The organism is Pedobacter sp. (assembly GCF_965227205.1).
Taxonomy (GTDB): Bacteria; Bacteroidota; Bacteroidia; order Sphingobacteriales; family Sphingobacteriaceae; genus Pedobacter.
Genome location: NZ_OZ245727.1, coordinates 1 through 461,373, shown reverse-complemented (window position 1 = coordinate 461,373; position 461,373 = coordinate 1). Strand labels below are relative to the sequence as shown.

The 461,373-nt window shown below is 35.4% G+C and carries 348 protein-coding genes, 3 tRNA genes, 3 rRNA genes and 1 pseudogene (1 of these 355 only partly in view); 171 read left to right on the top strand and 184 right to left on the bottom strand.

Features of this window, described 5'->3' with window-relative positions:
• Together pafA and ACO05K_RS01770 are read left to right on the top strand one after the other, a co-directional pair.
• A protein-coding gene (pafA, locus tag ACO05K_RS01775) for an alkaline phosphatase PafA (RefSeq protein WP_421942749.1) crosses the window boundary here: on the top strand, positions 1–1,100 show its 3' portion. The gene continues 559 nt to the left of window position 1, outside the view; 1,100 of the gene's 1,659 nt are visible here — the last part of the coding sequence; the start codon falls outside the window, past its left edge; the stop codon is at positions 1,098–1,100.
• A 147-nt stretch (positions 1,101–1,247) separates the two neighbouring features.
• The gene (locus ACO05K_RS01770) at positions 1,248–4,619 is read left to right on the top strand and encodes a methylmalonyl-CoA mutase family protein (RefSeq protein ID WP_421942748.1); all 3,372 of its coding nucleotides are present in this window, start codon (positions 1,248–1,250) and stop codon (positions 4,617–4,619) included.
• Positions 4,620–4,672: 53 nt separating this feature from the next.
• Here ACO05K_RS01770 and ACO05K_RS01765 read toward each other — a convergent pair whose 3' ends face one another.
• The 6 genes from ACO05K_RS01765 to ACO05K_RS01740 form a co-directional block, all read right to left on the bottom strand.
• The gene (locus ACO05K_RS01765; protein ID WP_421942747.1) at positions 4,673–5,653 is read right to left on the bottom strand and encodes an acyl-ACP desaturase; all 981 of its coding nucleotides are present in this window, start codon (positions 5,651–5,653) and stop codon (positions 4,673–4,675) included.
• A 654-nt stretch (positions 5,654–6,307) separates the two neighbouring features.
• Positions 6,308–6,419: ribosomal RNA gene (gene rrf / locus ACO05K_RS01760) — 5S ribosomal RNA — on the bottom strand.
• A 145-nt stretch (positions 6,420–6,564) separates the two neighbouring features.
• A 23S ribosomal RNA gene (locus ACO05K_RS01755) occupies positions 6,565–9,441 on the bottom strand.
• A gap of 384 nt (positions 9,442–9,825) precedes the next feature.
• A tRNA-Ala gene (locus ACO05K_RS01750) sits at positions 9,826–9,899 on the bottom strand.
• A 17-nt stretch (positions 9,900–9,916) separates the two neighbouring features.
• Positions 9,917–9,991: transfer RNA gene (locus ACO05K_RS01745), tRNA-Ile, on the bottom strand.
• Between the two features lie 282 nt (positions 9,992–10,273).
• A 16S ribosomal RNA gene (locus tag ACO05K_RS01740) occupies positions 10,274–11,795 on the bottom strand.
• The 16S, 23S and 5S rRNA genes sit together here with 2 tRNA genes alongside, the layout of an rRNA operon.
• 497 nt (positions 11,796–12,292) lie before the next feature.
• Here ACO05K_RS01740 and ACO05K_RS01735 point away from each other — a divergent pair.
• From ACO05K_RS01735 to ACO05K_RS01680, 12 genes are all read left to right on the top strand, one after another.
• Positions 12,293–12,616, top strand: coding sequence for a hypothetical protein (locus ACO05K_RS01735; protein ID WP_421942746.1), 324 nt, complete (start codon positions 12,293–12,295; stop codon positions 12,614–12,616).
• Positions 12,617–13,376: 760 nt separating this feature from the next.
• Entirely contained in the window at positions 13,377–14,324 is a 948-nt protein-coding gene (locus ACO05K_RS01730; RefSeq protein WP_421942745.1) for an outer membrane protein assembly factor BamD, read from the top strand.
• Between the two features lie 3 nt (positions 14,325–14,327).
• The gene (locus tag ACO05K_RS01725) at positions 14,328–14,654 is read left to right on the top strand and encodes a DNA-directed RNA polymerase subunit omega (protein WP_131535784.1); all 327 of its coding nucleotides are present in this window, start codon (positions 14,328–14,330) and stop codon (positions 14,652–14,654) included.
• Between the two features lie 77 nt (positions 14,655–14,731).
• Positions 14,732–15,928 carry a bifunctional phosphopantothenoylcysteine decarboxylase/phosphopantothenate--cysteine ligase CoaBC gene (gene coaBC / locus ACO05K_RS01720; RefSeq protein ID WP_421942744.1) on the top strand — a complete coding sequence of 399 codons (1,197 nt, stop codon included), beginning with the start codon at positions 14,732–14,734 and terminating at the stop codon, positions 15,926–15,928.
• Positions 15,925–16,818, top strand: a complete 894-nt coding sequence (locus tag ACO05K_RS01715) for a DUF4835 family protein (protein ID WP_421942743.1) — start codon at positions 15,925–15,927, stop codon at positions 16,816–16,818. Before coaBC ends, ACO05K_RS01715 begins: the two co-directional genes overlap by 4 nt.
• A 564-nt stretch (positions 16,819–17,382) precedes the next feature.
• Positions 17,383–17,754: a BlaI/MecI/CopY family transcriptional regulator gene (locus ACO05K_RS01710; RefSeq protein WP_421942742.1), complete on the top strand. Its 372-nt coding sequence runs from the start codon at positions 17,383–17,385 to the stop codon at positions 17,752–17,754.
• A 128-nt stretch (positions 17,755–17,882) separates the two neighbouring features.
• Positions 17,883–19,790 (top strand): M56 family metallopeptidase, encoded by a 1,908-nt coding sequence (locus ACO05K_RS01705; RefSeq protein WP_421942741.1) that lies wholly within the window; start codon positions 17,883–17,885, stop codon positions 19,788–19,790.
• A 99-nt stretch (positions 19,791–19,889) separates the two neighbouring features.
• On the top strand, positions 19,890–21,542 hold the full coding sequence (gene recN / locus ACO05K_RS01700) for a DNA repair protein RecN (protein WP_421942740.1): 1,653 nt from the start codon (positions 19,890–19,892) through the stop codon (positions 21,540–21,542).
• A 52-nt stretch (positions 21,543–21,594) separates the two neighbouring features.
• Complete coding sequence (locus tag ACO05K_RS01695) at positions 21,595–22,839, top strand: carboxypeptidase-like regulatory domain-containing protein (protein ID WP_421942739.1); 1,245 nt, start codon at positions 21,595–21,597, stop codon at positions 22,837–22,839.
• A 71-nt stretch (positions 22,840–22,910) separates the two neighbouring features.
• Positions 22,911–24,146: a carboxypeptidase-like regulatory domain-containing protein gene (locus tag ACO05K_RS01690; protein ID WP_421942738.1), complete on the top strand. Its 1,236-nt coding sequence runs from the start codon at positions 22,911–22,913 to the stop codon at positions 24,144–24,146.
• 60 nt (positions 24,147–24,206) lie between these two features.
• Positions 24,207–25,274, top strand: a complete 1,068-nt coding sequence (locus ACO05K_RS01685) for a PA0069 family radical SAM protein (protein ID WP_421942737.1) — start codon at positions 24,207–24,209, stop codon at positions 25,272–25,274.
• A 155-nt stretch (positions 25,275–25,429) separates the two neighbouring features.
• Positions 25,430–26,188, top strand: coding sequence for an ATP-grasp domain-containing protein (locus ACO05K_RS01680; protein ID WP_421942736.1), 759 nt, complete (start codon positions 25,430–25,432; stop codon positions 26,186–26,188).
• Positions 26,189–26,234: 46 nt separating this feature from the next.
• Here the strand turns inward: ACO05K_RS01680 and ACO05K_RS01675 are convergent, their stop codons facing one another.
• From ACO05K_RS01675 to ACO05K_RS01665, 3 genes are all read right to left on the bottom strand, one after another.
• The gene (locus ACO05K_RS01675; protein ID WP_421942735.1) at positions 26,235–26,750 is read right to left on the bottom strand and encodes a CAP domain-containing protein; all 516 of its coding nucleotides are present in this window, start codon (positions 26,748–26,750) and stop codon (positions 26,235–26,237) included.
• Positions 26,751–26,917: 167 nt separating this feature from the next.
• Positions 26,918–29,470: an ATP-dependent Clp protease ATP-binding subunit gene (locus ACO05K_RS01670; protein ID WP_421942734.1), complete on the bottom strand. Its 2,553-nt coding sequence runs from the start codon at positions 29,468–29,470 to the stop codon at positions 26,918–26,920.
• A 642-nt stretch (positions 29,471–30,112) separates the two neighbouring features.
• Positions 30,113–30,985 (bottom strand): EamA family transporter, encoded by an 873-nt coding sequence (locus ACO05K_RS01665; RefSeq protein WP_421942733.1) that lies wholly within the window; start codon positions 30,983–30,985, stop codon positions 30,113–30,115.
• A gap of 120 nt (positions 30,986–31,105) precedes the next feature.
• Between ACO05K_RS01665 and ACO05K_RS01660 the strand changes: the two genes are divergently transcribed.
• Positions 31,106–31,267 carry a hypothetical protein gene (locus ACO05K_RS01660; protein WP_421942732.1) on the top strand — a complete coding sequence of 54 codons (162 nt, stop codon included), beginning with the start codon at positions 31,106–31,108 and terminating at the stop codon, positions 31,265–31,267.
• Positions 31,268–31,278: 11 nt separating this feature from the next.
• Here the strand turns inward: ACO05K_RS01660 and ACO05K_RS01655 are convergent, their stop codons facing one another.
• Positions 31,279–33,921, bottom strand: a complete 2,643-nt coding sequence (locus ACO05K_RS01655; protein ID WP_421942731.1) for a family 78 glycoside hydrolase catalytic domain — start codon at positions 33,919–33,921, stop codon at positions 31,279–31,281.
• An 87-nt stretch (positions 33,922–34,008) separates the two neighbouring features.
• Entirely contained in the window at positions 34,009–35,058 is a 1,050-nt protein-coding gene (locus tag ACO05K_RS01650) for a clostripain-related cysteine peptidase (protein WP_421942730.1), read from the bottom strand.
• Positions 35,059–35,637: 579 nt separating this feature from the next.
• On the opposite strand from ACO05K_RS01650, the gene ACO05K_RS01645 reads away from it, so the two are divergent.
• From ACO05K_RS01645 to ettA, 3 genes are all read left to right on the top strand, one after another.
• On the top strand, positions 35,638–37,287 hold the full coding sequence (locus ACO05K_RS01645) for a fimbrillin family protein (protein WP_421942729.1): 1,650 nt from the start codon (positions 35,638–35,640) through the stop codon (positions 37,285–37,287).
• 26 nt (positions 37,288–37,313) lie between these two features.
• Positions 37,314–38,741 carry a fimbrillin family protein gene (locus tag ACO05K_RS01640; RefSeq protein ID WP_421942728.1) on the top strand — a complete coding sequence of 476 codons (1,428 nt, stop codon included), beginning with the start codon at positions 37,314–37,316 and terminating at the stop codon, positions 38,739–38,741.
• Positions 38,742–38,890: 149 nt separating this feature from the next.
• On the top strand, positions 38,891–40,570 hold the full coding sequence (ettA, locus tag ACO05K_RS01635; protein WP_421942727.1) for an energy-dependent translational throttle protein EttA: 1,680 nt from the start codon (positions 38,891–38,893) through the stop codon (positions 40,568–40,570).
• A gap of 43 nt (positions 40,571–40,613) precedes the next feature.
• Here ettA and ACO05K_RS01630 read toward each other — a convergent pair whose 3' ends face one another.
• From ACO05K_RS01630 to ACO05K_RS01605, 6 genes are all read right to left on the bottom strand, one after another.
• A complete protein-coding gene (locus tag ACO05K_RS01630) occupies positions 40,614–41,000 on the bottom strand; it encodes a hypothetical protein (protein ID WP_421942726.1) in 387 nt (128 codons plus the stop codon).
• A gap of 18 nt (positions 41,001–41,018) precedes the next feature.
• The gene (locus ACO05K_RS01625; protein ID WP_421942725.1) at positions 41,019–41,366 is read right to left on the bottom strand and encodes a hypothetical protein; all 348 of its coding nucleotides are present in this window, start codon (positions 41,364–41,366) and stop codon (positions 41,019–41,021) included.
• Between the two features lie 201 nt (positions 41,367–41,567).
• Positions 41,568–42,272, bottom strand: a complete 705-nt coding sequence (locus tag ACO05K_RS01620; RefSeq protein ID WP_421942724.1) for a GDSL-type esterase/lipase family protein — start codon at positions 42,270–42,272, stop codon at positions 41,568–41,570.
• A 21-nt stretch (positions 42,273–42,293) separates the two neighbouring features.
• Positions 42,294–42,524 carry a DUF1456 family protein gene (locus ACO05K_RS01615; protein ID WP_123205800.1) on the bottom strand — a complete coding sequence of 77 codons (231 nt, stop codon included), beginning with the start codon at positions 42,522–42,524 and terminating at the stop codon, positions 42,294–42,296.
• A gap of 133 nt (positions 42,525–42,657) precedes the next feature.
• Positions 42,658–43,980 carry a DEAD/DEAH box helicase gene (locus ACO05K_RS01610; RefSeq protein ID WP_421942723.1) on the bottom strand — a complete coding sequence of 441 codons (1,323 nt, stop codon included), beginning with the start codon at positions 43,978–43,980 and terminating at the stop codon, positions 42,658–42,660.
• Positions 43,981–44,009: 29 nt separating this feature from the next.
• Positions 44,010–44,228, bottom strand: coding sequence for a hypothetical protein (locus ACO05K_RS01605; protein ID WP_421942722.1), 219 nt, complete (start codon positions 44,226–44,228; stop codon positions 44,010–44,012).
• A 240-nt stretch (positions 44,229–44,468) separates the two neighbouring features.
• Here ACO05K_RS01605 and ACO05K_RS01600 point away from each other — a divergent pair, with 240 nt between their 5' ends.
• From ACO05K_RS01600 to ACO05K_RS01590, 3 genes are read left to right on the top strand one after another with little or no spacing between them, the layout of a single operon-like run.
• Positions 44,469–44,942, top strand: coding sequence for a ribonuclease H-like YkuK family protein (locus tag ACO05K_RS01600; RefSeq protein ID WP_421942721.1), 474 nt, complete (start codon positions 44,469–44,471; stop codon positions 44,940–44,942).
• 48 nt (positions 44,943–44,990) lie between these two features.
• Positions 44,991–45,521, top strand: a complete 531-nt coding sequence (locus tag ACO05K_RS01595; protein WP_421942720.1) for a TlpA family protein disulfide reductase — start codon at positions 44,991–44,993, stop codon at positions 45,519–45,521.
• A gap of 30 nt (positions 45,522–45,551) precedes the next feature.
• Positions 45,552–46,037, top strand: a complete 486-nt coding sequence (locus ACO05K_RS01590) for an SRPBCC family protein (protein WP_421942719.1) — start codon at positions 45,552–45,554, stop codon at positions 46,035–46,037.
• Here the strand turns inward: ACO05K_RS01590 and ACO05K_RS01585 are convergent.
• The 8 genes from ACO05K_RS01585 to ACO05K_RS01550 all read right to left on the bottom strand — a co-directional run bounded on the left by ACO05K_RS01585 (position 46,024) and on the right by ACO05K_RS01550 (position 53,503).
• The gene (locus tag ACO05K_RS01585) at positions 46,024–46,599 is read right to left on the bottom strand and encodes a hypothetical protein (protein ID WP_421942718.1); all 576 of its coding nucleotides are present in this window, start codon (positions 46,597–46,599) and stop codon (positions 46,024–46,026) included. The genes ACO05K_RS01590 and ACO05K_RS01585 overlap by 14 nt on opposite strands.
• A gap of 68 nt (positions 46,600–46,667) precedes the next feature.
• Entirely contained in the window at positions 46,668–47,684 is a 1,017-nt protein-coding gene (locus tag ACO05K_RS01580) for a porin (RefSeq protein WP_421942717.1), read from the bottom strand.
• Between the two features lie 39 nt (positions 47,685–47,723).
• Entirely contained in the window at positions 47,724–49,127 is a 1,404-nt protein-coding gene (locus ACO05K_RS01575) for an ammonium transporter (RefSeq protein WP_421942716.1), read from the bottom strand.
• Between the two features lie 345 nt (positions 49,128–49,472).
• Positions 49,473–50,420: a TIGR01212 family radical SAM protein gene (locus ACO05K_RS01570; RefSeq protein ID WP_421946266.1), complete on the bottom strand. Its 948-nt coding sequence runs from the start codon at positions 50,418–50,420 to the stop codon at positions 49,473–49,475.
• A 207-nt stretch (positions 50,421–50,627) separates the two neighbouring features.
• Complete coding sequence (locus tag ACO05K_RS01565) at positions 50,628–50,819, bottom strand: hypothetical protein (protein ID WP_421942715.1); 192 nt, start codon at positions 50,817–50,819, stop codon at positions 50,628–50,630.
• A gap of 4 nt (positions 50,820–50,823) precedes the next feature.
• Positions 50,824–51,123, bottom strand: coding sequence for a hypothetical protein (locus tag ACO05K_RS01560; protein WP_421942714.1), 300 nt, complete (start codon positions 51,121–51,123; stop codon positions 50,824–50,826).
• Positions 51,124–51,276: 153 nt separating this feature from the next.
• Positions 51,277–51,861: an RNA polymerase sigma factor gene (locus tag ACO05K_RS01555; protein WP_421942713.1), complete on the bottom strand. Its 585-nt coding sequence runs from the start codon at positions 51,859–51,861 to the stop codon at positions 51,277–51,279.
• Between the two features lie 229 nt (positions 51,862–52,090).
• Positions 52,091–53,503, bottom strand: a complete 1,413-nt coding sequence (locus ACO05K_RS01550) for an APC family permease (RefSeq protein WP_421942712.1) — start codon at positions 53,501–53,503, stop codon at positions 52,091–52,093.
• Between the two features lie 243 nt (positions 53,504–53,746).
• On the opposite strand from ACO05K_RS01550, the gene ACO05K_RS01545 reads away from it, so the two are divergent.
• The 4 genes from ACO05K_RS01545 to ACO05K_RS01530 all read left to right on the top strand — a co-directional run bounded on the left by ACO05K_RS01545 (position 53,747) and on the right by ACO05K_RS01530 (position 59,656).
• Positions 53,747–55,993 (top strand): sodium-translocating pyrophosphatase, encoded by a 2,247-nt coding sequence (locus ACO05K_RS01545; RefSeq protein WP_421942711.1) that lies wholly within the window; start codon positions 53,747–53,749, stop codon positions 55,991–55,993.
• A gap of 127 nt (positions 55,994–56,120) precedes the next feature.
• Positions 56,121–57,578: an amino acid permease gene (locus ACO05K_RS01540; protein ID WP_421942710.1), complete on the top strand. Its 1,458-nt coding sequence runs from the start codon at positions 56,121–56,123 to the stop codon at positions 57,576–57,578.
• Positions 57,579–57,676: 98 nt separating this feature from the next.
• Positions 57,677–59,011 (top strand): porin, encoded by a 1,335-nt coding sequence (locus ACO05K_RS01535; RefSeq protein ID WP_421942709.1) that lies wholly within the window; start codon positions 57,677–57,679, stop codon positions 59,009–59,011.
• Positions 59,012–59,074: 63 nt separating this feature from the next.
• Positions 59,075–59,656: a MarC family protein gene (locus ACO05K_RS01530; protein WP_421942708.1), complete on the top strand. Its 582-nt coding sequence runs from the start codon at positions 59,075–59,077 to the stop codon at positions 59,654–59,656.
• Positions 59,657–59,869: 213 nt separating this feature from the next.
• Here the strand turns inward: ACO05K_RS01530 and ACO05K_RS01525 are convergent, their stop codons facing one another.
• Positions 59,870–61,033, bottom strand: a complete 1,164-nt coding sequence (locus tag ACO05K_RS01525) for an RsmB/NOP family class I SAM-dependent RNA methyltransferase (RefSeq protein ID WP_421942707.1) — start codon at positions 61,031–61,033, stop codon at positions 59,870–59,872.
• 18 nt (positions 61,034–61,051) lie between these two features.
• Positions 61,052–62,056 (bottom strand): ABC transporter substrate-binding protein, encoded by a 1,005-nt coding sequence (locus ACO05K_RS01520; RefSeq protein ID WP_421942706.1) that lies wholly within the window; start codon positions 62,054–62,056, stop codon positions 61,052–61,054.
• Here ACO05K_RS01520 and ACO05K_RS01515 point away from each other — a divergent pair.
• Positions 62,025–62,315, top strand: coding sequence for a hypothetical protein (locus ACO05K_RS01515; RefSeq protein WP_421942705.1), 291 nt, complete (start codon positions 62,025–62,027; stop codon positions 62,313–62,315). The two genes, ACO05K_RS01520 and ACO05K_RS01515, sit on opposite strands and share 32 nt — an antisense overlap.
• Positions 62,316–62,396: 81 nt before the next feature.
• Here the strand turns inward: ACO05K_RS01515 and guaA are convergent, their stop codons facing one another.
• Positions 62,397–63,929 carry a glutamine-hydrolyzing GMP synthase gene (guaA, locus tag ACO05K_RS01510; protein WP_421942704.1) on the bottom strand — a complete coding sequence of 511 codons (1,533 nt, stop codon included), beginning with the start codon at positions 63,927–63,929 and terminating at the stop codon, positions 62,397–62,399.
• A gap of 510 nt (positions 63,930–64,439) precedes the next feature.
• On the opposite strand from guaA, the gene ACO05K_RS01505 reads away from it, so the two are divergent.
• Positions 64,440–65,459, top strand: a complete 1,020-nt coding sequence (locus ACO05K_RS01505) for an IS110 family transposase (RefSeq protein WP_421942443.1) — start codon at positions 64,440–64,442, stop codon at positions 65,457–65,459.
• A gap of 164 nt (positions 65,460–65,623) precedes the next feature.
• Here ACO05K_RS01505 and ACO05K_RS01500 read toward each other — a convergent pair whose 3' ends face one another.
• Positions 65,624–66,082: a deoxycytidylate deaminase gene (locus ACO05K_RS01500; protein ID WP_421942703.1), complete on the bottom strand. Its 459-nt coding sequence runs from the start codon at positions 66,080–66,082 to the stop codon at positions 65,624–65,626.
• A 64-nt stretch (positions 66,083–66,146) separates the two neighbouring features.
• Positions 66,147–67,580: an MFS transporter gene (locus ACO05K_RS01495; RefSeq protein ID WP_421942702.1), complete on the bottom strand. Its 1,434-nt coding sequence runs from the start codon at positions 67,578–67,580 to the stop codon at positions 66,147–66,149.
• A gap of 145 nt (positions 67,581–67,725) precedes the next feature.
• Here ACO05K_RS01495 and ACO05K_RS01490 point away from each other — a divergent pair, with 145 nt between their 5' ends.
• Complete coding sequence (locus tag ACO05K_RS01490; protein ID WP_421942701.1) at positions 67,726–68,352, top strand: LysE family translocator; 627 nt, start codon at positions 67,726–67,728, stop codon at positions 68,350–68,352.
• Between the two features lie 622 nt (positions 68,353–68,974).
• Here the strand turns inward: ACO05K_RS01490 and ACO05K_RS01485 are convergent.
• Positions 68,975–70,876: an amidophosphoribosyltransferase gene (locus tag ACO05K_RS01485; protein ID WP_421942700.1), complete on the bottom strand. Its 1,902-nt coding sequence runs from the start codon at positions 70,874–70,876 to the stop codon at positions 68,975–68,977.
• Positions 70,877–71,103: 227 nt separating this feature from the next.
• Between ACO05K_RS01485 and ACO05K_RS01480 the strand changes: the two genes are divergently transcribed.
• The 4 genes from ACO05K_RS01480 to ACO05K_RS01465 are packed head-to-tail and all read left to right on the top strand — an operon-like array spanning position 71,104 to position 77,949.
• Entirely contained in the window at positions 71,104–73,812 is a 2,709-nt protein-coding gene (locus ACO05K_RS01480; protein ID WP_421942699.1) for a TonB-dependent receptor, read from the top strand.
• Between the two features lie 11 nt (positions 73,813–73,823).
• A complete protein-coding gene (locus ACO05K_RS01475; RefSeq protein WP_421942698.1) occupies positions 73,824–75,191 on the top strand; it encodes a DUF4876 domain-containing protein in 1,368 nt (455 codons plus the stop codon).
• A 5-nt stretch (positions 75,192–75,196) separates the two neighbouring features.
• Positions 75,197–76,756: a DUF6850 family outer membrane beta-barrel protein gene (locus ACO05K_RS01470; protein ID WP_421942697.1), complete on the top strand. Its 1,560-nt coding sequence runs from the start codon at positions 75,197–75,199 to the stop codon at positions 76,754–76,756.
• A 53-nt stretch (positions 76,757–76,809) separates the two neighbouring features.
• Positions 76,810–77,949, top strand: a complete 1,140-nt coding sequence (locus tag ACO05K_RS01465) for a cytochrome-c peroxidase (protein ID WP_421942696.1) — start codon at positions 76,810–76,812, stop codon at positions 77,947–77,949.
• Positions 77,950–78,221: 272 nt separating this feature from the next.
• On the opposite strand, the gene murI is transcribed toward ACO05K_RS01465, so the two are convergent.
• The 13 genes from murI to ubiE all read right to left on the bottom strand — a co-directional run bounded on the left by murI (position 78,222) and on the right by ubiE (position 90,140).
• Complete coding sequence (gene murI / locus ACO05K_RS01460) at positions 78,222–79,040, bottom strand: glutamate racemase (protein WP_421942695.1); 819 nt, start codon at positions 79,038–79,040, stop codon at positions 78,222–78,224.
• A gap of 199 nt (positions 79,041–79,239) precedes the next feature.
• Entirely contained in the window at positions 79,240–79,818 is a 579-nt protein-coding gene (locus ACO05K_RS01455) for an OmpH family outer membrane protein (RefSeq protein WP_421942694.1), read from the bottom strand.
• A 58-nt stretch (positions 79,819–79,876) separates the two neighbouring features.
• Complete coding sequence (locus ACO05K_RS01450) at positions 79,877–80,407, bottom strand: OmpH family outer membrane protein (protein ID WP_421942693.1); 531 nt, start codon at positions 80,405–80,407, stop codon at positions 79,877–79,879.
• 101 nt (positions 80,408–80,508) lie between these two features.
• On the bottom strand, positions 80,509–83,055 hold the full coding sequence (gene bamA / locus ACO05K_RS01445) for an outer membrane protein assembly factor BamA (protein ID WP_421942692.1): 2,547 nt from the start codon (positions 83,053–83,055) through the stop codon (positions 80,509–80,511).
• Between the two features lie 153 nt (positions 83,056–83,208).
• A complete protein-coding gene (locus ACO05K_RS01440) occupies positions 83,209–83,949 on the bottom strand; it encodes an isoprenyl transferase (protein ID WP_421942691.1) in 741 nt (246 codons plus the stop codon).
• A gap of 19 nt (positions 83,950–83,968) precedes the next feature.
• A complete protein-coding gene (locus ACO05K_RS01435) occupies positions 83,969–84,760 on the bottom strand; it encodes a DUF6089 family protein (protein WP_421942690.1) in 792 nt (263 codons plus the stop codon).
• A 2-nt stretch (positions 84,761–84,762) separates the two neighbouring features.
• Positions 84,763–85,644 carry an NAD kinase gene (locus ACO05K_RS01430; RefSeq protein WP_421942689.1) on the bottom strand — a complete coding sequence of 294 codons (882 nt, stop codon included), beginning with the start codon at positions 85,642–85,644 and terminating at the stop codon, positions 84,763–84,765.
• Between the two features lie 4 nt (positions 85,645–85,648).
• A complete protein-coding gene (locus ACO05K_RS01425; RefSeq protein WP_421942688.1) occupies positions 85,649–86,311 on the bottom strand; it encodes a CBS domain-containing protein in 663 nt (220 codons plus the stop codon).
• Positions 86,311–87,075 carry an alpha/beta fold hydrolase gene (locus ACO05K_RS01420; RefSeq protein ID WP_421942687.1) on the bottom strand — a complete coding sequence of 255 codons (765 nt, stop codon included), beginning with the start codon at positions 87,073–87,075 and terminating at the stop codon, positions 86,311–86,313. The genes ACO05K_RS01425 and ACO05K_RS01420 overlap by 1 nt, the downstream gene beginning before the upstream one ends.
• A gap of 198 nt (positions 87,076–87,273) precedes the next feature.
• Positions 87,274–87,714, bottom strand: a complete 441-nt coding sequence (locus ACO05K_RS01415; protein ID WP_421942686.1) for a GatB/YqeY domain-containing protein — start codon at positions 87,712–87,714, stop codon at positions 87,274–87,276.
• 78 nt (positions 87,715–87,792) lie between these two features.
• Positions 87,793–88,551 carry an SDR family NAD(P)-dependent oxidoreductase gene (locus ACO05K_RS01410; protein ID WP_421942685.1) on the bottom strand — a complete coding sequence of 253 codons (759 nt, stop codon included), beginning with the start codon at positions 88,549–88,551 and terminating at the stop codon, positions 87,793–87,795.
• 84 nt (positions 88,552–88,635) lie between these two features.
• On the bottom strand, positions 88,636–89,412 hold the full coding sequence (locus ACO05K_RS01405; RefSeq protein ID WP_421942684.1) for an outer membrane beta-barrel protein: 777 nt from the start codon (positions 89,410–89,412) through the stop codon (positions 88,636–88,638).
• Positions 89,409–90,140 (bottom strand): bifunctional demethylmenaquinone methyltransferase/2-methoxy-6-polyprenyl-1,4-benzoquinol methylase UbiE, encoded by a 732-nt coding sequence (gene ubiE / locus ACO05K_RS01400; protein WP_421942683.1) that lies wholly within the window; start codon positions 90,138–90,140, stop codon positions 89,409–89,411. Before ubiE ends, ACO05K_RS01405 begins: the two co-directional genes overlap by 4 nt.
• A gap of 156 nt (positions 90,141–90,296) precedes the next feature.
• Between ubiE and yihA the strand changes: the two genes are divergently transcribed.
• The 5 genes from yihA to ACO05K_RS01375 all read left to right on the top strand — a co-directional run bounded on the left by yihA (position 90,297) and on the right by ACO05K_RS01375 (position 98,824).
• Positions 90,297–90,920 (top strand): ribosome biogenesis GTP-binding protein YihA/YsxC, encoded by a 624-nt coding sequence (yihA, locus tag ACO05K_RS01395; RefSeq protein ID WP_421946265.1) that lies wholly within the window; start codon positions 90,297–90,299, stop codon positions 90,918–90,920.
• Between the two features lie 208 nt (positions 90,921–91,128).
• Positions 91,129–91,986 carry a UbiA-like polyprenyltransferase gene (locus ACO05K_RS01390; protein WP_421942682.1) on the top strand — a complete coding sequence of 286 codons (858 nt, stop codon included), beginning with the start codon at positions 91,129–91,131 and terminating at the stop codon, positions 91,984–91,986.
• A gap of 265 nt (positions 91,987–92,251) precedes the next feature.
• Complete coding sequence (locus tag ACO05K_RS01385; protein ID WP_421942681.1) at positions 92,252–93,958, top strand: M3 family oligoendopeptidase; 1,707 nt, start codon at positions 92,252–92,254, stop codon at positions 93,956–93,958.
• 261 nt (positions 93,959–94,219) lie between these two features.
• The gene (locus tag ACO05K_RS01380) at positions 94,220–96,646 is read left to right on the top strand and encodes a TonB-dependent receptor domain-containing protein (protein ID WP_421942680.1); all 2,427 of its coding nucleotides are present in this window, start codon (positions 94,220–94,222) and stop codon (positions 96,644–96,646) included.
• A gap of 228 nt (positions 96,647–96,874) precedes the next feature.
• A complete protein-coding gene (locus ACO05K_RS01375) occupies positions 96,875–98,824 on the top strand; it encodes an amino acid permease (protein ID WP_421942679.1) in 1,950 nt (649 codons plus the stop codon).
• Positions 98,825–99,534: 710 nt separating this feature from the next.
• Here the strand turns inward: ACO05K_RS01375 and ACO05K_RS01370 are convergent.
• Both ACO05K_RS01370 and ACO05K_RS01365 read right to left on the bottom strand, forming a co-directional pair.
• Complete coding sequence (locus ACO05K_RS01370; protein WP_421942678.1) at positions 99,535–99,687, bottom strand: hypothetical protein; 153 nt, start codon at positions 99,685–99,687, stop codon at positions 99,535–99,537.
• A 1-nt stretch (position 99,688) separates the two neighbouring features.
• The gene (locus ACO05K_RS01365) at positions 99,689–101,665 is read right to left on the bottom strand and encodes a KUP/HAK/KT family potassium transporter (RefSeq protein ID WP_421942677.1); all 1,977 of its coding nucleotides are present in this window, start codon (positions 101,663–101,665) and stop codon (positions 99,689–99,691) included.
• Positions 101,666–101,983: 318 nt separating this feature from the next.
• On the opposite strand from ACO05K_RS01365, the gene ACO05K_RS01360 reads away from it, so the two are divergent.
• From ACO05K_RS01360 to ACO05K_RS01295, 14 genes are all read left to right on the top strand, one after another.
• Entirely contained in the window at positions 101,984–102,460 is a 477-nt protein-coding gene (locus ACO05K_RS01360; protein WP_421942676.1) for a T9SS type A sorting domain-containing protein, read from the top strand.
• A 78-nt stretch (positions 102,461–102,538) separates the two neighbouring features.
• Positions 102,539–103,150, top strand: coding sequence for a fumarylacetoacetate hydrolase family protein (locus ACO05K_RS01355; RefSeq protein WP_421942675.1), 612 nt, complete (start codon positions 102,539–102,541; stop codon positions 103,148–103,150).
• A 5-nt stretch (positions 103,151–103,155) separates the two neighbouring features.
• On the top strand, positions 103,156–104,883 hold the full coding sequence (locus ACO05K_RS01350; RefSeq protein ID WP_421942674.1) for a M23 family metallopeptidase: 1,728 nt from the start codon (positions 103,156–103,158) through the stop codon (positions 104,881–104,883).
• An 84-nt stretch (positions 104,884–104,967) separates the two neighbouring features.
• Positions 104,968–105,432, top strand: coding sequence for a thioredoxin-dependent thiol peroxidase (bcp, locus tag ACO05K_RS01345; protein WP_421942673.1), 465 nt, complete (start codon positions 104,968–104,970; stop codon positions 105,430–105,432).
• Between the two features lie 56 nt (positions 105,433–105,488).
• Positions 105,489–106,334 (top strand): transketolase, encoded by an 846-nt coding sequence (locus tag ACO05K_RS01340; RefSeq protein ID WP_421942672.1) that lies wholly within the window; start codon positions 105,489–105,491, stop codon positions 106,332–106,334.
• Positions 106,335–106,464: 130 nt separating this feature from the next.
• A complete protein-coding gene (locus ACO05K_RS01335) occupies positions 106,465–107,421 on the top strand; it encodes a transketolase family protein (RefSeq protein WP_421942671.1) in 957 nt (318 codons plus the stop codon).
• Positions 107,422–107,794: 373 nt separating this feature from the next.
• A complete protein-coding gene (locus ACO05K_RS01330; RefSeq protein ID WP_290241075.1) occupies positions 107,795–108,355 on the top strand; it encodes an RNA polymerase sigma factor in 561 nt (186 codons plus the stop codon).
• Positions 108,356–108,388: 33 nt separating this feature from the next.
• Positions 108,389–109,045: a hypothetical protein gene (locus ACO05K_RS01325; protein WP_421942670.1), complete on the top strand. Its 657-nt coding sequence runs from the start codon at positions 108,389–108,391 to the stop codon at positions 109,043–109,045.
• 14 nt (positions 109,046–109,059) lie between these two features.
• The gene (locus ACO05K_RS01320) at positions 109,060–109,494 is read left to right on the top strand and encodes a hypothetical protein (RefSeq protein WP_421942669.1); all 435 of its coding nucleotides are present in this window, start codon (positions 109,060–109,062) and stop codon (positions 109,492–109,494) included.
• A 1,024-nt stretch (positions 109,495–110,518) separates the two neighbouring features.
• Positions 110,519–111,229: a LytR/AlgR family response regulator transcription factor gene (locus ACO05K_RS01315; protein ID WP_421942668.1), complete on the top strand. Its 711-nt coding sequence runs from the start codon at positions 110,519–110,521 to the stop codon at positions 111,227–111,229.
• A gap of 29 nt (positions 111,230–111,258) precedes the next feature.
• Positions 111,259–112,470 (top strand): aspartate aminotransferase family protein, encoded by a 1,212-nt coding sequence (locus tag ACO05K_RS01310; RefSeq protein WP_421942667.1) that lies wholly within the window; start codon positions 111,259–111,261, stop codon positions 112,468–112,470.
• Positions 112,471–112,573: 103 nt separating this feature from the next.
• Positions 112,574–113,251 (top strand): response regulator transcription factor, encoded by a 678-nt coding sequence (locus tag ACO05K_RS01305; RefSeq protein WP_421942666.1) that lies wholly within the window; start codon positions 112,574–112,576, stop codon positions 113,249–113,251.
• Positions 113,252–113,332: 81 nt separating this feature from the next.
• Positions 113,333–114,643 (top strand): sensor histidine kinase, encoded by a 1,311-nt coding sequence (locus tag ACO05K_RS01300; protein WP_421942665.1) that lies wholly within the window; start codon positions 113,333–113,335, stop codon positions 114,641–114,643.
• A gap of 49 nt (positions 114,644–114,692) precedes the next feature.
• A complete protein-coding gene (locus ACO05K_RS01295; protein ID WP_421942664.1) occupies positions 114,693–115,166 on the top strand; it encodes a hypothetical protein in 474 nt (157 codons plus the stop codon).
• Positions 115,167–115,168: 2 nt separating this feature from the next.
• Here ACO05K_RS01295 and ACO05K_RS01290 read toward each other — a convergent pair whose 3' ends face one another.
• Both ACO05K_RS01290 and panB read right to left on the bottom strand, forming a co-directional pair.
• A complete protein-coding gene (locus tag ACO05K_RS01290) occupies positions 115,169–115,855 on the bottom strand; it encodes an RluA family pseudouridine synthase (protein ID WP_421942663.1) in 687 nt (228 codons plus the stop codon).
• 54 nt (positions 115,856–115,909) lie between these two features.
• Positions 115,910–116,725, bottom strand: coding sequence for a 3-methyl-2-oxobutanoate hydroxymethyltransferase (gene panB, locus ACO05K_RS01285; RefSeq protein WP_421942662.1), 816 nt, complete (start codon positions 116,723–116,725; stop codon positions 115,910–115,912).
• A gap of 258 nt (positions 116,726–116,983) precedes the next feature.
• Between panB and carA the strand changes: the two genes are divergently transcribed.
• The 3 genes from carA to ACO05K_RS01270 all read left to right on the top strand — a co-directional run bounded on the left by carA (position 116,984) and on the right by ACO05K_RS01270 (position 120,324).
• On the top strand, positions 116,984–118,096 hold the full coding sequence (carA, locus tag ACO05K_RS01280; RefSeq protein WP_421942661.1) for a glutamine-hydrolyzing carbamoyl-phosphate synthase small subunit: 1,113 nt from the start codon (positions 116,984–116,986) through the stop codon (positions 118,094–118,096).
• 201 nt (positions 118,097–118,297) lie between these two features.
• Positions 118,298–119,062 carry an ABC transporter ATP-binding protein gene (locus tag ACO05K_RS01275; RefSeq protein WP_421942660.1) on the top strand — a complete coding sequence of 255 codons (765 nt, stop codon included), beginning with the start codon at positions 118,298–118,300 and terminating at the stop codon, positions 119,060–119,062.
• 185 nt (positions 119,063–119,247) lie between these two features.
• A complete protein-coding gene (locus ACO05K_RS01270) occupies positions 119,248–120,324 on the top strand; it encodes an ABC transporter permease (RefSeq protein WP_421942659.1) in 1,077 nt (358 codons plus the stop codon).
• Positions 120,325–120,395: 71 nt separating this feature from the next.
• Here the strand turns inward: ACO05K_RS01270 and ACO05K_RS01265 are convergent, their stop codons facing one another.
• The 4 genes from ACO05K_RS01265 to kbl all read right to left on the bottom strand — a co-directional run bounded on the left by ACO05K_RS01265 (position 120,396) and on the right by kbl (position 123,763).
• Positions 120,396–120,971 carry a TetR/AcrR family transcriptional regulator gene (locus ACO05K_RS01265; RefSeq protein WP_056870108.1) on the bottom strand — a complete coding sequence of 192 codons (576 nt, stop codon included), beginning with the start codon at positions 120,969–120,971 and terminating at the stop codon, positions 120,396–120,398.
• A 1-nt stretch (position 120,972) separates the two neighbouring features.
• Positions 120,973–121,389, bottom strand: coding sequence for a hypothetical protein (locus tag ACO05K_RS01260; RefSeq protein ID WP_421942658.1), 417 nt, complete (start codon positions 121,387–121,389; stop codon positions 120,973–120,975).
• Entirely contained in the window at positions 121,389–122,429 is a 1,041-nt protein-coding gene (gene pheS, locus ACO05K_RS01255; protein ID WP_421942657.1) for a phenylalanine--tRNA ligase subunit alpha, read from the bottom strand. The genes ACO05K_RS01260 and pheS overlap by 1 nt, the downstream gene beginning before the upstream one ends.
• Before the next feature lie 146 nt (positions 122,430–122,575).
• Positions 122,576–123,763 (bottom strand): glycine C-acetyltransferase, encoded by a 1,188-nt coding sequence (kbl, locus tag ACO05K_RS01250; protein WP_421942656.1) that lies wholly within the window; start codon positions 123,761–123,763, stop codon positions 122,576–122,578.
• A 250-nt stretch (positions 123,764–124,013) separates the two neighbouring features.
• Here kbl and ACO05K_RS01245 point away from each other — a divergent pair, with 250 nt between their 5' ends.
• From ACO05K_RS01245 to ACO05K_RS01180, 14 genes are all read left to right on the top strand, one after another.
• On the top strand, positions 124,014–126,461 hold the full coding sequence (locus tag ACO05K_RS01245) for a DUF5686 and carboxypeptidase regulatory-like domain-containing protein (RefSeq protein ID WP_421942655.1): 2,448 nt from the start codon (positions 124,014–124,016) through the stop codon (positions 126,459–126,461).
• Between the two features lie 133 nt (positions 126,462–126,594).
• Positions 126,595–127,542 carry a rhodanese-related sulfurtransferase gene (locus tag ACO05K_RS01240; protein WP_421942654.1) on the top strand — a complete coding sequence of 316 codons (948 nt, stop codon included), beginning with the start codon at positions 126,595–126,597 and terminating at the stop codon, positions 127,540–127,542.
• A 509-nt stretch (positions 127,543–128,051) separates the two neighbouring features.
• A complete protein-coding gene (locus tag ACO05K_RS01235) occupies positions 128,052–130,931 on the top strand; it encodes a ligand-binding sensor domain-containing protein (RefSeq protein WP_421942653.1) in 2,880 nt (959 codons plus the stop codon).
• Positions 130,932–131,250: 319 nt separating this feature from the next.
• Positions 131,251–134,271, top strand: coding sequence for a SusC/RagA family TonB-linked outer membrane protein (locus tag ACO05K_RS01230; protein ID WP_421942652.1), 3,021 nt, complete (start codon positions 131,251–131,253; stop codon positions 134,269–134,271).
• An 18-nt stretch (positions 134,272–134,289) separates the two neighbouring features.
• The gene (locus ACO05K_RS01225) at positions 134,290–135,843 is read left to right on the top strand and encodes a RagB/SusD family nutrient uptake outer membrane protein (RefSeq protein ID WP_421942651.1); all 1,554 of its coding nucleotides are present in this window, start codon (positions 134,290–134,292) and stop codon (positions 135,841–135,843) included.
• A 17-nt stretch (positions 135,844–135,860) separates the two neighbouring features.
• Positions 135,861–136,748, top strand: coding sequence for a LamG-like jellyroll fold domain-containing protein (locus tag ACO05K_RS01220; protein WP_421942650.1), 888 nt, complete (start codon positions 135,861–135,863; stop codon positions 136,746–136,748).
• A 439-nt stretch (positions 136,749–137,187) separates the two neighbouring features.
• Complete coding sequence (locus tag ACO05K_RS01215; RefSeq protein WP_421942649.1) at positions 137,188–140,202, top strand: SusC/RagA family TonB-linked outer membrane protein; 3,015 nt, start codon at positions 137,188–137,190, stop codon at positions 140,200–140,202.
• 11 nt (positions 140,203–140,213) lie between these two features.
• Complete coding sequence (locus ACO05K_RS01210; protein ID WP_421942648.1) at positions 140,214–141,698, top strand: RagB/SusD family nutrient uptake outer membrane protein; 1,485 nt, start codon at positions 140,214–140,216, stop codon at positions 141,696–141,698.
• An 18-nt stretch (positions 141,699–141,716) separates the two neighbouring features.
• On the top strand, positions 141,717–142,547 hold the full coding sequence (locus tag ACO05K_RS01205; RefSeq protein WP_421942647.1) for a LamG domain-containing protein: 831 nt from the start codon (positions 141,717–141,719) through the stop codon (positions 142,545–142,547).
• A 73-nt stretch (positions 142,548–142,620) separates the two neighbouring features.
• Positions 142,621–144,285, top strand: coding sequence for a glucoamylase family protein (locus tag ACO05K_RS01200; protein WP_421942646.1), 1,665 nt, complete (start codon positions 142,621–142,623; stop codon positions 144,283–144,285).
• 17 nt (positions 144,286–144,302) lie between these two features.
• A complete protein-coding gene (locus ACO05K_RS01195; protein WP_421942645.1) occupies positions 144,303–145,670 on the top strand; it encodes a glucoamylase family protein in 1,368 nt (455 codons plus the stop codon).
• An 82-nt stretch (positions 145,671–145,752) separates the two neighbouring features.
• Positions 145,753–147,498: a discoidin domain-containing protein gene (locus ACO05K_RS01190; RefSeq protein WP_421942644.1), complete on the top strand. Its 1,746-nt coding sequence runs from the start codon at positions 145,753–145,755 to the stop codon at positions 147,496–147,498.
• 22 nt (positions 147,499–147,520) lie between these two features.
• Positions 147,521–149,818 (top strand): beta-glucosidase BglX, encoded by a 2,298-nt coding sequence (gene bglX / locus ACO05K_RS01185; protein WP_421942643.1) that lies wholly within the window; start codon positions 147,521–147,523, stop codon positions 149,816–149,818.
• A 65-nt stretch (positions 149,819–149,883) separates the two neighbouring features.
• Entirely contained in the window at positions 149,884–150,663 is a 780-nt protein-coding gene (locus tag ACO05K_RS01180; RefSeq protein WP_421942642.1) for a dienelactone hydrolase family protein, read from the top strand.
• A 335-nt stretch (positions 150,664–150,998) separates the two neighbouring features.
• Here the strand turns inward: ACO05K_RS01180 and ACO05K_RS01175 are convergent, their stop codons facing one another.
• Together ACO05K_RS01175 and ACO05K_RS01170 are read right to left on the bottom strand one after the other, a co-directional pair.
• Positions 150,999–151,727, bottom strand: coding sequence for a YebC/PmpR family DNA-binding transcriptional regulator (locus ACO05K_RS01175; protein WP_421942641.1), 729 nt, complete (start codon positions 151,725–151,727; stop codon positions 150,999–151,001).
• A gap of 114 nt (positions 151,728–151,841) precedes the next feature.
• A complete protein-coding gene (locus ACO05K_RS01170) occupies positions 151,842–152,786 on the bottom strand; it encodes an NAD-dependent epimerase/dehydratase family protein (RefSeq protein WP_421942640.1) in 945 nt (314 codons plus the stop codon).
• 190 nt (positions 152,787–152,976) lie between these two features.
• Between ACO05K_RS01170 and ACO05K_RS01165 the strand changes: the two genes are divergently transcribed.
• The 14 genes from ACO05K_RS01165 (at position 152,977) to ACO05K_RS01100 (ending at position 169,369) form a co-directional block, all read left to right on the top strand.
• Positions 152,977–153,537: an RNA polymerase sigma factor gene (locus ACO05K_RS01165; RefSeq protein WP_421942639.1), complete on the top strand. Its 561-nt coding sequence runs from the start codon at positions 152,977–152,979 to the stop codon at positions 153,535–153,537.
• 105 nt (positions 153,538–153,642) lie between these two features.
• The gene (locus ACO05K_RS01160) at positions 153,643–154,665 is read left to right on the top strand and encodes a FecR family protein (protein ID WP_421942638.1); all 1,023 of its coding nucleotides are present in this window, start codon (positions 153,643–153,645) and stop codon (positions 154,663–154,665) included.
• Positions 154,666–154,858: 193 nt separating this feature from the next.
• Entirely contained in the window at positions 154,859–157,789 is a 2,931-nt protein-coding gene (locus ACO05K_RS01155) for a TonB-dependent receptor domain-containing protein (protein ID WP_421942637.1), read from the top strand.
• Positions 157,790–157,839: 50 nt separating this feature from the next.
• Positions 157,840–158,745 carry a TIM barrel protein gene (locus tag ACO05K_RS01150; protein ID WP_421942636.1) on the top strand — a complete coding sequence of 302 codons (906 nt, stop codon included), beginning with the start codon at positions 157,840–157,842 and terminating at the stop codon, positions 158,743–158,745.
• A gap of 254 nt (positions 158,746–158,999) precedes the next feature.
• Positions 159,000–159,584 carry a gluconate 2-dehydrogenase subunit 3 family protein gene (locus tag ACO05K_RS01145; RefSeq protein ID WP_421942635.1) on the top strand — a complete coding sequence of 195 codons (585 nt, stop codon included), beginning with the start codon at positions 159,000–159,002 and terminating at the stop codon, positions 159,582–159,584.
• 24 nt (positions 159,585–159,608) lie between these two features.
• A complete protein-coding gene (locus tag ACO05K_RS01140) occupies positions 159,609–161,309 on the top strand; it encodes a GMC oxidoreductase (protein WP_421942634.1) in 1,701 nt (566 codons plus the stop codon).
• Between the two features lie 80 nt (positions 161,310–161,389).
• Positions 161,390–162,547: a Gfo/Idh/MocA family protein gene (locus ACO05K_RS01135; protein ID WP_421942633.1), complete on the top strand. Its 1,158-nt coding sequence runs from the start codon at positions 161,390–161,392 to the stop codon at positions 162,545–162,547.
• Between the two features lie 6 nt (positions 162,548–162,553).
• The gene (locus ACO05K_RS01130; RefSeq protein WP_421942632.1) at positions 162,554–163,609 is read left to right on the top strand and encodes a sugar phosphate isomerase/epimerase family protein; all 1,056 of its coding nucleotides are present in this window, start codon (positions 162,554–162,556) and stop codon (positions 163,607–163,609) included.
• Between the two features lie 27 nt (positions 163,610–163,636).
• The gene (locus ACO05K_RS01125; RefSeq protein WP_421942631.1) at positions 163,637–164,020 is read left to right on the top strand and encodes a c-type cytochrome; all 384 of its coding nucleotides are present in this window, start codon (positions 163,637–163,639) and stop codon (positions 164,018–164,020) included.
• A 24-nt stretch (positions 164,021–164,044) separates the two neighbouring features.
• Entirely contained in the window at positions 164,045–165,502 is a 1,458-nt protein-coding gene (locus ACO05K_RS01120) for a Gfo/Idh/MocA family protein (RefSeq protein WP_421942630.1), read from the top strand.
• Between the two features lie 11 nt (positions 165,503–165,513).
• Positions 165,514–166,194 (top strand): 3-keto-disaccharide hydrolase, encoded by a 681-nt coding sequence (locus ACO05K_RS01115; protein ID WP_421942629.1) that lies wholly within the window; start codon positions 165,514–165,516, stop codon positions 166,192–166,194.
• A gap of 109 nt (positions 166,195–166,303) precedes the next feature.
• Positions 166,304–167,542 (top strand): nucleoside permease, encoded by a 1,239-nt coding sequence (locus ACO05K_RS01110; protein ID WP_421942628.1) that lies wholly within the window; start codon positions 166,304–166,306, stop codon positions 167,540–167,542.
• Positions 167,543–167,614: 72 nt separating this feature from the next.
• Positions 167,615–168,487 carry a sugar phosphate isomerase/epimerase family protein gene (locus ACO05K_RS01105; protein WP_421942627.1) on the top strand — a complete coding sequence of 291 codons (873 nt, stop codon included), beginning with the start codon at positions 167,615–167,617 and terminating at the stop codon, positions 168,485–168,487.
• 12 nt (positions 168,488–168,499) lie between these two features.
• On the top strand, positions 168,500–169,369 hold the full coding sequence (locus ACO05K_RS01100; protein ID WP_421942626.1) for a sugar phosphate isomerase/epimerase family protein: 870 nt from the start codon (positions 168,500–168,502) through the stop codon (positions 169,367–169,369).
• 72 nt (positions 169,370–169,441) lie between these two features.
• On the opposite strand, the gene ACO05K_RS01095 is transcribed toward ACO05K_RS01100, so the two are convergent.
• On the bottom strand, positions 169,442–172,051 hold the full coding sequence (locus ACO05K_RS01095; RefSeq protein ID WP_421942625.1) for a lamin tail domain-containing protein: 2,610 nt from the start codon (positions 172,049–172,051) through the stop codon (positions 169,442–169,444).
• 49 nt (positions 172,052–172,100) lie between these two features.
• Here ACO05K_RS01095 and ACO05K_RS01090 point away from each other — a divergent pair, with 49 nt between their 5' ends.
• The 3 genes from ACO05K_RS01090 (at position 172,101) to eno (ending at position 176,824) form a co-directional block, all read left to right on the top strand.
• Positions 172,101–173,090 (top strand): aspartate-semialdehyde dehydrogenase, encoded by a 990-nt coding sequence (locus ACO05K_RS01090; protein WP_421942624.1) that lies wholly within the window; start codon positions 172,101–172,103, stop codon positions 173,088–173,090.
• Between the two features lie 135 nt (positions 173,091–173,225).
• Positions 173,226–174,632 (top strand): D-alanyl-D-alanine carboxypeptidase/D-alanyl-D-alanine endopeptidase, encoded by a 1,407-nt coding sequence (gene dacB / locus ACO05K_RS01085; protein ID WP_421942623.1) that lies wholly within the window; start codon positions 173,226–173,228, stop codon positions 174,630–174,632.
• 896 nt (positions 174,633–175,528) lie between these two features.
• Positions 175,529–176,824, top strand: coding sequence for a phosphopyruvate hydratase (eno, locus tag ACO05K_RS01080; protein ID WP_421942622.1), 1,296 nt, complete (start codon positions 175,529–175,531; stop codon positions 176,822–176,824).
• 323 nt (positions 176,825–177,147) lie between these two features.
• On the opposite strand, the gene ACO05K_RS01075 is transcribed toward eno, so the two are convergent.
• Entirely contained in the window at positions 177,148–179,316 is a 2,169-nt protein-coding gene (locus tag ACO05K_RS01075) for an alpha-N-acetylglucosaminidase TIM-barrel domain-containing protein (protein ID WP_421942621.1), read from the bottom strand.
• A 203-nt stretch (positions 179,317–179,519) separates the two neighbouring features.
• On the opposite strand from ACO05K_RS01075, the gene ACO05K_RS01070 reads away from it, so the two are divergent.
• The gene (locus ACO05K_RS01070) at positions 179,520–179,819 is read left to right on the top strand and encodes an FtsB family cell division protein (RefSeq protein WP_421942620.1); all 300 of its coding nucleotides are present in this window, start codon (positions 179,520–179,522) and stop codon (positions 179,817–179,819) included.
• 37 nt (positions 179,820–179,856) lie between these two features.
• Here ACO05K_RS01070 and ACO05K_RS01065 read toward each other — a convergent pair whose 3' ends face one another.
• Positions 179,857–180,477 carry a trimeric intracellular cation channel family protein gene (locus ACO05K_RS01065; RefSeq protein ID WP_421942619.1) on the bottom strand — a complete coding sequence of 207 codons (621 nt, stop codon included), beginning with the start codon at positions 180,475–180,477 and terminating at the stop codon, positions 179,857–179,859.
• Entirely contained in the window at positions 180,464–182,548 is a 2,085-nt protein-coding gene (locus ACO05K_RS01060; protein WP_421942618.1) for a hypothetical protein, read from the bottom strand. The genes ACO05K_RS01065 and ACO05K_RS01060 overlap by 14 nt, the downstream gene beginning before the upstream one ends.
• A gap of 117 nt (positions 182,549–182,665) precedes the next feature.
• Between ACO05K_RS01060 and ACO05K_RS01055 the strand changes: the two genes are divergently transcribed.
• Positions 182,666–183,340, top strand: coding sequence for a hypothetical protein (locus tag ACO05K_RS01055; RefSeq protein WP_421942617.1), 675 nt, complete (start codon positions 182,666–182,668; stop codon positions 183,338–183,340).
• Positions 183,341–183,367: 27 nt separating this feature from the next.
• Positions 183,368–184,102, top strand: coding sequence for a L,D-transpeptidase family protein (locus ACO05K_RS01050; RefSeq protein WP_421942616.1), 735 nt, complete (start codon positions 183,368–183,370; stop codon positions 184,100–184,102).
• An 86-nt stretch (positions 184,103–184,188) separates the two neighbouring features.
• On the opposite strand, the gene fabG is transcribed toward ACO05K_RS01050, so the two are convergent.
• The 10 genes from fabG to sucD form a co-directional block, all read right to left on the bottom strand.
• A complete protein-coding gene (gene fabG, locus ACO05K_RS01045; protein ID WP_010599469.1) occupies positions 184,189–184,932 on the bottom strand; it encodes a 3-oxoacyl-[acyl-carrier-protein] reductase in 744 nt (247 codons plus the stop codon).
• A 116-nt stretch (positions 184,933–185,048) separates the two neighbouring features.
• On the bottom strand, positions 185,049–186,125 hold the full coding sequence (locus ACO05K_RS01040; RefSeq protein WP_421942615.1) for an agmatine deiminase family protein: 1,077 nt from the start codon (positions 186,123–186,125) through the stop codon (positions 185,049–185,051).
• Between the two features lie 191 nt (positions 186,126–186,316).
• Positions 186,317–187,192, bottom strand: a complete 876-nt coding sequence (locus ACO05K_RS01035) for a carbon-nitrogen hydrolase (protein WP_421942614.1) — start codon at positions 187,190–187,192, stop codon at positions 186,317–186,319.
• A gap of 584 nt (positions 187,193–187,776) precedes the next feature.
• Positions 187,777–187,998 carry a cysteine-rich CWC family protein gene (locus tag ACO05K_RS01030; RefSeq protein WP_421942613.1) on the bottom strand — a complete coding sequence of 74 codons (222 nt, stop codon included), beginning with the start codon at positions 187,996–187,998 and terminating at the stop codon, positions 187,777–187,779.
• Positions 187,999–188,219: 221 nt separating this feature from the next.
• Positions 188,220–190,604, bottom strand: a complete 2,385-nt coding sequence (locus tag ACO05K_RS01025; protein ID WP_421942612.1) for a ribonucleoside-diphosphate reductase subunit alpha — start codon at positions 190,602–190,604, stop codon at positions 188,220–188,222.
• A gap of 162 nt (positions 190,605–190,766) precedes the next feature.
• On the bottom strand, positions 190,767–191,762 hold the full coding sequence (locus ACO05K_RS01020; RefSeq protein WP_421942611.1) for a ribonucleoside-diphosphate reductase small subunit: 996 nt from the start codon (positions 191,760–191,762) through the stop codon (positions 190,767–190,769).
• Positions 191,763–192,192: 430 nt separating this feature from the next.
• Positions 192,193–192,573 (bottom strand): septal ring lytic transglycosylase RlpA family protein, encoded by a 381-nt coding sequence (locus ACO05K_RS01015; RefSeq protein WP_421942610.1) that lies wholly within the window; start codon positions 192,571–192,573, stop codon positions 192,193–192,195.
• Between the two features lie 223 nt (positions 192,574–192,796).
• Positions 192,797–193,300, bottom strand: coding sequence for a methionine-R-sulfoxide reductase (locus ACO05K_RS01010; RefSeq protein WP_421942609.1), 504 nt, complete (start codon positions 193,298–193,300; stop codon positions 192,797–192,799).
• A gap of 177 nt (positions 193,301–193,477) precedes the next feature.
• Positions 193,478–193,870, bottom strand: a complete 393-nt coding sequence (locus ACO05K_RS01005; RefSeq protein WP_421942608.1) for a GxxExxY protein — start codon at positions 193,868–193,870, stop codon at positions 193,478–193,480.
• A gap of 139 nt (positions 193,871–194,009) precedes the next feature.
• Positions 194,010–194,882: a succinate--CoA ligase subunit alpha gene (sucD, locus tag ACO05K_RS01000; RefSeq protein ID WP_290240883.1), complete on the bottom strand. Its 873-nt coding sequence runs from the start codon at positions 194,880–194,882 to the stop codon at positions 194,010–194,012.
• A 311-nt stretch (positions 194,883–195,193) separates the two neighbouring features.
• Here sucD and ACO05K_RS00995 point away from each other — a divergent pair, with 311 nt between their 5' ends.
• A complete protein-coding gene (locus ACO05K_RS00995; RefSeq protein ID WP_421942607.1) occupies positions 195,194–195,616 on the top strand; it encodes a cupin domain-containing protein in 423 nt (140 codons plus the stop codon).
• A gap of 405 nt (positions 195,617–196,021) precedes the next feature.
• On the opposite strand, the gene rlmF is transcribed toward ACO05K_RS00995, so the two are convergent.
• The 11 genes from rlmF to truA all read right to left on the bottom strand — a co-directional run bounded on the left by rlmF (position 196,022) and on the right by truA (position 211,189).
• Positions 196,022–197,020: a 23S rRNA (adenine(1618)-N(6))-methyltransferase RlmF gene (gene rlmF / locus ACO05K_RS00990; RefSeq protein WP_421942606.1), complete on the bottom strand. Its 999-nt coding sequence runs from the start codon at positions 197,018–197,020 to the stop codon at positions 196,022–196,024.
• A gap of 251 nt (positions 197,021–197,271) precedes the next feature.
• Positions 197,272–198,558, bottom strand: coding sequence for a C4-dicarboxylate transporter DctA (gene dctA / locus ACO05K_RS00985; protein ID WP_421942605.1), 1,287 nt, complete (start codon positions 198,556–198,558; stop codon positions 197,272–197,274).
• Positions 198,559–198,683: 125 nt separating this feature from the next.
• Positions 198,684–199,517: a cyanophycinase gene (locus ACO05K_RS00980; RefSeq protein ID WP_421942604.1), complete on the bottom strand. Its 834-nt coding sequence runs from the start codon at positions 199,515–199,517 to the stop codon at positions 198,684–198,686.
• Positions 199,517–200,542, bottom strand: coding sequence for an isoaspartyl peptidase/L-asparaginase family protein (locus ACO05K_RS00975; protein ID WP_421942603.1), 1,026 nt, complete (start codon positions 200,540–200,542; stop codon positions 199,517–199,519). Before ACO05K_RS00975 ends, ACO05K_RS00980 begins: the two co-directional genes overlap by 1 nt.
• A gap of 8 nt (positions 200,543–200,550) precedes the next feature.
• Positions 200,551–201,648, bottom strand: a complete 1,098-nt coding sequence (locus ACO05K_RS00970; RefSeq protein ID WP_421942602.1) for a cyanophycinase — start codon at positions 201,646–201,648, stop codon at positions 200,551–200,553.
• A gap of 144 nt (positions 201,649–201,792) precedes the next feature.
• A complete protein-coding gene (locus tag ACO05K_RS00965) occupies positions 201,793–203,184 on the bottom strand; it encodes a RagB/SusD family nutrient uptake outer membrane protein (RefSeq protein WP_421942601.1) in 1,392 nt (463 codons plus the stop codon).
• 11 nt (positions 203,185–203,195) lie between these two features.
• On the bottom strand, positions 203,196–206,594 hold the full coding sequence (locus tag ACO05K_RS00960; RefSeq protein WP_421942600.1) for a SusC/RagA family TonB-linked outer membrane protein: 3,399 nt from the start codon (positions 206,592–206,594) through the stop codon (positions 203,196–203,198).
• Between the two features lie 70 nt (positions 206,595–206,664).
• On the bottom strand, positions 206,665–207,840 hold the full coding sequence (locus tag ACO05K_RS00955) for a FecR family protein (protein ID WP_421942599.1): 1,176 nt from the start codon (positions 207,838–207,840) through the stop codon (positions 206,665–206,667).
• A gap of 90 nt (positions 207,841–207,930) precedes the next feature.
• On the bottom strand, positions 207,931–208,518 hold the full coding sequence (locus ACO05K_RS00950) for an RNA polymerase sigma factor (protein WP_421942598.1): 588 nt from the start codon (positions 208,516–208,518) through the stop codon (positions 207,931–207,933).
• Between the two features lie 36 nt (positions 208,519–208,554).
• Positions 208,555–210,327 (bottom strand): ABC transporter ATP-binding protein, encoded by a 1,773-nt coding sequence (locus ACO05K_RS00945; protein WP_421942597.1) that lies wholly within the window; start codon positions 210,325–210,327, stop codon positions 208,555–208,557.
• 112 nt (positions 210,328–210,439) lie between these two features.
• Positions 210,440–211,189 carry a tRNA pseudouridine(38-40) synthase TruA gene (truA, locus tag ACO05K_RS00940; RefSeq protein WP_421942596.1) on the bottom strand — a complete coding sequence of 250 codons (750 nt, stop codon included), beginning with the start codon at positions 211,187–211,189 and terminating at the stop codon, positions 210,440–210,442.
• 85 nt (positions 211,190–211,274) lie between these two features.
• On the opposite strand from truA, the gene ACO05K_RS00935 reads away from it, so the two are divergent.
• From ACO05K_RS00935 to ACO05K_RS00915, 5 genes are all read left to right on the top strand, one after another.
• Positions 211,275–211,733 (top strand): DUF4293 domain-containing protein, encoded by a 459-nt coding sequence (locus ACO05K_RS00935; protein ID WP_421942595.1) that lies wholly within the window; start codon positions 211,275–211,277, stop codon positions 211,731–211,733.
• Positions 211,734–212,135: 402 nt separating this feature from the next.
• Entirely contained in the window at positions 212,136–214,064 is a 1,929-nt protein-coding gene (locus tag ACO05K_RS00930) for a DEAD/DEAH box helicase (protein ID WP_421942594.1), read from the top strand.
• 364 nt (positions 214,065–214,428) lie between these two features.
• A complete protein-coding gene (locus ACO05K_RS00925; RefSeq protein WP_421942593.1) occupies positions 214,429–216,273 on the top strand; it encodes an alpha-L-fucosidase in 1,845 nt (614 codons plus the stop codon).
• A gap of 69 nt (positions 216,274–216,342) precedes the next feature.
• Positions 216,343–217,929 (top strand): bacillithiol biosynthesis cysteine-adding enzyme BshC, encoded by a 1,587-nt coding sequence (gene bshC, locus ACO05K_RS00920; protein WP_421942592.1) that lies wholly within the window; start codon positions 216,343–216,345, stop codon positions 217,927–217,929.
• A gap of 105 nt (positions 217,930–218,034) precedes the next feature.
• Positions 218,035–219,120 (top strand): Ldh family oxidoreductase, encoded by a 1,086-nt coding sequence (locus ACO05K_RS00915; RefSeq protein WP_421942591.1) that lies wholly within the window; start codon positions 218,035–218,037, stop codon positions 219,118–219,120.
• Between the two features lie 54 nt (positions 219,121–219,174).
• Here the strand turns inward: ACO05K_RS00915 and ACO05K_RS00910 are convergent, their stop codons facing one another.
• From ACO05K_RS00910 to ACO05K_RS00870, 9 genes and pseudogenes are all read right to left on the bottom strand, one after another.
• Positions 219,175–221,085, bottom strand: coding sequence for a SusD/RagB family nutrient-binding outer membrane lipoprotein (locus ACO05K_RS00910; protein WP_421942590.1), 1,911 nt, complete (start codon positions 221,083–221,085; stop codon positions 219,175–219,177).
• A gap of 18 nt (positions 221,086–221,103) precedes the next feature.
• Positions 221,104–224,217 (bottom strand): SusC/RagA family TonB-linked outer membrane protein, encoded by a 3,114-nt coding sequence (locus ACO05K_RS00905; RefSeq protein ID WP_421942589.1) that lies wholly within the window; start codon positions 224,215–224,217, stop codon positions 221,104–221,106.
• Between the two features lie 82 nt (positions 224,218–224,299).
• The gene (locus tag ACO05K_RS00900) at positions 224,300–225,490 is read right to left on the bottom strand and encodes an ROK family transcriptional regulator (RefSeq protein ID WP_421942588.1); all 1,191 of its coding nucleotides are present in this window, start codon (positions 225,488–225,490) and stop codon (positions 224,300–224,302) included.
• A 141-nt stretch (positions 225,491–225,631) separates the two neighbouring features.
• Positions 225,632–226,824, bottom strand: a pseudogene (gene lepB / locus ACO05K_RS00895) (signal peptidase I).
• Between the two features lie 156 nt (positions 226,825–226,980).
• On the bottom strand, positions 226,981–228,174 hold the full coding sequence (gene lepB / locus ACO05K_RS00890) for a signal peptidase I (protein ID WP_421942587.1): 1,194 nt from the start codon (positions 228,172–228,174) through the stop codon (positions 226,981–226,983).
• Between the two features lie 70 nt (positions 228,175–228,244).
• Entirely contained in the window at positions 228,245–228,979 is a 735-nt protein-coding gene (gene dapB / locus ACO05K_RS00885) for a 4-hydroxy-tetrahydrodipicolinate reductase (RefSeq protein WP_421942586.1), read from the bottom strand.
• A gap of 33 nt (positions 228,980–229,012) precedes the next feature.
• Positions 229,013–229,726 (bottom strand): DUF5683 domain-containing protein, encoded by a 714-nt coding sequence (locus ACO05K_RS00880; RefSeq protein WP_421942585.1) that lies wholly within the window; start codon positions 229,724–229,726, stop codon positions 229,013–229,015.
• Positions 229,726–230,634 (bottom strand): ParB/RepB/Spo0J family partition protein, encoded by a 909-nt coding sequence (locus tag ACO05K_RS00875; RefSeq protein WP_421942584.1) that lies wholly within the window; start codon positions 230,632–230,634, stop codon positions 229,726–229,728. The genes ACO05K_RS00880 and ACO05K_RS00875 overlap by 1 nt, the downstream gene beginning before the upstream one ends.
• Positions 230,635–230,641: 7 nt before the next feature.
• On the bottom strand, positions 230,642–231,445 hold the full coding sequence (locus ACO05K_RS00870) for a ParA family protein (protein WP_421942583.1): 804 nt from the start codon (positions 231,443–231,445) through the stop codon (positions 230,642–230,644).
• A 184-nt stretch (positions 231,446–231,629) separates the two neighbouring features.
• Between ACO05K_RS00870 and ACO05K_RS00865 the strand changes: the two genes are divergently transcribed.
• Positions 231,630–232,151 (top strand): NADPH-dependent FMN reductase, encoded by a 522-nt coding sequence (locus ACO05K_RS00865; protein ID WP_421942582.1) that lies wholly within the window; start codon positions 231,630–231,632, stop codon positions 232,149–232,151.
• Positions 232,152–232,623: 472 nt separating this feature from the next.
• Here ACO05K_RS00865 and ACO05K_RS00860 read toward each other — a convergent pair whose 3' ends face one another.
• Together ACO05K_RS00860 and ACO05K_RS00855 are read right to left on the bottom strand one after the other, a co-directional pair.
• Positions 232,624–233,697, bottom strand: coding sequence for a DUF2891 domain-containing protein (locus tag ACO05K_RS00860; protein ID WP_421942581.1), 1,074 nt, complete (start codon positions 233,695–233,697; stop codon positions 232,624–232,626).
• A gap of 72 nt (positions 233,698–233,769) precedes the next feature.
• Positions 233,770–234,222: a hypothetical protein gene (locus tag ACO05K_RS00855; protein WP_421942580.1), complete on the bottom strand. Its 453-nt coding sequence runs from the start codon at positions 234,220–234,222 to the stop codon at positions 233,770–233,772.
• Between the two features lie 46 nt (positions 234,223–234,268).
• Between ACO05K_RS00855 and ACO05K_RS00850 the strand changes: the two genes are divergently transcribed.
• Positions 234,269–235,903 (top strand): ABC transporter substrate-binding protein, encoded by a 1,635-nt coding sequence (locus ACO05K_RS00850; RefSeq protein ID WP_421942579.1) that lies wholly within the window; start codon positions 234,269–234,271, stop codon positions 235,901–235,903.
• Position 235,904: 1 nt separating this feature from the next.
• On the opposite strand, the gene ACO05K_RS00845 is transcribed toward ACO05K_RS00850, so the two are convergent.
• From ACO05K_RS00845 to ACO05K_RS00760, 18 genes are all read right to left on the bottom strand, one after another.
• Entirely contained in the window at positions 235,905–237,983 is a 2,079-nt protein-coding gene (locus ACO05K_RS00845; RefSeq protein WP_421942578.1) for a S9 family peptidase, read from the bottom strand.
• An 82-nt stretch (positions 237,984–238,065) separates the two neighbouring features.
• Positions 238,066–239,499, bottom strand: a complete 1,434-nt coding sequence (locus ACO05K_RS00840; RefSeq protein ID WP_421942577.1) for a SusD/RagB family nutrient-binding outer membrane lipoprotein — start codon at positions 239,497–239,499, stop codon at positions 238,066–238,068.
• A 10-nt stretch (positions 239,500–239,509) separates the two neighbouring features.
• Positions 239,510–242,581: a SusC/RagA family TonB-linked outer membrane protein gene (locus ACO05K_RS00835; protein WP_421942576.1), complete on the bottom strand. Its 3,072-nt coding sequence runs from the start codon at positions 242,579–242,581 to the stop codon at positions 239,510–239,512.
• Between the two features lie 376 nt (positions 242,582–242,957).
• Positions 242,958–245,381: a TonB-dependent receptor domain-containing protein gene (locus tag ACO05K_RS00830; RefSeq protein WP_421942575.1), complete on the bottom strand. Its 2,424-nt coding sequence runs from the start codon at positions 245,379–245,381 to the stop codon at positions 242,958–242,960.
• Positions 245,382–245,649: 268 nt separating this feature from the next.
• Positions 245,650–246,888 carry a class I SAM-dependent methyltransferase gene (locus tag ACO05K_RS00825; protein ID WP_421942574.1) on the bottom strand — a complete coding sequence of 413 codons (1,239 nt, stop codon included), beginning with the start codon at positions 246,886–246,888 and terminating at the stop codon, positions 245,650–245,652.
• Positions 246,889–246,908: 20 nt separating this feature from the next.
• A complete protein-coding gene (locus tag ACO05K_RS00820) occupies positions 246,909–247,712 on the bottom strand; it encodes a DUF1365 domain-containing protein (RefSeq protein WP_421942573.1) in 804 nt (267 codons plus the stop codon).
• A 166-nt stretch (positions 247,713–247,878) separates the two neighbouring features.
• A complete protein-coding gene (locus tag ACO05K_RS00815; RefSeq protein ID WP_421942572.1) occupies positions 247,879–249,123 on the bottom strand; it encodes an NAD(P)/FAD-dependent oxidoreductase in 1,245 nt (414 codons plus the stop codon).
• A gap of 49 nt (positions 249,124–249,172) precedes the next feature.
• Positions 249,173–250,204, bottom strand: coding sequence for an SAM-dependent methyltransferase (locus ACO05K_RS00810; protein WP_421942571.1), 1,032 nt, complete (start codon positions 250,202–250,204; stop codon positions 249,173–249,175).
• 90 nt (positions 250,205–250,294) lie between these two features.
• Entirely contained in the window at positions 250,295–251,095 is an 801-nt protein-coding gene (locus ACO05K_RS00805; RefSeq protein WP_421942570.1) for a DUF1295 domain-containing protein, read from the bottom strand.
• A gap of 87 nt (positions 251,096–251,182) precedes the next feature.
• Positions 251,183–251,512: a DUF1475 family protein gene (locus tag ACO05K_RS00800; RefSeq protein ID WP_421942569.1), complete on the bottom strand. Its 330-nt coding sequence runs from the start codon at positions 251,510–251,512 to the stop codon at positions 251,183–251,185.
• 446 nt (positions 251,513–251,958) lie between these two features.
• Complete coding sequence (locus tag ACO05K_RS00795; RefSeq protein ID WP_421942568.1) at positions 251,959–252,687, bottom strand: acyl-CoA desaturase; 729 nt, start codon at positions 252,685–252,687, stop codon at positions 251,959–251,961.
• Positions 252,688–252,808: 121 nt separating this feature from the next.
• Positions 252,809–253,306 (bottom strand): phosphoheptose isomerase, encoded by a 498-nt coding sequence (locus tag ACO05K_RS00790; RefSeq protein ID WP_421942567.1) that lies wholly within the window; start codon positions 253,304–253,306, stop codon positions 252,809–252,811.
• Between the two features lie 73 nt (positions 253,307–253,379).
• Positions 253,380–253,934, bottom strand: a complete 555-nt coding sequence (locus ACO05K_RS00785; RefSeq protein ID WP_421942566.1) for a hypothetical protein — start codon at positions 253,932–253,934, stop codon at positions 253,380–253,382.
• A 104-nt stretch (positions 253,935–254,038) separates the two neighbouring features.
• Positions 254,039–254,272, bottom strand: coding sequence for a hypothetical protein (locus ACO05K_RS00780; RefSeq protein WP_421942565.1), 234 nt, complete (start codon positions 254,270–254,272; stop codon positions 254,039–254,041).
• Positions 254,273–254,658: 386 nt separating this feature from the next.
• Complete coding sequence (locus ACO05K_RS00775) at positions 254,659–255,585, bottom strand: tyrosine-type recombinase/integrase (RefSeq protein ID WP_421942564.1); 927 nt, start codon at positions 255,583–255,585, stop codon at positions 254,659–254,661.
• A gap of 211 nt (positions 255,586–255,796) precedes the next feature.
• Positions 255,797–255,873: transfer RNA gene (locus ACO05K_RS00770), tRNA-Ala, on the bottom strand.
• A gap of 301 nt (positions 255,874–256,174) precedes the next feature.
• Positions 256,175–256,816: a CatA-like O-acetyltransferase gene (locus ACO05K_RS00765; RefSeq protein WP_421942563.1), complete on the bottom strand. Its 642-nt coding sequence runs from the start codon at positions 256,814–256,816 to the stop codon at positions 256,175–256,177.
• Positions 256,813–257,508 carry an HAD family hydrolase gene (locus ACO05K_RS00760; RefSeq protein ID WP_421942562.1) on the bottom strand — a complete coding sequence of 232 codons (696 nt, stop codon included), beginning with the start codon at positions 257,506–257,508 and terminating at the stop codon, positions 256,813–256,815. Before ACO05K_RS00760 ends, ACO05K_RS00765 begins: the two co-directional genes overlap by 4 nt.
• 78 nt (positions 257,509–257,586) lie before the next feature.
• Between ACO05K_RS00760 and ACO05K_RS00755 the strand changes: the two genes are divergently transcribed.
• The 3 genes from ACO05K_RS00755 (at position 257,587) to ACO05K_RS00745 (ending at position 260,613) form a co-directional block, all read left to right on the top strand.
• Positions 257,587–258,204, top strand: a complete 618-nt coding sequence (locus ACO05K_RS00755) for a Crp/Fnr family transcriptional regulator (protein WP_421942561.1) — start codon at positions 257,587–257,589, stop codon at positions 258,202–258,204.
• A 154-nt stretch (positions 258,205–258,358) separates the two neighbouring features.
• On the top strand, positions 258,359–258,985 hold the full coding sequence (locus ACO05K_RS00750) for a carbonic anhydrase (protein WP_421942560.1): 627 nt from the start codon (positions 258,359–258,361) through the stop codon (positions 258,983–258,985).
• 176 nt (positions 258,986–259,161) lie between these two features.
• Positions 259,162–260,613 carry an IS1182 family transposase gene (locus tag ACO05K_RS00745; RefSeq protein WP_421942526.1) on the top strand — a complete coding sequence of 484 codons (1,452 nt, stop codon included), beginning with the start codon at positions 259,162–259,164 and terminating at the stop codon, positions 260,611–260,613.
• Between the two features lie 354 nt (positions 260,614–260,967).
• On the opposite strand, the gene ACO05K_RS00740 is transcribed toward ACO05K_RS00745, so the two are convergent.
• Together ACO05K_RS00740 and kduI are read right to left on the bottom strand one after the other, a co-directional pair.
• On the bottom strand, positions 260,968–261,735 hold the full coding sequence (locus ACO05K_RS00740) for an SDR family oxidoreductase (RefSeq protein ID WP_421942559.1): 768 nt from the start codon (positions 261,733–261,735) through the stop codon (positions 260,968–260,970).
• Between the two features lie 26 nt (positions 261,736–261,761).
• On the bottom strand, positions 261,762–262,601 hold the full coding sequence (gene kduI / locus ACO05K_RS00735) for a 5-dehydro-4-deoxy-D-glucuronate isomerase (protein WP_421942558.1): 840 nt from the start codon (positions 262,599–262,601) through the stop codon (positions 261,762–261,764).
• Positions 262,602–262,829: 228 nt separating this feature from the next.
• On the opposite strand from kduI, the gene ACO05K_RS00730 reads away from it, so the two are divergent.
• Positions 262,830–264,152, top strand: a complete 1,323-nt coding sequence (locus ACO05K_RS00730) for a peptidoglycan DD-metalloendopeptidase family protein (RefSeq protein ID WP_421942557.1) — start codon at positions 262,830–262,832, stop codon at positions 264,150–264,152.
• Between the two features lies 1 nt (position 264,153).
• Positions 264,154–264,576, top strand: a complete 423-nt coding sequence (locus tag ACO05K_RS00725) for a secondary thiamine-phosphate synthase enzyme YjbQ (protein WP_421942556.1) — start codon at positions 264,154–264,156, stop codon at positions 264,574–264,576.
• Between the two features lie 3 nt (positions 264,577–264,579).
• Here ACO05K_RS00725 and ACO05K_RS00720 read toward each other — a convergent pair whose 3' ends face one another.
• From ACO05K_RS00720 to surE, 20 genes are all read right to left on the bottom strand, one after another.
• On the bottom strand, positions 264,580–265,548 hold the full coding sequence (locus ACO05K_RS00720) for a YihY/virulence factor BrkB family protein (protein ID WP_421942555.1): 969 nt from the start codon (positions 265,546–265,548) through the stop codon (positions 264,580–264,582).
• Positions 265,549–265,686: 138 nt separating this feature from the next.
• Entirely contained in the window at positions 265,687–267,003 is a 1,317-nt protein-coding gene (locus ACO05K_RS00715) for a DUF3887 domain-containing protein (protein ID WP_421942554.1), read from the bottom strand.
• A gap of 105 nt (positions 267,004–267,108) precedes the next feature.
• A complete protein-coding gene (locus tag ACO05K_RS00710; RefSeq protein ID WP_421942553.1) occupies positions 267,109–267,516 on the bottom strand; it encodes a transcriptional regulator in 408 nt (135 codons plus the stop codon).
• Positions 267,517–267,822: 306 nt separating this feature from the next.
• On the bottom strand, positions 267,823–268,206 hold the full coding sequence (locus tag ACO05K_RS00705; RefSeq protein WP_421942552.1) for a LiaF transmembrane domain-containing protein: 384 nt from the start codon (positions 268,204–268,206) through the stop codon (positions 267,823–267,825).
• A 358-nt stretch (positions 268,207–268,564) separates the two neighbouring features.
• Positions 268,565–269,260, bottom strand: a complete 696-nt coding sequence (gene rpiA / locus ACO05K_RS00700) for a ribose-5-phosphate isomerase RpiA (RefSeq protein WP_421942551.1) — start codon at positions 269,258–269,260, stop codon at positions 268,565–268,567.
• Positions 269,261–269,517: 257 nt separating this feature from the next.
• Positions 269,518–271,872, bottom strand: a complete 2,355-nt coding sequence (locus ACO05K_RS00695) for a TonB-dependent receptor (protein WP_421942550.1) — start codon at positions 271,870–271,872, stop codon at positions 269,518–269,520.
• Between the two features lie 82 nt (positions 271,873–271,954).
• A complete protein-coding gene (locus ACO05K_RS00690; RefSeq protein WP_421942549.1) occupies positions 271,955–273,928 on the bottom strand; it encodes a hypothetical protein in 1,974 nt (657 codons plus the stop codon).
• Positions 273,929–273,938: 10 nt separating this feature from the next.
• Positions 273,939–275,360 carry a 3-keto-disaccharide hydrolase gene (locus ACO05K_RS00685; protein WP_421942548.1) on the bottom strand — a complete coding sequence of 474 codons (1,422 nt, stop codon included), beginning with the start codon at positions 275,358–275,360 and terminating at the stop codon, positions 273,939–273,941.
• Between the two features lie 94 nt (positions 275,361–275,454).
• Complete coding sequence (locus ACO05K_RS00680; protein WP_421942547.1) at positions 275,455–277,740, bottom strand: GH92 family glycosyl hydrolase; 2,286 nt, start codon at positions 277,738–277,740, stop codon at positions 275,455–275,457.
• A 64-nt stretch (positions 277,741–277,804) separates the two neighbouring features.
• Positions 277,805–278,476 (bottom strand): basic secretory protein-like protein, encoded by a 672-nt coding sequence (locus ACO05K_RS00675; protein ID WP_421942546.1) that lies wholly within the window; start codon positions 278,474–278,476, stop codon positions 277,805–277,807.
• A gap of 5 nt (positions 278,477–278,481) precedes the next feature.
• Entirely contained in the window at positions 278,482–280,749 is a 2,268-nt protein-coding gene (locus tag ACO05K_RS00670) for a GH92 family glycosyl hydrolase (protein ID WP_421942545.1), read from the bottom strand.
• A gap of 57 nt (positions 280,750–280,806) precedes the next feature.
• Entirely contained in the window at positions 280,807–281,721 is a 915-nt protein-coding gene (locus ACO05K_RS00665) for an ROK family protein (RefSeq protein WP_421942544.1), read from the bottom strand.
• A 57-nt stretch (positions 281,722–281,778) separates the two neighbouring features.
• Positions 281,779–284,046, bottom strand: a complete 2,268-nt coding sequence (locus ACO05K_RS00660; protein WP_421942543.1) for a GH92 family glycosyl hydrolase — start codon at positions 284,044–284,046, stop codon at positions 281,779–281,781.
• Between the two features lie 8 nt (positions 284,047–284,054).
• A complete protein-coding gene (locus tag ACO05K_RS00655) occupies positions 284,055–286,499 on the bottom strand; it encodes a glutaminase domain-containing protein (protein ID WP_421942542.1) in 2,445 nt (814 codons plus the stop codon).
• A 269-nt stretch (positions 286,500–286,768) separates the two neighbouring features.
• The gene (locus ACO05K_RS00650) at positions 286,769–288,409 is read right to left on the bottom strand and encodes a RagB/SusD family nutrient uptake outer membrane protein (protein ID WP_421942541.1); all 1,641 of its coding nucleotides are present in this window, start codon (positions 288,407–288,409) and stop codon (positions 286,769–286,771) included.
• 11 nt (positions 288,410–288,420) lie between these two features.
• Positions 288,421–291,444: a SusC/RagA family TonB-linked outer membrane protein gene (locus tag ACO05K_RS00645; protein ID WP_421942540.1), complete on the bottom strand. Its 3,024-nt coding sequence runs from the start codon at positions 291,442–291,444 to the stop codon at positions 288,421–288,423.
• Between the two features lie 376 nt (positions 291,445–291,820).
• Complete coding sequence (locus ACO05K_RS00640; RefSeq protein WP_421942539.1) at positions 291,821–292,825, bottom strand: LacI family DNA-binding transcriptional regulator; 1,005 nt, start codon at positions 292,823–292,825, stop codon at positions 291,821–291,823.
• 118 nt (positions 292,826–292,943) lie between these two features.
• Positions 292,944–294,050, bottom strand: a complete 1,107-nt coding sequence (gene lpxB, locus ACO05K_RS00635) for a lipid-A-disaccharide synthase (protein WP_421942538.1) — start codon at positions 294,048–294,050, stop codon at positions 292,944–292,946.
• Between the two features lie 406 nt (positions 294,051–294,456).
• A complete protein-coding gene (locus tag ACO05K_RS00630; protein ID WP_421942537.1) occupies positions 294,457–294,729 on the bottom strand; it encodes a stationary phase survival protein SurE in 273 nt (90 codons plus the stop codon).
• A gap of 9 nt (positions 294,730–294,738) precedes the next feature.
• Positions 294,739–295,584 (bottom strand): 5'/3'-nucleotidase SurE, encoded by an 846-nt coding sequence (surE, locus tag ACO05K_RS00625; RefSeq protein ID WP_421942536.1) that lies wholly within the window; start codon positions 295,582–295,584, stop codon positions 294,739–294,741.
• Positions 295,585–295,813: 229 nt separating this feature from the next.
• On the opposite strand from surE, the gene ACO05K_RS00620 reads away from it, so the two are divergent.
• Positions 295,814–298,744, top strand: coding sequence for an insulinase family protein (locus ACO05K_RS00620; protein WP_421942535.1), 2,931 nt, complete (start codon positions 295,814–295,816; stop codon positions 298,742–298,744).
• A 291-nt stretch (positions 298,745–299,035) separates the two neighbouring features.
• Here the strand turns inward: ACO05K_RS00620 and ACO05K_RS00615 are convergent, their stop codons facing one another.
• The 7 genes from ACO05K_RS00615 to ACO05K_RS00585 all read right to left on the bottom strand — a co-directional run bounded on the left by ACO05K_RS00615 (position 299,036) and on the right by ACO05K_RS00585 (position 312,358).
• The gene (locus ACO05K_RS00615; RefSeq protein ID WP_421942534.1) at positions 299,036–300,751 is read right to left on the bottom strand and encodes a hypothetical protein; all 1,716 of its coding nucleotides are present in this window, start codon (positions 300,749–300,751) and stop codon (positions 299,036–299,038) included.
• A 19-nt stretch (positions 300,752–300,770) separates the two neighbouring features.
• Positions 300,771–302,054 carry an MFS transporter gene (locus ACO05K_RS00610; protein WP_421942533.1) on the bottom strand — a complete coding sequence of 428 codons (1,284 nt, stop codon included), beginning with the start codon at positions 302,052–302,054 and terminating at the stop codon, positions 300,771–300,773.
• Complete coding sequence (locus ACO05K_RS00605; protein WP_421942532.1) at positions 302,039–303,100, bottom strand: glycoside hydrolase family 130 protein; 1,062 nt, start codon at positions 303,098–303,100, stop codon at positions 302,039–302,041. Before ACO05K_RS00605 ends, ACO05K_RS00610 begins: the two co-directional genes overlap by 16 nt.
• Before the next feature lie 104 nt (positions 303,101–303,204).
• The gene (locus ACO05K_RS00600; RefSeq protein ID WP_421942531.1) at positions 303,205–304,689 is read right to left on the bottom strand and encodes a RagB/SusD family nutrient uptake outer membrane protein; all 1,485 of its coding nucleotides are present in this window, start codon (positions 304,687–304,689) and stop codon (positions 303,205–303,207) included.
• 20 nt (positions 304,690–304,709) lie between these two features.
• Positions 304,710–307,784 carry a SusC/RagA family TonB-linked outer membrane protein gene (locus tag ACO05K_RS00595; protein WP_421942530.1) on the bottom strand — a complete coding sequence of 1,025 codons (3,075 nt, stop codon included), beginning with the start codon at positions 307,782–307,784 and terminating at the stop codon, positions 304,710–304,712.
• 116 nt (positions 307,785–307,900) lie between these two features.
• Positions 307,901–312,037: a hybrid sensor histidine kinase/response regulator transcription factor gene (locus tag ACO05K_RS00590; protein ID WP_421942529.1), complete on the bottom strand. Its 4,137-nt coding sequence runs from the start codon at positions 312,035–312,037 to the stop codon at positions 307,901–307,903.
• A 135-nt stretch (positions 312,038–312,172) separates the two neighbouring features.
• Positions 312,173–312,358, bottom strand: coding sequence for a CsbD family protein (locus ACO05K_RS00585; protein WP_029276197.1), 186 nt, complete (start codon positions 312,356–312,358; stop codon positions 312,173–312,175).
• Between the two features lie 198 nt (positions 312,359–312,556).
• Between ACO05K_RS00585 and ACO05K_RS00580 the strand changes: the two genes are divergently transcribed.
• Positions 312,557–315,568 (top strand): SusC/RagA family TonB-linked outer membrane protein, encoded by a 3,012-nt coding sequence (locus tag ACO05K_RS00580; protein WP_421942528.1) that lies wholly within the window; start codon positions 312,557–312,559, stop codon positions 315,566–315,568.
• A gap of 13 nt (positions 315,569–315,581) precedes the next feature.
• On the top strand, positions 315,582–316,952 hold the full coding sequence (locus tag ACO05K_RS00575) for a RagB/SusD family nutrient uptake outer membrane protein (RefSeq protein ID WP_421942527.1): 1,371 nt from the start codon (positions 315,582–315,584) through the stop codon (positions 316,950–316,952).
• 235 nt (positions 316,953–317,187) lie between these two features.
• Here ACO05K_RS00575 and ACO05K_RS00570 read toward each other — a convergent pair whose 3' ends face one another.
• Positions 317,188–318,639 (bottom strand): IS1182 family transposase, encoded by a 1,452-nt coding sequence (locus ACO05K_RS00570; protein WP_421942526.1) that lies wholly within the window; start codon positions 318,637–318,639, stop codon positions 317,188–317,190.
• 144 nt (positions 318,640–318,783) lie between these two features.
• Positions 318,784–320,682, bottom strand: coding sequence for an acetate--CoA ligase (gene acs, locus ACO05K_RS00565; protein WP_421942525.1), 1,899 nt, complete (start codon positions 320,680–320,682; stop codon positions 318,784–318,786).
• 212 nt (positions 320,683–320,894) lie between these two features.
• Between acs and rpmB the strand changes: the two genes are divergently transcribed.
• The 6 genes from rpmB to ACO05K_RS00535 all read left to right on the top strand — a co-directional run bounded on the left by rpmB (position 320,895) and on the right by ACO05K_RS00535 (position 324,712).
• On the top strand, positions 320,895–321,128 hold the full coding sequence (gene rpmB, locus ACO05K_RS00560; protein WP_231464193.1) for a 50S ribosomal protein L28: 234 nt from the start codon (positions 320,895–320,897) through the stop codon (positions 321,126–321,128).
• A 44-nt stretch (positions 321,129–321,172) separates the two neighbouring features.
• The gene (rpmG, locus tag ACO05K_RS00555) at positions 321,173–321,355 is read left to right on the top strand and encodes a 50S ribosomal protein L33 (RefSeq protein WP_010599807.1); all 183 of its coding nucleotides are present in this window, start codon (positions 321,173–321,175) and stop codon (positions 321,353–321,355) included.
• Positions 321,356–321,439: 84 nt separating this feature from the next.
• Positions 321,440–321,595 carry a DUF4295 domain-containing protein gene (locus tag ACO05K_RS00550; RefSeq protein WP_088301992.1) on the top strand — a complete coding sequence of 52 codons (156 nt, stop codon included), beginning with the start codon at positions 321,440–321,442 and terminating at the stop codon, positions 321,593–321,595.
• A gap of 86 nt (positions 321,596–321,681) precedes the next feature.
• Complete coding sequence (gene ftsY, locus ACO05K_RS00545; protein ID WP_421942524.1) at positions 321,682–322,647, top strand: signal recognition particle-docking protein FtsY; 966 nt, start codon at positions 321,682–321,684, stop codon at positions 322,645–322,647.
• A 112-nt stretch (positions 322,648–322,759) separates the two neighbouring features.
• On the top strand, positions 322,760–324,091 hold the full coding sequence (gene rimO / locus ACO05K_RS00540; RefSeq protein ID WP_421942523.1) for a 30S ribosomal protein S12 methylthiotransferase RimO: 1,332 nt from the start codon (positions 322,760–322,762) through the stop codon (positions 324,089–324,091).
• Between the two features lie 120 nt (positions 324,092–324,211).
• A complete protein-coding gene (locus ACO05K_RS00535) occupies positions 324,212–324,712 on the top strand; it encodes a hypothetical protein (protein WP_421942522.1) in 501 nt (166 codons plus the stop codon).
• 53 nt (positions 324,713–324,765) lie between these two features.
• On the opposite strand, the gene ACO05K_RS00530 is transcribed toward ACO05K_RS00535, so the two are convergent.
• From ACO05K_RS00530 to ACO05K_RS00515, 4 genes are all read right to left on the bottom strand, one after another.
• Positions 324,766–325,107, bottom strand: a complete 342-nt coding sequence (locus ACO05K_RS00530; protein ID WP_421942521.1) for a hypothetical protein — start codon at positions 325,105–325,107, stop codon at positions 324,766–324,768.
• Between the two features lie 209 nt (positions 325,108–325,316).
• Positions 325,317–326,315: an NAD(P)H-dependent glycerol-3-phosphate dehydrogenase gene (locus ACO05K_RS00525; RefSeq protein ID WP_421942520.1), complete on the bottom strand. Its 999-nt coding sequence runs from the start codon at positions 326,313–326,315 to the stop codon at positions 325,317–325,319.
• Positions 326,316–326,511: 196 nt separating this feature from the next.
• Entirely contained in the window at positions 326,512–327,852 is a 1,341-nt protein-coding gene (locus tag ACO05K_RS00520; protein ID WP_421942519.1) for an efflux RND transporter periplasmic adaptor subunit, read from the bottom strand.
• Positions 327,853–327,922: 70 nt separating this feature from the next.
• Positions 327,923–329,272, bottom strand: coding sequence for a TolC family protein (locus ACO05K_RS00515; protein WP_421942518.1), 1,350 nt, complete (start codon positions 329,270–329,272; stop codon positions 327,923–327,925).
• 80 nt (positions 329,273–329,352) lie between these two features.
• On the opposite strand from ACO05K_RS00515, the gene ACO05K_RS00510 reads away from it, so the two are divergent.
• From ACO05K_RS00510 to ACO05K_RS00500, 3 genes are all read left to right on the top strand, one after another.
• Complete coding sequence (locus tag ACO05K_RS00510; protein ID WP_421942517.1) at positions 329,353–330,006, top strand: polysaccharide deacetylase family protein; 654 nt, start codon at positions 329,353–329,355, stop codon at positions 330,004–330,006.
• Positions 330,007–330,421: 415 nt separating this feature from the next.
• On the top strand, positions 330,422–333,187 hold the full coding sequence (locus ACO05K_RS00505; protein WP_421942516.1) for a bifunctional aconitate hydratase 2/2-methylisocitrate dehydratase: 2,766 nt from the start codon (positions 330,422–330,424) through the stop codon (positions 333,185–333,187).
• Positions 333,188–333,378: 191 nt separating this feature from the next.
• The gene (locus ACO05K_RS00500; protein WP_421942515.1) at positions 333,379–335,661 is read left to right on the top strand and encodes an aconitate hydratase; all 2,283 of its coding nucleotides are present in this window, start codon (positions 333,379–333,381) and stop codon (positions 335,659–335,661) included.
• Positions 335,662–335,979: 318 nt separating this feature from the next.
• Here ACO05K_RS00500 and ACO05K_RS00495 read toward each other — a convergent pair whose 3' ends face one another.
• From ACO05K_RS00495 to ACO05K_RS00480, 4 genes are all read right to left on the bottom strand, one after another.
• Positions 335,980–336,411 (bottom strand): DUF2007 domain-containing protein, encoded by a 432-nt coding sequence (locus tag ACO05K_RS00495; RefSeq protein WP_421942514.1) that lies wholly within the window; start codon positions 336,409–336,411, stop codon positions 335,980–335,982.
• Positions 336,412–336,459: 48 nt separating this feature from the next.
• Positions 336,460–336,780, bottom strand: coding sequence for a hypothetical protein (locus tag ACO05K_RS00490; protein WP_421942513.1), 321 nt, complete (start codon positions 336,778–336,780; stop codon positions 336,460–336,462).
• A gap of 176 nt (positions 336,781–336,956) precedes the next feature.
• A complete protein-coding gene (locus tag ACO05K_RS00485) occupies positions 336,957–337,358 on the bottom strand; it encodes a hypothetical protein (protein WP_421942512.1) in 402 nt (133 codons plus the stop codon).
• Between the two features lie 44 nt (positions 337,359–337,402).
• Complete coding sequence (locus ACO05K_RS00480) at positions 337,403–338,740, bottom strand: GH1 family beta-glucosidase (protein WP_421942511.1); 1,338 nt, start codon at positions 338,738–338,740, stop codon at positions 337,403–337,405.
• A gap of 115 nt (positions 338,741–338,855) precedes the next feature.
• Here ACO05K_RS00480 and ACO05K_RS00475 point away from each other — a divergent pair, with 115 nt between their 5' ends.
• A complete protein-coding gene (locus ACO05K_RS00475; RefSeq protein WP_421942510.1) occupies positions 338,856–341,381 on the top strand; it encodes a PKD domain-containing protein in 2,526 nt (841 codons plus the stop codon).
• A 49-nt stretch (positions 341,382–341,430) separates the two neighbouring features.
• Positions 341,431–343,401, top strand: coding sequence for a DUF2075 domain-containing protein (locus tag ACO05K_RS00470; protein WP_421942509.1), 1,971 nt, complete (start codon positions 341,431–341,433; stop codon positions 343,399–343,401).
• A 71-nt stretch (positions 343,402–343,472) separates the two neighbouring features.
• Here the strand turns inward: ACO05K_RS00470 and ACO05K_RS00465 are convergent, their stop codons facing one another.
• Positions 343,473–345,287: a MutS-related protein gene (locus tag ACO05K_RS00465; RefSeq protein ID WP_421942508.1), complete on the bottom strand. Its 1,815-nt coding sequence runs from the start codon at positions 345,285–345,287 to the stop codon at positions 343,473–343,475.
• A gap of 43 nt (positions 345,288–345,330) precedes the next feature.
• On the opposite strand from ACO05K_RS00465, the gene rlmH reads away from it, so the two are divergent.
• Entirely contained in the window at positions 345,331–345,804 is a 474-nt protein-coding gene (gene rlmH, locus ACO05K_RS00460) for a 23S rRNA (pseudouridine(1915)-N(3))-methyltransferase RlmH (protein ID WP_421942507.1), read from the top strand.
• 247 nt (positions 345,805–346,051) lie between these two features.
• Here the strand turns inward: rlmH and ACO05K_RS00455 are convergent, their stop codons facing one another.
• Positions 346,052–346,600, bottom strand: coding sequence for a DUF5606 domain-containing protein (locus ACO05K_RS00455; RefSeq protein WP_421942506.1), 549 nt, complete (start codon positions 346,598–346,600; stop codon positions 346,052–346,054).
• A 73-nt stretch (positions 346,601–346,673) separates the two neighbouring features.
• Positions 346,674–347,132 (bottom strand): peptidylprolyl isomerase, encoded by a 459-nt coding sequence (locus tag ACO05K_RS00450; protein WP_290241904.1) that lies wholly within the window; start codon positions 347,130–347,132, stop codon positions 346,674–346,676.
• Between the two features lie 497 nt (positions 347,133–347,629).
• On the opposite strand from ACO05K_RS00450, the gene ACO05K_RS00445 reads away from it, so the two are divergent.
• Complete coding sequence (locus ACO05K_RS00445) at positions 347,630–348,811, top strand: asparagine synthetase B (RefSeq protein WP_421946264.1); 1,182 nt, start codon at positions 347,630–347,632, stop codon at positions 348,809–348,811.
• 273 nt (positions 348,812–349,084) lie between these two features.
• Positions 349,085–349,828, top strand: a complete 744-nt coding sequence (locus tag ACO05K_RS00440; RefSeq protein ID WP_421942505.1) for a porin family protein — start codon at positions 349,085–349,087, stop codon at positions 349,826–349,828.
• 52 nt (positions 349,829–349,880) lie between these two features.
• Here ACO05K_RS00440 and ACO05K_RS00435 read toward each other — a convergent pair whose 3' ends face one another.
• The 3 genes from ACO05K_RS00435 to lpxK are packed head-to-tail and all read right to left on the bottom strand — an operon-like array spanning position 349,881 to position 353,752.
• On the bottom strand, positions 349,881–351,902 hold the full coding sequence (locus tag ACO05K_RS00435) for a putative porin (RefSeq protein WP_421942504.1): 2,022 nt from the start codon (positions 351,900–351,902) through the stop codon (positions 349,881–349,883).
• Position 351,903: 1 nt separating this feature from the next.
• Positions 351,904–352,719: a purine-nucleoside phosphorylase gene (locus ACO05K_RS00430; RefSeq protein ID WP_421942503.1), complete on the bottom strand. Its 816-nt coding sequence runs from the start codon at positions 352,717–352,719 to the stop codon at positions 351,904–351,906.
• A complete protein-coding gene (gene lpxK / locus ACO05K_RS00425) occupies positions 352,691–353,752 on the bottom strand; it encodes a tetraacyldisaccharide 4'-kinase (RefSeq protein WP_421942502.1) in 1,062 nt (353 codons plus the stop codon). The genes ACO05K_RS00430 and lpxK overlap by 29 nt, the downstream gene beginning before the upstream one ends.
• A gap of 458 nt (positions 353,753–354,210) precedes the next feature.
• On the opposite strand from lpxK, the gene ACO05K_RS00420 reads away from it, so the two are divergent.
• Positions 354,211–355,350, top strand: coding sequence for a sterol desaturase family protein (locus tag ACO05K_RS00420; RefSeq protein ID WP_421942501.1), 1,140 nt, complete (start codon positions 354,211–354,213; stop codon positions 355,348–355,350).
• 390 nt (positions 355,351–355,740) lie between these two features.
• On the opposite strand, the gene ACO05K_RS00415 is transcribed toward ACO05K_RS00420, so the two are convergent.
• The 4 genes from ACO05K_RS00415 to ACO05K_RS00400 all read right to left on the bottom strand — a co-directional run bounded on the left by ACO05K_RS00415 (position 355,741) and on the right by ACO05K_RS00400 (position 362,126).
• Entirely contained in the window at positions 355,741–358,806 is a 3,066-nt protein-coding gene (locus tag ACO05K_RS00415) for an efflux RND transporter permease subunit (RefSeq protein WP_421942500.1), read from the bottom strand.
• A gap of 232 nt (positions 358,807–359,038) precedes the next feature.
• Positions 359,039–360,091 carry an efflux RND transporter periplasmic adaptor subunit gene (locus ACO05K_RS00410; protein ID WP_421942499.1) on the bottom strand — a complete coding sequence of 351 codons (1,053 nt, stop codon included), beginning with the start codon at positions 360,089–360,091 and terminating at the stop codon, positions 359,039–359,041.
• Positions 360,092–360,094: 3 nt separating this feature from the next.
• Positions 360,095–361,465: a TolC family protein gene (locus tag ACO05K_RS00405; protein ID WP_421942498.1), complete on the bottom strand. Its 1,371-nt coding sequence runs from the start codon at positions 361,463–361,465 to the stop codon at positions 360,095–360,097.
• A 22-nt stretch (positions 361,466–361,487) separates the two neighbouring features.
• A complete protein-coding gene (locus tag ACO05K_RS00400) occupies positions 361,488–362,126 on the bottom strand; it encodes a TetR/AcrR family transcriptional regulator (RefSeq protein ID WP_421942497.1) in 639 nt (212 codons plus the stop codon).
• 491 nt (positions 362,127–362,617) lie between these two features.
• Here ACO05K_RS00400 and pruA point away from each other — a divergent pair, with 491 nt between their 5' ends.
• Both pruA and ACO05K_RS00390 read left to right on the top strand, forming a co-directional pair.
• Positions 362,618–364,252: an L-glutamate gamma-semialdehyde dehydrogenase gene (gene pruA / locus ACO05K_RS00395; RefSeq protein WP_421942496.1), complete on the top strand. Its 1,635-nt coding sequence runs from the start codon at positions 362,618–362,620 to the stop codon at positions 364,250–364,252.
• Positions 364,253–365,002: 750 nt separating this feature from the next.
• On the top strand, positions 365,003–365,227 hold the full coding sequence (locus ACO05K_RS00390; protein ID WP_421942495.1) for a hypothetical protein: 225 nt from the start codon (positions 365,003–365,005) through the stop codon (positions 365,225–365,227).
• Positions 365,228–365,264: 37 nt separating this feature from the next.
• On the opposite strand, the gene ACO05K_RS00385 is transcribed toward ACO05K_RS00390, so the two are convergent.
• Entirely contained in the window at positions 365,265–366,869 is a 1,605-nt protein-coding gene (locus ACO05K_RS00385; protein WP_421942494.1) for a SulP family inorganic anion transporter, read from the bottom strand.
• Between the two features lie 118 nt (positions 366,870–366,987).
• Positions 366,988–367,290 (bottom strand): hypothetical protein, encoded by a 303-nt coding sequence (locus ACO05K_RS00380; protein WP_421942493.1) that lies wholly within the window; start codon positions 367,288–367,290, stop codon positions 366,988–366,990.
• Positions 367,291–367,628: 338 nt separating this feature from the next.
• On the opposite strand from ACO05K_RS00380, the gene ACO05K_RS00375 reads away from it, so the two are divergent.
• From ACO05K_RS00375 to ACO05K_RS00320, 12 genes are all read left to right on the top strand, one after another.
• The gene (locus ACO05K_RS00375; protein WP_421942492.1) at positions 367,629–369,170 is read left to right on the top strand and encodes an acyl-CoA carboxylase subunit beta; all 1,542 of its coding nucleotides are present in this window, start codon (positions 367,629–367,631) and stop codon (positions 369,168–369,170) included.
• Positions 369,171–369,278: 108 nt separating this feature from the next.
• The gene (locus tag ACO05K_RS00370; protein WP_421942491.1) at positions 369,279–370,442 is read left to right on the top strand and encodes an MFS transporter; all 1,164 of its coding nucleotides are present in this window, start codon (positions 369,279–369,281) and stop codon (positions 370,440–370,442) included.
• Between the two features lie 16 nt (positions 370,443–370,458).
• Positions 370,459–371,040, top strand: a complete 582-nt coding sequence (locus tag ACO05K_RS00365; RefSeq protein WP_421942490.1) for a hypothetical protein — start codon at positions 370,459–370,461, stop codon at positions 371,038–371,040.
• Positions 371,040–371,447 carry a GNAT family N-acetyltransferase gene (locus ACO05K_RS00360; protein ID WP_421942489.1) on the top strand — a complete coding sequence of 136 codons (408 nt, stop codon included), beginning with the start codon at positions 371,040–371,042 and terminating at the stop codon, positions 371,445–371,447. Before ACO05K_RS00365 ends, ACO05K_RS00360 begins: the two co-directional genes overlap by 1 nt.
• A 115-nt stretch (positions 371,448–371,562) precedes the next feature.
• Complete coding sequence (locus tag ACO05K_RS00355; protein ID WP_421942488.1) at positions 371,563–372,678, top strand: M42 family metallopeptidase; 1,116 nt, start codon at positions 371,563–371,565, stop codon at positions 372,676–372,678.
• Between the two features lie 83 nt (positions 372,679–372,761).
• A complete protein-coding gene (locus tag ACO05K_RS00350) occupies positions 372,762–373,178 on the top strand; it encodes a DUF1801 domain-containing protein (protein ID WP_421942487.1) in 417 nt (138 codons plus the stop codon).
• 109 nt (positions 373,179–373,287) lie between these two features.
• Positions 373,288–375,705, top strand: a complete 2,418-nt coding sequence (locus ACO05K_RS00345) for an alpha/beta hydrolase family protein (protein WP_421942486.1) — start codon at positions 373,288–373,290, stop codon at positions 375,703–375,705.
• A gap of 131 nt (positions 375,706–375,836) precedes the next feature.
• Positions 375,837–376,712: a DnaJ C-terminal domain-containing protein gene (locus ACO05K_RS00340; protein ID WP_421942485.1), complete on the top strand. Its 876-nt coding sequence runs from the start codon at positions 375,837–375,839 to the stop codon at positions 376,710–376,712.
• Positions 376,713–376,887: 175 nt separating this feature from the next.
• On the top strand, positions 376,888–378,462 hold the full coding sequence (locus tag ACO05K_RS00335; protein WP_421942484.1) for a helicase HerA-like domain-containing protein: 1,575 nt from the start codon (positions 376,888–376,890) through the stop codon (positions 378,460–378,462).
• 25 nt (positions 378,463–378,487) lie between these two features.
• Positions 378,488–379,153 (top strand): hypothetical protein, encoded by a 666-nt coding sequence (locus ACO05K_RS00330; protein WP_421942483.1) that lies wholly within the window; start codon positions 378,488–378,490, stop codon positions 379,151–379,153.
• On the top strand, positions 379,154–379,816 hold the full coding sequence (locus ACO05K_RS00325) for a hypothetical protein (RefSeq protein ID WP_421942482.1): 663 nt from the start codon (positions 379,154–379,156) through the stop codon (positions 379,814–379,816).
• A gap of 51 nt (positions 379,817–379,867) precedes the next feature.
• Positions 379,868–380,767 (top strand): nucleotidyltransferase family protein, encoded by a 900-nt coding sequence (locus ACO05K_RS00320; RefSeq protein ID WP_421942481.1) that lies wholly within the window; start codon positions 379,868–379,870, stop codon positions 380,765–380,767.
• Positions 380,768–381,292: 525 nt separating this feature from the next.
• Here ACO05K_RS00320 and dnaK read toward each other — a convergent pair.
• Entirely contained in the window at positions 381,293–383,197 is a 1,905-nt protein-coding gene (gene dnaK, locus ACO05K_RS00315) for a molecular chaperone DnaK (RefSeq protein WP_421942480.1), read from the bottom strand.
• 765 nt (positions 383,198–383,962) lie between these two features.
• On the opposite strand from dnaK, the gene ACO05K_RS00310 reads away from it, so the two are divergent.
• The 4 genes from ACO05K_RS00310 to crtD are packed head-to-tail and all read left to right on the top strand — an operon-like array spanning position 383,963 to position 388,162.
• Positions 383,963–384,325: a DUF1304 domain-containing protein gene (locus ACO05K_RS00310; RefSeq protein ID WP_421942479.1), complete on the top strand. Its 363-nt coding sequence runs from the start codon at positions 383,963–383,965 to the stop codon at positions 384,323–384,325.
• Positions 384,326–384,333: 8 nt separating this feature from the next.
• Positions 384,334–384,948: a murein L,D-transpeptidase catalytic domain-containing protein gene (locus ACO05K_RS00305; protein ID WP_421942478.1), complete on the top strand. Its 615-nt coding sequence runs from the start codon at positions 384,334–384,336 to the stop codon at positions 384,946–384,948.
• 33 nt (positions 384,949–384,981) lie between these two features.
• Complete coding sequence (locus ACO05K_RS00300; protein WP_421942477.1) at positions 384,982–386,685, top strand: M28 family peptidase; 1,704 nt, start codon at positions 384,982–384,984, stop codon at positions 386,683–386,685.
• Between the two features lie 10 nt (positions 386,686–386,695).
• Positions 386,696–388,162, top strand: coding sequence for a 1-hydroxycarotenoid 3,4-desaturase CrtD (gene crtD, locus ACO05K_RS00295; protein ID WP_421942476.1), 1,467 nt, complete (start codon positions 386,696–386,698; stop codon positions 388,160–388,162).
• Here the strand turns inward: crtD and ACO05K_RS00290 are convergent.
• Genes ACO05K_RS00290 through ACO05K_RS00270 form a run of 5 tightly spaced genes read right to left on the bottom strand, consistent with a single transcriptional unit; the run spans position 388,159 to position 391,859 of the window.
• Positions 388,159–388,662, bottom strand: coding sequence for a shikimate kinase (locus tag ACO05K_RS00290; protein ID WP_421942475.1), 504 nt, complete (start codon positions 388,660–388,662; stop codon positions 388,159–388,161). The genes crtD and ACO05K_RS00290 overlap by 4 nt on opposite strands.
• The gene (locus ACO05K_RS00285; protein ID WP_421942474.1) at positions 388,659–389,102 is read right to left on the bottom strand and encodes a DinB family protein; all 444 of its coding nucleotides are present in this window, start codon (positions 389,100–389,102) and stop codon (positions 388,659–388,661) included. The genes ACO05K_RS00290 and ACO05K_RS00285 overlap by 4 nt, the downstream gene beginning before the upstream one ends.
• Before the next feature lie 3 nt (positions 389,103–389,105).
• A complete protein-coding gene (locus ACO05K_RS00280; protein WP_421942473.1) occupies positions 389,106–390,161 on the bottom strand; it encodes an ABC transporter permease in 1,056 nt (351 codons plus the stop codon).
• Between the two features lies 1 nt (position 390,162).
• Positions 390,163–391,314, bottom strand: a complete 1,152-nt coding sequence (locus tag ACO05K_RS00275; RefSeq protein WP_421942472.1) for a BT_3928 family protein — start codon at positions 391,312–391,314, stop codon at positions 390,163–390,165.
• Entirely contained in the window at positions 391,314–391,859 is a 546-nt protein-coding gene (locus ACO05K_RS00270) for a DUF1599 domain-containing protein (protein WP_421942471.1), read from the bottom strand. Before ACO05K_RS00270 ends, ACO05K_RS00275 begins: the two co-directional genes overlap by 1 nt.
• A gap of 98 nt (positions 391,860–391,957) precedes the next feature.
• Here ACO05K_RS00270 and folP point away from each other — a divergent pair, with 98 nt between their 5' ends.
• Positions 391,958–392,812 carry a dihydropteroate synthase gene (gene folP / locus ACO05K_RS00265; RefSeq protein WP_421942470.1) on the top strand — a complete coding sequence of 285 codons (855 nt, stop codon included), beginning with the start codon at positions 391,958–391,960 and terminating at the stop codon, positions 392,810–392,812.
• Positions 392,813–392,926: 114 nt separating this feature from the next.
• Positions 392,927–393,718, top strand: coding sequence for a diadenylate cyclase CdaA (gene cdaA, locus ACO05K_RS00260; RefSeq protein ID WP_421942469.1), 792 nt, complete (start codon positions 392,927–392,929; stop codon positions 393,716–393,718).
• 38 nt (positions 393,719–393,756) lie between these two features.
• Here the strand turns inward: cdaA and ACO05K_RS00255 are convergent, their stop codons facing one another.
• Positions 393,757–396,639, bottom strand: a complete 2,883-nt coding sequence (locus ACO05K_RS00255) for a DNA gyrase/topoisomerase IV subunit A (protein ID WP_421942468.1) — start codon at positions 396,637–396,639, stop codon at positions 393,757–393,759.
• Positions 396,640–397,118: 479 nt separating this feature from the next.
• Positions 397,119–397,610, bottom strand: a complete 492-nt coding sequence (locus tag ACO05K_RS00250) for a cytidine deaminase (protein ID WP_421942467.1) — start codon at positions 397,608–397,610, stop codon at positions 397,119–397,121.
• A 145-nt stretch (positions 397,611–397,755) separates the two neighbouring features.
• On the opposite strand from ACO05K_RS00250, the gene ACO05K_RS00245 reads away from it, so the two are divergent.
• Genes ACO05K_RS00245 through ACO05K_RS00235 form a run of 3 tightly spaced genes read left to right on the top strand, consistent with a single transcriptional unit; the run spans position 397,756 to position 406,049 of the window.
• Entirely contained in the window at positions 397,756–402,750 is a 4,995-nt protein-coding gene (locus ACO05K_RS00245; RefSeq protein WP_421942466.1) for a translocation/assembly module TamB domain-containing protein, read from the top strand.
• On the top strand, positions 402,734–405,025 hold the full coding sequence (locus ACO05K_RS00240) for a BamA/TamA family outer membrane protein (protein ID WP_421942465.1): 2,292 nt from the start codon (positions 402,734–402,736) through the stop codon (positions 405,023–405,025). Before ACO05K_RS00245 ends, ACO05K_RS00240 begins: the two co-directional genes overlap by 17 nt.
• A 7-nt stretch (positions 405,026–405,032) precedes the next feature.
• Entirely contained in the window at positions 405,033–406,049 is a 1,017-nt protein-coding gene (locus ACO05K_RS00235) for a YihY/virulence factor BrkB family protein (RefSeq protein WP_421942464.1), read from the top strand.
• Positions 406,050–406,058: 9 nt separating this feature from the next.
• Here ACO05K_RS00235 and ACO05K_RS00230 read toward each other — a convergent pair whose 3' ends face one another.
• The 3 genes from ACO05K_RS00230 to ACO05K_RS00220 all read right to left on the bottom strand — a co-directional run bounded on the left by ACO05K_RS00230 (position 406,059) and on the right by ACO05K_RS00220 (position 410,188).
• Positions 406,059–406,415: a response regulator gene (locus tag ACO05K_RS00230; protein WP_421946263.1), complete on the bottom strand. Its 357-nt coding sequence runs from the start codon at positions 406,413–406,415 to the stop codon at positions 406,059–406,061.
• A 139-nt stretch (positions 406,416–406,554) separates the two neighbouring features.
• Positions 406,555–407,991: a sensor histidine kinase gene (locus tag ACO05K_RS00225; protein ID WP_421942463.1), complete on the bottom strand. Its 1,437-nt coding sequence runs from the start codon at positions 407,989–407,991 to the stop codon at positions 406,555–406,557.
• Positions 407,992–408,319: 328 nt separating this feature from the next.
• On the bottom strand, positions 408,320–410,188 hold the full coding sequence (locus ACO05K_RS00220; RefSeq protein WP_421946262.1) for a DNA topoisomerase IV subunit B: 1,869 nt from the start codon (positions 410,186–410,188) through the stop codon (positions 408,320–408,322).
• Between the two features lie 666 nt (positions 410,189–410,854).
• Between ACO05K_RS00220 and ACO05K_RS00215 the strand changes: the two genes are divergently transcribed.
• The 3 genes from ACO05K_RS00215 (at position 410,855) to ACO05K_RS00205 (ending at position 415,564) form a co-directional block, all read left to right on the top strand.
• Positions 410,855–412,189: an APC family permease gene (locus ACO05K_RS00215; protein ID WP_421942462.1), complete on the top strand. Its 1,335-nt coding sequence runs from the start codon at positions 410,855–410,857 to the stop codon at positions 412,187–412,189.
• 439 nt (positions 412,190–412,628) lie between these two features.
• On the top strand, positions 412,629–413,963 hold the full coding sequence (locus ACO05K_RS00210; protein WP_421942461.1) for an MFS transporter: 1,335 nt from the start codon (positions 412,629–412,631) through the stop codon (positions 413,961–413,963).
• Between the two features lie 296 nt (positions 413,964–414,259).
• A complete protein-coding gene (locus ACO05K_RS00205; protein ID WP_421942460.1) occupies positions 414,260–415,564 on the top strand; it encodes a DEAD/DEAH box helicase in 1,305 nt (434 codons plus the stop codon).
• Positions 415,565–415,917: 353 nt separating this feature from the next.
• Here ACO05K_RS00205 and leuS read toward each other — a convergent pair whose 3' ends face one another.
• Positions 415,918–418,704, bottom strand: coding sequence for a leucine--tRNA ligase (gene leuS, locus ACO05K_RS00200; RefSeq protein ID WP_421942459.1), 2,787 nt, complete (start codon positions 418,702–418,704; stop codon positions 415,918–415,920).
• A gap of 120 nt (positions 418,705–418,824) precedes the next feature.
• Here leuS and ACO05K_RS00195 point away from each other — a divergent pair, with 120 nt between their 5' ends.
• Entirely contained in the window at positions 418,825–418,995 is a 171-nt protein-coding gene (locus tag ACO05K_RS00195; RefSeq protein WP_421942458.1) for a hypothetical protein, read from the top strand.
• Positions 418,977–419,273 carry a type II toxin-antitoxin system RelE/ParE family toxin gene (locus ACO05K_RS00190; protein ID WP_421942457.1) on the top strand — a complete coding sequence of 99 codons (297 nt, stop codon included), beginning with the start codon at positions 418,977–418,979 and terminating at the stop codon, positions 419,271–419,273. The genes ACO05K_RS00195 and ACO05K_RS00190 overlap by 19 nt, the downstream gene beginning before the upstream one ends.
• 66 nt (positions 419,274–419,339) lie before the next feature.
• Here ACO05K_RS00190 and ACO05K_RS00185 read toward each other — a convergent pair whose 3' ends face one another.
• The gene (locus ACO05K_RS00185; RefSeq protein WP_421942456.1) at positions 419,340–419,744 is read right to left on the bottom strand and encodes a lipocalin family protein; all 405 of its coding nucleotides are present in this window, start codon (positions 419,742–419,744) and stop codon (positions 419,340–419,342) included.
• Between the two features lie 200 nt (positions 419,745–419,944).
• Between ACO05K_RS00185 and ACO05K_RS00180 the strand changes: the two genes are divergently transcribed.
• From ACO05K_RS00180 to ACO05K_RS00140, 9 genes are all read left to right on the top strand, one after another.
• Positions 419,945–420,823 carry a cell division protein FtsX gene (locus ACO05K_RS00180; protein WP_421942455.1) on the top strand — a complete coding sequence of 293 codons (879 nt, stop codon included), beginning with the start codon at positions 419,945–419,947 and terminating at the stop codon, positions 420,821–420,823.
• Positions 420,823–421,050 (top strand): DUF3098 domain-containing protein, encoded by a 228-nt coding sequence (locus ACO05K_RS00175; RefSeq protein WP_421942454.1) that lies wholly within the window; start codon positions 420,823–420,825, stop codon positions 421,048–421,050. The genes ACO05K_RS00180 and ACO05K_RS00175 overlap by 1 nt, the downstream gene beginning before the upstream one ends.
• An 80-nt stretch (positions 421,051–421,130) precedes the next feature.
• Positions 421,131–421,925: an undecaprenyl-diphosphate phosphatase gene (locus tag ACO05K_RS00170; protein ID WP_421942453.1), complete on the top strand. Its 795-nt coding sequence runs from the start codon at positions 421,131–421,133 to the stop codon at positions 421,923–421,925.
• Positions 421,926–421,951: 26 nt separating this feature from the next.
• Positions 421,952–422,683: a tRNA pseudouridine(55) synthase TruB gene (gene truB, locus ACO05K_RS00165; protein ID WP_421942452.1), complete on the top strand. Its 732-nt coding sequence runs from the start codon at positions 421,952–421,954 to the stop codon at positions 422,681–422,683.
• Entirely contained in the window at positions 422,680–423,540 is an 861-nt protein-coding gene (locus ACO05K_RS00160; RefSeq protein ID WP_421942451.1) for a YitT family protein, read from the top strand. The genes truB and ACO05K_RS00160 overlap by 4 nt, the downstream gene beginning before the upstream one ends.
• A 197-nt stretch (positions 423,541–423,737) precedes the next feature.
• On the top strand, positions 423,738–424,760 hold the full coding sequence (locus ACO05K_RS00155) for a bifunctional riboflavin kinase/FAD synthetase (RefSeq protein WP_421946261.1): 1,023 nt from the start codon (positions 423,738–423,740) through the stop codon (positions 424,758–424,760).
• Between the two features lie 62 nt (positions 424,761–424,822).
• The gene (locus ACO05K_RS00150; RefSeq protein WP_421942450.1) at positions 424,823–425,179 is read left to right on the top strand and encodes a hypothetical protein; all 357 of its coding nucleotides are present in this window, start codon (positions 424,823–424,825) and stop codon (positions 425,177–425,179) included.
• Positions 425,180–425,277: 98 nt separating this feature from the next.
• Positions 425,278–427,494, top strand: coding sequence for a cation:proton antiporter (locus ACO05K_RS00145; RefSeq protein ID WP_421942449.1), 2,217 nt, complete (start codon positions 425,278–425,280; stop codon positions 427,492–427,494).
• A 73-nt stretch (positions 427,495–427,567) separates the two neighbouring features.
• Positions 427,568–428,602 carry a DUF2157 domain-containing protein gene (locus ACO05K_RS00140; protein ID WP_421942448.1) on the top strand — a complete coding sequence of 345 codons (1,035 nt, stop codon included), beginning with the start codon at positions 427,568–427,570 and terminating at the stop codon, positions 428,600–428,602.
• Positions 428,603–429,317: 715 nt separating this feature from the next.
• Here ACO05K_RS00140 and ACO05K_RS00135 read toward each other — a convergent pair.
• Together ACO05K_RS00135 and uvrA are read right to left on the bottom strand one after the other, a co-directional pair.
• Positions 429,318–429,971 carry a LysE family transporter gene (locus ACO05K_RS00135; RefSeq protein WP_421942447.1) on the bottom strand — a complete coding sequence of 218 codons (654 nt, stop codon included), beginning with the start codon at positions 429,969–429,971 and terminating at the stop codon, positions 429,318–429,320.
• A 16-nt stretch (positions 429,972–429,987) separates the two neighbouring features.
• On the bottom strand, positions 429,988–432,792 hold the full coding sequence (gene uvrA, locus ACO05K_RS00130; protein WP_421942446.1) for an excinuclease ABC subunit UvrA: 2,805 nt from the start codon (positions 432,790–432,792) through the stop codon (positions 429,988–429,990).
• A 259-nt stretch (positions 432,793–433,051) separates the two neighbouring features.
• Here uvrA and ACO05K_RS00125 point away from each other — a divergent pair, with 259 nt between their 5' ends.
• Both ACO05K_RS00125 and ACO05K_RS00120 read left to right on the top strand, forming a co-directional pair.
• Positions 433,052–433,636 carry an RNA polymerase sigma factor gene (locus tag ACO05K_RS00125; protein ID WP_421942445.1) on the top strand — a complete coding sequence of 195 codons (585 nt, stop codon included), beginning with the start codon at positions 433,052–433,054 and terminating at the stop codon, positions 433,634–433,636.
• Positions 433,637–433,723: 87 nt separating this feature from the next.
• Complete coding sequence (locus ACO05K_RS00120; RefSeq protein WP_421942444.1) at positions 433,724–433,918, top strand: hypothetical protein; 195 nt, start codon at positions 433,724–433,726, stop codon at positions 433,916–433,918.
• Positions 433,919–434,115: 197 nt separating this feature from the next.
• On the opposite strand, the gene ACO05K_RS00115 is transcribed toward ACO05K_RS00120, so the two are convergent.
• The gene (locus ACO05K_RS00115) at positions 434,116–435,135 is read right to left on the bottom strand and encodes an IS110 family transposase (RefSeq protein WP_421942443.1); all 1,020 of its coding nucleotides are present in this window, start codon (positions 435,133–435,135) and stop codon (positions 434,116–434,118) included.
• Positions 435,136–435,546: 411 nt separating this feature from the next.
• Between ACO05K_RS00115 and ACO05K_RS00110 the strand changes: the two genes are divergently transcribed.
• The 3 genes from ACO05K_RS00110 (at position 435,547) to recA (ending at position 438,917) form a co-directional block, all read left to right on the top strand.
• Positions 435,547–436,737: an MFS transporter gene (locus tag ACO05K_RS00110; RefSeq protein ID WP_421942442.1), complete on the top strand. Its 1,191-nt coding sequence runs from the start codon at positions 435,547–435,549 to the stop codon at positions 436,735–436,737.
• A 380-nt stretch (positions 436,738–437,117) separates the two neighbouring features.
• Positions 437,118–437,768, top strand: a complete 651-nt coding sequence (gene nth, locus ACO05K_RS00105) for an endonuclease III (protein ID WP_421942441.1) — start codon at positions 437,118–437,120, stop codon at positions 437,766–437,768.
• Between the two features lie 132 nt (positions 437,769–437,900).
• Complete coding sequence (recA, locus tag ACO05K_RS00100; RefSeq protein ID WP_421942440.1) at positions 437,901–438,917, top strand: recombinase RecA; 1,017 nt, start codon at positions 437,901–437,903, stop codon at positions 438,915–438,917.
• Between the two features lie 77 nt (positions 438,918–438,994).
• Here the strand turns inward: recA and ACO05K_RS00095 are convergent, their stop codons facing one another.
• Together ACO05K_RS00095 and tsaD are read right to left on the bottom strand one after the other, a co-directional pair.
• Positions 438,995–439,192 (bottom strand): hypothetical protein, encoded by a 198-nt coding sequence (locus ACO05K_RS00095; RefSeq protein WP_421942439.1) that lies wholly within the window; start codon positions 439,190–439,192, stop codon positions 438,995–438,997.
• A gap of 193 nt (positions 439,193–439,385) precedes the next feature.
• Positions 439,386–440,387 (bottom strand): tRNA (adenosine(37)-N6)-threonylcarbamoyltransferase complex transferase subunit TsaD, encoded by a 1,002-nt coding sequence (tsaD, locus tag ACO05K_RS00090; protein ID WP_421942438.1) that lies wholly within the window; start codon positions 440,385–440,387, stop codon positions 439,386–439,388.
• 74 nt (positions 440,388–440,461) lie between these two features.
• On the opposite strand from tsaD, the gene ACO05K_RS00085 reads away from it, so the two are divergent.
• On the top strand, positions 440,462–444,886 hold the full coding sequence (locus ACO05K_RS00085; protein ID WP_421942437.1) for a translocation/assembly module TamB domain-containing protein: 4,425 nt from the start codon (positions 440,462–440,464) through the stop codon (positions 444,884–444,886).
• A 509-nt stretch (positions 444,887–445,395) separates the two neighbouring features.
• On the opposite strand, the gene ACO05K_RS00080 is transcribed toward ACO05K_RS00085, so the two are convergent.
• The 3 genes from ACO05K_RS00080 to ACO05K_RS00070 all read right to left on the bottom strand — a co-directional run bounded on the left by ACO05K_RS00080 (position 445,396) and on the right by ACO05K_RS00070 (position 448,566).
• On the bottom strand, positions 445,396–446,607 hold the full coding sequence (locus ACO05K_RS00080) for a bifunctional 3,4-dihydroxy-2-butanone-4-phosphate synthase/GTP cyclohydrolase II (RefSeq protein WP_421942436.1): 1,212 nt from the start codon (positions 446,605–446,607) through the stop codon (positions 445,396–445,398).
• 124 nt (positions 446,608–446,731) lie between these two features.
• A complete protein-coding gene (locus ACO05K_RS00075; protein ID WP_421942435.1) occupies positions 446,732–448,156 on the bottom strand; it encodes an LptF/LptG family permease in 1,425 nt (474 codons plus the stop codon).
• Positions 448,157–448,185: 29 nt separating this feature from the next.
• Positions 448,186–448,566: an START-like domain-containing protein gene (locus ACO05K_RS00070; RefSeq protein ID WP_421942434.1), complete on the bottom strand. Its 381-nt coding sequence runs from the start codon at positions 448,564–448,566 to the stop codon at positions 448,186–448,188.
• A gap of 321 nt (positions 448,567–448,887) precedes the next feature.
• Here ACO05K_RS00070 and ACO05K_RS00065 point away from each other — a divergent pair, with 321 nt between their 5' ends.
• Positions 448,888–450,012: a tyrosine-type recombinase/integrase gene (locus tag ACO05K_RS00065; RefSeq protein WP_421942433.1), complete on the top strand. Its 1,125-nt coding sequence runs from the start codon at positions 448,888–448,890 to the stop codon at positions 450,010–450,012.
• A gap of 35 nt (positions 450,013–450,047) precedes the next feature.
• Here the strand turns inward: ACO05K_RS00065 and ACO05K_RS00060 are convergent, their stop codons facing one another.
• The 3 genes from ACO05K_RS00060 to ACO05K_RS00050 form a co-directional block, all read right to left on the bottom strand.
• Complete coding sequence (locus ACO05K_RS00060; protein WP_421942432.1) at positions 450,048–450,920, bottom strand: S1 family peptidase; 873 nt, start codon at positions 450,918–450,920, stop codon at positions 450,048–450,050.
• A gap of 154 nt (positions 450,921–451,074) precedes the next feature.
• A complete protein-coding gene (locus ACO05K_RS00055; protein ID WP_421942431.1) occupies positions 451,075–454,173 on the bottom strand; it encodes an SIR2 family protein in 3,099 nt (1,032 codons plus the stop codon).
• Between the two features lie 421 nt (positions 454,174–454,594).
• Positions 454,595–456,421 (bottom strand): hypothetical protein, encoded by a 1,827-nt coding sequence (locus ACO05K_RS00050; RefSeq protein ID WP_421942430.1) that lies wholly within the window; start codon positions 456,419–456,421, stop codon positions 454,595–454,597.
• Between the two features lie 446 nt (positions 456,422–456,867).
• Here ACO05K_RS00050 and ACO05K_RS00045 point away from each other — a divergent pair, with 446 nt between their 5' ends.
• The 4 genes from ACO05K_RS00045 to ACO05K_RS00030 all read left to right on the top strand — a co-directional run bounded on the left by ACO05K_RS00045 (position 456,868) and on the right by ACO05K_RS00030 (position 459,368).
• Positions 456,868–457,194 (top strand): hypothetical protein, encoded by a 327-nt coding sequence (locus ACO05K_RS00045; protein WP_421942429.1) that lies wholly within the window; start codon positions 456,868–456,870, stop codon positions 457,192–457,194.
• A gap of 75 nt (positions 457,195–457,269) precedes the next feature.
• Positions 457,270–458,139, top strand: a complete 870-nt coding sequence (locus ACO05K_RS00040) for an AAA family ATPase (protein ID WP_421942428.1) — start codon at positions 457,270–457,272, stop codon at positions 458,137–458,139.
• The gene (locus tag ACO05K_RS00035) at positions 458,114–459,094 is read left to right on the top strand and encodes a DUF3871 family protein (protein ID WP_421942427.1); all 981 of its coding nucleotides are present in this window, start codon (positions 458,114–458,116) and stop codon (positions 459,092–459,094) included. Before ACO05K_RS00040 ends, ACO05K_RS00035 begins: the two co-directional genes overlap by 26 nt.
• 52 nt (positions 459,095–459,146) lie before the next feature.
• Positions 459,147–459,368 carry a hypothetical protein gene (locus tag ACO05K_RS00030; protein ID WP_421942426.1) on the top strand — a complete coding sequence of 74 codons (222 nt, stop codon included), beginning with the start codon at positions 459,147–459,149 and terminating at the stop codon, positions 459,366–459,368.
• Between the two features lie 77 nt (positions 459,369–459,445).
• Here ACO05K_RS00030 and ACO05K_RS00025 read toward each other — a convergent pair whose 3' ends face one another.
• Complete coding sequence (locus ACO05K_RS00025; RefSeq protein ID WP_421942425.1) at positions 459,446–459,676, bottom strand: helix-turn-helix domain-containing protein; 231 nt, start codon at positions 459,674–459,676, stop codon at positions 459,446–459,448.
• Between the two features lie 77 nt (positions 459,677–459,753).
• Here ACO05K_RS00025 and ACO05K_RS00020 point away from each other — a divergent pair, with 77 nt between their 5' ends.
• The 4 genes from ACO05K_RS00020 to ACO05K_RS00005 all read left to right on the top strand — a co-directional run bounded on the left by ACO05K_RS00020 (position 459,754) and on the right by ACO05K_RS00005 (position 461,108).
• Positions 459,754–460,104: a hypothetical protein gene (locus ACO05K_RS00020; protein ID WP_421942424.1), complete on the top strand. Its 351-nt coding sequence runs from the start codon at positions 459,754–459,756 to the stop codon at positions 460,102–460,104.
• A 265-nt stretch (positions 460,105–460,369) separates the two neighbouring features.
• Positions 460,370–460,579 carry a hypothetical protein gene (locus ACO05K_RS00015; RefSeq protein ID WP_421942423.1) on the top strand — a complete coding sequence of 70 codons (210 nt, stop codon included), beginning with the start codon at positions 460,370–460,372 and terminating at the stop codon, positions 460,577–460,579.
• A gap of 5 nt (positions 460,580–460,584) precedes the next feature.
• Positions 460,585–460,896 carry a hypothetical protein gene (locus tag ACO05K_RS00010; protein WP_421942422.1) on the top strand — a complete coding sequence of 104 codons (312 nt, stop codon included), beginning with the start codon at positions 460,585–460,587 and terminating at the stop codon, positions 460,894–460,896.
• 2 nt (positions 460,897–460,898) lie between these two features.
• Positions 460,899–461,108: a DUF6804 family protein gene (locus tag ACO05K_RS00005; protein ID WP_421942421.1), complete on the top strand. Its 210-nt coding sequence runs from the start codon at positions 460,899–460,901 to the stop codon at positions 461,106–461,108.
• The last annotated feature ends 265 nt before the right edge of the window (positions 461,109–461,373 follow it).

Below are 461,373 nucleotides of genomic sequence, written 5' to 3'. Positions count from 1 at the left end.
ATGCAGCTTATTGGTATCAAGGGAGTACAGGAAACTGGATTACAAGTTCATATTATATGAATGAAGTTCCAATGTGGATTGCCGATTATAATAAAATGAAGCTTGCAAATAAGTTCTATGCAAAAAATTGGGAAACCTTATATCCAATTAATACTTATACAAGTAGCACAGCTGATGAAAAAGCTTATGAAGGTAAAAACAGTACTTTCCCTCACCTGTTAACTCAAAATATTGATAAAAACTTTGATGCCATCAGAAGTACACCTTACGGTAACACCATTACCTTAGATTTAGCAAAACTTGCAATTTTATCAGAAGATTTAGGACAAGACAACATTACAGATTTCCTTGCAGTAAGTTGTTCTTCAACAGATTATGTTGGTCATGCTTACGGACCAAATTCAGTAGAGCTTGAAGATACTTATTTACGTTTAGATAAAGATTTCGAAGATTTTTTTAATTATTTAGATAAAAAAGTTGGTAAAGAAAATTATACAGTGTTTTTAAGTGCAGACCATGCAGTTGCTCACGTTCCTGGCTTTATGAAAGAAAACAAACTTCCGGCAGGTATTGTAAGCGATAGAGATATTGTTTTCAAATTGAATGCATTCTTGAACGAAAAATTCAAAGTAAATAATGTGGTATTAAAATCGATGAACAATCAAATCCACTTTGACCATGATAAAACGGATAACTTAAACGTAAGTTTCGATGTAATTAAAGCCGCTTCAATCGAATTCTTAAAAAGATTGGATGGATTTGCAAACGTGGTTGATGTATCAAGAGTTTCTTTAGCAACATTGCCTGAAGTTCAAAAACGAATGATTACAAATGGTTATAACGCCCGCAGAAGTGGCGATTTATACTACATTTTAAATCCAAACTGGTTTAATGGAAGCAGTACAGGTACAACACATGGCAACTGGAATCCTTACGACGCTCATATTCCTTTAGTATTTATGGGTTGGGGAATTAAACCTGGTGCTACAAATAAAACACATTACATGACAGATATTGCGCCAACAATAGCTGCCCTTCTGCATATACAAATGCCTAATGGTAATGTTGGAGAGCCAATAACAGAAATCACAAATAAATAATTTATAGCCACCTTTCGAGGTGGCTTTTTTATTTATAATGAGTATCAATTCTAATAATAAAACAATCACATAGCAAGTAATTCTTACATTTGCATACACCAGATATAATTTGAAAAAAGCTAATTCTTTTTTCTAAAACACTGCAATATGCAACAAGTAGAAATATACAAACCCAATAATAAAATTCGTTTCGTTACAGCTGCCTCGCTTTTTGATGGGCATGATGCCACCATTAACATCATGCGTAGAATATTACAATCTTCAGGCGCAGAGGTTATACATTTAGGTCACAACCGTTCAGTTGATGAAGTTGTGAATTGCGCTATTCAAGAAGATGTTCAAGGTATAGCAATGACTTCTTATCAAGGCGGACATATTGAGTACTTTAAATACATGTTCGATTTGCTTCAGGAACGTGGCTCTGGACATATCAAAATCTTTGCTGGTGGCGGTGGTGTTATTCTTCCATCAGAAATTGAAGAACTAGAGGCTTACGGTATTTCTAAAATCTATTCTCCTGATGATGGCAGAAGAATGGGCTTGCAGGGAATGATTAACGATATGCTGCACAAAACAGATTTTGTTACAAAATCTGAAATTGTAAATGAACTGCAAACCATCCCTAACAAAGATATTAAAGCAATAGCAGGCGCTATTACGGTTGCAGAAAACGATCCGGAAGGTGCTCAGAATTTTGTAGATGAGTTAAAAAAACTATCAAATAACAATAGTGCACCAATTTTAGGTATCACCGGAACAGGTGGTGCAGGAAAATCTTCTTTGGTTGATGAATTGGTAAGGCGCTTTTTAATCGAAGTAAAGGATAAAACATTAGCCATTATTTCAGTCGATCCATCAAAACGAAAAACTGGTGGCGCATTACTTGGAGATAGAATCCGTATGAATGCGATTAATAATCCACGGGTTTACATGCGTTCATTAGCAACCAGACAAGCAAATCTAGCATTGTCTAAAAATGTTCAGGAAAGTATTGATATATGTAAAGCGGCCGGTTATGATTTAATTATTGTTGAAACTTCTGGTATCGGACAATCAGATACTGAAATAACCGAACATTGCGATGTATCATTATATGTTATGACACCAGAATTTGGTGCAGCAACGCAGTTGGAAAAAATCGACATGTTAGATTTTGCCGATTTAGTCGCTATAAACAAATTTGATAAACGTGGTGCATTGGATGCATTAAGAGATGTAAGAAAACAATATAAGCGCAACCACAATATCTTCGATGCAAAAGATGAAGAAATTCCTGTTTTTGGAACCATGGCATCTCAGTTTAACGATCCTGGAATGAATAATCTATTTGTTGCCTTAATGGAACAAATTAAAATCAAAACAGGAACAGATTTTCAGGCGAAGATGGAACTGACGTCGGAGCAATCTGAAAAAATCTACATTATTCCACCTGATAGGATTCGTTATTTAGCAGAAATTGCAGAAACCAGCCAAACTTATAACGAATGGGTTGATAAGCAGAGTAAAATTGCCAGAAAAATGTATCACCTAAAAGGTGTTATTGATTTAGCTGATGAAAATAAAAACCTGGAGATTGGTACTGGTTTAGCAGAAGCTTATACATTTTTTGAAGAGCAATTAGATGGCGAATGCAAAAGATTACTTCGCCAATGGCCAGAAACTAAAAAAAGTTATAAAGAAGAGTTTTTCATTTATAAAGTTAGAGACAAAGAAATCAAGCAACCGCTTTATTACGAATCGCTATCAAAACTGAATATTCCGAAGGTTTCCTTACCAAGATATGAAGACTGGGGCGATATATTGAGATGGTTACTTACAGAGAATCTTCCCGGAGAATTTCCGTATGCAGCTGGAGTGTTTCCTTTGAAGCGAGACGGTGAAGATCCAACAAGGATGTTTGCAGGAGAAGGTGGTCCGGAACGTACAAACAAAAGATTTCACTATGTGTCTTTAGGCCAACCTGCTCACCGACTTTCAACAGCCTTCGATTCAGTTACACTATATGGTGAAGACCCGCACATTCGTCCCGATATTTATGGTAAAATTGGAAATTCAGGAGTAAGTATTGCTACTCTTGATGATGCCAAAAAACTTTATTCTGGGTTCGATTTATGTGCGCCATCAACTTCTGTTTCAATGACAATAAATGGTCCAGCTCCAATGTTGTTAGGCTTTTTCATGAATGCAGCCATTGATCAGCAATGCGAAAAGTATATTATTGAAAATGGATTAGAAAAAGAAATTAATGATAAAATCGATTCCATTTACAAATCAAAAAACATCTCAAGACCTACATACAGTGGCAAACTTCCCGAAGGAAATAATGGTTTAGGATTAATGCTTTTAGGCATCACCGGAGATCAGGTTTTACCAGCAGAAGTTTACTCAAAAATTAAGGCATTTGCCATTAGTTCGGTTCGTGGAACAGTTCAGGCCGATATTTTGAAAGAAGACCAGGCTCAAAATACTTGCATATTCTCTACAGAATTTGCCTTAAGAATGATGGGCGATATACAAAAGTATTTTATTGATGAGAAAGTTCGCAACTTCTATTCAGTTTCTATTTCAGGATATCATATTGCCGAGGCTGGCGCAAACCCTATTTCTCAGTTAGCATTTACTTTAAGTAATGGATTTACATTTGTAGAGTATTATTTAAGTAGAGGGATGAATATTGATGATTTCGCACCAAACCTTTCGTTTTTCTTCTCAAATGGAATCGATCCGGAATATGCTGTTATTGGTCGAGTGGCAAGGAGAATTTGGGCCAAAGCCATTAAAAACAAATATAAAGGAAATGATAGATCGCAAAAGCTAAAATATCATATTCAAACTTCTGGACGTTCTTTGCATGCTCAGGAAATAGATTTTAATGATATCCGTACCACATTACAAGCATTATATGCCATTTATGATAACTGTAATTCCTTGCACACAAATGCTTATGATGAAGCCATTACTACACCTACCGAAGAATCAGTTCGCAGAGCGATGGCAATTCAGCTTATCATTAATAGAGAATTAGGATTGGCGAAAAATGAAAATCCTTTGCAAGGCGCATTCATCATCGAAGAATTAACTGATTTAGTTGAAGAAGCAGTTCTAACAGAATTCAAAAGAATAAACGATCGTGGAGGTGTTTTAGGTGCAATGGAAACCATGTATCAGCGAGGAAAAATTCAGGAAGAAAGTTTGTACTACGAAACCCTCAAACATACAGGCGAATATCCAATTGTAGGTGTAAATACATTTTTAAACAAAAACGGTTCTCCAACAATTGTTCCAGGTGAAGTAATTCGTGCAACCGAAGAAGAAAAGCAGTATCAAATTGAAACTTTAAAATTATTTCAAACTCGCAATGATGATAAATCTGATGAGATTTTGAAACAATTGCAAAAAGCAGCCATTAAGGGAGATAATATTTTCGAACAGTTAATGGAAGTTTGCAAAATTTGTTCTTTAGGACAAATAAGCAACGCACTTTATCAAGTTGGTGGTCAATACAGAAGAAACATGTAACAAAAAAAAGCCACGATTTAATCGTGGCTTTCAAATATTATTTTAGCTTTAATTTAACCAGCAATCCAGCTAAATTTATAATCAATCGTTGGGTTTTTCATGCGTTCCGCAACTCTTAAAAGCCTTGATGGTAAATTCATAATATAATCACGGGCTTTTTCACCAGCTTCATCTAAATCACGCATACCTTCAATTTTCCAATCTTCAATCAACTGTTGCATAATCTCAACATAATCAACTGCAGTATAAACACCCAATCTTTGAGCTGCATCAGTAAAATGACCAAAAGTTTGTCCAATTTTTAAACCAACCTCACGTAAGAAGTGAGCCGGCATTACAATTTTTTTACGCATCATATCCTCAAAAGCAATCATCGCTTCATTCGGATCAACCTCAAAAATTCTGTTCATAAAATCTTTGTAAGCTTTAGCATGACGAGCCTCATCCGAAGCAATTACACCACACATTTTTGATAATAAAGTATCACCATCTTTCTTAGCTAAAGATGCTACTCGTCTATGCGAAATGTTTGTTGCTAACTCTTGAAAAGAAGTATAGATAAAATTTCTGTAAGGGTCGTGTCCAGTACCAATATCAAAACCATCAGCAATAAGATATTGAGTAGAAATTTCCATTTGGCGCATATCCACACGACCAGAAAGATATAAGTATTTATTCAGCAAATCACCGTGTCTGTTTTCTTCAGCAGTCCAGTGCCTAACCCACTTCATCCAACCACCTTCTTCATTACCACTATGTCCATCAACCATGGCCAACCACGATTCGTATGTTGGTAAAGCTTCCTCAGTTATCGTATCGCCAATTAACACGGCAACTAAATCGTAAGAAAGATCCTTAGCATTTTCACGTAAATTTCTTATATCCTGATAAAAAGTTTCACTTGTAGAATCAGGTAAGAAATCAGATGGTTGCCAATTTGTATCAATTGGCTTTAGGTAACTGTCCATAGATTCAAGCATATATCTTTCAATATGCGTCATTACTTCCCTTCTCTTATCTGCAAAAAAACTCATTCTTATATCTTATATATTGTTGCTTCCAAAGATAACCAAATATTATGGCAAACCTTACAATATTAACACAATTGACTAGAATCAGTTTTAAATGTTACTAAAATCACATTTTGAAGTTCTAACAAACTAACTTTAATATAATTTTTACCAAACGAAAGCTATCCTTTCATAGCTTCTTCAGTCCTGCTGTCATTACAATCTTTTCGGTGATTGGATTAGAAGTTATAGAAAAGCCTGTGAACCCAAAAAGGATTTCCACTTCCATCAGGTTTAGCTGGCAGTGTCTGGTGCTTCGATGACAACCTTGAAACCTCAAAGCAGATTAAACAATTCTTCTGCACTAACACTTAGCTGCCCTTAGATGTCTTAGGTGGTAAAACAATCTGCACCTTATTTGAAATCCCCTTTAATCCGCGTTTTTTATCTGTGCCAATCTGCGGGAAATAAATAGTCAGTATTGCATTACGAAGTATTTAAATATACTTATTCAGAGCTGTCTACCTGAATGGTTGTATTGTAGATAGTCAGCTGTACTAGCAATTTCTACTTTCAACTTTAGCCTTTCCGCTCTTTGCTCCAAGCTCCATGCGCTCTGCCAAAAGGTTATAAACAAAGAAAGCCTTGCAACAATTGTTACAAGGCTCTTCTTTTAAGATTTGGCACCGACCTACTCTCCCACGTGTTACCGCAGTACCATCGGCTCTGGTGGGCTTAACTTCTCTGTTCGGAATGGGAAGAGGTGGACACCACCGATATAGGCACCTAAATGTTTTTAATTGTAGTTGGTTAGTTGGTTGGTTGTTTTGTTGTTTAGAATCCAAACAACTAAAAAACGATAAACCAAATACCCAAAACAAATGACATATTATTGAAAGAAGTTAAGTTTTGAAGAACAAACAACAGTCTGTTTGCTTTGAAAGCTTCGGATGATTAGTATTACTCGACTATGCTGTCACCAGCTTTACATCTATAACCTATCAACGTAGTCATCTTCTACGGTCCTATATGGAATTCTCATCTCGTGGCTAGTTTCGCACTTAGATGCTTTCAGCGCTTATCTATTCCCAGCGTAGCTACTCTGCAATGCCCCTGGCGGAACAACAGATTCACTAGAGGCTAGTCCAACCCGGTCCTCTCGTACTAAGGTCAGCCCCACTCAAAATTCCTACGCCCACAACAGATAGGGACCGAACTGTCTCGCGACGTTCTGAACCCAGCTCGCGTGCCACTTTAATCGGCGAACAGCCGAACCCTTGGGACCTTCTCCAGCCCCAGGATGTGACGAGCCGACATCGAGGTGCCAAACCTCCCCGTCGATATGAGCTCTTGGGGGAGATCAGCCTGTTATCCCCAGCGTACCTTTTATCCTTTGAGCGATGGCCCTTCCATGCAGAACCACCGGATCACTATATCCGTCTTTCGACCCTGATCGACTTGTAGGTCTCACAGTCAAGCAAGCTTATGCTATTGCACTCCTCATACGGTTACCAAGCGTATTGAGCTTACCTTTGAAAGCCTCCGTTACCTTTTTGGAGGCGACCACCCCAGTCAAACTACCCATCAAACAATGTCCTCCACTTAGTGGAGTTAGACACCGAATACAGAAAGGGTGGTATTTCAACGTTGACTCCACGACGCCTGGCGACGCCGCTTCATAGTCTCCCACCTATCCTACACATCCTGTACCCAATGTCAATGTTAAATTGTAGTGAAGGTGCATGGGGTCTTTCCGTCCCGTTGCGGGTACCCGGCGTCTTCACCGGGACCACAATTTCACCGAGCTCATGGCTGAGACAGCGCCCAGATCGTTACACCATTCGTGCAGGTCGGAACTTACCCGACAAGGAATTTCGCTACCTTAGGACCGTTATAGTTACGGCCGCCGTTTACTGGGGCTTCGATTCAATGCTTCTCCTTGCGGATGACATCCCCTCTTAACCTTCCAGCACCGGGCAGGTGTCAGGCCTTATACTTCATCTTTCGATTTTGCAAAGCCATGTGTTTTTGTTAAACAGTCGCCTGGGCCTTTTCACTGCGGCTGACATTACTGCCAGCGCCCCTTCTCCCGAAGTTACAGGGCCATTTTGCCGAGTTCCTTAGCCATGATTCACTCGAGCACCTTAGAATCCTCTTCCCGGATACCTGTGTCGGTTTGCGGTACGGGTTTTTATAACCTGAAGCTTAGCGGTTTTTCTTGGAAGTCTGTTTACCTGCTCTATCCACTCATCCGAAGACTCGCGGTACTATTAGTTTTCAGCTAGGTCGGCGGATTTGCCTACCGTCCTAATACCTACAACCTTTAACGAACTATTCCGTCAGTTCGCGGCAGTGTCACTACTCCGTCCCCACATCGCAGTTATAAAAAGTACTGGAATATTAACCAGTTGTCCATCGAATATCCCCTTCGGGTTCTCCTTAGGTCCCGACTAACCCTGATCCGATTAGCGTTGATCAGGAAACCTTATCCTTTCGGTGGGCAGGTTTCTCGCCTGCCTTATCGTTACTTATGCCTACATTTGCTTTTCTATACACTCCAGCACCCATTACCAGATACCTTCACTGTATATAGAATGCTCCCCTACCGATATATTTCAATCCCATAGCTTCGGTGATACACTTAATGCCCGTTTATTATCCATGCCCGATCGCTCGACTAGTGAGCTGTTACGCACTCTTTAAATGAATGGCTGCTTCCAAGCCAACATCCTAGCTGTCTGTGCAATCGGACCTCGTTAGTTCAACTTAGCGTACACTTGGGGACCTTAGCTGATGGTCTGGGTTCTTTCCCTCTCGGCGCGTGACCTTAGCACCCCGCGCCTCACTGCAGATCATATTTCATAGCATTCGGAGTTTGTCTGGATTTGGTAGGATTTGACTCCCCCGCACCCAATCAGTAGCTCTACCTCTATGAAACTTAATATCCACGCTGTTCCTAAAAACATTTCGGGGAGTACGAGCTATTTCCCAGTTTGATTAGCCTTTCACCCCTACCCACAGATCATCCGGAAACTTTTCAACGTTTATCGGTTCGGTCCTCCAGTACGTGTTACCGCACCTTCAACCTGTCCATGGGTAGATCACAAGGTTTCGCGTCTACCTCCTCTGACTATACGCCCTATTCAGACTCGCTTTCGCTTCGGATCCGTGTCTTAAACACTTAACCTTGCCAGAGAAGAGTAACTCGTAGGCTCATTATGCAAAAGGCACGCCGTCACGCAACTTGTACGCTCCGACCGCTTGTAAGTGCACGGTTTCAGGTTCTATTTCACTCCCCTGTTCGGGGTTCTTTTCACCTTTCCCTCACGGTACTGGTTCACTATCGGTCTCTCAGGAGTATTTAGCCTTACCGGATGGTGCCGGCAGATTCCCACAAGGCGTCTCCGACCTCGCGGTACTCAGGATACTACTAGGCTAACATTCTATACGTGTACTGGGCTATCACCATGTATCGCCGGGCTTCCCATCCCGTTCCACTTCTGTTTGTTAATACCACATCGTAGTCCTACAACCCCCACTTTGCCGTAACAAAGTAGGTTTGGGCTCTTTCCCTTTCGCTCGCCACTACTCAGGAAATCATTATTATTTTCTCTTCCTCTGCTTACTTAGATGTTTCAGTTCGGCAGGTTTGCTCATTATATGTGACTGGTCTTCAACCAGCCGGGTTGCCCCATTCGGAAATCTTCGGATTAATTCCTATTTGCAAATACCCGAAGCTTATCGCAGCTTATCACGTCCTTCATCGCCTCTGAGAGCCAAGGCATCCCCCGTGTACTCTTTCTTACTTTCTTCTACTTATACGCCTTTTGCGCCGTATAGTATGCTTTTTTTGCTCTTGTTATGATGTCTCATACCATTCATCTGATTGCTCATTTGAGTGGTGAACACAAACACAACAGTCGCCTATTGTTGTTTGCTCTTCTTTTTTAACTTCTTCCAATATGTCAAAGAACTTTTCAATCCCCGCTTAAAGTATTAATACCTTTAGCTATTTGCGCAAACCTTTTGTACCAGGTTCGGGTGATGAGTAAAAAACTGCGGGCTCGAACCGTTTCTTGTGCCCCTATGGCGCTTTTTCTTTTCTTCAGTTATGTCAATGTAGTTTACCTATCCCGGTAATTCTATTATGTTTTTTAAAAGCTTTCTGCTTTTCTCTTTAAGCTTATCGCTTATTGTGGAGAATAACGGAGTCGAACCGTTGACCTCCTGCGTGCAAGGCAGGCGCTCTAGCCAGCTGAGCTAATCCCCCAAAGGATTTGATTATTGTAGTCCCGTCCAGATTTGAACTGGAGACCCCTACATTATCAGTGTAGTGCTCTAACCAGGCTGAGCTACGGGACTATTTGATTTTAGATTTATTGATTGACGATTTTAGATTTGTATATCGCTACAGCATTCGTAAATCGTAAATCAAAATTCGTAATTCAATTTAATCTCGCCTCTCAAAGATTCGTTAGTGCAACTAAGTGCTTCAATCTTTTGGGTGTTTCTTCTTTTAGTGTCTTAGTTATTTCGTTGGTTTGTTATTTAGTCTTACGTTTTATCAACGTATAACTTATAACTCATCAACCTATAACTTATTAGAGTATCATGTTGCGCAGCGAGTAGTCAACTCTGCTCCAGAAAGGAGGTATTCCAGCCGCACCTTCCGGTACGGCTACCTTGTTACGACTTAGCCCCAGTTATCGGTTTTACCCTAGGACGCTCCTTACGGTTACATACTTTAGGTACCCCCAACTTCCATGGCTTGACGGGCGGTGTGTACAAGGCCCGGGAACGTATTCACCGCGTCATTGCTGATACGCGATTACTAGCGAATCCAACTTCATGGGGTCGAGTTGCAGACCCCAATCCGAACTGTGAATGGCTTTGTGAGATTCGCATACTATTGCTAGCTAGCTGCCCTCTGTACCATCCATTGTAGCACGTGTGTAGCCCCGGACGTAAGGGCCATGATGACTTGACGTCGTCCCCTCCTTCCTCTCTGTTTGCACAGGCAGTCTGTTTAGAGTCCCCATCATTACATGCTGGCAACTAAACATAGGGGTTGCGCTCGTTGCGGGACTTAACCCAACACCTCACGGCACGAGCTGACGACAGCCATGCAGCACCTAGTTTCGTGTGATTGCTCACTTATTCATCTCTGAATAATTCACTAACTTTCAAGCCCGGGTAAGGTTCCTCGCGTATCATCGAATTAAACCACATGCTCCTCCGCTTGTGCGGGCCCCCGTCAATTCCTTTGAGTTTCACTCTTGCGAGCGTACTCCCCAGGTGGAATACTTAACGCTTTCGCTTAGCCGCTAACTGTATATCGCTAACAGCGAGTATTCATCGTTTAGGGCGTGGACTACCAGGGTATCTAATCCTGTTTGATCCCCACGCTTTCGTGCCTCAGCGTCAATAAAACCATAGTAAGCTGCCTTCGCAATCGGTGTTCTGAGACATATCTATGCATTTCACCGCTACTTGTCTCATTCCGCCTACCTCTAGTTTATTCAAGCCCATCAGTATCAAAGGCACTGCGATAGTTGAGCTACCGTCTTTCACCTCTGACTTAACAGGCCGCCTACGCACCCTTTAAACCCAATAAATCCGGATAACGCTTGGATCCTCCGTATTACCGCGGCTGCTGGCACGGAGTTAGCCGATCCTTATTCTTCTGGTACATTCAGCTCTCTACACGTAGAAAGGTTTATTCCCAGATAAAAGCAGTTTACAACCCATAGGGCAGTCTTCCTGCACGCGGCATGGCTGGTTCAGAGTTGCCTCCATTGACCAATATTCCTTACTGCTGCCTCCCGTAGGAGTCTGGTCCGTGTCTCAGTACCAGTGTGGGGGGTCATCCTCTCAGATCCCCTAGTCATCGTCGCCTTGGTGGGCCGTTACCCCGCCAACTAGCTAATGACACGCATGCCCATCTTAATCCTATAAATATTTGAACATTGAGTAATGCTACTCTGTGTTTTTATGCGGTGTTAATCCGAATTTCTTCGGGCTATCCCCCTGATTAAGGTAGGTTGCATACGCGTTACGCACCCGTGCGCCACTTTCGATAAAAGCAAGCTCTTATCTATCGTTCGACTTGCATGTATTAGGCCTGCCGCTAGCGTTCATCCTGAGCCAGGATCAAACTCTCCATTGTAAAATGTGTTGTAAGATTCTGACCAGTTTTAACTATCGTTAAAAATAGTCTTCTTTTTTTTAATTATGTCTGTCAGACATTGACTTTAAAATCAAGCTTCGGTACTCTGTACTTGAATCCGTACTTCATTACCCCGCTTGCGCTACATTGACATCTCTTTTAAGAACTTATTCGGCTCGGTACCTCGCGGCGGCCTTTTATATATCTTCGGGTTTCAGTTTCAGATGGTCTTATTCGTCCTTCTTCAGTTTCTTCCGTTTCAATCTTGTTTTTATCTTCTTCCCGACATCCGCCGTTCTGATTTTTTTTACCCTTCCTTTCGGTTGGGAGTGCAAAGGTAAGAATCTTTTTTTAACTTCCAAATAAAATAAATTTTATTTTTTCGCCGCCTTTTTCTTCTTAATCCCTCTCTTCAATATTTGTCCTTTTCAGGACGCCTGCTTCCTTCCGAAGCGGGTTGCAAAAGTAGAAAACTTTTATCAATCACCAAATTTTATTTGAAAATAATTTCTAGTGATTTCAGTCTCTCATTCTCAACCCCTCTTCCTCCGAAGCGGGTTGCAAAAGTAGAAAAATTATTGGTTTGTGAAAAGCCTGCACCGCTTTTATTTTACTTATTGTATATAAGTACATGGATTTCAGCGAGAAAAAATCATGCCCCTATAAAACTTTTTAACCGCAAAGTTTGTTTCACGGGGTTTTCTTCGTTTGAAAAAGCTGTTTTTGTGTTACGCTTAAAGGCTTTCCCGCCGATTTACTCAGATAAATATCGCAGATTGAAGAAGATTTCTTTGCTTCGAAAACAAGTTTTTACCATCTAAGACAGCTTAGAACAGCTAAGTAAGGCATAATTTTGAGTTGGGTTGCTCTGATACAGGTTAATATTTCAACTTTCAAACGTTCCAACAATAGAACATTTTACCATCTAAGACATCTTAGAACAGCTAAGTAAGACATAATTTCGAGTTGGGTTGCTCAATGCTGGTTAACATTTCAAATTCAAACATTCAATAATGGAACAATTCAACAAAATCAATGCTATTTCTAAATATTCATTATCTTTACATATTCGAAAGGATTGGCCAATCCACCAAAGTTATTCTACCAGTTACTGGATAAGACAACTAAATATCAACTCCACCTCAAGTCCGCATCAAGTCCATGTCATGTCCGTGTTCAATACTTATATGAGCCCATCATTCGCCTAGTCTGAATCCATTCTTCGCTAATGATATCATATATTAAGAAAAATGAATACTTTATAGAGTATCATGCTTTAATTGTAGAATAGGTATTAAGTAGATATTGAGAAAATATTCTCCCAACAAAAAACTAAAGCAGGTTAAATAAACCCGACCGTAATGGAAAACCCGCAAGGAGAGCGCAGCGAACCGAGGATTTGGAATGAAGGGCGGGACGAACGTTAATTGGAAAACAGAACATTGCTTTTCTTATTATCTATGCCAGATACTATATAATGTTAAAAATTGTTAACTGTATATATGTACTGAAATGCAATAGGTAGCTTAGCGGCCAATTGTTTTATATTGATGTTATCGTATTATTAATTATCTTTGCAGAATGTTTAAAGTTAAACACTTATTTATTTTAGTATTTATTGCCGCTATTGGTATGGCGGGTTGTAAAAGTCGTTTCGAGAAGTTAAGAGCTAGCAATGATGTTAAAAAGAAATTTGAAGAAGCCATTAGATTATACAACAAACGTGATTTCAGTAAAGCTTTAGTGCTTTTTGAAGACTTATCGCAAAAATATCGTGGACGTGAGCAAGCTGAAGGGTTAAACTTTTATTATGCTTATACCTTATATAAATTACAGGATTATACTACTGCAAGATATCAGTTTAAAAGCTTCGCAGATACATATCCGGCAAGTAAGGATGCTGAAGAAGCTCGTTACATGGCCGCTTACTGTTACTACTTAGAATCACCAGTTTTTTCTTTAGACCAAGAGAATACTTATAAAGCAATTGATGCGCTACAGTTATTTATAAACTTATACCCAACAAGTGAACGTGCTGCCGCTGCTGCAAAATACATTGGCGTATTAAGAACTAAACTAGAGGATAAAGTTTTTGAAAATGCAAAGCTTTATTTAACTACTGGTCCAAGTAATGTAGAAAACTATAGGGCTGCTGTTATTGCTTTGAAAAATGCACAAAGAGATTATCCGGATATTAAATATGCGGAAGAAATGGATTTCTTAATGATTAAGGCACAATATATGTATGCTAAAACAAGTATCCCGATTCGCCAGGAAGACAGATACAATGAGGCTACATCTTTATATGAAGAGTTTACGGAGAAGTTTCCGCAAAGCAAATTTACCAACGATGCTAAGCAATTAAAATCGGATATTGAATTTGGCATTAAACAAAATAAAGCAGAGATGGCTATGTACGCTGCAGACCAGGCAAAGTATATGGAAATGCTTAAGAAAACAGGTAAGGTAAAAGATACCGTTTTTCAAAAACCAACTAACGCAGATAATACGAATATTAAAAACAAGTAATACATGAATACTAACAAACCTGCTGTTCCGAATACTACGGTTACCAGAAATGTACACGATTTAGACAGAACTACTGATAATCTTTATGAATCATTAGTTGTGATTGCTAAAAGAGCAAATCAGATTTCAAATAACATGAAAGAAGAATTGCATGGTAAATTAGCGGAATTTGCTTCGAGCAACGATAACCTTGAAGAGATTTTCGAAAACCGTGAGCAAATCGAAATCAGTAAGCATTACGAGCGTATGCCGAAACCAGTTTTAGTTGCTATTGATGAATTTTTGAATGAGAAAATTTATCACAGAAATCCGGCTAAAGAACAAAAATAACATTAGCATAGCGCATAAAGTTTGGAGCTAGGCGTTTTTGCATGCGCTCTATGCACTGTGCTTTAACTCTTTGCTATATGCTTAAAAATAAAAACATAATACTTGGCGTTTGCGGCAGTATTGCGGCTTATAAGTCGGCCTTTTTGGTTAGACTTTTAGTTAAAGCTGGTGCAAACGTTAAGGTTGTTTTAACTCCAGATGGTGCTAACTTCATTACACCATTAACACTAGCAACTCTTTCCAAAAATCCAGTTTACACTCAATATTTTGAGGAAGAAACCGGAGTTTGGAGTAACCATGTTGAACTAGGACTTTGGGCAGATTTAATTATCATTGCCCCTACCAGCGCTAATACACTTGCTAAACTTGCTACAGGAATCTGCGATAATCTTTTAACTGCTGTTTACTTATCTGCAAAATGCCCGGTTTACATTGCACCTGCAATGGATTTGGACATGTGGAAACATGAAACCACTCAAGGTAATATTGAAAAAGTTAAAAGCTACGGCAATATTGTTATTGCACCAGAAAGCGGAGAACTTGCCAGTGGTTTATATGGCGAAGGCCGAATGGCTGAACCTGAAGAAATTGTTGCTATTTTAAATGATTCGATAAAAAGAGGAATGCCTTTTTACGGTAAGAAAGTAATGGTAACCGCCGGACCAACTTATGAAGCGATAGATCCGGTTCGTTTCATTGGCAATCACTCATCAGGTAAAATGGGTTTTGCAATTGCTGATGAATTAAGCAAGCTTGGTGCAGATGTAACTTTAATTGCCGGACCAACAGCTCAAAAAGCAGCACAACCTTTAAAAAGAATTGATGTTGTAAGTGCAGCAGATATGCTAATTGCATGTACATCAATTTTCGATGAAACCGATATAACAGTGATGTGTGCAGCAGTTGCTGATTATAAACCAAAAACAATTTCAACTCAAAAGATTAAAAAATCTGAGAGTGAATTTAATCTAGAATTAGAAAAAACGACCGATATTTTGGCATCTCTTGGTGTAGCAAAAAAACAAAATCAAATTTTGGTTGGCTTTGCTTTGGAAACAAACGATGAGGAAAATTACGCCAAAGGGAAACTTGAGAAGAAAAATCTTGACCTTGTGATTTTAAATTCTTTGAATGATAAAGGAGCAGGCTTTAAATCGGATACAAATAAAATTACTATTTTTAACAAAGCACTTCAAAAAACTGCGTTTGAAGTGAAATCAAAAACAGATGTTGCGAAAGATATTTGCAATGAAATTTTAAAACTTATTAAATGATAAAAAGGCTAATTTGTTTAATCTTCATCCTTGGTTTCGGAAAATTACATGCGCAAGAGCTTAATGCCCGTGTGCAGCTATTGGCTCCGCAAGTATCGAATATAAACAAACAACAGCTTGATGTTTTGCAAAGAACATTTAGAGACTTTTTAAATAATAATAAGTTTACTACCGAAACCTATAAAGCACAGGAACGAATTGATTGCAATTTCGTAATCACAATAACCTCTTGGGATGGTGGTTCTGGTTATACTGCAGAAGCTCAGATTCAAAGCAGCAGACCTGTTTTTAATTCTACTTACAACAGCACGCTGCTTAATATGAGCGACAAGAATTTTGATTTTAGCTATAATGATGGCTCTACAATCGATTTTTCTGAGCAAAATTACATTTCAAACATTAGCGCATTATTAACTTATTACGCCTACACCATCATTGGGTTAGATAAAGACAGCTTTGGTAAAATGGGTGGCAGCATCTATTTTAAAAAAGCACAGAATATAATTAACCTTGCCCAGGTTTCTGGTAATACAGGTTGGCGTGCTGCCGATGGCTTGCGTAATCGTTTCTGGTTTAATGAAAATACATTAAACCCTATTTTTAGCGAGTTGCGAAATTTTATTTATAACTATCATTTTAAGGGTTTAGACCAGTTAACTAATGATGATAAAGGCTTGATGCCAATTGTATCGGCATTAACTGAGCTGCAAAAAATGGATAAGCAAAAGTTAGGTTCTATCTTTCCAAATGTTTATTTCGCTTCAAAAGCTGAAGAAATAACGAATGTGCTTACAAAGTTAAATACACAAGAGCGTTTAAAGGCCTACAACTTGCTTTCAGAAATAGACCCCGCCAACATTGGCAAATACGAAGGACTAAAAGCTAATTAGTTTTTCAATTTCCTGTAAAGCAAATACAGCATTTCATATTATTGTTAGCCCTGCTTTTCGTTTCAATCTTTTTAATACTTATGTCTTGCTGAAGCACGAAGCATCCCTGCCTGCGGTAGGCAGGTGTTTCATCGGTAGCAGATTCTTCGTACCTCAGAATGACAGCTTATTCATGGTTGCTGCAAATTAAAAAGTATTTCCACTACAATCAGGTTTGGAGAACATCAGTTTTTAAAACTATCAAAGTTTGCTCCAGCATGGGTGCAAAATTATAGGCATTAACTCGCCACCTAATTGCATAACAAAATCATACTGTAATTTGATAATTTTACGCTCTAATATTTCTCCAATTTGCATGGATTAGCATCCTAATGTCGATTTTGCTTGGCAAAATCATTCTACATAAACTCCCCTCCCACTCAAATTTTAAATAATTGTGCAACGTTTTTGCATAAACTGCGTCATGTAGTAAAAATAGCTTTTGTTAAAAATCTGTTAAATAATTTTGATAATACGAATATCTTCGTACATTTGATTACGAAATAATTCGTACAACTGTAACATATGAATAATAACAACATCAAACCAACAGAAGGTGAAATGGAAATTTTACAAGTACTCTGGCAAAAAGGCCTTTGTACTGTAAGAGAAGTGCACGAGGCTTTAAACAAAAAAGATTCTGGTTACACTACTACCCTAAAACTTATGCAAATTATGCACGAAAAAGGAATGGTAGAAAGAGATACTAATCAGAAAACGCACATATACAAAGCAATTGTTAATCAGGATAAAACCGAAAAACAGTTGGTAAATAAAATGATTGATAATGTATTTAATGGTTCGGCGGCAAGATTGGTGATGCAGGCATTAGGAAACCATTCAGCAACAAGTGAAGAACTCGACGAGATAAAAAAATATTTGGATAGTCTTAAGTAGTTCATTAGTCATTAGTCATTAGTCATTAGTCATTAGTCATTAGTCATTAGTCATTAGTGAAAACAGATTAGCATTAAGAATAGTATCGAAAGAAAATTAATTTGATTTAAAAAATTAGAGCAATTAACATGGAAACTTTATTACCTCAATTTATTAAAGCTTTTGGATGGAGCATTTTAAATTCGTTATGGCAAAGTGCACTTATATATGGTATATTATTTATCATATTACTAAGCATACCTAAGCTTGCCGCTAAATACAAACATAATCTGGCTTTCGGCTCTATCCTATTAATGTTTGGATGTTTCATTTACAATTTGTCGGATATACTTTTAAAAAATCTCTCTATTTCTAAAACCGCTAATGGTATAGAAAATATTGGAGCATATCAATATCTAAACAACATTCCCGAAAACCTTAATACCAAAATTGAACAATACTTTCCTGTTGTGGTTGTGTTCTACCTGATTGGAATATTATTACAACTCTTCGTTATTGTTAAAGGTTATAATCAATTGGCCCGATTTAAAAAAGAAAGCCTAAGCCTGGTGCCAGAAGGTTGGAACGACATTTTTAAAAAAGTTACCGCTAATCTTAAAATTAACAAAAGCATAAAGTTTCATTTATCATCCATAGTTAATGTACCATTGGTTATTGGTTATCTAAAACCTATCGTATTATTCCCAGTTGCTTTGGTTAACGAATTAGACAACGACCAGGTTGAAGCCATTTTAATTCATGAACTTTCTCACATCCGCAGAAATGACTTCTTACTAAACCTGATAAAAACAGCTATTGAAACCTTCTTATTTTTTAATCCTTTTGTTTGGATGGCTGGCCGATTTATACACATAGAACGTGAACATGCATGTGATGATTTAGTATTAAAATTAACAGGAAAACCGTTAAACTATGCTCATGCATTATTAAAATTAGAATTATTAAAAGACAAAAATAGTCCGGCTTATGCTTTAGCTGCTACCGGGAAAACCCAAAATTTATATCAACGCATTAAAAGAATCACAAATATGAAAACGAATTATTTAAACGCCAAACAGCAAATGGCAGCCTTAACATTGGGCATTGCATGCTTATTCTCTGTAGCATGGATTAATCCTGTTAAAAAAGAAACTAAAAAAGCCACAAAAAACATTGAAATACTTGATGTTAAAAACATAAATGCAAATGTTGTTTTTACTGATACAACCAAAAAGCGCAAGATTAAAATTGTAACTGTAGATGCAAATGGCAAAAAGACAGAATATAACTCTGTAAAGGAAATGCCAGATAGTTTGAGAAAAGATTTTTATGATGAAGAACTTTTTGGCGGTCGTAGAGCAATTATTTTTAAAAGCGATTCTGCCTTCAAATTTAAAGACTCATTATTCAGGGCAAAAATATACCGCGATTTCTCTTCCCCTCAGGCTCAGTTAAAATGGAAAAAATACGGTGAAGATATGGCCAAAGAATTTTCTTCTCCAGAAGCACAGGCAAAGTGGAAAAAACTAGGCGAACAGATGGCTAAAGAATATTCATCTCCAGAAGCTCAGGCTAAATGGAAAAAATTAGGTGAACAAATGGCTAAAGAATATTCATCACCGGAAGCTCAAGCCAAATGGAAAAAATTTGGTGAAGATATTGCAAAAGAATATGGCTCGCCAGAGGCGCAAGCTAAATGGCAAAAAATTGGAGAAGATATGGCAGTTAAGGTTAATTCGCCAGAATTTAGAGCTCAAATTTTAGAACTAAGAACTAAAGCATTAAAAAATGGTGAGAAATTGCGAATTTCAGCATTAAGCCGTTTAAATGCTGATACAGCATTCGTATTACACAATGATAATTTCCGTGCGCTTAAAAGTAGAGATGGTGTCTACTTACTTGAAAATTCATCAAGCAAACTTAGACAAAGTGAAGAGTACAAAAAACTAAAGCAAAAATTTGATAAAGAAGTTAAAGAGCTGAGAGAGAAAATTGAAAAAGAAGAGAAAAAAGAGAAACCTGAAAGACGTGAACGAATTGAGCGTGACGAAAACTAAAAACCAAATAAATAATATGTGTAAACAGCGAAGAATTATCTTCGCTGTTTTTATTTTAGGCTGTTGTTAAAATAACTTTTTAGTATTTTCGCATTAGCTATGCTACAAAAACTATCTATACGTAATTACGCATTAATTGATAGCCTCGACATCGAATTTGATAAAGGCTTAAATATAATTACAGGCGAAACAGGTGCCGGAAAATCTATCATACTAGGTGCATTATCTTTAATTTTAGGTCAACGGGCCGAAAGCAAATATTTCTTTAATCAGGATAAAAAATGTGTGATAGAAGGTACATTTCTTTTAGCTGATGAACAACTTAAGGAAAGCTTTGAAGAAAACGACCTTGATTTTTTTAAGGAAAGTACATTAAGACGCGAAATTTCAATCGACGGGAAATCGCGTTCGTTTATAAATGATACACCAGTTAACTTAACCATACTAAAGCAGATTGGTGAAAAGCTTATTGATATACATTCTCAGCATGCTACGCAAGAAATTAATAACGCCGATTTTCAACTATTAATGGTTGATTCACTCTCAAATCACAATAATTTATTACTTGATTATAGAACTGGTTATAAAGAACTACGAAAAGATTCGGCTTTATTAAAAAAATTAATCAGCGAAGCGAATGAAGCAAAGAGCAAGCAAGATTACGAGCAATTTCTATTTAATGAATTAGAGCAGGCTAATCTGCAAGCAAACGAACAAGAAGATTTGGAAGCAGAATTAGAAAAACTAACACATGCGGAAACAATTAAGCGGGCATTACTAAATGCTAATGCTTTATTGAGTGAAGCTGAGCCATCGGCAATTCTAATTTTGAAGGAAGCACAGATACAATTACAAACCGTAGAAAAGTTTGATTCTTCCATCAACATACTTTACGAAAGACTTAAATCAAGTATTATTGAGATAAAAGATGTTGCAGATGAAATCTCGACAATTGAAAATAATACAACACACAATGCTGAAAGATTGGACACAATTAATCAACGTTTAGATTTATTGTACTCTTTACAACAGAAACATAGAGTTGATAGCAATGAAGAACTTATTGCTATAAAAAATCAATTGGAGCATAATTTAAATCAGCTTTTATCTTCTGATGAGCAGATAGAAAAACTATCGAAGCAAATTGAATCGCTTAAAACAGAATTAACAAACCAAGCGAAGGAGTTAAGCCAAAATCGCACTAAAGCCATTAAATTGGTTGAAACTAAAACTGAAGAAACGTTAAAGCAGGTTGGCATGCCAAATGCAAAACTTGTTTTAGCCCAAAAGCAGTTTCCAGAATTATCAAAAGATGGTTTGGATGAGATTAGTTTGTTGTTTTCTGCAAATGCCGGACAAGCTCCTGCCCCAGTGAATAAGGTAGCTTCTGGTGGAGAGCTGTCTCGATTAATGCTTTCTATTAAAGCTTTATTAGCCAAACACACTGCCCTACCAACCATTATTTTCGATGAAATTGATACAGGAATATCCGGAGAAACAGCATTAAAAGTTGGGGAGGTAATTTCAACTCTAGGTGAAAATATGCAGGTAATTTCGATTACACACTTACCTCAAATTGCAGCAAAAGGTAAATCGCATTATTTCGTTTACAAGGCTGATGATGCCGGAAAAACTACAACCGGAATCAGAAAGTTAAAACAAGAAGAAAGAATAGATGTAATTGCAGAAATGTTAAGTGGCAAGAATCCTGGAGCATCAGCAATAGAAAATGCGAAGGAATTATTAGGTTAAGAAGAGTAAATTAAGATTTTTAAAACTAATTATTTAGTTTATATTTGTTTTAATGAAAAGATTCTTCCTAATTTCTGTTTTCACAATAATTTGCATTACTTGTTATGCACAGAACGTTATTCTATCAGGAGTAATAAAAGATAAACGTGGTGAGGTTTTACCCGGTGCCGGAATTTTTGTAAGTGGTTACAAAATAGCAACTGTGGCAAATAACAATGGTGCTTACACATTAGGATTGAAACCGGGTAATTATGATATACTTTTCCAGATCATCGGTTACAAGACGGTAGCTAAAAACATTCTTGTAGAAGATAAAGCGATAAAACTTGATGTAGAGTTGGAAGAGGATGCCATGCAGCTGGATGAGGTAACCATAAAACCTGATCCAAACAGAGCAGGTTACATCAGAATGTTTACCGACTTTTTCATTGGCACTACTCCAAATGCAGCACAGTGCAAAATCATCAATCCAAACGTTTTAATTATTGATTATAGCAAAGATGATTCGAAGCTTACCGTAAAAACCAATCAGTTCTTAATCGTCGAAAATAAAGCTTTAGGTTATAGACTAAAATATCAGATTAACCTCTTTGAGTGGGATAATAAAACGAACATAATTTATTATGAAGGTTACCCCTACTATGAAGATTTAAAAGGAAGTAAAGGCCAGATGAAGCGTTGGGTTGCAAAACGAGAAATTGCCTATTACGGCTCGAGTAATCATTTTTTAACTAGCCTTTATAACGGAAAATCTAAAGAGGAAGGTTTTATCATTAATAAACTTATTAGGCAGGCTGATAAAACGCGACCATCTGATAGTTTGATAAATGCAAAAATTAAAAAATTCAGACTAACCGCATCAGCTACCGCTGGCAAGATACAATTAAACCCAGCCGACACAGATTCATTAAATTATTGGCATAAACAAAAAAACCGTTCTAAACAAATTGCTATTTTAAATCAAAAGGAAATATTGCCAGATACCTTGGTTAAAACTTTTAACGAAAGCATTAAATCAATTAATTTCACTGATGTTTTATATGTAATATATACAAAAGAGAAAGAAGATCCCATTTATGCAAATCGTATCGGAATGTCAGTTTCTCGCCCTTTAACCATGCCCGACTATCAAATTTCACTAGTAAATTTACTTGTGGCACCGATATATTTTTATCAAAATGGAGGCACGTACAATCCAAGATCTATGCTTTTTGAAGGATATTGGAGTTGGGAAAAAATTGCCGATAGCGTTCCTTTAGATTATCTACCACAGAAAAAGAGCAAAGAGCGACTCTAATTAGATGTTAAAATTGTTAAAATGGATAAGTAATTTTATAAATATTCTTCCATTTGGCTACATTAGCGTCCATGTATAAAAGCATTTTTGCACTACTTTTTATATTTCTATTTTCTGTTGATGTCTTTTCGCAAAATACCTTTTCAATAAGTGGTAAAGTTAAGGATGACCAAGGTGGTTTACCAGGAGCTGGTGTTTATTTAAGCGGTTACAAACTTGCAACAGTTGCTGATAATGATGGTAATTTTTTATTACCAAACTTAAAGCCTGGAAGTTATAATATTCTTGTGCAAATGGTTGGCTATCTGCCTTTTTCAAAATCGGTGATTATTGAAGATAAATCAGTAAAAGTAGATTTAGTACTCAAAGAAAACACGGTTTTGCTTAACGAAGTCACCATCCGGGCCGATCCTAACAGGCAAAAATACATTAAACAGTTTACCGAATATTTTATTGGAACAACTCCAAATTCCAAACAATGCAAAATATTAAATCCACAGGTTTTAATTGTTGATTTTGATTTTACGAAAAGCCTGCTTACCGTAAAAACTACAGAATTTTTAATTGTAGAAAACAAAGCTTTAGGTTATAAGCTGAAATACATGCTCGATTATTTTGAGTACAACAGCCGAACACGCATCATTTACTTTTCTGGCCATCCATTTTTTGAAGAGTTTAAGGCATCTCCAGCAAAAAAGAAAAAATATATTGAAGCTAGAGAAATTGCCTATTATGGCTCATCTCAACATTTTTTCCGTTCTCTTTACGAAAACAAAAGCAAAGAAGAAGGTTTTATAATCAATAAAATTATTCAAACGCCTAATCCAAATCGATATCCTGAAAATCTCATCAACGAAAATTTAGTAAAGATTAGAACATTGCCAGAAAAAACTGGAATAAGAAAAGAAGCTGGTAAAATTGATGTAGGTCTGCTGGAATTCTGGACGAAACAGAAAGAAATGCCCCGCTTTATCGACAAATTTAGCAGAGCTGAGGTTAACCCCGATACTTTAGTACGTTACTTTAATGAAAATTTAAAGTGGATGAATTACACCGATGCACTTTGTGTTCAATATACCAAAGAAAAAGAATCGCTTGCCTATTCTAATACTGGCTTTTGGGTTTTCAGACCATTGGATATTCCTGAACATGAACTTTCTGTAGTGAAACTAACTGATGGTCCGGTACGCTTTTATGCTAACGGAAGTGTTTACGATTCTCGCTCTATGCTATACGAAGGCTATTGGGCTTACGAAAAAGTTGGCGATATGGTTCCGATGGATTATATACCAATTGCCAGGAAATAATTCTTTAAACAACTTATTCACATCAATTTAAAATACTAATATTTTTAGTATTTTTATGTTATGATTAATGAGGAAGAAGAAAAATATTTCAAAGGTCGCGGGGCGCAATTTAATCCACATAACAAATTTTTAAAAGATAGTTATGTTAAGGAACATGATGAAGGCATTGATGATTGGGAAGAAAGCGACCGAAAAACTTCTTTTATTTTTGAAAATTCAAAAACGATTGTAAACAAAGTAGATAGTCCTGATGTTGGCATGGCTTATTCCCTAAATCCATATCAAGGCTGCGAACATGGCTGTACATATTGTTATGCAAGAAATGCGCATCAATATTGGGGTTATAGTGCGGGTTTAGATTTCGAAAGAAAAATTATTGTAAAGAAAGATGCACCTGCCCTTTTTAAAAAATTTTTAGAGCGAAAAGGTTGGGATGCAACCACTATTTTGCTTTCTGGTAATACAGATTGTTATCAACCAGCAGAAAGAAAATTTAAGCTTACACGCCAATTACTGGAAATTGCTTTGGAATATAAGCAGCCTATCGGTATGATAACAAAAAACTCTTTAATATTAAGAGATTTAGATATCCTTCAAGAAATGGCTAAGCTAAATCTTTGTATGGTTTATTCTTCTATTAATAGTTTAAACGATAAACTACGCCTTGCAATGGAACCAAGAACAGCAACGGCTAAACAACGTTTAAAAGTGGTAGAGGAATTAAGTAAAGCAGGCGTTCCGGTTGGTGTTATGGTTGCGCCATTAGTTCCCGGTTTAAGCGACCATGAAATACCTGCGGTTTTAAAAGCTGTTGCAAATGCCGGAGCAATCCGTGCCGGATATACAATTGTTAGATTAAACGGTGCTATTGGTCAAATTTTTGAAGATTGGTTGCGCAAAAATTTTCCTGATAGATTTGACAAAGTTTGGCATATGATACAAAGTTGCCACGGCGGAAACGTAAACGACAGCCGTTTTGGTGATAGAATGCGTGGCGATGGAAATATTGCTCAAATGATTAGAGACAATTTCAAATTACACTGCCGGTTACATGGTCTCAATGTAAAAGATATCAAATTAGAGCATAGTCTGTTCAGAGTTCCAGGTGCTCAAATATCATTATTCTAGTTTTTACTTGTCAATTAATTGATTAAAACTTAGTTTTAAAAATGAATATTGCTTTAATAACTTACGAAGATAAAGGTGCTTAGGATAGCCCGACAGTTGAAAGTGAAGATGATAAACTTCTACTATTCTTAAAAGAAAAAGGCTTAGATATTGAAATGGTAATTTGGAATGATGAAAATGTTAATTGGGAAAATTACCAGCTTGCAATATTAAAATCGCCTTGGGATTATTTTGATCTATATGAAGATTTTAAAACCTGGTTAAATCTTCTGGAAGAAAAAAACATCAGACTTCTAAATCCAATTGATGTTGTTAGATGGAATGCTGATAAACATTATTTAAAAGATATTGAGTCGGCCGGATTAAATATTACACCGAGTATTTTCATTACTAATGTTGAGGAAATAAATCTTAATACTTTTTTTGAAAAATTTAATACTGACAAACTTATTGTAAAACCTTGCATTAGCGGTGGGGCTAAAAATACATTTAAGGTTACATTAGATAATGTTGAAGAGATTAATCAAAAGCTAAGGTTGCTTATTCAAAATGAAGATTTTATTATTCAACCATTTCTAGCAGAAATTTTAGAAAGTGGAGAATGGTCGTTTATTTTCTTTAATGGTATTTATAGCCATACTTTAGTTAAAAAAGCTAAACAAGGAGATTTTAGGGTACAACCAGCCCATGGTGGGTCAGTACATGTGCAAAATCCAGATCAAGGTTTAATAGAAATTGCAGCAGAATACGTTAGGCTTTTCGCTAAAAATTGTCTTTATGCCAGGGTTGATGGGACATTTGTAAATAATCAATTTTTATTAATGGAGCTAGAACTTATTGAACCATTTTTATTTTTAAATACTTCTACTCAGAATTATGAAAATTATTATAATGCTCTAAAAGCACTGATTTAATTAGTTAAAGTTTTCCTGGCAGTTACTAACCATTGGAATGATTAACTTATTGCCTACCGAAAACCTGTGTCCAATATCTACCATCTTTTGCAGCCCCCATATCTCTAAAATTAGCATTCATAATACTTTTGCAATGGCCTTCACTATTAAGCCACGCATCGAAAACAGCTTGCTCGTTTGGTTGCCCTGCAGCGATATTTTCTCCGTAAGTAGTCCATTTGTAACCCGCAGCCGTAATTCTATCTCCCGGGTTTTTACCATCTTTAGATGTATGATCGAAATAGTTATTAGCATTCATATCCTTACTATGCCCCAAAGCAGCCGAAGCAAGCAAATTATTCCATGTTAGAAGCACAACCGGAGGCATAATGGTGGTACCACAAGTACATCCCTTCGCTCGGGTATCGTTAACTAACTTCAGTAATAATTCATTATTTAAACCTGTTCCAACAGTGCCTCCTGAAGGAGGATCTACCTTTTGTTCTGGATCAACCACTGGGCCTTTTTCGCACGAAGCGAAAAACATCAACATGCAGAAGCATGGAATAACACAACTTTTCATAGATAGGGATTCTAAATTGAATAAAATTCAACTAAAGTAAAGTTACTACTTTAAAATGATTTTTACTCCATTTAAGAGTAAAACGTATGTGTTAGTATTTTATTATTCTACTTCACATCATTCCACAAAATAAAAAAACTCCCGATTTTCATCGGGAGTTTCCTTAATTATTTATTTGAAGAATCTTCTTCTTTTTTAGGCTCTTCTTTTTTCTTTTCGCCTTTTTTATGAATCACTGAGATTACATCTGTTTCTTTATCGTAATCGATTTCTAAAACATCACCTTCAGTTAATTCACCTTTAAGAATTTCTTCGGCAATTGGATCTTCCAAATATTTTTGAATGGCTCGTTTTAACGGACGTGCACCAAAATTACTATCAAATCCTTTTTCTGCGATATAGTCTTTAGCATTTTCGGTTAAAGCAATTTCATAACCTAAAGTATGAACGCGGCCGAATAATGCTTTTAGTTCAATATCAATAATTCTGAAGATTTCTTCTCTTCCTAAGCTATTGAATACCACAACATCATCAACACGGTTTAAAAACTCTGGAGCAAAAGCACGTTTTAAAGCACTTTCAATTACACCACGACTGTGAGATTCTGCCTGGTTAGTTTTAGCTGATGTAGAGAAACCAACGCCTTGACCGAAATCTTTTAACTGACGGGCACCAATGTTAGAAGTCATGATGATGATTGTATTTCTAAAATCAACCTTACGACCTAAACTATCTGTTAATTGTCCTTCATCTAAAACTTGTAATAAAATATTGAATACATCAGGGTGAGCTTTTTCAATCTCATCTAACAAGATTACTGCGTATGGTTTTCTTCTAACTTTCTCAGTTAATTGTCCACCTTCTTCGTAACCTACGTAACCTGGAGGCGCTCCCACTAAACGTGATACAGCAAATTTCTCCATGTACTCACTCATATCAATTTGAATTAGCGAATCATCACTATCAAACATAAAACGAGCAAGCTCTTTAGCCAATTCTGTTTTACCAACACCAGTCGGACCTAAGAAAATAAATGAACCAATTGGTTTTTTAGGATCTTTTAATCCGGCTCTAGTACGTTGAATGGCTTTAGTTAATTTCTTAATTGCATCATCCTGACCAATAATTTTCTCAGCAACTTTATCGTACATGTTCAATAGCTTAGCGCTATCGGTTTGGCCAACACGTTGCACCGGAATACCAGTCATCATTGCTACAACTTCAGCAACATTATCTTCAGAAACTTCGTAACGTTTAGTTTTAGTTTCTGCTTCCCATTCCGCTTTAGCTTTATCTAATTCTTCAATTAAATTTTTCTCTGTATCGCGAAGTTTTGCTGCTTCTTCATATTTCTGACTACGAACAACTTTGTTTTTCTCTAACTTAATATCTTCGATTTTTGCCTCGATATCAATTATGTTTTGAGGAACATGAATATTCGTTAAGTGTACTCTAGAACCTGCTTCATCTAAAGCATCAATTGCTTTATCTGGCAAGAAACGATCAGAAATATAGCGAGAAGTTAAAGTAACACAAGCTAAAATTGCTTCATCTGTATAAGTAACACCATGGTGTTCTTCATACTTATCTTTAATTCTGGTTAAAATTTCTACAGTTTCATCAGGCGTAGCTGGTTCAACCATTACTTTCTGGAAACGACGGTCTAAAGCACCATCTTTCTCTATGTACTGACGATATTCATCTAAAGTTGTAGCACCAATACATTGAATTTCTCCCCTGGCTAATGCTGGCTTGAACATATTCGATGCATCTAGTGAACCCGAAGCTCCACCAGCGCCAACTATGGTATGAATCTCATCAATAAATAAAATTACATCAGTAGATTTTTCAAGCTCGTTCATCACGGCTTTCATACGCTCTTCGAACTGACCACGATATTTTGTACCAGCAACTAACGATGCTAAATCTAACGTAACTACACGTTTGCCAAAAAGCACACGCGAAACTTTACGTTGTACAATGCGCAAGGCTAAACCTTCTGCAATTGCTGATTTACCAACACCAGGCTCTCCAATTAAAATCGGGTTGTTCTTTTTTCTACGAGATAAAATTTGCGAAACACGCTCAATTTCTTTCTCGCGGCCTACAATCGGGTCTAAACGACCTTCTTCTGCAGCCTTTGTTAAATCACGACCGAAATTATCTAAAACCGGGGTTTTTGATTTAATATCCGAAACTTTTTTAGGTGTGCTAAAGCTTTCTTCTTCACGATAATCATCATCGCCACCTGTTGATGCGCTGTTTGAAATATCGTCTCTGAAACCATTTTTATTTACTTCAACTTCTTGTTTAAAAACATCATAAGTAACACCATACTGCAACAATATCTGCGAGGCGATGTTATCATCATCTCTCAAAACTGATAGCAATAAATGTTCGGTGCCAATTAAATCGCTTTTAAATATTTTAGCTTCTAAGTAAGTAATCTTTAAAACTTTCTCTGCCTGTTTAGTTAATGGAATATTGCCCAAATTTACAGTAACACTAGAAGTACCGCGAACAGCATCTTCAATCGAGCGACGTAATTTACCGGTATCAACTCCTAACGATCGTAAAATTTTTATAGCCATGCCATCGCCTTCGCGGATGAGGCCTAATAATAAATGTTCGGTTCCAATGTAATCATGCCCTAAGCGGAGCGCTTCCTCCCTACTAAAAGAGATTACATCTTTAACCTGTGGTGAAAATTTTGCTTCCATAATACCTTTCTTAACAGCTCGCCCCTAAACTATAAAATAAATTATAAAAAGAGTACTTGCTGATTTGTTTATTTTATCAACAATTGCGCCATACAGGTTGATAAAACCATTGTACGGACTCCCATACCAAAAAATTGTGGCAGCCCATTAGTCAAATCAATTAGCAATTATGTAAATAAATCTGAGTAATAAACTGTTTTTGCAGGCTTTAAAAGGAAAACTAATATCAATTCCTTTCGATTAATTCATTTTGTCGGTTTATTGTAAGGATTTTTAGCGATTATTTAACTGACAAATTGTAGCATTTAGCTTATGCAATTTACAATTTTTGACAGAAATATAAAAGCAACATGACATCATTTAACATAAACGTTGAACAAAACCGAACAACTGCAACATCAAAATAGTAGAGGTATATAACTATTATACGAAAATAACCCGTTTCCGGTTGTTTTTGTTTTAGAAAAGCAAGGACATTGCTACTATAAAAACCAGTCCCGCTCTCGCTACAATCTTTTTGAGCAACTTTCTGCAAAGTAATACGATTCGGTAATACTTCAAGATTATGTCTTAAAAATCGGCTTGTGCTATCAAAAAGTATTTTCGCTAAATCGGGTTTAGCTGGCAAATGCTTTCAAAATATTAGCATTCTAGTGCAACGTGTTCTTGTTTTTTTGCGGTTAAGGTTGCGCCACCACTTGCAATAATAACTAAAGCTACCGCAAGCCATTCGTTAACAGATAAATATTCGTGTAGAAAAATAAGTCCGGAAAGTGCTGCAGCAGCTGGTTCTAAACTCATTAAAATACTAAAGGTTTTTGCAGGTATTTTCTTTAGTGCTTTCATTTCTAAAGTAAAAGGTATAGCGCTAGAAAGTAATGCTAATGCAAGTCCGGTTAGTAAAAAGTGTGGCTGTACTTTTGTTAAAAGTCCATCAAAAACAGCAACAGGCAAAACCAATGCCGATGCGAAAAGCATCCCAATGGTTACGGCTTTCCCTTCATCCATTATTTTTGAAATCTTTCCGCCCATAACAATATAGCCTGCCCAAAATGCTCCGGCAAGCAGAGCTAAAAATGCACCTAATAAATCTACTCCGCTACCACTCCATGGGGCAATTAATGCAATACCAGCCGCAGCAAGTATTACCCATAAAAAATCTAAAATTCGTTTAGAGCCAGCTATGGCTAAAACCAGCGGACCGATAAACTCTAGTGTTACACCCAAACCAAGTGGTATTCTGGCAATGGCAAAATAAAACACAAGGTTCATTGCACCTAAAGTTAATCCGTATAACGAAACAGCTTTCCATTGCGCATTACTTAAGTTTTTTAAACTTGGTCTGTTATATATAAAAAGAATTATTGCCGATAAAACAATCCTTAAAGCCGATGTTGAAGCCGGCCCCAAAGCAGGAAAAATGCCTTTTGCAATTGCAGCTCCACCTTGCACGCTAATTATCGCTAATATTACAGCCGGAACAGGAGGTATAGAAATTGCAAACTTAGTTTTCATTAATTAAGGATATTTCTGCAAAAGTAATATTTAGCTATGCAGAATTACCTTCATTAAGAATAATTGTTAAAAACGCATATTACCAAATTGATATAACTATATTTAAAAAAACATAATTATATGCTATTATTTGCTGCCCCACTTTATTTTGCTGCCTTTGCAGGCTGGCTAATTTATGCTGCTTTTATAAAAAAGAATATTAAACAGAATATGCAAACCGTTTATGCAGGTTCTTTCTTTACTGTTATATGGATTGCCATAATTGCGCTTTCGTATAGTTAATTGCTAATGCCTTACAACTTCGATTCGAAACTATAATTTCCTGAACCAATTTTTTCCTTTTTACCTGTTCCGGGCATTAGAACAATAGCACTCGAATTTACGGGGACAGTAACATCTAATTTAAATATGCCATTGGTAATCGTCCACGATGATTTTATTTTACCATAAACCGTTTCCAATTCTCCGGTAGCACTTGTTAACTTACCTCCTGGTTTTGGCGAAATTTCAAAAACCTTATATCCGGGATTTTCTTCTATTAAATTGATACCGGCAATATTTTTATACATCCAGTCGCCTATTGCGCCATAAGCATAATGGTTAAATGAGTTCATATCGGCAGTTTGGAAAGAACCATCCTGCTTAAGTCCATCCCATCTCTCCCAAATTGTGGTTGCACCCATTTTTACCGGATAAAGCCACGATGGATAACTTTCTTGCAAAAGTAAATTGTAAGAAACATCCTGATAACCAAATCTGCTGAGTACATGACATAAATAAGGAGTACCTAAAAAGCCTGTTGTTAGATGATTTCCATAACTTTTCACGTTATCAACCAAGCGTTTTGCAGCCTGTTGACGAAGATTCTCTGGCAACATATCAAACTGTAATGCTAAAACATAAGCTGTTTGTGTATTTGAAACTAACTTTCCTGTTGGTGTCATATATTCCTGAACATAGGCTTGCTTTACCTTATTAAGAAGTTCTGTATATTTTTTTACTTCATCAGTTTTACCTAAAACCTTGGAGGTGTTTATTAAAAGCTGGATTGAATTTGCATAAAAGGTTTGCGCAATCATATATTTATCGGTAACCGCAGCACGTCCGTCATTATCATCATTTGGGCGATAAAATAACCAATCGCCAAAATGGGAACCACTATTCCATAAGTTATTTTTTGATTGACTGGTAATGTAATTCACCCACTTTTGCATACTCTGGTATTGGGTTTCCAGTATGTTTACATCGCCATAAGATAAATACATTGCCCAGGGAATAATCGTAGCCGCATCAGCCCAGCCAGCAGAACCCGCATCTCTTTCATTAAGTACATTTGGAATAACATATGGCACACTTCCATTCGGAAGTTGATCTGCACTAACATCTTTTAGCCACTTTGTAAAAAAAGCCGAAACATCCATATTATACGCAGCGGTATTTGCAAAAGCCTGTGCATCGCCAGTCCAACCCAAACGTTCATCTCTCTGTGGGCAATCGGTTGGAACATCAACAAAATTCCCTTTTTGTCCCCACTCAATATTATGTTGCAATTGATTTAGCAAAGGATTTGAAGTTGTAAATTTCCCAGTCGACTGCATATTTGAATAAACTGCAATTGCGGTAAAATTTTCAGGTTTTAATTCACCTGGATAACCATCTACTTTAACATACCTAAATCCCTGAAAGCTAAAATGTGGTTCAAAAATTTCAATACCTGTTCCTTTTAATATATAGTTATTCTGTTGTTTTGCCGAACGCAGATTAGTGGTGTAAAAATTTCCGTTTTTATCCAAAACCTCAGCATGGCTTAGCGTAATTTTTGCTCCAGAATTACCCTTCGCAGTCACCTTCACCCAACCTACCATGTTTTGTCCGAAATCTATAACCGTTTCGCCAAGTGGTGTTTTAAAAATTTTTAAAGCTTTAAATTCTTCATGTTTAGAAACGGTTGGCCCACTCATTCCAACTAATTTTTCTGTTCCCTTCTCAATCACACGAACTGGTTTCCACTCATCAGATTCTTTATAACCTACATTATCCCAACCAGCTATTTCCCTTCTCGCATCGTAAGTTTCGCCATCGTAAATACTCGAAGCCAAAATCGGCCCGTTTGCACTTTTCCAGCTATCATCACTTATAATTATTTCTTTAGTTCCATCTGTATATTCAACCTCGATTTGTAAAAGCAAGGCTCTCGTATCGCCATAAAATCTACTTTGGTTCGAGAAACCGATTCTTCCTTTATACCAACCATCGCCTAAGGAAACGGCAACAACATTCTGCCCTTTTTTTAAAGTTTTAGTAATTGGATAAACCTGGTATTGAATGTGATTTTTGTAACTGGTCCAACCTGGCGTAAAATAATCATTGCTAATTCTTGCTCCATTTAAATTTGCCATATACAATCCTTTCGCAGTAATGTACGCTGTTGCAGATTTTACATCTTTTTTAAGTGCAAATTCTTTACGCAATAAAGGACTTGCGAATGAAGTATCCTTGCCTGGAACAGTTATCCATTTTGCCTGCCAATCTTCCGGTTTTAATCCGGTTTGAAAATGTTTAATTTCAGACCAGACCGAAGTATTTCCATGATTATCTTTAATACGTACTTGCCAATAATATTTTGTTTTAGATTGTAGCTTTTCACCAGCGTATCGAACAGATACCGATTGAGCGCTTGCTTTAGATTGCTGCCATGTTATTTTTTTAAACGATGCTGTTTCTGAAACGCGAATCTCGTAATTGCTTTGTGTTGTATTTTTTATGTTAGAATTGATTTTCCAACTGAAACCAGGCTTATCATTATCAATACTTGAAGGATTATCGAGCATATCGACCGTTAAATCATAAGTAGATAATTTTTGCCCGAAAGATTGGCTAAACGTTAAAACTGAACTGAAGAACAGAATACAAAAGAATTTGAAGTAGTGGCTCATAATAAGGTGAATGATTTGTAATGCAAAATATTAATAAAATTGCTAAATCACTATTTATTAATTACCTACATTATTTAACCGCTACAACTAATCGAATAAAACACCAAAACCGCTGGCGTTATACCACTGCAATTTTTTATAGTAGGTTAAATTTACATCGCCAGAATATGGAATGTAACAGGTTAAACCAGAAAACTTTTTAATTGGATAACCCAGGAAATTTGATGTAGCCGCTTTATACAAAATGGTTTTGTTAAGCTGAGTGTTCATCAAATTTAAATCGGCAGCAGTAAAATTATGTTCTAAAAAATCGCCAAAATCGTAAGTAGCAACTGGAAAATTGTAGGTAAAATCTAATCGTTGAATGTTTTCGCTAATAAACTTATCTCCTAATTTTTTATTCTTTGCCATTAACGATTTCATTTCAGCAGCTAAACCAACCAATTCGCTCGTTTTAATTAAAACTACTGTAGCCGATTGCCTGTCATCCTGATAAGCATTATAATAATCGTAATAAGCTTTGGCTACTTGCGGCAACTCAGCTGACGTTTTAAAAAGTAAAGAGGTAATGTTTTGATATGGAAAACTTTCGGCTATGGTTTCTGCTGGCGATGCGATAATGTATTTAGCCTTATCTTTAAATTCGTACAAAACCTCAACCCCACCCATCGAGCAGGCATCAAAAATTATAAATTCTAAATTACTCGGAAGTGCATTTTTTAAGTCGATGATATCAATTTCTTTTCCGGTATCTCTTCCAAACGATTTAGTTTTAATTGCCGTACTTACAGGCGCCCAAGCCGTAGCATGCGACCATAACACTAAACCATAGCTTTCTGCCGGATATTCTTGCTGTGCATACTTTACAACATCTTTTAAAAATTCAGCATCAGAAGCCGGGCTATTTTCGAAGACTTTAACTGTATCACTTACAATTTTATTTATATCGCTATCGTATTTAATCTTTAACAAATAAGAACGAACGCTACTTGTTTTAACATAAACTAATAAAGTACCATCCAAATTAGAGGCTCCTTTTTCCATCATGTTGATGCTATTCAGCGCATCATACCTTAAATCGTTATTTGCCTCCATGTAAACCAAAACCATTTTTTTTACAACGGTTTTGTCTGGCAAAATTTCAGATGTTTTTTTACACGAAAAATGTAGTGATATGATTGTTAAAATGATTAAGGATTTTAAAAAAGAGCGCATTGCCGACTTCATTTTCTTTGGTTTACAGAAGCAAAAATACTGATAATAACATTTGTTAACAGATAAACATATAAGTGGTACGGTAAAGCCGCTGCTTAAAATCACAATTTTGGTTTGCTTTAAAAGTATGAGAATTACACAACAACTAAACAACCCATCGAGAGCAAAAATTTGATTATCAAAACGTTACAAACAACAAAAATTAAATCATTTAAATCTGTTCATCTGGCATTGCCAACGGATGCAAAAAACGCCTACAAAAAGCAATATTAACTAAGTGTTATTATTTATTTTTTTCGAGCCGAAATGTTAACACAACCTTTTCTTTCGCTTAATCAGCAGCGTACAATTTAGCCCTTTCTTTGTACAGAAATTTAACTAAATCATTCTAACAGCTCACAAAAAACAACAATTACGTAAAATAAATAATACGTATTCATAAACAATTCTGCAACAGAATTATCCCCTAAAAACAAATTATAAAACAATAATTATTTAAGTATGAAAATTAAAAATTTACAAATTACATCAATTGCTATGCTTGTACTTTTGGGCGCATCTTGCCGAAAAGACAATGCACCAGAAGTTGGAAATGAAAGCCGTACCGCTGTACAATTTTCATCATCAATTAATGGGCAAATAAAAACTAAAGCATTTGATAACAGCTGGAGTGCAAACGATGCAATTGGGGTTTTTATGAAAACCGGAACTGGCTTAACAACCATTTTAGCTGATAATAAATCTTATTTAACAACTGGCGATGGAGAATTTAAACCATCATCAACAGACCAAACTATTTTTTACCCAGAAGATGGAAAAGCTGTAGATTTTATTGCTTATTACCCATTTAAGCAAACAATTACTTCAAACAGCTATCCGGTTGATGTAAATAATCAAAGTAACCAACCTACTATCGATTTATTGTACGCTAACAACGCAACAGGCTTAAGCAAAACAAGTACAAATGCAAACCTTGTTTTTGCGCACCAATTATCTAAAATCGAAATCAATGTTAAAAATGGTACTAGCGTTGCAGATTTAAACGGTTTATCAACAAATATTGATGGCGTTAAAACAATTGCGGCTTTCAATTTAGCAACCGGAACATTAGGCGCAAGTACACAAGTTGCAAATGTATTGGCGAGAACAAGCGTAAAAAATGGCGTAACGGTATCTGAAGCTATTCTTTTACCTACAACAGATGAAACAGGAACTAAAGTAATTTTCACTTTAGGCACAAAAACATTTACATGGACTTTACCTGCCGGAACTAAATTTGAATCAGGTAAAAAATACAGCTACGAAGTAGAGCTTAAAGGCGAAGGAACAGGAAACTCTGGAATTGCTGCATCTCTAAAAGCAGTAATTACGAATTGGAATGATGTTCCTTCTGGAAACTACAGCTTAGATCAGGAAACGGTAATTGTTACGCCTCCAACATTATCTGGTTACATGGAAATGCCTTTAATTTCTACAGATGAAAACACTGTTTTCGTTTCTCACGATTTCCCTGGAAGAACAGGCGTTAGAAACTATGCAATATTATACGATAAGAAATATAAATTGGCTTATTGGGTAGCTTATCCATTACACGCTTCATACATCGGTAGTTCTGGCCGTAGCGATGCTTGGGCATTCGACCCGAAAATCCCGCAAAGCGGACAAGTAGATTTAAGCAGTTCTTTTGGTAATGGTTACGATAGAGGTCACCAAATTCCAAGTGGCGACCGTACTGCAACCAGAGATTTAAATGCTACTACATTCTATTATTCTAACATGACGGCTCAGGTTTCATCAATGAACCAAGGCATCTGGAATAATTTAGAGCAACAAGTAAGAACATGGACCGCACAAAGTGATACACTTTACGTTGTAACTGGCGCTGCAATTAAAACGGCTACTGATGCAAACATCACCTATTCTAAAGGTTCTGCAATTCCGAAATATTACTACAAAGCTTTGGCTATGAAAAAAGGTAATACTTACTACACAATTGGCTTTAGAATTAACAATCAGGTTATTCCATCAGGAAATAACTACAATACTTACCGTGTTAGCGTTAGCGATATCGAGAAGGAAACAGGATATACATTCTTCCCTAAACTTTCTAACGAAGTTAAATCAACAATTGACAATACCATCTGGAAATAAATTAAACCGAAATACAATTTAACAAAATGAGAAATCAAAACATTTTATTCGCAACAGCAATTTCGCTGTTTGTATTAAGTAGCTCTTGCAAAAAAGAAACCACACCAGAAGTAGTTAACCCAAGTGGTACTGCTGTTACATTTTCATCATCAATTAATGGCCAAATTAAAACTAAAGCTATTAATGATACCTGGGAAACCAGCGATGCAATTGGTGTATTTATGAAAACCGGAACAGGTTTATCAAATGCTACTTCTTCAAATAAAAATTATAACACTACAGGTGATGGAGAATTTAAACCATCTACAACAGATCAAACAATTTTTTATCCAGCTGATGGAAGTACAGTAGATTTTGTTGCTTATTATCCTTTCAAATCATCAATTCCTGGAAACATATATTCAGTTGATGTGACTAACCAAAGCAGCCAAAGTGCAATTGATTTATTGTACGCAAACAATGCTACTGGTTTAAGCAAAACCAGCACAACTGCAAACTTAGTATTTACGCACCAACTATCTAAAGTTGAATTTACTGTAAAAAACGGAACTGGTGTTGCTAACCTTAACGATTTAACTGTTGCTTTAGCTGGCTTAAATACAAAAGCAAATTTCGATTTAGCTACTGGTATTTTATCTGGCGCATCGCAAGTTGTAGATGTTCCTGCAAAAACAACAGCAAAAACAGGTTCGGTATTAGCTGAAGCTATCGTTGTACCAACTGCTGATGCAAGTGGTAAAATTGTAACTTTCTCACTTCCTGCTGGAAAGTTTAAATTAACTTTGCCTACGGGAGCTAAATTTGAGCAAGGTAAAAAATATACTTACGAGATTGAACTTAAAAACGGACCATCTAACGAGCCTGTTGCAGTTGCTTTAACAGCAGTTATTACAAACTGGAATAATGTTCCATCTGGTTCTTATATTGTAGATCAAGATAAAGAAGTGGTTACACCTCCATCTGAGCAAGTACTTTATACTGAAACTTTTGGTGTAGGTGCTGCAACGGCAAGACCAAAAATCAGCGCTTACACAGGTTGGGCAAATCCATCTTTCACTTTCAGCGATAGCTACGGTGCAACAGATTTAAGAACAATCAGTGCTTTTCCAGATAATATTCACGCTTGGTTACCAGCAAACAGAGATGCTTCTTTAAAAATTGAAGGCATTACTGTAACTGGTTTTACAAAATTGAAACTTAAATATGATTTAGCACCAAATGCTTCATCTTCAAGTTCTGCTTCAGATTTTAACGTAATTACTGTTAAAGTTAATGGTGTAACGGTTACTGTTCCAAGTCGCCCGGTAGGTTTTGCAGATAACAACAAATTCTCAACTATCGAGTTAAGCAACATTCCTGCTCTAGCAACAAACACAATCGAATTTTTCGGAGCTTTAGCTTCAAATAATTTAGGTATGCGTTTAGATAATGTTGTAATTATCGGCGTTAACTAATACAGCAATTTCCCTTAATTAAAAAGCATACTTCAGATAATGAAGTATGCTTTTTTTGGTTTATAATCTTTCATAAATATTTAAAACAGGAACTTTTAGTTTTAATCTGTCTTTCATTTTAAGCATCTTTGCAGCTTACACAATTAATTATGTCTGACGAGAAAATCATATTTTCAATGGCTGGAGTAAATAAGATTTACCCACCACAAAAACAGGTTTTAAAAAATATTTACTTATCATTTTTTTACGGAGCCAAAATCGGTGTTATCGGTTTAAACGGTTCTGGTAAATCATCTCTACTAAAAATTATTGCTGGTTTAGATAAAACCTATCAAGGTGAAGTTGTTTTTTCTCCTGGATATTCTGTTGGTTACCTAGCTCAGGAGCCAATTTTAGACCCGGAAAAAACAGTTAGAGAGATTGTTGAAGAAGGCGTAGCTGAAGTAACTGCAATTTTAAAAGAATACGAAGAAGTTAATGAAGCTTTTGGTTTAGAGGAAAATTACTCTGACCCGGATAAGATGGATAAATTAATGTCTCGTCAAGGCGAACTTCAGGATAAAATTGATGCGCTTGGTGCCTGGGAAATTGATTCGAAATTAGAAAGAGCAATGGATGCTTTACGTTGTCCAGACCCGGAAACTAAAATCGGTGTATTATCTGGAGGTGAACGCCGTCGTGTTGCAATGTGCCGTTTGCTTTTACAACATCCCGATGTTTTATTATTAGATGAGCCAACCAACCACTTGGATGCTGAAAGTATCGATTGGTTAGAACAATTCTTACAAAATTATGAAGGTACAGTTATCGCTGTTACCCACGATAGATACTTCCTGGATAACGTTGCAGGCTGGATTTTAGAACTTGATCGCGGTGAAGGTATTCCTTGGAAAGGAAATTACAGCAGCTGGTTAGATCAGAAAGCGAAACGTTTAGCTCAGGAAGAAAAAACAGAAAGCAAACGCCAGAAAACTTTGGAACGTGAGTTGGAATGGGTACGTATGGCGCCAAAAGCCCGTCACGCAAAATCAAAAGCTCGTATTGCAAATTACGATAAATTAGCTTCGGAAGATGGAAGAGAAAGAGAAGAAAAGTTAGAACTTTTTATTCCTGCCGGGCCACGATTAGGTAATGTAGTTATCGAAGCTACAAATGTTACTAAATCATACGGTGATAAAGTTTTATTCGACAATTTGAATTTTGCACTTCCTCCAGCAGGAATTGTTGGAATTATTGGCCCGAATGGTGCAGGTAAAACCACACTTTTCCGTTTAATTACCGGACAAGAAGAAGCCGACAACGGAACTTTCCGCGTAGGTGAAACTGTTGAGTTGGGTTATGTAGATCAAATGCATAATGATTTGGACGCAGATAAAACTGTTTACGAAAACATTACTGATGGTTTAGATAATATCCAATTGGGCAATAAAGCGGTTAATGGCCGTGCTTACGTTTCTAAATTCAACTTCAATGGTGGCGACCAACAGAAAAAAGTTGGGATTTTATCAGGTGGTGAGCGTAATCGCGTACACTTGGCCATTACTTTAAAGAAAGGTGCAAACGTACTTTTACTGGATGAGCCTACCAATGATATTGACGTTAATACTTTACGTGCCTTAGAAGAAGCATTAGAAAACTTTGGCGGCTGTGCGGTAGTAATTAGTCACGATAGATGGTTCTTAGATAGAATTTGTACACATATTTTGGCTTTTGAAGGAAATTCTGAAGTATATTTCTTTGAAGGAAATTATTCTGATTACGAGGAAAACAGAAAGAAAAGATTGGGTGATGTTACACCTAAGCGAATTCGCTATAAAAAATTAAGTTAAAAAAAACTCCCGACGAAAATCGGGAGTTTTTTTTTATGCAAATCTATTGAGAAATTGGAGCAAAAGCAGGTTTATTGTGTTCACTAGCTTTTCTTTTACCTCTAAAGAAAAAGTATAAATTGAAGAATAACATTATGCCAAGGTAAATTGAGAAACCTCCAATTTTAGAACTTAGTGTTTCAATCAATGTTTGATAATTATTTTCGTAAGCTGTAATTTTCATAATCAGTAACGCAAAACCTAAGTTTAAAAGATAAAAACCCGTTTCGAAAAGTTTGTTTGTTGCGTTTGCAATTTCTTCTCTCCCTTTAAAAATATCGAGCATATAAACTTTACTGTTTTTAAAAAGTGTTTTTGAAACATAAAAAGTTAGAAATAATGCGGTTGGTAAATAAACTGCATAGCCGATTAAAATTTTAGTAGTTTCCATAATGAAAGGTTTAAACTGTTATTTGATTAATTTGTGAATATTAGTAGTAAGTATTATGATATTTAAATAGTGAAGAACGGAGAGTATGCAAACAATTGTTGCAACTTTTATTGATAAAACCTCTATTAATTGCAGGCCATTTTTTACTTCCTCCCATCCTACCAATGTAATTGCGCAATAGCCAATATTTACCAAGTAATAGGCAACTAATAGTGTTTTATTTATTTGCTGACAAACATCAAGGTGCTCAGGAATTAATTCGGCGACAAAGATATTTCCATTTCGATAACAGATTTTTCCTACAAAAACGATGATGAAAACAATTATTGTAATGAAGATGAAATAACCAATTATGTTGTAGTTCATAACATTAAGTTTAATTATTAAACTTTCAGGAAAAATTGAAATAATAAATCAAATTTTTTATGGTTCTAAATAAACCTTAAATAATCGTGTTTGCTTATTATCAATTTCATAGTGTAAAAATAACTATTAGTTATTGAACTTTCAAATATTATTGAAAATATATTTCTCAAAAAAGCTCCCGATGAGAATCGGGAGCTTTTTTTAATTTCCTGTAGTTTTCTTTATAGCTTCATCGGTTACTACTTCCATTACTTTATAACCAGCTAAATTCGGATGAACGCCATCTGTGGTATATTCTGCCCTTTGTCCATTCCTTTCATCAGCCAAAGGTGTAAAATAATCAAGAATGGTTAATTTTTCTTTTTTTGCGTAAGACACAATTTCTTCATTCAAAGAGATAATTTGGTCAGCAACATTTTTCAGGTTTTTATTCCAGGGATATTCGTAAACTGGCAAATACTTACAAAGAATAACTTTTATGCGATGTTTTTTGGCCAATTCTGTCATGGTTTTAATGTTATCCAGAATTGTTTTATTGGAAACATGACCTTTATTCCCAGCCAAATCATTACTTCCGGCTAAAATAATTACTGCTTTAGGATTCAAATCAATAACATCTTGCCTAAACCTTATTAAAAGTTGCGGTGAGATTTGTCCGCTGATTCCTCTATCTACGTATGCGTTTTTACTGAAATATTCAGGGTCTTTTTGTTTCCAAAACTCGAAGATAGAACTGCCTAAAAAAACAACCCTCTTCTCTCCTTTTTTGGGCAAGCCAATCTCTAAATTTTCTTTTTTATATTTTGATAAAGCCGCCCAATCATCAGAAAAATCTTCTTTAACTGTTTGAGCGTAAGAAAGGTTTACACCAATAAAGAGTAAAAGCAGGGATAATCTTATTTTCATATTGAAGTTTTGGCTTATAAACTATTTCTTTTCTTCTCTTGGTCCTCTTTTGTAAATAACCAGGCCATTTAAAAAATTTCTTAAAATCTGGTCGCCACAAGGTTTAAAGTTTTCATGGTCGTCGTTACGAAAAATATCTCCCAACTCTGCCTTAGTTACTTTAAAACCAACTAAATCGCAAATGGTTATTATATCTTCAGTTTTTAAAGAGAGTGCTACTCTTAGTTTTTTTAGTATATCGTTATTGCTCATGTTTTTATTTGAATTTTGAATGATTGAGTGATGGAGTTTTGAATGATTGAATAATTGAGTTAATTTGATTTTTGTTGGAAGGTTGAAACGTTACAACGTTCGAACATTCCAACAATTGAACCAATGAACCAACCTAACTCGCCACGTCAAGTTTCATTTTTTTCCCTTTAATTTTTTCTCCGCTTAGTATTTTTAAAAGCTTTTCTACCTTTTCTCGTTTTACGGCTATATAACTGGATGTATCTTTAACTTCAATTAAGCCTAAATCATCTTTTTGTAAATTGCCCTTTTGTAAAAATAGCCCAACAATATCAATTTTATTGATTTTATCCTTTTTGCCATACGATAAGTAAAGCGTTATCCAATCGCTTGATTTTGGCAACTTATAAGATTGCGCTAATACTTCTTCTTCAATATCCTCTGGTAAATATTTGTAATGCTCTTCTTCAGTTAAAATAGCATAAGCTGTGCCTTTTGCATTCATTCTGGCTGTACGTCCATTTCTGTGAATGTATGCATCTTCAGTATACGGCAATTGATAATGCACAATATATTCAACCTCCGGAATATCCAGTCCACGGGCAGCCAAATCAGTTGTAACTAAAATTTTGTGACTGCCATTTCTAAACTTAAGCAGCGCTTTTTCGCGTTCATCCTGCTCCATTCCACCATGAAACACATCATGTTCCAAGCCATGTTCAAAAAGTATATCGCTAATTCTATCTACAGTTTCGCGATGGTTGCAAAAAACCAAAGTATTCTTATCGCCAATTTTGCTTAATAACTTAAAAAGAACTTCTAGTTTATCTGCCGCAGGCGCCATTACCTTTTTTAATTTTAAATCAGGCTTTATTGCGTTATTAGCCGAAAAATCAATTTCTACAGGTTTGGATATTTTAACAAAAGATGGTACCTCGTCCATCTTTGTTGCAGAAGTAAGTATTCTTTGGTTAAGCGATAAAAGCGCATTGATGATGTAAGACATATCGGCCTCGAAACCAAATTCCAGCGATTTATCAAATTCATCTAAAACTAAGGTTTCGATAGTAGATTCATCAAAATTTTGATATTCGAGATGATAGGCAATTCTACCAGGTGTGCCAATTAAAACAGCAGGCGCATGACTTAGATTGTTTTTTTCAGTTCTAACTGAATGGCCGCCGTAACAGCAATTTACCTTAAAAGCCGTACCCATTTGCTTAAAAACCTGTTCAATTTGCAAAGCAAGCTCTCTTGATGGAACTAAAATTAATGCTTGTACGCCCTTTGCTTCAGGCTTTAGTTTTGCCAAAAGCGGTAATAAAAAAGCAAGTGTTTTACCAGAGCCCGTTGGCGCAATTAATACAATGTCACTTTTCGATTTTGCTCCTTCAATTGATGCTTTTTGCATCTCGTTCAGGGCAGTAATATTTAATTTTTGTAATGCTTGCTCTACCATTAAGGCAAAGATAAGCATTTACATTCTCGATAAGTGTTGTAAGAAATTTAGAAGTTTAGAAACTTTCTTTTTAGTCTTCTAATTGCTGAAAAACTAAGTTTTTCTTCTAATAACATGAGCATTTGTCCTCTTTTAGACATTGAGCTTAAAACCTTTTCATTAACGGCATCAACTGATGATAATATTCTATCAGCTAAATCATCTGTAAATTTATTAGCCCTACTTTGTTGTAATAATTGCAATTCTTGAATAAGTTCTGCTTTCATGGCATTAAAGATTTAGTGTTGTTCTATAAATGTAACGTTTAACAAAAAGAAATTGTTGTTAAAATTTACATAACTATCCACAAATAAAGCTTAACTTGTTGATAACTAATATTTTGTTAGCAAATAAGCAATCTATAATTAATACAAATTTAACTTTTGCCGCTTATTTTTACAAAAACCTGATTACCATTTATTTCCAAAGGGTATTCCTTTGGAATTAACCTCCAAAACCCACAATTTATGACATGGAAGAAATTTAGTGGCGAAGTAATCCAATCTTCAATCCTTGAAGAAGTAGAGCAAGCAATTATCAGAGAAAAAGAAAATGGTTACAAATTAAAAGTTTGTATCGGTACAGACTCTCAAGTTAAAGGTACAATTACAGATTTTGCTACCGTTATTGTGTTATTGAGAGAACATCATGGCGGTTTTATGTACATCCACCAGGAAAAATCATCTCAACAGGTAAGCATAAAAGAAAGAATGCTGATGGAAGTTCAAAAATCAATTGAAACCGCTTACTCTATTTGCGATTTACTTGATATTTATGATGTTGCTTTGGAAGTTCATGCTGATATTAATACAAATCCATCTTTCAAATCTAATAAAGCATTAAATGATGCGATGGGCTATATATTAAGTATGGGTTTTATATTCAAAGCAAAACCCGAGGCATTCGCTAGTTCTACCTGCGCCGATAAAATGGTGCATTAATTTGAATTAAGATGGATTAAAAGTATCTTTAAAACATAAAATCCCTTTATGAAAAAGATACTTTTCTCTTTATTTTTTCTATTTATCACAATTACTTCTTTTGCACAAAGTGAAGTAGATAAAGATGCTTACACTAAAATTGGCGATGATGTCCCAACATTTAGTTTTGAAATTGAAAAGGGTAAAACCGTGAATATTTCTGACTACAAAGGAAAGCTGATTCTTATAAACTTATTTGCTACATGGTGCCCGCCTTGCAACGTAGAATTACCGCTTGCGCAAAAAGATATTTGGGATAAACACAAAGAGGATAAAAACTTTGCTTTCTTTGTGTTCGGCAGGCAAGAAGGCTGGGATAAACTTATTCCATACAAAGCTAAAAAAGAGTTTACCTTCCCTATCCTACCTGATTTAGACAGAAGCGTTTTTAGTAAATTTGCAAAGCAATCTATCCCAAGAAATATTCTTATTGATGAAACCGGCAAAATTATTTACCAAAGCATTGGTTTCGAAGAAAAAGAATTTAATGGTTTAGTAAAACTAATTGATGATAAATTAGCCGAAAAAACAACAAAATAGCTTTCCTGCTGTTGTGTTATAAAACTAAAATTGAAAACTTACCGCTTAGAGTTCACCCAAAAAATCCCCGTTAGTTTAGATGTAGCCTGGGATTTCTTTTCATCTCCACAAAACTTATCTGAAATTACACCAGAGAGCATGACTTTTGACGTTACTTCTCCAATTAAGAAGGACGAAAAAATGTATCCTGGGATGATTATTACTTATAAGGTTGCGCCTTTGTTAGGAGTTAAACTTAACTGGATGACAGAAATAACCCATGTTATGGATAAAGAATATTTTATAGACGAGCAGCGTTTTGGTCCGTTTGCATTTTGGCACCATAACCATCATTTCGAAGAGATTGAAGGCGGAGTACTGATGCACGACATTCTTCATTACGCAATCGGCTTTGGCTTTATTGGAACAATAGCCAATGAAATTATGGTAGCTAAAAAAGTTAAAGAGATATTCAATTTCAGGTATAAAAAAGTAGAAGAGCTTTTCGGCACAGTTGAGTACGCTACCATTTTCTAGTAGAAATGCTTTCAGTTTTCTTAGTTTGAGTTTTTACCTGACTAGTTGATAATGCTTTCTTGAAATTCTCGCCTAATTTTTCTGATTTTGTGTAAACGCTTTCTACAATATCTTTCCATGCACCTGCAGATAATTTTCCCGGAGTTTTTTCTAAAGGCGTTGCGATAGTAGTTGTTGCTACATAATTGCCATATCTATCTCTATTGTAAGGAATATATTCTAAATCCGTAATCCAATACCTGTATTTTCCATTTCTGGCCTCGAAGTTAAATATATAATTTACTTCTCCGCTTGGATGCGAAGCGACTAAAATGGTTTTATCAACAATCATTTTACCATCTGATGTTATAGAACTATCGGTTAATGTTGATTTTATAAAAGATTTCTTATTCAGCTTTATGAAATTTTCAGCCCTCAAAACTAAACTATCCTTGCTTGTTTTAGTATCAATAACTTCATAGTAAACATATTTGCCTCGTTCATCTAAGGTAAATTGTTTCTGCTGTGCAAAAGCACACAACGATAAAGAAGCAAAAAATAAAATCAGATTGTATTTCATCATAAAATAAAGGTAATAAAAAGCCGCCGGCTTAAATTAACCGGCGGCATTATTTGGAGAGAAACTATTCCTTAAAAAGCGTAAACTGCAGCAAGAGAGAACTGACCTGCATTCGGTGCTGCTCCTCCTGTTTTGTTTAAGAATGGTTTATCACCATTGTGGTCTAATCTAACCTCTGGAATAAATGTTAAACCTCCAGATTTAATGTTAGCAGTTAAAGTTAAACCTGTGTAAGCTGTTCCCGCAACTGCACCAACATCTTTAGTTTTAAAGTATTCACCTCTTAAACCTAAAGTCACCGCATCGGCAACTGCTACCTGAGGGTATAATGCTACACCTGCGTAACCGCCTGCGTCATCTGCCATATCATAATTAGCAGCATTTAAGCCTAATTTAAAAGCCTTTGTAATTTGATAAGAAGTGGTTAAATCAACAATTGTTCCGTAACCATAAGGATCTGCACCTGATAAAGCATTGATATAAGCTGTCCAACCTTCAACTGGAGAAATCATTAATTGTCCGCCGATGCTAGAAACACCTCTGGTTGCACTGTACAAATTCCAATCGTTAAACAAACCTGCCATTAAACTAACTTTATCAGAAAATTTATAAGTTGCTTTAATACCTGCGTTTTGGAATGGACCATTTGTAAATAAGTACGAAGTTGAGTAGTTAAAGTTTCCTACCGGAGAAATTACTTCGTAACCGATAAATGTACCCATGTAACCAGCTGTCATGGCAAACTTATCTGAAAAATCGTAGTTAACATATAAGTTTTGGATATGGAATGAAGAACCGCCACCGGCTGCATCAGGTATAGATTGCGATTGACCACGTGGACCAAAAGAAATCTCACCAACAAATGATGCTTTGCCTGTTTTTTTCTTCAAAACTAAATCTAACATCCCTAAAGAAACTGAATTATGATCAGAAACAAAGGAAGTTGGAATGTTTGGTCTTTTTGCAAAATCGTATTTGTAGTACGTATCTACTGAACCAGAAAATTCTAATGGTGACGTGGGCGCCTCTTGAGCCAGGGCACACGCAGTGCATGCCATACCAAATATGGCTGATAATAATTTTTTCATGTTTGAGCTATGATTGTGGTTTAGATATACTTTTAATTGTTATAGGGCTTCTTGAATTGGTGCATGTGAAGTAACATATGCAGCTTTTTCATCAACCAATAATGTACCTTGACTGTATTTTTCGTTGTGTTGCGATGCATCAAGTCCCATTTCTTCTTCTTCATCAGATACTCTGATTGGATTAATTAAATTAACTAATTTGAAGATTATAAATGATACAACAAAGCTGAACAGAATTACAATAACAGCACCTTTTAATTGCGTGATAAAGAATTCGGCATTGCCATATAATAAACCATCTGCACCTGCAGCATTAACAGTTTTAGTTGCGAAAACACCTGTTAACAACATACCAACAATACCACCTACACCATGGCAAGGAAATACATCTAAAGTATCATCAAGACTAGTTTTTTGTTTCCAAGAAACTACTAAGTTTGAAATAACCGCAGCAATTACACCAATAAAAATACTTGATGGAATACTAACGAAACCTGCTCCTGGTGTAATGGCAACTAAACCTACAACAGCACCGATACAGAAACCTAAAACTGAAGGTTTTTTACCTCTTGCTACATCAAAAAACATCCAAGATAAACCTGCAGCACCTGCAGCAGTATTTGTAGTTAAGAATGCAGAAACCGCTAAACTATTTGCGCCTAATGCCGAACCTGCATTAAAACCGAACCAACCGAACCATAATAAACCTGTACCAATTAATACGTAAGGAATATTTGCGGGTGGAACTTCTTTATGCTCTAAGTGAGATTTTCTACGTTTTAAAACTAAAGCTCCGGCTAAAGCGGCCATACCTGCAGAAATGTGAACTACTGTACCACCTGCAAAATCTAACACACCCATTTTTAACAAGAAACCTTGTGGATGCCATGTCCAGTGTGCCAAAGGCGAATAAACAAAGATTGCGAATAAAACAATAAATAAAATGTAAGAAGTAAAACGAATACGTTCTGCAACAGCACCTACAACTAAGCCTGGAGTAATAATGGCAAACATTAATTGAAACACTGCAAATAATGAAAGCGGAATAGTTAAATCAGCACCACCTTGTAAGTGTGGAGCACCAGAATTTACACCTTTAAAGAAAAAGAATGTAGATGGATCTCCAATGAAACCACCAATAGTATCTCCAAAAGCTAAACTAAATCCTACTACTATCCATAATACAGTGATAACACCTGCAGCTACCACACTTTTAATCATGGTTGATAATACATTTTTACGGTGAACCATACCACCATAGAAAAATGCAAGCCCTGGTGTCATTAAAAATACTAAAGCAGCGGCAATTAAAATGAAAGCGATGTCAGGTCCGCTGTATTTTCCTTCGTCAAAATTAGGAAGTAGCGGAACAAATAGAGCCAAAATTGCGAAAACCATCAGGATCACAAATGGTGCGTACTGTTTTACTAAAATTTTACCCATAGTTTTTAAGTTTATTTTGTTTGGTTGAATAAATATTATATTATTTTCATAATTGTTTCGATAAAAATACAACATATTGTAATTTTTACACTATTAAATTAAATATTTCTAACAAAAACAGATAATTTTTATAAAAACAATCAAATTTCAACACAAAAAATAGGATAAATAGAAAAAACAACAAGTTTAAGTATCGAATTTTACGAAAAACAAAACAGTCAATTTTTTATAAATTGTAGGATTTTAACAGGATTTTATAAAAAATTAGCATTTAAAATTGATTAAAAACAAAAAAGCCTGCAAATTTTGCAGACTTACATCAAAAAATTAAGTAATTTTTAAATTTTAAGCTAAATATTCAGAACCTTGAACAATTCCTCTTTTTTCTAACTCTTTATCCATATAAGTTTGAATTGCTGATTTATTTAAGCCCCAATTCGGTGCAATTAATAAATCCCAATCAGAAATACCGAAAAGTCTTTGAATTACAATATCTGGTCTAAGCATCGGAATCAATTCACAAAGCAAATCAGTATATTCTTCAAGTGTAAACAACTTGAATGGTTGTTTTTTATATTTAACACCCATGATAGAGCCTTCAACTATATGCAAATGATGAAATTTCACGAACTTTATCTGTGGAAAGCGATTTATTTCATGAATATAGCCTTTCATCATTTCTCTTGTTTCCCACGGAAAACCAAAAATTGTATGCACACATAAATCCAGCTTAGAGTTTTCAAGCAATTTTACAGCCTCAACAAACTCACCGTGACTGCATCCTCTGTTTATTTGCTCTAATGTTTCATCGTAAATAGATTCCATACCCATTTCCAAATCAACATCAAACCTATCTGTATAACTTTCTAGTAAAGCAACCTTTTCGGCATCAATACAATCCGGGCGTGTGCCAACTGCAAAACCAACAATATCTTCTGTATTAATAGAAAGTGCTTCATCATACATCATCTTTAAATAATGTACCGGAGCATATGTATTGGTATTTGGTTGGAAGTAAACAATAAATTTATCGGCACGGTAAGAGTTTTTCGCCCTTGCCATACCTTCAGCAAGCTGGTCTTTTATTGCAGGATTTTTCCTGGATGGTTCAGGTGTAAAAGAATCTACATTACAATAGGTACAACCACCGTAACCTTTGCTCCCATCTCGGTTCGGACAAGTAAAACCACCATCAACAATTACCTTAAACACCCGCTCTCCGTTATACTTTTCACGTAAGTGTGTACCGTAATTTTTATATCCTTTAATACCTAAATCTACCTGTGTTCCCATTTCTGCAAAAATACACAAATACATTTAAGTATAACGATTTGAGGCTTAAGATTACACATCAACCATAATAAACATGAAAAAACATTATGCCATTAACCCAACAAACCCTAAAGAATTCTTTAGGGTTTGTATCTGTGAGAACGTTAACTCATTAGAGAAGGTTAATTTATTATACAATTGCAATCACTCAAACTATTAATGATTCATTTATTGAAATAAAGTCCTATCGCCGGTTAAATTCAATTTATACCATTTGTTATCTTTGTAAAAAACCGCTTGGTGGTCGCCTTTGTGTTGGTTTACATCAATGGCTAATACTTTCCCTTGATAATGGAAGCGGATATTATCCTTCAAAATCGTATGCCCAACCACTATTTTCTTCGCTTTATGAAAAGCCAATATTTCATCGAGCGGCTGCAATCAATAATCCTGCTGCAACAGCCCAACGAAGCCAAATTTTTGGCCGTTTAACTGACATGGCAACCGGCTTATCAACATTAAGAATAGTTTCTAGCGTCTTGTTCCAATCGATATTGGATAATTCAGCATTAGTATGCTGATGTAAAAGACTTCTTTTGAATATTACGGTTTCTACTGAATTAGGATTTTGCTCCAACATTTGCCATAACCGCATACTTTCTTCTTTCGTAAGCGTTTGGTCTTCGAATTTTTTTAAGAGAATATCAATAGGTGTAATATCCATTAGTTAATATTTACATACTGTTTTCGCAAATTTGAGTTTACAATACTCTTCCCTGCAACATATAGAAGAAGCACGAAAAACAAATAAGGACTAATGGGATGTGATTTTTTTTTCTTTATAGGGGGAAAAAGAAAAAAAGGCGTTTAATGTTCTTTAAAGAACGCCAATCAAAATTAAAATATTAATAGATATTCCGTGATCTTTCAAAGCATCTTTAATATTTTTTAGGGCCGTAACTAATGTATTTTTTACTGTATTAGGCGACAGACCCAATGCTAGTGCTATTTCAGGAATACTTTTTCCCTGAACTCTACTTAACTCGTATATCTGTCTCCTTTTGCTAGGCATACGTAAAATAACCGATGATATAATTTTCCTTATATCACTAACATATATACTTTCAAGAACCTGATTAGTACTATCCTCTTGAGTTGTTCCAAAATCAGCCAAAACTTGTTGATTTCTTAGCGACTTCCTTAAGTAACTTAAGCATTCATTTGTAACGAATTTATACAAATAGGCTTTTGGATTATCAATAGTTGAGAGTTTATCTCTATTAAGCCATAATCTGATAAATGAATTCTGAATTACTTCTTGTGTAGACTCAACAGATTTAGTGTAGCGCATTACAAATGATTCTAAACGAGAGATATGCTCATTAAAAAACAATGAAAATGAATACTCATCTCCTTCTGAAATTTTTAGGAATAACGCTTGCTCATCTAATTTATCAATCATTTATACAATAAAACCTAGCTAAAATTTCAACCTTACTAATTTGTTTGTAGGAGTAATGCACAAAATAACGTATCATTTAGTTACTTATACGTCTTTACATTATACGACTAAATGTAATTAGTTTTTTTATTATGTACAACCAACAATTAAAACATATTTTGCATAAAAAAACTCGTAGCCTTTAAAACCTACGAGTTAATTATTATGAATTACGAAATTTAAAACCTTGCTAATCCTTAGGCTTCGTTAAGTAATAAATAGGTATACCTGTTAACATAATCGCTACGCCCCAACCGCAAGTACTGGTTTTAAAAACCAACAAGCCAATACAAATTGCAATAGCAACAACAATGTAAAATGCTGGCAAAATGGGATAACCAAATGCTTTATATGGTCTTTCAGCATCAGGCATTTTAGCACGAAGGATGAAAATACCAAGTATGGTTAAGATGTAAAAAATCATTACGATAATGATTACAAAATCTAGCAAATCGCCATATTTACCAGTTAAACACAATGCCGAAGCCCAAACGCATTGTGCCCAAAGCGCCCAACTTGGTACGCTTGCTTTATTTAATACGGCTGCTTTTTTGAAAAACAAACCATCTTTAGCCATTGTGTAATATACCCTTGCTCCAGCCATAATTAAGCCGTTATTACAAGCAAAAGTTGATATCATAATCATAATTGCGATAATATATGTACCAATACTGCCAAATATAGGTTGTGCTGCAGCAACGGCAACACGATCATCTACCGCAGTTGCAATTCCATCTAAAGGCAATACCGCCAAGTACATTAAATTGGCTAGGATATAAATTATACTCACTATAAATGTTCCTAAGAATAAGCTTAAGCCTACATTTCGTTCTGGGTTTTTGATTTCTCCTGCTATAAAAGTTACACCATTCCATGCATCGCTGCTAAATAGCGAACCAACCATTGCAGCAGCAATTCCGGATAATAGTGCTTTGCCTGCAACTTCTGTCCAAACACCAGCTTTAGGATCAAAATTTCTGGTTGTCCATGCATCTGCCCAGTTTGCATTCCAAATTTCTGCATTAGCAGCTAAAGAAAAACCAAAAATGATTAATCCAAAAAGAGAAAGGATTTTAATAATTGTTAAAATGGTTTGAAGAATCTTACTGTCCTTAACACCTTTGCTATTAATATAGGTTAGCAAAATAATGGTTGCGATGGATACCAGTTGTGCAGCATTGAGTTTAAAGCTACCACCATCATACAAAATATTTTTATCGCTTAAAGGTGAATATAAGTAAGCTGCGAACTTGGAAAAGGCCACACCAACAGCCGCAATTGTGCCGGTTTGAATTACCGCAAAAAAACTCCAGCCGTATAAAAATGCGATTAACTTATTATAAGCTTCTTTTAAATAAACATATTGGCCACCAGCTTTTGGAAACATTGCACTCAGTTCGCCATAGCTTACCGCTGCAATTATGGTTACAACTGCTGTTAAAGCCCAGATTAATATCAGCCATCCGGCAGAACCAACTTGTCGGGTAATATCGGCACTTACAATAAAAATACCCGAGCCAATCATTGAGCCCACAACAAGCATGGTTCCATCAAAAAGTCCAAGCGCCCTTTTAAACGAATGGTCTTCAGTTTCTTTTTCCATAGTTAAGTTTAGTTTGTGGCTAATTTATTTAAAAAAAACAATTCACGCAGCCTTGGCATGTATTATTTTGCTTGATAAAATATTATTCTTCATCGTTGTTAAAATATTAATCATAAGAAAAAATATTTATTAACTTGCTAAATAATAACCAAATGAAAGTATAATATTAAGGTTTCTAATCAAAGGGCAATAATTAGAAACTTTAAAAATTACGCAACTAAATCAATAACCAAATATTAAACTATGAATTTTTTACAAGAGAACCTTATTTACAGCATCCCGGCTCTTGGGCTTATTGGGATAATTGTTATGATGATTAAAAGCGCCTGGATAAGCAAGCAAGATGCAGGCGACAAAAACATGCAGGAACTTGCCGGCTATATTGCCGATGGGGCTATGGCTTTCTTAAAAGCCGAATGGAAGGTGCTTAGTATTTTTGCAGTTTTTACTGCCGCATTATTAGCCTACTCTGGAAGCATTACCGAAATTAATGGCGTAGCCTTACACTCTAGCTGGATAATATCTATTTCATTTATTATTGGTGCAGTTTTTTCTGCATTTGCAGGATATATAGGAATGAAAGCCGCCACTAAAGCTAACGTTAGAACCACACAGGCAGCAAGAACGAGTTTAAAACAAGCTTTAAAAGTATCATTTACCGGAGGTACGGTAATGGGCTTAGGTGTTGCCGGACTTGCTGTTTTAGGTTTAGGTGGATTGTTTATCATATTCTTAAAATATTTTAATGTTGTAAGTGCCAACAGCACTGAAATGAGAACAGCTATCGAGGTTTTAACCGGCTTCTCTTTAGGAGCAGAATCTATAGCGCTATTTGCTCGTGTTGGTGGTGGTATATATACTAAAGCAGCCGATGTTGGTGCAGATTTAGTGGGTAAAGTAGAAGCAGGTATTCCAGAGGATGATGTTCGTAACCCTGCAACAATTGCAGATAACGTTGGTGATAATGTTGGCGATGTGGCCGGAATGGGTGCAGATTTATTCGGATCGTACGTAGCAACAATATTAGCAACAATGGTTTTAGGACAGGAAATTACGGTAACCGATAATTTTGGCGGCATGTCGCCTATCCTTTTACCAATGGTAATTTGTGGTTTAGGCATTATTTTTTCAATCATCGGTACATGGTTTGTAACCATAAAAGATGAAAAATCAAATGTTCAGAATGCTTTAAACTTAGGAAATTGGTCATCTATACTAATCACAGCAGTTGCTTCATTTTTTATTGTTAAGTGGATGCTTCCGGAAACGTTGAATTTACGTGGTTACGAATTTTCTAGCATAAATGTATTTTATGCAATAATTGTTGGCTTAGTTGTTGGCACCATTATGAGTGTTGTAACCGAATATTTTACAGCAATGGGCAAAGGTCCGGTTAATTCTATTATTCAACAATCTTCTACAGGGCATGCAACTAATATTATTGCAGGTTTATCTGTTGGAATGAAATCTACAGTAATTCCGATTCTGGTTTTAGCAGGTGGTATTATGCTTTCTTATCATTTTGCAGGTTTATATGGCGTAGCGATTGCCGCAGCGGGTATGATGGCAACAACAGCTATGCAATTGGCAATTGACGCTTTTGGTCCGATTGCAGATAACGCTGGAGGTATTGCTGAAATGAGCCAGTTGCCTCCAGAAGTTCGTGAGCGTACCGATAACCTGGATGCAGTTGGTAACACTACCGCAGCAACAGGAAAAGGATTTGCAATTGCATCTGCAGCTTTAACTTCATTAGCGCTTTTTGCAGCATTTGTTGGTATTGCAGGCATTACCGCGATAGATATTTATAAAGCACCCGTTTTAGCAGGCTTATTTGTTGGCGGAATGATTCCATTTATTTTTTCTGCACTTTGTATTCAGGCGGTTGGTAAAGCTGCAATGGATATGGTACAGGAAGTTCGTCGCCAATTTCGTGAAATCCCTGGTATTATGGAATACAAGGCAAAACCAGAATACGAAAAATGTGTAGCCATTTCTACAAAAGCATCAATTCGTGAAATGATGATGCCGGGAGCTATTGCACTTATCACACCAGTAATTATTGGTTTTACATTTGGCCCTGAAGTTCTAGGAGGATTATTAGCAGGTGTTACGGTAACAGGTGTGTTAATGGGGATTTTTCAAAGTAATGCTGGTGGTGCATGGGATAATGCTAAAAAATCTTTCGAGCAAGGTGTAATGATTAATGGCGAAATGCATTATAAAAAATCAGAGCCACATAAAGCTTCTGTAACCGGAGATACCGTTGGAGATCCTTTTAAAGATACTTCAGGTCCATCAATGAACATTTTGATTAAATTAATGTCGATAGTTTCACTGGTAATTGCACCATATATTGCAGTTAAGGCAGGAAATACATCACATAAGCTAGAAGTTAGTAAAGAAATCAGAATTGAGCAAAAAACTGATGCTTCGGGCAACACAATTACCGATACTTTGGTAAATACAACGGATACTTTAAGTCGTTAGTTGTAAAATCACAGATATAATAACAATCAAAAGGGGTTTTTAACAAAATCCCTTTTACTTTTTGGTAATTTTTATTTAGGTTTACCGCTTATTATCATAAATCAACAAACAAAATACTAAACAAATTATGAATCTAAAAAAGCCTATTGATGTGCTTATAGCAGAATCTGCTGAAAGTGGTGAGGGCACACTCAAACGTACACTGAGCAGTACGAGTCTTGTTGCGCTCGGTATCGGAGCTATTATTGGGGCAGGTTTATTCTCTTTAACAGGCATTGCTGCTGCAGATCATGCTGGTCCCGCAGTAACTTTATCTTTCGTATTAGCAGCCGTAGGTTGTGCATTTGCAGGCTTATGTTATGCAGAATTTGCATCAATGATTCCTGTTGCTGGTAGTGCTTATACTTATTCTTATGCAACCATGGGTGAGTTTATGGCCTGGGTTATCGGATGGGATTTAGTTTTGGAATATGCGCTTGGTGCAGCCACAGTAGGTGTTTCATGGTCCGGTTATTTCAATAAATTATTGCATGAGTTTGGTATGGAAATGCCACTCTCCTTAACAAAATCATTTGCTGAAGTAGATGGCGGGGGTATTAATCTTCCGGCAGTAGTTATCGTTTCACTATTATCATTAATGTTAATTAGAGGCACGAAAGAATCTGCAAGCCTTAACAACATCTTAGTTATCGTTAAAGTTGCTGTAGTAATCATATTTATTGCATTAGGTTGGAAGTTTATCAATCCTGCTAATCATACACCTTATATTCCTGAGAACACAGGTGTTAAAGGTGAGTTTGGTATTTCAGGAATTGCAGCTGGTGCAGCACTAGTATTCTTTGCTTTTATCGGATTCGATGCAGTTTCTACTGCAGCTCAGGAAGCTAAAAACCCACAAAAAGGTATGCCTATTGGTATCTTAGGTTCATTAGTAGTTTGTACAATTCTTTATGTTTTGTTCGCACACGTTATGACAGGTTTAGTGCCATTCTCAGTATTTAAAGGTGATGCTTCTCCTGCTGCTACAGCATTTAAAGTTACTGGCTACGGATGGTTACAAATGGGCTTAATCATTGCTATTCTTGCCGGTTATACCTCGGTAATTTTGGTAATGTTAATGGGTCAATCTCGTGTATTCTATACAATGTCTAAAGATGGTTTATTACCAAAATTCTTTAGCAGCATACATTCTAAATTCAGAACACCATTTAAAACTAACTTATTTTTCATGGTATTTGTGAGTATTTTCGCAGGTTTTGTTCCGGTTACAGATTTAGGTCACATGGTATCAATCGGTACATTATTCGCCTTCTCATTAGTTTGTATTGGTGTAATGTTACTACGTAAAACAGATCCAGATAGACCTCGTCCTTTCAGAACTCCATTGGTTCCATTTGTACCAATTATGGGTGTAGTGGTATGTGTATATCTAATGTCATCATTACCAATTGAAGCATGGATTAGACTTGCGATTTGGATGGGCTTAGGTATTGCCATTTACTATTTCTACGGAAAGAAAAATTCGGTTTTAGGAAACAAAGGAATAGTTGTAGAACCAACTGACCCACCTAAACCACAATTATAATTTAAATAATATTTTAAGCCTCGCAAATTGCGGGGCTTTTTTATAGCTAATAATTTCGTTCGGGATTATTTTGCTATACCTTTGCAAAAAAGCTTACAATGAATCGTCATTTAATGTTCAGCAATCGCTATCTGCTTATTGTTTCAATAGTGTTTATATTTTCTTCGGGAGTATTTGCACAAAGAACAATTAACGATGTAATGGACTCTACCGTTGTAAACCATTTATTAATCATATCAAAAAAATATGGTTCACTTTCTTTTAGTGGATACTTACAACCTCAATTCCAAGTAGCAGCTTCAAACGGCGCTTTGGCCGAATACCAAGGTGGAAATTTTGGAGAAAACACCAGCAATCGCTTTCGTTTAAGAAGAGGAAGATTAAGAGCAGATTATATGATGTTGACGGAAGAAGGTGCACCATCAACATATTTTGTGCTTCAATTTGATGGAACAGAGCAAGGCGTTGCCATTCGCGACTTTTGGGGCAGGTATTACGAAAATAAGTGGAAAATTTTATACATTACCCTCGGACTATCAGGTCGGCCGTTTGGTAATGAACTTCAGTTATCTTCATCTGTTCGCGAAGCGCCTGAACGTGGTAGAATGTCGCAAATTTTAATGAAAACAGAACGTGATTTAGGCGTAACCTTTACTTTAAATCCAAGATGGAAGGATGCAACGCTTAAAAACTTTGTTCTAGATTTAGGGATTTACAATGGTCAGGGTTTAGCTGGGCCAGCCGAATTTGATAACAGCAAAGATTTTATTTTTAGATTAAGCCACAAACCTTATGTTATAAAAGCAATTCCACTTTCAGTTGCTGGTGGAATTAGCACTTTACAAGGCGGCTTAAACCATCGTTTACCCGTAAGTTATAAAATGGAGAACATTAATAATTTGTGGACGATGGTTAAAGATTCATCAGCAAATACAATAAATGCAGTTGCTCCGAGAAGATATTATGGGGCGGATATACAATTGGCTACAACTTCAGAAAGTTGGAAATCAGAGTTCAGAGCCGAAGTTATTTCTGGATTACAAACCGGAACTGCAACAACTTCCACAACTCCGGGTTCTTATCCGGTAGATAATAATGCAAAAGCGCTGCCTTACTACACCAGAAACTTTAACGGAGCATACGTAACCTTCGTACAAACCTTAAATAGCACCGATAACCAGCTGATTTTGAAATATGATTACTATGATCCGAACTCAAAAGTAAAGGGTATGGAAGTTAATTCAGCACTAGGATTATCAGCTGCAGATGTTAGATTTGACACTTTTGGCGTTGGCTTTTTACATCATTTTAATCCACATTTTAAAGCAGTGCTTTATTATGACATGATTAAAAATGAATCAACACAAATTTCGGGTTATCAGAATGATAGAAAAGACAACGTACTTACTTTACGAACTCAATTCTATTTTTAATAATTATCTTAAAGCATATTGGTTTGTACCAAAATGCCATAACTTTGCCTAAAATTGCTCCTTATGAAACTTGATTTTATAAAGTTCGATCTGAATCAGATTTTAACCACAACTATGGTACTTTTTGCCATAATTGATATTTTAGGTTCTATACCCGTAATTATTGAACTGCGCCGTAAAGCCGGGCATATTCAATCAGAAAAGGCTTCTTTAGTTGCCGCCGGACTAATGGTGTTGTTTCTTTTTCTTGGCGAATCCTTACTAAAAGTAATCGGACTTGATGTTGAATCTTTCGCAATTGCTGGCTCTTTTGTAATCTTTTTTATTGCGATGGAAATGGTTTTAGGTCTAACTATTTTTAAGGAAGAAGCACCTGAAACGGTTTCTATTGTACCACTTGCATTTCCTTTAATTGCAGGAGCAGGAACCATGACTACCCTCCTATCCTTAAAAACAGAGTATCAAACTCAAAATATATTAATAGGAATATTATTAAATATTCTCTTCGTTTATTTTGTATTGAAGAATACCAATCGCTTAGAAAAGCTATTTGGAAAATCAGGCTTAAACATATTAAGAAAGGCTTTTGGAGTTATCCTTCTTGCAATTGCAATTAAATTATTTAGAAATAATACCGGACTATAAATACAAATTGTAACAAAAAATCGTTATATTTATCTAAATAGAAAGGCTAAATAATGAACGGCTTTGAAGAATATACTTTAATAATTGGTGCAATTTCAATTGTTGTTGAGATTGTAAAATATGTTAAGAAGAACCTGAAAACTTGGTTCGAGCATATTTAATATACTGGTGAAACTCTGCTATCAGTCTAAAAATCCTTTGCCCAAATATTTATTAACTTTTCTTAACTAACCTTGCCACAAACATTGTATCAGCTTTGTTCTCGTAGCCTTTAATCAATTCCATAGACTCAAGTTCCAGCGGTAGAGTATCGGTAATATGCTTAACAATTTCTTCGTTTTCAGCAGCAAATGCGGAGCAAGTAATGTAGATAAGAGGTTTCCCCGGCTTCAAATATTTAACAATATTATTTACAATCCCCTTTTGAATTGTTGCAAACTGCTTGATTTTTCTATCATCAAAATGACTCAACATTTCGGGTGTTCTTCCCCAGGTACCGGAACCCGTACAAGGTGCATCGAGAATTATTCCATCAAAAGTATAATGATGCAAAATCTGATCATTATTTTTAAGTAAATCGAGTTCCTTTTTATGGTATTTCCTTATTCCTGCCTGAGCAAAGCGCTCATCAAGGTTAGTTAAAATACTTTCTCTTAAATCTGTTACCAATAACTCCAAAACAGGCTCCAAACTATGTAGTAACAAAGTTTTTCCTCCAGAGGCCGCACAACAATCCCACCATTTATCCCACTTTTGTGGTTTAAAAAATGAACCAGTATGCTGAGAAGACAAATCCTGAACCTGATATTTTCCATCAGAAAGAACTGTTTCTAATTTAGTACCATTTGGTAAGGCAATTGCCGTATCAGAAATAACTTCAAAGTTGATGTTTTGTGCTTCAAGTTGCTTAGCAATGCTGGTAGATTCTTCAGCCTTTACCCTAATAAATAAATCTGGCTGAACAAAAAATGACTTATTAAATTCCTCTTTAACTACACTTTCAGATAAATCATCCTGAAAGGGATAAACATTAGCAATTTCAAATTCAGGAAATTGTTTTGTGATTAAAGCAATCTTTTCATCAAGGTTACTGGAAATAAAATCAACCAGATTTGGCAGGTTTTTCTCCACAATCAAACTCAATGTATCATGACAAAGAAAATCAGAAATACTCAAGCGTAATTCATTACTTAGATTTGGCAATGCTTTTCCCAACCTAAAAAAACTATATAAATGCCTTGTAGCCCATCTCCTGTCAGATGAACCCATTTGTTTATTCTGTTTAAAGTATGATGGTAAAAATCGATGCAATGGTATTGCACCGTCATAACTTGCTAAAATTTGTTCGAAGGCTTTAATTTGATGTTCTACTCGCATTCAGTTTTTAAGTTAAATTTACTCAACAATATCTAAAGCAAAATTTTTGTATCGAAGCAACATTAGGTTTGTATTAATATAACCGTATTGTGCATCGTGAATAAATGAGAAGTTATTATGCAAGCCTTTATATTTTTCTTTAATTAAAAATTCAAGATAATCTTCGCCATAGTTAGACAGTAATTTACCAAAAAAGAAAGCTACATCGAAACCTTTAAATGCGTATTCGCCAGGCTCAAATCCATATTTGCTTCTGTATCTTTTGATGAAATTAATAACACTGGAGTTTTTATAATCAACTTTGTAAGAAGAACTAATTACAGCATTTAGGTTTTGCAATTTATCTGTCGGATAATTTTGTTTACTCCACATCGGATGCCCATAAAGGTTAATCGCATAACCTCCGGCAGGTAAGTTCTTAAGCTTGTACAATTTTTCAATCGTTGGCAGCACGAAAGCTCTATCATAAGATGCAATTACAACTGCATATTGCTTTCCTTTAATCATTTTCGTTTCAAAGCTAAAGGCAGATGCATATTCCTGAACAATTAGTTTACTGCCCTGACTTTTTAAATAATCACGAATTGGGGCTGCAAATGCCTCATCTTCTGTTTTTTTAGTATTGATGATAACCACAATCGTATTAGCGTTAGCATTTTTACTAATGTATGCTGCAATTTTCTTCGCGTGTAAATCAATATTATTTACAATAGATATTAGGTTTGGATTGTTAAAATCTGATGGTTCTGATGCAGCCAGAGGAGATACAACAGGAACATTATTGAGTTTCGAGTAATTGGTGATATACTTTAATCCTTCCGGAAAAACAGGACCAATTATTAAATTACTTTTTCTAAACTGCTCATTTTTATATATCGAACCAATGTGTGCATTATCATCTTGAGTATCGTAAACCCCGAAATTAAAATTAAGACCAGAGGATGCTATAGAATCTAATCCCATTTTGAAACCCTGATAAAAATCGATGGGCATGGCATACTTCTCTACATCAGCCTTACTCATTGCTTTTAACTTAGCGTTATCGAGATTAAAAGGAAGTAGTAAGGATAAGTTAGCTGTAGATAATTTTCTTATGGTCTTTTTTTCCGGTATTTTTTCTTGCTCAGTCTTCTTTTCTGTTTCGGTTTTTACTGTTCTTATTTTGGGAGAACACGATGCCAAAAGCACTGTAAGAAGAATCAAGAAACAATACCTATTTTTTAAAATCATAATACTTGTTTTAACAAAATATGCTGGCAAAGGTTTAAATCTGCCAGCATAAGCTTTATTTTATTCGGATCTTTTATTTTAAACCGAGTCGGTTAATTACTTTATCCGATAACAGTCAACCTGTAACCGATTATTATTCCCACTCAATAGTTGCAGGTGGTTTTGAACTAATATCGTAAACAACGCGGTTAATTCCCTTAACTTTATTGATAATCTCATTTGAGATTTTTGCTAAAACCGGATAAGGTAAATGACACCAATCGGCAGTCATACCATCAACAGATTCTACAGCACGAAGTGCAATTACGTTCTCATAAGTACGTTCATCACCCATTACACCTACCGATTGCACCGGTAAGAAAATTGAACCCGCTTGCCAGATTTTATCATATAACCCGGCGGCTTTTAATTCATGCATGTAAATTGCATCAGCCTCTTGCAATATCGCTACTTTTTCTGCTGTTACTTCACCCAAAATACGAATACCTAAGCCTGGCCCTGGGAAAGGATGGCGACCAAGAATTACATCATCAATACCCAATGCTTTACCTACTCGGCGAACCTCATCTTTAAATAATGTTTTCAAAGGTTCAACCACTTTCAATTTCATAAAATCTGGCAAACCGCCAACGTTATGATGTGATTTGATGGTTGCCGAAGGACCATTAACAGAAATCGATTCAATTACATCAGGATAAATTGTTCCCTGACCTAGCCAGTTTACGCCATTAACTTCGTGTGCTGCATCATCAAAAACTTCGATAAAAACGCGACCTATGGCTTTACGTTTTAATTCAGGATCAGTTAATCCGGCAAGTTGACTTAAGAAACGATCTTTAGCATCAATTCCTTTAATATTTAAACCCATATGCTTATATTGCTCAAGCACCTGGCTGTATTCATCTTTACGCAATAAACCGTTATCAACAAAAATACAATGTAAGTTTGCGCCAATAGCTTTATGTAATAAAACCGCAGCAACACTGCTATCAACACCACCTGATAAACCTAAAACAACTTTATCATTTCCTAAAGTTTGTTTTAATTCTGCGATGGTTGTATCAATAAATGCTGCTGAAGTCCAATCCTGACTGCAACCGCAAATGTCTACAAGGAAATTTTCTAATAAAACTTTACCATCAATACTGTGCGTTACTTCCGGGTGGAATTGAATTGCATAGGTATCAGAATCTTTAATGTGATAAGCTGCAACTTTAACGCTTTCTGTACTTGCAATTAGTTCTGCATTTTCAGGCATTTGAGTAATGGTATCGCCATGGCTCATCCAAACCTGAGAATCAATATTTATACCTTTAAATAATTTGTTCTCCTGATTTACAAAACTAAGATTTGCACGACCATATTCTCTTGTAGATGAAGCCTGCACGTCGCCGCCAGATTTCTGAGCAATATATTGAGCGCCATAACAAACCGCTAACAATGGAAATTTATTATGGAAGTTATTTAAATCAACCTGAGGCGCATCTTCCTGACGAACAGAATATGGACTACCAGAAAAGATAACACCTTTTACATCAGGTGTATTAATATCTGGAAGATTATTAAATGGATATATTTCACAGTAAATATTTAATTCGCGAACTCTACGGGCAATGAGTTGTGTAAATTGCGAACCAAAATCGACGATAATGATTTTTTCTTGCATCCGCAAAGATAGATAAAGAAAGGGAATTGTTAAATTGTTTTATCGTTATTTATAAGCAAATTGTCTGTTATCTGTTTTCAGTTGCCAGTGTTTGATATGGTCGTTGTCAGTCTGAGCATTGTCGAAGACCATAACAACTATCTAATTAATCAATGACCAATTAACCAATTTCCATTTCACTTTGCCATTGTCAGTCTGAGCATTGTCGAAGACCATAACAAATATCTAATTAATTAATTAATTAATGACCGATTAACCAATTTTCATTTCACAATTGTCCTTTAGATTTGCAATGGTCTAAAATGATTGAATTGATTTATATTTAACAAGTTACCTAAATCGGTAGCGGCTCATTAAGCGTTGTCAAGGTTAGATACCTATAGACTGATATAATCCGCTACCGATTTTCCCTTAGTGACCAGATAACAATTAGGGCATTACCCATTATTAAGGACTTGGATCGATGGGGTAAAACTTAGGTAGTTGCTACAAATTTAAAGAATAAATAATATGATTAATACAAATTTCTTTATTGGGATTGATGTATCAAAGCCCTACTTTGATGCTTCTTTAATGACTGTTATCAGTCATGTAAAACAAGCTATCCAAAGCGCACGGTTTGAGAATACAGCTTCTGGGATAAAGACATTTGAGAAATGGCTTAAATTTCATAAGGTCACCTTTAATCCAGACACTCTGGTGGTGATTGAAAATACAGGGATCTATCACCGGCTAATCTGGTCATTCTGCAGTAACAAACACGTACCAATTCATATTGGTAATGCAGCCCATATTAAATGGAGTTTTGGGATAGCTAGAGGAAAGAATGATAAGATAGATAGTGTCCGTTTATGCAAGTATGCCTTTAAGGAATCTGATACATTAAAGGCCACAGAAGCCTTAGATCCACAGTTATTGCATTTAAAAGATTTCATATCTGCCAGAACAAAATTACTCAAGCAGGCTACAGGACTTAGCGTTTCAATTAAAGAGCTAGGTAATGTAAATGAAAAATCACATCAGAAACTAATTGAGAAAGCACTTAAATCTGCTATTGATGGAATAGCAAAATCGATTAAAAATATTGAAGAACAAATCCGCAAAATTATTAAAGAAAACAGCGCCTTTCAACGAAACTATAACCTGTTGACCGGTATACCAGGGATCGGACATGTCACCGCGGTTTACCTGATTGGTTGTACAGCGAATTTTGCCAGCAACCCAAGTGGAAAGCAATTGGCATGCTATGCAGGAGTCGCTCCGTTCGAGCACTCGAGCGGGATTAGTGTAAAAGGTAAAACCAGGGTACATAGGATGGCAAACAAAGACCTTAAAAAACTACTACATCTATGCGCATTATCAGTTATCCAACATAATATGGAATTCAAGAACTACTACCAAAGGAAAAAGGATGAAGGTAAGCATAGCATGAGTATACTTAATGCAGTGAGAAATAAAATAACGCTAAGAATAGCAGCTGTAATTAAAACACAACAACCTTATAAAAGCAATTATAATATAGCAGCCTAATTTGCAAAAGTCATAACAATCAGTCTGAGCTTGTCGAAGACCTTAACAACTATCTAATTAATTAATGACCAATTAACCAATTTCCATTTCACAATTGTCAGTCTGAGCGTAGTCGAAGACCATAACAATTATTTAGTAACCAATTAAACAATTCAGCAATTAACCTACGACTCCATCAACTTCACTTCTACCCCAAATTTTCTTAAGAAATCTACACCTTCATCACTTTGTAAACCCTTATAAGCTGCGTAAGATTTTGAATAGTAAACAAGTTTTATACCCGAAGAAAGAATTAGTCTGGCGCAAGCAATACATGGAGATAAAGTTGTGTACAAAGTACAGCCTTCTATCTTCGAACCATTTTTTGAAGCATACAGAATTGCATTTTCTTCTGCATGCAGCGCTAAAGAGCAACTTCCCTTACTATCTCTTGCGCAACCATGTTCTGGCCATTCTTCATCACAATTATGCGTTCCAGCGGGCGGACCATTATAGCCGATAGAAATTATACGGGTATCTTTAGTTAAAACTGCACCTACATGTGCACGCACACAATGCGAACGCGTTGCCAGTTCAGTAGCAAGATTCATAAAAATCGAATCGAAACTTGGTTTTTCAGTCATGCTTAAAATTAAAAAAGCCACAAAAGCTTACGCTTCTGTGGCTGCAAAAATAGTTTATTAAATTCTAATGACCGCCAGAAAGTTTTTTATCAAAACTAATTCCTTGCGACCTTAAAATTCCGCTAACTTTCCAAGCATAGAAAGCTAAATAAGCGAAACAAATTATACCAACTACATAGCTGTATTGAATACCTGTAAATTCAGAAACTGCACCTTGTAACCAGCTTATAATACCGCCACCCATAATCATCATAATTAGGAAGCTACTACCCTGACTGGTATGTTTACCTAAACCACTAACTGCTAGAGTGAAAATACAAGGCCATAATGTACTGCAAAATAAACCTACACTTGTTATCGCATAAACACTCACCATTCCGGTTGTGAACATTCCGATTAATAAAGCTAAAATTCCAATAGCAGAGAAAATAAGTAACATTCTTGCCGGATTACCTTTACTTGCCATATCAGCAATAATTAACACTAAAATAATCAATCCATAAACATAAAACGGAGCTAAGTCATGGTCGGCAATTGCATTAACAGCAAGGAAAATCCCGAAAGCTAAATATGGCGCAATAAATCTTAAAATCTTTTGCGTGCTTACATTATCGGTAAAAGCCTCAACCGCACCAGTCCATCTACCAATCATCATACTTGCCCAATAAAGTGAAATATACGGAGCAATATCATGAAGCGCAAAGCCTAAATCTTTTTCCATGTAGGCAGGTAAGTTACTAGCTGTAGAAACCTCAACACCAACATATACAAAAATCGCAATCATACCCAAAACCAATTGTGGGTACTTTAATGCAGAACCTTTTGCACCAACTTCTTCAGTGGTTGCTTCTACTAAAGCTGGTCTATCTGGTAATGAAGATAATTTTAAGAAAATTGCAACCGCAATAAAAGCAACACCTAAAATAAGATAAGGAACTTTTACGCTTTCTATACTAATATCAGAACTTGCGTTTGCAGCAGAACCAAAAATTGCAAAACTTACAATAAGTGGCCCAATAGTAGTACCAAAGTTATTAATACCACCAGCCAATGTTAAACGCTGCGAACCTGTATTAATTGGACCTAACGCAATTGCCAACGGATTAGCAACGGTTTGTTGTAATGAAAAGCCCAGGGCAACAATAAATAAACCTGAAAGCATTAGTGGAAATGAACCTGTATTTGCCGCAGGGTAGAATAATAAAGTTCCAACTGCAGAAATAACCAAGCCCAAAGCTAGAGAGTTTTTGTAACCTAGCTTATTAACAATATCCTGTTTCATTAAAACAGAAATTCCATTGTAAATTAATGCGCCTACTGTATATGCAATGTAAAATGCTAACGAAACCAACTGACTTTCTGCCTGCGATAAATCGAAAGCTTTTTTGAAAACGGGTATTAAAATATCGTTACTGGCGGCCACGAAGCCCCAAAAAAAGAAAACGGTAACTAAGGGTATAAACTGCCCCCACTTCGTTTGTACTTGTTCTTTGCTCATTTTTTAAATTTAGTTTTAGTGGGGCTAAACTTAAATAAAAAAAAATTAAAAAAAGGCTATTTCCGAACAAGCACCTGTAACAAAATTAAAGTTGATTTGTTAAGCTTTAAATTGCATATTCGCATATTCATAAACAACACAATGCATGTTTGAAGCCATATTGTTAGGTATAGGGGCAGGGATAATTTCATCGTTTTTAACAGGGCCGGTATTTTTTGCAATGATTAAAACCAGTATCGAAAAGGGCTTTAAAGCAGGTTTTTCTTTAGCTATTGGTGTTATAATTAGCGATATAATTCTAATTGCAATCGTGCTGTTTGGCAGTCAGTTTTTTGAATATAAAGAAAGCTTCGATAAATATATTGGCACAATTGGCGGAGCTTTTTTACTCGCAGTCGGTATATATTACCTCGTATCAAAAATTACAATTCATTACGATAATTCTACCCTTCAAAAAGTAAGCAAACGCGGTTATGTTTTGAAGGGTTTTTTTATGTGTATTCTTACCCCCTCAACCTTAATGTTTTGGATAATTGTTAGCGGTATTATCTCAGTAAAACTGAATAATATGCTTAACGAAAAGTTAGTGTGTTTTTTCATCGCCATGTCTACGCAATTGGCAATTGATGGTGCTAAAAGCTTTTACTCAAGCAAACTCCGCTACAGAATTAAGGAAGATGCACTTAAGAAATTAAACAAAATTGCCGGGGTAATCATCGTCTTTTTTGCCATTTGGCTAATGTACAAAACCTATATTCAGTTTTACGCGTAAGGCTAGGTGCGGTCGTCATTGCGAGGTACGAAGCAATCCTACGACTATGGGTTTGAATAGCGAAAGCTTTAAGATTGCTTCGTGCCTCGCAATGACGTGACCTGTAAGAAACATGTTATTTCTTTTGAAGCGCAAAACCTGTGCAAATCGGTTTCGATAATCCCGCCATCGCTTCAAGTCCTCATTTCGCTACGCTACATTCCGGGCTTTACGCTTTGTCGGGGCTATTAACTTAAGCTTGTGCAAGAAAGCTTAAATATACACAAACCCAAGTACGGTCGTCATTGCGAGGCACGAAGCAATCTTACAACCCTGGGTTTTTAACATAACACTTTAAGATTGCTTCGTGCGTCGAAATGGCTGAAATTTTGCACTTTGAAATGTTACCAAAAGCACAAACCTCAAATAAATAAACGCGATTAAAGTGGAAATACTTTTAAATTACAACAACCTTGAATAAGCTGTGATGCTGAGGCACGAAGCATCTGCAACCGATGAAACAGATACTTCGTTCCTCAGTATGACAGAAGTTTATTTAAAAGATTGCAACGGAAAGCGGGGCTGCAAAACCAAAAAGGGCAAAAACTTCCGTTTTCACCCTTTTAATACATTCTATTAATACTTAGTAAGCTCTTTGGTTATTTCCTTCTTTCCAGTTAATAAAAGCCTTATTTACAACCTTATTTCCTCCTGGAGTTGGATAATTACCAGAAAAATACCAGTCGCCCTTATTTTTCGGACAAGCCTCGTGTAAATTCTCCAGGCTTTGGTAAATTACTTCAACCTCGGCAACTGTACCCTTTGGCGTTATAATTTGGGCAATTTTAGCAGAAATTTCTTCAGCTGTAAAAGGTTTATAAATCTCTTTTACGTGATTTATAATTTCTTCTTTTGGCAATAGTAACGAAGCTTTACATTTTGCATAAACATCTTCGATTACCTGCCACATCCCGCGTTCGGTTAACAATTGAATTGCAGCATCGAAAGCTACAAACTGCCCCATCCTACTCATATCAATACCATAACAATCCGGATAGCGAATTTGAGGTGCCGATGAAACAATAATTATTTTCTTAGGGTGTAACCTGTCAACAATTTTAATAATACTTTGCTTAAGCGTTGTACCTCTAACAATAGAATCATCGAGTGCAACTAAAGTATCCTGATGGTTATTGATAATACCATAAGTAGTATCGTAAACGTGAGCAACCATCTCACTCCTATCAGCATCTTGCGTAATAAACGTACGAAGTTTTACATCTTTAACGGCAAGTTTTTCAACCCTAGGCGCTAACGATAATAAATCTTCCAGTTGCTCATCAGTAAGCTCTTCCTTTTTATGCAAAAGAATATCCTTTTGATGTCTGCGAACATATTGCTGAACACCATCTACCATACCAAAGAAAGCAACTTCTGCTGTGTTCGGAATGAAAGAAAATACGGTGTTTTTTAAATCGTAGTTTACAGCCTGAAGAATTTTATCGCTTAACAAACGACCAAGTTGTTTACGTTCTCGGTAAATCTCAACATCACTACCTTTTGAAAAGTAAATGCGTTCGAAAGAACAAGATAAACGCTCAGTAGGTTCACGGAATTGCTCCATGCTTACCTCGCCGTTTTTCTTAATGATTAAAGCATGCCCCGGATCGATTTCCTTAACATCTTTAAACTGAATATTAAATGCAGTTTGTAAAGCGGGTCTTTCAGAAGCGGCAACAACTATTTCATCATCATAATAATAATAAGCCGGACGAATTCCTGCCGGATCTCTCATAATGAATGAATCGCCATTACCAACCATACCACAGATAGAATAGCCACCATCCCAGGTTTTAGCCGAACGGCGAAGGATATTTGCGATATCTAAATTATCAGAAATTTTGTGCGTAATGGATACGTTATCGTGACCTTCTTTTTTATACTGATCAAAAAGGTCTTGATTTTCATCATCAAGGAAGTGACCAATTTTCTCTAAAACTGTTACCGTATCTGCCTTTTCTTTTGGGTGCTGACCTAACTCGTACAACTGCTCCAGCAATTCATCAACATTCGTCATGTTGAAGTTACCTGCAATAACAAGGTTACGGGTCATCCAGTTGTTTTGTCTTAAAAAAGGGTGGCAACTTTCGATACTGTTTTTTCCATGTGTACCATAACGCAAATGGCCCAATAAAACCTCGCCAATAAAGCTAACGTTGTCTTTGAGCCACTCTGTATCTTGCATTAGTTCTGGTGTATTTTCCTGAATATCAACAAATTTGTTTTGTACATATTCAAAAATATCTGCAACCGCATTCGAAGCCATACTCCGATATCGGCTGATGTACCTACTGCCAGGTTTCATATCTAACTTAATAGTTGCAATACCTGCGCCATCCTGGCCTCGGTTATGCTGTTTTTCCATTAAGAGATATAATTTGTTAAGGCCGTAAAGTGCTGTACCGTACTTTTGCTGGTAGTAAGAAAGTGGTTTTAACAGGCGAATAAAAGCGATTCCGCATTCGTGTTTTATCTGATCACTCATTGTGTGGGTTTGAAGCCGCAAAGTTATCCTTTTAAATACTCACAACCTAAACAAAAGTGTTTTCTTTTGTCACAAACGAGTTAATTTGATTTGCATTGATAATCAACCTAAAAAATGTGCAAAACGTTAAATTATCTGGAATGAATCTAAATAATTTGGAAGTTTGGGCAAAATCCCACACCTTTGCGAAATCTTTAGAATTAGTCTAATTAATATTACGAGTGGGTTTGGGAAAATTTTCTATATTATTATTAATCATTTCAGGTTTTGCAACATCAGTTTTTGCACAAACTATTACTATTCGGGGGAAGGTAGTTGATGAGAAAAATCAAAGCATGGAATTTGTAACTGTTTATTGTGTGGAGACGCAATTATATTCTATCAGTAATCACAACGGAGAATTTTCAATAATTACATCAAAGAATGCTGCTCAAATCAACCTGAAAATTACTGCCGTAGGAAAAAAAACAATTGATAAGAAAATTGATAAGAATGATTTCTCAAATCCGATGAAGATTGTTTTGATAGAAAACAGTTTAACATTAAATGATGTTCAGATTAATTCAACCTATTCTAAGACAAAAAATTCTATTTCTTCGATAACCTTTGATGAAGAAGCTATTGAGCGAATACAAGCTTTCAGTTTAATTGATGTGCTAAACACATTACCTGGCAAACAACTGGTTGCTCCAAACATCAACGTAGCACAAACGCTAACGTTAAGAAATACGCTCGGAGGAACTTATGACCTAAACAATTCCTTAGGAATACCAATTATCGTTGATGGAATCAGGCTTTCCAACGATGCAAATATGCAATCTAGACCTACTGCACAATGGGGAATGGGCACAGTGGTACCAGCAGTCTCTGGCACTGGATCTGCAACTGATGTTCCTTTTAGAGGTATAGATTTAAGAGAAATCCCTGTGGAATCAATTGAAAAAATTGAAGTTATACAAGGTGTAGCCTCAGCTGAATATGGCGAATTAACAGATGGAGCAATTATTATTGAAAGAAAAGCAGGTAGGTCGCCTTTACAATTTACTACGAATGTTAATGCTGGCTCATATAATTATTCCTTAAATAAAGGTTTCAACCTACCTGGTAAATTAGGTGGCATAACCACTGATTTTAATTATGCCATATCTAATGATAATCCTACAGATAATTTTCAAGAATATAGAAGATATGGCGCCTCACTACGTTGGCAATACAACATTAATAACAACATAAGAAACAAGTTTAGTATTGATTATAATCGTAAAATTGATTTAAACAAAATTGATCCGGATGATGGCAATCAAAAAGAATATTACTCAAAGCAAAATGGTATCAGACTTTCAAATACTACAGATTTCAAAGTATCATCTAAATTTATAAATGGTATTAACTTAAGCCTATCTTATTCTGAATCAAATCAAGAGAGCTATTCGCAATGGTTTTTAAATCAGCCTCCTAAAGGTTATACTGCGAAAGATACAACAGGAATTTACAAAGGAATAGTTTTAGGCGGCCAATATTTAGCTGTGGAGGAAATTGTTGGAAATCCAATTTCGGCAAGTGGTACTTTAAGATTTACAAGCTTCTTTAATTTAGGAAATACACGCCACAATTTAACCTACGGACTTAATGGCAATTATACGAACAATGGGGGGAAAGGAATTATTTCTGACCCTGACCGTCCGAGATTTGTTAATTACAATGGCACAAATGTTCGTCCTTATTCATTCGAGTTAAACCCTTCCATACTTAATACAGGTGTTTATCTTACTGATAATGTGACTTACAATCTTTTTGGAAAAAAAATTAGCTCCAATTTAGGTGTAAGATTTGATTCGCAAAATGGTTCACTTTCTATACAACCGAGATTAAGTACACAGATTAACTTAGATAATAACTGGAATTTTGGTGTAGCTTATGGTGTTTCTTCAAAATCACCAACACTTGCTCATCTTTACCCACCTCCAGCTTGGATAGATGTGCCACTTATCTTTGCCTTAAATACAGATGCTGCCTTGTATTTAGTTTACACAAAGAAATTCCAGACAGCAAATCCTGACTTAAAAGCAAGTAAATCAAATCAAGCTGAGTTTAATATAAACTTTAGCAATAAAATTTTCAGTTCGAGATTGAATACGTTTTACAAAGGATCTAGAAATGGATTTAGTAATGTTCGTCAATATCAACAGTTTATTCTTCCTAACTATAACTATAGCTACGATGCAACATTAAAACAAATCGTTTATCAAGAATCTGGCACTTATACGTCATATTTTGCTAATTCGTATTATAGCATATCAAATCTATCTAATTCAGACACCTATGGCTTTGATTGGAGCGTAAACTTCAATAAGATTTCTGCTATAAATACAAGCATATCCACTAGCACTTCATACATATTATCGCAAGAGAGTAATCCAGTTGTAGATGCCGTTTATCTTGCAACTCCAGTTGTTATCAATGGAAAAAATATCAACTACGCGTTGTTTAAACCGCTAAGTAACGATAAAAAATATGTGATAACGAGTAAATTGAATACAACTATACATATTCCAAAACTGGGTTTTGTTGTAATGACTAATACAGATATTTTCTGGGCAAACAGAAGAAAATCAAGGTACAATGATAAGCTCCAACGAGCATCTGGTTATTTAGATCAAAATCTAAATGCTATTTTATTTAGTGAAGGTGATACTAATCCTATTCCACCCAGAAATTTATCGTTATCCAATACAGATCAAAAACTGGTTTATTTCAATTTTTCTGTTTCTGTGGCCAAGGAAATTAGTAAACGAATCAGAATTGCAATTACATCATATAACACATTTAACATAAGACCAGAGCATACCGAAATAAATCCAGACACTGGTGTGCCATTAACAACTATTTACAATTCGCCACTTAGCATTACCGGTGGTATATCTTTAAAACTCTAAATAATATCATTATGAAACAAAAATTACCTTTTCTATTTATCTTACTAGCTATTATCATTTTCAGTAGCTGTAAAAAAAATCAAGAAGAAACTCAACCTATTAATTTAAATGTACAGTTATCTGTAAATCCTGCTAAAGTTTGGTTTGAAGTTCCATATGAAAATGCAGAAATCACACTAGTTAACAAGGCAAACAACAGTAAATATTCTTTAAAGGCAAATCATCAAGGTCAGGTTGCGGTTGAAAGTATTGTACCTGGAACATATAGCATAAACGTTTCGCTAAAAATAACAGCGGCAGATTTCACTACTCTAACGGGTACTTACCGCGAAACTGATTACTATCTAAACTATTCATTAGACAATCAATTGTATTTTAATAATACTGATGTAAAAGTTCAATTAATAAACAGCGAAGTAATTGGCGGTTTCGTAATTAAGCAAATATATTATGCAGGCTCAAATGCATCTACCGGAGCAATTTTCAGAGATCAATTTATAGAGATTTATAATAATACATCTGAAACTTTATATGCAGATAGTTTAATGATTGCTGTTGTTTATGGTAAAATAAACAAAACTGCTGATAGTTATTCTTTAGATAATAATCAATATGACTGGAGTAAATCTATAGGAATGGCTGCTACCGGAAACGCCAACAATGATTATGTTTATGTTAAGGAATTATTTATGATACCTAGTGATGGTACAGGTAAAAAATATCCAGTATTATCTGGCAAGAGTATTGTGATAGCACAAACTGCATTAGACCATACAAAACCATACACAACAAATGGCGGAACAACACAAACTATCGCCAATCCGGCGTTAACAGTTAATCTTGCAAATGCTGATTTTGAAGCTTATTTGTATCCATATGAACAAAAATTAGAGCCTGGAAGAACAATGTATGCAAGTGACGTTGATAATCCTAGCGTGACAAATATGGAAACCTATTTTGCAACAGGTGCCAGAGATATGGTTTTTAATCCTCAAGGAAAAGAATCTTATGCAATTCTAAAGGTTGACAAAAACTTCAATTTAAATAATATTCCTTCTTATGCATTACCAACCGTAAGAACAGTTACAGCAACTACAGTACTATATCCTCAATTGCCTGCAAAATATATTATTGATGCTGTTGAAATTGAGGCTATAATTTCTGCTGATCAAACTCCAAGAAGATTGCCAATGGCTTATGATTCGGGAGCTGCATCCATTCCAGGAGGACAATATTCAAGTCAGTCAGTCCTACGTAAAACAGCTAAAACTATAGGTGGCAGAAGAGTTTTACAAGACACAAATAACTCTCGTAATGATTTTGGAACGCTAACTAAAGCCAATCCAAGTAAAGATGAAGCATCATTCCTTGCTCAATAATTTTTATGATTAATCGTAAATTTTTACAGATATTAATTATTCTTATTTTCTTTTCCGTTCTGGTTAAAGCTCAGAGCGGAAAAGATTCTGTATATTTCTTCTATCAGGATCAGAAAATTCTTGATAACTCATTATTTTCACCAACATTTTCAAGTATAAATGCACTAAAAAGTTATGGTTTTTTGCAACTCGATTTCAAACGGGAGGCAGGTAGCTTTAGGCGTGCTCAAGAAGCTTATTCTGTAAATATGCCTAAATTTTTAGCCAAGGGCTTTAATGTATTGGGCAAATTTAGAATTGCAGGAAGTTTTGAATTTAATAATTCAATAGAAGATAGCTTGGCTAATGGGCAAAAAAATAATCTTGAAGATTTCACCACATATTATCCATACGCCAATAAAAGTGGAAATTACAAACGTCAAAATTATATTGTAAAAACATCATTAAGTTATTCTGCCCTAAAGAATCATTTAATACCCTTTGTAAATCTAGATTATCAAAAGCACCAAAGTTCCGGTACGGTAGATCCAAGATTAAGTTCAAAACGATTTATCTTTAAAGTAAAGCCTGGCGTAAACTTTCAATTTAAAAATAATGCAGTTGGCGTCTATGGTTTAATAGGCAAAGCTGATGAACAAGTATCATTAGGATATAAAAATGATAATTATAAAACAAGTTTACTATATCCTGACCGTATACACTACATGAATTACGGCTACGGGGCATCTGTTATTAAAGACTCTAGTAATGTTTATAAATTTGATAATTACAAGGGTTTTGGAATTCAATATACTACGAATTTTAAAGATTGGGATCTACAAATTGCAACAGAGTACCAATTATATCAAAACAAAAATTATAACAAAACGAGAACAATGCCTGGCTTTGCCACAGTAGGAATTTTTAATTTGAATACCATCAATGGCTCATTATTACTAAGCAAAAAAATTAAAGACAAAACGAGTCAATTATTTCTACTCGATTTTGCGTATAATGAAGGTTATGACGGAAATCTCAAAACATCTGGAAGCCTAAATAAAGTTAATTATAGAGTTAATGCATTAAATTTTAATGCAGCTTATCATTTCTTATGGAACAAAAACAAAAAAGTATCAAAAGAATTAGGAATAAATTTCTCCTATGATCAAAACGATAAGCAAGATTTAATTCAAGCTGATGGTTTGAGTTACGAGCAAATCAAATTAGGTTTAAATAGCACACTATATTATACAATAGATCAACAAAGTAGATTTAAGGTTTCTCTTTCTCCATATTATATTGAGCCAATAAATGCATCGCTAAAATTTAATCCAAATTCTATGACAGAGTTTATTAAAAACGTTGTGTTCACAGATTATTATTATTACAACAGCAAATCAATTGGAGCAGAAGTTGCCGGAGAATATATATCATCTAAATTAATTAAAAAGCAACGATTTGGTTTTTATTCTCAACTTAATTTACGAAAAATACTTAGTCAAGAATTAAGAAAAGACCTGAACCCTACATTTGTACCAAATGGAAAAAGAAGTATATTTCACATTGGTGTTAACATGTATTTGTAAAGTTGTAATCATAATCCTATATCTTATTTATTCAAAATCTCTATTTTTAACACATGAATAAAGTTTTTATCACGCTTGCCTTTATCCTTTCCGGATTGGTTCTTTTTTCTTTTCAATCAACCGATTTTAATAATGATGAAGAACTAAGCATTGATAGTTTACGCAAAGTTTATTCAAAACCAAGCAGCGAATGGCCGAAACCTACGGTTGATAAAGGAGCTGTTTTTGAAGAGTTGGGTGAATTACCTCCTACTCCTGTAGATATCAAAAATGATTCAGTTAAAAAGGTAATTGAACTTGGGAAGATATTATTTTTCGATCCTCGTTTATCCGGCTCAAACCAGATTTCTTGCTCAAGCTGCCATGCGCCAGATTTACATTGGACCGACGGCCGTCAGGTTTCTATTGGTCACGATCATTTGGCAAATATCCGCAATGCGCCATCATTAGAAAATGTTTGGTTTTACAAAAAGCTTTTTTGGGATGGCAGAGCAAATAGCTTGGAAGAACAAGCTGAAAGTCCGGTTGCTGCACATAACGAAATGCATCAGGACATGAAAGCACTACCTAAAAAATTAGCAAAAATTAAAGGCTACAAACCATATTTTATTGATGCCTTTGGCTCACCACAAATCAATAATAAAAGGATTTTCGAAAGTTTAGCAACTTTTCAAAGGAGTATAGTAAGCAGAAGAACGCCTTTCGACAGATTTTTAGCAAGTGATAAAAAAGCTTTAACAGACCAACAAATTGTTGGTTTGCATTTATTTCGTACTAAGGCACGTTGCATAAATTGCCATAATGGCCCTCTTTTTACTGATAACGAATTCCACAATGATGGCTTAACTTATTACGGCCGCAAGTACGAAGATTTAGGCCTTTACAACATTACAAAAAAACCTGAAGACGTAGGCAAGTTTAAAACGCCCGGTTTAAGAAACGTTATGAAAACTGCACCATGGTTTCATAATGGTTTATTCCCAGATATGGATGGTGTAATGAATATGTATAATGTTGGTATGCCAAATCAACGGGTTAGACCAGAGCAAGTGAACGATCCGCTTTTACCTAAAAACGATAAGCTTTTAAAAGGTTTAATGTTAAGCAAAGCAGAGAAAGATGCAGTGGTATCGTTTTTAGATGCCTTATCATCGCCAACAGTATTGCTTAGGGTTGAGAAGCTTCCACAATAGTAAGATTTTCATTGATTGGGGAAATATATGAACGGCCGTCATCCTCAGCTTGACTGGGGATCTTAAAGCGAAAGACAAACAAACATTGTAATCAAAACTATTAAATCTCTTTAGGGTTCCCACCTGCGTGGGAATGACGAATTAACCAAAAAATCACCAATCACGAATTCCCGTAATCCTAACTGACTAATCTCCCATTCCCATCCCATACAACGTCATAGTCTAAGGCATGATGATCGCATTTAAAGGCATATACTATGCTAACATAAAAACTACATCTTACTAGATTCCAAATCTTCCCCAAAAAAGATTGAAGCATTTTTATTAAAAACGCCACAATCGCCACTGGTGTAAAATAGTCTTTGTTTGGTTCTTCCCAGTTTTTCTTCTATCTCTGGATGCCTGCTCAAATAATCTGCAAGGCTTTCAGCTACAATTTCTCCCTGGGTTAAAATATTAATGTAATCTGGAAAAATTGCTTTGAGTTTAGGCATTAATAGTGGATAATGCGTGCAGGCAAGCAAAATACAATCAATCTCTTCTGATTGTGCCATTAATGCATCTGTATATTCCTTTACAAAAAAATCTGCTCCCGCTTGCAAATGTTCATTATTTTCAATCAATGGAACCCACATCGGACAAGCCTGTTGAAAAACTTTTACATCAGGAAAAAAGTTATTGATTTCTAGCAGGTAAGATTCTGAATTTACGGTTCCCCTGGTTCCCATTACACCAACACTTTTGCTTGTAGTATATGCATCGATTACCTCTGCCGTTGGGCGAATTACACCTAACACTCTCCTATCGGGATATTTTAAAGGCAAATCCTTTTGCTGAATGGTTCTTAAAGCTTTTGCTGATGCAGTATTACAGGCTAAAATAACCAGTTTACAACCCTTTGCAAACAGCCATTCAACACATTCCAAAGTATAACGGTAAATCGTTTCGAAAGAATGATCACCATAAGGTGACCGGGCATTATCACCTAAATAAATATAATCGTATTGAGGCAATTTCTCTGCAATAGAGCGAAAAACGGTCAATCCTCCATATCCTGAATCGAAAATACCTATTGGTGATGGTTGCTGCATATATTGATTGAATGTTGGAATGTTAAGATGTTTTACGGTTACAAAGTTTTATATATCGAACGTTACAATATTACAACATTACAACTTTTTTTAACCTCAAAACTCCAAACAAAAAAGCGGAACTAAGTTAAACTTAATTCCGCTTTATATTTTATTAAATAGCAAGGAGAATTTGAGCTCCAAACTGATTTATTTTAGCTTATTTTTTAGGAGCTGCTGGTTTTGCTGCAGTTGCAGAAATACCCAATTTAGTTTTTACAGCAGCAGTAATGTCTTCGCCACCATCCCAGAAAATTAAGTTGTTACCACCTTGTCCGTTTGCTGTATCAAAAACATAAGCTAAACCTTTTTCTTTAGCTACAGAGTTTACTGCATTAGCAACTTTAGTATTAATTGGCTGAATTAATTCTGCTTGTTTAGTACCTAAGTCTTGTTGAGCTTTAGTTTGAGCATCACCAATACGTTTTTGTAAATCTTGTAACTCAGTTGCAGCAGTTTGTAATTCTTTATCTACTGTTTCTTTGTTAGCCTCGCTACGAGTTTTTTCTTTAGCTTGTGCAGCTGTTAACTTAGATTGATATTCTTTTATCATCACATCTATTTCAGCTTGCTTAGTTTTACTTAAGTTTTGTAAAGTAGTTTCTGCTGTTTTAGATTCAGGTAAGTTTGCAAATACCTCTTCTGAATTTACGTGACCAATCTTTTGCTGTGCATTTGCCATATTCGCTGTAAACAATAAACCTGCTGCTACAAAGAATACGTTAATTAACTTTCTCATTTCTATTTTACTTTTTATTTTTTTAATTGTTTTTCCTTTTTTTTCGAGGGCGAATATACTAATTTTTTACAGCCCCTGGTTTGTAACCTAATTTTACAATTACATCATTACTAACATCGTAACTGCTGCTTGCATAAATCATCATAGTAGCCTCACTGCTTTTATCAAAAATGAAATCTAAAAACTTTGCTTTTGCAATTTGTTTAATTACATCAGCTACTTTATCCTGAATAGGTTTAATTAATTTAATGCGGCTTTGAAACAAATCTCCATCCGGACCAAATTTCTGACGCTGAAATTCTTTAGCAGCCTTTTCCTTTTCGATAATTTCGTTTTCTCTGCGTTTGCGCATATCATCAGTTAATAAAACCTGATCGGCTTGATAGGCTTTATACATTCTGTCGATTTCTGTGAAGTTCTGGTCAACCTGTTGTTGCCACTGTTTAGAAGCTACATCCAATTGACTTAATGCCGATTTATATTCTGGCATGTGCTTAAGAATATACTCTGTATCTACATAAGCAAACTTTTGGGCGAAAGCGCCAAAAGTTGTGCAAAGTAAAAATGCGATTAAAAGATATTTTTTCATTTGTGTGTGTGTTTTATTGTTTCTTGCAAAAACTAAGCCATGTATAAACTCAACTTATAATGTTTTATTGCATAATTAATTATTTTTTTAATCATAAACAATTAAAATCCACCTAATTGTTGTGCGATACTGAAGTGGAACTGACCTTTGTTCGAATCAGGTAAACCTGGAATTGTGTCGAAACCATATCCATAATCGATACCTAACAAACCGAAAATAGGTAAGAAAATACGAGCACCAACACCAACTGACCTTCTAATATTAAATGGATTAAAATCAGCAAACCTATTCCATGTGTTACCACCTTCAGCAAAAGCTAAAACAAAGGCAGTAGCTTGCTGGCTCTTAATTACCGGATAACGTGCCTCTAAAACATATTTAGTGTAAATCGGGCTACCTGATGATTGAGCAATACTTGGGTTTGAACCTACCGGAATAACTGTGTTATTAGCATAACCACGCATAGCGATTAACTCTGATCCTTGTAAGAAGTCGAAACCTTGCATACCATCACCACCTAATTTGAAACGCTCAAAAGCTGATTGACCTGTAGCCGCAGTATATTGACCTAAGAAACCGAATTGTGCTTGTGCTTTAATTACAAATTGTCCGCCAACACGTTGATACCATTGTGAATCAAATTTCCACTTGTGGTATTCAGTAAATCTGTATTTAGTCTTATCAGATGCAGTTGCGTAGTTTACACCATTAAATAATGAATATGGAGGTGTAGCCTGAACCGTAAACCGAATGAATGAACCAGATAATGGATAAATTGGTGAATCTCTTGAATCACGACTAATCTCTTGTGATAAGTTTAAGTTATAAGATGTACCAGTGCTAAATAAAAACCCTGGATAGTTTTGTAAGATGTACTGTTGTAAACTAACCGCATGGCTTAACTGAAAATAGTTATCTGGCCAGTTTAATCTTCTACCTAAACTTACGGTAACACCATTTAAACGAATTTTATAGTAATTTGGATTACTTGAATCGCCAATACCACTTGATTGAAGTGAAGTAAATGCACTTACACCAAAACTAACTGGTTTTTCTCCACCAAACCAAGGTTGCGAGAAAGAGAAACTATACGACTGATAAAATTTACCGTTCGTTTGTCCACGTAAGCTTAATTTTTGTCCATCGCCCTTAGGTAATGGTTTGTAAGCTTTTAAATTAAATAAATTTCTTAGTGAGAAGTTATTAAAGGTTAATCCCAACGTACCAATAATACGGCCGCCACCAAAACCACCAGATAACTCAATCTGATCTGAAGGTTTCTCTTCAACAGCATATTCAATATCAACCGTTCCATCTGCCGGATTAGGGCGAGGTGTTGGCACAGTTTTTTGCTCATCAAAGTTTCCTAATTGACCAATCTCGCGAACGGTACGGATTAAATCGCTTTTGCTAAATTTTTGCCCCGGTTTTGTACGAATCTCACGTAGTACAACCTTATCGTTAGTAATGGTATTTCCTTTTAAAGTAATACGATTGTTAGTGTACTGCGGACCTTCATAGATGCGCATTTCAACATCAACTGTATCGTTATAAATTTTTGTTTGTACCGGATCGATATTGAAAGTTAAATAACCATTGTCAGTATATAAACTGTTGATATCTCCACCGTTTTCGCCACCACCATTAATTTTCTTATCAAGTTTATCTTCGCTAAATACATCACCTTTTGCAATAGAGAGTACTCTGTTTAAAACATCTGTATTGTAAATTGCATTACCAGCCCAGGTAACATTACCAAAATAGTATTTTTTACCTTCGTAAATATCCATTTTGATGTTAACCTTTTTGGTGTTATGCTGATAGATACTATCTTTTAAGAGTTCTGCATCGCGATAGCCTTTTTCGTGAAGCTTGGCTATCATCTTAACTTTATTTTCTTCGTATTTTTCTTTACTGAATTTTCCGGAACCCCAAAAGCGCCACCATGCAAATTGCTTAGGGTTTTTTAGATATTTACGAAGTTTTGCTGCTTTGAAATCTTTGTTTCCAGTAAAGTCGATATGCTGCACTTTAACTCTGCTACCTTTATCAATATCAGCAACTAAAATTACACTGTTATCAGAATTTGGGTCCTTACGAGTAGAATAATTTATCTTGGTAAAGAAAAAGCCTTTATCTAACAGATACTTTTTCGCAATTGCTGAAGTAGTGTTGTATAAGTTATCGTTTACAATTTTACCAGTTTTATCATTTAATTTTTCCTGAATAGCAGTTCTTTCAGATTTACGAACACCCTTTAATTCAATAGAACTTAAACGAGGACGTTCATCAACATCAATTTCGAAGTAAACAGTATCCTGAACAAATTTTTCGATATTTAATTTTATATCATCAAATAATCCCTGAGCCCAAAGTGTTTTAATTGCATCAGCTGTTGCCTCGCCTGGTAAAACAATTTTATCGCCTTTGGCTAATTTAGATAGAGTAATTAGTACTTCTTTATCTAAATATTCAGTTCCGATAATTTTTACACCACCAATAATATATTCCTTTGGACTAAAGTAATCTAAATCCAGGTTACCAACCTTTAATGTAGGGGTTACAGGAGCCTGGGTTTGCGGACGTATTTGGGCAAAGGCCGGAGCGGCTAAAAATAACAGGATTAATACTTGAAATATTCTTTTCATTAAAATAATTTGTTCAGTAATGGCCACGAAGGTAACAATGTTTTGCTAAGCAAAATTGCTTTACTTTTTATGCCTTTTTGCGTGGTTACATTTATCGTATAAAAGTGGGGCTAAGTTAATTTAAACCCTTGTTAAAAAGTGTTAAAAGAAAAATTAGTTTAATTGTTCGCTAATTTTACCGAATCTGCGTTCGCGTTTTTGATAATCAACAATGGCTTCAAAAAGATTTTCTCTTCTGAAATCTGGCCATAAAACATCAGTGAAATAAAACTCTGTATAAGCCATTTGCCAAAGCAGATAATTACTAATGCGATGTTCGCCGCTGGTTCTTATCATTAACTCCGGATCAGGAATATTTACTGTAGTTAATTGAGACGAAAAGAGATTTTCATCGATATCGTTAATATCGAGATTATTATCTTTAACAGCAGCAGCAATTTTCTTTGCAGCATTAACAATTTCCCATTTGGCGCTATAACTTAAAGCCAGTGTTAAAGTACACTTTTCGTTATGTGCCGTTTTCTCCATCGCTTCTTTCAAATCGTTAATACATTCTTGAGGTAACGATTCGATGTTACCGATTGCATTTAACTTGATGTTATTCTTATTTAAGGTTTCGGTTTCCTTATTTATGGTAGAAATAAGGATTTGCATTAAAGCATCAACCTCCTCTTTCGGGCGGCTCCAGTTTTCGGTAGAAAATGCGTAAAGCGTTAGGTATTCAATACCAACTTCTACACAACCTTCTACAATATCTTTTACAGACAACACACCTTGTTCGTGGCCGAAAACCCGCATTTTTCCCTGACCTTTTGCCCAACGACCGTTGCCATCCATGATTACGGCAATGTGTTTTGGCAGGCGGTTATAATCTATTTGTTCTTTAAATCCCATTAATTATGTCAAAATCAGCTTAAAAGGAATAGCATTTTGAGGATACAAAGGTAAAAGATATGCCAACACTAACAAATAGATAAGTGTCCCTTTTTCTAAAATCTCCTCTTTGTGTACCAGGTACACCTGTTTGGTTAAGAGATGGATCGCTTAAATTTAATGGTGGATTACCAACCAAAACCTGGTTTGCAGGGTAAACACCGCTAACATCATCTAAATAATCTGTAAATGCAGTGCGGTAGCCCAACTCGCTAAAAATACTCCACGTGTCCTTATAATTATATTTTAGGCCACCTCCAAAAGGTATAGTTATTACAGTATTACGATATCCATTAGGTTGCCCCTCGGTTGAAAGGTAATCTAATCGGTATTTCTCTCCATCATATTTTATACTTGGCTTGAAATTTACAAAACCTACGCCACCAAACAGATACGGAGTAAACCTTCTGTTTCCACCATTTATTTTATAATCGAAAAAATTAAAATCAAGTATTGCAGCGCCTTCGTTTAAAGTTGTTTTAAAACTTAGGTTACGTTCTCTGAATTGTTCGTTACTAGAGTTGGCATCATTAGCCTTGATTTGACCATAATTGTACATTGCCCTAACACCTAAATAGGCATTGAAGTTGCGCTTTACAAAAAGACCGCCATTTAAACCGCTAATTTGTACGGGGTTATTTTGATTAAGATCGCCAATGTAACCTGCACCACCAGCTTGTAAACCAATTTCCCAGGTAGCAAAGTACTGCGCCTGAACAAATTGAATTGAAAACATTAAAAGGATGAAAAAAATTAGTTTGTTTAACGTCATACTTAATAGTTACGGGTATCAATGCCCCATAATAATTTATTCCTTAACGTGTTTAAATAAGTTTCATTGTTAAGGCGAATAAGATTAACGCAAAAATCGGCTTTTTTTATAGATATTTTTACTGAACGTTCTACAGTTACAGTTCGGCTATCGCAAGAAACTAAAAATTTAGATTCTCTGGCCTCAACCTCAAATGATAGTGAACTGCTATCGGGTAAAACAACCGGCCTCACATTAAGATTATGCGGAGCAATTGGAGTGACTACAAAGTTTTTAGAATCTGGATAAATAATTGGTCCGCCGCAACTTAGAGAATAGGCCGTAGAACCTGTTGGAGTTGCTATAATTAACCCATCTGCCCAGTAAGAGTTAATGTACTCGTTATTCATTTTAGCATGAATAATCATCATTGCAGAATTATCGCGACGATGTATCGTAATATCATTCAAAGCGAAATTTTCTTCGCCAAACAATCCGTTTTCAGATTCGAGGAGTAAAAGAGAACGCTCATCAAGCGTATATTCGCCATTTATTAACGCTGTTAGTGCAGATTCTATTTCCGTTTTATTGATACTAGCCAAAAACCCTAACCTGCCGAAGTTAATACCGATAACAGGAATGCCAGAATTACGGATTAAAGAAAGTGTATCAAGCAATGTTCCATCGCCACCTAAACTCAATAAAACATCGGCAAGCTCTTTTAACTCATTGTGGTTATGAAAAGTTACCGTGTTTTTCGGCAATTTGATTTTACCGTGAAGCGAATTTTTGAATTTGTAATGAAGAACTGGCTGTATATTATGGCTCTTTAAATGATTAAAGACTTCCTGAACATAAGGCAAAACTGTATCATTAAAGTCTCTGCCATAAATTGCAATTCTCATAAAATTAAACGTTTAAATAGTTCATAAAAGAATCATAACGTTCTTGAGAACCATCATCAACTTGTGTATTATTATAAACTTCTTTAACCTGATAATCATATCGCTCGAAAGAAGCAACTAATGAAGTAATTTCAGTTTTATTAACCTTTAAGGTTACTTCCAGACGCGTAGAATTTTCAAATGAGTTTACATAAGATGATAATATCTGTGCATTATCAGCCTCAACAATTTGTGCAATATGCGCTAAAGAATTGTCTCTGTTGCTAATTTCAAGCACGATAATACCACCTGGCTCGTTAACAGCATAAATTTCTGCTACTGCACCAACCATATTTGATATCGAAATTAAACCAACATAGTTTTTCTGAGCATCTAAAACAGGAACCGATGTTAATTTTAAGGTACTTAATAATTTAATTACATCGTATGTATGCGCATTTGTGAAAACAAAAGCGTTTAGCAGATTAAAAGAAGAATCTTTAATTAAAGCTTCAGTGTTTCTTACTTCTAGTAAATCATCTTCCGCTAACAAACCTAAAAACTGATTATCGTTAACTACAGGCATATGTTTAAGCTTAAACTCGTTCATGCGATCGAGAGCTTTCTGCACTGTATCTTCAGTTTTTAAAGGAAGTATAACATTCGATATGATTTCTTCGGCAAACATTACTTCAATAATATCCTATCTAAAAATTTTTGTAAAAATGCGTTAAATATTTCCGGATGCTCCATCATTGGTGCATGTCCGCATTTATCAACCCAGTTTAATTCTGAGTTTGGTAATAATTGATGAAATTCTTCTGCAACTTCTGGCGGCGTAACTTTATCGTTTTTACCCCAAATTAAAGATACCGGGATTGTAATTTTAGTTAACTCTTTTGCCATATTATGGCGAATAGCCGACTTAGCCATCGTAAGAATTCTAATTACTCTAGATCTATCGTTAACCGTTTTGAATACATCATCAACAAGTTCTTTTGTTGCCGTTGCCGGATCGTAAAATGTAAACTCAACCTTTTCCTTAATATAATCGTAACTCTCTCTTCTTGGGAAAGAACCACCAAAAGCATTCTCATAAAGACCTGAACTACCTGTTAATACCAAAGCTTTTACAAACTCCTGATGCGCAGCGGTAAAAACCAAACCAACATGACCGCCTAAAGAATTTCCTATTAGAACAACCTGATTTAAGTTTTTAAACTTCAAAAAACGGTGAACATATCTTGATAAAGCCTTAACGCCTAAGGTTAATATTGGTAGTTCATAAATCGGAAGAATTGGAACAACAACGTGATATCTATCTTTAAATTGATCTAAAACAGGCTCCCAATTACTCAATTCGCCCATCAAACCATGCAGCAACACCAATGTTTCGCCTTTTCCGGCTTCTATGTATTTAAATCCTTCTTCTTCTATTACCTGGTAGTTCATATATTAATGGATGGTATTGTGTTACTAAGTTAGTAGAGTAAAATTAAATTTTGGCATTTATATGCCATTTTTCTGAAATAAAATTAAAAACGGTTCAAAAACAGCCCGAAAATCATCTAAATAACGTTTTATACCTTTCAACTTGAGGCTTTTGACTTCCCACTCTTAACTTTCGGCATTAGTCTTGCAGCTTTTAGCTTAATTCAGCTTCTCTTTAACTAATTCAGCAATTAATTTACCATCGGCCTTTCCTGCCAAAGCTTTATTTGCCAAACCCATAACCTTCCCCATATCCTTAACTGAAGTAGCGCCAGATTGTTTGATAACATCTACTATTATTGTTGCAACTTCTGCTCTATCTAATTGCTTAGGTAAAAACTGATTTATAACCTCAATTTCTTCTTCTTCTACTTTGAATAAATCTTCTCTGTTTTGTTGCTTGTAAATATCTGCAGACTCGCGACGTTGTTTTATCAGTTTTTGAAGAATTTTCAATTCAGTTTCTTCTGTAATTTCTTCTGAAGCACCTTTTTCAGTTTTAGCCAAAAGCAAAGCTGCTTTAATTGCTCTTAAACCTCTAAGTTGAGCATCATTTTTAGCCAACATGGCTTTTTTTATTTCTTGATCTATTTGTATCATCGTTCTTTAGTTTTTTGGGTATTTTGTTTTTTAGTTTTGCGTGTTTACTAACAACTACATCACTAAAAAACCAAACAACTATTTTCTATTTATAATTGTTCCCGTAGCTTGTGCAGTTGGCATAATCAACATATCGTTTATGTTTACATGCTTGGGTCTGCTTACCACATACCAGATTGCATCGGCTATATCATTAGCTATTAATGGTTCAAAATTCTCGTATACCTTTTTCGCTCGGTCTTCATCTCCCTTAAAACGAACCAATGAAAATTCTGTTTCTACTGCTCCCGGATTTATAGAAGTAACCTTAATTTCATGTTGAAGTAAATCGATACGCATGGCTTTAGTTAAAGCATCAACAGCATGTTTGCTTGCACAATAAACATTTCCATTTGGATAAACTTCTAACCCGGCAATTGAACCTATATTTACAATATGACCAGTTTTATTAGGAGTCATCCAATTTGAAACCACTTTGGTAACATACAGTAAACCTTTTACATTGGTGTCAATCATGGTATCCCAATCATCAGTATTACCTTTATCAATTGGTTCTAATCCTTGGCTTAAGCCAGCATTGTTTACCAGTACATCTACATTTTTCCAATCTGATGGCAAAGCTTCAAATGATTCCGTTACAGTACTTTTATCTCTAACATCAGCAATAATTTGCTTGATAGATATTGCGTATTTATCTTCTAAGTGATGCGAAATTTTTTCTAATCTTTCTTCGCGACGAGCAACCAAAATTAAGTTGTAGCCATTTTGAGCAAATATATGTGCACAAGCCTCGCCAATACCAGAGGTTGCACCTGTAATTAAAGCTATTTTAGACATTTTTCTTTATGAATTTTGAACAAGCAACGCATCAAGCATTACTTAATCTACAGCAGCAAAGGTAAGTTTTTTTGAATTGCCTAACTACTCAAAAAACAAGCTGAATGTAAAATGACGCAACTTGGTTTTATCCAACGGATTTGCAAAAGCAGTGTTATCGTGTTGAAGCAAATCGTTTATTGAATAGGATACTTTTATCTCTGGCGACATTTTGAAGTATTCGAAATATAAGTCAAAACCAATTCCGGTTTCGTACGATAAGTAGTTTCTTTTGTTTTTAAGCAATTTATTTAAAGGCATTTCACCTTCATCAAAAGTTTTCTTTTTTGAGGCGATGTCCATCGAATATTTAGCGCCACCAATCCAATATGCTCTGAAGTTATTTAAGCGATTCGATTTTATTTTAAGCGATAGCGGAATTTCGAACATGGTTGCCTGAACCTTTTTTTCGATAACCGTTTGAAAAGCCGGTGGAGTTATCGAATTATTTATTGGCTGCTCAACGGTTGGAGCAGGTTCGTATTCGTACTTAACTACCCTATCACTAAAAATTAAAGACGGTGTAGAACGTAAATCGAAGTTTTCAGAAATCCGCTTATTTACAACAAAACCCAAACCAAAACCAACTGATGGTGGACTGGAAATTGCTGTCATTGGCATGGTGAGTTGTTTTCCATCTAAAGGATCATAATAAACATCACGCCAGTTTGCTTTCTTTAAAATTTTATATTCAGCAGAGATATACTGGAAACTGAAACCAAAATGTAAGTCTTCATCATCTACACCTCCACCCCAATTTTGGGCAAAAGCCGTAAATGTTACCATAAAAAAGGAGATGATTAAGCTTACTTTTTTTATCATTTAGTACCGGTGTATATTGAACTTATTCCAAACGTCAAAATTCTTTGTTTGGTACTTTTGAAGCCAATCTTTTCCATTAATTTAGTAAAATCCTCACCATCGGGAAATGCAGCAACAGATTCTGGTAAATAAGTGTATGCTCGGTGGTCTTTAGAAAACAGCTTACCAAAAAAAGGTGTAATGTGCTTAAAGTAAAAACTATACAATTGCTTTACCGGAAAAACACGTGGTTTTGAAAACTCAAGAATCACCATTTTTCCACCCGGTTTTAAAACCCTGAATATATCCATTAAGCCTTTTTCAAGGTTTTCGAAATTACGTACGCCATAAGCACAGGTAATTGCATCAAAGGTATCATCATTAAAATGCAAACCTTCCGAATCGCCAACCTGAACGGTAAAAACACCATTTAAACTACGTTCGTTAATTTTCTTTTTGGCAACTTTTAACATTCCTTCAGAAATATCTACACCAATAACTTTTTCTGGTTGAAGTTTCTTAATGGCCTCGAAAGCAAAGTCGCCTGTTCCTGTAGCAACATCGAGCATAATTCTTGGGTGCAAAGACACCAATTCTTTAATTGCTTTCTTGCGCCATAGAACATCAATACCTAAAGAAAGGAAATGATTTAAAAAATCGTAAGTACCTGAAATATTGTTAAACATGGTTGCAACCTGCTCTTTTTTAGTTGCATCTGCTGCTTGATATGGAGTGATATTCTGATTCATGATATGTGGCAAAGATAGGTTTATTGTTGAAATGTTTTAAAAAGTTAAAAGGTTGAAATGTTTGATAAACGTAAAACATTAAACACCCAAGGCATTAAAACTTTACAACATTTCAATCCCTTCAACATTACAACCATTAATTCCTACCTTTGCATTATGATTATTAAAACCGCAACTTTTGTTTGCAGCAATACCCAGATTTCGGCTTTGCCTGCTCCGCTCTTGCCGGAATATGCCTTTATCGGCCGTTCGAATGTGGGTAAATCTTCCTTAATTAATATGTTGGTTAACCACCATGGTCTTGCAAAAACATCGCAACGTCCCGGAAAAACTCAGCTTATAAATCACTTCCTGATAAACGAAAACTGGTATATTGTAGATTTACCTGGTTACGGTTATGCAAAAGTTTCTAAAACGAGCAGAGAGAAATGGGAGAAATTTATCCGTGCTTACATAACAAAAAGAGAAAGTTTACAATGTGTTTTTGTTTTGATTGATAGCAGACTTGAACCGCAGCAAATTGATATTGAATTTTGCTACTGGTTGGGCGAAAAGCAAATTCCTTTTTCGTTAATTTTTACTAAAGCGGATAAACAAGGCATGACGATCACTCAAAAAAATGTTGCTGCGTTTAAGAAAAAGTTAGGCGATTTCTTTGAAGAAATTCCGGCAACTTTCATTACTTCTGCAGAAAAAGGAAATGGAAAAGATGATGTTTTAAATTTCATCACGGAAGTAAATAAAGATTTTGTTGTACCAGCAGATTATAAAAGGTTTTAATAATTCCTTCAATGGGTCATTAGTCATTGTTTCATTGGGTAACGATTGTACAATTAAACAATAATCAAATCAGCAATTATCAATTGAACAATAACCAATTAAGCAATAACCAAATTAACAATCATCAATTAATCAGTTTAACAATTGAGCAATTAACCAATTCAACAGTTAACCAATTAACCAACATAAACAGCTAACCCTGTTCTTAATGAAAAAATACTTTTCACTCGTATTATTTGCACACTCGGTTTTCGCGCTTCCATTCGCAATGATTGGGTTCTTTCTGGGTGTAACCACAACCGACAATCCATTTTCATGGTATAAGCTTATTTTAGTTTTGCTTTGTATGGTTTTTGCACGTAACTCGGCAATGGCCTTTAACCGTTATTTAGATAGAAATATTGATGCGAAAAATCCCCGCACCAAAATGCGAGACATTCCGGCGGGTAAAGTTTCAGCTCGCGAGGCTTTAACTTTTGTAATTGCCAATTGTTTGTTATTTGCCGTTACTACCTATTTCATAAATCCGCTTTGCTTGTATTTATCACCAGTAGCCTTGTTTGTAGTTTTATTCTACAGTTATACGAAACGTTTTACAGCGCTTTGCCATTTGGTTTTAGGTCTGGGTTTAGCCTTAGCGCCTATTGGCGCTTATGTTGCAGTTACCGGACAATTTGCTTTAGTCCCGGTATTGTATTCACTTACTGTTCTTTTTTGGGTTAGCGGATTTGACATTATTTATGCCTTACAAGATGAAGATTTCGACAGAGAAGAAAAATTACATTCAATTCCTTCAGCTCTTGGCATAAAAAATGCACTAAACGTATCCGTTTTACTGCATATTTTTTCAGCTATTTGTGTAATTCTACCAGTATTCTTTACATCATTTAGCTGGGTTTATTATGTTGGAATCGTGTTTTTCTGTTCGATGTTGATTTACCAGCATTTACTTGTAAAGCCAAATGATATTAGTAAAGTAAACCGGGCATTTCAAACTTTAAATGGTTATGCTTCGGTAGTATTTGCAATATGCTTCTTAATTGATGCGTATATAAGAACGAAATAAAAAGTAATGAAAGAATTAGTGAATTTTGAATGAATGAATTTGTCACAAATCAATAATAAAATCGTCATTGCGAGGCACGAAGCAATCTTACAACTATGGGTTAGTTTTATCGCTTTAAGATTGCTTCGTGCCTCGCAATGACGGAAGGCTCCCCAGATTGTCGAAATTAAATTACGCTATAATCCAATCTTTCAATCAATCATTCAAAACTCAATCAATAATTCAAAATTCAATCATTCTCTAAAAACTCAATAATTAACAACCTATGATTATAAATAAAAAGCCTAGAAAATATATCCCACAGGAACTTAACATTACTTGGGAAAGCCTGGAACCAATTTTTTCCGAATTACAACAGCGTGAAATTAATAGTGCTGCTGAATTGGAAAGCTGGTTAAAAGAAAGATCGGAAATTGAAGCCGCTTTAGAAGAAGATTTCGCATGGCGATATATTAAAATGAGCTGCGATACCGCAAACGAAGAACTGGTTAAAGACTTCCAGTATTTCGCTACAGAAATTGAACCTAAAATTTCTCCCCTATCTAACGAATTGAATAAAAAATTCAGTGAAAGTCCGTTTATGGATGATTTGGATAAGGAAAAATATTTTGTTTACAGCAGAGCGATAAAAAAAGCACTCGAGTTATATCGCGATGAAAATATTGAACTGTTTACCGAATTACAGGTTAAACAACAAAAATATCAAGGTATAACGGGTGCAATGAGCGTTGAAATTAATGGTCAGGAGTATACACTTGAGCAAGCTTCAATTTTTGTTAAAGATTTGAATCGTGAAGTACGTAAAAATGCTTGGAAAACCATTCAGCAAAGAAGACTGGTTGATAAAGACGATTTGAATATTTTATTTGATGAATTAATAAAACTTCGTAATCAGGTTGCGCTTAATGCAGGTTTTGAAAACTATCGCGATTACATGTTTCAGGCTTTAGGCCGTTTCGATTACACGCCGCAAGATTGTTATGATTTTGCAAATGCAATTGAGAAAGAAATTGTACCGATTTTGAAAGAACAAGCCGAAAAAAGACGTGAAGCTTTAGGTTTAGAAACTTTAAAACCATGGGATTTAGAAGTTAGTGTTAGCGGTAAACCTGCTCTAAAACCATTTAACAATGGCGAAGAATTAATTGATAAAAGTATTGCTTGCTTTAATGCTATTGATGAAAAGCTTGGAAACAAACTGGCAACAATGAAAGCAAATAACCTTTTTGATGTTGAAAGTAGAAAAGGTAAAGCTCCGGGCGGTTATAACTATCCTTTAGCAGAAACCGGTGCACCGTTTATTTTTATGAACTCTGCCAATTCACTTCGCGATTTAACTACAATGGTTCACGAAGGTGGACACGCAATTCATACTTTCTTAACTGCTGATTTGGAATTAAACGATTTCAAACATTGCCCATCGGAAGTTGCAGAATTAGCATCTATGAGCATGGAATTAATTTCTATGGATAATTGGGACGTTTATTTCGATAGTGCAGAAGATTTAAATCGTGCAAAGAAAGAACAATTGGCAGATGTTTTAAAAACTTTACCATGGGTTGCGGTTATCGACCAGTTTCAGCATTGGGTTTATACAAATCCAAACCATACAGCTGCCGATAGAGAAGAAACTTTTAAGCAAATCTATAATCGTTTCGGCGCAGGTTTTGCAGATTGGACAGATTTAGAAAAGGAATTCGGGAATGTTTGGCAAAAACAATTGCATTTGTTTGAAGTACCTTTTTATTATATCGAATACGCAATTGCGCAATTAGGTGCTATCGCTGTTTGGAAAAACTATAAAGAAAATCCAGAGAAAGCATTAGAACAATATTTAGCAGCACTTTCTTTAGGGTATACAAAACCTATGAATGAAATTTACGAAACCGCAGGAATCAAATTCGATTTTAGCGCAGAGTATGTAAAAGAATTGGCTGCTTTTGTAAAAGAAGAATTAGACAAACTAGGATAGATTAAGGTTTATCTTCTCGTTTAGTAATTAAATTAGTCGTAGCATAAAGCTGCGACTTTTTTGTTTTTTGTTGTTTTAAAAACTCACTATAAATATCTGTGTAATCTGTGGCTGAAAAAATCATAAATCACCAACTTGTGAAATTCTGTTAATTAAGTTAAACATTGTTAAAATGCGCTCTTTGGTTAACCTAATCGTTTAGTTTAGTGCTATTATTCTTTCAGATAAGGAATAATCTAATCATCAGCCGACTAAATTAACATGAAACAAATCTCTCTGTTGTTCATTATTATAAGCATTTTCTTCTTATCAGAAACTAAAGCCCAAGATAAAACTGGTAAAATTTCAGGCTTGCTGTTAATTGATAAAACCAAGCCCGTTTCCGGAACAATTATATTGAAAAACTTAAATGATACTACTTTTCTCAGAAGCATTTCATCAAACCAAGAAGGAAAATTTAGTTTTGAAGGTTTAGCTTATGGAAGTTATTCGATTGTTATAAATGCGATCGGTTTTAAAACCATTACCGAAAAAATAGAGGTCTCTAAACATCAACCAGCAATCGAAAAAAACTTTAACATGGAGGCTGAATTAAATGATTTGGGTAGTGTTACAGTTGTTGGCAAGAAACCCCTTGTAGAAAGATTTACAGACAAAACGGTACTGAATGTTGAAAACAGTCTGGTTGCAACAGGAAATACCGCACTCGAAGTTTTGGCAAAAATGCCTGGAGTATTGGTTAATCAGGATGGTGCCATCAGTGTAAGAGGAAAATCCGGAGTTAATGTTTTAATTGATGGAAAATCTACTTTTCTATCTAATGAACAGTTGGCAACAAGACTAAAATCAATGAATAGCAGCGAGCTAAAATCCATCGAACTAATTACAAATCCATCTGCTAAATACGATGCAGAAGGAAACGCCGGAATAATCAACATCAAACTGAAAAAGAATTCGGCATTTGGCACAAATGGCAACTTAGATTTGGGCTTTGGCTACGCAAAAAACCCTAAAAGTGATGCAGGTATTTCGCTAAACCACAGAACAAACAACTTCAATGTTTTCGGAAATTTTGCAAATAATAACAATAAATATCAGGAAGATTTAGACATTGATAGAATTACAAATAATGGAGTTTCAGATACCCATTTTCATCAATATAACACCCAGATTCGCTCATCATATAACAATAATTATAAATTCGGATTGGATTACTTTCTAAACAAAAAAAACACCATCGGTTTTCTAACTACAGGTTATTTTAATAACGGCCACGATAGTTCAAATGGGATCACTGACATAGGAACAAGCTTCACCAAAATAGATTCTTCTATCGTTGCAGATAATCCCTCAACAAATAAATTTCGAAACCAAGCTTACAACTTAAATTACAAATCTATTATTGATTCACTTGGCCAGGAGTTTTCGATTGATTTAGATTATGCGCAATACCGTAGCGAAGAATACACAGTTTACAATAATTACTTTTCTGATGCTGGTGGAAATCAATATAAATCACCATTAACTTTTAGGAATTTAACACCATCATTAATAAAAATTAAAGCCGCCAAAATTGATTATTCATTGCCGTTAAACGCTAAAGCTAAGTTCGATTTTGGATTAAAAAGTAGTTGGGTAAGTACTGATAATGATTTTAGGTTTGAAAATTTAGTCGCTACACAATGGCAAAATGATTTAACAAGAAGCAATCGTTTTGTGTACGATGAAAATATAAATGCGGCTTATGCTAATTTTAAACAGGAATTTAAAAAAACGAGCGTTGAAGTTGGCTTAAGAATAGAACAAACTAATTCGAAAGGTAATTCCGTTAACGAACAAAAAGTTGTAAAAAGAAGTTATCTCGATTTCTTTCCAAGTTTTTCTGTTAATCAAGATTTATCGGAAAATAATCAACTTGGTTTTTCATACAGCAGGCGCATCGACCGACCGGATTATAAATCATTGAATCCATTTGTTTATTTTGTCGATTTATATACTTTTAGCCAGGGAAATCCATTTCTAAATCCGCAATATACTAATGCTTTCCAGCTCGCATACAATTACAAAAAAGAGCTTAACGTTTCATTTGGCTACAGCATTACAAATAATTTAATTTTAGATGTTCTGCTTCCTGATGATGCAAAGAAAACGCTATACCAAACCGTTCAAAACTTAGATAAGCAATTATCTTACGATTTAACGATTGGTTATCCAACAACTGTAACCAAATTCTGGAACATGGATAATACGCTTACAAGCACTTATAATCAGATAAAATCAGCTGGTTTAGGCGGAACAGATTACGATAGAAAAAAGGTAAATTTTGCATTAAACACCAGTCATAACTTTACCATCACCCCTTCTACTTCTGCAGAACTTTCTGGAGAATTTGTTTCAGCTCAAATCTATGGAACCTATGCAATTAAACCATATTATGGAATCGACTTCGGTGTAAAGCAATCTTTCATCGACAAACGACTAAACCTGAAATTCGCCATTAATGATATTTTAAATAGTAGAATAGGAAGAATCAGTAGTGCTTTATCGTCTCTAAATTATAACCTAAGTCAGAAACAAGAAACCAGAATTTTTCGGTTCAGCCTAAACTATAGTTTCGGCAGTAATGCTATTAAAGCAACAAGAGAAAGAAAAACAAGTGTTAGTGATGAAGAAGGAAGAATAAAATAAAACGCTGGCATTTTAATTTACGCTGTCGATTTTAAATCTTCAAAATCCGCGAACATCCGAGTAATCTGCGGGAGAAAATTAAGAAATAGATTTCCCGAAAATTTCGCTGATTAACGCAGAAAACTCCCTGCAGGTTCCCAAAATATAATCGTTAATAAATTTATACCTTGCTTTAAACGTTTTTAACTGATATTTTTTTAAGTTTGAGGAATACAACAACCAAAACAGATGTTCGAAAAGCTATTCAGGAAGAAATCTATTTCTAAGATATTACAAGATGCAGCAAAAGGCTATGGCGACCATGATAGTTCATTACATAAAACCTTAGGCGTTCGAGATTTAACTGCTTTTGGTATCGCAGCGATTATTGGCGCAGGTATTTTCAGTACAATCGGTAAAGCCAGTGCAGATGGTGGTCCGGCGGTAATTTTCTTATTCATCTTTACTGCTGTTGCCTGTAGCTTTGCTGCTTTCGCATATGCAGAATTCGCATCAATGGTGCCTGTTTCTGGTAGTGCTTACACTTATTCTTACGTAGCTTTTGGCGAATTAGTAGCCTGGATAATCGGTTGGTCGCTGATAATGGAATATTCCATTGGAAATATAACTGTTGCCATTTCCTGGTCTGATTACTTTACCGGATTACTCTCCACAATAAAAATTCCCACCCTCGGTATAGAAGGTATCCATGTTCCGGATTGGATGACAATGGATTACCTAAGTGCATATAATGGCCATAAACAAGCCGAAGCGCTTTTAGCAGCCGGGAAAAACTTAGCAGATTTAGATAATGCGACAGCATTGGCAAATAACGCCTGGCTTACCGCTCCACAAATTGGCGGCTTTCATTTGGTTGCCGATATCCCTGCATTGGGTATTATCATTTTAATTACCTGGTTAATTTACCGAGGCATGAAAGAAAGCAGAAATGCCAGTAATGCAATGGTTGTAGTTAAACTTGCTGTTATTCTTTTGGTATTAGCCGTTGGTGTTTTTTATGTTGATACAACGAATTGGGACCCATTTGCACCAAACGGAGTTACTGGCGTTTTAAAGGGCGTTTCAGCAGTATTTTTTGCATATATCGGTTTCGATGCGATTTCTACTACGGCAGAAGAATGTAAAAATCCACAAAGAGATTTACCTCGTGGAATGATGTGGGCAATTATTATCTGTACCGTTTTATACGTTGCAATTGCTTTGGTTTTAACCGGAATTGTAAAATCTGACACTTTAGCCGTTGGCGATCCGTTAGCCTTTGTTTTCGACCAGATTGATTTAAAATTAATGAGCGGCATTATAGCTGTTAGTGCAGTTTTTGCAATGGCAAGTGTACTTTTAGTATTTCAGATGGGTCAACCACGTATTTGGATGAGTATGAGCCGTGATGGTTTATTACCGAAATCATTCTCCAAAATACATCCAAAATATAAAACACCTTCATTCGCAACCATTGTTGTAGGCTTCGTAGTAGCGGTTCCATCGCTTTTTATGAATTTGACCATCGTAACCGACCTTTGTTCTATCGGGACATTGTTCGCATTTGTATTGGTTTGTGCAGGTGTTTTGGTGTTACAAAACCGACCCGACGTGCAACGTGGCAAATTCAAAATACCTTACGCTAACAGCAAATTCATTGTTCCTATAGCATTTATTGCGGCTATTGCATTCGCTTTCACACAATATGGAAAAGAAACAAAAGCCTTCTTTTTAAACTTACCAAAAACGGTTCAAACCGTAAATTTTGTTACTTCTTTAAATGGTGAGGAATTAAAAATTGTTAAGACAGAAATTATTAAAGATGCAGCACCACAAATTATTTTAACCGATAAAGTTGATGCAGAATCTTATCTAAGCGGTTTGCCTGCTGATAGATATGAGCAATTCATTACTGCTTCAAAAGTCACAATCGAGAAAAAATACGAAAGCGGCTGGAGCCTGTTTAAACATAAAATCCCAATGTGGATATTCCTTATTATTTGTGTAATAATCTGCTACTATTGCATCACTAAAAACTTGTCGTTAATACCGGTTTTAGGCTTAATAAGCTGCCTTTACATGATGTGCGAACTTGGAATTTCGAACTGGATTGGCTTTGGAATCTGGTTAATTATCGGACTTGTAGTTTACTTTGCTTACGGTTTTAAGAACAGTAAATTAGCAAAAGAAGCGAATTAGTTTTTTGTTTTTGGAAATGGCTGCTCAGTAATGCTTGGCAGCCTTCAGCCCCGCTTTTACCAATAGTCCCGATAAAACCTGTGCAATTGTTAAAGAGTGTTCAGCAAATTAAATTAGAAGCTTAAATCGGGAGCTATTTGGTGCAATCGGGTTTATATTGATTGGCTTTTTCTAACTATCGGTTGGTGTCTCACCAACCGAAAAACAAACAAAATCCAGTTGCCGAATTATACGATATAATTAAAATCTCTGTCGGTGAGAGACCAACCGAGAGATTAGCCAATAACCAACCTCCTTTATAGATGAAGCATAGATCAAGTAGGGATAAAGCATAGATAGAGTACTGTAACAGTACTAAATTGTAATTCTTGGCATTAATGCAGTCAATTATATAATGTATGTTGAATTATGGCTTACACACCCAGCTAAGCCCAAGTAGAAAATCTACGTTCTACATTAAACCGGCCTAACAAATTTTTCGGAGCACACAGTCCAAGCCAAAGCACTACCTTTAAAAGAAAAATTTTCAGCCGGCAATTTTGTTTCTTTTGTTGTCAAAAGAAAAAAGCCCGTCTGGCTAAGACAAATACCCCCTCCTCTAGAAGAGGGGAATACAAATCGCTTTAAGATTCCCAATTAAATTGGGAATGACGACCGTTCAAAATATAAATTGAATAATCTTTTTACACAGCCTCTTCATGTAAAATTGATTATTTCTTTTTCACAAAAGCCATTGTGGTAATAATACCAAGACCAGCGAAAGATGCTATCATAAACACATCAGCATGATTCCAGCTTAAAATTTTTGCAACCGGACCTAAAACAAACAGGCAAATTGCTACAATTACAAGATATTTCCTCATGCTAAACCGGCAATCTGTGTAATTCGATATCGTCTGGAGTTACAAAAATTAATGGAACTTTTTCCACATCTACATAACTACTATCCAAACCGAAACTTCGCTCTTCAGATAAACTTAGCTTTTTAAGGATAAAATAGTAATCCATTACCGTACGCTCATAGAAACTTAGTTTAGTAAATTTAGATAAGTGTTTTTCTAAAAGAACAAAACGGAAATCGCCGGCAATTTTATGTTTATTTAATGAAGTATATTGACTTGTAATATCGATTTCGCCATTTTTAACCAACTCTTCTACAACTTTACGATAAAGCAAGTTTACCCTTTGCTCAATTCTAAAACCTAGTCTAAAATCGATACGAATTAATTTCCCTGGAATTAAAAATTCTACTTTATATTCTAGCGTATACGGTTCATCCATTACATCTACGTGTACCAGCCAATAAACATCGGCACGCTTAGGTTCTTTCTGAATAATTGAATAAATAATCTTAGATTCGATTTCGGTTTTAAAATTTGCACTTGTTAAATAAACCAGTTGCGATGAATATTTTGGAACAGATTCATCACTACTCAGTTCACTCAGAATTTGATAATAATCTTCTATCTCAACGTATTTAACAAAACGATTTTTAATCTTACGTGAGTTGTACCAGGTCCACATTACGCTTAATAAAGCACAGCCGATTAGTAGAGTTACCCAACCACCATGTACAAATTTGAAGAGATTACCGGCTAAGAATGCCAATTCGATTGCACCATAAACGACAACAAAAATTACAATTACATATTTCGGGAATTTCTTTCTCAACATGTAAACGGCAACCAAAACAGTCGTCATTAAGAAAGTAAGGTTAATTGCCAAACCGTAAGCTCCCTCCATATCATCAGAACGTTTAAATATTAAAACGATGATAATACAACCAATACAAAGCAACCAATTGATAGATGGAACGTACAATTGCCCTTTCTGTACACTTGGATAGTTGATGCGAACTTTAGGCCAAAGGTTTAAACGAACAGCTTCAGAGATAAGCGTGAACGAACCTGAAATCATTGCCTGTGATGCGATTACCGCAGCTGTTGTAGCCAAAGCAACCATATAAAGTACCATTCCCGGAGGCACTAACTCGAAGAAAGGATTAACAAAATGAGGATCGTAATTTGGGTTTTTCAAAACCCATACACCTTGCCCCAAATAGTTAAAAATAAGCATGGCTTTAACAAAAATCCAACTTACTCTTATGTTTTGTTTACCGCAGTGACCTAAATCAGAATACAAAGCTTCTGCCCCGGTTGTACAGAGAAATACACCACCTAATATAGCTAAAGCCCCCGGATTAGTTACCAATAAATGAATAGCATAATATGGGTTTAAAGCTTTGAAAATAGATGGATCGTGAATAATTTGATTTATACCTGCAGCACCTAAAGCAGCAAACCATAAAAACATGATGGGTCCGAATAGCTTTCCAACCAGGTTTGTACCGAATTGCTGAATAATAAATAACAGTGCAATAATGGTAATAACAATTGGTAATACAGATACCGTTGGAAATTTGAGTTTTAAACCCTCAATTGCTGATGTAACCGTAATACTGGGCGTTATCATACCATCAGCGAGTAAGGCTGCACCGCCAATAATTGCAGGAATAACGAGCCATTTAGCCTTTTTGCGTACCAATGAGTAGAGTGAGAAAATTCCACCCTCACCTCTATTATCGGCACGAAGGGTAATCATTACATATTTAATTGTGGTCTGAAGCGTCAGTGTCCATATTACGCATGATAAAGCACCAAGAACTAAATCGGGATTGATATATGGACCAGCGGCATGATTAGTTTCAGCAATTTCTTTTGCTGTTTTAAAAATTGCCTTAAGCGTGTATAAAGGAGAAGTACCGATATCGCCAAAAACAATACCTAAACTTATCAAAACTCCGCCTGCTGTTAGCGCATTTACATTTTTATGGTTTGACACTTCATTAAGATTTTAGTGCGGCAAAAGTAAACTAACTATAACAATTTAACAACCAATTTATTGTGTATTTTCAACACTGTGCAAACCAGATATTTGTTCTGAATAAAATGAACGAATTAAGCTCACCTAAAACGTTTTTGTTCAATTTCAAAAAACCTGATACGTAAAAAAACAAAATTTATTGTTAAATTGTGTTAAATTAATATGTTTAAATAAAATGTTTAATTTCTTTGTATTAAATTAATACATTTGCTATACAATTTGATGAAACTCTACCCAAAGATAATGCTTCTCATAAATATTACATGCATATTCTGCATGCTAATGTTTTGCGCTGTAAATTCTTGGGCTCAACAATCAGATAGTATTCATTTTAGCCTAAAATCTAAGGCAAAAAAAGCAAGTAAAATTCCGGAGATTAAAGCGAACATCCAGCCGTATAAACCACTTTATACGCAAATTGGTGGCGCAAGTATGTTTAATGCATATTCTGGTACAAGTACAAAATCAGCAAGTATTGCTTCGAAAGATAAATTGCTAACCATTGTTAAAATTTATCCTAACCCGGTTCAAGATCAATTGAATATAATTTTATCCCTAAACAAGGACACTCAGGTTACCATTAAAATAATCGATTTATTAGGTAATGAAGTGGTAACGTTAGCGAATGAGCGTTTAAATTCTGGTGAGCAGACTAAAAGTTATGCAATTCCAAGCAGATTGAATGCAGGCATTTACTTTTTACGTGTTTTGGCTGGCTCAGAATATCAGGTAAAACGAATCTCAGTTTTATAACACCAATATCTTTTCTATTTTTGGGTTATTCAGGAGATTTTCTAAAAATCTCGTTTTCGATACCTCAAATCAATCAGAATGAAAATCATCGCCATTGGCAGAAATTATGCAGAGCATGCCAAAGAACTTAATAACCCGGTTCCAACAACGCCAGTAATATTTTTAAAACCCGATACCGCCGTTTTAAAAGACAACAAACCTTTCTACCACCCAGATTTTTCTGATGATGTACATTACGAATTGGAAGTGGTTTTGAAAGTTTGTAAAGAAGGCAAACACATTTCAGAAAAATTTGCCTCAAATTATTACGATGAAATTGGCTTAGGTATTGATTTTACAGCCCGAGATATCCAAAGCAAACATAAAGAGAAAGGTTTGCCATGGGAACTTGCAAAGGCTTTCGACAATTCTGCACCAATTAGTATCTTCTTACCTAAAACGGATTTCGAAAACTTGTACGACTTAAATTTTGAGCTTCAACTAAATGGAGAAACAAAGCAAAAAGGACATACCAAAGACCTTTTATTCTCGTTCGAAAAAATAATAAGCTTTGTTTCGCAGTACATCACACTAAAAAAAGGCGATTTAATTTTTACAGGTACGCCAGAAGGTGTTGGTAAAGTTAGCCGTGGCGATAAATTAGAAGCTTGGCTAGAAGGAAAACAACTTTTAAATTTTGAGGTTAAATAAAACAGATGCAAATCATAAAAATCAAATCTATATCTCCCCTTTTACTACTTAGTTTTTTAATATCAACAAATACATTATTTGCGCAACAAATTTTCAGCAGCAATAAATATCCATTAACTTATTTCAGACAGCCATTGGACATTATGCCACCTGCTTTGGCTGGTTCTTTCGGTGAGATAAGAGGCAATCACTTCCACTCAGGTATCGATTTTAGAACGAATCAGCGAGAAGGATATCCGGTTTATGCTGTTGCAGATGGTTATGTTTCGCGTTTGCGTGTTCAAAACAGTGGTTTTGGCCAAGCACTTTATGTTAATCATCCTAATGGTTTCACATCTGTATACGGACACGTACAACGGTTTGCTCCTAAAATTGCATCCATTGTAAAAAACCTTGAATACGAGAAAAAATCATTTGAGATTGATGAATTTCCAGACCAGATGTTAATTCCGGTTCGTAAAGGAGAAGTGATTGCATGGTCGGGTAATCGTGGTAGTTCAGGCGGTCCTCATTTACATTTTGAAATTAGAGACAGCAAAACTGAAGAAACCATAAATCCTCAGTTTTTTGGCATAGATATTCCAGATAACATTCCGCCTGTAATTTATAGCCTTTACGCATACAAATTAAACGGAAAACCATTTACCGAGAATACACCTAAACAAGCAATAGCGATAACGGGCAGCAACGGTTCGTATAAAGCAGCACCCGTGAGTTTAACAGGAGAAATTGGTTTTGGAGTAGTAACAACCGACAGACATAATGGTTTATCAGGTTTAAATGGAGTTTATTCTATTCAGTTAGAGCTTGATGGAAAAATGATTTACACATCGGCATTAGAGCGCTTTGCTTTTGAAGATAGCAAAGCCATCAATTCTCACATCGATTATCCAACTTTTTTAAACACTAAGCGAAGTATCCAAAAGAGTTTTGTTGAACCTGGAAATCCATTAAGCATTTACAGCAATTTGGTAAACAGTGGAAAAGTTAATTTTACCGATGGAGAGATTCATCAGCTTAAATATATTATAACCGATTCAAAAGGAAATGCTTCAACGTTATCTTTTGCAGTACATTCAGGCGCTTCAGCACCTCCGGTTACAAATATCCCGGCAGGAATTGTTTTTGGTTACAATAAAGTAAATGAGTTTAGCAACGATGAAATAAAAGCTGTTTTCCCTTTAGGCACATTATATAACGATTTAAATTTCACTTACAAGAAAACACCAAAGCCAGCTGGAAATGCATGGTCGAATGTTCATCAGATTCATAATCGATACACACCGCTACATACAGGTTTTGAATTATCGATAAAGGCAGATAATTTACCAGAAGAATTAAGAGAGAAAGCACTAATTGTTAGCACTAATGGTTCATCGCAGGGTGGAAGTTTTGTAAACGGTTTTGTTAAAGCAAACCCAAGAGCATTTGGCAGTTTTTATATTGCTGTTGATACGATAGCCCCACGCATCGTTCCGACCAACATTTCTGAAGGAAAAAGCATGGCCGGACTTTCAAAAATCTTTTTCAAAATCAGTGATAACCTTTCTGGTTTAAAAAACTTTAGTGGCTATATCGATGGCAAATGGGTTTTAATGGAATTTGATGCTAAAACGGCTACGCTTTGGCACAGCTTTGATGAAAGAACCGCTACTGGCAAACACAATCTCGAACTTGTAGTTTCTGATGTGAAAGATAATGTAAAACGTTATTCTGTGTCATTTTTTAGGTAGAGGTTATTATTTGCAGCAACCTAATCCTTTATCAATTGTTATATTACTAAATTGCATAATCAATAAAATCAATCATATAATTATATGGCAGAATTAAAAGAAGGCGACATTGCACCAGCAATCTCCTCGAAAAATGAAAAAGGCGAACAAGTTTCTTTAAGCGATTATAAAGGTAAAACAGTTGTTTTATATTTTTATCCGAAAGATGATACACCAGGTTGCACTGCAGAAGCTTGCGATTTCAGAGATAATTATCAAGGCTTATTGGCAAAAGATATTATTGTTTTAGGTGTAAGTACTGATGATGAAAAATCTCACCAGAAATTTGTAACTAAACATAGTTTGCCTTTTACTCTACTTGCTGATACAGACCAAAAAATTGTTAATGATTACGGTGTTTGGGCAGAAAAAAACATGTATGGCAAGAAATATATGGGCACAGTTCGTACCACTTTCATTATAGATGGAGATGGAAAAATTGCTCACATTATTAAAAAAGTTGACACTAAAAACGCAACTCAACAAGTACTAGATTTAATCAATAACTAATTATGATATAGCAGGTAAAATATTACCTTTGTTATGTAACAACAACCTCATATTTAATGAAACATACAATTAAAGAGCTAGAAGATATTGCTTCGCAAATCAGACGAGATATCGTAAGAATGGTTCACGGATGTCAATCTGGTCACCCGGGTGCTTCACTTGGATGTACAGATTTTTTCACAGCTTTATATTTCGAAGTATTAAACCACAAAACCGATTTTAGCATGGATGGCGTTGGAGAAGATTTATTCTTCTTATCTAACGGTCACATTTCTCCGGTTTGGTATAGCACATTGGCTCACGCAGGTTATTTTGATAAAAGCGAATTGGCAACTTTCCGTAAGTTAGATTCAAGATTACAAGGTCACCCGACTACACATGAGCATTTACCTGGGATCCGTATTGCTTCGGGTTCATTAGGCCAAGGATTATCTGTTTCAATTGGTGCAGCTTTAGCTAAAAAGTTAAATGGAGATAAATCGCTTGTTTTTGCTTTATTAGGTGACGGAGAGCTACAAGAAGGACAAAACTGGGAAGCTGCAATGTTTGCGCCTTTCAATAAAGTTGACCATTTAATTGCATCAGTTGATTATAACGGACAACAGATAGATGGCCCAACAAGTAAAGTTCTTGCTTTAGATGATTTACAGGCAAAATTTGAAGCTTTTGGATGGCATGTAATCAATACCGACGGTAATGATATGAAAGCTATTGTTGAAGGTTTACATTACGCTAAAACATTAACCGGAAAAGGTAAGCCAATCTTAAATTTAATGAGTACACAAATGGGTGCTGGTGTAGATTATATGATGGGTACACACAAATGGCATGGTACAGCGCCAAACGATGAGCAATTAGCAGCGGCATTAGCGCAATTACCAGAAACATTGGGAGATTATTAACCCCCTAGCCCCCTGGAGGGGGAATAAAAAACTTAAATTTTACACTAACAAATAAAGCCCCTTTAGGGGTTTGGGGTATGAAAACCTGCGAAGCAAGCTTGAACCCAGGTAAACAAAAAATTAAGAAATCGTGAAAAAATACACATATACAGAAAAAAAAGATACACGTTCAGGATTTGGAGCTGGTTTACATGAAGCCGGAAAGAAAAACGAAAACGTTGTTGCACTTTGTGCCGATTTAGTTGGCTCGTTAAAAATGGATGCCTTTATTAAAGATTTTCCAGAGCGTTTTACTCAGGTTGGTATTGCAGAAGCAAATATGATTGGTATTGCTGCCGGTTTAACAATCGGTGGTAAAATTCCGTTCACGGGTACTTTTGCTAATTTTTCTACTGGTCGTGTTTACGATCAGATTCGCCAGTCTGTTGCCTATTCAAATAAAAATGTTAAAATCTGTGCATCTCACGCTGGCTTAACATTAGGAGAAGATGGTGCAACACACCAGATTTTAGAAGATATTGGTTTAATGAAAATGTTGCCAGGAATGGTGGTTATTAATCCTTGCGATTACAACCAAACTAAAGCAGCAACAATTGCCATTGCAGAATACGAAGGCCCGGTTTACTTACGTTTCGGTCGCCCGGTAATTCCTGTATTTACAGATCCTGACCAAAAATTTGAGATTGGTAAAGCATGGATGGTTAACGAAGGTACCGATGTTACCATTATTGCAACCGGCCACATGGTTTGGAAAGCAATTGAAGCTGGCGAGAAATTAGCTGAATTAGGTATCGATGCAGAGATTATAAACATCCACACCATTAAACCTTTGGACGAAGAAGCCATCTTAAAATCGGTTAAAAAAACTGGTTGTGTGGTTACTTGCGAAGAGCATAACAAATTTGGTGGTTTAGGCGAAAGTGTTGCACGTTTATTAACTACAGAATATTTAGCGCCACAAGAGTTTGTTGCTACAAACGATACTTTTGGTGAAAGCGGAACGCCAGACCAGTTAATGTCGAAATACGGTTTAGATGCAGTTAACATTGTAGAAGCTGCACAAAAAGTAATCGGCAGAAAAAAATAAAAATCCAATAACAAACGCTCACGAGATAATATTCTGGGCGTTTGTTATTTGAAAATGAGCATACAGAATTTCTTGGAATCTTTAGCCCCGCCATTCGCTGTAGCCTCGTAGAAAAACTCGGGCTGCCGCTGCTGTCGGGTTTAGAAACAACATTTCTGCACTAATGCATTAGCGGAGTTGTATTTTAGTACAAACCGCAGTAAATAAACCTGATTGAAGTGGAAAGCCCGCAATCCCGATTTTCTCGGGAGCGGACTTGTAACGAAAAGCAGGACTACCGTTACCGAAGAATTACGAACGAACATTTTCTAAAAAATATACTGATTAGTTAGTTAAAGCGTTTTAAAAACGCCAGAACATCAAAACCCGATTAATGAAACAAGTTGAAGATTCAGAAATTCTTGCCATGTTCGCCGTTGAGCGCACTCGAAATGAAGCTTTTAACTTGTTATTAAAAAAATATCAGCAGAAAATTTACTGGCACATCCGCAGATTGGTACTAAACCATGATGATTGCGATGATTTAATTCAGGAAGTTTTTGTAAAGGTTTGGAAAAACCTGGATAAATTTAGAAGCGACTCTCAGCTTTATACATGGATTTATCGCATCGCGACCAACGAATCCATTACATTTCTAAATAAACAGAAGCAAAAAAACAATACGCCTTTAGATGAAGTTTCTTCTGAACTGGCCGATAATTTAGTGGCATCATCTTATTTCAATGGCGATAAATTAGAATTAAAACTTCAAAAGGCAATACTCACACTACCCGAAAAGCAAAGAATAATTTTCAATATGAAATACTTTGATGATATGAAATATGAAGAAATTTCTGAGGTACTTGGAACATCTGTAGGTGCATTAAAGGCATCATTTCATATCGCTGCAAAAAAAATTGAAGCTTTTATTACAAATGATGAGATTGACTATTAAACCTTTTCACATTTATTGTATCATATATCAGTGATGAATGAGAATTTAGAAAATAACGGTTGGATTAATGAAGCGCCTACCCTTGCCGCAATGGTTAAGCGCAATCCTTTTATCGTTCCTAAGGGATATTTCGACAATTGTGAGCAAGATGTTTTGAATCAGGTTTTTTTAGATAAGCTTAAGCAAAAAACAAATAGTAATGTTTTTGAGGTTCCGGCAAATTATTTCGAAGATTTAACCGAAATTATTGAAACCCGAATTGCTTTAGAAGAAATAAATTTACCTAGTAGAGGTTTTGCCGTTCCGGAAAATTATTTCGAAACGTTACAAAGCCGCATAAATAGTAAAATTGCAACTGAAGAAATAAAACCTAAAGAAGCAAAGATTATTCCTTTGTGGAAAAAAGGATTTGTTAAATATGCAAGCGCTGCTTGTTTTGTACTTATTGCTTCGTTCGGGGTTTATTTTTACCAAAACAATCAAAGTATTGCAACCACAAATGCTGCTCAATTGCGCTCTGCTGAAATGGCAAATGAAGCGATGCTTTATGATATTGATGAAAGCACCATTATCGAACACGTAGAAGCACAAACCACTTCAAATAAAACAAGCGTTTCTGCTTCAGATACAGAAATGGAAAACTACATACTGAGTAATTATTCATCAACAGATTTAGCTCAGGAATTATAAAAATTAATATAGAAATGAAGAATTTATTTTTTGCCGCTTTAATGTTAATGTTACCATCTATACTTTGGGCGCAGAGACCAAAAGGTGAAGAAATAGAATCGTTAAAGATTGCCTTTTTTACTAAAAAATTAGATTTATCAGCAGATGAAGCTAAAGTATTCTGGCCTATTTATAACGATATGCAGGCAGAACAAAATACGCTGCGCAAAGAACGTTTTCAAAAAATGATTTCGTTTAGAAAGGTAGATGAGATTGATAATTTAAGTGATGCACAGGTACAAAGTTTAATCACCAGTGAGTTCGACTTTCGCCAGAGAGATTTAAACTTAGAGAAAAAATATTATTACAAGTTAAAATCTGCACTGCCCATTAAAACTGTTGGTAAATACTACAGAGCACAGGAAGCCTTTAAACGGGAGTTGCTGAATAGATTTAGAGATAAACAATAACAAAAAAGTCTTGCAGAAATAAAATGCAAGACTTTTTTGTTATTAAAGCAATTCCTTTTAAAATAAAGATTATAGAGAAAATGAAACTTTAAAAGGTAATGCCAAGTTAATACTTATAACTTTTCATATAACACAATTGCAATAGAAACCAAAAAGGCAATAAGAAAAAACAAACCTAACTTATTGTTCAATCTTTCTTTATCATAGTATAGGAAAAATTTAGTGCCCAATAAACAAATTGGCACCATAGAAAACCAAACGTTTATAAAAACTAATAATGCAGAACAACCTATTAGTAAATTTAGTAGAAGTTTATATTTATCATTCATATTTAATTCTAAAATAGATTGTTATTGTAACATCTAGCTTCGCTATTCCTTTTCATTATCAATCCTGTTTTTTAGAAATAAAACATATATCAAATTTCTAAACGGATTCATTGTAAAAAACAATCTCATTGCTTCATTTGAACTGTTCTGTTTCATTTTAGAGTATTGATTTATCAAAATAATAACTTGATAAATAATATATAAGATGAGAAAAACAATTACTCCAATTATTAATTCTGATGTTTTCATAAGTTGTTTAATTATTAGAATTTAATCTTTAAGTTATTATCGTGACCAATAACCTGCATTGTAGTAAATCGTGTTCCATCACCAATATGGGGCCTTCGCAAAATCAATTTCGTATTTGTTGTAATATAATGACCAATCCAAAACATAACAATTCCTTTGATTCAGGTATTTATATAATCTATGTAGTTGTTCGCCTTGACGAACTTGCACATTAGATACACATAATTACCTCAAACCTCTTTCAAAAAATTCAATATAAAATTTTTCGCATCAACAACTACCCAATCGACATAAACAACAAACGAAACCACATGAACGACAATTTTTCAAGATATTTTAGCTTTAATAGAAAAATTATTTTTGAATTGACAACTTAATTTCAATAGTTTTGTTACAATCATTCCTTAATTAATTAACCCAAATTTTTCGCTCAAATTAAGGAAGACATGCTTACTTGTATCGCTATTGATGATGAATTTTCATCATTAGAAGTTTTGACAGATTACATTGCAGAAGATTCAAGGCTAAAACTTTTGAAGACTTACACAAACCCACTGCTAGCGCTTGCCGATTTAACCAAAAGGCAAAAAAAATTAGACATCATTTTTTTGGATATAGAAATGCCAGAAATGAATGGGTTAGAGTTAGCAAGATTAATAAAAAATTACACCCATAAATTTGTTTTTATTACGTCGTATGCCAATTATGCATATCAATCGTACGAATTACAAGCTGACGATTTTTTGCTAAAGCCAATTTCGCAATCAAAATTTGTTCAAGCAACTGAAAAGTTATTGACAAAATTTAGTAATGCTATCAAAGAAAATTCTGATGATTACATTTTAGTAAAAAGCGCTGAACAACGAAATAGATTTTTTCAAATTAATTTAACCGAAATTTTTGCAATTGAGGCAAAGGAAAGAAATACCAGAATATTTACTCAGAAAGAAGATATATTTTCTAAGTCCAGCTTAACAGAGATATTAGAATTACTTTCTAAAAAGAAAGGTTATTTTCAAATTCATCGTTCTTATTTAGTTGCCGAAAGTAAAATTAAATCGTTTGACCGCAAACAAGTTATACTCCAAAATGGGCTGAAAATTCCAATCGGTAGAAAGTATTCAGATTTTTATCATTACCTCGCAAATAAAGAATAAATTAGCCCTCATTTCCGTATTTTTGTGCTATGCTTACACAACGCCAGTTGTTTTTACAACATAATGCACAAACCTCTCCCGAACCTTTAATGCTCGAATTTGTAAGGGCAAAAGGTGTTTACATTTACGATTCTTCAGATAAAAAGCATTTAGATCTTATTGCCGGTATTGGCGTTAGTAATGTTGGGCATTGTCACCCAGCTGTGGTTAAGGCCATCCAAAAGCAAGCCGAAACCTACATGCATTTAATGGTTTATGGCGAATACGTTCAAACACCGCAGGTTAACTTCGCAAAAGCTTTAGCCGATATTTTACCTGAAACTTTAAGCTGCACTTATTTTCTTAACTCAGGAACGGAAGCTGTTGAAGGCGCTATGAAATTAGCGAAGCGATACACTGGCAGAAAAGGTTTCATTGCTTGTAAAAACGCGTATCATGGAAGTACACAAGGTGCAGAGAGTTTAATGGAAAGCGATTTCTATTCATCTGGTTACGGACCATTCTTACCAAACGTTAGCTTTATAGAGCATAACAAATTGAGCGATTTAGATAAAATTACTGATGATATTGCAGCTGTTTTTATAGAACCTATTCAAGGTGAAGCTGGCATAAGAGTTGCAGATTTAGCTTACATGCAAGCGCTCAAAAACAAATGTGAAGAAACCAAAACGCTTTTAATTTTTGATGAAATACAATCTGGCTTTGGTAGAAGCGGAAAAATGTTTGCTTTTGAGCATTATAATATAATTCCTGATGTTTTACTTTTAGCAAAAGGCATTGGCGGCGGAATGCCAATTGGTGCTTTTATCAGCTCGCTGGAAATTATGTCGGTGCTTTCACATTCACCAATTTTAGGGCACATGACAACCTTTGGCGGTCACCCGGTGTGTTGTGCAGCTGGCTTAGCTACTTTACGCACTTTAGTAGATAACCATATTGTTGATGAAGTTGAGGAAAAAGGCCAGTTATTTAAAAACTTGCTTGTTCATTCGGCAATAAAAGAGATTAGAGGTAGAGGCTTAATGTTGGCTGTAGAGTTTGAAAACTTCGAAATCAATAAAAAGATTATAGATGCCTGTATTTTAGATGGTGTTTTATCAGATTGGTTTTTACATTGTAGTAATTCCATGCGTATCGCACCTCCATTAATTATTTCTAAAGAAGAAATTGAAGAAGCCTGTCATATCATTTTAAGAAATATTAACTTAGTTGTGAGTGAAAGCGGAAAGCTCAAAGACTAAAGCATAAAGTTAAAGACAGAGAGCTAAAAACGGAGGACGAAAAACGAGCAACGAAAATATCGCCTAACATCTTGATACCTGATACTAAATACTTGATACTAAAATGAACGTACTAATTGTTGAAGATGAGAAAAGCCTGGCGCTGGAAATGAATGAATTTCTGAGCAAAGAAGGTTTTATTATTGAGCATGCCTGGAAAAAAGCATCAGCAGAAGAAAAAATCTTTGTAAACAGTTACGATTTTATTTTACTTGATTTAGGCTTGCCAGATGGCGATGGATTTGAGGTTTTAAAACAACTTAAATCTTTTAGTGATAGAGATGATGCCGTAATTATTTTAACTGCCCGTAGTGCTGTAGATGATAGAATAAAAGGTTTGGATGAAGGTGCAGATGATTACTTGCCAAAACCCTTTTCCCTTAATGAATTATTGGCAAGAATGCATGCTATTATTCGTAGAAAGCATAAGCTAGAAAAAAATGAGGTAAACATTCATGGTTTTACTTTTAATATTCAAAATCGTACAGTATCTTATGGTGATGAAAGACTAAATCTTACAAAAAAGGAGTTTGAAATTTTTAATTATCTGGTGTTGAACAAAAACCGGGTAGTTTCAAGAATGAGTTTAACAGAACATGTTTGGGGCGATATTCTTGAAGTAAATTCCGATTCGAATTTTGTTGATGTTCATGTAAAAAACTTACGTAAAAAACTGGCCGCAGTTAACCCAATAGATTGGTTTGAAACTGTAAGAAGCATTGGTTACAGAATTAACTGTTAATGAAATTTCAAAACTCAAAATCCAAATCTCAAGTCCTAAGTCTAACATCATCCATCTTATATCATCCATCTATCATCATAAATGAAACTGCAAGTCAAGTTTTCTCTATATAATGCCATAACTAAAATTGCAATAATTTTAATTTTAGGTGCTATTATATTGTTTTCACTTGATAGAATTGCGTACAACCAACTTGATAATCGTTTGCTTAAAAAGAAAGCAAGAATTATTGAGCACCTGAGCAATAGAGAGATTGACAGTTTATTGAGCAACCAGGAAAGTTTTACCGATTATAATATCTTAAAAGAGGAGTTTATCATTTTAACTGATATAGATGATAATCAAATTGATTCCCCACTCAAAATAATTACAGAAAAACGTGAAATTGAGGGTGATATCGAATTTTACCGTATTCTGAATTACAAATTTCAATACCATAAAAACTGGTACAAATTAGAGCTTGGCGAAAGTATGACGGCCTTAGAGGGCATAAAAAATTATATCCGGTTTTACATGCTCATCGTTTTAGTTATTTCTTTGTTTATAACGTTAATTACAGACTTTGCTTTCACAAATTTCTTGCTTAAACCATTTTATCTAATTATTGATAAAAAAATAAATCGTGTTAACGACCCAACTTTATATAACTACGAAAATATCCCAACCAATACAGAAGATTTTAAGATTTTAGATAATAGTGTTAATACATTAATGAAACGCATAAACACGCTTTTCCTATTAGAGAAGCAGTTTATTGCCAATGTATCGCATGAGTTGCTTACCCCTATTTCGGTTTTGAGTACGCGTTTTGAAAACATGCTTAACACGCCTCAGATACCGGTTGAACATGAAAATAAAATCTTTGCTTCTCTTAAAACCCTTAACCGTTTGAAGGTTATTATTAATAGTTTGTTGCTTATCTCAAAAGTTGAAAACAATCAATATCTAAAAACTGAAGAGATTAGCATTAAGGAAGAATTGGATGACATTTATGAAGACCTTGAAGATAGAATATTGGATAAGGGTTTAATCTTTAACCAAAACATCGTTACTGATTTAAAATTTATTGGCAACAAGGCTTTAATACACACGTTGCTTATCAATATTATTAATAATGCCATAAAATATAATGTTCAAGGAGGAACAATTGATATCTATGGAGATTATGAAAATGAAAGCTATAAAATTAAATTTAGCGATAGTGGAATTGGAATGACTAAAGAATTGTTAGAAGATGCTTTTGATAGATTTAAACGCGGAAATGATGAAGAGCAAGGTTTTGGCCTTGGTTTAGCAATTGTACAAAGCATTGCAAAGTTCCACAAAATAGAAATCTGTATAGAATCAAAAATCGATAGTGGCACGATTATTACTTTAATTTTTCCAAAATAAGTTTTAATAATTAATTTAGTTCAAATAAAATCCCTTAAACTATATACCAATGAAAAGAATATTCACACTTGCTGCGGCGCTATCTATTTTTTTATTTTCTTGTCAAAGCGATAGTAAAAAATATACAACTGTTGATTCGAGCATAATGAGTGAAAGGCAGAGTGAATATGTAAGTCCCGATGAGTGTTTTACATACAGTAAGAATAATGATAATGTTTCACTTTTGATTTACGGCACTGGTGGTAATAAAGTTATAGGGAAATTAAGCTATAATCTTGATGGTAAAGATAAAAATGATGGCGAATTTTATGGCTATAGTATTGGAGACACAATTATAGTCGATTACAAATTTCAATCTGAAGGAACATGGTCTAAAAGACAAGTTGCCTGGGTTAGACAAGGCGATAAATTTTTAGAAGGCTATGGTGAAACCTATCAAGATAAAGATGAAGTAAAATTTAAAAACTACCGCAAACTTACTTATGGAAATTCAATAGTTTTAGAAAAAACAAAATGTAAGTAGAATTACATATTTTCAAATCTTTCCCAAAATCCATCAACTGGTAATTTGGCAAAAATATTTACTGGTTCTTTTTTAACAGGATGAAGAAACTGAAGTCTGCGGGCATGCAAACAAATACTTCCTTTTCTACTTCCTCTTGGATAACCATATTTATTATCGCCAACTATAGAGCAGTCCATTGATGAAAGTTGAACTCGAATTTGATGAGAACGACCAGTTAAAGGATCAACCTCAATTAAAAAGTAATCTCCAACTTTGCCAATTAATCTATAAGATAATTCTGCCCTTTGGCTTCCGGTTACCTCTGTTTTATAATAAGTAACTACATTTTTCTGTGGATTTTTAACCAGCCAATGAATTAGTGTACCCGATTCTTGCTCAGGTCTATTTTTAACAACTGCCCAATATGTTTTTTTAACCTCACGGTTTTTAAAAACAGCATTCATCCTTTCCAATGCCTTACTAGTTTTAGCAAAAAGGATTACTCCGCTAACTGGTCTATCCAACCTATGCACTACACCTAAGAAAGCACCATTGGGTTTATTGTATTTTTGGGCGATGTATTTCTTTACCTGTTCATCAAGCGGCTCATCGCCAGTCTCATCAACTTGTACAATGTCTCCTGCTCGTTTATTAATCGCAATCAGGTGGTTATCTTCAAAAAGTATGTCTTTATCGGTAATCGGCAAAGCGTGTTTAACTGTTTAAATGATTAATTGTTTAATTGTTCACTAAGTCCAGCCCTAATATTGTTCCTTTTCGTTTGGAAAATCGTTGGCTTTAACATCACGGATGTAAGATTGAGCAGCTCCCAAAATATCATCGTATAAATTAATATACTGACGTAAGAAACGTGGTTTAAATCCCTTTGTTAAACCAATCATATCATTAACTACTAAAACTTGTCCGTCGCAACCATTACCTGCACCAATGCCAATAGTAGGTATATGTAAACTTTCAGAAACTTCTCTACCTAAAACTGCTGGAATTTTTTCAAGAACGATTGCAAAACAACCTGCGGCTTGCAAAGCAAGTACATCTGTTTTTAACTTATTCGCCTCTTCCTCTTCTTTAGCTCTAACGGTATATGTTCCAAATTTATAAATTGATTGCGGCGTTAAACCCAAATGCCCCATTACAGGAATACCAGCAGTAATAATACGCTGAACAGATTCGATAATTTCCTCACCTCCTTCTAATTTTACACCATGCGCACCAGATTCCTTCATAATTCTAATCGCAGAATTTAAGGCTTCTTTAGAATTTCCTTGGTAAGAACCAAAAGGTAAATCAACTACTACAAAAGCACGTTTAACAGCTCTAATTACCGATGCAGCATGATAAATCATCTGGTCTAAAGTAATTGGCAAAGTGGTTTCATGACCCGCCATTACGTTAGAAGCAGAATCGCCAACAAGCAGAACATCCAATCCGGCATCATCTAAAATGGTTGCCATAGAATAATCATAAGCGGTTAGCATTGATATTTTTTCACCACGTTGTTTCATCTCTTGTAAAATGTGCGTGGTTATGCGTTTGATTTCTTTATGTACCGACATTGGTTTTGTTTTGGTGAGCCAAAAGTATAAAGTTATATTCTAAAACGTGTAGTTTAATTGGTCATAAAATATAATTATTAGGGATGTTACAAAAAATTGAATAAATTTTTAAACTTTTACGGCATTAAATCCTATCTTTGTACCCCGAAATGGAAGGGATTTATTCATCTTTTTTTGCACCTAGCAAAAACGGCTTTAATGCCGAAAGCCATCCTTTTTTCTACTCTTTTTTAAATCAAAATTCTTATTGTATTAACCATGACTAACTACACCAAGTTACCTGCAATTTTATTACTAGCCGACGGAACGGTTTTTTACGGCAAAGCAGCCGGAAAAATTGGAACCACAACCGGTGAGATTTGTTTTAATACAGGTATGACAGGTTACCAGGAAATTTTTACTGACCCAAGTTATTTTGGACAGATTATGGTTACCACTAATTCACACATCGGGAATTACGGTATCCAAAAGGAAGAGATTGAATCTGATTCAATAAAAATTGCTGGTTTAGTTTGTAAAAATTACAACATTGTTTACAGCCGTAAACAAGCAACAGAATCTATTCAGGATTATTTTCAAAATGATAATTTAGTTGCCATTTCTGATATTGATACACGTGCTTTGGTACGCCATATTAGAGACAAAGGCGCAATGAATGCAATTATTTCATCAGAAATTACTGATTTAGAAGAGTTAAAACAAAAGCTTTCTGAAGTACCATCAATGGATGGTTTAGAACTTTCATCGAAGGTTAGTACAAAGGAGCCATATTTTTATGGCAATCCGGAAGCAAGTTTGAAAGTTGCGGCTTTAGATTTAGGCATCAAGAAAAATATACTTCGTAGTTTCGAAAACAGAGATATTTACGTAAAAGTTTTCCCTGCAAAAACAACTTTTGCCGAAATGGAAAAATTTAATCCAGACGGTTACTTTATCTCAAATGGTCCTGGCGATCCATCGGTAATGCCATACGCGGTTGAAACCATTAAAGAAATTTTAGCTGTTGATAAACCATTGTTTGGTATTTGTTTAGGTCACCAATTATTGGCAGAGGCAAACGGAATTGGAACAATGAAAATGTTTAACGGTCACCGTGGCTTAAACCACCCGGTTAAAAATATTATTAAAAACCATTGCGAGGTTACTTCTCAAAATCACGGTTTTGGTGTTGTTCCTGATGAAGTTAGAAACTCAGATAAAGTTGAAATTACGCACATCAACCTAAATGATAAATCTATCGAAGGTATTCGTGTTAAAGGTAAAAAAGCATTTTCAGTACAATACCACCCAGAATCTTCACCTGGCCCACACGATTCTCGTTACCTTTTCGATGATTTTGTTGAGGTGATGAAAGGCGAATTAGTTTGGTAGAAAGAGCAGAAAGATAAAAGCTTAAAGACTAAAGCTTAATATTTTAAAATCTGCGAATCTGTGGCGACATAAAAGCTAAAGATTCGCAGATTTTGTTTTATAAGTCAATTTCACCTAACAAAAACATCATTTTACCGACATTTTGTTTTTATTGTAACTAAATTCATTTTCTATTCATTTAAAGCTTCTTACATTCGCAATATGCAAACAAACAAAGCCATTATCAGCGTTAAAAATCTGGTAAAAAAGTACGATGATTTTGTAGCTGTACAAGATTTAAGTTTTGATGTTTATGAAAATGAAATCTTCGGTCTTTTAGGTCCAAACGGTGCGGGCAAGACTACAACGTTAGAAATTATCGAAACACTGAGAGACAAAACCTCAGGAGAGATTATTGTAGATGGATTTTCTGTTGATACACAGGCGCAAGACATAAAACAAATTATTGGCGTTCAGCTACAAGCTGCTGGTTACTATCCAAATCTGAATTTAGTTGAGCTGATTGAACTTTTTGCAGGTTTATATGGCGCAGATATTAAACCGATGGAGATGCTCGAGAAAGTAAATCTTCAGGATAAAGCGAAAGCAAAATACAAAGCCCTTTCTGGCGGACAAAAACAGCGTTTCTCTATTGCTACAACACTTCTAAATCAGCCTAAAATTATCTTTTTAGATGAACCAACAACAGGTTTAGATCCGCAAGCAAGAAGAAACCTTTGGGATTTGATAACCGAAATAAGAACAAATGGCACGACCGTAGTAATAACAACGCATTACATGGATGAAGCCGAGCAATTGTGCGACAGGGTTGCTTTTGTAGAACGCGGACAAATTATTGCCTTAGATACGCCCGACAATTTAATCGACAATTTGGTTAACAGCGGTTTCGAAAGAAAAAAAGAAGTTAAAAAGGCCAATTTAGAAGACGTTTTTATCAACCTTACAGGTAAAGAGTGGAGAGAATAATATTTATAGAAAAGCAAAAACAGTACAATAATTAACGTTACTCCCGCTTTCCGCTTTAGTCCCGATAAAACCTGTGCTTTATTAAAGCATAACAAATTAACCAAAACATTTGATGTTGAAATCGGGAGCTGCCGCTTCAATCGGGTTTAGAAAACAAAAACAGTACAACTATTAAAAAATAGTCCATGAAACAATACAGCAATACAACCGCCACTTTAGCCTTGGCAAAAGCGAGTTTTCGTTCTATAATGAGAAGTCCTTCGGCGGTGGTTTTTACACTTGCCTTTCCATTAATATTTATTTTAGTATTCGGATTTTTAGGCGGCGGCGGTACAAGGTTAGATGTTGGAATAACACCAGGTTCTGATACTGAAAACCCAGTAATTAAATCAATGGAACAAACCGGAATGATTCGCTTGGTTAGAGATAAATCAAAAGCAGAATTTGACAAATTGCTGGAAAAAGGAAATGTAGATGCAATGGTTGATGTGCACAGAAAGGTAAATTCTGAAGCATATTCGGTTAATGTGGTTTATACATCAGCATCAATGGATAAAGGGAATATTTTAAAATCAGTTTTAAATAACCTTTTTTACGATAAACAATTAAAACCATCGGTTGCTGAGATTAAAGAAAGTACCATCCACGGTAGAGAATATAAAACAATTGATTTTATCTTGCCAGGACAACTTGGTTTCTCGCTATTAAGCACTGGCGTTTTCGGAACAGCATTTGTTTTCTTAAGCTTACGCCAAACGTTGGTTATTAAACGTTTTTTTGCTACTCCGGTAAAACGCTCAAGCATAGTTATCGGCGAAGGAATTGCAAGAATTGGTTTTGCATTAATCGGTGCGCTATTCATCATTTTATTGGGACACTTCTTTTTCGGATTTACGCTCGTTCATGGCGCACTCACAGTTCTCAATATGATAATACTCGCAACACTGGGCGTAATTGTTTTTATGGGCTTTGGATTCATCATTTCGGGCATTGCCAAAAACGAAAGTATGGTTCCGCCAATTTCAAATATCGTAACACTACCACAATTTCTACTTTCAGGAACTTTCTTTTCAATAGAAGCTTTTCCAAGTTGGCTGCAACCAATTAGCAGAGCTTTACCTCTTACTTATTTAAATGATGCAATGAGAAAAGTAGCTTTTGAAGGTTTGGGTTTATGGGATGTTAAATTCCAGATTATGATTTTACTTATCTGGGGAATTGGAATTTATGCAGTTGCCGTAAAAGTTTTCAAATGGGAATAATTTAATAAAACCCTTAAATAAAAACGGGATGTAGCTTTTGGCAACATCCCGTTTTTTATGAGCATAAAGTATTATAAAGCTGCCTTCACTAAGAAAGGTAATATCTCTTTCTGGAAACTCACAAAATTCTTACGAACATCAGAATCGCTTACAGATGTAAATGCGAAAGAGAATACGATACTTTTACTGGCTTTAAGTAAGAAAGCTAAACCTTCTCTCCTAGCAGGATTATTTTTAAAGTTATCCAATTGAAGATAAGCCGCAAGCAACAATGCTTCAAGCTGATCGGAAAGGTGTTTCAAAAACTCCTGAGAATTAGCATTCTCACGAACAAAATCCCAACCAATAAACTCATTACAAGCAGTAAAGGAAAGTCGGCTGGTTTTCATTACCAAAGCCTTTAAATGCTCTTCCTCTGATGCATAACTTACTTTATTTTGTAAAATCTCATGTAAGTTTTGGTCAAGATAATCCATTAAAATACTATCCAGTACCTGTTCCTTGCTTTCGAAGTATTTGTAAATTGTTGCTTTAGCAATTCTGGCTTTTTTAGCAATTTCATTTACACTGGTTTTATGATATCCGTATTTTCTAAAAAGCTCTTTAGCTGCTTTTTTAACGGTTTCTTTAATTTTTTCGGCTTCCATTCTAATTGGTTACATGTAAATTGGCGCCAGAGATGGCTACTGTATATTGTTTTAAAGCCCTAACAGCGGGAGCTTTTACCGGACTTCCATCTTCAAGCAAAAATTTTGCTCCAGAGCAAGGATCAGTTACGGTTAAAGAAGGATCATCTATAGTAACCGCACATTTTTGTTCAGGATTCACGGTGCTACAGCGATCGAACGCTACATAGCCATTATCTGTTCGGCGATAAAGCACCAAACCGGCTACACCATAACCGTTAATAAGAACAGCACCACCTGGACTACTTAACCTACTCAAACGTGGATCAGCCAATGGCAAACTAAAATTCACTGAAACTTCGGGTATAAAACTTGCATCTTTGCCACAACCTGTAAATAATACAAGTACAAATAACAAGCTATATAAGTATCTCCCCATTAAATTAAAGCAGATTTATATTGCTTTAAGAAACGAGCATCATTTTCAGAGAATAATCTTAAATCTTTAATTACATATTTAAGGTTTGCAATACGTTCTATTCCCATACCAAAAGCAAAACCACTGTATTTTTTAGAATCAATGCCACAGTTTTCCAAAACATTTGGATCTACCATACCGCAACCTAGAATTTCTACCCAACCGCTATATTTACACAATTGGCATCCATCACCTTTACAAATGGTACAAGAAATATCCATTTCTGCAGATGGCTCTGTAAACGGAAAATAAGATGGGCGGAAACGTACTTTTGTTCCTTCTCCATATAATTCCTGTACAAAATAAAATAACGTTTGTTTTAAATCTGCGAACGATACATTTTCATCAACATACAAACCTTCTATTTGATGGAAGAAACAATGTGCACGAGCAGAAATTGCTTCGTTACGGTAAACACGACCGGGCATAATTGCTCTGAATGGCGGCTGACCTTGTTCCATCATGCGAACTTGTACTGATGAAGTGTGTGTACGCAAAGCGATATCTCCTTTTTCACCACCTTTTTTAATAAAGAAAGTGTCTTGCATATCTCTTGCCGGGTGTTCTTCCGGGAAGTTTAATGCAGAGAAGTTATGCCAGTCATCCTCAATTTCAGGACCTTCGGCAACTGTAAAACCAAGCTTCGAAAAAATTTCGACAATTTCTCTTCTAACTAAAGCTAATGGATGACGAGAACCAATTTCAAAACCCTCACCCGGTAAAGTTAAATCCTGTTCATTTACCGCAGCTTGAGATTGTGTTGTTTCAGTAGATTCTTTTAAACTTTGATATTTCGATTCGGCAAGTTGTTTAAACTCATTCAAAACTTTGCCTAAAGATCTTTTTTCTTCAGTTGAAACTGTTTTAAACTCTTCAAAAATCTCTTTAATAATTCCTTTACTTCCTAAATATTTGATACGGAATTGCTCTAATTCGTCGGCTTTTTCAGTTACGAAAGCATTAATTTTTTCCGAGTATTGTGTTATTTTATCCTGTAACATGGCTTCAAATATAAGGCTAATTTTCTGATTATTTTAACGATAATGAGTTCAAAAATTCTCCTTAAAGCTATTATTACAAGAAAATGAACTCTAAACGACAAAAGCCACATTACTGTGGCTTTTGTCGTTTTATTTGGATTAAGGAATTAAATCACACCCAATTCTTTACCAACTTTAGTAAATGCTGCAATAGCCTTGTCTAAATGGTGTTGCTCATGCCCTGCAGAAAGTTGTACACGAATACGTGCTTTACCTTGTGGTACAACCGGATAGAAAAATCCGATTACATAAATACCTTCTTCTAACATTTTTGCCGCAAATTCTTGAGCAACTTTAGCATCGTAAAGCATTACAGGCACAATTGGGTGAAAACCAGGTTTGATATCAAAACCAGCCTCAGTCATTTTCTCACGGAAATATTTGGTATTGCTTTCCAGTTTATCTCTTAACGAAGTGGTTTCGCTTAACATATCTAACACTGCAATAGAAGCACCAGCAATTGCAGGAGCCAAAGTGTTTGAAAATAAATATGGACGAGAACGCTGACGTAGCATATCTACAATTTCTTTTTTTCCTGATGTAAAGCCACCAGACGCACCGCCTAATGCTTTACCTAATGTTCCGGTGATGATATCGATTCTATCAATTACGTTAAAATGTTCGTGTGTACCTCTACCATTTTTACCGATAAAACCTGTACAATGCGATTCATCAATCATAATTAATGCTTCGTATTTATCAGCCAAATCAGCAATTTTATCAAGTGGTGCTACAGAACCATCCATAGAAAACGCACCATCAGTAACAATAATTCTATGTCTGCAATCTTTAGCAGCAATTAATTGTTTTTCCAAATCTTCTAAATCGGCATTTTTATAGCGGAAGCGTTGTGCTTTACATAAACGCACCCCGTCAATAATCGATGCATGATTCAACTCATCAGAAATAATCGCATCTTCAGCATTAAATAATGGCTCGAAAACACCACCATTTGCGTCAAAGGCAGCTGCGTATAATATAGTATCTTCTGTTCCTAAAAATTTAGAAATTTTAGCTTCAAGTTCTTTATGCACATCTTGCGTACCGCAAATAAAACGCACAGAGGACATTCCGTATCCGTGATCATCTATTGCCTTTTTAGCAGCTTCAATTACTTTTGGGTGAGATGATAAGCCTAAATAGTTGTTTGCACAGAAATTAATTACTTCTGCCCCGCCACTCACTTTAATATCGGCACCTTGAGGCGTAACGATAATGCGTTCGCGTTTATATAATCCAGCGTTTTCTATCTCTTCTAGTTCTTTCTGAAGAACTGGTTGTAATGTTTTATACATGGTTTTTTACCGGTTGATTTTGCTTCCAAAGTTATAAAAAAAACTACGCTCAACATCAAAATAGCCTATGTAATACTAATATTTCAAAAACAAACGTTTGATGTTTCTGTTAAACCACATTGCGCTAAATCAAATTAAAAAAGCCGCAAAATTTATTTTTTAATCAACTTAACAAACTTTAACACATAGCTATATGTATAGTGTTAAAACTTATTCGATATTTATAGCTTAACTAGTCTTTGATTTATTTATGTTCAAACTGTGCGCACTCGCTACCCTTTTATTTTTCACTCAATCAGTAATTGCACAACAATTTACAATTTCAGGCACAGTAAAGGATGTTGACGGCCAGCCAATACCATTTACTTCTGTTTATATCAAAAATACCACAAAGGGTACATCTGCAAATGTTGATGGCCTTTACGAATTAAGATTAGCAAAAGGACAGCATACTTTAACTTTTAGAGCAGTTGGTTATAAACAACAGGAACAAATTGTAAATATCAATGGCTCAACTTCATTAAATATAACACTAAGTTCAGAAAGCTTTACGCTAAATAATGTTACAATCAGGGCAAATGCAGAAGACCCGGCTTATGCAATAATGCGCAAAGCAATTGCATCGCGAAAGCAACATTTAAATGAGGTTAATTCTTTCACTTGCGATGTTTACATAAAAGGTGTGCAAAGGTTAAATGGTGCACCTAAAAAGTTTTTCGGTCAGGATATTAGAAAGGTAATGGAGCTTGACACTAACCGGAAAGGCATTATTTATTTATCAGAATCGCAAAGCAAATTCAGTTTTCGCAGACCAAATGATGTTCACGAAGAAATGATTTCATCGAAAGTTGCGGGTAGAAACAATGCTTTTAGTTTTAACAAAGCATCAGATTTAATTATAAATTTTTACGATAATTATCTGCTTGAAAACACATTAAGTTCCAGAGGTTTTATATCGCCCATTGCAGAAAATGCAATGTTCTATTACAAGTACAAATATCTGGGCGAGACAAAAGAAAATGGAGAAACCATCAATAAAATTGAAGTAATTCCGCGTAGAACTAACGACCCTGTTTTTAGAGGAATTATTTACATTATTGATGATAGCTGGAGAATATATAACACCGATTTGTACTTAACCAAAAATGCAGGAATTAATTTTATCGACACCTTAAATATTAATCAACAGTTTACTAAAGTGAAAGATGTTTACATGCCTACTAGCATCAACTTTCAGTTTAATGGCAATGTATTAGGTTTTAAATTTGCAGGTTATTTTGTTGGAATTTACAGCAATTACGATGTTACTCCGGTTTTCCCTAAGAACTTCTTCAGCGGAGAAATTTTAAAAGTTACCGAAATGGTTAACAAAAAGGATTCACTTTACTGGAGTAATAATCGCCCTATACCTTTAACACCCGATGAAAAAATAAACTATATCGTAAAAGATAGTATCGCAAAGCGGAAGGAATCTAAAGTTTATCTAGACTCACTTGAAAAAGATAATAACAAGTTTGGTTTAGGCAAGCTCCTTTTAAATGGTTACAGCATTAACGATCGTTTTCATAAAGAGTATTATTCGTTCGACCCAATTCTTAGATCGATATTTTATAATACTGTAGAAGGTTTTGCAATAAAATATGGTGTTACTTATAGAAAGGTTTTCGAAAACCGCAGAACTTACAGCATTCGTCCGGAGTTGAGGTACGGCTTTGCAAACCAAAAATTAACGGGTAGTTTAACGGGTAGTTACTTTTACGATCCGCTTAAAAGAGCAAGTATTGGTGCATCTTTTGGAAATGGTATTTTCGATTTAAACAATTTTGGTTCAATGTCACAACTCGGCAACACCATCAACTCATTGCTTTACGAAAAAAACTTCCCTAAGTTTTACGAAAAAAGTTTCTTTAATATCAATACAACAAGAGAATTAGCGAGCGGCTTACAAGGTTCATTAAGTTTTGATTATGCCAGAAACCATACGCTTACCAATAGTTCGAACTTTAAATTTTTCGATAATAAGGAATTAGAATTTACTTCTAACAATCCTTTTACGCCCGCTACAGAGACGCCGTTGTTTCCAACTTATACATCTGTTAGTGCAACAGGAAGCTTAACCTATACATTCGGACAAAAATATATTACCAGACCGGATGGGAAATTTTACACCGAATCTAAATATCCAAGAATAACTTTCCTTTATAAAAAAGGATTCAAAGATTTATTAAATAGTGATGTTGATTACGATTTTATCAAGGCAGAAGTTTATCAGGATAGAATAAGTTTAGGCTTATGGGGTTACACTTCGTTTTTGGTTGGCGCAGGTAAATTTGTAAATAATAACCAAATGTACTACCCAGATTTCAAGCATTTTTCGGGTAACATTTCAACGTTTTTTCCGCCAAATTTGAGAAAATTCCAATACCTTGATTTTTATCAGTTCAGCACAAACAAACAATATTTCGAAGCGCATTTAGAGCATAATTTTGCAGGCTTCTTCATTAACAAAGTACCATTATTACGCAAAGCGAAGCTCGAAGAATTTATTGGCGGAGGTTATCTTTCATCACCAGAAAAAAGAAACTATAAAGAGTTTTATTTTGGATTGCAACGCCTGGTTTTAAGAGCCAGCTATGGTTTTGCTTATGATGGCGGCAGAAAGCTTACACAAGGTTTTAGAATTGCGTACGGGTTTTAGTAGTTTTAAGTTATAGGTTTTACGTAGTAAGTTCTAGACCAAAAAAACTTATAACCTATAACATAAAACTTATAACTCAATTTATTATCTTTGCCCCGCTTTAAACGCCGTTTGCAACGGTATCAACAGCGTTATGAAAAAATATCAAACACTACTTTACTATTGCTATAGTTACATGGCAGATGCAGAACAATTTGCTGCAGATCACCTTAAATTTTGTAAATCACTAGGTTTAGTTGGCCGAATTATCGTTGCTGATGAAGGTTTGAATGGAACCGTTTCCGGCACTCAAGAAGCTTGTGAAGCCTATATGAAAGCCATTCATGCTGATGAACGCTTTGCAAAAACAGAATTTAAGATTGATGATGTTGAAGAACTTTCGTTCCTGAAAATGCATTGTCGTTATAAATCTGAAATTGTTCATTCAGGCTTACGCGATACATCGATTATAAATCCAAATGAAAAAACAGGAAAGCATTTAGAACCTGTAGATTTTATGAAGATGAAAGATGATGAGGATGTAATTGTTTTAGATGTACGTTCTAATTATGAGCATAACCTTGGCAAATTTAAAAACGCTATAACGCTTGATATTGAAAATTTCCGTGATTTTCCTGAGCAAATAAACCAATTAGCACAGTACAAGGATAAAAAGATTTTAACGTATTGCACAGGTGGAATTAAGTGTGAAAAAGCTTCTGCCCTTCTTTTACATCATGGTTTTGAAGATGTTTACCAACTTCATGGTGGAATTATAAAATATGGTAAAGAAGCAGGCGGTAAAGATTTTGAAGGCAAATGTTATGTGTTTGATAATCGAATTGCCGTTGATGTAAATAATGTTAATCCAACTGTAGTTTCTGTTTGTTACAACTGTGGCAAAACAACTCCAAAAATGATTAACTGTGCAAATCCGGAATGCAACGAGCACATTACGCAATGCGATGATTGCGGGAATGAATTACAAGGCTGCTGCTCGACTGCCTGCACAACAAATCCACGTAAGCGCCCTTACGATGGCACAGGTTATTATGTAAAAGTTCCTCAACCGGTTGCTAAAAAAGCAGAAATAACTGCATAGTTATTTTCTTAAATAACCAGTCCTACAGATAAATATTGAAAAGCGACTTCTTTATAGGGCTCGCTTTTTTAGATCCTTAAGCATCCTTTAAACAAGCTCGGTCGCCCTCCAAAATATCAATTGCTACAAGGCTATGGATTTCTTGCAGAAGTGTTATCTAATGATTTTAACTTCACTAAGGGATAAGTCGTAGTTTGTTCGGATTCAATTGTCACAACACCGTCTTAACTCCGAATGAAGTCCGAACCAAATCCGTTTTATCAGATACCTTGGTAACTTGATTTCTGCAATTATGTACAATAAGCTCTCTCTCCATTCTCGAAATTTAAGCCTTTATCTATTACATAGTGCGAAATGAAAATAGCAACTTAGTAAGTTTGATTATCGAAAAAAAGGATTTTCAATTAGAATTTAACATTGGCCAAAGTATGCCAATAACTTGTATCACTAAGCGAATTTCAACATTTTTCAGTTACTTTGCATAACAATGGCTTAATCAGATTCCATTTATGTTTAAAATTTTTCGCGTACTTATTTTTATCATTCTTTCTACTCATACATTATATGCTGCTGATATTAAAAGTATAGGTGTACCCTACATTCAGAATTTTTCAAAAGCAACTTATGCTTCAGGCAATCAAAACTGGAGCATATCAAAAGATAAAAACGGAGTAATGTATTTCGGGAATACCGAAGGTTTACTTACTTACGATGGAAAATATTGGGACCAGTACAAAATGCCAAATGGCCAAATTGTAAGGTCGGTTGCTGCTGATGCAAATGGCAAAATATACACGGGTTGTTTCGGAGATTTTGGATATTGGTCTTACAAACAAAACAAGCTAATTTATACTTCCTTAACGCATCTTATACCAAAATCAGAAAAGTTAAACGATGAGATTTGGAAAATTCACATCTTCGGCAAAAAAGTAGTTTTCCAATCATTTAAAGCAATTTATTCTTTAGAAAACGATAAAATCAGCGTTTTAAAAAACACTGGTAATTTTCTTTTTTCTTATAAAATCGGAGAACGTTTTTTTGTTGAGGATAAAGGTTTGTACGAACTTAAAGGCGGCAAGCTAGAGTTTATTCCAGGCAGTGATTTAATTTGTAAAACCGGTGTGCTATCTATATTACCATATAAAGGCAATTCGCTTTTAATTGGTACAGGTAAAAATGGATTATTTATTTACGATGGCAAATCATTTTCGCCTTTTAACACACCTGCAAATTCGTTTCTATCAGCATTTCAGTTGAATAATGGTGTTAAAATTCTGGGTAAATATTATGCTTATGGCACTATTTTAAATGGAATTATTATTATTGATGATAACGGAAACATCATCCAAAGAATAAATAAATCAAGCGGATTGCAAAACAATACTGTACTGAGTCTATATGTAGATAATGAGCAAAATCTTTGGGCAGGACTTGATAATGGTATCGACCGCATCGAATTAAATTCCCCTCTTTATTTTTATCTGGATAAAACAGGCGTTTTTGGAACGGTTTATTCCAGCGTAATTTTCAATAACAAGATTTACCTTGGTACAAATCAAGGTTTGTTTTATAGCGACTGGCGTAACGGAGAGCAGTTTTCGAATTTAAACTTTAAGCTTATTCCAAACTCTCAGGGTCAGGTTTGGGAGTTAACCATTATTGATAATCAACTTTTATGTGGCCATAATAACGGTACATTTAATGTAGTTGGCGATAAAATTGAAACCATTACAAACTACAGTGGCGGCTGGACGATTAAAAAGCTAAATAGTAATCCCAACTTATTAATTCAGGGAACTTACACAGGATTACTTTTATTTAATAAGAATGCGGCAGGCAAGTGGCAGTTTTATAAAAAAATAGCAAATTTCAATATTCCCTCGAGATACGTTGAGCAAGACCATAAAGGCGAAATATGGGTAAGCCATGCTTATAAAGGCTTATACAAATTAAAGCTTAGTGCTGATTATAGTACTGTTATCACTAACAAATATTATGATGAGAAAAGCGGATTGCCAAGCAATTATAACCTGAACCTATTCAATCTTGAGAATCAAATTGTTTTTGCTAGTGATGCAGGTTTCTTCACATACGATAATATCAGTGATAAATTTTCTAAATATAATGCACTAAATAAGGCTTTAGGCTCGTTTGAATCATCCAACAAAATTATAAATGCAGGTGCAAAAAAATACTGGTTTATAAATCACGGTAAAACTGCTTTGGCGAATTTTAGTGAGGCCGGAAAAATTTCAATTGATTCGAACCGATTTAGCGTTTTAGATGGTAGAATGGTTCAGTATTATGAGAACATTAGCAGAATAAGCGATTCTATTTATTTAATTAGTGTTGATGATGGCTTTGTTTTTTATAATGCAAATCAAAAAATTGATGCTGCAAATAATAAGATTCTGCAAAAGGTTTTAATCAGAAAAATTGAGGATATTACTGATAAATATGCTGTTATAAGCGAGAATGGTAATGATGGCAATGCAATTGAAATTAGAAATAGCAGAAATAACGTACGTATTTCTTTCTCATTACCATACTTCAGGCAAGCGAAAATAAAATTTCAATATTACCTGGAAGGGTATTCTAAAGACTGGTCGGACTGGAGCACGGCAACGCAGAAAGATTTTACCAATTTGAGCAGCGGCACTTACGTTTTTAAAGTAAGAGCTAAAATAGACGATTCTTTAGTAAGCGAAACTACAACTTTCGAATTCACTATTCTTCGCCCTTGGTATTTAAGCAACTGGGCAATTTTATTTTACCTTATAGTTATCGTTTCTGCATTGATAATGGGTAAAAAGATCTATGAAACTAAACTTAAGAGAGATAGTCAAAAAATTAGCGATAAGTTACAAGCTGAGCAGGAGGAAATTTTAAAACTCGAAGCAGAAGCTAACGAAAAGCAAATCCATAAACTTCAAACTGAAAAACTTCAAGCCGAACTAGCTTCTAAAAACCGCGAGTTGGCAAATTCTGCAATGACACTTGTTTACAAGAACGAATTGTTGCAAAAGCTGAGCGATGAGCTTGTTAAGCTTAAAGATGAGAACGGAAAAAAACTTGGTGATGACCAACTTCGAAAAATTCAAAAAGTAATAAACGACGGCATGACCGACGAACGCGATTGGCATTTGTTTGAAAATAGCTTTAATGAAGCACATGAAAGTTTCTTCAAAAAACTTAAAGCTCAGCATCCGGATTTAGTACCAAATGATTTAAAGCTATGTGCTTATTTGAGAATGAACATGAGCAGTAAAGAGATGTCTTCTTTATTGAACATTACTTTGAGAGGAATAGAAATTAGACGATACAGATTAAGAAAAAAATTAAACGTTCCGCACGATAAAAACTTAACAGAGTTTCTAATGGAGCTTTAATCTCCATATTCCTAGTACCTCTAAGCTTCTAAATGCTTCTTAAGGAAGCTTTTAGAAGCGGTTAAAAACACTACGTCATTACCTCTCATCCTAAAAATACAACGACTACAAAAAGTAAAGTGTACATTATACACTAATCATCAGTAAATAATATCTTTAATAGTAAAACATAGCCATTTTACTACCTCCATCCACGATATCTAATTAAAAATTTTCAGGATTAATAACAGCTGATGTACTAATGTTGAGGTACTTATGTTTGTGCATATGAGAAAACTAAAGCACATTTGTCCAAATTTTTTAACCAAATTAATAAAGCATGAAAAGAATCTTTACAAAATTTTCTGTTCTGGCTCTATTTTGTTTGCTCACAACTAATCTAACATTTGCGCAAAACCTAACCGTTAAAGGTAAGGTAACAGATGGCGGCGATAAGGCTACCATCCCAAGCGTTAGCGTTTTAGTTAAGGGTACGCAAATAGGTACACAAACAGACGCATCAGGGGCATACAGTATCAGTGCACCACCAAACTCAACTTTAATATTTACTTTCATTGGTTATGCTACACAAGAGATAGCCGTAAATAGTCGTACAACTATAAATGTTGAATTGGCTTCATCTAACCAGGAACTAGAACAAGTAGTAGTTGTAGGTTACGGTACGCAAAAAAGGAAAGATTTAACAGGCTCGATTTCGAGCGTAAATGGTGATGAACTTGCCAAAATGCCAGCTGTTAATCCTTTGGCATCTTTGCAAGGTAAGGTTGCAGGTTTAACCGTTGTAAACTCAGGTGGTCCGGGTTCACAACCCGTTATTCGTATTAGAGGTATTAGCAGTACAAATAGTGCTACCCCTTTATACGTTGTAGATGGATTATTGCAAGATAACATCGACTATTTAAATCCTGCAGATATTGAATCTATTGATTTATTAAGAGATGCATCTTCAGCTGCAATTTACGGATTAAGAGGTGCAAATGGTGTTATTGCGGTTACTACAAAAAGAGCAGCTCGTGGTCAAACAAGAGTTAATTTCAACTCAAATATTGGTATTCAAAAAGTTATCAATAAAATTGATGTAACGGATGCTGATGGTTTCAAGAAACTATATTCTACGCAGTTAGCCAACATTGGTGCAGCACCATTTGATTTTTCTAACTACACAGCTAATACCGATTGGCAAAGCGAAATTCTTCGCAGTGCGATTATAAATACCAATAGTTTAAGCTTTAGCAATAGCGGTGATAAAACTACAACACTTGTTAATTTAAGTTATAATAATCAGGAAGGTGTTGTTAAATATAGTAGCTACGAGAAATATGTTTTACGCTTAAGCGAAGAAATTAAAGTAAGCAATAAGTTTAAAGTTGGTGGAGACATTACTGGTTTTTTTGCTAAACCAAATGGAACTGGTGTAAGTTTAAACAATGCTGTTTGGGCTGCTCCTGTTGTTCCAATTCAATTGAATGAAAACACTTTTTATTCTATGCCTTCGTTCCAAAGAGCACAGGTTGGAAACCCGATTTCTGCCATAATGCGTTCAGATAGAACATCTATTAATAAAGTTTTTCGCTTTAATGGTAGCATATTTGCAGAATTAACGTTTTTAAAAGACTTCAAAATTAAATCTACCTTATATGGTGATTTTGGATTTAATCATTCAAGAGGGTACTCAAGACCTCCATTCTTTATAGCAAACATTGGTGAAAATGGTGCTCAAACTACCATCGTTAGAGATGATCAATTCCGTTCAACAGTTAGCCAAAGTCAATCAGAAACACATAGATATCAACAAGACCATACTTTAACCTATGAAAAATCATTAGAAGGCGGTCATAGAATTACGGCGTTAGCGGGCTTTACATCGTTACGTTTTGCAGGTTCAAATGTTGGCGGTAGCAGAACAGATAGTACATTAGTTGTTCCTGGAGACCCTGATTTATGGTATTTAGGAATTGTAAATGCAAATAACATATTAGCAAATAGTGGTGGCGGTAGCGAAGAAACAAATGTTGGTGCTTTTGCCAGAGTAAGCTATACTTTTAAAGATAAATATTTATTCAACGGAACGATTAGAAGAGACGGTAGCTCGCGTTTTTCTCCTCAAAACAGATGGGGAACTTTCGGAAGCGTTGGTTTAGGATGGGTAGCTAGTGAAGAAGCGTTTTTCAAATCTTACATAAAAGGAATTGATTATTTAAAACTACGTGCTTCATGGGGTCGTCTTGGTAATTCTAACGGCGTTTCTCCAAACCTGTATCAACAAGGTTTATCAAACGGAGCAACTGCTGTTTTTGGAGAAAATGTTTATACAGCAATACAAAATGCTTACATTCCTGATCCGAATTTAAGATTTGAAATTGTTCAGGGTTTAGATTTAGGACTTGATTTAAAAGCTTTAAATAATCGTTTTAACGCAGAAATTAATGTTTACAACAAAACAACTGATGGTATTTTAACCAGCTTCCCTTTACTTGCAGGTCAGTTACCTTATTTTACCAACTTGGGTAAAATTAATAACCGTGGTATCGAGGTAAGTTTAGGATGGGGAGATAAAATCGGAGATTTCACTTACAACCTTTCTGGAAATTTCAGCTATAATAAAAACAAAGTTGAATCTTTAGGTAATACAACTGAATTCCAGATTACTGGTAATAGCGGTGTTAACTTAACCAATTCTGGCCAATCAATTGGTTATTTCTACGGCTACAAGCAAATCGGAATTTACCAAACAGCAAGAGAGATGTTAAACCAGGCTCAATTTTCAAATTCACAGCTTGGAGATATTGCTTATCAGGATACGAACGGTGATGGTGTGATTACTGCTGCAGATAGAACCTATTTAGGAACTCCGTTCCCTCCATATAGTTATGGAATGAGTTTATCTCTAGGCTATAAAGGTTTTGATGCACTTATCGAAGGACAAGGTGTTGCAGGAAATAAAATTTATACAGAACGTCGCACTGCGAATTTTGCAACCTTGAATTATGAAAGCAATAGGTTAAACGCATGGACTGGTCCTGGAACTTCAAATGTTGAACCAATTTTAGATAATACAAGAGGTAATAACTTTTTATTCAGTTCTTATTTCTTAGAACCTGGAGATTATTTCAGACTTCGTACTGTACAACTTGGGTATACATTTGCTCCTACTTTATTAAACAAAATTGGTGCTCAAAAACTTAGAATTTATTTGAGCGGACAAAACATACAAACTTGGACTAAAGCAACAGGATATACTCCAGAAGCACAAATCGGAAGTATTTTGGGTGGTGGTGCAGATAATGGTGTTTATCCGGTACCGGCTATTTATTCTTTCGGATTGAATGTTACTTTCTAACCAAAATTAAAAGCTTAAATGATGAAAATATTCAATAGTTATAAAAGAAACATTGCACTAGGCTTATTAGCTATTGTTGCAGTTTCGACAAACTCGGGTTGTCAAAAATTTCTAGATACCCAAAGGCAAGGTGAATATACTGCGGATGATTATCCTTATCCTCAGGGAGGAACACCTTATGATACATTTTTATTCTCTGCCTACAGTGCATTAAGAGCATATAATTATGTATCAGATGGTTTTATGGTTGCAACAAGCATTAGAAGTGATGATGCTGACAAAGGCAGTACACCAACTGATGGTGGAGCTGACGTTATAGCAATGGATAACTTTCCTGCTTTAACTAACGGAAGGGTAAATACATTGTGGACAGAGTATTACACGATGATTAACAGATGTAATACTATAATCGATCAGATTTACAATAGCAAAGATATTGTTGCTAGCGAGCAACAGAAATTGCAAGCTGAAGCAGAAGCCAGATTTTTGCGTGGATATTCTTACTTTTTCTTAGTAAGAGCATACGGAAGAGTGCCTAAAATTGATAAAGTTTTAGATGTAACCTCGAATATACCACAAAGCAGTCCTGAGGTAATTTATGCACTTGTAGAAGCTGATTTACAATTTGCGGCAGCAAATTTACCATTAAGCTGGCCTACTAAATTTATTGGTCGCCCAACAAAAGGTTCTGCCAATGGAATTTTGGCAAAGGCTTACTTGTATCAAAAGAAATGGGGAATGGCAATGTCTTTAGCCAGTCAGGTTATGAACTCAGGTCAATATGATTTAAGTGTCTCATACAATGATATTTTTAGCGAAAAAGGTGAAAACAGTAGGGAATCGGTTTTTGAAATTCAAGCTACCGCAAGTGCAACTGTTCAAACTGCAAATGGTGTACAATATGCAAGTATTCAAGGTACAAGGGGAAATACAACAGAATGGAACAGAGGTTGGGGATGGAATTCACCAAGTGCGGTTTTAGAAGCGGCTTATGAACCAAACGACCCTAGAAAAGCGAGAACAATCCTTTACAGTAGTATTGCTGGTAAAGATAATTTCACTATTTATAATCAGAAAGCTCCGTTATATCCAAGTGAAGTTCCAAATCTAAAATACAACCATAAAGTTTTAGCAAACCCTACTTACATTGCTGCTTACAATAGCAGAAGTGGTTGGTGGATGAACGTTCGTATCCTACGTTATGCAGATGTAGTTTTAATGTTCGCAGAAGCTGCAAACGAAGTTGGTGGTGCAGCTAACACGACTTTAGCCTTGGATGCGTTAAATAGCGTTAGAGCGAGAGCAAGATCTGGAGCACCTGCAGGTACATTACCAAATATTGCTACAACAGATCAAAATTTTCTTAGAAATGCAATCAGACAAGAAAGAAGAGTTGAGTTAGCAATGGAGCATGAGCGCTTTTTCGATATTGTTCGTTGGGGAATTGATGCCGAAACAATGCAGGCTGCGGGTAAAACTGCGTACAATCCAAATAGAGATAAATTACTACCTATCCCACAACAACAAATCGATCTAAGCAAGGGTGTATTAACTCAAAATAATGGTTACTAACAACAATTCATATTAAAATGAAAAGATCAAAAATATATAAATTGAGATACTTACTGGCTTTAGTTCCGGTATTCGCTCTGTTTTCAGCTTGTGAAAAGGACGGAAATCCTAATAATCTTCCGGAGCTAGATCCGAATGATTATGTTGGCACAGTTGGAGGTTTTAAGACATCAGATGAAATACTGAAAGATAATTTAGTTGCTTATTTCAGTTTCGATGATACTTATAACGAGAAATTAACAAATACGGCTCCTACCTCGAAAACAGGAGATTCATTTGTTGATGGTTTTAAAGGTAAAGCTTTAAACTTGAATGCAGGTTATCTTTATTATGCAACGCAATTCGCTGCTTTTAAGCAAGAAGCTTTTAAAAGCTTTACAATAAGCCAATGGATACAAATATCAAATAATGGCTCTAAAAGAACCATGTTAACCCAATTCGCCAGACCAGGAATGTTCGATGGAAACTTAGACATTAGGTTAAATACAAACAGTTATCCGGCAAGCAATATTGATGTTTTAAAAGTTGGCCCTAGATTCTCAACAGTTGGTGGTGGTTCTCAGGATAACCTAAATGCTACTAAAACTCCAAAAATTGGTCCTGGAAACTGGGTTCATTTAGTCTTGAGTTATAATGGCTTAACAGGAAGATTTAATGTTTTAACTAATGGTGAAAACATAGGTAGCTATTCTGACAGAGGAACTGGAAATAACCTTTTCAAATCAAATGAACCAAATGAATTAATTTTTGGTGCTAACTACAACCTAATTCCTGGTAAATCAGTAAGTACAAACACTGAGTACGGTTTAATGACTGGCAAGATAGATGAAGTAAAAATCTATAATGCTTTTATGCCTGATGCAGTTGTAAAAGCGATGTACGATTTAACCATTGCAGGTAAATAATTATAATCTAATTAAATCGATAAAAGAAACGGAGTGTTGATTATAATACTCCGTTTCTTTAAATTTTAGCCAAACTGTAACTCCAATTAGTTTTAAGCGTTTAATAATCACAACTCTAAAAGGTTAATAAACGTTTCGGGAACGTTTGCGTAAAACAACATTTTTATTACATAACGGTTTCTCATCACTACATCATTACCTCTCAAAAGCAATTTTTAACATCACAAAAATACTTCGTGTACTTTTTACACTTGTGTACCTTTAGTTTATCTATTAGAAATTCAAAAACTGCGTTTTTAGCCTGTTTTCGTATTTGGTATTCGTTTTTGAGATAGTATCCTTTTCATATTGATGTACTAATGTTGAGGTATAATCACTTGCACAAGCAAAAAAACAACCTCACATTTATCTTAACAATTAAACTAAATTTTAATAAAGCATGAAAAGAATCTTTACAAGAATTTCTGTTCTGGCCGCATTTTGTTTACTCGCAATTAACGTAGCATTTGCGCAAAACATTACCGTAAAAGGTATAGTCAGAGATGGAGGCGACAAAACCACCATCCCTAGCGTAAGCGTATTAGTTAAGGGAACAACAATTGGTACACAAACAGATGCATCGGGAGCGTACAGCATTAGCGCACCAGCAAACGCAACATTGGTATTCCAATATTTAGGTTACACTGCACAAGAAGTAGCGGTTGGTAACCGAACAACTTTAAATGTAGAATTACAATCATCATCACAACAATTAGAGCAGGTTGTGGTTGTTGGTTATGGTACACAAAGAAAAGTTGATGTTACAGGATCTGTAGCAACAGTTAAGGGAGAAGAAATCTCAAAACAAGCATCAGTAAATCCAATTAGTGCTTTACAAGGTAAAGTTGCCGGTGTAAACATTACAAACACTGGTGCTCCAGGTTCAGCACCTCAAATCACAATTCGTGGTACAGGAACTATTTATGGTAATACAGGGGTTTTGTATGTAGTAGATGGTGTTTGGTATGATGATGTAACTTTCTTAAACCCTAACGATATTGAGAGTACAAGTATCTTAAAAGATGCGTCTTCTCAATCAATTTATGGTATTAGAGCTGCAAATGGTGTTATTTTAATCACCACGAACAGAGGTAAAAAAGGCGATGCAACCATCAGCTACAATGGTTCTGTTGGTTTCAAAGCCGTTACAAATCAGGTTGAAATGGCTAATGCCACTGAATATGCAACCTTAATTAATGAACTTTCTGCAATTAATGGTGCAAATCCATTGTTCTCTAATCCATCTTCTTATGGTACAGGAACAAACTGGTATAACCAGGTTTTAAGAAACGCATTACAAACAAATCACCAAATTTCAGTTAACGGTGGTTCTGAGAAAACCACTTATAACTTCTCATTAGGTTACACTAAAGAGGATGGTATTGTTAAAACAGAAGGATGGGAACGTTATACTGCTAAACTTTCTAACGATTTCCAGATTTTAAAACCATTAAAAGTTGGTTATACTGTATCTGGTACAGCAATTAGCTCAAAAGATAAGGATGGTGGCATTTTCCGTCAGTTATATGCAGCTGGACCAGTAGTTCCAGTATATTATGCTGATGGTAGTTATGGTGATGCGAATGATTTCAGCTTAGGTGGAGGTAATAACTTCAACCCTCAAGTTACTATCGATTATTTTAATCAGATATCAAGAAACTATCGTATCAACGGAAACGTTTATGCAGAATTGACATTTGCTAAAAACTTCACTTTCAGAACAAGTGCAGGTGGTGATTTTGGTCAAAATGAAGTAAGAGGATATACACCTTTATATGCTGCAACTCAAGGACAACGTACTACACAAAGTACTTTAAGAGTTAACAGAACTGAAACCAGAAACTGGATTTTAGAGAACACTTTAACTTATAAAAATACTTTCGGCGAGCACAACTTAACAGTATTAGCAGGTCAAACTGCACAAAGAAGAAAGTCTTTCTTCACCAATGCAACTGCATTTGATGTTCCTTACACCAGTGATGGCGATTTATATCTATCATTAGGTACTGCAGCAACACGTACAATTATTGATGGTGGAAGTTTAGGCACTTCAGCTTCATATTTTGGTCGTGTGAATTACTCATTCAAAGATCGTTATTTATTAAACGCAACTCTACGTGCCGATGCTGCTTCTCAATTCTATGGTGGTGGCGATTTGTGGGGTTACTTCCCTTCTATCGGTGCTGGTTGGGTTGTTAGTAGTGAAGACTTCATGAAAGACCAAAAAGTTTTTAATTATTTAAAACTTAAAGGTTCATGGGGTAAAGTTGGTAACGCAGGTGTGCCAGTAAACCCGACTACATTAGTTGTTAGTCAAGGTGGTAGTTTAGTTTCATTCTTTAATGGAGTTGGTTATACTGGAGCTAGTATTGATATGATTGTTCCTACGTTCTTAAACTGGGAAAGAACTGTTGGTACCGATATTGGTTTAGAAGCAAGATTTTTAGATAATCGCTTAAGTATCGAAACTGGCGTTTACAATAAGAAAACTCAACAAGCAATCTTTGGTATTCCAGTATTTTCTTCTCTTGGTACATCATCAGGAAGATTAATTGGAAATCAGGCAGATATTCAGAACCGTGGTTTTGAATTCTTAGGAACATGGTCTGATAAAACAGCAGGTGGTTTAAGATACTCAGTGAGTGGTAACGTTGGTATTAACAACAATAAAATATTATCGGTAGTTACTGGTAAAAATCCAATTTATGATGGTGGAGCAGGTATTGCTAACGGTGCTTTAGCAACTTATACTGTTGAAGGTGGACCAATTGGTGCATTCTATGGTTACAAAGTTGCTGGAATTTTCCAAAACACAGCAGAAGTAACTTCTTCAGCACAACCACTTGCAAAACCTGGTGATTTCAAATATGTAGACCAAAATGGTGATGGTATTATTGACGGAAAAGACCGTGTTGTATTAGGTAATCCAAACCCTAAATTCAATTATGGAATTAGCTCAAGCTTTGACTACAAAAACTTCGATTTTTCATTCGATATTCAAGGTGTAGCAGGTGTTGATGTTTATAACGCTAATCTTGCTTATCGTTTCGGTAATGAAAACTTCAGCAAAGATTTCTACGATAACAGATGGCATGGTGCAGGTACATCTACTACCTACCCTTCTGTAAGCATTGGTTCTACTGCTAATGCAGCTCCAAATTCATTTTATGTTGAAGATGGTTCATACATCCGTTTAAGAAATATCCAGTTAGGTTATTCTTTACCATCATCTTTAATGAACAAATGGAAAACACAGAGAGTAAGAGTATTTGTTGATGCTCAAAATGCAATTAATTTATTCGGCTATAGAGGATTTACACCTGAGATTGGTGGTACTCCGGGTAGTGCAGGTATTGATGCGAGTGTTTACCCATTATCTGCAACTTATAGATTAGGTCTTCAAGTTACTTTCTAATTAACAAAGCGATGAAATTAAATTATAAAAATAATTATATACAAAAGATTGGATTAATTGCGATTTGCTCTGGTCTTTTAGTATTACCTGCATGTAAAAAAAGTTTTTTAGATGTAGAACCTCAGGCACAGCAACCAGCAGTATCTTTTTGGAAAACTCAGGAAGATGCAACTAAGGGTGTTAATGCAATTTATGCTAACCTAAGAAGCTGGGAAAATACAGCATTTCCTGCTTTAGCTGTTGAAAGTATTGGTGGAGACGATGCTGAAAAAGGTAGTTCTGCCAATGATGCTAGTTATTTAAATAGCTTTGATAACTATACAGTTACATCAACGGAAGGACAATTACTGGGTTTTTGGACTGGACAGTACAAAAACATCAACTATTGCAACCAGGTTTTAGATAACATTCCAAATATTTCAATGGATGCAAATTTAAAATCACGCTATTTGGCTGAAGCAAAATTTGTTCGTGCTTATTCTTATTTCAGATTAGTTCGTGCATTTGGCGATGTGCCATTGCGTTTAAATGTTGCAAAAGATGTTAGTGAGTATAACATTCCAAGAACTCCAAAAGCACAGATTTACGCAGCTATCGAAAAAGATTTAGCTGATGCTGCTGCTGTTTTACCTCAAACATACGGTTCTGCAGATATTGGTCGTGCAACGAAAGGTGCTGCAATGGCACTAAACGCTAAAGTTGCAATGTACCAAGGTAAATGGGATCAGGTTTTAAGCTTAACAAACGCTGTAATGGGCATGGGTTACAATTTAGTTCCTAATTTTGAGCAAGGCTTCCGTTTAAATAACGAGAACAGTGTAGAATCTGTGTTTGAAATTCAGTGCGAAATTATTCCTTCTATCGCTGGTTCTGCAACTTCACAGTATAGTCAGGTACAAGGTGTTAGAGGTTCTGTTGCAGGTTGGGGTTTTAATGTTCCAACAGCAACTTTAGCGGCTGCTTTTGAAACCGGTGACCCAAGAAGAGATGCTACAATCATTTTTAGAGGTGAAACTACTCCCCAAGGTGATGCAATTGCAGCAACTGGTGATAACCCAATGTACAATCAGAAATCTTATGTTCCTTTCAGTTTAATCATTACTGGTTTTAACGAAGGTGCTCAGCAAAATGTTAGAGTTCTACGTTTCTCTGATGTATTGTTAATGAACGCTGAAGCAGCTAATGAGACTAATAATGCAGCTTTAGCAAGAACATCATTAAACCGTGTACGTGCAAGAGCTAGAAATGGCGCTTCAGGTATTCTACCAGATGTAACAAGTTCTGATAAAGAAACTTTACGCCAGGCAATTTGGAAAGAAAGACAAGTTGAATTAGCTATGGAGTCAGATCGTTATTTCGATGTTATCCGTCAAGGTCGTGGTACTGCTGTATTTGGACCAAAAGGTTGGAAAGCTGGCAAAAACGAAGTTTGGCCTATTCCATCAAATGAGATTGATATTAGTGTTGGTGTTTTAACACAAAATCCAGGTTATTAATTGTTTATTTCGATAAATATGAAAACAAAATATTTTTTATTAATGGCAGCTGTAACCTTGGGGTTATCGTCATGCCAAAAAGAATTTGACCCATCAAGTTATGCTCCTGCATTAAACATTGGAGGTTTCACAAGTTCTAAACAAATTGGAGCTGCAAATTTAGTAGCGCATTGGGCGTTCGATGGTAGCTTAATTGATAGCGTATCGAATACGGCTGGTGTTAACACTGGTACAAGCTTTGGTACAGGAGTTAAAGGCAAATCGTTACAAGGTGCAACTGATAGTTATTTCTTAAGTGTTCCTTCTACAAAGGTTACTGGCTTAAAAAGTTTTACCGTTACCGAGTGGGTTAATACGCCTGCTCCATCAAATGGTATCATTGGTCTTTTTAGTCTTTCTAACAAATCTCAATTTTGGGGAAATTTAGAAGTCTTTATAGAAAATGGCAGTACAAATGATAACGCTATTTTAAAGTTTGTATTTACAAATAATGGATCTGGCGATAAAACCTTCACTGTAAATAACGTTGTAAACTTTTTCGGTAAGTGGAATGCATTAGCATTTTCATATGATGAAACCAATGCAACAATTAAAGTGTTCGTTAATGGCTCAAGAGTAAGTGTTGGTAAAGTTGATGGATTAGCTGGTCCATTAAACTTTGTTAATTCTGGCAATTTAGTTTTTGGTACAACTCAATTTATGACAACACCAAGCCAAACTACAAGTCACTCGAAAGAGCCATGGGCTAGTTATTTAACAGGTCAGTTAGACGAAGTTAAAATCTTTAACAAAGTATTAACTGAAGAAGAAGTTGGATATCTGGCAAAATTAGAAGGTAGAGGTAAATAATCCTTTAATTTCAAATATTAAGGCAATAACAATTAAGGGTTGCCAAATTGGCAACCCTTTTTAATTTCATGTAATGATAAAAGTATACTCTTTAGTTTTAATTATCTCTCTTTTCTTCTTTGCATGCAAAAAAGGCAGCACGCCTGCTCCTGTAGAACCTGTAGCACCGCCTACATCTTTTTCTTTTTCAGATTTAAAAGTAAACGGAACTTATACTGGCTTTACCTATTATGGTTTAAATAACATTCCAGTTGTAAAAATCACTTTTTCATCACCTATAAATCTTACTTCCGTTACCGGAAATATTACCCTTACCGATGCCACTGGTAGTTCAGTAGCATACACTCCAACTTTAGAGAATAACGATAATACGATTGTAATTACGCCTTCGGCTTTGCAACCTATTACAAAATATATTTTAACTGCTAGTACAGGTTTACTATCTAAATCAGGCAGCAAATTACAAAGCAACATTACAGTTAATTTAATTACTGCAGTTGATGATACCGATAAATTCCCCCGCATTAGCGATGAAGAACTTTTAACGTTAGTTCAAAAACAAACCTTTAAATATTTCTGGGATTTCGGTCATCCTAATAGCGGTTTAGCCAGAGAACGAAATACAGCCGGAAATACGGTTACGTCTGGTGGTTCGGGCTTTGGCATTATGGCTTTGGTTACTGGCGTAAATAGAAATTTCATCAGCAGAGCTGAAGGATTAGCAAGAATGCAAAAAATTGTTGCCTTTCTTAAAACTGCTGAGCGTTTCCATGGTGCATATCCACACTGGCTTGATGGAAATACTGGTAAAGTTATTCCATTTAGTACAAAAGATAACGGCGGCGACTTAGTCGAAACTTCATTTCTGATGGCAGGTCTAATAACAGCTCGCCAATATTTTAGTGGTGCTGATGCTGCTGAATCTTCTTTAAGAGCAGATATTAATACAATTTACAATGGTGTAGAATGGAGTTGGTATCGCAAAGATAATAGCAATACACTTTACTGGCATTGGAGCCCTAATTATAATTGGGAAATGAACTTACCTTTAAGAGGTTGGAACGAATCACTTATTACGTATGTAATGGCAGCTTCATCAACAACATACAATGTTCCAAAAGCTGTTTACGATAGTGGCTGGGCACAAAATGGTGCTATGAAAAATGGTAATACCTATTATGGTGTTCAACTTCCACTTGGCCCACCAAGTGGCGGACCTTTGTTCTTGGCACACTATTCTTTTTTGGGTATAAATCCTAAAGGTTTAACTGATTCTTATGCCAATTACGAAACGCAAACTAAAGCACATGCACAAATCAATTATAATTACTGCAAAGCAAATCCATTAGGTAATTATGGTTACAGCGAAAATTGCTGGGGTTTAACTGCAAGCGATATCAGCGGTGGTTATACTGCTAGTTCACCGACAAACGATGTGGGTGTGATAGCTCCGACCGCAGCAATTGCATCACTGCCATATACTCCAACAGAATCAATGGCTGCTCTAAAATATTTTTACTATAAATTGGGGAATAAGACCTGGGGCGATTATGGCTTTTACGATGCCTTCTCACTAAAAGATCAATGGTTTGCGTCATCAACATTAGCGATAGATCAAGGACCAATAATTATAATGATTGAAAACTACCGAACAAATTTAATATGGAATCTATTTATGAGTGCACCTGAGGTTAAAACCGGTATGCGCAGTTTAGGTTTCTCAAGTCCAAATTTATAATCATCCCACTACCTTAAATGAAAAACACTTTAAACACCTTTCTAACTATTTTAATATGTGCAAGCTATCAGATATCGGCCAATGCACAATCGTACGAAACAATAAAAAGCGCACCTGCAATTAAGAAAAATCTAACCGACGATCAATTGCTTGATGTTGTGCAGAAACAAACCTTCCAGTATTTTTGGGATGGAGCAGAACCTACATCAGGTGCTGGTAGAGAAAGGTATCATGCCGATAACATTTATCCTGAAAATGATAAAAGTACAGTTGCGACAGGCGCAACAGGCTTCGGTTTAATGGCTATTTTAAGTGGAATAGACAGAGGTTATGTTACAAAAAAAGATGGCTTGGCAAGACTAAATAAAATCTTAAGTTTTCTTGATAAAGCCGACCGTTTTCATGGCGCATGGCCTCATTGGATATATGGCGAAACCGGGAAAGTACGCCCTTTCGGTAGAAAAGATAATGGAGGTGATTTAGTAGAAACCTCATTTGTTGCACAAGCTTTAATCTGTATTAATCAATACTATAAAAACGGAACGGCTGCAGAGAAAGCACTTGCAAAAAAAGCAGATGTACTTTGGCGTGGCATCGATTTTAATTGGTATAGAAATGGCGGACAAAATGTACTTTATTGGCACTGGTCGCCAGAATATAAATGGGAAATGAATTTCCCGGTTAAAGGTTATAATGAATGCTTAATCATGTATATTTTAGCGGCCTCATCCCCTACTCATACCGTTCCTGCTGCAGTTTATCACGAAGGTTGGGCACGTAATGGAGCAGTTAAAACCAAATTTGATTTATTTGGACACCCATTTACACTTGATTATCAAGGGCAGAAAAATTCTGTTGGCCCTCTATTTTGGGCGCATTATTCTTATTTAGGCTTAAACCCTAAAGGATTGAAAGACCGTTACGCAGATTATTGGCAAAATAATGTAAGCCATACTTTAGCCATCCATGATTATTGTGTAAAAAACCCAAAGGGCTTTAAAGGCTACGGTGAAAATAACTGGGGCTTAACTGCAAGTTATTCTGTTAAAGGATATGCAGCTCATAATCCGCAAGAAGACTTTGGCGTAATTTCACCAACAGCCGCCATCTCATCAATTCCATACACACCAAAGGAATCTATTAAAGTTATCAGACATCTTTATGAAAACTTAGGCGATAAAGTTTGGGGTAAATATGGATTTTACGATGCCTTTTCAGAGACTGATAACTGGTATCCAAAAAGATATTTAGGTATTGACCAAGGGCCGATGGTTGTGATGATAGAAAATTACCGTTCGGGTTTATTGTGGAAATTATTTATGAGTAGCCCGGATGTGAAAAAAGGCTTGATTAAATTGGATTTCACTAGCCCTGGACTAAAATAAATCGTCATTGCGAGGCACGAAGCAATCTCAACTGTTAAAAAGATTGCTTCGTGCCTCGCAATGACGAAATAAAGTTTACAATATGAAAAAAACCATACTTATATTTTCCCTTCTAATTTCTGTTTGCTCTGCATTTGCTCAGAAACAGAAAACCTATTGTAACCCAATTAACGTGGATTACGGCTATACACCTTTTGAATCTTTTACAGAGTGGGGTAAACACCGTGCAACTGCAGATCCGGTTATTGTAAATTATAAGGGAGAATATTTGTTATTCAGTACAAATCAGTGGGGATATTGGCATAGCTCGGATATGCTAAACTGGAAATTCATTGAGCGTAAATTCCTTCGCCCGTGGAATAAAACCAAGGATGAACTTTGCGCACCTGGCGTTGGAATTATTGGAGATACAGTTGTAGTATTTGGAAGCACTTACACCAAAAACTTCACTTTGTGGGGCAGTACAGATCCATTAGGAAATAAATGGTTTCCTTTAGTCGATTCATTGGAAATTGGTGGATGGGATCCTGCTTTTTTCACAGATGATGACGGCAAATTTTACATGTACAATGGAAGTAGCAATAACTACCCAATGTACGGTGTTGAGCTTGATAGAAAAACCTTTAAACCAATTGGCACGCGTACACCAATGTACTTGCTACAAAGCTGGCGCTATGGTTGGCAACGTTTTGGAGAATATATGGATGATACCTTCCTCGATCCGTTTGCTGAAGGTGCGTGGATGACAAAACACAACGGAAAATACTATTTTCAGTATGGTGCACCCGGAACGGAGTTTAGTGGTTACTCTGATGGCGTTGTTGTTGGTACCAAGCCTTTGTTTTACGATAGTCCATCTACACCGCAATCCGATCCGTTAAGTTATAAAGGCGGCGGTTTTTCACGCGGTGCTGGTCATGGAGCTACTTTTCAAGATAACAATAAACAATACTGGCACATTTCTACAAGTATCATCTGTGTAAAAAACACCTGGGAAAGAAGAATGGGCATTTGGCCAACCGGTTTTGATAAGGATGATGTAATGTGGACGAATACTGCTTTCGGAGATTACCCACTTTATTTACCAAGTGAAAGAAAAGAAGGAGAACCAGCCGGACCAGGATGGATGCTGATTAACTACAAAAAACCAGTTACCGTTTCTTCAACACTAGGTTCATTCAATGCAAATAATGCAGTTGATGAAAGTATAAAAACTTATTGGAGCGCCAAAACATCAAATAGCGGAGAATGGATTCAAACCGACTTAGGAAGCTTAGCAACTGTAAATGCTATTCAAATTAATTATGCAGATCAAGATGCTGAATTTATTGGTAAGCAAACCGGAATTTTCCATCAGTATAAAATTTTATCTTCTCTTGATGGAAAAAAATGGACAACATTAGTTGATAAAAGCCAAAATAAAACTGATGTACCACATGATTATATCGAGCTTGAAAAACCAATAAAAACCAGATTTATTAAAATGGTAAACATCCACATGCCTACCGGAAAATTTGCAATTAGTGGATTGAGGGTTTTTGGAAATGGAAACGGCACTAAGCCTGATGCCGTTAAAAATTTAATCGTTTTGCGTACCGAAAAAGATAAACGTAGTGCTTACATCAAATGGACTCCTGTTGACAATGCATTTGCATATAATTTGTACTACGGTACAGCGCCAGACAAGCTGTACAATTGCATTATGATACACGATTTTAATGAACACTGGTTTAAAGCGATGGATAGTCAAAAAGCATACTATTTCTCAATTGAGGCAATAAATGAGAATGGTATATCGGCAAAAACAGAAGTAAAAAAAGTAGAATAGTAAAAGAACAACACACAATATAATGAGAAAAGCGAACATCCTATTTAGTTTAATTTTTGCTTTGGCAATAAACAGTTTTGCCCAAACAAAAAAGCCAGTATCTGCTGAGGAAGCAAAAATGAATGCCTTTATCAGCAATTTAATGGCTAAGATGACGGTTGATGAAAAGATTGGTCAATTGAATTTACCAAGTTCTGGAGATATAACCACCGGACAAGCGAATAGCAGTGATATTGGCAAAAAAATCAGAAACGGGCAAGTTGGTGGTTTATTCAACATTAAAGGGGTTGATAAAATTTCTGCTGTACAAAAGGTTGCCGTAGAAGAAAGTAGAATGAAAATTCCATTGCTTTTTGGTATGGACGTTATTCACGGTTATAACACTGTTTTTCCAATTCCATTAGGCATGAGTGCTACTTGGGATATGTATGCAGTAGAAAAATCGGCAAGAATTGCAGCTGTAGAAGCAAGTGCAAGTGGTATAAACTGGACTTTCTCACCAATGGTAGATATTTCTCGTGATCCACGTTGGGGTCGTATTTCAGAAGGAAACGGAGAAGATGCTTACTTAGGTTCGGCAATTGCAAAAGCAATGGTTAAAGGTTACCAGGGCGATTTAAAAGCCAACAATCAAATATTAGCCTGCGTAAAACATTATGCACTTTATGGCGCTGCAGAAGCTGGTAGAGATTACAATACGACTGACATGAGTAAGGTTAGAATGTATAACGAATATCTACCTCCATATAAAGCGGCTGTAGATGCTGGTGCAGCAAGTATTATGGCATCTTTTAACGAAGTTGATGGAATCCCTGCAACCGGAAGTAAGTGGCTAATGACAGAGGTTTTGCGTAATCAATGGGGTTTTAAAGGCTTTGTTGTAACAGATTATACTGGTATCCCTGAAATGATTGAACATGGCATGGGCGATTTACAAACCGTTTCTGCTTTGGCATTAAACGCAGGTGTAGATATGGACATGGTTGGCGAAGGATTTCTAGGAACATTAAAAAAATCATTAGCGGAGAAAAAGGTTAATATCGAACAAATTAACAGGGCTTGTCGCTTAATTCTTCAGGCAAAATATAAACTAGGCTTGTTCGAAAACCCATACAAATTTTGTGATCCAAAAAGAGCAGAAACAGAAGTATTTACCCCGCAAAATCGTCAGGCGGCAAGAGAAATTGCGGCAGAAAGTTTTGTGTTATTAAAAAATGAAAATAACGTATTGCCTCTAAAAAAATCAGGAACCATTGGGTTGGTTGGTCCATTGGTTGATAATACAGCCAACATGTACGGAACCTGGAGTGTTGCAGCGCTATTTGATAAATCGGTTACGGTTTTACAAGGAATGAAAAACGCACTGGGCGAAAATGCAAAAATCTTAACTGCTCGTGGTTCTAATTTTCTTGCAGATTCTGTTATGGAGCATCGTTATGTAAATGTTCACAACAAAACTTATATACGCGATTCAAGAACGGAAGAAGAATTGATTAAAGAAGCGGTTAATGTTGCTAAAAAATCTGATGTTGTTGTTGCTGTATTAGGCGAAGGTTCTGAATTTAGTGGAGAAAGCAGTAGTGTAACTGATATTCAAATTCCAGAGACTCAAAAAAACCTTTTGAAAGAATTAAAGAAAACTGGTAAACCAATAGTTTTAGTTTTATTTACTGGTCGTCCGTTGGCTTTGAAATGGGAGAATGAAAATATTCCTGCAATACTTAATGTTTGGTTTCCAGGTAGTGAGGCTGGAAATGCAATATCTGATGTACTTTTCGGCGATGTTAATCCTTCTGGGAAATTAAGTGCTACCTTCCCTCAAAACGTTGGTCAGGTTCCGATTTTTTATTCACACAAAAATACTGGTCGCCCATTGGCTGATGGTAAATGGTTCGAAAAATTCCGTTCAAATTATTTAGATGTAAGTAACGATCCACTTTATCCATTTGGTTACGGTTTAAGTTACACCACATTTGCTTATGGCGATATTAAATTAAGCTCAAACACTTTAACAAAAGGCAAAAGCATCACTGCAACCATAGCTGTAACAAATAATGGAGCCGTTGGCGGCAAAGAAGTTGTACAGCTTTACACCCGCGATTTAATTGGTAGTATTACGCGTCCGGTTAAAGAATTAAAAGGGTTTCAAAAAATATATTTAAAGGCTGGTGAAACCAAAAATGTAACGTTTAGCATTAGTGAAAACGACCTGAAATTCTACAATTCTGACTTAAAATTTGTTGCAGAACCAGGCGATTTTAAATTATTTATCGGTTCAAATTCAAGAGATGTTAAAGAAGCATCTTTCTCATTAAAATAGAAGTTAACCTGGTTAGTTACACCCCGAGCTGTTGCAAAATAGCCGGGGTTTTTTAATTTTGTTATATGAAGAACATTATAATAACGCTTTGTCTTTCTTTTTTTGTTTTTGTGCTTAAAGCGCAAGACTTAAACAAATACGACAGAGGTAATTTTATCAAAGGAAAAGATTCTATCTACTACCGAATCCTTTTTCCAGAAAATTTTAATCCATCTCAAAAATACCCGGTTATTTTTGTGCTCCATGGCGCAGGCGAGAGAGGAAACAATAACGAAAGTCAGCTTGTTCATGGCGGCAAATTATTTCTGAAAGATGATGTAAGAAAAAACTTTCCTGCAATCGTAATTTTTCCGCAATGCCCAAAAGACAGCTATTGGGCTAATGTAAATATTGCGCCTAACGAGCAAGGCAAAAGAACTTTTACGTTTTTAGAAGGCGGTAAACCAACAAAAGCCATGCATGCTTTACAAAACATGGTTAAAGATTTTCTAAAAAAACCATTTGTAAATAAAGAACAGGTATATATTGGTGGTTTATCAATGGGTGGAATGGGTACTTACGAACTCTTACGTCGCAAACGCAACACATTTGCCGCTGCTTTTGCAATTTGCGGTGGCGATAATACCAATAATATCGACAAATACAAGAAAGTTCCGCTATGGATTTTTCATGGAGGAAAAGATGATATTGTTGACCCGGCTTTTTCTATTGCGATATCCGAAAGATTAAAAACCATTGGTTCTGAAGTGAAATTTTTGCTTTATCCAAATGCCAACCACAATAGCTGGGATAGCGCCTTTGCCGAACCACAACTATTACCGTGGTTGTTTAGCCATAGGAAATAAATTAGAAAAGCAGGCTTCGGTTTTCATCGGTCGCGAAAGTCCTGCCATCTTCTACAATCTTTTTTAACTTCTGTTGTGCTGATTATTCAGCGTTGTTGCTAAAAAAAGTATTTTCGCTCCTGTCAGGTTTAGGTTACTTTGGTTATCCTAAGTGAAATAGACCCGACATAATGTAAAGCCCGGAAACCGAGGCACGAGGTTGAGGACTTGCCTGCCTGCGGTAGGCAGGAAATGTTGGCGGGACTGCCGAAACAGATAAGCAATGAACTTGCTCTTCATAAAAAAGGCTTGAAGAAAAATATCTTCAAGCCTTTTTTGCGCATTGTAAGTATTAATTACTCTGCCATATTGTGGTAAACTGCCTGCACATCATCATCCTCTTCCAACTTATCTATGAGTTTTAAAACATCTGCAGCTTGTTCTTCTGTAACTTCGTGATGAGAAAGTGCAATACGCTCTAATTTCGAACTTTTTAACTCAACACCTTTTTCCTCTAATGCCTTTTGTAAAGTTCCGAAACTTTCGAAAGCACCTTGCGCTACAATGATATCGTTACCTTCTTCATCGGCCTCTACATAAAGTTCTTCTAAGCCTGCATCAATTAATTCGAACTCTAGTTCTTCCAAATCAAATTCTCCGGCAATTGTAAACCGGAAAATAGATTTACGGTTAAAAACGAAATCCAAAGAACCTGTTTTACCTAAAGAGCCATCCGTTTTGTTAAAGTAACTACGCACATTTGCTACAGTACGGTTAGTATTATCAGTAGCAGTTTCGATTAAAACAGCAACACCGTGTGGCGCATAACCTTCGTAAACAATTTCTTCATAGTTTGCCAACGATTTATCAGAAGCTCTTTTAATAGCTGCTTCTACCCTATCTTTTGGCATATTTACAGCTTTAGCATTTTGCATTGCTGTACGTAAACGCGAATTGGTTTCTGGATTTGGACCTGATTCTTTAACGGCCATTACAATATCTTTACCTATACGGGTAAATTGTACAGCCATTTTAGACCAACGCTTAAATTTTCTTTCTTTTCTAAATTCGAATGCTCTTCCCATTTTTTAGTATCAAGTATTTAGTATCGAGAAGGGTTAATTGTTTAATCGCCTAAACTGTTTAACTGATGCTCAATAACGATTAACCGATTTAAACAGTTAACCAATTTTACCTTTTTATTTTTTTAAATTATTTAACATATCAATTGTGAGTTTCGACAAATCGTACTCAGGTTTCCAGTTCCAATCTTTCGCAGCTACGCTATCATCGATAGAACGTGGCCAGCTATCTGCAATTTGCTGACGTGGATCTTTATCGCCGTAAGTTAATTTAAAATCCGGAATATGTTTCCTGATTTCCGTTGCTAAAATTTCGGGTGTAAAACTCACTCCACCAAAATTATAACTACTTCTTACCGAAATTTTATCGGCCGGTGCATCCATTAATTCAATTGTGCCACGAATTGCATCATCCATATACATCATTGGTAATTCTGAACTGGCATTTAAAAAACTCTGGTAGCTTCCTTTTTTTAACGCATCATGAAAAATATGGATTGCGTAATCTGTTGTACCACCACCTGGAGCAGCTTTCCAGCTAATTAAACCTGGGTAACGAATACTTCTTACATCTAAACCATATTTTTGGTGATAATATTCGCACCAACGTTCGCCAGCAAGTTTACTGATACCGTAAACAGTATTAGGGTCCATTGTGCAATATTGTGGCGTATTATCTTTTGGAGAATTTGGTCCGAATACGGCAATAGAACTTGGCCAGTAAACTTTTGCGGTTTTATACTCGAGTGCTAAATCCAAAACGTTTAATAATCCGTTCATATTCAAATCCCAGGCAAGTTTAGGATTTTGTTCGCCTGTGGCAGATAAAAGTGCAGCCAGCAAATAAACTTGTGTTGGTTTGTATTTTTTGAAAATGCCATTTATCATTTCCTTATCAAGCACGTTTACAAACTCAAAAGGAGCTGAATTTTTTATATCATAATCTGGTCTGCGGATATCACATGCAACAACATGATCATCACCATATATTTTACGTAACATGGTTACCAATTCAGTACCGATTTGTCCGTTTGAACCTAAAACAACTATATTTTCTTTCATATATTTTTGGGAGAATGAGCAAAGTTAAAAAAATGAGATAAAAGGGCTATAAAATATTTTAACTAAGTGATTAGCTTTAAAATTTCACTTTTAAAATATGCTGATAAAACATGTTAAACACAGTTGTTTTTTACGTTACTGGTTAAAATAATTAATTACATTTACTATAATTGTAGCAGACCAAATAATAATGATCCCCTTTGAGCCTGAAAATTCTGTCGATTTACTTAGCCGCCTAAAACAGGGCGACAAGTTGGCTTATGAGAAAATATATTTTGCTTTTAGTAAAGAGCTTCTGGTGGCTGCTTTTAAAAAAACTGGTGATAAAGTAATTGCAGAAGAGCTAGTTCAAAATATTTTTATTTCCCTTTGGGAAAAAAAAGAAAATTTAAACATTGAAAATCTTCAGGCATATCTTTTTGGTGCACTAAAGTTGAGCGTTATTAATCATATTAGAAGTTTAGTTACCGAGAATAAGTACATAGAATATCAATCTTTAAGTTTTACAGAAAATAGCTATGATACAACTAATAGTATCGATTTAAATGATTTATCTGGAATAATTGAAGAGAGTATTAATTCTTTACCAGTAAAAACCCAGGAAGTATTTAGATTAAGCAGGTATCAATATCAATCGGTAAAGGATATTTCTAATGAATTAAACATTTCTGAAAAGGCAGTTGAGTACCATATTACTCGTTCAATAAAAAGAATTAAAGAATTTATTAAAAATTTTTACATATTTTTTTAATTGATAATCAACAACTTACATAATATTTAAAATATTTTAAGGGTTAGGTTTAGGGATTAATGCGCTTTACGTTACTTGTATGTATAAAGCCAAATATTTTTCCTTATGAATCAGAAATCATTGATCGATTTACTTAACCGCTATAATAACGGTTTATGCACAGAAGCTGAAAAGCTTTGGGTTGATAAATGGTATCATAACTTAAATAACAGAAACTTTCAGGATATTTCATCGGCAGAACTTGCAGCAATGCAGGACAACATCTGGCAGAAAATAAATCAGGATACTGAACAGAAAAAATCAGTTTCTAAAACAAGAAAACTTTGGCCTAAAATTGCAATTGCTGCATCGATTATGATTGCATTTTTTATTGGTGGCTTGTACATGGCAAACAGAAATAATGCAGAACAATCTTTTATTGATGCAAACGAAGGGTTAAGCTTATTAACTAAAACCAACGAAGGCAGCGAGCCGATTTACTTTTTCTTAAGTGATAGTAGCAGGGTAAAGTTAAAACCAAATGCTACAATTATTTATCCTGAGACATTTAAGACGAACAAAAGAACGGTTTATTTAAAAGGCGATGCTTTTTTTGAAGTGAGTAAGAATCGTAAAAAGCCATTCTACGTTTACAATCAAAATATAATCGTAAAAGTTTTAGGCACAAGCTTTCATGTAAAATCGGCAAAAAATGGCATTCCGGCACAGGTTGCTGTTAGAACCGGCAAAGTTCAGGTTAATGAAAATGAAGAAAGTTCGTTATTTAACATTAGCGATAAAAAAGTAGCAAAACCAATTCTTTTAAAACCGAACCAGAAAGGCGTTTTTGCTAATCACAATTTAAACAAAACACTGGTTGATAAACCAATTCCACTTGCTGAAGCGTACAACGTTGCAACGAGTGTTAATTATAATTTTAAAGAAGAAAGTTTAAAATCAATCTTCGAAACACTTACTGAAGCTTATGGCATTGATATCATATCGAATAACGAAGATATTTTAGCCTACACATTTACCGGAGATTTAAGCAATAAAGGCCTTTATGAGCAACTAGACCTTGTTTGCGGTTCAATTTCAAGCAAATACCAAATAAAGGGAACCAGCATTGTGGTTTCTAATAAAAACTAAACCAAATATATATTAATTATGAAAAGAACAGTACTAACAAACAGTCCGTAGTCGCGGCCAAATTTTCCATAATATATTCTTTAAACAAAGCCGACAATGTGGGGCATTGCCGGCGAGTTAAATACATCTGAATGTATTCATGGTATTTCCATGTCCAATAAATCCAATCATTTAAGGAACAATAACCAAATTTATGAAAAAAAATCAACTTATTTCGCTGGCTATATATGCAATGAGAGTTTCGATTTACCAAATACTTGCAATAACTATTTTCTCTTGCGCTGCACTTGCTAAAAATGCAGATGCTCAGGCATTTCTTAATAAATCAATTTCAATTAAGGCCGATAAAACAGATATCAAAACTATAATTGAAAAAACAGAATCGTTAGCAAACGTGAAGTTTGTTTACAGCCCACAGCTAATTAATTCTGACAGAAAAATTTCTATTAATGTAGTAAACCAAAAACTTAAATACTTTCTTGAGAATTCGCTAAAACGTTATGACGTGGGATATAGGATAGTTAAAGATCAGATTTTGCTCTATTCTATTCCCGCTAATAACAATCTGGAAATCTTAAAAGCTTTTGATGGAACAGTAACCGGAAAAGTAACAGATAGTAAAGGCAATCCGCTACCAGGTGTATCAGTAACAGTAAAAGGTAAAACTACTGGAACAACAACTGATGAAAACGGTAATTTCTCTTTAAAAAGTTTAACTGTTGATAGCCGTGTTTTAGTGGTTAGATATGTTGGTTATATTTCTAAAGAGGTAATGTTATCTCCGGGAAATGCTGACGAAAACATCAGCATCAGTTTATCAGAAGATAATTTACAATTGGAAAGTGTAGTGGTAACTGGCGGTAATCCAAAGAAAAAATTAGAAAGTAGTGTTGCTTTAACATCTGTAAGCAATAAAGACATAACAAACAGAGCGCCATTAAACAGTACCGATTTATTAAAAGCTATACCAGGCTTAACAGTAGAAAGTACTGGTGGTGATGGTCCGGGTAACGTATGGGTTCGTGGTTTTCCTCAACAAGGTGGTTATATCTTTTTAGGTATTCAGGAAGACGGCTTACCATTATTGCCAACAGGTTTTAACACTAACCCATCTGTAGATCAGTATTACAAAACAGATTTAACCATTCAAAATATTGAAGCAATTAGAGGTGGTAACGCTGCTATTTTACAAGCCAACACTCCTGGAGCAGTTGTAAATAACATCAGCTATGCTGGTGCAGATAAACAATATGGTCAGTTTAAGTTTACTACAGGTTTTTCTCAAGGATTATATCGTTTTGATGGAAATACAGGTGGAAAAATCAACGATAACATTAAATACAACATTGGTGGTTTTTACAGAACAGATAACGGAGTAGTAGACCAAGGTTTTAATCCGGCAAACCAAGGTGGTCAGATTAAAGGTAACATGACTTTCAGTTTCAAAAACAATAAAGGATTTATTAGAGTATTTGGTAAATATTTGAACGATAAAGTTCAGTTCTTATTAACTAGCTACTATCCTTACGATGGAACTGGCAAACCAACAACTTACCGTGATTATAATATGGCTGAGCAATCAATCCTACCTCGTCAAACAGAGTGGAGCTATAATGATCCGGCTACAGGACTTCATAATTTTAGTTTAACGGATGGTATCCACACAAAATTAGGTTCAGGTGGTTTCCAATTCAATTATTTAACAGATAGCGGCTGGCAAATTGTAAACAATTTCCGTTACCAAAATACACACACCAACAGTACATATACTGCACCTGCAGGAATTGCTGCAAGAACGGCTACTACACCATATTATTATCCTGGTGGCGCTGTTGCACCATTTGTTGCTGGCGATTACGTTGTTACTTCAAACGCACAAGGACAGTTAAATCACGATATTCAAATTGTTGATTATCTGGATTTAAGAAAAACAATTAAAAACCACAGTTTAAACATTGGCGCAGGTATTCATCAATACAATCGTGATGATGTTCGTTTTGCTTTCCGTTCTTTAACTGAATTTAAAGAGCATCCAAGTATCATTTTACAATCTCCAACTGCTTTAGAGAGAACTATTCAAACTAAAAACACATTTATTGGCGATACAAGAACATTATCTCTTTACGCTGGTGATGAGATTAAAATTAACGAAAAATGGCGTTTAGATATTGGAGCGAGAATTGACAACCAAAATGTTAAAGGTGACAGACCTTACTATGCTTTAAATGCAAATGGAACTGTTAACATTACAGCAGGTGCTACTCCAAACATTTTAGGTTACACTGCTTACGATGAAACATTGACTAACTGGTCGGCATCTGTTGGTGCAAATTATAAAATCAGTACTACTGCAAGTATGTTTGCTCGTGCAACTAAAGCTTACAATGCTCCAAATATTGGTGATTACAATGCATCAGCTTACAATGCTGCAAACATTAAAAAACGTCCGGTTTATTTAGGCGAAATAGGTTTTAAATATGCTAAAAACAACTTAGCAGTATTTGCTTCAGGAAGTTACTCAGCAATTAAAAACGTTTCATTAAGCATTAACGTACCAACAACTGCGGCTGGTCTTCAATCTTTAGTTGCTTTTGGTTCTACTCGTACATGGAGTGCAGAATACGAAGTATCTTACAAAATTGCTAAACCTTTAAGTTTACGCTTAACCGGAACATTACAAGATTCTAAATACACAGATTACGAAGCAAACACGAGTGGCAACGCTGCTGTAGCTGCCGAATTTGGAAACCGCATTTATAGCTTTACTGGTAACAGAACTGAAAGAGTTCCGGTATTAAATACAGAGCTTGGTGCAAATTACGAGTATAAAAATTTCAACTTATATGTAGCTGCAAACTATGTTGGCAGCAGATACACTTCGCCAAGTGCTAGTTACGAATTACCTTCTTATGTTGTTATGAAAGCTGGAGCAGGCTATAATTTCACTAAGAAAGTAGCAATAAGATTTTGGGCAGACAACTTGTTAGATGCAAAAGTGCTAACCGAGGGTGATGTTCGTGGTGATCAGTTCAGAAACTTTGCAACTGTTACACCAGGAACGCTGTTAATTGGAAGAACGTTATTACAACGTACTTTCTGGGGTTCGTTAGCTTATTCATTTTAACATCTAAAGCCGGAGCTTATGCTCCGGCTTTTTCATTTAACAAAATTATCATGACAAATAGAAGATCATTTTTACAAAAAGCAGGATTAGCTGCGGCGGCGGTTTACATTAGTCCTTCATTTATATCATCAGCGTTAGCAAGCCAGGCAAAAATTTCAAAAATTGGCATTGGCCTTTTTACTTTAAGAGATCAATTGGCTGCTGATGTAAATGCAACCATTCAAAAAGTAGGAAGCATTGGCTATAACCAGGTTGAAACTTATTATGGTTATCCAGGCAAATACGAAGTAAAAGGCTTTTGGGGTTTAGAAGCAAAGGATTTTGTAACGCTTTTAAAAAATAACAACCTTACATCGCCAAGTGGCCACTACAATACAACCGATTACTTATCGGGCAAGGGCGATACTGTTTTAAAGTCTCACATTGAAACAGCAGCTACAGTTGGGCAGAAATATTTTGTAATACCTGCTTTACCAACTGATATAAGAACAAACGGTACCTTAGATGATTATAAAAAAATGGCTGTGTTGTTTAATCAAGCGGGTGAGCTTTGTAAAAAATCTGGCTTAAAGTTGGCTTATCACAACCATAATTTCGAATATAAGGACCAAGGCAATGGTAAAACCGGATTTGATATTTTGCTTAACGAAACTGATGCCAAATTAGTAGGTTTCGAGCTTGATATTTTCTGGGCAGTAAATGCTGGCTTAAATCCTGTTGAAATGTTTAAGAAAAATCCTGGAAGATATAAAATGTTCCATGTTAAGGATATGGATAAAAACGATAAAGCAGTTTTCTCAGAAGTTGGTTCTGGTCAAATAGATTTCAAAAGTATTTTTGCTGCATCAAAAACAGCTGGCTTAGATTATATTTTCGCAGAGCAGGATTTAGTGAAAAAAGATGTTTATCAAAGCATAACCGAGAGTTATAATTACATTAAAAACAATTTAATCTAAAGATTTTTCATTCAAGTATAAATACAAAACTTATTAGTAAATTTTAAATAAAAATTTAGATTTTATGTTGTTAATAAAATCGATTTAGCTTAACTTAAAATGAAATTTTAGCACCTTTATTTAGAACAATTCCACGAAGTAACAATAGCATTGCATAGTGTTAATTATACACACTTGATTTAATATTTCGGGCATATTTTTCTAATATTACTCAATCAATATATTATAACCAAAATATATAAAATATAAAAACGATGCATAGAAGAGAAGCACTAAAAAACGTTGCTTTCTTGTTGGGAGGAGCCATCTCGGCAAGTACAATGGGCGTTTTATTCGAAGGTTTTACGCTTCCGGAAAACGAAAAGAATTTTGTATCATTCTCTCCGCAGGATGAGAAAATTTTCGCTGAATTTGCCGATATTATTGTACCAACTACAAAATCATCTGCTGGAGCAAAGGCTGCAGGATTGGGTAAATTCATCCCAATGATGATGCAAGATTGTTACCCTAAAGAAATGCAAAATTCATTTGCTAAAGGATTTCGTGAACTTCAAGCTAAATCACTTAGCGATTTCAAAAAAAGTTATGTTACGCTAACTGTTGCAGAAAGAACCAAGCTAATGGTAGATTTAAGAGCGATGTCTATAGCTCAGAAAGAAACTAAATCAGAAGAAAACAAAGATTTGGTTTATTTCTTTATCACTGCAAGAGACTTAACATTATTAGGCTACTACTCTTCAGAAATTGGGTGTACAAAAGCAAGATCTTATGTTCTTGTTCCGGGAAGGTATGATGGTAATGCACCATTAAAACCTGGACAAAAATCTTGGGCAACCTAATTTCTAACACAACGACAAAACATCATGAATTTAAATACAAATTTAAAAGCAGAAAATACTTACGATGCTATTGTTATAGGATCGGGAATTAGTGGCGGATGGGCTGCAAAAGAGCTTACTGAGAAAGGTTTACGTGTTTTAATGCTAGAAAGAGGCATGAACATTGAACATATAACTGGCTATGAAACTGCAATGAAAAGCCCTTGGGAGTTTAAACATGCAGGTAGATTAACAGAAGAGCAAAAACGTACCCACCCTGTTCAAAAAAGAGATTATCCATATAGTGAAGCCAATGAAAAGTGGTGGGTTAATGATTTAGAATGCCCTTATACAGAAGATAAACGCTTCGATTGGTATCGTGGTTTTCACGTTGGTGGTAAATCATTAATGTGGGGTCGCCAAAGTTACCGTTTAAGTGATCATAACTTTGAGGATAACAAAAAAGATGGTCATGGAAATGATTGGCCTGTACGTTATGCAGAACTTTCGCCATGGTACGATTACGCTGAGAAATTCGCGGGTATTAGTGGTTCAAAAGAAAACTGGCCTACTTGCCCGGATGGTGAATTTTTGCCACCGATGGATTTAAACATTGTTGAAAAATCTGTTAAAGCTCGTATAGAAGAACACTATAAAAGAGAACGTATTATGATGATTGGCCGTGTTGCCAATTTAACTGTACCTCATAAAGGCCGTGGCAATTGCCAATACAGAAATTTATGTAGCCGTGGTTGTCCATTTGGAGCATATTTCAGTACTCAATCTTCTACCCTACCTGCTGCAATGGCTACGAAACGCCTAACAGTTAGACCTTACTCTATTGTAAATCATATCATTTATGATAAGGATACCAAGAAAGCTAAAGGTGTAATGGTAATTGATGCAGAAACTAACAAAACGATGGAATTTTATGCTAAAATCGTTTTCGTGAATGGTTCTACATTAGGTTCAACATTTATTCTGTTAAACTCAACTTCTGAAGCACATCCAAATGGTTTAGGTAACGGCAGCGGTCAGTTAGGTCACAATTTAATGGATCACCATTTCCGTTGTGGAGCATCAGGCGAAGCTGAAGGTTTCGATGATAAATACACTTACGGCCGTCGTGCAAACGGCATTTATGTTCCAAGATATCAAAACATTGGTAATGATAAACGTGATTACTTACGTGGTTTTGGTTACCAAGGAAGTGCTAACAGAAGCAACTGGCAAAGTGATGTTGCAGAGTTATCTTTTGGTTCTGGTTTAAAAGAAAAAATGACTAAACCAGGTAAATGGACAATGGGCTTAGGTGGTTTCGGAGAAATGCTTCCGTACTACGAAAACAAAGTTTACATTGACCATAATAAAAAAGATAAGTGGGGACAGCCGGTATTAGCAATAGATTGCGAATACAAAGAGAACGAGAAAAAAATGCGTGTTGATATGATGAATGATGCTGCTGAAATGTTAGAAAAAGCAGGCATGAAAAACATCAAAACTTACGATAACGGTTGTTATCCGGGTATGGCTATCCACGAAATGGGTACTGCCAGAATGGGTAGCGATCCAAAAACATCAGTTCTAAATAAATGGAACCAAATGCATGAAGTTAATAATGTGTTTGTAACTGATGGAGCTTGTATGCCTTCAATTGCATGTCAAAATCCATCATTAACATTTATGGCTTTAACCGCACGTGCTGCAGATTATGCAGTAAAAGAATTAAAGAAAAATAATATTTAAATAAAGGTAAAAGCTGAAAGGTTTAAGGCGAAAGGGATTCCTATCGCCTTAAACCTTTTACCATATATCCTAATATCGTTATGCAAAGAAAACTAAGAATGGGCATGATAGGTGGCGGCAAAGACGCCTTTATCGGTGCTGTACATCGCCTTGCGGCAAACATGGATGGTTTAATCGAATTATCTGCGGGTGCTTTAAGTGTAAATCCAGAAGTTGGATATGAATCGGGTAAAATGTTATTTCTACCAGACAACAGAATTTATAAAACCTATGAAGAAATGTTGCAAAAGGAAAGTGAATTACCTGCTGACGAGAAAATAGATTTTGTAACGATTGTAACGCCGAACTTTGCTCACTTTGCACCTGCAATGCTAGCTTTAGAACTTGGCTTTAATGTTGTAATAGAAAAGCCGATAACCCTAACCTTAGAAGAAGCTAAACAGTTAAAAGCTAAAGTTGAGGAAACCGGATTAACACTTTGCTTAACTCATACTTATTCTGGTTATCCGATGGTGAAACAGGCTAAACAAATGGTTAAAGAGGGCGCTTTAGGTGCCATCCGTAAAATTATTGTAGAATATCCTCAAGGTTGGTTAAGTAAATTATCAGAACGCGAAGGAAATGCTCAGGCAGCGTGGCGTACTGACCCATCTAAAACAGGTAAAAGCGGAAGTATGGGCGATATTGGTACTCACGCAGCGCAACTTGCAGAATATATTTCCGGTTTAAAAATCACTAAAATTTGTGCTGATTTAAACATCGTTGTTCCAGGAAGAGCTATTGATGATGATGGAAACGTTTTATTAAAGTTTGACAACGGCTCTAACGGTGTTCTTGTAGCTTCGCAGGTTGCTGCAGGTGAAGAAAATGCACTTAAAATAAAAGTTTATGGCGAAAAAGGTGGCTTTGAATGGCACCAGATGGAGCCAAATACCTTAATTGTTAAATGGCTTGATGCTCCTGCGCAAATCTATCGTACCGGAAATGGTTACATGGGTAGTTTTGCTAAGCACAATACACGTACACCAGGCGGTCATCCCGAAGGTTATTTAGAAGCATTTGCTAATATTTATAAAAACTTTGCGTTAACAGTAGATGCGAAGTTAAATAATCAAACCCCTACCGAAGAAATGCTTGATTTCCCTAGTACGGAAGACGGTATTCGCGGAATGGCGTTTATAGAAAATGTAGTAAATTCAAGTAACTCTGACCAGAAATGGTGGGACTATAAAATTTAATCAATAATGACAACGATAAAAGGACCAGCAGTATTTTTAGCGCAATTTATTAGTGATGAAGCACCATTTAACTCATTAGATAGCATTTGCGAATGGGCAAAAGGATTAGGTTTTAAGGGTATTCAAATGCCTACACTTGATAGCAGATTTATTGACCTACAAAAAGCTGCTGAAAGCAAAGCTTATGCTGATGAGTTGAAAGGCAAAATCGCCTCTTATGGTCTAGAGATTACTGAACTTTCTACGCATTTACAAGGTCAATTGGTTGCTGTTCATCCGGCATATGACGATTTGTTTGATGCTTTTGCACCAAAAGAGGTTAATAAAAACCCAAAAGCGAGAACCGAATGGGCAGTTCAGCAAATGAAGTACGCAGCCAAAGCTTCTCAAAATTTAGGTTTAAATGCACATGCAACTTTTAGTGGTTCGCTATTATGGCAATATTTCCATCCATGGCCTCAACGCCCGGCTGGATTAGTTGAAGAAGGTTTTGCAGAATTAGCAAAAAGATGGACACCTATTTTAAATGAATTTGACAGCTGCGGTGTAGATGTTTGTTATGAAATTCATCCTGGTGAGGATTTATTTGATGGCGAAACTTATGAAATGTTTTTAGCTGCTGTGAATAATCATCCAAGAGCATGTTTATTATACGATCCATCGCATTTTGTACTTCAGCAATTAGATTATATTCAATACATCGATTTCTATCACGAAAGAATAAAAGCTTTCCATGTAAAAGATGCCGAATTTAATCCAACAGGAAGACAAGGAACTTTTGGTGGCTACCAAAGTTGGGCAAATCGTGCCGGCAGATATCGTTCTCCTGGCGATGGTCAGGTTGATTTTAAAACCATTTTTAGTAAATTGGCTCAATATGATTTTAAAGGTTGGGCCGTTATGGAATGGGAATGCTGTATTAAAAATCAGGAAGATGGTGCAAGAGAAGGTGCAGAGTTTATCAAAAAACACATTATCAATGTAACCGACAAGGCTTTTGATGATTTTGCCGCATCTGGAAGTGATGCCGCATTTAATAAAAAGATTTTAGGTTTACAGTAAATTAGCAAAACACACAAATACAATAACATGAAAAAAACATTTTTAGTTTTAGGAGCCGTAGTCATTTTTATGGCCTCTTTTTCAAAGGCAGATTTAGAGAAGGAGAAAGCTGTTGCAACTGTTGTAGCGGCAAACAATGCATTTGTACAAGTATCAGCAGGAGAAAAACTGATTAACAAATCAGACTGTTTAGGTTGCCATAATAAAACCAATAAAATTATTGGTCCGGCATACGTTGAGGTTGCAAAAAAATATGCTAACACGGAGAAAAACGTAAACTATTTAGCTGATAAAATTATTAAAGGCGGAACTGGCGTTTGGGGAACTATGCCAATGACAGCTCATGCAACTTTAAAGAAAGAAGATGCTAAATTGATGGCAAAATATATTTTATCGTTAAGAAAAAAATAAAACAACCAACAAACCCTATTGAAAATGAAAACAGAGCAAGAAAATAAAAACACGAGTAACCGCCGTGATTTTATTAAAACCAGCGCCATAGCGGCAGCTGCATTTATGATTGTACCTCGCCATGTTTTAGGCGGAAAAGGCTTTTTAGCACCAAGTGATAGATTACTTGTTGCCGGAATTGGTGCAGGCGGTAAAGGTCAAAGCGATATTGCCATGTTTGCAAAAAGTGGCAAAGCCGATATTGCATTTTTATGCGATGTTGACGACAGAAGAGCTGCAGCAAGCGTTAAAGCATTTCCAAAAGCTAAATATTATAGAGATTATCGCGAAATGTTCGATAAAGAACATAAAAATTTCGATGCAGTTTCTGTTTCAACTCCAGATCATAGTCATGCCATTCAAACACTTGCAGCAATGCAATTGGGCAAACACGTTTACGTTCAAAAACCTTTAACACACGATATTTACGAAGCCCGTATCTTAACTGCTGCTGCTAAAAAATACAAAGTTGTAACTCAAATGGGTAATCAGGGTGCATCAAACGATGGTGCCCGCCAAATGAAAGAATGGTACGAAGCAGGTTTAATTGGCGATGTGCATACTGTTTACGCATGGACTAACCGTCCGGTTTGGCCTCAAGGTATTCCTTGGCCAACAACCAAAGCAGATATACCTAAAGAATTAGACTGGAATTTGTGGTTAGGTACAGCTCCAGATAAGGACTATGTAGATAAACTTGTGCCATTTAACTGGCGTGGATGGTGGGATTACGGAACCGGAGCATTAGGCGATATGGGTTGCCACTTAATTGAAGCTCCTTTTAGCGTTTTAAATTTAAAATATGCTAAAGAGGTTGAGGCAAGTGTTGGTTCAGTTTATGTTGATGAATTTAAACGCGGTTATTTCCCAGAAAGCTGCCCTCCTTCTAGTCATGTTACTTTAAAATTCCCTAAAACCAATAAAACCAAAGGTGATGTTACCATGCATTGGATGGATGGAGGTATTCAACCTGAACGTCCGGCAGAACTGGAAGCAAATGAAACTTTTGGCGATGGCGGTAATGGAACTTTATTTATCGGAACAAAAGGTAAAATGATGGCTGAAACCTACAGTGCTAATCCAAAATTATTGCCACTTAGCCGTAATAAAGACATTAAAGTACCAGAAAAATATGCCCGTGTAAAAGATGGTGCAAATGGACATTATGCTCAATGGGTTGAAGCTGCAATTGCAGGTTATGGCAAGCAAGAAGTAAGTTCTCCGTTTGAGATTGCCGGACCACTTACTGAAGCACTTTTAATGGCAAATCTTGCAATAAGAAGTTTCGATATTCAAAAAACAGTTAATGGTAAGGTTACTTATCCGGGCAGATACATGAAAATGCTTTGGGATAATGATAACATGAAGATTACCAATTTTGATGAAGCCAATCAATTCGTTAAACGCGAATACCGTAAAGGCTGGAATAACTTAACTTTATAATTAGAATTTAAATGAAAAAATATATTTTATCTGCCCTAGTTTTATTTGCTACGGTACAGTTATCTAATGCACAAAAAGGTTTTAAGCCATTGTTTGATGGTAAAACAACTAAAGGTTGGCATACATATAATAAAACTACAGTTGGTAGTGCATGGCAAGTTCAAGATGGTGCGCTTCATTTCGATTTAGCTGCCAAAGGAAAAGATGGTGGCGGTGATTTAGTTACAGATAAAGAATATGGCGATTTCCATTTAAAATACGATTGGAAAGTTGCTCCGAAAGCAAACAGCGGACTTATATTCTATGTAAAAGAAGCCCCACAATATGGAGCTACCTATTCAACTGGCCTAGAAATGCAGGTATTAGATAATGATGGCCATCCGGACGGAAAAATAACTAAACACCGTGCTGGCGATTTGTACGATTTAGTGAAAAGTTCATCAGAACCAGTAAAAGCAGTTGGTGAGTGGAATAAAGCCGAAATCATCAGCAAAAAAGGAACACTTACATTAATTTTAAACGGTGTTGAAGTTGTTAAAACTACCCTTTGGGATGAGAATTGGAAAAACCTAATCGCAGGAAGCAAATTTGCAACCTGGAAAGATTGGGGAACTTTCAAAACCGGAAAAATTGCCTTGCAAGATCATGGCGATGAAGTATGGTACAAAAACATTTTAATTAAAGAACTATAAAATATGAATGATGTAAGAGGGAAAATGTATAATGTGAATTACAAGCCCTCTTACATCATATCCATTATACCTCATCCATCTTACATTTTAAATAAAACCAAATAAACTAATGAACAGCACTACTCGCTTTAAACTCTCTTTCATGATGTTCCTGGAATTTTTCATCTGGGGCGCATGGTTTGTTACTCTAGGAACATTTCTAGGTAACAACTTAAAAGCCACCGGAGCAGAAACCGGAGCTGTATTTTCAACTCAATCTTGGGGTGCCATTATTGCGCCTTTTATTGTTGGCTTAATTGCCGATAGATATTTTAATGCTGAAAGAATTTTAGGCGTTTTACACATCATTGGTGCAATTTTAATGTACCAAATGTATAATGCAACCGAAGTAAGTGTATTTTATCCTTACGTTTTAGGTTACATGATTTTATTCATGCCAACATTGGCATTGGTAAACTCAGTTTCGTTTAATCAAATGAAAGATCCTGAAAAAGAATTTTCAAATATCCGTATTTGGGGTACAATTGGATGGATTGCAGCTGGTTTATTAATTAGCTATTTCTTCCACTGGGATTCAAAAGAAGGAACGGAATCGGGCTTATTAAAAAACACTTTCTTAATGGCCGGAATTGTATCCTTAGTATTAGGTATTTTCAGTTTTACACTACCTAAAACACCTCCAAAAGTAACTGGAGAGAAACTTACGATATCAGATGTATTGGGATTAGATGCTTTGAAATTATTAAAAGACAGAAACTTTCTGATTTTCTTCATTTCATCTATTTTAATCTGTATTCCGTTGGCATTTTATTATCAAAATGCGAACCCGTTTTTATCAGATATCGGTGTTGATAATCCAACAGGAAAAATGACTATCGGACAAGCTTCGGAAGTTATTTTCCTACTTTTTATTCCGATATTTTTCAAACGTTTCGGATTTAAAATGACAATCCTAGTGGGTATGTTAGCATGGGCTGTTCGTTATGCTTTATTTGCTTACGGAAATGCAGGCGAATTAAGTTTTATGTTAATTCTTGGTATCGCTTTACACGGTGTTTGCTACGATTTCTTCTTCGTATCCGGACAAATTTATACAAACTCTAAAGCTGGCGAACGTTTTAAAAGCTCGGCTCAAGGTTTAATTACTTTAGCAACTTATGGCGTTGGTATGCTTATCGGTTTTGCTGTTGCTGGCAAAATTTCTGATGCTTACAAATCAGCAGAGGGAGTTATGGATTGGAAAATGGTTTGGATAATTCCTGCAGGCATCGCGGCCGTAGTATTTGTACTTTTTGCATTAGTATTTAATGATAAATCTAAAGCAGAAATAGAAACTGCAGCCCATTAATAATTACGGCTTCTGGCCTCTTTTTAAATAAGCCGATGAATCGAAAAAAATTCATCGGCAAAAACTCAAATTATGTTATCAAGAAGAAGTTTTATCCTAAATAGCAGTTTAGCTGCAGCGGCAGCGTTATTGGTGCCATCATTTGCTTGTATGGCAGATAAGAAAAACATCGGTTTACAATTATACACGCTTAGAGATGAACTTCCGAAAGACGTAAAAGGAACTTTAGAAAAAGTGGCGAAAGCCGGATTTACAGAAGTTGAAACGTATGGATTTTCTATTAAAGATCAGTTTTGGGGTTTAACACCTGCCGAATTAAAAAAGATTTTAGATGATAATGGCTTAAAGGCGGTTAGCGGTCACTTTGGTTTGGGCACTTATTTAACTGATGGTAAAACTGAAGAATTAAAAGCAGCGATTGTTGCTGCAAAAGCGCTTGGCATGGGTTACGTAACCATCCCATGGTTAGATCCTTCTATCAGAAAAAATGCTGAAGATTATAAAAACTTAGCTTTAAAAATAAACGAAGCTGGTAAAATGGCAAAAGCCGAGGGCATTAAACTAGCGTATCATAACCACGATTTTGAATTCGAAAAACAAGGCGACACTACTGGTTACGACATTTTGCTAAATAATACCGATAAAGATTTAGTAGATTTTGAATTAGATTTATACTGGGCTGTTCGCTCTGGTAACGACCCTAAAAAGTTATTTACTGCAAATCCTGGTCGTTTCCCAATGTGGCATGTTAAAGATATGGACAAGGCAAATCCGGCTTTAAATGCTGAGGTTGGAACAGGTTCAATAAATTTCAAGGCAATTTTTGCTGAAGCGAAATTATCTGGCATGAAACACTTTTTTGTAGAGCATGAAACTAACTATAAACCAAATCCAATTGGTTCGATTACTTCAAGCTGTAACTATATCAAAAAGGAATTAATCTAACATATCGTTAAAATGAATTCGAGAAGAACATTTATAAAACAAGCGGGTTTAGCTGCCGGAGCAGCATTACTCCTACCATCATTTGCGTTTGATAAAGCCACCAAAAATGTTGGTTTGCAGTTATATTCTTTGAGAAAGGAATTACCTTCGGATGTTAAAGGTGTAATTGAAAAAGTTGCAAAGGCTGGCTATACAGAAGTTGAAACTTACGGTTTTTCTAACGGAAAGTTTTGGGGTTTAACACCGAAAGAATTTTTAACCTTATTGAAAGATAATGGGTTAACAGCGCCAAGCGGTCATTATGGAATGGACGATTTCCTTAAAACTGGAAGCACAGATAAATTAAAAGCAGATATAGATTCGGCCGCGGCAATTGGTGGAAAGTATTTTACCATTGCAGGTGCACACGTTGATGTAAGCAAAGGCTCAGATGGTTTTAAAAAGGTAGCTGAAGGTTTTAACAAAGTTGCTGAAATTGCAAAATCATCAGGCTTAAAATTTGCCTACCACAACCACGATTTTGAATTTAAAAAATTAGGCGATACAACCGGATACGATATCTATTTAACAGAAACAGATAAAAAACTGGTTAATTTTGAGCTTGATTTATACTGGGCCGTTCGCTCAGGAAATGACCCTTTGGCTTTGTTTAAAAAATATCCTGGCCGTTTCCCAATGTGGCACGTAAAAGATATGGATAAGGCAAAACCAGAATGGAATACTGAAGTTGGTAAAGGTTCAATCGATTTTAAAAGCATATTTGCTCAGGCTAAACTATCAGGAATGAAAAATTTCTTTGTTGAGCACGAAACAAATTATAATCCAAATCCAATCGAATCTATTAAAACAAGTTGCGATTACATCAAAGCTAATTTGATATAACAAAATGCCGTAGTTTTAAACTTCGGGAGTTTCCAATCCCTCAAGATGAAAACTTCCGAAGTTTTACAAGTCTTAATTCAACCTTGCGGCTAAAACACAAGTGTTTTTAAAACGTTTGGTATTACCCTTTAAATCGAAAACATCAAAGGATACGATGTAAATTCCAACCGCTGATTTCCCTCCATTATCATCCAAACCATCCCAAGTTAAGTTACCGCTAGTCCCGATAGTTTGATTCTTTAAAAGTTTTCTTATCAATCTTCCTTTATCAGAAAATACATTTACAGTGGCCAGACTAGAATTTTCTGCAAATTGATATTCCAAATTTAAAGCGTCTTCAAATCCGTCACCATCTGGCGAAAATGTTTTTGCATTAAGTTTTACGTAATCCATTTCACCAGAAAATTCTTGAGAGTTTTTATAAGTTGGTGTTGCAAAACCAACAGTTGAAGCCGCCGACTTAAAGTTTCCTACTTCATTTGCATCTGCTTTAAAAGAAACCCTTTCAATTGAAATTCCATCTTCATCTTTAATTAACGGATGATGATTTTTAGCGTTGTAATCTAATCTATCAACTACAACACTATTACTTAAAATAATCACAGTTCCTTTATCATTATTGTAAGTTGGCATTGATGGTAATTCTATAAAATTATCAAGATTTTGCGCCAAATAATTTTGTTTTACGTTTGAGGTATTCGTGCTCAAAACCCAATAACTAAACGGATTAATTAGTAAACTTTTATTCGCAACCGATTTATGATTCGCTACAACTCCTTTTGTATCTACATTAGCAATTTGTAGTTCTTTTAAATCTAACTTTTGATTGGTATTGTTGTAAATCTCTACAAAATCTACTGAGCTTGCTCTCGGGTTAAACAAAACCTCAGAAATTAAAATGTCGTTTTTCTCAATCTTTTTCGCCAGAAATAACTTTGCACTATTTGCCGTAGGGCTGATTAAATTTCCAGCGCAATCGTTTACATTATTTACAGTTAATGTATTTTCAATTCCCCTGGTGAAAGCAGTTGAAAATTGAATATTAACAAATTTGAAATCAGGTGATTGAACTATCGAAGATTTAGGTTTTCCAACCCCATTATTTATGGAATAATTATCTAATTGCACAGCAGATAAGCTATCAACACTTTTCGAGAATTCAATTTGAACAGTAACGCTATCAATTATACTTGCTGATATGAGCTTTGGAATTTCGTTTGTTTTCTGTGTACCATAAACTGAATTCTGTTTACCTGGAGTACCGCCAGAATTATCAGTTGATGAAGTCCAATTTTGAATGCCTTTACAAATATTTTTTGGGTCGATTAACTCCAAACTAAAACCACCTTTTTTCTTCAATTCATCTCTGTACCAAGTATCAGAATAAATAACTTTATCAATTACTTTGCCTGTGTTATCTATTAAAGTCAGTACATCTTTATCATTATTCAAACTAGGCCATGGCGATAATCCAATGGTTTTACCAAAAGATTTAAACAAATTTTCATCAGCCTTTGCAGTTAGAATTACATACTGATTTGGTTTTATCGTATCCACTAGAAAAGAATAAGTTGAGGTTTGGTCGGCATATTTCCAGCCTTGCGTTAGAATATATTCGTTTGTAGTATTCCAGATTTCTATAAATTCCTTTTGCGGCAAACCAGGACTTCCAGTAGGATTTGCAAATATTTCGTTAATTACAACATCACCATATTTAGCTAGATACGGTTTGACATAGAGAAAATTAATTGAAGAGTTTGGCGTAATAATATTTCCTTTCTTATCCTGAATGTTATTTACGCTCAAACTGTAATTTCCTGAACTGAATTCCTTTTCGAAAGTTAATCTGTGAACATTTGCGGAAGCTGTAGGCTCGATTTTTACGGGAGATCCATAATTATTAGACAAGTTATAATTGCTCAAAGAAGAAGCAGAAACTACATCAAGCGGTTCAGAAAAAGTGACATCCAAAATAGTAGCGTTAGTAACCATAGCACTAACCAGATTTGGCGGAATAATATCGGGCACCAAATCGTCAATTTTAAAATCATCAAAAATATACTGATTGTATCTTGAAGCTGTTGCGTACTTACAAAAAACACCAGTATATTCAGAAGTTTTAAAAGTATTATCTGTTACCAAACCTTCAAGATTGAAATTATTACCTCCGGTAATATCTGTAAACAAATTCCATTTCCCAGAAGCATCTCGAGTAACTTTTACCTTTGCCACTAAGAGATTTGCATTCGGTCTAACTTTCTGTGCACCATTAATAATTTTTGTTACTGATGTACCGTTTTGCCTGTACAAGTGAAAGCCATCATTTACACCAGTTTCTCCAATTTGCACAAAATATCCATTCAGACTTCCTTTAAGGTTTTCCTTATCAGAAGTTAAATAAATCCGTACAAAATTTGTGGCCGTAGGGTTAAAATTTAACTGCACAAAAAATTCCCAACTTGCATCTAAACTTAGTTTGTTACTGGTTGATAAGTAAATTGTTTGAGATGCAATTTGTTGACCTTTCGATTGTAATTGCCTTTGCGTATTGATTTGAAAATTACCTACATCGCCATTCCAGATAGGATTTTGGGAGAAATCACCATCAGTAAAAGAATCAGAAACCTGGGAAAATGCAATTTTAGAAAATAACAATAGGGATATAAGCAGAATTTTCTTCATATTTGGGCCTATATCAAATGTTTAATAAATATAAAAATTAAAATTTAAAATGAAAGTAGCAGTAGTAGGTGCAACCGGTTTGGTTGGTACCGTAATGTTAAAAGTATTGGAGGAAAGAAATTTCCCTTTAACAGAGTTAATTCCCGTAGCATCTGAGAAGAGCGTTGGTAAGGAAATTACTTTTAAGGGTAAGAAGTTCCCAATCGTTAGCATGGATACTGCAATTGGCATGAAACCAGATATCGCTTTGTTTTCGGCTGGCGGAAACACTTCATTAGAACATGCACCGCGTTTTAAAGAAGCTGGCACAACGGTTATTGATAACTCTTCGGCCTGGAGGATGGACCCTGCGATTAAATTAATCGTTCCTGAGGTTAATGCTCACGAACTATCTATTGATAATAAAATTATAGCAAACCCGAATTGTTCTACCATTCAAATGGTAGTGGTTTTAAAACCTTTGCACGATAAATATAAAATTAAACGTGTGGTGGTTTCTACTTACCAATCGGTTACTGGAACTGGCGTAAAGGCAGTTGAACAGTTAATGAACGAGCGTAAAGGCATTGATGGCCCGAAAGCTTATGCATACGAAATCGATTTAAATGTTCTTCCGCATATTGATGTTTTCATGGATAATGGATATACCAAAGAAGAAATGAAAATGGTTAAGGAAACGAACAAAATTATGAACGATGACAGCATTAAAGTTACCGCTACTACAGTTCGTATTCCGGTAATGGGCGGTCACTCAGAATCGGTAAACATCGAGTTTGAAAACGATTTCGATTTAGCAGAAGTGCGTAGCATTTTAGAAAAATCGCCGGGCATTATCGTTGTTGATGATGTAGCGAATTTAAAATATCCGATGCCGAAAGATGCGCATGAAAAGGATGAAGTTTTTGTAGGTCGTATTCGTAGAGATGAATCGGCACCGAAAGCTTTAAACCTTTGGATTGTTGCTGATAACTTGCGTAAAGGTGCTGCAACTAATGCAGTTCAAATCGCAGAGTATTTAATTCAGAAAGAATTGGTTTAATAATATACCCGTCAACTGAACTTGTTTAAGAGTCTCTCGAAAAAGATGCTAAAACAAGTTCAGCATGACGACAAGATTAGTAAAAGTGATGTGTTTGTTACACATCACTTTTTTTATTTCCTTTAATTTTATAAAATGAAGTTTTTAAAGTTCGTAATATTTTTTGTTTGCCTCTCGATAAATTGTTTCGCTCAAAACCGTATTCAAAATCTTGAAAAGGCTTTTAATAATTTATTGGCTGATGAGCAAACCAAACATGCCATAACTTCACTTTGTGTTTTAGATGCGAACACAGGAAAAGTGCTTTTTGCAAAGAATGAGCAAATTGGTTTAGCAACAGCATCAACTTTAAAAACGATTACTGCCGCAACGGCCTTTAGTATTTTGGGGAAAGATTTTCAATTTCAAACTACACTGGCTTACTCTGGAAATATTACTCCTGATGGAACTCTAAAAGGAAATTTAATAATTGTAGGTAGCGGCGACCCAACTTTGGCCTCGTGGCGCTATCAGAACAAAGAAAATGCAGTTTTAAATCAATGGGTATCGGCAATAAAAGCTGCAGGTATTAAAAAAATTGAAGGCTCGATAATTGGAGATGATAGAATTTTTGGTACTCAAACCACTCCAGAAGGTTGGGTTTGGCAGGATATCGGGAATTATTATGGTGCTGGAACTTCGGGTTTAGCCTGGAGAGAAAACCAATTCGATATTCACTTAAAACCAGGAGCAAGCACAGCTGATGATGTAAAGATTATCAAGTCAGTTCCCGAAACGCCATACATACAAATCGTTAATGAAATGAAAACCGGAGCATCTGGTAGTGGAGATAGAACATATGCTTTTCTACCACCATATTCAAATGTTGCTTACTTACGCGGCAGCTGGGGCATGGGCATTGGTAAATCGGGCATTTCTGTAGCCCTACCCGACCCTGCTTTTGATTGTGCTTATCGTTTGCAAGATACTTTAAAGAGACTAGGAATTTCTACAAGTCAACAGGCTACAACGGCAAGATTAATGGAGCTGAATAAGCAAAGTATTCCAACAATAACACAAAAAATAAACACGATTAGTTCACCTACATTGAGCGAGATTAGTTATTGGTTTTTAAAGAAAAGCGTTAATCTATATGGAGAAACTTTGCTTAAAACCATTGCTTTAAAATCTGGGAAATTGCCAACGACTTCTAAAGGTGCTGAAACAGAAATTAACTTTTGGGCTAATAAAGGAATTGATAAATCGGCTCTTAACATTATTGATGGTAGCGGACTTTCGCCTGGCGATAGGGTTACAACCTCGGCAATGGCTAGTATACTTTTCCAAGTTCAAAAAGAAAATTGGTTCCCAGATTTTTATAAAGGTTTGCCAGAATATAATGGTATGAAGATTAAAAGCGGAACCATTAATGATGTTTCGGCTTTTGCAGGTTATCATACTGATGCTGCAGGGAATAATTATGTAATTGTGATTAACATTAATAATTATAGCGGTAGCGGAATTAACAAGAAATTGTTTCGTGTTTTAGATGAGTTGAAGTAGGGATAGTTTTTATCTCGCTCGTCATGCTGAATTTATTTGAGTATCATTAGTTTTGTCTAGGCAAATGCAATTTATGCGCTTTGTAATTCCCCTCCTTTGGAGGGGCTGCCTGTAAGTCGGGGTGGTATTCTATTTATTTATTTACCTAAATCCAATTAGAATGTTTTTGTCTTAGCCAGACGGGCTTACCACTTTTTCTTGATAAAAAGTGGAGCAAAAATCAAGGCTTGCGAAGCTTTGTTGTAAATCCTCAATAAATTTTCAGACGCAATCCTAAGCCGTGTGAAAGTTTGTGGTAATAGTATATTTATGCAACACTCGTAGGATTTCTTGTTTCGGTGGGTGATGATTGAAACTGCAACAAAAATTTACTGGTCTTTACTACCAAATCTTCTGAGGCCATTGCGTTCTTCGGGGAGTTTTTAATGGATATGAAAGTTTGTCTAGCGAATGTTTACTTAGCGTTTTGCATTTATGTGCACTGTATGTTAGGCGCTACGCAATTCCCATCCTTTGGAGGGGTGCCTGTAAGGCGGGGTGGTTTATTTCTTGCACAAATTAAGTTCTTCAAACCCGATTGAAGTGGAAATACTTTTTTTCTAAGTACTTCCGAAAAAGATTGCCACGTCGTGCCTCTTCGCAATGACGGAAATGGCGACGATTGACAGAAGTTGAAAAAAGATCAAAACAAAAAGCGGGGCTGTAGTAACCAAAAAACCCCTGCAATTGCTTTCCAAAAACTCAATATTAATTTAAAATTAACTCCAAATTACTATCGTAACATTAACACCCAAAACGCTTTATTTATTTAAAAAATATATTAACTTTGAAGTTAAGCTTAGTAATTGTACTTTATACACTAAGCAGGTTAAAAAATCAACAAAAAATCAAATAAAATGAGCATAATTGTTAATGTCCATGCGAGACAAATCCTCGATTCAAGAGGAAATCCAACAATAGAAGTAGAAGTAGTAACAGAAGCAGGTGCTTTTGGTCGTGCGGCTGTACCAAGTGGTGCATCTACTGGTCAATACGAAGCTGTTGAATTACGCGATGGCGATAAAGCGACTTACTTAGGTAAAGGCGTTTTAAAGGCGGTTGAAAATGTAAATACTAAAATTGCTACGGCGCTTAGAGGTATTGATGTTTTTGAACAAAATGCTATTGATAAATTAATGTTGGAGCTTGATGGTACTGAAAACAAAGGTAACTTAGGTGCTAATGCAATTTTAGGTGTTTCTTTAGCAGTTGCTAAAGCTGCTGCTGATGAAATTGGTCAACCATTATACCGTTACATTGGTGGTGTTAATGCTAACACTTTGCCAATTCCGATGATGAACATCATTAACGGTGGTTCTCACTCTGATGCGCCTATCGCATTCCAGGAGTTTATGATTATGCCAGTTGGTGCGCCTTCTTTCTCTGAGGCTTTACGTTGGGGAACTGAAGTTTTCCATAGTTTAAAGAAAATTCTTCACGATAGAGGTTTATCTACTGCTGTAGGTGATGAAGGTGGTTTCGCTCCTACTTTTGATGGTACTGAAGATGCAATTGAAACGGTTTTAAAAGCAATTGAAACTGCTGGTTACAAACCAGGTTCTCAAATTTGTTTAGCGTTAGATTGTGCTTCATCTGAGTTTTACAAAGATGGTAAATACGATTATACTAAATTTGAAGGTGCTACTGGCGTAATTCGTTCTAGCGAAGAACAAGCGCAATATTTAGCTGACCTTTCTGCGAAATATCCAATTATCTCTATTGAAGATGGTATGGATGAAAATGATTGGACTGGCTGGAAAAGCTTAACCGATAAAGTTGGTGACCATGTTCAATTAGTTGGTGATGATTTATTTGTAACTAACGTAACACGTTTACAACGTGGTATTGATGAAGCTACTGCCAACTCAATTTTAGTAAAAGTTAACCAAATCGGTTCTTTAACTGAAACGATTAATGCTGTAACTTTAGCTCAGAACAATGGTTATACTTCGGTAATGAGTCACCGTTCTGGAGAGACTGAAGATGTTACCATTGCTGATTTAGCAGTTGCTTTAAACTGTGGTCAGATTAAAACTGGTTCTGCATCACGTTCTGACAGGATTGCAAAATACAATCAATTATTACGTATTGAAGAAGAATTAGGCGAGAATGCTCGTTTCATTGGTTCGAAATTCAAATACGCAAAGAAGTAGTTTCGACTATCATATCATAAAAAATGCCTCCAAAGTTTTTGGAGGCATTTTTTGTTTTTAAGAAGCCATATTATTTATAATTGTCACCTGGATTTCTTTCCGGGTTTTTTATGCAAAAAAGATGCTGAAATAAATTACCATTAACGTTTTTATTTTCGCCTTTGCGATCCCGATTCTTCATCGGGAGAAGCAATCTCATTAGTAGAAGATAAGATTGCCGCGGTCGTGAAATACTCCCTCGCAATGACGACCGCACTAAAACGTTACTCATATTGATTTTTATGATATAAATTAACCCTCAACATGACGGATTTTAAGAAAAATTACTCTAATATCCTTTTCTGAATAGCCAATAATTTACGTTCATTTAATTTTTTGATGGGAAATAAATTTGAATCCCTTGACCATTTTACTTCCATATCGTAAAAAGTGTTAGCGGGCGTTATCTTATCATTCATAGCTTCATCAATAAATAGTTTCCAACGACTGTAATATAATGATGATAATAAACCTCCCCACTCTTTATGTGCATAATCTCTTAATCTCGTGTAAGATTTGTTATCCGGGCCCCAAAATGTTATTTGAGCTTTAGCATTGTACAATATATTGTTTGCATCCGGCAATCCTTTACCTAAAGCTACTGCTTGATTTAGCCACCTGTTTAAAGCGAAATAATTATTATTGTTCAGCAAACTATCTTGTTGCAGAATCATAGTCAGGAACTGATTTCCTTTATCTTTTATTGATTTTTTATCCTTTTCTTGTATTGCCTTCACTAAATCATCATAAGCTTTATCGCCTTTATCTGCCATTACTTGCCTTAAAAAATCTGTTTTATCTGTTTGGTAAGTTTCAGAATTTTTAAATTGATTATCGGCTTTAATGAATAAAGCAACCGCTTGCTTAAAAAGTTTAGTATCATAATTACGTTTACGCGTGCCCCAAGATGATACTGGATTAACCTTAAGCGATGGCCTTGCGCAAAAAATACTTTCTGACGGGCCTTCTTGATAAACTATATTGCCTTTCTCATTTATTGGACTACTATAAACCGTTTGTGTAAATATTTTCCAGGCATCTACAATATCTTGGTTATAGCTTCCATATCTGTAAGTAGTGTAATTAACTATCCATTTCTCGAGCGATGGCTTTTCGTTTCTCCAGGCAATATCCAGCATCAAATCGTACGCTACGGGATTATTGTTCAATCCCTCTGGAATGATACCCACTCCTTTAAGATAATTGCCATAAGGACTTTCCTTCGCTCTGTAAACTTCATCTAAAAAACGTTGTAATCGGCCGTACAAACCATTCTTTTCACCAAAATTGCTCACATTAGACCAAATGAAATTAGTACCTCCATAACCTTTTCTCTGCTCCCAATTAGAAGTATTTTCTCCGAAAAGCTCTATAATCAAGGTATTTTCCTTTTTTAATCCCGCTAACAACGCATCAGCTGGATTATTTTGCCAGCCTTGCAAAACCCAAGTACTGTTTGGAAAATTCTTTTGCATCACATCTTGAACACTTTTTGCAACAGCCGTAATATCAACTCCAGCTTTTTTTCCCCCTTCGTGAAAAGGCTCTCCCCCAAAATACTTAATATCACTTCCATAAAGTTTTTTAAGCTCGCTATAATAAATATCTGCAACAACATTAAATTTATCATTCGTAGGCACTAAAATCGCAGGGCGAATAAATTCTGAAGCTACCCAAGTGCCTTGATCGATAATCTGTGCATCTTTAAATGCATCAACTTTTTTATTCAAATCATGCGGTACCATGCCATAAAAGCCTTGCAAAATTGGTTCAATTTCGAGGTCTTTCATTCGGGTTAGTACTTTTTTCTGAATTTCTGCCTGCGATAGCATCATCTGTAAACTATTTGGTCCACCCCAACCGTCTAAATTGCCCATTAACCACCATGCCGTAAATGCTGGTCCAGGAATAAAGGCTTTTGCATCAGTATCTGAATAACCTAATTTTATTAAAGTATTGTACCATACCAATTCAGTACCCATTGGTGCCAACATGATATTTACGCCATTCAAGGCCATCCAATCTAATTCTTTCTCCCAATCTTCCCATTTGTAAAAGCTAAAAGAATAATTAATAGTGCAATAATTTAATGCATAACGATATTGAAATGGAGAACTTATTCTAATCTTTTCTTTTATGACTGGCAATTTTGAAACTGGCGAAAGGTTATTTCCCAAATGGGATAAACTTCTATTACAATAGTATTTTAGATACCATCCTAAGCCTTCTGCGGCTGCGTTTGCATTTGTAGCGGCAATAAAAACCGTTTTACCATCAGAACTAAGCTCAAAAACATCTTTTTCGTTCGAAATGATTTTAGATAGTGTTAACGATTTTGCTAACCACGGCACTCTTCGCTCTGCGATGGATTTTACAGAGTTGAAATCTTGTGCTTGAACACTTATTACACAAATTAGTAATAGGAATGATAATAATTTAGGCGAACTGACCATATTTTAAAGACTTGGTATACATTAATTAATTTACAAAATTTACTTAAATAAAGTATAGACTAAGAGCAACTTCATTCAGGCAACCCTGAACATGGTGTTGCCTGTGTTAACAAGTTGAAAAACTAATTTGTAGAACATCCGGAGATTTAAAATCTTCGGATGTTTTTTATACATTTACAGCACAACGATTTTAGTTGATAATTATGAAACGTTTAATAGAACTTTTTCGCAATAAATATTTTCTGGCAACCGCCGCTTTTGCTGTTTGGATGTTATTTTTCGATAAAAACGATATGATGTCGCAATATGAATATCGTACACAGGCTAATAAATTGCAGGAAGAGAAAGAATATTTTGAGAATGAAACAGCTCAAATTAAAAAAGATTTAAACGAATTGAATACCAACCTTAATACTGCAGAAAAATTTGCCCGCGAAAAGTATTTCATGAAAAAAGATAACGAAGATGTTTTTGTTATTATCCATGAAGAGAAAAAAGATTAGAACAGGATTTTGGAACAGGATTTTAAGACGTCTTCTATCAATATTCAAATTTTGGAAGAGATAGCTTAAATTTTACGGCTACAATTCTAAATACAAAGATAAAGGCCACAACCAAGAGTTTGGCTACTACACTTTCTACATTTATCTGAACTAATAGGTAATAAAGCAAACCTCCTAAAATACATGCTGAGGCATAAATCTCTCTCCGAAATACCAATGGAATTGTATTAAGCAAGGTATCTCTAATAATTCCTCCAAAACAACCTGTAATTGTTCCCAGTGCAATGCAAATACCCGGGTTTAAACCGAAAGCCATTCCTTTTAGCAAGCCCAACATTGTAAATAAACCTAAACCTAGACTATCAAATAGAAATAGCGTAATCTTCATCTTTTGTACATGAGTTTTAAAAAACATCGTTACCAGTGCGGTGAACAATATTATCAAACAGGTTTGCATATCTCGCATCCAGGCAACAGGTGTATCACCAATTAACAAATCTCTAACCGTACCACCACCAATTGCAGTTACAAAAGCGATAATTAGCACGCCAAACGGGTCTAGTTTACGTTGCATTGCCGTAAAAGTACCAGAAATGGCAAAGGCAATGGTTCCCAAAACCTCAATTACTTCTGATGTAGAAATATTATAATTCTCCATTGCGTTTACGTAAAAACCATTCGGTTGTAAGTAAAACTAAGATCAAACCAAATAACCATTTTAAGTTGATGAGTTCATCGTATTTACGGTCTTCGTAACTAATGGTTTTAATGTTTTCATTTTCCAGAATCTCATCAGCAATTTTAAGCAAATCAGCAGGCATAAATAATTTTCCATTGCTTTGTTTCGAAATGGTATGAAGCAATTGGTGATTTGCTGTTGTCTGCTGATATTCTGCAATTAGAGCATTTACATAGAAACTGCCAGAGGCGGTGAATTTTTGTCCGCCTAATGAAGTGTTGGCTATATAAGAATAATTACCTGCAGGCATAGTTCCTGCATCTAACTGATAGCCATTTTCTGTTTTCGAGAAAACATAGTTAAAATATTTTCCTGCTTCATTTTTAACCTGCAACTTTACTTCAGATTCGTTTACGGGCTGATAACTTTCATTGTACAGTGTACCATTGAATTGAATTGTTTCGTTTTCATCATAAGCGGATTTAGATGTAAAAATTTTAAACCTCTGCTTATCATCTTTTACAGAAAGATATTGTACGGTTTTAGCTATCAAATCGTTTAAAGCAGATTCCTGGCTCTCATTTTCTGCTTCTGATAATTTCCAACGCCATAAACCCTCTCCCATTAAATAACCTGTTTTTAAGCCGCTTTCATTCGTAAAGAAAAACAGAGGCTGCGAAGTATTTACCTTTCCAATTCGTTGATTGAATATTGGTGTTGAGTTTGCGTTTACCGTTAACTTACCAAAAGGCATTAAAAGTGGGTCGAAATCGGATAATTGTTTTTTAGCTCCATCCGATAAATTAAAATTGGTAAAACCATTGGCCAAATCTGGATAAACTTCTTGAATGGAGCCATTCGCTGAGCTTAAATTAACCTGATTTTGAATTTGATTAAATGCGCTAACATTGCTTTGTGCGCCTAAAATATACCAGATTGGTTTTCTTAAATCATTTACCTTTTGTAAAAATGAATTAGATGTATTTTGAGCATCGGGCAATTGATACAACACAATTAAATCAAATTTTGATGGGTCTATTGAGTTTAAATCATCAGCTAAAGCAAGCTTTGCTTCGTAATGTTTATTTATGGAAATGGCTTCTTTTAGCACACTTAGGTCTGGATGTGGAGCAGCAGCGGCTAATAAAATTTTTTGTCTTCCATCAATCACTTCAACATAAAAAGTTTGGGTGTTGTTTTTAGTTGTGATTTCATTTTGAAACGTACTCAGCTGAATGGTATATTTTTGAATGCCTATTTTGCCTGCATGTAATTTTACAGGAATGGTTTTAACAAATGAATTTCCGCTTATGGAGATGTTTTGTTGCTGAACTTTTGCTCCGTTTTGATTAACCGATAAAGTTGTACTTTCATTATTGCTTTGGAATGCCTGAACTTGAACTTCAACAGTAAAATCATCATCCAAATAAACAATGTTGTTATAATTTACATTCGAAATTAATACATCTCGTTTTGGAATGCTATCGCCTAAAGCAATGCTGTAAACAGGGGCGTTTATTTGATTTATGCTGTACAACGGATTACCACCATGATTGAAAATACCGTCGGTAGCCAACACAATTGCACCAACATTCCTATTAGTATATTCATCTTTTATCTTCTGAAAAAATGAGGATGCATCTGTAAGCTTGCCATTGTTTTTAAAATCTAAACCATCACTTACTTTGTCAGAAAAATTGTAAGTTTTAACTTCATATTTATCCGAAAGTTTATCTTGTAGCCTTTTGAGATTTTGTTCATATAACTTTTGGTCAAAGCCAACGGCTTTAACCTGACTAACAGAAAGGGAATTGTCCTGTCCGATGATGATTACCGGCTTATCTAATGTATAATTTAAGGTTTTGATTAGTGGAGCAAATAGTAGCCAGGCAATGGTGGTAACCGCAATGATTCGTATTGTCGTTAATCCGTATTGTAGTTTTTTATCGAGATTTTTGTTATTGCGATAAAGCAACCATGCATATATAAAACCCAAAGCAAGGCAAGCCAAAAAATACAAGATAGAAGTACCCGCAAAAAAGCTATTCATATTTTATAAAGATGCTAATTTTGAGGAAATTTTCAATAGTTTAAACTTGGATTTACTTTCTGAACCTTGGATACAATTTTTTAAGAATTTACATTACATTTAAACCTAAAAATTAATATGCATGCAATTACAATAATTCCTTTAATTATTATGATTCTTTTCTTGATTGCGATAGTATACTATTGGGTTAAAGAAGATTCAAAAAACAAAGAAACTATGGATGTAATTTCAACTATTTCCAATCGATACAGATTAACAGGGAAAATAACACCTGAAAGTAACACAAAAAACATGTCACAAACACATAATAATTTTTTACACCTTGAAGAAATAGCAAGATTGTTTAAGTATGATAGTGAAAGCAATTCCTTTTGGATAGAATATACCTTTAAAAATAATACACTTGATGATATGAGTTTTGTTTTTAATAAAGCTGTTGTCACTATCGACGAAGAGGAAATAGAATGTGATTTATCTTTGCTACTAGAATTTGTACCAGAATATTTAGCACGACCTTATGGTATTAGATATTTCAATACAAAATCTTTTAATAATTATATATTAGGAGTGCGAGGACAGAAGACTTTTCGGTTTGAAAGCAGATTCCCTCTCGAAAGTCGTAATAATTTTAAAGCTAGTGATTTAATAAGGGTAGAAATTGAGCTTAATAAATTTGAAACTAGTGTTAATAAATATGTTCCATTTGAGAAACTAGTTTTTTCTGAAAACTTTAGAAAAATAAGTCAGCAAACGGTTTACTCTGTTAACGAACAGATTAAATGGGAAGATTAATTTAAAATATAAATTCACCAAATACCAATGAGATTAATCTGTTTAACTTTTCTCCTATTCATCAGTATAATGGCGAATGCCCAAAAGAATTTCAAAGCAACTCAAATTAAATTCGAAAGAGTAGAAAAAGCCTACAATGAAAAATGGGACACGCTACAAAAATTTGTAAAAGCTGCTGGTTTTGGGAATAATTTCTCGATGCTAATTAGTGCATACAAAGCCGAAGGAAAATTAGAAATCTGGTTAAAAAGTAATTCAGAAAGGCAATATAAATTATTTAGAACTTACGATTTTTGCGAGCATTCTGGTACGTTAGGCCCGAAAGTTATTGAAGGCGATAAACAAACACCCGAAGGGTTTTATTACATCAATGTTTTTAATCCAATGAGTACCTTCCATTTATCTCTTGGTGTTAGTTATCCAAATTCAGTTGATTTAGCTCGAACCGGAAAAGACAGAAAACCAGGCGGAGATATTTACATTCATGGTAACTGTGTAACTGTTGGATGTATTCCTTTAACCGATGAAAAAATTAAAGAAGTTTATGTTTTAGCAGTTGAAGCGAAGAATAATGGTCAAGAGAAGATACCTGTTAACATTTATCCTTTCAAAATGACTGATGGAAATATGAAAAGATATATACTACAATTCCCAACTCACGCAACTTTTTGGAAAACCTTGCAACCAGGATATTTTGCTTTTGAGAAGAATAGAAACTCAGCTGAAATTAAAGAAGTTAAAGGGAAGTATGTTGTGAAATAGTTGGAAAATTAAAAAAGTTGGAATGTTGCAATGTTCTAGAACCTAAAACATTTCAACTTTCCAACCTCGAACCTTTCTACCTCAGCCTACAGCATTCCGCCGCAAACAGAAAGTGTTTGTCCGGTTACATAAGCACTCATATCTGAAGCTAAGAACACACAAACATTCGCAATATCTTCAGTTTCGCCAGCACGTTTCAATGGAATATCTTTTTCCCAACCTGCAACAACGGCTGGGTCTAAAACCTCAGTCATTTCTGTACGAATAAAACCCGGAGCAACAACGTTAGCACGAATATTTCTTGAACCTAATTCTTTAGCAACTGATTTTGTAAAACCAATGATACCAGCTTTTGATGCAGCATAATTTGCTTGCCCAGCATTACCCTGAACACCAACAACCGAACTCATATTAATGAAAACACCTTTGCGGGCTTTCATCATTACTTTCGAAGCTGCTTTAGTTACATTGAAGATAGATTTTAAGTTAATGTTGATGACATCATCCCAGTTTTCTTCACTCATGCGCATTAACAAACCATCTTTCGTAATACCAGCATTATTCACAACGATATCAATTGTACCAAACTCAGCAACAATATCATTAATCAATTGCTCAGCCTGGTCAAATTTTGAAGCGTCAGAACGGTAACCTTTAACTTTAGTTCCAAAGCTTTGTAATTCTTGCTCTAAAGCTTCGCCCTTTTCTACTGATGATAAATATGTAAATGCTACGTTAGCACCTTGTTCAGCAAATTTTTCAGCTATTTTACGACCAATTCCTTTTGATGCGCCGGTAATTAATGCTGTTTTTCCTTCTAGTAATTTCATAACCCCTAAATCCCCTAAAGGTGACTTTAATATAATGTATAAAAAATTTAAACTTTGTAAAGTTAATATTAATTGTGAATGTTTAACACGATGGGTTTTATTCCCCCTTCAGGGGGTTAGGGGGTTGGCTCCTGCTGACTCAAACAGTGAAAACTTCCCAAACCCCAGATAATATCAACTGAATTAATCCCAACTACTTTTCTATCTGGGAAACAACCCTGAATAATATCTAGAGCTTTTTGGTCGTTCACATCATCAAAAATCGGCACGATAACCGCTTCGTTTGCAATATAAAAATTAGCATACGAAGCAGGTAAACGCGTATCATCAAAAATCACTGGCGATGGCATTGGCAATTCAACAATATTCAATGAGCGACCATCCTTTAACTTCATGGCTTTTAATGCCTCCAAATTTTCTTGCAATAAAATGTAGTTTTCATCAAGCGGATTACTTTCCACAACCGTTAAAACGGTATCCTCGTTAACAAAACGGGTAATATCATCGATGTGCCCATCCGTATCATCGCCTACAATTCCATCGCCTAACCATAAAACTTGCTCTTGTCCGTAATATTCGAGCAAGTATTTTTCAATCTGCTCCTTTGTTAAATGTGGATTACGATTTTCGTTTAACAAACAAGCAGTGGTTGTAAGAACCGTTCCAGCGCCGTTAAATTCTACCGAACCACCTTCCATTACAATATCAGGCGTAAATAATGGCAAGTCGAAATGTTTTGCAATTTTTGTGGGTACTACATCATCCAAATCAAATGGCGGATATTTTCCACCCCAGGCATTGTAACCCCAATCCACTACCGCTTTTTCGTTTCCTTTCAGCACGAATGCTGGTCCGTGGTCGCGACACCAGGCATCATTAGTTTCGTTGAAATAAAACTCAATTTGCGATAAATCAGCACCAACCTTTTCCAATTCAGTAACGGCAAAAGCTTTCATTTCTTCGTCTTTTAAATTGATACGAACTTTTTCACCTTCAGCTACAATTTTAATAAATTCACAATATGGCTTGTAAATCGTTTCAATTTTACCTGGCCAGCTCGCTTCCTTATGCGGCCAACTTAACCAGGTTGCTTCGTGTTTTGCCCACTCAGCAGGAAAAGCATAACCTTGTTGCTTCGGAGAATAATCGAATTGATTTATATTTAAATGTTCTTTTGGAGGGAAATTTGACATCTGTGTCGTGTTAGTACTAACGTTTTTACTTCGTCATTGCGAGGCACGAAGCAATCTGTTTTAATTTATCTAATGAGATTGCTTCGTGCCTCGCAATGACGAGTGCCTTATTATTTTTTGAAATTAATTATCTTTAAGAAAGAGATATTTTATGTCTTTTCGCTTTCAGCTTTGGTCTTTAACCTTTCGGCTTAATCCCCATCAATAAATCTTTTTGTAATCGGCTGATAAGAATCAATCCTTCTATCTCTTAAAAACGGCCAGTGCTTACGCATAAAGTCGCTTTGGTCTAAATCCAGTTCCACAACTTCCGTTTCTTCTTTATCGTGAGAAGCCAAATAAAGCAATTTACCCTGTGCATTAGTTGCGAAACTTCCACCCCAGAATTTCATTGCGCCATCTTGCTCGAAACCAACACGGTTCACACTCACTACCGGAACACCATTTGCAACCGAATGCGAACGTTGAATGGTTTGCCAAGCGTTGTATTGGTCTTGATTGGTTTCTTCATCCTGAGCAGTATCCCAGCCAATTGCGGTTGGATAAAACATAATTTCTGCACCCATCAAAGCCGTAATTCGCGAAGCTTCAGGATACCATTGGTCCCAACAGATTAAGATACCGATTTTAGCAAACTTCGTTTCGAAAACCTTGTAACCTAAATCGCCAGGAGTAAAATAGAATTTCTCGTAAAAAGCAGGGTCGTCAGGAATATGCATTTTGCGATATTTACCCAAATAAGAACCATCAGCATCTAAAACCGCTGTTGTATTGTGGTAAATTCCAGCAGTACGTTTCTCAAATAAAGAAGCAATAATTACAATGCCCAACTCCTTCGCCACTGCCTGCAAAGCATCGGTAGATGGACCTGGAATAGCTTCAGCCAAATCGAAATTTGCATAATCTTCAACATCGCAAAAATATAACGATGTAAAAAGTTCTTGCAAACACACAATCTGAGCACCTTTTGCAGCCGCATCACGCACTTTCGCAATCGCTTTATCTAAATTTTCCTGCTTATCGTTAGTACAAGTCATTTGTACCAAGCCAACGTTTACTTTCTTCATATCTTCAAGTAATTGAATTAATGAATTAGAGAATGATTGAATGTTTTATTACGCTTTACAAATTCATTCATTCAAATTCACTCATTCAAAATTAATGCGCAAAGTTACTATTTTGTTTAAAAGTAGAACGGCATAATTTTGTAATTGTTTTTTAGAAAAGCAAAGACAGTAATGCTATTATTATTCGTCGGGCTATCCGTTTTAGCTTTTGCTGTCCTTCGACTACGCTCAGGATGACAGCAAAAGGCTGCCACTTTTATCCCGTTCAGATGGGAAAGATTTTGCTACTGTGAGGGGTTGCAAATTGCCAAGTACCACCAATCGTTATTATTTAAACCTGACAGCAGTGGAAATACTTTTAACAAAGCAGCAACTCTGAATATCATGTCATGCTGAGGCACGAAGCATCTGCAACCGATGAAATAGATGCTTCGTGCCTCAGCATGACAACAGTTGTTTGTTAAAAGATTGAAGCGAATGGCGGGATTGTCGCAACCGAAAAGCACAGAAACCTGTTTTTCAAATATTTATTTAAAAACTTAACTAATGTGCTTCGATAAGCTCAGCATCACAAACGACAAATTTTAAACTCCTATTTCTTCCCTGTACTCTTGTTGCAATTCGAAAAGGCATTTTGCACATAAACAACCATCATGCAATTCTGAAATGTATTGCACTTCGTTGATGCTCAATTGAACCACGCTACACTGGCATTTAGTATAAGAATTTGCCTTGCACTCTATAGCCGTTCCGCACCTTTCGCAGGGAATGATTTCGTGTTTGCTATGTCTCGATAGGTTGTTCATTGGTTCAATGGTCAATAGTTCATTGGTATTTGGCGCAATAAAATAATGAACCAATGACTAATGAACTATTAAACTAAATACAAAAGTAAGGACAAAAAATAAGGTTTTGAGCGTTTGCCCAAAACCTTATCTATTTTATTGCTTTAAGATTGCTTCGTACCTCGCAATGACGGCGTAGTGGTAAGCTTTTCGCTTTAGTCTTTCCACTTTAAGCTTTCCGCTTAACCCGAACAGCTAATGCAGCCTTCTTCCATTGAACAAACTGGTCCGTCAACGATTTCTTCTGCAACCTGGTCTTGAGTCATTTCAGCTGGAATTACCGCTTCAATTGCTTTACCACCTTGGTTTTCTACCGTAAATTTAACCGCTTGCGATGCTGCCTGAGTACGTAAATAATACATACCAGTTTTCAAACCTTTCTCCCATGCGTAGAAGTGCATTGAAGTTAATTTCGAAGTATTTGGTGCGTTTACAAACAAGTTTAACGATTGCGATTGGCAGATGTAAGCGCCACGGTCTGCAGCCATATCGATGATGTTACGCATCTTAATTTCCCAAACGGTTTTGTACAATTCTTTAATATAATCAGGAATTGATGGAATCGCCTGGATTGAACCGTTAGCCAATATGATTTGGTTTTTCATATCGTTGTTCCATAAACCTAGTGCTACTAAATCTTTCAATAAGTGTTTGTTAACCACAACAAACTCTCCACTTAATACACGACGAGTGTAAATGTTTGAAGTATATGGCTCGAAACATTCGTTGTTGCCTAAGATTTGAGAAGTAGATGCAGTTGGCATTGGTGCAACCAATAATGAGTTGTACACACCTTCTTTAACTACTTTCTTACGTAATGCGTTCCAATCCCATCTTCCGCTATCTGGTGTTACATTCCATAAATCGAACTGGAATTGTCCTTTTGATAATGGAGAACCTTTAAATGTTTGGTAAGGACCATGTTTCACCGCTAAATCGTTAGAAGCCGTCATCGATGCGAAATAAATCGTTTCGAAGATATCTTTGTTTAAACGTTTTGCCTCATCACTTTCGAAAGGTAAACGCAATAAGATAAAGGCATCAGCCAAACCTTGCACACCTAAACCAACCGGACGGTGGCGCATGTTTGAATTTTCAGCCTCCTGAACTGGGTAATAGTTATGGTCGATGATTTTATTCAGGTTTAAAGTAGCCTGATAAGTTACATCGTATAATTTTTGGTGGTCGAAAGCACCGTTGATTACAAAGCGAGGCAATGCTAATGATGCCAGGTTACAAACTGCAACCTCATCTTTAGAAGTGTACTCGATAATCTCCGTACATAAGTTAGATGATTTAATGGTACCTAAGTTCTGTTGGTTAGATTTGCTGTTCGCTGCATCTTTAAACAACATATAAGGTGTACCAGTCTCAATTTGCGAATCTAAAATGGCAAACCAAAGTTCTTGTGCTTTAATGGTTTTACGTCCGCGACCTTCAGCTTCGTAGCTAGTATATAAATCTTCAAATTCTTTACCGAAACAATCTGCTAAACCTGGTGCTTCGTGCGGGCAGAATAATGTCCAATCGCCATTATCTTTAACACGTTGCATAAACAAATCGTTTATCCAAAGGGCATAAAATAAATCACGGGCACGCATTTCTTCTTTACCGTGGTTTTTACGCAAGTCTAAGAATTCGAAAACATCAGCATGCCAAGGCTCTAAATAAATTGCGAAAGCACCTTTACGTTTACCTCCACCCTGGTCTACATAACGGGCAGTATCGTTAAATACACGTAACATTGGAATAATACCGTTACTTGTACCGTTTGTACCACCGATATAAGAACCTGTTGCACGGATGTTGTGGATGCTTAAACCAATACCACCAGCACTTTGAGAGATTTTAGCAGTTTGTTTTAAAGTATCGTAAATACCCTCGATGCTATCATCCTGCATGGTTAACAAGAAACATGACGACATTTGAGGTTTAGGTGTAGCTGCGTTAAATAACGTTGGCGTAGCGTGTGTAAACCAACGCTCGCTCATTAAGTTATACGTTTTAATTGCACTTTCGATATCTTCTTTGTGGATACCAACCGAAACACGCATAAATAAATGCTGAGGACGCTCTACAATGGCACCATTAACTTTTAAAAGGTAAGATTTTTCTAAAGTTTTGAAACCGAAATAATCGAAACCGAAATCGCGATCGTAAATGATAGAACTATCTAAAATATCTTTATTTTTTTCAATAATCTCATAAACATCATCAGCGATAAGCGGTGCTGCCTTCTGCGCTTTCGGGTCGAAATATTCGTACAACATTTTCATCGTACCCGAGAATGATTTTGTAGTGTTTTTATGCAAGTTAGAAACCGCAATACGCGATGCTAACAAAGCATAATCAGGGTGTTTTGTAGTTAACGATGCAGCCGTTTCTGCCGCAAGGTTATCCAACTCTGATGTGGTTACACCATCATATAAACCTTCGATTACCTTTTTGGCAACATCGATTGGGTCTACAAGGTCTGCATTTAAGCTATAGCACAACTTTTGAATACGAGCTGTGATTTTGTCAAATTGTACCGGCTCTTTCCGGCCATCTCTTTTTAGTACGAACATAATTTATGAGATTTATTTTTTAGTATCTAGTAGCGAGTATCAAGTATCAAGACTTGTTAATCACGTTTATAATTCTTGTTTATTTTTCTCTTGCATTAAGATTGCTTCGTTCCTCGCAATGACGGCAAGGGCAGGGCTTTAGTCTTTTTGCTTTAAGCTTTCTTAGAAGTCTTCATCTAAAGAAAACGCTTGTTTGTTGTTATCAGCGGATGTTAACACACCACTTTTTTGATAATCGCCAACACGTTTTTCGAAGAAGTTTGTTTTTCCCTGCAACGAAATCATCTCCATAAAATCGAATGGATTGGTTGCATTGTATATTTTTTTGTACCCTAATTCCTGTAACCATCTGTCGGCAACGAATTCGATGTATTGGCTCATTAATTTTGCATTCATACCAATTAAGGCAACTGGCAATGCATCAGTAATAAATTCTTTTTCGATTTCTACAGCATCGCTGATGATGCCGTGAACCGCTTCTTCACTTAATTTATTGCTCAACATACTGTAAAGCAAGCAAGCAAACTCACAGTGCGAACCTTCATCTCTCGAGATTAACTCATTACTGAAAGTTAATCCTGGCATTAAACCACGTTTTTTTAGCCAAAAAATAGAACAGAAACTTCCGCTGAAGAAAATACCTTCAACCGCTGCAAATGCGACTAAACGCTCTGCAAAAGTTCCGTTTTCAATCCATCTTAAAGCCCATTCTGCTTTTCTTTTTACTGCAGGAACAGTATCGATAGCATGGAACAAACGGTCTTTTTCTTCAGGATCTTTGATATAAGTATCAATTAATAAAGCATAGGTTTCAGCGTGAATGTTTTCCATCATAATCTGGAAACCGTAGAAACAACGAGCTTCAGGCAACTGAACCTCGCTCATGAAGTTAACAGCAAGGTTTTCATTAACAATACCATCACTAGCAGAAAAGAAAGCCAGGATATGAGAAATGAAATGTCTTTCGCCATCATTCAAATTATCCCAATGTTTTTGGTCGTCAGAAAGGTCTATTTCTTCCGCTGTCCAGAAACTCGCTTCAGTTTTTTTATACATTTCCCAAATTGCCGGATATTTAATCGGCAAAAGCACGAACCTATCTTTGTTTTCTTGTAGTAATAATTCCTGTTCCATAAGCTGATATTTTTTTAACTTCATTTTAAACAGAGCCGACGAAACCACGCATCCATCAATTTTATATGATGATTGAAATGTTTTTTATCAAACTCTAGAGTGAAAGTGCCAACCTCGTTGCCCTGCAAACAACTTACCTTTTAGTTAGAAAAATTTAAAAATGCAACCTGAGTGATGTACGTATAAATTACTAAAAACTAAGCTTTTATATTTGTTTTAAAGCGCAAGAAATTGAAGAACTTTGTTAAAACAAATATATATACGGAAGGACTTTTTAGTGAACCAAAGTTGTTAACACTACCTCGAAACTAGTGGAGAAAACAATCAGCTAAATATCATTTTCAATCAAAAAAAAAGCTAATTGTTTCTTTTCAAGGGTTTAGCAAACAAAAACGAGTGTTAATAACTTAAATTTGAGTGCTGTTTGTGGTGCAAAATAGAGCTAAATAGAATGTTACTCAACAGTATAGCTAAGCTCTACTTTAGCTACACCTTTACGATAGATACCAATTTGTTTTGCAGCACTTTCAGATAAATCTATGGCTAATCTTTTAGAGAAAGGACCCCTATCATTTACCTTAACTACAACAGATTTTCCATTATCAGGATTGGTAACTTTTATCATTGTTCCGAAAGGTAAAGTTCTGTGTGCAGCGGTAAGTTTTTTAGCTCGGTATTTGGCGCCGCTAGTAGTTCTGCGGCCTTCGAATTTTCTGTGGTAGTATGTTGCAAGAACTGTTTTTTTGATACTATCTGGCTCGTTTGACGGGTCAGAATTTTGTGCTTTACCTTGTAAAAACAGGAAACAAAAACTTAATAACAGAAAATACTTCATAGGCTAAAATTTCTTTATCGAGCCTGCAAATATAAGCATTTAGTTTATAATCAATAAATTGTAGAAAAATTGAAGTTTGAGAATGTAAAATCCAATGATTAAAACCATCACATTATCATTATAAAATCTGCTTGTTTTCATAAAGAATGTAAAAGACTGCAGACACAAAAAAAGGCGTACAACTTTCGCTGTACACCTCTACCTAACCCTACTATACCCACCTTTATTTTTTATCCGGGACGAAATTCATTGATATAGAATTTACACAATGACGAGTGTCTTTATTGGTAAATCCTTCGCCTAAAAACACATGACCTAAGTGTGCACCACAATTGGCACAAACAATTTCTGTACGCGAACCATCCGCATCAGGAATGCGTTTTACGGCACCCTTAATTTCATCATCAAAAGCTGGCCAGCCACAGCGAGCATCAAACTTACTTTCCGAACGATATAAAGCTGCATCGCAACGCTTACAAGTATAGGTTCCTTTTTCGGTTGTATGTTCGTATTTTCCGGTACCTGGGTACTCAGTACCTTTATTAACGATTACTCTTTCTTCTTCGGGTGTTAATTCATTCCAGTTCATTTTCTTCTTCGGTATTATATTTTTTCCTTGTTCTGCTTGCTTAACTTCTTTCTTCTCCTGTTTTTGTGCACAAGCTGATAAACTTGTAACTAAAATAACAGTCGAAATCAAAAATAGTTTATTTAACATCGTTCTCATACATCAATATACGCTATAGATTTGGTTTTGGTTTGTTGGTTTAAAGGTTTGACTTAGTGTTTACAAAGGGATGATAAATTTGCTCTGAGAGTTGCCACGAAAACACAGAATTCGGATTTTTTGTTTAATAGGTAATTTTAAAGTTGCCACGGAAACACGGAAGACACGGAATTTGATTTATAGAATAACACGCCGAATCTCTAAAGTGGACTTGCCGAAATTTAAAACAAGGCCAACTTTACATTCTGAGCATTTTAGATAATTTATCGTTTGAGCCAAATCTTCATTTGCGATAGCGCTCTTACTTTTTATTTCTAAAATTACTGAATCAAAAACAATGAAGTCTGCATAAAAACTATGTGGGAGTAAAATATCTTTATAGTATACTGGATAATATTTTTCTCTTTCATAAAAATATCCACGGCTATCAAATTCAATACAAAGTGCGTCTTTGTAAACAATCTCTAAAAAACCACACCCCAAATTCTTATGAACTTCGATTGCAGCATTAATAATTAAGTCAGTTTCATTTTTATAGGGAAGATTATCTTGTCTAGTTTGATAATCCATAAATGATAATTTTAACTAAGCTAAAAATAATTCCCCTTTTTTCTTTTTCTTTTCCGTGCCTTCTGTGTTTCCGTGGCAAAAAACAAAAAAGCGTCTCGAACTTAATCGAAACGCTTTCTTTTATATGATTTTTAAAATCTTATTTAGCTAATTCTTCTGCCATTGCAGCACCAATTTCAGCTGGACTTTCTACTACGCGAATACCACACTCACGCATGATTTTCATTTTAGCAGCAGCCGTATCATCAGCACCACCTACAATTGCACCAGCGTGACCCATTCTACGTCCGGCAGGAGCAGTTTGACCAGCGATGAAACCAACAACAGGCTTAGTACCATTTTCTTTAATCCAACGAGCAGCCTCAGCTTCCATTCCACCACCAATTTCACCAATCATGATGATACCATGAGTTTCTGGGTCGTTCATTAATAATTTAACCGCTTCAACAGTAGGTGTACCGATAATTGGGTCGCCACCAATACCGATAGCAGTAGTAATACCTAAACCAGCTTTAACAACTTGGTCTACCGCTTCGTAAGTTAAAGTTCCTGATTTTGAAACCACACCAACATGACCTTTTTTGAAGATAAAACCTGGCATGATACCAATTTTAGCCTCATCAGCAGTAATTACTCCAGGGCAATTTGGACCGATTAAAGTAACATCGCGGTCAGAAATATATTCTTTAACCTGAATCATATCCTTCGTAGGGATACCTTCAGTAATACAAACAATCACTTTAATACCACCTTCGGCAGCTTCCATAATCGCATCAGCAGCAAAAGCCGGTGGAACGAAAATGATAGATACATTTGCTCCTGTTTTATCAACAGCATCTTTAACAGTATTAAAAACAGGCTTATCTAAATGTAATTGCCCACCTTTGCCAGGCGTAACACCACCAACTACGTTTGTACCATACGCTAACATTTGTTCTGCGTGGTAAGTTCCTTCGTTTCCGGTAAAACCCTGAACGATAACCTTAGAATCTTTATTTACTAAAACGCTCATGTATCAATATTTTTTTGTGCAAAGCTAATATTATTGACTGGAAAGTCAAGCCTAAAAATAGATTATTTAGCCCATTTTTTCAGGAAAATGTAAGGATTTGGTTTATGGCAGCTCCAGCCCTGCTATACACTACAATCTTTTTGCAAACCTATAAGGTTTTAAAAACCTTATAGGTTTAATCAAAAAGTATTTTCGTTTCTATCAGGTTTATTTTACAAAGTTTAGCGCCTTTGGCAAAACCGTACAAAACGCCTAAATTTACGGAGAGCAGAAAGATTAAAGCTGAAAGGCAAAAGCTAAAAGAGCATAATATGAAAAACAAAACTTTTATTCTTCTTACAGTATTGACAGTAATTGCTTTTGGCGCTAAAGCGCAATCTATAGATACGGCCAAATATATCTTACAAAACGATGCAGATGTAGCAAAAACGGAACCCGGAACACACAAAGGTGGCGGTGAAACCATCGGCTATAATTTCTTTGCTGATGCAAAAAACCTTAAAACCATTTTTAGAAAGAGAATCTTAAAATCAGGTTCGTCTATTGGTTATCATTTACAAAAGGAAGATGAAATTTATTATGTAATTAGCGGTAACGGTGTAATGCAAATGAATGGAAAAACCTTTGCGGTTAAACCCGGCGATGCTATTTTAACCCGCCCTGGAAGTTCGCATGGTATTGCACCGAATAAAGACAATGATTTAGTGATACTTATTGCCTACGAGAAAAAATAAGGCGTCATACATCTGTGGCAAACATCTGTGGCAAAGTCTTCACTATTGGTTGGTGTCTCACCAACCAAAAATTTAACAATAAGATTGTGATTGTGGTCGGTGTCTCCACCGACCAATAGAAAAAATAACCATAAATGACCTGTCATGCTGAAGCACAGCTCGTCCCTACCTTTTGGGAAAGCATCTTCAACCTATGAAACAGATGCTTCGTTTTTACTTTCCGTCATTGCGAAATCGATTTTTCATCGATTGAAGCAATCTCTTTCGTGAAATTATTTTTTCAAAAAGATTGCTTCGTGCCTCGCAATGACGAGCGTCCTAAAGTAGAGTTTAAAAAAAATACAAACAAAAAGCCGGACTAACTTTAACAGCTAATCCGGCTTTGCTTTTCTAATTATTTTAATCTTAAACCTTCTTAACTTCAGGTTTAGTGCTTTCGGTTTTCCATCCTTTTGCCCATTGTGCTTGTGCTTCATCATCTTGAAAAGTCCATGCTACAAAACGGCTTATTTTTTGCCCCTGACTCATTTGAACGGTACGAACTTCGAACGCATTCGCCTTTATCAACGCAGAATAAATACTTCTTAAATTGGCGCTTTTAGAAACCAAAGAAGTAAACCACAAGCATTGATTCGGAATTTGAGAACTCTGAATAATCATTTGTTCTACAAAAGCACGCTCGCCACCCGGACACCAAAGTTCGGCTTTATTTCCACCGAAGTTTAAAACGTGTTTTACCTCTTTCTCGTTGCCACCTAAATTGCGCCATTTTTGACGGGTTCCTTGCTCTGCCTCTTTTAAAGAAGCGTGGAAAGGTGGGTTGCAAACTACTGCATCAAAACGTTCGGTTCTACCAACAATACCTCTAAAAATACCCATTTTAGATGATTGCTGACGAACTTCGATTGCGCCTTGTAATGGTTTATTTGCTTCGATAATACGTTTTGCTGATTCTACTGATAACGGATCTATTTCTGAACCTACAAAATTCCAACCATATTCCTGGTGACCAATAATTGGATAAATGCAATTTGCACCTACACCAATATCGAGTACATTTATGTTTGCTCCTTTTGGATTTTTGCCCTTATTGCTTGAGCCTAATAAATCAGCTACGTAATGAATATAATCTGCTCTGCCCGGAATAGGTGGACAAAGAAAGTCTTTAGGAATATCCCATTGAGCAATATTGTAGTGGTATTTTAGCAACGCTCTGTTTAGCGCCTTTACTGCATTCTGGTCTGCAAAATCAATAGAATCTTCATTATGTTCATTTTTAAAAACGAAACGCTTTAATTCTTTTGATGTACCAATAAGTTGTTTAAAATTGTAACGCGAACGGTGTTTGTTGCGTGGATGTAACTCGCTTTTTTCTTTGCGGTTATTTTGTTCTTGTTCAGCCAATGTGATCTGGATTAATTAAACAAGCTGTGTGCATGTTTCTACTGCAAAGGTAGGTAAAAGAGTTGGGTTATCTGTTGCGGGTTATGAGTTACCTGTTGTTGGCCTGGGAGCAAAATAAAATATATTTGCTAAAAAATTGCTTATAGATTTAACATCTTAACAAACAACTGGCAACCGAAAACAGACAACCTGCAACTAAATAAACATCCAGACAGGCAACAGAAAACACGTAACTGGCAGCAGAAAACCCCTTAGCTTTCCTCATTTCTCTCAATCATTGCTGGTTGAATTGCCTTTAAATATTTTGCTTCATCAAATTGGTTTTCGCTTTTTGCAATTACAATTGTTGCTACACCATTGCCAATTACGTTGGTAATTGCTCTGGCTTCACTCATAAATCTATCTACACCAATTAAAATAGAAATGTGCTCGATAGGCATAATTTTAAGTGCAGTTAAGGTAGAAACCAGCACAATAAATCCACTTCCGGTAACACCAGCAGCACCTTTTGAGGTAACCATTAATACGCCCAAAACCGTAATTTGCTGTCCCAATGATAAATCGACATGAAAAACCTGACAAAGGAATATCACAGCCATAGCTAAATAAATTGCCGTACCATCTAAATTAAAAGAATAACCAGTTGGGATAACTAAACCAACAACAGATTTTTCGCAACCAATGGCTTCCATTTTCTGCATCATACTTGGTAATGCAGACTCAGAAGATGAAGTCCCTAAAACGATTAAAATTTCCTGGCGGATAAATTTTAGATACTGCCATAAGCTGAAGTTATAATATCGGCAGATACCATTTAAGATTACAAAAATAAAGAGAATACAGGTTAAATAAACCGAACCCATAAGCTTTGCCATACCAACAACACTTTGTAAACCGTGTGTTCCGATGCTGAAAGCCATTCCACCGAATGCACCAATTGGCGCAAGACGCATAATTACCTTCATGATTTTAAATAAAACTTTAGATATCTTATCAAAAGCATTTAAAACTGAAGTTCCCTCTCCGCCTAGTTTATTCAGGCCGTAACCAAAAAGAATTGCAAATAATAAAATCTGTAATATATTTCCTTCGGCAAAGGCAGCAATAACATTATGAGGAATGATATGTAGGAAAAATTCGGCCCAATTCATGTCTTTGGCTTTATCTGCATAACCTGCAATTTTTGTCGCATCGCCAACCTTTGCCGCAACGCCAACACCAGGCTTTAACAGATTTGCCACCAATAAACCAACAGCAATGGCAACAGTACTCACTATTTCAAAATACAAAAGTGCTTTTCCGCCTACTCTACCTACCTTTTTCATATCGCCCATGTGCGCAATACCCAAAACAATGGTAAAGAAAATGATTGGCGCAATTAACATGCTTATCAGGTTTATAAAACCCTGACTTATAAGCTTTGCGGTTGGTGCAAATTCTGGAAAGTATGTACCTACAAATATTCCAATAATAATAGCGACTATAACCTGAAATGTAAGGTTCGAAAATACTTTCTTAAAAAAATTTGCTGATTTCATTCTTCGAATTTTGAAATGGGAAGATAGATTAATTTTTTCTATCTCTAAAACTTCAAAAAGGAGTTAAAAACAAAAACCCATCATGATTATTCAAGATGGGTTTTTTAAAAAAAATTAATAAAAATTTAAGGTTTAATATCAATCACATCGCCATCTGTAAAAATGCCAAATTCGGCTTTTGAAAATTTAAGTAAACCTCTATTTGTATATTTTAAATTTTGAGGATTGGCAATTCTTATTACCTGACTTTCGCCCACAACTGTTGCTTTGTTACCGTTAACAATGATTGCTGTGCTTTCATCAATACCGACACCAACCATATTTGGATAAGCTGCCAAAGCAGAAATTAATCGATTATAGCGATTACGTTTTAGAAAATGCTGGTCGATAATGGTATTTTTTAACAAACCCATTCCTTGAGAAAACTCGATGTTTTTATCCCAAAGTTTATTAAAGGTTTCTTTGTAAACAGTATCTAAAAGTTGCTTTCCGGTAATCATATATTTACTCATTACCGCAGCGCCTGCACTTGTGCCAGCTATTGTTGAACCATTTTTGTAAGCTTTATGAATGGCATCGTAAACTGGTGTATTCAAAACCACATTCATAAAACGGCTTTGGTCGCCACCTAATATGTATATCAGCTTTGCGTTGGCTAAAGAATCAGTCCAAATTTTATCATTTACATCATGCTTTGCAAAATTGAAATTTCTGATGACACGATTATCCAACTTTATTATTTGCTTAGCAAAGAAATCAAAACCAGCATCAGGTGCTTCGCTTGACATTGGCAACACAATAATATAATCCTTCGGACCCAATTTTGCGGTTTGAAGCATTTTCTGCATCAATTCATCCGAGCGGTTTCCACCACCAATAATAAATAAGCTACCTTTATTTTGGGCATTTGAAAGAAATGCACTGGCTATAAAAATCAGCGATAAAAATACCTTCCTCATTATTTATAAATGCTTACTTCGATTTTACCATCAGCTGTAATTGCACCACGATACATCCCTTCAGTGTTAAAAGGCATAGCCATATTTCCTTTTCTATCTAATGCAATTAAGCCACCATCACCACCCATTTTACCAACTTTTTCGATGGCAATTTTTGATGCTGCCGAGACAGACAAACCTTTATACTCCATTAAATCAGAGATGGTTTTGGCTACCACATTACGAATGTAAAACTCGCCCCAACCTGTACAAGAAACACCAGCTGTTTCGTTATTACAATATGTACCAGAACCTATAATTGGTGCATCGCCAACACGACCGTATTTTTTGTTAGTCATACCGCCTGTAGATGTACCAGCAGCTAAATTGCCTGCTTTATCTAAAGCCACACAGCCAACTGTACCAAATTTATAATCGTGGTTTTTGCTTCCTAAAAGTTCTGATTTTTTACTACCGTGATCTAAAACTGCTTTAGTAGAATCTTCTTTAATTGCTTGCTGCAAACCATCCCAACGTTCTTTTGTCCAGAAATATTTTGGATCTACGATTTCTAAGCCTGCATCTTTTGCAAATAAATCTGCACCTGCACCAACCATCATAACATGTTCTGATTTTTCCATTACCGCTCTTGCAGCAGAGATTGGGTTTTTCACCGTTGTAACTCCTGCAACAGCACCAGCCATCAATGTTTTTCCATCCATTATCGCTGCATCTAGTTCATTTCTACCATCGTGGGTAAAAACAGCTCCTTTACCAGCATTGAAATGTGGATCGTTTTCTAGAACATGAATCGTTGCCTCAACAGCATCTAAACTTGTTTTTCCATCTTTAATTTTCGCATAACCAGCTTGTAGTGCTTCGGTTAAAACCTTTATGTAAATGGCTTCTTTTTCAGGTGTCATATTCTTTTTCAGAATTGTTCCTGCGCCACCATGAATAACCATGACATATTTTTTCTGCTGTGCAGAAACGTTGATTGCTAACACCACAAGTGCTAGTACAAAAAATAACTTTAATGCTTTCATTCTTCTTTCTATTGATCTTTTTTATTTAGAACTCCATTATCAATCCACCACCAATACCATTTACCACCTGTAGCTTCTGTTGCCTTAAAGTTAGCAACATTAAAATTACCACCACCATTTACCGATGCAGGAATTTCATAAACTGAAAGTGCTTTTTCGTTAATGTTCCAAATTGCTTTTTTATTTGCTTCCATTTGTTCAGGCTGTTTGCCTCCATCAGAAATTATGAAATAGGCATAACTATATGGACGAGTGGCAGAATAATCACCAAAAACCTGAGCCTTTCCATCTTTATCAATGCAAACAGCTGTTCTTTCATCAGCAGCAATTGCTTTAGCTGCTATTTTCCAATCCTTATTTATTCTGCCTAAAAAAATGGCTGATCGACCTTCTCTGTCACGAGTTAAATAATGCTGATCGGTAATTACGTTTTGCAAATAAGACGCCTTCAGAAAGTCGTTATTGTAAAGCGTAACATTCGAATCGTAAGGATTGGCCAAAGCTTGTGCAGAAGTTAAACCACCAGTTTCGCCACTGTAATAAAAGCCGCCCAAAATAGCACAGCCAGCACTTGTTCCGCCTACCGGAGCTTTTTTATCGTTCAAAAGATAATTTAGTGCTTGCTCAGTTTTTGTTCCTTTCCAATACCTCATGTAATCAGATTGATCCCCACCGGCAATAAATACCATTTCAGCATTGCGAATAATGTAAGCTACGGTATCGTTATTTGCCAATTCTTTCGAATTAATCAATAAAGTCTCAACAGAGTTTACGGAACCTAAACCGTTAACATAAGGATTATAAGCATCAGTTCCGCTGGCACGTAATATAACTACATCACCTCCGCCACTTCTATCAATCATCCATTTAAATGCTGCGTCAACATCGGTTCCACCGCCCATTAAAACCATACCTCCGTTTGTAGTTTTTACCACATTGCTGCTATCGCCAACTAGACCAATTGATGCAGGTCTACGTTTTGCGACTGGCGTTGTTGTTCCCCCACCGCCTCCTGTTGTGGGTGGTGTAGGCGAAACCGAAGTTTTGCCACAACCCATTACCGAAACGCAATAAGCCATCAGCAGGATAAAGAATGTTTGTTTCATATTCAAAGTTTGAAGATTATATCATAATTCAATTTGTCAGCCTGAGCTTGTCGAAGGTTAAAAGGTGTATCTATTTCCGTTTCGACAAGCTCAACATGACAAGGCTCAAAAAGATATTTAATTTATGATAAAGCCTGATATTTATTAATAACCCGGATTTTGTACGGTATTTTTATTTACTGAAATTTCTAGTGCCGGAAGTGGAAGCGAATATTGTGCTTGTGTAACGGGTAACGTTACAGCTCCTGAAGCATTTACTGCATCAGCAGCTAATCTAACTACAGGTAAATTTCTTCTCTTCAAATCGTAAAAACGATGACCTTCGAAAGCCAGTTCTTTGTAGCGCTCTTCTAAAATAGCTGCAATCAAGGTTGCTTTATCAGCAAATGTTGCATTGGTATATCCATTAATACGAGCATTACGCAACGCATTCAAATCGCCTGCCGCATCTCCGGTAGATTCCGCTTCGGCTTCAGCTTTAATTAAATACATTTCGCCTGTGCGGAACAATTTAATATCTGTTAAACCTGGCGCAGTTGATGTTCCACCGATGTATTTATTAACTAAATATTGAGATCTTGTACCTGTCCTAGTTGCATCAAATTTTATGTATGAGGTGTAGCGTAAATCGTTAACCTTATCAAAAGTATTAATCAATTTAAAAGCAGGCGCATACAATACAATGCCACCAGTTTGGCGAAAGTAAAAATCACCAACTCTCGAATCGGTTGTTCCAACACGTTTTGCTTTCCAAATCACTTCATTTTCATTTGCATCTGTCCAAATACCTGGAAACTGCGCTTTTGTCGCAAGCGGATAAGCAGTAATAACTTCATTTGAATAAGTAATTGCCTCGCTCCAGTTTTTCTCATACAATGCCAATCTAGCTTGAATCGCAGAAACTGCAACTCTTGTAATTCTGGTTCTATCGGTAAAAGTTGTTGGGATTAAACCTTTGGCAGAAACTAAATCTGCTTTTGCGTTAGCGACAACAACTTCGAAATTATCTCTTGCAGGATAAGAAATGGTTGAAGTTTTCATATACGGAACACCCAAGCCACCTGTTTGATAAGCTGATGCATAATTACGTAAAAGTTCGAAGTGAAAATAAGCACGTAGAGCCAAGAGTTCGCCACGGTATCTGTTACCGATTGTTAAATCAGCGCCTGTTAAAGTTAAAGCATCAAGACCTGCAATTGTTCTGTTAACCCTGTCAATTGCAGTGTAGTAACTTGCATAAAGCGAAGTTACCGAACCATTTCCGGCAGTATACAACCACCTGAAAGCATCACTGTTTCCAACTGTGTTTTCTGTCGGAAACGTTGCTTCATCAGAAACTGTTGAAACTAAACTTATTGGTGTATAATCTACCAGAGCATAGGCACCTAATAAACCTAAATTAATATCATTTATGTTTCTAAATGCCTTATCAGGAGATATTGTATCCGTTGGAACTAAATCCAATTTTGTACATGACGATGTAAGAATTAACAACGAAAATATAAGTACGTATTTTTGATATATTTTATTAATCATTGCTATAATTATTAAAAGTTAACATTTAAACCTGCAGTGTATGTTCTGGTGTTTGGATATTGGAAACGACCATAAACTGCATTATTTTCAGGATCTAAGCCTCTCCATTTTGTCCATGTAAATAAATTCTGCCCTTGAATAAAGATTTTTACACCTTTAATAATCCTGGTTTTTTCTAAGATTGATTTTGGAATAGAATAGCCAATATTCACATTTCTCAATCTTAAGAAAGAAGCATCCTGAATATCTTTTGATGTAAAGTTTCTAGGCACATCAAATTTTTGAAGAATTGCATCGTTACCAGAATCACCAGGAACCTGCCATCTGTTTTCTAACATTCTAACACTTTGATTACTGGTTGCATAACGCTGATTTTCGTTATAAAAATCTTCGTTGTTCCAACGCATTACATTCGATACAAATGAGAATAAAGCTGAAGCTGTAATGCCTTTATAACTTAATGAAGTATTAAAACCACCGGTAAATGTTGGATATAAACTACCAGAATTTGTAGTGCTCTGCGTATTTACGTTGTAAGTTGTCGTAATGCTTCCATCAAGATTGTAGTATTGCGCCTCTCCTGTTTGAGGATTTACACCTGCCCAATCCGGAGCAAAATAAGTTCCGTAAGGTAAGCCAACTTTTAAAATTCTTGTATCACCATCAGGATATGAATCCGTAATATCAGTAACATGAAGAATTTTGTTTTTGTTATAACCAGCATTAACACCAACAGACCATAAGAAGTTTCCTGTTTTGATAATATCGCTGTTAACTTCAAACTCAATACCTCTGTTTCTCATTTTACCAGAACTTAAGCTAAGTAATGAGAAACCTGATGTTGCCGAAGGCGGTTGATCAATAAACATATTGGTTGTTAATCTGTAATAGTAATCTGCTGAAATGCGCAATCTGTTTTTAAATATTGCTAAGTCGAAACCAACGTTCGATTCTTTTACATATTCCCAATCGTAATCTGCATTACCCGCAGCTGATGGTCTGATGGCAGCAACACCTCCATAAGATGTTCCAACCGTGTAAGTTGGCAAGTAAGTGAAATCGCCCCCAAACGGACTGGCTGTAATACCGTAACTTGCTCTTACTCTTAAATCATTAACAAAATCGTTATTCTTTAAAAATTCTTCTCCTTTAGCATTCCAGTTTGCACCAAATGAATAGAAACCATGCCATTTATTTTCTGGTGCTACTCTTGTCGAACCATCATAACGATAACTCGCGGTAGCTGTATATTTATCGTTAAAAGTATAACGTGCAACGCCCATAAATGAAGCTAATGCACTTTTGGTTTTGCCGCCTGTTGTTGATGGTAAAAATACTGCACTGTTAGTAACACCTGCCGGAGTTTCAGGTAAACGACCGTCGATACCGTAAGCACTAAAGCCGAAAGAATTATAGTTGTTGTAAACATATTCATAAAAAGCTGAAGCTTCAAAATCATGAACATCATTAAACTTTTTGGCAAAAGTTAAACCAGTCGTTGAAATGATGTTGAAGTTTCTTCTGCTCGCGTCTGTTAAACGACCTTTTCCGCCTAAAGTATTTGCAACACTTCTAGAACCGTAGTAAGAATCTGGATTAACAAATTGCTGGTCGGTCGACTGGCGATAATCAATACCTGCTCTGGTTGTTATTTTTAACTCAGGTAAAATCTGATAGGCAAAAGCAGTACTAATGATTGATTTTAACTGATCAGTTTTATCTGATGAATTTAATAAACGTTCTAAAGCCTGGCTACCTTCTCTTTGGTCTAAAATAAAGTATTGAGATCTGTTACCAGGATGCACTAAAGTTCCATCAAATGCATAAGGATTTTCGTAAGGCAAAGCGTAATAAACTGATGCCATTGCGGTACCTGCTCCAGTTCCACCCTCACCCTCGGTAAAGCTCGATTGAGAATAACCCAAAGATAGGTTTACGCTACCGCTGAATTTATCATCCTTAAAATCTAAATTACTTCTTAATGAATAACGGTCTAAACCAGTACGTTTAGCTACACCTTCCTGACTGTAATAGTTTAATGAATTATAAAAGCGCAAGTTTTCATTTCCACCGCTAATACTTACCTGCTGCTCCTGGAATTTTCCCCTCTGGAAGAAAATATCTCTCCAGTCTGTATTAATTTGCTTTAAACTATCGATTATGAAATCTGCTCTTGCTCTTGTTGTTGCAGTTCCGGCTGCGTAGGTTGGGTTTTTAGGAGAATATGTCCAGCCCGGACCAATATTGCGACCAAAGCTTGCTCCAATTTCTTCTTCAAATTGCAAACGTTGTTCAGTATTCATCATGGTAAAGTTTGGTCTGCTTAAATTTGAGAAACCATACTGCGAAGTATAATTTACTGCTAATTTACCAGCTTTACCTTTTTTAGTTGTTAATACAATAACACCGTTAGAACCTCTTGAACCATAAAGTGCCTTTGCTGATGCATCCTTTAAAACCGTTGCCGATTCAATATCTTCAGGATTGATGGTTTGAAAATAACCAGCTTCAATTGGCACACCATCTAAAACAAATAATGGCGTAGATGAACCATTTACACTACCAATACCACGAATTACAACTGCTGCACTTTGCCCTGGCTGACCAGATGTAGAAATTACGCTCATACCAGGAACTCTACCTTGCAAAATTTGATCTACAGTTAAACCCGGAACCGTGTTAATTTTTTCTGCTGTAACTAACGAAGCTGCGTTTGCAGATTGAGTTTTAGTGTAATTGGTATAACCCGTTACCACAACATCACTCAATGTTCCGGCAGATGGTGTTAATTTTAAAGAGCCCAATTGCGCTTTAGCTAAAACTTCTTTATCTGCATAGCCGATATAAGAAACAACTAAAATGGCATTTTCATCAACATTTCTGATGGAGAAATTACCGTTGTTATCTGTTGCGTAAATTGCCGATTGACCTTTAATGCGAACTGAAGCGCCCGGCATTGGGTTTCCACTTTCATCAACGATTTTACCTGTAACATCAATAGCTTTTAATAGCTCAGTATTATTTACTTTAGGGAAAATTAGAATTGTGTTTTCTTTAATTTCCCAACCAAAAGGTTGCGCTTTTAAAGCTTGTGTTAACACATCAGCAAGCTCTGCGTTTTTTAAATCTATTGTTACCGGTTTAGATTTTTGCTGAATCAAATCAGTATCATACAAAAAGAAATAACCTGTTTGGCGTTTAATTTCTTTTAAAATTTTTACCAACGGTGTATTTTTCTGACTAATATTTATGCGTTGAGAAAATGCATTTGCACTTACTTGCAGGCACACAACCGTCATTAAAAAAATAAAAAGTTTCATAGCTCTAAGAAATTGATGGTTAAAATAATCTGGAGCTAAATCCTTTGGCTTATCCACATCGGATTTACTACTTCGAGTGTAAAAGTTCATACATTCAGTTTGGTTTAAAGGTTAAATTGATTAGTTAATATTTTGGCTTTGAGCCGTCTATTTGGTTAGTTTATTTTTCTGATAAAACTTTGAGTTTTCGTCCTTCTTCAAGCTCAAATTTGATATTTCCGGTTTTTTCGAGCATTTTTAATACTTCAGATAATTTTGATTTTCTGGGCACCATTCCATTGTAACGCTTAGCCGGAACATCAGAATAGTCGATTTTAATATCGTACCATCTTTCTAATTGATTTAGAATAACTTTCAATTCTGAATCGTTAAATTGAAAAAGTCCGTTTTTCCAGGCTGTTTCATCGTCGGTATCCACATCGTTAGCTATCTTGATAGATGATTGTTCTCCAATACCGCTGATTGCCTGTTCTCCGGGCTTTAAAATCTTCGAAAATTTTAAATTGCTTACCTGAACACTACCTTCTAATAAGGTTGTTTTAACGGTATTATCATCTAAATAACTATTGATGTTAAAGTGCGTACCCAATACTTCTACATTTTGATTTTGGCTTTGAACACGAAAAGGCATCGATTTATTTTTTGCAACTTCAAAGTATGCTTCTCCAGTGAGTAAAACTAAACGCTGTTTGCCTACAAATGCCTCAGGATATTTTAATGATGATGCAGCATTTAGCCAAACCTTAGTTCCATCGGGCAGAATAACCTGATATTGACCACCTTTTGGCGTCGAGATTGTGTTATAAGCAATATTTTTATCAGCATTTAGTAGCTTATTGTTCACTATTGTGTAAACCAACTGACCATCTTTTTCTTTCGAAATTTTGATGCCATCCTGATCGCTGATATCTGATGAGGTATTTTCGTCAAGAATTACTATAGAACCATCAGCTAGCGTTAATATTGCCTTGTTTGTACCGGGCAAAATATCCAGATTCTTTTTTAGCGTTTGAGCAACATTTACTATCGAAGAAGTACTTTGAACTTGAAAATAATAGAATCCTCCGAAAACAATCGCTAATAGCGCTGCTACCGAAATGTATTTAAACAAAGGTTTTATTTTTGATTTTTTTGTTGATGCAATTTTCGTCTGGATGGCTTTAAAGTTTGCTTCCTCAAATTCTTTAACTTCTTCAGCAGGATTAGCATCTTGATTGTTTTCGCCAAGAAAATTATAATATTCTTCAACAAATCTCACCTCATCGGCATTTGCTGTGCCAGATAAATAACGTTCAACAATTTTTTCTAAATCTTTTCGGTTAGGAAATGAGTTCATTTTTCCGGTTTTTACATACTATGTACCGGAAGTCGGGAAATCTCCCAAAAAAATAAAATAAAAAATACTGAAAAGATAACTAAGAAGAAATTACCTAAGAAAAGTAAGACATGTCGAGGCCAAAATCAAAAACATATGCGTAAGTCTAAATTTTAGCGCATGCGTAGCCGTAGTTAATTGATTTTGTACTGTTTTTTGAGAAACATTCAGCTGAACAGAAATTTTAGCCGTAGATAATCCCTCGAAATAATGAAGTAGAAATATTTTTCGCCGCTTTTCTGGCAAAGCTTTGATAAAAAGTTCGATTAATCCACGAACTTCTTTTTCTAATAATTCTCCATCTGTTTGTAAGGGAGAGATTAATTTTTGCTCAAAAACCTCGCTAAAAGAATTGTTTTTACTGCTTTTATGAATGTGCTTTAAAACCTGAAAACGTACAGCCGTATGTAAATATGCTAAAGGTTTCTGTAAATCAAGCTCTGTTCTTCGGTTCCACAAATCGGCAAAAACATTCTGAATAACATCCTGACATTTTTCCTTTTCGGGTAAACGCTTGTACGCAGCATTGTAAAGTTCGGGCCAATAAAGTTTGTAGATTTTGCTAAAAGCCTCCTCATCTCCTTGCTTTAATAAATCAAAGAGGTAAAAATCGTTTTCACTATTTCCTGTGGTTGCCAAAAATTATGCTAGTTGAGAAACCAAACATAATCAATTTTAAGAACTTTTAGCTATCCCTTCTGATGAGAATTGCAAATCGTAAAGCTTTTTGTAGTAACCATTTAGCTTAAGCAGTTGCTGATGCGTTCCTTTCTCTTTGATTTCGCCTTTATCCAGTACAATAATTTGATTTGCCTTTTGAATGGTTGATAAACGATGAGCAATTACTATTGAAGTTCGGCCATCCATTAAGTTATCAATTGCTTTCTGAATTAATAACTCGGTTTCTGTATCAACGGATGAAGTTGCTTCGTCTAAAACCAGAATTGCAGGATTATGCACCAATGCCCGAATAAAGGAAATGAGCTGCGCTTGTCCTGCAGAAAGTGTTGAACCTCTTTCCATTACATTGTATTGGTAGCCGCCTGGTAAACGTTCGATAAAATCGTGTGCACCAACTTTTTTAGCAGCATTTACAACTTCTGCAAGCGTAATTTGAGGATTATTTAAAGTGATGTTGTTTAAAATCGTATCTGAAAAAAGAAAAACATCCTGAAGAACTGTTGCTATATTGCTTCTTAAATAATTCAATTCTAAGTTGTGAATATCAATTCCATCAACTGTAATTTCGCCCTTTTTTACCTCGTAGAAACGATTTAAAATATTTATGGTTGATGATTTTCCTGCACCAGTTGCACCAACCAATGCCACTGTTTCGCCAGCTTTTACATCAAAGGTTAAATCTTTTAAAACGTAGTTATCATCATTGTAAGCGAACCAAACATTTTTAAATTCGATATTTCCATCAAGTTTTGTAGGCGTAAGTTTGCCTGTGTTTGGCGTTTTTTCATCGGTATCTAAAACTTTAAAAACACGTTCAGCGCCAACCATACCCATCTGTAAAGTATTAAACTTATCCGCCAGTTGGCGAATTGGTGTAAAAACCATTCCCAAATACATAATAAATTGTGTGATGGTTCCAGGTGTTACATCGAAAGGTTTGGCTAATATGCTTTTAGAACCATACCAGATTAACAATCCTAACGACATTGCCGAAATTAATTCAACAACCGGAAAAAAGATTGAATAATACCAGTTTGAACGAATATTGGCATCGCGATAGCGCTTATTTATTGCGTAGAACTTTTTATATTCTTGTCGCTCGCGAGCGAAATATTGAACAATAGAAACTCCGGTAATGTGCTCTTGCAAGAATGTATTCAGGTTCGACACCTCATTTCTGATTTCCTGAAAAGCTACTTTAATTGATTTCTGAAATTTTCGGGTAGCTATAATTAAAAGCGGAATTGGCAGAAGTACAACCAAGCTTAATTCCCAATCGGTAAATAGCATTACAGCAACAATTACTACAATTTGCAAGGAATCGCCAATCATCGAAATTAAACCTTCAGAAAATATATCGGCAATGGTTTCTAAATCTGAAACTGTACGTGTAATTAATTGCCCGATGGGCGTTTTATCGAAATATTTTAATCTTAATTGAGTAATGTGATTAAAAACATTAATTCTTAAATCGCGAATAACCGATTGGCCTAAAGTATTTGTTAATAAGGTATGGCTGTATTGAATAAGTGATTGAAGAATTAGCATGAAAACCATAAGCATTGTCATGTTCACTAACCCACTATAATTACCGGTTAGGATGTAATTATCAAGCGTAAATTTTATTAGAAATGGACGAACCGGAGAAATTGCCGCAAGTAAAATGGTTAAAATAACCGACCATACAAACACGCCACGATAAGGCTTCACGTATTGAAAAATACGTTTCAGCAATCCTGTGTTATATACGTCGCCTGTTACTGCCATTTGTCTGTTGTCTGTTGTCTGTTGTCTGTTGTCTGTTGTCTGTTGTCTGTTTAGAAGTTGTTTCGGTTAAAGGTTTAATTGATTAAATTTTTATTTTGCACCTCGGCAACAATTATACATAAGGATACCCTACTTTAACTAAATACAAGCCACAAGCCGGTACGGATTGCCCTGCATTGCTTCTGTTTTTACTATCAATTATATGTTTAAAATCTTCTAAATTAATTTCTTTTTTACCAATTCTTACCAGTGTTCCAACTATTGCCCTAACCATATTTCGAAGAAAGCGGTCGGCTTCGATAGTGAAAACCAAACTACCATTTTCTTCTTCAAATTGTGCTCTTACAATTTTACAGTTATTTGTAAAGGTTTGGGTATTTGATTTACTGAAACACGAAAAATCGGTATAATTTAATAACTCTTTTGCTGCATCGTTCATTAAAGCAATATCCAATTTATCTTTTAGCAACCAGGAACGGTTAAGTTTAAAAGGGTCTTTTTCAAAATGAATATAGTACTTGTAAGCTCTTGCAGTGGCATCGAATCTTGCATGTGCTTCATCAGCAACAGGAATAATTCTTTTTGCTGCAATTTGATAAGGAAGCATGGCATTTATGCCACCAACTGCTGCTAAGACCTTGTCTTCACTTATATTTTCGATATCGAAATGAGCGTAAAAATCAGTAGCGTGTACGCCAGAATCCGTTCTGCCGCAGCCTAAAGTTTCAATAGGTTGTCTGAAAAAAGTAGACATAGATTTATCCAACAACTCCTGAACGGTTACTGCATTTGGTTGGATTTGCCAGCCGTGGTATAAGCTGCCATCGTAAGCAATTTGTATGAAATACCTTTTTTTATTCAAAGCGATGCAAAAATACTTTTTCCTTTTATTAGATAAGTGTGCAAAATGGAATTAAATATATATTTGTACAATTTATTAAATTAACATGATACAAAGAATACAATCTATTTGGCTTTTTTTAGCAACAATTGTTTTGATTTTGATGTTGTTTTTACCAATAGCTTCGAAAAATATTGGAGGTGAAGAATCTGCGATTTATATTAAAGGAATGCAGCAAACCTTTGGTGGAAATGGTTCGCTAGTGAAAACCAATATCCCTATTTTACTGACAGGAATAGTTATAACAGTTATTTGCTTTATAAGTATTTTCAATTTCAAAAGGAGAAGTCTGCAGAAGAGATTAATTATTTTTACCATAGCTGCAATTATTGGTTTTGCATTTTGGTGTAGTATTTATGCTAAACAACTTCCTGGAGGTATTGAAGGTGCAACTTTTGGCGTTGGCGCTTACATGCCTGCGTTGGCAATTTTATTTCTTGTACTTGCTATTTTCGGTATTAATAAAGATGAAAGGTTAATACGCTCTGCTGAAAGGTTGCGTTAATATTTATTCTGTTTTTGCCCTTTAAACCCGATTGTAACGGAAATACTTTTTAATTAGCACCAACATAAATATTCTGTCATGCTGAGGCACGAAGCATCTGTAACCGATGAAACAGATGCTTCGTGCCTCAGCATGACAGCTAAAATTAAAAAGATTGTAGTGTAAAGCGGGACTGCTTTAACCGATAAATTACAGGTTTCGATTTTCAAATCTTTGAAGATATTTACAAGCATCACGCTGCTGATTTGTCGAGCATCTATTCCCCATTACCAAAGCACTATTCCCTATCTTTTCTTTCTTCCTTATTTTCAAATATTTAGCTTAAAAAACTATTTACTTAACTATCAATAAAATACGGAATATTAACCGTACCTTTGCGGCTCAATTAAAAATAAAAGACGAATGACAAACCCATTTCAATTATTGGGGATAAGTGATGACGTCGTTAATGCCGTAAAGGACCTTGGATTTGAAACTCCAACGCCTATTCAGGAGCAAAGTATTCCTGTACTGTTAGAAGGCACTAATGATTTTGTTGGTTTGGCCCAAACAGGAACAGGAAAAACAGCCGCATTTGGTTTGCCGCTGTTAGAACTAATCGATTTTAAAGTAACAAAACCGCAGGCATTAATTTTATGCCCAACGCGTGAGTTATGTTTACAAATCGCTAACGACCTTAAAAACTTTTCTAAAAACGTTGCTAATGCCCACGTTGTTGCCGTTTACGGTGGCGCGAACATTATGCAACAACTACGCGAAATACGCCAAGGCGTTCAAATCGTAGTGGCCACGCCCGGCCGTATGTTGGATATCATTGGCCGTAAGGCAATTGATTTTTCAAGCGTTAAATATGTTGTGCTTGATGAAGCTGACGAGATGTTAAACATGGGTTTCCAGGATGACATTAACGACATTTTATCAACTACTCCTGATGACAAAAAAACCTGGTTATTCTCGGCTACAATGCCTGCAGAAGTTCGCCGTATAGCTAAAAACTATATGGATAACCCTGTAGAATTAACGATGGGCACAAAAAATACAGGTAACGTAAACATCGAACACGAATACTATGTTGTTCGTGCCCGTGATAAATACGCTGCCTTAAAACGTATTGTAGATTTTAACCCTGAAATTTTCGGTGTTGTTTTCTGTAAAACGAAGTTAGATACTCAGGATATTGCTGAGCATTTAATTAAAGATGGTTACAGTGCTGATGCTTTACATGGCGATTTATCGCAACAACAACGTGATAAAGTTATGCAACGTTTCCGTGAGCGTAACATGCAATTATTAATTGCTACTGATGTTGCTGCTCGTGGTATCGATGTAAGTGGTGTAACTCACGTAGTTAACTATTCTTTACCTGATGAAATTGAAAGTTATACTCACCGTTCTGGCCGTACTGGTCGTGCAGGTAAAACTGGTATTTCAATCTGTATCATCAACTCTAAAGAGTTAGGTAAAATCCGTCAGTTAGAGCGTATTATTGGTAAACAATTTACTAAAGCCGAGCTACCTACAGGATTTGATGTTTGCGAAAAACAACTTTTCTCTTTAGTACATAAAGTACATAACGTAGAAGTTAACAACGAGCAAATCGACCAATACATTCCTCGTATTATGGATGAATTTGCTGATTTATCTAAAGAAGATGTAATTAAACGTTTTGCTTCGTTAGAGTTTAACCGTTTCTTAGATTACTATTCTAAAGCGCCTGATTTAAATGCAGCTGTTGGAGATGATCGTGGTGAAAGAGGTGAACGTGGCGAAAGACGCGGACGTGGTAGCGAAGGTTATACTCGTTTATTTATCAACTTAGGTTCGGTAGATGAGTTTACTCGTGGCGATATGTTATCTTTTATCTGTAACAATGGTAAAATTGGTGGCAAAAGCGTTGGTAAAATCGATTTAAAAGGTGTTTTCTCTTTCTTTGAAGTAGAGGATGCTGTTGCTGATAAAGTTTTCGAAGGCTTTAAAGCTGTAGAATTTAACGGTCGTCAGGTTCGTATCGAAAAGAGCGGAGACGGTGGACGTGGTGAAGGTGCAGGCGAAAGACGCGGTGGCGGTGAAAGACGTAGCGGTGGATTTGGTGGCGAACGCAGAAGCGGCGGTGGCGGCGGTTACCGTGGAAACGGTGGCGGTGGCGGTGGCGACAGAAGAAGTTCTGGCGGTAGCGGACGTAGAGATGGTGGAAGCCGTGAAGGTGGTGGTTTCAGAGATTTCTCTGGACGTAGCCGTGATGAAAAAGGTGGAAGCAGAGAAGGTGGAAGTGGACGTAGAGAAGGCGGAAATCGTGAAGGTGGAAGCGGCGAACGTCGCAAAAAATGGTAAATCACTAAACCAAATATTTTACAAGCCGTTCCGAAATTTCGGAACGGCTTTTTTTTGCCCTTTAGAATCGACTTCGCGACAGCTAAAAATTTTTAAACTATTTAGAAAAGCAAATTTCTGCCCCTATTAATGTAAGTCGGGCTATTCGTTAAATCTTTTTTGCGCAAAACTTAAACTTACGAAGTCTATTTACAAAGGTGCTCAGGAAACTTCGTAAGTTTTATCAAAAGCAAAAAAGTATATCACTCCTATCCGGTTTAGTTAAATCTGCCAGTTAAACTATTATAGGCAACCTTGCCAAAGCATTAAAAATATCTACAATTTTTCAATCAAAGCACTATATTTAATTACATCAAAAAATATTATGAGCGTTTTAAATCGGTTGCTAACTTTTGTTCTTTTATTTAGCATACAAGCCAAGGCACAAAATAATACTCTAAAAACAGAAAAAATGCAATGGTTTGCAGATGCCAAACTTGGTATTTTCATACATTGGGGCATTTATTCTGTAAATGGAATTTCCGAGTCTTGGGCCTTTTATAATAATTACATTAACCACGACAACTATATGAAACAGCTTGATGGATTTACGGCTGCAAAGTATAATCCACAAGATTGGGTAAGTTTAATTAAAGAAAGTGGCGCTAAATATGCAGTTATTACTACCAAACATCACGATGGTATTTCACTTTGGAATACTAAAGCCCCAAAAGCAACAAGTACCTTAAATAACAGCGCTGCAAAGAAAGATTTAATATCGCCTTTTGTTACCGAGCTTAAAAAAGCCGGACTAAAAACGGGTTTATATTTTTCACTTCCAGATTGGAGTTATGCTGATTACGATGTTTTTACCAGAGAAAGAAAACGTTATGATTCAAAAGCAGATTTGCCAAGATGGAATCGTTATTTAAATTATTATCAAGGGCAGCTGAAAGAACTTTCTACCCAGTATAATCCAGATTTAATGTGGTTTGATGGCGATTGGGAGCATACACCGGAAGAATGGCAGAGCGATAAAGTTCACGGTTTATTGAAAGCTAAAAATCCTAACATCATTATTAATTCGAGACTTGATAAACATGGAGATTATGATACGCCCGAGCAAGGAGTTCCGGTGGTAAAACCAAATGCCAAATATTGGGAACTTTGTTATACCATGAACGATTCCTGGGGTTTTCAACCTTATGACAAACATTACAAATCATCAAACATGATTATCAGAACTTTGGTAGATTGTATTAATATGGGCGGAAATTTATTGCTGGATATTGGTCCGAAAGCAGATGGAACCATAGCCGAGGAGCAAGTCAAAATCTTAAAAGATTTAGGTCGCTGGACTAAAAAACATAGCGAGGCGATTTACGAAACACAAGCAGGAATTCCAGACGGACATATTAATGCGAAAACAGCTTTATCGAAGGATAAAAAGGAACTTTACATATACCTGGATTTTAAAACTACCAAAGGTATTGCATTAAAAGGCATTAGATCAGCTATAAAAAAGGTAGAAATTGTTGGAAGCAAAGCTGAAGTTAAATCTACAAAGTTTAACAATACAGATTATATTTTTGATGTTAAAGAAAGTGATTTTGATACTGACGTTACAGTTTTAAAGGTTTCTTTTAATGAAGAGATTCAATTCTCAGATAAAAAAGAGAATCCACTTTCTTTACAAACATTATTTGAAGTTACCCATGCAATGGATTTTACAAATTTAAACTTAAGAACCCTTGCTAGTGATATAAATGATGGAGTAAATATTTTCGAAAACACCAACCTTACTTCAGATGGTTTAGGATTTAAATCAGAAATAAAAAATGCAAAAAACAGAGTAAATGCTTGGGTAGTTAAAAATGCAGAAGCTTTATACAAAACTAAAAAAGGAATTCCGCCAGGTCATTTTACTGGAAACACTGTTTTATCTGCAGATAAGCAAACACTTTATCTTTTTGTAGAGGGAACGCCAACAGGTCCAATTGCCATTAAAGGCTTAAAAAATAACATCAGCAGAATAAGGGTAGTTGGCGAAGGCACAATGCTTAACCACGAAGTTTATAATAAATTGTACTGGAGTAAAGTTCCAGGAATCGTTTATATTGATATCCCCAAAGAAAAATTAGATAAGGAGTTAACCGTTATTGCTGTGCTTTTAGATGGACCAATTGATTTGTACAGAGAAAAAGTTGGCGCCATTGAAAGCAACCTATAATTATTTGACAATTGTAAAATAGTTCTTCAGCTTTATGAATATCCTTAAATTGCATTACTTTCGCTAATTATGCAGGCAAAATATATCTCATACCAAGAAACCGGTTCTTTTTCGAAACTAGTTTTAGATTATATTAATAACGATGAAGCGCTAAAAGCTTTTTATAGTTATCGCCCTGATATGGATGGCTTGAGCGAAGCAATCAACAATAGAAATTTCTTAGGCAACAGAACTACTTTAGTTGAGGTGCTAAAAAGTCAATACCAGCACCTTAATCCAAATAAATCAGTTACAAAAAACATCGAGCTTTTAGCTTTAGATAATACATTTACCGTTACTACTGGCCATCAATTAAATCTTTTTACAGGTCCGCTTTATTTCATTTATAAAATTGTAACTGCAATAAATCTTGCCATCGAATTAAAAATTGCTCATCCCGAGAAAAACTTTATTCCGGTGTACTGGATGGCAACGGAAGACCACGATTTTGATGAAATTAATCACGTTAGTGTAGACGAAAAAAACATCAGCTGGATTCAAAATACTAATGGCGCAACGGGTAGATTAAGTACCAAAACAGTAGCCGCAGCAGTTTTAGCTTATCAAGGTTATTTAGGGATTTCAAAAAACGGAAAGCGAATTGCAAAACTTGTTCAGCAGGCTTATTTACAACATGATAATTTAGCCGATGCAACAAGATATTTAGTAAATAATTTATTCGAAAAATATGGTTTAGTAATTGTAAATGCTGATGATAAGCAACTTAAAACCTTGTTTAAATCAGTCATTCAAGATGATATTATTGAGCAAAATAGTGCTAAAAACATTGATAAAAGTTCTACAGAGCTAGAAAAATTAGGCTACAAAACACAGGTTAACGGTCGCGATATAAACTTTTTCTACTTGAAGGATGACTTGCGTGAGCGTTTAGTTTTTGAAAATGGAAAATATTTGGTTAACCATACCGAAATCAGTTTTACTGAAGAAGAACTAAGGACTGAAATCGAAAACCATCCGGAAAGGTTTAGCCCCAACGTTGTAATGCGTCCGATGTATCAGGAGGTTATTTTGCCAAATATCGCTTACATTGGCGGAGGTGCAGAAGTTGCTTACTGGATGCAATTAAAAGCCAATTTCGATTATTACAAAGTAGATTTCCCGGTTTTATTACTTCGTAATTCAGCCTTATTAATAGATAAACGAAGTGCAGAAAATTTATATAATTTGGGTTTTGCACTGGAAGATATCTTTTTACCTGTTGAAGAATTGAAAAACATCTGGGTAAGAAAAAATTCTACTGCGCAGCTTATCCTGGCTGATGAAACCAGAGCTATCAATAGTATTTTCGACCAGATAAAACTGAATGCCTACAAAATAGATAAAACGCTTTCAGTTTCTACAGATACAGCCAAACAGAAAACCAATCATTTGCTTGCAAACCTTGAGAAAAAATTATTCAGAGCTGAAAAACGCAAGCACGAAACGGCCTTAATTCAAATAGAAAATGTAAAGAAAAGGCTTTTCCCAAATGGAACCATGCAGGAAAGAACTATGAACATCGCCCCAATGTATGTAAATTATGGCGAGGATTTTCTTTCTACCTGCATCGAAAATTTTGAACCGCTTGGTGGAGATTTTACCTTGTTGTTGCCTTAATAAAACTCCGTCATTGCGAGGCACGAAGCAATCTTAAAACATTATGTTTATTAGCGAGCGCTTTAGGATTGCTTCGTGCCTCGCAATGACGACAAATTGTACAAAATGAACTTCATAACCTTTACAGAAACCAAACTCAGAACTTTTACTTATAACGTATTTAAAAAAATCGGTTGCTCTGACGAACATGCTGAACTTGCCACTGATGTGTTAATACGCTCTGATTTAAGGGGAATTGATTCTCATGGTGTAGCTCGTTTAAGCGGCTATGTTCGCCTTTGGGAGAAAAAAAGAATTAATGCTACGCCAGATATTAAAATCGTACATGAAACACCGACAACAGCTACAATTGACGGCGACGCTGGTTTAGGTTTGGTTGTAGCACCCTTTGCAATGAAGGTTGCCATTGAAAAAGCTGAAAAGTATGGTAGCGGTTGGGTTTCAGTTAAAAATTCTAATCATTTTGGTATAGCGGGTTACCATGCTTTAATGGCTGTTGAAAAGGATATGATTGGAATCAGCATGACAAATGCAAGTCCCTTAGTTGCGCCAACTTATGCCAATGAGCGTTTATTAGGGACAAACCCGATGTGTTATGCTTTTCCGGCAGGGAAATATCCGCCAGTAATTGTAGATATGGCAACTGCGGCGGCTGCAAATGGAAAATTAGAAATTGCGCAAAGGGCGAATAAAGATATTCCTGATGGTTGGGTTCAGGATAAAGATGGTGTAAATTCTAACAACCCGAACGAATTAAAAAGTGGCGGTTCTCTTTTGCCATTAGGTAGCGATAAAGACCATGGCAGCCATAAAGGTTACGGTTTAAGTGCTACGGTAGATATTTTATCTGCTGTGCTTTCTGGGGCAAATTATGGCCCTTGGGTCCCTCCCTTTGTGGCGTTTTTAGAACCATCTGCAAATCCAGTTGGCGAAGGCTTAGGCCATTTTTTGGGTGCGATGCGTGTTGATGGTTTCCGCCCTGCTGAAGATTTTAAAAATCATTTAGATAATTGGATAGAAAGATTCAAAAGTGCTAAAACAGTAGATGAATCTAAAAAGGTTATTATCCCTGGAGAACCTGAACACGAATTTGAACAAGAAAGAAAAATTAGTGGTATCCCATTAATCGATGTGGTGGTTAATGATTTAAATGAACTTGCTGCAAAATTAGAAATTGCTGATTTAAGCTAAAGAAAAAGCCGTGAATCTTATAAGGGATTCACGGCTTTTTCTATTTATTGCTGATTATAGTTTTTTAGCCCACCATAACGGAGTTAATACTGCATCTGCCCCACCCAATGCTGTTACAGCTTGAGCATAGCCCTTGCCGTTCGTATTTGGCAAGCTCGATGGATATCTTAATCTCTGAGGGAAGAAATTTACGCTACTAGTCATAAAACTTGAAGTAGTTAAAGCTGGTAAATTTGGTAAATTATTTTCGATAGCCGGGTTTTCAAAGAATGGTAAACCTAAACGTCTTTGATCACTCCATGCTTCTAATGGTAACCATGGCATTTGCGCAATATATTTCTGTGTAATGATTTTGGTTAATGCATCATTCTTAACTGTTCCGCTTTTATACAAATCATTTTTTGGATAAACTATACTCGCAGTTCCTGCAACATTGGTATAACCATCAACATAATTCATGGTATAAGTTGCTGGTGGTTCTGTAACATGAGTCCAGCTAACAGATGTACCTGTTCTACTATATGATGTTGAAGTTAAATACGCAGTTGCATGAGCAGATACACCCCAATAATCGAAACTAGCTTTGATACCCGCTTCGTATGCCGCCTGACCACCCATTGGAACTGACCAACCTCTTACTGAAGCTTCCGCAAGCAAGAAATAAGTTTCCCAAGGTGCAAACCAGATACGTTGTGAAGCACTTGCCCTAAACTGATTACTCAATCTTGGTGTAGTACCTTCATATCCTAATAACTGATTTTGTGAACCTTTTGTTCCCCAATCTCCGGTAACGCCAGTATTCCAGGTATTTTTTGCTTCGATGGTTTTTATAACGGCACCTGTTCCATCTAATAAATTACGCTGAGTAATTTTAGCATCATTTGTCCATGAAGGATAAGAATTAAAATTCGGATTTGTAAAGTCGCCCGGTACAATGAAAGTTTTATATGCACGTGGGTCGATAACGTTTGGCAAACCATCTAACCAATATCCGGCAGATGGATCATTAGTTCTGCTTGTAAATTGATTGCTATATCTTACCCCAATATAATTTGCAGGTTTAATTGCGCTGGCAAAAGATGCATCTAATTGATTTTGAGATTGAATTCCACCCAAACCAATGTATATATTATTTAAAGTTGTTGATAAGAATTGAGCATTCCACTCTCTACTCATAACACCAGTTAAAGCATCCCATCCACCTTTTTCAGCTACTTTAAAAATTTGATCGGTTGTAGTGATGTACTTTGCGCCAGTTGCTGCATCTTCAAATTCAGCTTTTGCTTTTGCTGCATCAACTTCAGATAAACGCATTGCTAATCTCATTCTTAATGAATTGCCATATCTTTTCCATTTATCGTAGTTGTAACCGTATGCAGGATCTAGATTTGACAAATTGCTTGGGTTAACCACAGTTTCATCAATTTTAGAAACCGCATCTTTTAATTCTGCCAAGCAGTAATAGTAAACAGATTTTACATCGGCAAATTCAGGGTTTGAACCATTAAAAGCATTAATTGGCACTGGCCCGAAGTTATCAGACATTTCACTAACTAGATAAGCTCTCCAGATACGACCAATTTGCACAAGGTTTCTTGTATAAACTTTAATGTTATTATCTGCAATTTGCTTCTCACCGATTTGAATACCAGTATTTGCGGAATTTAACCAATCTGCAACCTGATTGTAATAAGCGATAGTCCATCCATCATTATATGTACCAGATGATAAACCACCATTTCTGTGCTGATGGGCAGCTGTTTTCCAATATAATATAAATGAACGCTCTGCTACATCAGGATTCATTTGAGCTTGTATAATTGAATTATTTAGAAAATATTCTACCTGAACTTGATCTGCTGTTGCTGCCGTTGGACTAACATTAACATCATCAAATTTCTTGCATGATGAGACCGCAATTGCAGCCGCGATTAGCAAAGTTGAATTTTTGAATATATTTTTCATTTTATTATTTTTTATCGATTAGAAACCTAGAGATAAGTTAAAGAAATAAGATCTCGTTGTTGGAGGACTGCTGTTTTCAAATCCTACGGCATTTGTACCAGTAGCAAAAACCGATTCAGGATCAATACCATTCATATGGCTTTTAATCATCCAGGCATTGTTTACAGATACACCAATCTTAGCTCTTTGAATAGGTGTTTTAGAAAGGAACTTAACTGGCAAATCGTAACTTAAATTTACAGTTCTTAATCTAATATTACTAGCATCATATAAGTTTGCTTCAGTAATACCAATATTTCCGTTTGCAGCAACTGCTTGCCAATATAATTGTGGCGATACCCCTTTCGTATTTTTCTCATAAGCATTTGTTGCAGTATTTAAGTAAACACCATCAGTTACAATATTTGCACGCTCACCATTAACAACTGTTACTGCTGCAGTACCATTAGCTTGCATTAAAGCATTTGATGCTGAGAAAATCTGACCACCAAAACGAGCATCAACCTGGAATGATAAGCTTAAGCTTTTGTAAGCAAACGTATTGGTAATACCCAATAAACCTGTTGCTCCTTGGTTACCTAATTTCACAGGGTTAGAATCTTTCAATGGTATACCATTTGCATCTACAATGATTTGACCGTTAAAAGGACTTGAAGGATTATTTACTCTTTGAAAACGGCTACCATAAATTTCGCCATAACGCTCTCCGGTTACTGCACGAATACTAACATCATCATAACCACCTAAATTATATTGGGTAATAGTATTATAAATATCTTCAACTGTGTTGATATTTCTAGAATAATTTACGCTTAAATTCCAATTAAATTTATTCGGGTTATTTAATATTCTGGCATCAGCGGTAATTTCGAAGCCTTTGTTTTGTAAATCTCCAGCGTTAATTTTCATCGAATTATAACCACTTAATGGATCAAGTGGCAAATTGATTAACTGATTCGTAGCATTTGATTTATAATAAGTTGCATCTATACCAAAACGACTTTTGAAAAAGCGAATTTCAGTACCAACCTCAAATGATTTGATGAATTCATTTCTAACATCAGGATTGTACAATACACCATTTTTACCGGCAGTAGTATTTCCGTTTGGATCTTTACCTAATGTATAAGTATTGAATAACTGATACGGCTCCATATCATTACCAACCTCAGCATAAGAAGCTCTTAATTTTGCATAGCTTAACCAGCTAGGTAATGAACTTCCATTTTTAGTAATCATATCTGTAATTACATAAGATAAACTTACCGATGGATAGAAAAATGAACGGTTTTCCTTGCTAAGAGTAGATGTCCAGTCATTTCTAAATGTTGCATCTAAAAACAAATAATCATCGTAATTTAATTGTGCAGAACCAAAAACAGAATTAATTCTTTTTTTGCTGAAACCCTGATCAACAACGGCAGCACTCATACCATTATTTAGTGAAAAGAAATCAGGTACATTTAATTCTCCAACACCGCCAGATAATGAAGAGAAATCTCTTGCCATTAAGTTAGCACCAATCATTGCAGCACCACCAAATTTACCAAACAAATTATCTTTTCTGGCATTTAGCATACCACTATAGTTTGTTTCGGTAAAGTTCTGTTTCCCTGTTCCGTAACTACCATTTGTTGGGCTTGGGCTTCCTGAGAAGGTTTTGTTTTCTGTTGTAACACTATACATATCGGCACCAGCTCTTACTTCTGCATTTAACCAATCTGTAAAATTATATTTAATGGCGCCATTTAGAATATATCTGTCACGAACATCATTGTTTGTATTATACATGTTATTCCAGTAAGGATTTTTTTGATTACCACCACCGTACCATAACATTTTACGATATTGATCTGTTGCCGCAGAAAACTGAGTAACATCTAAAGATCTTGGAAGATTGTAGATTGTCCAGAAAGTATTTTCACCTCTGGTACCAGAAACTGGTCTGTTTACGGCATCAGAATTACTATATTGAATTTTTGTATCAACTGCCCATCTATCATCCTTTCCAAATTTAGTATTCGCTTTTGCCATTAAATTTGTTCTGGTTAACTTAACACCAGGAATCATGCTTTTATCATCCATTCTGTTAAATGATGTATAAACAGATGTATTTTTGTATTGCTGTTGAAAAGCTACACTATTATTAAGAGAAACACCTGTTCTGAAGAAATTATCTACGTTATCATAAGCAGCTAACTGAACTTGTCTTCCATCCCAGTTTTTAACGGTTTGTCCACCAATTTTTGGTCCCCAGCTTAAGTTTGAACGCTCATCGTAAATTCCATTAAGTCCTTGTCCAAAGTCATTTTGCATTTCAGGATTCATGAAAATATTTTCGATACCTGTAGTAGAGTTAACAGAAATACCCAAACCTTTTTGCGTACGCCCAGATTTTGTATTAATTAAAATTACACCATTACCAGCTCTTGAACCATAAAGTGCAGCCGCAGCACCCCCCTTTAAAACTGAAATCGATTCAATATCCTGAGCATTGATATCTGAAATACCATTACCCATATCCAAAGATGGATTCCAAAAATCGTTGTTATTTGCACCAGTAAAGTTCTCTACAGGTACACCATCTACCACCAATAAAGGCTGGTTGTTACCAGTTAGCGAGTTATATCCACGTAAAACGATTTTAGATGAACCACCAGGACCATTACTTGATCTGGTTACCTGTAAACCAGCAACTTTACCAGTTAAGGCATTTGCCAGGTTCGGTTCTCTTGCCTCAACTAAAGTTTCGCCTTTTACTTCCTGAACAGCATAACCCAAAGATTTACGTTCTCTTTTTATACCAAGTGCTGTTACAACTACCTCATTAAGATCGTTATTTGCAGCAGTTAAACTTACTGTAATATTGCTTGATGAGCCTACAACAACTTCTTTCGATGTATAACCTAAGTAGCTAAAGATTAAAGTATTCCCAACATTTGCTGAGATTGAAAACTTTCCGCTATTGTCTGTTTGTGTAGCCTTCGTTGTGCCTTTAACGGTTACGCTAACACCCGGTATAGGTTCGGATGCATCCGTTACCGTTCCCGTAATTGTTTTTTGTGCAAAGGCTGCCGTTGTAAAAAGCGTTAACAACAACATACTTAAGCACTTTAAGTACATTTTTTTCATAATTTTTGTTTAGTTAAGTTGATTTGTTGAATTAGATTTAAGGATAGTTTGTTTTTGATTTAACCATACATTTTTAATTATATTAATCGATTTGAGAATTTTCTACTACTAAACTTGCTGCAGCAAATAGCTCAGCTTCATCAGTTAAGGTTGATAGTTTTATTGTTGTTTGTTCGGAAATACGCGGAATACAAAACTCATTTATTGCTTGCTGAACCGAAGGAAGTAGCATTTTACCTGCTTTAGCTCCTCTTCCACTTAAAACAATGCATTCAGGATTTAAAATATGAATCAATGTTGCTAAGCCTTTCCCCAATTGAAAACCGGCTTTAGAAAGAATAGAAATCGCTAATGGATCTTGAGCATTTACAGCATCTAAAAAATGATCTCGTGGATGTTTACTTTTATCTTTAAACAGCTCGCTCATGCTGGATACTATACCTTCCGATAATGCCTTCTCTGCCTTTTCGGCCATCACCAATAAAGACGTATCGACTTCCAGACAACCTCTTTTACCACAAGAGCATAAATTATTACTATCAGATAAGGGAATATGACTAAACTCTCCGGCATAACCACTGCTTCCCCGGTAAAGCTGACCATTTAAAATCATTCCAAGTCCTGTTCCCCAACCAATATTTACCACCATAACGTTTTTCAAATCAACTGCTTCGCCGAAATTTAGTTCTGCCAAGGCAATCAAACTCGAATCGTTATCAATCTGAACAGGAAGTTTTATATTCTTACTTATATAATCTCTAAGTGTTAAACCATTTTTAACGGGTAAGTAAGAGCGGTTGACACCCAGTTCAGCATTAACAAAACCAGGCATACCAATACCAACTCCAATAATATGTTTTATGTTGATGTGTGAATCCTGAATGCTTTTGGTGATAAAATTTACCAGTATATCTACATCTGCGCTTTCATCAGACATATTAAACTCCAGGTATTGCATCGGAATCACCATCCTTTTCGATAAATCATATATTACCAGTCTGGTAATTAATTGATCCATCGCAACTGCAACAATAAATTTTTTGTTATCTGGATTCAGTAAGTAAATTGATGCTCTCCTTCCACCGGTAGATGGCGCTAAACCTTGTTCTATTATAAAGCCTTCGCTAATTAAATTATTTACAATAGAAGTAACCAATGGCAAGCTTTTATTGGTAAGCTTACTCAAATCGGTTAAAGACAATGCATTTTTATAATAAAGACATTTGATGATATCTGCACGTAAGCGCTGATTCTTCTCAATTATAATCGACATTTTTATTTGGTTTTAAACAAACTTAATAAAAAATTTTAAAACATAATAAAACTTATTAATTTTTTTTAAAAGTATTTCGCAAAACAAAAAAAGGCTTAAATCTCTTTAAGCCTTTTTTTGTTTTGTATTTAAGTTGAAACCTTACTTAATGCCCCGCAATAATCTACTCCAACGTATCTTGCTAAAGAAACTACCATCACTATCCCAACTCATCCAGATAAATAAAGCTTTACCTACAACATGGTCTTTAGGAACAAATCCCCAATAACGAGAATCTGCAGAATTGTGTCTGTTATCTCCCATCATCCAATAATAATTCATTTTAAAAGTATAAGATGTTGCAGGTTTATCGTTGATATACCAAACTCCGGCCTTCTCTTCAATTTATTACCTTCGTAAGTTCTAATTGCCCTGTAATATAAAGGCATCGTATTACTATCGATTTGAACTGTCCAACCCTTTGCAGGAATTTTTATCGGACCGAAATTATCTCTATTCCAAACGCGTTTTGGATCATGTGGAAAAGTACCTCCAGGTTCGATATCTGCCGATGTTGCAGCAGTCATATTTACCGATTTCACGAAATCAAATGCTCTGATTTTCTCTGCTAATTCTGGAGATAATTCACCAACGTAAGTATTGTTACCAATCAGTTGCATATCACCAAGTTTCACCTTTAAATCATCGAAAACACCGAAGTTAAAATCCATTGTCTTAAACTCGATTTTATATGGCATCATTCCAGTATTTACAAGTGGTTCATCTTTACCATTGATATTTGCAACACCATTTTTCATGCTGATAACATCACCAGCAATACCAATACACCTTTTAATAATATTTTCACGCTTATCAATCGGTCTGCTGGTAATTGTATATTGGCTATGAACAGCTTCACGACCGTTTTGTCTTACCAAATCATAATAACTTGGTTCCTGATTTTCTAATGCTACAGTATCTCCAACGGGTAAATTGAAAACGACGATATCATTTCTTTTTATTTCAGATAATCCCGGTAAACGGCGGTACTTCCACTGAACGCCGTCCCAATATGCTTTAGTTCCAGTTAGTGGCATGGTATGGTGCGCAAATGGGAAGGCAACTGGAGTTATTGGAATTCTGGCACCATAATTAATTTTACTTACAAAAAGAAAATCCCCAATTAATAGAGACCGCTCCATTGAGCCTGAGGGAATGGTATAAGCCTCAATAAAGAAAACCCTGATTATTGTTGCGGCTACAACGGCAAAAACAACAGCATCAATCCATTCACGGGTTTTTGTTTTTTTCTTTTTATCTAAGGCCGATTTCTTTTGCCAGAATTTCCAGTTCATAGTAAAAATTAGTTTAGTTTAAAAGCGCTAATGCAATAGTGATTTTTAGATAAACTTTTTTAGCCTTTGTTACAGTGGTGATTTCGTATAAATAAAAAACGACAAATAAAAAAAGCGGAAGTGTTAACCTTCCGCTTTCGATATTTTAATTGACTGCTAATGAATCCCTCGCAATAATCTATTCCAACGTATCTTGCTAAAGAAACTACCATCACTATCCCAACTCATCCAGATAAATAATGCTTTACCTACAACATGGTCTTCAGGTACAAATCCCCAATAACGAGAATCTGCAGAATTGTGTCTGTTATCTCCCATCATCCAATAATAGTTCATTTTAAAAGTATAAGATGTTGCAGGTTTATCGTTGATATACCAAACTCCAGCCTTCTCTTCAACTTTATTACCTTCGTAAGTTCTAATTGCCCTGTAATATAAAGGCATTGTATTACTATCGATTTGAACTGTCCAACCCTTTGCAGGAATTTTTATCGGACCGAAATTATCTCTATTCCAAACACGTTTTGGATCATGTGGAAAAGTACCTCCGGGCTCAATATCTGACGAAGTTGCAGCAGTCATATTTACCGATTTCACGAAATCAAATGCTCTGATTTTCTCTGCTAATTCTGGAGATAATTCGCCAACGTAAGTATTGTTACCAATCAGTTGCATTTCACCAAGTTTCACCTTTAAATCATCGAAAACACCATAGTTAAAATCCATTGTTTTAAATTCGATTTTATATGGCATCATTCCGGTATTAATTAACGGTTCATCTTTACCATTAATGTTTGCAACACCATTTTTCATGCTTATAACATCGCCAGCAATACCTATGCAGCGTTTTATAAAATTTTCACGTTTATCTACAGGGCGACTAACAATTGTATATTGGCTGTGAATTGCTTCACGACCGCTTTGTCTTACCAAATCATAATAACTTGGCACCTGATTTTCAAGCGCAACAGTATCTCCTTCCGGGAAGTTAAAAACAACGACATCATTTCTTTTAATATCAGATAAACCTGGTAAACGACGATATTTCCATTGAACTCCATCCCAATAAGCTTTAGTTCCTGTAATTGGCATAGTATGATGCGCAAAGGGAAAAGCAACTGGTGTCATCGGAACACGGGCACCATAATTTACTTTACTTACAAAAAGAAAATCACCAATTAATAAAGAGCGCTCCATTGAACCTGAAGGAATGGTATAGGCCTCAATAAAGAAAACCCTTATTATAGTTGCAGCAACAACAGCAAAAACAATTGCGTCTACCCATTCGCGAGTTTTTGTTTTTTTCTTTTTGTTGGCATCCTTTTTTTTCTGCCAGAATTTATAATTCATATATTTTGTTTAGTTGTTAACGATTTAAAGTTTAAACCGGCTAACCATTATCTGCTATATTAATTTAAGCTTATTCAAAAATATCAGTAATGCTGAAAAATCCTTTTTTATCTTTCAACCACTCTGCAGCTACAACTGCGCCTAATGCAAAACCTGCTCTGCTGTGTGCAGTATGCTTAATTTCGATATCATCAACCTCACTACTATAAATCACTGTATGCGTACCGGGTATGTTTTCGATTCTATGTGATTCGATAAGCAATTGCTCTCCTTTTGGGAAAGCCTCTACGTTAGTACCTACAACCTCGTTTAACCATTCCGATTTTCGCTCCAGGTTGTCTACAATACCTTCAGCTAAAGTTATTGCCGTTCCGCTAGGCGCATCAAGCTTTTGAGTATGGTGAATTTCTTCTACCTGTACTTCGTAAGCAGGGTAATTGTTCATCAACTTGGCCAAAGTTTGATTTAATTTGAAGAATAAATTAACGCCAATACTGAAATTAGACCCATAAAGTAAAGTATTGTTACTGGAATTACATTCATTTTTAACTTCCTGAAGTTTGCCATACCAACCAGTTGTACCAACAACCACCGGAACGTTAGCGTCAAAGCAAACATCAATATTTTGCAAAACAGAATCAGGTGTACTAAAATCTATGGCAACATCTGCCGATTTTAAGTTTTGGCGAGTTAATTCTTCCTGATTATCGATAGATATTTTTAAAACGATTTCGTGGCCACGTTCTAGTGCAAATTTTTCTATAATCTGCCCCATTTTGCCATATCCTAAAAGCGCAATTTTCATTGGTAATATATTTAGTTTAGGTGATTTAGTCTGTTAAAATCTTAATGAAAGTTTCAATGCTGGAGCGTGATTAAAGCCATACATAAAATCGGGATTATTTATTATAGCAGGACTCAAATTAAACGAAAGTTTATCATCAACATCGAAAAAATTTAACCGTGCTGCAACATACGCATCTATAATCTGAGCTGCATAAACAGCAAAGTAGGAAAAAATTACAATCTGGCTGTTTCTTTTATAAATTGCCTGAGCATCTAACACATTCGTATTGCCATACCTTTTCAAATCTTCATTTTGCTGTTTACCGGGATTGGCTGCTCTAAATTGAGCCTCTGTTAAAAAAATTTTGTAATTCTTACGGCTTTCTATGTAAGATAAAGTTAGCGCACCAAAACCACCATAAATTAAACCAACCTTACCTAAGGTATAAGTTCTTTGCCAGAAGTGACCTGTTTTTTCACCTTTAGCATTCAACTTATCATTAAGAAGTTGGTTATTGTACAATTGTCCCCAGCCAGGAATTAACATCGATCTGAATACAGCTTTCCTACCCGCTACTTTTCCTGGATTTATATATTTAACTGTATCTGTCTTTTTTCGGGCAGTATCCATGGGTACAGCCTTAATGAGTGCAGTTTTTATAGTATCGGTTGGTTTTAATAAGGTATCCTGTACCTGAGCCGAAGCCAGATTTGCAATAAAAACAAATACCAGAGATAGCGTTATTAAAATCCTGTTATTTAGCATTACCAATCTAATAATTCTAAAATTCTGTTTAAGTCTTCATCACTTACAAAAGGAATTTCAATTGCACCTTTACCGTTTTGAGTAACTTTTAATTTTACACGGGTTGCAAATTTAGATGCTAAATCATCCTGCAATTTTTGATATTGAAAAGAAACAGCTTTCTCTTTAGGTTTCTCTGAAGTTTTAAGTGGTGCATGTTGAAGATTGCGAACCAACTCTTCTACTTTACGTACAGATAATCCTTTTTCTAAAATTTCCTGATGAATGAATAATTGCTTATCAACACCATCAACATTAATTAAAGCTCTTGCATGCCCCATTGTAATGCGTTGGTCGCGAATAGAAGCCTGAATTGCAGGAGGTAATTTTAATAAACGTAGGTAATTGGTAACTGTGGTACGGTTTTTACCAACACGTTCGCCTAATTGTTCTTGCTTTAAACCAACCTCATCAATCATTCTTTGAAAGCTTAAAGCAACTTCAATTGCATTTAAATTTTCTCTTTGAATGTTTTCTATAAGTGCCATTTCCAACATTTGTTGGTCGTTTGCACTACGAATATAAGCCGGAATTTGAGTTAACCCAGCTAATTTAGAAGCCCTGAATCTTCGCTCACCTGAAATTAATTGGTATTTGTTTGCCCCAATTTTTCTAACCGTAATTGGTTGTATTAAACCTTGAACTTTAATCGAATCAGAAAGTTCATTTAATGCAACCTGATCAAACTCTGTACGTGGTTGGTAAGGATTGGTTTCAACCTCATTTAAACTTACATGACTGATGTTACCAATCTGCTCCGTTTCGCTAACCGCATTTACCTGCTGTTTCGGTGGATGCGCAGATTCGCTGTCATCTAAAAGCGCACTTAATCCTCTGCCTAAACCTGTTTTTCGCTGAAAAGATGTCATGTATATTTTATAAAGTTGCCGTTCCTATATTTTCTTCTTCCTTTAACAAGCCGTTTTTCTTTACAATTTCACGGGCAAGGTTAAGGTAATTTATTGCGCCTTTGCAGTTTGCATCATGCATAATAACAGAAACACCATAACTTGGTGCTTCACTTAAACGGGTGTTACGCTGAATAATCGTTTCGAAAACCAATTCGTTGAAATGCGTTTTAACCTCTTCAACAACCTGGTTAGATAGGCGCAAACGTACATCGTACATCGTTAACAAAATACCCTCAATCTCTAGCTCAGGATTTAAACGATTTTGTACAATTTTGATGGTGTTTAACAATTTACCCAAACCTTCTAATGCAAAATATTCGCACTGAACGGGAATAATTACAGAATCGGCAGCGGTTAAAGCATTAATTGTAATTAAACCTAACGATGGAGAACAATCGATAATAATGAAATCATATTGATCTTTAATTTTCTCCAAAACCGCTTTCATTTTGTACTCACGGTTGTTAAGGTTTATCATCTCAATTTCTGCACCTACTAAATCAATATGAGCAGGAAGTAAATCTAAATTTGGTGTATCAGTTTTCTGAATTGCCTGTGCCGGGTCAATATCATTGATGATACACTCATAAATACTATCTTTTATATTTCGGGGATCAAAGCCGATACCTGAAGTTGAATTTGCCTGAGGATCAGCATCAACCAACAAGGTTTTATATTCTAACACGGCTAAACTTGCCGCCAGGTTAATAGATGAAGTTGTTTTACCAACACCACCCTTCTGATTTGCCAATGCAATTATTTTGCTCATCTATATATCCGAAATTTACTTTACGTTTACGTTAGGCGCTTATATTTGTTGCCTTTTAATCGGTAAAAAGTTCTATTTTTGCGTTGTTTACGCCCTTTTTCTCAATCAGCTAAGATACAAACTATATGGCAATTTTAGCAATAACACCATTTGGGTTTTAAACATCTTATTAACAATTTACCCCATGATAACAATAATAGCGGCAACAAACAGACCCAATAGCAATACGCTAAAAGTTGCCAAATATTACCAGTCAGAACTTTTAAATAAAGGCTTAGCTGCTAACATCTTCAGCTTGGAGCACTTACCTGCTGATGTTTTGAATACCGATATGTATGGTAAAAGATCCGTTGAGTTTCAGGAAATACAGAATTTAATCTCCAATACCGAAAAATTCATATTTGTAATGCCAGAGTATAATGGAAGTTATCCGGGTGTTTTAAAGGTTTTAATAGATGCAAGCAATTTCCCGGATAGTTTCTACGATAAAAAAGCAGCTTTGGTCGGAATATCTTCAGGTAAATATGGCAACATTCGTGGTGTAGAGCATTTTACAGGTGTTTGCCACTATGTACATTTAAATATTTTGCCGCTCCGTTTGCACATTCCAAACATCAAAACCGAACTTGATGCCGATGGAAATTTAATAAAAGAGGATACGGTTAAGTTTGTAAATGAACAGATAGATAAGTTTATTAAATTTTAAATTATCAATCCTTAAAAATCAATCATTCTTTCATTCAGTCATTCTCTCATTCAAAATTCAATAATTGATTTGAAAAGCAAAGCCTGCATTTTATTTTATTGTTAGTCCCGTTTTTTGCTTGTACGCTTCGCTGCGTCGTGCCTCCTTGCTGCAGGGTACCGCTTCAACCGGGTTTAAGAACTCAATTTTCTGCATAAAACTGGATACTTCAAAAGCTTCGGTTTATGAAGATACAGAGCACAATGTTTAGCCGTGGTCTGTGTCTCCACAGACCATTATCAAAACACTGTCTTTAGTAAAATAAAGCCGGTAGAAGCGAGCATCCCGAATTTCTCGGGATAAAGCGAATAACGGGGCTTTCGGAACCGATAAACACCGGAGCTTGCTTTTCAAAAAAATATTTCGGCTCCTAATGAAACAGATTGTAAGAGTCCTTCGACAAGCTCAGGAAGACATAGAATATTATTGTTATCTATTTCTCTAACGCATACACGGCAAAGGACGCTAACCAATGGTCGCCGCCGTAATTACCTGCAAAAACCAAAGGCAAAGCATTCGCCAAAAACTTATCGGCCGTTTGTTCAAAACGAAGTTTTAACTTATGTCCTTTCGGCAGTTCTTTAGCGATACCCTTCATACACCAAGCCCTGGTAAAAGATAAACCGACTAAATGCACACCTTGGTAATCGTTAATATCGCTAATTATTGGCAAATCGCTTATTCGTTTCAAACTGCGCTCTTCGTAAAATTTATTCAGCCAATTAACAAATTGTGCCTTTGGCAAAACCCCACGCATTAAATCGGCAATTTCTAAACTTGGCGAAAAGAAATCCGAACCATCAGGTTCTAAATATGCAGGAGTGGCAGCATTGTCTAAATAAAAAGCTTTTGCTTTATCATTAATTTGTTTTTCGAAGGAAACATCTTTAAAGGTTTTTGCCCAATCTAATGCGAAAACCAAACCGAATGCAGTATTTGGATGTACTCCAGTTCTATTTGGATAAGTTTGCTTTGGCAAATAAGCTTTCCAAAGTGTTAAAATTTGTTTGGTTAAAGGTTGTAGTGCCGCATACCATTTTTTAGCATCAGGATTGTCCCATGTATATAATTCCTGATCTAATTTTAACAGCCAAGCCCAACCGTAAGTACGCTCGTAAGTATTGGCAACCTGATATTTGGTAAAATATTCGGCTTCGGCTTTCATTTTTTCGGGGGTGAAAGTTTTATCTAACAAAGCGGTTATCTCTGCTTTATTTTTCAAACCAGAAACCGTTTTTAAAAGCCTTACCAACATCCAATGCCCGTGTACCGAACTGTGCCAATCTAAACAACCGTAAAACGCAGGATGTAATTCGCTCGGCAGTAATCTACCATCAACAGCTGTATTAGCAACATGGGAAGTTTTATTGGGAAACTCTTGCCCGATACAATTTAATGGCATTTTTGAAAGCTTTTCAGCAACTTCAGCAGTTAAGGTTGGCACTTTTTGAGCTTTTGCCAAAAAAAAAGAAAATACAAGCAAGCTGATAATGGCAAATTTCCTCATGGTTAATCGAGTTTTATAATTTTAGTTTATTTCTTATCCTTCTCATCATCCACCTCACACCTTCCATCTTTTTTACGCTCCAAATCTAATCCATTTATCGCCTTCATGGCCGAAAATGAAAGAACCTGGATGTATCATTTCTGCCAAATCTTCGATTAAAGAAACTGCATTTTCGGCGGTTCTTAATCTGTTCACATCATCGTTTAATAATATAATCCGGTTATTTTTAACAGCTGGCCACTCTGAATTTAAGGCTGATGGAATTTCCCTCATTAAATCGGTTAAGGTTTTACCGGGCTGATAATAAATAATAAATGCTGCACTAAAAATATCTGTTTCAAACATTCCACCTGCCTGAGCAATTTCCTCGGCTAAAAAATAGCTTGGTGTATTGCTTACATCAAGGCAAGCCACAGGCATTTTATCCATAAACTTAATCTTGTGTTCTACAATATCTAAACGTTCTTGTAAATCCTCTTGTTGGGTCATTTCCAGACCAATAAATAAATCGTTTAAAAAAGACATCTGCATTAAATTTATTAATTTGTGCAAAAATAACAATCCTTAATTCATGCAGGACTCATTTAAGTATATATTTTGTTTTTTTTGCGCCATTACATTAATTTCTTGCAAGGAAAAGTTAGATAACACTGATAAAAAAGTATTTAATATTAATCTCGATCAAGGTTTAACTTCTCTCGATCCTGCATTTGCCCGCAACCAGAATGCTATTTGGATGACTAACCAGGTTTTTAATGGATTGGTTCAAATTGATTCTGCATTACAAACGATGCCATGCATTGCCAAAAGCTGGCAAATTTCTGATGATGCGCTAACTTATACTTTTAACCTTCGCAACGATGTTTATTTTCATGATGATCCAGCCTTTAAAAATGGAAAAGGAAGAAAAGTTGTAGCAAATGATTTTGCATATAGTTTTTACCGATTAATTGATCCGAAAATTGCTTCATCTGGTGGCTGGATTTTTAGTGATAAGGTTAAAGACCAAAATAACTTTGTTGCGGTTAATGATTCAACTTTTCAAATTAAACTTGTTCGTCCGTTCCCGCCATTTATGAGTTTGTTAACTTCTCAATATTGCTCTGTTGTACCTAAAGAAGTTGTTGAGCATTATGGAAAAGATTTCAGAAGTCACCCTGTAGGAACCGGACCATTTAAATTCAAATACTGGAAAGAAGGCGAAATTTTGGTGCTTTTGAAAAACGAGCATTATTGGGAAAAAGACTCGAAAGGAAACGCTTTACCCTATTTAGATGCACTTAAAGCATCGTTTATCAGCGATAAACAAAGCGGATTTATGAGTTTTTTGAAGAAGGATTTAGATTTTTATTATAGTGTTGATGGAAGCTATCGCGATGATATTTTAACGAAAAGCGGAAAAATGACATCAAAATATAAAGGCAAATTTCAACTTACAAAAAGCCCATATTTATGTACAGAATATGTTGGAATATTGGTTGACTCGAGTTTATCTATCGTTAAAAATTCTCCTTTAAAACTAAAAAAAGTTAGACAGGCCATTAACTATTCAATCGACCGAGAAAAACTCATAAAGTACTTGAGAAATGGAATTGGCATTCCGGCAACATCAGGTTTTATTCCGAAAGGAATGCCTGGATTTGATAGCGCTAAAGTTCATGGTTATAAATACACTCCCAAATTAGCCGCAAAATTATTAGCCGAAGCAGGTTATCCAGAAGGAAAAGGCTTAGGAGAAATTACACTCAATACAACTACAACTTATAAAGATTTGATTGAATTTATTCAAAGTGAACTTTCTGCCATTGGTATCAGAACAAAAATTGATGTGAGCCCAAGTACAAGTTTAAGGGATTTGATTTCCAAAAATCATGTTAACTTTTTCCGTGGAAGCTGGATTGCAGATTATGCTGATGGCGAAAACTATCTTTCTATGTTTTATTCAAAGAACAAAGTTCCTTTCGGACCAAATTACACCGCGTTTTATAATAAAGAATTTGATAAACTTTTTGAGCAAAGTTATTATGAACCTGATAACAATAAACGTTACGAGCTGTATAGAAAAATGGATCAGATGGTAATGGATTACTCGCCTGTCGTACCTGTTTTTTACGATCAATCTGTTGTAATGCTGCAAAACAACGTAAGTGGATACCAATTGAATCCACTCAGTTTAATGATTCTTAAAAATGTGCGAAAGAAATAATTTACCTATCTAAAAGCTTTCTTTTTAAAAAATCGGCCGTTGCTTCGCTCACTTTTAAACCGTTAGAAAATTTCATCCAATGGTGTGTATCATCCGGAATAGAAAGAAACTCAAACTCGAACTTTTTATCTTCAAATCGTTTGGCTAAATCGACACTTTGGTTAAAGGCAACATTTCTATCATCATCAGCATGGATAATTAAAGTTGGCGAAGTCCAGGTTTTGATGTAAGTAACTGGCGAAGATTCTGCTGCTATTTTAGCTGCTAAAGCTGCGTCTGGAGCTGGTTCTTTTGCTTCTGAATTATTACTACTAAAGCGATTATTAACGCCATGAATATCAACTCCCGCAGCAAAAAGTTTAGAATCTTTACCTAATGCTAGAGCAACTAAATAACCACCGTAAGAGCCTCCATAAATACCTATTTTATCGCGATTAATATTTGGTTGTACAGCTAGCCATTCTCCAGCCGCTTTTATATCCTGATATTCTGAAGCGCCTTGTGCTCCGGCGTTTAGTGGTTTATGAAAATCGAAGCCGTAGCCCAACCCTAAACGGTAGTTTACAGAAAGTACCGTGAAACCCAATTCAACTAAATATTGATTCAAGGCGTAATCAATAGAATAATAATCCATCGGATTCCAACCTAAAAACATTTGCCTTTGCGGACCGCCATGAACGTAAACGATTGCTGGATGTTTCTTCGTATTGTTTTTTGGCGAAAATAGTTGTCCATAAACTGTTTTTCCATCCGCAGCCTTAAAGCTTACATGCTTCGGCATAACCATATCCTTAATTGGAAAATCCTTCGGAATCAAATCCTCACCAATTAAATTGATTTGTTTATCATTTAAAATTGCAGGCAATAATGGTCTTTCTGCAGTTGAACTTAAACAAAAAACAGCATTACCATCACCAGAAATTGCAGGATATGATTCTATACCAGAGCCCGAACTTAAAGGTTTCATGTCTGGTTTATCAACAGAAACTCTGTAAATATGTCTGCGGTCTAGGTCATCTGCATTTACACCTGTGTTTGATGCAAAAACTAAGGTTTTTCTATCGTTACTTAATTCTACATTTTCCACTACAAAGTTTCCCGGCGTTAAAAGAATCCTGTTTGAACCATCGATATCCATTGAATAAAGATGAGGCCAACCATCTTCGTATGATGCAGAAATAATTTTATCATTTGCCCATAACAAATTTGTACCACCATCAATTGAAGGATACGAACCCCTTATGGTTTCGGGTGCTTTCCATATTTGTTTACCTTTGTCTGTTTTTAAATCGGCAACCCAAATTGCCCAAGGCTGGTGTTTTTTTGTTAGGATTGAATCCGTAGACCCTCCGCTTCCAGGTGTACGCACAAAAGCTAATTTACTTCCATCGGGCGACCAAACTGGTGAAGCATCTTTAGAAAAAGAAGGTTGTACCCATCTTATTGGTATTTTAGTATTTGTATAGATACCAATAAATGAGTGGTCAACTCTGTTAGAAACGAAAGCAATCATTTTTCCATCTGGCGACCATTTGTAACCTGATTGGATTCCTTTCATATTAATTATAACTTTTGTAGGAGCAGAAGCATCAAGCGGTGCAGCTAATAATTGACCAGACTTTGAAAATACCATTTGATTTTCGGTTGGAGAAATTACAGGATTATCGCCTTCGCCAATTAAATTGATTTTGCCACCAGAAAAAGGAACTGAATAAACCTCAACCTTTGGCATTATTGGTAAGCTTGCAGCATTAACCGGACCGCCATCTCTTCCACCATGATCTCCGCCACGAACAAACACTACCCATTTCCCGTCAGAAGAAATGGCCAAGCTGGTTAACTCTTGTCCATCATCTTCTTTAAAATCGGTGATTTTTACTGCTTTATAAGTTGGAGCTTCGGCAACATAAATATTCCTTTTCCCTTGTTCGTTAGTAGCCCACGCAATTTTAGAACCTGTTGGTGCAGCAACCAATTGGTCTGGAAATGGATAACTTAAAACCGATTGAAGATTAAATTTTTGAGCATACAACTGAACACATAAAAGTATCAGAACCAAAACCAGACTTAATTTTTTCATTATCTAAATTTCAAATAAATTATAAAAAAAAGCCCTAACCGATAAACGGAAAGGGCTTAGAACGTGCTTTTTTATAAAATTGTTACTGATCCCACCATAATTTAGTAGTTCTAGGAACTTCTGTTGGAACGTTCGCACCATTTTTACTTTTCTCTCCTTGAGGATAATCGTTTCTACGGATATAATCAGGCAAGGTAACGTTTACCGGAAGTGTAAAATCTTTGTACTTGTAATCATATCTCCTTGCATCATTCCATGCCTCAGGATTTAAATATGTTGCAACATATTTTTCCTTGAAGATTAAATCTTTGGTGAAAGCGGCAACACCAACTGCAACACGAGAATCAGCCAAATACGTGGCTTTATCAGCCGCAGCAACCTGAAATTTATCCATATTAGCAGAAATTGCAGCTAAGTATGCATTATAAGATCTGGTTTTGTCTGTTGTAAAAGCAGCTTCAGCTTCGATGAATTTCATTTCAGCATAGGTTGCAATAAAGATTGGAGAAGTTGCACTTGTCCATGTTGAATTCACTGAAATATAACATTCATCTTTAAGTGTATTTGCACCAGGCAACCTGTTTCCGGCACCATTTACAGTTCCAATATAAACGTTATTAATAGTTCTATCTGTTATTTTAGCAATTCTTGGATCAAACAGACCATAAGTAGTTCCGTTTAAATGATCTATCAATTGTTCTGATAACCATCCACCAAGAGATTGTGAAGCATTACTTATAGCCACACTTGCCCAGAAATTTCTAACACTGAATGTTGACATTTGAGCGTCTTCTGCATTAGAAGCAAAAGAACTACTAACCGCCGCTAAAACCGCAGTTGGATTGTAAGTTGATGTTTTACTTACTTTATTTAACAATCTGGCCTTTAAAGCATAAGCAAATTTTAACCAGTTTGCTCTTTCATTTGCACCAGTAGTACCATAAATAAAGTCGCTTGTTGCTGCTAACTTTACTGTAGCAGTGGTTTTTGCCAATTCTACAATCGCTTCATCAATCAAAGCCATTGTTTGGTTGTAAACTTCTTGCGATGTATCGTATTTAGGTGTAAAGTTTGTAATGTCGAAAGCTTGAGAAAATGGTGCGCCGCCCCACATATCATTTACCATTATTAGGTTATATGCGATTAAAACATTAGCAACACCTTTGTATTCGCTTGAGCCTTGTGCAACTGCCATCTTTTTCATTTCATTGGCATCTGCCATTGCAAAATAAAGTGCATCCCAGGTTCCACTAAAATCTATTGCCTGATAAGTATCACCTGCACCCGCAGCAGCAGGGTTTGCAGTATATTGAACGTATGGTGCAATTGCACTGGCAACATTGTAATTATTAACACCAGCTTTAGCTGATGATGTAGCAAGTAGCGACGCTAAAGTTGGCGTTGTTACTTGATTTGGGTTCTTAGCAACATCATCAAAATAGCTGTCTTTGCAGCCTTGAAAGGTAACACTAACCGCCAAAGCTGATAACACTGTATATTTTAAAATCTTTTTCATCGTTATCAAATTAAAAACCAACGTTTAGAGAAAACATAATTGTGCGTGCTGTTGGATAAGTAAATCCGGCAGAACCATCGTTATTGCTTGAAGCATCATAAGAGCTTGATTCTGGATCAACACCGTAATATTTAGTCCATAACCATAAGTTATTGCCTGTAACACCAACTGATGCTGTTCTAATTGCTTTTTTAGGTAACCATTTTGTTGGTAAAGCATAATTTAAACTAGCAGAGCGAAGGCGAACCCAAGAGGCATCAGTTACGAATGGCTCAGAAACGTTTCTGTAAAATCTGCGGTAATAACCCTCTCCGTAATCTACACCATCAGGACCAAAGCGCTGACCTAACCAAACTGGTTTTGTATTTGGTGTACCATTAGCAAGTACGCCTTCAAATGTTCTGAAAGATCTTCTATCAGCAGTATAATCTGGTAAACCAAAAGCCGAATAAAAATCTTCAAGCCAGTTGTATTTTTCAAAACCTAAACGGGCATCAAACAATACATTTAAAGTAAATCTTTTGTAAGTGAAATTATTACCCATACCGATAACATAATCTGGTTGAGAATTACCTAGAATTCTTTGCGTACCTCCAGAAATGATTGGGAAACCATCAGCACCTATAAGTAACGGCAAATTTTTATCTAAGAAATTACCATCCTGTGGTTGGCCGCCAGAGTATCTGTTAAAGTATGAACCATAGATATTACCAAAAGACTCACCTTGAACCAATTTCATAGTTACACCTGCATTACCATAACCTCTTGCAGAACCGTAAATAATATCAGTTGGCAAGTAAAGGATTTTATTTCTGTTAGCAGATAAGTTTAAATTAACGCCCCATTTAAAATCCTGTCCATCGATTGGTTTACCATTAATCACCAATTCGACACCACGGTTACGAATATTACCTGCATTGATTGATGTTGTTACATAACCAGTTGCTGATGTAATTTGCGCCCTAACAATTTGATCTTTACTTAATGAATAATAGTAACTAAAATCAAAACCTAAACGACCTTTAAAGAACGACATTTCTAAACCTGTTTCATAGGTATTTGTAAACTCCGGACGAAGGTTTGGATTACCAAGATTTGAAGCTAAAGTTAAACCTGTTGAACCTGTTGGTAAACCAGTATAAGTACCAAAACCTGATGAAGCACCTGCATAAATTGGTGCATCTTTACCAAGTTTAGCATAAGATAATCTCAACTTTGCCTGACTAATAGAAGCTGGCAGTTTGAAATGATCAGAGAAAACATAACTTAAACTTGCTGATGGATAAAAGAAAGATCTATTCTCTTTTGATAAGGTTGAAGTGATATCATTTCTACCGGTTACTGTTAAGAATAAGAAATTTTTATAGTCGAAAGTAGCTTCACCAAAATAACCAATTAATCTTTTCTGCTCAAATCCTTGACTAACTCCAATGATTTTTGCATTTGCAAGATTATAGAAATTGTAAATACTTAATTGACTACCTAATGTTCCAATGTTCTTAATTTTAGAATCATACATCTCCTGTCCTAACCTAACGGTAGCATTTAAATCATTTGCTAATTTTGTAGTTAAGGTTGCAATAAAAGTTCCATTTAAGGTTCTTGATTTAGCATTATATTCACCATAAAAGCCTTGGTCGTTATCATACACTTGCTCTCCCGCAATTCCCATTGGTCCTGGTGCAGTTCGTACTCTATTATCATTATATGTATCTAAACCAAAACGATAAGAGAAGTTTAACCATTTTACGGGTTCATAGGTAAGTGAAGCACCACCAATAAAACGATTCACATCACCTTTTAATTGGTTTGTTGCAGTACCCCAGATAGGATTATTAGTTCCGATATACTTTTGTGTACCGTTTTCATTAATGTAATCAGCAACATCATAACGTGGAGACCAATATGCTAAACCTTCACCAAATCTATCAGCACTGTAAGTGTAGCCACCTGCATTACTAAAGTTCATGTTTACTGCGGCCTTAAATTTAGGACTGATTGTAATATCTGTATTTAATCTTCCTGATAAGTTTTTATAATCGGTATTAGGCATCATACCTTTTTGGTATAATTGAGATACAGAAGAGAAAAATCTAATGGCTTCAGTTCCACCAGCAACAGATACTGAATTTTTAACTTGCTGACCTGTTCCAAAAGCACGGTCATAATTATCATAAAGTTGATCTGGATGCGTTGGATCGATAGCCTTTGCCTCAGCAATTGTTGGTCCCCATGCTGGTCCAATACCACTCGGTGGGTTTGCATAAACACCTAAAACACCTTGTGTATATTCTTTTTGTACAGCTGGTTTTTTTAAAACTTCATCAAAACCATAGCTGCTACTTAAATTAATACTTATACCTCCGGCTTTGCCTCTTTTAGTTGTGATTACAACTACACCATTTGCGCCTCTTAAACCGTATAATGCTGTAGCAGCACCTCCCTTTAAAATGTTAATGGTTTCAATATCATCAGGATTAATATCTGATGCTCTATTACTCACTCCTCTTGCACCATAAGCCGTTCCGCCAGGGTTTGCACCTAAAGATGATGTAGTGTTATCGATTTGAACACCATCAATAACATATAATGGGTCACTTGGTGTATTCGGGTCAATAGAGTTAACTCCTCTAATTCTGATATTTGCACCCTGACCAGGACCACCACCCATGCTAGAAATAGTTGCACCTGCTACCTTTCCCTGCAAAGCATTAATTAAGTTGGGCTGACGGTTGAAGTTCAGATCTTCGCTATTAACTTGTTGAGCTGCATAGCCTAAAGACTTTGCTTGTCTGGTTATACCCAAACCTGTTGATACCGTAACTTCTTGCAGTTCTTGTGCATCTGCAACTAATGTAACGTTTACAGTTGTTCTATCGCCTACGCTAATTTCACGAGTGGTGTATCCAATTGCGTTAATTACAATTGTTGCATTTGTTTGTGGCACTTGTAAAGTAAAGCTTCCATTTCCATCTGTCGAAGTGCCGGTAGAAGTTCCTTTAACTTTTATGCTTGCACCAGGCAAGCCTTGACCATCATCTGAAGAAGTAACTTTTCCGGTAATGGTTTTTACCTGTGCCATGGTTGATAGGCTCGCGAAAAGTACACACAGAAAAAGCAGTGAGGTAAAGATTTTTCTCATATCTCTGTTGTTTAGGTTAATTTTGTTTAGTTAGATGCAATATATGTTTTTTATATGCAAAATCACATATTTAAAGCTAACAAATACTGCAAATTCTCGCAAATTTTATCCTAAAAAACACTAAAACCCGCACCAGTACGCATCCAAATAGACAAAAATCACGCAGAAAGCTTAAAAAAAAATAAAAATCGGCATCATTCTCATAGCAATCATAGTGTATTTTATACACTTATATTAAAACCAAATAAAATCTATAACAAAAAAGCCTTTCTAAAATTTAGAAAGGCTTTGAAATATAATTTTATGGGTTATTTATTTATTGTTGAACACCACCCATTCCACCTTGTTGTTGATCTTGTTTGGTATCATCATTTTTAATTTTTTTCTTCTCTGTAAATTTAAGTTTACCGAAAGAATAACTAAAATTAACTCCAAAAGAACGAAGTGGGTAATAAATATTCTGGCTTTGAAATACCGTTCCTGTTGCAGTAACAGAATTATTCACCGTTTGAATATGTAAATCGCGGGTAAACGGATTTAATGTATTAATACCAATGCTTCCCTTTTTCTTAAGGATTTCTTTTTTCATCGAGGCACCGTAAAATACCATTGCATCAGTTTTTCCTTGATAGGTTCTTCTTGGAGAGTTAACAACTCCAAACAATTCAAAGTTATAACCTTTACCAAAACCATAAGCCGATCTTGCAAAGATGTTATAGTTTAAGAAAGTTCCTGTACTAACGTTAGTTAAAGAGTTATTAACCTCATAAGTATTCAAGCCAACGTTAGACATTAAAGTCCATTTTGGTTTAGGATTGTATGATGCAAAAATATTGGCTCCATAAGTTTGTGCCGTACCCACGTTAATATAAGATGTATAGGTTTTGTTCACACCATTTTCAGAAATTGGCGAAATTGAACTCTCGATTACTCCACCTGTACGACGATAAAAAACAGATGCATTAAGGATAGAACCTTTAATGTAAGTACTGTAACCTAATTCAAAGTTATCACTCAACTCAGGGTTTAACTGTGGATTACCCTGCATAATGTTAAACTGATCACTCTCATTACGGAAAGGATTTAAGTAAGACTGTCCTGGTCTTTGTAAACGGCGGTTATAACTTAATTTTAAAGTAGCATTGCCTTTTAAAGTTTGCGATATAATTGCGCTTGGAAATAAATTCAGGTAATCGTTTTTCTGTAAACCACTATTCTGTGTGTTGAAATCTATTTGAGTGTACTCACCTCTTAAACCACCTTTAAACTTCAATTTTTTAGTCAAGTCGAAACTTATAACACCATAAAGTGAAGCCACATCCTGGTTATATTCAAAATCTTGTGCAGCATTATCAAACTGACTCTTAATATCACGCAAAATAGCTTTAGCACCAATTTCTAACACGGTAGCCTTGCTAAACGGATAAGTGTAATCGGTTTGGAAAGTGTACTCATTATTTTTACCTGTGTTATTACTTATGGTTTGAAATCCGCTAGGAAATGTTGCAGATGTTAAAATATTACTGAAACTTGTTGGTGTTCTTCCAGAAGATAATTGTGAAGAAACTGAAAATTCTTCACCTTCTTTCTTACTGGTTTTTCTATAATCAACATTCCAATCTAAGTTTCTGAATGTCATATCCATATCGCTAATGTTAGTAGCAGGCAAACCATTTATAATGTAGTTTGATTCTCCCGGACCTCCATTAGAAAAACTGTTCATTTTAACAGTTGTACTAAGGTTGTTATAAGCGTTAAAATCGTAATCTAAACCAAAGCTTCCATTATAACCCTGGCGGCTCCATTTAGAAAAACCATCTTGAGATACGCTGTTCAAACTACCATTATTTAACGTAGTTTGGTTTAAAATAACAACTCTTGATTTTTGAGCATATGCTAAGTTTGTACCTAAATTTGTGTTTACACTTAAGCGACCAGTTTTAGCTGTTAAGTTAAACGACCCATTGTTTTGACGTGTTCCTACCGAAGCATTTACAGTACCACTAACTCCTTGTGCGTTTGATTTTTTAGTAATGATGTTGATGATACCACCAGAACCTTCAGCATCATATTTTGCAGATGGACTTGTAATTACTTCAACAGTTTTAATTTGTTCTGCCGGAATCATTTTTAAAGCATCAGCAACACTGCTTGCCATTGTACCAGAAGGTTTTCCGTTAATTAAAACACGAACAGCACCACCACGTAATTGAACGTTACCATTCATATCAACAGATAGCATTGGTACTTTTCTCATTACATCAGTTGCATCGCCGCCAGCATTAGTTCCATCAGCCTCAGCATTGTAAACCATTCTATCAATTTTATTTTCGATAACGGCTTTAGTACCTACAACTTGCACATCGGCTAAATTATTTTCTGTTGATGAAATTACAACATTTCCAAGATTAAAATCGGGTTTTGAAGGCGTTGTAGTTACCAAAACAGTTTTGGTTTTGTAGCCCATAAACCCAATCATTAATTTGTATGCATCTGGTGCAATATTTTGAATGGTTAGTTTTCCTTTTTCATCGGTTACACCACCGTTAACAGATTTTGTTGTTTTTATAGAAATTAATGAGATGGTTGCATAATCAATTGGTTTCTTTGTTAAGGAATCAAGAACTGTAATTGAGACTCTTCCTGTAACTGATGGCTTTGCAGGGCCACCCATTCCGAATTGTGCATTCGCATTAAAAAATATACCAAGGATGAAGGTTAATAATAGAATTCTTTTCATGTATAATAAATAGTATTTGGTAATTAGTCTGCGCAAGTTGCATTTTGTTACAACACATTAGAATACTTTTAATGCAACCGACAGAAATTGGTCGGCAAAGGTGCGACTTTTATCGGTGAAAAATGCTGAAGAACGAAAAATGAATAATTGACAATAATCAAAGTTTAAAAAAAATGGATAACAAACTTTTCGTTCATTATCCATTTCATATTTTTTAGGATTGATTTAGTTCATCATCCGTCTCACATCGTCCATCTTACATCGTGCCTTATCTCGAGGTATTATTTGGTCTGGTATAAACCAATTGCATCACGTTAATATTGCGCATTGTAAAAGCAGCTTCGCAATAGTTTAAATAATAATTCCACTTGCGGATAAAAGTTTCATCAAAACCTAAATCCTTAACTTTATCTAAGTGCTTATTAAATTCTATAAACCAAAGATGAAGTGTTTTCGCATAATCTAAACCCATATCTTTCAAATCGACTAAAGTTAAATCTCCGGTATTATTGATGGCTTTATTTATTGCCGATACAGATGGCAACAAAGAACCTGGGAAAATATGTTTCTGAATCCAATCTACACCATTACGCAATTTTTCGTAACGGCTATCTGGTGAAGTAATAACCTGAAAGGCGAAAATTCCATCAGGTTTTAAAAGTGCTTGGCATCTTTCAAAATAAGTTTCCAAATATTGATGTCCGACAGCCTCTAACATTTCAATAGAAACGATTTTATCAAACGTTCCTTCAATTTTTCTGTAATCCTGAATAATTATTGAAACTTTATTTTCTAAACCTTCTGCCTTAACACGTTCCATAGCAAGTTTTTGTTGCTCTTTAGAAATTGTTACAGAAGTTACCTTGCAACCATAGTTTTTAGCTAAAAATATAGCGTTTCCGCCCCAACCGCTGCCAATTTCCAAAACATGATCTGACGACTTAACCTTTAATTGCTTAGCTAACCTATCATATTTTTCATATTGCGAATCTTCCAGACTTAAATCTTCACTTGTGAAATAACCACTTGAATAAGTCATGGTTTTATCTAAGAAAGTTGCAAAAAAATCATTATTCAAATCGTAATGCTCAGAAATATTTTTTTGAGAACCCGCTAAGGTATTTGCTCTGCGTATATGCGTTAACTTATTTACAATTTTGAACAAATTAAGCGCCAGGGATTTTACCTTACTTCCGGTAACCGATGGCGCATTCTCAATATTTAATAGCACCCACTTAATTACATTTGTTATATTCGAAGTATCCCATAAACCAGAAGTATAACCTTCACCAAAACCTATATCTCCATATAATGCAATTGATTTAAAAAAATCTGGATGATTAACCTGGATGTTTGCTTCAATATTATTTTCGCCGTTTCCAAAAACCAAAACCTCTCCATTTGGCAAAGTGAGTTCCAACTTTCCTAAAGTCATTTTTGAAAGCGCATTAAGTACTATTTTATCAAAAAAGCTTTGCGATGTTCTGGTTGCAGTTAAGGTATTCATAATCAATAGAGCGAATTATTTTATGGTTTATATGGCTTATATACGTTACGTTGTAGTTCAGGGTTTTCGGCTTTTGGATGAAAAGGTATTTTTTTTATCCAAAGTTTAAATGCCTGCCAATGTATCATACCCATTATTTGCAATGGAATTAACGGTATTGACAGAAAACTTTTTAACATATTTCTATTTGACAAGGTTTTTCTTTCACCAATTAATGTACTGATAAAAAACTTATTACCCTGTTTATCGATGTCGTCTATTTTAATTTCCAACTTTTCCTTCGGGATTTTCAGACTAAAATCAAACGAATCATCATGGTCTATAAATGGTGAAACATAAAAGTATTTTGTTGTTAATTTTTTAAAGGTTTCGCCTTGTAATTCTTCTTTTCCGAAGAAAAAAAGCTTCATTTCGCGGTAAGTGTTGCTGATTTCAGCCACGCAACAAATAGGATCTTCCTTTTCATCAAAGCAGAAATAAAAAGAGACAGGATTAAAATTATAGCCTAAAACATTAAGGTTTGTAAGCAATTTAATTTTCAATTTCGTTCCATCTACGCCATATCCTTTCAAATAATCTTCTACATGCTGACGATTATTTTTCGTTGTATCTGGTTTATCTTTCGGTAATTGTAAATGCTCAGCATCTCTAAAAGAAAACAGATTAAACCTGTTCCTGCTAAACCAAAGAAGTTTTTTAGTTAAATCATCAATTTCATCTAAATCAATATAAAACATATATACATTGTACCAAAAAGAATGCTTTTTTGGTGCCAAGCGATGGTGCATGACCTTTGCTGTATATATTGATGATTTAAAAGACATTTCTTATTACAATTTACAAAATTTATTTTATCCGTCGGCTGAAGCACGACGGCAATGAATTTGAGTTTCCGTCATTTCGAATGGAGCGCAGCGAAACTGAGAAATCTTTGAATCTAAAAACCACTTCCAAAGATTTCTCCACTACGGTCGAAATGACGGCAAGAGACTAAAGCCCATTACACAAATCAACCGCACTCTTATACGCATCTTCATGGAAACCATATTTAAAATAGCTACCACAATAATAAATCGGACCCGTTTCGTTTAATTTAGCTAAGCGTTCTTGCGCTTGCATAGCCGGAACATCAAACAAAGGATGATGGTAATCGATTTCTTTAACAATCTTTTCAGGATTCAAAGTTTCGGTTGGGTTAATAGAAACAAAGTAATTTGTTTTCTTAGAAACACCTTGCAAGCTATTCATCCAATAAATTGTACTTGGCAAAAGTTTATCACCTTGTTTTTCTACACGATAATTCCAACTGCTCCAGGCTAATTTCGCTTCAGGCATTTGCTTTTCATCAATATGAACTACAGCTTTATTCAGTTGGTATTTGAATTTGGAAAGTAATTCAGTTTCTAGTGGAGTTTTATCTTGTACAATTTCAAAAGTTTGGTCGGCATGGCTTGCCATAATTACTTTATCAAACTCAAATTGCTCTCCTTTTGAATTTTCTACCTTAACTTTACCGTTTTCTAATCTTTTAACGGAAACAATTTTATTGTTGATTTTAATTCTATCTCGGAAAGGTGCAATCAGTTTTTCGCGGTAAGCCTGACTTCCGTTTTGCAAAGTGTACCATTGATGTTGCGTGTCTAAACCTAAAAAACCATGATTTTTAAAAAAGCGAATCAAAGTTACCGCCGGAAAATCTAAAATCTGCTCCATTGGCGCACTCCAAACCGCAGCACTCATCGGGATAAGATATTGCCAAAGCATATCATCACTGTAGCCAAATTCCTTAAAAAATTTGCCGATTGAGTAATCCTGATATTCTGGCTTATCTAAAATTTCTACACTTTGTTTGTTGAAACGGTTAATTTGCATCAACATTTTTAAATAAGAAATATTAAAAATATTCTTCCGCTGAGCGAATAAATGATTTAAACTCGAACCGCTATATTCTAACTTTTTAGGCAAAAACTGAACACTAAACGACATATCAGTTTTGATAACAGGCGCTTCAATCTCAGCAAATATCTCTGTTAAATTTGGATAAGTTTCATAGTTAAAAACCATAAAACCGGTATCTAAATAAATTGGTTTTCCATCTTCTTCAAGTGTAATCGTATTGGTATGACCACCAATATAATCAGCCTCTTCAAAAACGGTAATATCGTATTTATGTTGCAGTTTATGAGCACAACCCATACCTGCTATTCCTGAGCCAATAATGGCTAATTTCTGCATTTTCTTGAATTAAATTGAGTGTTTCACTTTGGTCTTTCAGCTTTTTACCTTAAGCTCTTTTTTCGAACAAATAATGACAAACCATCCACTCGTTCCCTTTATTGTAGTTAAATAATTCTGCACAGCTCATGTAAAACAAACGCCAGTAAACCCACCATTTCACAGCCTGATCCTTACCATAAGTCTGCTCAAAAATTGGCATAATCTCTTTTTTATGCTTATCCATGTTGCTTAACCATGCTTCAGATGTTTTGCCATAATTTGTACCGTTAACAACCCAATGTTTATCGATTTTTAAATCATCATTAAAGTAGAAAAATAAATGGTTCGATGGCATAATTCCGCCAGTAAAGAAATATTTACTCATCCAATCGGTTTCATCAATTACCTCAAACTTATACGCTAAAGTTTTATGCGTAAAGATGTGCACGAACAATTTTCCATCGAGTTTTAAGAAACCAGCAACCTTATTTAATAAAAATTTATAGTTACGCATGTGTTCAAACATTTCTACAGAAACAATTCTATCGAAAGTATCAGCAATTGTAAACGTATTCATATCGGCAGTTAAAACTGTAAGGTTTTGAATGCCGCGTTGCTTTGCTGTCTCATCAATAAAAATCTTTTGCGTAGCAGAGTTAGAAACAACCGTGAATGTACTATTAGGATATTTCGCTGCCATAAATAACGATAACGAACCCCAACCGCAACCTAATTCCAACACATTTTGCCCGTTTTGTAAATCCGCTCTTTTACAAGTCAAAGCCAACATATCATCTTCTGATGTATCGATATCCTTAACTCCAGGTTTCCAATAACCACTGCTATATTTAAGGTTTTTGCCCAAACAATATTGGAAAAACTGAGTCGGTAATTCGTAATGTTGCTCGTTGGCTTCGACAGTATTTACAGCAATAGGCGATTGCTGTAACTCAGCAACCAAATCCATAAATTTCTCTTGCTGCAATTCTTCATTGCCTAAAGTTTCATCATCTAAGCGTTGCTTGCAAAGTTTTCTAATGCCTAATCTTAAGGCCGTATCAGGAAGTTTATCGTTTTCTAAAAGTTTATCGTACCACATTTGAGTTGTAATTTATATGTTAAAAGCTATAGGTTTGGGTGCAAAATCAGGCTATGAAGTTTTAGACTTGTAACCCGCAACATGCAACCTTTAACTCCTTTTCCTCCACGGAAAAAAGGAAGAAGTTGTTTCTTGATATTTTTTATAAGCCTCGGGTTTGCTTCTTAGGTTTTGCTCCTCGTTATTAGGCACGCCTGTTACTTTGGTTAATAAGTATAAAATAATAGCTGGACTAATGATGGCTAAAATTCCCCATGGAGAAGCCAAAGCAAAAACAAAATATGCCATCCAAGTTAACCATTCGAAAAAGTAATTTGGGTGGCGGCTGTAGTACCACAAACCAGTATCGCAAACTTTTCCTTTGTTTTTTGGGTCTTTTTTAAACGCAGCAAGCTGTCTGTCGGCTATCATTTCACCAAAAAAGGCGATAATCCATACTCCAACCCCCACAAATTCCCATATCGATAGTTCATTTGATGTGTTTGCAGTAATTATAAAAAAAGGGATGGCCAATAATACATTCGAAATGGCCTGAAACTGGAAAAACCAAAAGAAATTCCTGTCGGCTTTTTCGCCCCATTCTTTTCGTAATTGTTGGTATCGCCCTTCTTCTTCATCTAAATGGCTAATAACTCGTTGCCAAAGATGCAAACCTAAGCGCAATTCGGCCAGAAGAAACATTCCACAAATTAATATTTTTCGGGTTTCAAATCCTTCAGATAAAAAGAAAGTAATGAGGGTAATTACAGGAAAATTCAGTGCCCAAAAAACATCAACAACACCTGCATTTTTGATTTTCTTTGCCCAAAGCCAAACCGAAAACATAATGGTACAACAGGCAATTAAGGAAATTAGCGCAATAAAAAGTAGATGTGCAATTTGAGATGGCATAAGGTTTAAGGTAAAAAGGTAAAGGCCAAAAGCCATTTCGCATAACTGAAACCCTAGCAAGACACCCTACACCATTAACCTCAAACCCTAAGCCTTACTAAGTAATTCTTTAACACCCTCGCCAGGTTTTAGTTTGAACAAGTAAACCAAAACATAAGCTAAAGTTGCTATGCTACCTAAACATACGAACAAAATAGTAATAGAGATTTTAAGAATAATATTTTTTTCTTTATAAAACATCCACAAAGTAATGATGAAAATATTAGCATAAAAGTCCCAAAGGGTTGCACGCATCCACGGAATGCTGCCGAGAAAATCCCATTGCTCAAACAGATTACTTTCTAGAGAAGTGGCAATAACTTTATAGCACATAAAAACGAATAGTGCCGAAAAAATAATTTTTAGAAAATTTATCATAATGGGATGTTTTAAAATTATTTGAAAAGCAAGGTTCTGTTTCAATCGGTTCCGAAAGCCCCGCAATTCGCTTTACTTCGTTACACTTCGTGCTCGCTTCTGTCGGGTTTATTTTAAAAAAAACTGTGCAAGAAACGGAATAGCGATTCCTGCGTTCAATTCTAACTCTGATAGTCTATACTTGTCATTTATGCATATTTACCTAACAATAAGGATTTTATTCGCAATTTGAATTTCCACCTGACTAAGCCAAAGCACTATTTCTCCGTTCTACTTTTAACCGGCCTAACAAATTTTTGGGGACGTGCTGTCAAAGCTCAAGTAGAAACTTTAAAACAAAAATTTTCAGCCGGCAATTTTGTTTCTTTTGTTGTCAAAAGAAAAAAGCCTGTCTGGCCAAGACAAAAATAAGAAATTAGTCCTTCGACAAACTCAGGATGACAAATTTAAACTTTCCTAATCTTAATAATCTTCATCCAATGTAAAACCTTCATAACCGGATAAGTTGGGTCGAACTCCCACCATTTAGTTGCAAAATTCGGACTATTAGGTTTTTTGTGGTGATTGTTTTGAAACAACTCTCCCATTAATAGAAAATCCCAAGGTAAAGAGTTTTTACTATGGTCATCATTATCGTGGTTTGAATAACCATATTTATGGCCACACCAGTTTACAATTGCACCATGTAATGGACCCATCAAAAAGTGGATTGGCAACAAAAGAAACATCCACCAATAATTGGCAAACATTATATAAAAACCAATGTAAAATAACCCACAACCAATTCTCCAAAACCAGGAATCACCAATTCTATCAACCAAAGGCCATTCAGGGTAATTACCTTGAAAAGCAGGTTCTGGCTGTATTTTGAAATGTAAATAATTCATATACATATTCTTTGTGGCAATCATCATTCCAAAAACATCCTTAAAGAAATGTGGCGAATGTGGGTCTTTTTCTGTATCGCTGTACGCATGATGCATACGATGCAATATGGCGTAAGCTCTTGGATTTAAGAAAGATGAACCCTGAGAAATTAGCAAAACCAGATAGAAAAACTTCTCCCAAAAAGGTTCCATCTTGAACATTTTGTGCGATGAATAACGATGAAGGAAAAAGGTTTGGCTGAATAGAGATAAAAACCAGTGGCAAAGAAAAAATATTAGAATAATCATTTATTGTGTGTATGCTGTATAAACGAATTTTTGAACGCTTTAGTTTTATACAGCGTTTAGCATTGTATTAAAAAAAAGAAATCCTGCTCAGAATGCGAGCAGGATACTTTAAAAAATTATATTATCTACCGAAATCGTCTTGAACTCTTACGATATCACTTTCATCAGATGGGTTTGAAGCATCAGTGTGTTGCCAAATTTCTGCAACAACACCCCAATCATCTAAACCAATTAAACGGTGGCGTTCGCCCTGTTGTAATTTAATCTGATCTTTTGGTGCATAGCTTTTTACTTCGCCTTCTTCATCGGTTTCACTGGTTTTTATACCAACTGTACCCGTTACCACTTGCCAAATTTCGGCTCTGCGGTGATGGTATTGCCAAGATAGGCGGGTGTTTGGAGCAACTATTAAAATTTTCGGACTTAACTTACCGCCAATCTTTAAGCTTTCAACATCTAAACCATCAAAATAAGTATCGGCAAATTGTTGTGCTTGTGCTTCATCTATAACAAAAAAACCTCCCCAAGGGCGGGTTTCATCGCGGTTTACTACATTAAAACCTTCAATTTTTAAACGTTGTGCTACGTTATCGAATATTTCTTTTTTGTCGTTTTCCATAATTGCCGTAAAAATAGTGCTTTGAAATTAAAAAAGCCCTTCCGGGCTTTTAATTTTTTAAATATTACAAATCTTATTTAATTTCTAGCATCACAATATCTGTAGCCTGCCCTGTACTTTGAATAATTAGGGGGAAAGCAGCATTATTTAAAATCCACAATTCTTGAGAACCATTTCCATTTATTACATGAAAAGCATCAACATCTTTTCCATTTATTTTTATGGCAGCAGTTTCAGGTGTTTTAATTTTAAAAGTATTTCCTCCGTAAGTGAAGGCTTTTTTATCAACCAAAGTTTTAAACGCATCTTTAGAAATAACTCCAAAAGTTTGTGTATCCGTTAATTTTGTAGTGCCAAGAGCAGGCTGTGAAACCTGTAGTAATTCTGTTCCGTTAGTAAATGCTTTTTCGCTCATTTCAAATGCACCTTCTCCATAACCATCCACACCCCAACCAATACTGTATGGCGCAGTAGCACTAACAATTTTTAAAGCAAGCGGAAATTCTTGTCCGCCAACAACTGCCGTGGCTGTTATAATTGTTCCGGTTTTAATTTCTGGCACAAATTTTTGTGCCTTAGCAACAGAGAAAATGGCTATTAAACAAAGTGTAGAGATGATCTTTTTCATAATTATTGGTTTATTGAAGATAATGTTTTTTGATGAAATAAAGTTTAAGGCATAAAAAAAGCCTTCAGTTTTTTACTGAAGGCTATATATAATTTTTTAATGTTTCAATTTTCTAAAATGTTTTCTAAAACACTTTCAATAAAAATAGATTTCCCATTATTCCAGGTTTGTGGAGAAGACATATCTTCAATTATATGGTTAATCTTAGAGTCTGGAACGTTGGCAATACTTTTGAATTCGGCAGCCAAACTATAAGAATTCATATCGCCGAACCCTCTTAATTGTTTAACTTTTAACAGAAAAGTACTGAGAGCTGATTTTCTATTTAGATTTTCCATACCACAAATTTAAAATTTCCACTAATTAATCATACAGTATTTTTACCCTTTTTGCAGTATTTGTTTGATTTCCATCAAATTACCCTCTAAAAACCAAGCAAAAGGGCTTTTGAAATCTAACTATTTTAAATTGTATCTAAAATATTACTTATTAAACTTATTTAAGATTGTCGGATATACAATTTTCATCATTTATAACTGATAGTTAACGACTTATACCGCATCCTTAAGAAACGATCAAAAGAACATTCAGAATAATTAATTATTAAATTTTACCTTTCTGTAAACCCTCGTTATGTAACCATCTTTAGTGGGCGGTAATGCATTTCCTTTCTCATCCCAAATTGCAATCTGGGTTTTAAAAATCAACCTGTTATTTTTAACACTCATTTGTATATAAAAATCGTTTCTATGTGTTTGCGTGGATAATCTGCAAGATTCATTTTGTGAAGTTCCTCCCTTAATTTGATATCAATATTTATAGGGATCGATTTTTTGTTCTTCGCGATTGTGCCAGGAACAGTAATTGTATATTCCTCCATATCAATGTGGATAAGCTTTAGAAATCTGAGCTCTTTAGGCCTGATACATGTAAAGTAAATCATCTTAACAAAAAACAGGCAGTATGGATCATTATCTTGGAGCCATTTGCTAATGATTTTAAAATCTTTGTCAGAAAAGACTTGGTTAGACTGAGTTGCCATTCTTCTACGGGATTCGGTTCCGGTTACAGGATTTACCTTGATGTATTTGTTTAACAATAGGTAACGAAAGTAGTTATTAAGGCATATTCGACTATTCACGTAGGTTACCCCGACCCACTTGTGACGACTCTCCATAAAATTAAGGAAATCAGTAACTTCAAAGTCTGTAATGGCTGACACGTTTGTTTCCGCCCCATGGTATTTTATGAATGCTTCCACTTTGGATCTGTATGTACTAATTGTTTTTGGACGGGTTCCTTTTGCGGTATGATATTCTTCAAACTTAACAAGACCTTGTTTTAGGTTAATACCAACTACTTCCTTTTTAAGTTTAATATTGGCGTTTTGATCCACTGGACTCCAGCCATTCTCCAATGCAATTTTGTAAGCCTCCCGAAGATTATTAAAATGTTTTTGCTTTTCTTTCAGATCATGCAACCTGTTAAGATTCTTGGTAAATCTGAATCGTTCCATTTTTTCGGTCGTGGCATCAAAATAAAAAAACTCAACATACCATCGGGAGATACTATTTGACCCTGTATTTAATTTTTGAGCAGATTTTGTTTTGACAATTCTAGGGAGGGTGTAAGGCAATTCTGGAATCTCCATGAGATCCAAGGTAAAAGTAGAAGCATTTTTTTCTATAATATCACTAAGGGGCTCACGTGTCTTTTTATCTTTTGAAGAACTAGGAGAATCTTTTTTTCTCTTCGCCGGGCGAAGAGTTTTCTCGGGTTCTAAAGAATTTAGTGGCAGAGTTTTGGCAGACTTAGCTACTGATAGACAGTTAAATTCTTGTCTATCAGTGCGTTTTGAGTCGTGGTGGAGAATGCCGGATTCGAACCGGCCGCCTCTTCACTGCCAGCGAAGCGCTCTAGCCAAATGAGCTAATCCCCCAATTAAGTAAAAGTTACTGTGGGCAAAAATAGCAATTAGTTTCTCTAAAGCAAATGAAAATTAATCTTTAAACCTAAAAGCAAACATCGCAATTATACAACAAACTGATAATGCCGAAGGTAGTGGATGATTGATGAATAAAAACATCAAAAATGTTGTTATTAAAAGCATTAAGAAAAACATTAATGCCTTAAAAAGAGAGTCCATAAAACACATTGCAATAATTGCAAGGAGATAAATTGGAATAATAAGAGCCAAAGAAAACATGCGGCGAAATTAACTGCCGCAGATTAATTAAAAATTAACCAACTGTTAACTCAGCAGCGTTTAACAATTTTTGATAAATATTAACAAATTGCGATACATGAAAACCATCCATAAGTGCATGGTGAGCATGAATGGAAAGTGACATTATTTTTCTATCAGATTCATCTCTTACTTGTCCAAACGAAATTTTTGGGCAACTATCCTGATGTGAAAATTTACGGGCATGAGACATTGATTTAAAGTTTAGCCAAGGTAAAGCTGAGTAATGAATAACATTATCACCAGATGATGAAGCTACTAATCCTGTTGTATTTTGCACCTTTTCAATTTCTTTAACGGCTTGATAACGAAACACCGAAAAATCCTCATAAAAATCTATGTAACCAAATCCAAAAGTTCCGTTAGGACGGTTTATTGTAGCTGATGCATGAACATCATTATATTTCCAAACTTCACCATCGCTAATTCTATATTTAAAATTTTCTACCTGATTTGCTGCTATAAGTGATTTATGCAAATAAAGCAGAAAAAACGAAACACCTAAACTTTTAGCTTCATGGTAAGTTTCTGTGCAATCTACATCTACTGTAACACCAAAGAAAGGTTCTTCAAAGCTGTTAAAAAAATTAAAGTGATCCTTTCTAATCCAGGTGTTTATATCTATTTTTTCTTTCATACGTTTAATTTTGATAAAACATCAGATAGTGTTTCCATCTGATAAAAATTATCGTGTTCTATTGTGTGTTCTACATGTTCGTGTACCCATGTTGTATGGTATGGAATGTGAATAGCATTTCCACCGATTTCCAGTACTGGTAAAACATCAGATTTCAAAGAATTTCCAAGCATTAAAAATTCTTCAGGTTTACAATCTAAATGTTTTAATAGCTTTTGATAATCACTTTGTTGCTTATCGCTCATAATTTCGATGTGATGGAAATAATGGTCCAAACCAGATTTTGTAAGCTTTCTCTGTTGATCTAACAAATCACCTTTGGTGGCAACAACTAATTTATATTTTCCGTGTAATGCTTTTAAAACATCTTCTACCCCATCTAACAACTCGATAGGTTTGTTAAGCATTTCCTGCCCAAGTTGTATGGCTTTATTTATTACTTCGGGATTTACCTTTCCTTCGGTAATGCGCAAAATAGTCTCTATCATGCTTAACATAAAGCCCTTTATACCATACCCATACAAAGGCAAATTGGCAATTTCAGTTTTATAAAGTTCTGCAACAATGCTATGATGTGGTAAAAAATCTTCTAATAAACCTGCAAAAAGTGCTTCTGTTTCTCGAAAATAAGGTTCATTTACCCAAAGCGTATCATCGGCATCAAATGCAATAACGCTAATTTTATTATTCATAGTAATGTTTAATTTTATAGCCACAAAAGTAAATCAACCTACAATTAAAATAAAGGACATTTGTCTTCATTGCTGATTATGTTACGTACAAACCTTACATTTTTATCATTTATTGAATCTTTATTGAGCGAAAAAGAAACGCATCAACACATAAAACTTAAAGATTTTCCTGCCGGATACAGGCTTATTGAGCAAGGCGATAAAATCAGTAATCTTTATATAATTAACGATGGAATTACAAAGTGCTTCATTTCTGAAGAAAATGGTAAAGATTTTATTATCGAATTTTTGGGAAAAGGTGAAGTGGTTGGCGAACTTGAAGCATTGAAAAAAATAGATTGCCTGTGTAACGTTGAAACAATAAGTGCCGTATCGGCATTTGTTATTCCGCATCATTATTTTTTATCTTTAATTGAAAGCAATGTAAACTTTACTAAAATTCTGTTGCAAGAACTATCAACCCGAATTATTCAAACCAGTAGCAGAGCATCTTTCCAACAGTTATATACCTTAGAATATGGTTTAACAAAATTATTAAAGCTTCAAACTGAAGCCGATTTAGAAATTTCGAAAGAAGATATGGCTGCATATTTAGGTATCTCAGTAAGAAGTTTGAACCGAACGTTAAAGCAAGTTAAGAGTAACACTAACCTAAACACAGGAGAGATTAAAACGCTATTAGAAAAGTTGATTTAATTAAAATTTCCTCAACATTTAAGCATCAACTTTGTTTAGAAAATAGAATGAAAAATATAGTATGGAGAGTTAACTGAAATGAAAAAATCTTTTTATAGTTTTATAAAAAAAACATCCTTACTAACATATTGTATCATAAAAAAATATTAGAAGAATGAAAGTAGAAGACGTATTTAAGAATAACGAGAAATGGATTGCTAACAAGCTATCAATAGATGAAAATTATTTCACCGAATTGGCAAAAGGGCAAACTCCTGAGTTTTTATATATCGGCTGCTCTGATAGCCGTGTAACTGCTGAAGACTTAATGGGCATACAGCCCGGACAAGCTTTCGTGCATCGTAATGTTGCCAATTTGGTAAACAACGTAGATTTGAACGTTATGACGGTTTTAAATTACTCAGTTCGTCACTTAAAAGTGAAGCACGTTGTAGTTTGTGGTCATTACAATTGCGGTGGTGTTAAAGCTGCTATGCAACCTGCAGATATGGGCATTTTAAACCCTTGGTTACGCAACATCCGTGATGTATATCGTACGCACAAAGATGAATTAAATTCAATTGAGGATGAAGCAAAACGTTACGACAGATTAGTAGAACTTAACGTTCAGGAGCAATGCGTAAATCTTTTAAAAACTGCGGCAATACAAGAAGCCATTACAGAACGTGGTTTAACCGTACACGGTTGGGTTTTTGATATTCGCACAGGTAAATTAGTCGACTTAAAAATCGATTTCGATACTATTTTGAAAGATATCAAAGAAATTTATAACCTTTATTAATAGTCTTTAGTCCGAGGTCAGGAGTCAGAAGTCAGAATATAACATCTTAAAAAAAGTCCGGAGCTTAAGCGAGGGCACTGAAAAAGTCCCCTAATTGAAAAGGACAAAAGGAGTAGAAAACTAGTTTTTCTGCTCCTTTTTTTGTATTTTAAAGGTATATTATTACTGCTTTTAAGATGCTTCTTCAACAACAAAAAATCCAGTTTAGCGAGTTTTCCAGGCTTTATGACCTGATTGTTCCCAAAGAGAACTTACTGCGCAAGATTAATGAGCTTATAGATTTTGGTTTTATATATGATGAGCTTCTGGATAAATACTGCCCGGACAACGGGCGTAATGCTGAGAGTCCGGTACGCATGTTTAAATACTTATTGCTGAAAACAATTTATACGGTTTCAGATGTTGATGTGGTAGAACGTTCCCGCTATGATATGTCCTTCAAATATTTCCTGGAGATGTCCCCGGAGGAGGATGTGATCAATTCAAGCTCATTGACCAAGTTCCGAAAGCTCCGCCTCAAGGACATGGATCTTTTAAACCTTCTAATTGGTAAAACTGTTTCCCTTGCATTGGAAAAAGGCATTATTAAATCCAGGTCCATCATTGTCGATGCGACACATTCACTTTCCAGATCCAATCCATATTCACCTATTGAAGTACTCAGGCAACGCTCAAAACTGCTTCGAAAAGCAGTGTACCTAATGGATGATGACTTCAAGGGTCAGATGCCTGAGAAAAATGATTCAAATGATATTCTTAAAGAAATAGAATACTGCAAGGAATTACAAAAAGTTATCGAGTCTGATGAAGCATTAAGTGAAATTCCTGCAGTGAAAGAGAAGCTAAACCTCTTAAAAGAAACAGTAGAAGATACCCAGGATAACTACACCTTATCCAAAGATATGGATGCCAGAGTCGGACACAAAACCGCTGATAGTAGCTTTTTTGGTTACAAAACTCATTTGGCAATGACAGAGGAGCGTATCATAACAGCAGCTGTTGTTACCTCCGGAGAGAAAGGAGATGGTCCTGAGCTACCAAAATTATTGGGTCAGACACAGTCAAACGGAATGGAGGTGGATACTATTATAGGTGATGCAGCCTATGCTGGCAAGAACAACCTTAAGCTTAAGGGTTTGAACGGAAATAAGGTTAAGATAGTTGCCAGGATGAACCCTGCTATTACTCATGGTACCAGAAAAGAGGAAGAAAAGTTTGATTACAATAAAGATGCAGATATGTTCGTATGCCCCGCAGGGCACCTGGCTATGTATAAACGGGTGCAGGGCAAAAAGGTAGACAGGAAAAACCAGATGATGACCTATTATTTCGATATCGAAAAATGCAAAGTATGCCCGCTAAGAGATGGCTGCTATAAATCGGAAGCCAAAAGCAGGACTTACTCGGTCGCCATAAAACCAGATGAGCACAAAGAGCAGGAAATATTCCAACAAAGCGAGTACTTCAGGGAAAAGTCAAAACACAGATATAAAATTGAGGCGAAAAATAGTGAATTGAAAAATGTTCATGGATATGACAGAGCAAATTCCTATGGCCTTGAAAGCATGAAAATGCAAGGTGCACTTGCGATATTCGTAGTAAATCTTAAAAGAATCCTCAAATTCTAAAGCGGGATCATCATTGCCACAAAATATCCTAAAAACAACCATAAAATACCAGAATTCGGCGAGAAATCTCAATAGATTGGGCCCCGTAAAAATATAAAAATACTCAAAAAACAAAAAGCGGATGGAGATCTTATAACCTACCCATCCGCTAATCTTTTTATAGACCATTTTTAAGTCTACTTTTTCAGTGCCCTCGCTTAAGCTTCGGACTTTTTTTTATTTAGTTGGTTAGTTTTTTGGCTAGTCAGTTGTTTAGAAAAAATGCATTTAGATTAATAACCAATTTAGCAATTATACAATTAACCAATTTAACAATTCAACAATTAAACCAGTTCAATAATTAACCCAAAAACCTTATCTACCCATCCAACCGCCATCTACGGTTAAAATCGTACCATGCACATAATCACTTGCGTTTGAGGCAAGAAACAATGTTGGTCCTTTAAAATCTTCTGGTGTTCCCCATCTTCCAGCCGGAATACGAGCTAAAATAGAAGTGCTTCTATCCTGATCTTCACGCAAAGCTGATGTATTGTCTGTAGCGATATAACCCGGAGCAATTGCATTTACATTAACACCTTTGGCTGCCCATTCGTTAGCAAAAGCTTTCGTTAAAGATGCGATTGCACCCTTGCTTGCTGCATAACCAGGTACCGTAATTCCACCTTGAAAAGATAATAATGAAGCCGTAAAAATTACTTTTCCGCTGCCGCGAGATACCATGTCACGACCAATTTCTCTGGTTAAAATAAATGGTGCAGTTTGGTTTACCGCAATTACTTCATCCCAATATTCATCTGGATGTTCGGCAATTGGTTTACGTAAAATAGTACCTGCATTATTAACCAGAATATCAATAACCGGATGCTCTGCCTTAACCTTCGCAGCAAAACTTAAAGTAGCTTCACGATTGCTAAAATCACATTGATAAGCAAAGAATTTTCTTCCTAGAGCAGTTACTTCCTTCTCTACAGCGCTTTCAGCAAGCTCTAAATTTGCTGAAACACCAATAATATTCGCGCCTGCCTCGGCTAGAGCAAGCGCCATAGCCTTGCCAATTCCCCGCTTACAGCCTGTAACTAATGCAGTTTTACCTTCTAAATTGAATAGGTTTGATGACATCTTATTTTATATGTTGAAGTATATAATTATTTCAATTCGGTTATAGCGCAGTGGTCCATATCGCCATAATCTAAATTTTCGCCAGCCATACCCCAGATAAAAGTATAGTTACTTGTTCCGGCACCAGAGTGAATTGACCAGTTTGGAGAAATTACGGCCTGATCGTTTTGCATCCAGATGTGACGTGTTTCTTGCGGTTGCCCCATAAAATGGCAAACACTTTGCCCTTGTGGCACTTCAAAATAAAAATAAGCTTCCATTCTTCTGTCATGTGTATGAGCAGGCATTGTATTCCACACACTGCCAGATTTTAACTCTGTCATTCCCATTTGTAACTGGCAAGTTGGCAATACGCTATTCACTAAAAGTTTGTTAATTATTCTATGATTTGCAGTTTCTGGCGTACCCAATTCTACAATTTCAGCATCAGCTTTGCTAACTTTTTTTGTTGGATAAGTATGATGAGCCGGAGCAGAATTTATATATAATTTTGTCGGATCGTTCGCATCTACTGATTCAAATGAAACTTCTTTAGTGCCTTTGCCAATGTACAAAGCTTCTTTATAATCAAGCTCAAATTTTTCACCATCGGCGGTTATTATGGCTTTTCCGCCAACATTGATAATACCAAGTTCTCTCCGTTCTAAAAAATAATTTGCTTTCAAATCATCAGGATTTGGCAAATCTAATTTTTTGTTAACCGGCATTGCACCACCAACAATATATCTATCGAAATGAGATAAAGTTAGGTTTACCTGATTTGGCTCAAAAACATTTTCAATTAAAAAGTTTTCCCGCAAAGCGGCTGTATCCATTTGTTTAACTTCTTTCGGACTTTGAGCGTAACGGCTTTCGAATTTATTCATTTTTTATTTTTTGAGATTTGATTAGAGTTTAGAGCTTGATGCCCAATCACCACAAATATATTTATACCAACGATATTATTGGAATTAATCATCCATTTTATTAAAAAATTAACGTCACAATAACGATTATGTGCAGTCTACTCTATTTTCAATCCTGAAAAGAATCCTCAATCTTATTTTCTAGAAACTTGAAAGGCTTTATTGTTGTTATCTATACAAATGTTAAATATGAGATTTTCTACACGCTATTCATTTGCAATTTATATCCTTACAGCTTTTACAATTTTATCTTCATGTAAATCCGGCTCGGTAAATTTATTTAAAGCTGCAACGCCACACGAGCAATACCAGCGAAAATTAACTATTACCGGGTTAGATAAAACTGCAATGGGCTCCTTATGGCTTAATTCAGCTGCTGTAAGTTTAGATAAAGCGTTAAGTATATCTATTCCTTTTAAAGATTTAGGTTATTTTTCTGCCGAAAAAGCTACCGCAACGGCTTATAAGTTTAATGCAATTAAAGGGCAAAAGTTAACCATATCTTTAAATAAAAAACCTTTAACTGGTGCAGCAATCTATGTTGATGTTTGGCATGTTAATGCAAACAACACAAAGTTAGTTGCTTCGGCAGATACACTGAACAGTAATATTTTGTTTGATATTGATGAAAGCGGAACTTTTCTGATTCGTTTGCAGCCAGAATTACTTCAAAGTATAGAGTATAATTTAGAAATAACCTCTGGTCCTTCGCAAGGTTTTCCAACTCGCACTGGCTTAAATAACATAAAAAGTTATTTTGGTGATGGTCGTCATGCAAATAGCCGCAAACACGAAGGTGTAGATATTTTCGGGAGTTTTAGAAGTCCGGTAGTTGCAACTGCTGATGGCACAATTGTACGTGTGAACGAAAATAACCTGGGCGGAAAAGTGGTGTGGTTCCGGCCAAAAAATAAAGATTACACACTTTATTATGCACATTTGGATGAACAACTTGTTACCGCAGGACAAGAAGTTTTAGTTGGTGATACTTTAGGTTTAATGGGTAATACAGGCAACGCGAAAACTACTCCACCACACTTACATTTTGGTTTATATACTTCAAGCGGTGCAATTGATCCGTTGCCGTTTATTAACCCAACAATTAAGAAATCTGCAAACATAACGGCATCAGCATCGAACCTGAACAGAACTTTAAGAACCAATCAGAATACATTTTTGTACAGCTCTCCCGTAATCAGTGCAGAAAAATTGCGAACACTTCAAACTGGAACTATCCTGATTGCAAATTCAGCATCTGCAAATTGGTATAAAGCTGAACTTCCAGATGGCAGTATGGGTTTTGTTCAGAGCAATAATATCAACCAAACAGAAAAACCTTTGCAAAAAATAAAACTGAAGGCATTTCAAACTTCAATTTATGATAAACCAGATAGTGCAGCATTGGTAAAATTAACGCTGAATGAGGCACAAAATGTAAGTGTATTAGGTAACTTTGGCAATTATCATCTAATTAGTGATGATAAAGAACAAGTTGGTTGGATAAAAAAGTAAAATGAAGATTTTTCAGCAAGAGATAACATTAAGGGAAAGGCGACGTGGTTTTCACATTATAACTGATGAAGTTATATCAGCGTTACCTGAAATTAATCAGATAAGCATAGGTATTTGCCAGGTTTTTATTCAGCATACTTCGGCATCTTTAACCATAAACGAAAACGCTGACCCAACGGTACGGATGGATTTTGAGATGTATTTTAATAAATCGGTACCCGAAAACGACCCGAACTATAAACATGATTACGAAGGCTCTGATGATATGCCTGCACATCTTAAAGCAGCGCTTTTAAGCAGTTCGGTAACAATTCCAATCAGAAACGGCCGACTTGCATTAGGCACATGGCAAGGTATTTATCTTGGCGAACACAGAAATTATGGTGGTTCCAGAAAACTGATTATTACAGCCTGGGGCGATTAATCCTTATTCGTTAGGGATTTCCTTCTTTAGCTCTGGATGGTTATCCTGAATTGAATTACTTCCTGTTTCTATTTCAACCTCTCTAGTGGTAACCGCATAATGCGATGGATGAATTTCTGAACCGTAAGCAATGGCATAAGCCTTTGTAAATTCTGCACCAAAATATAAAATGATGGAAGAATAGTAAGTCCACAATAGTAAGATTACTAATGAACCTGCAGCACCATATGTACTACCAACATTACTTTGTCCGATATAAATAGATATGGCGAACTTACCAATCATAAACAATATTGCGGTAACTACCGAACCTAATATTACATCTCTCCATTTAATTATTGCATCTGGCAGTACCTTGAAAATTACACCAAAAATCAGCGAAATTACAGCTAGCGTAATTGCTTGATTAAGTACGTAAAAGATAATTACAGAGACGTCTTCAAACCTTGCTTGTAAACGGCTGCTAAAAGCATCTAAAACTGATGTAACAGCTAGCGAAACCAACAGTACAAATCCTAAACTTATAATAACTGAGAAAGAAAGAAACCTGTTTTGAAGCATTTTTAACCAGCCTCTTTTAGGTTTTGGTTTTAAACCCCAAATGTGATTAATCGAATCTTGAATATCGCCAAAAACTGTAGTTGCACCAATTAATAATGTTGCCAAACCCACAATAAAAGCAACAGTACTTTTTCCGTTTAAGTATGCTGTTTTAACAATTTGTTGTAGCTGATAAGCGGTGTCCTTTCCTAAAAAGCCATCAAGCTGGCGATAAATTTGTCCTTCAGCAGCTTCTCTACCTAAAAATATTCCACAAAGTGAGATGATAACAACCAAAAGCGGTGCCATTGAAAAAACCGTGTAATAAGCTAATGAACCACTCAGCTTAGTTACTTTATGATCTCCAAAGCCTGTAAAAGAGGCTTTCAAAATTTCCCAAATTCCCTTTATTGTTATCTTCTTCTTGTTCATATCAGTTTCGGCTAAAATTATCGTTTAAATTAAGAACCGAAAAAAATGTGCTTTTGTTTGGTGAATATTTCAATTGAAAACCAAAAAGCCCAATCTTTTAGGGTTGGGCTTTTAAATGATAAATATATTTTCAGTGTATTACTTAATTTTTATCCAGGCTACAATATCATTAATTAACGTTGCCGAAACGCTAGAAAAAGTTTGGTACTGTACTCCAGTACCTTTTTCAAGTTGTTGACTTAATAAATGATTTATCCCAGGATAAAACTTATACTCTACATTCTGTTTTCCTGAAAGACCTGTTTTCCAAAGATTAAAATCTTCTTCAGTAACCTGATAATCGTTACCGCCTTGCAAAACTAAAAAACGTTGTTTGGTAATATTTTTCGCAGCGGCTACCTGGTCATAATTATTAAGATCTACCCAATAAGAAACTGGTAAGCCCAAAATTATTGAATCTGGTTTCATCGTACCTGCCTGAGTAATTTTACTTTTTGAGAACTCTGTAATCAGTTTATCAAACTGTTCTTTCGATTTCTGAGTAGTATCATTCATTTTACTGAATAAATATTTATTCTGGTCGATAATTAAGTCTGTAAGCTTACGTGCAGGTGCGGCAGCCATAATAATTCCACTCAAATCAGGAAAAGAAGCTGCAATTCTTGGTGCAAGCATTCCGCCTAAGCTGTGTCCGAATAAATAAATTCCTTTCAAATCTGCACCTGGAATAGTTTTAGCCATTAATAATGCCTGATTTGCATCATCTAAAACCTCTTCTTTTACAGTAAAAGCTTTTTGAAATTCGTTAGCGTAAATTAATGTTCTTTTTACATATCTGATAGATGCAATACCTTGAGCAGCAAAACCCGCAGCCAAATCTTTAAATGGTTTATTCGGGCCAACAGTTTCATCCATATCGTATGTTCCTGAACCGTGCACAAACACAATTACCGGGAAGTTTTTACTGTTTTTGGGTATTGTTATAACTGCCGCAAGCTGATGCCCCGGACTAGTTATGTAAGCTGTTTTTTCTGAATACAAAGTTGTATCGGCATAAGCCGGAGAAAGATATTTGGGCGAATTTACCTTTGGGGCTAAGTAAAAACCCACTATTTTTTGTGCCTTGTTAAATCCTAAAATAAAATCTTGTGTACCGCGTTCAAATTTACCTTCAACAGTTACTGCAAAAAGTTGTCCCTGAACCTTACTTTGCACGGCTTCTATAGATTCAGTTTTACCTAAAGCAGTATGCATATCAGTCCAAAGTTTTTTAAGGTTTTCTTCTGATATTTTGGTTTTTACGGTATCGTCAAAAAGACTGTAAGCTTGTGTAAATTTTTGTTCTTCCATTAACTGGAAGAAATTATCTGCATTATTGAAAAGTGTAACTACGTTTTGAGAAAAGGTTGCAGTAGTAAACAGCAATGCAAATATTAATAAAATACTTTTTTTCATGAATATTAATAAGGTGTTCTGTTTGGTTAAAATTTTAAACAGATCTAAGTTAATAATATTTGAGCCGTATTTTACTATACAACAACTAATTGATTAGTTTTTTTATTAATCTTTTAATCTTGCAAGGCAAATAACATCGTTTGTATTTTGATAAATTTCTAGGCAATATCCGTTCGGGTCTAAATCTGGATGTTTTAACAATTCCTGAAAGGTTGAGCCAATAGCAGATACATCAGCCATAAAATTAATAACAAGCTTACTGGCAAATTTCCCTTTTTTGATAAGTAAAGTGTTTAAACCTAAAATTTTTCCTTCACCCGTATTTAATTCTTCTGCTCCTGCTTTGTAAGTTATTATTCCATTTTCAGGCCTTGAATATCCAAAATATCTTCGCTTATCATCAAAAGCTACTAATGCATGTAATTTTTTATGTGCAGCTTCTACCCCATTAGGAAAAGATGCCGCATCTATGTACATCATTTGCAGGTCGTTTTCAAGAAAATAATTTTTCATTTTTTAAATATTTGTAGATTAAACAAACCTAATTATCTCACACTAAATCAACAAGATACAAACAAGACAAAAACTATGGTTATATGCGACAAAAAATTATTTAAAAATAAATACAAAGCGATGCAATAAATATTTATTTGAGCGTTTATATTACCGAGAGCGTTAATTTAGATGACGGGGATGCTGCTTCGGCGGAATCCCCGTTTCTTTTTTATAAAGTTTTAATGTAATACAATCCTGATAAATAGGAAAAGGAACACGTTTAAATATGTGTTCCTTTTTTGATATATGATGGAGTTAAGAATTTTAGCTTTTTATTTCCTGTTGCTCTGCAGGATTTTGAAAGTTATTTAACGGTTTATATTGTTTGGGTTTTAAAATTACCCACAAACCAAGGCCGATTAATAGTAAAGCCACTGAAATTTTCGACATTTCGAAGTCAAAGAAGGTGATATCGCGAAGCGTGAAAAAGCCACCGATTAATGTGAATGCTAACCAACCGCTGCCTTGAAAGTTTTTGCGATAACCAACCCATAAACCAGCACCAAGCATAATGGTATGCCAACTCAAAACCCAGTGTGGAATATCAATACCACTGTTTCTTAATAACAAAACAGAACCAATAACTACAATTAGTATTCCCAAACCTAACTGTTTATCTGCGTGATTTTTTTTGATGAAATTTTCCATGACCTTTGTTTTTATATATCAAAAGTAGCTCGAAAACTTACGCCGGGAAATGGCATTTCTCCGAATAAATTGGTTTTATCGGTGAGTTAGATAAAATTGTCGGTAAATAATTCTGATTGGAAAGGAACTGTAGAAAACCTCGGTAAAATTATTCGAAAACATTAAGTTTTCAATTATAAAAGGTTAATACCAATGAAACTATTATAACGAGTTTCGCTCAGCCTTTAGTCGGACTTTGTTCGGACTCAATTGTCACAACTCCGAACAAAGTCCGAACTAACCCCATATTAAGCCCGACTGAATGGTTAATATACTATACAGTTTTATGGGACAAAATCTTAGGAAAAAGAATGATAGGTTAAAAGCTATTAAATGTTAAAATCTCATTACCTTTTGCCATAATTACTTTGGCTGTTAAGCCAATAAACAAACCGTGTGCTAATAAACCATCAATCTCATTTAGTTGGCTGGAAAGCTTTTCAGGATTATCAATTAGGCCAAAATCGGCATCGATAATGTAATTTCCATTATCGGTTATAAATTTCTGGTTATCTTTATTTCTAAGCTTTCCTGCTCCGCCCAAAGTTTCAATTTTATTAAAAACATATTGGTAAGCTAATGGAACAACCTCGATTGGAACTTTAAAAGCACCAAGAAGCTTTACCTTTTTAGAAGAATCAGTAATGATAATTGCGTTTTTACTCAGCGAAGCGATAATTTTTTCGCGAAATAATGCACCACCACCGCCTTTAATTAAATCAAGCGATTCTGTAAATTCATCGGCGCCATCTATGCTAATATCAATACTTCCTAAATTTTCTAGTTTTAAAATCGGGATGCCTGCGGCAATTGCAAGCTCCTCTGTTTTAATTGAACTAGCTGCAGCGGTTATTTTTAAGCCCGTTTTTATTCTTTTGGCCAGCTCTTGAATTGCGAAAGTTGCTGTACTTCCTGTGCCTAAACCTACCACATCACCATCTTTGATAAACTTAACCGCTTCTATCGCAGCGGCAAGTTTTTCTGCATTTTGCTGTTCTTTACCAATCGAATCCATGTAGTAAAAGTAGTTAATTGAATTTACTTCAGGCTCTATAATGCTTCATAGATGCTGAAACAGATTCAGCATGACGATGCGTTTAAAAAAAAAAAAAATAAGCTCGATGCAATAAATCTTAAATACAACGTTTATGTATATGAGAGCGTTAATTTAGATGATGGGGATTCTGCACAAGCGGAATCTCCATTTCTTTTTTACAGGCAAAAAAAAGACCAACATTTCTGTCGGTCTTTTCTATAGATATTTGTAGAGTATTAAAACTTCCCTGTTAAGGTTACACCATAAGTACGTGGATTACCCAAGTGAGCTGCTCCGAAATCATAAGCATAATCAACATAGGTTTTATCGCCCAGGTTTCTTCCCCAAACAAATAAATCAAAACGTTTACTTGTAACACCCAATTTAGCATTGAAAAGGTTGTATCCTTTCTGTTGAATTTGGTTACCTAAATCAAAAAACTGATTTCCGATAAAAACCCATTCTCCACGAGCAACTAAATTTAGTTTGGTATTTTTGTCTAATTCGTATGTATACTGCGGTGCAAACATAGAGGTTAGTTCTGGTGTATAAATTTGTCTGTTACCATTTAAATTTACTGTAGCACCATCATTTGGTAATTGTAGAGATGTGTATTTTGCATCGGTATAACCAAAGTTGTAATCAATGCTTAAACCATTAACTGGTTTTGTAGATAATTCCAGTTCAACACCTTTACTTGTTAATTTACCCGCATTGCGTGTAATGGTAACCGCATCAGGCAATACTAAAACAGGTACTTGTGCATCAGTTAACTTAATGTAGAAAGCAGAAACGTTAACGCTTAAACGGTTATCAAGAAAAACATTTTTTGAGCCGATTTCGATGTTATTACTATACTCAGGTTTGTAGGCAACTAAAGGAAGTACAGAGCGATCAGAGCCAACTGGTGTTAGACCACCCGCACGATAACCTCTGTTGTAAGTTGCGTAAACATTGTTTTTATCTGTAATTGCATACGCTAAACTAACTTTAGGCGATAAAGCTTTAAAGTTTGCTTTTCCTGTTGTATCATTTTGATCTACAATTGGTGCAGAACCATTCATCATAAATTCGTTTAAACCTGTTAGTTTTTTATGTTCGTAATCGTAACGCAAGCCAGCAGTTGCCGTTAATTTTTCGGTAATGGCGTAGCTCACCTGGCCATAAGCAGCAATACCATAACTTTTACCTGTATTGGTATTAATGCTGGTTACAAATGGAAATGGAGCACCAACAAAAGCAGCATCAGCACCAAAGTACGTACCTTGTTTTACCGGATTGGTTTGGTAAAAACCATATAGACCAGCAACCCAATTTAATTTTGAGTTATTTGCAGCTGGAGAACTCAGTTTAAATTCCTGTGTGTAAACCTGAACTTTATTCCAGTCTTTACCGTAATTATTTACAATGGCAACACCATCAATCGGAGAAAAATCTCCATCAAGTGGAGCTTTGTAATATCTGTAGTTAGATTGATAAGCCGTTTGAGAACTGAAGTTTATGGCATCGCCAGAATAATTTGCAGATAATGATGTATTAAACAAATTATCAACCATTTCGGCAGTAGCATTCTGGTTTAGTTTGAAAGGATTTTCCAAAGCATCATTTACCGAACCTGCTAATGGAAATGTTCCATTATTGCGGTTTTCGTTATGTTTTACGTTTAAGGTTAAGGCAAATTTATCGCTCGCCAAAAACTTCAAATAATAATTTCCTAAAAAGCCATGAAGCTTATCAAATTTCGAATTGTTAAATTCATTTGTATAAAAACCATCAGCTTTGTTAAATAATCCGGCTGCGCCGAAAAATAATTTATCTTTTATTAAAGCCGAACGAATACCTGCACTATAGCGCTGTTGGCCGAAATTGCCAAAATCTACACTTGCAAATCCGCTGGTAGTATTAGTTGGTTGCTTGGTGATGATGTTAATTACACCACCCATTGCATTTCTTCCGTATAAAGTTCCTTGCGGACCGCGTAAAACTTCGATACGTTCTACATCAAATAACGAAGCGATGTAAGTATCTAAACTGAATTGATTTACACCATCAACATAAGTTGCAATTGCAGGATCGTAAGAAGTTGTTCCGATACCTCTGATAGATGTTACGTTACGACCATCACCCGGGTTACTGCTATAAAGATTTGGAATTACGGCCGATAAATCTTTAGTGTTTAAAAGGCGATGATCTTGCACTTTTGCCGCTGAAAGTACTGAAATACTCATTGGCAAATCTTTAACATTCTGTTCTGTTTTTTGTGCTGAAACGGTTACATCATCTAAACGTTGATTGGTTTCATGTAATATTACACCAATTGTTTCACTTGCTCTTGCGTACACAATTGCAGTTGCATAACCTAAAGCGCTAAATTTTAGTTTTAGTTTTCCTGTCGGAATGTTATTTATTTCAAATGCTCCGGAACTATTGGTTGCCAGGCTCAGGTTCGAATTTAAAACCTCTACAGTAACACCAGCGATTGCTACATTTTTAGAATCGGTTACCGTACCTAAAATTTTATTGTTTTGCTGTGCATTCACTGCAAAGCAGATTAACAGGCATAAACCTATTAATGATAATATTCTCTTCATTTTCACTCTATCCTTTTTTTAAAACAAAACGGCCGGTGTTTCCACCAACCGTTTTAACCAAACTTATACTAACTTATTATTTTTATTTATCTAACGAATTAATCCAAGCTGCAATTTTTAAACCTTCGGCTTTAGTAACCTGAGGCATTGGAGGCATTTCTGTAGAATAGCCTGGCCAATTTTGTGGTTGCGGATTATGAATTAACTGAACAATTTTTTCTGGTGAATATTTACGTTTAGCGATTTCTATAAACGCAGGGCCAATTTGTCTTTTTGTTTGATTATGGCATGCCGTACAAGTTCTTCTTGTTAACAAACCTTCAACTTCTTTAAAAGTAGGTGCTTTCGCTGCAACCGTATTAGCCGGTGTTGTAGCTGTTGCGCCTTTAGCTTCTGGTTTAGTTCCTGTACCCGCTTTAGGTTTAGCCGAACTTTTTACTGGCGTAGATGATGCTTTTGGTCCGTTTTCAGAGTTTTTTGTACTCACTTCGCTCATTGATAACTTTTCGCCATCAGCAATTTGATTCAACGTGTAATAAGCTACAGGATGAATAAGTGAATAAAAACCTTCTTTATCGCGAACACCATCTAAAGTTAAAGTATGGATATAATACTGACGAAGATTTGGGATGATTAATCTTACTTTCATACCATCTTCTGATACTTTAACGCCGTTGATTTTTAAAGTTTCGCTGTTTACTGGAGGAGAACCATAAACTGAATGATATTTGTAAATAAAGCTTTCAGCTGCATAAGAAGCCAAATCTTCTGCAGATTTACGATCAACAGGTTTGGTAAATTCTACCTCAAAACCATCAGGCATTGAACGCACCGCTTTCATTTCAAAAGGTATTTTATTGTTGTAAACCAAACGCTCTAAACCTTCATTTGCATCACCTGCAGAACCCCATCCACGATTTGTTTCACCAACAAATAATGAACCATCAGTTCCCCAAGCCAATCTTAAAACGCCCGAACGGAAGCCTTTTCTGAATAAGAAAGCAGCACCTTGTTCTTCGCCTTTAACTGTTTCAAGGAAAACTCTCGAAATGATACTCATACCTTGGTCGCCAACTAAAATTTGTCCGGCAAAAGGACCAAATGTATTTTCAGGGATTTTTACTGGCTCAGCAGAAGAAATACCTAAAATTCCGTATGGTAACCAAACCGAAGGTAATTTCAACTCCGGAAAAACCTTTTTCATATCGAAAAGTGTTTTAAAGGTTTCGTTAACACGATTTTCTGGTTTTATGTATCGACCTTGTTCGTTTTTAAGTCTACGCTCATCAATGCTTGAATAGAAGAAATCAGAAGTTAATTTAACAGGAGAATCTGATCTGCCTGTCCATCTTAAACTTGCCGGATGGCCCATAAAGTCGCCTTTATTAACTTTCCATAAACCTCCTGAACCAACCCAATCTCCTTGGTTTTCTGTGTAGTAGAATTGATTATCAATCATTCCGATACCTGCAGGCGAACGGAAACCCGCAGCATAAGGTGTCATTTTTCCATCTTCGGTAATGTTCATTGCCCAACCACGCATCGGTACACGGCTTTCGCCTCTCCACCATTCTTCATCTCCAAAAGCTACGTTTGCAGTTACTAAGAATGTTCCATCTTGAGCTATTTTCGGACCGAAACTGTATTCATGGTAGTGACCGCTTAAAGGCCATGCATAAACCGTTTCATAAACGTCGGCTTTGCCATCCATGTTTTTATCAACCAATTTGGTTAATTCACCACGTTGAGCAACGTAAAGTGCGCCGTTTTTATAAGCAAGTCCTAATATTTCGTGTAATCCGCTGGCAAATTTGCGGAAATAAGGTTTTGTGCTTGTCGGATTTTCAACAATATAAACTTCTCCTCTACGGGTAGAAATTCCCAAATCTCCATTTGGTAGAGTAACCAAACCACCAACTTCTAATATTGGTCCTTCTGGAACTCTAACTTTATTTATTCTGAAAAAATCCTCTTCTTTTGGTGTTTCCTGAGCAAAAAGCGTTGAGAAACTTAAGCTCAAAGCTAATGTTGCAAGTGTTTTAAATGTATATCTCATCGTTATCAGATTAAAATAAAATAGAATAATTTAATTTGCTTCCGATAGGAATAATCAGTTGTTTTTTACCATTCGCATCTCTAACAATTGGCTTTTCGCCATTTGGAAATTGCAAATAGTAAGCTTTATCATCAACCAGATATAAACCTTTCGAAACTTCGTTAATATCTTTTACCTCACCTAAAAGGAGATAAAGATCTTTAGCAGGCTGCTCAATTGTTACTTCACGGGTTAAACCTTGTCCGTTTTCCATAACTTTTACAGCATCTGTAACTTTAGTTCCGTATATGATATATTTAAATTCAGGGCGTTCCTGGCTATCCATAACATAACCTTTAGTACGGAAACCTGTACCTGCGGTATCAGGAACCCAAGCACTTTCTGGTGTTGCTAATTTAGCAATTGCTAAAACTGGTTTTGAGGTAAAACGTGTTACACTTCCTAATGGACGTGATGTTCCGTTTCCGCGACCATCCCACATTGGAGTAGCATCTAAGAAACCACCATGCCATCCGTGTAATAATGTTCCGTTATCTAAATCGTAGCTGTAAGCAGTTTGTTGTGCACCACCAACCGAGATTGCATGAACCGAACGTACGCCAGGTAAAACATCAACAAAACTACGAATCATAGTATTAACAGGTGCATCCACATAAATTGGATCTCCACCGCCGCCACCACGACGACCGTTTTGTGCTGTAGCTACAGGAATATCTGTTATAGAAATGTTTCTAAAAGCAACAGTACCTTGATCGCCTTGTAAACGTAATGCAGCTAAAGCCTTTTCCGTTCCAAAACCACCACGAGTAGCTCCTGTTAATTCAACATTCTCATGAATGGTAACACCATTTAAATCAACACTTAATAATCTTGCATTTGCAATTTTTATGCCCGAAGCATCGAATTTTGGTGCCTGAAAAACAATTTTAATATGTTGCCATAAACCTGGAGCCTTGCTTACGTTTTGACGTGGAGCAGAACCATCGAAACCTTTTTCGCCTTCTGGTTTATCATTATTCCAACGTTCATGCGCACCACCATTACTAGATGAAACCGGATTAGTTAATGTCCATGAATCTTCAATTTGAATTTCATAATTGCTTTGAAGGAAAATTCCTGAATTTGCACCTTTTGCAACCAGATAATCAAGTTCCAGAACCATATCACCATATTCTTTAATGGTGTACAAGTCAAAACCTGGTTTTTTAGGCGTAGATGTATTTAATAAAATGCCTGTACCTTTTGTACTTTTTACGGCATTAACGATATTCATGTCTACAGTAACATCACCTACAAGAGTCCAAGAATTTCCTGGTTCTTTAAATGCTGAAAGATCTGTAAGCGGAATATTTGGCTGCTGGCCAAATGCCAGACAAGTACCAACTAGCCAGACTAAGGCGGTTGATCCTGCTTTTAAGACGCTAATCTTCATATTATATGTTTGTTAGTTTATTAGTTAAATTTTATCATCAATTTGATTTAAGCTAGCAGATGAATTAGTTGCATCTGCTAGCTTAAATGCTATTTTATTTTTCTGTTGATAATGAATAAGGAAAATCTATAGGATTTGAACCTCTGGTTTTGTTTGGTGTAGCAGACATACCGAAATTTAATACTGCTCCTTTTTGTAAACCACTGTGGCTAATCCAGTTTTTAGAATATGGCTTTCCATTCATTTGCAGCGATTGTACATAACGGTTATTCTCGTTATTTGCCGGTGCATTAATTACAACTGTTTTACCATTCTCTAATGTCAAGGTAACTTTTTTGAACAATGGAGCACCTAAAACATATTGGTCTGTTGCCGGAGTTACCGGATAAAAGCCCATTGCAGAGAATACGTACCATGCAGACGTTTGTCCGTTATCTTCATCACCGCAATATCCATCTGGAGTAGCTTTATACATTCTATCCATAGTTTCGCGAACCCAATATTGCGTTTTGTATGGCGCACCACCAAAGTTATAAAGATAAATCATGTGTTGAATTGGCTGATTACCGTGAGCATACTGACCCATGTTTGCAATCTGCATTTCACGAATTTCGTGGATTACGCCACCATAAGCACTTTCGTCAAAAATTGGCGGCATAGAGAAAACAGAATCCAGTTTGGTTACAAACTTATCGTGTCCACCCATCAGCTTTGCTAAGCCATCAATATCTTGAAAAACCGACCAGGTGTAGTGCCAACTGTTACCTTCGGTAAAAGCACCACCCCATTTAAACGGGCTGAATGGACTTTGGAAAGTACCATCCTGATTTTTTCCACGCATTAAACCAGATGAAGGATCGAAAAGATTTTTGTAGTTCATTGCTCTTTTCTTGTAGATATCAATTTCAGAAGCAGGCTTATTTAAAGCTCTTCCTAACTGATAAATGGTAAAATCATCATAAGAATATTCTAAAGTTTTCGCTGCATTTTCGTTCTTTTTAACATCGAACGGCACATAACCTAATTCGTTGTAATATTTAACTCCATCGCGGCCAACTGCTGCCATCGGACCCTCATTGTTAGCACCATGTTTTACAGCTTCCCATAGGGTTTGAATATCATAACCACGTAAGCCTTTAATGTAAGCATCAGATACTACAGAGGCTGAGTTATTACCAACCATAATATTTGCAAAACCTGGGCTACTCCACTCCGGTAAGAATCCGCCTTCTTTGTAGTCGTTAATTAAACCTTCTTGCATTTCTTTATTTATCGAAGGATAAACAAGGTTTAAGAATGGGTATAATGCTCTGAATGTATCCCAGAAACCAGTACCTGCGAACATATAGCCAGGTTTAATATCTCCTGTGTATGGGCTCCAGTGTACAATTTTGTTTTGAGCATCTAATTCATATAATTTATTTGGGAAGAATAAAGTACGGTATAAACAAGAGTAAAAAGTACGCATTTGATCGATGGTTCCACCTTCAACAGAAATTTTGCTTAAAGTTTTATTCCAAATAGCTTTTGCTTTAGTTTTAGTTACATCAAAATTATCGCTAGCCAATTCTCTTTTCAAGTTCAATTCTGCTTGCTCAAAACTGATGAAAGATGATGCAGTTTTAGCATTAACTTTTTCTCCTTTTGCAGTTTTGAAACCAATAACTGCACCTGTATGGTCGCTTGTTAATTCTAAATCATCATTTAATTGTTTACCACTCCAGGTTTTAGCAATACTAAAATCCTTATCGAAATAAATTACAAAGTAATTTTTAAAGTTTTTAGGAAGCGGACCACGAGCGTATTTACTGGTATAGCCAATAATTTTACGCTCTTTTGGGAAAATTTTAATGTATGAGCCTTTATTCTGAGCATCTACAACTACAAAAGAACTATCCGTTTTCGGGAAAGTAAATCTAAATTGTGCAGCTCTTTCCGTTGGTGTAATTTCGGTTGTAACATCAGCATCAGCTAAATAAACGCTGTAGTAATATGGTTTTGCAACCTCGGCTTTATGGCTAAACCAGCTCGCACGTTCATCATCGGTAAATTTCAATTTACCAGTAACAGGCATTATTGCAAAAGCGCCATAATCATTCATCCACGGAGATGGCTGATGCGTTTGCTTGAAGCCACGGATTTTATCAGCATCATAGGTATATGCCCAACCATCGCCCATTTTTCCGGTTTGAGGTGTCCACATGTTCATACCCCAAGGCAAACCAATGGCAGGATAAGTATTACCATTTGATAAACTTGGTTTTGATTGAGATCCCATTAGTGGGTTAATCCACTCAACCGGATCGCTAATTTTGCCCACCTGCTGTGCGAAACTTCCTGTTGCCGCAAAGCTTAATAAGGCGATAAATAGTTTTTTCATTTTTTATTATTCAGTTTATGTGTTTACGCTTTTATCTGTTTTGTTAATAGCAAAAAATCCTTTGTTAAATTTGAGGATTTTTAACGTAGTCTGCCCAAAGTCCATCCAAATCTTTACCTGTAAGACTTGCCCAAATTGCATTTGTATAAGTATGGTCTCTTAATGATGCATCTACAGCTTTTATGGTTCCGGCCTTTACGTTTTTCTCAATCCACGCAAAAAATCTAGCTGTAATGCGGTAGCTATTTTTGTAGCTGTGTTCAGGTTTTAAATCTGGCAACGCCCATTTTGCGCCGGCATTATCAACACCGAATTTATAACGTGCATAATCTGCAACTCCTTCTGTTAACCACCCTGGTCCAACACTACGGCCATAATCCTGAACGATGTGCATAACCTCGTGGGTAACAACATCAATATCTTCAGGGTGCTTAACCATCCAAATAGAACTATAGGTTACTTTGCCATTGCTGGTTGCAGCAACGCCTTTATAATTTGTATCAACAGAGAATTTAACATCTCTTAAAGTATTTGGATTATATTCTTTAGCCAATTTTGGATAAACCACAAAAAAGGTTTCAATCAATCTCTTTTTTAATTTAGGATCTAGTTCAACAAAATTGCTTTCAAAGGTTAAAGTATATCCTTTTTTCTTAATCACCTCCTGCGCTTGTAAACTGGCAAAAGGTAAAATCAAGATAATAAGTATTGTGCTTAGTAATGTTAGTTTTTTCATTTGTATTAAGGATTATAATTTAATGCAGATTGAGGTAAATCTTTACTTCCCCATATCTTATTGGGTAAACTTCCCATTACCAGGTTCAATGTTCCACCTTCGATAAGTTCTTTATGGGTAAACCACGAACGGTTTAATACTTTTCCATTCAGTTCTGCACTTTGAATGTATTTGTTATCGGCAGAGTTATTTTTAGCATTTAGCGTAAAAGTTTTACCGTTATCTAATTTTATTGAAATTTTGTTAAATGCCGGACTACCGATGCTGTAAACAGGAACGCCAGGTGTGACAGGGAAAAATCCCATCATTGAAAATACAACGAATGCAGTCATACCGCCGCCATCTTCATCGCCCGGAATGCCAAATAAATTATCTGTATACCAAGTATCCATTAGCATTCTGATACGTTTTTGAGTTTTCCAAGGCGAACCAGTATAATTGTAGATGTATGGGATATGAAAACTTGGTTCGTTACCCATTACAAACTGACCAACCAAGCCTGTTGCATCTGGAAAAGTATACCACAAATTGTATTTGCTGCGACCAAGGCTTGTTCTAAAAAGTTCATCGAGTTTTTGTTCGGCTTTTTCTGTGCCACCCATTAACTTAAAAAGTCCGGTTAAATCGTGTTTTACATCCCAATTATAAGTGTAAGCGTTATTTTCTGTGAAATACTCTCTTCCACCTTGTCCACCGGAAAATTTAGGGTCGAATGGTTCAATCCAATTTCCATCAGCATCTTTTGGCCAAACAAAACCCTTATCCTCCCTGAAAACGTTTTTATAATTTTCGGCACGTTTTAAGAATAATTTATGATCATCGGTTTTACCCATATCCTTTGCAAACTGGGCAATACACCAATCATCAAAACTATTTTCAAGCGTTACAGAAACACTCTGTCTTTTTTCGAAACCATGTACTTCTTTTACAAATTCCTTTTCACCTGTTTTAAGCGCAGGCATATAGCCTTTCTGGGTATAAAAAGAATCTAAAGATGTTGCCGGACCATTTCTCCATGGCAATAACGTAGCTTCTAAAGAATTTTTTCTGATGCCTTCGTAAGCTTTTTTCAAATCGAAATTACGAACACCTTTATTGTACGAATCTAAAAACCAGGCCGCAGCGTGATTACCCGTCATACATGGATTATCGCCATAAACTAAAGCGAAAGATGGCATCCAACCACCTTGCTCATACATTTGAACATACGATTGAATTTTATCACCTTCCATTTTTGGATTTAAAATGGTTTGAAGTGGCTCTAAAGCGATGTATGTATCCCAAAGCCAGTTATCTACAAAAAAAGGTTTATCAGAAATATGAATTTTCTTATCGTAAGCACTGTAATACTTTCCGTATTCATTAATATCAACCATCCTTTCGTAAGAGCGATATAATGAAGTGTAAAAAACACGTTTTTGTGCATCAGTTCCGCCATCAACATTAATTTGATTAAGCACTTTGTTCCATGCTGCTGTAGCTTTTGAACGAAGTTTATTAATATCCCAATCGGCAACTTCTTTTGTTAAGTTTTCTTTAGCCTGTTCTATGCTGATAAATGAGATGCCATACTTAAATGAAACATTTTGCGCACCATTTAAAACTTTAAGCAAACTTTTCTTTTTTGCTTGCCCATCCTGATAAATAATTTCTACTGGAGTATTGGTTTCAGCATAAAAATATGCCTTCATTCCCTGAAACTCTTCTACACCACTTATTTTCGTTTTGCCATCAAGGTTAATTTCACCCCTATTTAAAATATTTAAGCGAATGTAATTATCGTTTTTGCCAGCAAAGCTGAATTTAAAAAAACCGGCTTTTGCAGATGGTGCGAAACTTATGTTTGTACCATTATCTTCAAGAACTGAAGTGTAAAAATCAGGCGTTATTTTTTCGTTATCGTAAGTAAATTTTTTGTTCCAGCTTTGGTCATCTATTTTACCTGTAAAAGGCATTAAACCAAAAAGCCAGTTTTGTCTGTGAGATGAAATTGTTAAGGGAAAATATGCTATCTGATCATCAATCTGATCGGTACGAACCGGAAAGGTTCTTAGCAGACTATTTGGTAAATGAACTGCAGGACGGGTTGGTTCTAAAATTAAACCAACGCTTCCAATTTTAGCATCAACATACTTTAAGTTATTTATGGTTTGCTGCGCTTTAACATTTGTTGAAAGAATAACAATAGCAGAAGCCAATAAACCAGCTTTTAAGCCATTCAAAGCGATTAAATTTTTAAGAGAAATGAATCGAGCTAAGTCTCTTCTTATCATTTTATTTTATTACTAAATGGTTTTACCAATAATCAGAAAAAAAAGTCTGGGCTTTTTTTAGTGAAACTTTTTATGCTCAATTTCTTCTACGTTTTCGCTCAAGAAATTAGTATCGCAACAGCTTGCTGCGCCTATCAGTGCAGCATTTTCTTTTAGCTTGGTTACTTTAATACTTGCATGTACATCATTACCGTTTAAAGTTGCAATTAATTCAGGAGAAAATGCACTGAAAGCCCTTGAGATATTGCCTCCAATAATCACCATATCTGATTTATGTTTTTTAATCACTGGGATTAAAAATTGCGCCAGATTGTATCCAAACTCCATAAATACGCGGGTTGCAGCATGATCATTAGCTGAAATTGCTACTAACTCCTTAACACCTGCAACAGTATTATTACTTAGCTGATGATAACGTTTTACAAACCAACGGGTTGAAAGGTAATCTTCTGCAATTCCATCAATAAATGGAGAGTTCCATAAATCGGCATCTTTAGCAACTCCACCAATTGAATATGATGAACCTAATCCCGTTCCAAGTGTTAATCCAATTACATTAGCATTGCCCCTTGCCGCACCACCAAAAACCTCTCCTTGTAAAAAGCCTGCAGCATCATTTATAAAATGAATATTTTGCGCTTTGATGTTTAATCTTGTAGCCAGTTCTTCTTTTATATTGATACCATACAATGCCTTAAATTTATCCTGATCCTTGATTAACGAAATTCCATTTTCGTAATCAAATGGTCCGGGCATTGCAATACCAATAAGCTTATTATCTGTATTCGATTTTTTAAATGCCTTGTTAATAACATCACACCATGCTGCCAATATTACTTCCTTGCTTTCTTGCGAATCGACAGCACTCCGCTTAACAGAATCTTGAATAATTGATCTTGTTTCTAAATCTACTAATGCCGCTGTAATGTGCGAACCGCCAATATCTACACCTAATGCAACAGGTTTTTCCATCTATCTGTATCTTTTCTTTATAATTTGTCCCTGCAAAATGCCATTACAGCATTTTAATTATTTACTCAGCGAAAAAGGTTTGTCTTCTTCTTTTAATCCTCTATTCAAATTCGGTTTGCTACCCATTTCAAGCTTAAAAATACCGCCATTTATGATATCACTATGTGATAAAAAATTACGTGTATAATTGCTACCATTTAATGTGGCAGATTGAATGTAAATATTCTTTTTATCGTTAGCTGGTGCTGCGATAATGAATTTTTTTGAGTCGCCTAAATTAATAGTTATTTTCTTAAACATTGGGCTTCCGATAACATATTCTCCACTGCCTGGAGTTACGCTGTAAATACCCAAAGCACTTAACACATACCAAGATGATGTTTGCCCTTGATCTTCATCTCCAGGATAACCATTTTCTGTTGCATCGTAAAGTTTAGTCATGACCTCTCTTGAATGAAACTGTGCTTTCCAAGGCTCGTTTGCGTAATTGTACAAGTAAACCATATGCTGAATTGGTTGGTTGCCATGAGCGTACTGACCCAAATTAGCCATTACCATTTCTGTCATTTCATGTATCATGCCGCCATAAGTGCCCACTTTAACTTTGTTTGGCTCTGAGAAAACAGAATCTAGTTTAGCTACGAAGTTCTTATTTCCACCCATAAGGTTAATTAAACCTTTTGTATCTTGAAAAACCGACCATTGCCAATGCCAAGCATTACCTTCCGTAAAAGGCCCACCCCATTCAATCGGATCAAAGTTCGGCGACCACTTTCCGCTAATATCTCTACCCCTCATAAATTTTGTAGAGGCATCGTAAACATTACGGTAGTTATACATCTGGCGCTCAAAAATATCCATGTAAAACTTATTACCTATCATTTTAGCAAGCTGATAACCGCAATAATCATCATAAGCATACTCTAATGTTTTTGCAGTAGCTTCTCTGTATTTTGGATAAGGAACATAACCAAGTTCGTAGTATTCTTTCCAACCATCACGACCGTTTGCCGGTCCCCATGGTCCTTTATTTGTTGCTTCGTGCAAATATGCTTTTAAAGCTTCTTCCGGATCGAAAGTTCTAATTCCTTTTGCCCAGGCATCAGTAAAGAGAGAAATGGCATGATTTCCAATCATACTTCCTGCTTCGCTTGGAAACGACCACGAAGGTAGCCAGCCACATTGCTTATATGCATCAATCATTGCCCGCATATACTGACCATGCATTTCTGGCTGAACCAAAGTATTTAATGGAAATTGCGCTCTGAAAGTATCCCAAAAGCCAGTATCGGTAAACATATAACCATCATGTACTTTGCCATCATATGGACTAAAATAATATGGTTTTCCCTCTGCGTTTATTTCATAAAATTTCCTTGAAAACAAACTTGCTCTAAAGAAACAAGAGTAAAAGGTTTCCATATCGGCTTTAGAACCACCTTCTACCAATATTTTCCCTAATGATTTATTCCAAACCGCAGCAGCTTTAGCTTTTGTTGCTTCCAGATTTTTATCTGCAGATAATTCTGTTTTAAGGTTGAGTTCTGCTTGTTCTAAACTGATATACGAGGATGCTGTTTTTACCTGAACTTTTGCACCGGCTTCAAATTCTACATAAGCACCTTTACCCAATCCTTCAGCTGATGTTGAATCAGCTTTTACTGTATTCTTTTTATTTTCCCAGGTACCGAAGCTTTTAATTTTTTTATCAAATTGGATAACAAAAAAGCTTTTCCAATCTTTATTAAAACCTTGTCCGTTACTTACATATCCGGTTATTTTATTTTCCTTTGGATAAATTTTTACACCGCTGGTGCGGATGTATCCATCTAAAACCAGATAACTTTTTTTCCCTTTGGGATAAGAAAAACGAAGATGCGCACCACGTTCTGAAGGCGAAATTTCTGTGGTAATTTGATTTTCTAATTTTACTTTATAATAATTTGGTTTAGCAATTTCGTTAGCATGGGTAAACTTTGCTTCACGTTTATTTTCATCTACAACCAAATTATCAATCATTGGCATTAATGAAAACACAGCGTAATCACGAGTCCATGAGCTACATTGGTGCGCTTGCTGAAAACCTCTTATTGCATCTTTAAAATATTGATATTTCCAACCATCACCGTTTTTGCCAGTCTGTGGTGTCCAGGTATGCATCCCGAAAGGTAAAGCGGTTGTTGGGTAAGTATTACCCCGGGTTAATTCGTGTTTAGAATTTGTGCCTTGGAGTGTATTTACATACTGTACCAAATCCCTTTCCTGGGCAAATAATTTACCTGTTAAAAAGCATAAAACTAAAATGATAGAATACCCTAATTTCATTGATTTGATTAGTTTTTAATACCCCATTTATCGGCAAGTAATTTTATAAAGTATCCGCCAACTACGCTTCTGGCCTGAAAACCAACCTTATCGCCATTTGTTGTTTCGTGCCAATCGCTTAAAGGAACTTTAGTTTCCGTTTCGTTTGCGTACTTGTAAATAGGTTTAATAAATTTTTCAAAATCAGCCTGGTTATCCGCTAAAGTAGCAGTCCATATTATCCAATCTGATTTGGTGTAAGTTTTACGACTATCCAATGGTAAACCATAGGCATTTTGCTTTGTTAAATAGAAGTTAATTTCCTTTTTATAAACTGACTCTGGAAATAATTTTAAGCCTAATAATTTATCCCAAACCAAATTATACTTCTGGCTCCACGTATTTTTATCATTAAAAGTTAAAGCAAAATGATCGCCTGTAGCAGCAATTTCCTGCCATTTCGTTGCCATATCTAAAGCAATTTTTCTGTATTTATCAGCCTCATTGGTTTTGCCTAAAGCCTGAGCCATTTGTGCATATGCGCCAAGTGCAACAATTGCTTTAACCGATAAATTTGCATTACGAGCCAAATGCCCGGCAAAATCATCAGTACAAAGTTGGTTAGCCGGGTCGAAACCTTCTTTTGAAAGATAATCTGCCCAGATTGACATGGTAGCCCAATGCTTTTCTGCATATTTTGGATTACCTTGAGCCTTAACAACTGCGGCTGCTAAAATTATCATATTTCCAGCTTCTTCTACCGGCATATCTTCACCATAGGTTTGCCCATTTGCAAAAGGATATGTTCCCAAATCATGCGCTGGGTAAGGTTTTTTCCACTTTCCACTTTCAGAGTAATAGAAAATGCCGTTTAACATTCCAGTTAATAATTCAGGATTGTAAATCAAATATTGTGGTGCAGAAGGGTAAGTAACATCAACGGTATTAATGAAACCACCACTAAAGTTTTCTTTTGATAAGAAAAGAATATCTCCATTTGGTGCATAAACAATTTTATGCGCAGCGATGCTTTGGCGATATGCCAATTCACATAGTTTTGCATATTCCTTTCCACCTGCTTTTTCCGCATCAGCGTAAAGTTTTGCATTAAAATCATTGCATTTAGCAGTAATTGCTTTGTATTCTTGATCTGCCAGGGCGAGTTGGTCTTCAAAATGTGACCCAGGTTTTCTCCAGATTGGTAACAACTGCTCACCAAAATATTCTACAGCTTTTAAGTCGTTATAACCTAACATCAAGTATCTTTCCGTTGGTGTATTACTTACTTCGCCAAAAGAAATTATGCTGCTTAAATTTAACTCCTTGCCATTTTTAACTTCTGTATCTAAAGGATATTTGCCAGTAACAAAACTGCTTAAACTTTCAGATTGCTTATTGATATATTGTTTTGCATTAAACTTTTTAGGTACTGCAACATACATATAACCCCAATCTATCCTCAAATCATCAGCCTTCTTTTGTAAAACAGGCTGCTCTACAGTTCCCGCACTTAATATTGAAAGGTTTTTTACAACTGATGCTCTAGCTGAAACAGGTTGATCTGGCGTGTTAACTGCAATTGTTGATGAAGCTGCGAAATACAAATCTACTTTATGGGCTTTACCATCATTAGATTTTGTTGTGTAGTTAATGTAGCTTACCGGACGAGCAGTTAAAGCAATATCATTTAATAAAAGCGGAGAAATAAATTTCACTTCGAGATTTACTGCACCACAAGTAAAAGTATATTTAGTATCTGTTGCCGTTACCTGAACATCAGTTTGTTTAGCCAATTCGATATTTGATTTCTGAGGAATTTCCTCGACAATTCCAGCATCAAGGAATCTTCCACCGGCAGTATTTTTAACATGAATGGCCAACAAGTTTTCGCCTGTTTTAAGCATTCCATCTTCTATTGGAATGTAAATGTATTCGTGTACCCAACCAGCCTTTTTGTAGATAGTTTTCCCATTTAGAGTTACATCTACATTATCATCGTGGTTAAGCTTTAAGTATTTTTTTCCCGCCGATAATTTAGCGATAGAGAATTTTCGTCTGTAATATAAATCGTCGCTAGTCCATTTGGTTTTAGCAACTTTATCATCGCCAAATGGCGCATTTCCTTTTTGCCATGAGGAATCATTAAAAGTATTTGTATTCCAACCGGCTTGTTGTTGGGTAAATGAATAATTGGCCTGATATGAAAATTCATCAGCCGCAGGTAAAATGGCTTTGTATTCTTTAGATTCTGCACCTAAGAAACGGTAATATTTATTATCAACCTTTAAAACACCAGAAAGCGATTGGTTTTTGCCTGTCCAGTGTTTGGTAACCGATTGATTTAATTCACTTCCAAAAGACCAAATACTGAAGTATGTATCATGTGTAATTAACGGGTAAGCTGGTGCTTTATCCTGAGCATTTATAGATAATAAATTAGAGAAACATAAAACAATAAGGAAAAATTTCTTCATAATGGAATTTGGCTAGTGAATTTGAATTTTATAATCAGAAAGTATGATTATTAATGCACTTGTTACAGTTCTTACGGCTCTTTTTGGTTTATTTGAATAGGTTAATCTTGACTTTAAGTAAAACGTTTTACTAGGTTCAATATTAATAAAAAATTTGTCAATTATTTAATGCTGTGCTTGTAATATGTGAGTTACAAAATGTTTGTTTTAAAATTTAAAATCCAAAAAAAAGGTGCTCGATATGAGCACCTTTTTATATTGATAGTTAATTAATAACCAGGGTTTTGAGTTAAGTTTGTATTTAAATCTCTTTGTCTTTGAGGAATTGGATACAAAGCTTTAGTAGCTGCTGTTGGAGTATGATCCCACCATGTGTTGGTAGTAAATTTACCAAAACGGATTAAATCATCTCTTCTCATTCCTTCGAAGATAAATTCTCTACCTCTTTCTGCTAATAATTCATCTAAAGTTAAAGTTGCAGGTGTGTAAGCTCTGGTTGCCCAGTTAGCCGCAGTGAAAGCACGTTTTTTACAATCGTTAATTAACTGAACCGCTTCTGCATTTGCAACACCACCATTTTTACGCATAATAGCTTCTGCTTTAGCAAAATAAATCATGGTTAAACGATAGATATTCCAGTCGCCATTGTTATAGTTAGGGTCGATTGCAGGAGTTCCACCTGGACCAGCAAATTGGTTTCCTAATTTATATTTGTTGAAACGAACACCTGAATTTTCTTCACCTTCACTCATATTACTAACTGTAGAGTTGGTTTTATTTTTACGAATGTTATCTACAAATACCAATTGTGAACCATTGTACTCCTCTGAAGCTAAAACTGGTTGAGTTGGCGCTACAAACTGGAACATTGGTCCTTCTAGTAACCACTCACGCTTTCTTAAATCTGCATCTTCATAAGTTGAGAAAACACCAGGTACAACTACGATACCATCATTACCATTTCTACCACCACCATAAATTTGTTGTTGTTTAAAGTGATAAAATTCTCCTGGCCATGAAGGTTGGAAGTTTGCTACACTAAAATTATAGGCAATAGAAAAAATAGCCTCTTTTGATAAATCATTAGTGGTTTTGAACTGATCTGTAATGTTTGGATCTAAAGCCATTGTGCCATTTTGAGCACCACCATCGCCAGCGATTAGTTTGTTTGCAGCAGCAATACAATCATCCCAACGAGCAGTACCTGTCCATACTTCAGCATTTAGGTATAATTCTACAAGCATTGCATAACCAGCAGCCTGAGAAATACGACCTAACTGAGCACGAGATAGTTTTGGTGCTTTATCAATGTTTGCTTTAATTTCAGCCTCAACAAAATTAAATACATCTTTACGAGATTTAGTTTCTGGTTTAGCAGGAATACCAACCTGAGTTACGATTGGAATATTTCCGAACAAGTCCATTAATTTTAAATAGTGGAAAGCTCTAAGTAATTTCAACTCAGCAATAAATGCATCTTTCTCAACTTGAGTAATACCCATTGCTGCGATATCACGTTTCTCGATGTTTTCGATTGGGTCATTACATAAACCCATACCCCAAAACATTAAAGACCATGCACTGTTAAATCCTCCCTCATCAGTTGTCCAGGTATGGTAATGGAATCTTTTCCATTTACCTCCATCTTCACCATGACGGCCTTTTGTTGGCCAGGCTAATTGGTCACCAGAAAGCTCAGCCATACGCCACCAACTATCTTGACCTGAAGGTGTTACCCACGCATTAGCATGTGTATATGGTCTTAATACTGCTGATAAAACCTCGGTTTTGTTATTGTAAAAGTTATCAGTTAGAAGTTCGTTGTAAGCATTTTCATCTAACTTAGTACATGCATTTGTAAGGCATAAAACTCCTGCAAGTGCGCTGTATATTATTGATTTATTTTTCATTTTTCTAATCTTTAAAATCCAACATTTAATCCGAACAAGAATGAACGTGTACTAGGGTATGCACCACTATTATCAACACTTGGCCCTAAACCTGTATCGTTAATAAAATCTGGGTCACTACCTGTATAGCCTGTAATTGTTGCTAAGTTCTGTCCTGTTGCATAAATACGCATGTTTCTAATCAGCTTAGTTTTAAATTTAAAGTTATAACCTAAAGTTACCTCATCAATTTTAACATAGCTACCTCTTTCTAAATAATAGTCAGAATACATGTAAGTATCATTGATTTGGCTATACTTATCAAAAGTACTGGTTAACAAGTTGCCAGACCAAGTTTTGTTAGCATAAGAAAGTGCATTTCTGTTTAAGATATCATAATCAAATTTACCTCTTAAGAAAACACGTAGATCAAATTGTTTGTAAGTGAAATTATTGGCTAATGATGCATAATATTTTGGAATTGCATTACCAATCATTTGTAAATCTGTTACGTTCTTATCTCTAGAGTTATTGATTTGAGCATTCGGTACTGCTTGTCCGTTTCTGTTATAGAATAACCATTTACCATCAGAAGTGAAACCTGCGAATTTTTTACCCCAGAATTCACCAACGCGACCACCTTCATAAGTAACAATCGCATCTCCTAATGCACCTGCACCGCCTATACCACCGAAAGTTTTAAATAAGATTTTATATTCATCATTAGAATAAGCATCTAACGTATTAGTGATATGACTTGCTGTTAAATCGATGTTCCAGTTAAAATCTTTTTTATTAACTGCTGCATAACTTAACGCAATCTCAACACCTTTAGATGATAATGTACCAACGTTTGTGTAGATACCACTTTGTACAAATGGAGGTTGTGGAGAAGTATAAGTATCTAATAAATCTTTAGTTTTACGTTTGAAGAAATCTAATTGACCTGTTAAACGGTTTTTCAACAAACTGAAATCTAAACCAATGTTAGTCTCTATTTTAGTTTCCCATTTCAAGTTTGGATTTGGGTTACGATTCGGACCATAAGTTTCTAAATACTGACCATCTGGATATAAGTAACGGCCACCACCGCCCAAGGTTACCCTTGATGCATTGTTAGAAAAACCACTGTTACCAGTTTCACCGTAACCTACTCTTAATTTCACATTATTAACCCAGCTAACATTTTTCATGAAATTTTCTTGAGAAACATTCCAAGCACCAGATACAGCAGGGAAATTACCCCATTTGTTATTATCTCCGAAACGTGATGAACCCTCTCTTCTTAATGTTGCATTAACAATGTATTTACCATCAAATACATAATTTAAACGACCAAAAAATGCAATCAAAGTATTATCACTTTTACCACTGCCCATTCCAGCTTTACCAACACCTAATGCAGCACCTTGACCTAAGTTATCTTCATGGAATAAATCGTTAATGAAACCTCTGTTATTAGCAGATAAGTTTTCACTCATACCATAACGATAACTATAACCTAATAAAGCATTAATACTATGTTTTGATGCGATTACTTTGTTGTATGTTAATGTTGGTTCAAACGCCCAGTTCTGATTTAAGAAATCTGATTTACCAGCATAACCACCACTTGGAAAATCTGTATTTTCAACAGAATTTTCACTTGTTTTTGCACGATATCCTCCATCAAAACCATTATCTCTTTGAACCGATCCAAAAACTGACGCTTTTAAACCTTCGATAATATCTAAATCAACTTTAACATCAGCAGAAGTTGTTTGTTGTTTACGATAAGACGTTTCTTGAAATAAACGAGCGTACTCATTTGTACTGGTTAAATCAAAACGGTAGCTACCATCTGGATTAAAGTTTGATAAAGTTGGGTTTTTAGTTTGCTCACTTTCCCAACCGCCACCACCTAATGTATTAGCTTTGTTAAAGTTTGTAACTAAATTTGCCTGAATTCTTAATTTATCGTTTAAGCCAGTTTGGTTAATGTTAAATCTTAAAGTATATTCCTCTCTGCTATTTTGTTTTGCAATACCTTGCAATTCGCGATAGTTAAAACTTGCTCTATAGCTAGTTTTATCTGTACCACCACTCATGTTAAAGTTATGGTTGTTAGAAACGTTGTTTTTGTTAACTAACTCGTCTACAAAGTTTGTTTCACTACCAAAGTTTTGTTGTTTAATTTCTCCAGACGCAACTCTCGCTTTGTATTCAGCAGGAGTTAAAAACTGTAAAAATGGGTTATAAACTTCATGTCTAACGTAAGCATTGTAATTAAACTGCGGTGCGCCAGATTTACCTTTTTTAGTTGTAATTAAGATTACACCAGCGTTAGCAGTAGAACCATAAATTGCAGCAGCAGAACCATCTTTTAATACGTCAATTGATTCGATATCGTCTTGTTGTAATAAATCTGGGTTACCGCCTGGTATTCCATCAATAACAAATAATGGAGATGTGCTACCTGTTACCGATACTACACCACGTAATTGAACACTAACACCACTATTTGGGTTAGAGCCACTTGTACGTGTAATATTCAAACCAGCAACTTTACCTTGAATTAAATCTAAAGCATTTCTAGAACCACTCTGTCTAAAATCTTCTGATGTAATGTGTGTAATTGCAGATGATACTTCTTTTTGTGGCAAAGTACCGTATCCAATACCTACTACAGTTACATCTTCTAATGTATCTGCTGCAGGAACCAATTTCACACTAACAGTTGTTGCAGAACCTACTGTAATGTTTTGAGTATCATAACCAATATAGGTAATGCGAATTACCTGACCGGTTGATGCTTCTATGGAAAACTTACCATTAGCATCTGTAACAGTTGTTTTTCCTGATGTTTGGTTTCTAACACCAACACCCGGTACCGGCTGCCCTTTGTCGTCTATCACCGTACCAGTGATAACACCTTGCTTCAGTATAGGCATACTGAGCATGTCCGTATTCATGAACCCTCTCGCACCTCCCAACTCCGAATTCATTGAAAACGCAGGACCATTAAGCAATATTATTGCTGCAGATAGCCCCGTAATTTTGAGTAAATTAATTTTCATTAGCGGTTTTGTTAAATTTTAAATTGATTAGTTATATTATTTTTTCTGATGTAATTACTTATCTGTAGTAATAATTATGAAGCACAGCATGAACGGTCTAAATCTTACCTGATCATTACTATAGTATTATTATGACTTTATATGTAAAGTGAATCTGTTTGCTGAAATGAATATGAAACCTGCATCAGCAGAAAAACCTGCCAATTCACTGAAATAGAGCATTTTTGACATACAGTTAGGGTTCTGTGAAAGTCTCATAAATACATTTGGTTATAGTAAATCGTTTTACTACATCAATAGTAGAAATTTTTTTCAATATAATAAAACGATTTAGTTGTAAAATAAATGTTACACTAAAACAAAATCAAATTTGAGCTTAATTCCTTATGATAAGCTTGGTTGGAATAATAACATGTTCGTTCGGAAGTTTATTCCGAGAAGATAATTGACTTAAAATCAATTTAATAACTGTTTCAGCGATTTCTTCTAATGGCTGCTGCACGGTAGAAATACCTGGTGTATGTAATTCAAAAGCTTCGTGATCATCGTATGCAATAACAGATAAATCATTTCCAATCTTTTTATTAAGTTGCTTTAAAGCTTTTAAGCCACTAATAGCAAGATAATTTGTTGCAAAAAGAACAGCATCTACATTTTTAGATTGAAATAGTTCTTTAATCTCTCCTATCGTAGCTTCTTCATCCTGGTTGAAGTGAATTTTTACAACCAAATCATCGTTATACTTAAATCCGAAATCTTCCAAGGCTTTTTTATACCCTTCGTAACGTTCGGTAATTTGTTGTACGTCTATATCTGTAGTTACTAATGCGATGTTCTTTCTGCCTTCCTGAATAAAATTTTCTACAGATTGGTAAGATGCACTGAAATGGTTTGCACCAACGTAGTTTGTTACCAAATCAGGCAAATTTCTGTCAAAAAGTATAACCGGTTTATTTTCGTTTAATAAAAGTTGAATATCTTCTTCGAGACCTTTAATTGGAGAAATAATATACGCATCTACCTTTCTGGATTTGAACATGTTTATCAATTCCTGAGCCTTTTCAATACTATTTTCTGTGCTGGAGTAGATAATTTTATAACCACGCTTATATGCCTTATCTTCAATAAGTCTGGCAATTCTTGCAAAGAATGAGTTGGAAATATCTTCTACAATTAAACCGATGATGTTTGAATTACCAGTTCTTAAACTTCTGGCGATTTGATTTGGCTTATAGCCGCTTTCCTCTATAATTTTTTCAACCTTCTCAATTACAGCCTCGCTGATGGATTTCTCTTTAGCCTTTCCGTTAATAATAAAAGAAACAGTAGTAATAGAAACGTTTGCTTTAACAGCGATATCTTTTATAGAGAGGGCTTTCATTGGCGAATAATAGTTTATAGTGGTTGCTCAAAACTAAATAAAAAACCCGAATTTTACTAAATCGATAAAATAGCTACTGAATTGGTTAGAATTTGAAAAAAAATCTACTCGAATATCTTTAAGATTTAGAATATTTAACAATCAGCGTAGCTGTTTTTTCTGATGCTCCGGGCGTTCCCATTAAATTAAGCAAAGTATCATAGTTACTCAGCATTTCTTTCCTAGATTTTCCTGATACAATTAAATTTAGTTCGTCGTAAATTTTGGCCGGATTACAATCTTCCTGAATAAGCTCGGTAACAATTTTCTTATTTACAATTAAGTTAACCAACGAAATAAATTTTATTTTAACCAGCAAACGGGCAATGGCTATGGAGATTATTCCGCCTTTATAAACCACAACTTGAGGCACTTTAAACAAAGCAGTTTCTAAAGTTGCGGTTCCCGATGCTACAATAGCAGCATGAGCATTAAACAATAGGTTATAGGTATTATTAAAAACCAGCATAACGTTTTTCCCGGCAATAAATTGATTGTAATAATCTTCGGTAAAAGTTGGCGCCGCAGCAACCGCAAAAGTATAATCAGGAAACTTCTCTGTAATGCTTAACATTTCTGGCAACAAACGCTCTATTTCTTGCTTTCTGCTTCCCGGTAATAATGCAATTATATTACCATCCCTTAAATTATGTTCCGTTCTGAAATCTGGATTAGGCGAAAATTGTGCTTTCTCATCTAATAAAGGATTACCAACATAATCAACCTTCATGCCCCATTCCTGATAAAAATCAACCTCGAAAGGTAAAATGCAGAACATGTGGTCTACATCTCTTTTAATTTTAAGTACCCTTTTTTGGTTCCAGGCCCAAATTTTAGGAGAAATATAGTAGCAAACTTTAATGCCTTGCTTTTTTGCAAACTCAGCAATTTTTAGGTTAAAACCAGGGAAATCAATCAGTATTAAAACATCGGGTGTCCAATCTAAAACATCCGTTTTGCAAGCTTTTAGGTTTTTAAAGATGGTACGCAGATTTAGTAAAACCTCGGTAAAACCCATAAATGCCATATCGGCATAATGCTTAACCAATTCGCCACCCTCTGCCTGCATTTTATCGCCCCCAAAATATCTGAAAACAGCATCTTTATCTTCGGCTTTTAAAGCTTTCATTAAGTTGGCGCCATGTAAATCGCCTGATGCTTCACCAGCTACCAAATAGTATTTCATTTATTTTAAGTTCTGCGTTTTATATTTTAATTTTTTTTTGAAAACGAGCGGTTCTGTAATACTTAGTAAACTGTAGTCCCGCTATCACTTATAGTCCGCTCCCGATGAAAAAAAAATCGGGATTGCGGGCTATTTAGTTCTATCGGGTTTATGCACAACAGTCTTTACATAAAAACCCAAACGTAAAACCTGCAGTATTTACAATATTGCCGGGGCAAACTTTTGTTTTTAAACCCGATTGCAGCGGCAGCCTCCCGATTTAAGCACAGTATTTATTTTTTTAATTGTCTGCTTCCTTCTCTCACAGGTTTTTTCGGGAGCTACAGCGAAAAGGGGGACTGCTGTAAGCCATTAACCACTAACACTCATTTTCAAAAAAATCTTTATCTCGTGTTTTTATAGCTTGCTAAAAAACTTTGTAGGCAAAAAAAACAAATGCGCAAACAAAGGTTGCCGCAAGAATTCCTCTACCCGTATTCTCTTTATTGTATTTAAAAAAATATTGCATTAAGTAGGCGTTAAACGCAATCCCACCGATGTACAGCAAATCTGCCTTGCTTAAATAAGTTACCTTATTAATGATAAACCAGACGATTGCACACAATACAGCCGGAGAAAAAAGCCCAATACCCAAACCTATCCATACAGAGTTTTTGAGTTTCGCTAAATATTTATTCATCTTATGGTTTTAACCTAAATTAATTCCATCGGGTGCAGAAACTTTAGTTGGCTTTTCATTTGATTTTGCATCTGCATTAATGCCAAAATTCCAACTGTTAAGCGTTTGGATGGCATGGTGCGCAGTTAAATCAAACTGAACCGGCACAACCGAAACGTAACCATGTTCTAAAGCCCAAACATCGGTGTCTTCGCCTTTATCAAAGTTTTCGAAAACGCCGGTAAGCCAATAATATGGTCTGTTGTATGGGTCTTTTCGTTCGTCAAATTCTTCCATCCATTTAGCGTTTGCTTGGCGGCAAATTTTAATGCCTTTCAAACCATCGCCCTTAGGGAAATTAACATTAAGCAAAGTGCCCTCTGGCAAACCATTAGCTAAAACTTGTTCGCAAATGCTTTTAATGTATTCTTTTGTAAAGCTAAAATCTGCATCAGCTGCAAAATCATCTAAAGAAAAACCAATAGAAGGAATTTTTTCAATTGCGCCTTCTACCGCAGCAGACATGGTGCCTGAATACAAAACGTTAATGGAATTATTTAAACCATGGTTAATTCCAGACACACACAAATCGGGCTTTTTACCTTTAAATATTTTGTTTACGGCAAGCTTAACACAATCTACAGGTGTACCACTACACTTGTACATTTCTACACCAGGGTATAATTCTACTTTATCAAAGCGAATTGGTTTGCCAATGGTAATGGCGTGCCCCATTCCACTTTGAGGGCTATCTGGAGCTACTACAACAACGTTTCCTAACTCCTGCATTACTTCCATTAGGTTTTTAATGCCCATGGCAGTAATACCATCATCATTTACAACTAAAATATTGGGTTTAGTATTTTGCTTTGTCATGCTGTAAAAATACAGATTTATATATTTAAGCGATAACAAACCTAATTTATTATAGTAAAACGATTAGTTAAAGCTTTTTTAGTTATTAATTTCAAAAGCATTTCATTCGATACGATAATCCATATATATTTGATAAAGTAACTTATTAACCTACGATTTAGAGATTTAAAGGCACATCAACCCTATTTAAAAATTTTAACAATCGTTATCATAAACCAAAATCAAATAAATGAAATTTAAACTATTTACGCTTGCTTGTTTTTTAGTAACAGGTTCGTTTGTAAAAGCGCAAACTTACCAGTGGAAAACAGCATCAGCCGGCGGTTACACGTATAAATATGTAACCAACGACCCATCGAATTCGAGGTTTTATACATTGAAAAATGGTTTAACCGTGATTCTATCTCCAAACAATAAAGAACCAAATATTCAATGGAGAATGAGTGTTAGAGCTGGTAGCAACACCGACCCTAAAAATGCCACTGGTTTAGCGCATTACCTTGAGCATCTTTTATTTAAAGGAACCGATAAATTTGGAACCAACAATTGGGCAAAAGAAAAGCCTTTATTGGATAAAATTGATGCACTTTACGAAAAGTATAATAAAACTACAGACCCTGCTCAACGTAAAGAAATTTACAAAGAAATAGATAAAACTTCTGGAGAGGCATCAAACTTTTCAATTGCAAACGAATACGATAAAATGATATCGGGTATTGGTGGAAACTCATCAAATGCGCATACATGGTACGAGGAAACTGTTTATAATGAAGATTTTCCATCAAACGCAGTTGATAAATTTTTAGCCATTCAAAGCGAACGTTTCCGCAAGCCAATTTTCCGTATTTTCCATACCGAGCTTGAGGCTGTTTACGAAGAAAAAAACCGTGGCTTAGATAGCGACCCAAATAAGCTTGATGAAGCGATGATGGAATTGCTTTTCCCAACGCACAATTACGGACAGCAAACCACAATCGGAACGATTGAGCATTTGAAAAACCCATCGCTGGTTGAAATTAGAAATTACTACAACAAATACTATGTTCCAAATAACATGGCTGCTGTTTTTACTGGTGATTTTAATCCCGATGAAATGATTAACAAAGTGGATAAAGCGTTTAGCTACATGGTTTCGAAACCAGTTACACTTTACAATCCGGCTCCGGAAAAACCATTAACTAAAATTCAAAAAATTGATGTTTATGGTCCGAGTGCAGAAATGGTAGAAATTTACTATCGTGGTTATGCTGAAAATACTCAAAATAGCTTAATGCTTAACTTAATTAAAAGCATTTTATTTAATGGTAAAGCTGGTTTAATTGATATCAACTTAAACAAACAACAAAAAACGCAACGTTCTAGCGCAAGCTATCAGCAGATGAAAGATTACGGTGTGTTCAATTTATCGGCACAACCGCGTCAAGGTCAGAGTTTAGAGCAAGCATCTAAATTACTTTTAGAGCAAATTGAATTACTAAAACAAGGCAAGTTTGATGATGATTTGATTAAAGCAATCGTTGCAAATCAAAAATTTAGCTTCTTACAGGCTTTTGATAGTAATAATAGCAGAGCTGAATATTTATCGAACGAATTTATTTTAAACAGAGGTACAAAATGGGATAAAAGTTTAGCAGATATTGAAGAAACTGCAAAAATTACAAAAGCCCAGGTTGTTGCTTTCGTAAACACTTATTTTAAAGATAATTATGTAATTGGCTTTAAACATAAAGGCGAAGATAAAAACACCACTAAAGTAGAGAAACCAACTATCACTCCAATTAATGCAAATGGTAATTTAACATCACCATTCGTTAAAAGTGTAATAGAATCTCCGGTAAAACCTTTAGAGCCTAAGTTTTTAGATTATAAAAAAGATATTATTACTGGTAAAGTAGGTATTGCTGATGTTTTAACAACTAAAAACAAGGACAATTCTATTTTTAGAATGACTTACAGATTTAATCATGGTACAAATAACTACAAACTATTGCCTTACGCTGCAAGTTATTTGCCATTTTTAGGTACTGATAAATATACTGCTGAAGAAATTAGTAAAGCATTTTACAACATCGCTTGTTCTTACAGCTTAAACGTTGGTACAGAAACTACTACAATTAACATTAGCGGTTTACAAGAAAATTTCGATAAAGCGGTAAGCCTTGTTGAGCACATTCTTGCAAATGTGAAACCTGATGAAAAAGCATTAGCTGATTTAAAAAACACAATTCTTAAAAGCCGTGAAAACAACAAGTTAAACAAAGGCCAGATAATGGTTGGCTTAACTTCTTACGCACAATACGGAAGTGTTAACCCATACAATAACGTTCTATCTAACGAGGATGTTAAAAACATGAAAGCTGAAGATTTAATTTATCTTTTGAAAAACTTAACAAATTACGAGCATGTAATTACTTATTACGGACCAAAAGATGTTGATGCTTTTACCGCTGATGTAAAGAAAGAACATCGATTAGGTAAAGAGTTTACACCAGCTGCACCTGCAAAAGTGTACAATTACACTGTTCAAGATAGCAATAAAGTATATTTCGCTAACTACGATATGGTTCAATCAGAAATTCGTTGGTTAAGAAATACCGGAGAATATAACAAAACCGACCGCCCTAATATTGAAGTGTTTAACAACTACTTTGGTGGCGGAATGGGTTCTATCGTTTTCCAAACCATCAGAGAATCGAAAGCATTGGCTTATTCTACTTATGCAATCTATCAAATGCCAGATAAAGCCGACAGACAATATAGCATGATTGCTTATGTTGGTAGTCAGGCAGATAAAATGACTGATGCAGTTAACGGAATGAACGAGTTATTAAATGTTTTACCTCAGAGTGATAAATCTTTTGATGGCGCAAAATCGAACGTTTTGAGTTCTCTTGAAACCAACAGAGTTACCAAAGATGGTATTTTCAGCTATTATTTTGCTGATAAGAAATTAGGTTACGATTACGATTCGAGAATTGATTTATACAAAGGTTTAAAACCAATTACGTTTACAGATATTAAAGGCTTCCACGACCAAAAAATTGCGAATAAGCCTTACTCTTATTTAATTGTTGCATCTGATAAAAAAGTAAAACTTGAGGATATGCAGAAGTTTGGTAATGTAACTACGTTAACATTAGAGCAAATTTTTGGTTACTAAGGCGTAAAATGTTGGAATGTTCGAAGTTGGAATGTTCGAAGTTGCAATGTTTATTGTTGCAGGTTTTGAAAGCTCCATAAAAAAGCGTTCCGGTTAATTTCGGAACGCTTTTTTATTGACAGTTTTTAATTTTAATAATTAGAAAATGAGCATGCAGTGGTTTATCGGAAACATCAATCCCGCCATTCACTATAGCCCTCGTAAAAACTCGCGGCTGCCGTTGCTGTCGGGTTTAGAAACAAAAATCCACCTTTAGAAACTCAAAACCAGGCAAATTTTATACTTGGAACTCTACTTTTTCTGATAATCGATAACGATACCATTTGCTAGCAAATGATTTTTTGCTTTAGTGATTTTGCTTCCAACAGGTGTTTCTACAATAATTACTGAATTTGCAGCGGTAATTGAAACATTGGCTTTTCCTGTTATATTTTTAGCAACAAAACGTTGACTAACGGCATCATACAAGTCTACTTTACCTTTAGTTTTAGTTTTATAAGTAATGCTTTTATTTTGTTTAAACGGATTGTAAATTAAGTATGTAGGATAGGCTTTGTTTTTATAAAAATCTGTAGCTAATACATCTAATTTCAAAACACCTTCTACATTGGTTTTTTCTACGATTGCGCCAAATATACCTACATGTCCACTCCCGTAAACACTAAACTGTGAAACTTCAGGATTTTTTCCAGGAACCCATTTCGGTCCATCACCTTGTGCAACAGGTCCTTTTTTATCTGTATAAAGCGTATCAAAAGTTGAAGTTTTGGCAAAACCCTCATAAGCAATTACGCCTTTTGTAACCGATTCAAATTGAGGAATGGTTTGTCTATCGGCAGGCATATACTGAGGGTAAAAAAACCTCGATGCGTTAACTGCATTCAACATCCATTTACCGATTGAATTCGCGTAAGCCGCATTATAGCGAACTGTTGGAACCAATGGCCAGGCTGCATCAAAAGTATTCATCAAAAACCCATAACCACCGTGGTCTACAGTACTCCCAACCACTCCAGAAATATCGTAACCATTCCAATTCCCAGTTAAAACGCCCCAACCTTCACGACAAACAGCAGTACCATCAAATGTCCAGCCCATAAGTTTATGTACATCGAAATTTGTACCCTGTTCAGCATTCATTCTTGCAGCCAAATAAGCGCCAAATGGCATCAGCAATTCGTATGTGGGATTTATTTTATTGCTTTCTAAAGCCGTCATAGCACTTATCGCACCTTTCAAATAACGTTTATCACCAAATTTCTTATAAGCCGAATACAAAACCCAGGCATGTCCGGCAGCGGCATCTGGCTGCGCACAAATTTGGTTTTTCATTGGTTTCATTTGTGTATAATCGAAATAAGAATAATTATAATTTCCATTCAATATCGAATCTGCTTTGTAAAACTTTTCGGCTATGCTTTTAGCTATCCATTCAAAATCTCTTTGATTTGGATATTGCTCATAAATGGCATAGAACAAAACATTCGGATAAACATCATACCACCAATCTCTGCCGTAACCGCCACCCAAAAGCGCAACTTCTGGAGCGGTGTTATTCATCATGATATTCCATTTGGTATCACGGTTAAAATAGTTTTTGAGCATCGCCACATAATTCATGTTTTGCTGATTGCTCTTATCAATACCAATTAAACTTGCGCCCATTACAGCTCCCATATTGGCCAAAGCCTCATGAAACATCCCTTTATTATGCTGTCTTCCCTGTCGAACATCGCCAACGGCAGTATAAATCCCTAATGCAGGTTCGTTAAAGTTTTTATTGGTACTGTCTATCCAAACCATTGGCCAATATTCTCCTTTTGCATTGAAATCGTAAACCGTTTTATCGAAATTTTGAGCCATTAATTTCCAATCGATAATTTTTAGAGGTTGCGGCACATCAGCCATTTCATCAACTCTGTTAAGCGATAACTGTTTAACCTGTGCTATAACCAGGCTCGAAATAGAAAAGAGCAATATTGTGATAAGTATTTTTGTAATCCTCATATTAATCGAATGTATAATTTTAGTTAGTTATTGGAGCAACAAGAGTTGGCTCTTCAGTACTTAAAATTGGAGCATTATCAACATTTTCTATTTTACCTTGCTTAATGATATCTTTTGCCACCCAAAATGAAGCCAGTTGCAAAACAGCTACAATTACAATAGCATAACGTAAGGCAATTTCTACAGAGAAACAATAAGCCAAAACTAAAAACGTTCCGGCGCCAACCAAACGACCAATATACAAACCCGCTTCGTGATTCAATATGTAAGCAAATTCGCTACGTTTTTCCTTTTTGGTTAAAATATCAATTACGCTATACTGAATTGGATAATAAGCAATATCTAACAATGGTTTTGCTAACAATAACAACAACATAAACATAATTACACCCGTACTATTATACAAAATGCCATTAATAATTGCTGCAATGGCGAATAATAATAAACCTGCTCCAAAAACATAAACTCTATGTTTTGGCGATGTTTTACGTCCAATAATGTACATTACAAATGCAGCGATAATTGCACCTACAGATTGTGCTGTACCTAATGCGCCTTCTTTACCCACCAATAACATAATTAACATTGCTGGCGCTGTTACCAAAAATCCCTGTACTAATCCTTTTAAACTCGCCAGTCTCAATAATTTATACCAGTAAGGATCGAATTTAAAATAGACAAACTTTTTCTCAGTAGGATTGGTAAAATTGCCCCTAAAGCACATAACCGAAGCCAAAATGGTAATAAAAACCACAAAGCCTGTAACGATGCGATAAGCCAATTGTGCATTACCACTTATAGCAGATTGATACTCTATAAATGCACCAATAGAAAAAGGAATGATGATGGCAATAATGGTATAAAAAAATGTTTCCAAACCATAATAGTAATTTCTATTTTCATCGTTTGTCATGGCTAAGGCTAAAAAATCTCTGTTTGCCCAATAAAAGCCAAAAGACATGCCCATAATTAATCCGGCGATGCCAATACCAACGGTATCTAATGTAGTTAAAGACATCATTACCATCATAGAAATCCCGCTTAACATCATCCCTAATGAATACAAGGTTTTAATAGAAAATGTACGCAACAAATAACCGTTAATTAAAAATGTAATTGGAATGCCAGAGTATATGGTTAATTGATAAACAACAACTTTTACAGGGTCGTTTGAGCTACGCATAACGTAGGCTGCTACAAAAATATCTATAACAGGAAGTACAATGCTATAAATTAAATTGGTAAGGGTTAATACCTTAAAATTATAAGATTGACTTTTAAAATGGGCTATTTCTGATCGCATGGTTTTAATTGAGCTAAAATATCTTGAATTGAAAATTTGGCAGCACAAACAAATTCATCGGCTGCGCCATAATAAATTGTAAGTTCATCGCCGTTAATAATATGCCCGTTTGTAAAAACCACATGACCAAAAAAACCACTTAATTCGTATGGTGTTTGTGGCTGCATAATTGGACCATCTGTTTGGGCGATAACTTTTGTAGGATCATTCAAATCCATTAAAAATGCACCTAAGCAGTATTGATGATTTTCATTTGCACCGTGGTAAATTTCTAACCAACCTTTTTCGGTTTTTATTGGTGCAGCACCTGCTCCTACTCTTTTACTATCCCATTTACCTTTGCGGGTTTTTATTAAACATTTGTTTTTCCCCCAATGTATACCATCTGGCGATTGGGCAATCCAAATGTAATTACCGCCTAAGTCTACGCTACTTGGACGGTGTAATGCATAAAACTTTCCGTTGATTTTCTCCTCAAAAACTGCACAGTCTTTATTATGTGGCGGAATAACTATACCATGTTTTTCAAAAGTTTTCCAATCTTTGGTTGTTCGCATACCCACACCAACACCATGACTAGAAACGGCTGTAAAGGTTAGATAATAAGTATCTTCAATTAGCGCAACACGGCAATCTTCAATTCCAAAAGCTTCATCTTCACCTTCACCTTGTAATAATGGGTATCCTTCTGGTTGATAAAAATTAATACCATCATCGCTACGTACCAACCTTAAATGAGAAAGTGTTGTTAAATAATCGGCTCCTTTGTAGGTTATAACTCTAGGGTCTGTTGCAATTAACTCCGGGTCATTTTCTTTTATTTTGATGATTTCTATTCCATTGCCGTTTAACACCGGAAACGAAATTATACCCTCTTCTTGTTTGGGGCGTTCTGCCACTCGCACCAGCAACCAGGTTTTACCTTGAAAAGTAAATACACCTGGATTTAGCAAGCAAGCAATTTCTAAGCCTTCGATACTTGGTTTTAAATCTTTAGGAGAGAGAATTGGGTTTTGAGGAAAACGATTAGCAATATCTGTTGACATATTTTTGAAAATATTTATCAATACCACACAAAATGTGATGCTGTTTTTTTAAAAGAATGATTTGAGAGAGGAGCCATTCGAGCATTTAACTGGCTCCTAATAATTTAATAACCAGGATTTTGCTTTAAAGTTCCTGCTGAAGCATCGACTTCACCCTGTGGTATTGGATATAGGTAATGCTTATCCTGGAAATTTTTGCCTTTTGAAGTCATTACAGCCTTCGCGATTTTCCAACGTTTTAAATCGAGCATACGTTGAGATTCAAAACCAAGCTCAACTCTACGTTCAGAAATAAGCCAGTTTTTAACTTCTTCTTTATTTGTTGATGCAGCTCTATTTGGTAAAGTTCCAGCAGGAGGAACAACACCTAATGCACTTGCGCTTGTTCTGGCTCTGGTTCTAATCTGATTAATAATTGCAACCGCATCAGCATATTGACCTAACTCATTTTGAGCTTCTGCTTTCCATAATAAAACATCAGCATAACGGATGTAAATTTTATTGTTGGCTGCATCATCATTGCCTTTATTAGAACCATTTGTACTTCCTAACAACTTATTTACGTTTTGATTTGGAACATCTACAGTGTAAAGTTTTCTCGGATCATTTGCTTCAAATGCATTTAAGAAATCGGTGCTTGGTGCAAAGAAACCCCAACCAAGTGGTGCACAAATACCATTTCCTTTTAATGGATTTTGGTTACTTTGATGATCGTAACAGAAAATAACTTCATTCTCTGCAAACTCCTTAGCCTGATTAAAGCTATCGAAGTAATTCGCATTTAAACCGTAAAAACCTGTAGCTTGAAGTTCGTTAACATTAGTAACTACATCTGCCCATTTTTCTGTATACAATGCACTTTTAGCAAGCAATGCTATCGCAGAACCTCTATTTGCTCTCCATCTTTCGGTAGCTGAACTATATTTAGCGTTAGGTAGCAAACCTTTTGCAAGGGCTAAATCAGATTTAATTTTATCCCAAACAACAGCTTTATCAGCTTTAACAGCTACATCAAAAGCTTCCTGATAAGTACTTACAGGTTTTAGGATTAATGGCACATCACCAAAATTGGTAACCAAAGAAAAATAATAGTACGAACGTAAGAAATAAGCTTCGCCCAATAATTGATTTTTACGAGCAGTTGTAATACCAGTTATCGTTTCAATATCAGGTTTAGTTAATAACTCAATGGCGATATTTAGACGCTTAATGCCTTCATAATCATATTTCCATAATCCATTTGGACCGCCATTTGTAGAGGTGAAAGTGAAATTATTCACGTCGTCCATCCATGGCTGGTCTCCATCAGGATTCCATTTTTTCTCCATATCATCAGATGCGATATCTTGCAAAACCAAATCATTTTGAAAAACCAAACCACCTGCCCAATCCCATTGCGCTAAAATGTTAAGTCGGTTTGATAATAATTGATATGCTGAGTTTACAGAATTTTCTACTGTACCTAAAGTTGGGGTAGAATTAACCTGCTCTAATGTTGTTAAGCCAACAGCTTCGGTAGTAAGTTGTTTTTTACAACCAGTTATGGTTACTAAACCAATTGCTGCACTTATTAATAATATTTTTTTCATAATACTTTTGCTAAAATGGTTTATAAATTAATTTTTAAACCAAGAATAAATGCCCTTGATTGTGGGTAGGTTCCTTTATCGATTAATGATGTTGATTCAGGATCTAAACCTGTATAATCTGTAATCGTAAATAAGTTTTGACCCGAAGCATATAAACGAACATTTTTCACACCAATTTTCTTAACATCGAATGTGTATCCTACTTCAATATTTTTTAACCTTAAATACGAGGCATCTTCGACAAAAACGCTAGACACATTTCCACCACCATTATTATTAAATGTTAAACGTGGCAAAGTGTTACTTGTTCCGGGACCATTCCAGCTATCTAAAACTGAAGTCATAGAGTTAAACGGACGGCTATCGAAATTTATAATCTGTTTTAAATCATTATAACGATCTACATCCTGAACACCTTGAAGTAAGAATGAAAAGTCGAATTTTTTATATGATGAAGAAAAAGCTAAACCGTAAGTAAACTTTGGAATTGGATTACCGATAAAGGTTCTATCATCAGCATTTATTTGTCCATCGCCGTTTAAGTCTTTAAATTTAATATCGCCCGGTAAAGTACCGTTAGGATTAGAAAATAAATGACTGCTCACTTCTGCCGGGGTTTGGTAAATTCCATCGAATACTAAACCATAGTACGAACTAATTGGTCTTCCTACTTCAGTTTTAGTATGCGTAGCATCATCAATAATATTTTTAACAAATTCCTGTAGTTTATTTACACGATTGGTTAAAGTTGCAACGTTTGCATTTACATTATATTTAAATGCATGATCGCGGTTTTGGAAATTCATACCCAATTCAAAACCTTTGTTTGTAACCTCTCCGGCATTCACGTATGTTCTATCGATTACCCCTACTGATACCGCAGGTAAGCCCACAGTTAATAAGATATCGTTTGTTCTTTTATTAAAATAATCGGCAGTGAACGATAGCTTGTTTTTTAAAATACCAAAGTCAATTCCAATGTTTGTTTGTGTTGTAGTTTCCCATTTCACATCAGGATTACCATAACGAACAACATTAACAATGCCACCAGATTCAGAAACCAAAGTTTGGTAAGTATTGTTAGGAATTTCCTGATTACCAGCTTGTCCCCAACTTCCTCTAAGTTTAAATTCAGATATCCAGTTAACATCTTTAAGGAAATTTTCCTGAGAAATCATCCATCCGGCAGATACAGATGGGAAATAGCCCCATTTATTACTCGGACCGAAACGAGATGAGCCATCCGCTCTTAATGTTGCAGTTGCAAAATATTTACTATCGTAATTATAAGAAGCACTACTAAAAAATGAAACTAAATTAAACTGACTAGCAGAACCTGAATTATAAATGTTGGTTAAACTTCCATAGTCTAAATATTGAAATCCTGAGCTGCTTTTATCGAAATTTTGTCTGCTTCCCCCAATAGCTGATGATTTACTGGAGATACTTTCTGCACCAAGTAAGAAATTTACATTATGCTTTTGAGCAAAGGTTTTTACATAGTTTAATGTATTGGTAAAAGTAAAATTCATTACTTCTCCTCTATTCTCATCTAAATTATTTGGCTTATTGTTTCTTCCTTTACCTGGATAAAGTTCATCAGGGTTGTTATCGTTATCATCGCCAAAATTTTGTGCAAAGTTTTTATTGTGAGAGAAACTAATATCAACACCAACACTTGTACGGAAGGTTAAAGTTTTATCACTTAAGAATGCATATTCTCCATAAATATTTCCAAACGTTTGGAAGGTTTTTCTCTTATCGTTGGTGAAATTTACAATTGCGATTGGATTAGAACTGAATTCAAAGTTTTTATCCCAGCCATTATTATTACCTGTGTAAAATGGCAAATCGGTGTAAGGATTTGCAGCAGAATAGGTTGGATCGTTTACGTTTTTAAACACACCCAAAACTGGTGGGCGTAATAAAGCATGACGAATTACACCTGGAACATCTCCACTTGATGATAGTTTATCTTGCTTAGCAAAACTTAGTTGAAGATTTGTACCAACTTTAAATCTGTCGGTAACATTAGCATTTACATTCGAACGGAAATTAAATCGTTCGTAACCATCGTGATCTTGAACTACAATACCATCTTGTTTGAAATAACCCGTTGAAATTAGATATTGTACATTATCAGAACCGCCATTTACTGAGGCTTGCAAATTGGTAGATTTACCTGTTTCAAATAATTCATCCAGCCAATCCGTATCGGCCAAATCTGTTCTGCTTCTTGCCGCTTGATATGGGCTTACAGCATTGGCTGCATTACCCAAAGTATTGTGCCATGCTCTATCTTTAACCGTTAAATACTGATCAGCATTTAACATTTTAGGCAAATTTGTTGCCTGATAAAAACCTCTAAAATAATCGACATTAACATTTGCCTTGCCCTTGCTTCCGCTAATGGTTGTAATAATTACGACACCATTTGCTGCACGAGAACCATAAATAGCACTTGCAGCAGCATCTTTTAAAACCGTCATCGATTTTACATCACCTTGATTTAAAAAGGAAATATCGCGAGTTGGAACACCATCAATAACATATAGTACATCGTTATTTCCTAAAGTTCCTTCACCTCTAATCCTGATTTTGATTCCATCGCCTGGTGCACCAGTATTTGCAGCAACAAACACACCTGCAACCTGTCCTTGAAGTGCCTGCGCAACATCAGGTATTCTGGTTTTTTGCAAGTCGCTCATATTAACGGTTGAAACTGCACCTGTAATCGAAGCTTTCTTTTGAGAGGTATAACCAACGACTACAACATCATCTAATGCTTGTGAAGAAGGCTTTAATGCTATGTTCAAAGTTCCGCCAGATGGATTTAATGTAGTAGAATTATAGCCGATATAATTAAAAGTTAAAGTTTGCGCTCCACCAGCTTGCAGCGTTAAAACATATACCCCATCTTGATTTGTTGAAGTTTTGTTTTGAGTTTTGGTTTGAGCAACCACCACACCCGGTAAAGGTTGATTGGATTCATCGGTAACTTTTCCTGTTACTTTAGTTTGTGCATAACTTGTAAAACCCGTTACAACTAAAAACAAGAAAGCCAACAATGCATAAGTACGTCTGTTTTTTTTCATTTGATTTATATTTGATTAGTACACAAATATAGACCAGCAGCACCGCAACAGTAGTACACTATATTTACATTTTAGTTCACTATTGTTGCAAATGGTTAAAAAAACAGCGTTTTTATCTATAAAGTTTCTTTATCCAAAATTCCTTCATGTTGTTTCTGGCGATAATCATTTGGTGCAAAATGATATATTTTTTTAAACTCTCTGAAGAAATAAGACTTATTATTGAAGCCGGTTTTGTAAAAGATTTCTGATACGTTGAGTGTAGAATTTTGCAATAAAACTGCGGCATGTTTTAAACGTATTCTTTTGATAAACTCAGAAGGAGTCATCCCCGCCAAAGTTTTAAGTTTTCGGTAAAGCTGCATTTTACTAATACACAATGCCGCTTCTAAAGTAGATGCATCCAAATCCGATTCAGCAAGATTATCTTCTACAGCTTTTACGAGCGCATTTAGAAATTCCTTATCTCCTTGTTCTAAATCTACATCCACAAAGTGATTATTAATGTTTCCATCTTTAATCAAATTGTTCATCCGGTTACGATAATCTAATAACTTACGAACCCGCATTTGTAAATAGTTGACATGAAAAGGCTTGGGGATATAAGCATCTGCACCGGTTTCGTAACCTTCTGTTTTATGTTCTTCACTTCCTTTAGCAGAAAGAATAATAAATGGAATATGGCAAGTTGCGGGTGCTGTTTTTACATATTTACAAAGGTCCAAACCATCCATTTCTGGCATCATAACATCACTTATAATAATATCTGGCGTATTATTTTTTAGAAAATCTATTGCGGCTAACCCATTTTCAGCTTCATAAACAATGTAGTGCTCGCTTAAAATGTTTTTAATTAGAAAGCGCAAAGAAACATCATCCTCAACAATCAATATTGCATACTCCGACTTTTGTTTCAAATTATCAATTAGTGCTGCTTTATTATTTTGTTCGACCGTTGTGGTAATTTCTTTTGCATAAGGTTTTAAAATAGATTCGAACAGGTAAGATGGAGCTGATGCAATTACTTCATTTTCCTTTCCTTCAATGGCTTGTTTTAAATTTAGTTTGAAACTAAATGTAATCCAACTTTGATTTAAGGAAACAGCAATGGTTCCATTCATAATTGAAATTAATTCTTTAATAAAAGCCAAACCAATACCAGAATTAAATTTTTCGAACTGAGCTTCTGCACCAACCTGAAATTCTTCAAAAATGTTATCCAAATCACTTTCCTTTAACTTACAGCCCGAATTAGCAACTATTATTTCGAGTTCTTTTGCCTGTTCGTTATAAAGGGCATTAAAAATGATTGATTCGTTAGCGCCTGCGTGTTTAAAGGCGTTTGAAAGCAAATTAAAAAGCACTTTCTCAAACTTATCTTTATCAATGAAACCAGCCAAAGAAGATTGAATTTCTCGGGAGTATAGCTGATTATTTTTTTCAGCAACGGGAATAAACAACTGCGATAAACCATTTAATAACTTAGTAATGTCGAAATAATCTTCATTACTTTTTAAATAACCAGCTTCAGCTCTTCTAAATTCTAATAGTTGCTGCACTAAGTAAGTAAGTCTGGCCGTATGCTGATGAACCAGCGATAGAAAATAATTCTTATCCTTTGGTTTTTCTACCTCTCCATTCTTTTCCATAATATGCTCTACCGAACCCATTATTAAAGTTAAAGGAGTTTGAATTTCGTGTGCAATGTTGGTAAAAAAGCTAATCCTTTGGTGATGGATTTCTTCATCTTTTTGTCTGAATAAATATTCCCTTTCGAGTTTAAATTTCATCTCCAGTTTATTTTTTCTGTATAAATGAAAGGCATAACCACCAAACACTAAAAGCAGGAAATAAACCAAATATGCTGGCCAGGTGAGCCAGAAATATTGCTTTACAATAATATTTAATGCAATAATATCCTGAGTCCAAACACCTTCTCCGTTACTCCAACGAACCATCAGTTTATATTTACCTGCCGGGATATTATAATAGGCGATTTCTCCATTTGTACCGGTATATCGCCAGGTATTATCTAATCCTTCGAGTTTATAAGCAAATTCATTCTTGGATGCATTGAAGTAATTTAACGCATTAAAAGAAAACTGGAAAAAGTCATTTTTTCTATCTAAAGTAAATGTTTCTGCATTTTCTTGGGTTGATTTTACAATAAGATATTGATTATTCTCAAACTTGATTCCGCCCATTTGCAGGTCGGTTATTAAAAGATTTGGCTGCCTTTTGTTTTCTACAATATCCTTTGGTACAAAATAGTTAAAGCCGTAAATTCCTCCAAACAAAAGGTTTCCTGTTCTGGATTTTAATACTGCGCCATCGCTAAATTCATTGCTTTGTAAACCATCACTATGTTGATAATTTGCAATGCTGTTATTTAATGGATTTAACTTAGCTAGTCCTTTACTTGTGCTAAGCCATATATTCCCTGCATCATCTTCATTGATGGCATGAATGGTATTATTTGGCAAACCAGTTTCAGTAGTTATTTTAGAGAATTTTGGCTTTTCTTTTAACGATTCAGCATTACTAAGGAAATTTAAACCATAACTCGTGCCTACCCATAACCTATTTGCTTTATCGTAAAACAAGGATAAAACATCACTATGTGATAAACTTCCATCGTAACCCGAAGCCTTGTAAGTTTTAAACTGCTCTGTTTTTTTGTTCAGCACACTTAAACCGCCGTATCGGCAGGCAATCCATAGTCTATCATCATTACCATTTACAAGTGCATATATAATATCATTTGCTGGTCCATCTTTTTCAGTCGCTGAAGAATAATATTGTTTAAATTTCTTTATGGAAAGTGTTGCATCGGCATTTCTTTCTACTTTGAGATGAATTAAACCATAACCACTGGTTCCAATCCAAACAGCGCTGTCTTTATCCTGAATTATGGTATAAACAGATTTAAAATCAGGCAATTTTGCTGAGCCTCTCAAATCTTTCCAACGAAAAGTTTTAGCAGTTTTTTGGTCGTAAACCGAAACACCTTTACCATCGGTACCAATGTAAATTAATTGGTCGATACCCCTCTTTATTGCAAACACAGAATTATTCTCTAAGCCATTGCTTACATCAATTTTTCCTGAATTAGCAGTTTCATTCCTATTCTTCCAAAAATCATTAAAAATTAATATTCCGCTACCTTTTGTACCAACCCATAAATTATTATCAACCTCTGCAAAGGCTCTAATGGGTTTATTTATACTGTTATTATTTAGCTTAGTTACCAACCCAAATAAATTTTCCTTTGGATAAATTTGAATCAATCCGTTACCATCGGTTCCAAGCCACAAAATTTTGTTTTGCGTAACATTTAAAGCTGTAATTCTTAGATTTTCTAATAAATGAGATTCCTTTTTAAGCAATTCTGTTTCTTTAAAATCTTTATCATAAACACTAATTCCCTGGTTCTCCCATGCCACAACATAGCTGTTTTGATAATAACATATTGCTTTAATTTTCTTATTTGAAATACCAATTTGAAGGTTTTGGTTATTTACACCCGTTAAAAAATGAGTATCATTATTAAGAGAATAAATAAGTTGATTATTTACCAGAAAGAAATTATTTATTCCAACAGATGACGAGTATTTTTTTACTATTGTAAGTTTATTCTGAAGAGTATTGGCAATTACTAATTCGCCCTTTTTATTGAGATAATATAGAGCGTTTTGGGCGAAACACATTTTTACAATACCTTCTTTGCCACTGAAATAATGATAACGTTCAAACTTATCACCTTTAATGTTATACTTAGATAAGGTTCCATCGGCTGAATAGCAAAAAACATCACCATTCTTATTTACAGCTAGTTCATATTCATTTTCGCTAACTTTTTGGTTTATCGTATTAGGATAAAAATATCTATAAACTTTACCGTTAATTTTATTGTAGCGAGAAATGCCACCTATAGTATTAATCCATATATTTTTATGGTTATCCTCATTTATAGATTGAATAACATTGCTACCAATACTATTTTTTACTTTGCCGATATTATGATTGTAAACACTAAATTTTGTTCCATCATAACGGTTTAAACCATCCCAGGTTCCAATCCACAAAAGCTGATCTTTATCTACAAAAATATTGTTTACAGAACTATTTGATAATCCATTTCTATTATCTAACTGCTGATAATAAAATGATACCTCCGGATTAAGATTCTTCGCCTGGACGAATGAAAAAGCAAAAACAAGATATACAGAAAACAGAAGCCACACCTTACTCATAAAAAAATTCAAATATTTGGTTAGATAATTACGGGATGCCTATAAATCTAAAGAAAATAATTAAGGTGCAGGTTACTCTAAACAAAAACAGGCAACCAAAATGGTCACCTGTTTTAAAATTTTTAGAATAAAATTCTACAAAGAATTAATCCATTTCACAAGTTCATCTCTTCCCTTGCCTGTTTTTTGCTGAAGCTTGCCTAATAACTCGTCATCTTGTCCTTCTTCATGCTTCAAATCGTCATCGGTTAAATCTGCATAGGCCTGTTTAACTTTTCCTTTTATCTCGTTCCACTTTCCTTTTAATTCTAACTTATCCATTTTCTTAATTATTTATATGTTCCTAGTAAATGCATTCATAATTATAACCTTACAATTAAGACTTTGTTTAGGAAATTTATAAAAATGCTTTATTGAGCGATAAATCAAACATTTAAGGAATAAAATGTCTAATAATATTGTTACATTAGAATATCATTCCTATCTAACAAACTTTATAAACTTAAAACTGACAATTTGATGAAAAAATTACTCTTGAGTTTCTTTTTATCCTTTTGCGTTATTGCATCTGTTTTCGCACAAGACAGAACAATCAGCGGAAAGGTAACTTCAGGTACTGGCGAGCCGCTCCCTGGTGTAAGTGTGTACGTAAAGGGAACGTCTTCTAACGGTACACAAACAAATGCAACAGGCGATTACAAGATAACTGTTGCCCAAAACGCGAGTACACTAACTTTTACATTTGTTGGTTACAAAACCAAAGAAATTGCAATTAGAGGTAATTCTGTAAATGCAAATTTAGAAGAAGACAACACAACTTTATCTGATGTGGTAGTTGTTGGTTATGGGACGCAATCTAAACGCGACTTACTTGGTTCTCAAGCCAGAGTTACTGCGGCAGAAATGAAAGACCGACCTTTGGCAACAGTAGAAAGTGCACTACAAGGAAAGGCTCCTGGAGTTTTTATTAATTCAAGTAGTGGTAAACTTGGTCAAGCTTTACAAATTCGTGTAAGAGGTATTTCTTCAATTTCAGCTAGCAATCAGCCTTTATTTGTTATAGATGGTGTTCCGATTGTTACGGAAGCTTTAGGTACGTACACAGAAGCTGATAACCCTTTAGCCGCGATTAGTCCAGATGATATCGAATCTATGGAGGTTTTAAAAGATGCTGCTGCAGCTGCCATTTACGGTGCACGTGCATCAAACGGTGTAGTTTTAATTACAACAAAAAAAGGCAAGCAAGGTAGAACTAATATTGATTTTGGATACTACGCAGGTTTTAGCGATCCGACAAAAAAGGGTGAGTTTTTAAATGCAGACCAATATCGCCAATTATTAAATGAAGCATTTAAGTATAATAATTACGATGGTGGCGACTATGCTAACGCTGCAGAAATGTGGGAAGATTACACAGGCACAACAGATTGGAACAGCAGCAACAACACAAATTGGGTAGACCAAGGTTTTAAAAGAGGCCATACGCAACAGTACAGCTTAAATATCAACGGTGGTGATGCAAAAACCAGATTTATGCTATCTGGAAACTACAACAATAACGATGGTATAATCGTTGGAAACAGATATGTTCGTACAGGTGGAAGATTAAGTTTAGATCATACCGTTTCAAAGATTCTGGATGTTGGTGGTGCAATTAATATTTCAAAAGTTGATAATTATCGTATCTCAACAGATAATGCATTTTCAAATCCACTACAGTTAAATGCCTTGCCGCCAATACAACCAGTTTATGATGAAACTGGAGAATTAAATCGTTCTACAGTTTATTATAATGGTTTAATTGATATTGCTAACGGAAAAAACTTATCTACAACTTACAGAACCTTTGCAAATGCATTTGCAAGTTTAAAAATTACGCCAGACTTAGTTTTTAGAAGTGAATATGGTTTTGATTTTAACAATTTGGAGGAAGAGCAATTTTTAGGTTCTAAAACTCAAGATGGAGGAAGTACAGGTGGTTATTCTTCTGATTACATGGCAAAATCGATAAACTTTAACACCAACAATACTTTAAATTACACTAAGATTTTTAACGAAAAACACAGTTTGAATGTATTAGCTGGTTTTGCTTTTCAAGATACGAAGTTTAGATTTTCTTCAGTCGAAGGGACAACACTTCCATCAGATAGCTTTACAAAAATTGCAAGTGCTGCTGTAATCTCTGCAGGTAATTCATCAGAAACCAGACACACATTTGTTTCTTATTTAGCCAGGGTAAATTATAAATTTCAAGATAAATACTTATTAAGTGCGTCAATAAGAACTGATGGTTCATCAAGATTTGGTATTAATAACCGTTATGGTACATTCCCTGCTGTATCAGCTGGCTGGATAATTAACAAAGAAAATTTTTTAAAGGACAGCAAAACGATAAGCCAATTAAAACTTAGAGCAAGTTATGGTTTAACAGGAAACGCCGAAATTGGTGATTTCGCTTCGAGAAATTTATACAGAGGTGTTAACTATGCTGGCGTTGGTGGTACTCGTCCATTTCAATTGGGCGACCCAAATTTAACTTGGGAGACTACACAGAATTTTAACATTGGTTTAGATTTCGGATTCTTTAACGATAGAATTTCATCAACCGTTGAATATTATAAAAAGAAAACTACTGATTTACTTTTGAATGCTCCTATTGCTGCTACAAATGGTTTTTCATCGATAACACAAAACATTGGTGATATGCAAAATCAAGGTTTTGAATTCTCTCTAAATACCAGAAATTTTATCGGAGAATTTAAATGGAGTACATCGTTTAACATATCATTAAACAGAAATAAAGTTTTACGTTTGGTAAATGATCAACCAATTTTTACCGGTGGAAGATTTTTAGGTAGAGTTGCAGTTGGCGAACCATTAGGTTATTTCTATGGAAAGGCTTACGCAGGAGTTGACGCAGCAAATGGTGATGCTATCTATTATATTGATGCTTCGAGAACTGCGACTACAAATGACTACAGCTTAGCTCAAAATCAAAAATTAGGCGATCCAAATCCTAAGTTTTTTGGTGGCTTTGGAAACCATTTCTCTTACAAAAATTTCGATTTAGATATTCAAACTCAATTTGTTTCTGGTAATGACATTTACAATATGGCAGGTGTTTTCCAATCGGCTAATGGCGATTATTTTGATAACCAAACCATTGACCAATTAAATTACTGGACACCAACGAATAGAGTTACTATGATTCCTCAACCAAGATTTAACGAGGGGAACGGAACAAGTCCTTCATCAAGATGGATTCAAGATGGTTCTTATTTAAGGGTGAAAAGTGTAGTATTAGGTTATAACATTCCTAAAGCCTTTGCAAATAAATACAAAATGCAAAACTTAAGAGTTTTTGTCTCAGCAATTAACTTATTTACCATTACAGGTTACAAAGGTTACGACCCAGAGGTTAATACGCCTGGCGGAGCTTCTATTCAATCAGCTAACATTCAGTTAGGTCATGATTTTTATACTCCACCACAAGCTAGAACAATTACTTTCGGTTTAAATCTTGGCTTTTAATAATACTTAAAATATGAAAAATTATAAAAATATATTAGCTTCATTTTTAATTGTTTTAAGTGTATCCAGCTGTAAAAAACAATTAGAAATCGACCCCAAGCAACAAATTGATGCCAGTACTGCATTAAATACCACCGCAGATGTTCAAAATGCTCTGATTGGTGCTTATACTTCTTTAGCCACCGGCGATTTATACGGTACAAATCTTGTCTTCGTGCCCGATCTATACGCTAGCGATGGTTATTTAACCTGGAGGGGAAGTTTTACTTCGTACAGAAACATTTCAAGTAAAGCACTTGTCGCAAATAATGTTGAAGCAACAAGAACATGGGTTACAGCTTATGCTGCCATAAACACTGCTAACATTGTACTTTCTTCACTTAATGTAGTAAGCAACGCTGCAACTAAAGATGTTATAGAAGGCAAAGCCTTATTTATTAGAGGAATTTTGCATTTTGAGTTGGTAAGGCTATATGCTTTGCCGTATGATGCATCTGGAGCCAATACAAATTTAGGAGTGCCTATTATAACTAAAGCTGTTAAAACAATAGATAACGTAAACAATAAAGTTACCCGCAACACTGTTATTGAAGTTTACACTGCTGTAGAGAATGATTTAAAAACTGCTATTACAAAATTAGCTACAGTAAATGACCAATATGCAGCTAAGGCTTTTTTAGCTAGAGTTTATTTGCAAGAAGGAAAGTATGCTTTAGCTAGAGATTTAGCAAACGACATCATTACAAATAGCCCTTATCATTTAATAACAAACTCCCTTGAAGCACCATTTAGAACCAAAAATTCAAATGAAGGAATTTTTGAAATTCAGCAAAATGAGCAAAGTAATGCAGGTACTTCAAACGATGGTTTAGCTACCTTCTATGCCAGTTATCAAAATAGCACCGGAGGTGATGTAGGCAGAGCCGATGCGCTTGTTAATACAACTTTTTATAACTCATTTGAAACAGATGATAAAAGACAAACTGATTTAATTTATGATGGCACAGGCGCTAGAACCGGGTTTTTCTCGAAGAAATGGTATAGCTACTTTGATAACATTCCAGTATGTAGAATTACAGAACAGTATTTAATCAGAGCAGAGTGTAACTTTAGATTGGGAACTTCAATTGGTGCTACAGCTGCAAGCGATATCAATACTTTAAGAACGAGAGCTGGTTTAGGGACAATAACCCCTACTTTAGCAATAATCTTAAGCGAAAGAGAAAAAGAGTTGGCTTTCGAAGGATTCAGACTTCATGATTACAAACGGACAAAACGTTCTATTGGAACCTTTGCTTACAACGACCCAAAATTGGTATTCCCAATTCCAGACCGTGAAATAAATGCAAGTGGTAATACTTTAGTTCAAAATCCTGGATATTAAAAACATCCTTTCTTAAACAAAAAATGCCTCCCGAAATTCGGAGGGCACTGAAAAAGTAGACTTAAAAATGGTCTATAAAAAGATTAGCGGATGGGTAGGTTATAAGATCTCCATCCGCTTTTTGTTTTTTGAGTATTTTTATATTTTTACGGGGCCCAATCTATTGAGATTTCTCGCCGAATTCTGGTATTTTATGGTTGTTTTTAGGATATTTTGTGGCAATGATGATCCCGCTTTAGAATTTGAGGATTCTTTTAAGATTTACTACGAATATCGCAAGTGCACCTTGCATTTTCATGCTTTCAAGGCCATAGGAATTTGCTCTGTCATATCCATGAACATTTTTCAATTCACTATTTTTCGCCTCAATTTTATATCTGTGTTTTGACTTTTCCCTGAAGTACTCGCTTTGTTGGAATATTTCCTGCTCTTTGTGCTCATCTGGTTTTATGGCGACCGAGTAAGTCCTGCTTTTGGCTTCCGATTTATAGCAGCCATCTCTTAGCGGGCATACTTTGCATTTTTCGATATCGAAATAATAGGTCATCATCTGGTTTTTCCTGTCTACCTTTTTGCCCTGCACCCGTTTATACATAGCCAGGTGCCCTGCGGGGCATACGAACATATCTGCATCTTTATTGTAATCAAACTTTTCTTCCTCTTTTCTGGTACCATGAGTAATAGCAGGGTTCATCCTGGCAACTATCTTAACCTTATTTCCGTTCAAACCCTTAAGCTTAAGGTTGTTCTTGCCAGCATAGGCTGCATCACCTATAATAGTATCCACCTCCATTCCGTTTGACTGTGTCTGACCCAATAATTTTGGTAGCTCAGGACCATCTCCTTTCTCTCCGGAGGTAACAACAGCTGCTGTTATGATACGCTCCTCTGTCATTGCCAAATGAGTTTTGTAACCAAAAAAGCTACTATCAGCGGTTTTGTGTCCGACTCTGGCATCCATATCTTTGGATAAGGTGTAGTTATCCTGGGTATCTTCTACTGTTTCTTTTAAGAGGTTTAGCTTCTCTTTCACTGCAGGAATTTCACTTAATGCTTCATCAGACTCGATAACTTTTTGTAATTCCTTGCAGTATTCTATTTCTTTAAGAATATCATTTGAATCATTTTTCTCAGGCATCTGACCCTTGAAGTCATCATCCATTAGGTACACTGCTTTTCGAAGCAGTTTTGAGCGTTGCCTGAGTACTTCAATAGGTGAATATGGATTGGATCTGGAAAGTGAATGTGTCGCATCGACAATGATGGACCTGGATTTAATAATGCCTTTTTCCAATGCAAGGGAAACAGTTTTACCAATTAGAAGGTTTAAAAGATCCATGTCCTTGAGGCGGAGCTTTCGGAACTTGGTCAATGAGCTTGAATTGATCACATCCTCCTCCGGGGACATCTCCAGGAAATATTTGAAGGACATATCATAGCGGGAACGTTCTACCACATCAACATCTGAAACCGTATAAATTGTTTTCAGCAATAAGTATTTAAACATGCGTACCGGACTCTCAGCATTACGCCCGTTGTCCGGGCAGTATTTATCCAGAAGCTCATCATATATAAAACCAAAATCTATAAGCTCATTAATCTTGCGCAGTAAGTTCTCTTTGGGAACAATCAGGTCATAAAGCCTGGAAAACTCGCTAAACTGGATTTTTTGTTGTTGAAGAAGCATCTTAAAAGCAGTAATAATATACCTTTAAAATACAAAAAAAGGAGCAGAAAAACTAGTTTTCTACTCCTTTTGTCCTTTTCAATTAGGGGACTTTTTCAGTGCCCTCGAAATTCGGGAGGCATTTTTTGTTTCTGGCAATTAAAGTTATTTTAAACTCTTCGAAGCCTCAATAATTTCCTCCACAACAGCTGGATCTAACAGTGTTGAAGTATCGCCCAAATTTGAAGTATCACCCTCGGCTATTTTACGCAAAATACGACGCATAATTTTGCCAGAACGCGTTTTAGGCAATCCTGATACAAATAAAATTTTATCTGGTTTGGCTATTGCACCAATTACCCTTGTAACCGTTTGTAAAATATCCTTTTTAGTTAATTCTGCTTCTCCATGCATTTCAGGGTTGATAACAAAAGCGTAAATCCCTTGTCCTTTTACATCATGCGGATAACCTACAACAGCACTTTCTACAACGCCTGCATGCATATTAATTGCATTCTCTACTTCTGCTGTTCCAATTCTATGTCCCGAAACATTTAAAACATCATCTACCCTACCCGTAATTCTGTAATACCCATCCTTGTCACGTATACAACCATCGCCAGTAAAATAAAGATTTTCGTAAGTAGAAAAATAGGTTTGTTTACAGCGTTCGTGGTCGCCATAAGTCGTTCTAAGCATTCCCGGCCATGGAAACTTAATACAAAGATTTCCGCTTACATCATTGCCATCAATTTCTTTTCCATTTTCATCAACCAATATTGGCTGAATCCCCGGCAAAGGTAAAGTTGCATAACTAGGTTTTGTTGGCGTTACAGTTGCTATTGGCGAAATCATAATTCCACCGGTTTCCGTTTGCCACCAGGTGTCAACAATTGGTGCTTTACTCTTTCCTATTTTTTCATCAAACCAATGCCACGCTTCCTCGTTAATTGGCTCACCAACCGAACCTAAAACCCTGATTGAGCTTAAATCTTTTCCATTCAATGGTTCTTCGCCAAAACTCATCAAAGAACGAATGGCAGTTGGAGCGGTATATAGCGTATTAACTTTGTGTTTTTCTATAATATCCCAAAAACGAGATGGGCTTGGATAAGTTGGAATTCCTTCAAACAAAACAGAAGTTGCGCCTTGGGAAAGCGGACCGTAAACTATGTATGAATGTCCGGTAATCCAGCCAATATCAGCTGTGCAAAAATAAACCTCATCAGGCTGATAATTAAACACATTCGAGAATGTATAACCGGCATAAACCATATAACCACCACAAGTATGTACTACACCTTTTGGCTTTCCTGTTGAACCTGATGTGTAAAGAATAAACAGCATATCTTCAGCATCCATTTCTTCAGCTTCGCAAACATCGTTTACGTGTTTTACTTCATCTTCCCACCAAACATCACGACCTTTTAACATCGAAACTGGTGTACGGACATGAGTTAAAACAATGCATTTTTCAACTGTCGGGCAACCAATTAATGCATCATCAATTACATCTTTTAAAGGAATTTGTTTGTTTCCTCGATATGCACCATCAGCAGTAATTACCAATTTACATTGCGAATCATTAATTCTATCAGCAATAGATTTTGCAGAGAAACCACCAAAAATTACAGAGTGTACAGCACCAATTCTGGCACAAGCTAAAACAGCAATGGCAAGTTCAGGAACCATCGGCATATAAATGCAAATGCGGTCGCCTTTTTTTGCTCCGTTTCTTTTTAAAACATTTGCAAAACGACAAACGCGTTCGTGCAACATTTTATAAGTGTAAGTAACAGATTCTTCTTCAGGATTATTTGGTTCCCAGATAATAGCAGGTTTATCGCCATTGGTTAATAAATGCCTATCTAAACAATTCTCGGTTATATTTAATTTAGCGCCCTCAAACCATTTAATATTTGGTTCTTCAAAATTCCAGGAAAGTACTTTAAACCATGGTTTTCGCCATTGAAAGTTTTGTGCAACCTCTCCCCAAAATTGCTCGGGATTTTCTACGCTTTTTTTATAATCTTCTTCGTATTGTTTAAAGGATGTAATTTGCATTGCTCGTTTATATCTTTGTTAGTATCGGCTAATTTAATGAAATATTGACAACCTGAAATGGTGAAATCGTATCAAAATGGATATGACAGGCTTAAATAAAAAATATGTGAAAAATTTTAGCCACTCTCTTGTTGTTTACAATTATTATTCAGATATTTGCACACTCTTAAAAAAATTAAGCGGACGATATTTAACAACTATATTTACAAGTCATGTCAAGAGTTTGTGATTTAACAGGAAAAAAGGCAATGGTAGGTAATAACGTTTCACACTCAAACGTTAAAACTAAACGCAAATTTTATCCTAATTTGAAACTTCAGAAATTTTATATCCCTGAAGAAGACCGTTGGATTACGTTGAAAGTTTCTACTTCAGCGATTAAAACCATCAATAAAGTGGGTATTAACGAAGCAATCAACCGTTTCGTAAAAAAAGGATTTTTGTAAAAAACATTAACTGTTGAGATTAACAGTTTACAATTAATATTAAAATGGCAAAAAAAGGTAACAGAGTTCAGGTTATTTTAGAATGTACTGAGCATAAAGAAAGTGGCATGCCAGGTATGTCTAGATATATTTCTACAAAGAACCGTAAAAACACTACTGAGCGTTTAGAATTGAAAAAATTCAACCCGGTATTGAGAAAAGTAACCGTACACAAAGAGATTAAATAAGATTGATGGTTTAACGGTAGAAGGTTTAGGGTGTTTTAACCCGCATTCTATCAATCTATCATTCAATCATTAAATTATAAGAACATGGCAAAGAAAGTAGTTGCAACCCTTAAAACAGGTACAGGTAAAGAATATTCGAAAGTTATTACAATGGTAAAATCACCAAAAACTGGTGCTTATTCATTTAAAGAACTTATCGTACACAACGACCACGTAAAAGATGCTGTTGCATCTAAATAAGGTTAATATTTTTTAATATTGATAAAAATATTAAAGGCCGTTCCGTTTTAACCGGAAGGGCTTTTTTTGTTATATAAAATTTTAATATGGGTTTATTCGATTTTTTCAAGAAGAAAGAAACTGCACCTGAAGCACAAGAAGCTTTAGATAAAGGTTTAGAAAAAACTAAAGATGGTTTTTTCAATAAAATAACTAAAGCTGTTGCAGGTAAATCTTCTGTTGATGATGAAGTACTCGATAATTTAGAAGAGGTTTTAGTGACTTCTGATGTTGGTGTAAAAACCACATTAAAAATTATTGGTAGAATTGAAGAACGCGTAGCCCGCGATAAATACCTCTCAACATCAGAATTAAACTTTTTACTTCGTGATGAAATTCAGTTACTCCTATCTGAGAATAACAGTAACGACTTTCGTCAGTTTGAATATGGCGAGCATAAACCATATGTAATTATGGTGGTTGGTGTTAATGGCGTTGGCAAAACAACAACCATTGGTAAACTTGCACATAAATTAAAAGAAGCGAATTTAAAAGTTGTTTTAGGTGCTGCTGATACTTTTCGTGCTGCTGCTGTAGACCAGTTAAAACTTTGGGGAGAACGTGTTGGTGTGCGTGTTGTAGCGCAACCTATGGGCTCTGACCCTGCATCTGTAGCTTTCGACACTTTACAATCAGCAGTTGCTAATGGAGAAGATGTTGTAATTATTGATACAGCCGGACGTTTACATAATAAAATTGGCTTAATGAACGAACTTGGTAAAATTAAGCAGGTAATGCAGAAAGTTGTGCCAAATGCTCCGCATGAGATTTTATTGGTTTTAGATGCCTCTACGGGTCAGAATGCTTTTGAACAATGCAAACAGTTTACTGAAGCAACTGATGTAAATGCATTGGCCATAACTAAATTGGATGGTACAGCCAAAGGTGGAGTGGTTATCGGCATTTCAGATCAGTTTAAAATTCCTGTAAAATATATTGGTGTTGGTGAGAAAATTGGCGATTTGCAGCTTTTTGATAAAAAGGAATTTGTAAATAGTTTATTCAAACAATAACACAGCCGTCATTGCGAGGCACAAAGCAATCTTATAGAGAATATTTAAAAGATTGCTTCGTGCCTCGCAATGACGAGTAGCGAACATAATTAGTAAAGATTAAGTGTAAAAGATGAATACTAAAGTAGTAAGAAGTAAAACAGCTGTTAAACAACCTAAAATCAATGTAATTACATTGGGTTGCTCTAAAAACATATACGATTCGGAAGTGTTAATGGGGCAGTTACGTGGCAATAACTTAAATGTTACTCACGAATCTGACAAAATGGGCAAGGATGATATCGTTGTTATTAACACATGCGGTTTTATTGATAATGCAAAGCAAGAATCTATTGATACAATTTTACAGTTCAGCGAGCTTAAAGAAGCTGGCAAAATTGGAAAAGTTGTGGTTACTGGCTGCTTATCTGAACGCTACAAACCAGAATTAGAATCAGAAATTACAAATGTTGATGCCTTTTTTGGAACCAACGATTTACAGAATATTTTACACGAGCTTGGTGCAAATTACAAACATGAGTTAATTGGCGAGCGTTTATTAACCACACCATCGCACTTTGCTTATTTCAAAATTGCTGAAGGCTGTAATCGTCCTTGTTCGTTTTGTGCAATTCCGCTTATGCGTGGTAAGCACATGAGCAAGCCAATGGAAGAATTGGTTAACGAAGCCAAAATTTTAGCTAAAAACGGCACAAAAGAACTTATTTTAATTGCGCAGGATTTAACTTATTATGGTTTAGATTTATACGGCGTTCGCAAGCTTGATGAATTAATGCGCCGCTTATCTGATGTTCCCGGTATTGAATGGATTCGTTTGCAATATGCTTATCCTTCTGGTTTCCCGATGGAAATTTTAGATGCGATGAACGAGCGAGACAATATTTGCAAATATCTGGATATGCCATTACAGCACATTACGGATAATATGCTAAAATCAATGCGTCGTGGAACTACGAAACAAAAAACCATTGACTTAGTTAACCAAATTAGAGATAAAGTTCCAAATATTGCTATGCGTACCACTCTTATTTGTGGCTATCCGGGAGAAACTCAATACGATTTTGAGGAAATGGCAGCTTGGGTTGAAGAAACAAAATTTGACCGTTTGGGCTGTTTTACTTACTCTCACGAAGAAAAAACACATGCACATTCGTTAATTGATGATGTTGCTGATGAAGTGAAACAACAACGCGTTGATGACATTATGGAAATTCAACAAGGTATATCTTTTGAAATTAACCAAGAGAAAGTTGGTAAAACCTTTAAAGTATTAATTGATAAAAAAGAAGGCGATTTCTTCGTTGGAAGAACTGAATTTGATTCACCTGAAGTTGATAATGAAGTTTTAATAGATGCAAGTACAGGTTATGCTGCAAACGGAAGTTTTGTTAACGTAAAAATAGACAGGGCTGAAGATTTCGATTTATATGGAAAGATTGTTTAAAAGCATTTAAAATATCTAAAACCCGAAAGCAAAACTTTCGGGCTTTTTTATGAAGGATATTTTTTTAAAATGTTGTAGCGTAATAAATCGCAGAATCGTTTAAAGCAATAAAACCTACCTATGAAAAAATTTTCTCTCATTCTATTAATCATCTTTATTGCCAACCTTGGATGTAAAAAAATTGGTGGCGGCGGACTTTGTGCATGCTCACCTATTTCCGGTCCTTCATTTGCACTAATTATTAAAGGAAATTCTGGTGTCGATTTACTTAATCCTGCGACTACAGGTTATTTGGATAAGAACCAGATACAAATCTATTCGAAAGATGCAAATAATGCCATAAAGCAAATTAGTTTTAATGTTAATTCGCCTTTTACTTATACTGCAGATAATAAAGTAACTTATTATCAATTAACATCCTGGGAGTTACCTATCTTATCAAAAACTATTGATAATACCTTTTATTTGAAATTAGGCAACGATAAACTTTATGAATTGAATCTTAAGATTGATAAAAACTCGGTTGAGAAACTATTAATAGATAAAAAAGAAGCTCCAAAAGAATACCCAAATTCTACTACTAAACCAATAAGTGAGATTTTTAACTTACAGGTTCAATAGCAAAATATTTAGACAAAAAAAACCGATATTTTGATATCGGTTTTTTTATTACTCTATTTTTTTGGTTCAGGTCTGTTTTTAATCTGACTGGCCTTTAACCAAATTTTAGCACCTTTTGCATTAACGTAATATTTTTCGTTTTTAGCATTGATGTAAACGTTTGAACCATCTGGTGCCATTTTACCTTTCCAGGTTTTATCAGCTACTTTTGCTTCACCTTTTACGGCAACTTCAGCAGTTTTATTACCAACTGATTTAGCACCTTTACCAATTGCTTTTCCAGTTTTATCTAATGCTTTACCAACATCGGTTTTCTTTTCTTGTGCTTGTGTGCTTAGTGATACACCTCCAAATAATGCGAGCGTTAATAATCCTATTGCGAATTTCTTTTTCATGGCGATTTGTTTATTAATTTCAGAATATAACAATCTGCGATTTGGTTTTGTTTTAGCCAACAGCACAATCTTAATTTTAATAAACCTAATTGAAGCGATATCCTATTTTGTAGCACAAACATTCAATTACACTTAATCGTAAACAAAATAGATTTAGCGGAAAGTAGGGCTGCGGAAACCGAAGAGTTACTTAAATTGCTTTTCTAAGATTAATTAAGCTTCTCTGCCAAAAGTTTCATTTCTATTGATGGAGAGCGATTTTCGTATAAGATGTTATGCACAGCTTTACAGATTGGCATTTCTACGCCGTAATCTTTGTTTTTGATGTGCATACATTTTGCCGCGTAATAGCCTTCGGCTATCATATTCATTTCCAGCTGGGCAGATTTAACGGTGTAGCCCTTTCCAACCATATTACCGAAGGTCCTGTTCCTACTAAACTGCGAGTAAGCGGTTACCAATAAATCGCCCAGATAAGCCGATTCCTTTATATCGCGGTTGATGGGATGTACAGCATCTACGAAACGTTTGATTTCGCGTATGGCATTGCTAATTAATACAGCTTGGAAGTTATCTCCGTAACCAATTCCGTGGCAAATTCCACTTGCCACAGCGTAGATATTTTTTAAAACCGCAGCGTATTCAGTTCCAAAAATATCATCAGAAACATTGGTTTTGATGTACCGTGTATTTAGAAACGATGCAAAAGTTAAAGCGTTATTTATATTGGTACAGGCAATGGTTAAGTAAGAAAGTTTCTCGAAAGCAACTTCTTCGGCATGGCATGGACCGCTTACAACCAAAATATCATCATAAGGTATATTATATTTTTGATGCAGGAACTCGCCAATAATCAGATTATCTTCTGGTACGATACCTTTAATTGCCGAAACTATTTTTTTACCTTTTAAATCTTCGGGTGTTACATTTGCCAGTGATTCTTTTAAAAAAGCAGCAGGCACATTTAAAACGATAAAATCGGCTGTACTGATGATGCAATTAATATCAGAAGAAATATTATCTGCAGGCAGTTTAATCTCTACAGAACTTATGTAATGAGGATTATGTTTGAATTTTTTAATGTGTTCAATAGCATCGTTATTACGCATCCACCAAAAAATTTCTTTTTCGGTTAAATTATCAGAAAGCATTTTTACAATGGCAGTAGCCCAGCTCCCGCCCCCTATCATGGCTATTTTTGGTAACATCAATATATAAAAAAAGGTTAAAGGTAAAAGGTGTAAGGTTTAAGCTTAAACGCAAATGCTTAAAACCTAAATCTTACACCTTAAAGCTGCAAGTTACTATTAATGGCAAATATTAAGGCAAAAAAAATAAAAGGCGTAAAGTGTAGGTACAAATATGTTACCTAAACCTTACGCCTTAAACCTTTTAGCTAAAAAACTACTTCTTACCGTCTTTGCTAAATAGTTGGTCTTTAGATGTTTTTTCTACAACCATACCATCTTTTAACTTGCCTTGAATAGCAGAATAAGGTCCGGTTACAACTTCCTGACCGCTTTTAACACCTGTTTTAACGATGATGAATTGGTCGTTCTGAATACCTGTTGTTACCTCTGTTTGTTTAACTTTTTTGCTTGTTGCATCGTAAACATAAACGAATTGTTTTACAGTTTTATCTGATAATTTAGATTTCTGTTTATCGCTATTTTCCTGATTATTTGATTCTCCGCTATCGCCAGATTTGTTTTTACTATCAGTAAACACTGCTTGAATCGGCACTGATAAACCTTTTAACGATTCGCTTTCGATATCTACAGTTGCAGACATACCTGGGCGGAAAATTGATTGTTGTTTTCCAGATAATTCTTCGGTTATTCTGATTTTAACCGAGAAGTTTGTAACCTGATCTACCGAAGTTGAAGTTGTTGTACCAACTGCTGTAGAAGAGCTTGCAATCTCGGTAACCTCACCTCTAAATTTCTTGTCAGAAAATGCATCAACCTCTATCGAAGCTTTATCTCCAACTTTTACACGGGTTATATCGTTTTCATTTACATCAACATTAACTTCCATTGATGATAAATTAGAAATACGCATAATTTCTGTACCAGCCATTTGCGAAGTTCCCAAAATACGGTCGCCAAGCTCGATAGAAAGTTTAGAAACTACTCCATCAACAGGTGCGTAAATTGTTGTTTTAGCAAGGTTTGCACCGGCTTCTTTTACATTTGCACCAGTTTGTTCTAATGTAAATTTAGCTCCCGTAACGTTTTCTTTAGCGCTTGCTAAATTTGCCTTTGCTGTTAAGTATGCTGCCTTTGCTGCATCAAACTCAGAAGCAGAAATTACTTTCTTACCAAATAACTCTACGTTACGTTTATAAGTAGCCTCTGAGTTAGCAAAGTTTGCCTGATTTTGAATAAGTTGTTGCTGTGCTGCTGCAACACTAGCTTTTTGAGCATTAAATGAAGCAACAGTTCTCTCGTAACCTGATTGCAAAACATCTGGCCTTACTTTACAAAGTAATTGTCCGGCTTTAACAATATCACCTTCTTTTACCTTTAGCTCAACAACCTCACCCGAAACTTCAGAGCTTAGTTTAACTTCGGTTTCAGGCTGAATTTTACCACTTGCTGTTACAGTTTCAACAACTGTTCTTTCCGAAGCTTTTTCGGTAGTTATTTTTTCAGTTTTATTGCCACCAATAACGCCAGCAAGCCTTAATCCGACTAAAACAGCCAGGATAACGCCAATGGTAATTAGAATGTGTTTAAGTTTCATAATAATGTTTGAAGGTTTAAAAGTTGTAATGTTTTAAGGTTGAAATGTTATTTCTTCCTTTATTTATCTATTAAAAAGTTATTTGCTTGCCTAAATAGTAATCAATTACTTTAGCCCTGAAAATTAAATCATATTTAGCTAAAATGAAATCTATCTCCGCTCTGTTTCTGTTGGTTTGAGCAGTACTATAATCTAAAGAATTAACTAAGCCTTGCTCGTATCTTAAATCAACTGCATAAAATGCGTCTTTTTGAGCCAGAAAAGCATTTTGAGTCGAAGTATATCTACTTTTCGCAGCAGTTAAATCAACCACTGCCTGGTTAATTACTTTTATTAAATTGTTTTTTGCCAAAGCTTCATCAGTTTGGCGTTGCATTAATGTAATTTTTGCTCTGCGGACATTTGAACGCGTAGAAAAACCATTAAAAATCGGAACCTGAATTCCCATGCTCACAAACTTTCCGAAGTTATCAGCCAATTGATCTGTCAGGCTTGAATTTGCACGGAACTGGCTTGCATTAAACTGGTAGTAGTAAGCAGAACCTAAACCTCCACCAAAGGATATTTGAGGGAAGAAACTACCTTTTGCAACATTTACAGCTTTTTCAGCAGCTTTTGTGTAGTTCCAGGCTAATTTAATATCCGGAAAAGTTTCCATCGCCTGTTTGTAAATATCATCAGGTATGTAAGATGTTTTTACATTTTCAATTTCGTTAACCAATGGAGGTTGAACTTTAAATGTCATTGGAGGTTGAATCTCCATTAACTGACCTAAAGTTAAATATGAAACCGCTAATTGATTTTGAGCATTTGTTAAATTTAATTCTGCAGTTGCGCCTTGAGATTTTGCAAGAGAAATATCTGCAAGCGTTTTTGTTCCGGCATCTAACAAAACCTGCTCACGTTTTAATGTAGCATTAGCAACTTCTAATTGTTGCTGAGTTGCTTTAACCTGATCCTGATTATTTAAAACCTGAAGATAAGCGGTAACTACCTGTAAAATTAAATCGTTTTTAACTTTATCAACGTTGGTTTTACTTGCATCTAATAAAAACTTATTCTGTTTAATTTGATTAATTTTTGTACCACCGCCAAAAAGCGAAACGTTTGCATTAACATTTGGATTTAAGTTATAATTCTGGGTGTTCTCAAACAAACCCGAAACTTGCTGACTTCTACCCCATTGCATTGATTGGTTAATACTTCCATTTACAGTTGGTAGCAAAGCGTTTTTCGATTGACGTAAATCTTCTTCGCTAATTGAAGCACTAAATGCTGCCTGTTTAATATTCAGGTTATTTTTAAGTGTGTTTTCAACTGCTTGTTCAATGGTAATAACATCTTGAGCTTTAACATTTTGACTAAAACTCAATGCAAACAATAATGCAGAACCGGTAATTAACTTGTTTGTGGTAAACATCTTCATAATTTGTTTTTCAAATCTATATAAACAACTTTAATAATTTCAATCTATCGAGGCAATTATTACCTTTGAAGGCAATGTACCTTGTTAAATCGCCGCTTCTGCTTAAATGGTATTATCCATCATTATTATGGAATAAATCCCGAAAGGAAAAAGTTATTTATTTAACCTTTGACGATGGACCTATACCCAATGTTACAGATTTTGTATTAAAAACTTTAAAAGCCTTTAATGCTAAAGCGACATTCTTTTGTATTGGTGATAATATTTCAAAATATCCCGAAGTTTTTGAACGTGTAAAAAACGACGGGCACGCGATTGGAAACCATACTTTTAATCACCTAAAAGGATGGATTACCGATGATGAAACCTATGTAAATAATTTTCTGAAATGCCAGGAACTTACTCAAACTAATCTTTTTCGCCCACCTTATGGAAGGATAAAAAAGTCCCAAGTCCGTAGTCTTAAGTCTTTAGTTTTAAATCAAATCGACTCCAGACTTCTGACTTCCGACTGTAGACTTCAAATCGTCATGTGGGATACACTTAGTGGCGATTTCGACATCAATCTTGCTCCTGAAAAATGTTATCAGAACGTTATAAAACATACGCGAAATGGCTCTATTATTGTTTTCCATGATAGCTTAAAAGCTTTCGACAGGTTGGAATATGCATTACCTCGTGTTTTAAAATATTTTGCTGATAAAGGTTTCGTTTTTTCATCACTGTAGCGGCTAGCCATTGTTGTGCCACTATTAACAATCATCTACTATTGATTTAAAAACAACAATTTTTAGATATCAATCTTAAAATCATCCGTCCGTAATTGAACACGACTGTTCATTAACGAACAACATAACCCTTATTAAAATTCAATTATGCTACGCTATAGAATACACTTCTATGGCTAATTTATGACTTGATATTTACACCGATTTTTCGTAGTTTAGAACAATTCCAAATTGCTTAATTGCCTGCGTAAATTGCGGTTAAAGGTTGTTTTTTGCTATTTTTGTTTTGACTCAAAAAACATTGTTTTTTGGCTAACCAACACAAATTAATACACGAAAACAGTAATTCTTTAGGCAGAAAGTAGGCGTACATTTTGTTTCACCAACTTATAGCAATAAGAATAAAATATCTAAGATGAGTATTTATAACGATTATATCCAGGAAATTGAAGACAGAAAAACCCAAGGTCTTCATCCTAAACCTATTGATGGTGCTGAATTATTAAGTGAAATTATCGATCAAATCAAAAATGTAAATAATTTCAACAGAGAAGAATCCGTTAATTTTTTCATATACAACACCTTACCGGGTACTACTGCAGCAGCAGGTGTAAAGGCGCAATTTTTAAAAGAGATTATTTTAGGTGAATCAATTGTAAAAGAAATCACACCAGATTTCGCTTTTGAATTGCTATCACATATGAAGGGTGGACCTTCTATCAAAGTTTTATTAGATATCGCATTGGCAGATAATGGAGATAAAGCTCATAAAGCTGCTGATGTACTTAAAACCCAAGTTTTCTTATACGATGCGGATACAGATCGCTTAAAAGATGCTTACACCAACGGCAATGAAATTGCTAAGGAAATATTAGAAAGCTACGCTAAAGCAGAGTTTTTTACTGAATTGCCTGCAGTTGCTGAAGAAATTAAAGTGGTAACTTTTATTGCTGGTATTGGTGATATTTCTACAGATTTATTATCACCGGGTAATCAGGCGCACTCTCGTTCAGATCGTGAGTTGCATGGTAAGTGTATGATTACTCCTGAAGCTCAGCAGCAAATTCAAGCGTTACAAGCGCAACATCCAGATAAAAGCGTAATGCTTGTAGCCGAAAAAGGCACTATGGGTGTGGGTTCTTCACGTATGTCGGGTGTGAACAATGTTGCACTTTGGACAGGTAAACGTTCTAGCCCTTATGTTCCGTTTGTAAACATTGCTCCAATTGTTGGTGGAACAAATGGAATTTCGCCAATTTTCTTAACAACAGTTGATGTAACTGGTGGTATTGGTATCGACCTTAAAAATTGGGTAAAGAAAACAGACGAAAACGGTAACGTAATTCGTAATGAAAGTAACGAACCTATTCTAGAGGAAGTTTATTCAATTGAAACAGGTACGGTTCTTACCATCAATACAAGAACTAAAAAATTATATAACGGCGAGCAAGAGCTAATTGATATTTCAAAAGCTTTAACTCCTCAAAAAATGGAATTTATCAAAGCAGGTGGTTCTTATGCTATCGTATTTGGTAAAAAAATTCAAACTTTTGCAGCCAGAGTTTTAGGTGTAGAAGCACCAATAGTTTTTGCTCCGGCAAAAGAAGTATCTATTGAAGGACAAGGTTTAACAGCTGTAGAAAAAATATTCAACAAAAATGCAGTAGGCTTAACTCAAGGTAAAGTTTTACATGCAGGTTCTGATGTTCGTGTTGAAGTAAACATCGTAGGTTCTCAGGATACTACAGGTTTAATGACGGCTCAAGAATTAGAGGCAATGGCTGCTACAGTTATTTCTCCAATTGTTGATGGAGCTTATCAATCAGGTTGTCATACCGCTTCGGTTTGGGATAAAAAAGCACAAGCTAACATTCCTAAATTGATGAAGTTTATGAATGATTTCGGTGTAATTACTGCTCGCGACCCTAAAGGCGAATACCATTCAATGACAGATGTTATTCACAAAGTTTTGAATGACATCACAATTGATGAATGGGCAATTATCATCGGTGGTGACTCGCACACGCGTATGTCTAAAGGCGTTGCTTTCGGTGCAGATTCTGGAACAGTTGCTTTAGCTTTGGCAACAGGAGAAGCTTCAATGCCAATTCCAGATTCAGTAAAAGTAACCTTCAAGGGTGCAATGAAAGAGCACATGGATTTCCGTGATGTTGTTCATGCTACGCAATTACAAATGTTGCAACAGTTCGATGGTGAGAACGTTTTCCAAGGTCGTATAATTGAAGTACATATTGGAACTCTATTAGCCGATCAAGCTTTCACTTTTACAGATTGGACTGCTGAAATGAAGGCTAAAGCATCTATCTGTATTTCTCAAGATGATACATTAATTCAATCTTTAGAAATTGCTAAAAATCGTATCCAAATTATGATAGACAAAGGTATGGACAACCATAACCAGGTGCTTCAAGGATTGATTAACAAAGCAAACAAACGTATTGAAGAAGTTAAGACAGGTATTAAACCAGCTTTAATGCCAGATGATAACGCAAAATATTACGCAGAAGTAGTTATTGATCTTGATTTAATCAACGAGCCAATGATTGCCGATCCGGATGTGAACAATGCAGACGTTTCTAAACGCTACACGCATGATACCATCAGAGATTTAACTTTCTACGGCGGCGATAAAAAAGTAGACCTTGGTTTCGTAGGTTCTTGCATGGTACACAAAGACGACTTGAAAATCGTTTCTCAAATGTTGAAAAATGTTGAAAAAGCAAATGGCAGTGTATCATTTAAAGCTCCATTAGTTGTTGCTGCACCTACTTACAATATCATTGATGAGTTAAAAGCTGAAGGCGATTGGGAATACTTACAAAAATACTCAGGATTTGAATTTAGTGATGCCCTACCAAAAAGTGCAGCACGTACTGAATATGAAAACATCATGTATTTAGAGCGTCCAGGCTGTAACTTATGTATGGGTAACCAAGAAAAAGCAGCCAAAGGCGATACGGTAATGGCTACTTCAACACGTTTATTCCAAGGTCGTGTGGTAGAAGATAAAGATGGCAAAAAAGGAGAATCGTTGTTGGCATCTACGCCAGTAGTAGTTCTTTCTGCAATCTTAGGTCGCATTCCAAGTATCGAAGAATATAAAGTTGCAGTAGAAGGCATCAACTTAACAAAGTTTACTCCGGTTTCTACAAAACTATAAGAACAAATAAACTTAATATTTGTTAATAATGTCAAGAGGCTTCCCAAATAAACGGAAGCCTCTTTTTTATGTAAAAAGTTGCATAGAATGGTTTTAAATAAAAATAATTTGACATATCTGAAAAACAACTGTCTTAAAAATTGTTTAATTTAGATAGCGTTCCAACTAACAATAATTTAAAAATATAAAGTATGGCTTTCGACATAGACATGATCAAAAAGGTTTACGCTAATTTTGGTACCCGAGTAGACGCGGCCCGTAAAATAGTAGGCAGACCTTTAACATTATCTGAAAAAATATTATATGCTCACCTTTGGGATGGAGATCCTAAGAAAGCATTTTCTCGTGGAACAGATTATGTAGATTTCGCACCAGATCGCGTTGCTATGCAAGATGCAACTGCGCAAATGGCATTGCTACAATTTATGCAGGCTGGCCGCCCTAAAGTGGCTGTTCCTTCTACAGTTCATTGCGATCACTTAATTACAGCTAAAGAAGGTGCTGCAATAGATTTACCTCATGCAAGAACTGAAAGTGCCGAGGTTTTTGATTTCTTATCATCAGTATCAAATAAATATGGCATCGGTTTCTGGAAGCCGGGTGCTGGTATTATTCATCAGGTTGTTTTAGAAAATTATGCTTTCCCAGGGGGAATGATGATTGGAACTGACTCACACACTGTAAATGCAGGTGGTTTGGGTATGGTCGCAATTGGTGTGGGCGGTGCCGATGCTTGCGATGTTATGGCAGGCTTACCTTGGGAGCTAAAATTCCCTAAATTAATTGGTGTTAAGTTAACCGGTAAATTAAACGGTTGGACAGCTGCTAAAGATGTTATTCTTAAAGTTGCAGGTATTTTAACTGTAAAAGGTGGTACAGGTGCAATTGTAGAATATTTTGGTGACGGCGCCACTTCTATGAGCTGTACAGGTAAAGGTACCATTTGTAATATGGGTGCTGAAATCGGCGCAACTACATCAACTTTTGGTTACGATGAAAGTATGGAACGTTATTTACGTGCTACAGATAGAAATGAAGTTGCAGATGAAGCTAATAAGATAAAACAATATTTAACTGGTGATGATGAAGTTTACGCAGATCCGGAAAACTACTTCGATCAGGTTATCGAAATTGATTTAGATACATTAGAGCCATATTTAAACGGTCCTTTTACACCCGATTTAGCTACTCCGGTTTCTCAAATGAAAACCGAGGCAGAGAAAAATGGATGGCCTTTAAAAGTAGAATGGGGTTTAATTGGTTCTTGTACAAACTCTTCATACGAAGATTTATCAAGAGCAGCATCTATTGCTAATCAGGCAATTTCAAAAGGCTTAACCACTAAAGCAGAGTTTGGCATTAACCCAGGTTCTGAGCAAGTGCGCTACACGGCCGACCGCGATGGTTATTTAAAAACTTTCGAAGATTTGAATGCTACAATTTTCACCAATGCCTGCGGACCGTGTATTGGTATGTGGGATAGAACAGGTGCAGAAAAAGCTGAAAAGAATACAATCGTACATTCATTTAACAGAAACTTTGCTAAACGTGCCGATGGTAATCCGAACACTTTTGCATTCGTGGCTTCGCCAGAAATGGTTGCTGCAATTGCAATTTCGGGTAATTTAGGTTTCAACCCGCTAACAGATACTTTAACGAATGATAAAGGCGAGGAAATTAAATTAGATCCGCCAACCGGATATGAATTACCTACAAAAGGTTTTGCTGTAGAGGATGCTGGTTTTCAAGCGCCTGCTGCAGATGGTTCTAACGTTGAAGTTTTAGTTTCTCCAACTTCTCATCGTTTACAATTATTAGAACCATTTACACCTTGGGAAGGTACAGATTTAAAAGGCTTAAAACTTTTAATTAAAGCCAAAGGTAAATGTACAACCGACCATATTTCTATGGCTGGTCCTTGGTTAAAGTTCCGCGGTCACTTAGATAACATTTCTAACAACATGTTAATTGGTGCGGTAAATTACTTTAACGATAAAACTGATAACGTTAAAAACGAATTAACTGGCGAATATGGCCCGGTTCCAGCTACACAACGAGATTATAAAGCAGCAGGCTTAGGTTCTATCGTAGTTGGCGATGAAAACTACGGCGAAGGTTCATCTCGTGAACATGCCGCTATGGAACCTCGTCACTTAGGTGTGCGTGCCGTGCTGGTAAAATCATTTGCCCGTATTCACGAAACTAACCTTAAAAAACAAGGTATGTTAGGCTTAACGTTTGCCGATAAAGACGATTACGATAAAATCCTTGAGGATGATACTGTTGATATTTTAGGTTTAACTGAATTTACGCCTGGTCAACCGCTTACCTTGGTTTTGCATCACTCAGATGGAACTGAAGAGCAATTCCCGGTAAACCACAGTTATAATGCACAGCAAATTGATTGGTTTAAAGCCGGCGGTGCATTAAACATTATCAGAGCTGAAGCAGCTGCGAAAGCTGAGCAAGCTTAAGTTAGGTTAACAACAAAACAAGAGAGAGGCTGTATTATAAATCAGTTTATCCGTAGAACATGTCACGTTGAGCTTGTCGAAACGCCTTCTAAGGCAAATTTTACAAGTCCTTCGACATGCTCAGGATGACATTAGGTATTTATAATACAGCCTTTTTTAATTGAAAAGCAATTTCAGTAATTCTTCGGTTTCGAAAGTCCCGTTATTCGCCTTAATCTTTTTGCTAACGGTATTGCCTTTAATTAAGATTGTGCACCAAAAAGTATTACCGCTTCTACCGGGTTTAGGTAACTTAGGTAAACTTAATGAATGGAGATTCTATTCAAATTCGTGACCGCAATCATAACAATGGTAACATTTATCTGCCATTACAGGCATATAGAATAGTAAAAATGAGATTATTTTCAGCCAGCTTCTAGGCTTTGGCTTCGTTGCTAAACCATAACTCACATTAATTGAGTTACAATTTTTGCAAGCTACTCCAATTGTTTCTTCAGGAGTATAATCTTCAAACTCGGGTTCATTTTGGATTGAGGAATCCTGAGCTAACAAATTATTTATAGCATCAACATCTCGCTCAAAAACAACTAGTTTAATACCTCCAACAGCCTGATTATATAATGGACTAATGGTCGATATATTTTCATCTGCAAGGAAACAAGAAAATTCACTATCTTCTAGTCTGGCTTTAATAATATTTGCTTCAATCGGGCTATAGTAGGTGGCGTAAACAATCGTTTTATCATTCATTGATTAAATATACTTATCAATGTGATAAACTAAGAATTAAGTTTTCAATTAACTGTGCACCAACTGATAAACACTTTGCATATAATTTGCTTCCTCAATAGTTTCAAAAAACTCCTGCCATTCTGTTCTGGTAAAAACTAGGCTTATATCCGGAAACGGAGTTGATAAGATAACGACTTCTTTACCATCAGGTCTGTTTTCCAGGTAATCATCAAAATTTAGATTTTTAGTTGACTGATGAAAAATTTTAAACTGATCGAAAGAAAAATTCATCAACACACCCGAACGCCAGATGTTTAAAATTTTACAGTTATGACATTGAGCGATGGTAACGTTTTGATTTTGAGCGAGAACAATGGTTTTGCACATAAAATGTATATTAAGAAAGTTTAACATTTAGTTTCTAATAGTGCCTGATTTACCTGTTCAGATTTAGAACAGGTAGACAGGGCTTAAAAAACTAACCAAATGATAATATTGATTACTCAAATCAACATTCAAATATACATTATTTAGATTAAGTCTAAATAAATATTTATAATATTTTAGTAATTTAATTTTGGCTTCCCATTTTCGCAGGTAATAGATTTTGGACCTACAATTACAGCGCAATCAGATGCAATTCCCCATTTTACATTAAATGCTTTTTGCTTGTTATTATAATTATCAACCTTTTTAAGGAATTCTACGGTATCAATTTTTATCGAATATGCAATAAAACTACTTGCACCACCGCAAGCTTTTGCCCCAATCGGTACAATTTTCCAATCGGCAGCATTATCACAAACAACCTGATCTGAGATTTTTTGAATTTCACTTTTCAGTTTAGAAAGCTCTTGTTCATCATCAAATTTCGAGCCTTTTAAATCTTCTTCGGTACAAGAAACTAAGCTTACCAAAAAGAAGAATATCAGTATAAAGAATTTGGAATAGGAATGTGTTTTCATATAGGTTTCAATTTAATTAAAAAACGAAACAGTTGTAGAAAACGCTACATACTTAAAAACTTTTGCCACCAATAGCCAGAATTTTTTATAGTTCTTTCCTGGGTTTTAAAATCATTATAAACCAGTCCAAATCTGGCATTGAAACCTTCGGCCCATTCAAAATTATCCATTAATGTCCACGCCATGTAACCAGAAACAGGAGCTCCGTTATTTTTAGCTTTCAATAAAGCATCAAGATATAAATTGAAGTATTCTATCCGCTCTTCATCATTTATCTTTCCATCTACTATCTTATCGTGATATGCAGCTCCATTTTCGGTAATGAAAATATTTTTAATATTTGAATAGGCAGCGAACTTCATAATGATATTATAAAAACTATCTGCATTGATTTCCCAACCCATTGCCGTATGAGGTTTTTTTCTGCTCTTGGCTTTAACTTCCCACGCCTGAATAACCGGAATGAATGCATTATACTTCACCGTCAGCGGAAAATAGTTTTGTAAACCGATATAATCGAAGTCGAATTTATACCTATCCATGTGTCGCCAGGTTCCATATTCAATTTGAAATTTTTCTAGAACATCCCAATTGGCTGTAGGAAAACCCAAACCTAAAGTTGGCTCTACAAATAACCTGTTCATTAAGCAATCTACCCTATCAGCAGCTAAAATATCATTATCACTTTGTGAGTAAGGCAAAATTTCTGAACAAGAAAATGTTGTACCAATATTTACCCTGTTAATTTCTGCACGAAGAATTTTCCCACCATCGGCTTGTGCCAAAGCAGTATGATGAACCGCTGAAAAAAAGTTACCTAAGCCAGTTTTTCCTGGAGCATGTACACCCAACATGTAACCAAGCGACGTAAAACCAAAAGGCTCATTAATTACAAGCCAGTTTTTAACCTTATCGCCATATTCAATTGCGCAAATACTAACAAAAGTATTAAATGCCGCGTTGATGCTAAAGCTTGTCCAACCGCCTTCGTTTTCTAAAGCTTGTGGTAAATCCCAATGGTATAAAGTGATGTAAGGTGTAATTCCATTTTCCAAGCATTCATCAATCACATTGTGATAAAACCTAATACCTTCTGCATTGATATCTCCCCTACCTAAAGGCAAAATTCTTGTCCAGGCGATTGAAAATCTGAAAACTTTAAATCCTAAAATTTTAACAAGCGCTATATCTTCTCTAAATCGATGATAAAAATCGCAGGTAACATTTATTTTATGTCCCTTTTTGATTTTACCGCTTTTTGCAGAAAAAGTATCCCAAATAGACGGACCTTTTCCGTACATATCAGATGTACCTTCTATTTGAGCAGCAGCAGTAGCCACACCCCACAAAAAATCTTTACCAAAATCAGAAGCTTTTATCATGTTTAAATAGCTTGCATCAAGATGCAAGTTTAATATTAACAAATCATTAACTATCTTAATTATCTAAAAGGATTTTTTTTAATAGTTTTACGATATGCGCTTTCTACCTCTCTTTTTGTTAACCCTTTTATTCTCATTTAAAACGTGGGCTAAATCTGCGCCGCCTATTAATGATGAAATTGCTAATGCTATAAAAATAACAAATACCACTGCCTTTTGTACCGACGATGCTGCATACAGCAACTTAGAAGCTACCCAAACCAATACTTACGCCAAACCTATGGGTTGGTTGGCTACAGGAAAAGATGTATGGTTTAAATTTACAGCTTCAAAATACGATGTTAATATTTCTGTAACCGGCCAAGTAAATGCTGCAAGTACGAATACATTAATAACGCCGCTTGTAGCATTATATACTTTCGAGCCAAACACTACCGGAATTTCTGAAATGATTGGTACGAGTTTTACTTCTAACAACGTTACCTCGCTTTATAAAGGTGCTTTAACAATTGGGCAGGAATATTATATCAGAGTAAGTGGTGCAAACGATAATACCGGAACTTTTAAGTTATGCGTTGATAATTATTTTCCACCAATCAAAGCTGGTCAGGATTGTATTTCTGCCTCGATATTATGTTCAAAAGAATCGTTCACGCAATTAAATGTTACTGGTTCTGGTGGTAACAACCGGGAATCTGCTGGTACTTGTCTTGGAACAGAATCAAATTCTTCATGGTATTTGTTCAAAGCTTCGAAAGCAGGTAGTTTAACATTTGTTATTACACCATCAGTAACTACGAATGATATTGATTGGGTTTTTTATGATTTAGGTGTGGATGGAGATTGCAGCAAAATCAATGCAGCGAATGCCATACGTTGTGCAGCAGGTAGTGGCGTAACCTGTACACCAAGCTATTACAAAACTGGTTTAAGTATGACTGAAACTGATTTAACTGAAAGTTCTGGTTGCCCAATTACTCCACAAAATGGTTTTGTTAAATATGTTGATTTAGTTGAAGGACATACTTATGCACTTTTAATCGATAATTTCTCTAGCGGAAACAATGGCTTTACCATAGAATTTGATGGAACGGCAGATTTCGCTGGCCCAAGTGCAGAAATTTTAGTCGACAAGCTAAATCCTTGTACGGATAGCCAGGCTTATATTTTTAAAAGTAATGCAACAAATTACGCTTCTTTAAAATGGTCTTTTGGCGAAGGCGCAAGCATTACATCTGCTACAACAGATGGTCCATTTACTATTACGTACAGCACGCCGGGAGAAAAAGTTGTGGTGCTTGAAGCTAAAGCCGATAACGGATGTAATGTGATAACAACTCAAAGTTTTATCGTTGCAAAAACGCCTGATAAACCAACCATAACGGCTTCCTCTGTAAATCTTTGTCAGGGAGATGTTCTTCAGCTTTCTACTCCTGCTGTAAATCTTGCAACCTATCATTGGACTGGTCCGAATGGATTTGTATCGGCAATTAGAAACCCAACCATACCAATCACTGGGCCAGAAAACAAAGGTATTTACAAGTTATTTATACAGGTTGGCGATTGTATTAGTCCGGAAAACAGTATTGAAATTCTATCTGTAGATTTAAAACCTGAAGCAGATTTTTCCATAGTGACTAATAATAAGTGCGAGCAAAATCAAAGCTTTTCATTTGTAAATTCTTCAAAAAACTACACCAAAATAAACTGGAATTTTGGCAACGGAGTTGGGAGTAATACCATTGCTGCAAATGACGGAAAACTAATTACTTACTTAACCCCAGGTTTAAGAAGTATAACTTTAACAATAGAAACCCCAAATGGTTGTACAGCTACGAAAACCATCGATTTATTGGTTGAAGTAAAACCTGAAACTCCAGTAATTTCTGTAAACCAACCATTATTTTGCTTAGGCGATGTTATAAAATTATCTGTACCTAAAATAGATAACATAACTTATGAATGGACTGGCCCAAATAATTTTACCGCGACAACTAGTGCCATAGAAATACCAATTACTAATTTCAATCAAGCAGGAACGTACACAGTTTCCCTAACATCTGGTAGTTGTAGTCCGGTTATTGCAAGTTTGGTTATTCCGCCAATTGCAAAAATCCCTGTTGCAAATTTTTATACCGAACCGGGTTTTAACGGGAAATATTCTATTCCTGCGCCAATTAATTTTATCAATAAATCTACTGATGCAGATTTTTATGAATGGGAGTTTGGAGATGGCTTAACATCAACAGAAACCAACCCTTTACACACCTATCAAACAGATGGATTATTCAAAATAAAACTTACTGCGTTTTCTAAAAACGGTTGTTTTAACAGCATCCTTTTAGGTGATTTATTAGTAAAAAAAGAAGGTTCTATCTTTACTCCAAATTCTTTCACGCCAAATGGAGATGGAATTAATGATGAATTTGTAGTCGGCATTACCAACTTAAAAAGATATAGAATTCAAGTATTTAACAGGTATGGAAATGTTGTATTTTCAAGCGATAATATTTACGATAACTGGAAAGGTACTTTTAAAGGCAATGATTTACCAGTTGGTGTTTATTATTATTTAATACTTGGTACCACACTAAATAATGAAAACGTAAAATATTCTGGCTCAGTTATGCTGATGAGGTAGTTTTAGCAATAAAACAAAATCGCAATCAGATAAGAAATGAAAATGGAAAATGAAGAGAAGTTATTATCAAAATACAACACAGTTCTTTTTAGCAGAAGATAAAAATTCAATTTTTGGGCAACTTGCAAAAAAACATCAGCACGATCTTGAAGATCAGCAAAAAAATGCATGGCTTAAACAAATTGATTTTTTAAAAACGTGGCTCAAAAACATTGATGGGGTAATCTATTTTGAATTTTCAATTCCTCGCATGGGAAAACGAGTTGACAATATATTAATTATAAAAAATTTGATTTTCGTAATAGAGTTCAAAGTTGGAGATACTCAATATACAAAAGATGCTCAATATCAAACTATAGATTATTGTCTTGACTTATTAAATTTTCATGAAGGTAGTCACGGCAAAACAATTATTCCGATTTTAGTTGCTACAAAGGCACCAAACATTTTAAACGAAATTCATAGCGCAATGCGTTTAGATAATTGTATTCTTTGCAATTCAGAAAATTTCGATATCAATTTGAAAAGTATTTTAGAGAATATCACAGTAACACAAAATATTAATATTTCTGATTGGGAAAATAGCACATATAAGCCAACACCAACAATTATCGAAGCAGCGCAAGCACTTTACAAAGGACACAATGTTCAAGAAATTTCCAGAAACGATTCAGGAGCAATAAATCTTTCACGAACTTCAAAAGCAATTAATAGCATTATTGAAGCTGCAAAGATTAATAAGCAAAAATCAATTTGTTTTCTCACAGGTGTTCCTGGTGCGGGCAAAACGCTTGCAGGTTTGAACATTGCAAACGAAAGGCTTAAGGCAGACGAAACTGAGCATTCAGTTTTCCTCTCTGGCAATGGTCCACTGGTAGATGTTCTGCGAGAGGCATTGACTCGAGACTCAGTTCAAACAGCTAAAGATAATGGAGAAAAATTGAAACGAACTGATGCTGAACGCAAAGCAAAAGCGTTTATTCAAAACATTCATCATTTTAGAGATGATAACTTGAACACTGACAAAGCACCAACAGAAAAAGTTGTAGTGTTTGACGAAGCTCAAAGAGCTTGGCAAAAAGAACAAGTTTCAAAGTTTATGAAAACCAAGAAAGGAATCGATGACTTTGAAATGTCTGAACCTGAATATTTAATTAGTGTTATGAATCGCCATGAAGATTGGTGTACTATAGTTTGCTTAATTGGTGGTGGGCAGGAAATTAATACAGGTGAGGCAGGCGTTTCGGAATGGATTAATTCCTTAAAACATAAATATCCAAATTGGAATGTATATTATTCAGACAAAATCTTAAGTGAAAAAACAACTTATCTAAATGATAAGCTACTTTTAGATTGGCTTCAAATAAATGGAACCAAAGAGGCTGATTTGCATTTGGCTGTTTCTCTTCGCTCTTTTAGAAGTGAAAAAATTGCATCATTTATTCAAAATCTTTTAGAAAACGAACCAAATAAAGCAAAAGAAATTTTAGATACAGTCAAAACGAACTATCCAATTTTGTTAACAAGAGATTTAAGTAAAGCAAAAAAATGGATTAAACAGCAAGCCAAAGGGACAGAACGAATTGGCATTGTAGCAAGCTCTGGTGGGCGCAGATTACGAGCGGAAGGAATAAATGTAAAAAACGAAATTGAGCCCTCAAATTGGTTTCTAAATCAACAAAACGATGTTCGCTCATCGTACTATTTAGAAGAAGTTGCAACAGAATTTGATATTCAAGGTTTAGAAATTGATTTTACATGCGTTGCTTGGGATATCAATTTATTCCACGGCAACAATCAATGGAATTATCAGAATTTTAAAGGCTCTAAATGGCAAAAAATCAATCAAGATTCTGCTAAAAATTATTTATTAAATTCATATCGTGTTTTGTTGACAAGAGCAAGGCAAGGAATGATAATTTTTGTTCCCGCCGTTGATGATTTAGACGAAACTAGGCCGAAAAAATATTACGACGAAACTTATGAATATTTAAAACAGTGTGGCCTTATAATTTTATAATTCATCTACATCTAACAAAAATTTTAAATCAATTACTTCAATTCGATATTAATTAAAAGCGCTAAAATATTCTACTCCAAACTCAACCCTATTTCCTTCAATAAAATACCCGCATTAAAAGTAGAACATGGGCCTTGCTTTAGCTTGTAATCAAATTTCATTTCGCCACTATTTATTTGAATATCGAAGTGAAAATTTCTGAGTGTTTTTTCATGATCGTTTTTCAAATCGGCTAACTGTAAATCATGCGTGGCAAAAAGAGCAGGTGTTTTCTCTGCGATTAATTTCTCGACAAAAACTTTCGAGCCTAAATATTTATCGCGACTGTTTGTCCCTCTTAACATTTCATCAATTAAAACAAACGTGTCTTTAGATTTAGAAACGTTATCTAAAATCATTTTCAGGCGATTAAGTTCTGCTTTAAATGTAGATGTACTTTCATTCAACGAATCTTTTATCCGCATGTAAGTGTTAAGCTTAAATACCGAAAGTTTCATTTGCTTTGCACAAACGGGTGCACCTGTATAAGCCAAAATCGTATTAATTCCAATTGTTCTTAAGAAAGTACTTTTCCCTGCCATGTTAGAACCTGTAATCACATCAACAGTTGGCTCATTTTCTACATTAAAATCGTTATTTACTCGAATGTTTTTCGCTATTAAAGGGTGGCCAATTTCCAAAGCCTGCAAAGTAAATTCATTGGTTATTTCAGGAAACACCCACTCAGGTTGGTTATGTGCAAGCGTAGCCAAAGAAATCAGTTCTTCAAAATCGCCAAGCTGATCTAAAGCTGCAACAACATCTTTTGATGAAGTTTTATGCCATTGTTCCAGATTTATACAACATTTTAAATCCCACAATAAAAAAGCATTTAGTGCTGTAGCAACTACAATATTTAACCGGGCATCAAAATTCTGAATAATCTTCGATAGGCTTTTTATTTCAGCACTAACTGGTTTTTCAGCAGAAAACAAAGAAAGGATATAGCTACTGCTCCATTTATACTTTTCTGTCCAGCTAATGGCTTCGGCATAACCATTTAACAGATTTGAGCTGCCGCTAAAGCTATAATAAACCTTATTTATTTTTGAGCCATGAAAAATATTAATAGAAACATTTATCAGCAAATAAGCAGTAAGTATATTCCAAAAAATAGTGTTTATAAATACCGCAGCAATAAGTAAGGATAAAGAAACAAACGGAACTATTTTAACATAAAGCGTTATGGCTTTATTTCTAACAAATGCCAGTTGTTTCCCTAAGTGTTTATCAAGCTGTTCTTTTATCTGTTCAATCTTATTAATATCATATCCATGCAGATTAGCCCTGAAGTCGAAAGTATCATCTATATGTTCAAAAACTTCTTTAACAGCTTCCTGTCTTGATAAAATAGTTTCTCTATTAGTATTATTCGATAAATTTTGGGCTAAAACATCCTTGCCTTTTTTGGTGTAACACCTATTAATTAAAGAATATAAAGAGGCATTTCCAAAAATATCTAAATCAGAAGTGTAGGGATGGTTCTCTGATTCATATTGAGCACCATCATCGTAACCATTTTTTATGCCTTTTAACTGGTTCCATTCATTTTGATAAACCCATAACAATTGTTTCTGATAATCAATTTCCTTATCCAGTTTGCTTTGCTTTTTCACTACAATCGCAAAAATCACTATCGGGATAATTAAACTAATTTGAATCACAGTTCTCCAGATATTATCTTCAGAATTTAACAGTAAAACGAAGAAGACTATCTCAACTAAAAACAAAGCAATTCTTAAGTAAGAAAAATTTTGAAGTTGTTTTTGTGTTCCCTCAATTTTGTCTTTTACCTGTTCTATGCTTCGGCTGTAACCAAAAATTATCTGCTCTTGTGTTTTTAACATTATATTTGAATCTCGAAAAATTCTAAAGATAGAAAAATATTAAATGAAGATTACGCTTATCGCCATTGGCAAAACAGAAGATAAATATTTAATAGAAGGGATTGATAAATACATTAACCGTTTAAAGCATTACATCCACTTTAATTTTGTTGCCATACCCGATGTTAAGAATGTAAAAAACCTTTCAGAAGCACAGCAAAAAACAAAAGAAGCAGAACTGCTGCACAAACAAATTAATAATGGCGATGTTGTTATTTTATTGGATGAGAAAGGCAAAAAATATTCTTCAGTTCAATTTTCTGCATACCTAAATAAACAAATGGTAGGTAGTGTGCAACATTTAATATTTATAATTGGCGGTCCGTATGGTTTTGATGATAGCATTTACAAAAGAGCAAATGGATTAATATCTTTATCCGATATGACTTTTTCGCATCAAATGATTCGCTTATTTTTTGTTGAGCAATTGTACCGCGGATTTAGTATTTTAAAGGGAGAACCATATCATCACGCATAATAAACAAATGCTAATCTTGTGGAATTAGCGATATAAAAACATCATTAATAAAAAAGATTATGTTACTAGATAAATATAAAAGACAATACAAATTTAAAAGCCGTCAATCAGGAAGCGATAAAGTTTTATGGATTAGCTTAGCTATTTCTGCAGTCGTAATTGCTGTTTTGTGGTACTTCTTTTAAAAACCATTTAAACAAGAAAGCCATTGCAAATTGCAATGGCTTTCTTGTTTATTAAAAGAGAATTAAACTCCTTTTTTACTTGTCATGCTTGCTTTTTTAGCAGGAGCAGATGTTTTAGTTGTTGCTTTCGCGTTCGAAGCTTTAGCACCTGTAGCTTTCTGTTTTTTATCAGCAGCAGCTTTTTCTTCAGATAGTTTCACTTCAGCCGGTGTACCTTGTGTTTCTGGAGTATCTTCAGTAAACAATGGCATATCTTTTAATAAGTTATACCAACCGATGATTTTTTTCATGTCTGAAGCATAAACCTTCTCCTCATCATGTCCTGGCGCAACTTCGTTAAAATAAGCACGTAAAACTTTCGTGTCCGATTTTGTATCAGGTGTTGTACCTTTTTCAGTAATTTTTGCAAACACATCAACCAGTTTAATTTCCTGGTCTTCACCGTAAACGGTAATATCTTCGAGCGATGCAAGTTTTGTATTGGTAATATTTGCAACAACCTTTAGCTTTTGTGCATCAAGGCTTTCTAAGATATAACCAACTTTATTTTGTCCAACAAGTTTAAATAAACCTGGTCTGCCAGAAACGGCAACTATTCCTCTTAAATTCATATGTTTTGAGATTTGAGAAATGAGATACATGATATGAGACAATAGCTCAAATCTAACATCTCAAATCTAATGTCTAGTCTTCAATTATTTCTACAGTTAAAATTTTATCTCCTTGACGGATATCATCAACAAGATCAACATTTTCAACTGCTTTACCAAATACGGTATGGTTACGATCTAAGTGTGCAGTATTTGTTCTGCTGTGGCAGATAAAAAACTGCGAACCACCTGTATTTCTGCCAGCGTGTGCCATCGATAATACACCACGATCGTGAAATTGGTTTTCGCCATCCAATTCACAATCAATTTTATAACCCGGACCACCTGTACCTGGCATTCCTGTTGCGCCATCTTTAGAATTTGGGCAACCAGTTTGAACCATAAAATTAGGAATTACGCGGTGGAAAGTTACACCATCATAAAAGCCTTCTTTTGCTAATTTTTTAAAGTTTTCTACTGCTTTCGGAGCATCTTTTTCAAAGAACTCAACAGTCATATCACCTTTTTCGGTTTTTATTATTGCTTTACTCATATCAATTTTATTTATTAAAAAATCCCAAAAATTAATAAAAACTAATCGGGAAGCGCAAAAATAGCAAAATTGTATAAATAGAACATCTTTAAAGTTTTAAATTATTATATTATCTTTTTTAAAAGGATACGAAAACGAACGGTAAAGCAATTCTTCGGATTATTCAGCCCCGCCATTCATTACAATCTTTTAAAAACTTCTATCATTCTGAGGAACGAAGAATCTGTTTCATCGGTTACAGATGCTTCGTTCCTCAGCATGACAAAATATTCAAGGTTGCTGCCTTTAAAAGTATTTTCATTACTGTCGGGTTTAGGTACAGAGTTTTATCGCACAGAAAAAACAAAACCCATCAAACACGATTAAATTTTCGGAAACAGACTAAATCAGGTATTTTAGTGTTTTATGTTATTATGGCCGTTAAAAAGAAACATTACATTTTAATATTCTTTCTGCTTTTAAGCTTTGGTGTTAAAGCTTCATCAATATTAATTTATATGGATGAAGACCAGAAGAACCATCTAAAAGCTTACGGAATTGCTTATTGGACCATCAGCAAACAGGTTGAAGTAGATTGGCTTTTAAATTACCGCGGAGGAAGTTTTCTCATAAAATATAATAAAACAGTAGAAGATGAATGCAAAATCCGTGGTGTTTCTTACGAAGTAGTTGCCGATGGAAAAGTTATAAATCTGCTAAATGAAATCAGTGACCCATCCGTAAACATGGAAATGGTAAAGCTTGAGAAAACTCCGAAGATTGCGGTTTACTCTCCAAAAAGCAAATTACCTTGGGATGATGCTGTAACCCTCGTTTTAACTTATGCAGAAATACCTTACGATGTAATTTATGATGATGATATTTTGCAGGATAAGCTAAGCAAGTACGATTGGTTACACTTACACCACGAAGATTTTACTGGTCAGTATGGCCGATTCTGGTCGTCTTTTCGTTTTGCAAACTGGTACCAGGAAGATGTTAAAAATCAGGAAGCATTAGCAAAAAGATTAGGCTATAAAAAAGTCTCGCAAATGAAACTTGCTGTTGCAAAACAGATTAAAGAGTATTGTGTTGGCGGTGGTTTCATGTTTGCCATGTGTTCTGGCACCGATAGTTTCGATATTGCATTAGCTGCAGAAGGTGTAGATATTTGTGCAGCAATGTTTGATGGCGATGCTGCAGACCCGAATGCGCAATCGAAATTAGATTTCTCAAAAACCTTAGCTTTCCAAAACTTTAAGCTCGATAATAACCCAATGAATTACGAATTTTCGGATATAGACGCTACAAATGGAAGAGGTTTAAATGAAAGCAATGATTTTTTTACCTTATTCGATTTCTCAGCAAAATGGGATTTGGTTCCAACCATGCTCACCCAAAACCACGATAAAGTTATTAAAGGTTTTATGGGACAAACAACTGCCTTCAAAAAAAGATTAATTAAAACCAGTGTAACCGTTTTAGGCGAAAACAAGGGTGCTGCAGAAGTTCGATACTTACACGGAGAAATTGGTAAAGGGCAGTTTACATTTTATGGAGGGCACGATCCGGAAGATTATCAACATGCCGTTGGCGACCCTCCAACTGATTTAAACCTACATCCAAACTCTGCAGGTTACCGATTAATACTTAATAATGTACTTTTTCCTGCCGCTAAGAAAAAACCTCAGAAAACTTAGTCTTTTTAATTTTTATTTAACAGTTTAATTATTCTTTAATAGACTAAAAATCCACTTAAACATACAGTATATATTGTGTGCTAGATACTGCTATAGCGCAACAATAAAAAGAAATATTACTACTAAAACATACTGTAAACCAATATTTTAATTAACAGACAAGTAACATAAATAATACTTTGGCATAGCTTTTGGAATGATGGCGGTAATTAACACCGAATCATTTATTCGGAAATTATTTTAAACAAGATTCTTTACCTAAAGAAAAATATTATGAAAAAGTTACTATTAAGCGCAGGTGTATTATTATTAGCTACAGGCGCATTTGCACAGACAACAATGAGTGGAAGTTCTGCGAGATTTGGATTAAAAGCGGGTGTTAACTTAGCAAGATTTCATGCTAGCAATACTTCTGGAAGCTCGACATACAACGATAATGTAAAAGATAACGTAGGCTTTAACGTTACAGCTTTTGGAGATTTTGGTGTTTCAAACAATTTCTTTATTCAACCTGGTGTATCATTTCAAAACAAAGGTGCTAAATTCCAATCTACAGATGTTATAACATTAGGAAATACAACTACCACAACTGTTGCAGAAAACAAAACAAGTTTAATGAATATTGAAGTTCCTGTAAACGCAGTATTCAGGATTCCTACCGGAGATGTTGGAGCAATTCAAGTTTCTGCAGGACCTTATGTTGGTTTCAATATTTCAGGAAAAAATAAATTGGAAGGAACTACAACAACCCGTAATAATACTACAGGCGCAACAGCAACAAGTAATTCTTCAACTGAGAATGACTTATCTTTTGGTTCAGCATCAAATAAAAATTATAGTTCAACAGAGTTTGGTGCAAACTTTGGTTTAGCTTATAGATTTACAAATGGATTTCAATTTGGCGCCAACTACGGTTTAGGATTATCAAATTTAATTCCTAAAGACAACAGGTCAAATGCAGGTGATGCAAAATTATCAAATCGCGTATTAGGATTTACAATTGGTTACTCATTGTAGAAACCTACAGCTAACAAAAAAGGCTTCGATGAAAATCGAAGCCTTTTTTGTTTTAATCGTAGAAGTTCCAGGTTAAACCAAACTTAAGTAATGCATCAGGCATTGGGTATCTGTTTACAGTATAATATCCGTTAGATAATAAACCTTGGTTAGCATAATCGTATTTCACAAAAATATTTGCTCTTTTTAAATTCGCTTTTAAATATACATCTACTACGGGAACTGATTTTAGAGCGATAGCATCGCCTACATAAAATTGAGCGAGAGCTGGAGAATAAGAGTAATTTTCGTAAGCAGTATTATATCTCACATCAAAACCAATGTTAGTTTTTAGCACTTTAAAAAGGTTTAAATCGAAAGAAAAACTATTGCAGGTATAAAATTCTGGCGTACGTAAAACATCATTATTATCTGTTTTTTGATAAGCCAAATAGTTCTCAATCAGAAATTTTCCAAACCGCCATTTTTTAGCAACATCCAATCTAATTAAACTAATATCTGCTTTTTCTTGCAATGGTTTAATATCAATATCATTAATTCCTGAGATGGTTCTACCAGTACCAAAATATAAGTAGTTACTGGTTAAGAAATATTTTGCTCCGGCTTCTAAACCTAACTTGTCATTTATATATGCAAAAGATAAATTGGCTACTTTAACATTTTGGAAGTTATTATTCCAGATGAAATGATTTCCATCGTAAAAATTAAAAATTTCTGATGGGGATTGATTTTGAAGATAAGCACTCAATTGTAAACGACCTATTGATTTACTTAGCGCAATGTTACTTTTTGCTTCGTATAAAAAATCGCCGGCGTTTCTTCCCTGAAAAACCTGATTAACATCTAAGTTAAAATCGATATTACTTGTAAACCTATAGCCTAGCGCACCAACAACCGTCATATTTTGAAATGCAAATTCCCGATTGCTGTAAGTTGAACCATTAGATCTGCTTCCTAAAGATTGAAATTGATAGTAATCGTGTCTGATTCCGGCATCTAACTTCAATTCATTTTTAATAACCGATGAATTTTTTGGACGAAGGAAAAAGCTATACACAAACTCATTTTTAATATGTTTAATATGTGTTGAATCGCTGGTAAAAGACAAATCCTGTAAGCCATCACTTTTAGTTAAAGCCTTTGGAATAACAGAATTATCATCTTCTTCGTTTTTATAGAAGCCGTAGCTATCGTTATTATATTCTAAAGTATAAGTAACCTTATTGGTTGGCAAAACCGAACTGTTTGTTGTGGTACTATCAATACGGCCAACATAATAGGTCTGCTTTACAAACAAGGTGTTTTTCTTATACATATTTCTGGCAGTAGTTAATCTTGTTGCCTCAGCCTTTCTATCAATTTTTGAATAACCGTCGTTAAAAATGGTATCTGCCTGAATAGAACCGTTTTCGTAAGCTCTGAGCGTATTAAATATAGCAGAAGCCCACATATTGTAGCGTTTATTTGGCGATTGATACCAGCTGAATATCGCAATGTTTAAATTATCTCCTCTTTGCCTGCTGTAGAATCCTCTGGAATCCATTCGATTAAAGTTCAAACCCATATTCCAGTTTTTCTTGATATTCTGGCTGTGGGTTGCTTTAAAATACTGCTCTTTTTGTCCGGCACTTACCAAATACAAACTGGTGTACGGTGCTCTTGCCTGATAATAAATTATATCTTCAGGACTCAGGGCATAATAATCTAACGCATGAAAACCAACATCAAAACCAATTCTTCTGGATGGCTCGTAAAGCAAAGGTCTGGCTACTTGCCCAACACTACCCGTAGTAATAGCCGGGTGCCTTGGTTGCAAAAGCGGACTATAATTTTGAATGTTATAAGTTGAAGTATCTAGCGGCAATAAGACAATGCTATCTTTACTTAAAGCCATTTTGGTAAACTTTATGTACTTAGCATTGTAAACAATAGAATCCTTTTCACCTTCTTCTTTCTTACGCAAAGAATCAAGTTCTTTATTATTACCTACGTTTGTTTTCAAATCCTGTGCCCTTGCATCATTTTTAATGATGAAGAACAACGCAACCAAACAGAATAGAATTGCCTTACGCATCTTACAGTTCAGCGATTAATCGGGTTAAAATTTCAGTCATTTTAGGTTCTGCCTTTGCAGCTGCTTCTAAAATTTCATCTAATTTAAAGGGTTGCAAATCTTCCGGAAAACCTTCGTCTGTTAATACAGAAATTGCAAAAACCGGTAAACCTGCATGATTTGCTACTATAACTTCAGGAACAGTGCTCATTCCAACTGCATCGGCACCAATTAATCTCAAATATTTATACTCGGCTTTTGTTTCGAGGTTCGGACCAGAGACGGCAACATAAACACCTTTATGGCATTTCACATCTACATCTTTAGCAATTTCTAAAGCTTTTGCAATAATCGAGCGCTTGTAAGGCTGACTCATATCCGGAAAACGCGGACCAAGCGAGCTTTCAATTAAACCACGTAACGGGTTATCTGGTTGAAGATTAATGTGGTCTTCAATTATCATTAAATCGCCTTTCTTAAAATCAGGATTTAAAGAACCTGCAGCATTTGATACTATTAAATTTTCGATGCCCAAACCCTTCATAACCCTTACCGGGAAAGTAATTTGTTGCATGCTATAACCTTCGTAATAATGCAAACGACCTTGCATTGCCACAATTTTCTTTCCATTTAAGGTTCCAAAAATGAGTTTGCCACTGTGAAATTCTAATGTAGATATTGGGAAATTTGGAATGTTTGAGTACATCAACTGATGCTCAACTTCTATATCTTTAACTAAACCACCTAAACCGGTTCCTAAAATAATACCTATCTCTGGCGTAAAGTTTTCGGTTTTACGTTTTATATACTCAACTGTTTCTTCTATTGCTCTTAACATAGTTTAAAATAAGTTCATCAAAGGTAATCTTATCTTCTTCAAATAATTCAACCTCGATGGGTAAAAAATATACAGGTAAATTTACCAGTAAATCTTTAAATCCCGCAGCTTTTAAACGTTTGCTATCCTTTTCTGTTGTGATAATAATTTTTTCTTTTTTAATTTCTGAATGATAAGCCGAAACAAACTTTTTAATGTCTGCTTCTTTAAAGGCATAATGATCTGGAAATTGCTCGTGTTTTATGTTTTTAGAATACTTTTGCAGTTCCTCAATCAAAGGATCTGGATTGGCAATTCCTGTTAGCAGAAAAATTTCATGTTCTTTAATAGATTCTAACGAACGTGTTTCTTCACTATATAAATGCTTTAAATCGCCATATTTTAAGTAAGAGTGTAATACTTTTTGATTATTATTTGGCTGCAACTCGTTAATTGATGCTTGCTGTGCAACATGCAATAATGGAACTGGTGACTTAGTAACCAACAAAACATCTGCTCGTTTCCGTGATGAGAAAACATCTCTTAAATTTCCTGCCGGAAGAAGAAATTGTAGCGTACCGAGTTTCCTAAATTCAAAAAGTAAAATATTTAAGCCTGCCCTAACCGGGCGATGTTGAAAGGCATCATCAAGAATAATTAAATCGTGATTTTCTTTAAGTTTTTCGATGCCTTTTATACGTTCTTCGCAAACGGAAACGGTTACATTTTCAAATTTTTGATAGTATTGTAAAGGTTCATCGCCTATTGTTTCGGCAGTGGCATTATCATCCGCAAGAATAAAACCATTAGTTTTTCGTCCGTAACCGCGACTTAAAATGGCAATCTTATAATCGGCCAATAACCTAATCAAATATTCGGTTGTTGGCGTTTTGCCCGAACCACCAACAGCTAAATTTCCAACACAGATTACTGGCAAGTCGAATTTTACAGATGGCATAAGGCCCCAATCGTAAAGTTTTTTACGAAGCGTAATGGCTAAGCCATAAATAAGTGAAAAAGGAAGAAGTAAAAGGCGTAAATAGTTAACTAGCATACCGTCGTGTTTTCAAAAATAGGGATAATTTAAAAAAGTTTGGCACCGCTTTTAAGCAATGACTAATAAAGCAACCCAAGTAAACAGAAAAGGTTTGTCAGAATTTTATTGAAAAGATAAAATGTATCATATTTAGTTTGCGAAAAGAATAATATTAACTTAATTCAGATCCCTTTGATTGCCCAGTCTTTTAGGTCACTTAATGGAATTAAGTCCATAGTGAGTCCATGGTAAGTCCATGTTTTCGCAATAAATAACGGATTTACCAAGGATGACTTCTATTCTAAATACGAATGCGATAAGGAGATGCTATACTTATACTACGGTTATAACTGGAATTGGCATTGACTCCCTTAGCTTATATAGATGCTGATAGTTATTTGAATTGGAAAATATGCCCGAACATCAATGTATATTTATTTTTTATTATAATTGTCTGTTAACAAATACATAATTTAATGTCTCCAAATAAACGTCTAGTAGTCGGTGAAGGCCAAATAAGTGGCTACATTTCTATTTTTTTAGCTGTTTTAGCTTTACTTGGGATCTTGTGTTTCCACTATCCTGAAAAATTAACTACCCCAGAATTTAGAGAAGTTTACACCAAAGATAGTATGGAAGTACTGATGCTTGGTGGCGTAATTGCTTCCTTCTTTTTTGCTGCGTTAAGTGTTGTACTCAGTAAAAAATTAAAGTGGGGTTGGCCAGGTTTTGTGCTTGCAGCATTAGCAGTAATATTGGGTGCTTTAAGTGTTGAGGGTAGAGATGTAGCAAAATCTAGCTGGCATTTTGGTTTAGACTGGATGATTTTAGACTTACTTTTAATGGTTGCCATTTTTGTTCCGTTGGAATTATTTTTCCCTAAAAATGATAAGCAAACAAAATTCCACGAAGAGTGGCGAACAGATTTAACTTACTTTGTAATTAGCCATTTGTTTATTCAGTTTTTTGGTATTGTAACGCAGAAACCTGCGGTGTTATTTTTTGGTTGGATGGGTTTAGATAAACTGCATACCTGGATACAAGGCTTACCTTTTATAGTTGCTTTGTTTTTAGCTTTTTTTACTACAGATTTATTTCAGTATTGGGCGCACCGCTTTTTTCATACCAGAGTTTCTTTGTGGCGTTTTCATTCTATCCACCATTCTACCCAAAACATGGATTGGCTAGCCGGAAGCCGGACTCATTTTATTGATATATTTTTCACCAGAGCAATGACTTTTATTCCATTGTATATTTTAGGTTTTTCTTCTACTGTATTTAATGTTTATATAATTTTTATTGCGATTCATGCGGTATTGATTCATGCCAACACGAGAATAAATTTTGGTCCGCTGAAATATATTTTTACTACGCCACAATACCACCACTGGCACCATTGCGAAGACCCAAAATATTATGGACATAACTTTGCTTCAATATTTCCTTTTATTGATATGATGTTTGGCACTTATTATTTACCGGGCAAAGAATGGCCTGCAGGCACAGGCGTACATGAGGCAGAATATCCGAAGGGTTTTGTAAAGCAAACGATTTATCCTTTTACTAAGAGTCCGTTTGATACGGATTTGAAAATGGAGGAACGGAGTGATAGGTAGATTAGTTTATTAGTCATTGGTTTATTAGTCATTAGTTCGTTAGCTAATTATGGTCTGTGGAGACACAGACCGAGGCGTTGACTTCCCTGAACTTAGAGACTTACGAAGTTTTTTAAACTTCGTAAGCCTACCTAACCCCCAAGCATTATAGCGAAAAGCCTTTGTTCCCTAAACCCGGTTGACGCGGAAATACTTTTTTCAATCTGACCTTAAAGATTGCCACGTCGTTCCTCCTCGCAATGACGTTAATGGTGGTGCTGACAAAAAAAGATTGTAGCAAAAAACGGGGCTGACATTCCTATGAAATACCAGTCCCTGCTTTTCAAATAACTAAAGACTTATGAAGTTTTTTTTCTTTTTTAGATTTAAACTTCGTAAGTCTATACAGCTTTAAATTTCCTCTTTCCCTACAACATCAACCTTTGGCGGCATTAATTTATAAACCACGGGCGTAACAATTCTTGATAACAAAGTAGAACTGATTAAGCCCCCAATCATTACGATTGCGAGCGGCGAAATGAGTGGATTGCTTGATAAGGCGATTGGTAAAAGTCCACCGATTGCGGTAAACGTGGTTAAGATAATCGGTAAAAACCTTACTTCGCCTGCTTCTTCAATGGCTTGATTTAATTGCATACCTTCGGAGCGCAACTGATTGGTAAAATCGACCAGTAGAATGGTGTTTTTTACTTCGATACCCGCCAAAGCAACTATACCAATTGTAGCAACGAACGACAGCGAATTTCCGGTAACCATTAATGCCAAAACTGCACCAACAATACCCAATGGAATAACAGAAAGCACAATTAGTGTACTTTTAAAGGTTTTAAATTCGAGTACCAAAACTGCAATGAAAAGGAAAAGTGTAACCAATAAAACGCTTCCGAAACCGCCGAAAGATTGATTTCTACTTTCTACTTCGCCACCCATTTCGAAACTATATCCAGATGGCAATTTAATGTCTTTCATTTTTGCTTCAACATCCTGAATTACTTTGTCGTTTAAAAAACCCTTTTGAACGAATGCGTTTACAGAAATTGTTCTGATTTTATTGTGGTGGTTAATACTTAAGGGCGAGGTTTCTAGTTTTAAAGAAGCAACCTGCAAAAGCGGTATGGATGTACCTTGGTTATTATTGATGTACAAATTATTGAAAACTGATAAATCGGGATAAGATGGGCGGTTGGTGGTTAGCAAAATACTGTAATCGTCTCCGCTTGATTTTGGATTCAGGAACTTGCCAACTTCTAGACCTGCAACTGCCATCCTAACTGTTCTATCAATGTTTATTGTTGGAATGCCCAAAGCCTGTGCTTTATCTTTATTAATATCTACTTTGATATCAGATTTCAGGTTTTTCAATGGATTGTTGACATACATTGTTCCTTGTGTTTTCAACAGAACATCTTCTACCCTACCAGCGAGACTTCTCAGCGTATCTAAATTATCGCCAAGCAAACGTACCTCAACCGGAGAAATAATTGGCTGACCTTGTTCAAAATCTTTAACCTCTACTTTTGCACCTGGATAAGGTGTCCATTTTTTACGGAGCATTTCAATGATTTCGAGCTTGCGATCTGAACGGATATCTGGTTGCAACAATACAAAAAGTTCAGAAAAATCAGAACGTTCGTTTTGAGGCAGAACGTTATAGTAAATCCGTGGATTACCTTTACCAACATTTGAGGCGAAGTATTTAACCTCCGGAATGGCTTTCAATTCCTTTTCAATTTGTTTGGTAATTGAATCGGTATATTTTAAGTTGGATTGTAGCGGTGTTGAAATGTTGATCAAAAACTGAGGTTTTTCTGAAGCTGGAAATAAACTAAAGCCAATAACCGGAATCAGGAATATGGAACCTACAAAAATCCCTACTGCAATGAAAATGGTTAATATCGGCTTTGCCAATGCTTTATCTAACAATTTAGAATAAGAACCATGGATGATTTTCTGCAAAGTGCGTAAGAACACGTTTCCATTTACATCGCTATGCGGTTTTAGTAATTTACTTGATAAAAACGGAACAACTGTAAGCGCCACCAACATAGAGGCAATTACCGAGCAAATTACCGCTACAGGTAAACTTCTGATGAATTCTCCTGAGGCTTCGGGCAAGAACATTAAAGGCATAAACGCAATAACCAAAGTAGCCGTACAACCCATTACCGCCATACCGATCTGCTTTGTGGCTTTAAGCGTTGCATCCAGTCGACTGTGACCATCCCGCATCCATCGTTCGATATTTTCTACGACAACAATGCTATCATCAACCAATAAACCAAGCGAAACTACTAAACCTACTATACTTAATTGATTTAAGCTGAAACCTAAAACGCTGAGCAAAATAACGCCAATAGCCAAAGAAAGTGGAATGGAAACCATCACCACGATTGATGCTCGGGTACCTAAAGGCAAAAGCGTAATCAAAACCAATAGAATGGCGATAAGAAAATCAGTTCCTAATCCGCCCAAACGGTTATTTACGTTATCTGCCTGGTCGAACATTAATTGCTGGTCGATATTTGAAGGCAATGTTTTTTTGAAGTTTTGGATGATGGGCAAATATGCCTTTTGAGCGTTGGTAATGTTTCCGCCAGATTTTTGGGCAGCCACCACAAACACACAACGAAAACCATTTAATCGCGTAATATCTTTTTCTTGCGAATAATCGAAATAAACATTTGCCACATCTTTAAGCGCAACATTTTTGCCATTACCACTAAATACGATTGTGTTTTTTATTTCATCGATATCCTGGTAATTTCCACTGGTTTTAATATTGAAGGATTTTGTTCCGGCATTTACGCTTCCCCCTGGAATATTTGCTACTTCGCTCTGGATAGCATTTGCAATAAACGTTATCGGCAAATGTAGTTGAGCAAGTTTTTCGAGATTTAAATCTACCCGAACAAGCTGGTCGGGTAAGCCCATAATTTCTACATTTTTGAGGTATGGAATTTTTTCCAGTTCATCTTGTAAAGCCTCGGCTTTTTCTTTCAGTTTATCTCTTGAAGCATTCTCAGAAATTAAGGCAATTTGCAATACATTTACATCAGATGGTTGTACCTTTTGCACTTCCATGCTGTAAATTTCCTGCGGTAGATTTGCCCGCTCGCTGTTTACCTCACGCACCAATTCCTGGTATTTATCATCTACATTTACGGCGTATTTGTATTCCACAAAAACAACGGCCAATCCATCTCGAATGGTGGTTTTGATAGATTTGATATCATCCAGACTATAGATTTTTTTCTCCAGTGGCTTTACCACAAGTTCTTCCATATCCTTCGGACTAGCACCCGGATAGACCACTACTACAGGATAGTTTGGCGCATTCATGTCCGGATCTTCAGACCGTGGCATGTTAAATATGGTGGTTATGCCCAGCGCCAAAACCATGAGCACCATGATTAGCGTAAACTGGTAATTTTTTACAGCGTATTCTGATATTTTCATCTTATTGATGTTTTTATATTTTTTACCACAAAGGGATTATTTTAACCACAAAGGGCACAAAGTTTTCACAGAGGAAAGTTTAAGCTATTCGTTAAGCTAAATTATTTTAGCGCTATTTTTAACCTCTCCCCCGCCCTCTCCTTGAAGAGAGGGAGCCAGACAGTGGCTATTCATAACTTCTGTGAGATTGCTTTGGGCTTTCTCTTTCAGCCTTCATCTTTGATCTTTCAGCTCAATTCACAATTTTAATCTTCGAGCCATCTGTTAAATAAGCACTGCCCGATACAATTAGCGAGCTTGCATTTTCCAAACCTGCGCTTATACTTATCTTATCATTTTGAATTGTACCTAATTGCACTCTAACTTTTTGGGCTGTTTTATTATCATTTGTGATGAAAACAAAACCTTCATTTTCTCCACCATCTAACAAGGCATCGTAAGGAATGGTAAAACTGCTTGTGCTTTTTGTTGGAATGATGCTCGCTTTGCCAAATAAACCTGCGGCTAAACCTTGTACTTTATTTTCGATAAGCGTTAGTTCTACTCCAAACGTTCCGCTTTGCGGGTCGATGCCTTCTGCTTTTCTGGTTACTTTAGCTTGAAACGATTTGTTTGGCAGCGCATCAGTTGTTATCGTTGCATTATCGCCAATTTTCAAAGTCGACCATTGTGCATCGCTTAAGCCAACTTTTAAAATCCATTTGCTTTGGTTGGCGCCGTTGATTTGTAAAATGGGGGTTCCTGGTCCAACAACTTGCCCATCATTAGCTAGTTTTTTCAATACATAACCATTGCTTGTTGCCCTGATTTCAGAATAATTTTGATTGAATTTTACCGCGTCCAATTGTTGTTTAGCAACCTGTAAAGCAGTTTTAGCATTTTGCATTTGCTCTAAAGTAGCCACACTATCTTTATACAATTTACTGGCACGGGTAAAATCACGCTCTGCTTTTTGGTAAGATAAATTTACCTGTTGTACCTGCGCTGAAATTTCCGTTTGGTTTACGGTTGCTAATAATTGCCCTTGTTTAACTGCATCACCTTCTTTTACAAGGATTTTATTGATGATTCCTCCGTTTTTGAAAGACAGGATTGTTTCATCGTTTGTAGTAAATTGACCAGATGCTGCGATAGCGTTATTCGCATCCTCAACTTTCAAAACCATTATCTTAACCGGGATTGTATCCTGATTACCGATTTTGGTTTCTTCGGTTTTGTTGCCGCTGCAAGCGCTCAAGCCAAGTGTTGCAGCAAGAATTGTTGAATAAATAATTATCTTCTTCATAAATTAATTTATTGAATAGGTTGCGGTTTCGCGTTCTACATCGGCCATTGCCGATAAAACTTTAAACCTGTTTATGTTAACTAAAAGCTGTGCTGAAGTGTATTGATTTCTGGCATCGACAGTTTCGATAAAAGAATTTGTGCCGGCCTTAAAGCCTTTTTCTATTAAACGTTGATAGCTTGATGCCGCTTCGTATTGTTTAAGTGAGGATTGATAGGTTTGGTAAGCAGAACGGAGATTATTCTGAGCCGTTTTTGCTGTTAAATTTAGTTGTTGCGAAACTAAATTGGCATTCAACTCTGCATTTCGAATGTCGAGATTGGTTTGCTTAATTTTATAGTTGTTACGATTTCCAGCAAAAATTGGGATGTCTAATTGCAAGCCTACCATGTAATACCGGGTTTGGTCGTTAAAATGGAAACCTTCAGATTGCGAACCTAAATCGACAAATGCACCTAATTTTGGAACAGCAAATTGCCTATTCATTTTAAGTGCAGTTTTATTAATATCGATAACTTGATTCAAAGCCTTTAACTCTTCTCTTGCAGATGAAAGCGTTAAATCCGCAATTAAACTTTCTGTTTTGGCTAAGCCAGCTTTGTCGTCAAAATTGGTCTCAATTTTATCTTCAGGATTTCGATTGAGCAAGAAGTTGAAATACATCCTGGCATTTACAACCTGTTGTTCCGCAGAAACTACCTGTGCTTTTACATTTTCAACTTCGCTTTTTGACCGGAGTACATAAGCAGGCAACCCTTTCCCGCCTTCTAACAATTTCTCGTTTACGCGTAAGCCTTCGTTTGCCAGTTGTAAGCCAGATTTGTAGACATCAACGGCTTGCAACGCATTTAAATAATTGTAGTATGCCGTTTTAATGTTTTTAACTAAATCGCGTTTGTAAATCTGCACTTCAAATTCCTGCAGCACAACTTGCTGTTCAGATATTTTTTTGTTGAAGCCTAAATCAGTATTTATGATGGCAACTGTAGTCCTAACCTTTGCATCGTAATAATTTTTAGGAAGAAAATTAATGCTTTGGTTTTCCATTAACGGAAAATTATTTGTTGCAGTAAGCTGATTTAAAGTTGAATAAACGGGATTCAACAAATCACCCAATGGTAAAGGAATATTCCGACCACCATCTGCAGTAGACCAGGATGTTGAAAATTCGACTGTTGGCAGAAATAAGCTCTTCGCTGTTTTCAGTGTGTATTGAGCTTTTTCTAAGGAGATATTTTTTTGCTGCAGAACAATGTTATTCTTAAATGCTTCGGTAACATAATTATCGAGCACTTCTTGAGCGAATCCATCGGAACTAAAAAACATAATTGCTCCGACAAAGACAGACAGAACTTTAAATGAGAAAAATTTCATAATTAACAGTGTTAATATATTTCTACTTCATACTATTTAACATGGCAATAAAACCATTAAAAGTTTGCTCCAGCCAATCGACATTATCATCCATTCCAATTTTGGTAGAAGCCATGTGGTCTAAGTGTCCCTGCAATTTCAAACTACATAAACCATGCATTAAAGACCAAATGTTAAGTGAAAATGTAGTGGTATCAAATGAGGTAAAATAACCCGCTTCCTTACATTGGTTAACCGTCATGATAAGTGCACCGAATGCCTGTTCTCCTTCTTCCCACTCTTCATCTAAGCAATGTGCTTTTACAAATTCTATGGGTTCTTTCATGATAAACATCAGCTCATAAAAATCAGGATTATTCAATGCAAAACTCATATAAACACGCCCCATTGCTTTTAAACGCTCAAATGGCTCACTCACATGCTGCAAAACGGCGAATTGCGTACCCAACAAAATGAAACCTTCCTGGTGCAAAGCATACATGATATCAGCCTTGTCCTTGTAGTACAAATAAATCGTCGTCGGACTAAATTCTATCTTCTCCGCAATCTTTCTGATAGAGGTTGCATCGTAACCATCTTTTAAAAAAAGTTCTTTCGCAGCATCTAAAATCCTCTGTCTTAAATCTTCCTTATGCTTTTCTTTACGCTCTTTGATTCCCATAATAAATATTTACACCGCAAATATAGTTAACAGTGTTAATATTTATAATTTATTTGAAAATATTTTTTTTTACGCCAAGCAGAAGCAAGTCTTTGTTAATAAGCCTGATGGCAGCGAACACGGAGTGCAATGAAGTAAAGCGAACAGCGGGGCTGCAATCAGCCATAAAGAACCGAGCTTTCACTTTCAAAAAAACCTCTCCCTGTTAATGGAAGTGGTTCGGCTAATTGCTGTATACCCTCTCCTTGAAGAGAGGGAAATGAGGGACAGCGGTTTAAACCTCTTACGTAAATCGACAAATTACTGAAACCACCAAAGAATAAATCCCTCTCTTTAAGGAGAGGGATAGCAAAACAGCACCTAAAGCACAATCATTGACAGGGAGAGGTTCCTAATCTAACCTTCAACTTTCCCCTTATTTTCTTTACAGAATAATAGAATTGCCTTCGCTTAAAAAGCCTTATCTTTGCGCAACTCATAAAAAATACACTATGCTTAAAGGATTTTTTAACGTACCAACTCCGGTAAACGAACCTATATTAAACTACGGTCCAGGCAGTAAAGAACGTGCTCTCTTAAAAGAGGCACTTGCTGAAGCTCGCTCACACCAACAAGACATCCCGATGTACATTGGCGGAAAACAAGTACACACCACTAAAAAAGGTAAAGTTGTTCCACCACACGACCACCAACACATTTTAGCGCAATACAGCATTGGCGATAAAACGCATGTTGCACAAGCTATTGATGCCGCTTTGGCTGCGAAAGAAGATTGGGAAAACCTTTCTTGGGAGCACAGAGCAGCGATATTTTTAAAAGCAGCAGATTTAATTGCAGGCAAATACCGTTATAAATTAAATGCAGCAACTATGCTTGGCCAAAGCAAAAACGCTTACCAGGCAGAAATAGATGCAGCTTGCGAATTGATTGATTTCTTACGTTTCAACGTAAGTTACATGAGCGATATTTACAAACAACAACCTCCTGTTTCTCCTCGTGGAAACTGGAACAGAGTAGAGCAACGCCCATTAGAAGGTTTCGTTTTCGCACTTACTCCTTTCAATTTCACGGCAATTGCGGCAAACTTACCAGCATCGGCAGCAATGATGGGTAACGTTGTAGTTTGGAAAGCAGCAGATACGCAGGTTTATGCAGCTAACCTTTTAATGGAAATTTTCCGTGAGGCTGGTTTACCAGATGGCGTAATCAACTTGGTTTACGCAGATGGACCAGAAACTGGCGAAGTAATTTTCAATCATCCAGATTTTGCGGGCATTCACTTTACAGGTTCAACAAAAGTATTTCAGGAAATCTGGAAAACGATTGGAACCAACATCCATAAATACAAATCTTATCCTCGTATCGTGGGCGAAACTGGCGGTAAAGATTTTATTTTGGTTCATCCATCGGCACAAACTGATATTGCAAGTACAGCAATTGTTCGTGGTGCTTTCGAGTATCAGGGACAAAAATGTTCAGCTGCAAGTCGTGTTTACATTGCAGAGAGCTTATGGCCAGAGATTAAAGAGCAAATGCTACGCGACATTGCTTCATTTAAAATGGGCGGAACTGAAGATTTTACCAATTTCATTAATGCCGTTATCGATGAGCGTTCATTTGATAAATTAGCTAAATACATCGACCAGGCGAAAAAAGATAAGGGAGTAGAAATTATTGCTGGAGGTGGTTATGATAAGAGCAAAGGCTATTTCGTTGAGCCAACCGTTTTGGTGGTTGATGACCCGAAATATACAACCATGTGCGAAGAATTATTCGGTCCGGTTTTAACGGTTTATGTTTATGCAGATAAAGATTTCGATGCTATTTTAGAAGTAATTGATACCACTTCGCCATATGCTTTAACGGGCGCCTTAATTGCGCAAGACCGTTACGCGATTGACAAAGCAAGCCATGCATTACGCAACTCGGCGGGCAACTTTTACATTAATGATAAATGTACAGGTGCAGTTGTTGGTCAGCAGCCATTTGGTGGCGCCAGAGGTTCGGGTACAAACGATAAAGCAGGTTCGATGATTAACTTATTACGTTGGGTTTCTCCACGTACTATCAAAGAAGTTTTTGAATCGCCAACGGATTACCGCTATCCGTTTTTAGCAGAAGATTAATATTTCGGTCTGTGGAGACACAAACTGAAGATAATAAGATTAACGATTGTCATGCTGAGCTTGTCGAAGCATCAATATATTACATATATAAAAACCTCTTGATTTATCAAGGGGTTTTTCTTTTTAAAAAGGATTTGGAAAGCAATTGCAGCAATAGAATTAATGTTAGTCGGGCTTTGCGCTAAATCTTTTTGGCACGATAAACTTACGAAGTCTAATGAAATGGTGCTCAGGAGACTTCGTAAGTTTAGCCTTCCGCAGCCAAAAAGGATATCGCTGCAATCCCGTTTATATACAAAGGTTTTTTGCTACTATTCAGGGTTTGCAAAATACTTACATAACTAATGCATAATTTTAGGTTAGTTGCAATAATCAATACAAGAATATCCCGTCATTGCGAAATCGATTTTTCATCGATTGAAGCAATCTCATTTTAAAAAAGTTCAGGATAGAGATTGCTTTCCCGAAAAGTCGGGATAAACTGTACCGGCAATGACGACCGATTCAGCACTTCCAACTCCGCTCCTTATTTTCAAGGAGGGGTGCCTGCAAGGTGGGGTGGTTTCAATTTTTTGACTACAACGCTTAGTTTATAAACCCGGTAGTAGCGGTAGCCCCGAAATGCAATGAGGGCTATAGCGAATAACGGGACTGAAGCAGCCAAGAATTACTAAACATTCATTTCCAAAACCTAATCAATTTTAAAAACTATAGTTGTTTCCCGATGTTCTATTTACAAAACTACACATCATGGAAAATCAAAAGGAGAACAAGGCAGAAAAAAGCAATTTACCAGAGCAGCAGGTTCCAAATCATAGAAGTAACGAAAACAGCGATAAAAACAAGGTAAAATCAGAAGCCGGACATTTAGCTAAAGATTTTGGGCACGGCGATTTTGGTTCTGAAGAAGCAAAACAGGATGCAGAAAAAGGTAATAAAGGCGAAGCGGGGAATATGCCAAATACTGAAAAATAAAAAAGTCCCGATTAATTTCGGGACTTTAGTTTAACAGTTATTTATTAATATCATCAATAATATTGTTGCTTAATTTCGGCACAGTGTAGTGCTTTTTAACATTTTCGAGCGTTACAATTATGCCCTTGGTATAGGCATTGTGCTTGTAATTAAAAATTGTTTCCAAAACATCGGGGTCTATGTAGCGGGCGTTTGTACCATCAATTATAACATTGGTTTCTCGAGGTATATTATTTAAAACAACTTGTATCGCGGCTTTATTTAAAAAGGAAACCTCTTCTGCAAGTTTTATCCTGATGTTCTTCTTATCTCCGTCGTTCGTTATTCTATAGAAGAAAGGATTACGCATGTTTGTACGCAGCAAATAGAAAATAGAAACCAACATACCAACAGCAACACCTTTTAACAAATCGGTAAATAATACGGCCAAAATGGTTACAACGAATGGTATAAATTGATCCCAACCTTTGTGGTACATGTGTTTAAACAAACCGATTCTTGTAAGTTTATAACCCGTAACTAAAAGTATTGCTGCTAAACACGATAGCGGAATCATATTAATTACCTGAGGAATAAACAGCAGCGACAGCAGTAACCAGGTTCCATGAAATATCGCCGCCATTTTTGTTCGTCCACCGGCATTTACATTTGCAGAACTACGTACAATTACTGATGTCATTGGCAAGCCACCAATCATGCCGCTGGTAATGTTTCCAATACCTTGAGCAATTAATTCTCTATTGGTTGGCGTTACACGTTTTATCGGGTCTATTTTATCTACCGCTTCTATACTTAAAAGCGTTTCTAAACTGGCTACAACAGCTATTGTTAAGGCAACGATGTAAACGTTTTTGTTAGCAAGCTGAGAGAAATCAGGCATTCTGAACAACCCGATTAATCCATCTAAACCGCTAACTACGGGAATTTTAACCATTTGATCCGCTCTCAAAGGTGAATTTGTTCCAGCAAAAATTAACGTACCAACAATACCAATAATTACAACAATTAATGGTGCCGGAACAATTGCCAACTGCCTAATCTTTGGCCAAAAAATTAAGATGAGTATTGATAATAAACTGATTACCACAGCAGCTAAACTAAAATGCCCAAGCGCAGCAGATATTGCAGAAAAAGTATTCTCGTGATCTTGTTGAAAGAAGCCTTCATCACCACTAAAATCTGTATCTACACCTAAGGCATGAGGTAATTGCTTAAGGATTAAAATTAACCCAATAGCAGCAAGCATACCCTCTATTACACTCGATGGAAAATAATTACCAATTGTACCTGCCTTTATAAAACCTAAAATTAGCTGAAAAACGCCTGCAAGCACAACTGCTAATAAAAACGTTGGATAGCTACCTAAAGATGTAATGGCACCTAAAACAATAACAGTTAAACCTGCGGCTGGCCCGCTAACACTGAGCTGAGAGCCGCTGCAAGATGCTACAACGATACCACCTATTATCCCGGTGATTAAGCCAGCAAACAATGGCGCACCACTGGCAAGTGCAATACCTAAACAGAGCGGCAATGCCACTAAAAAAACTACAATACTCGACGGAAGATCCTTCTTTAAATTCTTTGCAAGAAAATATTTCTTTACATCCGAACCTGAGAAGGCCGGGTTAAACTTTTGCATAACGATATAATTATCTGGTAAATTTTAACGAATAAATCGTGGTTGGCAAACAAAACAAATTTGGCAAATTATTCATCTGCTTAAAATGTTGTTCTAATTGAAATTGCCTAAAAATGTACTAGATAAAGTTGGGTGGTGGTGTTGGAACCGTTGGATGAAATGGCTCTACGTATCGCTTAAAATGCTCTATAAAACTACTTTTAAGGAAGAAATGACCAGAAGAAAACTCGTAAGATAAGATTGGGTGATTAAGCTCAACCACTTTAAAATCGGTAAATTTGGCGGTATCTTTTGTTGTATCCTTCCCGCCCTCATGCTCTAACTCAATTTGCATGATAACAGCTTTCATAATTTCTCGGTCGATACAACTATAAAACACTGGCGCACCAGAAATACCCATCTTCGCGATGAAGATAAGCATGAAGGTTGTGACAATGATATATTTATATTTTCTTAAAAACATCTGCTGTTTTCTAATCTCATTTTAATCTCGGTACTTGCAAAAATAATCGGATTATTGACTTTTCAATACAAGAGGCTGTAAAAAAAATGTAATGTAGCCAAATCGTTATTTCAAAATACACAAAATCAAGCAATTACCAATCACATAAATATACAAATAATAAAAACTGTAAGCATTACGATTGTTAATATCAATTTAATGTTCAATTCTAATTTTTGATTATCTCGAAATTATCATCTGGCTAAACCTTGTTTTCCCAATACTAATTTTTAATTTTAAAACCTATCGAACCGAATATGGATAAGAAAATTGCTTTACTTCAGGAAAAGATTAACAAAGCCAATCTTGGCGGCGGACAAGACAGAATTGATGCACAACACAAAAAGGGTAAATTAACTGCCCGTGAACGGATTCACTTTTTAATGGACGAGGGCAGTTTTGAAGAAATTGGAATGATGGTTACACACCGCAGCACCGATTTTGGAATGGAACGTGAAAAATATTTGGGAGATGGTGTGGTAACCGGATATGGAACGGTTAATGGTAGATTAACTTATGTTTTTTCTCAGGATTTTACAGTTTTTGGTGGTTCTCTATCAGAAACCCATGCTGAAAAAATTTGTAAGCTGATGGATATGGCCATGAAAAACGGTGCGCCATTAATTGGTTTAAACGATAGCGGTGGTGCACGTATTCAGGAAGGTGTGGTATCATTAGGTGGTTATGCAGATATTTTCTATAAAAATGTTCAGGCTTCAGGCGTTATCCCGCAATTATCTGCAATTATGGGCCCTTGTGCCGGAGGAGCAGTTTATTCGCCCGCAATAACCGATTTCATTTTAATGGTTGAACAAACTTCTTATATGTTTGTAACCGGCCCAAACGTTGTTAAAACGGTAACACATGAAGTGGTTACATCCGAAGAATTAGGTGGCGCAAATACGCATGCAACAAAATCTGGTGTTACGCATTTTGCCTGCGCTAATGAGATTGAGGCGATAAATCATGTTAAGAAATTACTTTCTTTCATGCCGCAAAACTGCGAGGAAATTGCTGAACATTTACCTTACGAACAGGAAGATGAAAGCAGACCAGAGTTAAATACTTTTATGCCTCAAAATGCTTCGCAGCCTTATGATATTAGAGAGATTATTTCTTCTGTTGCTGATGCAGACAGTTTCTTAGAAGTACATAAAGATTTTGCTGAAAATATTGTTGTCGGCTTTACCCGTTTGGCAGGTAGAAGTATTGGTATTGTGGCGAATCAACCAGCTTATTTAGCAGGTGTTTTAGATAGCAACTCATCAACAAAAGCTGCTCGTTTTGTGCGTTTTTGCGATTGTTTTAATATTCCATTATTGGTTTTTGAAGATGTACCTGGCTTCCTTCCGGGCACAGACCAGGAATGGAATGGCATTATTACCAATGGTGCAAAATTATTGTATGCCTTTAGTGAAGCTACTGTTCCACGCATAACTGTTATCACCAGAAAAGCTTACGGCGGTGCTTACGATGTAATGAATAGTAAACACATTGGTGCTGATATGAATTATGCGTGGCCAAGTGCAGAAATTGCTGTTATGGGTGCAAAAGGCGCAGCAGAAATTATATTCAAAAAGGAAATATCATCAGCAGAAAACCCTGAAGAAAAATGGCTTGAAAAAGAAAAATTATATTCGGATATTTTTGCAAATCCATATCGTGCAGCCGAAAGAGGCTTTATTGATGAAGTGATTGAACCAGCTCAAACCCGAACGAAGTTGATAAAAGCTTTTAAAATGTTAGAAAACAAAGTGGTAAACAATCCGAGAAAGAAACACGGAAACATACCTTTGTAACGATGGAAGATGTATGGGGTAAGATGGACGATGTTGGAGGGCAGATGCATTTTCCTCATACATTATCCATCATCCATATTCCATCTCACATTTTACATCCTAAACTAAATGTTAAAACGTATCGACATCCTTTTAATGGCTTTTTGCACAGGCTTAATTGTAGCAAATATTTATTACTGTCAACCTTTAGTGATTTTAATTGCCAAAGATTTTAACTTAACAGAAAGCGTAGCCGGCCGTATTACTTATTTAACTCAAATTGGTTATGCTTTTGGTTTATTCCTCTTGGTGCCTTTGGGCGATATGTTTGAGCGTAAAAAACAGATTCTTATTATAACAGGGTTTGCTATAGTTGCACTATTATCAGCGGCTTTATCTAAAAGTTTTTTACTGTTAGAAATAGCGAGTGTTTTGATTGGTACTTGCTCTATTGTCCCGCAACTTATCTTACCACTTGCTGCTAATTTAAGTTCTGATGAAAATCGGGGTGCAAATATTGGCGCAATTATGAGTGGTTTGCTGGTTGGTATTCTTGCATCGAGAGCAGTTAGCGGAAGTGTAGGCTTTTGGTTAGGTTGGAGAGCGATGTACTATATAGCAGCAGCAATTTGTGCTTTGTTGATTATTTTGATGGCAAAGAGATTTCCGCAAAGTGTTCCATCGTTTAAGGGGAATTACAAACAGCTAATGGGCTCTATGTTTAGTTATATAAAACACCAACCTGTTCTACGCGAAACATCTATTATAAATTTTCTGGCATTTGCAATTATCAGTGCATTTTGGACTACAATGGTTTTGTTTCTGGCTAACCCGCCTTTCAACTTTCAAACTTTACAAATCGGTTTATTTGGAATTGCAGGTGCTGCTGGCGCTTTAGCTGCTCCACTTGTTGGTAAGTTAAGCGATGGTAATAATCCACGCAAAAATTTAATGATAGGCTTCATTTTGCAAATTATCAGCATTGCTTTATTTTACTTTACCAAAAGCCATTTGTATTTATTTGTAGTTGGAATTGTGCTGATAGATATTGGTCAGCAGGCCATACACGTAACCAACCAAACCCGAATCTACACCTTGATTCCAGAGGCCAGGAACAGACTAAATACGATATTTATGTCGGTTAGTTTTATTGGCGCAAGTTGCGGTTCGGCTTTAGGTTTATGGTTATGGGATGCTGGCGGTTGGGCTTTATTTTGCTATGGCATGACAGCAATAATTATTTTGAACATATTAATTTATAAATTCTACAGCAGAAAAAAATTTCTAAACTAACCTAATTTGACAATGCATGAAATTTAAGATAGCCCAAAGACTATTATCCCTCCTAATTTACTTTATTTCAGCAAATGGAATGGCACAAGATGCTCAAAATCCAACACCAGAAATCAAATCCTTAACAAAATATAAACTTTACATTTTAGGTACAGGATTTGAAAGGGAGCAAAAAATCTCCAAGCAATCAAGTATCTATTTTGGCGCTGCCATTGAGGTTGTCGTACCTTTTCATCCGCAGCAACCAGCTTATGCAAGTGATATTTTAAGGATAGATAACGTTGTAAATTTTGCTCCGGTTTTATCGTTCGGCTATAGAAATTATTACAACCTAGTCAAAAGACAAAAAGCATTAAAAACCGTAGAAAATAACAGCGCCAACTATTTCGGTACAGAATACAATTTAATTACGCCTATTTTAATAAACAAAAGATATACAACAAACTTTGTTCACTCTTTTTCTCCAGTTTGGGGATTTCAGAATAACATCATGGAAAATGTGAATACTGAGCTGGCAATTGGTCCATCTTTCCAGACTGATTTTAAACATAGCAGAGTTTCTGTTCTATTTAGGTTTGGCTTTAATTATTTACTTTAATGGTTGTTGTTGAACAAATTTTTCCATCATTAACCTGGCGCATCCGACACGAGAGTATGTATCCCGATGCTCCTTTCGACTTAGTTAAACTGAAAGATGATTTTGATGGCATACATTTTGGATTATACGCCGAACATAAACTAACTGGCGTGGTATCTTTATTTAACGAAGGTGATATTTACCAATTTCGCAAATTAGCTGTGCTTCCAAATGACCAAAAAAAAGGTTATGGCAAAGTTTTGATGGAATATTTGATAGATTTTTGTAAAATTCAAAAAGCTTCTAAGCTCTGGTGTAACGCCCGTGTAAATGCTACCGAATTTTATTATAAATTTGGATTCCATGAAACGCATAACCGATTTTCAAAAGATGGAAACGATTATGTTGTAATGGAATTGGAATTTTAGATTATAGATTTACGAAATACGATTTAAAAGAATTTAGAAATAAATAAAGTTAGGTTTAGGAATTAGGTTGGCGTCCTGTCAATCTGAAGTCGTAAATCTAAAATCATAAATAAATATGGCTAAGAAAAAAGAAGACGAAAAGAAAAAACACGTAGCTGTTGTGACAAAAAAATCACTTCAGTTTTTAGAAGCGTATATTAATAACCCTGCCCCAACTGGTTACGAATGGGAAGGACAAAAGCTCTGGTTAAATTATCTAAAACCTTATATCGATGAGCATTTTATTGATAATTACGGAACTGCAGTTGGCGTAATTAACCCAAAAGCAGAATATAAGGTTGTTATCGAAGCACATGCTGATGAAATTTCATGGTATGTGAATTATATCACGAATGATGGTTTAATTTATGTAATCCGCAATGGAGGTTCAGACCACCAGATTGCACCATCAAAACGTGTAAACATCCATACAGAAAAAGGTTTGGTTAAAGCTGTTTTCGGCTGGCCGGCAATTCATACCCGCCACGGCGAAAAAGAACAAGCTCCTGAACTTAAAAATATCTTTTTAGATTGTGGTTGCACATCTAAAGAAGAAGTAGAAAAATTAGGCATTCATGTTGGTTGCGTAATTACCTACGAAGATGAGTTTATGATTTTAAACGACCGTTACTATGTTGGTCGTGCTTTGGATAACCGTGTTGGTGGTTTTATGATTGCCGAAGTTGCAAGATTATTGAAAGAGAATAAGAAAAAACTTCCGTTCGGTTTATATATCGTAAACTCAGTTCAAGAAGAAATTGGTTTACGAGGGGCAGAAATGATTGCTCAACGCATTAAACCTAATGTTGCCATCGTAACCGATGTAACGCATGATACAACTACACCAATGATTAATAAGAACACACAAGGCGATTTATCATCTGGTAAAGGTCCGGTAGTTTCTTACGCTCCTGCTGTTCAAACAAACCTGAATAAGTTGTTAATTAAAACTGCTGAGAAAAATGAAATTCCATTCCAACGTCAGGCTTCATCACGTTCTACCGGAACGGATACAGATGCTTTTGCGTACTCAAATGGCGGTGTTCCTTCAGCATTAATTTCTTTACCATTGCGTTACATGCACACAACTGTAGAAATGGTACATAAAGAAGACGTTGATAATGTTATCAGCTTAATTTATGAAAGCTTACTAAACATTAAAGACGGACAAGACTTTAGAGAGTTTAAATAGTCTTAAACATCAATAATATTTTAGGCTTGAAGTTAATTCTTCAAGCCTTTTTTTATAACTTGTTTTACCAAACAGATATAATTATGGCTCAAAATAAAACAACAGAAAACGAGAATAGTGTAACTAATTTCCTCAACGCAATTGATGATGAGACCAAACGTAATGATGCTTTTAGCTTGGTTAGTTTATTCGAAGAATTATCATCCTTTAAGGCAAAAATGTGGGGAACTGCAATAATTGGTTTTGGCACTTATCATTACAAATACGAAAGCGGTCGCGAAGGCGATGCACCAATAGTTGGCTTTTCACCAAGAAAAGATGCTTTTGCACTTTACCTATCTTCGGAATTTCCAGACCGAGAACTGCTCTTATCTCAATTTGGAAAACATAAAACCGGTAAAGCCTGTATTTACGTTAAAAAACTTAGTGACGTTAATTCGGATATTTTAAAAAAGATGATTGAAAACTCACTAATTGATACCGGAGAAAGACGTTGCTAATCTATTCATAAGCCTATAAAAATGTAAATTAGCGGTTACGCAACAAGGGCTTATTTATTAAATTCGCATATTTGGTTATTCAATCGAATAAACTTAACTAACCCTAATTATGATAAAAAAACTACACCTCTATTTTTTAATAGCAGGCGCATGTGTTTCTTTAAATACTGCTGCGCAGGATGCTGTTAGCTATCAAACACCACCAAAAGAAATCGCCGATTTATTGCTTGCAAAACCAACGCCTGGCGTAAGCATTGATGATAAAGCAGAATGGATTTTATTCAGCGAAAGAAATTCTTACCCTTCGGTAGAAGAATTGGCGATGCCGGAATATCGTATTGCCGGAATGCGTTTAAACCCGAATAATTACGCTCCAAGTCGTCAAAACTACATCAATAACTTTTCGGTTAAAAACATTAAAACAGATAAAACTTTCCCAATTACTGGTTTGCCAACACCATTATATGCAGGAAACATCAGCTGGAATCCTGCTCAAAACAAAATTGCTTTTACCAACACTACTCAAAAAGGTGTTGATTTATACATTATTGATTTAGCTACAAAAAAAGCCACCAAAACCAATAAAGCATTTTTAAATACTGTTTTAGGTAGTGGTTTAACTTGGTTAAACGATAACACGATTGTGTACAGAGCAGTTACCAAGCCTGCAAGCGCAGCTCCGGTAAAACCATTAATGCCAAAAGGACCAACTGTTCAGCAAAATTTAGGCAAGGCAGCGCCTAGTCCAACTTACCAGGATTTAATTAAATCTCCATTCGATGAGCAACTTTTCGAATTTTATGGTACTTCTCAATTGGTAAAAAACACCGCAGGTTTAGAAACACCGATTGGCAAACCTGCAATTTATGGTTCGGTAAGTTTATCTCCTGATAAAACCTATATGTTGGTAGAAACCATCCGCAAACCATTTTCTTATTTAGTAACTGCCGGAGGATTTCCATCAACAATGACGATTACAGATTTAACCGGAAAAGCCGTTAAAGTTTTGGCAGAACTTCCATCAGCAGAAGGTACACCTTCAGGTTATGACAATACACAAAATGTACCTCGTGGTTTTAGCTGGAGAGATGATGAACCTGCAACTATTACCTGGGCAAAACCACTAGATAGTGGATTGATTAAGAAAAATGTTCCATTTCATGATGCTGTTTACGCTTTAAGCGCACCATTTACTGGAACAGAAAAAGAGCTTTTCAAAACCGAAACCCGTTACCGTGGTGTACAATGGGGTAATGCTAATTTAGCTTTGGTTATGGAAGGTTTACGTAGTAAGCAGACAAATAAAGTAAGCATTTACAATCCATCAACAGGAAAACTTGAAGAACTTTACACTCGTAATCAAACTGATGCTTATGGTAATCCAGGTTCTCCGGTTACTACCAAAAACAAATATGGTCGTTCGGTAATTCATTTAGTAGATAATGGCACAAAATTATTAATGAATAATGTTGTGGGTTCATCAGAAAAAGGAGATTTACCTTTCCTTGCGAAATTTGATTTAGCTACAAAAAAGAATGAAATTATCTGGCGTAGCGCAGAAGGAACTTACGAATATGTTAGTGATGTTATCGATGCAGATAAACTTATTTTATTAACGCGTAAGGAAAGTCAGAAGCTGGTTCCAAACTATTACATTAAAAATTTAGTGTTACGCATAGCGGATAGACCGGTAACTTCCTTTGGAAATCCTTATCCTTCTTTAGATGGAATTACGAAAGAAAAAATATCTTACAAACGTGCCGATGGCGTAGATTTAACGGGTGATTTATATTTACCAAAAGGTTACAACAAAGAAAAAGACGGACCACTTCCGGCAGTAATCTGGGCTTATCCTCGTGAGTTTAACTCAGCTACTGATGCAGCCCAAATTCGTGGTTCTAAAGATAGGTTTACTACAATTTCTTGGGGTTCACCGATTTACTGGGTAACTCGTGGTTATGCAGTTTTAGATAATGCAGAAATGCCAATTGTTGCTAAAGATGGCAAAAAACCTAATGATACTTTTGTTGACCAGTTAAGTTTAAACGCAGAAGCTGCGATTAATAAATTATCTGATTTAGGTGTTGGTGATAGAAAACGTATGGCCGTTGGTGGACATAGCTATGGCGCATTCATGACTGCCAATTTATTAGCGCACACCAATTTATTTGCAGCAGGAATTGCAAGAAGCGGTGCATACAACCGTACTTTAACACCATTTGGTTTCCAAAACGAGGATAGAACGTATTGGCAAGCACCTCAAATGTATTATGAAATGAGTCCGTTTAGTTATGCAGATAAAATTAAAACACCACTATTATTAATTCATGGTGATTCTGATGATAACACTGGTACCTACCCGATTAACAGCGAACGTTTATTTGCAGCGATTAAAGGTTTAGGCGGTACGGTTCGATTTGTTTTTATGCCTTTCGAAGCACACGGATATCGAGGTAAAGAAAATATTCTTCACGTACTTTGGGAGCAAGACCAATGGCTTGAAAAATATGTAAAAAACAAGAAATAAAATAAGTTATTGTTTTATAAATGCCCCGAAAAAATCGGGGCATTTATTTTTTACAGCGTTCGCTATCCTTAATTGTATTGTCTATTTTTACATTCCCAATTAACCACATAAAATTATCCGCTTCAGTTATTATGGCTTATATAGATTACTATAAAGTTCTCGAGATTAAAAAAGATGCATCGGCAGACGAAATAAAAAAAGCTTACCGAAAATTAGCCAGAAAATACCATCCGGATGTAAACGCCAATAACGAAGAAGCGAAGCAAAAATTTCAGCAAATTAATGAGGCAAATGAAGTTTTAAGTGACCCAGAAAAAAGGAAAAAGTATGACCAATACGGTCAAAACTGGCAACATGCAGATGCTTTTGGCGGACAGCAACAACGTCAATCTCAAAGTCGTGGAAGAGGCGGTTTTTCGGGTTTTGGTGGAGAAGATTTCTCTGATTTTTTTTCGTCAATGTTTGGAGGTGGTGGTTCGAGAAGTAGCTCACGTTCTCCATTTAAAGGACAGGATTACACATCAGAGCTAAATCTAGATTTGCTTGATGCTTACACCACACATAAGCAAACATTAACTGTAAATGGCAAGCAAGTCCGTATTACCATCCCGGCAGGTGTAGAAAATGGGCAAAAGATAAAGTTACCAGGTTATGGCGCACCAGGACCAAACCATGGTCCGGCCGGAGATTTATTTATATCCTTTAACATTACCGAACATCCAAAATTTAAGCGTAAGGGCAACGATATTTACATAGATGAACACGTAGATTTATATACTGCAATATTGGGTGGAGAAAAAATTGTTGAAACCCTGAGTGGCAAAGTAAAACTTAATATCCCCGCAGGAACACAACCAGACACAACACTAAGATTAAAAGGTAAAGGCTTTCCTGTTTACAAAAAAGAGAATCAGTTTGGCGATTTATATATTAAATGGCAGATAAAAATTCCAAAAAACTTAAATACCGAGCAAAAAGAATTGTTTGAGAAATTATCCAAGCTCTAAATAGCTTTTAGTGAATGTTTTGTATTGAAATCTAAAAGAAGAATATCTTTTCTTAATTACAACATTATTTAAACTCAATCCTCAGCGGTAATTTCTATCATTCTATATTTAGTGCTAATAAAAAAACATTATTTTAATATTAGTTTACTAAATTGGTGCTTTAAAAATTATTACAATGAGCGAATCCTCGTCAAAATTTATAGAAAAAATAAAAGCATCTTACGCTCCTCAAGGCTCTTACATTTACCTTGGAGCAGGAATATTAGACGGAGAAGTTTATGGTGAAGCGGAAGTTAATTTATCATTAAAAATGATGAATAGACACGGATTAATTGCCGGAGCAACAGGAACCGGTAAAACCAGAACTTTACAATTATTAGCAGAACAACTTTCAGATGCCGGAGTTCCGGTTTTTATGCTTGATGTTAAAGGCGATTTATCGGGTTTGAATCAAGCAGGCAGTATAAATCCAAAAATTGGGGAAAGAGCAAAACAATTAAATAAACCTTTTGCTCCGACAGGTTTCCCAATAGAAGTTTATTCATTATCGGGTAAGTTAGGGGCACAAATGCGTGCTACAGTTTTAGAATTTGGACCAACCTTATTATCGAAAGTACTTGATTTAAACGATACCCAAAGTGGCGTTATGGCGGTAATTTTTAAATATGCCGACGATAATAAAATGCCAGTTATCGATTTAAACGACCTAAAGAAGCTACTTTCTTACCTATCTGAAGGTGCAGGTGCCAAAGAAATAAAAGATAGCTACGGCAGCATTTCTACAGCAACATCCGGCACAATTCTTCGAAAAATTGTTGCAATTGAACAACAAGGTTTGGCTGGAATGTTTGGCGAAAAATCTTTTGATGCAGATGATTTGTTTGAGCGTGTAGATGGCAAAGGTGTTATAAGCCTTTTAAATATCGCTGATGTTCAAAATCAACCTGTTTTATATTCGACTTTTCTATTAAGCTTATTAGCCGAATTATTTAACACTTTACCAGAAGTTGGCGATTTAGATAAACCCAAACTCGTTTTCTTTTTTGATGAAGCACATTTACTTTTTAATAACTCATCAAAAACGTTTTTAGAGCAAATTGAAACGATTATCCGTTTAATTCGCTCTAAGGGTGTAGGTGTATTTTTCTGTACGCAAGCACCAACCGATATTCCAGAAAGTGTATTGGGACAATTAGGTAATCGTGTTCAACACGCTTTGAGAGCATTTACACCGAACGATGTGGATGCATTGAAAAAAACTGTTAATACATATCCAAAATCTGATTTTTATCAAATTGATAAAGTGCTTACTTCTCTAGGAACGGGTCAGGCTTTAGTAACTGTATTGAACGAAAAAGGTATTCCTACAGAAGTTTCGGCTACAATGCTTACACCACCAAGAGCAGTAATGGGGCCGCTAACTGCTGCAGATTTTGACAAGTTAGTTACTGCAAGTAGCATGTATGGGAAGTATAAAGACACTATCGACCCGGAAAGTGCTTATGATATTCTAACAAAACGAATTAACGAACAAATTGCAGTAGAAGAACAGGTTAAGCAAGAGGCTGAAGCCAAAAAACAGGAAGAAATAGAAAGTAAACCACGACAGGGAGAAAAAAGTATAATTGAAAAAGTTATGGGCGCTACAATTACCCGTCAAATAGGTAAAGAAATTGTTCGTGGCTTATTTGGAATGCTAACCGGAAAGAAAACACGTACCAAAAGTGGCGGTGGCTTATTTGGATTTTAAATCTTAAACATTTAATATATATACTATGAAATTACTAATTATCGCTTTAACACTTATTTCAGGCTCAGCCATTGCCCAAGTTACCAGTCCAATGATTACAGATAGCCGAGGCGGGCTTATTGCAGCAAAACCTTACGGAGATGTAACAGGAACTCCATATTTATATAATTATTGGGCTAAAGGCACTGTAAAAACAACTAACGGGCAAGTTACAAGAGACATGTTTTTGAAATATGATGTGGTTTCAGAAAAATTGCTTTTTCAGACTTCTAAAGGAGATTCAATGTATTTTGCTGACCCGGTATTAGAGTTTGAAATCATGCCTTCCAATTCTACTTTACCAATAAAATTTACCAATGGATTTCCAAAGAGTGAAAATATATCTAGCCCAGGGTTTTTAGAAAATATTGCCGTTGGCAAAATTACTCTTTACAAAAAACATAATATTTCTACAGTTGAAAATAAAGCATATAGTGGAGCAATGAATAAAACCTTCAAGCCAACCTCAGCAACATATTACATACATAAAGATGCTAAGCTTAATAAAATAAGTCCTTCAAAAAAATCTGTTGTAAGTTTGGTTCCCACTAAAGAAAAAGAAATCACAGAATTTATCCAGCAAAATAATACCAATTTCAAAAATGATGGTGATTTAAAAAAATTATTTGATTTTATAAATCAGCTTAATTAAATGATTTACAGATTTTTATTTCTTTGTGTATTACTTGCTCCATTTTTAGCTAAAGCTCAGTATGAAATTCTTCCTTTTGGTGATGTAATCAGAACGCCAATTAAAGAAAAGAAATATACTGATGTGGAAGGCTCACCCTACTTGATAGATAAATGGTCGAAAGGAAAAGTTACGCTTAAAAACGGTAAACATTACCAATATGATTCTTTAAGATATGATTTAATGGAGGATAAATTGGTTTTTGTTGATGCAGGTAAAATGATGCACTTTGCGGAACCTGTTGCCGAATTTGAAATTAACGATGGTAAAACTGGTAATACTTTAATTTACAAGAATGGACTTCCGGCTGTCGATGCATTAAGCACATCATCGTTTTTTCAAATCATTAATCGTGGCAAAATAGGTTTGTACAAAAAAGTTAATAAATCTATCACTGAATCAAAACAATATGGCTCAGCAGTAGTTAATAAAACATTTAACACAACATATAGCTATTATTCACTTAAAAACGGAATTTTTAGTAAAATTGCACCAAATAAGAAATCAATTTTAGCTTTATTTGAGGATAAAGAAAATCAGCTTAATGAATATTTAAAAAATCAGAAGGTTGATTTTAAAAGTGATGCAGACTTAGAAAAAATTTTTACATACTCAAACAAATAAATCAAACGCCCTAGCTAATCAAAAAATTGATTAGCACAATTAAATAACAATATGAAACCTACTTTATTAATATTGGCTGCTGGGATGGCAAGCCGTTACGGAAGCATGAAGCAGATCGATGGTTTTGGTCCGAATGGAGAAACCATTATTGATTATTCTATTTATGATGCAATTAAAGCCGGATTTGGCAAAGTTGTATTTATCATCAAAGAAGAATTTGTAGAAAACTTTAAATCTATTTTTGAGCCAAAACTTAATGGTAAAATTGAAACTGATTATGTTTTTCAAAATTTTGATTTAAAGCAATTTGGTATAGAAGAAGAAATTTACAGAGAAAAACCTTGGGGAACTGCTCATGCAATTTTATCTGGCAGAAAAGTTGTTAAAGAACCGTTTTGCGTAATCAATGCTGATGATTATTATGGTTTTGATGCTTTTAAAAAAATGGTAGATTTCTTAAATGATGAAGCTAATGATAGCAATTTTTCTATCATTGGTTATGAGGTTGGTAAAACACTTTCAGAATTTGGTGCTGTATCTCGTGGGGTTTGTAAAGTAGATGATGCTGGTAATCTTGATGAAATTATTGAGCGTACCAAAGTTTACCCTAAAGATGGTAAAATCTATTACGAAGAAGATGGCGAAGAGTTTCCATTAAGTTTTGATACTCCTGTATCGATGAATTTCTGGGGTTTCACACCATCAGTATTTAATATTACTGAGAAATTATTTGTAGAATTTGCATTGGCAAACAAGGATAAACCTAAAGCTGAATTTTTTATTCCATTAATTGGCGAAAATTTAGTTAAAACTGGAGAAGCAACTTTCAAAGTTGTTCCAACATCTAACAAATGGTTTGGCGTAACTTATAAAGAAGATAAGCCTTACGTTCAGGATAGTATTGACCAATTGGTTAAAAACGGAACATATCCTGAAAAACTTTGGAATTAAGATTATTCCATTCTTTAAATTATGTAAAAGGTTCAGTTAAAATTAACTGAACCTTTTTTGTTATAGCTAATCGCTATTAAAACCAACCCAAAAGCTACGTCCTTTAACTTTAAACCCGACAGCAGCGGAAATACTTTTTGTTTGCAGTAACCTTCAATATAGTGTCATGCTGAGGCACGAAGCATCTGCAACCGATGAAACAGATGCTTCGTGCCTCAGCATGACAGAAGTTGAAAAGATTGTAGCGAATGGCGGGACTGCTGTTTCCGAAGTGTAATGAAACTTTGATTTTCATTTTTTTTTACCATATAAGGCAATGAGCTTAAAAGAACCTAAGGTTCCTTAAATGGTAAATTGTTTTGAAAAAAACATAATTAGCTACAGCTTTAGGATTGCTTCGTACCTCGCAATGACGAAAATGGTCAGGAAAGGCATTAAAGCAAAAAAGCGTTCCTGAACTTAATCAGAAACGCTTTCTATTTTTATCCTCCCAAGACTTCCGACTTAGGACTGAAGACTCAAGACTTATTTCTCTTCTTTCACTTCTTCGAAGTCAACATCAGTAACGTTATCACCGCCACCTTGAGGCTGACCATCAGCTTGTGGTTGCTCACCACCTTGAGGCTGACCGCCATCTTTGTACATTTCCTCAGATGCTGCATTCCATGCATTTTGCAATTCAGCCTGAGCTGCATCGATATCTGCGAAGTTACGAGATGCGTGTGCTGCTTTTAATTTCTCTAAACCAGCTTCGATTGGCGCTTTTTTATCAGCAGATAATTTCTCACCAAACTCTTTTAATTGTTTCTCAGTTGAGAAAATTAAAGCATCAGCACCATTGATTTTTTCAACTTCTTCTTTAGCTTTTGCATCAGCTTCTGCGTTTGCTTCAGCTTCTTGCTTCATTTTCTGAATCTCAGCGTCAGTTAAACCTGAAGAAGCTTCGATACGGATTTTTTGCTCTTTACCAGTTGCTTTATCTTTTGCACTTACGTGTAAAATACCGTTAGCATCAATATCAAAAGATACTTCTACTTGAGGCACACCACGAGGTGCTGGTGGAATACCATCTAAAATGAAACGACCAATTGTACGGTTTTGACCAGCCATTGGGCGCTCACCTTGTAAAATGTGGATTTCTACTGAAGGCTGGTTATCAGCTGCAGTTGAGAAAGTCTCAGATTTTTTAGTTGGGATAGTTGTGTTAGACTCGATTAATTTAGTCATTACACCACCCATAGTTTCGATACCTAATGATAATGGAGTAACATCTAATAATAATACATCTTTCACATCACCAGTTAAAACACCACCTTGAATAGCAGCACCAATTGCTACAACTTCATCAGGGTTAACACCTTTACTTGGCTCTTTACCGAAGAAAGCTTTAACAGCATCCTGAATTGCAGGAATACGAGTTGAACCACCAACTAAGATAATTTCGTCGATATCGCTTGTGCTTAAACCAGCATTTTTTAATGCAGATTTACATGGGTCGATAGTACGTTTAATTAAGCTATCAGCTAATTGCTCAAATTTAGCACGAGTTAAAGTACGTACTAAGTGTTTCGGGCCGCTAGCATCAGCAGTAATGTATGGCAAATTAATTTCAGTAGAAGTTGTGCTAGATAACTCGATTTTAGCTTTCTCAGCAGCTTCTTTTAAACGTTGTAACGCCATCGGATCTTTTGCAAGGTCCATGCTGTTTTCGTTTTTAAACTCTTCTGTTAACCAATCGATAATTACGTGGTCAAAGTCATCACCACCTAAGTGAGTATCACCATCAGTAGATTTTACTTCGAAAACGCCATCACCTAATTCTAAAACAGAAACGTCATGCGTACCACCACCACAGTCAAACACAACAATTTTCATGTCTTTGTGTGCTTTATCTAAACCATAAGCTAAAGCAGCTGCAGTTGGCTCGTTAATAATACGTTTTACATTTAAACCAGCAATTTCGCCAGCTTCTTTCGTAGCCTGACGTTGTGCATCGTTAAAATAAGCCGGTACGGTAATAACCGCCTCAGTAACTTCTTGACCCAAGAAATCTTCAGCAGTTTTTTTCATTTTCTGCAAAATCATTGCAGAAATTTCTTGTGGAGTATATTTTCTGTCGTCGATTTCAACACGTGGTGTGTTGTTATCGCCTTTAATAACTTTATAAGGTACGCGTCCAGCTTCTTTAGCACTTTCGTCGTAGCTGTTACCCATAAAGCGTTTAACCGAATAAATCGTTTTTGTTGGGTTAGTTATAGCCTGACGTTTAGCCGGCTCGCCAACCTTACGTTCACCGTTTTCTGCAAAAGCAACAATAGACGGTGTAGTACGTTTACCCTCACTGTTCGCAATAACTACAGGCTCGTTGCCCTCCATTACGCTCACGCAAGAGTTTGTTGTTCCTAAGTCTATTCCAATAATTTTTCCCATTGTATTTTGTATTTTCTCTTTTTTAAAGTATTGTAATTTCCTCGTATTAAACAATGCTTGTGCCAATTGGTTTTTGGCAGAAAATAAGGACAAAAGACTGATAAAATGTAAAAAAACCTGATGAATATGACTGACAGCATGACAGAAAGAAGACTAAGCTGAAAGATTAAAGTTCAAAGTCGAAGGGCTAAAGCCATTAATTTATTTCTTTGAAAATGGAAGTTCGAATCTCTTCGGGAACACCCGTCCCGCTGTCCGCTTTACTTCGTTGCCATCGGGTTTATTAACAAAGTTTATAGCTTTTGGAAAGAAAACTATATCCCATAAAAACCACCCCCGCCTCCCGAATATTCGGGATAGACTCTCCTTGAAAATAAGGAGGGGAGTTGGACATTGCAGAAACCAAATTTCTACTAAAGAATGTAAATCACAAACTTTTCAAAGCTGCGAGAATCGGCCTTAGAAGATTTGGAAGTAAAGACCAATAAATCTTTGGCGAAGTTTCATTAATACAACCACTGAAATAAGAAATCCTACGAGTGTTGCACCAACTTTCAAACTGTACAAACTTTAACACAGCTTAGGATTACGCCTAAAGATTTGTTGAGGATTTGCAACAAAGCTTCTCAAGCCTTGATTTTTGCTCCACTTTTTATCAAGAAAAAGTGGAAAAACCTGTCTGGCTAAGACAAAAAAAAAACCTTTAAAACCAACAGCAAAGAATAACCTAAATTAATTGTATCTTCAATCTTAAAACCAAACTAAATGCAATTAGTCGCACAAATCATAATCGGCTTAGTAGCCGCAATTCACATCTACATTTTATGGCTCGAAATGTTCGCATGGACTACTAAAGCACCTAAAGTTTTTAAAACCATACCAAAAGAATTATTTGCGCCAACTAAAACACTTGCGGCAAATCAAGGATTATATAACGGTTTCTTAGCGGCTGGTTTAATCTGGTCTTTGTTAATTGAGGATCATCATTGGAGATTTTATGTAGCGATTTTCTTTTTAACCTGTGTAATCATCGCCGGAATTTACGGAGCAGCTACCGCCAGTAAAAGGATTCTTTACGTACAATCAATTCCTGCTTTAGTCGCATTAATATTATTGCATGTGAAATAAATAAAAGCATGAGAAGTTTTACAATCCTCATTACCCTATTTATTATTTTCAGTTTTAAAACAACCTCAAATAACAAAATAAGCGTAGCAAAAATCAACGAAGCTTTTGCCTTTTGCAAGAAGAATAACATGGATACCGCTCTTTGTATTATGGTAGACATGAGCATCCATTCGGGCAAAAACAGAATCTTTGTTTACGATTTTAAGAAAAAACAAATCACCATCGAGGGCCTTTGCGCTCATGGTGTAGGTGGCGGAAGTACCGCAATCAAGCCTGTATTTAGCAACGCTGTTGGCAGTAACTGTACCTCTTTAGGAAAATACAAAGTTAAAGGTCGCTCATACAGCAATTGGGGAATTAATGTTCATTATAAAATGCATGGACTGGAAAAAACAAACAGCAATGCCTTTAGGCGTATTGTGGTTTTGCACTCTTACACTCCCGTTCCTAATCAGGAAATTTATCCTCAAACACTTTTCGGACAAAGTGCAGGTTGTCCAGTTTTATCAGATGGAACAATGAGAAAAATTGATGAACTTTTAAAAAAGAAGAAAAAGCCGGTATTGCTTTGGATTTACACTTATTCTAAAAAAATGAAGTTGAATGCAACCGCATTGACTTAAAAATCTTAGTATCTTTCGCCATTATTCAATTTCATGAAAACGAAAATTCTTTTTGCATTTATTATAACTGGTTTTAGCAGTTTCGCACAAAATACTACATCAAACTATTTCAATCTTACCCGAAAAGGTTTCAATGAGAAAAACGCTTACGAAACTACTGCATTTGTAGAGAAATATTTTAGGGTTCCTGGTAATACAGGTTTTAACGCCAGTATAAATCAAGTAGAAAGTATCCTCAAAAAAGCCGGATTTGTAGCACAAAAGCAAAGCGAAAACGAGTCGCCCCTAACCTACCGAATAGAAAAAAGGGCTATGAAAAACAAAACATGGGAACCAGTTAATGCCAACATTAACATCATTGGCGAATCTGAACCGCTAATCACTTTCAGTACAAACCGAAATATGATTCCGATAAATTGTATTTCAACGCCAGCTGAAGGCGTAATTGCAGATGTTGTTTACATCAGCAATATAAATCCGGCAGAAATAGATAAATTAGATTTAAAAGGGAAAATAGTATTTGCAGAAACCCATCCATCGAGATTATTGGCAATTGCTGCAAAAGCCGGTGCAGTTGGAGTTTTGGGCTATTCTATGCCAGCTTATACAAAACCCGAAATTCACCAAACCTCAATTCAGTTTGGAAGCATGAAAGCAAATAGCGAAGTATGGACCTTGCTCCTATCTTACAAAGCAAAAGAAAAACTAAAAGCCAATTGCTTAAAAGGCTTAACCAAGCTTAAAGTAAATATCGAAACCAAAATTTATCAGTCTGAAGAATTAACAATTGTTGCAAATGTTACTGGCAGCGAAAAACCTAATGAACGTTTCGTTTTCAGCGCCCATGTTCAAGAGCCTGGCGCAAATGATAATGCAAGCGGTGTAGGTACACTTGCTGAAATGGCTCGCTTAACAGCAGAACTTTATAAATCAAAAAAAATAGCTCCAAAACGTACGCTAACTTTTTTATGGGGCGATGAAATTACATCTACAAGAAGATATATCGTTGAAGATACAACTCGTGCAAAAGGAATACTTTGGGGCATGAGTTTGGACATGGTTGGAGAAGATACTAAGAAAACAGGAGGTTCATTTCTAATTGAAAAAATGCCAGATCCATCTGCCATATGGACCAGAGGTGAGGATAAACATACCGAATGGGGTGCTGGAGATGTGAAAGAAAAAGATTTATTCCCGCATTATTTTAATGATTTCTTATTCGACATTTGCAAAGCACAAGGCAAATTTGCCAACTGGACAGTAAATTATAATCCTTTCGAAGGCGGAAGCGACCACACACCATTTCTTCAAAATAAAATTCCGGGTTTATTGATGTGGCATTTTACTGATGTTTTTTACCATACTGATAATGACAGAATCGATAAAGTTTCTGCAACGGAAATGAAAAACGTCGGAATTAGCGGACTAACTGCCGCTTACACTTTGATTTCTGCTGATGAAAATACAGCAAGTGAAACCGTAAAGCAAGTTAAAAATGACGGTTTGGTTCGCTTAAAAACGGAATTTGATTTGAGTAAAAAGGCAGTTGTAGAAGGTAAATCTGTTGCAGAAGAGAAACACATTATCGAAACCTGGAGCAAATGGTACATTGAAGCTTTAGCAACGATTAACGAGATTCCTGTAAAATCAGAAACGACCAGAGTTGGTTCAGCAATTAAAGTTGCAACACTGGAAATTGAAAAACAAACCAATATTTATTTAAACGAACTGAAATAGTTTAACATTAATGCCAAAAGCAATAATTATTGGTGCCGGAATTGCAGGAATAGCTTCTGCCATAAGACTAACTTTAAAAGGTTACGATGCACTGGTTTTTGAAGCAAGTTCATATCCTGGAGGAAAGCTGACTGAAATTAAAGCGGATGGTTTTAGGTTTGATGCGGGTCCGAGTTTGTTTACCATGCCGCAATATGTTGACGAACTTTTTACGCTCGCAGGTAAAAATCCTAATGATTATTTCCGATATGAAAAGCTCGATGAAATTTGCAAGTATTTTTACGAAGACGGATTAAGGTTAAATGCCTATTCAGATGTAGATAAATTTGCTTTGGAAATAGAACGAAAAACCAACGCTAAAGCTTCAGAAATTAAATTGTTTCTTAAAAAGAGCGAAACAATTTATAGTGTAACGCACAAAGTTTTCTTAGAGCGAAGTTTACATAAATTCAAAAGCTATCTCCATTGGGATACTGTTAAAAGTATTTTTCGCTTTGGGCAAATCGATGCTTTCAGAACACAGAATGTTGCAAATCAAAGTGCTTTTAGCGATAAACGTATTAGTCAGTTGTTTAATCGCTACGCTACCTATAATGGCTCAAACCCTTATCAGGCGCCTGCAACTTTAAATATTATTCCCCATTTCGAATACCATTTTGGCGCATATCTTCCAAAAGGTGGAATGCATAGCATCGTTTTAGCACTTGTAAAACTGGCAGAAGATTTAGGCATACAATTTCTGTACAATCAAAAGGTTAGTGAAATTATCTATTCCAAAGAAAAAGTTGAAGGCGTTGTTTCAGATAACAAAATCTACAACGCAGAAATTGTGGTTTCTAATTTAGACATCTGGTTTACATACAAAAATCTACTTAAAAACATTTCACATCCTAAGAAATTATTAAACCAGCAAAGAAGCAGTTCTGCTCTGATTTTTTATTGGGGAATAAAAGGTAGTTATCCTGAATTAGGTTTACACAACATTCTTTTTGCAGAAAATTACAAATCAGAATTTGATGCCATTTGGAAAGAAAAAAGCATTAGCTCCGACCCAACAATATACATCAACATTACATCAAAACACATTAAGAGCGATGCGCCAAGTGGCTGTGAAAATTGGTTTGTAATGATAAACGTTCCGGCAAATGATGGACAAAACTGGGATACTTTAATTGCAGAGGCAAAGCAAAACATCTTACAAAAACTCAACAGAATCCTGAAAAAAGATGTTTCGAAAGCTATTATCAGCGAAACGATTCTTGATCCACGAAGTATAGAAAGTAAAACAGGCTCTTATCAAGGCTCGTTATACGGCAATAGCTCAAACAATCAATTTGCCGCTTTTCTACGCCATGCTAATTTCAGCAACAAGCTAAAAAATCTTTATTTCTGCGGAGGAAGTGTACATCCAGGCGGAGGTATTCCGTTAGCATTATTATCAGCAAAAATTATAGATGATAATGTTAAGAAATTTTAAAGCTCATCTGAAATTGCCAGTTCAAGTTTTTCGCCATCCAAATCAAATGCATCTACAACAAGCTTAGCTTTTGTATAAAATGGATCACGTTCTTTTAACTTCTCTTCTATAAAAACAAAGAGTTCCTCATCGTTTAAATCTTTTATCAACGGTCTTTTCTGGCGATTATGCAATCTTGAAACTAGAGCAGCTGGTGTCATTTGCAAATAAATGGTTAAACCGTGATTGTTCATCCAATTCATATTGTCAAAAAAACACGGTAAACCTCCACCTGTTGCAACGACACAAGTTTCCGGATATGGATAAGATTTTAGCATTTCACTTTCGTAATCTCTAAATCCACTTTCGCCATAAGCTTCGAAATATTCGGCAATGGTTTTTCCGCTTTGATTTACAATTTCTGCATCTAAATCTATTACAGGGCAATCTAATCGGTGAGCAAGTTGTTTTGCTTTGGTACTTTTACCACAGCCCATGTATCCAACAAGAAAAATTATCATAAAAGGTTTTTGCGTTTAAAGTAGATATAATCGGTTACCGGAGGAACAAAACCTTCCCTTTTTAACATGGAAACAATTTGACCGCGATGATAAGTTGAATGATTTAGCATTTGCATAAACATCTCACCAACTTTGTTTTTATATTCATTACCACGCGAATCTTTATAGGTAATTATCGTTTCTAATTTTTGCTTTGCTAAGGTTGCTTTAATGCGGTCAAAGTTTGTTTTGGAGATACTTTCAAAATCTTGTTTGGCGTGTTCCTGCCAAATTTCATATTGTATTGGAGTTCCCTCCATTCGGCTAACCCAGATGTGTTGTGCATTTAAAACATGACTAAATAACCTTTCAGCATCGGGCATATTTTTACTCGTCGAGTTAAAAACATCTAATATTTCCCCGTCAGCAAGTTCTGTGTAGCGAATAAATTCCTCAATCATATCTTAAGCAAGTTTAACTCTCGGATCAACGTAGGCGTACAAAATATCTACCAAAATATTAATCACCACAAATACAAAAGCGATAAATAATATCGAACCCATTACAACCGGAAAATCTGACATTTCTAATGCGCTTACCGTTGTTCTGCCCAAACCATTATATCCAAAAATATATTCTACAAAGAAAGAACCTGCAAGTAAGGAAGCAAACCAGCCCGATATTGCTGTAATTACCGGATTCATCGCATTTTTTAGCGCATGTTTATAAATTATAGCGTTTCTGCCAAGTCCTTTAGCTCTGGCAGTACGAATATAATCCTGAGCCAAAACATCGAGCATTGCACTTCTGGTAAGCTGAACAATAATTGCCAAAGGCCTTAAACCTAAAGTTATCATTGGTAACCACAAATTTCTGAGCGTTAAAATTTCGCCCTTAAACGGATCGTAACTGTACAAACTCCCGCTCATTTTAAGTCCGGTGTAGTTGCTTAGTACAAACCCAAAAAGCCAGGCAATGATAATCCCCGCAAAAAATGAAGGTGCGGAAATGCCTAATATGGCAAAAGCATTTGCAGATTTATCAATCCATGAATCTTTGTAAACAGCTGATAAAACGCCAAGAAAAACACCGATTATAGTTGCAAAAATCATTGCAGTCAAAGCAAGAATAAATGTATTCGGAACGGTTTCAGAAAGAATATCCGTTACATCTCTTTTGGTTTGATAAGAGCTTCGTAAGTAGGGCCATTTTATAACAAGTGCCTTTTCATCGAAACATATCAACTTTTGATAATGATATTTCTGTTGAGTGATGCTATCGTTTTCCAAAAAACTTATCGGAGATAAATCATTAACGTATAAAACAAATTGAACGGGCTTTGAACGGTCTAAACCAAACTCTTTTCTAACCGCTTCCAACGATTGAACGTCAGCTCTTTGTCCCATTGTCATTCGGGCTGGGTCGCCTGGTAAAATATTGAACAACACAAAAACCACTAATACCACACCTGCCATAACCAGCAAGCCGTAAAGTAGTTTTTTAATGGTGTACGCGAACATTTTATTTGCTGAAATATTTATTACTCAAATCATCAAAACTTGGCATATTGTGAAAATGCCATTTGTTTACCACAACACCATTTTTAAGCAATAAAATACCCGGATTTGCCCTAACCATACTTTTTAAAGGAACGGCATCAGCATAAAAAACTTCTGAAAAAAGGTTGTTTTTCTTGATGAAAACCTCTGCATCACGAGCTGCGTTTGAGGTTAACAAAACACTTCTGATGTTGTATTGCTGTGTGGCATTTAGCGCAAGCGCATTTAAACTTCCTATTGCTCTGCTATTTGCATCATTCAAGTTATAAGCCACAATAACTAAGCTGTAGTAAGGGTTTTCAATTAACTCTTTAGTATAATCTGTACCCGATGCATCAGTAATAATTAAATCTTTAATTTTTGGCTCAAAACCTTTTTTAACCAGTCTTTTAGTTGGCTCGCCAACAATTTCCCAGTTATTATCTTTCCAAATTTCAGTTTTCAAATACACCTTGTCGCTCATGTCCTTTTCAGCCTTAGTTTTTTTATTTTTAAGGTGATACATGATTTCAAATTCATCTGGCTTTTCTCCTTCAGGAATTACCATTAAAGAAGGAATGTGAGCACCAACTTTGTAAGGCAGAAAATCGATAATTGGAAGAAAGTTATAAGTAAAAACTCCGAACAATAAGGATATTAAAACAACGAAAATGGCTATATTTCTTTGTGTTTTTTCTTTAGAAACAAGTGGAATAATATTGCCTCTGTTAAAGAAGATGTAAACGATAAATATTAATAGAATAATATCTTTACTAAAAGATTGCCACGGTGTAAGTGGAATTGCATCGCCAAAGCAGCCGCAACTTGTAACTACTTTAAAAGCTGCTGAAACAAATGTTAGCAGCGTAAAGAAAATAATCAAAAGCAATAAACCCCAAGATACCTTTTTACCCCAAAAACCTAATAAAAGCAAAGCGCCTAAAACAATTTCTAAAGTGCAAAGTAAAATGGCAATTCCAGTTGCTATCGGACTTAAAAAATCGATGTGAAAGACCTCAAAATACTCCTGTAACTTATAACCAAAGCCAAGTGGATCGTTTGCTTTAATTAATCCTGAAAAGATAAATAGTACGCCGACAAAAATTCTGGAAATGGTTAAAAGGGAGTTCTTCATTATTTTACACCTAATTTTATTAAAGCAAAAACTGAGTAGTTTAACATATCCTGGTAGTTAGCATTTACACCTTCAGATACCTGTGTTTGACCTTCGTTATCCTCAATCTGCTTAACTCTGAAGATTTTTTGCAAAATTAAATCCGTTAAAGAACTAATGCGCATATCTCTCCAGGCTTCGCCATAATCGTGGTTTTTTGCAAACATTAAATCTTTTGTTTCCTTAACTTTTGCATCGAAAAGTTCCTGTACTTGCTCTACAGGAATTTCTAAGAGATCATCTTCATTAAAATCCAATTGCATCATTGCGATAACGCAGTAATTAATAATTCCGATGTATTCTGGCGTTATGCCCTCGCCTACTTTACTAACTTTTTTTTCTTCTAAAGTTCTGATGCGTTGCGCCTTAATAAAAATCTGATCGGTAATTGAGCTTAACCTTAATATTCGCCAGGCTGTTCCATAATCAGTTGTTTTTTTTAAGAATAAAGTTCTGCAGACTGCGATTACTTCATCAAATTCAGAAGCGGTATTTGTTTGTGCCAAAGCCAGTATTTATTTAGTTTTAATGTATTTTTGTATCGAAAAAACGAAAGCTAAAGATACATTTTTAAAGCGAAACCCAAATCCCGAAAGGGTTTAATATGGCAGAAAAAAACTTTTTTGAACCAAAACAAAGCCTCAACATTAAAGGTAAAATATTCGATTTAAGCACACCAAAGGTGATGGGGATTTTGAATATTACACCAGATTCTTTTTATAATAAAAGCAGAACAACATCTATTGATGACGCATTAAGAAAAGCAGAACAGTTTTTAAACGAAGGTGCAAGTTTTATAGACATTGGCGGCTATTCTTCAAGACCAGGTGCTTTAGATATTTCTGCCGATGAGGAACTTTCGAGGTTAATTCCAATTGTTGAAGCCATAAGTAAAAGTTTGCCAGAGGCGATTATCTCTATTGATACTTTTAGGGCAAAGGTAGCTGATGAAACCATTAATGCTGGTGCACACATCATTAATGATATTTCTGCCGGAGATTTAGATGCTGAAATGTTTAATACCGTTGCCAAATTACAAGTACCATATATTTTTATGCACATGCAGGGCAAACCGCAAAATATGCAGCAAAATCCACAGTATGAAAATGTTGTACTTGATGTTATAGATTATCTTGCCAGTAAAGTTGCTCAACTAAAAGCACTAAATGTACATGATATTATCCTCGACCCAGGTTTCGGGTTTGGTAAAACCATTGAGCATAATTATCAACTTTTAAACCAACTGGAGGATTTTAAAATCTTTAAACTACCAGTTTTAGCAGGCTTTTCTAGAAAAGGAATGATTCACAAAGTTTTAGGTATTACTGCAGAACAAGCATTAAACGGAACAACCGTTTTAAATACCATCGCTTTGCAAAAAGGAGCAAAAATTTTAAGGGTACATGATGTTAAGGAAGCCGTAGAGTGCATTAAGTTGGTAGGTAAATTAGTTATTTAGTTATTTGGTTGTTTAGTTTTTTGGAGACAAATCGAACTACAAAACTTCAAATAATTAACCTAAATCTAAACATTTAACCAAAAAACACGTCCAACATTTATTATCTTGCCCTAAATGAAAAGCTTAGATTTCGATTTCCTTAAAATATCGCCAACAGATGTAGTTGACATTGTGCTTGTTGCCCTGTTAATTTACTATGTGTACACGCTTATCCGCAATACGCTTGCCGTAAATTTATTGGTTGGCATGTTTGTAATTACCGTTTTCTATTGGATAGTTAAGGGCTTACACATGGAGTTGCTTACCGCTATTATAGAGAAATTTATGAGCGTAGGTATTATTGCACTCATCGTTATTTTTCATCCGGAAATAAGAAGATTCCTTTTGTTAATTGGTAAAAATGCATTTCTACAAAAAAATAAAGCCTGGTGGGGCTATTTATTTGGCAGAAAAGAGATTGAACGAAACAATTTAACCCGGATAAAACCAATTATTGATGCCTGTAAAACCATGAAAAAAACCAGAACAGGCGCATTAATTGTGTTTGTAAAGTTTTATGATGAACAATTTTTTGCAAATAGCTGTGAGGTTGTAGATGCAAAAATATCTAAAAGATTGTTGGAAAGCATTTTCCAGAAAAATAGTCCATTACATGATGGTGCGGTAGTTATATCTGAAAATAAGATAAAAAGTGCAAGCTGTATTTTGCCCTTAACAGATAACGACCAGCTTCCATCGCAATTTGGTTTAAGGCACAGAGCCGGAATTGGCGTTTCTGAAACAACTGATGCTGTTGCGGTAATTATCTCAGAAGAAACAGGAGAAATATCTTACGCTAAACAAGGCAGAGTTAGGATGAATGTATCCTTTGGAGAACTTGAAAAATTATTGAATAAAGATTTTTAACAAGCATAGCTACTTAATTTATAAAACAATTAGAACTGTTAAAACAGCCCTAATTGTCCCTTATCATCAATTTCTATATCGTTCGGGTTGGTGATTTCGAAATCTACCTTTTTAACAGGCTTTTCTTCTACTTTTGGCTTTTCCTCAACATTAGGAATTTCAGGCTTAACAGCTTCTAGTTTTACGGTTTCAACAGGTTTTTCAACTATTGATTTTTCTACAACAGGCTTGTCCTCTTTAACTTCAGATTCTACCTTACGCTCAAATTTTGGTTTTGTTGAAGTTGGGGCTGGTTTTTCTTCAACTTCTTTTGGTTGTTCATCTTCATCAACAATACGCTCTTCCTTAGTTTCCACATCATCAGCAGCTTCAGATCCACCATCGTTATTTTGAGGTTCTTCTTCTTCCATTTCCTCAACCTCTGGTTCAGGTTCGTCTAAAACAACTTTCTGAACATCATGCGGCGATAAACGATTTCCGTTTGCCTTTAAACCTTTTACATCAATTAAATCAGCCAGTAATAAATCTAAAGTTTCCGGAGTTTGGGTTTTACCCTTTAAAACATCCACAATAATTTTAGCCAGCGGATTTGCTGTTAAAAACAACAATCTCGATTTTGGCTCTTCGCTAATAAATGGCACTTTTTTACCAACCGACTGCGATTCAAAAACAAATCGTTTTACGAAATAATTTTGTGCTTTACCATCAAAGTGTATGGCTGCAAAAACTTTCTCAGCATCAAATTTTTCAATTAAAATTAAGCCGTCATCAAAGTGATTACTTAATTCGAACGAACTTAATTCGTAATAACCATCTTTATGGATTTGAAGTATTTTATCGTCGCCATCAAATTCACCAAGATACTTACCTCTACCATCAACGTTTAAACGTTTCAGCAAATCATCATACCAGATTTTTAATCCCGATAGGGTTGAAACACCTTTACTTTTAAGTATGATTTTTTTAACCGGATATTTTGAAATAATATTTCCTTGCGAACCACGACCTTTAATGGCCACTTCAGCAAAATCCTGATCAAATTGCAGTTTACGAAGTTTTGAATGCGGTTTTAAGGCGACATTAATAACCTCAGCTTCGCCATTTAAATTGGCTGTAAAATATAAAACTTTCGATCCTTTTGAACCTTTTGTTAAATCGTATTCCTTATCTCTGGTTACGCCAACAACCGAAAAACGTTTTATATAAGATGTTCCGCTGGAACCATCCTTATAAACCATGTTGTACACAGTTCTTTCATCATTTTTCTTAAAAACCTGAGCATGGATGATGCCTTTCCCAACAAAAGTTTTATCAGCCACTTTGGTAATTATACATTTTCCATCCTCACGGAAAACAATAATTTCGTCAATGTCAGAGCAATCTGCAACAAACTCATCTTTACGCAAACCAGAACCAATAAAGCCATCTTCACGGTTCATATATAATTTAATGTTCGCAAGTGCAACTTTCGCAGCCTCTACTCTATCAAATAAGCGAATTTCGGTTTTGCGCTCTCGTCCTTTACTGTATTTATCTTTTAACTTTTGAAACCAGGCAATCGCATAATCAGTTAAATGTTTCAAATGATTTTTTACAACTTTGATTTCATCTTCCAGATTTTTCATCTGCTCATCAGCCTTTTTCACATCAAATCTGGTGATGCTACTCATTGGCTTATCAATCAGCTTCTTAAAATCTTCAGGTAAAATTTCGCGGTAAAGAGAAGGCTTAAACGGGTCGAATAATAGATGTAAAACTTCTACAACAGTATCAAAATTTGCGGAGTTTTCATATTCAGGATTTTTATACATTCCTTCCTGAATAAATATTTTTAACAACGAACTAAAGAAAATTTTCTCCTGCAATTCGTGTAAACGAATTTCAAGTTCTTGTTTAAGTAAGCTTTTTGTATGTTTTGTATTTTCAATTAAGATATCGTTCACACTCATAAAGTGTGGCTTATCGTTGTTAATTATACAAGTATTAGGAGAAATAGAAACCTCACAAGCTGTAAAAGCATAAAGAGCATCAATTGTAACATCAGGTGAAATACCAGGAGCAAGTTGCACAACAATTTCTACGTTGGCAGCTGTATTATCTTCAATTTTCTTGATTTTAATCTTGCCTTTATCATTGGCAGATAAAATACTATCGATTACAGAACCAGTTGTTGTGCTAAAAGGAACTTCGGTAATTACTAAAGTTTTCTTGTCTTTCTCTGTAATTTTTGCCCGAACGCGAATTTTACCACCTCGCTGACCTTCGTTATAATTCGAGAAATCAGCCATTCCTCCTGTAAAAAAATCAGGAAAAATATTCGGGCGAACACCTTTTAACGATTCAATCGATGCATCAATTAATTCAATAAAATTATGCGGCATTACTTTGGTAGCCAAACCAACCGCAATACCTTCGGCACCTTGCGCTAATAATAAAGGGAATTTTACGGGTAAAGTTATCGGTTCGTTGTTTCGTCCATCATAACTTAACTGCCATTCTGTAGTATCCGGATTAAAAACAACCTCGTTTGCAAACTTCGATAAACGAGCCTCAATATAACGTGGCGCCGCAGCACTATCACCAGTTACCGGGTCTCCCCAGTTGCCCTGCATATCAATAAGTAAATCTTTCTGCCCAATCTGCACCATTGCATCGCCAATAGATGCATCTCCATGCGGATGGTATTTCATGGTATTACCGATTACGTTGGCCGCTTTATTAAAACGCCCATCGTCCATTTCCTTAAGCGAGTGCATAATGCGTCGCTGTACAGGCTTTAAACCATCATTAATGTGCGGAACCGCCCTATCCAGAATTACATAAGACGCGTAATCAAGAAACCAATTTTCGTACAAACCGTTAATTGGCGTTATGGTATGTTTATGTTCTTCGTTTAATTTAGGGTCTAATTCTTCACTCATTTATTTACAGAAATTGGCAGCCGTAAATATAATAAAAATGATTGCACACCTCTAAATAGGTTATTCACATTTATAAAACGTAAAATAAGGTTATAAATAATTTGAAAAGCAAGTTCGATGGTTCTTCGGTTAGTTTGCTCCAGCTTTTTGCTATATCTTTTTCTGGCAACGTCAGTTTTAGCACTCAATTATATTTTTCATCGGGAATCTAAAATGATATTCAAATTTCTGCGATGAAAAAGGATGCCGCTGCAATCTGGTTTATTTAACGAAGGATGTTGCTACTTTTTTCTAGTGGTTGGTGTCTCACCGACCACAGATTGAGATTTACAGTGGCTCTGGTTGTAAACTATTGATCGTTTCGGTCGGTGAGACACCAACTGATAGATAAAGCGAAAAAAAATTGCAACATAAAACATACTGCGTTCAACATCTATTCCCTACTCTGTAACGTAAAACTTATAACGTATAACGTTCAACTACTTCCCACTCAACCTATCCTCTACAAAACCAAAAGGCAGTAAATCTTTAACACTATGCACTTTCAGTACTTCACCGTTTAAGCAATAAAAAATCACTTCAATCGGCGAATTTTGCTTGCGTTCAAATTCAGCCATTACTTGCAAACAGCCGCCACAAGAAGTTACCGGTTTTATAATTTCAAAAGCATCAGTTTGTGCTGTAATCGCCATACTTTCGATTACCGCATCAGGATCAGCAGAACCGATAGAAAAAAGAGCCACACGCTCTGCACACAAACCTGATGGATAAGCCAGATTTTCCTGATTGCTACCTAAAACAATTTTACCACCTGCCAAACGTATTGCTGTACCAACTCTAAATTTAGAATATGGCGAATATGAAGTTGCCAAAGCTTGCTCAGAAAGTGCACAAAGCTCCCGGTCTTTTTCACTTAATTCCTCTACTCCAGTATATTGTTCAAAAGTTATATTAAGATTTATCGATTTCATTTTTAACTAATTACAAAACCGCTGTGTTAAATTTTTACAACGGGCGAACAATTTAAGCTATTTTTTGTATTAATTATAAATTGTGCGTTGAAATTATTTTAATGGCACGTTTTTAGCAATTCACAAACACCAAACATTCTCTGCTTTGAATAAATACGTACGTAAAAGTCTCAAAATATTATTATGGGTTGTTGCATCAATTATAATTTTGGTTGTTGCTTTAGCCTTGTCTTTAAACATCCCGGCAGTACAAAATTTTGTAAAAGATAAAGCAATAAATTATCTTAAAAACAAAACCAAGACAGAAGTTAGCCTAGAAAGTATAAAAATCGCTTTGCCAAAAGATGTTGTTTTAAACAAGTTTTACATTGAAGATTTAAAAGGCGACACGTTACTTTATGCAGAAAAATTAGCGGTTGATATTAGTCTTTTCAAGCTTTTAGATAATACAGTTGAGGTTAATGACATCGAACTAAAAAACATACGGGCTAATGTAAAACGAATAAGTCCCGATACAACTTTTAACTTTTCTTTTTTGGTAAATGCATTTATGAGCGACCAGAAAAAACCTGATGGAAAAGTTGATAAAGATACTGCATCTACATTAAAATTTTCGGTTGATAAAGTTTCTTTCGAAGATATTGGCTTAACCTACCGCGATGATGTAGCCGGAAACGATGTTAAACTTTATTTGGGCGCTTTCAAAACGAAACTCAAAACCTTCGATTTAGAAAACCAGCATTACGTAATTAAAGATTTAACGCTTAATAATACCTCACTTAAATATTTGCAACAGAAACCGTTGGTACAATTGGTTCAGCATTTAACTAATACTGTTGATAGTGCCGAAAAAGCGCAAGGAAAACTTCCATTAATTGAGATTGAAAACTTTGCCTTTTCTAACGTAAAAGTAAATTACGACGACCAGATTTCGACAACAAAAGCAATTGCAGATGTTAACGATTTAGGTTTGGTGAATTTAAAAGTCGACTTAACAAATAGCAAATACACCGTTGATGATGCCCGATTGAATAAATCGAATATCATTTTTGCATTTAAACCTGCTCCAAGCAACGATTTAAAAAAGGTTAAAGACACCGTTGTTCCCGAAAAATCGCCTTTAGGTTTAATCATAAAAAACATCAGCCTTGCTGAAAATAATCTTCAGTTTGATAATCTGGGTGCAAAACCTGCTGCAAAAGGCATGGATTTTAACCACCTAAAAATTACAGGTTTAAGTTTTGGAGCAAGTGATGTAAACTACAGTGTAGACGGAGTAAAGGCAAACGTTAAAAATGGTTCATTAAAAGAAAAAAGCGGTTTTGCTTTAAACGAATTAAAAGGAAATGCCATTTACAATGATAAACAAATCAAACTGAGCAATTTCGTTTTAAAAACGCCTAATACAAATATTGAAAATGCTACCGAACTGAATTTTACTTCTATGGATGATTTGACAAAACATCCTGAAAAGGTAAAATTAAATTTGGCATTCAAAAATACTACCATCGGTTTAAAAGATGCTGGTTATTTTAGCAATGCAATTCCGGCAAATTATCGCAACGAAAAAATAAGACTGAATGCGGAAGTTAATGGCTATTTAAATAACCTTAATATCCCGAAACTGCAAATTAGTGGTTTAAAAAATACGCAGATAGACATCAGCGGAACAGCTAAAGGCTTGCCAGACATTAACAAAACCTTTCTTGATTTAAATATCAAAAAGTTATACGTTACCAAGAGTGACATTTTAGTTGCCGTACCTAAAAAGTCGCTTCCACCATCTATAGAATTGCCTAATGTAATCAACGCAAAAGGTAATTTTAAAGGTTCGATGACAGATTTTAACACCAATATGAATATCCAAACAGATATGGGCGGTGCAGTTGTAATTGCCGGTATGAACGGGCCAAAAGGACGTGAAAGTTATAAGGCCGATATCAGCCTGAACAATTTTAACGTTGGTCGCTTGCTTAAAATGCAACCGAAGCTTGGCAGGGTATCGGTAAAAGCAAACGTTGCAGGAACTGGATTAGACCCTAAAAAAATTAATGCAAAATTTAACGCGAAGGTTTTAAGTGCATACTATAATAAATATACCTATCGAAATTTAAGTTTAGCAGGAACTTACGCCAACCAAAACATCAACATTAAAAGTAACATGCCCGATAGCAATGCTAATTTTAATTTAGATGCAAAGGTAAATATGGCTGGAAAATATCCGGCAGTAAAAGCGAACCTGAACCTGAAACAAGTTAATCTGCAGGCATTAAATTTTAGTCCGACGGTATTAAGTGCAGCCGGAATTGTTAAAGTTGATTTACAAACTGCAGATGCAGACTATTTAAACGGAACAGTTGACATTACAAGTTTACAAGTTGTTAAAGATGCGCAAAGAATTGCTGTTGACACGATTGCGCTTACAGCTAAATCAACAGCTACAGAAAATGAGTTAACGTTAAAATCAGAAATTTTATCAGCTAAAATTGACGGAAAATATCAGCTGACGAAAGTGAGTAATGCTATTATAAATGAGATAAATAAATACTATGCTTTTGGAGAAGTTACTCAAATTCCAGATCAGCGTATGCGTTTCTTTATTCAGGTTTACGATTCTAAATTGCTAAAACAATTTGTGCCGCAGCTAACGGTTTTCAAACCTTCTCAATTTTATGGTTTAATTGATACACAGAAAGATAGTTTGCAAATAAAAGGTAATTTCCCGCAAATTGTTTACGGCGATTTTAAAGTTGATACTACTGTTATAAATATCAATAACGATAATAATAAATTAGATTATGGCTTAACGGTTAAACACCTTCAGAGTCCATCGATTGCATTATTCAATACCGAAATAAGTGGCGATGCGGCTAATAATATTTTAGGTGTAAACATTTTCCTTAGAGATAGACAACTCAAAAACAAATATGTAATTGGTGGTAATTTCCAATCGATTAATAAGGATTTCAAATTTAACCTTGACCCTAATAAGCTATTATTAGATTACGAAAAATGGGCAGTTTCTCCAGAAAACTACATTCAGTTTGGTGCATCCGGAATTTTGGTTAATCAATTCCAAATTAGCAATAGCGGCCAATCTTTATCAATAAACAGTAATCCAACACAACCAAATGCACCATTAACGGTTGAGTTTAAAGATTTTCAGCTGGAGACATTAACCAAATTTGCCGAAACAGATACAACCTTGGTTGGCGGCAGATTAAATGGAACAGCTAACGTTAAAGATTTAGCAAGTACGCCAAAGTTTGAGGCAAACTTAACCATCGACCAGTTGCGCTATCAAAAAGATCAGCTTGGAACTTTACGCGTTGCAGTAAACAACAATACCGGGAACGCGTTCGAAGTAAACGTTGCTTTAAGTGGTGTACATGATTTAAGGGTTAATGGCTTTTACTACACCGCACCTCAAAGTGCGTTGGATTTGACTGTTAACATCGATAAAATCGAGATGAAAAATATCGAGAGTTTATCTCAAGGTCAGCTGAAAAATGGTACAGGAACTTTAACCGGAGCACTTACTGTAAAAGGTGCTTTAACTGCACCAAGAATTCTGGGTGATTTAACGTTCAATAATGCCGGAATAAATGTTGCTTATGTAAACTCTTATTTCAGAATGCCGAACGAAAAAATATCTTTCACTAATGAAGGCATCAGCTTTAATAATTTTACTTTGATTGATTCTTTAAATCAAAAAGCAACAATAAACGGAAAGGTTTATACAACCGATTTTAAGAATTATCGATTTGGCTTAGATATTAACATGAACAATTTCAGGGCGATAAACTCTACCGCAGCTGATAATGACATGATTTACGGAACGGTATTTTTAACCAGTAATATAAAAGTTCGTGGCGATTTGAACCAGCCAGATGTAAATATGTCGGTTAACGTTAATAAAGGCACGAAATTCTTTTTTGCTTTACCTGCAAACGACCCATCTGTAATCGACCAAGAAGGAATAGTACAGTTTATTGATGCTGATGCGCCACCGTTTAACGGACAAAGAGCGCTGAAAGTAGATAGTATAAGCAAATCACCGGTTAAAGGAATGAACTTAGTCGCAAATATTACAGTCGATCCGGAAGCAGAATTAAACGTAGTTGTAGATCCATCGAATGGTGATGCGCTAAATGTTAAGGGTGATGCAAACCTAAACGCAACAATTGACCCAAGTGGTAAAATCAGTTTAACAGGTCGTTACGAAATCATTGATGGCTCATACAATTTATCAGTTGGTCCGTTAGGAAAAAAAGCATTCAGATTAGTAAAAGGAAGTACCATAGTTTGGACCGGCGAACCAACATCTGCTAATGTAAATTTAAGTGCGCTGTACGAAGTAAATGCCGCCCCAATTGATTTATTGAATCAGCCAGATCTTTATGAAGCCAAAACCAAATTGCCATTTCAGGTATATTTAATGATGAAAGGCGAATTATTGAAACCTATTATCTCATTTAAAATAGATTTGCCAGAAAATGAACGTAACGCTTTAGGCGGACAGGTTTATACGAAATTAATTAACGTTAACCGTGATGAAAGCGAATTGAATAAACAAGTTTTCGCCCTGTTGGCATTAAATAGATTTATTGCAAGTAATCCATTCCAAAGTTTAGCCGGTGGCGGTGGTGGTGTTTCTACACTTGCCCGTTCAAGCGTAAGTAAATTATTAACCGAGCAGCTTAACAATTTAACATCTGATTTAATTCAAGGTGTAGATTTAAATTTTGGTGTAAATTCATCAGAAGATTATTCATCAGGCTCTTTACAGCAAAAAACAGATTTAGAAGTTGGTTTATCTAAAAAGTTATTAAACGATAGATTAACTGTTTCTGTAGGAAGTTCATTTGCGCTTGAAGGGCCACAAGCACCTGGAGAAAAATCGACAGATATTGCAGGAAACGTTAATGTAGAATATGCCTTATCAGCCGATGGAAGATATAGGTTAAGAGCATACAGAAGAAACCAGAATGATGTAATTGTACAAGGCCAGATTATAGAAACCGGTTTAGGTTTTACACTGGTGGTTGATTATAACAAATTTAGAGAGATATTTCAAAAGAAAAGAGTAAGAAGAACTAGAAACATTGAACAGAAAGCACAAGATGAGAAAACTAACTAGACCGATTTTATTTATACTGGCCTGTTTAGTTTATGCGGGTTGTAGTAGTACCAAGTCTTTAAAACCAGGGCAGGCTTTATATACCGGAGCAGAGGTAAAAATCAATCCTGATTCTTCAGGCAGAATTGAGGATGAAAAACAGGTTAAAGCTGATTTGGAAAGCAAAACACGCCCCCGTCCCAATAAATCTTTACTTGGTATAAAATTCAAATTGGCCATTTACAATCTTGCTGGTGAACCAAAAAAACCAAAGGGATTTAGAAACTGGCTAAGAAGACAAGGTGAACCACCTGTACTTTTAAGCGAGGTTAAATTGAAATACAACAATGATGTTTTAACAAGCTATTTAATTAGTGAAGGTTATTTACAAGCCGTTGTTACTGGAGATACTGTTGTAAAAGATAAAAAAGCAAAAGCCATCTACACCGCAAATACTGGCGATAGATACAAAATCAATCAGGTAAATTTCCCACCAGATTCTGGTATCCTTACTAAAATCATCAACCAGAATAAAGAGAAAACCCTTTTAAAAGTTGGAGATTATTATGATTTGGATGTTTATAAAAACGAACGAGTTAGAATTGATAACGACTTGAAGGAAAATGGATATTTCTATTTCAGCCCTGATTATTTGATAATGCAGGTGGATAGCACCATTGGTAAAAACCTGGTAAATGTTACAGTAAAGGTTAAAGATATTGCTCCAGATGCTGGTGTAAAACCATACACAATTAAAAACATCAACATCTATCCAAATTATTCTTTAAGAAGAGATTCTTCATTAAGAAAATTACAGCCTTTGCAATACCACGATTTTAACATATACGATGACAGAAATACTTTCAAACCGCGGTTATTTGATAGGTTAGTATTCTTCCAAAAAGGTGAGCTATACAACCGAAAAGATCATAACCAATCTTTAAATAGAATGGTAAATATTAATGCTTTTCAAGATGTTAGGGCAGAATTTTTGCCTGTGGATAGTTTCAAAAACAATCAGCTTGATTTAAACATTTACCTCACTCCACTAAAGAAAAACTCCTTAACTTTTTCGGTTACTGGAACAAGTAAATCGAACAACTTTGTTGGTTCTGAAGTAAAGGTTACACAGACAACCAGAAATTTATTTAGAGGTGCAGAACAATTAGATGTAAGCGTTAGCGGAGGTTTTGAAACACAAACGAGAGGAACATCGCTTGGAAGAAATTCTCTTTCTCTAACAGCTGAAGGTAAATTAACTTTTCCAAGGTTTATTGTTCCGTTTTATAAACCAAACAGTACAACAGCATTTATACCAAAAACAATAGCATCACTATCCTACCAAATGTTAAACAGAGGTGGCGAATACACGTTAAACGCATTTAAAGGTGAATTTGGTTACAACTTTAAAGAAAACTTGTACAAGGAACACACCTTCAATCCTATTTCGCTTAGTTACATTTCTACACGTTTCCCTGATTCGGCAACAAGAACCAAACTCTTTACTGAGAATCCATTGTTAAGGGCAACTTTAGAAAATCAGTTTATTATTGGAAGTAATTATAATTTCACCTATACCAACCAAATGGAAACCAACAGAAGAAATAACACATATTTCTTTGGAGGAATAGAAACAGGAGGTAATGTTTGGGGATTATTTACGCCAACAAATAATTTAGGTCAGAAAACTTTATTCAATACGCCACTTACTCAATTTGTTCGTTTAGAAGCAGATTTAAGAGATTATTATAAAATCAACAGAAATGTAACCTGGGCTAACCGATTAAATGTTGGCTATGGCTATGCTTATGGAAACAGCACTTCGCTCCCATTTGTAAGGCAATTTTTTGCTGGCGGAAGTAATGACATTCGTGCCTTTCCGGCCAGAACTTTAGGTCCGGGAACATTTAAAGTTGCAGAAGATGCACTTTTTGCAGACCAAGGTGGTGATGTTAAATTGATGTTGAACTCAGAACTTCGTTTCAAACTTGTAAGCGTTTTATATGGTGCATTGTTTGTAGATGCAGGAAATGTTTGGCTAAGAAAAGAAGATCCGCTTAGACCAGGTTCGGAGTTTAAATTAAAAAACACTTTGAATGAGTTGGCTGTAGGGACAGGTGCGGGTTTACGTGTAGATGCGACCATATTTGTAGTTCGTTTGGATGTTGCATTCCCAGTGCGTAAACCTTACTTACCAGAAGGTCAAAGATGGGTTTTCGATGATATTTCATTTGGGAATAAAGATTGGCGCAGACAAAATTTAATTTTTAATATTGGTATCGGATATCCGTTTTAATTGATTTATGAAATTACTTAATAAAATAAAAAGCTTTTTTATTGCTCTTTATCATTTACTAATAGCTGCCGGGAAAGGTTTTGCAGAAGATAGAGTAATGAAATTAAGTGCTGCATTAGCTTACTACACAATATTTTCGCTTACACCACTAATTATAATTATCCTCGCCTCTGCCACGTTATTTTTTGGCGAAGCAATGAAAACCAGAGATAAATTCTTTAATGAAATTACCGATTTAGTTGGTCCAGAAGCAGCTACTCAGATACAAGGTTTTGTAGATAACGCAAATAAATCCGGACAATCAACCATAGGTTTAATTATTGGTATTGGCACTTTAATTATTGGTGCAACGGTAATTTTTATTGAAATTCAGGATAGTATAAACTTGATTTGGAAAGTTAAAGCCATGCCTAAAAAAGGCTGGATTAAAATGCTTACGAACAGGTTACTTTCCTTTTCGTTAATCGTTTCGATGGGCTTTTTACTGCTTGTATCATTGGTAATAAATAGTTTAGTTGTTGGTTTGGGCGATAAATTAGTTTCATTAATATCGCAAACGGAAATTGATGAAGTGATACCAGTAGCAAACGACACAATGGCTTTGCTCATTTACATCTTAAATAATGTTTTAACATTGGCAGCTGTTACCGCTGTGTTTACCATAATATTTAAAGTACTACCGGATGTTAACATCAAGTGGAAATCAGCCATTATTGGTGCGCTTTTTACAGCATTACTTTTTAGTTTAGGTAAATATTTGATTGGTATTTACATTGAAAAAGGTACAACAGTTTCTGCATTTGGAGCAGCTGGTTCAATAATTGTAATCCTCCTATGGATTTACTATACCTCGGTTATTTTATATTTCGGGGCTGAGTTTACACAAGCTTATGCAGAGAAATATGATGGAGGAATTGCACCAAGCAAATATGCAGTATTTACGAAAATTACAATTGTAGAGAAAAATGTTGATGTTTTACCACCACAACATCCGGAAGATACCATTAACGCACCAAAAGATTAGGTGCGTTAATTAAATAAATTTAAGAATTTTCTCTAAGAGTTCTTTTTCCAGAAATGGTTTTAAAACCAACTCATTCATACCCGATTCTAAATATTTAGCTCTGTCTTCCTGCATCACATTTGCAGTAACGCCTAGAATTGGAACATTTCTTTTCTGCGCATCTTCTGATTGTCTAATTAATCTGGTAAGCTCAATACCTCCAAGCTCAGGCATTTGAATATCAGTTAAAATAATATCGTAATCATTTTCAGTAAAAAGTTCAAATGCCTGCTGGCCATCGCTTGCTGCATTAAAATTTAATTTATATTTCTTAAGAATTGTTGTAGCCAAGAGAATATTTAAAACATTATCATCAGCAACAAGAATATTTTTTCCAATTAGTTTATCTAATTGTTGAGTAGAAAGTTCAGATTTTCTTTCAATTTCAATAGGTTTACTTGTTAATTCATATGGCAGTTCAAAAGAGAAAACAGAACCTTTTCCTTCCTTACTGGTTAAAGAAATTTTACCACCATGAAACTCGACAATTTTTTTTACAGATGGCTAATCCTAAACCCGTTCCCTGTTGCTTTTCTTTAGTAGAGGCGTAATACACTTGCGCAAACTCATCAAAAATAATTTTCTGATCTACTTCACTAATTCCTAAACCGGTATCTTTTACGTTAACTTTTAAAAGTATATTATTTTCCTGCAACTTCTTAACCTCAGCTTTTAAGACTACAGAACCTTCTTGTGTGAATTTAATTGCATTACTTAAGAGGTTCATCACAATTTGTTTCAACCTTAACGAATCTCCAAGTACAAAAATGTCTTTATCATTCTGCATATCCATTACAAAATCAAGCTTCTTTTTATCTGCTTGAATTTTCATGCTTTCAAAAACATCTTGTATTGCAATATTTGGAGAAAAAGGAAGTTTTTCGAAGGTTACTTTACCTGTTTCATATTTTGAAAAATCTAAAATATCATTTACAACATCGAGTAGCATAACCGAAGATTTTCTAATAGCTGTTACTTGGTCGTTTTGTTGTGGCTGCAGATTTACCTGTGTTAACTGTTCTGAAAAACCTACTATAGAATTTAATGGTGTACGAATCTCATGGCTCATATTAGCTAAAAACCTACTTTTAGATAGAGCATAAAGTTCAGCCTTTTGACTGTAAATTATCAATGCCTTTTCATTGCGATATAAATTATATATAGCATACAAAATTCCAAGTAATAAACAGAACGCCAGGCCAAGTAAAGCCCGAGTAAATCTATCAAGGTTCTCTACCGTTTTAAATGTTTTAACATTGATATTTTGCTGAATTGTATCGTAATAATCCTTTTCGATTACTTTATACTTATTTAAATTATTAACAATCGTTTCTATAAGTTTATGATTTAAATCTAACAGAAGCCATTCTTTATCTTTTAAATTTTTGTTTAATCTATAAAGCTTGATATAATAATCGTTAATTAACTTTAGTTGAAGTTTATTATAAGCTAAACTTACTGATGAAGTATCTGCAGAAATTGCTGTTTTAACTAATGTTGCCTTTGTGGTATCAGTAGCTTTATCTTTTTTATTGCCAATAGCAGCAATTATTCGCCCAAAAAGTTTTTTACGTGGAGCGGCAACAACATTAGGTTTTATTGTATTGATTTTAACAATACTTCTAAATTGTCTTGCGGTAAATAAGTTGCTTTTAGGATTAACCTGCTCGATATTGTCATCAACTTTTACTGAAAAATTAATTAAGCTATCGGCTAATTTTTTAAGTTGAATAAATTGAGTAGTTCGTATTTTCTTCTGTTGTATTAATTCATTAAAACTATCTGTTTGCTGAACCTTTTCTTCCTGACCTTCATGCTCAATTGCTTCCATTATTTCTGAAACTTCTCTAATTTCAGCTACGAATTGATTGTAATAAGCCTTATTTCCGCTTACCACGTACATTCTGCAGCTATTTTCAGCATTATAAAGTTTAAAAATACAACTGTCCAATTTTGTAAAATCGCTCTGCACACGAACAATTTTATTAACTGACTTTAAAAGGGGTATTTTAGAAAAATTGACAAACAGACTTGCACTTATTGCAAAAACAACTAAAATTAAAAATACTATGATTAAGTATTTTACTGCAGAGTTTTTAGTAGATTTCAAGGCTTTGATTTTAATAATTATGGAACATAATTGCCAAAGTCACGGGAAATAAATCAAAACAATAGGGAAACGCTAACTTGAAGATGTTAACATCATTCAAATAAAATACAAAAGTATTAATTTATGCTACATCATCAATAACTTTTGGATCTTCTTTTACTTCATCTTTCTCTACACGTAAATTCCTGATAATGTGCTGTTGCCTATCAGGTGTGTTTTTACCCATATAATATTCTAACAAACTTTTAATGGTTTGGTCTTTCAAAATTACCGGGTCTAACCTGATGTCTTTACCAATAAATAATCCAAACTCATCTGGAGAAATTTCGCCTAAACCTTTAAATCGGGTAATTTCAGGTTTATTACCTAATTTTTCGATAGCATTTTTACGTTCCTCGTCACTATAGCAGTAAATGGTTTCCTTTTTATTTCTAACCCTAAAAAGAGGTGTTTGTAAAATATAAACGTGTCCTGCCTTTACTAAATCTGGGAAAAACTGAAGGAAGAAAGTCATCATCAACAAACGAATGTGCATACCATCTACATCGGCATCAGTTGCGATAACGATATTATTGTAATGCAAGCCTTCTAAACCATCTTCAATATTTAAGGCATGTTGCAAAAGGTTAAATTCTTCATTCTCATAAACCACTTTTTTTGTTAATTCGTAACAGTTAAGCGGCTTACCTTTTAAGCTAAAAACAGCCTGACAATCTACATCACGAGATTTTGTTATCGAACCCGATGCAGAATCTCCTTCGGTAATAAATAAGGTTGTCTCGTAACGTTTTTCGTGTGTTGAGTTAAAATGAACCTTACAATCGCGAAGTTTTTTATTGTGTAATGATGCTTTTTTAGCTCTATCGTTAGCCAGTTTTTTAATTCCGGCAATATCTTTTCTTTCTCTTTCAGATTGATTAATACGTTTCAACAATGCATCAGCAACATCTGGATTTTTGTGCAAGTAATCATCCAGTTCCTTTTTAACAAAGTCGTTGATAAACGTAGCAACTGAAGGTCCTTCAGGACCCATATTTTGAGACCCTAGCTTGGTTTTAGTTTGCGATTCGAAAACCGGTTCCTGCACGCGAACTGAAATTGCAGCAATGATAGATGAACGAACATCAGATGCTTCAAATTCTTTTTTGAAAAACTCACGAACGGTTTTAACAACGGCAGCTCTAAACGCAGCCTGATGTGTTCCACCTTGTGTTGTATGTTGTCCGTTAACGAATGAGTGATAATCTTCGCCATATTGCTGACCATGAGTCATTGCAATTTCGATATCGTTACCAATCATGTGTATAATTGGATAACGAATTTCTTCTGGCTTATTAAATTTTGAAAGTAAATCGTACAGACCTCTTTCCGAAAAATATTTTTGATTATTGAAATTTACCGTTAAGCCTGTGTTCAGAAACACATAATTCCAAACCATACTTTCAACAAAATCTGGTATGTAGTGGTAATTTCTAAAAATGGTTTCATCTGGATAAAAAGTAATGGCCGTTCCGTTGCGTTGAGTAGTATCAATTACAGGCTGCTCGTTTACAATTTCTCCTTTAGAGAATTCTACCTTTTTAGTTTTTCCATCGCGATAAGATTGTACTGTGAAACTGGTAGATAAGGCATTTACCGCTTTAGTACCTACCCCATTTAATCCAACCGATTTTTGAAACGCATTACTATCGTACTTACCACCAGTATTTATTTTGCTTACACAATCTATAACTTTACCCAAAGGGATGCCACGCCCATAATCGCGAACGTTTATTTTTTGCTCGGAAACGGTAATTTCGATGGTTTTTCCAGTACCCATCACAAATTCATCAATAGAGTTATCTACAATTTCTTTAAGCAAAACATAAATACCATCATCTTGTGCAGAACCATCACCAAGTTTACCGATATACATACCGGGACGTAGTCTGATGTGTTCTTTCCAATCTAATGAACGAATACTGTCGTCGTTATAAATTACTTCTGCCATAAATTTCTTGTTTGCAATCCCGATGAAAAACTCTGCTAAAATAGGCATTCCCAAAGAATTTATCTTCCAAGCTGAGTAAAGAAATTTCAACAAAAAAATAGGAACTATTAAGGTAAGAACTAAACAGTGTAGTCTTTCTTACTTGAAAGTTAGTTTTATATTTCGCTCTATGCCGCGGGGCATCAAACTTTTGAGGCATCAAAAGTATGCAAAAATGCTTGTCAATCCAGCGATGTGCTTTCACACCCACCCACACACATCAAAAAAACAGCGGCACTTAGTTTTGCTCGCATCTGCGATATGAAAGTTTAGAAGTATATCTCTGCAAAACCACTGCGTTTTAGGTTTGTGTCTACAATTGTTCTATTTTGCAACTGTTTTTTTGATTTACCCAGCACTTGGGATTGACGGTCGTACTTGGCAAGAATCCGTAATATTTTAAACGGTAGTTAGCAAAGCGTATAAAACCGAAAGCCTAACTTACCCTTAGCACCTAATCTCAGTTTTACTATAATTCACCAATCCTTTCCCAATCTCCCATTCCCTATTTTCCATTTCCCATTCTCTACTTTCCATTGTCCATCCTCCCTTTTCCATTTCCCATCTCCCATCAAACATCTTCCATATTTTCCCTATCTTCAACCCATATTTTATTTCCCTTTTTTAATGCAACAGAAAAAGCAACTTTCGCTATTCGATTTATCCATGATTGTGGTTAGTTTGGTAATCGGCATGGGTATTTTCCGCACACCAGTAAACGTTGCGGCGAAAGCTCAGGTACCAGAATTATTTTATCTGGCATGGTTTATTGGGGGTTTTGTAGCATTCTGTGGTGCATTAACCTATGCAGAAATTGGTTCGCGTTATCCCGTAACTGGTGGTTATTATAAAATTTTCTCCAAGGCATACCATCCTTCAATTGCATTTGCCATTAATTGCATTGTATTAATTTCAAGTGCAGCATCAGTAGCGGCAATTTCCATCATTGGTGCAGAATATTTAAGTAAAATTATTTTACCTGTAGAAATGCAGAATGAAACCTATCGTGTTGCAATCGCTATTGCCACCATTTTAGTATTTTATTTAATTAATCTTTTAGGCTTAAAGGCCAGCTCAAAAACCCAAAACGTACTAACCATTATCAAAATAGGCTTAATTTTAATTTTAATCTGCGCCATTTTCTTTGCCGAAACAACACAAAATATCACACCCGTTTTTAAAACCGCAAGCAATGCTTTACCAAGCTGGGCAGATTATGGAAAAGCTTTGGGTTTATGTTTAATTGCCGTTTCATTTTCGTACGCTGGTTATGCACAAACCATAAATTTTGGTGGAGAAGTTACTGAAGCAAAAAAGGTTATTCCACGCTCTATAATCATTGGTTTAACAATTATTGTAATTCTTTACATGGCCTTAAACTACGTTTATGTAAAAGTTATTGGTTTCGAAGAATTAAAAACAGCTGAAAGTATTGCCGCAATTCTGGCTTCTAAAATATTCGGACCAGCGGGTTTTAAAATGCTTTCGGTAATTATTTTTGTTTCGGTAATGGGCTATGTAAACGTTAATTTACTGAGCAACCCAAGAGCCATGTTTGCAATGGGCGAAGAAGGTGCTTTACCAAAAGTTTTTGCCAGAATGAATAAAAAAGAAGTGATTAGCGTTAGCCTAACCGTTTTTGCACTAGTTGCAGTCGTTATTATCTTCTTTGCAAAAACCTTTGATAAAATTTTAAACTACACTATTTTCTTAGAAAGCATAAGCATGGCAAGTTCTGCGGCAACCATTTTCATATTACGAAAACGCACTGCACATTTAGATAATAAAACCATTTATACCGTGCCACTTTATCCAATATTGCCTATTATATTTATCGCAGCTTATACTTTCGTAGCATTCAGTATTTATGCTGACGACCCGAATGCGGCTTTAAATGGTTTGTATATTTTTATTGGATTTTTAGCCATTTATTTTATTGCCAAGCTATTTAACAAGAAATAAATACTATTTTTAGAAAAGCAATTGTAGTGCACATCGGTATCAATAGTCCCGCCATACACTGCAATCTTTTTGAAAATCTTCATCCCCATTATCTTATTGTTTCAGGAGAGGAAAGCCAACGCAATTTATTTCGGCAGATAACAAAAAGTATTTTCGTTTCTGTCGGGTTTAAGTGGCAAATTAACTCCGTAATGGTTAAATTAAAATCCTAAATTGCAGTGGTAATTTTATTGATAAAACTGAGGTTTTTTTTTAAGCCATTAGCCGAAAATAATAAGACTAATCTGCGTAAAATAAACCTGATTGAAGTGAACATCCCGTTACGCTGTCGGAAAATCGGCACTGAAACAATAACGGGATAAAACGAAAAGCAGGACTATCGAAACCAAATATTACAGAAATTTGCTTTACAAAGCAGATTATAATTTTAACTTAATTAATGAATAAAACACTCTCACTAAAACAAGAAATTGCTTACGCTGCCGGTATGATTGGCTGGAGCACAATGACGAATATTATCATTGTGATGCTGCCTTATTTTTACTTGCCGCCAAGCAATGCCGGTTTGCCCCCATTGGTACCTCAACTTGTTTTTCTGGGTTTGTTTAACATCCTCTCTATTATTGCTGCATCGGGCAGATTAGTTGATGCCATTTTCGACCCATTTATCGCTTCGAAAAGTGATGCAAGTAAAAACCCAAACGGACGCAGAATGCCTTTTATGAAATGGGCAATTATTCCTTCAATAATTTTTTGCGGACTCGTTTTTTACCCTATCCAAAAAGGCGAAAGTTTGCATAATGCATGGTGGCTCACGATAACACTTTGTTTGTTTTTTATTTCAGTAACCACGTATATTATTCCTTACAACGCTTTGCTGGCCGAGGTAACCAATACGCCGAGGCAAAAAGTGAAGTTATCTAGTTACCAGCAAGTTGGATTTGTTATTGGCATTATTTTATCGGCCTGCACCAACAATTTTGCCGATTTGGTTCAAGATGATTTTTACGTTGCAAACCGTAGCGAAGCCGTTCAAATCGCTATTTGGGGTTTGTGTGTACTTTCGGGCTTAGTAATGTTATTGCCAATATTTTTTATTAACGAAAAGGAATTTTCAGTGGCAAAACCAACACATATTCCACTTTGGCCGGCTATTAAAAACACTTTTAAAAACAGCAACTTTAAATATTATCTGGTATCTGATTTCGCATTTTACACTGCTCTAAGCATTATTTCGAGTGGCTTACTGTATTTCTGCACTGTTCTTTTAGGCTTAGACGAATCGCAAGGCGGAAAATTTATGGGTGTGATGGTTTTGGCGTCATTACTTTTTTATCCAATTGTTAATTTTGGTTCTGCAAAAATTGGCAAAAAACCATTCGTACTTTCTGCTTTTGTTGTTTTATGCTTAATTTTTGTAACCATTTTCTTCTTAGGAAAATTACCTTTATTACCGCAAACCCAACTTTACATCTTGGTTTTATCAGCTTCTTTTCCTTTGGCCGCTTTAGGAATTTTGCCTAATGCCATATTAGCCGATATTGCTCAAAAAGATACTCTTGAAAGTGGCGAAAACCATGAGGGAATGTTTTTCGCAGTTAAATATCTGTTTATAAAACTCGGACAAACTTTGGGTATTGCCATTTTTGCCATGCTAACCATTTACGGTAAAGACCCGGGAAATGATTTTGGCTTACGCTTAAATGGAATTGTTGGTTTTGGTTTGTGCTTGGTTGCATTAATTTGCTTTAGTAGGTTTAAGGAGGAGAAATAGTACCAGGATTTTAAAGATTAAAGGATTTTAGGATTTTTGAGGCTCCCAACTGTTCAGCATCCAATTCTCCGATATTTCCATTTTCCTCATCTATTTTCTATTTTCCATTTACTATTTCCATCTTCCATTTCCCATCCTCCATTCTCTCTTTTCCCTCTTCCATATATTATTCGTATCTTTGCCGCCGAAGCAGGAATAAGGGCTTGTCATTCTAATATGGCATATTCTCTCCGCAAGTTAGTCCTTCAACAAATGATTGTTCTAGCTTCTTCGATAAATACTACAAAAAAAAATACATGTTATTCAAAGAATTAAACCTCATTGAGCCAATTTTAAAAGCGCTTGAGAAAGAAGGTTATACACAACCAACACCTATACAGGAGCAATCCATCCCAACAATATTAAAAGGTAAAGATTTATTAGGTTGCGCACAAACAGGAACAGGTAAAACTGCTGCTTTTGCCATCCCAATGTTGCAATTACTGCACGAAAAACACATCAATACCAAAGCAACAAAAAACATCAAAGCTTTGGTTTTAACACCAACACGTGAGCTTGCCATTCAAATTGAAGAAAGTTTTAAAGCTTACGGAAGCAATTTAAACTTACGCAGATTAGTAATTTTTGGAGGTGTAAACCAACATTCGCAAGTGGAAGCGTTACGCAAAGGCGTTGATATTTTAGTGGCTACACCTGGCCGTTTGTTAGATTTAATGAACCAGGGTTTTATAAGCTTAAGCACTATCGAGCTTTTTGTTTTAGATGAAGCAGATAGAATGTTGGATATGGGTTTTATCCACGATGTGAAAAGAGTTGTAGCAAAATTACCTGCAAAACGCCAGACTTTATTTTTCTCGGCCACCATGCCTGATGAAATTCAAAAGTTAGCTAATACGATTTTATCTAGTCCTACGAAAGTTGAGGTTACGCCAATTTCTTCAACAGCTGAAACTATTGTTCAATCGGTTTATTTTGTGGATAAGCCTGATAAAAAGAAGTTGTTAATTCATCTTTTAGAGGATAAGAAAATTGAAACTGCTTTAGTTTTCACACGTACTAAACATGGTGCAGATAGAATTGTAAAAGATTTAGCACACGCTGGAATCAAAGCTGCTGCTATTCACGGAAATAAATCGCAAAATGCTCGTCAACGGGCTTTAACCGATTTTAAAGACAGAAAAATTCGTGTTTTAGTAGCTACTGATATTGCTGCCCGTGGTATCGATATCGACCAGTTATCTCACGTTTTCAACTTCGAATTACCGAATATTCCTGAATCTTATGTACACAGAATTGGTCGTACAGGTCGTGCTGGTGCAAACGGTATTGCGATTTCATTCTGCGATGCTGAAGAAAACGAGTACTTATTAGATATTCAGAAACTGATTAAAATTACGCTTCCTGTTGTTGATGACCATCCTTACCCATTAACCTGGGAAAGTATGTTGGCTAAAAACCAGGTTAAGCGCAAACCACAAGCACAATCGAAAGGTGGCGGTGGTGGCGGCAAAAGAGGTGGCGGCGATGGAAACATGAGCGGCAAGCCTCGTAATGCCAGCAATAACAGAAGGTTTGGCGGAAACAGAAATAAAGCGAAGTAAGCTTTGAGCTGAAAGATTGAAGCTGAAAGGATAAAGCTTTCTTGCAAATGTATAAAAACCCGAGTTGTAAATTTACAGCTCGGGTTTTGTTTTTTTTGATTTGTTATCCGTCGGCTAAAGCCAGACGGCAAGGAATATATACCTTGCTCCAAAAAACTTTGCATGAACGGTCGTCATTGCGAGGCACGAAGCAATCTTAATGCGCTCGCTATGAAAAACTATAGTTTTAAGATTGCTTCGTACCTCGCAATGACGATAGCCCTAAAAAGAAAAACCCAGAATTAATTTTCTCAACTCGGGTTTTCCTTTTATAATGCTTTTCGCTTAAGTCTTTAACCTTTCAGCTTAAAAACTTAAACCACTACATTAATAATCTTTCCTTTTACAAAAATGATTTTCTTTGGTGCTTTGCCGTCTAAGAATTTCTGGAATTGCTCGTTAGCAAATAAAATTGCTTCGACTTCTGGTTGCGCTAAAGTTAAACTTAAATTTAAGTTCATTTTCATTTTACCATTTACAGAAACTGGATAAGCAAATTCATCCTCTACCAAATGCTCAGGGTTAAAAGTTGGGAATGCTGTGTACGACAATGTACCTGCTTCATTACCTAATTGAATCCATAGTTCTTCGCAGATGTGCGGAGCGTAAGGCGATAAAATAATCACCATATCTTGCAAGATGCTGCGTTTATTACATTTCAAATCTGTCAATTCGTTAACGGCAATCATAAAACTAGAAACAGAAGTATTGAAAGAGAACCTTTCGATATCATCCTGAACTTTTTTAATAATTTTATGCAACGATTTCAATTCTGATTTAGTTGGTTCGGCATCTGTAACGGTAAATTCCCAAGCTTCGTTATGAAATAACCTCCAGAACTTACGTAAGAACTTAAACACACCTTCAATACCGTTGGTATTCCATGGTTTGCTTTGCTCTAACGGACCTAAAAACATCTCGTACATCCGCAAGGTATCAGCACCATAACGCTCAATCAAATCATCTGGATTAACCACATTGAACTTTGATTTCGACATTTTCTCTACCTCAACACCGCAAATGTATTTTCCACCTTCAAGAATAAATTCTGCGTTAGCATATTCTTCTCTCCAGTTTTTGAATTTATTTAAATCTAAAATATCATTCTCTACAATATTAACATCAACATGTAATGCCGAAGTTTTATATTCCTTTCTTAACCCAGCAGAAATATAAGTATTTGTAGGTTTACCATCAGCATCATTAATTCTATAAACAAAATTACTTCTGCCCTGAATCATCCCCTGATTAATCAATTTCTTGAAAGGCTCTTCTTCTTTGGTATAACCCAAATCTTTCAAAAATTTATTCCAGAAACGGCTGTACAGTAAGTGGCCAGTTGCATGTTCAGAACCACCAATGTATAAATCAACATCTTTCCAATATTCAACAGCTTCTTTTGAAGCAAAATCAGCATCATTATTGGCATCCATATAGCGATACCAGTACCAGCTACTTCCTGCCCAACCAGGCATGGTGCTTAATTCGTAATGTCCACCATCTTTTGATTGCCATCCTTCAGCTCTTGCTAAAGGCGGTTCGCCAGTTTCTGTAGGTAAATATTTATCAATTTCTGGTAAGATTAAAGGCAATTCCTCTTCCTGAACTAAATATGGCAAACCATCTTTAAAATAAACAGGAATTGGTTCTCCCCAATAACGTTGGCGACCGAAAATCGCATCACGCTGACGGAAGTTAACCTTTGCTTTACCAACATTTTTTTCTTCTAACCAGTTATTCAAGAAAGGAACCGCTTCTTTATAAGTTAACCCATTGATGAAACCTGAGTCGATGTATTTTCCCTCTTTAGTTGGGTCTGCTTGCGTTTCAATATCTTGCTGACCATCCAAAATCTGGATAATTGGCAAATTGAAATGCGTTGCGAATAACCAATCGCGTTGGTCGCCGCTTGGCACACCCATAACCGCACCCGTTCCGTAACCTGCAAGTACGTAATCTGCAATCCATAACTGTACGCGTTCGCCATTTACGGGGTTAATAATATAAGTGCCTGTAAAAGCTCCGGAAACGGTTTTAGTATCCGCCATGCGGTCTAATTCCGATTTCTTTTTGGTTTGAGCAATGTAATTCTCAATATCTTGTTTCTGTTCTGGCGTAGTTAATTCTGCAACCCATTCATGCTCTGGAGCTAAAACTAAATACGAAACACCGAAAATGGTATCTACACGTGTAGTGAAAACTTCGATTTGTTTCTCGTTACCTTCAATCTGAAATTTCACACTCGCTCCAACACTTTTACCAATCCAGTTACGTTGCATTTCTTTTATTGGTTCCGGCCAATCGATGGTATCCAAACCTTGCAGAAGTCTGTCAGAATAAGCTGTAATTCTCATGCTCCACTGCATCATTTTCTTTTGCTCAACAGGAAATCCACCACGTTCGGAGAAACCATCTTTCACTTCGTCGTTTGCTAAAACCGTTCCCAAAGCCGGGCACCAGTTTACCGTACTTTCCCGAAGGTAAGTCATGCGGTACTTTAACAATTCAACTTGTTTTTCTTCCTCAGTGAAAGTTGCCCAATCGCTCGGTAAGAAAGATTTCACATCTTCATCGCAAACTGCTTTAACATCGGCTGTGCCGGATGCATTGAATTTTTCGATTAAGGTTGAAATATTTTCTGCTTTATCCGTTTCGATATTGTACCATGAATTAAACAACTGCATAAAAATCCACTGCGTCCATTTGTAATAAGATGGCTCACTAGTGCGCACTTCGCGGCTCCAATCGAAAGAAAAACCTATTTGGTCTAACTGTCGACGGTAAGTTGCAATGTTTGCTTCGGTAGTAATGGCCGGATGTTGACCGGTTTGAATGGCATATTGTTCTGCAGGTAAACCAAATGAATCGTAACCCATTGGATGCAAAACGTTAAAACCTTTAAGGCGCTTGTATCTCGAAAAAATATCTGATGCAATGTAACCCAGTGGATGACCAACGTGTAAACCTGCTCCAGATGGATAAGGGAACATATCTAACACATAATATTTTGGTTTTTCAGAATTGCTTTCGGCTTTAAATGTTTGATTATCGGCCCAAAACTTCTGCCACTTTTGCTCTATTTCTTTGAATTGGTAATCCATTGCAAGTTTTAAATTTTTAAAGGGGCGAAATTACGGAAATTAAGGGGTTTAGTGAAACCAAAAAACAAGTTAAAGCGTTAACTTATTTATTATTATCTTCGTTTATCAAAATGAGTAGTTATGGCACATGTAACAATCGAAAATAAAAAATACGTACTCATCCCCGAAGAAAGCTTTCAAGAGCTACAAAAAACAGCTGCTTTAAAACACCATCCCGAGAAAACTTTTTCAATTGCTGAGGCAAGAGCCATTAGCAAAAAGTTAATCAGGAAATGGTCAGCAGAAAAATAATAATTAAAGAATCTGTTGTAGAAAGTATCGCTGAAATTTCCTGGTTTATTGAATCGGAAGGATTTCCGGCAACAGCTGAAAAATTTGCTGATCATGTTTATGACTTTATCGAACTATTAGCTGACGAAAGAAAGCGGTATAAAATATGTAGAGAACCTGAAAGGGCTTTGATGGGTTACAAGCGCATAAACTACAGAAAATATACAATCGTATTAATGGAGCTGGATGAGGAGATTATCATTTGTGAATTTCTCCCTTCTAAAATGATTAAATGGTAACATAAAAAATGCGCCATTGATTTAAAAAACCAATGGCGCAAGCAAATAATCGGGGGATTAAGATTTTTATCTGGTTAAGTAATATACCTTAACAATATTTGTTTTATCAATCTTCGCCGTAAACTGCAACTGATTGGTGGTTAGAGTTGATGTTGTACAATAAGATATTCCTTCAGGAAACGACATCGTAAAATCATTTCCAAGCGAACCTGTATATGTTCCAATTGTCCGTTGATTATTTAAACTCAACTCAACCTGGTCGTCATCGTTGGCTTTAAAATCCATATAATCATTAACGGTATAATTAAAAGTTCCGTTTAATGCAGCATTGGTATTTCCACTAACTTCTATTTTATTAACGGTCCATTTTCCAATTATGCGGGCTTTTAAAGAAGTTTCGTCCTTTTTACAAGAAAACATCGCTGTCGCTACAAAAAGAAACAGGCAAAACGTTGTAAATTGTCTTTTCATTTAGGTCTGATTAATTATAGTTCGTAATATTAACGCCCAATAACCAAATTTCGTACCGCATTTTCAAAAACACTAAAAAACAACGCAATTATTTTGGTTAAACTAAAGCTTGATATTGAACGTTATTGTTCATTTAAAAACCTATTAATTGGAGTTTATCAGGTATAATTTATATTTTCGCAAAAAACAAATTTAAATACATGGAAGAATTCGAAGTAAGCGACGCATCTAAGAAAACTAAAACCATATACATATCTACAATATTTAGTATCGCATTGGTTTTATTAATGCTTGGGCTTCTTGGCTTGGTACTTGTTCATGCAAAAAACCTTTCAAACTACGTTAAAGAGAACATTGTTTTAAACATAATTGTTGATGAAGGCGCAAAAGAAGCTGATGTTTTAGCTTTCCAGAAAGACTTAAATTCAGATCCTGCTGTTAAACAAACGCAATACGTAAATAAAGAATTAGCTGCCAGAAACCTAACTCAGGATTTAGGCGAAGATTTTGTTAACTTTTTAGGCTATAACCCTTTAACATCTACTTTCGATGTGTATTTAAAAGCAGAATCAGCTAACAATAAAAGTATCGAAGCTTTAAAAGCAAAGATTTCTAAAAACCCGGTAGTAAAAGAAGTGGTTTATCAAAGTTCGTTAATTGATATGGTAAACAAAAACATCAACACAATTGGTTTAGTAATTTTAGCGTTTGCAGCCATTTTACTTGTTATCGCTATCGCACTGATTAACAACACCATCCGACTTGCAATTTATTCGCAGCGCTTTTTAATTAAAAGTATGCAGCTTGTTGGTGCAACGAAAAACTTTATCAGACGTCCTTTTATATTATTTGCCTTTTTACATGGATTAATCGCTGCCTTTATTGCAATTATTATCCTGTTGGCTACGCTAATTTATGCTCGTAAAGAGGTGCCAGAAATTATTATATTAAACAACTACAAAGAATTTGGAATTGTATTCGTTGGTTTGATAATTATAGGTTTCTTTATTACGGGTATTAGCACCTGGTTTGCGGTAAGTAAATATTTACGTTTAAAATCTTATAATTTATATAGATAATGGCACAAAAAAAATCAGCATCTACACAGCAAGAAGTAAAAAGCGAATTGGTTTTTACCAAGAAGAACTATCAGTTGTTGTTAATCAGCATTGCTATTGTTGTGGTAGGTTTCATTTTAATGATGGGTACAACTGGCGATATTTATGATTTCAGAAGAACATTATTAGCACCTTTAGTTGTCCTTTTCGGCTTCGCCTTTGGCATCTACGCCATCTTAAAAAAATAATTTTCATCCCTTTGGATATAATGGGAAACGCTTAATTAATAAATAAGCGTTTTCTTTCATTTATACGCCCCGATATTAACATGAATTCTTTCGAAGCCATTATCCTTGCAATAATTGAAGGATTAACAGAGTTTTTACCCGTTTCAAGTACTGGTCATATGATTATTGGTTCATCCTTTATGGGTATAGCCAGCGATCCGTTTGTAAAACTATTTACTGTAGCCATTCAATTAGGCGCCATATTATCGGTAGTGGTTTTATACTTCAAAAGATTTTTCAAATCGATAAATTTCTACTTTAAACTTTTAGTAGCATTTATACCGGCCGCAATTTTCGGTTTACTGTTGAGCGATAAAATTGATGAACTTTTAGAAAGCCCAATGGCGGTAGGTATATCTTTATTAGTTGGTGGTGTAATTTTATTATTTGTAGATAAATGGTTTAACAATCCAACCATCCACGAGGAAGAAGAAGTAACCTACCTAACCGCATTAAAAATTGGTTTCTTTCAATGTATTGCCATGATTCCGGGTGTATCTCGCTCAGGAGCAACAATTGTTGGCGGTATGAGTCAGAAATTAAGCAGAAAAGTTGCTGCAGAATTTTCCTTCTTCTTAGCAGTTCCAACCATGTTTGCTGCCACAGCTAAAAAACTTTACGATTTTTACAAAGAAGGAAACACCATTACTCCAGACCAAACAAACCTACTTATCATTGGGAATGTTGTAGCATTTATTGTTGCACTTTTGGCTATAAAAAGTTTCATCGGTTTCCTTAATAAACATGGCTTTAGGGTTTTTGGTTGGTACAGAATTGTTGCAGGTTTAATTATTATTGCCCTGCTACTTAGCGGACGTAACTTACAAATAATTTAATCTGTATCTTTGCGCAAAAAAGATTTGTGAGTACAGAAAATTCAAAATTTAAAGATTTTAATTTCGCCGAAGGCGAGTTGTTGCTAATTAACAAACCATACAAATGGACATCTTTTGATGTGGTTGGCAAAATCCGTAACTCTTTAAAACCATTAAAGTTAAAAGTTGGTCATGCCGGAACACTAGATCCATTGGCAACAGGTCTGTTAATTATTTGCACGGGCAAACTCACCAAACAAATAGATACCTTTCAGGCCGAAGAAAAGGAATATACCGGAACTTTAATTTTAGGTGCCACTACCCCATCTTTTGATATGGAAACTGAGGTTGATGAAACCTTCGACATCAGCCAGATTACCAGCGAGCAGATTTATGCCGCAACACCGCAGTTTACCGGAGATATAGAACAATATCCGCCAGCACATTCAGCTGTTAAAATAAACGGAGAACGTTTGTATGTTAAAGCACGTTTGGGCGAAGAGGTAGAACTTCGTAAACGTTTTGTAACCGTTCCCGAATTCGAAATTACAAGAATCGAGTTACCTGAAATAGATTTCAGAATTGTTTGCAGCAAAGGAACTTACATCCGTTCCTTAGTTTCTGATTTTGGTAAAGCGTTAAACAATGGCGCATATCTTTCTAAGCTCACCAGAACCCGAAGCGGAAATTTCCTCCTTTCAAATTCATTTGAGGTTTTAGAGCTTGTTAATTATATTCGTAGCAAAAAAGAAGAAGCAAAACCCGCCGCTGAAGCATGAACAACTTAAGAAATAAGAATGCAAGGTTTATAAAAGAAGTGCTTTTAATAGCAGCTGGCGTTACATCAGCCTGCTTCGGTTTAAAGAGTTTTTTAATGCCAAGCCATTTTATCGATGGCGGCGTAACCGGTATTTCTCTATTATTAAGAACGCTAACCGACTGGGATTTATCTTACTTAATCATCATCATAAATATTCCCTTTGTAATATTAGGTTACAAGCAAATTGGTAAAGCTTTTGCACTAAAAACAGCCATCGCAATTACAGCACTTTCAATTTCATTAATTGTTTTACCGTTTCAACCCATTACGCACGATAAATTATTAATCGCGTTTTTTGGCGGTTTGTTTTTAGGTGGCGGAATTGGTTTAGCCATGCGTGGCGGTTGCGTAATCGATGGTACAGAAGTTTTAGCACTATACATCAGTAAAAACAGCATCCTAACGGTTGGAAATATTGTGTTAATTTTAAACATCATTATTTTTGCTTTTGCTGCGTATTTTTTAAACATCGAAACAGCGTTGTATGCAATCCTAACCTACCTTTCTGCATCAAATACTATCGATTTTATTGTAAATGGAATTGAGCAATACACAGGTGTTACCATCATTTCAGAGAAACAAGAATCGATAAAAGGATACATTATTGGCGACATGAAACGTGGCGTAACCATTTACAAAGGTTCTGGTGGTTACGGAGAAAAGAAAAACATTGATATCATTTTTACTGTTGTAACTAAATTAGAGATGAGCAAATTGCAAACGGCCATCAGGCAAATCGATCCTGATGCTTTTGTAATTCAGCATCAAATTGCCGATATCAAAGGCGGTGTAGTTAAACGTCATGCCTTACATTAAATTAATCAAAAGAATTTGGGCATTCCCCCAAGCTACGCAAGGGGTCGGGCTGTACGCTAAATCTTTTTGGCCCTTAAGAAAAACTTACAAAGTCTTAAGGCATGTTGCTTATAAGACTTTGTAAGTTTAACCAAGCAGCCAAAAAGTATACCGCTTCCATCCCTCACGCAAAAACCCAAACCATAAAAAAATCATCATTGAAAATATATAATAACCTTTCAGATTTCTCTAAACTAGATAATGCCATCGTTACCATTGGTACATTTGATGGTGTACATTTTGGGCATCAAAAAATCATCAAACAACTGGTAGCTAAGGCTAAGGCAGATGGTGGCGAAAGTGTAATCCTTACTTTCTTTCCGCATCCAAGAATGATTATCGATCCTGAAAATCAGGACTTAAAAATGATTAACACCATAAATGAAAAGGCAGAAATTTTAAAAAGCCTTGGTGTAGATCATTTAATCATTACACCGTTTACTCGTGATTTTTCGAACCAAACTCCGGAAGATTATATTCAAAATACACTGGTAAACAACATTGGTACCAAGCACATTATCATTGGCTACGATCATCGTTTTGGAAAAGACAGAGCTGGCAATTTAGTCGATTTAAAAGCTGCAGGTTTACATTTCGGTTTTACAGTCGAAGAAATTGCAGAACAAGATATACACGATGTTGCCGTAAGTTCAACCAAAATTCGTCAGGCGCTTTTAGCCGGCGATGTAAGTTTAGCATCAGATTATTTAGGTTACCCTTTTTCTATTTACGGTCGGGTAATTAAAGGTGATAAAATTGGCAGAACAATTGGTTTTCCTACGGCAAATATTTTTGTAGAAGAAACTTACAAACTTATCCCTGGCGATGGCATTTATGGCGTTACTGTTGAAATGAGTTTAGAAAGTGAAAAGTTAGAAGTGGAAAGTGGAGAGTTTAAAGTTCAAAGTTCAAAGGAGCATACTAAACTTTCAACTTTTAACCTTAAACCTTTAACTTTTAAAGGAATGGCTTACATCGGGCAGCGCCCAACCATAAACGGTATGACAAGAAATATTGAGGTTAACATCTTCGATTTTAATCGTGAAATATATGGTCAGGATATTAAGATGAATTTCTTAAAATTCTTACGCCATGATGTAAAATTTACCGGATTAGAAGCACTTACCGTACAGCTTCAAAAAGATAAAGAAGCAACATTGGCGTTTTTCAATTCAATCTAACATTAACGCTTAAAAGCATTTTTCTTACAAAAAAGAGCCTCATTTTAGCTATATTAGCAGCAATGAGGCTTTTTAGTATCCTTTTATTTTTTTTAACTTTTAATGCTGTTGCAGGTTTTGCATCGCAGCAAAAAACTGATGTTAAAAAAACTGAGCTTAGCATTAAGTCATTGTCTTTTGCTGCAAAAAAAATCACTACTGTAAATAATCAGAATAGTGAAAACGATCAGCTTCAAAAAGATTTCATTTCTTCTGCTTCAGCTTTTAAAATTCACTCCTCTACATTCATTCTATTTCTATTAGCTGCATTTGCAGTTTTAAATCATAAAACAAAAAATAGAAAGGTATTTTTGAATAAATTAGATTTTCATTATCAAAGGTTATTCAAAATACTCTATCCAAAACACGTTTTTTGGTAAGTAAATTTTCATTCTAAAATCACCTGCAAATGGATTTGCATATAGCAAAACCTACTGCCGAATTTAAAATTTTTAATTTTTAAGCATTTTAAGATAAAATGATTCATTTACCAGATTTAATCGCCGATTTAGGATTAATACTTGCCGCCGCAGGAATAACAACCCTGCTATTTAAAAAAATTAAACAACCACTTGTACTTGGTTATATCTTGGCGGGTTTAATGGTTGGTCCACATTTCAGTTTCTTACCAACCGTAACCGACCAAAAAAGCGTAACCATTTGGGCAGAAATTGGCGTAATATTCCTCCTTTTTAGTTTAGGTTTAGAATTTAGTTTTAAAAAACTGGTCAAAGTTGGTGGCTCATCATCAATAACCGCTATTGTTGAGGTTATCTTCATGCTCCTTATTGGTTATGCAGCCGGCTCATTAATGGGTTGGAGCACAATGGATAGCATCTTCCTTGGTGGAATTTTATCGGTATCTTCTACTACAATTATCATTCGTGCTTTCGAAGAATTAGGCGTTAAACACAAGAAGTTTGCCGGATTGGTTTTTGGTGTACTAATCGTTGAAGATTTAGTAGCCATTTTATTATTGGTATTGCTTTCAACATTAGCGGTAAGCCAGCAATTTGCAGGTTCGGAAATGTTAATTTCCATACTGAAACTTGCATTTTTCTTAGTGCTGTGGTTTTTAGGTGGTATTTTCTTAATTCCAACATTTTTAAAAGCCACCAGAAAATTAATGAATGATGAAACCATGCTCATCGTGTCATTGGCATTATGTCTAATAATGGTTTTACTTGCCGTAAAAGTTGGTTTTTCGCCTGCGCTTGGCGCATTCATTATGGGTTCAATTTTAGCTGAAACCACTCAGGCAGAAAAAATTGAGCATTTAACAAAATCAGTTAAAGATTTATTTGCTGCTGTGTTCTTCGTTTCAGTTGGTATGTTAATCGACCCGAAAGTCTTAATCGATTATGCTTTCCCAATCCTTGTAGTTACGCTTGCAACCATTTTAGGCAAATTAATCAGTTCTTCACTTGGTGCTTTATTATCTGGCCAGCCCTTAAAAACATCGGTACAAGCTGGTATGAGTTTAGCTCAGATTGGTGAGTTTTCATTCATCATCGCAACATTAGGTTTAACATTAAAAGTTACAAGTGAGTTTCTCTATCCAATTGCCGTTGCGGCATCTGCGATTACAACCTTTACAACGCCATATTTAATTAAATCATCAGAAAGTTTCTATAACTTTTTAAATCGGGTTTTACCTAAAAAATGGCTGGATGGAATCGAAAGATACAGTTCAAGTACCGCCGGAATTACAGCTTTAAGCGACTGGAAAATTTTGCTGCGTTCTTACATTTTCAATACGATTATCCATTCGGTGATTATCATTGCGGTTATCTTTCTAACATCAAGATATTTGCAGCCATTTATGGTTAAGAATGTAACTAATGGATTAACTTCGGCATTAGTTAGTGTCGGACTATCATTTATCTTAATGTCGCCATTTTTATGGGCATTATCTATCCGCAGGATTCAAAAAACAGCTTATTCTCACCTTTGGTTAAATAAAAAATACACTCGTGGTCCGCTGATTGCCATCGAATTTTTCAGAATCGCTTTAGGTATATTCTTTGTTGGTTTCCTGATGTACGAATTTTTCGATACCTGGGTTGCCGCCTTAATTGCGTTAGGTTTAATCGTTCTCGGAATGATAATTTTCTCCAGAAAGCTTCAATCATTTTATGATAAACTTGAACGTCGTTTCATCAAGAATTTAAATGCCAGAGAAAACCAGAAACCTGATATCTTACCTTGGGATACACACTTAACAGAATTGAAGGTTTCACCAGAATCTGAAGTAGTTGGAAAAACGCTTACCGAGCTAATGATTAGAGAAAAGTTCGGGGTGAACATTGCGATGATAGAACGTGGAAGAAACACAATTCCAACTCCGGGTCGAGATGAAAGACTTTATCCTAATGACAAGTTACTACTTATTGGCGCTGATGATCAGCTAGCCATGGTAAAAGCCATTTTAGAAGTTAACACGCCAGAAATTGAAGAAGAAAGTAATTTCCCTGATAAGGAAATGACCTTACAAAAGGTTGTTGTAAATGCCGAATCGCCTGTTTATGGTTTAAGCATTCGCAACGCTGGAATAAGGGAAAAAGCACAGGCACTAATTGTAGGTATAGAACGCGGTGCAGAGAGAATCCTGAACCCTTCTTCTGATTTTGTTTTTGATACCGGAGATGTAATTTGGATTGTTGGAAATAACAAAAAGATAAAGGAAGTGATTTAAAGTCAGCGGTCAATCTTGATTCTTGATACTTTATACTTGATACTATTTTATATCTTCGTTCATAACCTAACCTATGAAAGTCGATAAAGAAAAAAGTGAATTCCTGGATGAAGTTATAGACCAATGGGAAACTGATGGCCTAATTACGGAAGAAACAGGGCAAAAACTTAGAAAAAGTTATGAAGCAAAAGACTTCGACTGGCTACGTTTAGCGCAGTATGCTTTTTGGATTGCGCTTGCCTGTGGCTTCATTGCACTTGGCTCGTTACTCATCGATAATTCTATTTTAAATTACCTTAAAAGAGTTTACAACACACCGAATATTGTTATCGCAATTGTTTCTAGTGGAATAGCTGCTTGGCTTTACATTCTTGGATTCAGAAGAAAAAAGAACCTGCCAAGTTTGAAATTCAGTAATGAAGCTATAGTTTTTTCTGCTATTTTATTAACCGCAAATGCAATTGCCTATTTCGGAAAAGCTTTGGATAATGGCTCCGGTAATTTCTCCATTTTAATTCTAATATCCGTATTTATTTACGGTGCTTTAGGTTACATTTTTAATTCAAGATTAATCTGGATTTTCGCCCTTATTTCTCTTGGGGCTTGGTTTGGTACTGAAACGGGTTATTTAAGTCGCTGGAATTACTATTTCTTAGGCATGAATTACCCATTACGTTTTGTAGTTTTTGGAGCGATTTTAACCGCCGCTTCCTTTATAATGAAAGTTATACCAAAAACCAAACACTTTTTTCAGGTTACATATATTGCCGGAATGGTTTACTTATTTGTTTCGCTTTGGGCATTATCCGTATTCGGCAATTTCGCAAGCCTCGAAGAGTGGTATAAAATCAGGCAGTTGAGTTTGTTTTACTGGGCATTAATTTCTGCTGCGATTTGCTTGGCAAGTACATTTTACGGCTTAAAATACAGAGATGATATTGCCCGAGAATTCGGCATTACTTTTCTATTCATAAACCTTTACACCCGCTATTTCGAATACTTTTGGGATAGTTGGCATAAAGCACTTTTCTTTTCGGTTCTAGCAGCATCGTTTTGGCTAATTGGCCGAAAAGCAGAGAAGATTTGGAATGTAGAATTTTTAAAATAAGGAATTAACACATCTTGAAAAGCGAAGCACAGTTTACCCCGACCCTTCGTGAAAGCAATCTGATTTTTTATAAGACGAATGCCTAATGCACCACGTCATTGCGAGGCACAGTTTATCCCGATTGTTCGGGAAAGCAATCTTATAACATTGGGTTTATTAGCAAGCGCTTTAAGATTGCTTCGTGCCTCGCAAAGACGAATTTTAATTAAAAATAATTTGGAGCGCAAAAACAGTGAAACATAGGTTAAGGCAGTCCCGCCAATACTACTTCCGATGAAATATCGGAATTCGTTATGTCGGGGCTATTTAACTTAAAACAGTAGTACTATGAAAGGTTTTTTTTATGCACAAACCTTTGTACCTAAACCCGACATAAACGAACACGAAACGCAATGGAGTAAAGTGTTTGGCGGGACTAAAAGCTGCCATTGAAACAGAGCTTTCATTTCCAAGTAATTAATACGGCAAAAGAGTTCTGAATCAAGTTCAGAATGACGACTGCCTAATAACACACCACGTCATTGCAAGGTACAGTTTATTCCGACCCCTTCGGGAAAGCAATCTTACAATTTTGGGTTTATTAGCGAACGCTTTAAGATTGCTTCGTGCCTCGCAATGACGAAAAGCCCATCAAAAGAGATTCTAAAATAAATTCAGAATGACGACCGGACTATGCTCCGAAATGACGGAGAATGACGGCCGTTCAAGACAAATCCTAAAATATAATAATGGCTTGTTTTATAATTAAATAAGCGGCTAAAGCATATAAAAATATTGCAATCGATTTATTGATGATTAAACTGCTTAACGCAAATTTTTCTTGTATAAAAGTGGCAAAGTGTGCGTATAAATATAGTGCTCCTGCAGAACCAACACCCGAACCGATACTGAAAATAACCAGCGATAAATAATCAGTTTCAATCCAATTGTGTAATATAACGTAGTTTCCAAAGAACAACCAAAACGGAATTTGAACCGGATTTAAAACGCCCAGGATTAATCCGTAAAGTACACTTCCACTACGTTTATCTTCTTTTTTGCTGCTGGTTTTTGGTGCTTTCTTACGGTTTACCCACGTTATGGTACCCATGGTAATAAACATGAGAATCATAAAACAATCTACCAATGTGCCTAACCTTACTTCGCTAACAGCCTCATTTGGATTAATGTCGCTCATCGCCCAACGGGCAAAGCGCATCATGCCGAAAGTAAAAAATACTTCAACACAAGAGAACGATAAAATAAAGTACCAAACCTGCCTCATGCCCTTGTTAATGGCCAATTGAGCAACAGTTAGGTTAATATTGCCAGGGGGAATATAGCCCATGGCATTAAGAAGGATGCCTATAATAAAGGTTAGAAAAAGCATTGCCGAAAGTATAAATTTATTTTAAATGCGCAGCTAAATATTTTCCGGTATAAGAGTTTTTCTCTTTAACCAAATCTTCCGGTATGCCTTCAAAAACAAGTTTCCCGCCACCATCACCACCTTCCGGACCGATATCTATTACCCAATCGGCACATTTAATCATATCCATATTGTGTTCGATAACCAGAATGGTATTTCCTTGTTCTATTAAAGTATTTAAAGCTTTTAATAACTTCTTGATATCGTGAAAATGTAAACCAGTTGTTGGCTCATCGAAAATAAATAAGGTTTTATTCGCGTTATTTCCCTTTATTAAAAACGAAGCAAGTTTAATACGTTGCGCTTCGCCACCCGATAAAGTATTTGAAGATTGCCCTAAATGAACATAACCTAAACCAACATCAACCAATGGATTTAACTTATTAAGAATTTTTTGTTCATCCTTAAAGAAATCAACCGCTTCTTCAATGGTCATATCCAAAATATCAGAAACATTTTTCTCTTTGTAAGTGATATCCAAAACCTGTTGTTTAAAGCGTTTTCCACTACAAGCTTCACAAGGCAAATAAATATCAGCCATGAATTGCATTTCTATTTTCACTTCTCCCTCACCCTGGCAAACATCACATCGGCCACCTTCTACGTTAAATGAAAATGCAGCTGGTTTTAAACCTGCAGCTTTAGCTGCTGCCTGCGAAGAAAATAATGCTCTGATATCATCCCAGGCTTTAACATAAGTAACCGGATTAGAACGGCTTGAGCGACCAATCGGATTCTGATCCACCATTTCTACAGCACTAACCAAATCGTAGTTACCAAAAATACCATCGTAAGCACCGGTTTGTTCCCCTGCATAATTACCAATGGCCTTTTGCAGGGCAGGATAAAGAATTTTCTTTACCAAACTTGTTTTCCCTGAACCAGAAACCCCACTTACTGCTGTAAACACACCCAATGGAAACTTAACATCAATGTTTTGAAGGTTATTTTCTCTTGCTCCTTTTATTAGAACATGATCTTTCCACTTTCTGCGTTTCTCCGGAATGGCAATTTTTTCAAGTCCGGATAAATATCTCCCGGTTAAACTGTTTTTATCTTTTAAGATGGCTTCGTAGTCGCCACTAAAAACCAAATTTCCGCCATGCGTACCCGCTTCCGGACCAATATCAATAATATAATCGGCAGCACGCATCATTTCTTCTTCGTGCTCTACAACCAAAACGGTGTTACCAACATTTCTCAAAGAGATTAATACTTCTATAAGTTTATTGGTATCTCGTGGATGCAAACCTATACTTGGTTCATCTAAAACATAGATAGAACCAACTAAACTACTACCTAAAGATGTTGCCAGATTTATACGCTGCGATTCTCCGCCCGAAAGTGTATTTGATAAACGGTTTAAGGTTAAATAACCTAGGCCAACATTATTAAGATAAAGGAAACGGTTGTTAATTTCGGCCAGCAAGCGTTTTGCAATTTTAGCATCATTAACGCTAAGTTTTAAATCATCAAAAAAAGTCAGTGCCTTAGCAAGCGGCATTAAAACAACATCAATAATCGATTTCTCGCCAATTTTAACGTAAGATGCATCTTTACGTAAACGAGAGCCTTTACAATCCGGACAAACTGTTTTTCCGCGATAGCGGGATAACATTACCCGATATTGAATTTTATAGGTTTGCTCTTCAAGTTCCTTGAAAAAAGCGTTTAATCCTTCAAAATATTTATTGCCCGTCCATAACAAAGCTTGTTCTTTTTCAGTAAGCTGATTAAAAGCACGGTGAATTGGAAAATCAAATTTAGCAGAAGCCTTAATAAAATTCTGAAGCCAAACGCCCATTTTCTCTCCTCTCCACGGTGCGATAGCATTATCATAAACACTTTTACTTTTATCTGGGATAACTAAATCTTCATCAATACCAATTACATTTCCATAACCTTCGCAGCGTTTACAGGCTCCAAATGGATTATTGAAAGAGAAGAAATTTGGTGTAGGTTCTTCGAAACGCATACCATCCAATTCAAATCTATCGCTGAAATGTTTAGTATTACCATTTACTTCAACATAGCTATCTCCCTTGCCTTCAAAAAATGCAGTTTGTACCGAATCGGCCAATCTGCTTAAAGTTTCCTCTTCCTTATTCGTTACAATTCTGTCTATCAGAATCTGTACAGTTTTGTCGTCAGTTAACTCAACATCCTTAAAATCAGCATCATCTAAAACCGATTCAATTTTTTCAATTTTATTATCGATTAAAACTCTTAAAAATCCTTTCTGTAATAAGATTGCAAGTTCCTCTTTTATGGTTCTATTATTATGCGGATAAAGCGGACAAAAGATGGTAACAGTTGTATCATCTGGCAATCCACCAACATAATCTACAACAGTACTTACCGAATCTTTCTTAACTATTTTGCCAGAGATTGGCGAAATAGTTTTACCAATTCTGGAAAAAAGCAGCTTTAAATAATCGTAAATTTCTGTAGATGTACCTACTGTAGAGCGTGGATTCGAAGTTATTACCTTTTGCTCAATGGCAATGGCCGGAGCAATTCCCTTAATATAATCCACATCGGGTTTGTTCATACGCCCCATAAACTGGCGGGCATAAGACGACAAACTTTCTACATATCGGCGTTGGCCTTCGGCATAAAGTGTATCAAAAGCAAGCGAAGATTTCCCCGAACCTGACATACCTGTTACCACCACCAATTTATTTTTCGGGATAGCAACATCTATGTTTTTAAGGTTGTGCACTCGTGCACCTTTTATGATAATATTTTTGTGCGGATCTTTTTCGGCTTCTTTTTTGCTCATGTATTATTAAGAATATATTATGAAACCCTGATAAAGTAATTTGGGTTTTAAGAAGATACAAAAATAAGGTACTGGGACCGTTAATTTATTTTTTAACATTTAATTTTTTGTTTTTTGATAAAAAATTAACTTTCTTTGAATATTAACAAACTCAGAACCAAACTAACACATTCAAAAAACATAGGAGATCAGCTATAGAAATTAAACTTCTACAAATTAATTTTTAGCAAATAGTACGGGATTTAGTGTAGGTAAACCTATGAATTTACAATCATACAATGATCAGGACCTGGTAAAGTTATACGTTGCCGGGAACGAGAATGGATTGCAGGAACTTTTACGAAGACATAAAAGCAAAATTTATACTTCTATCTACTTGTTGGTAAAAGACCAATACTTAGCAGAAGATATTTTTCAGGATGCTTTTATCAAAGTAATAAACACGCTGCGATCAGGAAGATATAACGAGGAAGGCAAGTTCTTACCTTGGGTAATGCGTATTGCGCACAACTTAGTTATCGATTATTTCAGAAAGGAAAAACGAACGCCAATTATTACCAGTTCGGATGGAATGGATGTATTTAATATGCTACACTTTTATGATGAAAGTGCAGAAGAAAAAATGCTTCGCGACCAAACCCACAAAGATCTGAAAGCAATGATTCATTTATTACCTGATGAGCAGAAAGAAGTGCTTTTAATGCGCCACTATGCAGATTTAAGTTTTAAAGAAATAGCCGATTTAACTGATGTAAGCATTAATACTGCTTTGGGTAGAATGCGTTATGCATTAAGCAATTTGCGTAAAATGCTCAAGACAAAAGAAATGACTTACAAGGGGTAATAAAAAAGTTACATAAAATGTTTTAGGGATTGAAATAAAGCATCTGAACTATCGTTAAGTTTATAAAACAAAAACATTTAGTTGCTTATGACAAAAACCTCTACATCAAAAACAAATGTAAATTTACCCCAACAAAACATGTTTCAGTACACAACTGATAATGAGTCTGACGCGGAAATTGACTTATTTTACGATCAAATCAAAAGTAAGTTAGATGGGCTGCTTCAAAATCCTTCTGACGATACAGTCAACAGGATTTTAGCATACAGCAAATCAAAGTAATTTTACATATCGAAAAGCTTCCTTAACATTAAGGAAGCTTTTTTTATTTTAATCCCCGTCACCCAATTTCATTGATTTAAGGAGAAAACAAAAAAATATTGTCATCCTGAGCTTGTCGAAGGACAAATATTTTTTTTTGTTTTCTACTGTTAAAAGGTCTTCGACAGGCTCAGACTGATTGTTATGACTTTTGCAAATTAGGCTGCTATATTATAATTGCTTTTATAAGGTTGTTGTGTTTTAATTACAGCTGCTATTCTTAGCGTTATTTTATTTCTCACTGCATTAAGTATACTCATGCTATGCTTACCTTCATCCTTTTTCCTTTGGTAGTAGTTCTTGAATTCCATATTATGTTGGATAACTGATAATGCGCATAGATGTAGTAGTTTTTTAAGGTCTTTGTTTGCCATCCTATGTACCCTGGTTTTACCTTTTACACTAATCCCGCTCGAGTGCTCGAACGGAGCGACTCCTGCATAGCATGCCAATTGCTTTCCACTTGGGTTGCTGGCAAAATTCGCTGTACAACCAATCAGGTAAACCGCGGTGACATGTCCGATCCCTGGTATACCGGTCAACAGGTTATAGTTTCGTTGAAAGGCGCTGTTTTCTTTAATAATTTTGCGGATTTGTTCTTCAATATTTTTAATCGATTTTGCTATTCCATCAATAGCAGATTTAAGTGCTTTCTCAATTAGTTTCTGATGTGATTTTTCATTTACATTACCTAGCTCTTTAATTGAAACGCTAAGTCCTGTAGCCTGCTTGAGTAATTTTGTTCTGGCAGATATGAAATCTTTTAAATGCAATAACTGTGGATCTAAGGCTTCTGTGGCCTTTAATGTATCAGATTCCTTAAAGGCATACTTGCATAAACGGACACTATCTATCTTATCATTCTTTCCTCTAGCTATCCCAAAACTCCATTTAATATGGGCTGCATTACCAATATGAATTGGTACGTGTTTGTTACTGCAGAATGACCAGATTAGCCGGTGATAGATCCCTGTATTTTCAATCACCACCAGAGTGTCTGGATTAAAGGTGACCTTATGAAATTTAAGCCATTTCTCAAATGTCTTTATCCCAGAAGCTGTATTCTCAAACCGGGCGCTTTGGATAGCTTGTTTTACATGACTGATAACAGTCATTAAAGAAGCATCAAAGTAGGGCTTTGATACATCAATCCCAATAAAGAAATTTGTATTAATCATATTATTTATTCTTTAAATTTGTAGCAATTACCTAAGTTTTACCCCATCGATCCAAGTCCTTAATAATGGGTAATGCCCTAATTGTTATCTGGTCACTAAGGGAAAATCGGTAGCGGATTATATCAGTCTATAGGTATCTAACCTTGACAACGCTTAATGAGCCGCTACCGATTTAGGTAACTTGTTAAATATAAATCAATTCAATCATTTTAGACCATTGCAAATCTAAAGGACGACGGCTTTTTTAAGTTAACGACATTGCTCCATCCTCCATTTCCCTTTATCTATTTCCCATTATCCATTTCCCATCTCCCCTAAAGTCATTTATCTTCCATTTTTAAAGCTTTCACTTCTCATCCTTAATTAAAAGCCCTACATTTGCTTAGTGTAATTTTAACACTAAGCATCGCTATGAACAAGAACTTACTTCCGCTTACACTTGGTGGTTTAGGCATCGGCATTACAGAATTTGTAATGATGGGGCTTTTGCCAGATATTGCCAAAGATTTAAAAGTAACCATTCCAGAAGCAGGTCATTTAATTTCTGCGTATGCACTTGGTGTTGTAATTGGCGCACCGCTTTTAATAATCATTGCTGGTAAATATCCACCAAAAAAAATATTAATTGCCTTAATGGTAATGTTTACGGCATTTAATGCATTTTCTGCATTTGCCCCAACATTTAACACTTTATTCATCGCCAGATTACTTTCAGGCTTACCACATGGCGCATTTTTTGGCGTCGGTTCTGTTGTAGCCAGCAGAATTGCAAAAGAAGGTAAAGCTGCACAAGCGGTTTCATTAATGTTTATGGGCTTAACTATAGCCAACATTGTTGGTGTTCCGTTGGGTACATTTATAGGGCATAATTTTTCATGGCGCATATCTTTTGCAGTTGTGGTAATTGTGGGTTTAATCACTTTACTAAGTTTAAAACTTTGGTTACCCGCTTTAGAAGCAGCAAAAGACAGAAACTTAAAATCAGAACTCAGCTTCTTCAAAAAACGCGATGCCTGGATAATCATCTTTATGATATCAATCGGCACTGGTGGATTATTTACCTGGTACAGCTATATCGCTCCTTTAATGACAGAAGTTGCTGGTTTTTCTTCGAATGCTGTAACCTATATATTAATGCTTGCAGGTTTAGGCATGATGACCGGAAACTACCTTGGCGGAATATTAGCAGATAAATATTCACCTGCGAAGGCCTCTGCAGCATTACTTATTACAATGGTAGTTACCTTAACAATTGTACACTTTGTATCAGGCAATCAAATCTTAGCCTTAGTCATGACTTTCATTACCGGGGCAGTTTCATTCTCACTTGCAGCTCCAATCCAAATGCTTATGATTCAATCGGCAAAAGGCTCTGAAATGTTAGCAGCTTCTGCTAGTCAGGCAAGTTTTAACATTGGCAATGCATTAGGCGCATTCTTTGGCGGCTTACCTTTAGTTTATGGTTTTGATTATACTTCGCCAGCTTACGTAGGTGCTGCGATGGCCCTAATTGGTGCATTTTTCGCCTTCTGGTTAATCAAAAGCACACAAAATCAGGAAGTAGAAATTGATGAAAAAGTTGCTGTTACGTCTTTTCATTAATTAGAAAAGCAACGTTAGTGCTACTAAAAATTATCAGTCCGGCTATACACTTTACTTCGTTGCACTCCGTGTTCGTTTCTATCCGGTTTATAGTCAACAGTCAGTACAATAAGCCCCACAGTATTAGCTTGCAGAACGTAAAAGGTTTTGTGATGCACTGTTTTATGTTCAATAAACTCCGATTGAAACGGAAATCCTTTTTTGAGATTCTAACGATAAAAATTGTTATGCTGTTTCCTTTAATAAGAAACGACAATTAATAGTACCACAGCAAGCCAAAAAAAGATTGAAGCAAAAAGCGGGGCGAATTAGCCAAGCACCACTAACTTCAATTTTCTAAAATTTTTAATCCATATAAAAATAGGTAGCTATATTTGGGCATGCTTAAAAAAGAACGCTATAAACTTTTTGTCGAACATTTTTCGGCAAAGCAGCCAGATGCAGAAACAGAACTACATTACAACAATCCATATCAGCTTTTAGTAGCCGTAATTTTATCTGCTCAGTGTACCGATAAAAGGGTTAATATGGTTACTCCTGCTCTTTTTCAGCGTTTCCCAAATGCAAAGGCATTGGCTGAAGCAACACCCGATATTGTATTTGATTACATCCGCAGCATCAGTTATCCAAATAATAAAGCAAAACATCTGGTTGGCATGGCTAACATCTTATTAAACGAATTTAATGATGTGGTTCCATCAGATATTGACGATTTACAAAAAATGCCGGGTGTAGGCAGAAAAACAGCAAATGTGATTGCTTCCGTAATTTATAATGCCCCGGCAATGGCAGTTGATACCCATGTTTTTCGCGTGGCAAACAGGCTTGGCTTAACGAATGGCAAAACACCTTTAGCAGTTGAAAAAGATTTAGTTAAACATTTACCAGAGCACGATATTCACATTGCACACCATTGGCTAATATTACACGGGCGATATGTTTGTGTTGCCCGAAGCCCTAAATGCAATATTTGTGAAATAACTTATATGTGTAGATATTTTGAAAAACTAAATAAAACTGTCGTATTATAATTTTTTTTCAATTTACTATTGACATTAGCTAAAAAACAATTAACTTAGCTAAATATTTTAGTAAACAAGTTTTAAACAATTGATTTTAGCCGATAGATTAGTTTTATATTTACGCCTTACATGAAAGAAAAAATGAGTGCAACTGTCAACACAGATAAATTAAAAGCTTTACAGCTTACTTTAGATAAATTAGAAAAATCGTATGGTAAAGGTACGATAATGAAACTTGGGGATACTGCTATTGAACCACTTGAATTTATTTCTACAGGTTCTATTAGCTTAGATATTGCCTTGGGCATTGGTGGTATTCCGAAAGGAAGGGTTATTGAAATATATGGTCCGGAATCTTCAGGTAAAACAACTTTAGCAACACATATTATTGCAGAAGCACAGAAAAAAGGTGGCATTGCTGCATTTATAGATGCGGAACATGCATTTGACCAATTCTATGCAAAGAAATTAGGTGTTGATACAGATAACCTTTTAATCTCTCAACCAGATAATGGTGAGCAAGCATTAGAAATTGCAGATAACCTAATTCGTTCTGGAGCAATTGATGTAATCGTAATTGACTCTGTTGCGGCATTGGTACCAAAAAGTGAAATTGAAGGCGAAATGGGCGACAGTAAAATGGGTTTACATGCCCGTTTAATGAGTCAGGCGTTGCGTAAATTAACAGGTACAATTTCGAAAACTGGATGTTGCTGTATTTTCATTAACCAGTTACGTGATAAAATTGGTGTGATGTTCGGTAACCCTGAAACTACAACTGGTGGTAACGCATTGAAGTTTTATGCTTCGGTTCGTTTAGATATACGTAGAATTTCGCAAATTAAAGACAGCGACGAAGTTTCTGGTAACCGCGTGAAAGTTAAGATTGTTAAAAACAAAGTGGCTCCACCTTTCCGCATTGCAGAATTTGATGTTATGTTTGGCGAAGGAATTTCTAAAAACGGTGAGATTATCGATTTAGGTGTGGACTTTGGCATCATCAAAAAAGCTGGTTCTTGGTTCTCTTACGGAGATACAAAACTTGGACAAGGTAGAGATGCTGTTAAGCAATTACTAAGCGACAATCCTGAATTAGCGGAAGAATTAGAAGCTAAAATTAAAGCCGAAGTAACTGGCGATAAGTTAGAAGAAAAATAGTTTAAATCAATACAAACAAAAACAGTCCCGGTTATTAATTTAACCGGGACTGTTTTATTTAGTAGCTTTTGTTAAACTTAGTTCTGACTAAAAATGGCGTTAAAATCTTTGGTTATATAAACGATAACCAATATTGCCGCAATTAACAGTGCACCTAAGATAATCACACCCCAGCTTCCTTTTAATTTATTTTTATCTTTTCTAATCAGATAATATAAAATCCCCATTAAAGGAATTGCACAAACTATCCAAAATACTAACGATGCTCCAGTCATATTAAAAAATTATTATTCAAATTTAATTCAGTTGCCATCCTGTTTTCAGTTTTCGGTTGCCAGTTATCTGTTAAATAATCAATTAAACAAATCACAATGTTCAATTAACAATCCAACAATTTATCAGTTAAACAATTAACCAATTAGCAATCCAACAATTAACCGATTTATCAATTAAACAGTTAACCAACCATCAAAATTCCATCCTTGCTAAAGGCGAAACATCCTGACCAACAAAATCTTGTTTTAAAAATTTGTGGTAACCTGCAATTGCAATCATACCAGCATTATCTGTACAATATTGAAAAGCAGGAATGTAAACATTCCAACCCAGTTCTGTTGCGGTTTGCTCTAAAGTATTCCTTAAACCAGAATTGGCAGAAACTCCGCCTGCAATGGCAACTTCTTTAATGTTATATTGTTTTGCCGCCTTCTTAAGTTTATTCATCAAAATCTGAATAATACTATATTGAACAGAGGCACAAATATCGTTTAAATTTTCTGCAATAAAATTAGGGTTTTCCTTTTCCTGCTTGCGGATAAAATATAGAATTGAGGTTTTAAACCCGCTGAAGCTGAAATTCAAATCTGCAATTTGAGGTTCGGCAAACTTAAATGCTTTCGGGTTTCCTAATTGAGCATGTTTATCAATCAATGGCCCACCTGGATATGGCAATTGCAAAATTTTAGCCGTTTTATCAAAAGCCTCGCCTGCGGCATCATCTAAAGTTTCGCCCACAATTTCCATGTCGAAATAATCTTTGATTAAAACGATTTGAGTATGCCCACCAGAAACGGTTAAGCATAAAAATGGAAACTTTGGCTTCGGTTCATCAATAAAATGCGCAAGAATGTGTGCATGCATATGATTGACAGAAATTAGCGGTATATTTAACGCCAATGCAAATGATTTTGCAAAGGAAACACCCACAAGGAGCGAACCTAACAAGCCTGGTCCTTGTGTAAAAGCAACAGCACTTATGTCCTGTTTTGTAACCTTAGCATTCATTAATGCCTGTTGTACAGCAGGCACTATATTTTGTTGATGTACCCTTGAAGCTAATTCAGGGATTACGCCACCATAATTTTCATGAATTGTTTGGTTTGCAATAACATTGGCCGTAATTTTGCCGTTGTTACATATAGCAACCGAAGTATCATCGCAAGAGGACTCTATAGCAAGTATAATAGACAAATTATTTTTATTTAAGCTGCAAAATTATTAAAAAACTATTTAAAATACTCCTTTGGGTAATCGCATCAATACTTGTGCTGCTTGCGCTTCTTATTTTTTCTCTGCAGTTTAAACCTGTTCAAACTTTTTTTGCAAAAAAAGCAGCTGCGTATTTATCAAAAGAGCTTAATACTACTGTTTCTATAAAAAGCTTATACATCAAGCCTTTTAAATCTATTGTTCTTGAAGAATTGTTGGTGCTCGACCTTCAAAAAGATACCCTTTTAAGTACGCCAACCTTGATGGTCGATATCAATCAATTATCTATTGATAAAAGGATAATTGATATTAATACCATCCAACTGAATAACGGACAATTCTTCTTAAAAGATTTCAAAGATAATTCTTCTAACCTCGATTTCATTATTAATTATTTTGATGATGGTAAGGTTACTGTAAAGAAAAAGAAGAAACCCTATAAAATCGATTTCGGAAGAATCATTGTTAATAACCTGGCGTTTAAATACAAAAACTACAAAGCAAAAGATACTATACAAGGTAAAAGTGTAAACTTTGATAACGTTGATGTAAAGAACTTAAGTGTTATTCTTGAGGGTTTAGATACTAAAAATCATATTCTTAAAACCAATATCAAAAACCTGACTTTGAGAGAGCGCAGCGGTTTCTATTTGAAAAACTTAACCGCAGAAACTACTGTTGATACCAATGCAATTGAACTTAAGAAATTAATGCTGGTAACCAACCAAAGCAGACTGACTGATTATTACAGGATGCAGTTTAAGAGCTTTAAAGATTTCAATCATTACATAGATAATGTGAGGATGAAGGCTTTATTTAAAGACAGCCACATATCTTCAAAAGATGTAGCCTATTTTGCTCCCGAGCTAAGTACAATGAAGCTGGATTTAGATGTTGATGGTCAGATAACAGGTTTAGTAAATAACCTTAAAGCCAAAAAATTATCTATTAGGTCAGGAAAAGCAACGCATATAAAAGGCGATTTTGTGATTAAAGGTTTACCAAAGTGGGAAGAAACCTTTATGGATTTGAAAATCGAGATGGCTGGAACAAACAAAACGGATCTGGATGAGGTACTTTCAGGCATCACTGGTAAGAAGAAAAAACTGGTTCCTAGTATTGTAAACAAATTTGGAAACATAAATTTCAATGGTAGTTTCACTGGTTTTCAAAATGATTTTATTGCTTACGGAGAATTCAAGACTAAACTTGGTCGCATTGTTTCGGATGTAAACATGAAGATTGACAAGAATGATGTACCTTCTTACACCGGAAATGTTAAGACTTTTGATTTTAATATCGGCAACCTTTTAGATGAAAAAAGTCTGGGTAGGATATCATCTTCACTATATGTTAAAGGCCGTGGAACGGAACTAAAAGAACTTACGGAGAAAATTGACGGTGCTATCGATTACATTGATTTTAACAATTACCGCTATCGCAACGTTAAAATTAATGGCACATTTGATAAAAAATATTTCGACGGAAAATTAACCATCAACGATAGAAATATCAAACTGGATTTTGATGGCGGCGTAAACCTGAACCCCAAATTACCGGTATTTAATTTCAATGCCACGATTACAGGAGCAAGACTAAAAGCCCTCAAACTCATTAAAGATTCGCTAAGAGTAGATGCAAAATTCAGCACTAATTTTTCGGGAACTGACCTTAATAATATTGAAGGAAGATTGAGGATTCAGGAAATTGTGCTGAAAAATCCGAAAGGAACATACAGCATCGATTCAGTAGAGTTGACTGCAAATGGCAGTGGTGTAGATCGTCATTTAACCATTAAATCAGATATTCTAGATGCCAGTATCGATGGAAAGTATGATTTAAATTCAATTGGCTCTTATTATAAAGCCATTGCAAAAACTTACATACCATCTTTTCAAACCCAAATTATAAAGTTTAAAGAACAGATTTTCCAATTCAACTTAAAAGTTAAACGATTTGAACCTTTAGCGCAATTGATTTCTCCGGGACTGGAATTATCAGAAGGTGCAAACTTTATTGGCAATTTCGATTCGAGAAATAACACCGCAACACTAAACGGATTTATCAAGAATTTAAAATATCAGGGCGTTGTTGTAAACAATATCATCATTGATGAAAATACAACTCCACAACAACTTCAGCTCAATATAACATCAGATAGGGTTCAGCTTAACGATAGCTTATTTGTAAAAGATTTTAACGTTTCGAATATTTTAAGAAACGATAGCTTAGCCTTCAACATTAAAACATCAAGTGCTGATGAGGCTAATAAGTTAGACTTAAACGGACTTGTTGAGTTTACTAAAAATCAGGACACCACTGCCCGATTGAGTATTCTTCCATCTATCCTACAAATTAATAACGAAGAATGGAGAATCCAGGAGAAGGTTCGGATCGTTTTAAACAATGGTAAAACCGAAATTAAAAACTTTGATTTAACTAACGATAAGCAACAGATTACAGTTGATGGTTTAATATCCGAAGACCCGAAGGATTTATTGGAAGTCGGTTTTCAAGACTTCAACCTTAAAACCATTAATTTCTTCACCAGAGGTTTTGGCGTTAAACTCGCCGGAAATGTGAATGGTAAAACTAATTTATACGGCATTTTAAAAGCACCGAGAATTAGCGATGATATTAAAATTGACTCTCTGAATTTCAATGACATTTACATCGGTACACTTACTGATACTTCTTCGTTTAACGAGGGTAACAAAATAAATGTTTACACCAGAATTATGGCTAATGATTCGGAAACGTTTAAGGTTACCGGTGGTGTAGATTTAAAGGAAAAGGAACTGGATTTAAATGTGAAGATGGATGAAAGTAAACTGACTATTTTCGAACCATTTGTTAAGAAACTTGTATCAAACTTAAAAGGAAATGTTTCATCAGATTTAACCATTAAAGGGAAGTTAGATGATCCAAAAATTAACGGAACGCTTTCACTAGACAAGGGTCAGCTAATGGTAAATTACCTGAAAACAACTTATGTAATTAGCGATAAGGTAAATGTAGAAAACAGCATTATTACACTTGATGATTTCAAGCTAAAGGATTTAGAAGGACATGAAGCTACAGCTGAGGGTAGTGTTGATTTAAATAACCTTGACGACCCAACACTAAATGTTACGGTTAAGGCAGAAAGCCTGATGGCACTAAATACCACTTCTAAGGATAATTCGGTTTATTTCGGAAAAGCTTATGGAACAGGTGTTTTTAAATTCACTGGCCCTACAAGTAAAATGAAGATTGACATTAAGGCCAAAACAGAAAAAGGTACTGTTTTCAATCTTCCGCTAAATAGTTCAGAAACCGTATCAGATAAAGATTTCATTAATTTCATTAGCAGAGATTCGGCAAAGGTTGTTAAAAAGGTTACAACTTTTGATGGTTTAACCTTAACATTTAAGCTTACAATAGATCCGAATACAACCGCAAACATTTTTACAACTTTAGGAAATTTAAGCGGAAAAGGTAATGCCGAGCTGAATCTAAATATTAATAGCCTTGGCGATTTTGAAATGTCTGGAGATTACATTATCGAAACCGGAAGTTTTGATTTTACCGCACAAGAAGTAATTAACAAAAAATTTGAAATCAGGCAAGGTGGAACCATCAGGTGGACAGGAAATCCTACCGCAGCACAAATCAACCTGAAAGCCGTTTATGCACTTCGGGCGAACTTAAATGAACTTTATAAAGCGGCCAACAGAGATGCAAGTAGTAATGCAAACCAAAGGGTAAATACAGAAGTTGAAATGGGATTAACCGGCTTACTTTTACAACCGGATATTAAGCTTGATATTAATTTCCCTGCACAGCCAGCCATTAAAGAAGAACTTCAAACATATTTCAGCGACCAGAATAACCTGAACTTACAGGCCTTTAGTTTAATTATCAGAAGAAGTTTTGCACCCGGAAACGGTGGAGAATCAATCGGTAAACAGTTAGGTTCTAGTGTTTCAAGTACAGCGACTGAGCTTGTATTTAATCAGTTCAATAATGTATTATCATCGTTAAACCTCAACTTTGTCGATTTAAACGTAAAATCGTTAAGTGAGGCAAATGCTTCATTTAAGTTCTTCAATGATAGATTAATTATTAACGCAGGTATTGTAGATAGAAATAGTTTAAATGATTTTACGGTAATCGATTTCTCTAAAAACAATGTTGGTAGCGAGGTTGAAGCTTTATTCTTAATTAGAAAAGATGGAAGCTTAACCGGAAAACTAGCAAACAAGCCACCAACGCAGCAAAGTATTTTCTTAAACAGTGGTATCAGTTCTACCGCAAATGTAACATCAGTTGGTTTAGTTTACACGCAGCAGTTTGATACGTTTAAAGAATTTCTACAAAAATTATCCGGTGCTTACAGAAGAAATCTGCGTAAAAAAGAAAACGAACAGCCGGTAAAAACCAATCGCACAATAAATAAGGAAGCGATTATAAATCAGAATAAAAATAATCCGAGGAAGTAATTTCTGTTGACGGTTATCTGTTTTCTGTTACCAGTTACGGGTTGCCGGTCTGGGTGTTTAAAAATGGTTACCAGTTACGGGTTATAGGTTGCCGGGCTGGATGCTTAATAGAAAGTTGTTAATTGGATCCAAACAGGTAACTGACAACTCGCAACAGACAACACAATAAAAAATTTGTCAATTGAACCCAAACAGGTAATTGACAACTCGCAACGAACAACGCAATAAAAACAACGTAATAAAAAAGTCGCTATTTGGATCCAAACAGGTAGCTGACAACTCGTAACAGACAACGCAATAAAAAATTTGTCAATTGAACCCAAACAGGTAATTGACAACTCGCAACGAACAACGCAATAAAAACAACGTAATAAAAAAGTCGCTATTTGGATCCAAACAGGTAGCTGACAACTCGTAACAGACAACGCAATAAAAACAACGCAATAAAAAAGTTGTCAGTTGAACCCAGACAGGTAACTGACAACTCGTAACAGACAACCGAAAAACAGTTACCCTTTCATAATGGAATGACCCATTTTATCTCTTTTGGTTTTCAAGTAACGTTCGTTATGTACATTACTTTCAATTTCGATGGGAATATTTTCTACAACCTCTAAACCGTAACCAATTAATCCGGCACGTTTAGTTGGATTGTTGCTCATTAAGCGCATTTTAGTAACGCCATGTAGTCTTAAAATTTGAGCACCAACACCGTAATCACGTTCATCACCTTTAAAGCCTAATTTAATATTTGCTTCAACGGTATCAAAACCAGCATCTTGTAAATTATACGAGCGTAGTTTATTGATAAGTCCGATACCACGACCTTCCTGATTCATGTAAACCACAACGCCTTTCCCCTCTTTCTCAATCATCTCTAAAGCTTTGTGTAACTGCGGACCGCAATCGCAACGGCAAGAGCCAAAAATATCGCCAGTTACGCAAGAACTATGTACACGAGCTAGAATCGGTTCGCCTTCATTCCACTCTCCTTTTGATATTGCTAAATGCGTTGCATTATTATCTAATTGCGTATAAGCAGTCATTTTGAAATCGCCCCAGGCAGTTGGTAAATCAATACTCACCTCCTGCTTTACCAAACTATCAATGCTTAAGCGGTAAGCAATTAAATCCTCAATAGAAATAATTTTTAACTGATGTTGTTCTGCAATTTTAAGCAAATCTGGTAAGCGAGCCATTTCGCCATCTTCTTTTAGTATTTCTACCAAAACACCAGCGGGTTTAAAACCTGCCAGTCTGGCTAAATCAACAGCTGCTTCGGTATGTCCGGCTCTTCTGATTACGCCACCATCTTTTGCCCTTAAAGGGAAAATATGACCAGGTCTGCCTAATTCATCAGGATTTGTATTTGGATTTGCTAAAGCAAGCATCGTTTTAGAACGGTCGCTTGCAGAAATTCCGGTTGTGCAACCATGCCCTACTAAATCAACTGAAACCGTAAAATTTGTTTCATAAGCTGCTGTATTTTTGCCAACCATTAAATTTAGGTTTAGCTCATCACAACGTTCTTCAGTTAATGGAGCGCAAATTAAGCCACGCCCGTATGTAGCCATAAAATTAATGACTTCAGGCGTTGCATTTTCTGCAGCAGTTAAAAAGTCACCTTCATTCTCTCTATCTTCATCATCAACAACGATGATAACTTTACCGGCTTTGATATCTTCAATAGCCTCTTGTATGGTGTTTAATTTTGTTTGCATTTTATGTAAAGTACAAATTGCCTATCATCAGATAATTAAATCTTTGAATAGATTGATACAAAGGTACAACCTTATTAAGCAATATAATTAAGAATATATCATTTGGAAGTAAATGATAATAGATTTATTTCTGCTTTATCCTGAGGAGTTTTATAAAAAATTGTTTGTAGTAATTCACGTCGAACAGCGCCGAATCTACAGTAGCTTTGTAGGTTAAAAATACAGCTAAAGGTGTTAGTATGATAAAGGCAATCCACATTCCAAATACCGGATTTAAATTCCCTTCCCTGGCCGATTTTTCGGCAACAGTAGTAATAATGTGGTAAATAAGGAAAAAGATTACAGCTATTACAACGGGCAATCCCATTCCACCTTTTCTAATAATTGCACCCAATGGCGCACCAATAAAAAACAATAATATGCATGAGGCAGCAAGCGTAAACTTGCGTTGATACTCTACACTTGTAAAGATAATTTCGCCCTTTAAATCTTCCTGCACTGGCGCACCATAATCTAAACCTTGTTTCATTGTAGAGACAATATTTGCAGCATTTTGAACACTTTGAAGTCTAAATCCATTCGGAATATTTTTCAAAATATCTTTATCTATCTTTTTTGGAGCGATTTTCACTTTAGTGTAACCTAAGGCAATGTTCGACTGTTTGAAATTATTACCTAATGTTACGGCTCTGTTAATGTTTAAAGTATCCATCTTTTTTGTCAATGAATCTTGTTTTCTTTCTATGCCTTTTAAATTCAGCATTACGGTATTGCTACCAAAATTTCCTTCCTCAGTTTTTTGCATATCAAAAGAAGCCATATCAAACTTAGGCTGCGTTTCCTTAAAACGACTTCTATACATTATCTGCCGAGGATTATAAACACCACTCGAACTTGCCTGTTCCTCGTAGGTTACACCGTTTTTTAAGTCGAAAATCAGGTATTTTCCGTCTGGGGATTTATTTAATTCACCTTCTTTTGCTAAGATAACTTTCGGAATGCCATTTGTTCCTTTATGATCGTAAATCATAATTCCGAACATCTTACCGTCTTCATCTTTGCTATCTACCCGGATGGAATAATCGGGAATGCTGTTATTGAATACACCAGGTTTAATTAAGAAGGCTAATTTTTTATTCCTGACATCAAACATCAATGAATAAAATTTAAGATTGGCTTTTGGCAAGATGTAATTAGAAAAAACAAATGAGCCAGCCGTTAGTATCAGGATAAGCACTAACAAAGGCTGCATCGCTTTTCTCAATGAAATGCCTGCAGATTTTATGGCAACGAGTTCGTAGTTTTCGCCGAGTGTTCCAAAAGTCATGATGGAAGAAAGCAAAACCGAAAGTGGTAGTGCCATAGAAATTTGCACCATCGATTGATAGTACATTAGTTCCAGAATGGTGTACCATTCGAAACCTTTCCCAATGATATCATCAACGTATTTGAAAAGAAAAAACATCAAAAGGATAAACATCATTACAAAAAATGTTGCAATGAATGGCCTGATGAATGATTTTATAATTAGAAGATGTATCTTTTTCACCTTACAAAGGTAAACAATGCATATTTATTTTATGCACCCAAAACACTTATCAGATAATCAATTTGGTTATCCCAGATTAATTTTTTTTCTGCAAGGAGGTCGTCTGTTGTAAAATCTGTAATGGCTAATGCAACATCGTTGGTTAGTTCGTCTTGCACAATTTCCATTTCAAAGTAGCACTGTGGTTCATCATCTAACCACTTAAACTTAACTAATTTGTTTTCTTTTACCGAAACCAGCTTAGCTTTTAACTGCTCATCATCCCAGGTAAATGTATAAACCTGATCGCGAAAATTTACATCATCAGCAAACCATTGAGATAAGCCATTTGGCTCACTTATAAAGCTATACAGTATTCGTGGCGACGATTTAACCTCGTACTCAAGCGTAAATTTTTTCTTTTCTGCCATGTTAATTCATTACCAGAATATTATCCCGGACTATTTTTTTTATTTTATTTTTCTAAAGAAAGGTAATTTATTCTATATTTGCAACTCCAAAAAATAACCACCTAAATATTTGATAATATAAGCAAATATTTTTACCCGGCGGGGTAGCTCAGATGGTTAGAGCGCAGGATTCATAACCCTTTCAAAAGCTTAATTTAAACATTAGAAACGTAATATTTTACATTATTTCATCATCTTGATACACAGATGAGACTAAGAAATAATTAATTTCCGTCTAGTAATGATTAGCAATCACTGAAGTTTACATAATTCATTTGATTTATGTTCACAGCACCACAAATTTCAACTAATGACGATTTAAAATCACGCTCTTTCATTTACTTCTACTACAATAACATTCGTTACAAGTTTTATAACGGCAACAAAATAAATGTAACCATTTTTCCAAACCATGCTAAAACTTTGAAAGAAAGAAATAAGCTTTTAATAAATCTTCAGAACGCTTACTCTAAAGCTCTTCATAATAGTTGGAATCCTATAAATGGAACTGAAACACCACAAGAGATTAATTCAATAAGAGATCTATTTGGAGATGTACTAACAGAAAAAATCAGTTCACCATATAGTAAATTTTATAAAAGAGATTTGAAAAAAATATGCGAACAATTTCTGTCTTACCTACCTAAATCAATTTTAGAAAAAGATATTAAAGAACTACCATTTTCTGAAATTGATGGTTTTCTAAATCAATTTAAAACATCAGGAAGAAGTTATATGAACAAACGAACATCATTATCAATTTTCTTCTCAGAGTTTGTTAGAAAGAATATTCTAATAAAAAACCCAATTAGTAGAACTGGTAAACAAAAAATCAAAGCGAAGCTTCATGAAGTTTACGAAGATGAACAACTTAAAAATGTATTAAACTTTTTAAAAGCAAATTACTATAATCTTTACTTATGTGCATTAATAACTTATGGATGCATGTTGCGACCCCATCAAGAAATAAGGCTTTTAAAACGTAAGCATTTATCGGCTGATTTAGGGCAAATTCAATTATCAGGATCTGAAAATAAAGCAGGCAGAATCAGAACAGTTTTTATTCCAGAATATTTGAAAAAAGAATTAGCAGAAAGAATAAATAAAACTACAAATGCTGAAGCAAATATTTTCACTTTAACATCAGAAGCTTTCAATGATGACTATTTCAAAACTCAATGGTCAAGAGCCAAAACTCAAATGTTAAAATCTAATCTAATACAAAAAAATCATACGCTGTATTCATTTAGGCATACAGCGGCTGTTCAAGTATATAAAAGAACAAAGGATTTAAATATACTCCAACAACTTTTGGGACACTCAAATATGATTGTAACCCTTAAATATTTAAGAGGGCTTGGAGAGGCTAACAATGAAGAATTAAGGAATGTCTTACCAACTCTATAATTAAATTATCTAATTATTTTGAATTTAAAAACATACTAGTTAATGAATTTCTTAAAATCTAAAAGCCTTTCAGACTTTATTATTATTCCTATATTATATGGAATTGCAGTTGCTATTGTACTTGTTGGGAGTATTTTGGCAGTAAAATCTCTAGTGTAAGTAGCAAAATTTATCCCAAGTAAAATAATTCTTGACTTCAAATACATGTTACCATCCTTTGCGCTAAATGATGTTGGATTATATATTAAAACAGGAGAGCCACTAGAACCTGGATAAACAGGTATATCGCATAAGAAAATTTTCTTACCATTAAAGTCTTTATCAAACGGTGTAGCTGTTAAACCTCTTCTAACAACAGGTAAATCATTTATATCATCCCTTAAACCAAATGGATAGCCTATCATCAAGACCTCTTCAATAGCCATCAGCGATTTTTTAGTAGAATCATTCGGTATTAATGTTTCATCAAAACCCTTGAAGTATATACTAATGTTTTTAGATTTAAAATTATTTAACAATCCACCTATTGGAAGGATAGCTAGATCTACATCGGAGTCAGGATGGAGCATCCATTTTGTTTCTGGATTCTGTAAAATAACGTTTTCAGATAAGCCTACTAGTGGATTTCCAATTGAGTCAGCATGTTTAAATTGAAGTATCTGTTTATTCATACCATTAATTAGATGCTTGTTAGATACTATAACTGGGAAGTATCCTTTTGGAGTAGAATAATAAAAATAAAATCCAGTTCCACTAATATCTAAAGTATCAGTTCTCCCATCTTTGGTAATTATTTTTTGACAGTTTATCCTAATTGAGCTATTCACTAAATAATCCGAAGAATGTACAAGCTGTGAAAAAGCATTGAGTTTGATTGAAATCAAAATTAGTAGCGATATCCATTTCATAATATGTTTTCTCTAATGATGCATAGCTACAACTCTTTCCATAACAAGGCAAAATTTAACCTAAAGTCGGACAAAATAGGCTTAAAAAATATAATGAAAGTTCTGTTGTATGAAATAAGGGGCATTTTTTAATTTGCTTTATAAAATGTAAAATTTAATGTACTGCTATGACTAAACCAAGTGGCCCTTTAAAATTAAATCCGATGTGAAAAGCAATTGTTCCATTGTTTTTAACACTCTCCCACAATTCTTTGCAATGCCCTTTGTTGATAAAAATAGTGTCCCCGTAAGTATCTCTTCTTACTATAGCAAAGTTTAATTCTTTCCTAACAATAGAGCCTTTAAATACCTCATGTATTTTATTGTTATTTTGAATTACACCTCTAACTTCATGCTTTTTATCTGGGCTAAGTCTGGCAAAACTTAATACATCAAAAATTTCTTTCGCTTTTTCAATTTTGTTAAAGATATATAATGCACGAGCATACCAAAATTGTGCTTCATACCTTGTATCACCCAAGGTGAATGAACGTCTGTAATAGTGAATAATATCATGTTCATTTGTTGGTTCTAACAAACTGATATATTGGGCATACTTATAGCTTAAGTCTCTATCATTTGGCACTAGTTCAATTGTATGTTTGAGAACCTGTAATGCTCTGCCAATATCATTTGCCCTCTCAAGTGTTTTAGCATACCTAAGAGCTAGGTAAGGACTAGCTTTATTTAATTCCCAAGCTTGGTGCAATAGATTTATTGCTTTAGGTTCATTTTCTATTATTTCATTAAATCTTGATTCTATTTCCAAAATAAATTCTTGATCCGGAAAAAGCTGCTTCACAGCTGATAACAATTTTTCCGTTTCTTTTATCCTACTTTCTAAAGACTTATCATCGTTCTCATAGATTGCATGTTTCATCCTTAATATCAAAATTTTAAGAAGAGTATGGTAAGTATAAGATTGATCCTTATTCCCTCTTAAAATACTCTCGCATAATGATTTAGATTGCAATAAATAGTTATTTCTTTCAAGCTTACTTGAAGTGTTTTCAGCCTTTTTTAAAGCAACTTCTGCTAAGGAATGTGTTATTGATACATCTTTAGGTAATAATTCCAATGCATCTTTTAGATATTTCTCGGCTGTAAATAAGCTACCTCCTTTAGAATTCATTTCATAGACAGCACGCTGCTGGAGCAATTTTGGCTCGTCAGGATTATTGTCGCAAGCGATGTCAAATAGATTATTTACTTTTATAGGATCTTTAAAAATTTCAATTAATTTTTTAGCGTTCGTCATTGCTAAAAAAGCATTCAAATCACTTGAATAATCTATATTTAAGTATCCCAAGATTCTTACATATTCATCATACCTTTCTTGCTCTGTTTTTAATACTGTTTCAAAAATTATTTCAGCTATGTACGGATGCCTTGTTTTATATACGAAATCGTTTATCAGATAATTTCTTTCATCAAAGACAATCAATTCCAAAGGCTTATAAAGCCTTTCTTTAAATTCATTAAAATTAATCCCATGAACCCGGCTTATTAAGCCCGCTCTTGCATCAGAGCCTAGTCTGTGCAATATAGAAACTGTTAAATAAAGAGCTTTTGCTTGCTCGTCTCTGATTTGATTATACTCGTCTAAAATAATTTCTTCAAATGCTTTTCCACCTGTTGCTTCATAAAGTGCTACCAACAGTACCCTTCCAGCTTTCTCTGATAATTCCTTCTTGCGCTGCGCTTTATTTTTATTTTCCAAAAAGCCCAAGGAGTTATGCTTCTCCAATTTTTCAATTAGGTTATCAATTTCTTGAGATGAAAGATATGAAATTGGGTATGCATCGGTAATATAATTTTTGATTACAAGTTCTTCATTCCACACATTAGTCCTCTCAGAAGAGATAATTGTCAGGGGTATCTTTTCTTTATTTGCAATATTAATTAACGCGATTATAGACTCTTCATGTTCACTCGCATTTTCTATGAAGATATATAGACGTTCCTTAACATAGTTGAATAATTCTAAAATTGGTTCTGGCCTAAGCACAGTATTATTTTTAAAGAATATGCAAATCTTACCAAATTCAACTGCTGATTCCCAAGCAACCCTCTTCAGCAACACAGATTTTCCAGAACCAGCATGCCCCTTCAATACAAAAAAATATGTTTTTTCACTTTGTTGATATTTTTCTTCAAAAATTAGATTCGTCAATAATCTGTCTTTTTCACTACGCTGAACATCCAAGTTTTTGATTATGGGATCCCAATTTTCAAAAAAACCTTTATAAAAATGCTGAGGTAGCGTCTCTTTTGATGGTATAGAACTATGTACGTAGTCTACTTCACTATCCAATAAGTTAATTAAACTTTGAGTAGGCGAACGCTGATTAGTATCAACTTGAAATTTAGAATATATTGGTCTTTCAACTTCTAAAATTAAATTACTTAATTTCCTGTCATTTAGAGTTATTTTTGAATCCACTATTTTTATAAAATCCTCGTGCCCCATAGAAATTGGTTTGATTTTTTTATTTTCCCAAAAGGATATCTCTTCTGACCTAAACGATGGTTTAACCATATAAGATCTCGGCTTTGCATCTTTCAGACTTTCAATTTCTTTTAAAATAGTTCTTATGTTTATATCTTGATTGCTGTACCCAATAAATAGAATAGAATAATCCATGGCTAATTCATAAAGCTTGCTGAATAATCTATCTCTGTTGACCTTATGGTCTACATACTGCTCCGTTGATAGGATTAGAGGAAGATTAATGTCGTTTATATAGCTTATACATCCATGTAATTTATAATATGGGACACTAGTTGGGCTTTTGAAAATTTGCTGTTCTGGTGTATTTCTAAATACTGGTGAAATTTCTTGAACATTATCTTTGATTGCAGCATACGCCTTTTCCAAAATCAAGTCATAATTTGTTGTAAAAATTGCTTTCCATGGTAAGGATGCAAATTTCAAATGATTCTCATTTGGGGAGAAGTCTTGGAAAAGTTCAGCTATAAACTTCTGCACAGTAAACAAGTTGGATACATTAATAGCCATTTCTGAAACAAAGGTTAGTGGTTCATTATTATACTCACCATTTAAAAAATATTCAGAAATCAATTTTGCCAATTCTTGTCCTAAAGGTGGCTTTTTGTTTTGAGGGTGCTTAGCATTAAATGCAAAACCAGAGCCAAGAAATAAAACAACATTCTTAGCCTTAATATTTTCAATTAGGTTATAGTCTAAATCCATAAAGAGAGTTAATTATTTTCCAATTTAGTAGTTCTGAACTAATTTTAAAAGAAACTTTACAATTATGTTAAGAATATTGAATGTTATAACCTAATTTGGTTTATGCATCCGCTTGAAAACTATTTTAATTTATTCAACACCAATCATGCTGGTTTAGAATTTAGTGATGGAGATAGAGGATAGTTTACTAATAAGTGGATTTATCAGCTGTTAGTAATTGAAGAGAGTACTTAGTGTTGAACAGACCGACAAACAAGTGAATATACACTAGTTCACAACAGCATAGAAATAACTGTGGGAAAAGATTATGAGGTTGCGGTCGTTTTTTAGCGAGTTATGCTTAATTCATAGACGTTACAAACCATTTTAATAATAGTACCGCTTAGTTTTAGGCTAAACGGTACTCTAATTTTGCTACTATTTAATTAACTATATACTTTTTGTTCTTCAAAAGGTAACACTTTTCAGCCTTTTTACCTGTCCATTTTGTTTTAATTTCTGCATGATAATATTTTAAAATATCAGAACCTTTACCAGTCTTTGGCAATCCCAAATCTCTGTAAATTTTAGAAAACTCCTCCTTTACCATAGCACTTGGATAAAAATTGAATGGATTGAATTTTAAATCCAACAATTTCATAATTACTGCTGAAAATTCTATGCCTGTATTTAGCTTAATTATTGATTCCGCTTTCATCGCTTTCAAGTTAAATTTAAGTTCAACCATTCTGTCATACCCTAAAGCATTATAAAGCTTTACGAGTTCAGGATTAGCGTCCAGTAATTTATCTTCTTCGGCAGATTCAAAGTAGTTCTTACCGATTGTTTTTGCAGACTTTTGTAACTGGATAATTTCATGTATTTTATTTAAAATAATTTTATTTTTAACCTTCTTAGCTGTTCTCATACTGTTAAGTATCTGTTTCTCTTTAGTAGAAAAGACTTCATCACAAACCTCAACATCAGCTTCATATCCAACATTAGACCATGCTTTAACAATAGATGAAGAACTTACATACTGTGCTAAAGAATAAGTCTTATTTATTTCAGCATCTAATTTAAAATCATTTAAGAATACATCTCCTGAATAATTAAAATTAGCATAACTCTCTACTACAGGCTTAAGTGAAGTTAGAAAATCATGTTTACAAGTGGGATACAAAACTAGATTATTAGTTTCATTATAATAGTTTATCATCCTCTCCGCATTTTGTTTCACTTGACTTGCAATCCGTTCTTTACTCTCTAATTCCATTCCTTCTAATTTATTTGTATTTGTAATATGAATAATTGCTTTAGGTGTACTATTTCTTAATCTGCCAATAGACTGCACTCCCTTATTTTCTATATTAAAGCACGTTTTCGTATCAGAAACGTTTGAAACTAATATTATAACAGCATTCTTATCATGTAAGTCCCAACCCTCACTATATTTTGAGGTATAGAGATTAACACTATTTGGAACATGATTAGATTTTATATTAGCTATCAGACCAGAAAAATCACCTAAATTTTCTCTATTATCCTGACTGTCACTACAAAATATGGAGACATGCTCATTTCCAATTAAATTAATTAGGTCAACAAAACCCACTACGCTTTGATAAAACACATGGGCATTATTCCCATCCTTCAAGACATTTTCAATTACCGTTTTTAAGGCAGATATAATGTTATTACTCAAGACAACCTTTATTCTATTATTTGAAACGGTATCAAATTCAATATCAATTTTTTTTAGACTCTCAAATCTTCTATCGGAACAATGGTACGGAGTTGCAGACATTATAGACTTCTCAGTAAAGTCAAAAAAATAATCATAGGGCTTAGCTATTCTCTCTCTGTATTTACCTTCTGTTACCACGCTATGTGATTCATCCATTAGTAAAAAAGCTTTATCCTTAATATTGTAGTTTATCACTTTTGAAGCCTCAATTATCTTATAAAAGCTATCTGGGGTGCTCATAAATTTAAGTTTTTCCCCACTGATTGTTTTATCTTCAATGTATTTAACTATTTCAGGAATTTGGATGTTACCGTAAACCCCACATATATTTTTAAAATCTTGCTTTTTACTTTCTATCGTTGGAGTATTAGGTACTACAATGATACTGTTTCGATCATCCTTTAATTCCATAGTTGTCCCACCAATTCCACATCTTCCTTTATTTATTATTGCATTCCCAGGAATATGGGTAAATGCTGCACCTATGTAATCTTCTTTATTTATTTTATAACTATAATTCATATATTTTTTTTTAGACGCACTGATTTTTTGTTAACCTTTTCTTGAAAAAAATCTTTATTAAAGAATGTGTGATTTTTAATAAAAAAAGTTAAGATATATTGAAAGAAATAGGGATTAGCTAAATCCCCTTCCAATATGAATTATACAGTGCTGTTAAATGTTATTGCTTTTGAGTAGAAATTCAAAAGACTTTGGACAGGTAGAATAAGTATAAAAATCAAATATCCTCAACCAGATATAAAGATAAGTAAAAAAAATCGACAATTCCAAATAATATTCTGAATTACAAAAATAAACAAAATTAAAATTTTTTCTATTTCTCAAAAGATATATGTAATAATAGCTTGAACGGTGGCTTTAAACGCTCCCCCATACCTAAGTTTGCGATGCTTGTACCCCCTTGTATCTGCCTAATTCAAATTATTTATTCACCTAAAAAAATTATCATGGTTTTAATAACTGGTTATCAAAAAAAGCAAAAAGATGAAAAAGAGTTTCTCTTGCTTGAGTTACAGGGAGATGTAGAAATTGTTATCTCTGAAACAACAGGCTTACCTTATGCCACAATGAGGAAAACGTTAATGTCATCAACCTTTGATGAAAATACTTGCAAAGCATTAATTGGAAAAGAACTTACAGGAGAAATTCTAAAAGTTGAGACAGATGAATATGAATACACTGTACAAGCAACAGGAGAAGTAAAAACCCTTAACTACAGGTATATGTATTCTGCCAATGGGAAACAAACTGCTGAACAGGCAGTATTTAGCTAAGAGAGAAACAACAGAATTAGAAAGGATTATGATAACTCAACCATAGTCCTTTTTTATGCAAAAAATTTTAAGCAAATGGAAATCAGAAAAGCTGAACGTAAAAAAGCTAAAATTAAAATGGCTGTTCAAGGAGCATCAGGCAGCGGTAAAACTTATTCATCACTGCTAATAGCTTATGGATTGTGTAAAGACTGGAATAAGATTATTGTTATTGATACTGAAAATAACAGTGCCGATTTATACAGCAATTTAGGCGATTACAATGTACTAAATGTTCAAGCACCATTTACACCTGAGAAATACATTGAAGCGTTACAGATGTGTTTAAAGGCTCTTGCAGAGGTTATAATTATTGATAGTACTAGTCATTGTTGGGATTATTTGATTGACCTGCATGCTAATATGAGCGGTAACAGCTTTACAAATTGGAGTAAGATAACACCTAGACAAAACGCCTTTATTAATGCTATCCTAAAGGCAGATTGCCATGTAATATCTACTATGAGGGTTAAGCAGGACTATGTTCTCAATCAAAAAGACGGCAAATATGTACCTGAAAAAGTTGGACTGAAAGCCGTTCAGAGAGACGGAGTAGATTATGAGTTCACTTTGGTTTTAGATATAAATGCTAATCACCAAGCTACTGCATCTAAAGATAGAACCAATTTGTTTGTTGGCAAGCCTGATTTTCAAATCACATCAGAAAATGGAGAACTTATTTCAGATTGGTGCAATAGAGGCAAAAGTGAACTAGATGATGTTAAATTACTTATTAACTCTTCTAATGGAGTAAATGAGCTTCTAACCATCTTCAATGCTTATCCACAATATCAAAAAATCCTAACAAGTGAATTTACACTCAAAAAAGAAAAACTACAACAAATTAACCAATCATTAACAATTACAAAATTTAATCAAGATGGAAGTTTTAAAGTTAACTCATAATCATACAGATTCTCCTTTTATAGAAGAAAACCAACTAAATTCAAGCCCTTTTATTGTGGCCAACACATTAGAATCAAACATAAAAGATATAAAGGATAAGCACCTTATACCTGTTTTTGTTAAAGATAATCACCCTGTAATAAGTCAAGCAGATTTTATAAATCTAACCTCTGATATTACAAATCACATTTTTAAAGAAGAAATTGTATTACAACCAAGTGTAAGGGTTAGCCACCCAATCAAGGGCAGAATACCAGAGGCTAAAGAGAAACCTGCTCATTTGTTGTTGGAAGAAGAAAAAACAATCTACTATGAACGTATGGCTTTTGCGATTGAAATACCGTCAATTACAGATGATATTAACGGTAATAGATTAAATTTAACGATTGGAGGTATAAAGGCATACAATTTGGATAACCTACACAGCAGAAAAGGTTCTGATGAAAGATTTAAAATCTTTATTGGATTCCAAAATAAGGTCTGTACCAATATGTGTATTTCTACTGATGGTTTACTTGCTGATTTAAAGGTTAGGGGTATCGACGAACTTACTGATGCTATTTTTAATCTGATTGAATGCTATAATGCTAAACAGCACTTAGACCAGCTAAAAAAACTAACCAAGCAATCTTTAACAGAACAACAGTTTGCCCAGCTGATTGGTAAAGCAAGAATGTACCAACATTTACCATTGCAAAATAAAAAGCATTTGCAGGAATTAAATTTTGGAGACACGCATATCAGTAACGTAGTTAAAGATTATTATCACGATGAATCCTTTTGCAGAGAAGATGATGGAAGTATTAGTACATGGAAGCTATACAACCTTTTCACAGGAGCAAACAAATCAAGCTACATAGATACGTTTTTAGATAGAGGTCTTAATGCATTTTCATTTACTAATGGTATTGCTGACTCTTTAGCCAAACAACAAAGTAACTGGTTTATTAACTAAAAGATAGCCTGTCAATTAGGATGGGCTATTTTATAACAAATTTTCTTAGCCAATGGATAATTTAAATTTTTATAAGTATGAGAATGAAAAAAGTTTACTGGTTGTCAATGGACAAGGCCAAATTAAAAGGCTCTATTGCCCTTTTCCTGTTACTAATAATGTTCGTCAAATTTTAGCAGTGAGTGCAATAGCCGCAGGCAATGATGAAAAAATCTACTACAAGATTAATGGAACATATTATGAATATAGCTCTTTTGTGATTTTAGGCAACTAATTAATTGAATTACGGTAACCCGTAAACTGAAGAAATACTTAATTCAGATATTGCATTTAAAAAAGTATGAAACAAAATTAAATGTCAAAATCTAGCAACTCACATGCTCTTATTTTTAATGCTTTAGAGATTGCATAAACTGTAGATATCGTAGTATTTATTTTTGCTAATTCTATGTCAGAAATTTGGGAATACTCTATATCGGCTTCTTGAGCCAGCTTTTCCATAGAAAACCCTTTAAGCTTTCTTATACGTCTCAAATGAGCCCCAAAAGCGACAATATAATCTTGATTTCTAGTATTAGCCACAGTGGGCTAAATTCCAATTACATCACCTAATATATTATAGGATATATCCTATATTTGAATTTAAATTAATACTCACTATGAAAAAATTCTTTTTTTATACCTTAAACCTTTTAGGACTTCTATTAATCGTATTTGGACTATTCTTAACCTTTAATGAATTTAAGCTTATTCTAAAATATTCATCTTTAATCAAAGACTATCCAAATCAAACTATTCTAACTCAGTACGGAAGCACTGCAAATAGCTATTTAGACTCAGCCTGGAAATCATTAGCTATTTGGGGATTATTTACCTTACTAGGATGGATTATCATTTACTACAGCGACAAATTTTTAAAAGGTAAAAGATGGATAAATGATGAATATGCACCTTTTATTGTCATAGCAATTTTGGCACTTCCTGTTTATTATTTTTTTTCAAGCTTATAACCTGAAATGAAAATCATGAATTTTTTTAAGTTAGTATTTCAATTTGTAGTCTCTATTTTATCTCTAGCTCTTATGCTAAGCATTTACTTATTGCCTACGGTCTGTATAGTTCTAACTAACCAATTTCTAGAATCAAAAATTGGAGAATTTTGGTCTTTCAGTTTTTCTGCGCTAATAGGACTCATTTTATATACCTTATTAGGCTCACTAAAATCTTCCACTTCAGATAACATTCGACGTTCAGCATCTGATAAATAATTTAGTTATGAGAAACATTATCAAAAAAATATTTCTGCTATTAAAAGAAAACTACAAAAGTATTCTTTATACAATCTTAATTCTATCAGCTTTAGGAACTTTTCTTGCCCCAGAACCAGCCTCACTAATTGTTTTTATTGAATTATTTTTAGGAATATCTGCAGTATTTACAGGGTTTTTGCTTATTGGTATCCTGTTAACGTATTTTAAAGACTAATCTTTATGGCAACTAAATATAAGTTCTCCTGCTCAAACTGTAATTACCAAGTACAGCTTACAGTTGGTTTAACTAAAATTCAGCATTATAGAAAAGATAAAAATGTAGAGTTAGCAAGTTGTGGCTTTTGTAAAACCTTATCAACTACTAATAATAAACTTTGTCCTAACTGCAACACCAAAGCTGAAACAGGCAAATGGTTTTCTAAGAAAACGGGATTTAAGATACTTGATATTAGAACCAATGACAATAATATAATCTGCCCTAAATGTGATTTTAAATACATTAAGGTTATGCCAATAGCATTTATTGATTAGGCATGCAAATAGATAGATTAATTAAAATCCTAATAATTCTAATCTTAATTGTATGCTTATTTAAGTTTCCATATTGGGTTTATACTCTAAATAGGACATTGGTTGCAATTGGTTTTGTTATTTTGTGTTATAGAGCAAATAGGGCGTTTGGAGAAAACTCAAATATCACGCTTTCATATCTTGGAGTAGCCTTTGTATTTCAGCCTATTTGAAGACCAATGTATTTTGGCAGAATATCGTGGATTATAGTTGATTTAGTAGTAATTGCTTACTTACTGTATATGCTCTTTAAGCTCAGCAACTACAAATTTAAATGAGACACAGATGAGACAGCACAGATAATAAACGACAACCAAAATCGTATTTTCAACAATACTAGAAATTCTTTATATGATTTATAAACTTTCAATAATTAATTAAATAATCCAATTTTTAACCAGTAAACAACAGTGATTGTCAAGAAAGCTAATTAATATA

Bases quoted from the DNA above. Each gene is read 5' to 3' on its own strand.
- ACO05K_RS01770 (WP_421942748.1), top strand. From the start codon at position 1,248: ATGCAACAAGTAGAAATATACAAACCCAATAATAAAATTCGTTTCGTT.
- ACO05K_RS01765 (WP_421942747.1), bottom strand. From the start codon at position 5,653: ATGAGTTTTTTTGCAGATAAGAGAAGGGAAGTAATGACGCATATTGAA.
- ACO05K_RS01730 (WP_421942745.1), top strand. From the start codon at position 13,377: ATGTTTAAAGTTAAACACTTATTTATTTTAGTATTTATTGCCGCTATT.
- ACO05K_RS01725 (WP_131535784.1), top strand. From the start codon at position 14,328: ATGAATACTAACAAACCTGCTGTTCCGAATACTACGGTTACCAGAAAT.
- coaBC (WP_421942744.1), top strand. From the start codon at position 14,732: ATGCTTAAAAATAAAAACATAATACTTGGCGTTTGCGGCAGTATTGCG.
- ACO05K_RS01715 (WP_421942743.1), top strand. From the start codon at position 15,925: ATGATAAAAAGGCTAATTTGTTTAATCTTCATCCTTGGTTTCGGAAAA.
- ACO05K_RS01710 (WP_421942742.1), top strand. From the start codon at position 17,383: ATGAATAATAACAACATCAAACCAACAGAAGGTGAAATGGAAATTTTA.
- ACO05K_RS01705 (WP_421942741.1), top strand. From the start codon at position 17,883: ATGGAAACTTTATTACCTCAATTTATTAAAGCTTTTGGATGGAGCATT.
- recN (WP_421942740.1), top strand. From the start codon at position 19,890: ATGCTACAAAAACTATCTATACGTAATTACGCATTAATTGATAGCCTC.
- ACO05K_RS01695 (WP_421942739.1), top strand. From the start codon at position 21,595: ATGAAAAGATTCTTCCTAATTTCTGTTTTCACAATAATTTGCATTACT.
- ACO05K_RS01690 (WP_421942738.1), top strand. From the start codon at position 22,911: ATGTATAAAAGCATTTTTGCACTACTTTTTATATTTCTATTTTCTGTT.
- ACO05K_RS01685 (WP_421942737.1), top strand. From the start codon at position 24,207: ATGATTAATGAGGAAGAAGAAAAATATTTCAAAGGTCGCGGGGCGCAA.
- ACO05K_RS01680 (WP_421942736.1), top strand. From the start codon at position 25,430: ATGGTAATTTGGAATGATGAAAATGTTAATTGGGAAAATTACCAGCTT.
- ACO05K_RS01675 (WP_421942735.1), bottom strand. From the start codon at position 26,750: ATGAAAAGTTGTGTTATTCCATGCTTCTGCATGTTGATGTTTTTCGCT.
- ACO05K_RS01670 (WP_421942734.1), bottom strand. From the start codon at position 29,470: ATGGAAGCAAAATTTTCACCACAGGTTAAAGATGTAATCTCTTTTAGT.
- ACO05K_RS01665 (WP_421942733.1), bottom strand. From the start codon at position 30,985: ATGAAAACTAAGTTTGCAATTTCTATACCTCCTGTTCCGGCTGTAATA.
- ACO05K_RS01660 (WP_421942732.1), top strand. From the start codon at position 31,106: ATGCTATTATTTGCTGCCCCACTTTATTTTGCTGCCTTTGCAGGCTGG.
- ACO05K_RS01655 (WP_421942731.1), bottom strand. From the start codon at position 33,921: ATGAGCCACTACTTCAAATTCTTTTGTATTCTGTTCTTCAGTTCAGTT.
- ACO05K_RS01645 (WP_421942729.1), top strand. From the start codon at position 35,638: ATGAAAATTAAAAATTTACAAATTACATCAATTGCTATGCTTGTACTT.
- ACO05K_RS01640 (WP_421942728.1), top strand. From the start codon at position 37,314: ATGAGAAATCAAAACATTTTATTCGCAACAGCAATTTCGCTGTTTGTA.
- ettA (WP_421942727.1), top strand. From the start codon at position 38,891: ATGTCTGACGAGAAAATCATATTTTCAATGGCTGGAGTAAATAAGATT.
- ACO05K_RS01630 (WP_421942726.1), bottom strand. From the start codon at position 41,000: ATGGAAACTACTAAAATTTTAATCGGCTATGCAGTTTATTTACCAACC.
- ACO05K_RS01625 (WP_421942725.1), bottom strand. From the start codon at position 41,366: ATGAACTACAACATAATTGGTTATTTCATCTTCATTACAATAATTGTT.
- ACO05K_RS01620 (WP_421942724.1), bottom strand. From the start codon at position 42,272: ATGAAAATAAGATTATCCCTGCTTTTACTCTTTATTGGTGTAAACCTT.
- ACO05K_RS01615 (WP_123205800.1), bottom strand. From the start codon at position 42,524: ATGAGCAATAACGATATACTAAAAAAACTAAGAGTAGCACTCTCTTTA.
- ACO05K_RS01610 (WP_421942723.1), bottom strand. From the start codon at position 43,980: ATGCTTATCTTTGCCTTAATGGTAGAGCAAGCATTACAAAAATTAAAT.
- ACO05K_RS01605 (WP_421942722.1), bottom strand. From the start codon at position 44,228: ATGAAAGCAGAACTTATTCAAGAATTGCAATTATTACAACAAAGTAGG.
- ACO05K_RS01600 (WP_421942721.1), top strand. From the start codon at position 44,469: ATGACATGGAAGAAATTTAGTGGCGAAGTAATCCAATCTTCAATCCTT.
- ACO05K_RS01595 (WP_421942720.1), top strand. From the start codon at position 44,991: ATGAAAAAGATACTTTTCTCTTTATTTTTTCTATTTATCACAATTACT.
- ACO05K_RS01585 (WP_421942718.1), bottom strand. From the start codon at position 46,599: ATGATGAAATACAATCTGATTTTATTTTTTGCTTCTTTATCGTTGTGT.
- ACO05K_RS01580 (WP_421942717.1), bottom strand. From the start codon at position 47,684: ATGAAAAAATTATTATCAGCCATATTTGGTATGGCATGCACTGCGTGT.
- ACO05K_RS01575 (WP_421942716.1), bottom strand. From the start codon at position 49,127: ATGGGTAAAATTTTAGTAAAACAGTACGCACCATTTGTGATCCTGATG.
- ACO05K_RS01570 (WP_421946266.1), bottom strand. From the start codon at position 50,420: ATGGGAACACAGGTAGATTTAGGTATTAAAGGATATAAAAATTACGGT.
- ACO05K_RS01560 (WP_421942714.1), bottom strand. From the start codon at position 51,123: ATGGATATTACACCTATTGATATTCTCTTAAAAAAATTCGAAGACCAA.
- ACO05K_RS01555 (WP_421942713.1), bottom strand. From the start codon at position 51,861: ATGATTGATAAATTAGATGAGCAAGCGTTATTCCTAAAAATTTCAGAA.
- ACO05K_RS01550 (WP_421942712.1), bottom strand. From the start codon at position 53,503: ATGGAAAAAGAAACTGAAGACCATTCGTTTAAAAGGGCGCTTGGACTT.
- ACO05K_RS01545 (WP_421942711.1), top strand. From the start codon at position 53,747: ATGAATTTTTTACAAGAGAACCTTATTTACAGCATCCCGGCTCTTGGG.
- ACO05K_RS01540 (WP_421942710.1), top strand. From the start codon at position 56,121: ATGAATCTAAAAAAGCCTATTGATGTGCTTATAGCAGAATCTGCTGAA.
- ACO05K_RS01535 (WP_421942709.1), top strand. From the start codon at position 57,677: ATGAATCGTCATTTAATGTTCAGCAATCGCTATCTGCTTATTGTTTCA.
- ACO05K_RS01530 (WP_421942708.1), top strand. From the start codon at position 59,075: ATGAAACTTGATTTTATAAAGTTCGATCTGAATCAGATTTTAACCACA.
- ACO05K_RS01525 (WP_421942707.1), bottom strand. From the start codon at position 61,033: ATGCGAGTAGAACATCAAATTAAAGCCTTCGAACAAATTTTAGCAAGT.
- ACO05K_RS01515 (WP_421942705.1), top strand. From the start codon at position 62,025: ATGGCATACTTCTCTACATCAGCCTTACTCATTGCTTTTAACTTAGCG.
- ACO05K_RS01520 (WP_421942706.1), bottom strand. From the start codon at position 62,056: ATGAGTAAGGCTGATGTAGAGAAGTATGCCATGCCCATCGATTTTTAT.
- guaA (WP_421942704.1), bottom strand. From the start codon at position 63,929: ATGCAAGAAAAAATCATTATCGTCGATTTTGGTTCGCAATTTACACAA.
- ACO05K_RS01505 (WP_421942443.1), top strand. From the start codon at position 64,440: ATGATTAATACAAATTTCTTTATTGGGATTGATGTATCAAAGCCCTAC.
- ACO05K_RS01500 (WP_421942703.1), bottom strand. From the start codon at position 66,082: ATGACTGAAAAACCAAGTTTCGATTCGATTTTTATGAATCTTGCTACT.
- ACO05K_RS01495 (WP_421942702.1), bottom strand. From the start codon at position 67,580: ATGAGCAAAGAACAAGTACAAACGAAGTGGGGGCAGTTTATACCCTTA.
- ACO05K_RS01490 (WP_421942701.1), top strand. From the start codon at position 67,726: ATGTTTGAAGCCATATTGTTAGGTATAGGGGCAGGGATAATTTCATCG.
- ACO05K_RS01485 (WP_421942700.1), bottom strand. From the start codon at position 70,876: ATGAGTGATCAGATAAAACACGAATGCGGAATCGCTTTTATTCGCCTG.
- ACO05K_RS01475 (WP_421942698.1), top strand. From the start codon at position 73,824: ATGAAACAAAAATTACCTTTTCTATTTATCTTACTAGCTATTATCATT.
- ACO05K_RS01470 (WP_421942697.1), top strand. From the start codon at position 75,197: ATGATTAATCGTAAATTTTTACAGATATTAATTATTCTTATTTTCTTT.
- ACO05K_RS01465 (WP_421942696.1), top strand. From the start codon at position 76,810: ATGAATAAAGTTTTTATCACGCTTGCCTTTATCCTTTCCGGATTGGTT.
- murI (WP_421942695.1), bottom strand. From the start codon at position 79,040: ATGCAGCAACCATCACCAATAGGTATTTTCGATTCAGGATATGGAGGA.
- ACO05K_RS01455 (WP_421942694.1), bottom strand. From the start codon at position 79,818: ATGAGAAAGTTAATTAACGTATTCTTTGTAGCAGCAGGTTTATTGTTT.
- ACO05K_RS01450 (WP_421942693.1), bottom strand. From the start codon at position 80,407: ATGAAAAAATATCTTTTAATCGCATTTTTACTTTGCACAACTTTTGGC.
- bamA (WP_421942692.1), bottom strand. From the start codon at position 83,055: ATGAAAAGAATATTTCAAGTATTAATCCTGTTATTTTTAGCCGCTCCG.
- ACO05K_RS01440 (WP_421942691.1), bottom strand. From the start codon at position 83,949: ATGGGATTTAAAGAACAAATAGATTATAACCGCCTGCCAAAACACATT.
- ACO05K_RS01435 (WP_421942690.1), bottom strand. From the start codon at position 84,760: ATGACGTTAAACAAACTAATTTTTTTCATCCTTTTAATGTTTTCAATT.
- ACO05K_RS01430 (WP_421942689.1), bottom strand. From the start codon at position 85,644: ATGAGAATTGCAATTTATGGCAGAGACTTTAATGATACAGTTTTGCCT.
- ACO05K_RS01425 (WP_421942688.1), bottom strand. From the start codon at position 86,311: ATGTTTGCCGAAGAAATCATATCGAATGTTATACTTCCTTTAAAAACT.
- ACO05K_RS01420 (WP_421942687.1), bottom strand. From the start codon at position 87,075: ATGAACTACCAGGTAATAGAAGAAGAAGGATTTAAATACATAGAAGCC.
- ACO05K_RS01415 (WP_421942686.1), bottom strand. From the start codon at position 87,714: ATGATACAAATAGATCAAGAAATAAAAAAAGCCATGTTGGCTAAAAAT.
- ACO05K_RS01410 (WP_421942685.1), bottom strand. From the start codon at position 88,551: ATGTCTAAAATAGCTTTAATTACAGGTGCAACCTCTGGTATTGGCGAG.
- ACO05K_RS01405 (WP_421942684.1), bottom strand. From the start codon at position 89,412: ATGATAAAAAAAGTAAGCTTAATCATCTCCTTTTTTATGGTAACATTT.
- ubiE (WP_421942683.1), bottom strand. From the start codon at position 90,140: ATGAATCAGAATATCACTCCATATCAAGCAGCAGATGCAACTAAAAAA.
- yihA (WP_421946265.1), top strand. From the start codon at position 90,297: ATGATTATTAAAACCGCAACTTTTGTTTGCAGCAATACCCAGATTTCG.
- ACO05K_RS01390 (WP_421942682.1), top strand. From the start codon at position 91,129: ATGAAAAAATACTTTTCACTCGTATTATTTGCACACTCGGTTTTCGCG.
- ACO05K_RS01385 (WP_421942681.1), top strand. From the start codon at position 92,252: ATGATTATAAATAAAAAGCCTAGAAAATATATCCCACAGGAACTTAAC.
- ACO05K_RS01380 (WP_421942680.1), top strand. From the start codon at position 94,220: ATGAAACAAATCTCTCTGTTGTTCATTATTATAAGCATTTTCTTCTTA.
- ACO05K_RS01375 (WP_421942679.1), top strand. From the start codon at position 96,875: ATGTTCGAAAAGCTATTCAGGAAGAAATCTATTTCTAAGATATTACAA.
- ACO05K_RS01370 (WP_421942678.1), bottom strand. From the start codon at position 99,687: ATGAGGAAATATCTTGTAATTGTAGCAATTTGCCTGTTTGTTTTAGGT.
- ACO05K_RS01360 (WP_421942676.1), top strand. From the start codon at position 101,984: ATGCTAATGTTTTGCGCTGTAAATTCTTGGGCTCAACAATCAGATAGT.
- ACO05K_RS01355 (WP_421942675.1), top strand. From the start codon at position 102,539: ATGAAAATCATCGCCATTGGCAGAAATTATGCAGAGCATGCCAAAGAA.
- ACO05K_RS01350 (WP_421942674.1), top strand. From the start codon at position 103,156: ATGCAAATCATAAAAATCAAATCTATATCTCCCCTTTTACTACTTAGT.
- bcp (WP_421942673.1), top strand. From the start codon at position 104,968: ATGGCAGAATTAAAAGAAGGCGACATTGCACCAGCAATCTCCTCGAAA.
- ACO05K_RS01340 (WP_421942672.1), top strand. From the start codon at position 105,489: ATGAAACATACAATTAAAGAGCTAGAAGATATTGCTTCGCAAATCAGA.
- ACO05K_RS01330 (WP_290241075.1), top strand. From the start codon at position 107,795: ATGAAACAAGTTGAAGATTCAGAAATTCTTGCCATGTTCGCCGTTGAG.
- ACO05K_RS01325 (WP_421942670.1), top strand. From the start codon at position 108,389: ATGAATGAGAATTTAGAAAATAACGGTTGGATTAATGAAGCGCCTACC.
- ACO05K_RS01320 (WP_421942669.1), top strand. From the start codon at position 109,060: ATGAAGAATTTATTTTTTGCCGCTTTAATGTTAATGTTACCATCTATA.
- ACO05K_RS01315 (WP_421942668.1), top strand. From the start codon at position 110,519: ATGCTTACTTGTATCGCTATTGATGATGAATTTTCATCATTAGAAGTT.
- ACO05K_RS01310 (WP_421942667.1), top strand. From the start codon at position 111,259: ATGCTTACACAACGCCAGTTGTTTTTACAACATAATGCACAAACCTCT.
- ACO05K_RS01305 (WP_421942666.1), top strand. From the start codon at position 112,574: ATGAACGTACTAATTGTTGAAGATGAGAAAAGCCTGGCGCTGGAAATG.
- ACO05K_RS01300 (WP_421942665.1), top strand. From the start codon at position 113,333: ATGAAACTGCAAGTCAAGTTTTCTCTATATAATGCCATAACTAAAATT.
- ACO05K_RS01295 (WP_421942664.1), top strand. From the start codon at position 114,693: ATGAAAAGAATATTCACACTTGCTGCGGCGCTATCTATTTTTTTATTT.
- panB (WP_421942662.1), bottom strand. From the start codon at position 116,725: ATGTCGGTACATAAAGAAATCAAACGCATAACCACGCACATTTTACAA.
- carA (WP_421942661.1), top strand. From the start codon at position 116,984: ATGACTAACTACACCAAGTTACCTGCAATTTTATTACTAGCCGACGGA.
- ACO05K_RS01275 (WP_421942660.1), top strand. From the start codon at position 118,298: ATGCAAACAAACAAAGCCATTATCAGCGTTAAAAATCTGGTAAAAAAG.
- ACO05K_RS01270 (WP_421942659.1), top strand. From the start codon at position 119,248: ATGAAACAATACAGCAATACAACCGCCACTTTAGCCTTGGCAAAAGCG.
- ACO05K_RS01265 (WP_056870108.1), bottom strand. From the start codon at position 120,971: ATGGAAGCCGAAAAAATTAAAGAAACCGTTAAAAAAGCAGCTAAAGAG.
- ACO05K_RS01260 (WP_421942658.1), bottom strand. From the start codon at position 121,389: ATGGGGAGATACTTATATAGCTTGTTATTTGTACTTGTATTATTTACA.
- pheS (WP_421942657.1), bottom strand. From the start codon at position 122,429: ATGTTACAGGATAAAATAACACAATACTCGGAAAAAATTAATGCTTTC.
- kbl (WP_421942656.1), bottom strand. From the start codon at position 123,763: ATGTATAAAACATTACAACCAGTTCTTCAGAAAGAACTAGAAGAGATA.
- ACO05K_RS01245 (WP_421942655.1), top strand. From the start codon at position 124,014: ATGTTCAAACTGTGCGCACTCGCTACCCTTTTATTTTTCACTCAATCA.
- ACO05K_RS01240 (WP_421942654.1), top strand. From the start codon at position 126,595: ATGAAAAAATATCAAACACTACTTTACTATTGCTATAGTTACATGGCA.
- ACO05K_RS01235 (WP_421942653.1), top strand. From the start codon at position 128,052: ATGTTTAAAATTTTTCGCGTACTTATTTTTATCATTCTTTCTACTCAT.
- ACO05K_RS01230 (WP_421942652.1), top strand. From the start codon at position 131,251: ATGAAAAGAATCTTTACAAAATTTTCTGTTCTGGCTCTATTTTGTTTG.
- ACO05K_RS01225 (WP_421942651.1), top strand. From the start codon at position 134,290: ATGATGAAAATATTCAATAGTTATAAAAGAAACATTGCACTAGGCTTA.
- ACO05K_RS01220 (WP_421942650.1), top strand. From the start codon at position 135,861: ATGAAAAGATCAAAAATATATAAATTGAGATACTTACTGGCTTTAGTT.
- ACO05K_RS01215 (WP_421942649.1), top strand. From the start codon at position 137,188: ATGAAAAGAATCTTTACAAGAATTTCTGTTCTGGCCGCATTTTGTTTA.
- ACO05K_RS01210 (WP_421942648.1), top strand. From the start codon at position 140,214: ATGAAATTAAATTATAAAAATAATTATATACAAAAGATTGGATTAATT.
- ACO05K_RS01205 (WP_421942647.1), top strand. From the start codon at position 141,717: ATGAAAACAAAATATTTTTTATTAATGGCAGCTGTAACCTTGGGGTTA.
- ACO05K_RS01200 (WP_421942646.1), top strand. From the start codon at position 142,621: ATGATAAAAGTATACTCTTTAGTTTTAATTATCTCTCTTTTCTTCTTT.
- ACO05K_RS01195 (WP_421942645.1), top strand. From the start codon at position 144,303: ATGAAAAACACTTTAAACACCTTTCTAACTATTTTAATATGTGCAAGC.
- ACO05K_RS01190 (WP_421942644.1), top strand. From the start codon at position 145,753: ATGAAAAAAACCATACTTATATTTTCCCTTCTAATTTCTGTTTGCTCT.
- bglX (WP_421942643.1), top strand. From the start codon at position 147,521: ATGAGAAAAGCGAACATCCTATTTAGTTTAATTTTTGCTTTGGCAATA.
- ACO05K_RS01180 (WP_421942642.1), top strand. From the start codon at position 149,884: ATGAAGAACATTATAATAACGCTTTGTCTTTCTTTTTTTGTTTTTGTG.
- ACO05K_RS01175 (WP_421942641.1), bottom strand. From the start codon at position 151,727: ATGGGAAGAGCATTCGAATTTAGAAAAGAAAGAAAATTTAAGCGTTGG.
- ACO05K_RS01170 (WP_421942640.1), bottom strand. From the start codon at position 152,786: ATGAAAGAAAATATAGTTGTTTTAGGTTCAAACGGACAAATCGGTACT.
- ACO05K_RS01165 (WP_421942639.1), top strand. From the start codon at position 152,977: ATGATCCCCTTTGAGCCTGAAAATTCTGTCGATTTACTTAGCCGCCTA.
- ACO05K_RS01160 (WP_421942638.1), top strand. From the start codon at position 153,643: ATGAATCAGAAATCATTGATCGATTTACTTAACCGCTATAATAACGGT.
- ACO05K_RS01155 (WP_421942637.1), top strand. From the start codon at position 154,859: ATGAAAAAAAATCAACTTATTTCGCTGGCTATATATGCAATGAGAGTT.
- ACO05K_RS01150 (WP_421942636.1), top strand. From the start codon at position 157,840: ATGACAAATAGAAGATCATTTTTACAAAAAGCAGGATTAGCTGCGGCG.
- ACO05K_RS01145 (WP_421942635.1), top strand. From the start codon at position 159,000: ATGCATAGAAGAGAAGCACTAAAAAACGTTGCTTTCTTGTTGGGAGGA.
- ACO05K_RS01140 (WP_421942634.1), top strand. From the start codon at position 159,609: ATGAATTTAAATACAAATTTAAAAGCAGAAAATACTTACGATGCTATT.
- ACO05K_RS01135 (WP_421942633.1), top strand. From the start codon at position 161,390: ATGCAAAGAAAACTAAGAATGGGCATGATAGGTGGCGGCAAAGACGCC.
- ACO05K_RS01130 (WP_421942632.1), top strand. From the start codon at position 162,554: ATGACAACGATAAAAGGACCAGCAGTATTTTTAGCGCAATTTATTAGT.
- ACO05K_RS01125 (WP_421942631.1), top strand. From the start codon at position 163,637: ATGAAAAAAACATTTTTAGTTTTAGGAGCCGTAGTCATTTTTATGGCC.
- ACO05K_RS01120 (WP_421942630.1), top strand. From the start codon at position 164,045: ATGAAAACAGAGCAAGAAAATAAAAACACGAGTAACCGCCGTGATTTT.
- ACO05K_RS01115 (WP_421942629.1), top strand. From the start codon at position 165,514: ATGAAAAAATATATTTTATCTGCCCTAGTTTTATTTGCTACGGTACAG.
- ACO05K_RS01110 (WP_421942628.1), top strand. From the start codon at position 166,304: ATGAACAGCACTACTCGCTTTAAACTCTCTTTCATGATGTTCCTGGAA.
- ACO05K_RS01105 (WP_421942627.1), top strand. From the start codon at position 167,615: ATGTTATCAAGAAGAAGTTTTATCCTAAATAGCAGTTTAGCTGCAGCG.
- ACO05K_RS01100 (WP_421942626.1), top strand. From the start codon at position 168,500: ATGAATTCGAGAAGAACATTTATAAAACAAGCGGGTTTAGCTGCCGGA.
- ACO05K_RS01095 (WP_421942625.1), bottom strand. From the start codon at position 172,051: ATGAAGAAAATTCTGCTTATATCCCTATTGTTATTTTCTAAAATTGCA.
- ACO05K_RS01090 (WP_421942624.1), top strand. From the start codon at position 172,101: ATGAAAGTAGCAGTAGTAGGTGCAACCGGTTTGGTTGGTACCGTAATG.
- dacB (WP_421942623.1), top strand. From the start codon at position 173,226: ATGAAGTTTTTAAAGTTCGTAATATTTTTTGTTTGCCTCTCGATAAAT.
- eno (WP_421942622.1), top strand. From the start codon at position 175,529: ATGAGCATAATTGTTAATGTCCATGCGAGACAAATCCTCGATTCAAGA.
- ACO05K_RS01075 (WP_421942621.1), bottom strand. From the start codon at position 179,316: ATGGTCAGTTCGCCTAAATTATTATCATTCCTATTACTAATTTGTGTA.
- ACO05K_RS01070 (WP_421942620.1), top strand. From the start codon at position 179,520: ATGAAACGTTTAATAGAACTTTTTCGCAATAAATATTTTCTGGCAACC.
- ACO05K_RS01065 (WP_421942619.1), bottom strand. From the start codon at position 180,477: ATGGAGAATTATAATATTTCTACATCAGAAGTAATTGAGGTTTTGGGA.
- ACO05K_RS01060 (WP_421942618.1), bottom strand. From the start codon at position 182,548: ATGAATAGCTTTTTTGCGGGTACTTCTATCTTGTATTTTTTGGCTTGC.
- ACO05K_RS01055 (WP_421942617.1), top strand. From the start codon at position 182,666: ATGCATGCAATTACAATAATTCCTTTAATTATTATGATTCTTTTCTTG.
- ACO05K_RS01050 (WP_421942616.1), top strand. From the start codon at position 183,368: ATGAGATTAATCTGTTTAACTTTTCTCCTATTCATCAGTATAATGGCG.
- fabG (WP_010599469.1), bottom strand. From the start codon at position 184,932: ATGAAATTACTAGAAGGAAAAACAGCATTAATTACCGGCGCATCAAAA.
- ACO05K_RS01040 (WP_421942615.1), bottom strand. From the start codon at position 186,125: ATGTCAAATTTCCCTCCAAAAGAACATTTAAATATAAATCAATTCGAT.
- ACO05K_RS01035 (WP_421942614.1), bottom strand. From the start codon at position 187,192: ATGAAGAAAGTAAACGTTGGCTTGGTACAAATGACTTGTACTAACGAT.
- ACO05K_RS01030 (WP_421942613.1), bottom strand. From the start codon at position 187,998: ATGAACAACCTATCGAGACATAGCAAACACGAAATCATTCCCTGCGAA.
- ACO05K_RS01025 (WP_421942612.1), bottom strand. From the start codon at position 190,604: ATGTTCGTACTAAAAAGAGATGGCCGGAAAGAGCCGGTACAATTTGAC.
- ACO05K_RS01020 (WP_421942611.1), bottom strand. From the start codon at position 191,762: ATGAAGTTAAAAAAATATCAGCTTATGGAACAGGAATTATTACTACAA.
- ACO05K_RS01015 (WP_421942610.1), bottom strand. From the start codon at position 192,573: ATGAAGTATTTTCTGTTATTAAGTTTTTGTTTCCTGTTTTTACAAGGT.
- ACO05K_RS01010 (WP_421942609.1), bottom strand. From the start codon at position 193,300: ATGAGAACGATGTTAAATAAACTATTTTTGATTTCGACTGTTATTTTA.
- ACO05K_RS01005 (WP_421942608.1), bottom strand. From the start codon at position 193,870: ATGGATTATCAAACTAGACAAGATAATCTTCCCTATAAAAATGAAACT.
- sucD (WP_290240883.1), bottom strand. From the start codon at position 194,882: ATGAGCGTTTTAGTAAATAAAGATTCTAAGGTTATCGTTCAGGGTTTT.
- ACO05K_RS00995 (WP_421942607.1), top strand. From the start codon at position 195,194: ATGAAAAACAAAACTTTTATTCTTCTTACAGTATTGACAGTAATTGCT.
- dctA (WP_421942605.1), bottom strand. From the start codon at position 198,558: ATGAAATCAGCAAATTTTTTTAAGAAAGTATTTTCGAACCTTACATTT.
- ACO05K_RS00980 (WP_421942604.1), bottom strand. From the start codon at position 199,517: ATGAGGAAGGTATTTTTATCGCTGATTTTTATAGCCAGTGCATTTCTT.
- ACO05K_RS00975 (WP_421942603.1), bottom strand. From the start codon at position 200,542: ATGAAAGCATTAAAGTTATTTTTTGTACTAGCACTTGTGGTGTTAGCA.
- ACO05K_RS00970 (WP_421942602.1), bottom strand. From the start codon at position 201,648: ATGAAACAAACATTCTTTATCCTGCTGATGGCTTATTGCGTTTCGGTA.
- ACO05K_RS00965 (WP_421942601.1), bottom strand. From the start codon at position 203,184: ATGATTAATAAAATATATCAAAAATACGTACTTATATTTTCGTTGTTA.
- ACO05K_RS00960 (WP_421942600.1), bottom strand. From the start codon at position 206,594: ATGAACTTTTACACTCGAAGTAGTAAATCCGATGTGGATAAGCCAAAG.
- ACO05K_RS00955 (WP_421942599.1), bottom strand. From the start codon at position 207,840: ATGAACTCATTTCCTAACCGAAAAGATTTAGAAAAAATTGTTGAACGT.
- ACO05K_RS00945 (WP_421942597.1), bottom strand. From the start codon at position 210,327: ATGGCAGTAACAGGCGACGTATATAACACAGGATTGCTGAAACGTATT.
- ACO05K_RS00935 (WP_421942595.1), top strand. From the start codon at position 211,275: ATGATACAAAGAATACAATCTATTTGGCTTTTTTTAGCAACAATTGTT.
- ACO05K_RS00930 (WP_421942594.1), top strand. From the start codon at position 212,136: ATGACAAACCCATTTCAATTATTGGGGATAAGTGATGACGTCGTTAAT.
- ACO05K_RS00925 (WP_421942593.1), top strand. From the start codon at position 214,429: ATGAGCGTTTTAAATCGGTTGCTAACTTTTGTTCTTTTATTTAGCATA.
- bshC (WP_421942592.1), top strand. From the start codon at position 216,343: ATGCAGGCAAAATATATCTCATACCAAGAAACCGGTTCTTTTTCGAAA.
- ACO05K_RS00915 (WP_421942591.1), top strand. From the start codon at position 218,035: ATGAACTTCATAACCTTTACAGAAACCAAACTCAGAACTTTTACTTAT.
- ACO05K_RS00910 (WP_421942590.1), bottom strand. From the start codon at position 221,085: ATGAAAAATATATTCAAAAATTCAACTTTGCTAATCGCGGCTGCAATT.
- ACO05K_RS00905 (WP_421942589.1), bottom strand. From the start codon at position 224,217: ATGAAAAAAATGTACTTAAAGTGCTTAAGTATGTTGTTGTTAACGCTT.
- ACO05K_RS00900 (WP_421942588.1), bottom strand. From the start codon at position 225,490: ATGTCGATTATAATTGAGAAGAATCAGCGCTTACGTGCAGATATCATC.
- lepB (WP_421942587.1), bottom strand. From the start codon at position 228,174: ATGAATTATAAATTCTGGCAGAAAAAAAAGGATGCCAACAAAAAGAAA.
- dapB (WP_421942586.1), bottom strand. From the start codon at position 228,979: ATGAAAATTGCGCTTTTAGGATATGGCAAAATGGGGCAGATTATAGAA.
- ACO05K_RS00880 (WP_421942585.1), bottom strand. From the start codon at position 229,726: ATGCTAAATAACAGGATTTTAATAACGCTATCTCTGGTATTTGTTTTT.
- ACO05K_RS00875 (WP_421942584.1), bottom strand. From the start codon at position 230,634: ATGACATCTTTTCAGCGAAAAACAGGTTTAGGCAGAGGATTAAGTGCG.
- ACO05K_RS00870 (WP_421942583.1), bottom strand. From the start codon at position 231,445: ATGAGCAAAATAATTGCATTGGCAAATCAGAAGGGTGGTGTTGGTAAA.
- ACO05K_RS00865 (WP_421942582.1), top strand. From the start codon at position 231,630: ATGATAACAATAATAGCGGCAACAAACAGACCCAATAGCAATACGCTA.
- ACO05K_RS00860 (WP_421942581.1), bottom strand. From the start codon at position 233,697: ATGAGGAAATTTGCCATTATCAGCTTGCTTGTATTTTCTTTTTTTTTG.
- ACO05K_RS00855 (WP_421942580.1), bottom strand. From the start codon at position 234,222: ATGTCTTTTTTAAACGATTTATTTATTGGTCTGGAAATGACCCAACAA.
- ACO05K_RS00850 (WP_421942579.1), top strand. From the start codon at position 234,269: ATGCAGGACTCATTTAAGTATATATTTTGTTTTTTTTGCGCCATTACA.
- ACO05K_RS00845 (WP_421942578.1), bottom strand. From the start codon at position 237,983: ATGAAAAAATTAAGTCTGGTTTTGGTTCTGATACTTTTATGTGTTCAG.
- ACO05K_RS00840 (WP_421942577.1), bottom strand. From the start codon at position 239,499: ATGAAAAAGATTTTAAAATATACAGTGTTATCAGCTTTGGCGGTTAGT.
- ACO05K_RS00835 (WP_421942576.1), bottom strand. From the start codon at position 242,581: ATGGCACAGGTAAAAACCATTACCGGAAAAGTTACTTCTTCAGATGAT.
- ACO05K_RS00830 (WP_421942575.1), bottom strand. From the start codon at position 245,381: ATGAAAAGAATTCTATTATTAACCTTCATCCTTGGTATATTTTTTAAT.
- ACO05K_RS00825 (WP_421942574.1), bottom strand. From the start codon at position 246,888: ATGAATACCTTAACTGCAACCAGAACATCGCAAAGCTTTTTTGATAAA.
- ACO05K_RS00820 (WP_421942573.1), bottom strand. From the start codon at position 247,712: ATGTCTTTTAAATCATCAATATATACAGCAAAGGTCATGCACCATCGC.
- ACO05K_RS00815 (WP_421942572.1), bottom strand. From the start codon at position 249,123: ATGCAGAAATTAGCCATTATTGGCTCAGGAATAGCAGGTATGGGTTGT.
- ACO05K_RS00810 (WP_421942571.1), bottom strand. From the start codon at position 250,204: ATGTGGTACGATAAACTTTTAGAAAACGATAAACTTCCTGATACGGCC.
- ACO05K_RS00805 (WP_421942570.1), bottom strand. From the start codon at position 251,095: ATGCCATCTCAAATTGCACATCTACTTTTTATTGCGCTAATTTCCTTA.
- ACO05K_RS00800 (WP_421942569.1), bottom strand. From the start codon at position 251,512: ATGATAAATTTTCTAAAAATTATTTTTTCGGCACTATTCGTTTTTATG.
- ACO05K_RS00795 (WP_421942568.1), bottom strand. From the start codon at position 252,687: ATGATTATTCTAATATTTTTTCTTTGCCACTGGTTTTTATCTCTATTC.
- ACO05K_RS00790 (WP_421942567.1), bottom strand. From the start codon at position 253,306: ATGGAAAACGACAAAAAAGAAATATTCGATAACGTAGCACAACGTTTA.
- ACO05K_RS00785 (WP_421942566.1), bottom strand. From the start codon at position 253,934: ATGAAAAAGATCATCTCTACACTTTGTTTAATAGCCATTTTCTCTGTT.
- ACO05K_RS00780 (WP_421942565.1), bottom strand. From the start codon at position 254,272: ATGGAAAATCTAAATAGAAAATCAGCTCTCAGTACTTTTCTGTTAAAA.
- ACO05K_RS00775 (WP_421942564.1), bottom strand. From the start codon at position 255,585: ATGGAGATTCCAGAATTGCCTTACACCCTCCCTAGAATTGTCAAAACA.
- ACO05K_RS00765 (WP_421942563.1), bottom strand. From the start codon at position 256,816: ATGAAAGAAAAAATAGATATAAACACCTGGATTAGAAAGGATCACTTT.
- ACO05K_RS00760 (WP_421942562.1), bottom strand. From the start codon at position 257,508: ATGAATAATAAAATTAGCGTTATTGCATTTGATGCCGATGATACGCTT.
- ACO05K_RS00755 (WP_421942561.1), top strand. From the start codon at position 257,587: ATGTTACGTACAAACCTTACATTTTTATCATTTATTGAATCTTTATTG.
- ACO05K_RS00750 (WP_421942560.1), top strand. From the start codon at position 258,359: ATGAAAGTAGAAGACGTATTTAAGAATAACGAGAAATGGATTGCTAAC.
- ACO05K_RS00745 (WP_421942526.1), top strand. From the start codon at position 259,162: ATGCTTCTTCAACAACAAAAAATCCAGTTTAGCGAGTTTTCCAGGCTT.
- ACO05K_RS00740 (WP_421942559.1), bottom strand. From the start codon at position 261,735: ATGTCATCAAACCTATTCAATTTAGAAGGTAAAACTGCATTAGTTACA.
- kduI (WP_421942558.1), bottom strand. From the start codon at position 262,601: ATGAATAAATTCGAAAGCCGTTACGCTCAAAGTCCGAAAGAAGTTAAA.
- ACO05K_RS00730 (WP_421942557.1), top strand. From the start codon at position 262,830: ATGAGATTTTCTACACGCTATTCATTTGCAATTTATATCCTTACAGCT.
- ACO05K_RS00725 (WP_421942556.1), top strand. From the start codon at position 264,154: ATGAAGATTTTTCAGCAAGAGATAACATTAAGGGAAAGGCGACGTGGT.
- ACO05K_RS00720 (WP_421942555.1), bottom strand. From the start codon at position 265,548: ATGAACAAGAAGAAGATAACAATAAAGGGAATTTGGGAAATTTTGAAA.
- ACO05K_RS00715 (WP_421942554.1), bottom strand. From the start codon at position 267,003: ATGAAAAAAAGTATTTTATTAATATTTGCATTGCTGTTTACTACTGCA.
- ACO05K_RS00710 (WP_421942553.1), bottom strand. From the start codon at position 267,516: ATGAAAAATTATTTTCTTGAAAACGACCTGCAAATGATGTACATAGAT.
- ACO05K_RS00705 (WP_421942552.1), bottom strand. From the start codon at position 268,206: ATGGAAAATTTCATCAAAAAAAATCACGCAGATAAACAGTTAGGTTTG.
- rpiA (WP_421942551.1), bottom strand. From the start codon at position 269,260: ATGGATTCGATTGGTAAAGAACAGCAAAATGCAGAAAAACTTGCCGCT.
- ACO05K_RS00695 (WP_421942550.1), bottom strand. From the start codon at position 271,872: ATGAAGAGAATATTATCATTAATAGGTTTATGCCTGTTAATCTGCTTT.
- ACO05K_RS00690 (WP_421942549.1), bottom strand. From the start codon at position 273,928: ATGAGATATACATTTAAAACACTTGCAACATTAGCTTTGAGCTTAAGT.
- ACO05K_RS00685 (WP_421942548.1), bottom strand. From the start codon at position 275,360: ATGAAGATTAGCGTCTTAAAAGCAGGATCAACCGCCTTAGTCTGGCTA.
- ACO05K_RS00680 (WP_421942547.1), bottom strand. From the start codon at position 277,740: ATGAAAAAACTATTTATCGCCTTATTAAGCTTTGCGGCAACAGGAAGT.
- ACO05K_RS00675 (WP_421942546.1), bottom strand. From the start codon at position 278,476: ATGAAAAAACTAACATTACTAAGCACAATACTTATTATCTTGATTTTA.
- ACO05K_RS00670 (WP_421942545.1), bottom strand. From the start codon at position 280,749: ATGATAAGAAGAGACTTAGCTCGATTCATTTCTCTTAAAAATTTAATC.
- ACO05K_RS00665 (WP_421942544.1), bottom strand. From the start codon at position 281,721: ATGGAAAAACCTGTTGCATTAGGTGTAGATATTGGCGGTTCGCACATT.
- ACO05K_RS00660 (WP_421942543.1), bottom strand. From the start codon at position 284,046: ATGAAATTAGGGTATTCTATCATTTTAGTTTTATGCTTTTTAACAGGT.
- ACO05K_RS00655 (WP_421942542.1), bottom strand. From the start codon at position 286,499: ATGAAGAAATTTTTCCTTATTGTTTTATGTTTCTCTAATTTATTATCT.
- ACO05K_RS00650 (WP_421942541.1), bottom strand. From the start codon at position 288,409: ATGAAAAATAAATCAATAATATACAGCGCACTTGCAGGAGTTTTATGC.
- ACO05K_RS00645 (WP_421942540.1), bottom strand. From the start codon at position 291,444: ATGAAAATTAATTTACTCAAAATTACGGGGCTATCTGCAGCAATAATA.
- ACO05K_RS00640 (WP_421942539.1), bottom strand. From the start codon at position 292,825: ATGAAAGCCCTCTCTATAAAAGATATCGCTGTTAAAGCAAACGTTTCT.
- lpxB (WP_421942538.1), bottom strand. From the start codon at position 294,050: ATGAAATACTATTTGGTAGCTGGTGAAGCATCAGGCGATTTACATGGC.
- ACO05K_RS00630 (WP_421942537.1), bottom strand. From the start codon at position 294,729: ATGAATAAATATTTAGCGAAACTCAAAAACTCTGTATGGATAGGTTTG.
- surE (WP_421942536.1), bottom strand. From the start codon at position 295,584: ATGACAAAGCAAAATACTAAACCCAATATTTTAGTTGTAAATGATGAT.
- ACO05K_RS00620 (WP_421942535.1), top strand. From the start codon at position 295,814: ATGAAATTTAAACTATTTACGCTTGCTTGTTTTTTAGTAACAGGTTCG.
- ACO05K_RS00615 (WP_421942534.1), bottom strand. From the start codon at position 300,751: ATGAGGATTACAAAAATACTTATCACAATATTGCTCTTTTCTATTTCG.
- ACO05K_RS00610 (WP_421942533.1), bottom strand. From the start codon at position 302,054: ATGCGATCAGAAATAGCCCATTTTAAAAGTCAATCTTATAATTTTAAG.
- ACO05K_RS00605 (WP_421942532.1), bottom strand. From the start codon at position 303,100: ATGTCAACAGATATTGCTAATCGTTTTCCTCAAAACCCAATTCTCTCT.
- ACO05K_RS00600 (WP_421942531.1), bottom strand. From the start codon at position 304,689: ATGAAAAAAATATTATTAATAAGTGCAGCAATTGGTTTAGTAACCATA.
- ACO05K_RS00595 (WP_421942530.1), bottom strand. From the start codon at position 307,784: ATGAAAAAAAACAGACGTACTTATGCATTGTTGGCTTTCTTGTTTTTA.
- ACO05K_RS00590 (WP_421942529.1), bottom strand. From the start codon at position 312,037: ATGAGTAAGGTGTGGCTTCTGTTTTCTGTATATCTTGTTTTTGCTTTT.
- ACO05K_RS00585 (WP_029276197.1), bottom strand. From the start codon at position 312,358: ATGGATAAGTTAGAATTAAAAGGAAAGTGGAACGAGATAAAAGGAAAA.
- ACO05K_RS00580 (WP_421942528.1), top strand. From the start codon at position 312,557: ATGAAAAAATTACTCTTGAGTTTCTTTTTATCCTTTTGCGTTATTGCA.
- ACO05K_RS00575 (WP_421942527.1), top strand. From the start codon at position 315,582: ATGAAAAATTATAAAAATATATTAGCTTCATTTTTAATTGTTTTAAGT.
- ACO05K_RS00570 (WP_421942526.1), bottom strand. From the start codon at position 318,639: ATGCTTCTTCAACAACAAAAAATCCAGTTTAGCGAGTTTTCCAGGCTT.
- acs (WP_421942525.1), bottom strand. From the start codon at position 320,682: ATGCAAATTACATCCTTTAAACAATACGAAGAAGATTATAAAAAAAGC.
- rpmB (WP_231464193.1), top strand. From the start codon at position 320,895: ATGTCAAGAGTTTGTGATTTAACAGGAAAAAAGGCAATGGTAGGTAAT.
- rpmG (WP_010599807.1), top strand. From the start codon at position 321,173: ATGGCAAAAAAAGGTAACAGAGTTCAGGTTATTTTAGAATGTACTGAG.
- ACO05K_RS00550 (WP_088301992.1), top strand. From the start codon at position 321,440: ATGGCAAAGAAAGTAGTTGCAACCCTTAAAACAGGTACAGGTAAAGAA.
- ftsY (WP_421942524.1), top strand. From the start codon at position 321,682: ATGGGTTTATTCGATTTTTTCAAGAAGAAAGAAACTGCACCTGAAGCA.
- rimO (WP_421942523.1), top strand. From the start codon at position 322,760: ATGAATACTAAAGTAGTAAGAAGTAAAACAGCTGTTAAACAACCTAAA.
- ACO05K_RS00535 (WP_421942522.1), top strand. From the start codon at position 324,212: ATGAAAAAATTTTCTCTCATTCTATTAATCATCTTTATTGCCAACCTT.
- ACO05K_RS00530 (WP_421942521.1), bottom strand. From the start codon at position 325,107: ATGAAAAAGAAATTCGCAATAGGATTATTAACGCTCGCATTATTTGGA.
- ACO05K_RS00525 (WP_421942520.1), bottom strand. From the start codon at position 326,315: ATGTTACCAAAAATAGCCATGATAGGGGGCGGGAGCTGGGCTACTGCC.
- ACO05K_RS00520 (WP_421942519.1), bottom strand. From the start codon at position 327,852: ATGAAACTTAAACACATTCTAATTACCATTGGCGTTATCCTGGCTGTT.
- ACO05K_RS00515 (WP_421942518.1), bottom strand. From the start codon at position 329,272: ATGTTTACCACAAACAAGTTAATTACCGGTTCTGCATTATTGTTTGCA.
- ACO05K_RS00510 (WP_421942517.1), top strand. From the start codon at position 329,353: ATGTACCTTGTTAAATCGCCGCTTCTGCTTAAATGGTATTATCCATCA.
- ACO05K_RS00505 (WP_421942516.1), top strand. From the start codon at position 330,422: ATGAGTATTTATAACGATTATATCCAGGAAATTGAAGACAGAAAAACC.
- ACO05K_RS00500 (WP_421942515.1), top strand. From the start codon at position 333,379: ATGGCTTTCGACATAGACATGATCAAAAAGGTTTACGCTAATTTTGGT.
- ACO05K_RS00495 (WP_421942514.1), bottom strand. From the start codon at position 336,411: ATGAATGATAAAACGATTGTTTACGCCACCTACTATAGCCCGATTGAA.
- ACO05K_RS00490 (WP_421942513.1), bottom strand. From the start codon at position 336,780: ATGTGCAAAACCATTGTTCTCGCTCAAAATCAAAACGTTACCATCGCT.
- ACO05K_RS00485 (WP_421942512.1), bottom strand. From the start codon at position 337,358: ATGAAAACACATTCCTATTCCAAATTCTTTATACTGATATTCTTCTTT.
- ACO05K_RS00480 (WP_421942511.1), bottom strand. From the start codon at position 338,740: ATGATAAAAGCTTCTGATTTTGGTAAAGATTTTTTGTGGGGTGTGGCT.
- ACO05K_RS00470 (WP_421942509.1), top strand. From the start codon at position 341,431: ATGAAGAGAAGTTATTATCAAAATACAACACAGTTCTTTTTAGCAGAA.
- ACO05K_RS00465 (WP_421942508.1), bottom strand. From the start codon at position 345,287: ATGTTAAAAACACAAGAGCAGATAATTTTTGGTTACAGCCGAAGCATA.
- rlmH (WP_421942507.1), top strand. From the start codon at position 345,331: ATGAAGATTACGCTTATCGCCATTGGCAAAACAGAAGATAAATATTTA.
- ACO05K_RS00455 (WP_421942506.1), bottom strand. From the start codon at position 346,600: ATGAATTTAAGAGGAATAGTTGCCGTTTCTGGCAGACCAGGTTTATTT.
- ACO05K_RS00450 (WP_290241904.1), bottom strand. From the start codon at position 347,132: ATGAGTAAAGCAATAATAAAAACCGAAAAAGGTGATATGACTGTTGAG.
- ACO05K_RS00445 (WP_421946264.1), top strand. From the start codon at position 347,630: ATGGATGAAGACCAGAAGAACCATCTAAAAGCTTACGGAATTGCTTAT.
- ACO05K_RS00440 (WP_421942505.1), top strand. From the start codon at position 349,085: ATGAAAAAGTTACTATTAAGCGCAGGTGTATTATTATTAGCTACAGGC.
- ACO05K_RS00435 (WP_421942504.1), bottom strand. From the start codon at position 351,902: ATGCGTAAGGCAATTCTATTCTGTTTGGTTGCGTTGTTCTTCATCATT.
- ACO05K_RS00430 (WP_421942503.1), bottom strand. From the start codon at position 352,719: ATGTTAAGAGCAATAGAAGAAACAGTTGAGTATATAAAACGTAAAACC.
- lpxK (WP_421942502.1), bottom strand. From the start codon at position 353,752: ATGCTAGTTAACTATTTACGCCTTTTACTTCTTCCTTTTTCACTTATT.
- ACO05K_RS00420 (WP_421942501.1), top strand. From the start codon at position 354,211: ATGTCTCCAAATAAACGTCTAGTAGTCGGTGAAGGCCAAATAAGTGGC.
- ACO05K_RS00415 (WP_421942500.1), bottom strand. From the start codon at position 358,806: ATGAAAATATCAGAATACGCTGTAAAAAATTACCAGTTTACGCTAATC.
- ACO05K_RS00410 (WP_421942499.1), bottom strand. From the start codon at position 360,091: ATGAAGAAGATAATTATTTATTCAACAATTCTTGCTGCAACACTTGGC.
- ACO05K_RS00405 (WP_421942498.1), bottom strand. From the start codon at position 361,465: ATGAAATTTTTCTCATTTAAAGTTCTGTCTGTCTTTGTCGGAGCAATT.
- ACO05K_RS00400 (WP_421942497.1), bottom strand. From the start codon at position 362,126: ATGGGAATCAAAGAGCGTAAAGAAAAGCATAAGGAAGATTTAAGACAG.
- pruA (WP_421942496.1), top strand. From the start codon at position 362,618: ATGCTTAAAGGATTTTTTAACGTACCAACTCCGGTAAACGAACCTATA.
- ACO05K_RS00390 (WP_421942495.1), top strand. From the start codon at position 365,003: ATGGAAAATCAAAAGGAGAACAAGGCAGAAAAAAGCAATTTACCAGAG.
- ACO05K_RS00385 (WP_421942494.1), bottom strand. From the start codon at position 366,869: ATGCAAAAGTTTAACCCGGCCTTCTCAGGTTCGGATGTAAAGAAATAT.
- ACO05K_RS00380 (WP_421942493.1), bottom strand. From the start codon at position 367,290: ATGCTTATCTTCATCGCGAAGATGGGTATTTCTGGTGCGCCAGTGTTT.
- ACO05K_RS00375 (WP_421942492.1), top strand. From the start codon at position 367,629: ATGGATAAGAAAATTGCTTTACTTCAGGAAAAGATTAACAAAGCCAAT.
- ACO05K_RS00370 (WP_421942491.1), top strand. From the start codon at position 369,279: ATGTTAAAACGTATCGACATCCTTTTAATGGCTTTTTGCACAGGCTTA.
- ACO05K_RS00365 (WP_421942490.1), top strand. From the start codon at position 370,459: ATGAAATTTAAGATAGCCCAAAGACTATTATCCCTCCTAATTTACTTT.
- ACO05K_RS00360 (WP_421942489.1), top strand. From the start codon at position 371,040: ATGGTTGTTGTTGAACAAATTTTTCCATCATTAACCTGGCGCATCCGA.
- ACO05K_RS00355 (WP_421942488.1), top strand. From the start codon at position 371,563: ATGGCTAAGAAAAAAGAAGACGAAAAGAAAAAACACGTAGCTGTTGTG.
- ACO05K_RS00350 (WP_421942487.1), top strand. From the start codon at position 372,762: ATGGCTCAAAATAAAACAACAGAAAACGAGAATAGTGTAACTAATTTC.
- ACO05K_RS00345 (WP_421942486.1), top strand. From the start codon at position 373,288: ATGATAAAAAAACTACACCTCTATTTTTTAATAGCAGGCGCATGTGTT.
- ACO05K_RS00340 (WP_421942485.1), top strand. From the start codon at position 375,837: ATGGCTTATATAGATTACTATAAAGTTCTCGAGATTAAAAAAGATGCA.
- ACO05K_RS00335 (WP_421942484.1), top strand. From the start codon at position 376,888: ATGAGCGAATCCTCGTCAAAATTTATAGAAAAAATAAAAGCATCTTAC.
- ACO05K_RS00330 (WP_421942483.1), top strand. From the start codon at position 378,488: ATGAAATTACTAATTATCGCTTTAACACTTATTTCAGGCTCAGCCATT.
- ACO05K_RS00325 (WP_421942482.1), top strand. From the start codon at position 379,154: ATGATTTACAGATTTTTATTTCTTTGTGTATTACTTGCTCCATTTTTA.
- ACO05K_RS00320 (WP_421942481.1), top strand. From the start codon at position 379,868: ATGAAACCTACTTTATTAATATTGGCTGCTGGGATGGCAAGCCGTTAC.
- dnaK (WP_421942480.1), bottom strand. From the start codon at position 383,197: ATGGGAAAAATTATTGGAATAGACTTAGGAACAACAAACTCTTGCGTG.
- ACO05K_RS00310 (WP_421942479.1), top strand. From the start codon at position 383,963: ATGCAATTAGTCGCACAAATCATAATCGGCTTAGTAGCCGCAATTCAC.
- ACO05K_RS00305 (WP_421942478.1), top strand. From the start codon at position 384,334: ATGAGAAGTTTTACAATCCTCATTACCCTATTTATTATTTTCAGTTTT.
- ACO05K_RS00300 (WP_421942477.1), top strand. From the start codon at position 384,982: ATGAAAACGAAAATTCTTTTTGCATTTATTATAACTGGTTTTAGCAGT.
- crtD (WP_421942476.1), top strand. From the start codon at position 386,696: ATGCCAAAAGCAATAATTATTGGTGCCGGAATTGCAGGAATAGCTTCT.
- ACO05K_RS00290 (WP_421942475.1), bottom strand. From the start codon at position 388,662: ATGATAATTTTTCTTGTTGGATACATGGGCTGTGGTAAAAGTACCAAA.
- ACO05K_RS00285 (WP_421942474.1), bottom strand. From the start codon at position 389,102: ATGATTGAGGAATTTATTCGCTACACAGAACTTGCTGACGGGGAAATA.
- ACO05K_RS00280 (WP_421942473.1), bottom strand. From the start codon at position 390,161: ATGTTCGCGTACACCATTAAAAAACTACTTTACGGCTTGCTGGTTATG.
- ACO05K_RS00275 (WP_421942472.1), bottom strand. From the start codon at position 391,314: ATGAAGAACTCCCTTTTAACCATTTCCAGAATTTTTGTCGGCGTACTA.
- folP (WP_421942470.1), top strand. From the start codon at position 391,958: ATGGCAGAAAAAAACTTTTTTGAACCAAAACAAAGCCTCAACATTAAA.
- cdaA (WP_421942469.1), top strand. From the start codon at position 392,927: ATGAAAAGCTTAGATTTCGATTTCCTTAAAATATCGCCAACAGATGTA.
- ACO05K_RS00255 (WP_421942468.1), bottom strand. From the start codon at position 396,639: ATGAGTGAAGAATTAGACCCTAAATTAAACGAAGAACATAAACATACC.
- ACO05K_RS00250 (WP_421942467.1), bottom strand. From the start codon at position 397,610: ATGAAATCGATAAATCTTAATATAACTTTTGAACAATATACTGGAGTA.
- ACO05K_RS00240 (WP_421942465.1), top strand. From the start codon at position 402,734: ATGAGAAAACTAACTAGACCGATTTTATTTATACTGGCCTGTTTAGTT.
- ACO05K_RS00235 (WP_421942464.1), top strand. From the start codon at position 405,033: ATGAAATTACTTAATAAAATAAAAAGCTTTTTTATTGCTCTTTATCAT.
- ACO05K_RS00225 (WP_421942463.1), bottom strand. From the start codon at position 407,991: ATGTACGTGGTAAGCGGAAATAAGGCTTATTACAATCAATTCGTAGCT.
- ACO05K_RS00220 (WP_421946262.1), bottom strand. From the start codon at position 410,188: ATGGCAGAAGTAATTTATAACGACGACAGTATTCGTTCATTAGATTGG.
- ACO05K_RS00215 (WP_421942462.1), top strand. From the start codon at position 410,855: ATGCAACAGAAAAAGCAACTTTCGCTATTCGATTTATCCATGATTGTG.
- ACO05K_RS00210 (WP_421942461.1), top strand. From the start codon at position 412,629: ATGAATAAAACACTCTCACTAAAACAAGAAATTGCTTACGCTGCCGGT.
- ACO05K_RS00205 (WP_421942460.1), top strand. From the start codon at position 414,260: ATGTTATTCAAAGAATTAAACCTCATTGAGCCAATTTTAAAAGCGCTT.
- leuS (WP_421942459.1), bottom strand. From the start codon at position 418,704: ATGGATTACCAATTCAAAGAAATAGAGCAAAAGTGGCAGAAGTTTTGG.
- ACO05K_RS00195 (WP_421942458.1), top strand. From the start codon at position 418,825: ATGGCACATGTAACAATCGAAAATAAAAAATACGTACTCATCCCCGAA.
- ACO05K_RS00190 (WP_421942457.1), top strand. From the start codon at position 418,977: ATGGTCAGCAGAAAAATAATAATTAAAGAATCTGTTGTAGAAAGTATC.
- ACO05K_RS00185 (WP_421942456.1), bottom strand. From the start codon at position 419,744: ATGAAAAGACAATTTACAACGTTTTGCCTGTTTCTTTTTGTAGCGACA.
- ACO05K_RS00180 (WP_421942455.1), top strand. From the start codon at position 419,945: ATGGAAGAATTCGAAGTAAGCGACGCATCTAAGAAAACTAAAACCATA.
- ACO05K_RS00175 (WP_421942454.1), top strand. From the start codon at position 420,823: ATGGCACAAAAAAAATCAGCATCTACACAGCAAGAAGTAAAAAGCGAA.
- ACO05K_RS00170 (WP_421942453.1), top strand. From the start codon at position 421,131: ATGAATTCTTTCGAAGCCATTATCCTTGCAATAATTGAAGGATTAACA.
- ACO05K_RS00160 (WP_421942451.1), top strand. From the start codon at position 422,680: ATGAACAACTTAAGAAATAAGAATGCAAGGTTTATAAAAGAAGTGCTT.
- ACO05K_RS00150 (WP_421942450.1), top strand. From the start codon at position 424,823: ATGAGGCTTTTTAGTATCCTTTTATTTTTTTTAACTTTTAATGCTGTT.
- ACO05K_RS00145 (WP_421942449.1), top strand. From the start codon at position 425,278: ATGATTCATTTACCAGATTTAATCGCCGATTTAGGATTAATACTTGCC.
- ACO05K_RS00140 (WP_421942448.1), top strand. From the start codon at position 427,568: ATGAAAGTCGATAAAGAAAAAAGTGAATTCCTGGATGAAGTTATAGAC.
- ACO05K_RS00135 (WP_421942447.1), bottom strand. From the start codon at position 429,971: ATGCTTTTTCTAACCTTTATTATAGGCATCCTTCTTAATGCCATGGGC.
- uvrA (WP_421942446.1), bottom strand. From the start codon at position 432,792: ATGAGCAAAAAAGAAGCCGAAAAAGATCCGCACAAAAATATTATCATA.
- ACO05K_RS00125 (WP_421942445.1), top strand. From the start codon at position 433,052: ATGAATTTACAATCATACAATGATCAGGACCTGGTAAAGTTATACGTT.
- ACO05K_RS00120 (WP_421942444.1), top strand. From the start codon at position 433,724: ATGACAAAAACCTCTACATCAAAAACAAATGTAAATTTACCCCAACAA.
- ACO05K_RS00115 (WP_421942443.1), bottom strand. From the start codon at position 435,135: ATGATTAATACAAATTTCTTTATTGGGATTGATGTATCAAAGCCCTAC.
- ACO05K_RS00110 (WP_421942442.1), top strand. From the start codon at position 435,547: ATGAACAAGAACTTACTTCCGCTTACACTTGGTGGTTTAGGCATCGGC.
- nth (WP_421942441.1), top strand. From the start codon at position 437,118: ATGCTTAAAAAAGAACGCTATAAACTTTTTGTCGAACATTTTTCGGCA.
- recA (WP_421942440.1), top strand. From the start codon at position 437,901: ATGAGTGCAACTGTCAACACAGATAAATTAAAAGCTTTACAGCTTACT.
- ACO05K_RS00095 (WP_421942439.1), bottom strand. From the start codon at position 439,192: ATGACTGGAGCATCGTTAGTATTTTGGATAGTTTGTGCAATTCCTTTA.
- ACO05K_RS00080 (WP_421942436.1), bottom strand. From the start codon at position 446,607: ATGCAAACAAAATTAAACACCATACAAGAGGCTATTGAAGATATCAAA.
- ACO05K_RS00070 (WP_421942434.1), bottom strand. From the start codon at position 448,566: ATGGCAGAAAAGAAAAAATTTACGCTTGAGTACGAGGTTAAATCGTCG.
- ACO05K_RS00065 (WP_421942433.1), top strand. From the start codon at position 448,888: ATGTTCACAGCACCACAAATTTCAACTAATGACGATTTAAAATCACGC.
- ACO05K_RS00060 (WP_421942432.1), bottom strand. From the start codon at position 450,920: ATGAAATGGATATCGCTACTAATTTTGATTTCAATCAAACTCAATGCT.
- ACO05K_RS00055 (WP_421942431.1), bottom strand. From the start codon at position 454,173: ATGGATTTAGACTATAACCTAATTGAAAATATTAAGGCTAAGAATGTT.
- ACO05K_RS00050 (WP_421942430.1), bottom strand. From the start codon at position 456,421: ATGAATTATAGTTATAAAATAAATAAAGAAGATTACATAGGTGCAGCA.
- ACO05K_RS00045 (WP_421942429.1), top strand. From the start codon at position 456,868: ATGGTTTTAATAACTGGTTATCAAAAAAAGCAAAAAGATGAAAAAGAG.
- ACO05K_RS00040 (WP_421942428.1), top strand. From the start codon at position 457,270: ATGGAAATCAGAAAAGCTGAACGTAAAAAAGCTAAAATTAAAATGGCT.
- ACO05K_RS00035 (WP_421942427.1), top strand. From the start codon at position 458,114: ATGGAAGTTTTAAAGTTAACTCATAATCATACAGATTCTCCTTTTATA.
- ACO05K_RS00030 (WP_421942426.1), top strand. From the start codon at position 459,147: ATGGATAATTTAAATTTTTATAAGTATGAGAATGAAAAAAGTTTACTG.
- ACO05K_RS00020 (WP_421942424.1), top strand. From the start codon at position 459,754: ATGAAAAAATTCTTTTTTTATACCTTAAACCTTTTAGGACTTCTATTA.
- ACO05K_RS00015 (WP_421942423.1), top strand. From the start codon at position 460,370: ATGAGAAACATTATCAAAAAAATATTTCTGCTATTAAAAGAAAACTAC.
- ACO05K_RS00010 (WP_421942422.1), top strand. From the start codon at position 460,585: ATGGCAACTAAATATAAGTTCTCCTGCTCAAACTGTAATTACCAAGTA.
- ACO05K_RS00005 (WP_421942421.1), top strand. From the start codon at position 460,899: ATGCAAATAGATAGATTAATTAAAATCCTAATAATTCTAATCTTAATT.